The 452,177-nt window shown below is 66.0% G+C and carries 424 protein-coding genes, 15 tRNA genes, 1 other RNA gene and 13 pseudogenes (2 of these 453 only partly in view); 208 read left to right on the top strand and 245 right to left on the bottom strand.

Going from position 1 to position 452,177, the window contains the following annotated elements; translation table 11 throughout:
- From FQS62_RS06310 to FQS62_RS06255, 12 genes are all read right to left on the bottom strand, one after another.
- Positions 1–474, bottom strand: the 5' portion of a protein-coding gene (locus FQS62_RS06310; RefSeq protein ID WP_076739349.1) for a hypothetical protein. It extends 3 nt beyond the left edge of the window; 474 of the gene's 477 nt are visible here — the first part of the coding sequence; the start codon lies at positions 472–474; the stop codon falls past the left edge of the window.
- Positions 471–809: a hypothetical protein gene (locus FQS62_RS06305; RefSeq protein WP_208043153.1), complete on the bottom strand. Its 339-nt coding sequence runs from the start codon at positions 807–809 to the stop codon at positions 471–473. Before FQS62_RS06305 ends, FQS62_RS06310 begins: the two co-directional genes overlap by 4 nt.
- Positions 810–1,154: 345 nt before the next feature.
- Entirely contained in the window at positions 1,155–1,718 is a 564-nt protein-coding gene (locus FQS62_RS06300) for an outer membrane lipoprotein (protein ID WP_076739346.1), read from the bottom strand.
- 67 nt (positions 1,719–1,785) lie between these two features.
- Entirely contained in the window at positions 1,786–2,814 is a 1,029-nt protein-coding gene (locus FQS62_RS06295; RefSeq protein WP_076739345.1) for an ArdC family protein, read from the bottom strand.
- Between the two features lie 68 nt (positions 2,815–2,882).
- Positions 2,883–3,098: a hypothetical protein gene (locus FQS62_RS06290; protein WP_076739344.1), complete on the bottom strand. Its 216-nt coding sequence runs from the start codon at positions 3,096–3,098 to the stop codon at positions 2,883–2,885.
- A gap of 180 nt (positions 3,099–3,278) precedes the next feature.
- Entirely contained in the window at positions 3,279–4,961 is a 1,683-nt protein-coding gene (locus FQS62_RS06285) for a DNA primase family protein (protein ID WP_139338725.1), read from the bottom strand.
- A gap of 53 nt (positions 4,962–5,014) precedes the next feature.
- Positions 5,015–5,197, bottom strand: a complete 183-nt coding sequence (locus FQS62_RS06280; RefSeq protein ID WP_046272152.1) for a ribbon-helix-helix protein, CopG family — start codon at positions 5,195–5,197, stop codon at positions 5,015–5,017.
- Positions 5,198–5,634: 437 nt separating this feature from the next.
- Complete coding sequence (locus FQS62_RS06275; RefSeq protein WP_076739342.1) at positions 5,635–6,294, bottom strand: DNA N-6-adenine-methyltransferase; 660 nt, start codon at positions 6,292–6,294, stop codon at positions 5,635–5,637.
- A gap of 235 nt (positions 6,295–6,529) precedes the next feature.
- Positions 6,530–6,763, bottom strand: a complete 234-nt coding sequence (locus tag FQS62_RS06270) for a hypothetical protein (protein WP_024956736.1) — start codon at positions 6,761–6,763, stop codon at positions 6,530–6,532.
- 170 nt (positions 6,764–6,933) lie between these two features.
- The gene (locus FQS62_RS06265; RefSeq protein ID WP_141098923.1) at positions 6,934–7,512 is read right to left on the bottom strand and encodes a hypothetical protein; all 579 of its coding nucleotides are present in this window, start codon (positions 7,510–7,512) and stop codon (positions 6,934–6,936) included.
- Positions 7,509–8,285, bottom strand: coding sequence for a helix-turn-helix transcriptional regulator (locus FQS62_RS06260; RefSeq protein ID WP_024956738.1), 777 nt, complete (start codon positions 8,283–8,285; stop codon positions 7,509–7,511). The genes FQS62_RS06265 and FQS62_RS06260 overlap by 4 nt, the downstream gene beginning before the upstream one ends.
- A gap of 19 nt (positions 8,286–8,304) precedes the next feature.
- Positions 8,305–10,032, bottom strand: a complete 1,728-nt coding sequence (locus FQS62_RS06255) for a tyrosine-type recombinase/integrase (RefSeq protein ID WP_046272156.1) — start codon at positions 10,030–10,032, stop codon at positions 8,305–8,307.
- Positions 10,033–10,209: 177 nt separating this feature from the next.
- On the opposite strand from FQS62_RS06255, the gene mutS reads away from it, so the two are divergent.
- The 3 genes from mutS (at position 10,210) to FQS62_RS06240 (ending at position 15,367) form a co-directional block, all read left to right on the top strand.
- Complete coding sequence (gene mutS / locus FQS62_RS06250) at positions 10,210–12,825, top strand: DNA mismatch repair protein MutS (protein ID WP_208043151.1); 2,616 nt, start codon at positions 10,210–10,212, stop codon at positions 12,823–12,825.
- A 318-nt stretch (positions 12,826–13,143) separates the two neighbouring features.
- Positions 13,144–14,655 carry a catalase gene (locus tag FQS62_RS06245; protein ID WP_199849327.1) on the top strand — a complete coding sequence of 504 codons (1,512 nt, stop codon included), beginning with the start codon at positions 13,144–13,146 and terminating at the stop codon, positions 14,653–14,655.
- A gap of 109 nt (positions 14,656–14,764) precedes the next feature.
- The gene (locus FQS62_RS06240) at positions 14,765–15,367 is read left to right on the top strand and encodes a DUF937 domain-containing protein (RefSeq protein ID WP_208042970.1); all 603 of its coding nucleotides are present in this window, start codon (positions 14,765–14,767) and stop codon (positions 15,365–15,367) included.
- A 72-nt stretch (positions 15,368–15,439) separates the two neighbouring features.
- Here FQS62_RS06240 and FQS62_RS06235 read toward each other — a convergent pair whose 3' ends face one another.
- From FQS62_RS06235 to FQS62_RS06225, 3 genes are all read right to left on the bottom strand, one after another.
- Positions 15,440–16,633, bottom strand: coding sequence for a glycoside hydrolase family 5 protein (locus FQS62_RS06235; protein ID WP_226053559.1), 1,194 nt, complete (start codon positions 16,631–16,633; stop codon positions 15,440–15,442).
- Positions 16,634–16,790: 157 nt separating this feature from the next.
- Complete coding sequence (locus FQS62_RS06230; protein ID WP_208042971.1) at positions 16,791–17,198, bottom strand: Hsp15 family ribosome-associated heat shock protein; 408 nt, start codon at positions 17,196–17,198, stop codon at positions 16,791–16,793.
- Positions 17,199–17,207: 9 nt separating this feature from the next.
- Positions 17,208–17,447: a hypothetical protein gene (locus FQS62_RS06225; protein ID WP_208042972.1), complete on the bottom strand. Its 240-nt coding sequence runs from the start codon at positions 17,445–17,447 to the stop codon at positions 17,208–17,210.
- A gap of 62 nt (positions 17,448–17,509) precedes the next feature.
- Here FQS62_RS06225 and FQS62_RS06220 point away from each other — a divergent pair, with 62 nt between their 5' ends.
- A complete protein-coding gene (locus FQS62_RS06220) occupies positions 17,510–18,982 on the top strand; it encodes an MATE family efflux transporter (RefSeq protein WP_208042973.1) in 1,473 nt (490 codons plus the stop codon).
- Between the two features lie 73 nt (positions 18,983–19,055).
- On the opposite strand, the gene FQS62_RS06215 is transcribed toward FQS62_RS06220, so the two are convergent.
- From FQS62_RS06215 to ffh, 10 genes are all read right to left on the bottom strand, one after another.
- On the bottom strand, positions 19,056–19,463 hold the full coding sequence (locus FQS62_RS06215) for a DUF1801 domain-containing protein (protein WP_049431216.1): 408 nt from the start codon (positions 19,461–19,463) through the stop codon (positions 19,056–19,058).
- A gap of 38 nt (positions 19,464–19,501) precedes the next feature.
- Complete coding sequence (locus FQS62_RS06210; protein ID WP_049446984.1) at positions 19,502–19,936, bottom strand: DUF1801 domain-containing protein; 435 nt, start codon at positions 19,934–19,936, stop codon at positions 19,502–19,504.
- 80 nt (positions 19,937–20,016) lie between these two features.
- Entirely contained in the window at positions 20,017–20,397 is a 381-nt protein-coding gene (locus tag FQS62_RS06205) for a DUF6404 family protein (RefSeq protein ID WP_049446985.1), read from the bottom strand.
- A gap of 82 nt (positions 20,398–20,479) precedes the next feature.
- The gene (rplS, locus tag FQS62_RS06200) at positions 20,480–20,881 is read right to left on the bottom strand and encodes a 50S ribosomal protein L19 (RefSeq protein ID WP_005415736.1); all 402 of its coding nucleotides are present in this window, start codon (positions 20,879–20,881) and stop codon (positions 20,480–20,482) included.
- Positions 20,882–21,035: 154 nt separating this feature from the next.
- Entirely contained in the window at positions 21,036–21,794 is a 759-nt protein-coding gene (gene trmD / locus FQS62_RS06195; protein ID WP_088481119.1) for a tRNA (guanosine(37)-N1)-methyltransferase TrmD, read from the bottom strand.
- 8 nt (positions 21,795–21,802) lie between these two features.
- The gene (gene rimM, locus FQS62_RS06190; protein ID WP_010483256.1) at positions 21,803–22,315 is read right to left on the bottom strand and encodes a ribosome maturation factor RimM; all 513 of its coding nucleotides are present in this window, start codon (positions 22,313–22,315) and stop codon (positions 21,803–21,805) included.
- Positions 22,316–22,359: 44 nt separating this feature from the next.
- A complete protein-coding gene (gene rpsP, locus FQS62_RS06185; RefSeq protein ID WP_005415733.1) occupies positions 22,360–22,620 on the bottom strand; it encodes a 30S ribosomal protein S16 in 261 nt (86 codons plus the stop codon).
- A 130-nt stretch (positions 22,621–22,750) separates the two neighbouring features.
- A complete protein-coding gene (locus FQS62_RS06180) occupies positions 22,751–23,533 on the bottom strand; it encodes an aminotransferase class IV family protein (RefSeq protein ID WP_208042974.1) in 783 nt (260 codons plus the stop codon).
- Entirely contained in the window at positions 23,530–24,612 is a 1,083-nt protein-coding gene (locus FQS62_RS06175) for an NAD(P)H-dependent flavin oxidoreductase (protein WP_208042975.1), read from the bottom strand. The genes FQS62_RS06180 and FQS62_RS06175 overlap by 4 nt, the downstream gene beginning before the upstream one ends.
- 145 nt (positions 24,613–24,757) lie before the next feature.
- A complete protein-coding gene (ffh, locus tag FQS62_RS06170) occupies positions 24,758–26,134 on the bottom strand; it encodes a signal recognition particle protein (protein ID WP_208042976.1) in 1,377 nt (458 codons plus the stop codon).
- A 122-nt stretch (positions 26,135–26,256) separates the two neighbouring features.
- Between ffh and ccsA the strand changes: the two genes are divergently transcribed.
- Positions 26,257–27,051, top strand: coding sequence for a cytochrome C assembly family protein (ccsA, locus tag FQS62_RS06165; protein ID WP_049446996.1), 795 nt, complete (start codon positions 26,257–26,259; stop codon positions 27,049–27,051).
- Between the two features lie 40 nt (positions 27,052–27,091).
- Here ccsA and FQS62_RS06160 read toward each other — a convergent pair whose 3' ends face one another.
- The 4 genes from FQS62_RS06160 to radA form a co-directional block, all read right to left on the bottom strand.
- Positions 27,092–27,550, bottom strand: coding sequence for a YqhG/Tai3 family protein (locus tag FQS62_RS06160; protein WP_057500096.1), 459 nt, complete (start codon positions 27,548–27,550; stop codon positions 27,092–27,094).
- A 103-nt stretch (positions 27,551–27,653) separates the two neighbouring features.
- Positions 27,654–29,960 carry a tetratricopeptide repeat protein gene (locus tag FQS62_RS06155; RefSeq protein ID WP_107379298.1) on the bottom strand — a complete coding sequence of 769 codons (2,307 nt, stop codon included), beginning with the start codon at positions 29,958–29,960 and terminating at the stop codon, positions 27,654–27,656.
- A 48-nt stretch (positions 29,961–30,008) separates the two neighbouring features.
- On the bottom strand, positions 30,009–31,865 hold the full coding sequence (locus FQS62_RS06150; protein ID WP_107379297.1) for an ATP-binding protein: 1,857 nt from the start codon (positions 31,863–31,865) through the stop codon (positions 30,009–30,011).
- A gap of 170 nt (positions 31,866–32,035) precedes the next feature.
- A complete protein-coding gene (radA, locus tag FQS62_RS06145) occupies positions 32,036–33,412 on the bottom strand; it encodes a DNA repair protein RadA (RefSeq protein ID WP_014646395.1) in 1,377 nt (458 codons plus the stop codon).
- Positions 33,413–33,561: 149 nt separating this feature from the next.
- Between radA and FQS62_RS06140 the strand changes: the two genes are divergently transcribed.
- Positions 33,562–35,622 carry a putative bifunctional diguanylate cyclase/phosphodiesterase gene (locus FQS62_RS06140; protein ID WP_088481086.1) on the top strand — a complete coding sequence of 687 codons (2,061 nt, stop codon included), beginning with the start codon at positions 33,562–33,564 and terminating at the stop codon, positions 35,620–35,622.
- 136 nt (positions 35,623–35,758) lie between these two features.
- Here FQS62_RS06140 and cyoD read toward each other — a convergent pair whose 3' ends face one another.
- Genes cyoD through cyoA form a run of 4 tightly spaced genes read right to left on the bottom strand, consistent with a single transcriptional unit; the run spans position 35,759 to position 39,775 of the window.
- Positions 35,759–36,100, bottom strand: a complete 342-nt coding sequence (gene cyoD, locus FQS62_RS06135; RefSeq protein ID WP_014036396.1) for a cytochrome o ubiquinol oxidase subunit IV — start codon at positions 36,098–36,100, stop codon at positions 35,759–35,761.
- Entirely contained in the window at positions 36,100–36,738 is a 639-nt protein-coding gene (gene cyoC, locus FQS62_RS06130) for a cytochrome o ubiquinol oxidase subunit III (protein WP_005408583.1), read from the bottom strand. Before cyoC ends, cyoD begins: the two co-directional genes overlap by 1 nt.
- Complete coding sequence (cyoB, locus tag FQS62_RS06125; protein ID WP_049447004.1) at positions 36,735–38,732, bottom strand: cytochrome o ubiquinol oxidase subunit I; 1,998 nt, start codon at positions 38,730–38,732, stop codon at positions 36,735–36,737. The genes cyoC and cyoB overlap by 4 nt, the downstream gene beginning before the upstream one ends.
- Positions 38,733–38,734: 2 nt before the next feature.
- The gene (gene cyoA, locus FQS62_RS06120; RefSeq protein ID WP_032127566.1) at positions 38,735–39,775 is read right to left on the bottom strand and encodes a ubiquinol oxidase subunit II; all 1,041 of its coding nucleotides are present in this window, start codon (positions 39,773–39,775) and stop codon (positions 38,735–38,737) included.
- 352 nt (positions 39,776–40,127) lie between these two features.
- On the opposite strand from cyoA, the gene FQS62_RS06115 reads away from it, so the two are divergent.
- Positions 40,128–40,763: a GyrI-like domain-containing protein gene (locus tag FQS62_RS06115; protein WP_049447006.1), complete on the top strand. Its 636-nt coding sequence runs from the start codon at positions 40,128–40,130 to the stop codon at positions 40,761–40,763.
- Between the two features lie 393 nt (positions 40,764–41,156).
- Here FQS62_RS06115 and FQS62_RS06110 read toward each other — a convergent pair whose 3' ends face one another.
- The 11 genes from FQS62_RS06110 to FQS62_RS06060 all read right to left on the bottom strand — a co-directional run bounded on the left by FQS62_RS06110 (position 41,157) and on the right by FQS62_RS06060 (position 55,853).
- Positions 41,157–41,393 (bottom strand): hypothetical protein, encoded by a 237-nt coding sequence (locus tag FQS62_RS06110; protein WP_080354877.1) that lies wholly within the window; start codon positions 41,391–41,393, stop codon positions 41,157–41,159.
- Entirely contained in the window at positions 41,394–42,434 is a 1,041-nt protein-coding gene (locus FQS62_RS06105; protein WP_200997085.1) for an RHS repeat-associated core domain-containing protein, read from the bottom strand. It lies immediately after the preceding gene.
- 490 nt (positions 42,435–42,924) lie between these two features.
- On the bottom strand, positions 42,925–43,302 hold the full coding sequence (locus FQS62_RS06100) for a hypothetical protein (RefSeq protein WP_226053558.1): 378 nt from the start codon (positions 43,300–43,302) through the stop codon (positions 42,925–42,927).
- Positions 43,299–44,258: an RHS repeat-associated core domain-containing protein gene (locus FQS62_RS06095; protein WP_088480531.1), complete on the bottom strand. Its 960-nt coding sequence runs from the start codon at positions 44,256–44,258 to the stop codon at positions 43,299–43,301. The genes FQS62_RS06100 and FQS62_RS06095 overlap by 4 nt, the downstream gene beginning before the upstream one ends.
- Positions 44,259–44,419: 161 nt before the next feature.
- Positions 44,420–44,860 (bottom strand): hypothetical protein, encoded by a 441-nt coding sequence (locus FQS62_RS06090; RefSeq protein ID WP_141097680.1) that lies wholly within the window; start codon positions 44,858–44,860, stop codon positions 44,420–44,422.
- Between the two features lie 74 nt (positions 44,861–44,934).
- Positions 44,935–48,729 carry an RHS repeat-associated core and ParB-like nuclease domain-containing protein gene (locus tag FQS62_RS06085; RefSeq protein WP_164198009.1) on the bottom strand — a complete coding sequence of 1,265 codons (3,795 nt, stop codon included), beginning with the start codon at positions 48,727–48,729 and terminating at the stop codon, positions 44,935–44,937.
- Positions 48,726–50,843 carry an RHS repeat domain-containing protein gene (locus FQS62_RS06080; RefSeq protein WP_208042977.1) on the bottom strand — a complete coding sequence of 706 codons (2,118 nt, stop codon included), beginning with the start codon at positions 50,841–50,843 and terminating at the stop codon, positions 48,726–48,728. Before FQS62_RS06080 ends, FQS62_RS06085 begins: the two co-directional genes overlap by 4 nt.
- On the bottom strand, positions 50,782–51,381 hold the full coding sequence (locus FQS62_RS06075) for a hypothetical protein (protein WP_208042978.1): 600 nt from the start codon (positions 51,379–51,381) through the stop codon (positions 50,782–50,784). The genes FQS62_RS06080 and FQS62_RS06075 overlap by 62 nt, the downstream gene beginning before the upstream one ends.
- A gap of 370 nt (positions 51,382–51,751) precedes the next feature.
- Positions 51,752–51,827: transfer RNA gene (locus FQS62_RS06070), tRNA-Thr, on the bottom strand.
- Between the two features lie 50 nt (positions 51,828–51,877).
- Positions 51,878–52,882: a 2-hydroxyacid dehydrogenase gene (locus FQS62_RS06065; protein ID WP_088480535.1), complete on the bottom strand. Its 1,005-nt coding sequence runs from the start codon at positions 52,880–52,882 to the stop codon at positions 51,878–51,880.
- A 97-nt stretch (positions 52,883–52,979) separates the two neighbouring features.
- Entirely contained in the window at positions 52,980–55,853 is a 2,874-nt protein-coding gene (locus tag FQS62_RS06060; protein WP_208042979.1) for an autotransporter family protein, read from the bottom strand.
- Positions 55,854–56,089: 236 nt separating this feature from the next.
- Between FQS62_RS06060 and FQS62_RS06055 the strand changes: the two genes are divergently transcribed.
- From FQS62_RS06055 to FQS62_RS06035, 5 genes are read left to right on the top strand one after another with little or no spacing between them, the layout of a single operon-like run.
- A complete protein-coding gene (locus FQS62_RS06055; protein WP_080354881.1) occupies positions 56,090–56,617 on the top strand; it encodes an RNA polymerase sigma factor in 528 nt (175 codons plus the stop codon).
- A complete protein-coding gene (locus FQS62_RS06050; protein WP_107379286.1) occupies positions 56,614–57,582 on the top strand; it encodes a FecR family protein in 969 nt (322 codons plus the stop codon). Before FQS62_RS06055 ends, FQS62_RS06050 begins: the two co-directional genes overlap by 4 nt.
- Positions 57,583–57,596: 14 nt before the next feature.
- Entirely contained in the window at positions 57,597–60,383 is a 2,787-nt protein-coding gene (locus tag FQS62_RS06045; RefSeq protein WP_208042980.1) for a TonB-dependent receptor plug domain-containing protein, read from the top strand.
- 46 nt (positions 60,384–60,429) lie between these two features.
- On the top strand, positions 60,430–61,386 hold the full coding sequence (locus FQS62_RS06040) for a hypothetical protein (RefSeq protein WP_208042981.1): 957 nt from the start codon (positions 60,430–60,432) through the stop codon (positions 61,384–61,386).
- Complete coding sequence (locus FQS62_RS06035) at positions 61,383–62,102, top strand: hypothetical protein (protein WP_208042982.1); 720 nt, start codon at positions 61,383–61,385, stop codon at positions 62,100–62,102. The genes FQS62_RS06040 and FQS62_RS06035 overlap by 4 nt, the downstream gene beginning before the upstream one ends.
- Before the next feature lie 82 nt (positions 62,103–62,184).
- Here the strand turns inward: FQS62_RS06035 and FQS62_RS06030 are convergent, their stop codons facing one another.
- The 7 genes from FQS62_RS06030 to murJ form a co-directional block, all read right to left on the bottom strand.
- Complete coding sequence (locus FQS62_RS06030) at positions 62,185–62,850, bottom strand: lysoplasmalogenase (RefSeq protein ID WP_208042983.1); 666 nt, start codon at positions 62,848–62,850, stop codon at positions 62,185–62,187.
- Entirely contained in the window at positions 62,847–64,730 is a 1,884-nt protein-coding gene (locus FQS62_RS06025; protein ID WP_208042984.1) for a M61 family metallopeptidase, read from the bottom strand. The genes FQS62_RS06030 and FQS62_RS06025 overlap by 4 nt, the downstream gene beginning before the upstream one ends.
- 200 nt (positions 64,731–64,930) lie before the next feature.
- Positions 64,931–65,881, bottom strand: coding sequence for a 4-hydroxy-3-methylbut-2-enyl diphosphate reductase (gene ispH / locus FQS62_RS06020; RefSeq protein ID WP_049447034.1), 951 nt, complete (start codon positions 65,879–65,881; stop codon positions 64,931–64,933).
- 27 nt (positions 65,882–65,908) lie between these two features.
- Positions 65,909–66,433, bottom strand: a complete 525-nt coding sequence (gene lspA, locus FQS62_RS06015) for a signal peptidase II (protein ID WP_010483311.1) — start codon at positions 66,431–66,433, stop codon at positions 65,909–65,911.
- On the bottom strand, positions 66,433–69,264 hold the full coding sequence (gene ileS, locus FQS62_RS06010) for an isoleucine--tRNA ligase (RefSeq protein WP_088480542.1): 2,832 nt from the start codon (positions 69,262–69,264) through the stop codon (positions 66,433–66,435). Before ileS ends, lspA begins: the two co-directional genes overlap by 1 nt.
- Positions 69,261–70,208, bottom strand: coding sequence for a bifunctional riboflavin kinase/FAD synthetase (locus tag FQS62_RS06005; protein ID WP_049447038.1), 948 nt, complete (start codon positions 70,206–70,208; stop codon positions 69,261–69,263). The genes ileS and FQS62_RS06005 overlap by 4 nt, the downstream gene beginning before the upstream one ends.
- A gap of 75 nt (positions 70,209–70,283) precedes the next feature.
- The gene (murJ, locus tag FQS62_RS06000; RefSeq protein ID WP_088480585.1) at positions 70,284–71,888 is read right to left on the bottom strand and encodes a murein biosynthesis integral membrane protein MurJ; all 1,605 of its coding nucleotides are present in this window, start codon (positions 71,886–71,888) and stop codon (positions 70,284–70,286) included.
- Between the two features lie 117 nt (positions 71,889–72,005).
- Here murJ and rpsT point away from each other — a divergent pair, with 117 nt between their 5' ends.
- Complete coding sequence (gene rpsT, locus FQS62_RS05995) at positions 72,006–72,275, top strand: 30S ribosomal protein S20 (protein WP_005408560.1); 270 nt, start codon at positions 72,006–72,008, stop codon at positions 72,273–72,275.
- A gap of 215 nt (positions 72,276–72,490) precedes the next feature.
- Here the strand turns inward: rpsT and cgtA are convergent, their stop codons facing one another.
- The 3 genes from cgtA to rplU form a co-directional block, all read right to left on the bottom strand.
- Positions 72,491–73,543, bottom strand: a complete 1,053-nt coding sequence (gene cgtA, locus FQS62_RS05990) for an Obg family GTPase CgtA (protein ID WP_010483324.1) — start codon at positions 73,541–73,543, stop codon at positions 72,491–72,493.
- Positions 73,544–73,736: 193 nt separating this feature from the next.
- Entirely contained in the window at positions 73,737–74,000 is a 264-nt protein-coding gene (gene rpmA, locus FQS62_RS05985) for a 50S ribosomal protein L27 (protein WP_005415704.1), read from the bottom strand.
- A gap of 18 nt (positions 74,001–74,018) precedes the next feature.
- Positions 74,019–74,327 (bottom strand): 50S ribosomal protein L21, encoded by a 309-nt coding sequence (gene rplU, locus FQS62_RS05980; RefSeq protein ID WP_005408557.1) that lies wholly within the window; start codon positions 74,325–74,327, stop codon positions 74,019–74,021.
- 340 nt (positions 74,328–74,667) lie between these two features.
- Between rplU and uvrA the strand changes: the two genes are divergently transcribed.
- From uvrA to FQS62_RS05965, 3 genes are all read left to right on the top strand, one after another.
- Positions 74,668–77,661, top strand: coding sequence for an excinuclease ABC subunit UvrA (gene uvrA, locus FQS62_RS05975; protein ID WP_049447041.1), 2,994 nt, complete (start codon positions 74,668–74,670; stop codon positions 77,659–77,661).
- A complete protein-coding gene (locus FQS62_RS05970) occupies positions 77,661–78,068 on the top strand; it encodes an acyl-CoA thioesterase (protein ID WP_049447042.1) in 408 nt (135 codons plus the stop codon). Before uvrA ends, FQS62_RS05970 begins: the two co-directional genes overlap by 1 nt.
- Before the next feature lie 124 nt (positions 78,069–78,192).
- The gene (locus tag FQS62_RS05965) at positions 78,193–78,918 is read left to right on the top strand and encodes an enolase (protein ID WP_208042985.1); all 726 of its coding nucleotides are present in this window, start codon (positions 78,193–78,195) and stop codon (positions 78,916–78,918) included.
- Positions 78,919–78,989: 71 nt separating this feature from the next.
- Here the strand turns inward: FQS62_RS05965 and FQS62_RS05960 are convergent, their stop codons facing one another.
- Positions 78,990–79,436 carry a copper chaperone PCu(A)C gene (locus tag FQS62_RS05960; RefSeq protein WP_099588810.1) on the bottom strand — a complete coding sequence of 149 codons (447 nt, stop codon included), beginning with the start codon at positions 79,434–79,436 and terminating at the stop codon, positions 78,990–78,992.
- Positions 79,437–79,470: 34 nt separating this feature from the next.
- Between FQS62_RS05960 and FQS62_RS05955 the strand changes: the two genes are divergently transcribed.
- The 4 genes from FQS62_RS05955 to FQS62_RS05940 all read left to right on the top strand — a co-directional run bounded on the left by FQS62_RS05955 (position 79,471) and on the right by FQS62_RS05940 (position 83,235).
- Positions 79,471–80,247: an enoyl-CoA hydratase/isomerase family protein gene (locus FQS62_RS05955; RefSeq protein WP_032127589.1), complete on the top strand. Its 777-nt coding sequence runs from the start codon at positions 79,471–79,473 to the stop codon at positions 80,245–80,247.
- A gap of 140 nt (positions 80,248–80,387) precedes the next feature.
- Positions 80,388–81,296, top strand: coding sequence for an acyl-CoA thioesterase II (gene tesB / locus FQS62_RS05950; RefSeq protein ID WP_208043956.1), 909 nt, complete (start codon positions 80,388–80,390; stop codon positions 81,294–81,296).
- A 3-nt stretch (positions 81,297–81,299) separates the two neighbouring features.
- Positions 81,300–81,809, top strand: a complete 510-nt coding sequence (locus tag FQS62_RS05945) for a pathogenicity-like protein (RefSeq protein WP_049447046.1) — start codon at positions 81,300–81,302, stop codon at positions 81,807–81,809.
- A gap of 208 nt (positions 81,810–82,017) precedes the next feature.
- On the top strand, positions 82,018–83,235 hold the full coding sequence (locus FQS62_RS05940; protein ID WP_088480547.1) for an RNA polymerase sigma factor: 1,218 nt from the start codon (positions 82,018–82,020) through the stop codon (positions 83,233–83,235).
- A gap of 52 nt (positions 83,236–83,287) precedes the next feature.
- On the opposite strand, the gene FQS62_RS05935 is transcribed toward FQS62_RS05940, so the two are convergent.
- Positions 83,288–83,854, bottom strand: coding sequence for an EF-hand domain-containing protein (locus tag FQS62_RS05935; protein WP_088480548.1), 567 nt, complete (start codon positions 83,852–83,854; stop codon positions 83,288–83,290).
- A 156-nt stretch (positions 83,855–84,010) separates the two neighbouring features.
- On the opposite strand from FQS62_RS05935, the gene FQS62_RS05930 reads away from it, so the two are divergent.
- The 3 genes from FQS62_RS05930 to FQS62_RS05920 all read left to right on the top strand — a co-directional run bounded on the left by FQS62_RS05930 (position 84,011) and on the right by FQS62_RS05920 (position 86,326).
- The gene (locus FQS62_RS05930) at positions 84,011–84,766 is read left to right on the top strand and encodes an arginyltransferase (protein WP_049447050.1); all 756 of its coding nucleotides are present in this window, start codon (positions 84,011–84,013) and stop codon (positions 84,764–84,766) included.
- A 38-nt stretch (positions 84,767–84,804) separates the two neighbouring features.
- Positions 84,805–86,022 (top strand): endonuclease/exonuclease/phosphatase family protein, encoded by a 1,218-nt coding sequence (locus FQS62_RS05925; protein ID WP_208044015.1) that lies wholly within the window; start codon positions 84,805–84,807, stop codon positions 86,020–86,022.
- A gap of 67 nt (positions 86,023–86,089) precedes the next feature.
- Positions 86,090–86,326, top strand: a complete 237-nt coding sequence (locus FQS62_RS05920; protein WP_049447054.1) for a hypothetical protein — start codon at positions 86,090–86,092, stop codon at positions 86,324–86,326.
- 62 nt (positions 86,327–86,388) lie between these two features.
- On the opposite strand, the gene purT is transcribed toward FQS62_RS05920, so the two are convergent.
- Positions 86,389–87,576, bottom strand: coding sequence for a formate-dependent phosphoribosylglycinamide formyltransferase (gene purT, locus FQS62_RS05915; RefSeq protein ID WP_088480549.1), 1,188 nt, complete (start codon positions 87,574–87,576; stop codon positions 86,389–86,391).
- A 137-nt stretch (positions 87,577–87,713) separates the two neighbouring features.
- Here purT and FQS62_RS05910 point away from each other — a divergent pair, with 137 nt between their 5' ends.
- The 5 genes from FQS62_RS05910 to FQS62_RS05890 are packed head-to-tail and all read left to right on the top strand — an operon-like array spanning position 87,714 to position 90,412.
- Complete coding sequence (locus FQS62_RS05910) at positions 87,714–88,595, top strand: SPFH domain-containing protein (protein ID WP_024956284.1); 882 nt, start codon at positions 87,714–87,716, stop codon at positions 88,593–88,595.
- A gap of 45 nt (positions 88,596–88,640) precedes the next feature.
- Positions 88,641–88,820, top strand: coding sequence for a type II toxin-antitoxin system antitoxin (locus tag FQS62_RS05905; RefSeq protein WP_005412615.1), 180 nt, complete (start codon positions 88,641–88,643; stop codon positions 88,818–88,820).
- Entirely contained in the window at positions 88,817–88,996 is a 180-nt protein-coding gene (locus FQS62_RS05900) for a DUF4177 domain-containing protein (protein WP_005408542.1), read from the top strand. The genes FQS62_RS05905 and FQS62_RS05900 overlap by 4 nt, the downstream gene beginning before the upstream one ends.
- 3 nt (positions 88,997–88,999) lie before the next feature.
- Entirely contained in the window at positions 89,000–89,593 is a 594-nt protein-coding gene (locus tag FQS62_RS05895) for a PH domain-containing protein (RefSeq protein ID WP_208044014.1), read from the top strand.
- A gap of 9 nt (positions 89,594–89,602) precedes the next feature.
- On the top strand, positions 89,603–90,412 hold the full coding sequence (locus FQS62_RS05890) for a M15 family metallopeptidase (RefSeq protein ID WP_208044013.1): 810 nt from the start codon (positions 89,603–89,605) through the stop codon (positions 90,410–90,412).
- 496 nt (positions 90,413–90,908) lie between these two features.
- Here FQS62_RS05890 and FQS62_RS05885 read toward each other — a convergent pair whose 3' ends face one another.
- From FQS62_RS05885 to FQS62_RS05870, 4 genes are all read right to left on the bottom strand, one after another.
- Positions 90,909–91,280 (bottom strand): DUF423 domain-containing protein, encoded by a 372-nt coding sequence (locus tag FQS62_RS05885; RefSeq protein ID WP_049445939.1) that lies wholly within the window; start codon positions 91,278–91,280, stop codon positions 90,909–90,911.
- A 105-nt stretch (positions 91,281–91,385) separates the two neighbouring features.
- Positions 91,386–92,459 (bottom strand): polyketide cyclase, encoded by a 1,074-nt coding sequence (locus FQS62_RS05880; RefSeq protein ID WP_049445941.1) that lies wholly within the window; start codon positions 92,457–92,459, stop codon positions 91,386–91,388.
- Between the two features lie 233 nt (positions 92,460–92,692).
- Positions 92,693–93,334, bottom strand: a complete 642-nt coding sequence (locus FQS62_RS05875) for a response regulator (RefSeq protein WP_049445942.1) — start codon at positions 93,332–93,334, stop codon at positions 92,693–92,695.
- The gene (locus FQS62_RS05870) at positions 93,334–94,530 is read right to left on the bottom strand and encodes a sensor histidine kinase (protein ID WP_208044012.1); all 1,197 of its coding nucleotides are present in this window, start codon (positions 94,528–94,530) and stop codon (positions 93,334–93,336) included. Before FQS62_RS05870 ends, FQS62_RS05875 begins: the two co-directional genes overlap by 1 nt.
- A gap of 150 nt (positions 94,531–94,680) precedes the next feature.
- Here FQS62_RS05870 and FQS62_RS05865 point away from each other — a divergent pair, with 150 nt between their 5' ends.
- The 5 genes from FQS62_RS05865 to FQS62_RS05845 are packed head-to-tail and all read left to right on the top strand — an operon-like array spanning position 94,681 to position 97,702.
- On the top strand, positions 94,681–95,277 hold the full coding sequence (locus FQS62_RS05865) for a GNAT family N-acetyltransferase (protein ID WP_005408535.1): 597 nt from the start codon (positions 94,681–94,683) through the stop codon (positions 95,275–95,277).
- Positions 95,223–96,068, top strand: coding sequence for a septum site-determining protein MinC (gene minC, locus FQS62_RS05860; protein WP_049445946.1), 846 nt, complete (start codon positions 95,223–95,225; stop codon positions 96,066–96,068). Before FQS62_RS05865 ends, minC begins: the two co-directional genes overlap by 55 nt.
- Before the next feature lie 35 nt (positions 96,069–96,103).
- Positions 96,104–96,913, top strand: coding sequence for a septum site-determining protein MinD (minD, locus tag FQS62_RS05855; RefSeq protein ID WP_049445948.1), 810 nt, complete (start codon positions 96,104–96,106; stop codon positions 96,911–96,913).
- 2 nt (positions 96,914–96,915) lie between these two features.
- On the top strand, positions 96,916–97,176 hold the full coding sequence (gene minE / locus FQS62_RS05850) for a cell division topological specificity factor MinE (protein WP_004148073.1): 261 nt from the start codon (positions 96,916–96,918) through the stop codon (positions 97,174–97,176).
- A gap of 46 nt (positions 97,177–97,222) precedes the next feature.
- Entirely contained in the window at positions 97,223–97,702 is a 480-nt protein-coding gene (locus FQS62_RS05845) for a hypothetical protein (RefSeq protein WP_005412610.1), read from the top strand.
- Positions 97,703–97,814: 112 nt separating this feature from the next.
- Here the strand turns inward: FQS62_RS05845 and FQS62_RS05840 are convergent, their stop codons facing one another.
- The 3 genes from FQS62_RS05840 to FQS62_RS05830 all read right to left on the bottom strand — a co-directional run bounded on the left by FQS62_RS05840 (position 97,815) and on the right by FQS62_RS05830 (position 103,421).
- Positions 97,815–99,044 (bottom strand): DUF819 family protein, encoded by a 1,230-nt coding sequence (locus FQS62_RS05840; protein WP_208044011.1) that lies wholly within the window; start codon positions 99,042–99,044, stop codon positions 97,815–97,817.
- 120 nt (positions 99,045–99,164) lie between these two features.
- Complete coding sequence (locus FQS62_RS05835) at positions 99,165–101,243, bottom strand: alpha/beta hydrolase family protein (protein ID WP_099588815.1); 2,079 nt, start codon at positions 101,241–101,243, stop codon at positions 99,165–99,167.
- A 213-nt stretch (positions 101,244–101,456) separates the two neighbouring features.
- Positions 101,457–103,421: an OPT family oligopeptide transporter gene (locus FQS62_RS05830; protein ID WP_057500138.1), complete on the bottom strand. Its 1,965-nt coding sequence runs from the start codon at positions 103,419–103,421 to the stop codon at positions 101,457–101,459.
- A 255-nt stretch (positions 103,422–103,676) separates the two neighbouring features.
- Here FQS62_RS05830 and FQS62_RS05825 point away from each other — a divergent pair, with 255 nt between their 5' ends.
- Complete coding sequence (locus tag FQS62_RS05825) at positions 103,677–105,431, top strand: peptide MFS transporter (RefSeq protein WP_088480555.1); 1,755 nt, start codon at positions 103,677–103,679, stop codon at positions 105,429–105,431.
- 58 nt (positions 105,432–105,489) lie between these two features.
- Here the strand turns inward: FQS62_RS05825 and FQS62_RS05820 are convergent, their stop codons facing one another.
- Both FQS62_RS05820 and FQS62_RS05815 read right to left on the bottom strand, forming a co-directional pair.
- A complete protein-coding gene (locus FQS62_RS05820) occupies positions 105,490–107,472 on the bottom strand; it encodes an alpha/beta hydrolase family protein (RefSeq protein ID WP_208044010.1) in 1,983 nt (660 codons plus the stop codon).
- 169 nt (positions 107,473–107,641) lie between these two features.
- Positions 107,642–108,277 carry a LysE/ArgO family amino acid transporter gene (locus tag FQS62_RS05815; protein WP_005408523.1) on the bottom strand — a complete coding sequence of 212 codons (636 nt, stop codon included), beginning with the start codon at positions 108,275–108,277 and terminating at the stop codon, positions 107,642–107,644.
- A 137-nt stretch (positions 108,278–108,414) separates the two neighbouring features.
- Between FQS62_RS05815 and FQS62_RS05810 the strand changes: the two genes are divergently transcribed.
- The 13 genes from FQS62_RS05810 to FQS62_RS05750 all read left to right on the top strand — a co-directional run bounded on the left by FQS62_RS05810 (position 108,415) and on the right by FQS62_RS05750 (position 122,723).
- Positions 108,415–109,320, top strand: coding sequence for a LysR family transcriptional regulator ArgP (locus FQS62_RS05810; RefSeq protein ID WP_049445957.1), 906 nt, complete (start codon positions 108,415–108,417; stop codon positions 109,318–109,320).
- A 157-nt stretch (positions 109,321–109,477) separates the two neighbouring features.
- A complete protein-coding gene (locus FQS62_RS05805; RefSeq protein ID WP_226053654.1) occupies positions 109,478–109,891 on the top strand; it encodes a GNAT family N-acetyltransferase in 414 nt (137 codons plus the stop codon).
- 230 nt (positions 109,892–110,121) lie between these two features.
- Positions 110,122–111,810, top strand: coding sequence for a malate dehydrogenase (quinone) (gene mqo / locus FQS62_RS05800; RefSeq protein ID WP_088480557.1), 1,689 nt, complete (start codon positions 110,122–110,124; stop codon positions 111,808–111,810).
- Between the two features lie 324 nt (positions 111,811–112,134).
- A complete protein-coding gene (locus tag FQS62_RS05795) occupies positions 112,135–114,327 on the top strand; it encodes a TonB-dependent siderophore receptor (RefSeq protein ID WP_049445963.1) in 2,193 nt (730 codons plus the stop codon).
- A 156-nt stretch (positions 114,328–114,483) separates the two neighbouring features.
- The gene (gene mdcA, locus FQS62_RS05790) at positions 114,484–116,127 is read left to right on the top strand and encodes a malonate decarboxylase subunit alpha (protein WP_088480559.1); all 1,644 of its coding nucleotides are present in this window, start codon (positions 114,484–114,486) and stop codon (positions 116,125–116,127) included.
- A 10-nt stretch (positions 116,128–116,137) separates the two neighbouring features.
- Entirely contained in the window at positions 116,138–116,458 is a 321-nt protein-coding gene (gene mdcC, locus FQS62_RS05785) for a malonate decarboxylase acyl carrier protein (RefSeq protein ID WP_049445966.1), read from the top strand.
- Positions 116,455–117,363 (top strand): biotin-independent malonate decarboxylase subunit beta, encoded by a 909-nt coding sequence (locus tag FQS62_RS05780; protein WP_049445969.1) that lies wholly within the window; start codon positions 116,455–116,457, stop codon positions 117,361–117,363. The genes mdcC and FQS62_RS05780 overlap by 4 nt, the downstream gene beginning before the upstream one ends.
- 2 nt (positions 117,364–117,365) lie before the next feature.
- Positions 117,366–118,070 carry a biotin-independent malonate decarboxylase subunit gamma gene (gene mdcE, locus FQS62_RS05775; protein ID WP_088480586.1) on the top strand — a complete coding sequence of 235 codons (705 nt, stop codon included), beginning with the start codon at positions 117,366–117,368 and terminating at the stop codon, positions 118,068–118,070.
- Positions 118,063–118,704, top strand: a complete 642-nt coding sequence (gene mdcG / locus FQS62_RS05770; RefSeq protein WP_208043833.1) for a malonate decarboxylase holo-[acyl-carrier-protein] synthase — start codon at positions 118,063–118,065, stop codon at positions 118,702–118,704. Before mdcE ends, mdcG begins: the two co-directional genes overlap by 8 nt.
- Positions 118,701–119,558 (top strand): triphosphoribosyl-dephospho-CoA synthase MdcB, encoded by an 858-nt coding sequence (gene mdcB, locus FQS62_RS05765; RefSeq protein WP_099589061.1) that lies wholly within the window; start codon positions 118,701–118,703, stop codon positions 119,556–119,558. Before mdcG ends, mdcB begins: the two co-directional genes overlap by 4 nt.
- Positions 119,555–120,475 (top strand): malonate decarboxylase subunit epsilon, encoded by a 921-nt coding sequence (gene mdcH, locus FQS62_RS05760; protein ID WP_208043404.1) that lies wholly within the window; start codon positions 119,555–119,557, stop codon positions 120,473–120,475. The genes mdcB and mdcH overlap by 4 nt, the downstream gene beginning before the upstream one ends.
- A gap of 104 nt (positions 120,476–120,579) precedes the next feature.
- On the top strand, positions 120,580–121,947 hold the full coding sequence (locus FQS62_RS05755; RefSeq protein ID WP_208043405.1) for an SLC13 family permease: 1,368 nt from the start codon (positions 120,580–120,582) through the stop codon (positions 121,945–121,947).
- Positions 121,948–122,003: 56 nt separating this feature from the next.
- Positions 122,004–122,723, top strand: a complete 720-nt coding sequence (locus FQS62_RS05750; protein ID WP_088480563.1) for a GntR family transcriptional regulator — start codon at positions 122,004–122,006, stop codon at positions 122,721–122,723.
- A 71-nt stretch (positions 122,724–122,794) separates the two neighbouring features.
- Here the strand turns inward: FQS62_RS05750 and FQS62_RS05745 are convergent, their stop codons facing one another.
- The gene (locus tag FQS62_RS05745; RefSeq protein WP_088480564.1) at positions 122,795–123,127 is read right to left on the bottom strand and encodes a hypothetical protein; all 333 of its coding nucleotides are present in this window, start codon (positions 123,125–123,127) and stop codon (positions 122,795–122,797) included.
- Between the two features lie 151 nt (positions 123,128–123,278).
- On the opposite strand from FQS62_RS05745, the gene FQS62_RS05740 reads away from it, so the two are divergent.
- A complete protein-coding gene (locus FQS62_RS05740; RefSeq protein ID WP_049445985.1) occupies positions 123,279–124,226 on the top strand; it encodes a nucleoside hydrolase in 948 nt (315 codons plus the stop codon).
- Between the two features lie 4 nt (positions 124,227–124,230).
- On the opposite strand, the gene FQS62_RS05735 is transcribed toward FQS62_RS05740, so the two are convergent.
- The 6 genes and pseudogenes from FQS62_RS05735 to FQS62_RS05710 form a co-directional block, all read right to left on the bottom strand.
- Positions 124,231–125,490 carry an MFS transporter gene (locus FQS62_RS05735; protein WP_208043406.1) on the bottom strand — a complete coding sequence of 420 codons (1,260 nt, stop codon included), beginning with the start codon at positions 125,488–125,490 and terminating at the stop codon, positions 124,231–124,233.
- A gap of 81 nt (positions 125,491–125,571) precedes the next feature.
- Entirely contained in the window at positions 125,572–126,582 is a 1,011-nt protein-coding gene (locus FQS62_RS05730) for a hypothetical protein (protein ID WP_208043412.1), read from the bottom strand.
- Between the two features lie 103 nt (positions 126,583–126,685).
- Positions 126,686–127,999: an ATP-binding protein gene (locus FQS62_RS05725; RefSeq protein WP_208043407.1), complete on the bottom strand. Its 1,314-nt coding sequence runs from the start codon at positions 127,997–127,999 to the stop codon at positions 126,686–126,688.
- Positions 127,996–128,736 carry a response regulator gene (locus FQS62_RS05720; RefSeq protein ID WP_208043408.1) on the bottom strand — a complete coding sequence of 247 codons (741 nt, stop codon included), beginning with the start codon at positions 128,734–128,736 and terminating at the stop codon, positions 127,996–127,998. The genes FQS62_RS05725 and FQS62_RS05720 overlap by 4 nt, the downstream gene beginning before the upstream one ends.
- 58 nt (positions 128,737–128,794) lie before the next feature.
- The gene (locus FQS62_RS05715; protein ID WP_208043409.1) at positions 128,795–129,340 is read right to left on the bottom strand and encodes a redoxin family protein; all 546 of its coding nucleotides are present in this window, start codon (positions 129,338–129,340) and stop codon (positions 128,795–128,797) included.
- Positions 129,341–129,343: 3 nt separating this feature from the next.
- Positions 129,344–130,161: pseudogene (locus FQS62_RS05710) on the bottom strand (alpha/beta hydrolase).
- Positions 130,162–130,501: 340 nt separating this feature from the next.
- Here FQS62_RS05710 and FQS62_RS05705 point away from each other — a divergent pair.
- The 5 genes from FQS62_RS05705 (at position 130,502) to FQS62_RS05685 (ending at position 134,072) form a co-directional block, all read left to right on the top strand.
- Positions 130,502–131,146: an HvfX family Cu-binding RiPP maturation protein gene (locus FQS62_RS05705; RefSeq protein WP_208043411.1), complete on the top strand. Its 645-nt coding sequence runs from the start codon at positions 130,502–130,504 to the stop codon at positions 131,144–131,146.
- A gap of 95 nt (positions 131,147–131,241) precedes the next feature.
- Positions 131,242–131,718: an HvfA family oxazolone/thioamide-modified RiPP metallophore gene (locus FQS62_RS05700; RefSeq protein WP_099589053.1), complete on the top strand. Its 477-nt coding sequence runs from the start codon at positions 131,242–131,244 to the stop codon at positions 131,716–131,718.
- Between the two features lie 56 nt (positions 131,719–131,774).
- Complete coding sequence (locus tag FQS62_RS05695) at positions 131,775–132,620, top strand: HvfB family MNIO-type RiPP peptide maturase (RefSeq protein WP_099589052.1); 846 nt, start codon at positions 131,775–131,777, stop codon at positions 132,618–132,620.
- Positions 132,613–133,398, top strand: a complete 786-nt coding sequence (locus FQS62_RS05690; RefSeq protein WP_208043318.1) for an HvfC family RiPP maturation protein — start codon at positions 132,613–132,615, stop codon at positions 133,396–133,398. The genes FQS62_RS05695 and FQS62_RS05690 overlap by 8 nt, the downstream gene beginning before the upstream one ends.
- 2 nt (positions 133,399–133,400) lie before the next feature.
- Positions 133,401–134,072, top strand: a complete 672-nt coding sequence (locus tag FQS62_RS05685; protein ID WP_208043317.1) for a ferric reductase-like transmembrane domain-containing protein — start codon at positions 133,401–133,403, stop codon at positions 134,070–134,072.
- A 12-nt stretch (positions 134,073–134,084) separates the two neighbouring features.
- Here FQS62_RS05685 and FQS62_RS22245 read toward each other — a convergent pair.
- The 6 genes and pseudogenes from FQS62_RS22245 to FQS62_RS05650 all read right to left on the bottom strand — a co-directional run bounded on the left by FQS62_RS22245 (position 134,085) and on the right by FQS62_RS05650 (position 138,920).
- Positions 134,085–135,220: pseudogene (locus tag FQS62_RS22245) on the bottom strand (metallophosphoesterase).
- Positions 135,221–135,354: 134 nt separating this feature from the next.
- Positions 135,355–136,893, bottom strand: a complete 1,539-nt coding sequence (locus tag FQS62_RS05670; RefSeq protein WP_154348667.1) for a TerC family protein — start codon at positions 136,891–136,893, stop codon at positions 135,355–135,357.
- A gap of 43 nt (positions 136,894–136,936) precedes the next feature.
- Positions 136,937–137,161: a helix-turn-helix domain-containing protein gene (locus FQS62_RS05665; RefSeq protein WP_057499736.1), complete on the bottom strand. Its 225-nt coding sequence runs from the start codon at positions 137,159–137,161 to the stop codon at positions 136,937–136,939.
- Positions 137,161–137,628: a DUF2975 domain-containing protein gene (locus FQS62_RS05660; RefSeq protein ID WP_099589066.1), complete on the bottom strand. Its 468-nt coding sequence runs from the start codon at positions 137,626–137,628 to the stop codon at positions 137,161–137,163. The genes FQS62_RS05665 and FQS62_RS05660 overlap by 1 nt, the downstream gene beginning before the upstream one ends.
- A 184-nt stretch (positions 137,629–137,812) precedes the next feature.
- Complete coding sequence (locus FQS62_RS05655) at positions 137,813–138,394, bottom strand: NMCC_0638 family (lipo)protein (protein ID WP_208043316.1); 582 nt, start codon at positions 138,392–138,394, stop codon at positions 137,813–137,815.
- Positions 138,395–138,488: 94 nt separating this feature from the next.
- A complete protein-coding gene (locus FQS62_RS05650; protein ID WP_099589047.1) occupies positions 138,489–138,920 on the bottom strand; it encodes a pyridoxamine 5'-phosphate oxidase family protein in 432 nt (143 codons plus the stop codon).
- 285 nt (positions 138,921–139,205) lie between these two features.
- On the opposite strand from FQS62_RS05650, the gene FQS62_RS05645 reads away from it, so the two are divergent.
- From FQS62_RS05645 to FQS62_RS05635, 3 genes are all read left to right on the top strand, one after another.
- Positions 139,206–139,439: a hypothetical protein gene (locus FQS62_RS05645; protein ID WP_226053706.1), complete on the top strand. Its 234-nt coding sequence runs from the start codon at positions 139,206–139,208 to the stop codon at positions 139,437–139,439.
- Between the two features lie 72 nt (positions 139,440–139,511).
- Positions 139,512–139,643, top strand: coding sequence for a hypothetical protein (locus FQS62_RS05640; RefSeq protein ID WP_262252342.1), 132 nt, complete (start codon positions 139,512–139,514; stop codon positions 139,641–139,643).
- A 36-nt stretch (positions 139,644–139,679) separates the two neighbouring features.
- Entirely contained in the window at positions 139,680–140,186 is a 507-nt protein-coding gene (locus FQS62_RS05635; protein WP_208043315.1) for a PaaI family thioesterase, read from the top strand.
- Positions 140,187–140,195: 9 nt separating this feature from the next.
- Here the strand turns inward: FQS62_RS05635 and FQS62_RS05630 are convergent.
- The 4 genes and pseudogenes from FQS62_RS05630 to FQS62_RS05615 form a co-directional block, all read right to left on the bottom strand.
- Positions 140,196–141,940 (bottom strand): annotated as a pseudogene (locus tag FQS62_RS05630) (GGDEF domain-containing protein).
- Between the two features lie 163 nt (positions 141,941–142,103).
- Positions 142,104–143,129: an AI-2E family transporter gene (locus FQS62_RS05625; RefSeq protein ID WP_057499742.1), complete on the bottom strand. Its 1,026-nt coding sequence runs from the start codon at positions 143,127–143,129 to the stop codon at positions 142,104–142,106.
- Between the two features lie 118 nt (positions 143,130–143,247).
- A complete protein-coding gene (locus FQS62_RS05620) occupies positions 143,248–144,300 on the bottom strand; it encodes a sensor domain-containing diguanylate cyclase (RefSeq protein WP_208043313.1) in 1,053 nt (350 codons plus the stop codon).
- Positions 144,301–144,445: 145 nt separating this feature from the next.
- Positions 144,446–145,453 carry a LacI family DNA-binding transcriptional regulator gene (locus FQS62_RS05615; protein ID WP_088480580.1) on the bottom strand — a complete coding sequence of 336 codons (1,008 nt, stop codon included), beginning with the start codon at positions 145,451–145,453 and terminating at the stop codon, positions 144,446–144,448.
- A 95-nt stretch (positions 145,454–145,548) separates the two neighbouring features.
- Here FQS62_RS05615 and FQS62_RS05610 point away from each other — a divergent pair, with 95 nt between their 5' ends.
- From FQS62_RS05610 to FQS62_RS05590, 5 genes are read left to right on the top strand one after another with little or no spacing between them, the layout of a single operon-like run.
- Positions 145,549–146,601, top strand: coding sequence for a sugar phosphate isomerase/epimerase family protein (locus FQS62_RS05610; protein ID WP_208043312.1), 1,053 nt, complete (start codon positions 145,549–145,551; stop codon positions 146,599–146,601).
- A 27-nt stretch (positions 146,602–146,628) separates the two neighbouring features.
- Positions 146,629–147,846, top strand: a complete 1,218-nt coding sequence (locus FQS62_RS05605) for a nucleoside permease (protein WP_049446029.1) — start codon at positions 146,629–146,631, stop codon at positions 147,844–147,846.
- Positions 147,847–147,858: 12 nt separating this feature from the next.
- Positions 147,859–148,983, top strand: a complete 1,125-nt coding sequence (locus FQS62_RS05600) for a Gfo/Idh/MocA family protein (RefSeq protein ID WP_164158044.1) — start codon at positions 147,859–147,861, stop codon at positions 148,981–148,983.
- Positions 148,984–149,002: 19 nt separating this feature from the next.
- A complete protein-coding gene (locus FQS62_RS05595; RefSeq protein WP_208043311.1) occupies positions 149,003–149,866 on the top strand; it encodes a sugar phosphate isomerase/epimerase family protein in 864 nt (287 codons plus the stop codon).
- A gap of 18 nt (positions 149,867–149,884) precedes the next feature.
- Complete coding sequence (locus FQS62_RS05590; protein ID WP_049446035.1) at positions 149,885–150,181, top strand: c-type cytochrome; 297 nt, start codon at positions 149,885–149,887, stop codon at positions 150,179–150,181.
- 30 nt (positions 150,182–150,211) lie between these two features.
- On the opposite strand, the gene FQS62_RS05585 is transcribed toward FQS62_RS05590, so the two are convergent.
- The 5 genes from FQS62_RS05585 to FQS62_RS05565 all read right to left on the bottom strand — a co-directional run bounded on the left by FQS62_RS05585 (position 150,212) and on the right by FQS62_RS05565 (position 154,910).
- Positions 150,212–150,970: a 3-keto-disaccharide hydrolase gene (locus FQS62_RS05585; RefSeq protein ID WP_088480588.1), complete on the bottom strand. Its 759-nt coding sequence runs from the start codon at positions 150,968–150,970 to the stop codon at positions 150,212–150,214.
- Positions 150,970–151,545, bottom strand: coding sequence for a gluconate 2-dehydrogenase subunit 3 family protein (locus FQS62_RS05580; protein ID WP_049446037.1), 576 nt, complete (start codon positions 151,543–151,545; stop codon positions 150,970–150,972). The genes FQS62_RS05585 and FQS62_RS05580 overlap by 1 nt, the downstream gene beginning before the upstream one ends.
- The gene (locus FQS62_RS05575) at positions 151,545–153,230 is read right to left on the bottom strand and encodes a GMC oxidoreductase (protein WP_107379261.1); all 1,686 of its coding nucleotides are present in this window, start codon (positions 153,228–153,230) and stop codon (positions 151,545–151,547) included. The genes FQS62_RS05580 and FQS62_RS05575 overlap by 1 nt, the downstream gene beginning before the upstream one ends.
- Before the next feature lie 27 nt (positions 153,231–153,257).
- A complete protein-coding gene (locus tag FQS62_RS05570) occupies positions 153,258–154,154 on the bottom strand; it encodes a hydroxypyruvate isomerase family protein (RefSeq protein ID WP_208043310.1) in 897 nt (298 codons plus the stop codon).
- Between the two features lie 201 nt (positions 154,155–154,355).
- Entirely contained in the window at positions 154,356–154,910 is a 555-nt protein-coding gene (locus FQS62_RS05565; RefSeq protein WP_208043309.1) for a single-stranded DNA-binding protein, read from the bottom strand.
- 292 nt (positions 154,911–155,202) lie between these two features.
- On the opposite strand from FQS62_RS05565, the gene FQS62_RS05560 reads away from it, so the two are divergent.
- Positions 155,203–156,234: a LacI family DNA-binding transcriptional regulator gene (locus FQS62_RS05560; protein WP_049446055.1), complete on the top strand. Its 1,032-nt coding sequence runs from the start codon at positions 155,203–155,205 to the stop codon at positions 156,232–156,234.
- A gap of 96 nt (positions 156,235–156,330) precedes the next feature.
- On the opposite strand, the gene FQS62_RS05555 is transcribed toward FQS62_RS05560, so the two are convergent.
- Entirely contained in the window at positions 156,331–158,400 is a 2,070-nt protein-coding gene (locus FQS62_RS05555) for a PAS domain-containing hybrid sensor histidine kinase/response regulator family protein (protein ID WP_208043308.1), read from the bottom strand.
- Positions 158,390–159,885, bottom strand: a pseudogene (locus FQS62_RS05550) (ATPase domain-containing protein). Before FQS62_RS05550 ends, FQS62_RS05555 begins: the two are co-directional and overlap by 11 nt.
- Positions 159,886–160,159: 274 nt before the next feature.
- On the opposite strand from FQS62_RS05550, the gene FQS62_RS05545 reads away from it, so the two are divergent.
- Both FQS62_RS05545 and FQS62_RS05540 read left to right on the top strand, forming a co-directional pair.
- Positions 160,160–161,062 (top strand): ABC transporter ATP-binding protein, encoded by a 903-nt coding sequence (locus FQS62_RS05545; protein ID WP_164158038.1) that lies wholly within the window; start codon positions 160,160–160,162, stop codon positions 161,060–161,062.
- A gap of 12 nt (positions 161,063–161,074) precedes the next feature.
- Positions 161,075–164,659, top strand: coding sequence for an ABC transporter permease/M1 family aminopeptidase (locus FQS62_RS05540; protein ID WP_208043306.1), 3,585 nt, complete (start codon positions 161,075–161,077; stop codon positions 164,657–164,659).
- A 76-nt stretch (positions 164,660–164,735) separates the two neighbouring features.
- Here the strand turns inward: FQS62_RS05540 and FQS62_RS05535 are convergent, their stop codons facing one another.
- The 6 genes from FQS62_RS05535 to FQS62_RS05510 form a co-directional block, all read right to left on the bottom strand.
- Entirely contained in the window at positions 164,736–165,029 is a 294-nt protein-coding gene (locus FQS62_RS05535) for a hypothetical protein (protein WP_049446059.1), read from the bottom strand.
- Positions 165,026–165,490, bottom strand: coding sequence for a GNAT family N-acetyltransferase (locus FQS62_RS05530; protein ID WP_046985697.1), 465 nt, complete (start codon positions 165,488–165,490; stop codon positions 165,026–165,028). The genes FQS62_RS05535 and FQS62_RS05530 overlap by 4 nt, the downstream gene beginning before the upstream one ends.
- 109 nt (positions 165,491–165,599) lie before the next feature.
- The gene (locus FQS62_RS05525) at positions 165,600–165,986 is read right to left on the bottom strand and encodes an SseB family protein (RefSeq protein WP_154348657.1); all 387 of its coding nucleotides are present in this window, start codon (positions 165,984–165,986) and stop codon (positions 165,600–165,602) included.
- A 141-nt stretch (positions 165,987–166,127) separates the two neighbouring features.
- Positions 166,128–167,843, bottom strand: a complete 1,716-nt coding sequence (locus FQS62_RS05520; RefSeq protein ID WP_208043305.1) for an alpha-amylase family glycosyl hydrolase — start codon at positions 167,841–167,843, stop codon at positions 166,128–166,130.
- Positions 167,843–169,330, bottom strand: coding sequence for an MFS transporter (locus tag FQS62_RS05515; protein WP_049446061.1), 1,488 nt, complete (start codon positions 169,328–169,330; stop codon positions 167,843–167,845). Before FQS62_RS05515 ends, FQS62_RS05520 begins: the two co-directional genes overlap by 1 nt.
- Complete coding sequence (locus tag FQS62_RS05510; RefSeq protein WP_208043304.1) at positions 169,327–171,519, bottom strand: glucosidase family protein; 2,193 nt, start codon at positions 171,517–171,519, stop codon at positions 169,327–169,329. Before FQS62_RS05510 ends, FQS62_RS05515 begins: the two co-directional genes overlap by 4 nt.
- 237 nt (positions 171,520–171,756) lie before the next feature.
- Between FQS62_RS05510 and FQS62_RS05505 the strand changes: the two genes are divergently transcribed.
- Both FQS62_RS05505 and FQS62_RS05500 read left to right on the top strand, forming a co-directional pair.
- A complete protein-coding gene (locus tag FQS62_RS05505; RefSeq protein ID WP_208043319.1) occupies positions 171,757–173,811 on the top strand; it encodes a glycoside hydrolase family 97 protein in 2,055 nt (684 codons plus the stop codon).
- Between the two features lie 277 nt (positions 173,812–174,088).
- Positions 174,089–176,857 (top strand): TonB-dependent receptor, encoded by a 2,769-nt coding sequence (locus FQS62_RS05500; RefSeq protein ID WP_208043303.1) that lies wholly within the window; start codon positions 174,089–174,091, stop codon positions 176,855–176,857.
- Between the two features lie 183 nt (positions 176,858–177,040).
- Here FQS62_RS05500 and FQS62_RS05495 read toward each other — a convergent pair whose 3' ends face one another.
- Positions 177,041–178,654 (bottom strand): alpha-glucosidase, encoded by a 1,614-nt coding sequence (locus FQS62_RS05495; protein WP_208043302.1) that lies wholly within the window; start codon positions 178,652–178,654, stop codon positions 177,041–177,043.
- Between the two features lie 214 nt (positions 178,655–178,868).
- Between FQS62_RS05495 and FQS62_RS05490 the strand changes: the two genes are divergently transcribed.
- Positions 178,869–179,867, top strand: coding sequence for a polyprenyl synthetase family protein (locus FQS62_RS05490; protein WP_004147673.1), 999 nt, complete (start codon positions 178,869–178,871; stop codon positions 179,865–179,867).
- 80 nt (positions 179,868–179,947) lie between these two features.
- Here FQS62_RS05490 and FQS62_RS05485 read toward each other — a convergent pair whose 3' ends face one another.
- Complete coding sequence (locus FQS62_RS05485; RefSeq protein ID WP_208043379.1) at positions 179,948–180,733, bottom strand: dienelactone hydrolase family protein; 786 nt, start codon at positions 180,731–180,733, stop codon at positions 179,948–179,950.
- Between the two features lie 131 nt (positions 180,734–180,864).
- Between FQS62_RS05485 and FQS62_RS05480 the strand changes: the two genes are divergently transcribed.
- Positions 180,865–181,458 carry an SMI1/KNR4 family protein gene (locus tag FQS62_RS05480; protein ID WP_049447522.1) on the top strand — a complete coding sequence of 198 codons (594 nt, stop codon included), beginning with the start codon at positions 180,865–180,867 and terminating at the stop codon, positions 181,456–181,458.
- 60 nt (positions 181,459–181,518) lie between these two features.
- Here the strand turns inward: FQS62_RS05480 and FQS62_RS05475 are convergent, their stop codons facing one another.
- From FQS62_RS05475 to FQS62_RS05460, 4 genes are all read right to left on the bottom strand, one after another.
- On the bottom strand, positions 181,519–182,052 hold the full coding sequence (locus FQS62_RS05475) for a hypothetical protein (protein WP_049447523.1): 534 nt from the start codon (positions 182,050–182,052) through the stop codon (positions 181,519–181,521).
- A gap of 95 nt (positions 182,053–182,147) precedes the next feature.
- Positions 182,148–183,557, bottom strand: coding sequence for a UDP-N-acetylmuramoyl-L-alanine--D-glutamate ligase (gene murD / locus FQS62_RS05470; protein WP_208043380.1), 1,410 nt, complete (start codon positions 183,555–183,557; stop codon positions 182,148–182,150).
- Positions 183,538–184,890 (bottom strand): UDP-N-acetyl-alpha-D-muramoyl-L-alanyl-L-glutamate epimerase, encoded by a 1,353-nt coding sequence (gene murL, locus FQS62_RS05465; RefSeq protein ID WP_208043381.1) that lies wholly within the window; start codon positions 184,888–184,890, stop codon positions 183,538–183,540. Before murL ends, murD begins: the two co-directional genes overlap by 20 nt.
- A gap of 70 nt (positions 184,891–184,960) precedes the next feature.
- Positions 184,961–187,555: a bifunctional aspartate kinase/diaminopimelate decarboxylase gene (locus FQS62_RS05460; RefSeq protein ID WP_208043382.1), complete on the bottom strand. Its 2,595-nt coding sequence runs from the start codon at positions 187,553–187,555 to the stop codon at positions 184,961–184,963.
- Between the two features lie 75 nt (positions 187,556–187,630).
- Here FQS62_RS05460 and FQS62_RS05455 point away from each other — a divergent pair, with 75 nt between their 5' ends.
- Together FQS62_RS05455 and FQS62_RS05450 are read left to right on the top strand one after the other, a co-directional pair.
- Positions 187,631–188,503: a PhzF family protein gene (locus FQS62_RS05455; protein WP_208043383.1), complete on the top strand. Its 873-nt coding sequence runs from the start codon at positions 187,631–187,633 to the stop codon at positions 188,501–188,503.
- Positions 188,504–188,573: 70 nt separating this feature from the next.
- Positions 188,574–189,452, top strand: a complete 879-nt coding sequence (locus tag FQS62_RS05450; RefSeq protein ID WP_208043384.1) for a PhzF family protein — start codon at positions 188,574–188,576, stop codon at positions 189,450–189,452.
- Between the two features lie 99 nt (positions 189,453–189,551).
- Here the strand turns inward: FQS62_RS05450 and FQS62_RS05445 are convergent, their stop codons facing one another.
- The gene (locus FQS62_RS05445; protein ID WP_005408443.1) at positions 189,552–189,983 is read right to left on the bottom strand and encodes an OsmC family protein; all 432 of its coding nucleotides are present in this window, start codon (positions 189,981–189,983) and stop codon (positions 189,552–189,554) included.
- A gap of 372 nt (positions 189,984–190,355) precedes the next feature.
- Between FQS62_RS05445 and FQS62_RS05440 the strand changes: the two genes are divergently transcribed.
- The 4 genes from FQS62_RS05440 to FQS62_RS05425 all read left to right on the top strand — a co-directional run bounded on the left by FQS62_RS05440 (position 190,356) and on the right by FQS62_RS05425 (position 192,602).
- Positions 190,356–190,754: an HU family DNA-binding protein gene (locus tag FQS62_RS05440; protein ID WP_010483539.1), complete on the top strand. Its 399-nt coding sequence runs from the start codon at positions 190,356–190,358 to the stop codon at positions 190,752–190,754.
- A 257-nt stretch (positions 190,755–191,011) separates the two neighbouring features.
- A complete protein-coding gene (locus FQS62_RS05435; RefSeq protein ID WP_049447529.1) occupies positions 191,012–191,320 on the top strand; it encodes a DUF3861 family protein in 309 nt (102 codons plus the stop codon).
- A 55-nt stretch (positions 191,321–191,375) separates the two neighbouring features.
- Positions 191,376–191,924 (top strand): hypothetical protein, encoded by a 549-nt coding sequence (locus tag FQS62_RS05430; protein ID WP_208043385.1) that lies wholly within the window; start codon positions 191,376–191,378, stop codon positions 191,922–191,924.
- 81 nt (positions 191,925–192,005) lie between these two features.
- Complete coding sequence (locus FQS62_RS05425; RefSeq protein ID WP_049447531.1) at positions 192,006–192,602, top strand: YceB family lipoprotein; 597 nt, start codon at positions 192,006–192,008, stop codon at positions 192,600–192,602.
- 38 nt (positions 192,603–192,640) lie between these two features.
- Here the strand turns inward: FQS62_RS05425 and FQS62_RS05420 are convergent, their stop codons facing one another.
- Complete coding sequence (locus FQS62_RS05420; RefSeq protein WP_005412532.1) at positions 192,641–193,183, bottom strand: type 1 glutamine amidotransferase domain-containing protein; 543 nt, start codon at positions 193,181–193,183, stop codon at positions 192,641–192,643.
- Positions 193,184–193,311: 128 nt separating this feature from the next.
- Complete coding sequence (locus tag FQS62_RS05415) at positions 193,312–193,779, bottom strand: SET domain-containing protein (protein WP_029550719.1); 468 nt, start codon at positions 193,777–193,779, stop codon at positions 193,312–193,314.
- Positions 193,780–193,988: 209 nt separating this feature from the next.
- Between FQS62_RS05415 and FQS62_RS05410 the strand changes: the two genes are divergently transcribed.
- The 5 genes from FQS62_RS05410 to FQS62_RS05390 all read left to right on the top strand — a co-directional run bounded on the left by FQS62_RS05410 (position 193,989) and on the right by FQS62_RS05390 (position 199,290).
- Complete coding sequence (locus FQS62_RS05410) at positions 193,989–194,444, top strand: SUF system Fe-S cluster assembly regulator (protein ID WP_005412530.1); 456 nt, start codon at positions 193,989–193,991, stop codon at positions 194,442–194,444.
- 16 nt (positions 194,445–194,460) lie between these two features.
- Positions 194,461–195,936: a Fe-S cluster assembly protein SufB gene (gene sufB / locus FQS62_RS05405; RefSeq protein WP_010483551.1), complete on the top strand. Its 1,476-nt coding sequence runs from the start codon at positions 194,461–194,463 to the stop codon at positions 195,934–195,936.
- Positions 195,937–196,010: 74 nt separating this feature from the next.
- Positions 196,011–196,775, top strand: coding sequence for a Fe-S cluster assembly ATPase SufC (sufC, locus tag FQS62_RS05400; protein ID WP_021203137.1), 765 nt, complete (start codon positions 196,011–196,013; stop codon positions 196,773–196,775).
- Positions 196,775–198,037: a Fe-S cluster assembly protein SufD gene (sufD, locus tag FQS62_RS05395; RefSeq protein ID WP_049447533.1), complete on the top strand. Its 1,263-nt coding sequence runs from the start codon at positions 196,775–196,777 to the stop codon at positions 198,035–198,037. Before sufC ends, sufD begins: the two co-directional genes overlap by 1 nt.
- Positions 198,034–199,290 carry a cysteine desulfurase gene (locus tag FQS62_RS05390; RefSeq protein WP_049447534.1) on the top strand — a complete coding sequence of 419 codons (1,257 nt, stop codon included), beginning with the start codon at positions 198,034–198,036 and terminating at the stop codon, positions 199,288–199,290. Before sufD ends, FQS62_RS05390 begins: the two co-directional genes overlap by 4 nt.
- Before the next feature lie 575 nt (positions 199,291–199,865).
- Here the strand turns inward: FQS62_RS05390 and FQS62_RS05385 are convergent.
- From FQS62_RS05385 to FQS62_RS05375, 3 genes are read right to left on the bottom strand one after another with little or no spacing between them, the layout of a single operon-like run.
- On the bottom strand, positions 199,866–200,180 hold the full coding sequence (locus FQS62_RS05385) for a hypothetical protein (RefSeq protein ID WP_125437793.1): 315 nt from the start codon (positions 200,178–200,180) through the stop codon (positions 199,866–199,868).
- On the bottom strand, positions 200,180–201,136 hold the full coding sequence (locus FQS62_RS05380; RefSeq protein ID WP_208043941.1) for an RHS repeat domain-containing protein: 957 nt from the start codon (positions 201,134–201,136) through the stop codon (positions 200,180–200,182). Before FQS62_RS05380 ends, FQS62_RS05385 begins: the two co-directional genes overlap by 1 nt.
- Positions 201,137–201,139: 3 nt before the next feature.
- A complete protein-coding gene (locus FQS62_RS05375) occupies positions 201,140–206,470 on the bottom strand; it encodes an RHS repeat domain-containing protein (protein WP_226053649.1) in 5,331 nt (1,776 codons plus the stop codon).
- Between the two features lie 241 nt (positions 206,471–206,711).
- Here FQS62_RS05375 and FQS62_RS05370 point away from each other — a divergent pair, with 241 nt between their 5' ends.
- From FQS62_RS05370 to FQS62_RS05310, 13 genes are all read left to right on the top strand, one after another.
- Positions 206,712–207,251 (top strand): GNAT family N-acetyltransferase, encoded by a 540-nt coding sequence (locus tag FQS62_RS05370; protein ID WP_208043939.1) that lies wholly within the window; start codon positions 206,712–206,714, stop codon positions 207,249–207,251.
- Positions 207,248–207,580, top strand: a complete 333-nt coding sequence (locus FQS62_RS05365) for a non-heme iron oxygenase ferredoxin subunit (protein ID WP_208043938.1) — start codon at positions 207,248–207,250, stop codon at positions 207,578–207,580. The genes FQS62_RS05370 and FQS62_RS05365 overlap by 4 nt, the downstream gene beginning before the upstream one ends.
- 203 nt (positions 207,581–207,783) lie before the next feature.
- Positions 207,784–208,188, top strand: coding sequence for a hypothetical protein (locus FQS62_RS05360; RefSeq protein ID WP_208043937.1), 405 nt, complete (start codon positions 207,784–207,786; stop codon positions 208,186–208,188).
- A 148-nt stretch (positions 208,189–208,336) separates the two neighbouring features.
- On the top strand, positions 208,337–210,625 hold the full coding sequence (locus tag FQS62_RS05355; protein WP_049447539.1) for a TonB-dependent receptor: 2,289 nt from the start codon (positions 208,337–208,339) through the stop codon (positions 210,623–210,625).
- Positions 210,626–210,693: 68 nt separating this feature from the next.
- Positions 210,694–211,413, top strand: coding sequence for a tetratricopeptide repeat protein (locus FQS62_RS05350; RefSeq protein ID WP_099590123.1), 720 nt, complete (start codon positions 210,694–210,696; stop codon positions 211,411–211,413).
- 10 nt (positions 211,414–211,423) lie between these two features.
- Positions 211,424–212,101, top strand: coding sequence for a Fe2+-dependent dioxygenase (locus FQS62_RS05345; protein ID WP_012510312.1), 678 nt, complete (start codon positions 211,424–211,426; stop codon positions 212,099–212,101).
- 164 nt (positions 212,102–212,265) lie between these two features.
- Positions 212,266–212,667 carry a hypothetical protein gene (locus FQS62_RS05340; RefSeq protein WP_208043936.1) on the top strand — a complete coding sequence of 134 codons (402 nt, stop codon included), beginning with the start codon at positions 212,266–212,268 and terminating at the stop codon, positions 212,665–212,667.
- A gap of 143 nt (positions 212,668–212,810) precedes the next feature.
- Positions 212,811–215,231 (top strand): TonB-dependent receptor domain-containing protein, encoded by a 2,421-nt coding sequence (locus tag FQS62_RS05335; RefSeq protein ID WP_208043935.1) that lies wholly within the window; start codon positions 212,811–212,813, stop codon positions 215,229–215,231.
- Between the two features lie 230 nt (positions 215,232–215,461).
- Positions 215,462–216,100 carry a PepSY-associated TM helix domain-containing protein gene (locus FQS62_RS05330; RefSeq protein WP_005408421.1) on the top strand — a complete coding sequence of 213 codons (639 nt, stop codon included), beginning with the start codon at positions 215,462–215,464 and terminating at the stop codon, positions 216,098–216,100.
- 26 nt (positions 216,101–216,126) lie between these two features.
- Positions 216,127–216,645 carry a DUF2271 domain-containing protein gene (locus FQS62_RS05325; RefSeq protein WP_004147429.1) on the top strand — a complete coding sequence of 173 codons (519 nt, stop codon included), beginning with the start codon at positions 216,127–216,129 and terminating at the stop codon, positions 216,643–216,645.
- A gap of 75 nt (positions 216,646–216,720) precedes the next feature.
- Complete coding sequence (locus FQS62_RS05320; protein ID WP_057502957.1) at positions 216,721–217,524, top strand: DUF4198 domain-containing protein; 804 nt, start codon at positions 216,721–216,723, stop codon at positions 217,522–217,524.
- Between the two features lie 54 nt (positions 217,525–217,578).
- Entirely contained in the window at positions 217,579–218,550 is a 972-nt protein-coding gene (locus FQS62_RS05315; protein WP_049447547.1) for an FAD:protein FMN transferase, read from the top strand.
- The gene (locus FQS62_RS05310) at positions 218,547–220,151 is read left to right on the top strand and encodes a sulfite reductase subunit alpha (protein WP_208043934.1); all 1,605 of its coding nucleotides are present in this window, start codon (positions 218,547–218,549) and stop codon (positions 220,149–220,151) included. The genes FQS62_RS05315 and FQS62_RS05310 overlap by 4 nt, the downstream gene beginning before the upstream one ends.
- 46 nt (positions 220,152–220,197) lie before the next feature.
- Here FQS62_RS05310 and FQS62_RS05305 read toward each other — a convergent pair whose 3' ends face one another.
- From FQS62_RS05305 to FQS62_RS05290, 4 genes are all read right to left on the bottom strand, one after another.
- On the bottom strand, positions 220,198–220,806 hold the full coding sequence (locus tag FQS62_RS05305) for a HutD/Ves family protein (protein ID WP_208043933.1): 609 nt from the start codon (positions 220,804–220,806) through the stop codon (positions 220,198–220,200).
- A 34-nt stretch (positions 220,807–220,840) separates the two neighbouring features.
- Complete coding sequence (locus FQS62_RS05300; RefSeq protein WP_208043932.1) at positions 220,841–221,566, bottom strand: murein L,D-transpeptidase catalytic domain family protein; 726 nt, start codon at positions 221,564–221,566, stop codon at positions 220,841–220,843.
- 17 nt (positions 221,567–221,583) lie between these two features.
- The gene (locus tag FQS62_RS05295) at positions 221,584–222,669 is read right to left on the bottom strand and encodes a L,D-transpeptidase (protein ID WP_208043931.1); all 1,086 of its coding nucleotides are present in this window, start codon (positions 222,667–222,669) and stop codon (positions 221,584–221,586) included.
- A 352-nt stretch (positions 222,670–223,021) separates the two neighbouring features.
- Complete coding sequence (locus FQS62_RS05290; RefSeq protein WP_012510302.1) at positions 223,022–223,348, bottom strand: ComEA family DNA-binding protein; 327 nt, start codon at positions 223,346–223,348, stop codon at positions 223,022–223,024.
- A 198-nt stretch (positions 223,349–223,546) separates the two neighbouring features.
- On the opposite strand from FQS62_RS05290, the gene FQS62_RS05285 reads away from it, so the two are divergent.
- The 4 genes from FQS62_RS05285 to murU all read left to right on the top strand — a co-directional run bounded on the left by FQS62_RS05285 (position 223,547) and on the right by murU (position 227,176).
- Positions 223,547–225,040: a M20 family metallopeptidase gene (locus tag FQS62_RS05285; RefSeq protein ID WP_049447554.1), complete on the top strand. Its 1,494-nt coding sequence runs from the start codon at positions 223,547–223,549 to the stop codon at positions 225,038–225,040.
- A 70-nt stretch (positions 225,041–225,110) separates the two neighbouring features.
- The gene (locus tag FQS62_RS05280; RefSeq protein ID WP_049434469.1) at positions 225,111–225,380 is read left to right on the top strand and encodes a GlsB/YeaQ/YmgE family stress response membrane protein; all 270 of its coding nucleotides are present in this window, start codon (positions 225,111–225,113) and stop codon (positions 225,378–225,380) included.
- Positions 225,381–225,443: 63 nt separating this feature from the next.
- Complete coding sequence (locus tag FQS62_RS05275; RefSeq protein WP_208043930.1) at positions 225,444–226,469, top strand: aminoglycoside phosphotransferase family protein; 1,026 nt, start codon at positions 225,444–225,446, stop codon at positions 226,467–226,469.
- Entirely contained in the window at positions 226,466–227,176 is a 711-nt protein-coding gene (murU, locus tag FQS62_RS05270; protein ID WP_088479804.1) for an N-acetylmuramate alpha-1-phosphate uridylyltransferase MurU, read from the top strand. Before FQS62_RS05275 ends, murU begins: the two co-directional genes overlap by 4 nt.
- Positions 227,177–227,701: 525 nt before the next feature.
- Here the strand turns inward: murU and hda are convergent.
- The 3 genes and pseudogenes from hda to FQS62_RS05255 all read right to left on the bottom strand — a co-directional run bounded on the left by hda (position 227,702) and on the right by FQS62_RS05255 (position 230,713).
- Positions 227,702–228,408: pseudogene (hda, locus tag FQS62_RS05265) on the bottom strand (DnaA regulatory inactivator Hda).
- Positions 228,408–229,577, bottom strand: a complete 1,170-nt coding sequence (locus FQS62_RS05260) for an AI-2E family transporter (RefSeq protein ID WP_049445813.1) — start codon at positions 229,575–229,577, stop codon at positions 228,408–228,410. Before FQS62_RS05260 ends, hda begins: the two are co-directional and overlap by 1 nt.
- Positions 229,574–230,713 carry a DUF2066 domain-containing protein gene (locus FQS62_RS05255; RefSeq protein WP_088481067.1) on the bottom strand — a complete coding sequence of 380 codons (1,140 nt, stop codon included), beginning with the start codon at positions 230,711–230,713 and terminating at the stop codon, positions 229,574–229,576. The genes FQS62_RS05260 and FQS62_RS05255 overlap by 4 nt, the downstream gene beginning before the upstream one ends.
- 99 nt (positions 230,714–230,812) lie before the next feature.
- On the opposite strand from FQS62_RS05255, the gene purM reads away from it, so the two are divergent.
- The 7 genes from purM (at position 230,813) to FQS62_RS05220 (ending at position 235,740) form a co-directional block, all read left to right on the top strand.
- Positions 230,813–231,871 carry a phosphoribosylformylglycinamidine cyclo-ligase gene (gene purM / locus FQS62_RS05250; protein WP_049445817.1) on the top strand — a complete coding sequence of 353 codons (1,059 nt, stop codon included), beginning with the start codon at positions 230,813–230,815 and terminating at the stop codon, positions 231,869–231,871.
- A gap of 22 nt (positions 231,872–231,893) precedes the next feature.
- On the top strand, positions 231,894–232,382 hold the full coding sequence (locus FQS62_RS05245; protein WP_049445819.1) for a hypothetical protein: 489 nt from the start codon (positions 231,894–231,896) through the stop codon (positions 232,380–232,382).
- Positions 232,379–232,801 (top strand): hypothetical protein, encoded by a 423-nt coding sequence (locus tag FQS62_RS05240; RefSeq protein ID WP_049445821.1) that lies wholly within the window; start codon positions 232,379–232,381, stop codon positions 232,799–232,801. The genes FQS62_RS05245 and FQS62_RS05240 overlap by 4 nt, the downstream gene beginning before the upstream one ends.
- A gap of 41 nt (positions 232,802–232,842) precedes the next feature.
- Positions 232,843–233,505, top strand: a complete 663-nt coding sequence (locus tag FQS62_RS05235) for a DUF2238 domain-containing protein (RefSeq protein ID WP_049445823.1) — start codon at positions 232,843–232,845, stop codon at positions 233,503–233,505.
- On the top strand, positions 233,502–234,161 hold the full coding sequence (gene purN / locus FQS62_RS05230) for a phosphoribosylglycinamide formyltransferase (RefSeq protein ID WP_208044182.1): 660 nt from the start codon (positions 233,502–233,504) through the stop codon (positions 234,159–234,161). Before FQS62_RS05235 ends, purN begins: the two co-directional genes overlap by 4 nt.
- Before the next feature lie 68 nt (positions 234,162–234,229).
- Positions 234,230–235,054, top strand: coding sequence for a DUF3108 domain-containing protein (locus tag FQS62_RS05225; RefSeq protein ID WP_099589292.1), 825 nt, complete (start codon positions 234,230–234,232; stop codon positions 235,052–235,054).
- Positions 235,055–235,056: 2 nt separating this feature from the next.
- Complete coding sequence (locus FQS62_RS05220; protein ID WP_049445829.1) at positions 235,057–235,740, top strand: DUF3108 domain-containing protein; 684 nt, start codon at positions 235,057–235,059, stop codon at positions 235,738–235,740.
- Between the two features lie 48 nt (positions 235,741–235,788).
- Here FQS62_RS05220 and FQS62_RS05215 read toward each other — a convergent pair whose 3' ends face one another.
- Genes FQS62_RS05215 through FQS62_RS05205 form a run of 3 tightly spaced genes read right to left on the bottom strand, consistent with a single transcriptional unit; the run spans position 235,789 to position 237,635 of the window.
- Positions 235,789–236,115 carry a hypothetical protein gene (locus FQS62_RS05215; protein WP_049445831.1) on the bottom strand — a complete coding sequence of 109 codons (327 nt, stop codon included), beginning with the start codon at positions 236,113–236,115 and terminating at the stop codon, positions 235,789–235,791.
- Positions 236,112–237,383: a UDP-N-acetylglucosamine 1-carboxyvinyltransferase gene (gene murA / locus FQS62_RS05210; protein ID WP_049445833.1), complete on the bottom strand. Its 1,272-nt coding sequence runs from the start codon at positions 237,381–237,383 to the stop codon at positions 236,112–236,114. Before murA ends, FQS62_RS05215 begins: the two co-directional genes overlap by 4 nt.
- A 21-nt stretch (positions 237,384–237,404) precedes the next feature.
- A complete protein-coding gene (locus tag FQS62_RS05205; protein ID WP_005408396.1) occupies positions 237,405–237,635 on the bottom strand; it encodes a BolA family protein in 231 nt (76 codons plus the stop codon).
- Positions 237,636–237,689: 54 nt separating this feature from the next.
- Between FQS62_RS05205 and FQS62_RS05200 the strand changes: the two genes are divergently transcribed.
- The 17 genes from FQS62_RS05200 (at position 237,690) to FQS62_RS05120 (ending at position 251,591) form a co-directional block, all read left to right on the top strand.
- Positions 237,690–238,691 (top strand): KpsF/GutQ family sugar-phosphate isomerase, encoded by a 1,002-nt coding sequence (locus tag FQS62_RS05200; RefSeq protein ID WP_049445836.1) that lies wholly within the window; start codon positions 237,690–237,692, stop codon positions 238,689–238,691.
- Positions 238,692–238,757: 66 nt separating this feature from the next.
- A complete protein-coding gene (locus tag FQS62_RS05195; RefSeq protein ID WP_208044181.1) occupies positions 238,758–239,306 on the top strand; it encodes a KdsC family phosphatase in 549 nt (182 codons plus the stop codon).
- The gene (lptC, locus tag FQS62_RS05190) at positions 239,303–239,878 is read left to right on the top strand and encodes an LPS export ABC transporter periplasmic protein LptC (RefSeq protein WP_049445839.1); all 576 of its coding nucleotides are present in this window, start codon (positions 239,303–239,305) and stop codon (positions 239,876–239,878) included. Before FQS62_RS05195 ends, lptC begins: the two co-directional genes overlap by 4 nt.
- A 104-nt stretch (positions 239,879–239,982) precedes the next feature.
- Positions 239,983–240,534, top strand: a complete 552-nt coding sequence (lptA, locus tag FQS62_RS05185) for a lipopolysaccharide transport periplasmic protein LptA (RefSeq protein WP_049445841.1) — start codon at positions 239,983–239,985, stop codon at positions 240,532–240,534.
- On the top strand, positions 240,534–241,253 hold the full coding sequence (lptB, locus tag FQS62_RS05180; RefSeq protein ID WP_010483646.1) for an LPS export ABC transporter ATP-binding protein: 720 nt from the start codon (positions 240,534–240,536) through the stop codon (positions 241,251–241,253). Before lptA ends, lptB begins: the two co-directional genes overlap by 1 nt.
- A gap of 39 nt (positions 241,254–241,292) precedes the next feature.
- A complete protein-coding gene (locus tag FQS62_RS05175) occupies positions 241,293–242,714 on the top strand; it encodes an RNA polymerase factor sigma-54 (RefSeq protein WP_088481061.1) in 1,422 nt (473 codons plus the stop codon).
- Positions 242,715–242,772: 58 nt separating this feature from the next.
- A complete protein-coding gene (raiA, locus tag FQS62_RS05170) occupies positions 242,773–243,090 on the top strand; it encodes a ribosome hibernation-promoting factor, HPF/YfiA family (RefSeq protein ID WP_004147311.1) in 318 nt (105 codons plus the stop codon).
- A gap of 21 nt (positions 243,091–243,111) precedes the next feature.
- A complete protein-coding gene (locus FQS62_RS05165) occupies positions 243,112–243,564 on the top strand; it encodes a PTS sugar transporter subunit IIA (RefSeq protein WP_049445845.1) in 453 nt (150 codons plus the stop codon).
- Complete coding sequence (gene hprK, locus FQS62_RS05160) at positions 243,561–244,511, top strand: HPr(Ser) kinase/phosphatase (RefSeq protein WP_005408388.1); 951 nt, start codon at positions 243,561–243,563, stop codon at positions 244,509–244,511. The genes FQS62_RS05165 and hprK overlap by 4 nt, the downstream gene beginning before the upstream one ends.
- A gap of 27 nt (positions 244,512–244,538) precedes the next feature.
- A complete protein-coding gene (gene rapZ, locus FQS62_RS05155; protein ID WP_049445847.1) occupies positions 244,539–245,423 on the top strand; it encodes an RNase adapter RapZ in 885 nt (294 codons plus the stop codon).
- 418 nt (positions 245,424–245,841) lie between these two features.
- Positions 245,842–246,234: a PTS sugar transporter subunit IIA gene (locus tag FQS62_RS05150; protein ID WP_010483657.1), complete on the top strand. Its 393-nt coding sequence runs from the start codon at positions 245,842–245,844 to the stop codon at positions 246,232–246,234.
- Positions 246,227–246,496 (top strand): HPr family phosphocarrier protein, encoded by a 270-nt coding sequence (locus tag FQS62_RS05145; protein ID WP_046983647.1) that lies wholly within the window; start codon positions 246,227–246,229, stop codon positions 246,494–246,496. The genes FQS62_RS05150 and FQS62_RS05145 overlap by 8 nt, the downstream gene beginning before the upstream one ends.
- Positions 246,497–246,498: 2 nt before the next feature.
- Positions 246,499–248,268: a phosphoenolpyruvate--protein phosphotransferase gene (ptsP, locus tag FQS62_RS05140; RefSeq protein WP_049444185.1), complete on the top strand. Its 1,770-nt coding sequence runs from the start codon at positions 246,499–246,501 to the stop codon at positions 248,266–248,268.
- Positions 248,269–248,401: 133 nt separating this feature from the next.
- The gene (gene mgtE / locus FQS62_RS05135) at positions 248,402–249,763 is read left to right on the top strand and encodes a magnesium transporter (protein ID WP_049444183.1); all 1,362 of its coding nucleotides are present in this window, start codon (positions 248,402–248,404) and stop codon (positions 249,761–249,763) included.
- A gap of 63 nt (positions 249,764–249,826) precedes the next feature.
- The gene (locus tag FQS62_RS05130) at positions 249,827–250,093 is read left to right on the top strand and encodes a hypothetical protein (RefSeq protein WP_049444182.1); all 267 of its coding nucleotides are present in this window, start codon (positions 249,827–249,829) and stop codon (positions 250,091–250,093) included.
- 71 nt (positions 250,094–250,164) lie between these two features.
- Entirely contained in the window at positions 250,165–250,962 is a 798-nt protein-coding gene (locus tag FQS62_RS05125) for a carboxylesterase family protein (RefSeq protein ID WP_208044180.1), read from the top strand.
- Positions 250,963–251,099: 137 nt separating this feature from the next.
- Positions 251,100–251,591, top strand: coding sequence for an REP-associated tyrosine transposase (locus FQS62_RS05120; RefSeq protein ID WP_049444179.1), 492 nt, complete (start codon positions 251,100–251,102; stop codon positions 251,589–251,591).
- Between the two features lie 92 nt (positions 251,592–251,683).
- On the opposite strand, the gene FQS62_RS05115 is transcribed toward FQS62_RS05120, so the two are convergent.
- Genes FQS62_RS05115 through FQS62_RS05105 form a run of 3 tightly spaced genes read right to left on the bottom strand, consistent with a single transcriptional unit; the run spans position 251,684 to position 253,704 of the window.
- The gene (locus FQS62_RS05115; protein ID WP_208044179.1) at positions 251,684–252,634 is read right to left on the bottom strand and encodes an aspartate carbamoyltransferase catalytic subunit; all 951 of its coding nucleotides are present in this window, start codon (positions 252,632–252,634) and stop codon (positions 251,684–251,686) included.
- Positions 252,635–252,650: 16 nt separating this feature from the next.
- Positions 252,651–253,145, bottom strand: a complete 495-nt coding sequence (ruvX, locus tag FQS62_RS05110) for a Holliday junction resolvase RuvX (RefSeq protein ID WP_088481055.1) — start codon at positions 253,143–253,145, stop codon at positions 252,651–252,653.
- On the bottom strand, positions 253,138–253,704 hold the full coding sequence (locus FQS62_RS05105) for a YqgE/AlgH family protein (protein WP_057499390.1): 567 nt from the start codon (positions 253,702–253,704) through the stop codon (positions 253,138–253,140). Before FQS62_RS05105 ends, ruvX begins: the two co-directional genes overlap by 8 nt.
- A 91-nt stretch (positions 253,705–253,795) precedes the next feature.
- Here FQS62_RS05105 and FQS62_RS05100 point away from each other — a divergent pair, with 91 nt between their 5' ends.
- Both FQS62_RS05100 and FQS62_RS05095 read left to right on the top strand, forming a co-directional pair.
- Complete coding sequence (locus FQS62_RS05100) at positions 253,796–255,583, top strand: DUF4153 domain-containing protein (RefSeq protein ID WP_208044178.1); 1,788 nt, start codon at positions 253,796–253,798, stop codon at positions 255,581–255,583.
- Positions 255,580–256,122, top strand: coding sequence for a DNA-3-methyladenine glycosylase I (locus tag FQS62_RS05095; protein WP_208044177.1), 543 nt, complete (start codon positions 255,580–255,582; stop codon positions 256,120–256,122). The genes FQS62_RS05100 and FQS62_RS05095 overlap by 4 nt, the downstream gene beginning before the upstream one ends.
- A gap of 33 nt (positions 256,123–256,155) precedes the next feature.
- Here the strand turns inward: FQS62_RS05095 and FQS62_RS05090 are convergent, their stop codons facing one another.
- Positions 256,156–256,863 carry a YitT family protein gene (locus tag FQS62_RS05090; protein ID WP_226053632.1) on the bottom strand — a complete coding sequence of 236 codons (708 nt, stop codon included), beginning with the start codon at positions 256,861–256,863 and terminating at the stop codon, positions 256,156–256,158.
- Positions 256,864–256,973: 110 nt separating this feature from the next.
- Positions 256,974–257,186: a DUF4287 domain-containing protein gene (locus FQS62_RS05085; RefSeq protein ID WP_129550566.1), complete on the bottom strand. Its 213-nt coding sequence runs from the start codon at positions 257,184–257,186 to the stop codon at positions 256,974–256,976.
- A 326-nt stretch (positions 257,187–257,512) separates the two neighbouring features.
- Between FQS62_RS05085 and FQS62_RS05080 the strand changes: the two genes are divergently transcribed.
- The gene (locus tag FQS62_RS05080; RefSeq protein WP_226053630.1) at positions 257,513–258,412 is read left to right on the top strand and encodes a LysR family transcriptional regulator; all 900 of its coding nucleotides are present in this window, start codon (positions 257,513–257,515) and stop codon (positions 258,410–258,412) included.
- Positions 258,413–258,490: 78 nt separating this feature from the next.
- Here the strand turns inward: FQS62_RS05080 and FQS62_RS05075 are convergent, their stop codons facing one another.
- The 3 genes from FQS62_RS05075 to FQS62_RS05065 form a co-directional block, all read right to left on the bottom strand.
- Complete coding sequence (locus FQS62_RS05075; protein WP_049444166.1) at positions 258,491–259,474, bottom strand: aldo/keto reductase; 984 nt, start codon at positions 259,472–259,474, stop codon at positions 258,491–258,493.
- 207 nt (positions 259,475–259,681) lie between these two features.
- Positions 259,682–260,845, bottom strand: a complete 1,164-nt coding sequence (locus FQS62_RS05070; RefSeq protein ID WP_049434422.1) for a PilT/PilU family type 4a pilus ATPase — start codon at positions 260,843–260,845, stop codon at positions 259,682–259,684.
- A 79-nt stretch (positions 260,846–260,924) separates the two neighbouring features.
- Complete coding sequence (locus FQS62_RS05065; protein ID WP_006422551.1) at positions 260,925–261,962, bottom strand: type IV pilus twitching motility protein PilT; 1,038 nt, start codon at positions 261,960–261,962, stop codon at positions 260,925–260,927.
- A gap of 87 nt (positions 261,963–262,049) precedes the next feature.
- On the opposite strand from FQS62_RS05065, the gene FQS62_RS05060 reads away from it, so the two are divergent.
- Both FQS62_RS05060 and proC read left to right on the top strand, forming a co-directional pair.
- The gene (locus FQS62_RS05060; protein ID WP_208043966.1) at positions 262,050–262,727 is read left to right on the top strand and encodes a YggS family pyridoxal phosphate-dependent enzyme; all 678 of its coding nucleotides are present in this window, start codon (positions 262,050–262,052) and stop codon (positions 262,725–262,727) included.
- Positions 262,728–262,745: 18 nt separating this feature from the next.
- Complete coding sequence (proC, locus tag FQS62_RS05055; RefSeq protein ID WP_049444164.1) at positions 262,746–263,567, top strand: pyrroline-5-carboxylate reductase; 822 nt, start codon at positions 262,746–262,748, stop codon at positions 263,565–263,567.
- A gap of 59 nt (positions 263,568–263,626) precedes the next feature.
- Here the strand turns inward: proC and FQS62_RS05050 are convergent, their stop codons facing one another.
- The gene (locus FQS62_RS05050; RefSeq protein WP_049444163.1) at positions 263,627–264,502 is read right to left on the bottom strand and encodes a LysR family transcriptional regulator; all 876 of its coding nucleotides are present in this window, start codon (positions 264,500–264,502) and stop codon (positions 263,627–263,629) included.
- A gap of 98 nt (positions 264,503–264,600) precedes the next feature.
- Here FQS62_RS05050 and FQS62_RS05045 point away from each other — a divergent pair, with 98 nt between their 5' ends.
- Complete coding sequence (locus FQS62_RS05045; RefSeq protein ID WP_049444162.1) at positions 264,601–265,203, top strand: short chain dehydrogenase; 603 nt, start codon at positions 264,601–264,603, stop codon at positions 265,201–265,203.
- Between the two features lie 12 nt (positions 265,204–265,215).
- Here FQS62_RS05045 and soxR read toward each other — a convergent pair whose 3' ends face one another.
- The gene (soxR, locus tag FQS62_RS05040) at positions 265,216–265,650 is read right to left on the bottom strand and encodes a redox-sensitive transcriptional activator SoxR (RefSeq protein WP_099589411.1); all 435 of its coding nucleotides are present in this window, start codon (positions 265,648–265,650) and stop codon (positions 265,216–265,218) included.
- Positions 265,651–265,679: 29 nt separating this feature from the next.
- Between soxR and FQS62_RS05035 the strand changes: the two are divergent.
- A pseudogene (locus FQS62_RS05035) lies at positions 265,680–267,100 on the top strand (MFS transporter).
- Between the two features lie 46 nt (positions 267,101–267,146).
- Here FQS62_RS05035 and FQS62_RS05030 read toward each other — a convergent pair.
- Complete coding sequence (locus FQS62_RS05030; protein ID WP_049444154.1) at positions 267,147–269,171, bottom strand: esterase/lipase family protein; 2,025 nt, start codon at positions 269,169–269,171, stop codon at positions 267,147–267,149.
- Positions 269,171–270,145 (bottom strand): Lnb N-terminal periplasmic domain-containing protein, encoded by a 975-nt coding sequence (locus FQS62_RS05025; protein ID WP_107379227.1) that lies wholly within the window; start codon positions 270,143–270,145, stop codon positions 269,171–269,173. Before FQS62_RS05025 ends, FQS62_RS05030 begins: the two co-directional genes overlap by 1 nt.
- Positions 270,146–270,316: 171 nt before the next feature.
- Between FQS62_RS05025 and FQS62_RS05020 the strand changes: the two genes are divergently transcribed.
- Positions 270,317–270,721 carry a GFA family protein gene (locus tag FQS62_RS05020; RefSeq protein WP_049444151.1) on the top strand — a complete coding sequence of 135 codons (405 nt, stop codon included), beginning with the start codon at positions 270,317–270,319 and terminating at the stop codon, positions 270,719–270,721.
- Positions 270,722–271,000: 279 nt separating this feature from the next.
- On the opposite strand, the gene FQS62_RS05015 is transcribed toward FQS62_RS05020, so the two are convergent.
- Positions 271,001–272,518, bottom strand: a complete 1,518-nt coding sequence (locus FQS62_RS05015) for an MFS transporter (RefSeq protein ID WP_049444201.1) — start codon at positions 272,516–272,518, stop codon at positions 271,001–271,003.
- 106 nt (positions 272,519–272,624) lie between these two features.
- On the opposite strand from FQS62_RS05015, the gene FQS62_RS05010 reads away from it, so the two are divergent.
- Positions 272,625–273,542, top strand: a complete 918-nt coding sequence (locus FQS62_RS05010) for a LysR family transcriptional regulator (RefSeq protein ID WP_049444198.1) — start codon at positions 272,625–272,627, stop codon at positions 273,540–273,542.
- On the opposite strand, the gene FQS62_RS05005 is transcribed toward FQS62_RS05010, so the two are convergent.
- Positions 273,532–274,395 carry a DMT family transporter gene (locus FQS62_RS05005; protein ID WP_049444149.1) on the bottom strand — a complete coding sequence of 288 codons (864 nt, stop codon included), beginning with the start codon at positions 274,393–274,395 and terminating at the stop codon, positions 273,532–273,534. The two genes, FQS62_RS05010 and FQS62_RS05005, sit on opposite strands and share 11 nt — an antisense overlap.
- 132 nt (positions 274,396–274,527) lie before the next feature.
- On the opposite strand from FQS62_RS05005, the gene FQS62_RS05000 reads away from it, so the two are divergent.
- Positions 274,528–275,955 carry an aminotransferase-like domain-containing protein gene (locus FQS62_RS05000; RefSeq protein WP_049444147.1) on the top strand — a complete coding sequence of 476 codons (1,428 nt, stop codon included), beginning with the start codon at positions 274,528–274,530 and terminating at the stop codon, positions 275,953–275,955.
- On the opposite strand, the gene FQS62_RS04995 is transcribed toward FQS62_RS05000, so the two are convergent.
- Positions 275,937–276,413 carry a hypothetical protein gene (locus FQS62_RS04995; RefSeq protein ID WP_152906640.1) on the bottom strand — a complete coding sequence of 159 codons (477 nt, stop codon included), beginning with the start codon at positions 276,411–276,413 and terminating at the stop codon, positions 275,937–275,939. The genes FQS62_RS05000 and FQS62_RS04995 overlap by 19 nt on opposite strands.
- A 115-nt stretch (positions 276,414–276,528) precedes the next feature.
- On the opposite strand from FQS62_RS04995, the gene FQS62_RS04990 reads away from it, so the two are divergent.
- Positions 276,529–277,203: a class I SAM-dependent methyltransferase gene (locus FQS62_RS04990; RefSeq protein ID WP_049444143.1), complete on the top strand. Its 675-nt coding sequence runs from the start codon at positions 276,529–276,531 to the stop codon at positions 277,201–277,203.
- Positions 277,204–277,206: 3 nt separating this feature from the next.
- Here FQS62_RS04990 and smqnr read toward each other — a convergent pair whose 3' ends face one another.
- The gene (gene smqnr, locus FQS62_RS04985) at positions 277,207–277,854 is read right to left on the bottom strand and encodes a SmQnr family pentapeptide repeat protein (RefSeq protein WP_049444142.1); all 648 of its coding nucleotides are present in this window, start codon (positions 277,852–277,854) and stop codon (positions 277,207–277,209) included.
- Between the two features lie 159 nt (positions 277,855–278,013).
- Between smqnr and FQS62_RS04980 the strand changes: the two genes are divergently transcribed.
- Together FQS62_RS04980 and FQS62_RS04975 are read left to right on the top strand one after the other, a co-directional pair.
- Positions 278,014–278,790: a DeoR/GlpR family DNA-binding transcription regulator gene (locus FQS62_RS04980; protein ID WP_049444139.1), complete on the top strand. Its 777-nt coding sequence runs from the start codon at positions 278,014–278,016 to the stop codon at positions 278,788–278,790.
- An 11-nt stretch (positions 278,791–278,801) separates the two neighbouring features.
- Positions 278,802–279,935 (top strand): MFS transporter, encoded by a 1,134-nt coding sequence (locus FQS62_RS04975; RefSeq protein ID WP_208043916.1) that lies wholly within the window; start codon positions 278,802–278,804, stop codon positions 279,933–279,935.
- A gap of 9 nt (positions 279,936–279,944) precedes the next feature.
- Here the strand turns inward: FQS62_RS04975 and FQS62_RS04970 are convergent, their stop codons facing one another.
- From FQS62_RS04970 to FQS62_RS04950, 5 genes are all read right to left on the bottom strand, one after another.
- Positions 279,945–281,450 (bottom strand): PepSY domain-containing protein, encoded by a 1,506-nt coding sequence (locus FQS62_RS04970; protein ID WP_049444129.1) that lies wholly within the window; start codon positions 281,448–281,450, stop codon positions 279,945–279,947.
- Between the two features lie 11 nt (positions 281,451–281,461).
- Positions 281,462–283,606: a TonB-dependent receptor gene (locus FQS62_RS04965; protein ID WP_049444127.1), complete on the bottom strand. Its 2,145-nt coding sequence runs from the start codon at positions 283,604–283,606 to the stop codon at positions 281,462–281,464.
- A gap of 128 nt (positions 283,607–283,734) precedes the next feature.
- Positions 283,735–284,112, bottom strand: a complete 378-nt coding sequence (locus tag FQS62_RS04960) for a DUF2946 family protein (RefSeq protein ID WP_049444125.1) — start codon at positions 284,110–284,112, stop codon at positions 283,735–283,737.
- Between the two features lie 211 nt (positions 284,113–284,323).
- Complete coding sequence (locus FQS62_RS04955) at positions 284,324–284,578, bottom strand: hypothetical protein (RefSeq protein ID WP_005408345.1); 255 nt, start codon at positions 284,576–284,578, stop codon at positions 284,324–284,326.
- An 11-nt stretch (positions 284,579–284,589) separates the two neighbouring features.
- Entirely contained in the window at positions 284,590–284,814 is a 225-nt protein-coding gene (locus FQS62_RS04950; RefSeq protein WP_005408344.1) for a hypothetical protein, read from the bottom strand.
- A gap of 486 nt (positions 284,815–285,300) precedes the next feature.
- Here FQS62_RS04950 and FQS62_RS04945 point away from each other — a divergent pair, with 486 nt between their 5' ends.
- From FQS62_RS04945 to FQS62_RS04830, 24 genes are all read left to right on the top strand, one after another.
- On the top strand, positions 285,301–287,637 hold the full coding sequence (locus tag FQS62_RS04945; protein WP_208043915.1) for a VapE domain-containing protein: 2,337 nt from the start codon (positions 285,301–285,303) through the stop codon (positions 287,635–287,637).
- Complete coding sequence (locus FQS62_RS04940; RefSeq protein ID WP_049444122.1) at positions 287,638–287,913, top strand: DUF7696 family protein; 276 nt, start codon at positions 287,638–287,640, stop codon at positions 287,911–287,913.
- Between the two features lie 74 nt (positions 287,914–287,987).
- A complete protein-coding gene (locus FQS62_RS04935) occupies positions 287,988–288,215 on the top strand; it encodes a hypothetical protein (RefSeq protein WP_012510243.1) in 228 nt (75 codons plus the stop codon).
- 41 nt (positions 288,216–288,256) lie between these two features.
- Entirely contained in the window at positions 288,257–288,895 is a 639-nt protein-coding gene (locus FQS62_RS04930; protein ID WP_049444119.1) for a deoxynucleotide monophosphate kinase family protein, read from the top strand.
- Positions 288,896–289,048: 153 nt separating this feature from the next.
- Entirely contained in the window at positions 289,049–289,432 is a 384-nt protein-coding gene (locus tag FQS62_RS04925; RefSeq protein WP_049444117.1) for a hypothetical protein, read from the top strand.
- 356 nt (positions 289,433–289,788) lie between these two features.
- On the top strand, positions 289,789–290,217 hold the full coding sequence (locus FQS62_RS04920; RefSeq protein ID WP_226053629.1) for a helix-turn-helix domain-containing protein: 429 nt from the start codon (positions 289,789–289,791) through the stop codon (positions 290,215–290,217).
- Complete coding sequence (locus tag FQS62_RS04915) at positions 290,214–290,564, top strand: hypothetical protein (RefSeq protein WP_043033662.1); 351 nt, start codon at positions 290,214–290,216, stop codon at positions 290,562–290,564. Before FQS62_RS04920 ends, FQS62_RS04915 begins: the two co-directional genes overlap by 4 nt.
- Complete coding sequence (locus FQS62_RS04910) at positions 290,561–291,046, top strand: glycoside hydrolase family 24 protein (RefSeq protein ID WP_049444110.1); 486 nt, start codon at positions 290,561–290,563, stop codon at positions 291,044–291,046. The genes FQS62_RS04915 and FQS62_RS04910 overlap by 4 nt, the downstream gene beginning before the upstream one ends.
- An 80-nt stretch (positions 291,047–291,126) precedes the next feature.
- Positions 291,127–291,420, top strand: a complete 294-nt coding sequence (locus tag FQS62_RS04905) for a hypothetical protein (RefSeq protein WP_226053628.1) — start codon at positions 291,127–291,129, stop codon at positions 291,418–291,420.
- Positions 291,326–291,655 carry a hypothetical protein gene (locus tag FQS62_RS04900; protein ID WP_154348604.1) on the top strand — a complete coding sequence of 110 codons (330 nt, stop codon included), beginning with the start codon at positions 291,326–291,328 and terminating at the stop codon, positions 291,653–291,655. The genes FQS62_RS04905 and FQS62_RS04900 overlap by 95 nt, the downstream gene beginning before the upstream one ends.
- A gap of 118 nt (positions 291,656–291,773) precedes the next feature.
- Positions 291,774–292,328: a hypothetical protein gene (locus FQS62_RS04895; RefSeq protein ID WP_049444106.1), complete on the top strand. Its 555-nt coding sequence runs from the start codon at positions 291,774–291,776 to the stop codon at positions 292,326–292,328.
- Positions 292,325–292,915, top strand: a complete 591-nt coding sequence (locus FQS62_RS04890; RefSeq protein ID WP_049444105.1) for a phage baseplate assembly protein V — start codon at positions 292,325–292,327, stop codon at positions 292,913–292,915. Before FQS62_RS04895 ends, FQS62_RS04890 begins: the two co-directional genes overlap by 4 nt.
- 52 nt (positions 292,916–292,967) lie before the next feature.
- The gene (locus FQS62_RS04885; protein WP_049444104.1) at positions 292,968–293,306 is read left to right on the top strand and encodes a GPW/gp25 family protein; all 339 of its coding nucleotides are present in this window, start codon (positions 292,968–292,970) and stop codon (positions 293,304–293,306) included.
- Between the two features lie 2 nt (positions 293,307–293,308).
- On the top strand, positions 293,309–294,205 hold the full coding sequence (locus FQS62_RS04880; protein ID WP_049444103.1) for a baseplate assembly protein: 897 nt from the start codon (positions 293,309–293,311) through the stop codon (positions 294,203–294,205).
- Positions 294,198–294,977 carry a phage tail protein I gene (locus FQS62_RS04875; RefSeq protein WP_049444102.1) on the top strand — a complete coding sequence of 260 codons (780 nt, stop codon included), beginning with the start codon at positions 294,198–294,200 and terminating at the stop codon, positions 294,975–294,977. Before FQS62_RS04880 ends, FQS62_RS04875 begins: the two co-directional genes overlap by 8 nt.
- Before the next feature lie 7 nt (positions 294,978–294,984).
- Positions 294,985–296,484 (top strand): tail fiber protein, encoded by a 1,500-nt coding sequence (locus tag FQS62_RS04870; RefSeq protein ID WP_049444100.1) that lies wholly within the window; start codon positions 294,985–294,987, stop codon positions 296,482–296,484.
- A 4-nt stretch (positions 296,485–296,488) separates the two neighbouring features.
- On the top strand, positions 296,489–297,073 hold the full coding sequence (locus FQS62_RS04865; RefSeq protein WP_049444098.1) for a hypothetical protein: 585 nt from the start codon (positions 296,489–296,491) through the stop codon (positions 297,071–297,073).
- A gap of 107 nt (positions 297,074–297,180) precedes the next feature.
- Positions 297,181–298,380: a phage tail sheath C-terminal domain-containing protein gene (locus FQS62_RS04860; RefSeq protein WP_094002001.1), complete on the top strand. Its 1,200-nt coding sequence runs from the start codon at positions 297,181–297,183 to the stop codon at positions 298,378–298,380.
- Positions 298,381–298,382: 2 nt separating this feature from the next.
- Entirely contained in the window at positions 298,383–298,886 is a 504-nt protein-coding gene (locus tag FQS62_RS04855) for a phage major tail tube protein (RefSeq protein ID WP_049444095.1), read from the top strand.
- Positions 298,887–298,966: 80 nt separating this feature from the next.
- Positions 298,967–299,257 (top strand): phage tail assembly protein, encoded by a 291-nt coding sequence (locus FQS62_RS04850; protein ID WP_005412456.1) that lies wholly within the window; start codon positions 298,967–298,969, stop codon positions 299,255–299,257.
- A gap of 120 nt (positions 299,258–299,377) precedes the next feature.
- Positions 299,378–301,849: a phage tail tape measure protein gene (locus FQS62_RS04845; protein WP_208043914.1), complete on the top strand. Its 2,472-nt coding sequence runs from the start codon at positions 299,378–299,380 to the stop codon at positions 301,847–301,849.
- A 2-nt stretch (positions 301,850–301,851) separates the two neighbouring features.
- Positions 301,852–302,319 (top strand): phage tail protein, encoded by a 468-nt coding sequence (locus FQS62_RS04840; RefSeq protein WP_049444091.1) that lies wholly within the window; start codon positions 301,852–301,854, stop codon positions 302,317–302,319.
- Complete coding sequence (locus FQS62_RS04835; RefSeq protein WP_049444089.1) at positions 302,303–302,518, top strand: tail protein X; 216 nt, start codon at positions 302,303–302,305, stop codon at positions 302,516–302,518. Before FQS62_RS04840 ends, FQS62_RS04835 begins: the two co-directional genes overlap by 17 nt.
- Complete coding sequence (locus FQS62_RS04830) at positions 302,509–303,582, top strand: phage late control D family protein (RefSeq protein ID WP_049444088.1); 1,074 nt, start codon at positions 302,509–302,511, stop codon at positions 303,580–303,582. The genes FQS62_RS04835 and FQS62_RS04830 overlap by 10 nt, the downstream gene beginning before the upstream one ends.
- A gap of 132 nt (positions 303,583–303,714) precedes the next feature.
- Here the strand turns inward: FQS62_RS04830 and FQS62_RS04825 are convergent, their stop codons facing one another.
- Both FQS62_RS04825 and FQS62_RS04820 read right to left on the bottom strand, forming a co-directional pair.
- Positions 303,715–304,071, bottom strand: a complete 357-nt coding sequence (locus tag FQS62_RS04825; protein WP_208043913.1) for a hypothetical protein — start codon at positions 304,069–304,071, stop codon at positions 303,715–303,717.
- 47 nt (positions 304,072–304,118) lie between these two features.
- Entirely contained in the window at positions 304,119–304,499 is a 381-nt protein-coding gene (locus tag FQS62_RS04820; RefSeq protein ID WP_049444086.1) for a tautomerase family protein, read from the bottom strand.
- A 387-nt stretch (positions 304,500–304,886) separates the two neighbouring features.
- Between FQS62_RS04820 and FQS62_RS04815 the strand changes: the two genes are divergently transcribed.
- From FQS62_RS04815 to FQS62_RS04795, 5 genes are all read left to right on the top strand, one after another.
- Positions 304,887–305,036, top strand: a complete 150-nt coding sequence (locus tag FQS62_RS04815; protein WP_226053627.1) for a hypothetical protein — start codon at positions 304,887–304,889, stop codon at positions 305,034–305,036.
- Positions 305,037–305,088: 52 nt separating this feature from the next.
- Positions 305,089–305,652, top strand: a complete 564-nt coding sequence (locus tag FQS62_RS04810; RefSeq protein ID WP_049444085.1) for a hypothetical protein — start codon at positions 305,089–305,091, stop codon at positions 305,650–305,652.
- Between the two features lie 416 nt (positions 305,653–306,068).
- Positions 306,069–306,809 (top strand): RHS repeat-associated core domain-containing protein, encoded by a 741-nt coding sequence (locus tag FQS62_RS04805; RefSeq protein ID WP_226053626.1) that lies wholly within the window; start codon positions 306,069–306,071, stop codon positions 306,807–306,809.
- 2 nt (positions 306,810–306,811) lie between these two features.
- Entirely contained in the window at positions 306,812–307,069 is a 258-nt protein-coding gene (locus FQS62_RS04800) for a hypothetical protein (protein WP_021202623.1), read from the top strand.
- Between the two features lie 325 nt (positions 307,070–307,394).
- Positions 307,395–308,567 (top strand): site-specific integrase, encoded by a 1,173-nt coding sequence (locus FQS62_RS04795; protein ID WP_208043912.1) that lies wholly within the window; start codon positions 307,395–307,397, stop codon positions 308,565–308,567.
- A 4-nt stretch (positions 308,568–308,571) separates the two neighbouring features.
- On the opposite strand, the gene FQS62_RS04790 is transcribed toward FQS62_RS04795, so the two are convergent.
- Complete coding sequence (locus FQS62_RS04790; RefSeq protein ID WP_208043911.1) at positions 308,572–309,183, bottom strand: hypothetical protein; 612 nt, start codon at positions 309,181–309,183, stop codon at positions 308,572–308,574.
- Positions 309,184–309,289: 106 nt separating this feature from the next.
- On the opposite strand from FQS62_RS04790, the gene FQS62_RS04785 reads away from it, so the two are divergent.
- The 11 genes from FQS62_RS04785 (at position 309,290) to FQS62_RS04735 (ending at position 317,070) form a co-directional block, all read left to right on the top strand.
- Entirely contained in the window at positions 309,290–309,484 is a 195-nt protein-coding gene (locus FQS62_RS04785; protein WP_208043910.1) for a helix-turn-helix domain-containing protein, read from the top strand.
- 103 nt (positions 309,485–309,587) lie between these two features.
- On the top strand, positions 309,588–309,971 hold the full coding sequence (locus FQS62_RS04780) for a hypothetical protein (RefSeq protein WP_208043909.1): 384 nt from the start codon (positions 309,588–309,590) through the stop codon (positions 309,969–309,971).
- Entirely contained in the window at positions 309,968–310,150 is a 183-nt protein-coding gene (locus FQS62_RS04775; RefSeq protein WP_049469151.1) for a hypothetical protein, read from the top strand. Before FQS62_RS04780 ends, FQS62_RS04775 begins: the two co-directional genes overlap by 4 nt.
- The gene (locus FQS62_RS04770; RefSeq protein ID WP_208043908.1) at positions 310,147–310,407 is read left to right on the top strand and encodes a hypothetical protein; all 261 of its coding nucleotides are present in this window, start codon (positions 310,147–310,149) and stop codon (positions 310,405–310,407) included. Before FQS62_RS04775 ends, FQS62_RS04770 begins: the two co-directional genes overlap by 4 nt.
- 4 nt (positions 310,408–310,411) lie before the next feature.
- The gene (locus FQS62_RS04765) at positions 310,412–310,735 is read left to right on the top strand and encodes a hypothetical protein (protein ID WP_208043907.1); all 324 of its coding nucleotides are present in this window, start codon (positions 310,412–310,414) and stop codon (positions 310,733–310,735) included.
- A gap of 40 nt (positions 310,736–310,775) precedes the next feature.
- Entirely contained in the window at positions 310,776–311,231 is a 456-nt protein-coding gene (locus FQS62_RS04760; protein WP_208043906.1) for a hypothetical protein, read from the top strand.
- A 620-nt stretch (positions 311,232–311,851) separates the two neighbouring features.
- On the top strand, positions 311,852–312,124 hold the full coding sequence (locus tag FQS62_RS04755) for a hypothetical protein (RefSeq protein ID WP_208043905.1): 273 nt from the start codon (positions 311,852–311,854) through the stop codon (positions 312,122–312,124).
- A gap of 57 nt (positions 312,125–312,181) precedes the next feature.
- Entirely contained in the window at positions 312,182–313,171 is a 990-nt protein-coding gene (locus FQS62_RS04750) for a hypothetical protein (protein WP_208043904.1), read from the top strand.
- A gap of 2 nt (positions 313,172–313,173) precedes the next feature.
- Positions 313,174–313,512 carry a hypothetical protein gene (locus FQS62_RS04745; RefSeq protein WP_208043903.1) on the top strand — a complete coding sequence of 113 codons (339 nt, stop codon included), beginning with the start codon at positions 313,174–313,176 and terminating at the stop codon, positions 313,510–313,512.
- A complete protein-coding gene (locus FQS62_RS04740; protein WP_208043902.1) occupies positions 313,499–314,977 on the top strand; it encodes a phage portal protein in 1,479 nt (492 codons plus the stop codon). The genes FQS62_RS04745 and FQS62_RS04740 overlap by 14 nt, the downstream gene beginning before the upstream one ends.
- Positions 314,977–317,070, top strand: a complete 2,094-nt coding sequence (locus FQS62_RS04735) for a hypothetical protein (RefSeq protein ID WP_208043901.1) — start codon at positions 314,977–314,979, stop codon at positions 317,068–317,070. Before FQS62_RS04740 ends, FQS62_RS04735 begins: the two co-directional genes overlap by 1 nt.
- An 83-nt stretch (positions 317,071–317,153) precedes the next feature.
- On the opposite strand, the gene FQS62_RS04730 is transcribed toward FQS62_RS04735, so the two are convergent.
- From FQS62_RS04730 to FQS62_RS04665, 14 genes and pseudogenes are all read right to left on the bottom strand, one after another.
- Positions 317,154–317,228, bottom strand: a tRNA-Val gene (locus FQS62_RS04730).
- 133 nt (positions 317,229–317,361) lie between these two features.
- Positions 317,362–317,715: a PilZ domain-containing protein gene (locus FQS62_RS04725; protein ID WP_049444084.1), complete on the bottom strand. Its 354-nt coding sequence runs from the start codon at positions 317,713–317,715 to the stop codon at positions 317,362–317,364.
- Positions 317,712–318,668, bottom strand: a complete 957-nt coding sequence (locus tag FQS62_RS04720) for a DNA polymerase III subunit delta' (protein WP_049444083.1) — start codon at positions 318,666–318,668, stop codon at positions 317,712–317,714. The genes FQS62_RS04725 and FQS62_RS04720 overlap by 4 nt, the downstream gene beginning before the upstream one ends.
- Positions 318,665–319,331: pseudogene (tmk, locus tag FQS62_RS04715) on the bottom strand (dTMP kinase). The gene FQS62_RS04720 and the pseudogene tmk overlap by 4 nt, the downstream one beginning before the upstream one ends.
- Complete coding sequence (gene mltG / locus FQS62_RS04710) at positions 319,328–320,389, bottom strand: endolytic transglycosylase MltG (protein WP_049444077.1); 1,062 nt, start codon at positions 320,387–320,389, stop codon at positions 319,328–319,330. The pseudogene tmk and the gene mltG overlap by 4 nt, the downstream one beginning before the upstream one ends.
- 139 nt (positions 320,390–320,528) lie before the next feature.
- Entirely contained in the window at positions 320,529–321,893 is a 1,365-nt protein-coding gene (locus FQS62_RS04705; protein ID WP_049444075.1) for an aminodeoxychorismate synthase component I, read from the bottom strand.
- A 214-nt stretch (positions 321,894–322,107) separates the two neighbouring features.
- Positions 322,108–323,370, bottom strand: coding sequence for a beta-ketoacyl-ACP synthase II (gene fabF / locus FQS62_RS04700; RefSeq protein WP_049444073.1), 1,263 nt, complete (start codon positions 323,368–323,370; stop codon positions 322,108–322,110).
- Between the two features lie 143 nt (positions 323,371–323,513).
- Positions 323,514–323,753, bottom strand: coding sequence for an acyl carrier protein (acpP, locus tag FQS62_RS04695; RefSeq protein WP_005408313.1), 240 nt, complete (start codon positions 323,751–323,753; stop codon positions 323,514–323,516).
- Between the two features lie 152 nt (positions 323,754–323,905).
- Positions 323,906–324,649 carry a 3-oxoacyl-ACP reductase FabG gene (gene fabG, locus FQS62_RS04690; protein WP_005408312.1) on the bottom strand — a complete coding sequence of 248 codons (744 nt, stop codon included), beginning with the start codon at positions 324,647–324,649 and terminating at the stop codon, positions 323,906–323,908.
- 82 nt (positions 324,650–324,731) lie between these two features.
- Positions 324,732–325,676 carry an ACP S-malonyltransferase gene (fabD, locus tag FQS62_RS04685; protein ID WP_049444071.1) on the bottom strand — a complete coding sequence of 315 codons (945 nt, stop codon included), beginning with the start codon at positions 325,674–325,676 and terminating at the stop codon, positions 324,732–324,734.
- A 240-nt stretch (positions 325,677–325,916) separates the two neighbouring features.
- Positions 325,917–326,699 (bottom strand): BUD32 family EKC/KEOPS complex subunit, encoded by a 783-nt coding sequence (locus tag FQS62_RS04680; RefSeq protein WP_208043900.1) that lies wholly within the window; start codon positions 326,697–326,699, stop codon positions 325,917–325,919.
- A 77-nt stretch (positions 326,700–326,776) separates the two neighbouring features.
- A complete protein-coding gene (locus FQS62_RS04675; protein ID WP_014646186.1) occupies positions 326,777–327,754 on the bottom strand; it encodes a beta-ketoacyl-ACP synthase III in 978 nt (325 codons plus the stop codon).
- A gap of 91 nt (positions 327,755–327,845) precedes the next feature.
- On the bottom strand, positions 327,846–328,040 hold the full coding sequence (gene rpmF, locus FQS62_RS04670) for a 50S ribosomal protein L32 (protein ID WP_004154640.1): 195 nt from the start codon (positions 328,038–328,040) through the stop codon (positions 327,846–327,848).
- A gap of 107 nt (positions 328,041–328,147) precedes the next feature.
- The gene (locus FQS62_RS04665) at positions 328,148–328,657 is read right to left on the bottom strand and encodes a YceD family protein (protein ID WP_049444067.1); all 510 of its coding nucleotides are present in this window, start codon (positions 328,655–328,657) and stop codon (positions 328,148–328,150) included.
- Positions 328,658–328,770: 113 nt separating this feature from the next.
- On the opposite strand from FQS62_RS04665, the gene FQS62_RS04660 reads away from it, so the two are divergent.
- Positions 328,771–329,340 carry a Maf family protein gene (locus tag FQS62_RS04660; protein ID WP_049444065.1) on the top strand — a complete coding sequence of 190 codons (570 nt, stop codon included), beginning with the start codon at positions 328,771–328,773 and terminating at the stop codon, positions 329,338–329,340.
- 101 nt (positions 329,341–329,441) lie between these two features.
- On the opposite strand, the gene FQS62_RS04655 is transcribed toward FQS62_RS04660, so the two are convergent.
- Positions 329,442–331,277: a glycosyltransferase family 39 protein gene (locus FQS62_RS04655; RefSeq protein WP_057501947.1), complete on the bottom strand. Its 1,836-nt coding sequence runs from the start codon at positions 331,275–331,277 to the stop codon at positions 329,442–329,444.
- Between the two features lie 42 nt (positions 331,278–331,319).
- Between FQS62_RS04655 and FQS62_RS04650 the strand changes: the two genes are divergently transcribed.
- From FQS62_RS04650 to FQS62_RS04635, 4 genes are read left to right on the top strand one after another with little or no spacing between them, the layout of a single operon-like run.
- Positions 331,320–332,273, top strand: coding sequence for an AAA family ATPase (locus FQS62_RS04650; RefSeq protein ID WP_154348590.1), 954 nt, complete (start codon positions 331,320–331,322; stop codon positions 332,271–332,273).
- 32 nt (positions 332,274–332,305) lie between these two features.
- Positions 332,306–333,220 (top strand): DUF58 domain-containing protein, encoded by a 915-nt coding sequence (locus FQS62_RS04645; RefSeq protein ID WP_170935804.1) that lies wholly within the window; start codon positions 332,306–332,308, stop codon positions 333,218–333,220.
- Positions 333,213–335,162, top strand: coding sequence for a transglutaminase TgpA family protein (locus tag FQS62_RS04640; RefSeq protein ID WP_208043899.1), 1,950 nt, complete (start codon positions 333,213–333,215; stop codon positions 335,160–335,162). Before FQS62_RS04645 ends, FQS62_RS04640 begins: the two co-directional genes overlap by 8 nt.
- Positions 335,159–335,686, top strand: a complete 528-nt coding sequence (locus FQS62_RS04635) for a Slp family lipoprotein (protein ID WP_005408301.1) — start codon at positions 335,159–335,161, stop codon at positions 335,684–335,686. Before FQS62_RS04640 ends, FQS62_RS04635 begins: the two co-directional genes overlap by 4 nt.
- An 80-nt stretch (positions 335,687–335,766) precedes the next feature.
- Here the strand turns inward: FQS62_RS04635 and FQS62_RS04630 are convergent, their stop codons facing one another.
- The 4 genes from FQS62_RS04630 to dnaX form a co-directional block, all read right to left on the bottom strand.
- Positions 335,767–336,126 carry a histidine triad nucleotide-binding protein gene (locus tag FQS62_RS04630; protein ID WP_010483842.1) on the bottom strand — a complete coding sequence of 120 codons (360 nt, stop codon included), beginning with the start codon at positions 336,124–336,126 and terminating at the stop codon, positions 335,767–335,769.
- 66 nt (positions 336,127–336,192) lie between these two features.
- Entirely contained in the window at positions 336,193–336,792 is a 600-nt protein-coding gene (recR, locus tag FQS62_RS04625; protein WP_057501949.1) for a recombination mediator RecR, read from the bottom strand.
- 111 nt (positions 336,793–336,903) lie between these two features.
- The gene (locus tag FQS62_RS04620) at positions 336,904–337,224 is read right to left on the bottom strand and encodes a YbaB/EbfC family nucleoid-associated protein (protein WP_010483846.1); all 321 of its coding nucleotides are present in this window, start codon (positions 337,222–337,224) and stop codon (positions 336,904–336,906) included.
- Positions 337,225–337,230: 6 nt separating this feature from the next.
- Entirely contained in the window at positions 337,231–339,285 is a 2,055-nt protein-coding gene (dnaX, locus tag FQS62_RS04615) for a DNA polymerase III subunit gamma/tau (protein WP_208043898.1), read from the bottom strand.
- 144 nt (positions 339,286–339,429) lie between these two features.
- Between dnaX and FQS62_RS04610 the strand changes: the two genes are divergently transcribed.
- Positions 339,430–339,522 (top strand) — tRNA-Ser (locus tag FQS62_RS04610).
- A gap of 128 nt (positions 339,523–339,650) precedes the next feature.
- Here FQS62_RS04610 and FQS62_RS04605 read toward each other — a convergent pair.
- Positions 339,651–340,061, bottom strand: coding sequence for a DUF3592 domain-containing protein (locus tag FQS62_RS04605; protein ID WP_226053557.1), 411 nt, complete (start codon positions 340,059–340,061; stop codon positions 339,651–339,653).
- A gap of 337 nt (positions 340,062–340,398) precedes the next feature.
- Here FQS62_RS04605 and FQS62_RS04600 point away from each other — a divergent pair, with 337 nt between their 5' ends.
- Entirely contained in the window at positions 340,399–340,842 is a 444-nt protein-coding gene (locus tag FQS62_RS04600; protein WP_208043917.1) for a GNAT family N-acetyltransferase, read from the top strand.
- A gap of 54 nt (positions 340,843–340,896) precedes the next feature.
- Here FQS62_RS04600 and FQS62_RS04595 read toward each other — a convergent pair whose 3' ends face one another.
- Positions 340,897–351,786, bottom strand: a complete 10,890-nt coding sequence (locus tag FQS62_RS04595; RefSeq protein WP_208043897.1) for an autotransporter-associated beta strand repeat-containing protein — start codon at positions 351,784–351,786, stop codon at positions 340,897–340,899.
- 359 nt (positions 351,787–352,145) lie between these two features.
- Positions 352,146–352,463 carry a quaternary ammonium compound efflux SMR transporter SugE gene (gene sugE, locus FQS62_RS04590; protein ID WP_049444051.1) on the bottom strand — a complete coding sequence of 106 codons (318 nt, stop codon included), beginning with the start codon at positions 352,461–352,463 and terminating at the stop codon, positions 352,146–352,148.
- Between the two features lie 300 nt (positions 352,464–352,763).
- On the opposite strand from sugE, the gene ffs reads away from it, so the two are divergent.
- Positions 352,764–352,860: signal recognition particle sRNA small type (gene ffs / locus FQS62_RS04585), an RNA gene on the top strand.
- 79 nt (positions 352,861–352,939) lie between these two features.
- Here the strand turns inward: ffs and FQS62_RS04580 are convergent.
- The 3 genes and pseudogenes from FQS62_RS04580 to FQS62_RS04570 all read right to left on the bottom strand — a co-directional run bounded on the left by FQS62_RS04580 (position 352,940) and on the right by FQS62_RS04570 (position 354,841).
- On the bottom strand, positions 352,940–353,329 hold the full coding sequence (locus FQS62_RS04580) for a nuclear transport factor 2 family protein (protein WP_049444049.1): 390 nt from the start codon (positions 353,327–353,329) through the stop codon (positions 352,940–352,942).
- Positions 353,326–354,093, bottom strand: a complete 768-nt coding sequence (locus FQS62_RS04575; protein ID WP_049444048.1) for an MBL fold metallo-hydrolase — start codon at positions 354,091–354,093, stop codon at positions 353,326–353,328. Before FQS62_RS04575 ends, FQS62_RS04580 begins: the two co-directional genes overlap by 4 nt.
- Positions 354,093–354,841: pseudogene (locus FQS62_RS04570) on the bottom strand (3-deoxy-D-manno-octulosonic acid kinase). The gene FQS62_RS04575 and the pseudogene FQS62_RS04570 overlap by 1 nt, the downstream one beginning before the upstream one ends.
- A gap of 20 nt (positions 354,842–354,861) precedes the next feature.
- Between FQS62_RS04570 and FQS62_RS04565 the strand changes: the two are divergent.
- Complete coding sequence (locus tag FQS62_RS04565; RefSeq protein WP_049444043.1) at positions 354,862–355,908, top strand: glycosyltransferase family 9 protein; 1,047 nt, start codon at positions 354,862–354,864, stop codon at positions 355,906–355,908.
- A 48-nt stretch (positions 355,909–355,956) separates the two neighbouring features.
- On the opposite strand, the gene FQS62_RS04560 is transcribed toward FQS62_RS04565, so the two are convergent.
- Together FQS62_RS04560 and FQS62_RS04555 are read right to left on the bottom strand one after the other, a co-directional pair.
- Positions 355,957–356,361, bottom strand: coding sequence for a DUF6165 family protein (locus FQS62_RS04560; RefSeq protein ID WP_088481008.1), 405 nt, complete (start codon positions 356,359–356,361; stop codon positions 355,957–355,959).
- 307 nt (positions 356,362–356,668) lie between these two features.
- A tRNA-Ser gene (locus FQS62_RS04555) sits at positions 356,669–356,759 on the bottom strand.
- A 164-nt stretch (positions 356,760–356,923) separates the two neighbouring features.
- Here FQS62_RS04555 and FQS62_RS04550 point away from each other — a divergent pair.
- Entirely contained in the window at positions 356,924–357,628 is a 705-nt protein-coding gene (locus FQS62_RS04550) for a PP2C family protein-serine/threonine phosphatase (protein ID WP_005408277.1), read from the top strand.
- 69 nt (positions 357,629–357,697) lie between these two features.
- Here the strand turns inward: FQS62_RS04550 and dnaQ are convergent, their stop codons facing one another.
- From dnaQ to FQS62_RS04535, 3 genes are read right to left on the bottom strand one after another with little or no spacing between them, the layout of a single operon-like run.
- On the bottom strand, positions 357,698–358,429 hold the full coding sequence (gene dnaQ / locus FQS62_RS04545) for a DNA polymerase III subunit epsilon (protein WP_049444039.1): 732 nt from the start codon (positions 358,427–358,429) through the stop codon (positions 357,698–357,700).
- A 4-nt stretch (positions 358,430–358,433) separates the two neighbouring features.
- On the bottom strand, positions 358,434–358,886 hold the full coding sequence (gene rnhA / locus FQS62_RS04540; protein ID WP_032129326.1) for a ribonuclease HI: 453 nt from the start codon (positions 358,884–358,886) through the stop codon (positions 358,434–358,436).
- A 13-nt stretch (positions 358,887–358,899) separates the two neighbouring features.
- Positions 358,900–359,544, bottom strand: coding sequence for a methyltransferase domain-containing protein (locus FQS62_RS04535; protein WP_057499977.1), 645 nt, complete (start codon positions 359,542–359,544; stop codon positions 358,900–358,902).
- An 11-nt stretch (positions 359,545–359,555) separates the two neighbouring features.
- Here FQS62_RS04535 and gloB point away from each other — a divergent pair, with 11 nt between their 5' ends.
- Together gloB and FQS62_RS04525 are read left to right on the top strand one after the other, a co-directional pair.
- Complete coding sequence (gene gloB / locus FQS62_RS04530) at positions 359,556–360,320, top strand: hydroxyacylglutathione hydrolase (RefSeq protein ID WP_164157886.1); 765 nt, start codon at positions 359,556–359,558, stop codon at positions 360,318–360,320.
- Positions 360,317–361,516, top strand: a complete 1,200-nt coding sequence (locus FQS62_RS04525; RefSeq protein WP_049444033.1) for a lytic transglycosylase domain-containing protein — start codon at positions 360,317–360,319, stop codon at positions 361,514–361,516. Before gloB ends, FQS62_RS04525 begins: the two co-directional genes overlap by 4 nt.
- Positions 361,517–361,727: 211 nt before the next feature.
- Here the strand turns inward: FQS62_RS04525 and FQS62_RS04520 are convergent, their stop codons facing one another.
- The 18 genes from FQS62_RS04520 to FQS62_RS04435 all read right to left on the bottom strand — a co-directional run bounded on the left by FQS62_RS04520 (position 361,728) and on the right by FQS62_RS04435 (position 373,094).
- On the bottom strand, positions 361,728–363,683 hold the full coding sequence (locus FQS62_RS04520) for a peptidyl-prolyl cis-trans isomerase (RefSeq protein WP_049444031.1): 1,956 nt from the start codon (positions 363,681–363,683) through the stop codon (positions 361,728–361,730).
- A gap of 181 nt (positions 363,684–363,864) precedes the next feature.
- Positions 363,865–363,941, bottom strand: a tRNA-Asp gene (locus FQS62_RS04515).
- 106 nt (positions 363,942–364,047) lie between these two features.
- Positions 364,048–364,124: transfer RNA gene (locus tag FQS62_RS04510), tRNA-Asp, on the bottom strand.
- An 87-nt stretch (positions 364,125–364,211) separates the two neighbouring features.
- Positions 364,212–364,288, bottom strand: a tRNA-Asp gene (locus FQS62_RS04505).
- An 85-nt stretch (positions 364,289–364,373) separates the two neighbouring features.
- A tRNA-Asp gene (locus FQS62_RS04500) sits at positions 364,374–364,450 on the bottom strand.
- A gap of 26 nt (positions 364,451–364,476) precedes the next feature.
- Positions 364,477–364,551 (bottom strand) — tRNA-Val (locus FQS62_RS04495).
- Positions 364,552–364,562: 11 nt separating this feature from the next.
- Complete coding sequence (locus tag FQS62_RS04490) at positions 364,563–364,835, bottom strand: non-specific DNA-binding protein Hbs (RefSeq protein ID WP_004146343.1); 273 nt, start codon at positions 364,833–364,835, stop codon at positions 364,563–364,565.
- A 217-nt stretch (positions 364,836–365,052) separates the two neighbouring features.
- Positions 365,053–367,503: an endopeptidase La gene (lon, locus tag FQS62_RS04485; protein WP_049448003.1), complete on the bottom strand. Its 2,451-nt coding sequence runs from the start codon at positions 367,501–367,503 to the stop codon at positions 365,053–365,055.
- Positions 367,504–367,646: 143 nt separating this feature from the next.
- Positions 367,647–368,936 carry an ATP-dependent Clp protease ATP-binding subunit ClpX gene (gene clpX / locus FQS62_RS04480; RefSeq protein WP_032129320.1) on the bottom strand — a complete coding sequence of 430 codons (1,290 nt, stop codon included), beginning with the start codon at positions 368,934–368,936 and terminating at the stop codon, positions 367,647–367,649.
- 126 nt (positions 368,937–369,062) lie between these two features.
- Complete coding sequence (gene clpP / locus FQS62_RS04475; RefSeq protein WP_004146318.1) at positions 369,063–369,689, bottom strand: ATP-dependent Clp endopeptidase proteolytic subunit ClpP; 627 nt, start codon at positions 369,687–369,689, stop codon at positions 369,063–369,065.
- Between the two features lie 76 nt (positions 369,690–369,765).
- Positions 369,766–371,061 carry a trigger factor gene (gene tig / locus FQS62_RS04470; protein WP_049448004.1) on the bottom strand — a complete coding sequence of 432 codons (1,296 nt, stop codon included), beginning with the start codon at positions 371,059–371,061 and terminating at the stop codon, positions 369,766–369,768.
- A gap of 189 nt (positions 371,062–371,250) precedes the next feature.
- Positions 371,251–371,335 (bottom strand) — tRNA-Leu (locus tag FQS62_RS04465).
- 139 nt (positions 371,336–371,474) lie between these two features.
- On the bottom strand, positions 371,475–371,777 hold the full coding sequence (locus FQS62_RS04460; protein WP_049448005.1) for a hypothetical protein: 303 nt from the start codon (positions 371,775–371,777) through the stop codon (positions 371,475–371,477).
- Positions 371,778–372,219: 442 nt separating this feature from the next.
- Positions 372,220–372,295 (bottom strand) — tRNA-Lys (locus FQS62_RS04455).
- Positions 372,296–372,493: 198 nt separating this feature from the next.
- Positions 372,494–372,569, bottom strand: a tRNA-Lys gene (locus FQS62_RS04450).
- A 79-nt stretch (positions 372,570–372,648) separates the two neighbouring features.
- Positions 372,649–372,725 (bottom strand) — tRNA-His (locus tag FQS62_RS04445).
- 176 nt (positions 372,726–372,901) lie between these two features.
- A tRNA-Arg gene (locus FQS62_RS04440) sits at positions 372,902–372,978 on the bottom strand.
- Positions 372,979–373,017: 39 nt separating this feature from the next.
- Positions 373,018–373,094: transfer RNA gene (locus FQS62_RS04435), tRNA-Pro, on the bottom strand.
- A gap of 180 nt (positions 373,095–373,274) precedes the next feature.
- Here FQS62_RS04435 and FQS62_RS04430 point away from each other — a divergent pair.
- Positions 373,275–374,033 (top strand): Bax inhibitor-1/YccA family protein, encoded by a 759-nt coding sequence (locus tag FQS62_RS04430; protein WP_208043350.1) that lies wholly within the window; start codon positions 373,275–373,277, stop codon positions 374,031–374,033.
- A 60-nt stretch (positions 374,034–374,093) separates the two neighbouring features.
- Here FQS62_RS04430 and FQS62_RS04425 read toward each other — a convergent pair whose 3' ends face one another.
- The 7 genes from FQS62_RS04425 to grxC all read right to left on the bottom strand — a co-directional run bounded on the left by FQS62_RS04425 (position 374,094) and on the right by grxC (position 379,524).
- Positions 374,094–374,843: a sulfite exporter TauE/SafE family protein gene (locus tag FQS62_RS04425; RefSeq protein ID WP_208043349.1), complete on the bottom strand. Its 750-nt coding sequence runs from the start codon at positions 374,841–374,843 to the stop codon at positions 374,094–374,096.
- Between the two features lie 25 nt (positions 374,844–374,868).
- Positions 374,869–375,777 (bottom strand): LysR family transcriptional regulator, encoded by a 909-nt coding sequence (locus FQS62_RS04420; protein WP_154348583.1) that lies wholly within the window; start codon positions 375,775–375,777, stop codon positions 374,869–374,871.
- A gap of 53 nt (positions 375,778–375,830) precedes the next feature.
- Entirely contained in the window at positions 375,831–376,574 is a 744-nt protein-coding gene (locus FQS62_RS04415; protein ID WP_049447203.1) for a cysteine hydrolase family protein, read from the bottom strand.
- A 183-nt stretch (positions 376,575–376,757) separates the two neighbouring features.
- Positions 376,758–377,168, bottom strand: a complete 411-nt coding sequence (locus FQS62_RS04410) for a hypothetical protein (RefSeq protein ID WP_208043348.1) — start codon at positions 377,166–377,168, stop codon at positions 376,758–376,760.
- Between the two features lie 132 nt (positions 377,169–377,300).
- Positions 377,301–378,305 carry an isocitrate dehydrogenase gene (locus FQS62_RS04405; protein WP_032129081.1) on the bottom strand — a complete coding sequence of 335 codons (1,005 nt, stop codon included), beginning with the start codon at positions 378,303–378,305 and terminating at the stop codon, positions 377,301–377,303.
- 539 nt (positions 378,306–378,844) lie between these two features.
- On the bottom strand, positions 378,845–379,237 hold the full coding sequence (locus tag FQS62_RS04400; RefSeq protein WP_025878126.1) for a carboxymuconolactone decarboxylase family protein: 393 nt from the start codon (positions 379,235–379,237) through the stop codon (positions 378,845–378,847).
- On the bottom strand, positions 379,234–379,524 hold the full coding sequence (gene grxC / locus FQS62_RS04395; protein WP_049447194.1) for a glutaredoxin 3: 291 nt from the start codon (positions 379,522–379,524) through the stop codon (positions 379,234–379,236). Before grxC ends, FQS62_RS04400 begins: the two co-directional genes overlap by 4 nt.
- An 88-nt stretch (positions 379,525–379,612) precedes the next feature.
- On the opposite strand from grxC, the pseudogene FQS62_RS04390 reads away from it, so the two are divergent.
- From FQS62_RS04390 to lpxH, 10 genes and pseudogenes are all read left to right on the top strand, one after another.
- Positions 379,613–381,312, top strand: a pseudogene (locus FQS62_RS04390) (M48 family metalloprotease).
- A gap of 116 nt (positions 381,313–381,428) precedes the next feature.
- Positions 381,429–382,118: a phosphate regulon transcriptional regulator PhoB gene (gene phoB / locus FQS62_RS04385; RefSeq protein ID WP_005408258.1), complete on the top strand. Its 690-nt coding sequence runs from the start codon at positions 381,429–381,431 to the stop codon at positions 382,116–382,118.
- A gap of 106 nt (positions 382,119–382,224) precedes the next feature.
- Positions 382,225–383,556, top strand: a complete 1,332-nt coding sequence (gene phoR, locus FQS62_RS04380) for a phosphate regulon sensor histidine kinase PhoR (RefSeq protein WP_049395717.1) — start codon at positions 382,225–382,227, stop codon at positions 383,554–383,556.
- Between the two features lie 4 nt (positions 383,557–383,560).
- Positions 383,561–385,648 carry a polyphosphate kinase 1 gene (gene ppk1, locus FQS62_RS04375; RefSeq protein ID WP_208043034.1) on the top strand — a complete coding sequence of 696 codons (2,088 nt, stop codon included), beginning with the start codon at positions 383,561–383,563 and terminating at the stop codon, positions 385,646–385,648.
- 434 nt (positions 385,649–386,082) lie between these two features.
- Positions 386,083–387,609 (top strand): exopolyphosphatase, encoded by a 1,527-nt coding sequence (ppx, locus tag FQS62_RS04370; RefSeq protein ID WP_049447219.1) that lies wholly within the window; start codon positions 386,083–386,085, stop codon positions 387,607–387,609.
- Positions 387,610–387,874: 265 nt separating this feature from the next.
- On the top strand, positions 387,875–390,841 hold the full coding sequence (locus FQS62_RS04365; RefSeq protein ID WP_099589163.1) for a TonB-dependent receptor domain-containing protein: 2,967 nt from the start codon (positions 387,875–387,877) through the stop codon (positions 390,839–390,841).
- 336 nt (positions 390,842–391,177) lie between these two features.
- A complete protein-coding gene (locus FQS62_RS04360) occupies positions 391,178–394,102 on the top strand; it encodes a TonB-dependent receptor domain-containing protein (protein ID WP_100442682.1) in 2,925 nt (974 codons plus the stop codon).
- Positions 394,103–394,246: 144 nt separating this feature from the next.
- A complete protein-coding gene (locus tag FQS62_RS04355; RefSeq protein WP_099589165.1) occupies positions 394,247–395,392 on the top strand; it encodes a glycosyltransferase family 4 protein in 1,146 nt (381 codons plus the stop codon).
- A complete protein-coding gene (locus tag FQS62_RS04350) occupies positions 395,373–395,912 on the top strand; it encodes a phosphatase PAP2 family protein (protein ID WP_049447227.1) in 540 nt (179 codons plus the stop codon). Before FQS62_RS04355 ends, FQS62_RS04350 begins: the two co-directional genes overlap by 20 nt.
- Before the next feature lie 67 nt (positions 395,913–395,979).
- On the top strand, positions 395,980–396,726 hold the full coding sequence (lpxH, locus tag FQS62_RS04345) for a UDP-2,3-diacylglucosamine diphosphatase (RefSeq protein WP_099589166.1): 747 nt from the start codon (positions 395,980–395,982) through the stop codon (positions 396,724–396,726).
- A gap of 87 nt (positions 396,727–396,813) precedes the next feature.
- On the opposite strand, the gene FQS62_RS04340 is transcribed toward lpxH, so the two are convergent.
- Positions 396,814–398,067 carry a zinc-dependent metalloprotease gene (locus tag FQS62_RS04340; RefSeq protein WP_088479944.1) on the bottom strand — a complete coding sequence of 418 codons (1,254 nt, stop codon included), beginning with the start codon at positions 398,065–398,067 and terminating at the stop codon, positions 396,814–396,816.
- A gap of 226 nt (positions 398,068–398,293) precedes the next feature.
- Here FQS62_RS04340 and FQS62_RS04335 point away from each other — a divergent pair.
- Positions 398,294–399,750, top strand: a pseudogene (locus FQS62_RS04335) (DUF2235 domain-containing protein).
- 68 nt (positions 399,751–399,818) lie between these two features.
- Here the strand turns inward: FQS62_RS04335 and FQS62_RS04325 are convergent.
- From FQS62_RS04325 to FQS62_RS04295, 7 genes and pseudogenes are all read right to left on the bottom strand, one after another.
- Positions 399,819–400,643, bottom strand: coding sequence for a ferritin-like domain-containing protein (locus FQS62_RS04325; RefSeq protein WP_107379170.1), 825 nt, complete (start codon positions 400,641–400,643; stop codon positions 399,819–399,821).
- 9 nt (positions 400,644–400,652) lie between these two features.
- On the bottom strand, positions 400,653–402,119 hold the full coding sequence (gene purF / locus FQS62_RS04320; RefSeq protein WP_012510177.1) for an amidophosphoribosyltransferase: 1,467 nt from the start codon (positions 402,117–402,119) through the stop codon (positions 400,653–400,655).
- A gap of 30 nt (positions 402,120–402,149) precedes the next feature.
- Positions 402,150–402,930, bottom strand: a pseudogene (locus FQS62_RS04315) (CvpA family protein).
- Between the two features lie 46 nt (positions 402,931–402,976).
- Complete coding sequence (locus tag FQS62_RS04310) at positions 402,977–404,017, bottom strand: SPOR domain-containing protein (protein ID WP_099589168.1); 1,041 nt, start codon at positions 404,015–404,017, stop codon at positions 402,977–402,979.
- A gap of 81 nt (positions 404,018–404,098) precedes the next feature.
- On the bottom strand, positions 404,099–405,370 hold the full coding sequence (folC, locus tag FQS62_RS04305) for a bifunctional tetrahydrofolate synthase/dihydrofolate synthase (protein ID WP_107379168.1): 1,272 nt from the start codon (positions 405,368–405,370) through the stop codon (positions 404,099–404,101).
- A gap of 41 nt (positions 405,371–405,411) precedes the next feature.
- On the bottom strand, positions 405,412–406,056 hold the full coding sequence (locus FQS62_RS04300) for a histidine phosphatase family protein (RefSeq protein WP_010483945.1): 645 nt from the start codon (positions 406,054–406,056) through the stop codon (positions 405,412–405,414).
- Between the two features lie 200 nt (positions 406,057–406,256).
- Positions 406,257–408,418 (bottom strand): annotated as a pseudogene (locus tag FQS62_RS04295) (S46 family peptidase).
- A 497-nt stretch (positions 408,419–408,915) separates the two neighbouring features.
- On the opposite strand from FQS62_RS04295, the gene tdh reads away from it, so the two are divergent.
- On the top strand, positions 408,916–409,938 hold the full coding sequence (gene tdh / locus FQS62_RS04290) for an L-threonine 3-dehydrogenase (protein ID WP_049447308.1): 1,023 nt from the start codon (positions 408,916–408,918) through the stop codon (positions 409,936–409,938).
- A gap of 195 nt (positions 409,939–410,133) precedes the next feature.
- Here tdh and FQS62_RS04285 read toward each other — a convergent pair whose 3' ends face one another.
- Positions 410,134–410,829, bottom strand: a complete 696-nt coding sequence (locus tag FQS62_RS04285; protein ID WP_049447296.1) for a TorF family putative porin — start codon at positions 410,827–410,829, stop codon at positions 410,134–410,136.
- Between the two features lie 211 nt (positions 410,830–411,040).
- Between FQS62_RS04285 and kbl the strand changes: the two genes are divergently transcribed.
- On the top strand, positions 411,041–412,249 hold the full coding sequence (kbl, locus tag FQS62_RS04280) for a glycine C-acetyltransferase (RefSeq protein WP_032129062.1): 1,209 nt from the start codon (positions 411,041–411,043) through the stop codon (positions 412,247–412,249).
- A 156-nt stretch (positions 412,250–412,405) separates the two neighbouring features.
- Here kbl and FQS62_RS04275 read toward each other — a convergent pair whose 3' ends face one another.
- The 4 genes from FQS62_RS04275 to FQS62_RS04260 form a co-directional block, all read right to left on the bottom strand.
- On the bottom strand, positions 412,406–412,741 hold the full coding sequence (locus tag FQS62_RS04275) for a hypothetical protein (protein WP_005412356.1): 336 nt from the start codon (positions 412,739–412,741) through the stop codon (positions 412,406–412,408).
- 84 nt (positions 412,742–412,825) lie between these two features.
- Positions 412,826–413,548, bottom strand: coding sequence for a pseudouridine synthase (locus FQS62_RS04270; protein WP_088479948.1), 723 nt, complete (start codon positions 413,546–413,548; stop codon positions 412,826–412,828).
- 104 nt (positions 413,549–413,652) lie between these two features.
- Complete coding sequence (locus tag FQS62_RS04265; protein ID WP_012510168.1) at positions 413,653–414,159, bottom strand: hypothetical protein; 507 nt, start codon at positions 414,157–414,159, stop codon at positions 413,653–413,655.
- Between the two features lie 218 nt (positions 414,160–414,377).
- On the bottom strand, positions 414,378–415,466 hold the full coding sequence (locus FQS62_RS04260; RefSeq protein ID WP_049448777.1) for an OmpA family protein: 1,089 nt from the start codon (positions 415,464–415,466) through the stop codon (positions 414,378–414,380).
- Positions 415,467–415,823: 357 nt separating this feature from the next.
- Here FQS62_RS04260 and FQS62_RS04255 point away from each other — a divergent pair, with 357 nt between their 5' ends.
- The 5 genes and pseudogenes from FQS62_RS04255 to FQS62_RS04235 all read left to right on the top strand — a co-directional run bounded on the left by FQS62_RS04255 (position 415,824) and on the right by FQS62_RS04235 (position 421,419).
- Positions 415,824–416,843 (top strand): zinc-binding alcohol dehydrogenase family protein, encoded by a 1,020-nt coding sequence (locus FQS62_RS04255; RefSeq protein ID WP_088480744.1) that lies wholly within the window; start codon positions 415,824–415,826, stop codon positions 416,841–416,843.
- A gap of 186 nt (positions 416,844–417,029) precedes the next feature.
- On the top strand, positions 417,030–417,662 hold the full coding sequence (locus tag FQS62_RS04250; protein WP_226053555.1) for a membrane protein YczE: 633 nt from the start codon (positions 417,030–417,032) through the stop codon (positions 417,660–417,662).
- 274 nt (positions 417,663–417,936) lie between these two features.
- Entirely contained in the window at positions 417,937–419,967 is a 2,031-nt protein-coding gene (locus FQS62_RS04245) for an NADPH-dependent 2,4-dienoyl-CoA reductase (RefSeq protein WP_208043867.1), read from the top strand.
- 298 nt (positions 419,968–420,265) lie between these two features.
- Positions 420,266–420,724: a cell wall hydrolase gene (locus tag FQS62_RS04240; protein WP_004154513.1), complete on the top strand. Its 459-nt coding sequence runs from the start codon at positions 420,266–420,268 to the stop codon at positions 420,722–420,724.
- A gap of 84 nt (positions 420,725–420,808) precedes the next feature.
- A pseudogene (locus FQS62_RS04235) lies at positions 420,809–421,419 on the top strand (glutathione S-transferase N-terminal domain-containing protein).
- Positions 421,420–421,486: 67 nt separating this feature from the next.
- On the opposite strand, the gene FQS62_RS04230 reads toward FQS62_RS04235, so the two are convergent.
- The 6 genes from FQS62_RS04230 to FQS62_RS04205 form a co-directional block, all read right to left on the bottom strand.
- A complete protein-coding gene (locus FQS62_RS04230; protein ID WP_226053554.1) occupies positions 421,487–422,542 on the bottom strand; it encodes a suppressor of fused domain protein in 1,056 nt (351 codons plus the stop codon).
- 46 nt (positions 422,543–422,588) lie between these two features.
- Positions 422,589–423,092 carry a hypothetical protein gene (locus FQS62_RS04225; protein ID WP_049448765.1) on the bottom strand — a complete coding sequence of 168 codons (504 nt, stop codon included), beginning with the start codon at positions 423,090–423,092 and terminating at the stop codon, positions 422,589–422,591.
- 222 nt (positions 423,093–423,314) lie between these two features.
- Complete coding sequence (prpE, locus tag FQS62_RS04220) at positions 423,315–425,195, bottom strand: propionate--CoA ligase (RefSeq protein WP_049451480.1); 1,881 nt, start codon at positions 425,193–425,195, stop codon at positions 423,315–423,317.
- 660 nt (positions 425,196–425,855) lie between these two features.
- Positions 425,856–426,470 (bottom strand): RluA family pseudouridine synthase, encoded by a 615-nt coding sequence (locus FQS62_RS04215; RefSeq protein ID WP_099589289.1) that lies wholly within the window; start codon positions 426,468–426,470, stop codon positions 425,856–425,858.
- Positions 426,471–426,592: 122 nt separating this feature from the next.
- Positions 426,593–427,579: a malate dehydrogenase gene (locus FQS62_RS04210; protein WP_004153634.1), complete on the bottom strand. Its 987-nt coding sequence runs from the start codon at positions 427,577–427,579 to the stop codon at positions 426,593–426,595.
- A gap of 118 nt (positions 427,580–427,697) precedes the next feature.
- Positions 427,698–428,189 (bottom strand): peptidylprolyl isomerase, encoded by a 492-nt coding sequence (locus FQS62_RS04205; RefSeq protein ID WP_005408225.1) that lies wholly within the window; start codon positions 428,187–428,189, stop codon positions 427,698–427,700.
- Between the two features lie 273 nt (positions 428,190–428,462).
- On the opposite strand from FQS62_RS04205, the gene typA reads away from it, so the two are divergent.
- From typA to FQS62_RS04190, 3 genes are read left to right on the top strand one after another with little or no spacing between them, the layout of a single operon-like run.
- A complete protein-coding gene (gene typA / locus FQS62_RS04200) occupies positions 428,463–430,310 on the top strand; it encodes a translational GTPase TypA (RefSeq protein WP_049444226.1) in 1,848 nt (615 codons plus the stop codon).
- Between the two features lie 11 nt (positions 430,311–430,321).
- Positions 430,322–430,789 (top strand): DUF2127 domain-containing protein, encoded by a 468-nt coding sequence (locus FQS62_RS04195; protein WP_005415426.1) that lies wholly within the window; start codon positions 430,322–430,324, stop codon positions 430,787–430,789.
- Between the two features lie 41 nt (positions 430,790–430,830).
- Positions 430,831–432,453 carry an amidase gene (locus FQS62_RS04190; RefSeq protein ID WP_208043632.1) on the top strand — a complete coding sequence of 541 codons (1,623 nt, stop codon included), beginning with the start codon at positions 430,831–430,833 and terminating at the stop codon, positions 432,451–432,453.
- Between the two features lie 72 nt (positions 432,454–432,525).
- Here FQS62_RS04190 and FQS62_RS04185 read toward each other — a convergent pair whose 3' ends face one another.
- Positions 432,526–433,713 carry a mechanosensitive ion channel family protein gene (locus tag FQS62_RS04185; RefSeq protein WP_219630192.1) on the bottom strand — a complete coding sequence of 396 codons (1,188 nt, stop codon included), beginning with the start codon at positions 433,711–433,713 and terminating at the stop codon, positions 432,526–432,528.
- A 581-nt stretch (positions 433,714–434,294) separates the two neighbouring features.
- Positions 434,295–435,686: a class II 3-deoxy-7-phosphoheptulonate synthase gene (locus tag FQS62_RS04180; protein WP_032961151.1), complete on the bottom strand. Its 1,392-nt coding sequence runs from the start codon at positions 435,684–435,686 to the stop codon at positions 434,295–434,297.
- Positions 435,687–435,901: 215 nt separating this feature from the next.
- On the opposite strand from FQS62_RS04180, the gene FQS62_RS04175 reads away from it, so the two are divergent.
- Entirely contained in the window at positions 435,902–438,025 is a 2,124-nt protein-coding gene (locus FQS62_RS04175; protein WP_208043863.1) for a TonB-dependent receptor, read from the top strand.
- 64 nt (positions 438,026–438,089) lie between these two features.
- Here the strand turns inward: FQS62_RS04175 and FQS62_RS04170 are convergent, their stop codons facing one another.
- From FQS62_RS04170 to rplC, 27 genes are all read right to left on the bottom strand, one after another.
- Positions 438,090–438,596 (bottom strand): disulfide bond formation protein B, encoded by a 507-nt coding sequence (locus FQS62_RS04170; RefSeq protein WP_010483974.1) that lies wholly within the window; start codon positions 438,594–438,596, stop codon positions 438,090–438,092.
- Positions 438,597–438,759: 163 nt separating this feature from the next.
- Complete coding sequence (rplQ, locus tag FQS62_RS04165; protein WP_005408217.1) at positions 438,760–439,143, bottom strand: 50S ribosomal protein L17; 384 nt, start codon at positions 439,141–439,143, stop codon at positions 438,760–438,762.
- Positions 439,144–439,333: 190 nt separating this feature from the next.
- Positions 439,334–440,332, bottom strand: a complete 999-nt coding sequence (gene rpoA / locus FQS62_RS04160) for a DNA-directed RNA polymerase subunit alpha (protein ID WP_005408216.1) — start codon at positions 440,330–440,332, stop codon at positions 439,334–439,336.
- Between the two features lie 55 nt (positions 440,333–440,387).
- Positions 440,388–441,017, bottom strand: coding sequence for a 30S ribosomal protein S4 (gene rpsD, locus FQS62_RS04155; protein WP_004145446.1), 630 nt, complete (start codon positions 441,015–441,017; stop codon positions 440,388–440,390).
- A 15-nt stretch (positions 441,018–441,032) separates the two neighbouring features.
- A complete protein-coding gene (gene rpsK / locus FQS62_RS04150; protein WP_004145443.1) occupies positions 441,033–441,422 on the bottom strand; it encodes a 30S ribosomal protein S11 in 390 nt (129 codons plus the stop codon).
- 11 nt (positions 441,423–441,433) lie between these two features.
- A complete protein-coding gene (gene rpsM, locus FQS62_RS04145; protein ID WP_004154500.1) occupies positions 441,434–441,790 on the bottom strand; it encodes a 30S ribosomal protein S13 in 357 nt (118 codons plus the stop codon).
- A 346-nt stretch (positions 441,791–442,136) separates the two neighbouring features.
- Positions 442,137–443,504, bottom strand: coding sequence for a preprotein translocase subunit SecY (secY, locus tag FQS62_RS04140; RefSeq protein WP_049447091.1), 1,368 nt, complete (start codon positions 443,502–443,504; stop codon positions 442,137–442,139).
- A 7-nt stretch (positions 443,505–443,511) separates the two neighbouring features.
- Positions 443,512–443,955: a 50S ribosomal protein L15 gene (rplO, locus tag FQS62_RS04135; protein WP_004154498.1), complete on the bottom strand. Its 444-nt coding sequence runs from the start codon at positions 443,953–443,955 to the stop codon at positions 443,512–443,514.
- Positions 443,956–443,961: 6 nt separating this feature from the next.
- On the bottom strand, positions 443,962–444,153 hold the full coding sequence (gene rpmD / locus FQS62_RS04130; RefSeq protein WP_004145412.1) for a 50S ribosomal protein L30: 192 nt from the start codon (positions 444,151–444,153) through the stop codon (positions 443,962–443,964).
- Positions 444,146–444,688, bottom strand: coding sequence for a 30S ribosomal protein S5 (rpsE, locus tag FQS62_RS04125; protein ID WP_004145411.1), 543 nt, complete (start codon positions 444,686–444,688; stop codon positions 444,146–444,148). Before rpsE ends, rpmD begins: the two co-directional genes overlap by 8 nt.
- Positions 444,689–444,849: 161 nt before the next feature.
- Positions 444,850–445,209: a 50S ribosomal protein L18 gene (gene rplR / locus FQS62_RS04120; protein WP_024957318.1), complete on the bottom strand. Its 360-nt coding sequence runs from the start codon at positions 445,207–445,209 to the stop codon at positions 444,850–444,852.
- Between the two features lie 80 nt (positions 445,210–445,289).
- Complete coding sequence (gene rplF, locus FQS62_RS04115; RefSeq protein ID WP_049447095.1) at positions 445,290–445,814, bottom strand: 50S ribosomal protein L6; 525 nt, start codon at positions 445,812–445,814, stop codon at positions 445,290–445,292.
- An 18-nt stretch (positions 445,815–445,832) separates the two neighbouring features.
- Complete coding sequence (gene rpsH / locus FQS62_RS04110; protein ID WP_005408210.1) at positions 445,833–446,231, bottom strand: 30S ribosomal protein S8; 399 nt, start codon at positions 446,229–446,231, stop codon at positions 445,833–445,835.
- 258 nt (positions 446,232–446,489) lie between these two features.
- Positions 446,490–446,795, bottom strand: a complete 306-nt coding sequence (gene rpsN / locus FQS62_RS04105; protein WP_005408209.1) for a 30S ribosomal protein S14 — start codon at positions 446,793–446,795, stop codon at positions 446,490–446,492.
- A gap of 18 nt (positions 446,796–446,813) precedes the next feature.
- The gene (rplE, locus tag FQS62_RS04100) at positions 446,814–447,356 is read right to left on the bottom strand and encodes a 50S ribosomal protein L5 (RefSeq protein ID WP_004154491.1); all 543 of its coding nucleotides are present in this window, start codon (positions 447,354–447,356) and stop codon (positions 446,814–446,816) included.
- 11 nt (positions 447,357–447,367) lie between these two features.
- Positions 447,368–447,685, bottom strand: coding sequence for a 50S ribosomal protein L24 (gene rplX, locus FQS62_RS04095; protein ID WP_004154490.1), 318 nt, complete (start codon positions 447,683–447,685; stop codon positions 447,368–447,370).
- Positions 447,686–447,701: 16 nt separating this feature from the next.
- Complete coding sequence (gene rplN / locus FQS62_RS04090) at positions 447,702–448,070, bottom strand: 50S ribosomal protein L14 (protein WP_004145357.1); 369 nt, start codon at positions 448,068–448,070, stop codon at positions 447,702–447,704.
- A 12-nt stretch (positions 448,071–448,082) separates the two neighbouring features.
- Positions 448,083–448,352 (bottom strand): 30S ribosomal protein S17, encoded by a 270-nt coding sequence (rpsQ, locus tag FQS62_RS04085; RefSeq protein ID WP_004154489.1) that lies wholly within the window; start codon positions 448,350–448,352, stop codon positions 448,083–448,085.
- 11 nt (positions 448,353–448,363) lie between these two features.
- Positions 448,364–448,549: a 50S ribosomal protein L29 gene (rpmC, locus tag FQS62_RS04080; RefSeq protein ID WP_004154487.1), complete on the bottom strand. Its 186-nt coding sequence runs from the start codon at positions 448,547–448,549 to the stop codon at positions 448,364–448,366.
- On the bottom strand, positions 448,549–448,962 hold the full coding sequence (gene rplP, locus FQS62_RS04075) for a 50S ribosomal protein L16 (RefSeq protein WP_004154486.1): 414 nt from the start codon (positions 448,960–448,962) through the stop codon (positions 448,549–448,551). The genes rpmC and rplP overlap by 1 nt, the downstream gene beginning before the upstream one ends.
- 5 nt (positions 448,963–448,967) lie before the next feature.
- The gene (gene rpsC, locus FQS62_RS04070) at positions 448,968–449,702 is read right to left on the bottom strand and encodes a 30S ribosomal protein S3 (RefSeq protein WP_004145350.1); all 735 of its coding nucleotides are present in this window, start codon (positions 449,700–449,702) and stop codon (positions 448,968–448,970) included.
- A gap of 18 nt (positions 449,703–449,720) precedes the next feature.
- Positions 449,721–450,056 carry a 50S ribosomal protein L22 gene (rplV, locus tag FQS62_RS04065; protein WP_004145348.1) on the bottom strand — a complete coding sequence of 112 codons (336 nt, stop codon included), beginning with the start codon at positions 450,054–450,056 and terminating at the stop codon, positions 449,721–449,723.
- A gap of 12 nt (positions 450,057–450,068) precedes the next feature.
- A complete protein-coding gene (rpsS, locus tag FQS62_RS04060; RefSeq protein WP_004154485.1) occupies positions 450,069–450,338 on the bottom strand; it encodes a 30S ribosomal protein S19 in 270 nt (89 codons plus the stop codon).
- A gap of 6 nt (positions 450,339–450,344) precedes the next feature.
- Positions 450,345–451,172 carry a 50S ribosomal protein L2 gene (gene rplB / locus FQS62_RS04055; RefSeq protein ID WP_004145339.1) on the bottom strand — a complete coding sequence of 276 codons (828 nt, stop codon included), beginning with the start codon at positions 451,170–451,172 and terminating at the stop codon, positions 450,345–450,347.
- A gap of 10 nt (positions 451,173–451,182) precedes the next feature.
- Positions 451,183–451,482, bottom strand: coding sequence for a 50S ribosomal protein L23 (gene rplW / locus FQS62_RS04050; protein WP_004145338.1), 300 nt, complete (start codon positions 451,480–451,482; stop codon positions 451,183–451,185).
- Positions 451,479–452,084, bottom strand: coding sequence for a 50S ribosomal protein L4 (gene rplD / locus FQS62_RS04045; RefSeq protein ID WP_004145337.1), 606 nt, complete (start codon positions 452,082–452,084; stop codon positions 451,479–451,481). Before rplD ends, rplW begins: the two co-directional genes overlap by 4 nt.
- Before the next feature lie 12 nt (positions 452,085–452,096).
- Positions 452,097–452,177 carry the final stretch of a 50S ribosomal protein L3 gene (gene rplC, locus FQS62_RS04040; protein WP_004145336.1) on the bottom strand. It continues 570 nt past the right edge of the window, so only the last 81 of its 651 coding nucleotides appear in the window; its start codon lies off the right edge, out of view; its stop codon occupies positions 452,097–452,099.

Below are 452,177 nucleotides of genomic sequence, written 5' to 3'. Positions count from 1 at the left end.
CATCCGCTGCCGCGGGACGTCTTTGGGCGCCTCCACCAGAGCCTCCACAACGTCGTCTGACGCACGCCACACCTTCCCTTCGCGCACCATGGCGGGGGCCCTGGAAAGTGCGATGGCGACCTCTTTGGCGGTTGGTGGGTTCCATGACCGGTGTTCGTCCAGGTAGCGCTCCAGGGACGGCCTCAACGGCCGACCGATGTTGGGCAAGGGCAATGCCCGATCATGGCGTTCGTCTTGCTCACGCGCATAGGCGACTTGCTCGGGCTCCCCAAGCGCCTCCCGGTGGGCATCGAGCAAGCGATCAACCGCGTCCACGTCCCCGCGGGCATGGAGCGATTCGGTGTAAAGCGCTTGAAGCAACGAATCACGCTCTTGATGAGCTTCCTCGCCCGTGCCTTCGCCCTGAAAAAGCCCATCGTGGCGAGGGCGGGCGTCGACGGCGTCTGGGCGGAACCGCCCGTGACTGGTCCTCATGCTCGCCTCCGGGCCAGCCCGCTGCCCTGAAGCAGCCCACACGTCATCGAATAGACGACAAGCGCCAGCGAGGATGGCAGGTATGGGTTGGAAGGATCCAACCAGACCCCGGTCACCACGTGCTGAAGTTGGTAGGCCAGCAACGCCAAGCACGCGTAGAACAGGGCCAGGCGCCACAACAACGCAGCCGCGGATGGGGCGTCCTGTCGGCCGGCTTGGAACGCCTCCCAGCCCCTGCGTGCGCTGCGGGCTTTGGAGGCGCACAGCCACGCGATTCCGAAGGTGATCGCAAACATGGCGAGCTCAAACAGCACGACCACCAGAAAAACGGTCATGGGATCCTCCTCTGGGTTGGGAGCAGGCCATGGGCCTGCAGGTAACCGTGGACTGCCTGTCGGGTCACGCCGAGGCGCTTGGCAATTGCAGGGCCGTTGCTCCCCTGCTCCAGGAGGCGCACCACCAGGGCGTGTTGGTCAGCCAGTGGGCGCCGGGGCTTTTGACGCAACCCCAGGTGAGCGAGGTCGGCGCTCACCACGGGCGATGGAACGCCCAGGGCTTGGGCGATGACGGCCCGGCGGTGTCCCTCTCGGAACATCCGGGCGACCTCAGAGCGGCGGTGGGCAACGGATGGCCGCTTCATGCGCCCAACCACCAGCCAGCGAACAAGGAAATCCATTTCATCAGCGCATCTCATCCGCCAAACCAATGGCACCGCAGGCGCGCTCGTTGCATGACGATGCGTTCTCACCACCTCCCCACGGCGAAACATCCATCCGCGCAATCGGCACAACCCGGGTCTTGCTTCCCTTCCCTACCAGAAACACCCGATCGCCTTGGCGGACGTCCACGTCCGCGTCTTGGACTACCGCGATGACGCGCTGGCGCCTGTCGCTCAGGTCGCGCACGTAGATCTCCACCGCGCGCCGGCCGCTCAGGCCCTTCTGGACGGCGGTTCCAGCAACCGCACCGATGACGCCACCGGCCACGCGGGCAGCATTGCGGTAGTCCCGGTTCTTGACTTGGTTAGCAGCCCCATAACCAACGGCCGCCCCAATGGCAGAACCAGCGTTGAGCCGCTGGTCGGACTTCAGTTGAACCGTGCGAACCATCAGGACCTCGCCCAGTCGGGCGTCCTGGACGAACAAGGCTTCGGACGAACCGTAACGGCGAGCGGAGGTGGAATCGGCGGCAAAGGCAGCTGGAGCAGACAACGCCAATGCAAGGGCCAGGACGATGGGTTTCAAGGTGCACCTCCATTTCGTGAGTAGGTTCACCTATGCATAGACCGATTCTGGAAATGCGCAAGAGGGTTCAGGCCACCATAACGTGGCTCATCTTTCTGGTCTTCTCACGCGCTTTCGTGCGGGCCTTCGTGCCGTTGGTTTTTTCAAGCTCCTGCAAATTGGTCGCCACTGACTGTCGCTCCTGCTCAACCTTCGGGAGCGGCTCCCGAACCAACTCGGGCACCTTCAGGAACTCCACCACCCGCTCGGCCGCCGCGGCGGCACGGAAGAGTTCCCGGGGATCGTCCCGGAGGATTTGGATCCAGGACTTCACGTAAGCCGCGTGCTGGGTTGGATCGTGGCCAATGCCCAGGCGTTCGCCCATCAGCATGGACGACACCTCCGCGACCAGTTCTTCCTTGGCGTAGTCGATGCTCCCAAAGGCCCCCTTCTGATCGCGGTGGAGGCGGGTGGGAAAGCCGGTCCAGTGGCCCAGCTCGTGCAGCGCGGTGGCGTAGTAGCCACTGGCCGAGTGAAAGGTGTTGCGATGGGGCAAATGGATGCTGTCGTTCATCGGACGGTAGAACGCCTGGTTGCCCCCGTCGTGGTGGATCTCGGCCCCGCTGCCCTTGAGCACCGCTTCGCAGGCCTGATGGATATCGGGCTCTCGACGCGGGGGTGGCAGGACCAGTGCCGGCAACCCATCGATCTGCATCGCGTTGAACACCCGGGGGAAGAAGACCTTGGGGTGGGCCTTGGCGATGAGATCGGGATCCCCGCTCTTCTTGGCCTCCTCCACCGGCGACCAATCCCAATACTCAATCACGCTGGCCTTCTCACCTTTTCGCACCTGAGCGCCCACGGCCGCGGCTTGCTTGTAAGTCATCCACCGGTTGTCCTGGGTGTCCCAGGCGCTCTGCAGGGCCCACAGGTGGAGAAGGTTTCCGCCCCGGTAGCTCTTGCCCGTCGTGGCGTTCATCGGCAACCCGAGGTCCACGCGGGCGTCCCATGGTTTGAGGAAGGGACCGGTGCCCTCCTCCATTTGGCGGATCAGGCGTTCGACGACGTCGCGGGAGTGGCGCTGAAGGAAGCTTTCGTTGGGGGTTGCATCGGACACGGACAGGCTCTCCTGGAAGGCAAGGAAAGGCGCCTGTCGGCAACGCCAAGGGGGCTAGGCTGGAAACTTCAATCGTGAATGGTGACGACGCGTCCCTGCTCCAACAGGTTCTCCAGCAACGCCAAGGCCCGATCGATGGTCAAACCTGTGCCGGGGTCTCCGTCGCCCTCCTGGAGCTGCACACGGACGCCATCCGGGGTTCGTTGCACGGTGAAACGGGTGGAGGCCGCCAGGGCGTCTTGGCGGTTTATGCTGTCATCCACGAAGGCTTCCGAAGGGGTCATGGCCCCAGCATGCGACAGCATTGGGATTTGGCAAGCCCCCGCCACGATTGCACCTGATGACAGGGGGGCCTCTAGGGCCTGGATTTGAGATTGGACCACTGCTTCCTCCCGCGGTTGACGGCATTGGGTCCCAGCCTCTCTGCAAGCCAGCGAACCGCAAACGGTTGTTGTGGAACTGGCTCAAACAGGCGTTTCCATATCTGCCATGTCCCGCAGTGGTTTGATCCCCGCAATTCGAATCTCGGCCACGCGAGGCTTCTTGCCCCCATGGGAGATCTGGTAGATGCCGGCCTCGGGGAACTTCTCGCGAACGCGCTTCCAGAAGTCCTCCGCGTTGACGGGCTTCTTGCCCAGCTCTTCCAACACGTATTGGCGGTAGTCCGCGTAGATGGCCGTCTTGTCGGTGCAAACACCACTGTCGTAGGAGGCGTCTCGGTCCGCCATGTAGGCCATGGTCGTGTCCGATTCCATTCGATTCTGCTCGGCCAGCGCGAGCACGGCGTCGGGTAGCTTCTCGGAAAACCCGCCACGCTCCATAAGGCGCAGCGCGCCTTCCAGCACCCAGTCCAGCATCTGGGCCATCTCCTCCTCGCTTTCGGTGATCTGAAGGTGGAAGTCAGGCTCACGCTTCTTTCCATTTCCACCCTTCGCGTCCTCATGGGTCTTCTCACCCATCCGAACATTGAAGGGGATGGCCAGGACCTTTCGCCAGAACCCGTGCTCATGTCCGGAAACCGTGAACCAGGCGTTGACGCTGGCGAATAGGGTGCCGATTGGGAGCGTGGTGTATGCGTCTTTGCGCTTGGCCTCGACTTGGATCGGGTCACGGGAAATGAGCGCTTTCAGGACTTCCTGGATGGATGCGGCAAGGACCTTTGGCGTCTCCGTGACAATGTAGGCGCTCTTGCCCACCAACGGGGCCATAGCGAAGGTTCCGTCCAACTTCTCCAGACGCAGCGACACATTGCGGGGGTGAAGGGCGCGCAGGATGTGGAGGAACGTGGATTTGCCATTGCTGCCCGACCCAACCAGGAAGAAGGCCTTCTCAAAGCAGATCGACATCAACGAGCTGGCCACCGCCTCCTGAAGGAGTGCACGCACCTCCAGGTCGGGCTGAAAGAGATCCAGGTATTGACCGAACTTCGAGTTGGTGTCCAGCGGCTTGGGAGTGTAATAGCCATCGCCGTCAACCTGTTCCAGCCGCAGCTTGGCAGGGACCTGGTAAGTGATTCCATGCTCCTTGGTGGCCGCCAGCACCCGAATTCGCGTCCTAGACGGCGCCTCGTCGGTTTGAAACAGGAGCCCTTGCCGCAGGCCCAAACTCTGTCCATACGTCGGAGAGAAAACGTCCTGGTCAATGACTTCTTCTCCATCCGCCGCCGCGGGAGCACAACGCGGTTCGTCAGGCTTGACGATCTCAAGGTAGCCACCCTTGAGGGGAACGATGGCCCTGCGATCGGACTTCTTGGGCAACCAGCATTTCCGATCTCCCATCAGCTCAAGCACCGCCGTGTTGATGCAGCTGGTTGCATGACCTGCGTTCGCCTTCTCCTTGCGCTCCAATCGCAGCCAGGAAAGCGCCTTGGCGGCCATGTCCTTCTCGGAGCACCGATCCCAATAGCCTTGCTCAGGAAGCCAACGGAAGAAGCTGCAATCGTCATCCCCATCCGGAAGCTTTCCGCCGATCGCATACTCCTCGGTTGCCTTCAGGTGATCGGCAAAATCGGCCTCGAATGCTTGATCGCTCAAGGTTGCCTTGGGCGCTGGCGCTCCGAAAGCTGCTTTGGGGGCCGCATTCCCACGGAAGGAAAGGACATTGTTGGGGCGCCCATTGACACCCGAAGTTGGTGTTGTATCGTTCATGTGTGTGTTTTCCGTTTTTTTGAACCCCGGTTGGCGCCGGGGTTTTTTGTTGATTACGCGGCCTGCTGGACGCGACTCATCCATTCCACCAGTGCTTGACGCATGGCTTCCGATGAAGTTTTGCCCTGGGCATCAGCCGCCGCTTGAAGCCGCCGCTTGAACGCTCGACTCACCCGCGCCTTCAGCATTTCGTCTCGCGGTTGCGTCGCCTTCTTCGATGTGGGGGAGTTCGTCATTGCTCGTTTCCTAGGTGATGTGGTCCCGTTGTGGCCACAACCCCATCCAAACAGAGCTCACGAACTTGTCCAGATCGACTTCTTGACTAAAACCAATATCTGTTGCCTCAACAGCATTTTTTTCATAAACGAGAGGCAATTCACGCTTTTCAGCCAAGGTGTAACAGGTGCTTGTTACACCCCTTGTTACGGCTGGAACCCTGACCAGACAAGGTTTGTCATGGGTGTAACAGGTGTAACAAGTAGATCCATTGATCTGAAAAAGTGATTGGCCATTGAAGCCAAAATCTCTGATGCAGCTGCAAGTAATACCTACCCACCCGTTACACCCGTTACACGCGCCTTGGCCCCTGCAAAGCCATTGAATCCATTGGACAAACTTCCGTAACAAGCACCTGTGACGGGTGTAACGGGTGCTTGTTCCGTCCCCGAGAAGATCATTCTTCGTTCGCACTCCCCTGGTTCGCACTGGCCACCTGCACTACCCGCTCGATGGCAAAGAACTTCCCGCGCAGCACACCACTTGCTTGCGCTTGCTGAAGGTGACCGGCTGCGCGCCTGCCGTAAGCGACCACCACCGATCCCGACGGCGCTGCCGTGCCGGTGGTCCCGTCGGGACGCACAAACTTCAGCCGCCCGCGGGTGAACAGAATCGCCGTCGCGTTGGGGTGGGAAAGCACGCAGTCGTGCATCCATCCCGTCTCCATGTTGACCGGCACGAGAGCCATACCGCCGCCGGGGTGGTTGGCCAGCTTGCTCAGCCACTTCTCCATCCCTTTTCCGTAAGGCGGGTTCATCCACACGAATGCCTGCATGGGCCACGGCGTTGCCAAGCCGTCCTGGCTCGGCGGGATCATTCGGCGGGCCGTGGGCGCCGGCAGCCGCGACGGGTCTTCGGGCGTGCAAGGATCGAGGTCAAAGCCGCGCCTTCCCCCCAGCGCCCTGACGATGGCATGCGGGGTATACCAATCGACGCTCGTGTGGGCCTTGTCGCTTGCCTTGTAGCAAACGGAGGTGAGCCGGGTGGGTTTAGCCGCTGCGAGGCGGTTGGGGCGGTTGGCAGTCTTGAACGGCACAACATTGGTTTTGGGTTGCATGAGAAATCTCCAGGCAAAGCTCCGCCAACACGGCCGGATGGCCGCGTCGAAGGATTGGGTTTTGGGAGTTGGGCTCGAACGGCCCCGAGAAGAGGGATGCCCCGTGGTCTGCTATTGCGACGTGCTCACGCGCGCCTCCTCGCGTCGATGCACATCACGCGTGCAGGGCTCAAACGCTTTTTTGAGCCATGGCCAGATTGCTGAAGCTTCTGCGGACGAGTGTTGGCCGTCGCGCTCATGCGACCCCCTCCCCATCCACCATCTCTTCCATGCGCAGCAGTTCGAGGTCGTCTTCATCAAGATCACCCACGAAATGCATGCCGGGTCCGAAGTCCCAAAACACCTTATTTTCCCAATCCGACTCAAGAACGAGATCCTTCGCACCAGCTTCGTCTTCGGACTCGACACTGATCTCGCCAATCATCAAGACTTCTGCAGCCTTGACCACCTCGAAAGTGAATTTCTTCATTGCTGTATTCGCATATCGTTCCCAATCGGAACGGACACGAGATTGCAGTTCTAACCCTGTAGGCCATCCACGCGAAAACGCCGTTTTATCGGGACAATTGTCCCGACAACGGCCACAGTGCATTGGTGCGCTTCGCTTGGATGTTTCCCGATAAAAAGCGGGAACAAGGATCAATCGGCGGCTTTCGCGGCGCGTTCGGCCGCGGAATGGAGCACGCCCATGGCCCAGTCGTGGAAGGGCTGACGTGCTTCGCTGCTCACCCACGGGGCATCCAAGGCTTCAAGCACCGTGAGCGCACGCGCGGGCAGTTGTGGGTGAAGGGAAGTAAACCCCACCAGGCGATCGGCGCGGTTGTAAGCCCAGGGAAGGTCCTTTTCCAGGCCTTCAAGGCCAAGTTTCTTCAGCGCGGCCACGACGTCGTCGAGGCGTTGCGCCAGGACGTCGGATTGAATGCGTTCGGCACCGGCGCAACGCACCACCGATGACCACCGGTATTGCGCCCCTTGGCGATTGCTCCTGACCGGCTTGTGCTCCGGGACCAGCCCTTCGTTTCGTTGCCGGCGCTTCTTCAGCGCGTCTTTTGAAATGCCCAACACGTAGGCGGCCACCCCAGGGCCGACCCATTCCAGCTTGCCTGACCTTGCTTTGGAAAACTCGTCCTCTTCAGCCGCTGTCAACGCCAGGGGCTTGGGATCCTTCGATGGCCGGCCAGGACGCCCTCCCAGAATGTCTGGATCACGCGGGCTCACAGCCTTCCACTTCCTTTATCGAACGGCCGCACTGGCTTTGCCTCGTGGGTGGCACTGTCCCACCGTTCTTCCAGATCACTGGCAAGCTGCCGCGACCGTGCCGCATTGATCAGGTGCTGTGTGCTGGTGAGCACGGCCACGAAGGCGTTCTGGTAAACCTCACGTGCCTCCGTGCTTGTCCAAGGCTGGGCCAACGCTTCTTCCAAGGTTCCTTCCCACTGGTCCTCATCGGCGGCGTTGAACGTGGTGTCGTCCACCGCCCATGCGTGGCCTGCGATGCGCCCACCCAGGGTGACCCAAGGCTGGATCTCCAGCACGTCGGCCAGCGAGGCGTAAGCCACCACGCCCAACCGCCGCGCCCGGGCCCGGGCCTTGGCCAACCGGTCCTCAGCCTCTTTCAGCGCGATCAAGGCTTCGATGCGTTCGGCTTTGCGGACCACGTCGTCCGCGTCGGTGCGTTTGCCGCGCGTGATGGGTTCACCGCTGCGGCTGGCCAAGAACGCGTCCAGCGCGTCCAAGCTGAAACCCAGGTGCTGGTTTCGAGCCATCGTGCCGGCCTTTGCCGGGTTCTGCATGGGCTGGGGCCCTTGGCCTTCGCGCACCCACTCCCTCAAGGTTGTGTGGTGCACGCCGACGTAGTGCGCAGCCGCTTTGGTGCTGATCTTGGCTCGCAACCCTTGTTTGGCCTCGGCAATCTCCTGGCGCCATTTATTGGCGTCGGTGACCGGCGAGGCGAGATCGGGATCACGTTGTAAGGGGAAAGAGCCATCCATGGCCCCATTCTATCGGTGGCTATTGTTGCGGAGTAGCCGTGTCGTTGCGCGGAGGGAGCAGCGGCCAGTCCACCGGTTTGAGCATGTTGTAGAACGCGGGCGAACTCGACGCCATCAACTGCTCCACCCGCTGCAGTGCATCCTGGAGTTCAAACCATTCCGGTTCCTGGTAGCGCACCGAGGACTTGGAACCCTCGTCCTCGCCGTCCTTCTTTTGCGGAAGGTGATTGAACAGCCGGCTGGTGATGCGGTTGGAGATCCCAACGCGCGTTGCATAGCGCCCCAAGGTCCGCCGCAGGTCGTGCGGGGTGGGCCCAAATTCCACCGACAGCTTTTCCCCCAAGCCTTTCATGATGGCCTTGCTGTCTTTGTAGTGCCCTTCTGCCGCCCGCGAGCTGCGCGCCGGATACACCCACCGCCCCCGAGGTTCGTCGACCGGCAGGCGTTGATCAAACCGACGCTTGATGAGCTGGAGCGAGAACGGGCCCAACGGCATGCTGTGGTCGCGCTTGTTCTTCGTTTTTGCAAAATAAACCTGCGGGCCAGGTTTCTTGGTGAGCGGGTTCACCGACACGCGCCCCTCTCGCCGGGCCTTGGGGTCCATCTCATCCAGCCACACCCAGGACTGGGTTTCCCGTTCGACCGGGGTGAGCCGGTCGAACCACGCCAGCTTCGCCGTCTCGTTGCGCCGCGCGCCCAGGAACAAGGTGGTGAGCAGGTAGTAAACCCCGCTTTCGTTCTGCCCCCGCTGGGCTTCTCGCCGGCTCCACAGGTAGTCGATGGCCCGACCCAGCGTGTTGTCTTCGCTCCCGAGCGGGTTTCGGACGCGGGCCTTCTCGTAGTAGACGTGAAGGCCCGCGGCGTCGCGCATCCGCCCCTCCTCCCACAGCACGCCAAAGTCGTTTCCGAACAGCACCGCCTTGCGCTCGGCCTTCTTGGCAGCGCGGGCCTCTTTGTCCACCGCGTAGTTGATCGCCCGAAACGCGGTGGAGAAGGTCTGTTCGGCCGCCGACACCCCCGCCGCCCGGATGCGGGTGCGCATGGCCTCACTGTCAACGCCCACCCTGGCCAGCTCTTCGTCGGTGAGCTCCACCCGCCCGGTCCGCGCCATGACGTCCTTGATGGCCTGGGACAACCGGTTGGAATGCAAGGCGGCCGACAGGCGGGTGGCCTCGAAGGCTTTGCTGACCTTGTCTTCGTCCAGTTCCATGATCGGGGTGTGGCCGATGCCCACCTCCGGCCGCTCCAAACGGGCCATGGAATTGGTCAACGTCTTGAGGGTGCCCGCGGTCGCCGGACGGGTCCGGCGGGCCAGCATGTCGTGGTAGAGCTGGATCGCTTGGTTAACGGTCAGCGCCTTGGTGGCTTGGATCGACAGTTCCTTCTCCGCCAGTGCCTTGGGGTGCTGCCCCTCCTTCTTGGCCCCGGCCACCTTCACCCCGGCCAGGTCGTGGGCGTCCTTGAGGGCCAGTTCGCTGGTGTCCCCCACGCTGATTCGCATGACCTTGCCACCGATCTTGCGCTGAACTTCATAAGTGGATTTGAGCTTGCCCACGAACACCCCAAACCCAATGGGCGCGCCTGGGGATCCATCGAGGAACCGCCATTGCTTGCCGTCGGGGTTGGGCTCGAGCACCGCATACCCCTTGGCGTTGGTGACGACCGCACCGCTCTTGTCTAGCTTCGGGCGCAGGGTGCTGCGAAGCTGTCTCAGCTGTTCAGGGGTGAGCTTCAGTCGGAATGCCATGGCGACCACTGTCCTTTGGGTGAATGTCGCGGCACGCTGCCCGGTGCCGGGTAGCCAAATTCTGGCATGAATCGGCCCCTGCAGGGATTTGGCTACCTTTGGCTACTACAATAGCCTCCAAACCCTTCCACTAGCACCTACTCACCACCACTTCCGTCTCGTGCGAATACGCTCTAAATGACTGATAAAAAAGAACAATCCAAAAAATCAACGGTCTCGTCAGAGCATACGCCACTCATGAAGCAGTTCTTCGCAGCCAAGTCCGATTATCCGGACCTGCTGCTGTTCTTCCGCATGGGCGATTTCTACGAGCTGTTCTACGACGACGCGCGCAAGGCCGCGCGCCTGCTCGACATCACCCTGACCCAGCGTGGCAGCTCCGGCGGTGCACCGATTCCGATGGCCGGCGTGCCGGTGCATGCCTACGAAGGCTACCTGGCACGGCTGGTGGCGTTGGGCGAATCGGTGGCGATCTGCGAGCAGATCGGCGACCCGGCGCTGGCCAAGGGCCTGGTCGAACGCAAGGTGGTGCGCATCGTCACCCCCGGCACGGTCACCGACGAGGCACTGCTGGACGAACGCCGCGACACCCTGCTGATGGCGCTGTCGCGCAGCAAGCAGGGCTACGGCCTGGCCTGGGCCGACCTGGCCGGTGGCCGCTTCCTGGTCAACGAAGTGGAGACCGACGACGCGCTGGAAGCCGAGCTGGCCCGCCTGGAGCCGGCCGAGCTGTTGGTACCCGACGAAGAGAACTGGCCGGAGTTCCTGCGCCAGCGTACCGGCGTACGTCGCCGCGCACCGTGGCTGTTCGACGCCGACAGCGGCCGCCGTCAGCTGCTGAACTTCTTCAAGCTGCATGACCTGAGCGGCTTCGGCATCGATGACAAGCCGCGCGCCACCGCAGCCGCTGGCGCCATGCTCGGCTATGTCGAGGAAACCCAGAAGCAGCGGCTGCCGCACCTGACTTCGATCGCGATGGAAACCGCCGGCGAGGCGATCGCGATGAACGCCGCCACCCGCCGCCACTTGGAACTGGATACACGCGTCGACGGCGATACCCGCAACACGCTGCTGGGCGTGCTCGACAGCACGGTGACGCCGATGGGCGGCCGCCTGCTGCGGCGCTGGCTGCACCGCCCGCTGCGCCTGCGCGAGGTGCTGGTACAGCGCCACCATGCGGTGGAAACCCTGATCGATCGCGGCAGTGACGCCGACATCCGCGAGCAGTTCCGCCGCCTCGGCGACCTGGAACGCATCCTCACCCGCGTGGCGCTGCGCTCGGCGCGCCCGCGCGACTTCTCCACCCTGCGCGATGGCCTGGGCCTGCTGCCGGCGGTGCGCGAGGTGCTGGCGCCGCTGGATTCGCCGCGCCTGCAGGCCCTGCATGCCGCGCTGGGCGAACACGATGAGTGCGCGCAGCTGCTGGCCAGCGCCATCGCCGAAATGCCACCGCTGAAGCTCAGCGACGGCGGCGTGCTGGCCGATGGCTTCGATGAAGAGCTGGACGAACTGCGCCGCCTGTCCACCCATGCCGACCAGTTCCTGGTCGACCTGGAACTGCGCGAGCGCGAGAGCAGCGGCATTCCCACCCTGAAGGTGGGCTACAACCGCGTGCACGGCTACTACATCGAAATCAGCAAGGGCCAGTCCGATCGCGCGCCGGTGCACTACACCCGCCGCCAGACGCTGACCAATGCCGAACGCTACATCACCGAAGAACTGAAGGCGTTCGAGGACAAGGTACTGTCCGCGCGCGACCGTTCGCTGTCGCGCGAGAAGTACCTGTACGAGCAGCTGCTGGATACCCTTGGCGGGCAGCTGGAACCGCTGAAGCAGTGTGCCGCTGCACTGAGCGAACTGGACGTGCTGGCGGCCTTCGCCGAGCGCGCACAGGCGCTGGACTGGGCGCGCCCGGAACTGCAGGCCGAGCCGTGCCTGAAGATCGAGCGTGGCCGCCACCCGGTGGTCGAGGCGGTACGCGAGCAGCCGTTCGAACCGAACGACCTGGACCTGCATCCGGACCGTCGCATGCTGGTCATCACCGGCCCGAACATGGGCGGTAAATCGACCTACATGCGGCAGAACGCGCTGATCGTGCTGCTGGCCCACATCGGCAGCTTCGTGCCGGCCAGCCGTGCGCTGATCGGCCCGATCGACCGCATCCTGACCCGCATCGGCGCCGGTGACGATCTGGCGCGCGGGCAATCGACCTTCATGGTTGAAATGGCCGAGACCAGCTACATCCTGCATCACGCCACCGCCCATTCGCTGGTGCTGATGGATGAGATCGGTCGTGGCACCTCCACCTACGACGGGCTGGCCCTGGCCGATGCCGTGGCGCGCCACCTGGCCTACCAGAACCGCTGCTACACGCTGTTCGCCACCCACTACTTCGAGCTGACCGCGCTGGCCGACGAGCAGCACGAGGGCGGCCGCAGTGGCATCGCCAACGTGCACCTGGACGCGGTCGAGCATGGCGAAGCGCTGGTGTTCATGCACGCGGTGAAGGATGGCCCGGCAAACCGCAGCTTCGGCCTGCAGGTGGCGGCACTGGCCGGCCTGCCGCGCGCCACCGTCGCGCAGGCGCGCCGTCGCCTGGCCGAGCTGGAACAGCGCGGTGGTGAAAGCCATGCCGCCGAGCTGGCACCACAGGCATTGGATGCACCGCAGCAGTTCGGCCTGTTCGCGGCGCCGTCGAACAAGGCACAGGAAGCACTGGCCGCCATCGATCCGGACGAACTGACCCCGAAGCAGGCGCTGGAAGCGTTGTATCGCTTGAAAGCGCTGCTGTAGCCGCAGCGCACGTGCTTGGCCTCCTGCCTCGCAGGAGGCCCATCGAAAGATTTCGCAAATCTGATTCTGCGTTTCAATTGACAGAATCTATCAACCTGAACGAATCATTCGATTATTCATTTCATCTGGCGCTAGCTAAAGTCGAGTGAAGATGTTCCACCCCGTCTTTACCCGCAGGAGCCAGCCATGAGCCAGTCCGATAACAACAGCCCCAAATGCCCGTATCACACCGCGCCGTCGCCTGCGGAAGGCGCCCAGCAGCAGCGCGAGCTGAGCACCACGCCGAAGCAGAAGCAGGGCGATGACCCGGTCACCCCGATGACCACGGCCTTCGGCGCGCCGGTGGTGGACAACCAGAACAGCAAGACCGCCGGCCCGCGCGGCCCGCTGCTGATGGAAGACGTGTGGCTGCTGGAAAAGCTGGCCAACCTCAACCGCGAGATCATTCCCGAGCGCCGAATGCACGCCAAGGGCTCGGGCGCGTTCGGCACGTTCACCGTCACCCACGACATCAGCAAGTACACCCGCGCCAAGCTGTTCGAGAAGGTCGGCAAGCAGACCGAGATGTTCGCGCGCTTCACCACGGTGGCCGGCGAGCGCGGCGCCGCCGACGCCGAGCGTGACATCCGCGGCTTCGCGCTGAAGTTCTACACCGAAGAAGGCAACTGGGACCTGGTTGGCAACAACACGCCGGTGTTCTTCCTGCGCGACCCGCGCAAGTTCGCCGACCTCAACAAGGCCGTGAAGCGCGACCCGCATACCAACCTGCGCAGCGCGCGCAACAACTGGGACTTCTGGACGCTGCTGCCCGAAGCCCTGCTGCAGGTGACCGTGGTTATGAGCGACCGCGGCATTCCGCGCAGCTTCCGCCACATGCACGGCTTCGGCTCGCACACCTACAGCTTCACCAACGCCGACAGCGAACGCTTCTGGGTGAAGTTCCACTTCGTCAGCCAGCAGGGCATCGAATCGCTGACCGACGCGCAGGCGCAGATCCTGGTCGGCCATGACCGCGAAAGCCACGGCCGCGACCTGTTCGCCGCGATCGAGAAGGGCGACTTCCCGAAGTGGAAACTGTTCATCCAGGTCATGCCGGAGCTGGAGGCGGAAACCTACCGCATCCATCCGTTCGACCTGACCAAGGTGTGGCCGAAGAGCGACTACCCGCTGATCGAAGTGGGCCAGTTCGAACTGAACCGCAACCCGGTCAACTGGTACCAGGACGTTGAGCAGTCCGCGTTCGCACCAAGCAACCTGGTGCCGGGCATCGGCCCGTCGCCAGACAAGATGCTGCAGGCACGCCTGTTCGCCTATTCCGATGCGCAGCGTTACCGCCTGGGCGTGAACCACCACCAGATTCCGGTGAACGCCGCACGCTGCCCGGTGCACAGCAACCACCGCGACGGTGCGATGCGCGTGGACGGCAACTACGGTGGTCTGCCGCACTACGAGCCGAACAGCTACGGCCAGTGGCAGGAACAGCCGCAGTACCGCGAGCCGCCGATGAAGATCCGCGGTGACGCCGACTTCTGGAACTTCCGCGAGGACGACGCCGACTACTTCAGCCAGCCCGGTGCCCTGTTCCGCAGCTACAGCCAGGCACAGAAGGATCGCCTGTTCGCCAACACCGCCCGCGCCCTGGGCGATGCGCCGGACTTCATCAAGCAGCGCCACATCGACAACTGCAGCAAGGCCGACCCGGCCTATGGCGCTGGCGTTGCCGCGGCCCTGAAGGCCCTGGCCAGCCAGCCGTCGGATCCGTTCAAGCCGGCGCAGCCGGAAGCGGACTTCCCCACCGCGACCCCGGGCGCCGAAGACATCGAGCTCTGATCGCCCTGGCCCGTGTACGGCGACGCCGCCTCCCCGTGAGGCGGCGTCGCCGTTTTAACGGTCCGCGTCGTACCTTCTGCACGCCCAACCCCAATCAAGGATTCCGCAGATGAGCCTGACCGACGAACTTCTCGCCAAACTGCAGGGCGCCCCGCTGCAGCAGGTGTCGCAGCAGCTCGGCATCAGCGATACCCAGGCCTCCGGTGCGATCAGCGCCGCGCTGCCGGTGCTGATGGGCGCGCTGGGCAACAACGCCTCGCAGCCGCCGGGCGCGCAGGCGCTGCTCGGCGCGCTGCAGAACAACCACAGCGGCCTGGACCTGGGCAGCGTGCTCGGCTCGGTGCTGGGCGGCGGTGGTGGCGGTGCCGCCAGCGACGGTGCTGGCATCCTCGGCCACATCTTCGGCGGCAACCAGCAGAAGGTGGAAAACGGCCTGGCCCAGGCCACCCAGCTCGACAGCGGCCGCACCAGCCAGCTGCTGCAGATCCTTGCCCCTATCGTGATGGCCTTCCTCGCCCAGCGCCTCGGTGGCGGCCAGGCCGATGCCGGTTCGCTCAGCCAGGCGCTCGGCCAGGAGAAGCAGCAGGTGCAGCAGCAGGGCGGCATTGCCGGTGGCCTGCTCGGCAGTGTGCTGGATCAGGACGGCGACGGCCAGTTCGGCATGAGCGACCTGTTGAAGCTGGGTGGCAACCTGCTCGGTGGCAAGCGCTGACCGACGCTGTCGCCGGGGATGACCCGGCATGATCTACATCGCTACGGATCACGCCGGGCCCTGCCCGGCGTCCTACCGGTTCCCGGCCTTCAACCGCTGCAGGATCGGCGCGAACAACGGCGCCTGCATCGACCGCGGCGGCACCGCTGACTTTCCCTGCTCCTGTGCCTGCCAGTACGACCACGGCAGCGCCTTGTCGCCCAGTTCGTAGTCCATGCCATCCCAGCCATCCTCGCGGAAGGCGTAGAACGCCCAGTGCACCTTGTCCTGTTCCAGTACCTGCAGCACGTCCTGCAGGTAGCGGCTGCAGTCGGGCCAGCGGCGCATGCAGCCGAATTCACCGACCACCATGCGGTTGGCCCCCACCCCGTGCGTCTTCGCCCAGTCCATCGGCTGCTGCAGGTAGCTGCGTACGCGCGCCGCATCCCAGCGCTCGCTGTGGCCGCCGAACGGCACGCTGCCCGGGTAGCGCCAGGGCTTGGCACGTTTCTGGTTCGGCGCACTCGTCGCCGCGTACGGTTCGTACATGTGCACGCTGTACAGCAGTTTCCCGTCCTCCAGCGGTGCCGGCCAGTAGTTGAAGCCATCGGCGGCCGCATACCATCCGGCATCCAGCATCAGCGGCATTTCCGCGTCGACCTCGCGGATGCGCGCGATCAGCTCCGAGTAGAAGCGGCGCAGATCACGCGGGCCGTCCTGCACCCCGGCATACCACTGCTGCATCGCTTCGCTGGACGCATGTTCGGCCAGGCCGGCACCGTACTCCGGCACCGGTTCGTTGATCAGGTTGTAGGCGGCCAGTGCGGGATGCCCCTTCAACGCCACGGCCAGGTCATGCCAGAAGCGTAGCGCCGGGGCGTGATTGTCGAACGACTGCCACAGGCGCTGGTCGACCTTGTCACCGTTCTTCTGCTTCCAGCGCAGCAGGGGCAGCGACAACGGCACCAGCACCACCTTCAGGCCCGAGGCATTGGCGTCATCCAGCGCACGCCGCAGGGTGGCCACGTCGGCCTGCACCAGCCCTTGGTAATGATCGGCATCGCCGATCAGGAAGTCGCGGCCGCCGGCGCTTTTCCACTTGTCCGGGCTCAGCCGTACCCAGGTCGCGCCAGTGGCACGCAGCGCCTGGAAGTAGGCACGGTCCGGCGGATTCTCGTTGAAGCTGTTGCCGCCGCGCTGCGACGTATCCCAGAAGGTGATGTCGGCGGCGAACGCCGGGGCGGCGGTGGCGAGGGCCAGGCACAGCAGGCTGCGGCGCAGGAACATGAGGGTCTTCCATGAGAAGGACGATCCAACGTGCAGGGCACAAACCGAACGCAGCCTGAGTGCGCGCGGCACAGCGCGTGCCGCCCGGCCATGAACCGGTAGATGCCCACCTTGGTTGGCAACCAGGCACAACGCCCACCAAGGTGGGCGACTACCCTCAAAGCGCGTCCAGATCGCCCAGCGCGCGGATCAACCGCCGTGCGCGCTTGTCCGGCTTGTGCTCCGGCGGCTGGAACCCATCGCGTGCGGCGATGCGCAGCGCACGCTGTTCGGCACGACGGGCCTTGGAGGCCTCGCTCTCGGCATACAGCTGCTGTGCCGTCGGCGCTGGCCCGCGCTGATCGCTCAGGCCCAGCACCTGGATCTCGAAATGCTCCTCGCCGCGGTCGACCTGAAGCTGCTCGCCGACGCGCACTGCGCGTGAGGATTTCGGGCGCTGCCCGGCGACGCTGACCTTGCCGGTTTCGATGGCCTGCTTGGCCAGGCTGCGGGTCTTGAAGAAACGGGCCGCCCACAGCCAGATGTCCAAGCGGACACTGGGCGACAGCGGGGAAAGCTCAGGCATTGTTCGGCACTACTCCGGTGGCTTGTTGAGAGGACGCGGGTTGTCCGGATCGGCCCGGCAGCCGGTACCGCCGATCAGCGGCCTGACGCCGGAGGCCAGGTCCTGGCGCTGGCTGCCGACCAGGCACTCGGGCCGGTCGGTCGGCCGGATCTGGGTATCGCCCAGCCGGTCGTCCATCGAACATGCGGCCAATGCAGCGCTGATCAAGGCCAGCGCCACGCTCCACTTCACCCGCAGTCGTTGATGCATTGCCACATCCTGCAAACCGGCTTGGTGCTAGTGTGCGCCTCCTGGGATTCGATCACCACTCCATGGCCAAAGCGCCGCTTGACCTGACCTCCGGCCCGATCGGCCGCAATCTTCTGCTGTTTTCACTGCCGATCCTGGCAGGCAACATCGCGCAGTCGCTGAACGGTTCGGTGAATGCGGTCTGGGTCGGGCGCTTCCTCGGCGAGGCAGCACTGACCGCCACCGCGAATGCCAACAACATCATGTTCTTCCTGATCGGCTCGGTGTTCGGCTTCGGCATGGCCTCGACCATCCTGATCGGCCAGGCGATCGGCGCGCGCGACATCGCGCAGGCGCGGCGCGTGGTCGGCACCAGTGCGACGTTCTTCATCGGCCTGTCGGTGATCATCGCCATCGCCGGCTGGTTCATGGCCCATCCGCTGCTGGCGGCGATGGGCACGCCGGCCGCCTCGCTGCCGTTGGCCGAGGCCTACCTGCAGATCATCTTCCTGGCGATGCCGACGCTGTACGCGTTCGCCTTCCTCACCGCCGCACTGCGCGGTGCCGGTGATTCGCGCACGCCGTTCCGTTTCCTGCTGGTGTCGGTGGCGCTGGACATCGTGCTGAATCCGGTGCTGATCTTCGGCATGGGGCCGCTCCCCGCGCTGGGCATCGCCGGCTCGGCCTGGGCCACGCTGGTCGCGCAGACGCTGTCGCTGGCCGGCCTGCTGCTGTACATGCGGCACAAGCGCCACACCCTGTGGCTGGGCCGCGCCGACATGCGCCTGTTCAAGCTTGACCTGACCATCCTCAAGGCGCTGGTGGTCAAGGGCGTGCCGATGGGCCTGCAGATGGTGCTGATCTCGCTGTCGGTGATCCTGCTGATGACCATGGTCAACCAGTACGGCACCGACACCGCCGCCGGTTACGGCGCTTCCCTGCAGCTGTGGAACTACCTGCAGATGCCGGCGATGGCGATCGGTGCGGCGTGTTCTTCGATGGCCGCACAGAACGTCGGTGCCCAGCGCTGGGACCGCGTGCGCGGCACCGCACGCCAGGGCGTGCTGTTCAATTTCCTGCTGACCGGCGCGCTGATCCTGCCGTTGGTGGTGTTCGATCGCCAGCTGCTGGCCCTGTTCCTGCCGCCGGCCAGTCAGGCGCTGGACATTGCCCGCCACCTCAACCATGTGGTGATCGGCTCGTTCCTGTTCTTCGGCGTCAGCTTCGTGATCTCCGGCGTGGTGCGCTCCACCGGCGCGGTGATTCCACCGTTGCTGATCCTGGCCGGCTCGCTGTGGGGCGTGCGCGTGCCGTTCGCCGAACTGCTGCAACCCTACTGGGGCGCCGATGCCATCTGGTGGAGCTTCCCGGTCAGCTCGTTTGTGTCGATGCTGCTGTCGCTGGCGTATTACCGCTGGGGCGGCTGGCGCAAGGCGAAGATGATCGGCAAGCCCTCGCACGCCGAAGAACTGGCCACGCCTTCGGAAATTCCGGCCTGCCCGCCGTCGCCGGTGGCCGATCCGGACGCCGCGCTGGATGCCACTCCGCCGCGTTGAGGTGGGTGCGAACCGTTGGCCCGCACAGGCATAGCCCCCCAGCCGAGCGTGGGCTCGGCTCTACAGGAAGCGGTCAGCGTTTCTTCTTTGCGGCGTTGAACTTCGCGGCTTCCCGCAACAACGCCTTCAACGCCGCGGCATTGGGCATCGCACCTTCATGGATGTCGATCGCACGCCGCGTGTTGCCATCCAGACTGGCGTTGAACAGGCCCTTCGGATCGGCCAGCGCCGCACCGTTGGCGAAGGTGAGCTTCACCGCCTGCTTGTAGGTCTCGCCGGTGCACAGGATGCCGTTGTGCTCCCACACCGGCGTGCCACGCCACTTCCAGGTTTCCTGCACGTCAGGCAACGCCTCATGGATCAATGCACGCACGCGGGCCAGCGTTTCGCCGCGCCAGTCGCCCAGCTCGGCGATGCGCGCATCGATCAGTTCAGCCGCCGTGGTTCCGGCGTCGTCAGGGTTCGGCGCGTGCGTGGTCATCAGCGGTTCTCGTCGGCAAGGAGATCGTAACGGTGGACTTACATGCGTTCTCCAGGCAATGCGGCCGCCTGGCGCACCCAGTCGAGGAACTGTGCCTCATCCCGCACGCCATCCTGCTCAATGTGCAGGTAACGCGTATCGGCACTTTTGGACGGCTCCGGCGGCACCGGCCTCAGCGCGGCGCCGCGGAAGAACGCGACCTTTATGTAGCGGGTGAAGCAATGGAAGCTGAGGAACCAGCCTTCGCCCCTGGCCACCGAGTACATCGGCGAGTTCCACTTCACCGCCTTGTGCACGCCGGGTACGGCCTGTTCGATCAGCGCATCCAGCTGTTCGCCGATCGGACGTTTCCAGTCCGGCATGGCGGCAATGTAGGCCTGCACCGGGGCATTGCCCTCGCCCTTGGCGATCTGCGGGTTGCCGCCGGACAGCAGTGTTGGGGCGGCGGAGGGTGCGGATCGCTTGGCGGGCATCGCACGGCACGTCCATCGGGATGATGCCGGCAGCCTAGCGCGACGCGCGCCTGCTGGTCACGGCGCGGTGCGCCATCAGCTCAGTCCGCCTGCCGCGCGCGGAACTGCCGCCAGTCCGGCAGCTTGCGGTGGCGGCGCAGCGAGCGCATCAGGGCCGCCATCACCACGCCGAACAGCGCACCAGCCAACAGCCCGGCGACCAGCAACAGCGCCAGCGGGCGCTCGCTGCCCTGCCACAGCATCAGCCACATCAGCGCGGTCCAGAACAGCCCGAACAGCAGGCCCTGCACCAGCGCGTTGGTGCTGAAGCCGGCCAGGATCGGCGGCGGCAGTGCGATGCCCATGCGCCAGAGCAGGCGGTGCAGTAACGGTGCCGACTGCACACGCGCCAGCCCCTTGCCGTCGAGGAAGCGCAACGCCGACTGGATCACGGCGGGATAGCGCGGGTTGATGTCGTTCATCACCTGATCGTGGCCGATGCGATGCCGGAAACGCAAACGGCCACCCGAAGGTGGCCGTCGCGGCAACAACCGAAGTTGTTTATCAGGCCTTGTCGGCCAGACGGGCAGCCTTGGCGGCAGCAGCGGCAGCCAGGTCTTCCTTGATGCGGGCAGCCTTGCCTTCCAGGCCGCGCAGGTAGTACAGCTTGCCGGCGCGGACCTTACCACGACGCTTCACTTCGACCGAGTCGATGATGGCGCTGTGGGTCTGGAAAACGCGCTCGACGCCGTAGCCGTGCGAGATCTTGCGGACGGTGAACGAGGAGTTCAGGCCGGCGTTCTTGGTGGCGATGACAACGCCTTCGTAGGCCTGCACGCGTTCGCGGCTGCCTTCCTTCACCTTCACGTTGACGACAACGGTGTCGCCCTGGCTGAACTTCGGCAGTTCACGGGTGATCTGGGCGGATTCGAATTCCGCGACGATGGACTTGTTCAGCTTGCTCATGGGTTACACCGATTCTTGTTCGGGTGGGCGTGTCGTGTCGACAACGTAGGCTCATGCAGTCACCGGACTGTGCTGCACGTTTGTTGTGGGTACTGCGCGCGCCGGCCGGGGCTGGCGGTAATTGGCCATGATAGCCGATAAAGCCGACCCTGCGCTAGGGGCTGGCCTTCTGTTTCCGGGCCTGGCGGCCCTGTTCCAGCAGTTTGCGGTCAGCCTTGCCCAGCGCCTGTTCATCCAGCAGGTCCGGGCGCCGTTGGGCGGTACGGACCAGCGACTGCTGGCGGCGCCAGGCGGCGATGGCCGCATGGTTGCCCGAGCGCAGCACGTCCGGCACGTCGCCCAGAGGGTGCTGGGCCGGCTGGCTGTAATGCGGGCAGTCGAGCAGGCCGAGGTCGCCCTCGAAGCTGTCCTGGGCCGCTGATTCAGCGTCATTCAGGGCCCCGTCCTGCAGGCGGGCCACGGCGTCGATGATCACCGCCGCGCCCAGCTCGCCACCGGACAGCACGTAGTCGCCGAGGGAAATCTCCTCGTCGACATTGGCCTCCAGGAATCGCTCGTCGATGCCCTCATAGCGGCCGCAGAGCAGGACCATGCGCGGCAATGCCGCCAGTTCCCGCACCTTGGCCTGGGTCAACGGCGCCCCCTGCGGGCTGAGGTAGATCACCCGCGCCGGGGTCGGATCAGCATCGCGGATCGCCTGCAGGCAGGCCTGCAGCGGCTCGATCAGCATCACCATGCCCGGGCCACCACCGAACGGACGGTCGTCTACCCGGCGGTAGTTGCCTTCGGCGTAATCACGGGGATTCCAGCCATGCAGGCTGAACAACCCCTTCTCCTGCGCGCGCCCGACCACGCCCAGTCCAGCGGACTGGGCGAGGAACTCGGGGAACAGGGTGATGACGTCGAAACGCATGCTCACACTCAGAACTCGGGATCCCAGTCGACCACGACCAGGTTGGCCTCGAAGTCGACCGATTTGACGAAGTCCGGCTGCACGAACGGAATCATCCGCTCGCGGTCACCCCGGACCACCACCACGTCGTTGGCGCCGGTGCTGAACAGATGCGAGACCTGGCCCAGGGCAACGCCCTCGGTGGTCTTCACATCCAGGCCTTCCAGGTCCACCCAGTAGTACTCGTCCGGCTTCGGCGGCGGCAATGCACTGCGGGCCACGTAGATCTCGGTGCCGTGCATCGCTTCAACGGTATCGCGGTCCTCGACGCCGGGGAAACGGGCGACCAGGTGCTTGCCGCTGTCGCGGCCGCGTACACCTTCAATCGTGGTTTCCACGCCGGACGGGCTGCGCACGATCCACGGCTGGTAACGGAAAATGGCGGAACGTGGCTCGGTCCAGGACTCGAGCTTGATCTCGCCGCGCACACCAAAAGCGCCGACAACCCTGCCCAGCAGGATGCGGCGCTCGATATCTTTCATCTGCTTCAACCAAGAGGGCCACGCCGAAGCGTGGCCCGTCAGGATCAGGCCGCAGCGGCCTGGGACTTGGTCGCTTCCTTGATCAGGTTGCGGACCTTGTCGGTCGGCTGGGCGCCGTTCTTGACCCAATGGTCAACGCGGGCCAGGTCCAGCTCGATGCGCTTCTCGGCGCCCTGGGCGACCGGGTTGTAGAAGCCAACGCGCTCGATGTTGCGGCCGTCGCGCGCGCTGCGCACGTCGGTCACGATGATGTGGTAGAACGGACGCTTCTTGGCGCCGCCGCGGGTCAGTCGAATCTTGACCATGGTGTTTTTCCTATTGCCCAGTCGCCAGGATGGCGAGGTAAGCGGGCGATTATAGCGGCAGAGCCCGGCCGAGCCAACCCCATGGGTGACCAGCCTTCACGGTAGTGCTGGGCCATGCCCGGCGGGCTTTTCACCCCAAACCGTCCCAAGCCACCACCGCAAGCACCGCCCTGCCCTGTTCAGCCAGTGCCTGCGAGCCGGACAGGACATGCCCGTCGATGGCCTCCAGCGCCCACAGACCGCTGGCGTTGCAGGCAAAAGCGGCTTTCACGCCGGCTATATCCGCCAGCCGCAATGGCTGCGTGGCCTGTGCCCCCGGCCAATGCTGCTTCAGCAGCGCCTCGGCGGTCCCGCGCAGGGCCGGCGCCTGCGGCCAGAGCAGCCGTTCACCATCGTGCACGGCCAGGTTCCAGGTGCTGCCTTCACTCATTTCGCCATCGACGGTCACGAACAGCACATCGTCGAATCCTTCCGCCATCGCCGCGCGGCGCTCGGCGAACAGGCCGAAGGTGCCCACATGTTTGATCTGCGGCAGTTCACGCTGCCAGGCCACGCTGCGCACACGCTTGGGGGCGGTCAGCGTCACCGGCGCGGACACCGCCACCAACGCGTCCACCGGCACGGCAACCAGCGGATTGCGGAAATCGAAGCGGCGCGAGTACACCGTCACCCGCAGTGAGGCATCGGCGAGGCCGGCCTGCTGCAGCGCCTGCGCCATCCAGCCCCGTACCTGCGCCGTATCCAGTTCGCTGCCGAACAGCTCACGCGTCGCCTGCGACAGCCGCGCCAGATGCAGCTCCAGCCCCTGCACGGCACCGCCCCGCACCTGCAGCGAGGTGAAGTGGCCATAGTTGACCAGCGCCGGCAGCAGATCCTCCACCTGCGCCGGTTGGCCGTTGCAGGTCAGCGTCATCGCAGCAGTGCCTGCGCCTGGTTCCACATGTCGCGCAGCACGTCGGCGGCCGGTTGCGCCGGTGCCATCCACGCCGACTGCCCGGCCCAGGCCTGCATCGCCGCCAGGCGGTTTTCCTGCACGGCCTGTTTGCGCATCGGCGCGGTCAGCCCGCGCTGAACCGGATACGGACGCGGCGCTGGGGCACCCTCCGCGGCGGCGGCACGCACATACGGCGTGGCCAGTCCACGCCCCAGACGACCACTGAAGGCACGGGTCGGCCAGGTGTCTTCGGGTTCGCTGGCGGCCAGCCCATCGGCCCATGCCGATGCAATCGCCGCTTCCGGCGCGCGCAGGAAGGCGGTGCCGATCTGCACAGCGCTGGCCCCCAGGGTGAGTGCGGCAACGATGCCACGGCCATCGGCGATGCCACCGGCGGCAATCACCGGAATCTGCAGGTGGTCGGCCAGGCGTGGCAACAGCGCGAACAGGCCGACCAGCTGGCGCTCGGCCATCGCCGGATCGAATGAACCACGATGGCCGCCCGCTTCCACACCCTGCGCCACCACGGCATCGGCACCGGCATCCTGGGCGGCGCGTGCTTCAGACAACGTGGTCGCGCACGCGATCCAGGCGATGCCGGCGTCCTTCAGTTGCTGCACGTGGCGCGGCAACAGCACGCCCATGATGGTCGAGGCGACCGCCGGGCGCGCGGCCAGCAGCGCGGCGAACTGTTCTTCGAAGTCGGCGGGCGTGGCGTCGGCGGCGCTGGCCGGCACGTCCGGGCCCCACTGCGCGAGGAAGGCGCGACTGGCCGCTTCGGCGGCAACGTCACGGGTCGGTTCGGGATCCGGCACCCACAGGTTCACCTGCGCCGGACCGCTGGAGGCCGCGCGGAAGTCGTCCATCCAGCGACCGATATCGGCCGAAGACGACAGCACCGCGCCCATCGCGCCCATACTGCCGGCGTTGGCCAGCGCCGCTGACAACGGCACCGGACAGGCGCCGGCCATCGGTGCCAGCAGGATCGGAACGGAAACGTCAAAGCGCCGGCAGAACGCCTCGACGCGGGAAGATACAGATACAGCGGAACTCTGCATGACGGCCCATCGTTTCGGACAGGCCCCCATGGTGCGCGCAGGATGGGGGTAGAGTCGAGCCTGCTCGGCTGCTGGATGCGGCGCTTCTACGCCGTCGCCCGAGCATGGGCTCGGGCGCTACATCAGAGTGCGGACGGGGCCGTCATCAACGGAACGGCATGCCACGGCCGCCCATGGCACCCATCATGCCCTTCATGCTGCGCAGCATGCCCTTCATGCCGCCGCCGGCCATCTTGCTCATCATCTTTTCCATCTGCATGTACTGCTTCATCAGCTTGTTGACGTCGGCCGGGGTCACGCCCGAGCCCTTGGCGATGCGCGCGCGGCGCGAGCCGTTGAGCAGGTTCGGGTTGCGCCGTTCCTTCTTGGTCATCGAGCTGATGATGGCGATCATGCGCGGCACTTCCTTGCCCTGGCTGACCTGCTGCTTCAGATGGTCGGGGATGTTGCCCAGGCCCGGCAGCTTGTCCATCAGGCCGCCGATGCCGCCCATGTTCTGCATCTGCTCCAGCTGGTCGCGCATGTCGTTCAGGTCGAACTTCTTGCCCTTGGCGACCTTCTCGGCCAGCTTGGCCGCCTTGTCCTTGTCGACCTGCTGCTCAACCTGCTCGACCAGCGACAGCACGTCGCCCATGTCGAGGATGCGGCTGGCAATACGGTCCGGGTGGAACACGTCCAGACCTTCCGGCTTTTCGCTGACACCGACGAACTTGACCGGCTTGCCGGTGATGTAGCGCACGCTCAGTGCGGCACCGCCACGGGCGTCACCGTCGGTCTTGGTCAGCACCACGCCAGTCAGCGGCAGGGCGTCGCCGAAGGCCTTGGCGGTATTGGCCGCGTCCTGGCCGGTCATGGCGTCGACCACGAACAGGGTTTCGGCCGGGTTCACCGCCGCGTGCAGGGCCTTGATCTCGGCCATCATCGCTTCGTCGATGGCCAGGCGGCCGGCGGTATCGACCAGCAGCACATCGACGAACGACTTGCGTGCATCGTCGATGGCGGCGCGGACGATGGCTTCCGGCTTCTGGTCGGCGCTGGACGGGAAGAACAGCACGCCGACCTGCTCGGCCAGGGTTTTCAGCTGCTCGATCGCAGCCGGACGGTAAACGTCGGCCGAGACCACCATCACCTTCTTCTTGCGCTTTTCCTTCAGGTGCTTGGCCAGCTTGCCCACCGTGGTGGTCTTGCCGGCGCCCTGCAGGCCCGCCATCAGGATGATGGCCGGAGCGGGCACATTGAGGTTCAGATCGCTGGCTTCGGCGCCCATCACCGCAGTCAGCTCGTCGCGCACGACCTTGATCAGGGCCTGGCCCGGGGTCAGCGACTTCAGCACTTCCTGGCCGACCGCGCGCACCTTGATGCGCTCGATCAGGGCCTGCACCACCGGCAGCGCAACGTCGGCTTCGAGCAGCGCGATGCGGACCTCACGGGTCGCCTCGCGGATGTTCTCCTCGGTCAGGCGGCCGCGGCCACGCAGGCGCTCGATGGTGCCGGAAAGGCGCTGGGTCAGGGACTCGAACATGCGGCGCAACCTGTCTGAAAGCGGGGGACAATAAGGCCGACAGTATAACGGGTCCGGCTGTCTCCCCGGACTGCGACCACGGGGCCGTCGCCACCACCGCAGGGGTATGCGAAACTGCAACGATGACAATCGTTCTCATCGCCGTCCTGCTCTACCTGGCCGCCAGTGCCCTGCTGGTGCGCGCGCTCGGCCGCGATGAAAGCACCGGCTCCCCCACCTGGCTGTGGCCGGCCCTGCCGGCGATGCTGCTGCATGGCGGCTACCACGTGATGGTGGCGATGCGCACCAACGGCGGGCCGGATATGCACTTCTTCGCCGCGCTGTCGCTGGTCGGCCTGGGCATGGCCTGGTTGACCTCGCTGGTCGGCGCACGCGGGCGGATGTCGGCGTTGGGCGTGGTGGTGTTCCCGCTGGCCGCGGTGCTGCTGCTGGCCTACCACGGCTACGGCCACGAACCGAGCAAGGTGCTGGGCTGGCGCCTGGCCAGCCACGCCTGGCTGGCCCTGCTGGCCTACGCCACGCTGAGCATCGCCGCGCTGCTGGCGATCATGCTGTGGCTGCAGGAACGCGCACTGCGCCGCCGTGAGTTCCGCCCATGGCTGCGGGCGCTGCCGCCGCTGGCCGACCTGGAATCACTGCTGTTCCGGGTGATCACCGTCGGCTTCGCGCTGCTGACCCTGACCCTGGTCACCGGCGTGCTGTTCGTCGACGATCTGCTGGCACAGAAGCTGGTGCACAAGACGGTGCTGAGCGTGCTGTCGTGGATCGTGTTCGGCGTGCTGCTGATCGGCCGCCGCCGCTACGGCTGGCGCGGCATGAAGGCGGTGCACTGGACGCTGGCGGCGATGCTGTTGCTGCTGCTGGCCTTCTTCGGCAGCCAGTTCGTGATCGAACTGGTGTTCGGGCACACGCGATAGAAGCGTGCCGACCAACGGTCGGCACCCACCGGCGCTACCGTCAAGGCTGTGCCAGGATCTTCCGCACCGAACGGCCGCTGTTGGTGAGGATGTCATCGATCTGCCAGCAGCCCTGGCCCTGGCGCACCATCGGCAGGCGGGTCACGTAGGCCTTCTTCCATACCGAATAGCGCATCTCGACCTGGCCGGCGGTGGCCGAAGCCTCTTTCCAGCTGTAACGCACCGGGGCTTCGATGTCGCCGTCCTGCGCATCCAGCCAGGGATCGGAATCGATCGTGCAGATGCCCTCTTCGCGCTGCTGGCAGGCGCGCTCATCGCGCAGTGCCTTGCCGAAGGCCGGGCTGACCAGCGCGGCCGGCGGCTCCAGCAGATCACCGTTACCGGTCGTCGCTTCGTAGAAGGCACGGGCTACAGCCACTGGCTCCTGGCAGGCCGGCGCGGCCTGCACGATGGGGGCCAGCAGCAGCCCGGCGATCACGAACATCCCTGTCCTGCGCATATCGCGTTCCTTGGTGATGATGATTCGTTGTAGAGCCGAGCCCATGCTCGGCTGATTATCCGCATGAGCCGAGCACAGGCTCGGCTCCACACGAGCCTGGGGCTTACAACCCGTAACGCTCGATCACGTCCAGATGTGGCTGGCGGTCCTGGTCGCAGGCTTCGGCCAGCCGCAGCCAGCAGTGTGGGTGCGGCCACTTTGCGGTTTCCTGCTGCAGGAAGCGGTGGAGCGCCAGCGGCGCATGGTCCTGCGGCTGGGCGACCGTGAACAGCAGGCCCGGTAGCGTGCCCTCCTCCATGTCTGGGTCGGTGACCGTGTAGTCCGGGCGGCTGTGCGACCACACCTTCCAGCCCTGCGCCTCGGCGGCTTCGACGAAGGCATTCCACGCCTCTTCGCCCGGGTGCGCGCCGTCGATCAGCCAGCTGCGGGCGAAGCCACCGCGCTCCAGTACATGCACCTGCGCATAGGTCGGGATGAAATGCTCGCGCGCTTCCTCTTCTTCCGGCGCCGGATGTACCAACGCAGCATCGAACACCACCCAGTCGCCCACCTGCTGCGCACGGTTGGCCGGCGCGTTTTCGACGATGCGTGCGGTGACCGGGCCACTGCGGCGTGCGTAGTACTCCATCGGCTCCCCGTTCTCTTCGCTGCGGATGATCACCCAGCCCCAGGGTTCCTCGACCACGCCTTCCTGGCTGGACAGCTCCATGCCGATCGCGGCCGCCGAGCGGCGCACCGCATCCCAGTCGCGTGCCGCGCTGGCCGCACTCATGTGGTCCCAATGCGCGGCATTCGGTTCTTCCAGCAGCTCCACCAGCTGCGCATAGCAGGCCTGTGCTTCACTGAAGCGGCCGGTTTCCATGTACATGCGCGCCAGCGTGCCACGCGCGCCGTGCGAGCCCGGAGACAGCTCCAGAAGCGATCGGGCCGCCTGCTCCAGCGTCGGCCAATCGGACACGCGACGGGCACGCTGCACTTCGCACCAATGCGCGAATACCGGCACGCTGCCACGGTAGACCCCGGCCAGCTGGCGCAGGCCCTCGTCGTCGCCCTGCTCGGTCAGCCAGCGCATCAGCGTGTAGGCCGCAGGACCGTCTTCCTGCGTATGAGCGCGCACGAAACGCCACAGCAATGCGCGCGCTTCGGCCTGTGCGCCACAGGCGCTCAAGGCGGAGGCAGCCATCTCGGCCAGCGCCTCGTCATCGGGTCGCTGTTCGTGCGCCTGCAGCAGCCACTGCGCCTCACGCTCCGGATCGCGCGACTGGTTCTGCTCGCCCTGCGCGTCCAGCCAGGCCAGCAGTTCCGACGCCGGCACCGGCAGCGGTGCGACATCCGGCAAGGCATCGATGCGCGCGGCCAGGCCGGCCACCAGCGCTGCCGCACCACGGTCCTGGCGCAGCTGCGCCAGATGGGTACGCGCCAGTTCCAGCTGGCGCAGCGCCACCCAGCGTGCGCCACGCTGCAGGGCCAGCTCCAGGCTCAGCGCAGCGACTTCAATCAGCAGGCGGTGCGAACCAACCTCGGCAAAGTGTTCGATGATGGTGTTGAAGCGCGTGCCCAGATCCCAGGTATTGCGCGTTGGATCGCGCCGGCACAGCGCTGCGGCGGTGTTCGCCCACAGCCGCCAGTAGGTAGGCGTCAGCTCGCTCCACGGCACCAGCTGCTGCACGGCCTCTTCGTCGCGGCCCAGCTGGGCCAGCGCCCACGCCTTGGACAGGCGGCGCGGCACCGTACAGTTGGCCGGCTCGTACTCGCCCGACGCGGCCACTTCGGCCTCGCGCTTCTCGATCAGCACCAGCGCTTCTTCGGCGCGGCCCATGCCCAGCAGGATCTTGATCTGCATCTCCGGGAAGCTGTCGAACACTTCCTTGCCGCAGGCCTCGATCGCATCCGACTGCACCTGCAGGTAGTCCAGCGCGTCCTGGCCGCGGCCATCGTCAAGCAGGGCATCTGCCTTCTCGCAGCTCAGGCACTGGAAGCAGGCCCAGCTCGGATCGATGCGACCCAGCGTTTCGTCGCAGACCTCGATGCGCTCGGGCACCCAGCCCGGGCCATCGATGTTGCCGTAGCAGGCCGCCAGATCCTGGGTCACGCAGATCGACTGCGGGCACTCCAGCGTGTCCTCACGATGCGCACGCTCGAACAGCGCCACGGCTTCGCCCAGCGCGCTCTCGCCTTCGACGCGGTTGCCGACGCGGTTGCGCAGCGCCCAGTGGCCGACGTAGACGTCGACCCACGGGTTATCCAGCGCCTTGCCCAGCGCACGCGCTTCGGGCAGCAGCGCGTCGACGCGGTCGACACGCAATTCGCTCACCTCGTCAGCGAGGCGGTTCAGCAGATGCGCGTTCTGCGCCTGGCCGGCCTGGCGCAGGTCACCCTGCAGCTTTTCGACCCAGTTCCAGATGTCCATGGGGTAAGTGCTCCTGTCTAGCGAAGGCTGGATGAGAGATTGCGGTGCTCAGCGCAGCATCTGCTGCAGGGCACCGGCGATATCGGTAAAGGCACCGTTGAGATCCGGGCCGGGCGTGGCGGTCGCGCGGGCCAGCGGACGGCCCTGCGCGGCGACGATGATCTTCAGCGAGCGCAGCAGACGAGCGGCGGCTTCGGCCTGCGGATGGCCCTCGCGTTGGGCGCGCAGCAGCGCCTGCACCGCCGGGTTGTCGAGGTTGAGGTACAGCCGCGAGGGTGCACGTGATTCGATGCGTGCGGTGAACTGCCGCGCCAGGCGCAGCGCAGCCATCGAAACGCGCTTGTCGTTCTCATCGTCTTCCAGGCGCTGCTTCAGCTCGGCCTCGCGGTCGGGCACCACCACCACCGGCAGCGACTCGGGGCTGAAGCGTGCCGGCAGCAGCTGTTCGCCGTCACCCAGCTGCTCGCCCAGCCATGCCAGCTGCGCCTCGTCGAGGCTGTCGTCGCTGCGGAACAGCGCGCGATTGCCCTGTTCGGTACCGAGTTCAACCAGACGCAGGCCCTTGGCCTGGGCCCAGCGACGCAGGAACGGCACCACTGCATAGCGATGGCCATGCGCGACCGGCACGCCCATCGCGCGGAACAGCATTTCCTCGAAGCCGCCGCCGTTGTCGAGGATCACGTGCACGGCACCGCGTGCGGGCAGCGCACTGGCAGGCAGGTCGCCCTGCGAGGTCGGCACGCGCACGTGTTCCAGCAGCAGGTCGAACAGGCGGTCATCGCATAGCGCTGCACCCAGCAGGGCCTCGTTGTGGCGGGTCAGTACCCGCCGCCAGGCTTCCGGCTGCTGCCGCGCGACGTCGGCCAGGCCGTCGATCAGCGCCTCCAACAAGGCATGCTGCACGGCGCGGTACTGGTCGTCGCGCTGCAGGTCTTCGCGGCTGGCGGTAGGCGTGAGCCGGGAGGATTCGATCACCCCGCCAATGAAACCGGCCCATGGCGGCAGCAGGTCGCGGGCGTCGTCATCCAGCAGCATGCCGCGCACGAACACCGACAGGTTGCGGTTGTCGCTGGTGCCGTAGGTGGCACCATCCTGCACCCACAGCAGGCCGGTCGCATCGCTGCTGCCATCGGCACGCAACGGCACGGTGACGATCGGCTCGAAATCGTGCTCGAAGCGCGCGGCGAACTGTAGCCCCTGGCGACGCGCCTGCACCGGATGCAAAGCGACGTCGCCCTGGCTGCGCCACGGCGGCGGCTCGGGGTTGAGCGCTTCGGCTGCGGCACCGATGAAGATCGGCTCGGACAGCAGCGCACAGTACCGGCCCAGTACCTCGTGCAGGCGCGCCTCGTTGGCCAGCGGCAGGAAATCCGGATGCAGTTCCAGCTCCACCTCGGTGCCGACCGCGCGCGCCGGCATTTCACTGACGGTGTACTGTTCGGCGTTGCTGGACACGTACAGATGGCCCAGATCCGGCGTCTGGTACGAGGTGGTACGCACGCTGACCCGGCGCGCCAGCACGAAGGCCGACAGGAAACCGAGGCCAAACATGCCGATCAGGCCTTCGTCATCTTCGCCGCCCTGGCGCAGGCCACGGGTGTAGCCGACGCCGACGGTGGCCAGGTAATCATGGATCTCCTGCCGGGTCAGGCCAGCACCGGTGTCGGTGATGCGCAACACGCCGGCACCGGCATCGACCTGCACCGAGATGCGTGAAGGCACTTCAACGCCGGGTTGTTCGATGCGGCGGCGGATGATCGAGTCGTGCGCGTTCTGCACCAGCTCACGCAGCGCCACCACGGGGGTGGAATACAGGTGCTTGCCCAGCACCGTCATCAGTCCATTGAGATCGACCCCGGCGCGACGGATTTCGGCGTTGGGGGCGGTGAGCGCGGTGTCCTGCATGTAATCGTTTACTCCTGGGCACGGAAAGACGCCAGAGGGCGCCTTCGTCGAGCGGGAAAAACTAGCACAGTGAAGCTGACCGTTACTGCATTGGACATGTGTAGACCCGAACCAATGGCTCGACTCTACAAAAGGCAGCCGGGCGTGGGCTCGGCCCTACAGGGCCGGCATCACGCCGCGTCGATGGCCTCGGACAGCCGCTCCACCGCGATCACTTCCATACCCTTCACCGAACCGCCCTTGGGCGCATTGGCCTTGGGCACGATGGCACGCTTGAAACCGTGGGTGGCGGCCTCGCGCAGGCGGTCTTCGCCATTGGGCACCGGGCGGATCTCGCCGGACAGACCGACTTCGCCGAAGGCGATGGTCTTCTCCGCCAGCGGCCGATCCTGCAGTGAGGACAATACCGCCAGCAGCACCGGCAGATCGGCCGCGGTTTCCTGCACGCGGATGCCACCGACCACGTTGACGAACACGTCCTGGTCGCCGACCAGTACGCCGCCGTGGCGATGCAGCACCGCCAGCAGCATGGCCAAGCGGTTCTGTTCCAGGCCGACCGCGACACGGCGCGGGTTCGACAGCGGCGATGCATCGACCAGTGCCTGTACCTCCACCAGCAGCGGCCGCGTGCCCTCGCGGGTGACCATCACGCAGCTTCCCGGTTGATGGGTGCTGCCGCCGGACAGGAAGATCGCCGAGGGGTTGGAGACCTCCTTCAGGCCCTTGTCGCCCATCGCGAACACACCCAGTTCGTTGACCGCACCGAAGCGGTTCTTGAAGGCGCGCAGCAGACGGAAGCGGCTACCGCTCTCGCCTTCGAAATAGAGCACCGCATCGACCATGTGTTCCAGCACGCGCGGGCCGGCGATGCCGCCCTCCTTGGTCACGTGACCGACCAGGAACACGGCGGTGCCGGTCTCCTTGGCGAAACGCACCAGCCGCGCCGCACTCTCGCGCACCTGGCTGACCGAGCCCGGCGCGGCGGTCAGGCTCTCGGTCCACAGGGTCTGCACCGAGTCGGCCACGATCAGCCGCGGGCCGGCCTTGGACGCATGCTGCAGGATCGACTCGACCCCGGTCTCGGCCAGCGCATTGACGCCATCCAGCGGCAGCTCCAGGCGATGCGCGCGGCCGGCCACCTGGGCCAGCGACTCCTCGCCGGTGACGTACAGCACCGGCAGTTCGGCCGCCATCTTCGCCACTGCCTGCAGCAGCAGGGTCGACTTGCCGATGCCGGGGTCGCCGCCGACCAGCACCACCGCGCCCTCGACCAGGCCACCGCCCAGCACGCGGTCGAACTCGCCGATGCCGGTCGAGACCCGACGATGCTCGGTCTGCTCCACATCCTTGAGGGCGGTGATCTTCGGCGGGTCGATCTTGCCGGCCCAGCCTGCCCGGCGCGAAGCCGGCGCCTTGGCCGCCGCGGCACTTTCCAGCACGATTTCCGACAGCGAGTTCCAGGCGTTGCACTCGGTGCATTGGCCCTGCCACTTGCTGAATTCGGCGCCGCATTCATTGCAGACGTAGGCGGTGCGGGCTTTTGCCATTGGATGATTTCCAGCAACGGGAACAGGCGTGGCAGGATAGCCGAGCCGGGTCGCAGGTGCTGCGACCGCTCAAGTCCTGCCCGCCCGCGCCGATAGCTGTCGCGGGCGTGCGCCTTGCGGGCGCCCCTCCCTCTCCCTCTGGATTCAACATGACTGGCAGTTACAGTCAGAGCCTGGTCGCCATCTCCCTGCTGGTGGCCATTCTTGCTTCGTATACGGCGCTGGACATGGCCGGCCGCCTGGCCACGGCCGAGGGCCGCGTTGCCCGCTGGTGGCTGGCCGGCGGCGCGGCGGCGATGGGCCTGGGTATCTGGTCGATGCATTTCATCGGCATGCTGGCCTTCGACCTGCCGATCCCGGTTGGCTACGACCTCGGCATCACCCTGTACTCGCTGGCCGTGTCGATCGGCGCCTCGGCCTACGCCCTGTGGCTGGTATCGCGTCCCAGCCTGCCGTGGCGCCGGCTGCTGGCCGGCGCCGTGCTGATGGGCCTGGGCATTGCCACCATGCACTACCTCGGCATGGCCGCCATGCGCATGCAACCGGGCATCGACTATCACCCGGGCTGGTTTGCCGCCTCCATCGCGGTAGCCATCGGCGCCGCCGGTGCCGCGCTGTGGATCGCCTTCCGGCTGCGTGCCGAGCAGCGCAACACCACGCGCCTGCGCCTGCTTGCCTCACTGGTGATGGGCCTGGCGATCGTCGGCATGCACTACACCGGCATGGCCGCGGCGCGCTTCCCCGAAGGCAGCATCTGTGGTGCGGTCGGCAGTGGCGGCATCGACACGCGCTGGCTGGCGGTACTGGTGATCGTCACCACCGTGGCCACGCTGGGCATCGCCCTGGTCGCCTCGCTGTTCGACCGGCAGATGCGTGTGCGCACCGGGCTGCTGGCCGATTCACTGGCGCACGCCAACGACAAGCTGATCCAGGCCGCCCTGCACGACCCGTTGACCCAGCTTCCCAACCGCATGCTGCTGCAGGACCGCATCGAGCAGGCCATCGAGAAGGCGCGGCGCCGCAACCATGCGGTGGCGGTGATGTTCTGCGACCTGGACGGGTTCAAGGCGGTCAATGATGCCTACGGGCACCAGCTGGGTGATCGCCTGCTGGTGGCGGTGGCGCAGCGTATCGGCGGCCTGCTGCGGCCGCAGGACACCTTCGCCCGCCTCGGCGGTGACGAGTTCGTGATCGTGCTGGCCATCGACATTCCCGACGATGCGGTGGTGGTGGCCGAGCGGATCATCGCAGCGGCTGGCGAACCGTTCCTGCTGGATGCAGCCGAGCTGCAGGTCAGCGCCAGCCTGGGCATCGCCCTGTATCCGGATGACGCCGGCAACGAGCGCGAGCTGATGGCACACGCCGATGCCGCGATGTACCACACCAAGGAAACGGGCCGGAACGGCTATACGTTCTTCACCCCGTCGATGCAGCTCAGCGCCAACCGCCAGCTGCGCCTGCTGCAGGACCTGCGCAAGGCCGTGACGCGCAATGAACTGGTCCTGCATTACCAGCCCAAGTTCCCGGCCGCCGGCGCACCGGCCACTGGCGCCGAGGCCCTGCTGCGCTGGCAGCACCCGGAGCTGGGCCTGCTGGCGCCGGACGTGTTCATTCCCATCGCCGAGCGCAGCGGCCTGATCCTGCCCATCGGCGACTGGGTGCTGGATCGGGCCTGTGCCCAGCTGCGGGCGTGGCACGATGCCGGGCACACGGCGTGGTCCATGGCGGTCAACCTGTCGCCGCTGCAGTTTTCTTCGCCGGCCCTGCTGGACAGCGTGCGCGAGGTGCTCGAACGGCACCGCATCGAGCCGGCACGGCTGACCCTGGAGATCACCGAGACCACGGCGATGAAGGACGTTGACGCCAGCCTGGCGATCCTCAACGATCTGACCGCGATGGGCGTGCATATCGCCATCGACGATTTCGGCACCGGCTATTCGAGCCTGTTGTACCTGAAGCGGATGCCGGCGACCGAACTGAAGATCGACCGCGCGTTCGTGCGCGATCTGGAATGCAATGACGAGGACGCAGCCATCGTGTCGTCGATCATCGCCCTGGGCCGCACCCTGCAGCTGCAGGTGGTGGCCGAAGGCGTGGAGACACAGGCGCAGCGCGAGTACCTGAGCGAACTGGGGTGTGACCAGCTGCAGGGCTACCACCTGGGCCGGCCGATGGAGGCCGAGGAATTCCTGCGCCGCGTGGCGGGGTAGAGCCGGCCGCTGGCCGGCCTCCCGCGATTGCCGGCCAGCGGCCGGCACTACCACCGCGCGCGCCATACCAGGTGGGCGCGACAAACAAAAAGGCCGCCCGAGGGCGGCCTTTCTGCGTGACAACGTCGCCAGGACGTCAGTGCATCATGTGCACGTTCATGTTGTGCATGACCCACAGGGTCCCGATCACGATGATGCCGATCACCACCACGGTGAAGGCCGCAGCGTTGACGTTCCAGCGGCTTTCCGAAGAGCGGTCCAGGTGCAGGAAGAACACCAGATGGACCAGCATCTGCAGCACCGCGGTGACCGCGATCACCACACCGTTGACGGTGCGCGAGAAGTCGCCCGACATCACCATCCAGAACGGGATGACGGTCAGCACCACCGCCAGCACGAAGCCGATCAGGTAGGACTTGACGCTGCCGTGGCTCTCGCCGCCGGCTGCGTGGTCGTGTGCATGGTTGTCATGTGCCATTACAGCGCTCCATTGAGGTAGACGACGGAGAACACGCCGATCCAGATCAGGTCCAGGAAGTGCCAGAACAGGCTCAGGCACGCCATGCGGGTCTTGTTGGTCGGGGTCAGGCCGTACTTCTTCAGCTGCACGAACATCACCAGCAGCCAGAGCAGGCCGGCGCTGACGTGCAGGCCGTGGGTACCGACCAGGGCGAAGAACGCCGACAGGAAGGCACTGCGGTCCGGACCGTAGCCCTGGTGGATCAGGTGCTGGAACTCCCACACTTCCATGCACATGAAGCCGAAGCCCAGCAGCCAGGTGATGCCCAGCCACAGGTACATCTGGCCCATCTGCTTGCGGTGCATGGCGATCATGCCCAGGCCGAAGGTCAGCGACGAGGTCAGCAGCAGCGCGGTTTCCCACGCCACGAACGGCAGTTCAAACAGGTCCTTCGCGGTCGGGCCACCATCGGTACCGCCTGCCAGCACCACGTAGGTGGCGAACAGCGAGGCGAAGATGAGGCAGTCGCTCATCAGGTACACCCAGAAACCGAAGACGGTGTTGCCGCCGGTGTCGTGGTGCTCGTGGTCGTCATGGCCATGGGCCGCCGCGTGCGCGGCGTGCCCGTGGCTCAGGGTCGAGGTATTGGTGCTCATGCCTTCAGCTCCGACTTCACCAGGCCCTGGGCTTCCAGGTGCTTGCGGTGTTCGTTCTCGATGCGTTCCACCTCGGCGGCCGGGACCCAGTAGTCCACGTCCTGGTCGAAGGTGCGGTAGATGAACGTGGCGATCATGCCGACGAAGCCGACGATGGCCAGCCACCAGATGTGCCAGATCATCGCGAAGCCGAACACCAGGCTGAAGGCACCGATGACAACGCCCGTGCCGGTGTTGCGCGGCATGTGGATGTCGGTGTACTTGGCCGGCTTCGGCCAGGCTTCACCACGCTGCTTGCGCTCCCAGAAATCGTCCAGCTCGGTGACTTCCGGCAGGGTGCCGAAGTTGTAGAAGGCCGGCGGCGAAGAGGTTTCCCACTCCAGCGTACGGGCATCCCACGGGTCGCCGGTCAGGTCGACGGTCTTCTTGCGGTCGCGGATCGACACGGCCACCTGGATGATCTGGCACAGGATGCCGGCACCCACGATGAAGGCACCTGCAGCGGCGATCAACAGCAGCGGCTCGTAAGCCGGGTTGACGGTGCTCTGCAGACGACGGGTCATGCCCATGAAGCCCAGCACGTACATCGGCATGAAGGTCACGTAGAAGCCGATGAACCAGCACCAGAACGCGCACTTGCCCCAGAACTCATTGAGGCGGAAGCCGAACATCTTCGGCCACCAGTAGGTGATGCCGGCGAACATGCCGAACACCACGCCGCCGATGATGACGTTGTGGAAGTGGGCGATCAGGAACAGGCTGTTGTGCAGCACGAAGTCGATGGCCGGGATCGCCAGCATCACGCCGGTCATGCCGCCGATGACGAAGGTGACCATGAAGCCGATGGTCCACAGCACCGGGGTGGTGAAGTGCACGCGGCCGCGGAACATGGTGAACAGCCAGTTGAAGATCTTCACGCCGGTCGGGATCGAGATGATCATCGTCGTGATGCCGAAGAAGGCATTGACGTTGGCACCCGAGCCCATGGTAAAGAAGTGGTGCAGCCACACGATGAACGACAGCACGCCGATGCAGGCGGTGGCGTAGACCATGCCCTTGTAGCCGAACAGCGCCTTGCGCGAGAAGGTCGCGATGACTTCGGAGAACACACCGAACGCCGGCAGGACCAGGATGTACACCTCCGGGTGACCCCAGATCCAGATCAGGTTGATGTACAGCATGGCGTTGCCGCCACCGTCATTGGTGAAGAAGTGCGTACCCAGGTAACGGTCCAGGGTCAGCAGCACCAGGGTGATGGTCAGCACCGGGAAGGCGGCGACGATCAGCACGTTGGTCACCAGGGCAGTCCAGGTGAACACCGGCATCTGCATCAGCTTCATGCTGGGGGTACGCATCTTCAGGATGGTGATGAAGAAGTTGATACCGCTCAGCGTGGTACCCAGGCCTGCGACCTGTAGACCCCAGATGTAATAGTCCATGCCGACGCTTGGACTGTATTCGATGCCCGACAACGGCGGGAACGCCAGCCAGCCGGTGGCAGCGAACTCACCGATCCACAGCGACAGCATGATCAGCACCGCGCCGGACACGAACAGCCAGAAGCTGAGCGAGTTGACGAACGGGAACGCGACGTCGCGCGCACCGATCTGCAGCGGCACGGCCAGGTTCATCAGGCCGGTGATCAACGGCATCGCCACGAAGAAGATCATGATCACGCCGTGGGCGGTGAAGATCTGGTCGTAGTGGTGCGGCGGCAGGTAACCCTCGGACCCGCCGACGGCAAGCGCCTGCTGGGTACGCATCATGATGGCGTCGGAGAAACCGCGCAGCAGCATGACGAAGGCGACGATGAGGTACATCACGCCGATCTTCTTGTGATCCACCGAGGTGAACCACTCCTTCCACAGATAGCCCCACAGCTTGAACTTGGTGATCAGGGCCATCACGCCCAGGCCACCCAGCACCGCGCCGATCAACGTCGTCAGGACGATCGGATCGTGGGGGATCGACTCAAGAGAGAGTTTTCCCAACATGTTCATTCTCCCGAACCCGCGTGGCCAGCATGGCCTGCGTGTTCGTGTTCGTTGGCATCCAGGTTTTCACCCGATTCCTTGGAATCATGCGCGTCACTGGGGGCGTGGCCCTCATGCGCTTCATGGCTGGCGGCATCGGCAGCGGCGGCACCGGCGTGTTCGTGCTTCATGCCGTAGTGCTTGTTGTCGCCCATGTGCTTGGCGATGACCCAGTCGAACAGGCCTTCTTCGGTCTTGCCGAAGTAAGTGACCGGATACCACTCGGCGTTGCGTGCTTCACCCAGGGCCTTGAACGAGGCCTTGTCCAGGGTCTGCTCGCCGGCGCGGACCTGGTCCAGCCACTGGCGGTATTCGGCATCGGTGACCGAGTAGGCGGTGAAGTGCATCTTGGCGAAGCCCGCGCCGCTGTAGTGCGAGGACATGCCCGGGAATTCACCGGTCTCGTTGGCGATCAGGTGGAGCTTGGTCTCCATCGCAGCCATCGAGTAGATCATGCTGCCCAGGTGCGGGATGAAGAAGGCATTCATCACCGAATCGGACGTGATCTTGAAGTTCAGCGGCGTGTTGACCGGGAACTTGATTTCGTTGACGACCGCCACCTTCTCTTCCGGATAGATGAACAGCCACTTCCAGTCCAGCGAGATCGCCTCGATGGTGACCGGCTTGACGTCCGAATCCAGCGGCTTGTACGGGTCCAGTGCGTGCGACGAGCGCCAGGTCAGGACCGCCAGTACCAGCACGATCATGCAGGGAATGGACCACACCACCACCTCGATCGCCGTCGAGTGGGACCACTTCGGCTCGTAACGGGCCTTGGTGTTGGAGGCGCGATACTTCCACGCGAAGGTCAGGGTCATGATGATGACCGGGATGACGACCAGCAGCATGAGCACGGTGGCCGTGATCAGCAGGGTCTTCTCATCCTGGCCGATCTGGCCCTTCGGACTGAGGATGGCCACGGCATCGCAGCCGGTGAGCATCACCAGCAACGACAGCAGCAGGCCCGGGCGCAACCAGCGCCCAAGGGTTTTCAACGGAATCATCGGTCGATCCAATTGCGAGGGAATGCCGTTCCCCGTCCTGCCTGTTCCGGCCAAAGCCGGTCCCACCGGTCCGGAAGACAGGTAGGGAGGTGGGGTCGAGTCAGCCTTTCAATTTTAGGCCGTCACCCATCATTTAAGAAAGGCATTGACATTGATCGAGCGCAGGAAAGGCCCGATTCTGGCTGCGACACGTTGTCGCACCGCGCGGGCGCGGCGGGCAGAACACCCGGGGGCGGCATCCTGGGATCGGGCGATGGTGCCTGCTCCGCCCGTGTTCGGCAAAGTGACCTGAACATGTTCAGACACGCGCGCGCGGGCAATGCATGGGATGCTCGGCGTCGGAGGAAGCCCCATGGACAAGATCGACTTCAAGGAGCGCGATCGCGCGTTGTACCAGCCTCCGGCAGGCCGGTTCGTGACGGTGGACGTGCCGCCCCTGCCCTACCTGATGGTCGACGGTCGCGGCGATCCGAATACCGCCCCCGCGTATGTGCAGGCGGTGCAGTGGCTGTACTCGGTGAGCTATGCACTGAAGTTCGCGCTGAAGGCCGGGGGCCAGGACTACGTGGTGCCGCCGCTGGAAGCGCTTTGGACCGCCGAGGATCCGTCGAGCTTTGTGGCACGCCGCAAGGATGAGTGGAGGTGGACGGTGATGATCCGTACGCCGGACGGGATCAGTCCAGCACAGCTGGAGGCTGCCATCGCCAAGGCGGCGAAGAAACTAGGCGACGTTCCGGCCAGCTTTCGCCATGAAATTCTTGAAGAGGGCCTCTGCCTGCAGACCCTGCATGTAGGCGCCTACGATGACGAGGGTCCGGCCCTGGCCCGTCTGCACGACGAACTGATGCCATCTCTGGGATACACCTTCGCCGGCCCCCATCACGAGATCTACCTGAGCGATCCGCGCAGGACCGACGCAGCGCGGTTGAAGACTGTGCTTCGGCAGCCGGTGCGGGCGCTTGAACCTGATAAGAGTTCGCGCTCATAACGTAAGGACTGTGATTGCTTCAAATGCCCAAACAAAAAGCCCCGACCAAGGCCAGGGCTTCTCATTACAACTGGTGCCGGAACCAGGAGTCGAACCTGCGACCTACGCAAAGGTGACTCGCCAACTGAACCGCAACAGCAGCCAAGCGGCGCCAAGGCCAAACACGCCATGCAGCAGTCGGCCATACCGGCGCAGATGTCACAGAGCATCTTCAGCCACGCTCGCCCACATTCTTTCCACAATTCTGGCCAGAAGCGCAGCTTTCACCGTTCATCCCCAAAGCCCTCCTTGGGTAGGATCCGGAAGCCAGCGGGCCTGTCATTTGGGCTTGGCTCTTGCTTCCCCCGATCGGGCGGGGAGCGTCTCCCAACCTAACCAACAACGGGTACCAGTTTATGCCCCCTCCTCCCAAGGACCTTCAACGATCCTCCCCCGCCATACGCCTTCAATTCCAGGTGCAACAACGATGATCTTAGCAGTGAGATCACCGTCTGATCCTGTAGCGGGCATCCCCTCTTCGAGAACCAGTTGCTCTCTTCTCAGATCCTCCAGCGTCCCCGTGAGGTTAAGCCTCAAGAAGCCATCAGCATCTCTATTGTTGAAGTCGACAAATATTCTGAGCTCAGACATCTATGGCCTCTGCAGCCTTTCAACGGCCGGAACCGGATTGGATACTGTAGGGGAAAACAACCGGCTCGCTGCTTCCGGCTCAAGCCCTACAACTGTTGCGTGCGTCGGCGAGACCCCGCCTGTCGAGATGACATCACCTCCCGCAGCCCTTACCTGCCCAACCGTGGAAACACCGACCTGATTGTGAGTTATATTGCTGCACAACTGGCAGAACGACGATCCATTTGCACTCTCTGCGGAGAAACCGAAGGGCCCTGCTGGATGCTGGCCGGTACCCTTCCCAATTCCGGCCGCTGAATTTGCTCCCTGAGCGGAGCCACCTCGAACTACCAATGCACTGTTCGCCAATCGAGCTTCAGCCGTTGCGAGCCCTCCGACGGCCTGACCAGCGCCCCGCATCCCTTCCGCAACCATTAGTGCGGAACCGAATTTGTAGCCACCTTGCCCAACTTGACTCGCCGGCGCACCAAACAACGGGCCGCCATTTAGCTCCCGCGTTCGGGACATATCTACGGTGCCGTATACGCTCGGGCCAGCATTCCGGCCAATGCTGTAGGCAGCATCACCGACCGCGCGTCCAACTCCTCCCCAGAACTGGCAGAAAGATGTATCACAGCGGCCATCAGGGTCCGTATATCGGTAAGGGTTCCCCGATGCGTATCTGTAGCGGTTGAACATACCAACTGGGTTTGCGTAAGCCGTCACCGGATCCACGGACAGGAACACACCCAACTGCGGATCCATGTACCGCTGCTGCATGTAGCTCAGCCCTGTGGCCGAATCGCTCACATGCCCGGTGTACCCCGGCCTGTCCTTGACCTGCCCGCCCAACTCGGCACCATACGGCTCAAACCGGCGTCGCTCGACAACACTTCCTGTGTTGTCCGTAACCGCAACTGGGCTGCCCAGCGCATCCACATGCGTCCAGGTAACACCCGTCGGGCTGCGGGTGGCCAGCAGTCGACCACCTACATGGATGTACTCCGAAGCGCCCTTGCCTCGTCGCTCTTCATGCACCAGCTGCCCGGCCAACGAATACATCGCGCGCAGGCGTTGCCCTTGGGCATCGTACGCCACCGCACACCACCCATAGCCGAGACGAAAAGCCCCGACCTAGGCCGGGGCTTCTCATGCAACCTTCCCGGCCAACGAATACATCGCGCGCAGGCGTTGCCCCTGGGCGTCGTAGGCATAGCACTCCGCCTCCTTAACCTCGCGCAGCCTGTTTCCAAAGTCGAAGTCGTACATGCGCCCGTTGCGCAGCGGGAGATTGCCTTAAACATCCCAAGCCAATCCGGTCACCATACTTGCTTAGAACGCGGGCCCTACGTGCTTGGACCGGAATGCACGACAACGCCATGCACACGCAAGTCCGGGGACGCCTCACATCCCGCGCTTTCGTCCTGGAAACACGCATGAGGAAGCCCAGCCATGTCCATCTCGAAGACCACTCTGGAGCGATTGACAAAGTTGGCATAGCGCCTACCGTCTTCATTTCCCGTGACAAGACGACCGTTCGGATAGGCAGCCTTCAGCGCACTAGCGTGGAGCCAACGCCAATTCCCTTCTCATCTACCAATCCCTCGGACCTAGTTCTCAGCCTCTCTATCCGGCCTTGATCGAACCAGCATTCGACAACCAAACCGTCGGGCAACGAGACATCCATGACTATATATTCGTCGCCTTCCTGCATAACCGATCGTTCAATTATGGGATTCCCGGCCTTTAAAAGTTGGCTCTTGGTCATCCCAATACGCAGGCCCGCAAGTGAGCCACTATTGGCATCAACTCCTGCCACCAAGGGAACAGCTTCAGTAGGCGTATGCTTCGCCACATTCACTACGTCGGAGGGAGCAGGACTGCATGCCACTAGCATCACGAGCCAAGCTCCGCCGGAGATGATCTTCATTCTTTGGGTTTCCAGTCAGTGAAGCGTCCCTGCGTTCCATCCTGCTTAAGATCTACATGCACGCCACGTCCATCAGTATATTGATTGACCCGATTGAATTCGCCGGAGCTATGGGCCGCATCAGCGGTCTGCTTAGCTGTGCTCCCATTGATCCGTATATCTGCCGCGTTGTCCTGCAGGTGCTGGCTCCGACTCGCGCCACCCACCGTTCGATTTTGATCCACCGTTCTTTGGCCGCTAGTAACTTCGACATTCTTGCCAGATTTATCACTGAAGTTGAGCAATTTGGTCGTCACTTCAGATCCGGGATTGGCTGGCGCACCACCCAATGACTTCTGAGGTAGAAGGGTGACTGTTCCACGAACTTCCGTCCGTGTTCCATGGACGATTCCATAATTGGAAACATTCGTCCTCACGACATCGACCGCCCCACTGCCGGTCGTCGTACGCGTAGTTGTCTGGTAGAAGACAAGCGGCTGGCCAGGGACTGCCTGTCTGCCGTCGGGATCCGTAAACTTGTACGGATTCCCGTTCGCATACCGATACCGATTGAACTGCCCAACAGGCTGCTCATACGCCGTCACCGGATCCACCGACAGGAACACACCCAACTGCGGATCCATGTACCGCTGCTGCATGTAACTCAGCCCTGTGGCCGAATCGCTCACATGCCCGGTGTACCCCGGCCCGTCCTTGACCAGCCCGCCCAACTCGGCACCATACGGCTCAAACCGGCGTCGCTCAACAACACTTCCTGTGCCATCCGTGACAGCGACCGGGCTGCCCAGTGCATCCACATGCACCCAGGTAACACCCGTCGGGCTGCGGGTGGCCAGCAGTCGACCACCTACATGGATGTACTCCGAGGCGCCCTTGCCTCGTCGCTCTTCATGCACCACCTGCCCGGCCAACGAATACATCGCGCGCAGGCGTTGCCCCTGGGCGTCGTAGGCCACCGCACGCCACCCATAGCCGAGACAAATAGCCCCGACCTAGGCAGGAGCATTTCATGCAACTGACACCGGGAACAGGAGTCGAGCCTGTGACCTACTTATTACGAATCCAGCAAACAGGCCACACGAGCAAACAAAGCGGCTAACAACGGGCCAGACAGGCACTACTCGCAAGGAACGGGCCCGAGACTCTCAGAGCCAAGTGCGCCAAATGCGCCAAATCCACGGATATCTACAGAAGCACGAAATAGCGCAAGGACCATCACTTCCGCATCATCAAGAAACGAATAATTATCCAAAAGCTCTGAAACCTCAACGGACACAAAATAATCGAAGTCCCAATTTCCAAGCCTCTCGACACTCAAAGGAATATTGTGAACTACATTTAAAATAATTACAGCTCCGCGAATATTCCCATTAGAAACACTAGCAACAGCAGCGTCAATTGCAAACTCAATCAACGCCCTTGCGGGAATCACCTCAATGGCTTCGACGTCTCCCGAAACCCCACTCAGAGCAGCTAGCGCATCACCAGCCCGCCCCCCGACAAGGAGAAAATTTCTTGCAGAAACCAAGGCCGCGGCAACACGATCAAATGAATTCACATGAAACCCCGTCAAATATAAATTTTGAGACCTTCCCTATGAAGATCTCTATATGACAAATCCTCACACCCATATCAGTATCCAGGCCCCGCAGAATACACCAAATCCGCCGGGCTCTTATATGCCCCCCACGGCAACTGAACCTCTCTTACAGGGACCTCAGACACTCCCGCTCGCGGCGCGGCCAATGCGCGATGGTGACCATCTAGAATGTAAAGCGCCCCTTCATGTCGCGTGACAACCAGAGACTCTCTCACAGCTCCATCGCTTCTTATACTTTTCACAAGGCGATCCAGGGCTTTATTGCTCATGGTCCTCCCGTGAGTCGCGATGAGGCTTCTCACCTCGGCAACAGCCGGCCTGATCTCCGGGCCAACCGGAGTTGCCATTGACGCAATGCTGATCACTGCCGCAATCGGAACCTCCCCGGACCCAGAATGGGCCGCCGAAGAAATTTCCTTAATATCGCCCCTAGCATCCTGAATCGTCGAAGCGACCATATCCACAAGGCGATCGACAGGCCTCTTGCTTTTCTCAAGGAGGAAAGATTGGTTTGCCGCCTCAATATCCTTACGACTCATCCGCCCATCGGGATCCGTGAACTTATACGGATTCCCGCTCGCATACCGATAGCGATTGAACTGCCCAACTGGCTGCTCATATGCCGTCACCGGATCCACCGACAGGAACACCCCCAACAGCGCATCCATGTACCGCTGCTGCATGTAGCTCAGCCCTGTGGCCGAATCGCTCACATGCCCGGTGTACCCCGGCCTGTCCTTGACCTGCCCGCCCAACTCGGCACCATACGGCTCAAACCGGCGTCGCTCGACAACACTTCCTGTGTTGTCCGTGACCGCAACCGGGCTGCCCAGTGCATCCACATGCGTCCAGGTAACACCCGTCGGGCTGCGGGTGGCCAGCAGTCGACCACCTACATGGATGTACTCCGAGGCGCCCTTGCCTCGTCGCTCCTCATGCACCAGCTGCCCGGCCAACGAATACATCGCGCGCAGGCGTTGCCCCTGGGCATCGTACGCCACGGCACGCCGCCCATAGGCATCGTAGGCATAGCGCTCGGCCTCCTTCACCTCGCGCAGCCTGTTGCCAAAGTCGAAGTCGTACTTGCGCCCGTTGCGCAGCGAGAGATTGCCTTGAACATCCCAGGCCAATCCGGTCACCGTCGCGCCAGCAGCATCGCGGACATTGGTCAGCTGGTTGCGCGCGTCATACCAGAACTGCTGGCTGCGCACGCCGCCCAGCTGCACGCTCAGTAGATTGTCCTGCACGTCATAGGTGTAGCGGAATGCGCCATCGCCCCCGAAGGAAGCCGACTGCGCAAGCGTCAGCCTGCCCTGACTGTCGTAACCCATGCGGATGTCATGCGCAGTTCCCTGCTGCCGATCGATGATTGCCGAAACGTCACCATTGGCGCCGTACTGATACAGAAGCTCGCTGGCAGTGCCGTCCTTTAATTGCGACGGAAGCATCCGCGCATTGAGCACACCCTGATGCTCGATGCCATTGCCATAGCGCATGCCAGCGAGCGCACCGTTGGGATGCCAGGCGATGTTCTCGGCATAGAGCGTCCCAGCACTGTCAGAGATTCGTCTGGCCTGGCCAAGAGCGTCGGGCTCATAGCTCAGTGTCAGCCCTCCTGGTCGTGTCTCGCTGGACAGATTTCCGTTTCGATCGCGGCCATAGCCTATTGAAAGCGGACTGCCGCCATCGAGGGTCGACTCTTCCCATATGAGCTGCCGGCTTGGTGAGTATCGATAGCTGTTGACGACCGCGGCGTTCGGTCCATCGTTGCTGGTGATCACCTTCGAGGGAAGCCCGTCAGGCGTGTACTCCCAGCGCTGATTGCCCCTGCCATCAGGAAAGCGCAGTTCCACAAGGCGGTTTCGCACGTCGTAGACGCGATCGACCCGACGTCCAGAAGACCAGGCCGATTCGCGATCACAGCGCCCGGCATCCGGCAGTGCCAGGCCCGCAGCAGACCAGATCACATTGCCAGCCCCGTCATACTCCATCACGGTCGCACCGGTTTCCGGCTCGATCACCTTGCATAGTCGCTGCTGGGCGTCATACACGTATCGCCGAGCAGCACTGGCGGGTGACTGCGGCGCGCTCACGCTGATCGTGATCTCGTCGCTACCCGATGCCCCCCTGGAGTCGCGGGCAACGGCGCGCAGCGTGTGCGGTCCTTCGCCCAGCCCCGTCAGCTGCACCTGATAGGGAGCCGAGGACAATTCCGCGACAAGCGCTCCGTCCCGGTAAAGCCTGACATCACTGACAACGCCGTCGGCGTCGCTCGCCGAGGCGCTGAAGAGCGTGGTCGCAGGCGTGGTCAGTGCAGTCGTCGCTTGCGGGGCGGTGATGCGGACGACTGGCGCCTGGTTCGCTGAGAGCGCGTGATGCCCTGAGCCTTCGAGCGCAACCGGCTGTCCGGTCAGCGCGGAAACACCATAGGCGTGAATGGTCTTTCCCAAGCCAGCCTGAAGCACCTCAGCCGAAGGAGTGATCAGGAAGTCATGCGCGCTCCCCGTTGCGCACTGGGCCGCCCTTTCAGTGGGACCTGCCCGGTCAGCCAGATACTCTCCAGCAGATAGTCCTGCGCCCTCAGGCCCTCCAATGAACACACGCACTTTGATCGGCCCAGGCACATGCGTCGAGCAGGCCCAGCCGACGATATTGCCGTCCCGCAGACCCGTGATCGCACCTGAGACCTTTGATGCGTGCACGGTCCTGGAGTCACTCAACGCCACCGCTCCACGCGTATCGCGTACAGATGCCTGCACCGTATGGCTACCCGGTGATACCACCCAGTCAACAAAGTGATTGGGCGGGGACGTCACGCCGATCGTGGCGCCGTCCACGACGAAGCTCACCGATGCAACGCCATCGTCCGCATCGCTGGCCGTTGCAGAGAGACGAATGACCGTGCCTTCTGAGTACACGGCGCCATGCGCCGGAGATACCAGCGTTACGACAGGCTGCTGGTTGGCCGGCACCACGAACACGCCTGAGCGCCCTATCTCGTAGTTGGCTGCTCCAACGGGCGAAATGCCGTGCACATGGATGGTTTTCCCCTGATGCGCTGCGATCAGCCCGCCATCAATGGGTATGCGGAAACCGTGTGCGTCACCCTGCGTCCCGCAAGCGGACGCTACGCCGGCACCGGCAGGCAGATCTGCTCGGGTCGAGGAGACACCAACCCCCTGCCCAGCAGCGCCCCCCACATAGAGATGGACGTCAATCGGAGTTTCGATCCCCGTCGAGCAGGCCCATCCTACCAGGTGGGCTCCAGACATTCCGTCGATGTAGCCCGTAACGTTGGAAGCAACGACATTGACCATCGGCGCGGGCGTTTCACCGCCGAACCACTCCACTCCGTCCTGCACCATCCGCCACTGGAATCCGTGCTGACCGGGCTGTGTAGGGGCTCGCACGGTAAAGGGGATAGTCACCGTCTCGTTGGGTGCGACGGGCCCCGGCAGGTTGGCCCGGGAAGTTCCCCAGGTCAGATTGTCAGGCGGATACCAGGAGCCCAGCCTGAAATTCTGATCATTCGTCCATGTGGCCTTGCCAATGTTCTTGTAGGTGACACTGACTGCATAGAGCTGCCCGACCACCATCTGCGTGGGCACCGACATCGAGATGTAGGTCGACTGCCTTTGAAGCGAACCTGGCAGGGGTTCGTAGTCTTCCGGACAACCTTTCGTTGGATGCGGCCGGCTCCCATCCTCACATCGTGGCGGGGCGGCGAATGCTGATACGCACGACAAAAGCGATACCACGAGTACCGCGGCATGCAGCCCCGGGCGCCAGACGAAGCACGATTGCCGAATCGGTCCAGTACGGCTCATCGCTTGCTCCTTTCAATGCTCAAGGGCTTGCCCCACGCGTCGCGCTGGATGGACGTCCGGGCCGATTCGGGACGATCAATGACCGCAGGAAGCTCTTTCACCGGAGCACCATAGCCATCGAATCGATAGGCCGTGACCTGCCCTTCAGGGAGTCGGGTCAGCGCCGAGTTGCCGGCCTGGTAGGTCGTGACTGTGGTCAGCAATCCAACTTCACTGTCTTGGGATGTCGAACTCACTCGTCCCAAAGCGTCATATTCGGTCCATACACCTGACGTCGCGCCTTCCGGTGTCCGTGTGGGATAGGACTCGAAAGTAGTTCTCCCCGCTTCGTCATAGCTGCGCCGAATCCAGGCAACAGCATCGGCACGTCCGTTGTCACGCCTGGCAGAAAGCACCGGCTGCCACAGGGCATCGAAGAACTGTTCGTTGACCGCATTGCCTCGCGTCTCCGTCCTTCGCCAATGCCCTGCAGCAAGTCCATGCTCCGCGCTGCCAACGGGTCCGAATGCAACTGCCACCGGATTGCTGATGCTGCCGTCGCAAACCCCAGCCGTGGCAGCCGGAAAAGTGATGCCACTTATCCGGCCCATACGATCAAATGCGTAGCAGGTCTTGTTGTTGGCCTCATCGACCACGGAGGTGATCCAGCCATTAGCATCGACGTCGACACGCTGGGAGGTACCGTCGGCGAAGACGGTTTGGCGTGGCGTCCCCCGGTACCACTCTGAAAGGAGTGTCGCATTGCCCCTGCCGTCCACGACACTGCGCAGATTTCCGTCGGGCCAGTACTCGGCGGTGCGGTCAATGCGCCCAAAGATGCTCACCGATATGGGTCGGGCCTTGTCGTCGTAGGTCACCTGCTCGGAAGCAACCGCATTCCCGGCCAGTGATGTTGTTCCGGGCAGATCCAGCACCCAATGCTGCACGTTGTTCACGGGCGCGAAATCCAGAGTGCGACCTCCGCCTGTGGAATCCAGATCGGACCGGGACGAGGGTTGCGCAAATGCGTTGTAGCCCCCGAAGGTGGAACGGTACCAATCACCATCCAGCTCGATGTCCACCTGGTGAACTGGCGTAAGGCTGCTCAGCGGAGCGAAATTTGACGCCCATGGTGAACTGGCGGGCACAGCGCCCAGCACCGCAGGATAGGCATTCCCGCTGGATGGAGCGTAATGGTACCGAGTCGTTCTGGTTGGAAGCGTAGCTCCTGTGCCTCCGTCCTCGACCACCACAAGCTTGCCCTCGTATGCGCCCCATTCGTTGCTGAAGGTACTGCGCACCCAGCGGCCGCCGGGCAGCGTTTCGGTCGTCTGCACAGTTCGGATACACCCCCCAGCGCACTGATGAGTCCAGCTGGGATTGGGTGCTCCATAGGCGTATTGCCACGTCTGGTTTACGCCTGGACCGGTGTACGTTCTTGAACTCAGCGCATACACGTCATAGGCGGAAGGGGTCACCACGTGTTCTTCGCTCATCGCATTTGCGGGAACACATTCGTAGGGCACGTTGGATCGCCCACGTCTGGCAACATTCAGCAGATAGGTTGCGGACAAGCCCGAGGGTCCGGCCATCGAAGCCTGTACGGGCCGATTGATGGCTGAAGTATCAGGAGGCGCGCATTCCGTGGGCGGCGGCGGCGCAACCAGTGAATAGAACGCGCCCAGATCGAAGGTGTAACGGCTTCCATCCGGCTGGGTCACCGATTTCAGGCTCTTGAACTGGGAGATGGCAGATGTCCCCTCGATGGCGTAGCTGTAGGTCCACACACGACCATTGGCATTCATCGCAGTGATGACATCGTCGTTCCATTCGAACGTGACCAGACGACCATCGCTGCCGCTTATCGAGATCAGTCTGTCGCCGTCATAGTTGTAGTCGACAAAATTCCCGAAGCGATCTTCGATTCGACTGGCAACCATGGCGAGCGTGCTTACGCGTGCGCGTACAGGCGGTGCCGGGTCCCTCTCGAGGATGTGGACCTGCGATCGGCGGGAGACCAGCAGACGATCCAACCGGTAGCGGTTGCCTGCTGGAGACAGGAAGCTGAAGCCCTCACCCTCCTGCCCATTGGATGTCTGCGGCAGGCAGCTCGCCTGCCAGCCCGCCTGGGTCACAACGGGAGCCTGCCGGATTGTTTGAGGGCGCCACCGGATTGTTGGGATCCCGGCGCATCGGCATCTGCGTTCGCCCCAGCTCGTCAACGAGCTCGTAGCCCTCCCACCACTCCCTCACAGGGATGGGAATGACCGGCCCACTTGCGGAGAAGAAGGTGCAGCGCTTCAAAGCGTCCTGCTGGACCACACGCCAGGGCTTTTCCGCGCTTCCCCTTGTGAGCATGTGGGGTATGGACGGCGACCAGTCTGCAAAACCCAGGGGGCCATCGCCCTTTCGATAGCGTCCCAGCTCATACGTTCTGCCGATGACGATATCCGGCCCCGTGCCTTTCAGAACCAGATCGGTCTGGTGAAAGGACAGGTCCCCCTTGTATTTGTCCAGGCGCTCGCCAAAGGCATTCTGGTCAAGAGGGGCGACCGTACTTCCAACCTTGATCGACTCGGCATAACTGGGAACCTCCTGCCCTTGTGCATGAAAAGCGGTCAGGCCACAGGTACCTGAGACCAGGAGGATCCAGTTGCGAACACGCGCCTTCAAGGCCCCTCCTTTGCGGGACTTGTACGTGCTGGCAGCCCCAGACACTCGTCTTCCCTGCATGCTTCCCCCTCCCTACGTATGCCCCCGAGAGCGGGAGCCGCGCAATGATTGAAGAATCCTCCGTCCGTTGGCGATCTGGAACCTCGATTCCAGGCACAGCTGCGCCCCTTCCCTGATGTTTGACCAGGGACGACAGTGCAGACGTTGGAGCCGGTACGAATTCCCCTTCGCACCCGCCCTCTTGATAGCAGGCTCCGGCCCGAATGTGAATCAGATTAATCTGATAACCCTGCGGAGCCGGGGCCAGCCCCCACCCGGGTCGAACGCCCAAACAAAAAGCCCCGACCAAAGGCCGGGGCTTTTCTACAACTGGTGCCGGAAACAGGAGTCGAACCTGCGACCTACGCATTACGAATGCGCCGCTCTACCAACTGAGCTATTCCGGCGGAGCCCGCGATTTTACGGGCTGGGCGCCCCGGCGGTCAATCCATCCGGCTCAGCTCGCTTCTACCCGGTTGGCGCACACCCGCCCAGCCGCGAAATCCTGCAGGTTCCCCAGCGTGATCGCCGAGATCTCCTGCAGCGCCTCCACGGTGAAGAAGCCCTGGTGGCCGGTCACCAGCACGTTGGGGAAGGTCATCAGGCGCTGGAAGGCCTCGTCGTCGATGATCTCGCCGGACAGGTCCTGGAAGAACAGCGCGCTTTCCTGCTCGTACACGTCGATGGCCAGATGACCGAGCCGCCGCGACTTCAGCGCGCGGATCACCGCATGGGTATCGACCAGCCCGCCGCGCGAGGTGTTGACCAGCATCGCGCCCGGTTTCATCCGGGCCAGTGACGCATCATTGATCAAGTGGTGGGTCTCAGGCGTCAGCGGGCAATGCAGCGAGACGATGTCGGCGCGCGCCAGCAGTTCATCCAGGCCCACCCTCTCGCCCACACCTGCGAAGTCCGGTGACGGATACGGATCATGCCCCAGCACGATGCAGCCCATGCCCTTGAAGATGCGTGCGGTGGCCAGGCCGATCTTGCCGGTACCCACAATGCCGACCGTGCGGCCATGCAGGGTGCGCCCAAGCAGGCCATCAAGCATGAAGTTGCCTTCGCGCACGCGGTTGTAGGCGCGATGGGTCTGGCGGTTGAGGGTCATCACCAGCGCCAGCGCATGCTCAGCCACCGCCTCCGGCGAATAGGCCGGTACGCGTGCGACGAACAAGCCCAGCGCTTTCGCAACCGCCAGATCCACGTTGTTGAAACCCGCGCAGCGCAGCAGCACGGCCCGCACGTCCATCGCATGCAGGACGTGCAGCACCGGTGCATCCAGACGGTCGTTGACGAACACGCAGACCGCGGCGCAGTCCTGTGCCAGCGCAGCCGTGTGCACGTCCAGCGCCACATCGAAGTACACGAACGCAAAGCCGTCCCCAGCCGCATCGCGCTGGTTTGCCTCATCAAGGAAACGGCGGTCGTAGGGGCGGGCACTGAAGACGGCGATCTGCATGGTTGGGCCTGGGTGGAATGCCCTGCCGACCATACCGCAGCAGCGCCCGCGTTGGGATGGCACCGGCGATGCCGTCATCGCCGGTGCCGGGTGCCACTCAGAACCTGTAGCCCAGGCCGAGCATCACGCCGTTCTGGATCTGCCCATCGCGGCGCTCACCCACGTAGTCGGCCATGATCGACAGGCGCTCGCTGGCGCGACTGGTCACGCCCACGTTCCAGGCCAGCACCTGCTCGCCCACGGCCTGGCTGCTGGCACCAAACACCAGGTCCGGGGCTGCGGCAAAGCCGGTGCTGTAGCGCGCCTGCGAATCGCCCAGCTCCTTCTGCCAGACCACGCGGGCACGCGGGGTGATGCGCTCGCCGTTGTTGCCCTCGAAGGTCTTGAACAGCTGCAGGCCGGCACCTACGCGGATGCTCTCCAGGCTGCCACTGCGTCCCACCAGCGCGCCAGCGCCCTGCCCTTCGTTGAAGCGGGTGGCCGAGGTACGCGCGTAGTCCACCACCGGCAGCAACGGCTGGATCACCAGGCCCTTCCCGGTCGTGAAGGAGAACGCATGCTCCACTCGTGCGGAGATCGCATCGTTGCTGTACTTGGCGCGAAGCGGCCGCTGCAGGCCGTCGATGCCGCTGACACTGCGGCGGGTGTCATGCCGCAGGTCGGTGTAGCGCACGGCTGCCGACAGGTAGCCCCGCGAATAGGTCGCGTCCAGATAGCCACCCACGTCCAGCGCGCGCACGTCACCGCTGAAGTCGGAGCCGTCGCTGCCCTTGGTCGACATATCGGCCGCCGCCACGCTGACGCCCAGGGTGACGCGGTCATCGGCCATGCGGGTGTCTGCACCGATTACGATGCCACCGATGTTGTGGCTCAGGCCAGCGACGCCGCCATCGGCATCGATGCGGCCATGGCTGGCGAAACCGCGCGCCCAGATGCCGTGGCTGCGTCCCGCATCACCGCTGCCCGCAGCGCTGCCCGATGCCGGCTCGACCAGGTGCATCGCCAGCTGGTTGAACAGGCTGCCATGGCGCATGCCCGGCTGGGAGGAGACCGACTGCGCCACCTGCGAGGCCAGGCCGTCGGCATCACCGCCGCTGCGCGTCGCCGTCTGGTGCTGCTGCACCACGTTGCCGATGCTGCCCACCAGCGCGTTGTCGGCCAGGCGCAGGCTCGCGTGCGCGTCACCGCGCAGGGTACCGGCCTGCTGCGCGATCACATCGCGGTCGGCGAACTGCAGCGCGCCCAGCAGCGACTTCAGGCTGCTGTCCTGACGGTCGGAAGCCGTGGCCAGCGCGCGGCCCAGGCCATCACCCGAGGTGCCGTTGGCGAACAGGCCCAGCTGATCGAAACCGGGGTTGGCGGTCAGCCACAGGCCATCGGCGGTCTGCTTCACGTTGAAGCTCAGCAGCGAGTTGTGGCGCGGCCGGAACACCTCACCGCCGGTGATGCTGGCGCGGTAGCCGGTATCGCCCAGGCGCACGGCCTCTTCGAACCCGCCCTGGTAGATCGGGCCCTGCACAAGATCGCGGCGGAAATCCTGGCCGTAGTAGCCCTGCGCCACGTTCAGTTCGAGGAAGGCGCCCTTGGAGATCACCAGCGCCCCATCGGTCTGCTTGCTGTCGAAGAAGCTGCCCACGCGGATGCGGCCACCACCGGTGCCACCGTTTTCGGTGACATCGAACAACACCTTGCCGCCCGGCATGATGTTGACGTAGCCGTGGGTGACCAGATCGCCACCGCGCGGCATCAGCGTGCCGTAGACACGCAGGCGGTTGAAGCCATCCTCGCGCCAGGACGGTCGCGTGCCGCTGGCCAGTGCACTGAGATCCATCGCGGTACCTGCCACGTCACCGTGGCCAACCAGCATGCCGGCGCTCATCACGCGTACTTCCGAAGCACGCAGGGCGCCGCCCTCCAGGGCGATGGTGCCGTTGTCGACCAGCATGAAGTCGGCACCGGTGGTCGCGGTGGTCCGCCAGGTGGCGCCATTGGTCACGCGGATCACGCCCATGGCGTTGTCCAGCGTGGACACATCCAGGTCGCCCAGGCGCAGCTTGGACAGCAGCAGGGCCTTGTAGGTGGGATCGTTCTGGTAGTCCTGTACCGAGTTCGCGCCGATTCCCTGCGGACCATTGCTGGAGGCGTTGTAGATGCTCTGCGCCAGGTTGATGTAGCTGGACTGCCAATTGGTGTTCCAGCGCGCGAAATCGTCATCGACGAAGGTCTGCAGCTGGCGACCGGTGCGCAGATAGCCGGGATTGATGTCGCCGCTCACGTTCGCGCTCACATTCAACGTATCGCCCGGATCGCGGTACCCGCTCGCGGTGATGATCCTGTTGCTGTAGATGTCCTGGCCGGGGAACGACTCCAGCTTGCTGCCGCTGCCATCGGGATCGAAGGTGACCGAGGGGCCCGTGCCGCGAGCCGGATCGCGGAACACCAGCAGGCCGTTCGGCTGCACCACCTCGTACATGGCCTTGTGCAGCAGGCCGGCATCCATGCCACCACCGTAGTTGCCGGTATAGATCTGGGTCATGCGCGGCGACGGCGTGTAGATCACCTTGCCGCCGTTGCTGGCCGCGTGGATCTGCACCGAGTCGATGATCGGCAGGTCGCCGGCCAGATAGCGCTCGACGCCACCAGACTGCATGATCGAGCAGGATGAAATGCAATTGCCGGACACGATGGTGTTCAGTCCGGAGGTACGGATGATGCCCTGCAGCCACTCGCCGGCGATCAACGCGCCACCATTGGACGTGCGCAGCACCACCTCACGGATCGGCCGGCCCTCGGCCTGCGCCTTGGCCAGCAACGCCGGCAGCGACACAACGTCGGCATAGGTGACGCCGCCACTGAGGAAGATGCGGTCACCCTGCACGTGATAACTCATTGCCATGACGTCATCAGCTGCCGCGATGGCACCAACGCCGATCAGCCCGGCCAGGGCCAGGCTCAACTTCGAATGCTTCATACGTTCTCTCTCCACCCGCAACACGCGGGTACAGAGTCAAACGTCGGAGTACAGCGAACTCCCCCAGCATGCCCCGCCGATGAACATGAACGCATTCACAATGGGAAGCGGAGTACTACACACTCTTCCCCATCCGGTCATCGTCGCGTAAAACTCGATGACGCATCCGCCAATGTCCGTCGAGGCCAGCCCTGTCCGCCCCGTCCCCCCTGATCCATCACGCGCCGGAACCGCCCGTGCCTGCGGACGCCTTCATCGCGTTCGTACGTGAAGAACGTGCGCCGCTGTGCGCGTTCCTGCGCACGCGGGGCGTCGGGCCGGAGGATGCAGAGGACATCGCGCAGGACTGCATGGAGCGGCTGATCCGCTATCGTGCGCATGCCCCCGACGAACTGCGCCTGCTGCTGTATCGTATCGCCCGCAACCGCCTGGCGGATCGCGGCCGCTCGCCGCAATCGCGACCGCACCTGTCACTGGCCGAGCACGATGGCAGCGACGAGCCCACCAGCTCGTCACCGGATCCATTGCGCCAGGCCGAGTCCGGGCAGATGCTCTCCCTGCTGCGGCAGGCCCTTTTCAAACTGCCCGAGCGCGCGCGCGAGGTGTACCTGCTCAACCGGATCACCGGCATGAGCTACACACAGATCGCGCGGCACTGTGGAATTACAGCCAAGACCGTGGAAAAACACATCGCCCGCGCCCTGCAGGGCCTGCGCCAGGAGTTGGGACCGGACCCACTGCACAACGACAGGGATGCGGAATGAACAGCCACCGGCACAGGGAAGACGCCTCGCTGTTCGAGCGTGCCAGCATCTGGGTGGCGCGGCTCGAAGCCCCGGACTGCACGCCGGCCGAGCGCGAGTCGTTCGAAGACTGGTTGGCCGAAGATCCTGCCCACGTCAAAGCCTGGGTGCAGGCCGAGAACCTGTTCCAGCAGGGCAAGGGCCTGGCCGCTGATCCCTGGCTGCGCACCGCAGCGGCACGCGCGGCGCGACCGCCCCGACGCCGCTGGCTGCCTGCGCTCGCCACCGCCGCCGGCGTCTGCCTCGCCATCGGCATGGGCTGGATGGTGGCCGTGGATGGCAATCCCCCACCCCAGCGCTATGCCAATGACGGCCATCTACCGCAACAGCTGACGCTGACCGATGGCAGCGTGGTCACGCTCGATGCCGGCACCGCGCTGCGTGCCCGCTTCGGCTGGCGCCATCGCGAGCTGGACCTCGAACGCGGCCGCCTGCAGCTGCAGGTCGCGCCGTCGCGCAAGGCGCTGCAGCTGCGTGCCGGCAGCAGCACGATCCGCGATATCGGCACAACCTTCCAGGTCGAGCGCCTGCAGGATGGTCTGGTCGAAGTCGCACTGCTGGAAGGTGCGGTGGAGGTCAGCAGCGGTGTGGCCCAGCACACGCTGGCACCCGGCCAGCAACTGCAGGTGCTCCCGTCCGGGCGCATCCAGCCCGGCCCAGCGCTGTCGTCCACGGCGGCGGCCGAGGGCTGGCTGCATGGGCAACTGGTATTCGATGCCACGCCGCTGTCGATCGTGGTCGAACGCATGAACCGCTATGGCCGTACACCGCTGGTGATCGCTGATCCGGAGATCACCGATCTGGCGGTCAGTGGCACGTTCCGCGCAGGCGATGCACAGGAGTTGCTGTCCGCGCTGGAACTGGGCTGGTCCGTCGCTGGCCAGACGCGCCCGGATGGCGCGCTGGAACTGCGCCGCACGTACTGAGGAGGTCTGTGGTGATGGCAGGACCGGGCGCGCTGCAGTGGAGGCTGCTCCGGCCACTGCTGTGCGTGGCGCTGTTGCTGGCGGCAGTGCCTGCGGCCATGGCCGGTGAGCCCGCTGCCGCCCACGATTACCGTATCGGCGCCGGCCCCTTGCCATCGGCATTGCAGCAATGGGCACGGCAGAGCGGTATCGCCCTGATGTTTGATGGCCGTGAGCTGGCAGGACTTCACGCCGAAGGCGCGCATGGCCAGACCGATCCGGCCAGCGCCCTGAAACAGCTGGTTGCCGGCATGCCGGTGACCATCCTGCGCACGCCTTCCGGTGGTTTCGTGGTTCGCCGCGTCCGCACCGCGCCCATCGCTGCAGCACCCGCCCCGGTGGCGGCGCTGGCACCTCTGCGCAGCCTCCCCGAATCGCCGCGCCAGGTGGAACTGGCACCGATCCACGTCACCGGCAGCCGCCTGCCACGCACCTCGGTACAGACCACGCTGCCGGTCACCACGATCGACCGCGCCGACATCCTGCGCAGTGGCTACGGCAGTCTGTTCGACCTGCTGCGGCACCTGCCCGGCATGAATGGCCTGCCCGCAATGAGCAGCGCACGCAGCGGTGATTCGCAGTACCTGCCGGTGGGTGCTGCGGCCACCACCAGCTTCGACGGCATGGGACCGCGTGCCACTCTGTTCCTGGTCAATGGCCGGCGCCTGCCACGCTATCCGATGGTGTCGCTGGAGCAAGGCGGGCTCACCGACCTCGGCGGCATTCCGCTGAGCTTCGTCGACCGCATCGAACTGGTACGCGGCGGCGCCTCGGCCATCTATGGGGCCGATGCCATGTCCGGCGTGGTCAACATCATCCTGCGCGACCAGGCCGATGGGCCCGAAGCCATGCTGCAGACCGGCCTGAGCAGCCGCGGTGATGCCGGCCAGTACCGCCTGCAGGCCGCCACCGGCGGCGCGCGCGGCAACGGGGACCGCTGGTTCGCCGGCCTCGATCTGCACCGTGTCGAGCACGTCGCCGGAGACCAGCGTGACTGGCATGCGGAAACCTCGCTGTATCCGATCGGCGCGATATTCGGCAACTGGTACGTGCCCGCGCGGCGCTGCGAGCCGCCCCTGAAGCGGCGCGAGGACGGCTGCTGGTTTGACAGCGCGCGGCCGCGTTCGCTGCAGCCCGCCTCGGATACTGCATCGGCCTACCTGCGCTACCGGCATGAACGTGGTGAGGGACGCTATGCCTATGTCGAGGCACGGGCCAGTCACAACCGCCAGCGCTTCGACCTGGGCCCGACAGCCGTTGCGGTGGTCTCGCGGGGAATCACCTTCAACACCGTGCTGCGCGAGGCCGGCAACGTGCGCCCCAGCGTCCGCGCCACCGATGCGGACGTCACCTTCGGCATCGGCCGCGACCAGGGCCGGCGCAGCTGGGAGGCGGGCATCAGCGCGCAGCGCAGCGAAGTCACCTTGTCCACTGCGGGTACCGTGCGCACGACGCGCCTGCTTGAAGCAACACAGGCACGCCGGTTCACTCCGGGTTTCGACGCGCCGCCGGCAGCAGATGTGGACGCGCTGTTTCCATCCATCCGCAACCGCGGCAGCACCGCACAATGGCAGGGCTGGTGGGGCCTGCAGCGTGAGCTGATGGCAATGCCCGGGGGCAATGCGCAGCTGGCCACCGGTATCGACCTGCGCCGTGAACGCTGGGTCTCGCGTCCGGACGCGCTGCTGAGCCAGGGCGACCTTGCGCTGGGCCTGCCACAGCAGCAACGCAGCCTGTCGCGACAAAGCAGTGGCGTCTACACCGAGCTGGGCCTGCCGCTGGCACCCACGCTGCGCGCGGACCTGGCTGCACGCTGGGACCGCGACGGCGGCTTCATGGCGTTTTCGCCGCGTGCCGGGCTGCGCTGGAGCCCCACACCCCACTGGTCGTTCCTGCTGGCCAGCGGGCGCGGCTACCGTGCACCGAGCCTGTTCGAGCAACGGCGGCCCCCCGGCTACTTCGGCTCGATCACGCTTCCGGTTTCCAGTGCGCTTCCGGAATGTGCAATCGCCACACGCGGTGGCGGCTGCAGCGTCACGGCCAACGTGGTTGAGAACGATGCACTCAAGGCCGAGCGATCGCGCAGCCATTCACTGGCAGCCACGTGGACGCCCAGCGACACGTTCTCGCTGTCGCTGACCCACAACATCGTGGAACTGCGCAACGAGATCCTCGCCCTGCAGCCGAGCGATGCGGTGTGGAACCGCAGCACCTGGGAACTGGATGAAGACGGCCACCTGAGCAGTCTGCGACTGTCGTTTGACAACATCGGCCGCACCACGTCCCGCAACTGGGTGCTGCGTGGCGAGTACCGCATCGACAGCGGCAGCGACGGCCAATGGTTGTTTTCGCTCGATGCGCTGAAACAGCAGGAACTGCGTCGCCGCCGTGACCACGAGGCCGCCGTGGACCTGCGCGGCCATGTGACACCCGAGCTGGCGGCGGTGTTGAACGTGCAATGGCAGAACAGCAACTGGGACATCGCCCTGCGCGGCAACCAGGTCGGTCGCACCCGTGCCTGGCTGCCGGGGGCGGAGTGCCCGCAGGATCAGGTCGAACAGAATCACTGCATGAACCCACGCCAGCTGCGCTGGAACCTGCACCTGGCCCGCCGCCTCGGCCCACGTGTCGTCGCGGCACTGGACGTGCACAATGTGCTCGATGCACAACCGATGAACTATCTGGTCGGCAACGGCGGGCAGATGCCCGGGCTGGACGATCCGCTCGGTCGCTATTACCTGCTTACCCTGCAGTTCCGCTGAAGCGTAGTAATCTACGCGCCCTGTTCCACCGCGGTCCCCTTCCCCCATGAAAGCCTATCGCTGGTTCTGGGGCGCGTTCCTGCTGTTCTTCGCGTTGCCCTTCCCCTGCATCCTCTATCTCGGCACCTCGTGGCCGGTGGCGCTGGCCGATCGCAGCACGCCGTGGTTGGCACTGCTGCTGCTCGCGTTGTCGCTGGCGCTGTGGCTGACCCTGCTGTTCGCTTTCCTGCACTACCTGTTGCTTGGGCCACCGCGCGCACTGCACCGGGTGCAGTCGATCCTGGCCGACGGTGAATCGCGAAGTGCGCTGATCGAGCAGGCCGAACAGACCGGTGTGCAGGTACGCGGCTTCGCGCAATGGAAACTGCAGGTGTCCTTCAAGAACCTGTCCGGTACGCCGATCCACGAACAGATGCTGGTGGTCGACAGCAAACCCCAGCTGCATCGCTTCGAGGTGGGCAGGCACATCGATGCGCGCCTGGGCCGGACGCCCGGGGCATTTCCCAACATCGTGCTGGACGGTGCCCAGCCCGAACTGAATGTTGCCAGCCTGTGGCGGCGGGGCATCGGTGCGGCACTCGGCATCGCCACCGTTGCCGCTGCCTATGTGGGGGCCTACCAGCTGCAGAGCGAGGGGCTGGGCTGGACCTTCCTGTCGTTCGGTCACCCGCTGCTGGTGTGCCCGCTGGTGCTGTGTGGCTATGCGGTGGGCCTGCGCCTGCTCGGCCGCCTGCTGCACGCCGATGCCCGCGGCGATGCGCTGAAGTATCGCGGCATCGGCGTGGAGGCCAAAGTGCTGAAGGTGCGCCAGACCGGCACCTACCTCAACGAACAGCCGCAGGTGGAGTTCCAGCTGGAATACACCGACCGCGAAGGCAACGTGCAGCAGGCCCGCGTGCGCCGCTTCGTCCCGCTGATTGAACTGGCCAACATCCCGCGCGAGCACGTGACGCTGCTGTACGACCCGGATGACCGCAGCAACGTGCGTCTGGAGGGAGTATGAAACAGCCGCCCTCAACCCGCACCGTGTTCCTGGTACTGCTGCTGGTTCTGGCGGGCGTGGCCGCTGCCGGCGGTGCAGTGCAGACCATCAGCGAAACGCTGGGGTATTCGGTACAGCCGGACCGGTTGCCACCCTCCGTCTGGTCTCAGTCGCCGCGCGAGCAACCCGCATCGCTTGTGCCGTCCCCGGCCCCCTTCCCCGCGGCGAGTACCGCTGCGGCGCCCGAGCGCAACAATCGCCTGTTCGATGCGGACTACCTGCAGGCTGCGCGCCAGGCACTGGAGCAGCTGCCGGCACTGGCCGGCCAGAGGCTCACGGTCTTCCACAGCATCCACTTCTACGACGATGGCCGCATCAACCTGGATCTGGTCGATCCGCAGCAGCCGACCCACGTCGACAGCTACCACTTCGAGCGTGGCCAATGGCGCAAGGGCAATCCAGTGAACCCACAACAGTTCGCCCCCACCATCAGCCTGCAGCGCAGCAGCACGCCTCTGGCCAACGTTGATTTCGATGCCGTGCCACGCGTGGCCAAAGCGCTGCAGGAACAGCGCAATGCGCTGCAGAACCCCGCATCCGAAGTCGGCCATGTCTACGTGATCGTGCGCAAAGCCGGAAGACTGGTATGGCTGCCGGACGAAGTGGCCGGTGATCGCGAATCGGTGTGCCTGCAGTTTGACGCACAGGGCAACGCCCGCGGCGTAAGCCGTCAGTAGGCCTCAAAAAGGGGACGGAGGGAATTAAGTCGTATGCAGCATCAAGGCGTATACGACTTAATTCCCTCCGTCCCCTTTTTTGCTATTTCACCGAGCGCGCGATGGCGTACTGCGCGCCGTAGTAGGTGGACAACACCAGCAGGCTGGCCAACGGCAGGCCACCGGCGAAGCGGTCCCAGGCCAGCAGGGAATCGCTGGCGACGAACAGCAATGCGCCTGCCGCGGCCCAGCGGGCGCTTCGGGCTTCCACGGCATCGGGCTGCGGGCTGCGCCACTGCCGTGCCAGGGCCAGCACTGCCATCGATGCCAGCACCACCACGTATGCCAGCACCGGCACACGCATCGGCACCGGCAGGTGCGGCCACAGGCCAAGCACATTGAGTACGGCAAAGGCCGCCAGCAGGACGCTGGCGGCCAACAGCCCACGCCCGGCACGCAGGCCATCGCGGAAGGCGACGATATAGCAGACGTGCGCCAACAGGAACGCGACCAGCCCTGGCACGAACGCATCCATCGGCAGCATCAAAGCAATGTCACCCACGCACGACAGCAGCATGCCGGCCAGCACTGCGCGGCAGTAGAACGGCGGCGCCGGATCATGCACGCGCCAGACGATGGCGGCGATCAGCAGCGTGGTGGCCGGCTTGGCCAGCCAGTGCAGCCAACGCCCATCGCCGTGCAGGAATGCGCCCACGATGGCGAGGATCGCCATCAACAGGATCACGCCATCGCGGGAGCGCGGCTTCATCGTGCCTTCCACAGATCCGCAAGACGGTCAGGCTTGCCGGCGATGCGCTCCAGCACCGGATACTGCAGGCCACCGTGGTAGGCGATGCTCATCGTTTCGATGCGATCGAACTGCTTCACCAGCAGCACGATCGGCGCCTTGTCCTTCGCTGCCGCAGCCACCGCGTCCTTCAGGCGCTGGCTGCTGTACTCGCGCCCACCAACCGCGATCACCTTCATGCCGGGTGCAAGACCGGCGTTGAAGGCCGGGCTGTCCCAGATCACGTCACCGACCGTGCCGTTGTCGAGCACGGTCGCACCCAGCGAATAGGCCAGCAACGCCGCTTTGGCGCGCTTTTCCTGTGCCTTGTAGGCGTCGTTCGGCGTATCGCGGTAGACCAGCTTCCAGCCCGCCAGTTCCAGGCCACCGGTCAACGACCCGTGGCCGTCCAGGCGCCCGCGCAGGAACGTGGCCCAGTCATACGGCGCGATGCCGTTCAAAGTCGCGACCACGTCATCAAAGGTGTACGGGTTGACGTCCCAGTCGCCATTGCCGACCCCGAAGAACGCACGTGCGAAGTCATCCAGGCTGCGACGGTTGCCGCTCAGTTCGCGCAGCCTGCCCTCCACTTCCAGCCATAGCATCTGGCCGCCGGAGTAGTAGTCCTCGCTCATCTGGTAGTTGCGGTAGGGCAACGTGCGGCGCTGGGCGATGGTCGGGTCGTTGGTGGTGTCCTGCAGTGGGCGCCAGGCCAACCCCGGGCGGCCACGGTCGTAGGTCGCGGCCACGTTGGCCAGCATGTCGCGCGCCTGCATGATCGACCACAGGCCCGAACGCGCCGCCAGCACCTGGCCCCAGAACTGGGTCTGGCCCTCATACACCCACAGCAGGCTGTCGCCCATCGGCACGTTGAAGTTGGCGGTGGCCAGGTCGGCGCCACGACGGTACTTGCCGTTCCAGGAATGGGTGTACTCGTGCGGCAGCAGATCACGCATCCACGCGTTGCTGTCCCACTCTGTGAAGTAGCCTGGATCGGCACTGTTCTCGCTGGAGCGGTGATGCTCCAGGCCGATGCCCCCCAGCCGGTCGGTCAATGCCAGCAGGAATTCATAGTGGTTGTAGTGGCGTGCGCCATAGAGCTTGTCGGCCTGCTGCACCAATGCGCGGTGCATCGTGATCTGCGCGTCGGTCGGCTTCAGCGACTTGGCTTCGTCGGCAAACACGTTGAGATGCACCGGCACCTTCGCGCCCGGGTCGAGATCGATGCGCTGGTAGTGCTCACCGGCGAACAACGGCGAATCGACCAGATGGTCATACGAGATCGGCTTGAACACCACGGTGTCGCCGTCGCGGCGCGCGGTCTCCAGCGCAGTGGCGAACGACCAGCCCTTGGGCAGGGTCACGCTGGCCTGCGCCTGCAGTTGGCGCGCGTCGATGCCGGCCGGATACAGCGAGTTGGCGTTCCACTGCAGGTTGAGCATTTCCGGGGTCATCACCACCCGCCCCTGGCTGCCGCCCTGCGAGGACAGGAAATCAAAGTGGGCGACGATCTCGCTCACGCCCTCGGGCACGTTCACCTTGAACGCATAGACGTTGAACTGGTCACGCTGCCAGGCCAGCGGCTTGCCGTTGGCCGTCACGCGCAGGCCGGCCAGCTTGTCGATCGGGCCGGTGGGCGAATGGTTGCCGGGAATCCACTGCGGGTACAGCAGGGTCATCGGGCCGGGCCTGGCCGGCACCGTAGCGGTCACCTTGAAGATGCGACGGGCCAGGTCGCGCGCGTCGACATCGATGCGCAGCAGGCCGGGAGCCGGCACGTTTGCTGGTGGCGAGGTCTGCGCAAGTGCAGGCGTGGCCGCCAACGCGAACAGCAACGACATCGCCAAGGCTCGGGTCTTCATCGGCAGCATCCAACAACGGAGAATCTTCCGATGCTAGGCCTGTGCGGTGCCCGGCCCCATGGCCAAAGGTCATGGGCGGGCCGCTCATCCACACACACCCAAAAGCGTGCGAACCAAGGTTCGCACCCACCGTGTGCAGTTCGCACCCACCAGAGCGGTTTCAGTAGATCCACGCCATGCGTGGATGCGGCCTTTCCCTGTCAGTCGACCAGACGCAGGCGCAGTTCCTTCGGCAGCGCGAACACCATCGATTCCGGCTCGCCATCCAGCTCACCCACGCCACTGGCACCCAGCTCGGTCAGGCGTGCCAGCACGCCATCGACCAGTACCTGCGGCGCCGAGGCACCGGCAGTCACGCCGATATGCTGCTTGCCTGCCACCCACGCCGGGTCGATCTCGTGCGCGCCGTCGATCAGGTACGACTCCACGCCTTCACGGCGGGCCAGCTCGCTCAGACGGTTGGAGTTGGAACTGTTCGGCGAACCGACCACCAGCACCAGGTCGCAGCGCTTGGCGAGGTCGCGTACGGCGTCCTGGCGGTTCTGCGTGGCGTAGCAGATGTCGTCGTTCTTCGGGCCCTGCATCGCCGGGAAACGCTCGCGCAGCGCATCGATGATGCCGCGCGTGTCATCCACCGACAGCGTGGTCTGGGTGGTGTAGGCGAAGTTTTCCGGCTGGTTGATGTGCAGCGTGGCAACCTGCTCGACGTCCTCGACCAGATAGATCTGGCCGGTGCCGGCTTCGCGGTTCCACTGGCCCATGGTGCCTTCCACTTCCGGGTGACCGGCGTGGCCGATCAGCACCACGTCACGGCCGGCACGGCAGTGGCGGGCGACTTCGAAGTGGACCTTGGTCACCAGCGGGCAGGTGGCGTCGAACACCTTCAGGCCACGGCGTTCGGCTTCCTGGCGCACCGCCTGGGACACGCCATGGGCGCTGAAGATCACCGTGTTGTTGTCCGGCACTTCGTCGAGCTCTTCGACGAAGATCGCGCCGCGCTGCTTCAGGTCGTCGACCACGAAGCGGTTGTGCACCACCTCATGGCGGACGTAGATGGGCGCGCCCAGCGTTTCGATCGCGCGCTTGACGATCTCGATCGCACGATCGACACCGGCACAGAAACCACGCGGGTTGGCGAGCAGCACATCCATCAGTTCAATCTCCCGGCAGCGGCCGGCTTACGGTTTCGGATTGGCATTATCCGCCTTTTTGGCGGACTTGCCGTCGAACAGGCCAAACAGGGCGATGCCGATGGCACCCACCACGATGGCCGAGTCGGCGATGTTGAACGAGGGCCAGGTGTAGCTGCCCACGTACCACTGGATGAAATCGACCACATGGCCATGCACCTGGCGGTCGATCACGTTGCCGATCGCGCCGCCGATGATCAGCGCATACGGCACGGCCGCCTTCCAGTTGCCACGGGCGGTACCGCGCAACCACCAGGCCATCAGGCCGCTGATGACGATCGCCAGCACGGTGAAGAAGTGCTTCTGCCAGCCACCGGCGTCGCTCAGGAAACTGAACGCCGCACCGGTGTTGTAGGTGCGGTACCAGTTCCAGAAGCCGTCGATGACCACCACCGGCTGGAACTCCGGCAGGCTCGACAGAACCCAGGCCTTGGACCACTGGTCCAGGCCGATGATGGCCGCCGACAGCAGCAGCCAGACCAGGGCGTTCGGATGCGGACGGGGCGCGGCCATCAGAACCAGCTCCGCACTTCACCGGCACCGGTGATGTTGCTCACGCAGCGGCCACACAGTTCCGGATGATCGGCGTTGCTGCCGACGTCGGCGCGGTGGTGCCAGCAGCGCACGCACTTGGCCTTGGTGGTCGGCTGGGCGCTGACGAACACCTCATCGGTGGTCGCCGGGCGCACCTGCACGTCGCCACTGATGAACAGGAAGCGCAGTTCATCGGCCAGCGGCTGCCACTTCGCGGCCTGCTCCTCGTTGGCGGCAATGGTGATCTCCGCTTCCAGCGCGGCACCGATGGCGCCGTTGGCACGCATCGGCTCGAGCACCTTGGCCACCTGCTCGCGCACAGCCAGCAACTGATCGAAGTCGGTGGCGTTGAGCTGGGCATCGGCCGGCAGCGGCGCCAGGCCGTCGTACCAGGTGGTGAACAGCACATGGCCGGCATGCTCGCCCGGCAGGTAGCCCCACAGCTCGTCGGCGGTGAAGGTCAGGATCGGCGCCACCCAGCGGGTGAACGCTTCGGCGATGTGGTACATCGCGCTCTGTGCCGAACGGCGACCGTGCGAATCGGTCGGCATCGTGTACAGGCGGTCCTTGGTCACGTCCAGGTACAGCGAGCCCAGGTCCACGCTGCAGAAGTTCAGCAGCAGCTGCACGATCTCGGCCATGTTGTAGCCGTCGTAGGCCGCCTTGATCTTCTCCTGCAGCTCCCACGCGCGATGCACGATCCAGCGGTCCAGCGCGACCATCTGGTCCAGCGGTTGCAGGTGCTGGGCCGGATCGAAACCGTCCAGGTTGCCGAGCAGGAAGCGCGCGGTGTTGCGCAGGCGGCGGTAGGCGTCGGCGTTGCGCTTGAGGATTTCCTGCGACAGCGACATCTCGTTGCTGTAGTCGGCCGAGGCGATCCACAGGCGCAGGATGTCCGCGCCCAGCTTGTTCATGATGTCCTGCGGCTCGATGCCGTTGCCCAGCGACTTGGACATCTTGCGGCCGTGCTCGTCCACGGTGAAGCCGTGGGTGAGGCACTGCTTGTACGGCGCGCGTTTGTCGATCGCCACGCCGGTCAGCAGCGAGGACTGGAACCAGCCGCGGTGCTGGTCGGAACCTTCCAGGTACAGGTCGGCCGGCTTGCCGAAGCCACGCGCCGCAAGCACGCCTTCATGGGTCACGCCCGAGTCGAACCAGACATCGAGGATGTCGGTGACCTTCTCGTAATCGGCCGCTTCGGCGCCCAGCAGTTCGGCGGCATCCAGCGAATACCACACGTCGATGCCCTCGGCTTCGACGCGGTCGGCGACCTGCTGCATCAGCTCCACCGAACGCGGGTGGATCTCGCCGGTCTGGCGATGGGTGAACAGTGCGATCGGCACGCCCCAGGTGCGCTGGCGCGAGATGGTCCAGTCCGGACGACCGTCGACCATGCTCTGGATGCGCGCCTTGCCCCAGGTCGGGAACCAGCCGACGGTGTCGATGGCGGCCAGCGCATCGTTGCGCAGGTTGGCCTTGTCCATCGAGATGAACCACTGCGGGGTGGCGCGGAACACCACCGGCGTCTTGTGGCGCCAGCAGTGCGGGTAGCTGTGGCGGATCGGGTGGAAGGCGAGCAGCGCGCCGTTGTCGCGCAGCACGCCGACGATGGCCTCCTGCGCCTTCCACAGGTGCTGGCCAGCCAGCACCACGTCACCGGCCGGCGGGGTCGATTCCAGGTACACGCCACGGCCGTCGATCGGGGTCACCTGGCCGGCGTTGTACTTGTCCAGCAGGCCGTACTTCTGGCTGACCACGAAGTCTTCCTGGCCATGGCCGGGGGCGGTGTGCACCGCACCGGTACCGTCTTCGTCGGAGACGTGGTCGCCGTTGAGCACCAGGATCTCGCGTTCCGGGTAGAACGGGTGCGCCAGCAGCTGGTTTTCCAGCGCAGCGCCGGTGGTTTCACCGTGCAGCACAACTGCTTCCACGCCGTAGCGCTGCAGCGCGCGCTCGGCCAGGGCGGCGGCCAGCACCAGCCAACGGCGCTTGCCGTTGTGGGCCGGGCCCTCGGCCAGCACGTAGCGGATCTCCGCGCCCAGCGACACCGCCAGCGAGGCCGGCAGCGTCCACGGGGTGGTGGTCCAGATCGGTACGGCCACTTCGACGTCGGCCGGCACGCTCACGCCGAACGCCTGGCCGATGGCCTGCGCGTCGCGCGCGGCGTAGGCCACGTCGATCGCCGGCGATTCCTTTTCCTGGTATTCAATTTCGGCCTCGGCCAGCGCCGAGCCACAGTCGAAGCACCAGTACACCGGCTTGGCGCCACGCACCAGGTGGCCGTTGGCCACGACCTTGGCCAGCGCACGGATCTCGTTGGCTTCGAAATCGAAGCTCAGGGTCTTGTACGGGTTGTCCCAGTCACCGGTCACGCCCAGGCGCTTGAAGTCCACGCGCTGGATGTTGATCTGCTCTTCGGCGAACTCGCGGCACTTCTGGCGGAATTCAACGGCGTCGAGCTTGGTGCCGACCTTGCCCCACTTCTTTTCGACCGCGATCTCGATCGGCAGGCCATGGCAGTCCCAGCCCGGAACGTAGGGCGCATCGAAGCCGGCCAGGTAACGCGACTTGACGATGATGTCCTTCAGGATCTTGTTGACCGCGTGGCCCAGATGGATGCGGCCGTTGGCGTACGGCGGGCCATCGTGCAGCACGAACAGCGGGCGGCCGGCGGCGTTGTCGCGCAGCTGCTGGTAGAGCCCCTGCTCTTCCCACCGCGCCAGAATGCCCGGCTCGCGCTTGGGCAGATCGCCGCGCATCGGGAATTCGGTGGCTGGCAGGTTCAGGGTGGTCTTGTAGTCCTGGCTCACGCAGTGGCTCGCAATCTATGTTCGGAAAGGATGGCGCGCGCCTGTTCGGCGTCGCGGTGCATCTGGTCGGTCAGGGCCGCCAGATCATTGAATTTCTCTTCGTCGCGCAGCTTGGCGACGAATTCGACTTCGATGTGTCGACCGTACAGGTCGCCCTGGAAATCGAACAGGTGGGCTTCCAGCAGCGGCTCCACGCCCTCCACCGTCGGCCGCGTGCCGAAGCTGGACACTGATGGCCACGGCTGGTCGAACACGCCGTGCACCCAGGTCGCGTAGATGCCCGACAGCGCCGGGGTCTTCGGGAAGCGCAGGTTGGCGGTGGGGAAGCCCAGCGTACGGCCGAGCTGGCGCCCGCGCACCACCCGGCCGCTGATCGCATACGGACGCCCGAGCAGGTCACCGGCACGGGCGAAGTCGCCCTCCTGGAGCAGCTGGCGGATGCGGGTACTGGAAATGCGCTCGCCATGCAGGTCGACCGCTTCGATCTCGCCGGCGCTGAAGCCGAGCTCGGCACCGAGCTGCTGCAACAGGGCCAGGTCGCCGCGACGGCGGTTGCCGAAGCAGAACTCCGGCCCGATCCAGACCTCACGCGCACTCAGGCGATTGACCAGCAGCTGGCGCACGAAGGTCTCGGCCGGCATCGCCGCCATCGCCGCGTCGAAACGCAGCAGGCCGATCGCATCGACACCGAGCTCGCGCAGGATCTCGACCTTGCTGCGTGCCAGGGTCAGCCGCGGCGGCGGCGTGCCCTGGGCGAAGAATTCACGCGGCAGCGGCTCGAACGCCACGGCCACCGCGGCCACGCCCAAGGCGCGCGCACGGGCAACCGCGTGGCGGACCAGCGCACGATGACCCAGGTGGAGGCCGTCGAATGCACCGATACAGACCACGCTTCCGTTGGGGAACAGCTCCCCGCCCTCGACGCTTCTGAACAGCCTGCTCATCAACTCTCGTTCCGGCCCGACCGGGGCCGCCGCTTCAATGGTGTAACCCTGAAGTATAGCCGCCACACGCGGCGATCAATGCCCGCGCAGGTCGCGCGGGCGGAAGCCCATCGCCACCATGGCCACCGCATAGGTAGCGCCACCACCGCCGACCAGCAGTGCCAGGGCACCGATCCGCTCCCATACGCCCATCGCCGAGAACGCGGGCAGCCAGTGCAGCAGGGCCAGCAGCGCAGCGACCATGGCCACGCAGGCCAGCAGCAGGCGCAGCAGATAGCCGCCCCAGCCCGGCCGGCGCTGGTAGACATCGGTCTTGCCCAGCCAGTACCAGAGCAGGCCCAGGTTCAGGTAACTGGACAGCGCGCTGGCAATGCCCAGCGCCAGGTGCAGGCCGGGTTGCTTGCCGATGGCGGCCATCACGCCCTGCGCCTTCAGCTCGTCCGGCACCATCACCTGGTACAGCACGGCCAGCAGCGCGAAGTTGAACACCATGTTGGCCACCAGCGCGGCCACACCGGCACGCACCGGGGTCCTGGTGTCCTGACGGGCGTAGAAGGCCGGCAGCACCACCTTCAGCAGGGCGAACGCCGGCAGGCCGAAACTCAGGCCGTACACCGACAGCGCGGTCATGCGGGTATCGAAGGCGCTGAACTGGCCGTGCTGGAAGATGGTCGCGATCAACGGCTCGGCCAGCAGCAGCAGGCCCAGCATGGCCGGCACGGAAATCAGCAGGGTCATGCGCAGCCCCCAGTCCAGCGAGCGCGAGAAACCCTCGCGATCGGTGCTCACGTGGTGGCGGGCCAGCGCCGGCAGGATCACCGTGCCCAGCGCCACGCCGAACACGCCCAGCGGCAGCTCCAGGAAGCGGTCAGCCAGCGACAGCCAGGACTGCGAGCCGTCGGTCAGCTTGGCCGCGATGACGGTGTCCAGCAGCAGGTTGATCTGCGCCACCGAGGAGCCGAACAGGGTCGGCACCATCAGCGTCATCACCTTGCGCACGCCCGGATGGCTCCAGCCCCAGCGCGGCAGGGTCAGCAGGTTGATGCCCTTCAGCGACGGCAGCTGGAACAGCAGCTGCAGGATGCCGGCGGCCAGTACCGCCCAGCCCAGTGCCAGGATCTGCTTTTCCGGGGTGCCGCCCAGCCGCGGCGCCAGCCACAGCGCACCGGCGATCATGCACAGGTTGAGGATGACCGGGGTCAGCGCCGGCATCGCGAAGCGCTGGAAGCTGTTCAGCGCGCCGCCGGCCAGGGCGGTGAGAGAGACGAACAGCAGGAACGGGAAGGTCAGACGGAACAGGTCGACCAGCAGCCCCTGCTTGACCGGATCGGTATCAACGCCGCTGGAGAAGACCGAGGCCAGCTGCGGCGCGAAGATCAGTGCCACGGCGGTGACCAGCATCAGCACCCCGCCCAGGGTGCCGGCGGTGCGGGCCATCAGTTCGCGCAGCTCGGCATGGCTGCGGGTCTCCTTCACCTCCGTGAACACGGGCACGAAAGCGGTGGCGAAAGAGCCCTCGGCGAACAAACGCCGCAGGAAATTGGGTACCCTGAAGGCGACCCAGAAAGCATCAGTGATGGCGTTGGTGCCGAACGTGGTGGTCACCACGAAGTCCCGGACAAGTCCGAGAACGCGCGAGACCATGGTCATGCTGCTGAACGACAGCAGGCCCCGCAACAACTTGGGTGAACTCACTCAGCGTCCCTCTTGACAATCGACTTGACGTGCATTTCTTACGCCATCATACTAGCTAGCTTGCTGTTCCCATAACACCGATTTTTTCAGGAAACCACCACCGTGGCCAATATCAAGTCCGCCAAGAAGCGCGCCAAGCAGACCGTCGTGCGCAACGCGCGCAACGTGGCTCAGCGCTCGATGCTGCGCACCGCTGTCAAGAAAGTGATCAAGGCGCTGGACGCCAACGATGCCGCCGGCGCCGAAGCCGCCTTCGCCGTAGCCCAGCCGATCCTGGATCGCTTCAGCGCGCGTGGCCTGATCCACAAGAACAAGGCTGCTCGTCATAAGAGCCGCCTGAACGACCGCATCAAGGCCCTCAAGGCCGCCTGATCCTGCGTTGCCGCCCTTCCCTTCGGGGTTGGGCAGCAGACAAGAACCCGGCCCTGGCCGGGTTTTTTGTTGCCTGCGATCCAGCTTATGTAGAGCCGAGCCCACGCTCGGCTGCCGTCTGCGCGGAAAGCCGAGCATGGCTCGGCTCTACAGAAAAAGCAGTCCCAACAAAAAACCCGGCCGAAGCCGGGTTTTTGCACGGAACCACAACGGCATCACTGCGCGTTGCGGGCTTCCAGCTCGTCTTCCTTCTGGCGATCGAAGAACGCCATGATCCGGCTCATGATCGGGAAGGTGCCTTCGCGGCCCAGCGCCGAGACCAGGAACCACGGCTCCTTCCAGCCCAGTTCGGCGACGATCTGCTCGGCCGCAGCCTTCGCTTCGTCTTCGAACATCAGGTCAGCCTTGTTCAGCACCAGCCAGCGCGGCTTCTGCAGCAGCTCCGGGTCGTGCTTTTCCAGCTCGCGCTCGATCGCACGCACCTGCTCAACCGGGGAAATGCCTTCCACCCCACCCTCCATCGGCGAGATGTCCACCAGGTGCAGCAGCAGGCGGGTGCGCTGCAGGTGGCGCAGGAACTGCGCACCGAGGCCGGCGCCATCCGCGGCGCCCTCGATCAGGCCCGGAATGTCGGCAATCACGAAGCTGCGGTAATTCTCCACCTTCACCACACCCAGGTTCGGGTACAGCGTGGTGAACGGGTAATCGGCCACCTTCGGCGTCGCCGCCGAAACGGCGCGGATCAGGGTGCTCTTGCCGGCGTTGGGGAAGCCCAGCAGGCCGACGTCGGCCAGCAGCTTCAGCTCCAGCTTCAGCGTGCGCTCTTCGCCCGGCTCGCCCGGCAGCGCCTGGCGCGGCGAGCGGTTGGTCGAGCTCTTGAAGTGCATGTTGCCCAGGCCACCGCGGCCGCCTTTGGCCACCAGCAGACGGTCACCATGCTGTGTCAGGTCGCCGATGACTTCATCGGTGGCAACGTTGATGACCACGGTGCCGACCGGCACGGTGATGGTCAGGTCTTCGCCGCCCTTGCCATAGGCCTGGCGGCCCATGCCGTTCTCGCCGCGCTGCGCCTTGAAGATGCGGTCATGGCGGAAGTCGACCAGGGTGTTCAGGTTTTCGTCGGCGCGGATGTACACGCTGCCGCCCGCACCGCCGTCGCCGCCGTCCGGGCCGCCGAGCGGAATGAACTTCTCGCGACGGAAGCCAATGCAGCCGTTGCCGCCGTTGCCGGCGAACACTTCGATTTCTGCTTCGTCTACCAGTTTCATTGTTTCGATGCCTGCGATGGGCGCGGCCTGCCGGCCGTCACCTTGAATGTTATGCCTGCCGATGGCCGGCAGCCCGGCCTGGCCGGTCTTGCTTCAACTCTAACGAAAAGCCCCGCCGAAGCGGGGCTTTCCATGCAGCGTACTCTTCATCCAGCACAGCCATGCCGAGGCATGGGTGCCGGCGATGCCTGGATCAGGCGTCGGCCGAGACGATGCTGACGGTGCGACGCTTCTTGGCGCCCTTGACCGAGAACTCCACCTTGCCGTCCACGAGGGCGAACAGGGTGTGGTCACGGCCCAGGCCAACGCCCGAACCCGGGTGGAACTGGGTGCCGCGCTGACGCACGATGATGTTGCCGGCTTCGATGGCCTGGCCGCCGAAGATCTTGACGCCCAGGTACTTCGGGTTGGAGTCGCGACCGTTGCGCGAGGAGCCTACGCCCTTTTTATGTGCCATGACTGCTTCTCCTGATGCTTAGCCGGCGATGCCGGTGATCTCGATTTCGGTGTAGTACTGACGGTGACCCTGACGCTTCATGTGGTGCTTGCGGCGACGGAACTTGATGATCCGGACCTTGTCAGCACGACCCTGGGACAGGACCTTGGCGGTGACGGCAGCGCCCTTCAGCGCATCGCCCAGCTTCACGCCGTCGCTGTCACCCAGCATCAGGATGTTGTCAAACTTGATCTCGCTGCCGACTTCGACTTCGAGCTTTTCAATGCGGAGCTTTTCGCCCTGCGCCACGCGGTATTGCTTACCGCCGGTGACCAGTACTGCGTACATGACCAGGCCTTCCTCTGTAGTTATTGTGGTCTGAGCTGCCGCCATCGAGGGCGGACAGGAGCGGGATTGTACGCAGATCAACGGCCGCGGGTCAAGTCAACCCCTGAACGGCCTGGACGGCCAGCCCCCGCAGTGCCGAACCATGCCCGGCTGAACGGTTCGGGGTCCAGGCAGCCGAGCATGGCTCGGCTCTACACAAAGCTGTCGGCCTGTCTCATCAGGTGAGACATCGGGCTGGCATTGTGGCCCATTGCCCCCATCTGGTCACCTCGGTAGGCTGACCGATTGCCGTTCCCTGCTGGCCCGGCACCCAGCCAACGCCCCCACAACCGGATCCCCCATGGCGATGGATTTCATCCGCATCCGCGGCGCGCGGACGCACAATCTGAAGAACCTCGACCTCGACCTGCCCCGCGACAAGCTGATCGTGATCACCGGCCTGTCCGGTTCGGGCAAGTCCTCGCTGGCGTTCGACACCATCTATGCAGAAGGCCAGCGCCGCTACGTCGAGTCGCTGTCGGCCTACGCACGCCAGTTCCTGAGCGTGATGGAAAAGCCGGACCTGGACCACATCGAAGGCCTGTCCCCGGCCATCTCGATCGAACAGAAGTCAACCTCGCACAACCCGCGTTCGACGGTCGGCACCATCACCGAGATCTACGACTACCTGCGCCTGCTGTACGCCCGCGTCGGCACCCCGCGCTGCCCGGACCACGGCTATCCGCTGGAAGCGCAGACGGTCAGCCAGATGGTCGATCAGGTGCTGACGCTGGACCCGGAGCAGCGCTACATGCTGCTGGCGCCGGTCATCCGCGACCGCAAGGGCGAACACGCACAGGTCTTCGACCAGCTGCGCGCGCAGGGCTTCGTGCGTGTACGCGTGGACGGCGAGCTATATGAAATCGATGCGGTGCCGCCGCTGGCGCTGCGCCAGAAGCACACCATCGAGGCGGTGATCGACCGCTTCCGCCCGCGCGAGGACATCAAGCAGCGCCTGGCCGAGAGCTTCGAGACCGCGTTGAAACTGGGCGATGGCATGGCCTCGGTGCAGAGCCTGGACAGCGCCGACGCCACGCCGGCACTGTTCTCCTCCAAGTACTCCTGCCCGGTGTGCGACTACTCGCTGCCGGAGCTGGAACCGCGCCTGTTCTCGTTCAACGCCCCGATGGGCGCCTGCCCGGGCTGCGATGGCCTGGGCATCGCCGAGTTCTTCGACCCTTCGCGCGTGGTGGTGCATCCGGAGCTGTCGCTGGCCGCTGGTGCGGTGCGCGGCTGGGACCGTCGCAACGCCTACTACTTCCAGCTGATCGCCTCGCTGGCCAAGCACTACAAGTTCGACGTGGACGCCGCGTGGAACTCGCTGTCGGCCAAGGTGCAGCAGGCCGTGCTGTACGGCAGCGGCGACGAAACAATCACCTTCACCTACTTCACCGAAGCCGGTGGCCGCACCCAGCGCAAGCATCGCTTCGAGGGCATCATTCCCAACCTTGAACGCCGCTACAAGGAAACCGAGTCGCCGGCGGTGCGCGAGGAGCTGTCCAAGTACATCAGCGAACAGCCGTGCCCGGAATGCAACGGCGCGCGCCTGAACAAGGCTGCGCGCAACGTGTTCGTGGCCGACCGTCCGCTGCCGGACCTGGTGGTGCTGCCGATCGATGAGGCACTGAAGTTCTTCAGTGAACTGAGCCTGCCGGGCTGGCGCGGCGAGATCGCCGCGAAGATCGTCAAGGAGATCGGCGAACGCCTCGGCTTCCTGGTCGATGTCGGCCTGGATTACCTGACCCTGGAGCGCAAGGCCGACACCCTGTCCGGTGGCGAAGCGCAGCGCATCCGTCTGGCCAGCCAGATCGGTGCCGGCCTGGTCGGCGTGATGTACGTGCTCGACGAGCCATCGATCGGCCTGCACCAGCGCGACAACGAACGCCTGCTTGGCACCCTCACCCGGCTGCGTGACCTGGGCAATACGGTGATCGTGGTCGAACATGACGAGGATGCGATCCGGCTGGCCGACTACGTGCTGGACATCGGCCCGGGCGCGGGCGTGCATGGCGGCGAGATCGTCGGCCAGGGCACCCTGCAGGACATCCTGGAGGCGCCGCGCTCGCTGACCGGCCAGTATCTGTCGGGCAAGCGCGCGATCGAGATTCCGGCGCGCCGGCACACGCCGAACCCGAAGATGACCCTGCACCTGCGTGGGGCGACCGGCAACAACCTGAAGGGCGTGGACCTGGCGATTCCGTCGGGCCTGCTGACCTGCGTGACCGGTGTATCCGGCTCGGGCAAGTCGACCCTGATCAACGACACCCTGTTCTCGCTGGCCGCCAACGAGATCAACGGCGCCTCGCACCCGATCGCCCCCTACAAGGAGATCGATGGCCTGGATCTGTTCGACAAGGTGGTGGACATCGACCAGTCGCCGATCGGCCGCACCCCGCGTTCGAACCCGGCCACCTACACTGGCCTGTTCACCCCCCTGCGCGAACTGTTCGCACAGGTGCCCGAAGCGCGTGCGCGTGGCTATTCGCCGGGCCGCTTCAGCTTCAACGTGCGCGGCGGCCGCTGCGAAGCCTGCCAGGGTGATGGCCTGATCAAGGTCGAAATGCACTTCCTGCCGGACGTGTACGTGCCGTGCGATGTCTGCCATGGCAAGCGCTACAACCGCGAGACGCTGGAGATCCTGTACAAGGGCTTCAACATCAACGACGTGCTGGAAATGACCGTCGAGGATGCGCTGAAGCTGTTCGAGCCGGTGCCGTCGATCGCGCGCAAGCTGGAAACGCTGGTCGACGTCGGCCTGAGCTACATCAAGCTGGGCCAGAGCGCGACCACATTGTCCGGTGGTGAAGCGCAGCGCGTGAAGCTGTCCAAGGAACTGTCGCGCCGCGATACCGGCCGCACCCTGTACATCCTCGACGAGCCGACCACCGGCCTGCACTTCCACGACATCGAAGCGCTGCTGGGCGTGCTGCACAAGCTGCGCGACGAAGGCAACACGGTGGTGGTGATCGAGCACAACCTGGACGTGATCAAGACCGCCGACTGGATCGTCGATCTGGGTCCGGAAGGCGGCCATCGCGGCGGCACCATCCTGGTGACCGGCACGCCGGAAGACGTGGCGGCCTGCCCGCAGTCGTATACCGGCCAGTTCCTTGCGCGCATGCTGCCGTCCACCAGTGCGCGCCCGGAGCAGCCCGCCGCCGTGGCCAACAAGCCCGATGCACGCCCGCCGCGCAAGGTGAAGCCTGAGAAGCCCGCCAAGAAGGTCGCCGCCGCCAAGAGCACCGGCAAGGCCAGCAAGACCGCAACTGCCAGCAAGAAGAAAAAGGACGCCTGATGAGCAGCGAACACAAGATCCTGGCCCGCATCCCGATCAGCGTGCGCTGGCGTGACATGGACAGCATGGGCCACGTCAACAACGCCAAGTACATCTCCTACCTGGAAGAGGCGCGCGTGCGCTGGATGCTGGGCGTGGAAGGCGTGTCGATGACCGACCGCATCGCCCCGGTGGTAGCTGCCACCAACGTCAACTACCGGCTGCCGATCGTGTGGCCCAACGACATCCTGGTCGAGCTGTTCGTCGAGCGTCTGGGCAACAGCAGCGTGACCATCGGCCATCGCATCGTCGACCAGCAGGATGAGTCGAGGCTGTATTCGGACGGCAACGTGGTGGTGGTGTGGATGGACACGCAGACCGGCAAGAGCGCGCCGCTGCCGGACGCCATCCGCAACGCCTCCACCTGAAGGTAGTGCCGGCCGCTGGCCGGCATGCCCGACCCTGTGACTCGTAGAGTCGAGCTTGCTCGACTGCTGCTTGCCGGATCAGTCGAGCAAGCTCGACTCTACCCGCCCGGCTCAAAGGACTGAGATGATCCACCAGACCGAACTGCGCGACCTGCTGCCCGGCATGGTCCCCTTCCCCACCGACGTCTTTCCCGCCGGCCAGGCCTGGCTCGGCCAGCACCTGCTGCCGCTGCTGAAGATCGACCTGGGTGTGCTGCGCCCGGAACTGGCCGGCCAGGTGGCAACGATGCTGTGCCCGATCGAGCCGTACGACGGCTGCATCGGCGAGACCACCGAAGAACACCACAACGAGTTCACCGGCACCAACTGGATCGCCTTCGAACTGACCGCCGGCAACGAGATGCGTTTCCTCGGCAACGAGGGCTATTTCATCGGCGACGCGGTGCAGGACAAGCACGCGCAGGAACACATCGCGCAGATGCGCGAGAGCTACGCCAAGGCCCGCGATTACCATGCCGTGCACGGTCGCCTCGCCTGCTACTCGCGCTATGGCAAGGGTGAGGCCAGCGAGCGCGATTATCTGGATACGCTGGGTGGCCCGATTGGTTTCGGCAACTGGACCGAGACCGCGGAGATTCCCGCGGCCTTCGAACTGGGCTTCACCGAGGCAGCCGATGACCCCAACGCTGCGGACGATGCCGAAACGGTGATCATCACCCGCAATGGCAACAGATTCTTCGCCGTGGCCGACGTAGCCGGCTACAACTGGTGCGCCACCGGTGCCGACGCGATCGTGATGCTGTACGAGCCGGTCAGCCGCACGGTGCTGTTCTCGTACGATTGGTCGTAAGCCTCTTTGGTAGTGCCGGCTGCTGGCCGGCATACCCGTGTTGCCGGCCAGCGGCCGGCACTACCATCCCGCTACGGCGTGGCCTTGCGCACGGTCAGCGTCGCGCTCGCTTCACCACCGCCTTCGAGCCGCAGGCGCAGCGGCAGCACCTGCCCTTCCTTCAGCGCGCCCTTGCCCTGCATCAGCATCAGGTGCAGGCCGCCGGGCTTGAGCTCGGCACGCGCGCCGGCTGCCAGCGGCAGGCGTTCGATCGCGCGCATGCGGCTGACGCCATCGACAATCGTGGTTTCGTGCAGCGACACATCATCGAAGCTGCTGCTGGCTGCACCAGTGATCGCCACCGCCTTGCTGCAGCCGTTGTGGATCACGCCATAGCCGGCGGTCATCGGCATCGCCGGATTCGGTGGCAGCCGCGCCCAGCCCTGCTCCACAGTGACGCAGGCCGGTTCGGCCACCGAAGCCGATGCTGCGGCCGCACACAGAACCAACAGTACGCCAACGAATGGTTTGGTTATCATCGCCCGGGTTCCTTCTTCGCAACGAGACCGCAGCATGACGACGCTCATCGAGGTGATCAACCATGGCCCCATCCGCGAACTGCGCCTGGCGCGGCCGCCGGTCAACGCACTGGACACCGAACTGTGCCGGCAGTTGATCCATGCCATCGAGCTGGCCATGGCCGAAGACGCGCACGGCATCGTGCTGTCGGGCAGCGAGCGCATCTTCACCGGCGGCATGGACGTGCCGCACCTGCTCTCGCATGGCGATGACAAGCACAAGTTGTTGGACACCTGGAACGCCTTCTTTGGCGCCGTGCGCACACTGGCAGAGAGTCGCATTCCGGTGGTCGCGGCGATCACCGGCCACGCCCCGGCAGGTGGCTGCGTGCTGGCCCTGTGCTGCGATTACCGGGTGATGGCGCGCAGCGCCGATCCGTCGCGGCCGTATGCCATCGGCCTGAACGAAGTGCAGGTCGGCCTGATCGCGCCGGAGGGCATCCAGCGCCTGCTGCGTCGTGCGGTGGGCGTGCACCGCGCCGGCGTGCTGCTGACCACCGGTTCGCTGGTGCCGGCCGAACAGGCGCTGCAGATCGGCCTGGTGGATGAGCTGGCCGAGGGCGACCTGGTGGTGGCACGCGCCATTGCCTGGCTGCAGAACCTGCTCAAGCAGCCGCGCCAGCCGATGCTGCTGACCCGCGCGATTGCCCGTGCCGACCTGCATGAGGCGCTGCACCCGGACCTGATCCAGCTGGACCGCTTTGTCGAGGCATGGTTCGCCCCGGATGCGCAGAACGCGCTGCAGGCACTGGTGGCGCGCCTCGGCAAGTGAACGGTAGTGCCGGCCGCTGGCCGGCCATCGCAGGCGCCCCAACTGGCTCATGAGGCTGCCGGCCAGCGGCCGGCACTACCGATGATGGGCTGGCCTGCACCGGTATAATCGGGGCCTCTTCACTGCTGTGGCCGCCCCCCTTGAACGACACGCCCGAACCCGTCGTCTCCGAGCTGATCGACCTGCTCACGCTGGAGCGGCTGGAGGACAACCTGTTCCGCGGGCAGAGCCGCGACATTGGCACCAAGTACGTGTTCGGCGGGCAGGTACTGGGCCAGGCGCTGGCCGCGGCGCAGGCCACGGTCGACAATGGCCGCCACGTGCACTCGCTGCACGCCTATTTCCTGCGCGCGGGCAACATCGACCACCCGATCGTCTACGACGTGGACCGCACCCGCGATGGCGGCAGCTTCTCGGTGCGCCGGGTCACCGCGATCCAGCACGGCAAGGTGATCTTCTTCTGCGCGGCCTCGTTCCAGCAGGCCGAGACCGGCGCCGAGCACCAGCACAAGATGCCCGAAGTGCCACAGCCGGAAGACATCGAACCGGACCGTCCGCTGCCGGCCGAAGTGCTGGAGCGGCTGCCGATCAAGGTGCAGCGCTGGCTGTCGCGCGGCGGCCCGTTCGAGTTCCGCCACGTCTACCCGCGTGACGAACTCAACCCGCCCAAGCGCCCGCCCTACCACCAGGTGTGGCTGCGCCTGAGCGAACCGGTGGGCGATGCGCCGGAGCTGCACCAGGCGCTGCTGGCCTACGCCTCCGACTTCCACCTGCTGGGCACGGCGACCTTCCCGCACGGCATCAGCTACTACCACCCGCACGTGCAGATGGCCTCGCTCGACCACGCAATCTGGTTCCACCGCCCGTTCCGTGCCGACGACTGGCTGTTGTACTCGCTGGACAGCCCCAGCGCGCAGGATTCGCGCGGCCTGGCACGCGGCCAGTTCTTCACCCGCAATGGCGTACTGGTGGCCAGCACCGCGCAGGAAGGCCTGATCCGCGTCGTTCCCGACCAGGCCGCGGCCGCCGCCGTGCCAGCCAAGGAGTAACCCATGCGCCAGATCTTCAGCAGCCAGCGCGTGGAAACCGTCGAAGGCGTGGCCGAGCTCCTGCGCGGGCATGGCATCGACGTCAAAGTGACCAATGGACGCTCGTACAAGACCCGCCGCCGCGGCCAGTTCAGCTACACCGACCTGGGCAACGCCAACGCCTACCCAGCGGTGTGGATCGTGCGCGCCGACGACCAGCCGCGCGCGCGTGAAATCCTGCGCGAGGCGCGACTGCTCGACACCACCCGCCGCGACCATCCGACCGCCGAATTCGCCTTCCGCGACGCGCCGGAACAGGGCAGCGGTGGCCGCAGCTGGGCCTGGCGCATCCGCATCGCCCTGCTGGTGGTGATCGCCGGCGTGGCGCTGGTGATCGGCCTGCGCCATCGCGGCGCACCGGCGCCGGTCGCACCGGCCCCTGCCCCGCAGGCCCAGCCGCAGCAAACGCAACCGGCTCCGCAGGCCGCACCGGAAGAGGAAGAAGTCCGGGTCCGCATCCAGCCCTCGAAGTGACGCACGGGTAGGGCCGGCCGCTAGCCGGCAGCCGCAAAAAGGGGACGGAGGGGATTAAGTCGTTTGAGGCACAAACGACTTAATCCCCTCCGTCCCCTTTTTTGTCATGAGGTTGCCGGCCAGCGGCCGGCACTACCGCACAGAAAGTTGGTCACATTGGGCGCGCGGCTCCGTCATGGGACACAATCCCAGCAGGAGAGCCGCCGCCATGACGACGTTCGCCGCATCGATCGACCAGACCCTGGAACGCGAACTGCCCGCCGCCGCCAGCGGGTGCCAGCACGCCTATGGCCGTATCGTGCTGGCCTGCCAGAACACGGTCACCGCCATCGCGCTGGCCATCACCCGCGACCGCCAGGCCAGCGAGGACATCGCCCAGGAGGCCTTCGTCAAGGGCTGGCAGCAGCTGCACCAGCTGCGCAGTTCGACCAGTTTCCTGCCTTGGCTGCGGCAGATCACCCGCAACCTGGCCCGCGACTGGCTACGTGCACAACGTGGCCGGCCGCTGACCGGCGAGGCGGCCGAGGTGGCGATGGGCATGGCCGCCGACCCGTCGCCGGGCGCGGCCGACCGCCTGCAGCGGGTGGAGGAAGAGATCGCCGCCGAGGACATCATTTCCGCCTTGCCCGCCGACAGCCGCGAAGTGCTGTTGCTGTACTACCGCGAAGGCCAGCGCTCGCAGCAGGTGGCCGACCTGCTTGGGCTCAGTGACGCCGCCGTGCGCAAGCGCCTGTCGCGTGCCCGCGCCCTGGTGCGCGATGGCCTGCTGCAGCGCTTCGGCGAGTTCGCGCGCAGCAGCGCACCCAGTGCCGCGTTCGCTACGGCGGTGGTTTCGATGGTACTGGTGGCCGCGCCCGGCACTGCCAGCGCAGCGATCCTGCTCGGCACCGGTATCGGCGTGGGCGGCAGCAAGCTGGGCCTGGGCGGCGTCAGTGCCGCAGGCGGGGCCGCCATGGGTTCACTGACGGCCGCCGCCAGCCAGCTGCACCTGATTCCCGCCAGCGACTGGGCCACCGTTGCCGGTGGCGTCGTCGGCGGCATCATCGGCAGCTATCTGGGTGGCCGCTTCCTGCTGCGCTTCGCAGACACCCAGCAGGAACGAACAGCAGTGCGACGCTTCGTGCACCTCAATACGTTCACCGCGATGGTCGTCTGCACCAGCCTGCTGATCTCGCTGATGCTGCAGGTGCCATTCTGGCTGCAACTTGCGATTCTCGTCATCGGCCTGGGTACGGTGAACTACCAGTGCCTGGTGCCGCTGCAGCGCGTGATGGCACCCATGATCGCGCGCGATTCAGCGCGGCGCGGCCGCAGCGGAACCAACTGGAAATACGAATCCGTGTACGGGCGCACCGGCATCATCGGGGCGAACGTATTCGTGATCGGTCTGGTGGTCTATGCGCTGATGCGCAACGGAAACGTGTAACGGACAACGCCGGCAGTCTGCCGGCGTTGTCGTCATTTCACCGCGTTGACCCTCAGCGCTGCGGCTGCGGCTTCGGCGCAGCGCCATCACGCGGACCGCCATGGCGCGGGCCACCGTGCATCGGGCCCTTGGCTGCGTCGAACTCGGCCTTGCTCAGCTGGCCGTCCTTGTTGGTGTCGGCGGCAGCGAACCAGGCATCACGACGTTGCTTCATGCGCAGCTCGCGGTCAGCCTTGTCCAGGTAGCCGTCCTTGTTCAGATCAAGCTGGTCGAAGCGAGCTGCCAGGCGCGGGTCGGCCTTGGCTTCCTCGCGGCTGATGCGGCCGTCCTTGTTGACGTCCAGCTTGGCCCAGCGCTCACCGCCATGGCCACGGCGACCATGCTGCCAGCGCGGCAGCTCATCGCGCGAGAGCTTGCCATCCTTGTTCTTGTCCAGCTCGTCGAACTTCGCGGCCAGGCGCGGGTGGGCAGCGGCCTCGCTGCGGTCGATGACGCCGTCGCCGTTGGTGTCCAGCCTGGCCGGGCGCTGCGCGGGCGTGGTCGGGGTGTCGGCCGCGAGCGCGATACCGGAAGCAGAGGTGCCGAGCAGCAGAGCCAGCAGCAGGGGGGTACGGATCATGGGGTCACTCCTGGGGATGGGAATTGCGTCGGGGTGATCACTTCACCCTCGGGAGACAACAACGCCCGGGCGCGACATCGGTTGACGCTGCTGCCAGTTCCATTCATCCGGCGGACAGTCGCCGCCACTGCGACAACCTGGGGCTATGCTGTGCCCATGGCGATTCATGGCGACAGAGACGACGAACTGCGGCTTTTCCAGACCGGCGAGCACCCCTGCGGGTACTGGTCGGACCGGGTGGCACGCGACCTGGTGCTGGATCCGCACGATCGTCGCCTTGGTGGCTTGTACCCGCTGGCACTGAGCTGGGGCTTCCGCCGCAGTGGCGATCTGGTCTACCGGCCGCACTGCGCGCACTGCCAGGCCTGCGTGGCGGTGCGCATCCCGGTGGCCCGCTTCGCCCCGGACCGCAGCCAGCGCCGCTGTGCCGCCCGCAATGACGACCTCGAGGTGCGGATCACCGCCGCCACCGCCCGGGACGACCTGTTCGCGCTGTATCACCGTTATCTCACCCACCGCCACGCCAACGGCGGCATGGACGACCATGGCCCGCACGAATTCGAGCAGTTCCTGATCGGCAGCTGGTCGCACACCCGCTTCATGGAAATGCGCCTGCCCGGCCACGACGGTCAGCCCAGCCAACTGCTGGGGGTGGCGGTGACCGACGTCACCGAGCACGGCCTGTCGGCGGTCTACACCTTCTTCGACCCGGACCACGCCGCACGTGGACTGGGCACCTTCGCGATCCTGCAGCAGATCGAATGGGCACGCCGCGAGGGGCTGCCGCACGTGTACCTGGGCTATTGGATCCGTGGCCACCAGAAGATGGACTACAAGCGTCGCTTCCATCCGCTGGAAGCCTACGATGGCCGCCGCTGGCACGATTTCGACAACGATCTGGACGGGCGCTGACAAACCGCTGACACCGGGCCGGGTGCACAATACGGCCCATGAACATGACCCGCCGCCCTCCCCTGATCCTCGCACTGGCCCTGCTCTGCGGCGCCAGCGCCCCTGCCTTCGCCACGTCCCCCGCGATGACCGAAAAGCCGTCCGCTGCGCTGCGCCTGGCCACCTACAACACCTCGCTGTATTCCGACGACGCCGGTGGCCTGATCAAGGAACTGGAAGGTGACAGCGAGCACGCACGCAAGATCGCCGCGGTACTGCAGCAGGTGCGTCCGGATCTGGTGCTGTTGAACGAATTCGATTTCGACGACGCCCATCGCGCCGCCGACCTGTTCCAGAAGCGCTACCTGGAAGTGGCCCAGCCCGGTGGCGGCAAGCCGCTGCACTTCGCCTACCGCTACCTGGCCCCGGTCAATACCGGCGTGCCCAGTGGACTGGACCTGGACAACAACGGCGTGGTCGGCGGCGAAGGCCGCAGCCGCGGTAATGATGCCTGGGGCTACGGCCTGCACCCGGGCCAATACGGCATGCTGGTGCTGTCGCGCTACCCGATCGATGAAGCCAAGGTGCGCAGCTTCCAGCTGCTGAAGTGGAGCGCGATGCCCGGCGCGATCCGTCCGGTCGACCCACGCACCGGCAAGAGCTTCTACAACGATCATGTGTGGTCGCAGCTGCGCCTGTCGTCGAAGTCGCATTGGGACGTGCCGGTGAAGGCCCCGGGCGGCGTTATCCACGCGCTGGTCTCGCACCCGACCCCGCCGGTATTCGACGGCCCGGAAAAGCGCAACGCAGCACGCAACCACGATGAACTGCGCCTGTGGCAGGAATACCTGTCCAAGGGTGACAAGCCGTGGCTGTGCGACGACAAGGGCCAGTGCGGTGGCCTGGCGCAGGACGCGCGCTTCGTGATCCTCGGCGACCTCAACAACGACCCGGTCGACGGCGATGGCCGCCATGAGGCGATCGTCGAGCTGATCGAGAACGCCCGCGTGCTGCGCTACCCCACCCCGCGCAGCGTCGGCGGCGAGCAGACCAGCCTGGCCTATGCGGCCAAGGGCATCGAGCGCAAGGGCGCACCGTTCCACGCCACTGGCGATTTCGGCCCGAAGTCCGGCACCATGCGCCTGGACTACGTACTGCCCTCGACCGGTTTCGAATACGTGGGCAGCGGCATCTTCTGGCCGGCCAATGAAAGCCCGGAAGCGAAGATCGCCGACGGCAGCGACCACCATCTGGTGTGGGTGGACGTGAAGCCGTAAGGCGTCTTTACAGAAGGCGGCGCCCCTTTGTTAGAGTCCAGCAACGGAACGGCAAGGGGAGCCGCACTTGAAGAAGAATCTGCTGATCATTGCCGGCGTTGCTGCGGTGATTGCGTTGCTGATGGCCATGCGCCAAAGATGGGTATTCACCCTGCTGCCCCTGGTGCTGATCGGCCTGATTCCGGCCGCAGTTGCCTGCTGGAAGGGCTACGCCGACCGCTTTGGTACCTGGTGGCTCTATGGTTCGACGCTGGGCATCGTGGCCATCATTCATGTGACCGTGCTGCCCTGGCGTAGACGCTAGTACCTGCCACGGCGATTGCAGAGCCGAGCCTGGACTCGGCTCTGCAAAAAGCAGATGCAGGCTTAAGGGCGCAGCTCGACGCCGATGGCGTCGGCGGCATCACGCGCGATGGCGCGTGCTTCGTCGATGGTTTCCGCGCGCGACAGGGTCACACCCACGCGGCGATGGCCGTGCACGCTCGGCTTGCCGAACAGGCGCACGACGGTATCCGGCACCTGCAGGGCGGCGGCGACGTTGTTGAAATACGGCACGCCCTCGCCATGTGCCAGCAGCGCACACGAGGCCGACGGGCCGCTCTGGCGGATCACCGGGATCGGCAGGCCGAGGATGGCGCGCGCATGCAGCGCGAACTCGCTCAGCTCCTGCGATACCAGCGTCACCAGGCCGGTGTCGTGCGGGCGCGGCGACACTTCGCTGAACCATACTTCGTCGCCCTTCACGAACAGCTCCACACCGAACAGGCCCCAGCCGCCGAGGTCGTCGGTGATCGCACGCGAGATCTCTTCGGCACGCGCCAACGCAGCACTCGACATCGGCTGCGGCTGCCAGCTTTCGCGGTAATCGCCATCCTTCTGCAGATGCCCGATCGGCGCGCAGAACGAGGTGCCGCCGGCATGGCGCACGGTCAGCAGGGTGATCTCGTAATCGAAATCGATGAAACCTTCGACGATGCAGCGGCCGGCACCGGCACGGCCACCGGTCTGCGCGTACTCCCACGCCGGTGCGATGTCTGCTTCGCTGCGCAGGGTGCTCTGGCCCTTGCCCGAGGACGACATCACCGGCTTGACCACGCACGGCAGGCCGATGGCGGCCACGGCAGCACGGTATTCGGCCTCGGTATCGACGAAGCGGTACGGCGAGGTCGGCAGGCCCAGGGTCTCGGCGGCCAGGCGGCGGATGCCTTCGCGGTCCATGGTCAGGCGCGCAGCGCGCGCGGTCGGGATCACCCGCAGGCCCTGCTCCTGTTCCAGCTGGACCAGGGTTTCGGTGTGGATGGCCTCGATCTCCGGCACCACCAGGTGCGGCTGCTCCTGCGCGATCAGCGCACGCAGCGCCATTGCATCGAGCATGTCGATCACATGCGAGCGGTGCGCGACCTGCATGGCCGGGGCATCGGCATAGCGGTCGGCGGCGATCACCTCCACGCCCAGCCGCTGCAGCTCGATGGCCACCTCCTTGCCGAGTTCGCCCGAGCCCAGCAGCAGCACGCGGGTGGCGGAGGGGGACAACGGAGTTCCAAGCTTGGCCATGGCGGTTCCAGCAGCGATGTGAAGGCGGGTGGGCATTCTAGCTGGCCACGCCCCCTGGCCACGGCATCCGACGAACGGTAGTCGAAAAGTGATATCACTTTGATATCTTCATTCCGAACCCTCAAGGACGTACCGCCATGAAAGAGAAGTCGCTATCTTCCCTCAACGGCCTCGGCACGCTGGCCGGCGCCCTGCTCGTCGCCCTCGCTGGTGCCGCCCTGTTCGTACTGGGCGTGGCAGCCAAGGCCAGCGCCGGCTCGCCCAACCTCCTGCTGATGCTGCTGGGCGCCCTGCTGGTGGCGCTGGGCGTGTTCATCCTGGCCGGCCTGTACACCATCCAGCCCAACCAGGCGGCCGTGCTGAGCCTGTTCGGCAAGTACGTGGGCACCGTGAAGGACAACGGCCTGCGCTGGAACAACCCGTTCTTTGCCAAGCGCCGGGTCAGCCAGCGCGTGCGCAACTTCGAGAGCGGCAAGCTGAAGGTCAACGAGCTGGACGGCAGCCCGATCGAGATCGCCGCGGTGATCGTCTGGCAGGTGGTCGATGCCTCCGAGGCGGTCTACAACGTGGACGATTACGAGAGCTTCGTGCACATCCAGTCCGAATCGGCGCTGCGTGCGATGGCCACCAGCTATCCCTACGACCAACACGAGGATGGCCAGCTGGCCCTGCGCAGCCACGCCAGTGAAATCTCCCAGCACCTGAAGAACGAGCTGGCCGAGCGCCTGGCCGATGCCGGTGTGCAGGTGATCGACGCGCGTATCAGCCACCTCGCCTACGCCGCCGAGATCGCCCAGGCGATGCTGCAGCGGCAGCAGGCCAACGCGGTGATCGCCGCGCGCACGCGCATCGTTGCCGGTGCGGTGGGCATGGTCGAGATGGCCCTGGCCGAACTGCAGAAGAACGGCGTGGTGCAGCTGGACGAGGAACGCAAGGCGCACATGGTCAGCAACCTGCTGACCGTGCTGTGCTCGGACCGCGGCACCCAGCCGATCGTCAATGCCGGCTCCCTGTACTGAACCACCCTCGCAACGGGGCGCCCCACCGCCCCGCCAGGAGTTTTCATGAGTGAGAAGAAAGCCTATCCGCTGCGCATCAATGCCGAGGTCCTGGCCGCGGCACAGCGCTGGGCTGACGACGAGCTGCGCAGCCTCAACGCACAGATCGAATACGTACTGCGCGACGCATTGCGCAAGGCAGGACGCCTGCCAAAACCCAAGCCATCGCCGGAGGACAAGGAATGAGCAAGCGCTGGAGCTACCAGACGATCGAGGTCAAGACGTCCATGATGGGCGTGCTGAAGCCTGAGGATGTCCAGGCCGAACTCAGCCGCCAGGGCCAACTGGGCTGGGAGCTGGTCAACATCATCATCCCGGCGCCGATGCGCCCGGCGATGCTGGTGTTCAAGAAGGAGGCCTGAGCCGTGGGCGGCAGTGACCCGAAACCGTTCGACGTGGCCGAGAGTTCGCCGTTACGCGTGCTGTGGGTCGTGCTGCCATTGCTGGCAGCCTTCGTCGCTTGCCTGTATGCACAACTGTACAAGGCGCCTGCCACGGCACCCTGGATCGAAGTAACGCTGTCGCCGCCCTGGTTCCGGATGGGCGGCAGTGCGGCATGGAGCCTGCTGGTGATCGCCCTGCTCGGCATCGGACTGGGCACAGCCTTCTTCCGCCGTCGGGTGGAACTGGCCGGCGACGTGCTGGACGTGCGCTCGACGATGTACCGACGGCGCGTGCCGGTGGCGCAACTGCGGCTGGACCAGGCCGGGGTGGTCGACCTGCAACGTGACCCTCGCTATGGCATCCGCTTCAAGACCAACGGTTATGCAATGCCGGGTTTCTATTCCGGCCACTTCCGCCTGCAGGGCGGCGGCAAGGGTTTCGCGCTGGTCACCGACCGCACGCGCGTTCTCGCCCTGCCGGTCAGCGATGGCAGCACGCTGCTGCTCAGTCTGGACCGGCCGCAGTCGCTGCTCGATGCACTACGCAAGGTGGCCGCACCGGCACCACGGCAGTAAGCTGAGGCGATGCAACGACGCCTGCCCCTGCTGATCAATACCGAGGCCATCGAACTGTGGCCTGCCCACCTGCTGCGCGCACGCAGCAACCTCGACGCACGCCTGTTGGCACGGGCGCGATGGGTGCTGCGACGCAAGCGCGATGGCCGCTATCTGGCGGCCGTACTGCCGCACGGCGTGCATTCGATGGTGCCGCGCCTGCCGCGAGAGCCCGGGGTCGAGGACGCACTGACACTGCTCGACGCCACGGCGGCACGCCCGGTTGGCGCTGCGCTGGAAGAACAATGGCTTCCGCTGGCCGGGCTGCAGCAGCGCCTGCAGCAGCTCGGCCTGGACCCGCAGCGCTACGCCGACGACAGCGGCCTGCCGCTGGAGCCCGAACCGTGCCTGCTGCATTTTGCCGGCCGCGACCGCTTCGCCCGGCCGCTATGGCTGCGCCGTGGCACCGCGCAGGGCTGGCGACGGATGCGACTGCACGCGGCACGCGATGGCATTGCGTTGGACGCGATCTCCGGCTTCCGCAGCCATGCCTACCAGCTGGGCATCTTTGAACGGAAACTGGCGCGCGGCCTGAGCGTGGCGGAGATCCTGAAGGTCAATGCCGCCCCGGGTTTCAGCGAACACCACAGCGGCCACGCGCTGGACATTGGCACCCCCGGCGATGCTCCCGCCGAAGAGACCTTCGAAGCCACCGACGCGTTCGCGTGGCTGCAGGCACATGCGGGCGGGCATGGCTTCCAGCTGAGCTACCCGCGCGACAATCCGCACGGCATCGTCTACGAACCCTGGCACTGGTGCTGGAAACCGGCCAACGGCTGAGCCCCTCGTGGCGAAAGCAATGCGAAATTCATGGAGCTGTCCGGGCGGGTAGGCTGGGCAGGGGACGCCGTGAATCCGTCCCTGGAGGCTTAGCCGCGCCATCCATGGCGCGGATACCCCTGCCCAGCCTACCCGCCCGGCCTTTGACAGTTTCCGTGTGCGTCCGCCACGGAATGGAACAAGAGAGCAAAGACAAAAGCGGGTCGCTTCGCTCGAAGCCTCTACAACGAATCAGCGTGCAGCTGTTGGGTCCGCCTTCAAGCGAGCCGAGCACCGCAGGTCCGGCGAGGGCGAAGAGGTGCGGGTGTCTGAGCGCAGCGAGTTCCCGCACCGTCCCTCGGCGGACCGAGGAGCACAGGGTACCGATGCGCAGCATCGGCTCGCGGCCGGCGGCGCGTTTCTTCTGATTACTTTTCTTTTCGCGCGAAAGAAAAAGTAACGCCCCTGAACGCTGCAGATCGCATCAGCATGGATTGAAGCGACAATGTCGACTCAGTTACCGCCTCAACGCATTGATCGCCAGCAACACCCATCCGGCCATCATGCTGGTGCCGCCGATCGGCGCCATCCGCGTCGGCCACTGCCACAGCGCGCCGCCCACCAGGCTGCCAGAGAACAACAGCACGCCCAGCAGCAGCACATACAGCGCCAGATGCGCGATCGCGCCCTGCGCGCGCGGGCCAAGCGCTACCAGCACCGCACCGTGTGCGAACGCGTACAGCGCCGCCATGTTCAGATGCTGCTGCGCCAGCGGGTCGGTCACACCGTGCGAGGCGTAGGCAGACAGGCCGATCGAGGCAGCGGCCAGCAATGCCCCCAGGCAGGCCAGCAGCGAAGGCTTACGTGCGCGACGTTCCAGATTGAACATGTGGGCTCCTTGCGCAGCGCCCCTTGCCGGGCGCCAGATCAAAAAAAAACGCGCCGCAATGAGCGGCGCGTTTTCGTGTCCAACACTACATGGGTCAGCCGAGGCTTACTTGACGGCCCAGTAGATGTCGTAGGTACCTTCCGGAGTGAACGACTTGTCGATGCCGTCCTTCCAGGACTCGTACGGACGGTCGATGACTTCGTTGCCCGAGGTCACGGCCCAGGCGCGCAGGCCGTTGCGGGCCACGTCCAGACCCGCCATGTGGCCGGTGTAGGCCGCATGCGCCGAACGGTGCGGAGCCACGTGCACGTACTTGACCGGAGCGCCGCCGTCGATCTTGACGGTCAGCTCTTCAGCGGTGGCACCTTCAGCACCCTTCTTCTTCACCGGCTGGGCGATGTCGAAGGCGTACTTCTCCTGGCCGAAGTCGGTGGTGATGATGCGGAACGGACCGGCGGCTTCAAGGCCATTGGCCTCCATCACGCGCTTGATCCACTCCTGGTTGTCCTTGATCGACTTGGTGATCGTGTCCTGACCGCGGTCCACGTTACCGGCGTTGACGACCAGCAGGTCTTCAGCCGGCACATCGACGATGGCCAGGTCGGTCAGCGGGGCTTCCGGGGTGCGGTAGTCGACGTTCGGGACGCTGGCCAGCATGTTGGCCATACGCGACAGACCCATCTTGATGTCGTCGCCGATCTGGCGGCTGACATACAGGCCGGCGTAACGACCGAACAGGTCGAAGCCGTACTTCACCGAGTAGTCCTGGGTGATCTTGACGTTGCGGCCACCCTTGCCGGTCGGCTCCAGGGTGAAGGTGCTGATCTTGTCGTGACCCTTGGTGGCGTCTTCGATGGCGATGGCAACACGCTTGTTCTCTTCGGCTTCGGTGATCTTCCAGGAACCGGTGCCCAGGTCCTTGGAAGTGAAGTCGAGGGTGGCACCGACGCCGGAGGCCGGGCCGGACAGCTTCAGTTCAACGGCGGGATCGCGCAGTACCAGCGGGTTCCAGTCCTTGAAGCGGCGCAGACTGCTGACCGTGTCGTACACGATCGTCATCTTGCGGTTGGTCTCGATGCTTTCGGTGATGTGACGCTCGCCCGGCAGACATACGCCAATGATGACGAACAGGCCAGCCACGATCCCCAAGGCGATCAGGAACTCGATAATACGGGTCATTCAGAGAGTCTCCGGGGCCGATCCCACGGCCGGGTTGATTGAAGCGAAGCGCCAATCCTAGCAGGCTTCGCGGGCATTGTTTATCGGGATTGGCGCACCGGTTTCCCTGCCGGCTGCGTATTTGTATGGACAAAGAATTCGAAGGGTAACGCATACGGCTACTGGCCAGTAGGGGGCAACCTTGGCCGCAACCTCTGACCCTCGCCCAAGTCTTTGTACCAGAACGATTTTTCTCAGACCAGCTGGAGTTCGAACGCCTTCAGTACGGCGCGCGTACGGTCGCGCACGCCCAGCTTGGAGAGGATGTTGGACACGTGGTTCTTGATGGTCCCTTCGGCGACACCCAGCGAATTGGCGATCTCCTTGTTGGAGAAGCCACTGGCCATCAGCCGCAGGATCTCGGTCTCACGGTCGGTCAGCGGGTCCGGACGGTCCAGGCTGACGAACTCGTTGCGCATGTGCTCCAGGCCGGACAGCAGGCGCTGGGTCACGGCCGGCTGCACCAGTGAGCCGCCGTCGGCCACGGTGCGGATGGCACCGACCAGCTGCGCCAGGGTCACGTCCTTGAGCAGATAGCCCTTGGCACCGGCCTTGAGCCCGGCCAGCACAAGCTGGTCGTCATCGAAGGTGGTGAGGATGATGGTCGGCGGCAGCTGCTCCTGGCGCGACAGCATCTGCAGCGCCTCCAGGCCGGACATCACCGGCATGCGCATGTCCATCAGGACCACGTCGGGACGCACCTGCGGTATCAGCTCGACCGCCTGCCGGCCATCGCCGGCCTCGGCCACCACCTCGATACCGTCGTCGAGCGCCAGCAGGGAGCGGATTCCCTGCCGCACCAGGGTTTGGTCGTCGACCAGGCAGACGCGAATCATCAACGCACTCCTTCAGGAACCTTGGTAAGGGCGGCCACCAGCACCGTTGCCGGCACCGTCGCCCGCAGCCGGAAGCCTTCGCCGGGACGGGTCTCGATCTGCAGCTGGCCACCACATTGTTGCAGGCGCTCGCGCATGCCGCGCAAGCCATTGCCCACATTGACCATATCCGCGCCGACGCCGTCGTCGCGGGCCTCGACTACCACCCGGTCGGGGGCTTCACGGTACACCTTGATCCACAGGTGGCGCGCACTGGCGTGGCGTACTGCGTTGGTGATGATTTCCTGGGTGCAGCGCAGCAGCACGTGGGCCCGCTGCGGATCCTCCACGTTCAGCGGATCCTCGATCTCCAGCTGGATGTCCAGCGAGGGCACGTTCTCGGTCAACGGGCGCAGGGCCGCAGCCAGATCGATGGCACCGGTCTCGCGCAGCTGGCTGACGACCTCGCGCACATTGCCCAGCAGCAGCTTGGCCAACGCGTGGGATCGCTTCACATGCTCCAGCGCCTGGCCCTCGGCCAGATGCCCGGCCACTTCCAGGTTCAGGGTCAGCGCGGTCAGCTGATGGCCCAGCAGATCATGCAGCTCGCGCGAGATACGGGTGCGCTCGTTGACCCGGGCGCTCTCGGCCAGCAGGGCGCGGGTGGCGCGCAGTTCCGAATTGAGCCGGCGCTGCTCATCGCGGGCCTCGGTCTGCTGGCGAGCGACCAGGCTGGTCACGAAGATGAACATGGAGAAGCCGCCATACAGCAGCGACTGCATCACCGCTTCGAACAGCGGGAAGCGCAGCAGCATGTAGTAGACCGGCGCCACCGCCAGCTGGCTGACCAGCAGCCACAGCACGCCCAGCCGTACCGACAGCATCCACGGGATAACCCCAGCGGCGACCATCATCAGGATGCTGCCCAGGCCCGAGCCGCTCAGGAAACTCACCCCCAGCGCAGAGATCGTCAGCAGCAGCAACAGGCCACGGTCCAGCCAGCTGGTGTGGCTGTCGCTGCGCAGGATGCGGGTCAGCCAGTAATAGGCGGTGCCGAAGGACAGGTAGGCGACGAACAGCAGGATCGCCCAGCCGCCCATGTCGTTGCGGCTGTGCAAGTTCTCGAACTGCGAGTATGCCAACGGCAGGCCGACCATGACCCAGGTGAACAGGCCGGCCAGGCGGAGGACACGGGTATGGCTGAGGACTCCCAACATGCCAGCACTCTACGGGCCGCGCCTGCGTACCGCACCCCACGGAAGTCATGCCTGCCCGGTCGCCTGTTCATGCCGCAGCCCACCCCGGGCATGCAATAATCGTGCGCAGGGTCCCTTGATGGACCAACCGCGTTACCCCACGGAGTCACAATGTCGATTGTCATCCGCGACGTGCGCGAGCACGAGCTCGATTCCGTCCTGGCTTTGAACAACAACGCTGGCCTGGCCATCCTTCCCCTGGATGCGGCCCGTCTGCGCCTGTTCTACGAAACCGCTGAGTATTTCCGCGTCGCCGAGCGCGACGGCAACCTGGCCGGATTCCTGATCGGCTTCGGCAGCGACAGCCAGCACGACAGCAGCAATTTCGCCTGGTTCAAGCAGCAGCTGGACACCCCGTTCTTCTACATCGACCGCATCGTGGTCGCCAGTCGCCGTCGCGGCGGTGGCGTCGGCCGTGCGTTCTATGCCGACGCGCAGAGCTTCGCCGAGCTGCGCTACCCGCAGATGACCTGCGAGGTCTTCCTCGACCATGGCGCCGATGCCGCCCTGCTCTTCCACGGCAGCTTCGGCTTCCGCGAGCTGGGCCAGAACACCATGGCCCAGGTCGATGTGCGCGCCAGCATGCTGGCCAAGGAACTGTGCAGCTACCCGTGGGTCCAGGAGACCTACGGCGGCAAGCTGCCGGATGTGGCATGGACACGTGCCCGGCAGCTGCCGGCGCAGGCACAGCGGCCGACGGGGACCTGAGCGTGGCGGTGAATTTCGATTACGAACAGGCCGGTGAACTGAAGATCGGCCAGGTGGGCATCGCCAACCTGCGCATCCGTACCCTCGATGTCGAGCGCCTCGTGCAGGAAATGCGCGAGCGCGTCACCCGTGCACCGAAGCTGTTCGGCCGCGCTGCGGTGATCCTCGACTTCGGCGGCCTGAGCCAGGTGCCGGACGTGGCCACCGCGCAGGCGCTGGTTGATGGCCTGCGCAACGCCGGTGTGTTGCCGGTGGCACTGGCCTACGGCACCAGTGCGGTCGACCTGCTCTCGCAGCAGCTCGGCCTGCCTTTGCTGGCCAAGTTCCGTGCGCAGTACGAGCGTGCGGAGGCCGAACCGGCCCCGCCGCCGCCCGCGCCGGAACCGCGCCGCGCGGTGCGTGCCGAGCCGAAGCCGGCGCCCGCCACGCCGGTAGCCAAGGCGGCCGACGCCGCTGCACCGCAGCCGGGCCGCATGCAGCTGGGCAACGTGCGTTCGGGCCAGCAGCTGTACGCTGAGAACTGCGACCTGACCGTGATGGCCACCGTCGGCGCCGGCGCCGAGGTCATCGCCGATGGCAGCATCCATATCTACGGCACCCTGCGCGGCCGCGCGCTGGCAGGGGCCCAGGGCAACACCGCGGCACGCATCTTCTGCCGTGATTTCCATGCGGAACTGGTCGCCATTGCTGGCCACTACAAGGTACTGGACGATGTCCCGGACTCCCTGCGCGGCAAGGCCGTTCAGGTGTGGCTGGAACAGGACCAGATCAAGATCGCTGCGCTGGACTGACGCAGCACCCAAACAGAATCATCAGGAGAAGTCCTTTGGCTGAAATCATCGTAGTCACCTCCGGCAAGGGCGGCGTCGGCAAGACCACTTCCAGCGCGAGCCTGGCCTGCGGCCTGGCACGGCGCGGCAAGAAGGTTGCGGTGATCGACTTCGACGTCGGCCTGCGCAACCTCGATCTGATCATGGGCTGCGAACGCCGTGTGGTGTACGACTTCGTCAACGTCGTGCACGGCGAAGCGACCCTCAAGCAGGCCCTGATCAAGGACAAGCGCTTCGAGAACCTGTACGTGCTGGCCGCCTCGCAGACCCGCGACAAGGACGCACTGACCCAGGAAGGCGTGGGCAAGGTCCTGAAGGATCTGGCCGCCGACGGCTTCGATTACATCATCTGCGACTCACCGGCCGGCATCGAGAAGGGCGCCTTCCTGGCGATGTACTTCGCCGACCGCGCCGTGGTGGTGGTGAACCCGGAAGTGTCGTCGGTGCGCGACTCGGACCGCATCATCGGCCTGCTCGATTCGAAGACCCACAAGGCCGAGTCCGGCCAGGACGTGCCGGCCTTCCTGCTGCTGACCCGCTACACCCCGGTGCGCGTGGAAAGCGGTGAGATGCTCAGCATCGCCGACGTCGAGGAAGTGCTCGGCCTGAAGGCGATCGGCGTGATCCCCGAGTCGGGTGACGTGCTCAACGCCTCCAACAAGGGCGAGCCGGTCATCCTGGATGTCGAGTCCGCTGCCGGCCAGGCCTACGACGACGCCGTCGCGCGCATCCTCGGCGAAGAACGCCCGATGCGCTTCACCAACGTCGAGAAGAAGGGCTTCTTCAGCAAGCTGTTCGGAGGGTAAGCATGGGCCTGTTTGATTTCCTCAAAGCGAAGAAGACCACCGCCGAAACCGCCAAGAACCGCCTGCAGATCATCATCGCGCAGGAACGCAGCAACCGCGGCGGCCCCGATTACCTGCCGCTGCTGCAGCGCGAGCTGCTGGAAGTGATCAAGAAGTACGTGAACATCGACGTCGATGCAGTGAAGGTCGACCTGGTGAAGGATGGCCAGCACGATGTGCTGGACATCTCCGTGGCGCTGCCTGAAGGCCCGGACAAACCCTGATCTCCTGCCCCGCCCGTGCCTGCATGGGCGGGGCTGCCCGACCCGCATGACCGATACGACAACCGCCGTGGACATCACCTGCGTGGGCGATATCGCCTTCGCCGATGCGCAGTGCCTGCTCGCCGCGCATGGCCTGCGGCTGCACCACGTGGCGGCCGGTGAACCGATTCCCGGCAGCTACTGGGGCGAACCCGAGGCCGGCATCATCGCCAGCAACGTCTACGTGCGCGATGACACGCCGGTGCACTCGATGCTGCACGAAGCCTGCCACCTGATCGTGCTGCCGCCGGAGCGACGTGCGCAGGTGCACACCGACGCCACCGACTCGGTTGCCGAGGAAGATGCCACCTGCTACCTGCAGATCGTGCTGGCCGGGCAGCTGCCTGGTGTCGGCAGTGCGCGTCTGATGGCCGACATGGATGCCTGGGGGTATACGTATCGGCTGGGGTCTACCCAGGCGTGGTTCGAACAGGACGCCGAAGACGCGAAGGCGTGGCTGATCGAACGCGGATTGCCGGTGGCGTAAAGCGCACACGCGTGGCGTGGATCTACTGTAGAGCCGAGCCCATGCTCGGCTGCTTTTGTATTCGTGCAGGTGACGACGAAGAGCAGCCGAGCATGGGCTCGGCCCTACAGGATCATCCCTGCCCGGCCAGCGCGCGCAGGGTGATGCCGACGATATAGGCCAGGTACGTGCCGGTGGCATAGCCCATCGTGCCCAGCAGCACGCCCACCGGCGCCAGGGCCGGATGGAACGCCGCGGCCACCACCGGTGCCGAAGCCGGGCCACCGATGTTCGACTGCGAACCGATGGCGAAGTAGAAGAACGGCACCTTCAGCAGCTTGCCCAGGCACCACAGCAGCGCGATGTGCACGGCGATCCAGATCAGGCCGAGCAGGAACAGCCATGGGCGATCCAGCAACGCCAGCAGATCCATCTGCATGCCGATGCAGGCAATCAGGAAATACAGCAGCAGCGAGCCCAGCCGCGATGCGCCCGCGCCTTCGAGATTGCGTGCACGGGTGAAGCTCAGGCTCAGGCCCAGCGTGGTGGACAGCACCACCACCCACACAAACGGCGCATCCAGGCTGAACTGCGAGGCCCAGCCGACATTGGCCTTGAACCACGCTGCCAGCGGTGCACCGATCGCATGCGCCAGACCAACACCGCCGAAGGCGACCGCCACAATCAGCATCAGGTCGGTCAGGCTGGGAATACGCTCGTGCTCGGCCTGGAATCGCGCGATGCGCTCCTTCAGTTCATCAATGGCCGAGGTATCAGCGCCACTGCGTGCATCGATCTTCGCCGCACGTCCTGCCAGGAAGATCAGCGCGGCCATCCACACATAGCCCACGCCGACATCGACCACCGCGAACTGACCGAAGGTGGTCGCATTGACGTCGAACACTTCGCGCATCGCCAGCATGTTGGCGCCACCGCCGATCCAGCTGCCGGCCAGTGCGGCCATGCCGGCCCAGGTGTCACCGGCCACGGTGTCGGGATGGATCGCGCGCATCACCAGGAACGCCACCACCGCACCGAGCATGATGCTGGCCGAAGCGCCCAGATACATCAGCACCAGCTTCGGGCCGAGCCGCAGGATGCCCTTGATGTCCACTGCCAGGGTCAGCAGGATCAGCGCCGCCGGCAGCAGGATGTCGCGCGCGATCGGCTTGTAGAGCTTGGTGTTCTGCCCGTCGATGAGGCCGACGGTGTTGTAGATGCCGGGAATCAGGTAGCACAGCAGCAGCGCTGGGACGAAGGTATAGAAGCGCTTCCACAGGCCCTGCTCGCGCGAGGCGGTCCAGAACACGGCGCCAAGCGTGGCGGCGATCAAACCGAAGACGACGATGTCGTTCTGGATCATGCAGGTGCTCGTGTAGAGCCGAGCCATGCTCGGCTGCTGTTGGTGGAAGGTGTGCCGACCAACGGTCGGCACCCACCGGCGGAGACAAAAGCGCCGCCCCGGAGGGCGGCGCTGCAGTCATCAGTTGCCGATGTGCTGCTTCAGCCAGGCGTTGACGGTGTCATGCCACAGGATGCTGTTGTTCGGCTTCAGCACCCAGTGGTTTTCATCCGGGAAGTACAGGAACTTCGATTCGATGCCCTGGCGCTGGGCAGCGGTGAACGCGGCCAGGCCCTGTTCGACCGGAATGCGGAAGTCCTGCTGGCCATGGATGACCAGGATCGGCTTCTTCCAGTCGGCGACGTGGTTGACCGGGTTGAACTTCTCGTAGTTCGCAGCCTTCTGGTACGGGGTACCGCCCTGCTCCCACTCGGTGAACCACAGTTCTTCGGTGGCGTAGCCCATCATGCGCTGGTCGAACACGCCGTCATGGTTGACCAGGCACTTGAACGGGCTGTTCCAGTTGCCGGCGATCCAGTTGACCATGAAGCCGCCGTAGCTGGCGCCCAGCGCACAGGCCTTGTCACCGTTGAGGAAGGAGTACTTCTTCAGCGCTGCGTCCCAGCCCTTCTGCAGGTCTTCCAGCGGGCGGTCGCCCCAGTGCTGGCTGATCGCATCGGTGAACGCCTGGCCGTAGCCGGTGGAGCCGTGGAAGTCGATCATCACCACGGCGTAGCCCTGGCCCGCATAGGTCTGCGGGTTCCAGCGATAGCTCCAGCCATTGCCGAAGCTGCCCTGCGGGCCGCCGTGGATCAGGAACGCGACCGGGTACGACTTGCCTTCCTGGTAGTTGTGCGGCTTGACCACGTAGCCACGCACGGTGTCGTTGTTCCAGCCCTTGAACTCGAACTGTTCGAAGTCGCCGAAGTTGACGTCCTTCAGCACGTCACCGGCGGCCGGGGTCAGCGCGCGCAGTTCGCCGATGGCTTCGCCCGCAGCCGGCAGCAGGCCGACCAGCACCTGGTCGTTGCTCTTCAGGCTGTTGCGGGTGATGGCCACGCTGTTGCCGGCCACGTCCACCGAGGTCACGCTGCCGTCGCCGATCAGCTTGGTGGCCTTGCCGCTGGCCACGTCGATCTGGAACAGCGGGTGTTCGCCGAGGTCATCTGCAGTGGTGTAGATGCTGGCGCCGTCGGCGGACAGGGTGATGCCGCCGGCCGAACGATCCCACTGCGGGGCGATCTCGCGGGTCTTGCCGCTTGCCAGGTCCATCGCCATCAGGCCGAAGCGGTCAGCCTCGAAGCCCGGGCGCTTCATCGCGCGGTAGAACAGGGTCTTGCCGTCGGCGCTGAACACCGGGCCGGCATCCCAGGCCGGGTTGGAGGCGGTCAGGTTGACCGGTGCCTGCTTGCCCGCAGCGTCGAAGCGGTACAGGTCGAAGTTGGTCGACCACGGCTCCTGCTTGCCGGCCACGCGGATGCTGGCGACCACGCTGGCGCCATCCGGCGACCACGCGAAATCATCATTGCCGCCGAACGGCTTGGACGGTGCATCGCCATCGATGGTCGCGCTCAGTGCCGAAGCGCCCTTGACCGCACCAGCCTTGGCCATCGGCAGCGGTGCCACGAACAGGGTGTTGCGACGGCCGTCGTTCCAGGTATCCCAGTGGCGCACGAACAGCGAATCGAAGACCTTGCCGCTGGCCTTGGCGCCGGCAACGTCCTTCAGCTTCTTCTCGGTGCAGGCCAGGTCCGAGGCACAGGCCTGGAACACGCCGGCACTGAACAGCACACGGTCGTCCTGCGGCGACACGTGGTAGCTGTCCACGTCCACCGGGAAATCGGTCAGCTGGCGCGGGGTGCCGCCGCTGATCGGCTGCGCGTACAGCTGCTGGCTGCCGTTCTTGGCGCTGAGGAAGTACACGGTCTGACCATCGGCCGACAGCGAAGCAGAATTGACGTTCCAGCCGGCCGGGGTGATCTGCTTCGGCGGGGCCGCATCGCGGGTACGCAGGTTGCGCGCGAACAGCGCGGTGGAGGCCTTCAGGTTGGCGTCCACGCTGCGCTTGGCGAACACCACGGTGCCGCCGTCAGCGGTCAGCACCGGTGCGGAGACGCGGTCCATGGCCACCATGTCGCGGACTTCCAGGCCACGGGCAGCAGCAACGCTGGGCAGGGCGGCCAGCAGGCTCAGTGGCAGCAGGGCATGACGCAGTTTCATCGGGGTCTCCGCAGGACGGCAAAAAACCGATGGTAGGCCCGTGCGGCCGGGGCTGCCAAGGCCATCGGTCATGGCCGCCGGTGGGGGGCGGTCCCGCCGCCAGAAAAAGCAAACCGCGCCGTAGCGCGGTCTGTCGGGGGGGGCGACGATAGTGCCGGCCGCTGGCCGGCATTGCGTTGGCGTTGCCGGCCAGCGGCCGGCACTACCCATCCCTTACGCCACGGCGCGCTTGCCGGTGCGGTAGATCAGCCAGCCAACCAGGAACAGCACGGCCAGGCCGATCCACTGTGCGCCCGGCAGGTGGAACGGCACGGCCAGCACGTCGGCGCGGCTGCTGACCACGATCGGAATCGCGATGGCGATGCCCATCAGTGCCTCACCGGTGATCAGGCCGGCGGCGAACAGCACGCCCGGCTTGTGCACGCGGTCGCGGCCTTCCTCGTCATCGGCACGCACCTTGTGGAAGCGCTCGACCAGGTAGGCGATCAGGCCGCCGAGGAAGATCGGCACCATCAGTTCCAGCGGCAGGTAGATGCCGATGGCGGCAGCCAGCACCGGCACGCGGAAGCGGGCATTGCGCGACTTCAGCCAGCTGTCGAACGCGATGATGGCGGCACCGACCACGGCACCGATGCCGATGAAGGTCCAGGGCAGTTCGCCACCGAACAGGCCCTTGGCCACCGAGGCCATCAGGTTGGCCTGCGGCGCGGCCAGTGCGTTCGGGTGCAGCTCGGACTTCACGCCGATGCCGTAGGCGGTGGCCAGCAGGTTCAGCACCGGCGCCATGATCAGCGCGCACGAGAACGCACCGATGCCCAGCATCAGCTGCTGCTTCCACGGGGTGGCGCCAACGATGTAGCCCGCCTTGAGGTCCTGCAGGTTGTCACCGCCGACCGCTGCGGCACAGCACACCACCGCGCCGATCATGATCGCGGCCACCGCACCCAGCGGCGCGCCGAAGGCGCCGACCGGCTGCAGGCCATCCTTGCCCAGCAGCACGACCAGCACGGCCGAGGCGAACAGGATGGTGGAGATGGTGATGCCCGAGACCGGGTTGTTGGACGAACCGATCAGGCCGGCCAGGTAGGCCGAGACCGACACGAACAGGAAGCCGGCGACGATCATGATGAGGGTCATCGGGATCGACACGTGCCACTGGCCGACAATGGCCTGGTACAGGGCCAGCAGCGGCAGCACGAACACCACCAGGGCGACCAGCATCCACTTCATCGGCAGGTCGCGCTCGGTGTGCGCCAGTACCGGACCACCGCTCTTGCGGGCGGCGGCGAAGCCGCTCTTGACGCCGTTGAGCAGCGACTTGCGCAGCGAGATCAGGGTCCAGATGCCGCCGATCAGCATTGCGCCGACACCCAGGTAGCGCATCTTCGCGCCCCAGATGGCGAACGCTGCCTCGGTGGACGAAGCCGCGGCAACCGACGCGGCCAGTGCCGGATCGGTGTTCATGAAGAACGCCTGGTAGATCGGAATGGCGATGTGCCAGGTCAGGATCGAACCGGACACCACCACGATGCCGACGTTGAGGCCGACGATGTAACCCACGCCCAGCAACGCCGGCGACAGGTTGGTGCCGATGAAGGCGGTGATCTTGGAACTGCCGACGTAGGCCGAGGTGGCCCAGGCATCGGGAATCAGGCGCATGCCGCTTTCCGCGGCCAGCTTGACGAAGGCACCGATCACCGCCGACAGGCCGAGGATCTTCAGGCCCGGGCCCGGGTTTTCACCGGCCTTGAGCACTTCTGCCGCCGCCTTGCCTTCCGGGAACGGAAGCGGGTCTTCGACGATCATCGAACGGCGCAGCGGCACCGAGAACAGCACGCCCAGCAGGCCGCCGAGACCGGCGATGCCCAGCACCCACCAGTACTTGAAGTCCGGCCAGTACCCCATGATCACCAGCGCCGGGATGGTGAAGATCACACCGGCGGCGATCGACGAACCGGCCGAAGCGCCGGTCTGCACGATGTTGTTTTCAAGGATGGAGCCACCGCCCAGCAGGCGCAGCACGCCCATGGATATCACCGCGGCGGGAATGGCGGTGGCGATGGTCAGGCCTGCGAACAGACCGAGGTAGGCGTTTGCGGCCGACAGCACCACCGCCAGCACGATGGCCAGGGCCACTGCGCGGAAGGTGAGCTGCTTGGGCGCAGCGTCGTGGTTCATGGAAGCCCCTGCTGGCAAAAAATCCCGATCACGCTAGCGTTCAGGGGGCGGCAAGTCCAGTGCGCATGGTCACCGCCGGACATGGCCCAACGCACTCCCCGACCCGCCCGGCAACGCCAACCGGCCGATCCGGCAAGGCCAGGCCACACCTGTAGCAAAAAGGGGACGGAGGGGATTAAGTCGCATTTGTCATAAGCACCGTGATCCGGCCCCTCCCCTTCTATAATCGCGCCCTTTCCGCAGTCCCCGCCGTCAATGACCGTTGCCGCTACCGCTTCCGACGACTTCCTGGGCCATCCCAAGGGCGTCTACGTCTGCTTCTTCACCGAAATGTGGGAGCGCTTCTCCTTCTACGGCATGAAGGCGCTGCTGCTGCTCTACCTGACCAAGTACCACCTGTTCGGCGACAAGGCCGGCCTGGACCTGCTCGGTGCCTACGGTGGCCTGGTGTACTGCATCCCGGTGTTCGGCGGCATGCTGGCCGACCGCTGGCTGGGCATGCGCCGGGCGGTGCTGTTCGGCGGCATCCTGCTGGTACTCGGCCACCTCGGCATGGCGTTCGAGGGTCACGCGGCCTACCGGGTCAACGGTGAAGTGGTGCGCGACACCTCGGCGCTGGCAGTGACCTACCTCTCGCTCGCGCTGATCATCATGGGCGTCGGTTTCCTGAAACCGAACATCTCCACCATCGTCGGCAAGCTCTACCCCAAGGACGACCCGCGCCGCGACTCGGGCTTCTCGCTGTTCTACGCCGGCATCAACCTCGGCGCGCTGTTCTCTTCGCTGGTGTGCGGCTTCCTCGGCGAGGCCTACGGCTGGAAGTACGGTTTCGGTGCGGCCGGTATCGGCATGCTGGCCGGCCTGGCGATGTTCCTGTGGGGCCAGAAATACCTGCAGGGTCACGCCGAGCCACCGCAGCCGGCTGCGCTGAAGCAGAAGGTGCTGGGCCTGCCGCGCGAATGGCTCATCTATCTATGCGCGGTGCTCGGTGTGCTGCCTGTGGCGTGGCTGATGTGGGCGGCCGGCAACGGCGCGTTCGCGCTGGGTGGTGAAGTCAGCCTGGCGCTGATGCTGATGCTGGTGGTGCTGGGCGGCGTGCTGGTCTGGTTCGCCTGGTTCACCGGCAGCAAGTGCACGCCGGTGCAGCGCCAGCAGATGATCGCGCTGATGGTGCTGATCTTCATGGCGCTGGTGTTCTTCACGATGTACGAGCAGTCCTACGGCTCGTGGGTGACCTTCACCGACCGCCTGCTGACCAAGGACATCGTGCCCTCGCTGGTGATCACCGGCGGTACGCCGCTGCCTTGGTCGATCATCTCGCTGCTGCTGGCACCGCTGGGCTTCGTGGTCAGCGCGCGGCTGTCCGAGCGTCGTCCGGGCTCATCTGCGCCACGCACGTTCTTCGCCGCCATCGTCGTGCTGATGCTGGTGCTGCTGGTACGCGACTGCCTGGTGATTCCGCAGACCGCCGGCTCGCTGACCTACCTCGGCGGCCTGTTCCTGGTGCTGCTGGCACCGGCCTTCGCCGCACTGTGGACGTGGATGGACCGCCGCGGCTGGGAACCGGGCAAGCCGGTCAAATCAGCCTGGGGCCTGGTGATCGGCGCGCTGTCGTTCGTGCCGCTGGCACTGGCCGCGCAGCAGGTGGGCGCCACCGGCGAGATGGCCAGCGTGTGGTGGCTGGTGCTGGCCTACTTCCTGCTGGCCAGTGGCGAGATGTGCCTGTCGCCGGTCGGCTTGTCGGCGGTCACCCAGCTGGCGGTACCGCGGGTGATGAGCCTGATGATGGGCACCTGGTTCCTCGCCACGGCATTTTCGGAAACGCTGGCCGCGCTGTTCGGCAAGTTGGCTGCGATCGAGGTGCCGGAAGGCGAATCGCTGGACATGGTGGCCGCCGCCGGTGCCTATGCGCACCTGTTCTGGCTGCTGATGTGGATCGGCCTGGGCTGTGCGCTGGCCGCCTTCATTGCCGCGCCGCTGCTGAAGAAGATGATGCACGGGGTGAAGTAAATCCCGCGCATTCGGAAAACCAGGGCGGCGGAACGATCATCCGCCGCCCTCGGCTTGTTCAGGGCGCGCTGCTCTTCTCCGCAGGCGTCGCCTGCCCAGCCACCTGTCCCCCCAGGCTGCGCGAGAGGAAGGCCAGCAACCTGCTGTAGTACGTTCGTTGATTGGCGGGAGAATAGAAACCATGTCCTTCGTTCTTGACGTACAGGGTTTCCACCGGCGAACCGGCCTTCTTCAACGCAGCTTCCATGCGTTCGCTGTGCATGATCGGCGCACGCTGGTCCTGGCCACCCGCGGCCAGGAATACCGGCACCCGCACCTGCGCGGCCAGATTCACCGGGGAACGCTCTGCCAGATCCTTGGGCGATCCCAGCCAGTTGCGCAGGTAGGCCAGGCCTGACTCATCGCTCTGGATGTCTCCGCGCGCGTACATCAACGGCAGGTCGTAGATGCCGACGTAGCCGGCCGCGCACTGGTACAGGCCCGGTTCGCGCACCGCCCCCATCATCGCCGCATAGGCACCGTAACTGGCCCCGTAGATGCAGACGCGGTTCCTGTCGGCCACGCCCTGTTCGATCGCCCAGCGCGTGGCATCGGTGACGTCATCCTGCATCGACAGTCCCCATTGCTTGCGCGCAGCCTGCACGTGGGCCCGGCCATAGCCGGAAGAGCCGCGGAAATTCACCTGCAATACCGCGTAACCTGCCGCGGCCAGCATCTGTGCCTCGCTGTCATAGCCACCATCGTCGGCGACACCGATCGGACCTCCGTGCGGCACCACCACCATCGGCAGCGCACGGGCGTCGCGGCCATGCGGGACGGTAAGGAAGCCATGCAGCGGACGCCCATCACGCGCCTTCAGGCTGATCGGACGCACCTCCGCCGCCAGCGCGGGGTCGATCCAGTCGCTGCGGCTGATCAGGTGCCGTGCACGCTTGCCAACCGTGTCATAGAGATAGAAATCGCCCGGATTGCTGCCTGACCAGGTTTCCACCAGCACCGTCTTGCCATCGCGTGTACTGGAGGTGACGTAGGCCGCGCCGCCCAGGCCCGCTTCGAGGCTGCGGTAAAGGCGAGCTTCGTCCGAGGCGTCATCGAAGAATGCCGTTCGCGGCGCACCGCCAAGGAACAGTGCCCCGACCGGCACGCGGCTGCCGGGGCGCCGGATGATGCGCGCGGGGTCGGCGCTCTCATCGCGCAGCAGGGTGCGCCGTTCATTGCTCTGGGGGTCCCAGCTGACAATGGCATCAGGTCCGTCTGCCTGCTCGACCTGCAGGTACGCCAGGCGACCGTCGGCCGAGAAGCCCAGGGGCAGCTCGATGTGCTTGCTCAAGGATTCATCGTTGAGCAGGATCCAGTCGCTGTTGCTGCCTGTGCGGTAGTAGAGCTTCTGCGTGCCATCGGTAACGACAGCACGTGCGAAACGCACTTCGCCCTGCTCATCGATCGTGAAGTCCGCATCGGGAATGGGAGCCCGTGCCACCGCGTTGCGGCGACCGGTGACCACATCCATGCGCTCGACCTGTGCGTGCGAATTGCCGACCAGCGGGATCACGGTCACCAGTGCATTGCGATCATCGTCCTTGAGTTCATCACTGAGGTACGCGGCCACCAGTCCTGCCGGCTTGACCTTGATGTTGGTGCCCAGGCTCTGGTCGGCAACCCGGTACCCCACCAGCAGCTCGCCGCCCTTGCCGTTGGCATTGATACCGAACAGTTCGCCGGTCGGCGTCGGCCGGTCCAGCACGCCGAACTTCTGTGCCATGCCCACCAGCAGCCGCTCGTTGCTGACCCAGTCGAAGGTGTGGGCGTGATCGTTGCGGGGCGGACGGAAGCTGCCGACCATCTTCATGTCGGCAATGCGATAGATCGCCAGCGCGGTTCCCGCCTCCAGCGGAACCGTCGCGGCGATGTACTCGCCCCCCGGTGAAATCTTGATGTCGGTAAACGACTCCTGCCGCAGATAGCGATCCAGGTCCAGCGTTGCGGCCGATGCCCCACCCACAGCCGCTCCCAACAGTGCAGCCAGCACAATCCTGCGCATCCTTCCCCCATGGAAAACCGGACACCCTGTCCGGATGCACGATTCTAGGCACGTGACCGTTTGCCGCGCCACATCGGCACAAAAAAAACGACGGCACCGTTGCCGGTGCCGTCGTTACCACTACCTTGGAGAGAGAGTCAGGACGTGGGTTCGGGGGGCGTGCGCCGGGTCAGTGGACCCCGCGCACCGCCAACGTGAGGGCCAGGATGCTGAGGATCACCGCGATGGTGCCGTCGAGCACGCGCCAGGTACTGGGCTTGGTGAACAGCGGTGCCAGCAGGCGTGCGCCCAGGCCCTGCGCGGTCAGCCACAGGCAGCTGGCGGTGACCACACCAGCGGCGAAAGCCATGCGGGCGTTGCCGAAGTTCTCGGCGATCGAGCCGATCACCATCATGTCCAGCCAGAAGTGCGGGTTGATCAGCGAGAAACCGACCGCAGCCATCAGCACCGCGCGGCGGCTGCCGTCGTCGCTGTCAGCCTCGCCCATGCCGCCGCCACCGGCGATCGCACGACGTGCCGACTTCATCGCATACCAGGCCAGGAACGCCACGCCCGTCCACAGCACGGCGGTGGTCAGCCACGGCAGTGCCGAGGTGAGCGTGCGCAGGCCGGCCACGCTGGCGAAGATGAAGATCGCATCGATGGCCGCACAGGTGGCAACCACCGGCACGATGTGCTTGCGCAGGATGCCCTGGCGCAGGATGAAGGCGCTCTGGGCGCCGACCACGGCGAACAGGCCGATGCCGGTAGCTGCACCAGAGAACCAGGCACCGAGGCCGGTGCTGGCGGAGATGACCGAGAACATGGGATTCACTGCCTTTGCTTGCTTGGGGGACGGTGCCTCGCGAAGGCGGACAGCACCGGAACGGGCGCCATTGTCGCGCCGCAACATGGAAAAGACGAGCTAAACTTCCTAAACCAACATTAGCGGAACTTAATTCCATGCGTATCGATCATGCCCAGCTGCGTGCCCTGGCCGCAGTGATCCGCGAAGGCAGCTTCGACCGCGCCGCGCAGTCGCTCAATGTCACGCCGTCGGCCATCTCGCAGCGGGTCAAGGCGCTGGAGGACCGGATCGGCCGGCTGCTGGTCAAGCGTGGCACCCCGGCCACCGCCACCGCCGAAGGCCAGTTGCTGGTGCAGCTGGCCGAGCAGACCGCCCTGCTCGAACACGATGCGTTGCACCGGATGGGTCTGGCCGACGAGGATCTGCCACAGGCCAGCATCCCGGTAGCGGTGAACCACGACAGCCTGGAAACCTGGTTCCCGCAGGCCGCCTCGCAGTTCGCACAGAGCACCGGCACCACCCTGGACCTGCGCGTGGAGGACCAGGACCACACCGTGGAGCTGCTGCGCCAGGGCACGGTGCTGGGCGCGGTGACCACGCTGGACGAGCCGGTGCAGGGCTGCCAGATCCATGCGCTGGGCAGCATCCGCTACGCGGCGACCTGCACGCCGGAGTTCCGCGAGCGTCATTTCGCCAAGGGTGTGACCGCGCAGGCGCTGGCGCAGGCGCCGGTGCTGGTGTTCAACCGCAAGGACGACATGCAGTCGCGCTTCGCCCGGCGCATGGCGGGCGACGACCTGCCCAGCACTGCACCGACCTGGTGGATTCCCTCCACCCGCGCCTTCGTGCAGGCCAACCTGGGCGGCATGGGCTGGACCATGAACCCCTTGCCGCTGGTCAAGCGGCACCTGGACGCCGGCCGGCTGGTCTACGTACGCCAGCGCGCGTGGGAAGACGTGCCGCTGTACTGGCAGCACTGGAAGGGCGACGTGCAGACCATGGCGCTGCTGACCCGCGCGGTGCTGGATGCATCCTCGGCACTGATCCGGCGCAAGCGCTGAAAAGGGGACGGGGATCAAGGCGTTCAAGGCCAAACGACATACGGGGCAAAGACGACTTAATCCCCTCCGTCCCCTTTTCTGCTCCATCGGATCTCCATCGAGCCTACACACCAGGTCCATGCGCGATGCGGATACTGGCGGGCCGACCATTACAAGGATGTCCGGCATGCCCGTGTACCTGCGCGGGCGCACCCGCGAGAACGCCTTCAGTGCCGAGCAGCTGGCACAGCTGGGCATCACCGGGGACAGCTGGGCGGCCGGCATCGCCCAGGGCGATTCGATTGGCCGCGTCGCCTGGGAGGGCGAGCGCATGGCCGGCTACTGCTTTGCCGACCGCGACAGCGGCGAGGTGCTGGTACTGGCCCTGCTTCCAGAGTACGAAGGCCGCGGCATCGGCCGCCAACTGCTGCAGGAAGTGGTGAGCCTGACCCGCGATGCTGGCCATACCCGCCTGTTCCTGGCCTGTTCGGCCGACCCGCGTTCGCGCTCGCATGGCTTCTACCGGCGCCTGGGCTGGCGCCCGACCGGCGAGATTGATGAGGCCGGCGATGAGATTCTTGAGCTCGTCTGATTGAAGGCGTCGCCGCCAGGCATGGCTTGGCGCTACCACGGATGCGATCGCCAGAGCGGCCCCGCCCGCCTTGGTGACGGGACCGCGAAACATCGGATGCTGCGTTGCATCAAAAAGGACCGGAACCGGTTAGAATCGCGCCAGGATGTTGCAAGGCGTTGTTTCTTCACGCCCTTTCCCTGCCCCACGCGCATCCTGACCCCTTCCCCTCCGCCAACGATCCCGCCCCCATGAAGAAATTTGGCAAGGCTCTTCTCGCCCTGCTCGTGCTGCTGTTGCTGGCCGCCGCGCTGTTCCTGTACTGGCCGCTGACCCAGCGCTCGGTGCCCGCCGCCAGCAACGACAAGCCCGTCGATGTTGTGCTGGTCGGCGCCGGCATCATGAGCATCACCCTGGCCACCTACCTGCAGGAACTGCAGCCGGACTGGAACATCCAGGTCTACGAACGCCTCGACGGCGTCGCCGGTGAAAGCTCCGACGGCTGGAACAACGCCGGCACCGGTCACTCGGCCTTCGCCGAACTGAACTACACCCCGGAGCTGCCCGACGGCAGCATCGAGACCAAGCGCGCGGTCGGCATCGCCGAATCGTTCGAGGTCTCGCGCCAGTTCTGGTCGCACCAGGTGAAGGAAGGCCGGCTGAGCCAGCCCAGCGACTTCATCAACCCGACCCCGCACATGAGCTTCGTCTGGGGCGATGACAACATTGCCTACCTGCACAAGCGCCAGCAGGCCCTGGTGAAGAATCCGCTGTTCTATGGCATGCAGTACTCCGAGGATCCGGCACAGATCAAGCAGTGGGCACCGCTGCTGATGGAAGGCCGTGACCCGAAGCAGAAGGTGGCCGCGACCTGGATGCCGCTGGGCACCGACGTCAACTTCGGTGTGATCACCCGCCAGCTGACCACCGGCCTGCAGCGCAGCCCGAACTTCAGCCTGCACCTCAACCATGAAGTGAGCGCGCTGCGACAGAACGCCGACAAGAGCTGGAACGTGACGGTGAAGGACCTCAAGGCCGGTACCGAGTCCACCACCCACGCCCGCTTCGTGTTCATCGGTGCCGGTGGCGCCGCACTGAAGCTGCTGCAGATGTCGGGCATTCCGGAATCGAAGGACTACGCCGGCTTCCCGGTCGGTGGCCAGTTCCTCGCCTTCCAGGGCCAGGACGTGACCTCCCGCCATGGCGTGAAGGCCTACGGCATGGCCGAGACCGGTTCGCCGCCGATGTCGGTGCCGCACCTGGATGCACGCAAGCTGGACGGCAAGCCGGTGGTCCTGTTCGGGCCGTTCGCGCTGTACAGCACCAAGTTCCTCAAGCACGGCTCGTGGTGGGACCTGTATTCCTCGGTCAACCACAACAACGTCGGCCCGATGCTGGAAGTGGGCAAGGACAACCTGGACCTGGTGCAGTACCTGATGGGCCAGGCGCGCCTGAACGATGCCGACCGCCAGGCCGAACTGGTCAAGTACTTCCCCAACGCCAAGCCGGGTGACTGGAAGCTGGTCACCGCCGGCCAGCGCGTGCAGATCATCAAGCGCGATCCGCTGAAGGGCCCGGTGCTGCAGTTCGGTACCGAGATCGTGACCGACAAGGACCACACCCTCGCCGCCCTGCTCGGCGCCTCGCCGGGCGCGTCGACCTCGCCGCCGATCATGCTGGACCTGATGGCCAAGGCCTTCCCGGACCAGATGAAGGCCGGCTGGGAAACCCGCCTGCGCGAGATCGTGCCGTCGTACGGGCGCAAGCTCAACGACAGCGCCGCGCTGGTCAATGAGATCCGTACGCTGACCAGCCAGACCCTGCATCTGCCGTATCTGGAGGTGCCGGTGGATGCGAACGCGGCATCGCCCGCTCCGGTTGCAGTGCCGGCAGCGGCCAAGGAAAAGCGCAACGCCAATGAGGAACTGCAGGCGCTGTAAGCCCGCAGTTTGCTTTTGCTGCAGACGGACGGCCACCTTCGGGTGGCCGTTTGCGTTTGGGCGGGCCATCGCCTGTAGAGCCGAGCCCATGCTCGGCTCCGGCAAAAAGCAGCCGAGCATGGCTCGGCTCTACGGAAAGCGATGCCCCGTGCCGGGAACCCTGCGCACAATGACGCGAATTGTAATGTTGTTAAGAATTATTTACATTTGCGTCCTGCGCAGTGACCGCGCCTTTCCAGATGGACCTGACCGTGCCCGAAGCCGCCGCCCCGGGTGCTGGACGACTGTTGCCGCCCTTCCCCGCTTCCGAGCCTCGAGCCCACCATGCCCCTGACCTTCCGTAACCGCCTGCCCCGCCGCGCGCTGCTGCCGGCTGCCCTGCTTTCGTCGTTGACCCTGCTGGCCGCGCCCAGCGCGTTCGCCGCCACCGATGGCGCTGCCGACGCCAAGACCCTGGACCGGGTGAGCGTGCGTGCCGAGCAGTCCGCTCCGCCCTCCAGCTCCACCCGCCTGCCGATCACCCTGCAGGAAACCCCGCAGTCGGCCACTGCGATCAGCCTGCAGCGCCTGCAGGACGAGTCGCTGTTCAGCATCAACGATGTGATGCGCAACGTCACCGGCGTCAGCGTGTCCTTCTATGACACCCAGCGCCCGCTGTACTACGCGCGCGGCTTTGCCATCACCGACTTCCAGGTTGATGGCATCCCCACCTACAGCGGCTCCACCAACCAGGAATACGACACTGCCTTCTACGACCGTATCGAAGTGATCCGCGGCGCCAACGGCCTGCTCAGCGGCGCCGGCGTGCCCTCGGCCACGGTCAACCTGCTGCGCAAGCGCCCGGGCAAGGAGTTCGACGCGTCGTTCGCGGTCAGCGCCGGCAGCTGGGACTACCGTCGCATGGAGGCGGATGTGACCGCGCCGCTGACCGCCGACGGCCGCTTCCGCAGCCGCGTGGTCGCCGCCTACACCGATCGTGGCCTGTATTACGACCGTTACGACGAGAACAAGATGGCCGGCATGGCAGTGCTGGAAGGCGACATCACCGACAGCACCACGATCACCCTGGGTTACCAGAGCCAGGACAACAACCCCACCGGTTCAACCTGGGGCACCGTGCCGTTCTTCGACAGCCAGGGCAATTTCGCGCACCTGCCGCGCTCGACCAACCTGTCGCCGAAGTGGAGCTATTGGAAGCGCGAGAGCAATACCGCCTTCGCCAACCTGGAACAGCGTTTCGGCGACAACTGGCTGTTGAAGATCAACACCGCCTACACCCGCGGCAACGTGCAGAACGTGCGCCTATATGGCACCGGCAACCCGGACCCGGTGACCGGCTCGGGCATCTACCTGCGCGCGGCCGCCGGTGATTCGAAGGACACCCGCCGCAATGTCGATGCCTACCTGACCGGCAGCTTCCCGCTGTTCGGCCGCGACCACGACCTCACCGTCGGCGCGCAGTGGTCGGACCTGGAAGGCACCACCAACACCCTGGCGCTGAACTTCCCGAACGACTGGGCGCGCTGCGGCGGCGAGCGCTGCTACTACATTCCCAACGTGTACAACTGGAATGGCGACATCTCCGAGGTGACCTACCGCCGCACCGGCGCGCGCCGCGTGGCCAAGACCACGCAGAGTGGCGTCTATCTGGCCACCCGCCTGCGCCTGGCCGATCCGCTGTCGCTGATTGCCGGCGCACGCCTGAGCCGCTGGGAAACCCTCAGCCGCTCGTACAACGCCGCAGGCGCCTACACCGGCACCAGCGGTGCGTACAAAGTGAGCGATGAAGTCACCCCCTACGTGGGCCTGGTCTACGACATCACCCCGAACGTGTCGGCCTATGCCAGCTACACCGAGATCTTCAACCCGCAGAACTTCAAGGACCGCAACGAGAACCTGCTGGCACCAGTACAGGGCTCGAACCTGGAAGCGGGCATCAAGACCCAGTGGCTGGACGGCCGCCTGACCGCCAATGCTGCCGTGTTCGAGGCCAAGCAGGACAACTACGCCGTGCGTGACATGGGCGTGCCGGAAGGTTCGCTGAGCGATGGCACCTCCGCCTACATCGGCGTCAACGGCACCAAGGCGCGCGGCTGGGAGATGGACGTCAACGGCGAGATCCTGCCGGGCTGGACGGTCAATGCCGGCTACACCCACGTCAAGGTCACCCGTGCCGCCACCGACCTGCTGTACGCCAACCCGCCGAAGGATCTGCTGCAGCTCAACACCCAGCTGCAGCTGCGCGGTGCGCTGGAACGCCTGAGCGTTGGCGGTGGCGTGCAGTGGCAGAGCAAGGTGCAGGGCTACAACATCGCCTACCCGCTGGGCGGCACGGTGACGGTGAACCAGCCGGCGTATTCGCTGGTGCAGTTCAACGCCAACTACCGCATCAGCGACAGCTGGACCGCAACGCTGAGTGTGCGCAACGCACTGGACAAGACCTACTGGGCCAACCTGGACTACAACAACTTCGGCGAGCCGCGCTTCGTGTCGGCCAGCCTGCGCTGGAAGTTCTGAGCGACTCGCGAACCGGTGGGTGCCGACCGCTGGTCGGCACACCCCCAACCTGAATGGGCCCGCCTCCGCGCGGGCCCTTCCTTTTGCTGCACTGCAGGTTGCATCCTTTTTTGTAATTATGCCGTAATTACATCAACACCCATCGGAAGCCGGTCGATGAACCTGAGCTGGGATACGTTGGAACGCAGCCGCCAGGGGCGCCTGGAACGTGCCGCGCCGTGGGCCCGGGGACGCGAGGTCGCCGCCACCGATGTGGGTGAACTGCTGCATGCACTGCTGGAACCGGGCGACAAGGTCTGCCTGGAAGGCAACAACCAGAAGCAGGCCGATTTCCTCGCCCAAGCCCTGGCCGACCTCGACCCCGCCCGCGTGCATGACCTGCACATGGTGCAGTCGGTGCTGTCCCTGCCGTCGCACCTGGATGTATTCGAGCGTGGTATCGCTTCGAAACTGGACTTCTCGTTCTCCGGCCCGCAGTCGGTACGGTTGGCCAACCTGGTGGCTGAAGGGCGCATCCAGATCGGTGCCATCCACACCTACCTGGAACTGTTCGGCCGCTACTTCATCGACCTGACCCCGCGCGTGGCCCTGGTGGCCGCGCAGGCCGCAGATCGGCACGGCAACCTCTATACCGGCCCGAACACCGAAGACACGCCGGTGATCGTCGAGGCCACCGCCTTCGGTGGCGGCATCGTCATCGCCCAGGTCAACGAGATCGTCGAAACCCTCCCCCGCGTCGACATCCCCGCTGACTGGGTCAACTTCGTGGTGCAGGCGCCGAAGCCGAACCACATCGAACCGCTGTTCACCCGCGACCCGGCGCAGATCTCCGAGATCCAGGTGCTGATGGCGATGATGGCCATCAAGGGCATCTACGCCGAGTACGGCGTCAACCGCCTCAACCATGGCATCGGCTTCGACACTGCGGCCATCGAGCTGCTGCTGCCGACCTACGCCGAATCGCTGGGGCTGAAGGGCAAGATCTGCCAGCACTGGGCGTTGAACCCCCACCCGGCACTGATTCCGGCGATCGAATCGGGCTTCGTCAAATCGGTGCATTCGTTCGGGTCGGAACTGGGCATGGAGAAGTACATCGCCGCGCGAGGCGATGTGTTCTTCACCGGTGCCGATGGCTCGATGCGTTCCAACCGCGCGTTCTCGCAGACCGCCGGCCTGTATGCCTGCGACATGTTCATCGGTTCCACACTGCAGATCGACCTGCAGGGCAACAGCTCCACCGCCACCCGCGACCGCATCGCCGGCTTCGGTGGCGCACCGAACATGGGTTCCGATGCACGTGGCCGGCGCCATGCCAGCGAGGCCTGGATCAAGGCCGGCCAGCAGGCCGCACGCCCGGGTGAGATGCCGCGCGGGCGCAAGCTGGTGGTGCAGATGGTGGAAACCTTCCGCGAACACATGGCGCCGGCCTTCGTCGACCGCCTCGATGCCTGGGAACTGGCCGAGCGCGCACAGATGCCGCTGCCGCCGGTGATGATCTATGGCGACGACGTCAGCCATGTGCTGACCGAAGAAGGCATCGCCAACCTGCTTTTGTGCCGCACCCCTGAGGAGCGCGAACAGGCGATCCGCGGCGTGGCCGGTTATACCGCCGTGGGCCTGGGCCGCGACCGCGCGATGGTGGAAAACCTGCGCGACCGCGGCGTGATCCGCCGTCCCGATGACCTTGGCATCTCCGTGCGCGATGCCAGCCGTGACCTGCTGGCGGCGCGTTCGGTGAAGGACCTGGTGCGCTGGTCCGGCGGCCTGTACGACCCGCCAAAGCGCTTCCGCAACTGGTAAGGGGCTGAGCATGGAAACCCTCGACTATCGATTCGAAGGCCACACTGCGGTGCAGTTTCCGCGCGACGCGGTGCTGGTCGGCGTGCTGGCCTCGGGCAACCTGGAAATCCTGCTGGAACCCGCTGCGCTGGATGGCGCGATGACGGTGCGCATCATCACCGCCGCGAAGGGCTTCGGCAGCGTGTGGCAAGCGGTGATCAACGACTTCGCACAGCGTCATCCGCTGAGCGATGTACGCATCTCGATCAACGATGCCGGTGCCACCCCGGCGGTGGTCAGCCTGCGCCTGGACCAGGCCGTGGAAACCCTGCTTGCTGGAGAAGAACGATGAACCGGACGCAGCGCCACAGCTACTACGAGGCCGATGCGCGCGAGCGTATCGCCGGCCTGGTCGATGCCGGCTCGTTCCGTGAATTCCTCGGCCCGGCGCGGCGGATGATGAGCCCGCACCTGGCACAGCTCGACCAGCCCGCGGCGTTCGACGACGGCATTGTTGTTGGCGAAGCCACACTGCGCGGCCGACGCGTGCTGCTGGCGGCACAGCAGGGTGAATTCATGGGCGGCGGCGTGGGCGAGGTGCACGGCGCCAAGCTGACCGGGCTGCTGCGTCGTGCGGCGGAAACCCGCCCTGACGGCGTGCTGCTCCTGCTCGATACCGGCGGTGTGCGGCTGCACGAAGCCAATGCTGGACTCATCGCCATTTCCGAGATCATGCGCGCCACTCTGGACGCGCGTGCAGCGGGCGTGCCGGTGATCGCGCTGATCGGCAGCGGCAACGGCGCATTCGGTGGCATGGGCATCGTTGCTCGTTGCTGCAGCATGGTGATCATGTCCGAGGAAGGCCGGCTGTCGCTGTCCGGGCCAGAGGTGATCGAAACCGTGCGTGGCGTGGAAGAGTTCGATTCCCGCGACCGCGCACTGGTCTGGCGCGTAACGGGAGGCAAGCACCGCTACCTGATCGACCAGGCGCAGGTGCTGGTGCCCGATGTCATCGAGGCGTTCGCGCAAGCGGCATTCAATGCGCTGCAGCCTGATACCAGCAGTACCGATGCGGATACTGCACTGGCCGCGCTGCAGGAACGCCATCTGGCATTGAAGGCGCGCGTGCAGGCCTGGAGCGATTGCCGCGATGGCCTGGAGATCTGGGCGCGGCTGGGCATTGCCCACCCCGAACGCCTGCCACTGCTCGACACCGATGAATTCCTCATCGCCACCGCCGACCGGAGCCTGCCATGAGCATGCCGTTGCAGACACTGCTCGATGCCCTGTTTCCGCATGGGCATGCCGTTGCGGTGAACGATTCGGTGCTGACCGGCAGCGCCACCACCGACGACGGCGACGTGACCGTGATCGGCACCGCCGACAAGCTCGAGGTGGGCGTGGACCACGCACTGGTACTGGCCGAAACGGTGCTGGCCAGCACCGCCGCGCATCCGCAGCAAGCGATCGTGATGCTGGTTGACACCGCCGGCCAGCGCCTGGCTCGCCGCGACGAACTGCTCGGCATCAACGGCTGTTTCGCGCACCTGGCGCAGACGCTGGATCTCGCGCGTCGACGTGGCGCGCGACTGGTCACGCTGGTCTACGGTGAATCCGTCAGTGGCGGCTTCCTCTCGTTCGGGCTGATGGCCGACCACATCCACGCCCTGCCGGATGCGCAGGTGCGGGTGATGGACCTGCGCGCGATGGCCCGGGTGACCAAGCAGCCGCTGGATAAACTGCAGGCGCTGAGCCAGACCTCACCGGTGTTCGCACCGGGCGTGGAGAACTACGTGGCGATGGGTGCGGTGGAATCGCTGTGGGAGGGCGATCTTGCCCAGCACCTTCTGCAGGCCCTGCGCACGCCCGCCGATGGCGACCGCCGCGCCGTGCGCGGAGCCGAACGTGGCGGGCGCATGCTGGCCGCACGCGTGGCTGAAGCGGTGAGTCAGGGCGATGCCTGAGCGGCTGCCCCGCCATACGCTGGTCTGGCTGTCAGCGCACGCCGGCTGGCAGGCGGACATCGCCGCGCATGAGTCGCGCCTGGCCGACTGGTTTGCGCAGGGCCGCCCGGCCATCGTCGCGCGGCGTGCCGCCGACGATCCCGATCCACGCCTGCGTCTCGGCGTGCCCCTGCCGCCCGCCGAGGGCAAACTGCGCCTAGGCCTGCGCGTGCCAGCACACGATGTGCTGCGCACCACGCCGCCGCCGGCACTTCAGACGGTGCTGAAAGGCGACGTTCCCCAGGACTGGCGGTGGCCCCTTGAAGTGCTGCAGAACATCGCTGAGGCGCGCGTATTTGGTGCCTTCGCATGGCAGCACCTTACTGGCCTGCGCTATGTGCACGCGCGCTCGGACGTCGATCTGCTGTGGCCGATCGACACCACCGCGCAGGCCGATGCCCTGGCTGCACGGCTACAGGCATGGGAAGCCGGACACAACCGGCGGGTCGATGGCGAGCTGTGCCTGGGCCACGACGCCGCCGTGAACTGGCGGGAGTACGCCGGACGCAGCCGCGAGGTACTGGTCAAGCGCCTCGATGGTGCCGCACTGGAACTACGCGATGCGTTGTTCGCCTCCGCCGGGGTGAGCGCATGAACGCCGTCGTGCAATCGGTAGTCAGGCCGGCAGCTGCCGTGGACAGCGCGCGTCTGGGGCGCCTCGCCGTCGCCAGCCTGCATGCGGAGCTGGCGCTGGCACCCAAGCCCGGACTGGTCACACCATTCGACAGCGGCAGCCATCACGACATGGACGCCGGCACGTTCCTGCGCAGCCTGTTCGCGCTGCGCCACTATTTCACCGCCGTGGCCTACCTCGGTGCAACCGGGGCGGACTTCGACGCCTTGCGCCGGTGTGGCATCGCCGCCGAAATCGCGATGCTGCGCGCGACCGCCGGCGTCAATACCCATCGTGGCGCGGTCTTCAGTCTCGGCCTGCTGGTGGCGGCCGCCGCGGCTTGTCGCTCCCGCCTGGGCCATGCCGCCACGGGTGAGCAGGTCTGCCAGGACGTGTGCCGCTGGTCTGTCGAGCTCGCCGACGCACCCCTGGATGCGAACAGCCCTGGCCAGCGCGCGCGTGCACGGCACGGCGTGCAGGGTGTGCGCGAACAAGCGGCCGCCGGCTATCCGCTGCTGCGCGGCGTGGCACTGCCTACCCTGCGTCACGCACTGGCCAGCGGCCTGCCACGCGAGGCCGCGATGTGCCAGACGCTGATGCAGCTGATCGCGTGCGTGGATGACCTCAACCTGCTGCACCGTGGCGGCGCCGACGGCCTGCGCTGGGCCCAGCGCCAGGCCCGCACCTTCCTGGAAGCGGGCGGCACCTTCGCGCCGGACTGGCGGACACATCTGCGTCGCATCGGTGAGGGCTTCGTCGCGCGCCGGCTGAGCCCGGGCGGCAGCGCAGACCTGTTGGCCTGCAGCGGGTTCCTGCTGCAGCAGGAGCGTGCATGAGCCTGGCCCTGCTCTGCCCCGGCCAAGGCGCGCAGCACGCAGCGATGTTCGACCGCGTGCGCGATCTTCCGGCCGCACGCCACACCCTTGATGCGGCCAGCACGGTGCTCGGCCGCGATGTGTTTTCCGCAGCTGCGGCCGACGACCGTTTCGACAATGCGCAGGCGCAACCGCTGCTGTGCGCGGCCAGCCTGGCGCAGTGGCACGGGCTGCGCGACAGCGTGCCAACGCCGACGCTGATCGCGGGCTACAGCATCGGCGAGTTGGCCGCGCATGCCATCGCCGGCAGCTTCGATGCGACCACCTGCCTTGCCCTGGCGGCGCAGCGCGCGCAGTTGATGGACGGCGCCAGCCCCGCCGATGCAGGCCTGCAGGCCGTGCTTGGCCTGGAACGCCATGTACTGCAGCCGCTGTGCGATCTGCACGGTGCGCACGTGGCCATCGCCAACGGGCAGGACCATTTCATCGTGGGCGGCACGCACGCCTCGTTGCTGCGGCTGGCCGATGCAGCGCAGGCGCAGGGTGCGGACATCCGTCCGCTGCCGGTGCACGTGCCTGCACACACACCGTTGCTGGCGGCGGCGGTAGCACCGTTTGCTGCCGCACTCGATGCCTCGCCACTGCAGGCCCCACGCCTGCCGCTGCTGGCCGGCATCGATGCGCGACCGGTGCGGGATCGCGCAATGGCGGTCCACACGCTGTCGGCGCACCTGGCACAGACCATCGAATGGGCGCAGGTGATGCGCCAGGCCTTCGAGCGCGGCGCGCGGGTTTTCCTGCAGCTGGGCCCGGGCAACGCGCTGGCGCGCATGGTCGCACCGGCCTATCCGTGCTGCGAAGTGCGCGCGGTGGAAGAATTCCAGAGCCTTGAAGGCGCCGCGGCGTGGGTCCGCAGTGCGCTGGAGCGGCTGCGGTAACGGGTTCGAGCAGTACGTATCACGCACCACGCAGTACGTCGCCTTACCCCGGGATGGCGGGTCTCCATCCGCGCTGTACGTGAGTCACGTGTCTGGGAGGGCGCATGAGTCCACAAATCGCAACGATCATCGGTCTGGTGATCATGTTCATCGTCGCCACGGCGATGCCGATCAACATGGGCGCGGTCGCCTTCGCGCTGGCCTTCATCATCGGCGGGCTGTGGGTCGACATGGGCGGCAAGGAGGTCCTGGCCGGGTTCCCCGGCGATCTGTTCCTGACCCTGGTCGGCATCACCTACCTGTTCGCCATCGCGCAGAAGAACGGCACCATCGACCTGCTGGTGCACTGGGCAGTAAAAGCCGTGCGCGGCCATATCGTGGCCATCCCGTGGGTAATGTTCGTGATCACCGCGGTGCTGACCGCCTTCGGCGCGCTCGGCCCGGCAGCGGTGGCCATCATCGGCCCGGTCGCGCTGCGCTTTGCCAAGCAGTACAGCATCAACCCGCTGATGATGGGCCTGCTGGTCATCCATGGTGCGCAGGCCGGCGGCTTCTCGCCCATCAGCGTGTACGGCAGCATCACCAACGGCGTGGTGCAGAAGGCCGGGCTGGAAGTGACCGAGATGGCAGTGTTCCTGACCAGCCTGGGCTTCAACTTCATGATGGCGACGATCTGCTTCTTCGCCTTCGGTGGCATCGCCCTGCTGCGTCGCGGCTCGATCAACGCAGCAGGAACGATCGGCAATGCCGAACTGGCAATGGCCGGTGGCCCGCAGGCGTCGTCACGCCAGTTCGCGATCGAAGGCCATGGCGCGCTGGTCGCAGCAGGCGGCGGCACGCTCAGCAATGATCCGGCGGCACTGGATGCGGTGGGCCTGACCCGCGAGCGCCTGTTCACCCTGATCGGCCTGCTCGGCCTGGGCGTGGCCGCGCTGATCTACAACCTCAATGTCGGTCTGGTCTCGATCACCGTGGCGGTGGCGCTGGCGCTGCTGTCGCCACAAAGCCAGAAGGGTGCGGTCGATGGCATCAGCTGGTCCACCGTGCTGCTGATCTGCGGTGTGGTGACCTACATCGGCGTGCTGGAACATGCCGGCGCGGTGGACTTCATCGGCAATGGTGTGTCCGACATCGGCATCCCGCTGCTGGGTGCACTGCTGGTCTGCTACGTGGGTGGCATCGTCTCTGCATTCGCCTCGTCGGCCGCAGTGCTGGGCGCCACGATTCCACTGGCCGTGCCGTTCCTGATGCAGGGGCACCTCAGTGCGGCCGGCGTGATCTGTGCGCTGGCGGTGTCATCCACCATCGTCGATGTCAGCCCGTTCTCAACCAATGGCGCGCTGGTGGTGGCTTCGGCCGCGAAGGAAGAGCGCGAAACCCTGTTCCGCCGCTTCCTGGTCTACAGCGGCCTGGTGGTGGCCCTGGGGCCGTTGTTGGCCTGGCTGGTGTTCGTGGTGCCGGGCTGGATGTAACCGCCGAACGGTCGTGCCGGCCACTGGTCGGCACGACCTGGCGTTACACTCTGCGCATGGCTATTGCCCCTGCCCCGCGGTCACCGAAGAAGCGCGCGCCTCTGTATGAAGAGGTTGCCGAACACGTGCGCGAACGCATCTACGATTACCGCCTGCCGCCGGGTGAGTGGATCGACGAGCCCGCGCTGTGCGAAGAACTGGGCATCAGCCGCACACCGCTACGCGAAGCGCTGAAGCTGCTGGCCGCCGAAGGCCTGGTGCAGATCGATGCCGGCCGTGGCTGCCGGGTCACCCGGTTGACGCTGGAAGACCTCAACCAGCTGTTTCCGGTGATGGCGATGCTGGAAGGCCGCTGCGCGCACGAGGCGGTGAAGCACATCGACGATGCCGGTGTGCAGCAGCTGGAAGACCTGCATGCAGCAATGGAGACGGCAGCGGCCGAAGGCAACATCGCCGAGTACTACCGCAACAACTACCTCATTCACGAAACCGTGCAGCATTACGCCGGCAACCCGTGGCTGATCCGCATCACCCACGATCTGCATCGCATCCTGAAGATGCACCGTGGCCGCCAGCTGCTGACACCGGGCCGCACCGCGCAGTCGCTGGCCGAACACCGCGAGTTGATGGAGTGCTTCCGACGCCGCGACGCGCAGGCTGCCGAACGCACCATGGAACGCCACCTGCTGAGCCAGGGCCAGGCTCTGGCCGCCTATGTGGCAGCAGGCGGGCTGTTGAACGTGCCGGCGCCCTTGCCGACCGAAGGCGGCGGTTGAGCGGATGAGGTTGCCGGCCAGCGGCCGGCACTACCAGGACATGACCTTGGCCGGCATCCCGGAACATCTCGTCAATCGCCACCGCCGCAGCTGCCGCCGTCACCCCCACCACCATCACTGCTGCAGTCGGAGCTGCTGTGGTTGTGCTGGCTGTAGTTGTCGCCGGAATACCCGCCCGAGTAATCGTAGGCGCCGCCGAGACCGTTGTCCTCCCGGCTGCCCGAGCCATCGGCCGTGGCCACCGCCAGGCACAGGATGGCGCCGACCAGCGGCAGCAGCCAGATCAGCAGCAACTGCACCGCCCGGCCGCCCGCCGACAGGCCATCCCGCCTGACGATCACCACGGTAGCCACCACGTTCAGGCCCAGCACCAGCAGGACCAACAGAAGGGCAACGATCAGCATTCGGCGACTCCGTGCCTGGACTGGGGGCATTATGGCCTGCCACCCCGGCAATGGCCCTGCCTGTCATGAAGATGGGACAATGTAGGGCGCGCCGGCCTGCCTCCGGGCCGCCGGCGCCCCCCGCACCACACGGAAGAAGAAGAACAACAACATGCTGAAAGTCATTTTCGATACCGACCCGGGCGTCGACGACGCCCTGGCCCTGCTGTACCTGCACAAGCACGCCCAGATCGACCTGATCGGCGTCACCACCACCTTCGGCAACGCCTCGGTGGAGTCGACCACGCACAATGCGCTGTACCTGAAACAGGCCTGGGGCTTTGCCGCCCCGGTCGCGCGCGGCGCCGCGGGCCCGCTGCAGCCGGAAGCCACCCCGGAAGCCTGGCCGGTGCACATCCATGGCCACAACGGCCTGGGCAACCACGCGGTGCCGGTTGCGCTGGACGTGGCCGCCGATGCGCGCCCGGCCCACCAGCTGATCATCGACCTGGTCCGCGCTCACCCGGGCGAAGTGACCCTGGTCGCGGTCGGTCGCATGACCAACCTGGCCCTTGCCCTGCAGCAGGCCCCGGACATTGCCGGCCTGGTGCGCGGCGTGGTGATCATGGGCGGCGCCTTCCACGTCAACGGCAACATCACCCCGGCCGCCGAGGCCAACATCTGGGGCGATGCCGAAGCGGCCGACGTGGTGTTCACCGCCAGCTGGCCGGTCACCGCCATCGGTCTGGACGTCACCACCCGCGTGGAAATGGACCGTGACGGCCTGGACAAACTGGCCGCCATCGGTGGCGCCGATGCCGAACTGGTCCGCGCCTTGTCGCAGGACTACGTGGACTTCTACCTGCAGGCCGGCCACAAGGGCATGGTCGTGCATGACTGCTGCGCCTGCATCGCACTGACCCGTCCCGAACTGTTCCAGTTCGAGCGCGCCAGCGTGCGCGTGGCCACCGACGGCGTCGCCCGCGGCATGACCATTCCGAAGCCGGAAGGCATGGGCTTCGGCCCCAGCGTTTGGGATGGCCACGTACTGCAGTCGATCGCCATCGGCGTGGATGCACCGGCCGTGCTGGCCGACATCGAGCAGACCCTGGCGGTCTGATCGCCTAGCGCTTGCCCCTGCCCGGGGTCGTCTCGGGCAGGGTCCACAGCACCGGCAGCACCAGCACCGCCACCAACGCGATCATCGCGCCCGGCGCCGCCGCCCAGCCGCTGCGTTCCACCCACCATTGCGCCAGCCAGGGTGTTGCACCGCCAAAGAATGCAGTGGCCATGGTCACACCCAGTGCCAACCCGCTTACGCGGCCTTCGCCAGGAAACTGCTCGGCGGTGGCCGGCGCCGCTACCGCGCTCACACCGCCTGCCACGCAGGCCAGCAGTACCGCGGCCAGCGCGATGCCCCATGCCGTTGCCTGCGCCATCCACGCGAACAGCGACAACGGCAACAGCGCTGCCAGCACCGTCAGGCCCAGCAGCATCGGCCGCCGCCCGACGCGGTCGGACAAGGCACCACACAGCGGCGTGATCGCGATGACCGCCACCGCCGCAATCGTCGACAGCCACAGTGCGTCACCCTCGTCATGACCCTGCGCATGCAGGAAGGCCGGCACGTAGGTGATGCCAACGTAGTAGGTGATCGAACCGAGTGCCGAGATTGCGAACGTGCGCGCTACTGCGCCGGGATGGTTGCGCAGCACGTGGCGCAGCGGCGTCGCGGGAATGCTGCCCTCGCGGCGCTGGCGCTCGAATTCAGGCGATTCGTGCATGCCAGAGCGTGCGATGAGGATCACCAGCGCCAGCGCCGCACCGACGAAGAACGGAATGCGCCAGCCCCAGCCATCGAGCTGCGCGGGTGTGACCATCGCCACCGTCACTGCGGAGATCGCCACTGCCAGCAGTGCGCCTACTTCACTTGCCGCCGACGCCAGCGAGGTCACCAGGCCACGCCGCCGCGCCGGCGCGCTTTCCAGCAGGTACGCCACCACCCCGGTGTACTCACCGCCCACCGAAAACGCCATCACGCAGCGCAGTACCAGAAGCAGCACGCCCGCCGTCGTACCTGCCGTGGCCGCTGTCGGCAGCAGGGCAGTGGCCAGCATTGCTGCTGCCATCAACGCCATCGAAGCCAGCAGCATCCAGCGCCGGCCCAGGCGGTCGCCCAGGTGGCCGAAGCACAGCGCGCCCAGCGGGCGCATCAGGTAGGACACCGCGAAGCCGGCCAGGGTGACCAGCATCGCCTCTTTACCGCCGCCGAAGAACACCCGCGACAGCACCGTGGCGAAGTACAGGTAGAGAGTGAAGTCGTACCACTCCACTACAGTGGAAAGGCCAGCCACCCACATCGAGCGCTGCCGCGCCGCGTTCATTGCATGTTCGCCTTCAACAGCCTCGATCCCGGATGTGCAGGTTCGAAGCAGGGTGGCATGGCCGGGGTGAAATACGGGTCATCAGCTATCCGTCGCCTGCATGTACTGGGTTTCATGGCCGGTGAAGCGCTCACCGTCAAAGCCAAAGCAGAACCGCCCTTCCTCGAATACGCGGTAGACCAGCAAGGCGCCATCAAGGCAGAACTGCGGCTGGTCCACGCCCGTTTCCAGTGTCCCGTAGCCGTTAGCCTCTCCTCCCTTCCCCGCCGGCCCGGTGAAGGCATCGATCGGCAATGGCGTGGCGCGTCCGGTGCGGGTGTCGACCAGCACCAGCGTGCGCTGGAAGTATTCGGGACGATCATCGACCTGCACCAGCAGATAGTGCTGGTTGAAATTGGGCGCCTGGTGCTGGAGCGCATCTTCGATGGCAGCCCGGTGCGGCGCATCGCAGAAGTCGACCGGGCTGTAGCGGTAGCTGCAACCGTCGTGGTCGTAGGGCAGGTTCATGCCGGAATAGCTCACGCCTGCCTGGCTGCCCAGATCGTCTCCCGGTTCCGGCGTGCTGCACAGCAGCCACGAGCGCTGCGCATCCTCGGGATCGGCCATCAACTTCGGCTCGCGGCCCGCCTCGTACGCCGCGCCACCCGGGAATTCCTGCCCGAAGCGCTGGCGGACGATGGGACGTGCCTTCTCCAGCGGCAGGCCGATCTTCGCGCCACGGAACGAGACAAAGGTCATCGTCGGCAGGATCACTTCCTCCACCGGCAGCCCCTTCCATTGCCCCTGCACGCAGAAGGTGGCGATCTCATTCTCCTCATCCTCCTTGCAGGGCTTCGACGCGTTCGCGGCCAACCAGGGATGGGCCGGATGCCCGGTCTGCTGATCGATGTACCAGCCGTCCAGCGCGCAGGTCGGCAGGGCATCGAGCAGCGGAGAGAGGTCTGTTGCGGTGGCCGGGGCGGCAAGCGGTGTGCCCGCTACGGGCGCCCTGGTCGGCGCATCCGATGTGCGCTGGCATGCCGCCAGCGCGAGTAGACCGACCAGCATCGCGGCGTGGCGCGCACGCCGGATTGAATGATGCGTTCCCTGCATTGCGTGTTTCCTGGTTTCGACACCCGCTGGATGATCGCCGATCCCGAGGCCGTGCAGGAATGCCGTAGATCCACGCCATGCGTGGGCGCTCTGGCCCCGTCCGTTACCCCGGCAGCTGCAGCTCCGCCCGCAGGCCGCCACCCTCGCGGTTGAGCAGCCGCAGCGAGCCGCCCAGCGACTGCGCCAGCTGCACCGCGATGGCCAGGCCCAGGCCAGTCCCGCCGGTACCGCGATTGCGCGAGCTTTCCAGTCGGTGGAACGGCGCCAGCACTGCCTGCAGCTGGTCCTCGGGAATGCCCGGGCCACGGTCGGAAATGCTGATCCACACCCTTCCGGCCCCATCGCGACCCGCCTCGATCTCGGCGGCACCGGCGTAACGCAACGCGTTGTCGACCAGATTGCCGACCACCCGGCGCAGCGGCTGCGGCCAGGTCTGCACGACCAGTCCAGCCGGCGCACCACCACTGACCGGCTTGCCCATATCCTCGTAATCGCCGACCACACTGGCCAGGAATGCGCCCAGGTCCATCGCCACCGGCGCGCCACTGGCGACGTGGCTGCTGCGCGCATAGGACACGCCCTCACGCACCAGTTGACCCAGGTGATCGAGGTCGGCCAGCAGCCGCTGCTGGGTGCTGTCTTCAGGCAGGGTCTCCACCCGAAGCTTCATGCGCGTGATGGGAGTCTGCAGGTCATGCGAGATCGCGGCCAGGATCTGCAGGCGCTCACTGACATGGCCACGAATGCGTGCCTGCAGTGCATTGAGTGCGGCCGCCGCACCGCCTACTTCCGCAGGACCATCTTCAGGCAGTGCGGGCCCGTCCTTGCCCGGCTGCAGATGCTCCACCGCATGCGACAGCTGCTGCAGCGGGCGCATGGCCAGGCGCACCGCCAGCCACGCGCAGACCAGCAGCAGCGCCAGCTGCAGCAGCAGCACGGCGGGCAGCCAACGCGCCAGCGGCAGGCCCGACGAGGTGACTTCAATGGTCACGGGGGTACCGTCGTGCAGGCGCAGTTCCACCTCGAACCGCTCCGGCAGGCGAGCCACCTGACGCGCCTGCAACGGATAGCGGTGCTGCAGGCTGTCGTCGATGATCGCCGTGACCTGGCGTGCACGATCGGTCTGCAGCCCTGGTCCGGCCGCGGCCGGGCGCAGCAGGTAACGGTAGGTGCGCCGCTCCAGCCGAGGCACCCAGGCATCGCGTTGCGCCGCAGGCAGGTGCTCCAGCAGCGCGACACTGACCGCCACATCCTCATCGAGGTTGCGCAGCATCATGCTGCGGGTGGACTGGTAACGTTCGAAGAACAGCAGGCCGAAGGACAGTGCGTGGGCCAGGGCCAGTCCGCCCAGCAGCACCAGCAGCAGCCGCGCCGACAGCGTGCGCGGCCAGCGTGGACGGCGTGCGCCGATGTTCATTCGTCCGGCCCCAGCAACTGCACCGGCACGCTGAACACATAGCCTTCGCTGCGCACGGTCTTGATGTAGGTCGGCTCGCGTGCGTCGTCACCCAGGCGCTGCCGCACGCGGCTGACCAGCAGGTCGATCGAGCGATCGAACAGTTCGGCATCGCGGCCCTGGGTGAGGCTGAGCAGCTGGTCGCGGCTGAGCACCCGATTGGCGTGATCAAGGAACACGCGCAACAGGCGGAACTCGGCGCCACTGAGCGGATACGCGGTGTCCTGCGCATCCAGCAGATGGCGTGCAGTGGTGTCCAGGCGCCACTCGCCGAAGGCCAGCTGGCGACCTGCTTCGCTCACCTGCAGGTTCGGCGGCAGCATCCGGGTGCGGCGGATCACTGCATTGATGCGTGCCAGCAGTTCGCGCGAAGAGAAGGGTTTGGTCACGTAGTCGTCAGCACCCATTTCCAGGCCGATGATGCGATCGGTCTCGTCGTCGCGGGCAGTCAGCAGCACCACCGGCACCGCACGATGCTTGCCGGCGCGCAGGTTGCGGCACAGGCTCAGTCCATCCTCGCCCGGCATCATCACGTCCAGCACCACCAGATCCACGGCATGGGTATCCATCAGCGCGCGCATCGCCCGGCCACCGTCGGCCTGGTTCACGCGCAGGCCGTTGCGTTGCAGGTAGTCAGCCAGCATCTGGCGGATCTCGCTGTCATCGTCGACGACCAGGATATGCGGTACGTGGTTCATTGCGTTCTCGATGAAGGCAGGGGGACAGCGCCGCGCGGCGCGGCCATGGTAGCGCGGCTCAGGGGTTGGCCAGCAGGCGCTGGATCTCGCTTTCGGTACGTGCGTAGTCGCCCTCGCCGTAATGGCGGTAGACCACACGCCCCTGCCGGTCGAGCAGGTACAGCGCGGGCCAGAAGCGGTTGCCCCAGGCGTTCCAGATCCGGTACTGGTTGTCCTGCACCACCGGCCAGGTGATATCCAACCGTGCGATGGCCTTGCGCACGTTGCCAGGCAGCCCTTCATAGGCGAACTCCGGCGTATGCACGCCGATCACCCTCAGGCCCTGCGGCGCGTACCGTGCATGCCACTGGTGGACATACGGCGCCACGTTGAGGCAGTTGCTGCAGGTGTAGGTCCAGAACTCAACCAGCACCACCTGCCCCCGCAACTGCGTCAGCGTGAGCGGTGGGCTGTTGTGCCAGGGCCCGCCACCGTTGAACCCCGCCATCGGTACTGCATCGAGCGGCTGCGCGCCGGCATCCGCACCGGGCCATGCCAGTAACAACGCCGCTCCGCCCAGCAGGCCCAGCAACAGCGGCAATGCGTACCCTCGCAGTGCGGCCATCGCTCAGCCACCCTGCTCGGCCAGCGGCAGTTCCGCCGGCTTCACCCCCGCTGCTTCCAGGATGCTGTCGGCCACCTGCGCTGGATGCGAAAGCAGCGACACATGGCTGCTGCCGACCGATTGCAGTTGTGCACCAATGCGACGTGCGGTCGCGGCCTGCAGCTGCGGCGACAGCATGCGGTCATCGCGGCTGAGTACGTACCAGCTCGGCTTGCTGCGCCACGCCGCAACGTTCACCACCTCGCCGAGCGCGCTGGCCTTCAACGGGACCTGCGTGCTGTACAGCAGTGCGGCCGACTTTTTCATCACGTCCGGCGCGAAGTCCTGGGCGATGGCATCCGCCGGCAAGGTCAGGTAGCCATCCCTTTCCTGCAGTCGGGCCAGGCCCGGACCAACCGGGAAACCTTCGCCCTGTTGCGCCGAAGATTGCCCGGCATCCGGCGCGAAGGCGGCCACGTACACCAGCGCCTGTACTTTCGGGTCATTGCCCGCTTCGGTGATGACCGTGCCACCCCAGCTATGGCCGACCAGCACCACCTTGCCGGGCGCGGCGGCAATCGCGCGGCGGGTGGCGGCGACGTCGTCGGCCAACGAGGTGAGCGGATTCTGTACGGCCACCGCCGGCAGCTTCCAGTCATGCAGGGTGCTGATGACCTTGCTCCAGCTGGAGCCATCGGCGAAGGCGCCGTGCACCAGGATGACGGTGGGCGGTGCAGCCGTATCGGCCCGGGCAGCGAAGACGGGGCGGGGGGGGGCGGGGCGGCGGCGGCGGCGGCGCCGGCAACGGCGAGCGCGGCGGCAAGCAGCGAGGTACGGATCATGGGTGACACTCCGGTGTTGGGAGTAGCCATTTCCGCCTGCCGGTGTATCGCCGCTGTTTCTCCGTAGCGCGGAGTTGTACCGGACTGTAGAGCGCGGGCGGTTTCTACAGTGGGATACATTCGGGCGCCGGTCCTGGCTGGGCGCTGCCGGGTGGATATCGCTCCCCGCATGCGGGCGCGCAACGCCCGATGTGCATCAACGCATCGTCTTTGTATCTGACTGTACGAAACCCCGGCCGCGACCACAGTCGCTGACAAAACCCCAGGCAACGGCACACGTTGCCGATACCTGCGCCGCCTGGAATGGCCTTCATCGACCACTGGCCCGCAGGACACCACCATGATCAGCACCGCCTCTTCCGTGTATACCCCCCGCCTGGATGCCGTCGGCCGCTGGCTGTCACCCCTGGCGCTGCGCACCCTGCTGGCCTGGGAGTTCTTTGAATCCGGCCGCGAGAAGCTGGGCGGTCAGAACTGGTTCGCCGATCTGGAAGGCCGCTTTCCGTTCCCGTTCTCCACCCTGCCCGCGTCGCTGAACTGGCAGCTGGCCACCTGGCTGGAACTGGTGGGCGCGGTGATGCTGCTGCTTGGCCTGGCGACGCGCTCGGTGGCCTACATCTTCTGGGTGTTGACCGTGGTCGCCATCGCCGCCGTGCACTGGCCCGACCAATGGAACGGCCTGGGTGAACTCTGGCAGGGCTATGCGATCACCGACCAGGGCTACGGCAACTTCAAACTGCCGCTGCTGTTCCTGGCCATGCTGCTGCCATTGATCCTCAACGGCGGTGGCGCGCTCAGCGTGGACCGGCTGCTGGCCGGCACGCCGCATGCCCCCGCCGGCAATGACGGCCTGGGCTGGGGCGTCAGCCTGATCGCCCTGCTGCTGCCGGTTGCCGCGCTGCTGCCCGGCATCGGCTTCGGCGGTGCCCTGCTCGGCGGTGTGCTGCTGCTGGGCCATCTGCTGCGTCGCCGCCGCGCCGCCTGAGCTGATTCCCCTGTACCCGCGCGTTTCGCTTTCCGTCGCCTCTTCGGCGGCGTCCATCCCGCACGCCCCGCGTGCTTTCCCAAGGAGTCACCACCATGTCCGTCTCGACCAAGAACACCCCCTCCTCCCGCCTGCCGCGCATCGGTGCCATCGGCATCGCCCTGGCCGGTGGCCTGCTGCTGGCCGGCCAGGCCGCCGCGATCCAACCGCTGGCGATCAGCGCGGTGGCCATGAGCGCCGCCGCCGAAGGCAAGTGCGGTGAAGGCAAGTGCGGGGCCAACAAGGCCACCACCGGCAAGCCCGCTGGCAAGGCCAAGGTGGCCGAGGGCCAGTGTGGCGAAGGCAAGTGCGGCGACGCCTCGTTTGCCCGCACCGACCGTGACCGCGACGGCAAGGTCTCGCGCGCCGAGTTCAACGCTGTGGCCGCCAAGCGTGCCGCCGAGTTCGACCGCATCGACACCGATCACGACGGCTACATCAGCGAGCAGGAAGCGCACGACTACCTGCGCAGCGTTTACACCGCCAACGGCAAGCCGATGCCAAAGGGCCTGTTCTCCCGAGTCGCCGATTGATCGACGTTCACCCGGCGCCGCCTTCGAGGCGGCGCCCTCCCTCTGGAGCATCCGCCATGTCCCTGCCCCTGCCTTTCAATGCCGCCGGTCTTGGCCTGCGCCGTGGCCTGATCGACGAACTGCTGGCAATGCCGGCCGGTGCCATCGACTTCCTCGAAGTCTCCCCCGACAACTGGATCGGCGTCGGCGGTGCACACGGCGCCGCGCTGCGCCAACTCAGCGAGCGCCACCCCTTGACCTGCCACGGACTGTCACTGTCGCTGGGCGGTCCTGATCCACTGGACCGCACCCTGCTGGCACAGACCCGTGCCTTCCTCGACGTGCACCAGGTGCAGCTGTACAGCGAACACCTGAGCTACTGCGCCGCCGGTGGCCATCTCTACGATCTGCTGCCACTGCCGTTCACCGCCGAGGCCGTACACCATGTGGCCGGCCGCATCGCCCAGGTACAGGACGTGCTGGGCCGGCGCATCGCGGTGGAGAACATCTCCTACTACGCCGTTGCCGGCGCGGACTTGAGCGAGATCGACTTCATCAACGCCGTGCTCGCCGAAGCCGACTGCGACCTGCTGCTGGACGTCAACAACGTCTTCGTCAACGCCTGCAACAACGGTTACGACGCCTTCGAATTCCTGGCCCGCGTGCCGTCCCACCGTGTCGCCTCGCTGCACGTGGCGGGCCACTTCGATGAAGACGATGGCTTCAAGATCGACACCCACGGCGCGCCGGTGAAAAGTGTGGTCTGGGCGCTATTGCGCGAGGCCTATGCGCGGGTGGGCGTACGCCCCACGCTGCTCGAACGCGACTTCAACTTCCCGTCGCTTGCAGAACTGCTGGGCGAGGTTGCGCAGATCCGCCAAGCGCAGGCCGAGGCATGTTTGCCCGAGGTGGCCCATGTCTGAGTCGCTGGCTACGCTGCAACGGCGCTGGGCCGATCATGTGCGGGACCCGTCGATGCCTGCGCCCGATGGCGTCGAGGCACGGCGGATGGCGGTCTACCGCCGCCTGTGCATCGACAGTCTGGACAGCCTGCTGGCGGGCAGCCTGCCGCGGTTGAAGTCGCAGCTGGGCGATGCCTGCTGGCGCGACACAGTGGAGCACTACTACGCCAGCCACGCCTGTCACACCCCGCTGTTCCCACGGATCGCCGGCGAGTTCGCGGGCTGGCTGGCGGTGCAGGACACGCTGGCGCTGCCGGCCTGGGCAGCGGAACTTGCGCACTACGAGAGCACGCAGCAGTCGCTGCACATTGAAGCGCGCGCCGCCGGGCGTTCGCTACACCGCGTTCCGGTGGACAGTGATGTGCTGGCGGTTTCGCCGTTGGTGCGGGTGCTGGGCTACCAGTGGCCGGTACATGAGGACGGGGCGCTGGAGCCGGTGCTGGATACAGCTCCTGTGCTGCTGATGATGCGCCGCATGCCTGAATTCAGCCTGCAGGTCGACGAACTGTCACCGCTGGCCTACGCGCTGCTGTCGGTCTTCAGCGATGACGGCACGCGTGTGGATGACGTATTGCAGACCGTGGCTGAAGCACATGGTGTTGCGCCGGATGAGCTGCGTGCGGCCTGCATTCCAGTGCTGAGCGAACTCTGCACGGCCGGCGTTCTGGTTGCGTCGACTCATCTCCGGGAATGCCGGCCAGCGGCCGGCACTACCCCTTCTCCATTCTTCGAGGCCTGACCATGACTGTTTCCAACACGTACTTCCTGCACGGCTGGCGCCTGTTCGTGGCCATCGCGGCGGTACTGATCGCCTTCGCGCTGGGCGCGTTCGCCCTGCATGCCGATGTGGCCGAGGGCAGCCGAGCTGCGATCCGGGTCACTGCACGCACATCGTTCCTACTGTTCCTGGCGGCATACACGGCATCGTCGTTCGCCAGCCTTCTGCCGGGCCCGTTCACCCGTTTCCTGTTGCGCGAGCGTCGCATTGTCGGGCTGTCGTTCGCGTTCTCGCACCTGCTGCATGCAGTGGCGATCACCACCTTCGGCATCCTCAACCCTGCGTTCTGGCCAGCGCGCTCGGTCCTGGCCAACCTGCCGGGCACAGTGGGCTACGTCGCCATCCTCGCCTTGGCCATCACTTCGCACCGTGGCATCGCCCGCCGCATGGGCCCCACCGCGTGGCGTCGCCTGCACGTGATCGGCATGTGGATCATCGCGGCGGTGTTTACTTACTCGTACTTCAAGCGCGTGCCGGGCAACTTCTGGTATGCGGTGCCGTCGGCGCTGCTGTTCACCGCCTTCGTGGTGCGCTGGATCGCCAAGCGGGCGCAGGCGCTGCGCCGAAGTGCGCATGCGCGCCCCGCGCAGTTGGGCACAGAGTCAGAGCCCTTCGCCGGTGGCAAAGGGATCTGACCCCAGTAGAGATCACGGCGCGCCGCGCAACGTCACCAGGGTAATCTCCGATGGAACGCCGATGCGCGCCGGGAAACCGGCCCACAGCCCTGCACCGTTGCTCACGTACAGGGTCATGCCGTCCACTTCATAACGCCCGGAGACATAGCCACCGTTGGCCCGCTTCACCAACTGGTCCATGCCGATGATCTGCCCGCCGTGGGTATGCCCGGACAGCTGCAGCTTCACCCCACGCGCCGCCGCCTCGCGCGCATTGCGCGGGCGATGATCAAGCAGGATCACCGGCGCGGACGGATCGGCACCGGCCAACGCGGCCTCCAGATCCGGCAGCGGCAGGCCGTAGCGCGCGGCCACCGGATCGGTGACACCGGCGATGGTCAGCGCCGCATCGCCGCGCCGCACCTGCAGATGACTGTTCTCCAGCACCTGCATGTGCAGCGCGCGGAACGCCTGCATCCACGCCCGATACTGCGCGTAGTACTCGTGGTTGCCGGTGATGGCGACGACACCGTCCGGCGCCCGCAGGTCCGCGAGTGGGCGCGCGTCGTCACGGCGGGCCTCGACACTGCCGTCGATCAGGTCGCCGGTGATCACGATCAGGTCCGGCGTCAGTGCGTTGCTCTCATCCACTACCCTGCGCACCCAGTCGCCGGTCAGCAGGCGGCTGGCGTGGATGTCGGTCAACTGCAGACGCGATAGCCATCGAACGCGGCAGGCAAGCCGGCAATGCTCACCTCGATCTGCCGGGGTTTGGGTACCACCATTCCCTCGCTGACGCCGTAGCCACTGACCAACAGGGCCAGCAGGGCGGCCGCCGGCCGCAGACTCCGCGTGCGCAACGCGGCTACCGCGCGTGGCCAGCGCAGGAGGCGGGAGGCGAGCAGACCCACATCCAGCGCCAGCATCAGCAACGCCAACAACAACACCGCCGTGGAGCCGGCGGCCAGCGTGGCGATGGCCAGCTTCGGTATCTCCGGCGAGGCCATCGTGCCCCAGAATGTGGCGACGATGCGCAACTGCACGGCAACGCCCACCAGCAGCAGCGACAGCACGACCTTCATCCAGATGGGCATGCGCAGTGGCCAGAACAGGCGCCAGGCCACATAGAGGCCCATCAACAAACCGATCGTACTCAGCACTGCAACCATCCGGGAAAGAAAGCGGGCCCGCCATGGTGACGGTTGCGGAAGATGTTGTGTAGAGCCGAGCCCGTGCTCGGCTGCTCAGGAAGCAGTCGAGCATGGCTCGACGCTACAGAACCCCAGTCGCGCAGGGCTCGACGCTACAGATGGCCCAGGCGTTCAACCCGCAGGCGGGCGATGCGCCGCTTCTCCATCGCCAGTACGGTGATGCGTACTTCCGCAATCTCCACCGCGTCACCAATGTCCGGCAGGCGCCCCAGGCGCTCGAGCACCAGACCGGAGATGGTCATGTAGTCGGCACTGCGCGGCAGCGATATACCTGCCAGGCGCTGCAGGTCGTCCAGGGTCAGCGCGCCATCGGCCTCCCAGCAATCTTCACCCTGGGCGACCACGCCATAGCGCTCGTCCTGGGTGTCGACCAGGTCACCGGCAATGGCCGCCAGCAGGTCGTTGGCGGTCACCAGGCCTTCCACGCTGCCGTACTCGTCCACCGCCACCGCCAACGGCACCGGATGCTGGCGGATCAGCTCCAGCGCCTGCAGCGCACTGGCGCTGGACAGCACGTACTGCGGCTCGCGCAGGTTGCCTTCCAGCTGCAGCGGCTTGCCCTGCAGCAGATCGGCCAGCAGGTCGCGGCTCTGCACCACGCCACGCAGGCTGTCCAGATCACCGTCGCCCACCAGCAGGCGGGTATGCGGCGACGCCACCAGGCGGGCCACCACATCCTCCTGCCCACGCGCCAGGTCGATCCACTGCACGTCGGCACGCACGGTCATCACGCTCGACACCGGGCGATCGGCCAGGCCCAGCACGCTGCGGATCATCTCGTGCTCCGCCGGCTGCAGGCGCTCTTCGGCATCGACGTGTTCGTCTGCGGCTTCGTCGTCGTGGCCATTGGCCGGGCGCGCACCCAGCATGCGCAGCACAGCATCGGCCGTGCGCTGCCGGAACGGCTGGCGGCGCTCGTTGCGCTCACGGTTGAAGCGCACCCACTGGTTGAATGCTTCGACCAGGATCGAGAAGGCGATCGCCGCGTACAGGTAGCCCTTCGGAATCTTGTAGCCCAGGCCTTCGGCCACCAGGCTGAAACCGATCATCAGCAGGAAGCCCAGGCACAGCACCACCACCGTGGGATGCTTGTTGACGAAGCGGGTCAGCGGCTTGCTGGCCAACAGCATGAGCGCCATCGCAATGGTCACTGCGGCATACATCACGCCCAGGTTGTCGACCATGCCCACCGCGGTGATCACCGAGTCCAGCGAGAACACCGCATCGAGCACCACGATCTGCACCACGACCATCGCGAAGCTGGCATAGACCTTCTTGCCATCCTCGTGGTGCTCGCGGCCTTCCAGCCGTTCGTGCAGCTCCATGGTGCCCTTGAACAGCAGGAACAGGCCACCGCCCAGCAGGATCAGGTCACGCCCGGAGAAGCTGTGGTCGAACAGCGTCAGCAGTGGCTCGGTCAGTTTCATGATCCAGGCCAGCGCGGCCAGCAGCACCAGCCGCATCAGCAGGGCCAGCGCCAGGCCGATCACCCGCGCGCGGTCACGCTGGTGCGGCGGCAGTTTGTCGGCAAGGATCGCGATGAACACAAGGTTGTCGATGCCGAGAACGATCTCCAGCACGACCAGGGTTGCAAGGCCCATCCATATCGAGGGGTCAGCCAACCATTCCATTTCAGGTCCGTTTCGTCAGTAGGTAAGGGAAAAGGGAAAGCACTCAGTCAGCGTCCTGCGCCTGGGTCGGGTCATGCCCGAGCAGCTCACCGGGCGTGCACTGCAGCTCACGGCAGATCGCATCGAGTGTGGAAAAGCGGATGGCGCGCGCCTTGCCGGTTTTCAGGATCGACAGGTTGGCCAGAGTGATGTCGATGCGCCCGGCCAGCTCGGACAGGGTCATGCCCCGTTCCTGCAGCATGCGGTCCAGGGTGATGACGATCGCCATCAGATGACACCATCGAGGTCATCGCGCATCGCCGCACCCACGGCGAACACGCGTGCCAGCACGAACAGCATCAGCACCGCGACCAGGCCGGTAATCGACATGCCGCCGCCCACCTCCATCCAGGTGAAGTCCGGCCCCATCCAGGCGGCATAAGCGCCGATCAGGATCGACAGCACCTCCATCGACAGCATCAGCCACGCCATGCGTTGCAGGCGCTGTGCATTGGCGTGGGTGAACGGCCGCTCGCGCGCCGCCGACGTCAGCAGCCGCAGCAGATGGCCCAGGAACACCAGGCACAGCACCAGCAGCGCGACGATCGCACCCAGTCCAAGGCAGAAATGCAGGAACAGATCGTTGCCATGCGCGGCGGCGGCAGCGGTATCGTGCACGCTGTCGAGCAGCCAGCGGCGGTCGTGGGCGACCAGTGGCACGGCCAGCAGTGCGGCCAGGATGCCCAGCCAGCACATCGCCCGGACGGCCTGTACGGCGGCCTGGGCCAGGGTGAACAAGCCTCGCGCGGGTCTGGCGCGGGCGGGACGAGCGGTCAAGCGGCCTCCGGCGTTGGGGCAGCATCGCCGCCCCGGGGTGAATTTATCGATAAACGATATACCACACGCCGCGTGAAAGTCTGAATCTGGAACGTGGCCCCTGTCAGGGCCCAGGCGCGCCCTGTTCCAGCATCGCTTCGCCCGGGGCCGCCGAGGCCATCGCCTGCACGCCGGCCTCAGCCGCCTGCCGCGTGACCAGGCGGAAGCGCACCTGCAGCTTGCCCTGCCCCGGCGTCGCCCAGCCGTACTGGATGGCCACCTGATCGGCCGACAGTGGCCCACGCCCTGGCAGCGACCGTACCTGCAACGGCTTCGGTGCGGCCTGCACCAACCGCGCAAATCCCTTCTGCACGACCGCCGCGTCGGCCTTTTCGGCGTAGACCGTACACGTGCCATCGTCAGCCCAGCTCACCGCATAGCGGCCACTGGCCAGAGGCACCATCCAGGCCACGCCCGATTGCCCATGCAACAGCGTGGCGGCTTCGGCGGGCTGCAGCGGCGACAGCCCATTGGATTCCATCAGCGACTGCAACCGCGCCGGGGCACCGATGTGCTGCATGCAGGCGGTGTCGAACAGCTCGCTGAAGGGATCCTGCCCCGGAGCCTTGGCCTTGGGAGTACGCGCGGGTTGCGCCACCGCCAGGGTGGGCAGGAGGGTCAAAGCCAGCCAGAACGCAGGACGCATCGGGATTCCACGCTACGGAAAACAGCGGGGAGGATGGCAAAGCCCAGGTACGCCGCGCAATGGCCGCGACGGCCGCCGGCCTCCCTCTGCCAGGTCAGACGGCTATTTCGCCTTCGTCCTCGCCATCCCAGTAGTGGATGCGGCTGGCACGCACGTGAATGAGCACCAGTCCCGGTGTATCCACTCCCTGTTCGAACCAGCGCTCCAGGTCCTTTACCCAGTGCTGGCTCATCGTGGCCCGGTCGCGCACCAGCACAGCCCTGCCCTGCACGTGCACGAACAGCGGCGGCTTACCCAGCAGCGATTTGTTGCCGGAAAAACCCAGCGCAACGGCGGGGTCAGCTTCAATCTCGCGCACCATGTCGGTGTCCTCCGTGGTGAAGAACCAGCTGTCACCGTCGTAGTCCACGTCACCGTTGTTGCTCATTGGACGACCCGCGATCTCTCCATCCGCGTGGGTCTGCAGCAGGGTGAAATCAATGCCAGCCATTTTCTTGGCCAGTTCGGGCAGGGTGAGCTGGGTCATGGCGTCGTCCTTCTTCGGATGGAATCCCAGCGTCTGCGCGGAGCAGTGACCGAAGCGTGGATGAGCAGTTGCGGCCTCTTCACAGAAGACGAGATAGGGCGCATGGCACGTGTGTGACGCATTCCTCACCACCACACTGGCGTTAACAGCAGATGGAGGAATGGCCCTGCACGCCGCGACGCGCCTCTAACGGGGGGCTGCCCGAGAATCGCGCAACCCCGTGGCATGACCGGCATGGCTGCCGGCGTGCACGCTGCGACTTCTCCGCAACCGCATGGCCTCCACATGGACCTGTTCGCCTGGCTCGCGTTCGGCTGTTACCTGTTGGCGTTCTTCATTGTCTCGCTATTTGCTGCCGCCTATCTGAAGCGCTCCGACTTCATGCCCTACCACGGCCAGGCCGTGGGCATGCCGTGGACCGAGATCGAGCCGCGCATGCAGGTGCTGCTGATGGCACTCATCCGCGTGGTCGGCGCCGGTTGGATCGCACTGGCCGGCGCTGGCGTGATGCTGGCCTGACTGATCTTCATCGGGGGTCACTTCGCACTGCCGCAGCTGCTGGCGTTCCAGCTGTTCTGCCTGGTCGCCACCGTGCCGCCGGTCCTGGTCGCCGCCGGCGTGCGACGGCGTACCGGTGCGCGTACACCGGTGCCCGCCGGCGCCATGGTGGTACTGCTGTCGGTCATCGGATTCGTGCTGGCCCTGTTGTCGCTACCGCTGTGACTTCCCTTTCTCTCCCCTCCCCCACGAGGCTCCACGATGAATCCCGAATCGATCTTCTACAGCGTGGTCAACGGTGATCTGCCGCCCTCCCGGGCGGGTACTCTGCTCGGCTGGCGATTCGTCGACTACGACGACGCACTGCGCCGCATCCAGGTCGAATTCGAGGCTGGCCAGGTGCTGACCAATCCGATGGGCAACGTGCAGGGCGGCTTCCTGTCAGCGATGCTCGACGACTGCATGGGGCCGGCGATCTACGCCACACTGCCCGCCAACCGCATCGCGGTCACGGTGGAATCCAAGACCAGTTTCGTCAGTCCGGCACGACCAGGACGCATCATCGGTTGGGGCGAAGTCGAGCACAGCAAAGGCAGCATCGCCTTCACGCGTGGCTGGCTGACCGACCCGGCAGGCAAGGTACTGGCCACCGCCACCGCCACCTTCCGGGTGGGTGCGCTGCGGTGGCGTGGCTTCTCGTTACCCCGTCCCATAGCGCGCCGGATGATTGCTCGGACGCTGCGGCGCGTGCATGCACGCATCGGCTGACGCGTGCCCTCAACGCGTGATGCGAGCGCCAACCGCCACCCGTACCCGATCGCGTCCCTGTGCCTTGGCCCGGTAATACATGGCCGCATCGGCGGCACGCAGCAGGGTGCGCCAGCCCAGTGCGTCGGTGCCGCCCTCGGCAACGCCGAAACTGGCGGTCACCCGCAGCACGGTCCCGCCGGCCAGCGCGATGTCCATCTGCTGCAGGGCCAATCGCAATGACTCGGCCAGCTGGCGGCCACCGGCCAGATCGCCGTCGGCCAGCAGCACCAGGAACTCCTCGCCGCCATAACGGGCGATGCTGTCGCTGCGGCGCAGGTGGTGCTGCAGCAACTGCGCCACCTGCACCAGCACTTCGTCGCCGGCTTCATGGCCATGGCCATCGTTGATCGCCTTGAAGCGATCCACATCCAGCAGGATCACCACGGCGTTTGCATCGCCCTCCGCGTGTCTCTGCTGCACCACTTCATCCAGCGCGCGCCGGTTCAACAATCCGGTCAGCTCGTCGGTGCCAGCGAGCTGGCGCAGTTCGCTGGTCAGTGCCGAGCGCTCGCGCGATTTCTCACGCAGTACTTCGATGGCGTCGAATAGGCGCTGCATCTCGGCCAGCGGATGGGTGACATGCTGCTCCGGGCCGGGTGCATCCGAGGCGAGCTGGATCACCTGCTTCTGCGCCTGCAGCAACGGCTGCAGGATCTGCAGGTGGGCGATGCGCAGGGCCACGCCCAGCACCACCAGCGTGCCCAGCGCGGTCGCCGCCAGCACCGCCAGGCGCATGGCCTCGCGATTGCGGGTGCGTTCGAAGCGGGCGATGGACACGCTCAGGTAGCCATCGCGCAACGCCTCAAGCGACTGCAGGGTGGGCACGTAGCGCGTGGTGAACTCGGCCGCGGTCCACGGCGGTGGTACGCCACGGCGGCCATCCTCGATCAACTGCTCGATCATCGGCAGCGATTCACCGAAGAACTGCCGACGTGCCATGTCCCAGTGCCATGACAATGCCGCGTCACTGCGGAACACCGACTCATGGCTGACCGCCAACCGCCACAGTTCCAGCAGGCGGCCCTCGGTCTGCTGCGCAGCGCGCACCTGTTCCTCGCGCCATGCCCCCGGCACCGCCACCGGCGCCATCACGTTCGACGCCAGGCGGCCGCCATGCTCGCGAAGATCCATCAGTACCTGGCCCTGCATCGCCGGAATCGCCGCTTCACGGTCGGCACTGACCAGCACGTTGATCTGCGCCGAAGTCAGCAGGTGCAGGCGATCAACCACGGCGAACATGCCGCTGATCGCACGCTCCACCTCTTCCACCCGGCGCGCACCGTGCGGCTGCGCCGCCATCCGGTCCACCGCGGCGCGCGCGACCGCAGGCGACGTTGCGCGTCGGCCAGCAGGCCATGCTCATCCACCACGCCCGGGTCGTTCTTGAGTACGGTGTCCAGCTGCAGCATAGCGGTGTCGACCCGCCTGCGCGCGGCCGCCAGCTGCGCGGCCAGCCGCGCCCGTTCGGCGGCGTCGGCCGGGTCAGCCCCCAGCAGGCTGTTGGCCGGGCCGCGCTCGGCCGAAGCCAGATTTGCCAGATCGAAGGTCTGCCGCAACTGGCGCAGGCTGGCCAGGTTCTCTTCGGCGGCGGTGTAGCGCAGCGTGCCCTGGACCAGAGCGATGGCCATCAACGGCAACGTGCACACCACGAACAGCCCAGCCAGGATCCAGACCCAGGTCCGCAACCTGATGGGCGATGCCTTGCCGGCCATGCAGAATTCCCCTGAAGTGCGGCTCACTGTAGCGAGCGGCTCCGGCGCCGCCAAGCCAGCGCCGTACGATCCGCAGGGGGGGGATATAGCGCAGCGCGCGCGAACGCGCCGACAACGCCGGCGCCCCCCGTCCAGCCGGTCAGATGCGACAGGTCACGCCGGGTCAGATCCAGCGCTGGTCGACCAGTTCGCGCTTCACGTAGGCGTAGAACACCGGTGCCGCCACCAAGCCGGGCAGGCCGAACGCCGCTTCCATCACCAGCATTGCCAGCAACAGCTCCCAGGCGCGGGCCTGGATCTCACCGCCGACGATGCGCGCGTTGAGGAAGTACTCCAGTTTGTGGATCACGATCAGGTACAGCAGCGCGGCCACTGCCACGTAGAACGAGACCGACAGCGCGACAATGGCGATGATGGTGTTGGAGATGATGTTGCCCACCACTGGCAGCAGGCCGGCGATGAAGGTGATCAATACCAGCGTCTTGGACAGTGGCAGGTGCACGCCGAACAGCGGCAGCACGCCCAGCAGGAAGATCGCGGTGAACACGGTGTTGAGCAGGGAGATCTTCAGCTGCGCGAACACCACCTGGCGGAACGCGGTGGCCAGGCGGCTGGTGCGCCCGACCAGCTCCTGCGCCAGCGGCCCCATCTTCGGCAGCGGAAGTTCGTCGTACAGCGCGATCATCGCGCCCAGCACCATGCCGATCAGCACGCGTACGCCCACCTGCACCACCGACGTGCCGGCCACGCCCAGCTGGCGCTGGTGCTCGGCGGCCCAGTCATTGAGCGCCGCACGCAGCGCCGGCATGTCCTCCGGGATATACGGCTGCAGCAGCGCCGGTACCTGGTGGCGCGACGAATTGAGGATATCCATCAGCCGCGCCAGCAGCGCGTCCGGCCCGCCGGTTTCGTTGCGGAAGAACGACGCCACGCCGATCCCGGCCAGCACCAGCCCGCTGATGATGATCGCCGACAGCACGATCACCGCAATTGCCCGCGCCCGTCCCGGCGGCAGCCTGCCTTCCACGGTGGACGCCAGCACGTGGGTCAGCTGGAACACCAGCAACCCCGACAGCAGAGTTACCACCAGGCCCAGCTTCAACGCCAGCCACATGCCCAGCAGCATCATCAGCCAGGCCGCGATCCTCGGAACAGGGGGCTTGGGCTGGGCAACGAGGGCGTCTTGCATGGGCGGCGCGTCCGGGCGGGGTGGCCCATGGTAGAGGATTGGCGGCAACGATTCCGGGTGCAGGATGAACGGGCATCAGGCCTCGTGCTGCGACAGCGCTGCTGCGGCCCGCGCCGACTCATTCGCCATAGCTGGCGTTGTTCTTGCCCTGGCGCTTGGCGTGGTAGAGCGCGCGGTCGGCCAGTGCCAGCCAGTCCTCGACGCTGCCGCCACGCGGCGTCGCTGCGATCCCGATGCTGACACTGAATTCGATGCCCGGCGTTGCCTGCCGCGCGGCTTCCAGAAGTTGCAGGCGAACCCGCTCTGCCACATGCATCGCATCGCCGGGCGCACAGTCGTGCAGCAGCACGACGAACTCATCACCTCCCAGCCGCGCGGGGGTATCGCCGGGCCGGGCGAAGGCGCGCAAGGTGGACGCGATATGGCGCAGCACTTCGTCCCCTGCACGGTGACCATGCGAGTCATTGATGCGCTTGAAGTCATCCACATCAAGCATCAGCAGACAGGCGAAACCACCCTGCCCCTGCGCCTTGTCCAGTGCCTGCTGCGCGCGCACGATCAGGAAGCCGCGGTTGGCCAGCTCCACCAGCGGGTCCATCCGGCTCAGCCGCTTCAACTGGCGGTTCTGCGATTTCACCCGTCGCGCCAGCTGCCAGCTGAGGATGCTGAGGCCGATGCCGTAGACGAACAGGAACGGCACACTGAGCACGATCGTGCGCTGCGATGACACCGGCTGGTAGGGACACCCAAGCACCCACCAGGTGAGCGCGAACCCCACTACCAGGGCCAGCGTGGCCCGTACCGCCAGCTTCACCCCGCCGGCGGCGATCTTGTCGGCGACCAGCAGCGCGGCGAACAATGCACTGGGTACGACGCTGAGCCCCATGAAGGCGATCCAGCCACCGCCAAAGTAGGAATCAATCACCATGCAGCGGAACTGGACCACGGCAGGCTGCCTTGAGCGCCGGGTCAGTACCAGCGCGAGCGCCGGCCAGGCCAGCGCATTGAGCAGCAGCAGGACCCACGCCAGCGCGCCGTCCTGGCGTTCGAGCATGATCGAGGCAATGGGGACCGCCCCCAACCCGTTGCCCACGAAACGCATCCAGCCGATGCGCCGTGCCGCGCCGATGCCTTCGACCGAGACCTCGGTCGAGTCCGTCAAGAACGGCATTGCCGACCCCCTTGAGCGATCGCAGCTGCCACCAAGGCCCTTGCCGGGCTGCCTGCCGTTAGTCTGACAGCTCTGCGTCAATTCGGGATCAAGGTTGCAGAAGCCGTCTGGCGACAATCATGGGGCAGCGAGCGCTGCCCTGCCTTCACCCGGCCCTGGGTGCAGCCGTCGAGCCCCGCAGCATCAGGCTGAACTCCAGCGTCTGCTGCAGCGGCACATCCACGTGCTCGATGATGGCGAGCAGCAGGTTGACCGCGCGCTCGCCAATCTCCCGCATCGGCTGCCTGATCGTCGTCAGCGGCGGCGTGAGGTAGCGCGAGGAGGCCAGGTCGTCAAAGCCGACGATGGACAGGTCCTCCGGCACGCGGATGCCCCGCTCCCGGCAGGCCGCCAGGGTACCCAGCGCCATCTGGTCGCTGAAACAGAAGACCGCGGTCGGTACCGGCGCGGCGGCCAACATCGACATCGCGGCTGCATGGCCCGACTCCACGGAAAAGTCACCCGGCACGATGTTCAACTGGCGCAGGCGTCCACGCGCCTTGCCGGCTGCCCGGACCCCTTCCAGCCGTTGCTGGTGCAGCGGATTGTCGGGAGGTCCGCCCACCACTGCGATGCGTTCGTGCCCCAGCCCATACAGGTGTTCCATCACCGCGCGCGCGGCGGCCGCATTATCGATGTGGACGCTGGGAATGCCCAATGCGGGATCGAACTCGCAACCGTTGACCACCGGCGCGGCCGCGCCCCGCTGTGCGACGATCTCCCGCGCCGTGGGTGGCAGGCGATGCCCGAGCACGATCATGCCGTCGGCCTCATTGCGCCGGAGCATCTGTGCATAGCGCTCCTCGCGATCCGGTTGATGCTGGGTGTCCCCCAGCAGGACCGCGTAGCCAACGGCCTGCGCGGCGTCCTCCGCACCCTGCAGGATCTGGGCGAAGAACGGATTGGCGATGTCCGGGACGGTGACCAGGATCTTGCCGCTGCGCTGGGTCTTGAGCGTGCGGGCCACCGTGTTGGGCACATAGCCCAGCGCGGCGGCGGCCTGCTCGATGCGCGCACGGGTGGCCGGCAGGACTTTGTCCGGCCGCGAAAGCGCCCGCGACACCGTGCCTGCGGAGACGCCCACGTGCTTTGCGATGTCGTAGATGGTGGCCATGGCGTTAGTCCTCCTGCCTGCTGTGCACTGCACAACAGGTCCTGCGTGAGCCCCTGCTAGGATAATGCAATCGATTGCATCGAGGGCGAATCACGTTGAAGACGCTCAAGGGTCCAGCGCTGTTCCTGGCGCAGTTCATCGGCGACGCAGCTCCTTTTGATCGGCTGGACACGCTGGCCGGGTGGGCCGCGGGTCTGGGCTATTCTGGCGTACAAGTGCCGACCAGCGCGCCTCATCTGCTTGATCTGGCAGAGGCCGCGCGCAGCCAGGCGTACTGCGACGACATTGCCGGCATGCTGGCCGGTCATGGCGTGCAGATCACCGAGCTGTCCACCCATCTGCAGGGGCAGCTGGTCGCGGTGCATCCGGCCTACGACAACCTGTTCGACGGATTCGCACCCGCGGACAAGCGCGGCGATCCCGCCGCCCGCCAGGCCTGGGCCGTGGAGCAGCTTCTATTGGCCGCCAAAGCCAGCCAGCGGCTGGGACTGACCGCACACGCCACGTTCTCCGGCGCACTGGCCTGGCCGTACTTCTATCCCTGGCCGCAGCGCCCACCGGGACTGGTGGAGCAAGCCTTCACCGAACTCGGTCGCCGCTGGCGCCCCATCCTCGATGCGTTCGATGCCTGCGGCGTGGACCTGTGCTTCGAGATCCACCCCGGGGAGGACCTGCACGACGGCGCGACCTTCGAACGCTTCCTCGATGTGGTCGATCACCACCCACGCGCGAAGATCCTGTACGACCCCAGCCATCTGCTGCTGCAGCAGATGGACTACCTGGGTTTCATCGACCGCTACCACGCGCGCATCGGTGCCTTCCATGTCAAGGATGCGGAGTACCACGCCAGTGCCAGCAGCGGCGTGTACGGCGGCTACCAGAACTGGATCGATCGCCCGGGGCGGTTCCGTTCACCCGGTGACGGCCAGATCGACTTCAAGGCAATCTTCTCCAAGTTCGCCCAGTACGACTTCCCCGGATGGGCGGTACTGGAATGGGAGTGCTGCCTGAAGCACCCGGAAGACGGCGCACGCGAGGGTGCCGCCTTCATACGCGACCACATCATCCGGGTCACCGAGCGCGCCTTCGACGACTTCGCCGACAGCGGAACGGACGCCGCATCACTGCACCGCATGCTGGGAATCTGAGCCATTACCGCCCCGGGAGGGCAAGCCATGTCGCACGCCATGTCGCGCTTGGGCGCGATGATGTTTCTGCAGTTCTTCATCTGGGGAGCGTGGTTCGTGACCCTCGGGACGTACCTGGTGCAGGGCCCGCTGCAGGCCAGCGCCAGCCAGGTGGCCACGGCCTTCCTCAGCCAATCCATCGGCGCCATCGTGGCGCCGTTCCTGGTCGGGCTGATCGCGGATCGCTACTTTGCGGCGCAGCGCATCCTTGCGGTACTGCATCTGGCCGGTGCGGTGCTCATGTGGCTGGCGTCCACGGCCACCAGCTTCAGCATGTTCTCTGCCTGCGTGATGGGCTACATGCTGCTGTTCATGCCGACGCTGGCACTGGCCAACAGCGTGGCGATGCGGCACATGCAGTCGCCCGAGAAACAGTTCCCGCTGGTGAGGGTGGCGGGCAGCATCGGCTGGATCATCGCCGGCGTGCTGATCGGCTGGCTGGGCTGGGAACAGGCGCACCGGCTTGAACTGACGTTCCGGATGGCGGCACTCGCGTCTCTGGTGCTGGGCCTGTATGCGTTCACTCTGCCGCACACGCCGCCGCTGGCGCAGCAGCGCGATGCCGGACTGGGACAGATCCTGGGGCTGGATTCGTTGCGTCTGCTGAAGTCGCGCGCCTACCTGGTGTTCTTCCTGGCCTCCATCGCCATCTGCATCCCGCTGTCGTTCTACTACAACTTCACCAATCCGTATCTCAACGACCTGGGCGTGCGGGGTGCAGCAGGCCTGCAGTCGTTGGGCCAGGTCTCCGAAGTGCTGCTGATGCTGGCCATGCCGTTCCTGTTCGTGCGGCTGGGGGTGAAGACCATGCTGGCGGTCGGCATGGCCGCCTGGGTGGTGCGCTACGCCTTGTTCGCCTTCGGCGATGCGGGCAGCGGTTTCTCCCTGCTGGTGATCGGCATCGTGCTGCACGGCATCTGCTACGACTTCTTCTTCGTCACCGGCCAGATCTACACCGATGCCCATGCCGGCCCTGCCGCGCGCAGCAGCGCACAGGGGTTCATCACCCTGGCCACCTATGGCGTGGGCATGTTGATCGGCACCTTCCTGTCCGGCGCGGTGGTGGAGCACTTCACCACCGAAGCCGGACCCGACTGGCAGCAGATCTGGCTGTTCCCGGCCGGTGTTGCGCTGGTGGTGCTGGTCGCCTTCCTGCTGCTGTTCCGCGATCGGCCGGCGGCTGCGGCCGCGCCCTCCACACCCTGAGGATCCCCGTCGATGCCCAAGCTTGGAATCGCCATCGTTGGCGCCGGCATGATCGGTGCAGTGCATCGTCGTGCGGCACTGCTGGCAGGTGCCGAGGTACGCGGCGTGGCCGCCTCGTCACCGCAGCGCGCGCATGAAGCAGCACACTCCTGGAATGTCCCCCGTGCCTACCGGGATATCGAGGACGTGATCGCCGATCCCCAGGTGCAGGTCGTGCATGTGTGCACGCCCAACCATCTGCACCGCGCCATGGCACAGGCCGCGCTGGAAGCCGGCAAGCACGTGATCTGCGAGAAACCGCTGGCGACGACGCTGGACGATGCGCAGGCGCTGGCGGCGTTGGCCGCCTCGACTGGATTGGTTGCCACGGTCCCCTTCGTCTACCGCTACCACCCGGTGGTCCGCGAGGCGCGCGCCCGCATCGCCCACGGTGAACTGGGGCCGTTGCACCTCATCCACGGCAGTTACCTGCAGGACTGGCTTCTTGACCCCGCCAGCAACAACTGGCGTGTTGACCCGGCGCTGGGCGGCACGTCGCGCGTGTTCGCCGACATCGGTTCGCACTGGTGCGACCTGGTGGAATGGATCAGTGGCGAGCGCTTCGCCGAAGTGAACGCGGCATTCGCCACGGTGATCGCCGAGCGCGGCGCCGTCAGCGGGCAGAGTTTCAGCACGCCAATGGCAGCCAGCGCGATGCAGGCCGTCATGAGCGAGGACGTTGCCGCGGCGATGTTCAGGACCGGCGCCGGTACGCTGGCGTCATTGACGGTCAGCCAGGTCTCGGCCGGGCGCCACAACCGCCTCTGGTTCGAGATCGATGGCGCCAAGGCCAGCGTGGCCTTCAACCAGGAGGACGCCGAACGACTCTGGATCGGCCTGCCCGACCAGCGCGAGGAAATCTTCGTACGCGGGCCAGGCGCCGGCAGTGCCGAACAGCGCCGGCTGTCCGCGCTGCCGGCCGGGCATGCACAGGGCTACGCCCAGTGCTTCGAAGCGTTTGTCGCCGACACCTATCGCGCCATCGAAGGCGATCAGCCGCAGGGCCTGCCCACCTTCGAAGACGGCCTGCGCTCGGCGCAGATCGTTGATCGTGTCATTGCATCGGCCAGGTCACGCGCCTGGACCACCATCGGTTGAATGCCGGGAGGATCTGTTGATGAAAGCCCTTTTCCGTAGAAGTGCAGGCCTCATCCTGCTGCTCGCTGCCCTGCCCGCCTTCGCAGGCGAAGCCGCCAGCACGCAGAAGCCGATCGCGGTGCAGATGTATACCCTGCGCGATGCAGGCTCGCTTGAGCAGCAATTGAAGATCGTCCACGACGCGGGCGTCCATGCGGTGGAAACGGTCGGTACGCAGAACACCAGCGCCACCGAACTCAAGCAGCTGCTGGACCGGTACTCGATCAAGGCGATTTCATCGCATGTGCCGCTGGCCGAGCTGCGCGGCAATCTGGATGGGGTGGTGGCCTTCAACCGCTCGATCGGCAACACCACGCTGGTGGTGCCTTACCTGGATGCGAAGGACCGGCCGACCGATGCGGCGGGCTGGACGGCACTGGGCCAGGAGTTGGGCCGCCTCGCCAAGCAGGTGCGCGGCAAGGACATGCGCCTGGCCTATCACAACCACGACTTCGAACTGGTCGACTTCGATGGCAGGACCGGACTGGAGCTGCTGCTCGCCGCCGCCGGTCCAGACCTGCAGACCGAGCTGGACCTGGCCTGGGTCGCGCGCGCGGGCCTGGACCCTGCAGTGATGCTGGCAAAGCTCCGCGGCCACGTATTCGCGGTGCACGCCAAGGACAATGCGCCCAAGGGCCAGGCCCAGGACGAAGGCGGATTCGCTGCGGTGGGCCAGGGCGTGCTGGACTGGAATGCGATCCTGCCTGCTGCAGCAGCCGCCGGCGTCCACTGGTACATCATCGAGCACGACCAGCCACGCGATCCGGCCAAGGTCATCCAGACCGGTGCGGACTACCTGCGTGAACATCTGACCACCCGCGTGCACGCCCGTGCGCGCCGCTGACGCATCAAGGAGCCCCACATGAGAATGATCCTGGCAATGGCTGTCGGCCTGGGCGGCATGAGCGTTGCGACGGCAGCCTGGTGCAAGGACGACCCGGCTGCGGGCGCAAAGCTCTACACCGCGAACTGCGTGGCCTGCCACGGCGCCGATCGTGCGGGCATGCCGGGCGCGTTCCCGGCGCTCACCGACATCGGCAAGCGCATGGCACCGGCGCAGATCAAGGAAAAGATCAGCAAGGGCGGTGGACTGATGCCGCCCTTCTCCCAGCTGTCGCAACAGGAAATCGATGACATCGCCAGCTACCTGGCGAAGTAAGCGGCCGGCGACCACGCCGGCCGTGTGCGGCTACAGTTCGCGCACCCATATATTGCGGTAGCTGACCTTGGAGTCATGCTCCTGCAGATACAGCGGCGCGCACGCATGAGGCGCGTACGACGGCGCACCGATGTACTCCGTCTTCCCCGCCAGCACGGTGTCATCCTGCACCAGCACGCCGTTGTGCAGCACCGTGATGCGCGCGGGCGACGCCAGGCCGCCGCCCTGCGAGAAGCGCGGCGCCTTCCAGATGATGTCGTAGACCTGCCACTGGCCCGGTGCGCGCGAGGCGTTCACCCGTGGCATGGCCTGCTTGTAGATCGAACCCGCCTGGCCGTTGGCATACGTTGGGTTGTTGTAACTGTCGAGCACCTGCAGCTCATACAGTTCCTGCAGGAAGATGCCACTGTTGCCCCGGTTCTGGCCGTCGAAGCCCTTTGTATCGGTGGGCGTGCGCCATTCGACATGCAATTGGACATCGCAGAAGCGCTGCCGGGTGCGGATGCCCTTGCTGCCCGGAACGACGGTCATGGCGCCATCGGCAACCGTCCAGGGCACACGTCCGCCGTGCTCTGCCTCCCACGCGGAGACATCCTTGCCATCGAACAGCACAATGGCGTCGGAGGGGGCTTTGCCTGGTGGCGTGGCGACGACTTCGGGCACGGGAGTCCACACTTCGGTCTTCTTCGGATCGCGCGCGGCGTCGGCACCGTTCTGCGCGAATACAGATGTGGCGGCCAGCAGGCCGGTGACAATCAACAGAGATCGGGTCATCAGGCTGGTGTCCATCAGCTGGTCCCCCACGCAGGCGTGCCGGGAACATAGGCAAGGTCGCCGTCGTAGCGACCCGGCACGGCGACGTACTGCAGCACCCCGGTCGCACCGACCTTGGAGGTGAAGAAGCCGAAGATGGCCAATTGCTTGAGCATCGTGAAGTAATGCGGCATCGCCTCGCCCTCTTCAGGCGTACCGGTCTCGGTCACGTCGGCATTGCGTGCCTTGGCTTCGGCGTCCAGCGTTCGCAGCAACCCGGTGCGGGCTTCCGGCGTGAGCGATACGAAGCGGCCGCCGGCGCGTTTGTCGATGTCGGCCAGGCCGGCGCGGAACGTCGCCTGCTGCCGGGCCGTGTAGCAGTCGCTGACGAACGTCGCCATGAACGCACCGGCACCCGCGTCCTTGGCCCCGGGTGTCCTTGTCCGCGGCAGGATGGTCTCGGCGATCTCGTCCAGCATGCCGACATCGGCGTCGGAGAAATGGATCTTCGTGGCGCCCGCCGGCGCCTGCCCCTGCACCAGCGCAGGCAGGCCAACCATGGCCGCACCGGTGGCGGCAACGATCATCTTCAACAGTTCGCGGCGATCCATCAGAGGTTCCCCGCTTTCAGTTCGCGTACCGCATGGTCGGCCGCGCGCGCGGTCAGCGCCATGTAGGTCAGCGAGGGATTCACGCAGGCGCTGGAGGTCATGCAGGCACCGTCGGTCACATAGACGTTGGGCGCATCCCAGACCTGGTTGTGCGCATTCAATACCGAGCTTTTCCGATCACGTCCCATGCGCGCGGTCCCCATCTCGTGGATGCCCTTGCCCGGGGCATAGTCGTTGTCGTGCATCTTCACGTCCTTGACGCCGGCCGCTTCCAGCATCTCGGCGGCATCGGCGGCCATGTCCTTGCGCATCGCCAGTTCATTGGCACGCATGGCAACATCCATCGCCAGCACCGGCAGCCCCCACTTGTCCTTCCGGTCGTGGTCCAGGCGGATCGTATTGTCGTGGTGCGGCAGCATTTCACCGAACCCGGTCATGCCGATGCGCCAGTCGCCCGGTACGGTCAGCGCCTCCTTCAGGTCGGCTCCGATGTTCAGCTCGGCGATCTCGCGCGACCAACCGGTGCGGCTGGCACCGCCCTGGTAGCCGAAGCCGCGCAGGTAGCCACGCTTGTCCGAGGCGACGTTGCGGAACCGCGGAATGTAGAAACCGCACGGACGACGGCCGAAGTAGTACTTGTCTTCGTAACCCTCGACCCGGCCCGAGGCACCCGCACCGAAATGATGGTCCATCACGTTGTGCCCCAACTCTCCCGACGAGGAGCCCAGCCCCCCTTCCCAGACATCGGTGGCCGAGTTCATCAGCAGCCACGTCGAGTTGAACGACGACGCGTTGAGGAAGATGACCTTGGCGGTGTACTGGTAGGTCTGGCCGGTTTCGGCGTCGATGACCTCCACGCCACGCGCACGCTTGCGGTCCTTGTCGTAGAGCACTTCCTTGACGATCGAGAACGGCCGCAAGGTCAGGTTGCCGGTCTTCATCGCCGCTGGCAGCGTCGCCGCCTGGGTCGAGAAGTAGGCACCGAAAGGACAGCCCAGGATGCACTTGTTGCGGTACTGGCAATTGACGCGCCCCTGTTCGGGCATCGGCTGGGTGATGTTTGCAGTGCGCGAGTGGATCATATGGCGCGTTCCGCCGAAGGCCTTCTTGATCCGCGCGGCCACATCCTTCTCGACGATGTTCAGGGGAATCGGCGGCAGGAACTCGCCGTCCGGCAGCACGTCCAGTCCTTCGCGCGTGCCGGCGATGCCGGCGAACTTCTCCACGTGGTCGTACCACGGCGCGATGTCGGCGTAGCGGATCGGCCAGTCCGCGGCGATACCGTCCTTCAGGTTCGCCTCGAAATCCAGATCGGAGAAGCGATAGCTCTGCCGGCCCCACATCAACGAGCGACCGCCCACGTGGTAGCCGCGGAACCAGTCGAAACGTTTGGTCTCGATGTAGGGCGAGTCCTGCTCGTTGGCCCACATCCCTTCCAGGTTCTCGGCGAGGCCGTAGTCGCGCATCAACACCGGGAACTTGGCCTTCATCGCCTGCGTCGGACGGTTTCGGTGCGGGAAATCCCACGCCTCCTTCATCGCGTTGACGTAGTCCTTGACGTGCTCGATGTTGCGGCCCCGCTCCAGCATCAGGACCTTCAGGCCCTTCTCGGTCAACTCCTTCGCTGCCCAACCGCCACTGATTCCCGAGCCAACAACAATGGCGTCGTAGTGATTATCTGCCATGGGTTTCTCACCTGGGTGGATATCGTTTCAGACGTCGCAGAGGCGGATCGCCTCGCGCAATGAGGCAACGGGATCGGGCGCTGCAGGCGTGAACTCCTGCGCCAGATACCCCTTGAAACCGGTGTCGCGGATCGCGCGACAGATGGCCGGATAGTGGAGCTCCTGCTGGTCTCCGATCTCGTTCCGGCCAGGAACGCCTGCGGTGTGGTAATGCTTGAAGCAGGCGTGATGCTTGCCGATGGTGGCGATGATGTCGCCCTCCATGATCTGCATGTGGTAGATGTCGTAGAGCAGGCCGAAATTGTCTGAGCCCAGCCGCTGGCACAGCTCTACGCCCCACGCAGAGTGGTCGCACAGATAGTCGCGATGGTCGACCTTGGAGTTCAGCAGCTCCATCACCAGCACGACGCCACGCTTCTCGGCATGCCCGAGGATGCGCTTGAGGCCGGCCTCGGCGTTTGCCATGCCGTCATGCGGGTCCATACCGTTGCGGTTGCCGGAGAAGCAGATGAGATTGCTGTAACCGGCATCGGCCACCAGATCGATGTGCCGCGTGTAGCGCTCCGCCAGTTGGTCGTGGAACTCACGGCCGGCAAAGCCCTTGGTAAGGCCCAGCTCCGCGCCGTTGCACATCGAGCTGTAGACACCATTTGCCTTCAGCGTGGGCCAGTCTTCCGGGCCGACCAGATCGATTGCGGCAAAGCCTATGTCTTTTACCGTCGTGCAGAGCTGGGCGACGGACAGCTGCGGGAAGGTCCAGCGTGCGACGGAATGTTTCAAATTGCCCTTGAGCGCTGCGGTGGCGGCGAATGCAGGCAACACTCCCGCAGTACCCAGAGCTACGCCTCCGGCAACCGCCATGCGCAACGCATCGCGCCGCGTGAGGCCCGTCGCCGGAGCCGGTCTGATCGAATGGATGGACATCCACCTGCCGGCCTCCCAACCGGTATCAACCGCAACGATTCACAGCAATGCAATCGATTGCACCATAGGGGAGGAAATTGTCTGTTTGCAAGTCGCGGTGCACGAAAGCTGATGCTGCGGGGCACAACACCGCAGGGATCGCGGATAAAGAAAAGCCCCGCATGAGCGGGGCTTTCTTTTCTGCTGCAGGCGAATGTCCGATCAGAATGGAATATCGTCGTCAGCGAAGTCGTCCATCGGCGGAGCCTGCTGCGGCTGCGGCCGCTGGTTGCCACCCTGGTTGCCGCCCTGGTTGCCATAGCCGCCACCCTGGCCACCACGCTGACCGCCGCCACCGCCGCCGTACTCCTGGCGCGGAGCCTGCTGGCGCTGCGGACGATCGCCGCCGTAGTTGCCACCGCCGCCACCGCCGCCGCCTTCACCGCGGCCGCCCAGCATCTGCATTTCATCGGCAATGATGTCGGTGGAGTACTTCTCCACGCCGTCCTGGCCGGTGTACTTGTCGTAGCGCAGGCTGCCTTCGACGTAGACCGAGCTGCCCTTGCGCAGGTACTCGCCGGCGATCTCACCGAGCTTGCCGAAGAACACCACGCGGTGCCATTCGGTGCGCTCCTGCTGGTTGCCATCCTTGTCCTTGCGGACGCTGGTGGTGGCCAGGCTGATGCGGGTGATCGCCATGCCGCCCTGGGTGTACTTCACGTCCGGGTCGTTGCCGAGATTGCCGACCAGGATGACTTTGTTGATGCCGCGCGCCATAGGTACCTTCGTCCGTTGTCCAAGGGCAGACCGCCAGTGATAGCACAGCCCCGGGCGGGGGTGCAGTAGGCGGGGCCGCCCCTGTTGAAATTTGGGGGAATGCGAGAACGATGCATCTTAGCATTGCCGCCGCCATCCGCCCGGTCAGAAGACCCCGGCCGCGCTGGAGGATTGAACTGATTTCCTTGTCCGGCAATGACTTACCCTCGCTTCGGTGGACATCCGGAGGGGCATTCGCGTCTACCCATGGCATCATGCCCGGGCACCTTCCCCCTGCCCCTCCCGCGTGCCCATGACGATCAAAGGCAAAGCCACCTCCCTGGACATCGCCCACCTGGCCGGGGTCTCCCAGCCGACCGTGTCGCGGGCCCTGCGGGGCAGCCCGATGGTCAATGCCGAGACCCGTGAGCGCATCCTGCGCATCGCCCGCGAGCTGAACTACAAGGTCGACAAGAACGCCTCCAGCCTGCGCCTGCGCAACGCCGGCACGCTGGCCCTGCTGTTCTTCGAGGACCCGACAAACGACGACTCGCTGATCAACCCGTTCTTCCATTCGATGCTGGGCTCGATCACCCGCGCCTGCGCCCTGCATGGGCAGGACCTGCTGGTATCGTTCCAGCAGCTGTCCACCGACTGGCAGGCCGATTACGAGGACAGCAACAAGGCCGACGGCATCATCCTGCTCGGCTACGGCGACTACCACGAATCGCGCGACCGCCTGCAGCGGCTGGTCGAACAGGGTACGCACTTCGTGCGCTGGGGCGCCGCCCTGCCCGGCCAACCCGGCGTGTCGATCGGCAGCGACAACTTCCAGGGCGGGCATGACATCACCACCCACCTGCTGCAGCAGGGCTGCCGCCGCATTGCCTTCCTCGGCCATGCTTCCAGCCACTACCCCGAATTCCAGGAACGCTACCGCGGCCATGTCGCGGCCCTGCAGGAACACGGCTTGGCTGCCGAGGCGGCGCTGCAGCACGATGCGATCACCACCGAAGCCTCCGGCCAGGAGGCCTGCCAGACACTGCTGGCGCGCGGCGAGCCGATCGATGCGATCTGCGCGGCCAGCGACCTGATCGCCATCGGCGCCATGCGGGCCCTGCGCGAAGCCGGCCTGCGGGTGCCGCAGGACGTGGCGGTGACCGGCTTCGACGACATCCCCTTGGCAGCATCGGTATCCCCCGCGCTGACCACCGTGCAGCAGGACACCAAGCAGGCCGGGCAACTGCTGGTGGAGCGCCTGCTGGCACTTATCGGCCGGCAGGCAGTGGACAGCCAGAGCATCCCGGTAAAGCTGGTGGTGCGGGAATCGTCACAGCGCGGGTAGTGTCGAGCTTGCTCGACCAGCGGATGCGACTCCCGTCGGGAAAGATCAGCCGAGCATGGCTCGGCTCTGCACAAAAGCAGTCGAGCAGGCCCGGCTCTACGGATTGCCACCTGCCGTTTCAGGCATCGCGGTGCGAACCGCTGCGCTGAACTCGTCAAGCAGGAACGGCTTGGCGATCATCGCCATGCCCGCATCGAGGAAGGACGAGCGCTCCTGCGCCTTCTCCGCGTAGCCGGTCATAAACAGCACTGGCAAAGTCGGCCGCGAGTGACGGGCTATTTCGGCGAGCTGGCGGCCATTGAGCCCAGGCAGGCCGACGTCAGTGATCAACAGATCGATGCACTGGTCCGAAGTCAGGATCGGAAGCGCGGCGTCCGCATCGCCCACCACCTGGGCCTGGTACCCCAGGTCCTCGAGCACCACCGTGACCAGCATGCGCACCTGCTCATCATCCTCGACCACCAGGATCGACTGGCCAGCGCCGAGCCGGATGGCTTTGGCCTGAGCGGCCACCGCTTCGCTGGTCGCGGCCTCCACCAGTGGAATGAACAGGGAAATGGTGGTGCCCTCACCCAGGCGCGATTCGATCGCGATGTGACCACCGGACTGCTGCATGAAGCCATACACCATCGACATGCCCAGCCCGGTTCCCTTGCCGATGGGCTTGGTGGTGAAGAAAGGCTCGAATGCGCGCTCGACCACTTCCGGCGCCATGCCGGCGCCCGTGTCGGCGACTGCCACCAACGCATAGTGCCCTGCCGGCACTGCCGGATACTGGCCTGCATGCACATCTGCTTCCGCAGTGCGCAGGATCAGCTCGCCGCCATCAGGCATCGCGTCGCGTGCATTGATGGCCAGGTTCAGCACCGCACTTTCGAACTGGTTGGCATCCAGCGTGGCGTGCAGCGGCACCGGGCAGGTTTCGGTACGCAGCCGCACCGTTTCCCCGATCGTGCTGTGCAACAGATGCTGCACCGATACCAGCAACGTGTTGATCTCCACCGGCCGCGCGTCCAGCGACTGCCTGCGCGAGAACGCGAGCAGGCGCTGGGTCAATGCGGCGGCACGCTGCGCCGAGGTGGTGGCCGTATCCAGGAAACGCTCCATATCATCCACCCGCCCCATGTCCAGGCGCAGGCGCACGATGTCCAGCGCGGACAGAATGCCAGTCAGCATGTTGTTGAAATCGTGCGCGATGCCACCGGTCAACTGGCCGATCGCTTCCATCTTCTGCGACTGCCGCAGGGCGGCCTCGCTGGCCTCGCGTGCAGCCATCTGCGCTTCCAGCTCACGCGTGCGCTCGGCCACCATGGCCTCCAGTGCATGTGCGTGCTGCTGGCTGTTGCTCAGGGCCAGCTTGGCGGCGGTGATATCGGTAACGAAGACGTGGAATCCGTCGACCCGGCCCTCGGTATCGGTACGTGGCGAGTAACGCACTTCGCAGTCGCGCCGGCCGCGTAGTGGATGGGGCCAGGTGATCTCGAAGAGCGCCGCTTGGCCATCCAGCGCGCGCTCCATCGCCGCCCTGCGCTGCTGCCATACGGATTCGCCGATCACCTCGCGAACGTGCCTGCCGATCACCTCGTCGGTGGCGAGATCGAACCAGGTCTCATAGGCTCGGTTGGCGAATCGGAAGCACATCGAACGATCAACAAAGGCGATCAGGACCGGCATCGCATCGGCGATCAGGCGCAACTCGGTTTCACTGCGGGACAGTGCGGCCCGCCCGTCCGCCAATGCCGCCATCTGATCACGCACGAGGAACTGCTTGTCACGGGCCCGCAGTGCGCCCTGGACGGCACTGATCAGGGACATGCTGCCAAGCGGCCGGTCCATCTCCACCACGTTGATCGAAGCTGGCAACAGTGCCTCGCGGGTGGAACGGCGGTACGACCGTGCCGAACGCAGCAGGATGAATGGAATATCCGACCAGGCCGGTTGCTGCTGCAATGCAGGCAGCATACCGTCGGCACCGCGCACCAACGCTTCCTGGGTCACCACGACCAGGCCGGTGCGATCATCCAGATGCTCGGCCAGCTCCTCCAGGTTGCCGGCGATGTGCGTTGCCAGCCCTACTCCCTCCAGTACCGCGGCAATGCTGTCGGCATCGCGTCCGAAGGGCGCCACGATGCGGACGACCGTGCAGCCTTCGTCCCTATCGGACATCGGACTGGCCCAGCAGCGCTGCGCTGTCACCCACGAACTCGGGCGTGCCGGTCAGGATGCCCTGGAAGTCTGCCAACGGCGCACTGACGGTGATGCCACGCCCGTCAATCTTCAGCTCACGGATGGTGTCTTCGTGCGCACCGCCGCGGTTCTTGATTACCGAAACGGCTTTGCGGATGCGCCCCTTGGCCTCGAAGAAACGGAACAGCACCACCGCATCGGCGATGTAGGACACATTGAGGCTGCCGGTGGACATGGTGCCCACCAGGCCATGCTGCGGATTGATCAGGAACGTCGCTACGCCCTTCTGGTTGAGATAGGACAACATCTCGTGCAGCTGCAGCATCAGCTGCTTTTCCTGTGGCATTGCCGTGACATAGCCATTCAGGCTGTCGATCACCAGCACGCTGCAGTTGCGCTGCTCGACCGCCTTGCGCAGGTTCCAGGAAAACTCACCCGGCGACACCTCGGCCGGATCCATCTGCAGGATCTCCAGCAGGCCCGAGTGCAGATGCTTGTCCAGGTCGATGTCCAGTGCCGATGCACGCGCCAGCAAGGTACCAACCCGCTCGTCGAACTCGAAGATGCAGCAGCGTTCGCCACGTTCGCAGGCCGCCCACACGTACTGCAGGGCGACGTTGGTCTTGCCGCTGCCAGCGGGACCGGTCAACAGGGTCGAGGTTCCGCGCAGGGGGCCCCGCCCAGCAGGTGATCGATCTCGTCGACGCCACTGCTCACCGGCGAACCCACGAACTGGTCGTGGTGCTCGGAGGCTATCAAGCGGGGGAAAATCTCGAGTCCTCCACGACGGATCACCATATCGTGGTAGCCCGCAATGAAATCCACGCCGCGCAGCTTCTGCACCTGCATGCGGCGCCGGGCCGGGCCGAAATCCAGGGTCAGGCGTTCCAGCGACAGCACGCCGTGGCACAGGCTGTGCAACTGCCCATCGCGCTCTTCGCCGGTAGAGGTCAGGTCATCGACCAGGATCACCGTAGCGCTCTTGGGCGCGAAGAACTGCTTCAACGCAAGGATCTGGCGCCGGTAGCGCAGAGAGTCCTGGGCCAGCAGGCGCAGTTCGGACAACGAATCGAACACCACGCGGGTGGGCCCGATGCTGTCCACCTTGGACATGATCAGATTGACCGTCTCGTCCAGCTCCATTTCCCACGAATGCAGCACCGACTGCAGGCGACCGTTGCCCATTGCGCCTTCAGCCGATCCCAGTTCGAACAGGTGCAGGCCATCCAGCGACCAGCCATGGGCAGCGGCGACTTCGCGCAGTTCCTCGGCGGTCTCGGACAACGTGATGTACAGGCAGCGTTCGCCGCGCCGCAGGCCTTCCAGCAGGAACTGAAGCGACAACGTGGTCTTGCCGGAACCCGGTGGCCCTTCCAGCAGATACAGCCGCGCCTGCGGAAGTCCGCCGCCAAGAATACTGTCCAGTCCCTCTACGCCGCTAACAGTCCGCATGTACGCCTGCATGGCAATGGCCTTGAGAGGTGCAAAGACTATCGGTGCCCCTGTCGACGTCCTGTGTGATCCGGCCAGCCTTCCCCAACGCATTCAGGAAGACTTCACAGGCTGGCCCCCTGCCGCCCTGGCGAAGCCCCACGCACTGGAAGCCGCCCCTGCCGCGCCCTTCAACGGTGGGGTGCCCTCACCTGCTACCCGCACGGCACCATGACCAACGGCGCATGACGCCAGCCCAGTTGCGGGTGATAAACAGCGCGATCACACACGGAAAGGTGTACGTCGCATGCTGAAGATCGATTCGCTGTCCAAGACGTACGCCAACGGCGTGCATGCGCTCAACAACGTCAGCCTGGACATCCCGCGCGGCATGTTCGGCCTGCTCGGGCCGAACGGCGCCGGCAAGTCTTCGCTGATGCGTACGCTGTCCACCCTGCAGGAGGCCGACAGCGGTTCGGCCATCCTCACCATTCCCGGCGAAGCGCCGATCGACGTACTGCGCGACAAGGACGCGGTGCGCCGCCGGCTGGGCTACCTGCCGCAGGATTTCGGCGTGTACCCGAAAGTCAGCGCGCTGGACCTGCTGGAACACTTCGCCGTACTCAAGGGCCTGAGCCAGCGCGCGCAGCGCCGCGAGGTGGTCGATGGTCTGCTGCAGCAGGTGAACCTGTGGGACGCGCGCAAGCGCAAGCTCGGCACATACTCCGGCGGCATGCGCCAGCGCTTCGGCATCGCCCAGGCGCTGCTGGGAGACCCGCGGCTGGTGATCGTCGACGAGCCCACCGCCGGCCTCGACCCCGAGGAACGCAACCGCTTCCTCAACCTGCTGGCGGCCATCGGCGAGAACGTGGCGGTGATCCTGTCCACCCACATCGTCGAAGACGTGACCGACCTGTGCCCCACCATGGCGATCATGAACAAGGGCCAGGTGCTGCTGACCGGGCGCCCTGCCGAAGCCATCGATGCTCTGCAGCAGCAGGTCTGGCGCAAGCAGGTCGATCCTTCGGAACTGGCCGACCATGAAGCACGCTACGTAGTGCTGTCGACCCGTCTGGTCGGTGGCCGCCCGGTGATCCACGTGCACAGTGCCAACGATCCCGGCGATGGCTTCGCGGCGGTGGCTCCCGACCTTGAGGACGTGTACTTCCAGCGCCTGCGCCTGCAGGCCCGTGCCCGCGCGGCAGCCTGAGCGGAGCACGCCATGATCCTCAACTTTTTCCGCTTCGAGCTGCGCGAGCAGCTGCGTTCTCCCCTGCTGTGGCTGCTGGCCGGCCTGTTCGCCCTGCTCGCCTTCGCCGCTGCCTCCAGCGACGCCGTGCAGATCGGTGGCGGCAGCGGCAACGTACACAGCAACGCGCCCACCGTGATCGCGCAGATGCTGGGCATCTTCACCCTGCTCGGCATGCTGGTCACCGCGCTGTTCGTCAGCAATGCGCTGCTACGTGACTTCGAGCTCGGCACCGCCGAACTGATCTTCGCCAGCCCGGTGAAGCGCCGCGACTACCTGGCTGGGCGCATCGCTGCCGCCCTGGCCGCCGGCTTGCTGGTCTACATCGTGATTGCGTTTGGCCTGTGGCTGGCGCCGTTCATGCCGTGGATCGATCCCGAACGCATGGGCCCGATCAGCTGGCAGGGCTATGCCTGGACCTTCGCGGCCATCGTCATCCCGAACCTGTTGTTCACCACCGCACTGCTGTCGCTGCTGGCAGCGCTGACCCGTTCGATCCTGTGGGTGTACATCGGGCTGGTGGCCTACCTGGTGCTGTACGGCGCCAGCGCGGCCCTGCTGCGCGACATCGACAACACGTGGATCGCAGTGCTGAGCGAGCCGCTGGGCATGCGTGCGCTCAGCCGCACGATCCGCTACTGGTCCACCGCCGAACGCAACAGCGGAATTCCCGAGTTGGCCGGCTACCTGCTGGCCAACCGCGCTCTGTGGCTGGGTGTGGCCGCCGCGCTGTTCGCCGCCACCTTCGCACTGTTCCGCACCGAACGCAGCGGCAGTGGCCGTCGTCGATGGGGCCGCAGGCAGGCGCAGCCGGTTGCCGATGCCAGTGCGGTCCGCCCGACCCGTGCAACACTGCCGCGCGTGGTACCGGCGTTCACCGCCACCACGGCGTGGCAGCAGTTCCTGCGCCAGGTCCGCTTCGATACACGTGGCGTGCTGCGCAGCGTGCCGTTCATCGTGCTGCTGGTACTGGGCCTGGCCAACTTCCTGCCCAGCGCGCTGTTCCGGCAGACGCTGTACGGCACCTCGATCTGGCCGGTCACCTCGCAGATGATCATGGGCCTGCAGGGTGCCTTCAGCTGGCTGCTGGTGATCATCGTGCTGTTCTTCGCCGGTGAGCTGGTCTGGAAGGAACGCAGTGCGCGCATCAACGAAGTAACCGATGCCATGCCGGTGCCGAACTGGGTGCCGCTGCTGGCCAAGTTCACTGCCCTGCTGGCAGTGATCGTCTGCTTCCAGGCAGCCGGCGCGCTGGCCGCGATGAGCGTGCAGCTGGCCAAGGGCTACACGCATCTGGAGCCGCTGCTGTACCTGCGCAGCCTGGCGCTGGATTCGGTGGTCTACATCCTGATGGGCGGCCTGGCGCTGGTGCTGCAGGTGCTCACCAACAACAAGTTCGTCGGTTACGCATTGCTGATCGTGGTGATGATCGGCCAGGGTGTGCTCGGCCTGCTCGACTACACGCAGAACCTGTACAACTTTGGCAGTTGGCCCAACGCGCCCTATTCGGACATGAACGGCTACGGTCACTTCCTGACCGGACAGCTGGCGTTCCAGGGTTACTGGGCGCTGTTCCTGCTGACATTGATGTGCCTGGCCTCGGCGTTCTGGGTACGCGGTGTCAGCCAGGGCTTGCGCCAGCGTCTGGCCCTGGCCGGTCGTCGCCTGCGCGGTCCGACCGGCGCCTTCGCAGCACTGGCGGCACTGGCCTTCATCGGTGTGGGTGGCTGGCTGTACTGGAGCACCAACATCCGCAACGAGTTCCTCTCGCCCGACCAGCAGCTGGACCTGCAGGCCCGCTATGAGCGCGAGCTGTCGAAGTACCGCAATCTGCCGCAACCACGCATCGTGGCGGTGGACAACCGCGTGGACCTGTTCCCGGAATCGCAGTCGATGGTGATCGATGCGAACTGGACGATCCGCAACCTGCACGCGCAGCCGATCCCGGAACTGCATGTCTCGATGGGTGATGACAAACAGCTGGTAGCCGCCGATCTTGGCGGACAGACGATGGCCTTCCATGACAAGGACCTGGGGTATCGCATCTACCGGCTGGACAAGCCTCTGCAACCGGGCGAAAGCCGACGTGTCCATTTCCGGGTGGTGCAGAAATCCAATGGCATCACCGCCGGCCAGGCGCCGAGCAACATCGTGGGCAACGGCACGTTCTTCAACAGCCGCGTACTGCCGTCGTTCGGCTACAACGAGGGCGCGGAGATCACCGACCGCAACGAGCGGCGCAAGCGCGACCTGGGTGAGCCGCGGCGCATGCCCAAGCTGGAAGACGAAGCCGCGCGTGCCAACACGTACATAGCCAACGATGCCGACTGGCTCGACTTCCGCACCACGATCTGCACGGCACCCGACCAGGTGGCGCTGGCCCCGGGCTACCTGCAGCACGAGACCACGGTGAACGGCCGGCGTTGCTTCAGCTACGCGATGGACCGCCCGATGCTGAACTTCTACGCCTACCTGTCGGCACGCTGGGAGGTACGCAAGGCGAAGTACAAGGACATCCCGATCGAGGTCTACTTCGAGCCGGCGCACGGCTACAACGTGGACCGGATGATCGAAGCGGTACAGAAATCGCTGGCCTACTACGAAGCGAACTTCACGCCCTACCAGCACCGCCAGGTGCGCATCATCGAGTTCCCGGGCTATGCCCGCTTCGCGCAGTCGTTCGCCAATACCATCCCCTACTCCGAGGCCATCGGCTTCATCGCCGACCTGCGTGACCCGGACAAGGTGGACTATGTGTTCTACGTGACTGCGCACGAGATCGCACACCAGTGGTGGGCGCACCAGGTGATCGGTGCCAACGTGCAGGGCGCCACGGTGCTCTCCGAATCGTTGTCGCAGTACTCTGCGCTGATGGTGATGGAGCAGGAGTACGGCCGCCAGCACATGCGCCAGTTCCTCAAGCGCGAGCTGGACGGCTACCTGTCCGGACGCGGTGGCGAGGCCATCGAGGAGCAGCCGCTGGAGCGCGTGGAAAACCAGCAGTACATCCACTACCAGAAGGGTTCGCTGGTGTTTTACCGGCTGCGCGAGGAGATCGGCGAGCAGGCCCTGAACCGCGCCCTGAAGCGCTTCCTGCAGGACAAGGGCTACCAGCACCCCCCGTACACCACCTCACGCGAACTGCTGGGCTACATCCGTGCCGAGACCCCGGCTGATCGCCAGCAGCTGGTCACCGACCTGTTCGAGAAGATCAGCTTCTATGACAACCGGGTGCTGGCCGCCAGCGCGCGCAAGCGCGATGACGGCCGCTACGACGTGACCCTGGACCTGCACGCCGCAAAGCAGTACGCCGATGGCAAGGGCAAGGAGAGCGACGGGAAGATGGATGACTGGGTCGAGATCGGCGTGTTTGCCAACGGGCCTTCGGGCAAGGAACGCGACCAGAAGGTGCTGTATCTGCAGCGCCACCACATCACCAGCGCCGCGCCGAAGATCACGGTGACCGTGGATGAAAAGCCGGATGAAGCGGGCTTCGATCCGTACAACAAGCTGATCGACCGGGTGAGCGATGACAACCGGCGCAAGGTGACGCTGTGAAGTAATGGAGCGCCGGCGGTTGCGTCGGCGCTCCGCATGGCACATGTAGTGCCGAGCCATGCTCGGCACAGCGCCTTCAGCGCGCCGCCGCCTTCGGCCCCAGCAACGCCAGCAGTACATAGACCACGATCGAGGCGACGGTACCGAGTGCCGCCGGCAACCCGAACGCCCACGCCGAACGGCCCCGCTGGCGCGCCCACTGCGCCAGATGCCACGCCGCGCCCAGGTTGATCAGCCAGGCGATGACGAACACCGGCCACTGCACAATGCCCACCGCGCGCAGCAAGGGCATGGCCACCAGCGCGGCGGCGATGGCCGCGATCAGGAAGATCAGGGCCGACCGGGAATGGCGAGGTACGGGGGCATTCATGCAGCCACCCTGCGCACCATCACCAGCACGCGATGGCCATGGCTGTCAGCTTCCTGCAGGGGCTTCCAGCCCAACCGAGCGTACAGGCCGCCATCCAGCGCTTCGGTCTGCAGATACAGGTCGGAAACGCCCATCCGCACCGCCTGCGCCGCGGCCTGTTCCACCAGCGCGCCAGCCAGCCCACGCCCGCGATGACTATCGGCCACGAACACGCTGCCCAGCCAATGCTCGTATTGCGGGAAAGCCGGCATCTCCCTGCGCTTGAGCTGCACCGCGCCGACCACCTGACCGTCATCGAAGGCGGCGATCAGGTGCGGAAAGCCTTCGGCATCCTGCGGCGGATTCAGCCGCTCCAGTTCCTGTTCAAGCGACAGACCGGCGTCCTGGCCCCATTCCGCGTGGTACCACCGGGCCAACTGCTGCCGTTCCGGTGCGTCGGCGGTTAATACCCTGAATTCCATGGCAATGCCTCCATCCCAATGTCATCCAAGGGGATCACGGACGGCGCTCGAAGGGAAGCCTTCTGCAGCGTCGAGCCATGCTCGACTCTGCAAACAGCACGGCGACGGCTCAGCCCTGGGCGAAGTCCTTCAGGATCTCGCCAACGCCACTGGGCGAGATCTCGAAGCCCAGAGGCGTACCCGGGTTGATCACGACACCGTAGCCGCTGGGCACCCGGCGCAGCACGTCCAGCGTCAGCCAGCGGATCTTGTGTTCGGCCTGCTGGCTGTAGATGCCCACCCGCGACGGATCAGTGAACACGGCCACATGCAGGGTGCCCTGCTTGTCGAACAGCAGCGGGTCGAAGCCACTGCCGTCAGGGGTGATCAGGCTGCCGGTCAGCAGCACCACCTCGGAGGCGACGAAGGCCGCCATGAAGGCGCGGATCGGCACCGCCCCGTCCATCGCCGCCTTCAGCAGGGTTTCGATCGGGGTCTGCGGGGCGAGGTCGGTCATGGCGGTACGGCGAGGCGCGAGGGGTCCCTATTGTAGAGTCGAGCTTGCTCTACTGCTCGAAAAGCGTGCCAACCAAGGTTGGCACCCACCAGAGCGGTAGGCAGGTGCCAGGAATCCGGGGTTGCCGGCCAGCGGCCGGCACTACCGCCCCAGCCGCAGGTCCCGAGCCTGCTGGTCGGCCATCGCCTTGTCCAGCTCGGCCTGCAGCGCCGGCTGCTGCACGGCGGCATCCAGCACGTAGACCTTCACCCCGTGCGCCGGCACTTCCGCCTTCAGCGAGCCGTCCACCCGCAATGAACCGCCCTCCAGCGCGTCGCGCCAGTGGCCGTTCTGGACGAAACGCGCCACGGTGAAGGTCCTCGCCTGGTCACCTTTGTTCAGCAGCACCAGCGCGGTCTGCGCCACGTCGCCGTGCTGCAGCACGCGGAAGAACGCCGCCTCGTCACCCTGCAGGCGCTCGTTCACCTGCAGGCCGCGCTGCAGCGCCGGGGTGGCTGCGCGCAGCCTGGCGATGCGCTGCAGCGGCGCGAAGATCGGGCTCTGCGGCGCAGCGTCCACACGCGGCTGGCCGAAGTAGGCACGATTGCCGGCATGCTCGGCGCGACCCCGCATGAAGCCGGTTTCCGAGCCGTAATAGACCACCGGAATGCCACGCGCGGTGAACAGCCAGTTGTGCGCATCGATGAAGCCACTGTCGCTGGCCTGCAGGCGCGGCATGTCGTGGTTGTCGTAGAAGCTCATCAGCTCGTACGGATTGGCGTACGGGCCACCGCTCAGGTGCAGCGGCTCGGCCAGGGTTTCAAAGCCCTTGCCGGCCGTGCCGAAAGCCTGTTCCAGCGCACCGCGCAACGGGAAATCGAGCACGCTGACGTTGGCGTTGGCCGGCCAGGTGTGCTCGGCAATGCGCGCGGCATCGTAATCGAACGCTTCGCCGAACATGAACATGCCCGGGTGCTCGGCGCGGATGCGTTTGACGAAGGTATGCCACCACGGGTGCGGCAACCAGCCGATGGTGTCGATGCGCAACGCGTCCACGCCCTGCGCGGTCCATTGCAGGTAGGCACCGACCAGGTAGTCCATCACCGCCGGATTGTCCTGGTTGAAGTCGGACAGCTCGGCGAGGTTGCCGTCGAAGATCGAGCCATCCTTGCTGTCGACCGGTCCAATGTTGTTGTAGAACGCGTGCAGCGGGTTGTGCTTCGGATCCAGTTTCTGCGGCGGCAGGTTCTGGTGGTCGGCGATCAGTTTTCCGTCCTTGTCGAAGATCTGGCCGAACTGCGGCTGTCGCGTCGGCATGGTCCAGGCCGGCGAGCCGTGGTTGCCCACGATATCCAGCACCACCTTCAAGCCAGCACCGTGCAGGCCCTTGGTCAACCCGGCGAAATCCAGGTCTTTGCTGGGCAGGTGCTCATCAAGTTTGTAGAAGTTGATACCCCAGTACCCGTGGTAGCCGGTCTTGCCGCGGTCGGTCAGTGTGCTGGTGCAGCTGATCGGCTTGCTGCCGGTGAACGCCTCGTCCGGATTGTCCACGATCGGCGTGATCCATACCGCGCCGAAACCGAGGTTGCGGATGTACTGCGCGTTGTCGAGCACGCCGCGGAAATCACCACCGAGGTAGCCGATGTTGCCGTCCACCTTGTCCGGGCACGGCACCGGGATGTAGAAGGTACGGTGCTTGCCGCCCTGGTCGCGGTGATCGTTGGACGGATCGCCGTTGACGAAGCGGTCGGTGACCACGAAGTACACCGCATCGCTGGCGAACGGTTCGGTGGTACCCACATAGTCCGGGCGTGGCGCGGCCGCCGCATGGCCGGCCAGCAGTACCAGGGAAACAGCAACAGACAGCACACCGCGCATCACACCACCTCCGGACGGGACGGAACCCGCAGCACGCACAGGCCGGCCAGGAACAGGCTGCAGCCGCCCAGCACCAGCACATGCATCGGCTGGCCACCCAGCCATGCGCGCAGGGCAAAGCCAAGCGCACTGGCCGCCACCAGCTGCGGGATCACGATGAAGAAATTGAAGATGCCCATGTACACACCCATCTTCGACGCCGGCACGCTGTCGGACAGCAGTGCATACGGCAACGACAGGATCGAGGCCCAGGCAAAGCCCACACCAACCATCGACAGCAGCAGCCAGTGCGGGTCGCGGATGAACATCAGCGAGACCAGGCCGGCGCCGCCCAGCCACAGGTTGACCAGGTGGCTCCAGCGCAGGCCGATCGCACGCACCATCGGCGGAATCAGCACCGCCGCCAGCGCAGCGAAGCCGTTGTAGGCGCCAAACAGCACGCCCACCCAGTTGGCACCTTCGTTGTAGGCGGCCGACTGTGGATCGGTCGAACCGAAATGGGTACCAGCCACCGCAGCGGTGGTGTAGATCCACATGGCGAACAGCGCGAACCACGAGAAGAACTGCACCCACGCCAGGCGGCGCATGGTGACCGGCATCGCGCGCAGGTCGCCGACGATGGCGGCCAGCATATGCGTGGCCGGCAGCGCGCGCGCGGCCGCCAGCAGCAGGCCGTAGCCGGCGCACAGGCCGGCCAGCACGTACAGCATCCGGTCGCCCTGCCGCCACGCGATCAGCAGCGCCAGCAGCACGCCCAGCCCCAGCCATACGGCCACCTGCGCCCACGGTGCCGGGCCGTTGATCGCGGCCGCCGCGTGATGCGCCGGCGGCTCTGCATCATCGAAGCCGGCCAGTTCCACCGGTGAGTACTCGCGGGTGCTGACTACGGTCCAGGTGATCGCGGCCAGCAGCACCACCGCGCCGAAGTAGAACGCATAGCGCACGGTGTCCGGGACTTCACCTGCGGCGGCCGTATTGGCGACCCCGAAGTGGGCCAGGATGAAGGGCAGGAAGCTGGCGACGATGGCGCCCACGCCGATGAAGAAGCTCTGCATCGCGTAGCCGGCCGGACGCTGGCGTGGCGCCAGCTGGTCACCGACGAAGGCACGGAACGGCTCCATCGATACGTTGATCGAGGCATCCAGTACCCACAGCGTGCCGGCCGCGATCCACAGCGTCGGCGAATTCGGCATCACCAGCAGCGCCAGCGTGGTCAGCACCGCACCGATCATGAAGTACGGACGGCGGCGCCCCCAGCGCGTCCAGGTGCGGTCGGACAGGTAGCCGATTACCGGCTGCACCAGCAGGCCGGTCAGCGGCGCGGCGATCCACAATCCTGGTACCGCGTCGATGTCCGCGCCCAGTGTCTCGAAGATGCGGCTGGCATTGGCGTTCTGCAGGGCGAATCCGAACTGGATGCCGAGGAAGCCGAAGCACATGTTCCAGATCTGCCAGAACGACAGCTGCGGTTTTGCCGTGCGATTCATCGTGCACCCTCTGCCATCGCCACGGGTGCTACCGTCAGCGCCTGCACCTGGGCCTGGTTGAGCACGCCATCGCGCCCGCCCTTGCCCCCGGTGTAGTGCGCGAAGTGCTGCAGCGTGCTCATGTTGAAGCCTTCTTCAAGCGCGACCGTGCACCGGCCCTTGGGCACAGCGAACGTTGCCGAGGTCGAGTCCTGCACGGCCACGCTGTGCGGCAGCGTAACCGTATGCCGCTGCAACGGCTGGCCCGGGCACTGCAGCACCAGCTGCTTCACCGCAGCGGTGACGCCGGTGTTGATCGGCCCATTCGGGTTGCTGTATTGCAGGCGCAGGCGCACCTGCCCGGCCTTGGCCGAGGTGAACTGCCAGCGATCCTCGCCCTTCAGCACCTGCTGCGGACCGACGCAGACCGTCGGGCTGTGCAGCGATTCCAATGCGTTGTCGCGCCGGGTCAGGCTGAGGCAATGCTGCAGGCCATCGTCACTGATGTGCGCCTGGCCGTTGCTGGCGTCGACAACCGTGCCGTCCATCCACAGCACCTGCTCGGCTGCCACAGGAACGTTCCAGCCCGCGCCATTGCGCAGGGCCTGCGGCGCCGCCGGTGTTGCCGGCGCACGCGCGTTGGCATCCGCAGTCGTGGCAGCGAAACCGGCTGCTGCCGGGGCCGCGACCAGCTGCACCGTGGTGGTCGCGCCACGCGTGGTGGTTCTGCCGGCCACCAGCAGGCCATCGCCCAGGTTCTGCGGGCGCTCCAGCACATAGCGCTTGCCGTTGGCTTCCAACGTGATGCGGGGGTGCGTGCCGAACAGTTCGGGCACCAGCACGGCCGGCAGCTTGGGCTGCACGCGGCCATCGTCCTGCACGCCGAATACACCTTCGACCACCATCGACAGATAGCCGGCTACCGACCACAGCTGGCGTTCGGAATTGACCACCGGGCCGCTCAGCGCGCCTTCCTCGACATGCACGGCCTGGCTGACCAGCTCGTAGTTCTCCATGTTGGAGCCGGCCAGCGCGGCGCCCTGCATCAACGAGCGGATTTCGGCGGCGATGCGCGGCGCATCATCCAGCTGCCGCGCCGCGCGCAGCGAGTACGCACTGACGAACGGCCAGATCGCGCGATTGTGGTAGATCGGCTGTTGCGCCTCCTGCGGCCAGACCACCGGGCTGCCGGCCGGTCCCATCGGGTAGGCGGCCAGCGCACGGCGCGCGCGTTCCGGGGGCAGCACCTCGGCCAGGATGCCCAGCGACAGGCCGAGCAGATCGACCTTGGCATACGGCACCGGGTGCGCCGCTTCGCCGATGTAGCTCATGTACTGACCGATGTCCTCGCGCCAGAAGCGCGCATCGATCTGCCGTGCCAACGCATCGGCCCATGCCTTGTAGTCGGCCACGCGGGCATCGCCGCGCTGGCCTGCCAGGCGTTCGGCCAGGCGCAGTGCCTGATAGTGCAGCACGTTGGTGGATAGTGCGTAGGAATCGCCGATGAAGCGCACGTCCTCACGGGTCCAGTCCGGATAGGTCTGCTCGCGCCAGTCCAGGAACGAGGTCTCGCCGCGATAGAGGCCCATCTGCTCATCGAAGACCATCGCGCGATCCTGCGCCAGCGTGCCCTGCAGTGCCCGCCAGACCTGATCGGAAAACGCGCGATCCTCCAGCAGGTGACGCGCCGCCAGGAACCACACCACGCGGTCGCTGCTGATTGGCCAGCTGCCACCGGAACCGGTGTCCTGCGCCACGAACAAGCCGGGCGTGTGCCCGTCGCGCGCCGCCGACAGCTTGAACTGCAGCGACTGCCGCGTGCGTTGCGGGTCCAGCCGCGCCAGCGCCAGATCGGCGGCGAAGCTGACATCGCGGGTCCACACGTAGGGCCAGCGCGCGCCGGTCTGGAAGCATTCGCACGGCACCGGCCGGCCTTCGTCAAACGACGGATCGCGGATCGCGTCCACGCGGTCCTGGTCCATCTCCTGCTGGGCCAGCGCAAACAACGCATCGAACATCACGCTGCCGCTCTGGCTGCGCATCGGCATGGGCGCGATATGCACCTCACCTTTCGGCGCATGCAGCACGAAGCTGCCCTTGGCAGCGGCTTCGGCACGCGCATGGCGGCCGTCGAATTGCAGGTCGGCCGCCTGCGCGGTCGATCCCAGCGCTGCCCCCAGGGCAGCGGTCAGGCAAATGATCTTCAGCATCGAAGCGGCGGACCGGCTTGCGCCCGTCGGCCTCCCTCCCTCTCTGCACGCGTTGTAGGTCCGCACCACCATTGCCGGTGGACGGGCGCGGCCCCTCCCTCAAGGTGCCTTGGCCCCATGGTAGACGCGGGGCTGTCGGCTGCGTCCATCTGCATACGTATTCATGGCGCTGCGCGGTAGCGCGCCGGCTGCGCTGGCTTATGGTCCGGGTCTGCCAACGGCGCCTTGGGAGGGGAACTGCCGATGTCACCCACTGCTGTACGCGCGGCAATCGCGCACCTGCTCGGCCTGGCCCTGCTGGCCTGGGCCACGCTGGCACAGGCCGCGCCACAGGTCGCCAGCGTCGAATCACCGGGCAAGGTGCTCAAGGTCAGCCTCGTGCTTGACGGCGGCACCGCCCGCTACCGCGTCGAGCGTTTCGGCGAGCCCGTGGTGGAGGATTCGAAGCTCGGCTTCGCCCTGCGCGATGGCCGCCTGGACCGCGATTTCGCCCTGCTTGGCCAGCAGCGGCGCAGCGTCGACGACAGTTGGGAGCAGCCGTGGGGCGAGCGCCGGCTCACCCGCAACCACTTCAACGAGCTGACCATGCAGCTGGCCGAGACCACCGGCAGCAAGCGCCGGCTGGATGTGGTGTTCCGCGTCTACGACGATGGCGTTGGCTTCCGCTATGTGTTCCCCGAGCAGCCGAACCTGCGCGAAGCCATCATCGATGACGAACTGACCGAGTTCGCCATCGCGCAGGATTCCACCGCCTGGTGGATTCCCGCCGGCGAACCGATCCACTACGAATACCTGTACCAGCGCACGCCACTGCGCGAGGTGCCGCTGGTGCATACGCCGATGACCCTGCGCAGCCGCGATGGCCTGCACGTGGCGATCCACGAGGCCGCACTGGTGGACTACGCCGGCATGTGGCTGCGGCGCACAGAAGGACAACGCCTGCGCGCACAGCTGTCACCCTCGGCCGAAGGCTGGAAGGTGCGCCGCACCCTGCCCTTCGCCACGCCGTGGCGCACGCTGCAGATCGCCGACCGTGCCGGTGGCCTGGTCGAATCGGACCTGATCCTCAACCTCAACGAACCCAATGCGCTGGGCGATGTGAGCTGGGTGAAGCCGGCCAAGTACCTGGGCGTGTGGTGGTCGATGCACCTGGACAACGAAAGCTGGGCGACCGGGCCGAAGCATGCGGCCACCACCGCCAAAACGAAGAAGGTGATCGACTTCGCCGCCGCGCATGGCTTCCGTGGCGTGCTGGTGGAAGGCTGGAATCCGGGCTGGGACGGCATGTGGGTGGGCAACGGCTACGACTTCGACTTCACCCGTGCCACGCCTGATTTCGATATCGAAGCGCTTTCGGCGTATGGACTAAAAAAGGGCGTGCACCTGATCGGCCACCACGAAACCGGCTGCGCCATCGAACACTACGAGAATCAGCTGGGCGCTGCGCTGGACCTGTACGCACGGCTGGGCGTGGACCAGTTCAAGACCGGTTACGTCTGCGACGATGGCCAGGTCGCCCGGCGTGATCCGGCTGGCGGCCCGCTCTGGCGCGAGTGGCACGACGGGCAGTTCATGGCCCGCCACCACCTGAAGGTGGTGCAGGAGGCCGCGCGCCGGCATCTGTCGGTGAACCCGCATGAGCCGATCAAGGACACCGGCCTGCGCCGTACCTACCCCAACTGGATCTCGCGCGAGGGGGCGCGTGGCATGGAATACAACGCCTGGGGCCAGCCGCCGAATCCGCCGGAGCACGAGGTCAACCTGGTGTTCACCCGGATGCTGGCCGGGCCGATGGATTACACCCCCGGCGTCCTCAGCCTGAAGGGCCGCCACGGCCAGGCCATCCCCAGCACGCTGGCCCGCCAGCTTGCTCTGTACGTGGTCCTGTACAGCCCGATCCAGATGGCCGCCGACCTGCCCGAGCACTACCTGCAGCACCGCGAGGCATTCCGCTTCATCGAGGACGTGGCGGTGGACTGGGAACAGAGCCGCGTGCTCGATGGCGAAGTGGGCGACTACGTGACGATCGTGCGCCGCGACCGCAACAGCCGCGACTGGTTCCTCGGCAGCATCACCGATGAGCACGGCCGCGTGCTGCCGGTGTCGCTGGGCTTCCTGGAGCCGGGCCTGCGCTATCGCGCCGAGATCTACCGCGATGGTGAAGGCGCCGATTTCCGCAGCAACCCGTTCGCGTTCGCACGCGAGACCCGCGAGGTGACCAGCGCCGACGCACTGACGCTGGTGCTGGCACCGGGCGGTGGGCAGGCCATTCGCTTCACGCCTATCCGTTGAACGTCTTCCTGCCTGCGCGCCGCTGTAGCGCCCGAGACCACGCTCGGGCGGCGGTGCGCAGCACCGGAACGCAGCCGAGCATGGGCTCGGCTCTACAGAACGATGCACCTGAAAGCGATTACACCCCTGCAAACACCATTGAATACGTATGCAGGGTGATTCCCGCGAAGAACGCGCTGCCTACCATAGCGGCGACGACAGCGGCCACCGCGTCGCACGTTCACGGCACCGCCGGAACGCTCACAAATCGATCTGCAACATTGCCTGGGAGGGGAAAATGTTGAACCACAAGCGCAGTGCGCTGAGTCTCGCGCTGGCCGTTGTGCTGGCGCCGACGCTGGCGTCGGCACAGTCCACGCAGAGCACCACCACGCCGGCCGCCACCGCCGCCACCAACCTGGATACGGTGCAGGTTACCGGCATCCGCCGCGGCATCGAGAACGCGATCGCGATCAAGCAGGACGCCACCTCGGTGGTCGAGGCGATTTCCGCCGAAGACATCGGCAAGCTGCCCGACGTCAGCATCGCCGAATCGATCTCGCGCCTGCCCGGCCTGGCTGCCCAGCGCGTTGCAGGCCGTGCGCAGGTGATCAGCGTGCGCGGCCTGTCGCCGGACTTCGCCACCACCCTGCTCAATGGTCGTGAAGTGGTCAGCACCGGCGACAACCGCGGCGTCGAGTTCGACCAGTACCCGTCCGAGCTGGTCAACGGCGTGACCGTCTACAAGACCCCGGACGCGGCGCTGGTCGGCCAGGGCCTGTCGGGCACCATTGATATGCAGACCGCACGCCCGCTCAGCTTCGGCGAGCGCGTGATCGCGGTCAGCGGCCGCTACCAGAAGAGTTCGCTGGGCCGCGCCGCCGATGTCGATCCGTACGGCAACCGCTTCAGCGCCAGCTACATCGACCAGTTCTTCGACAACACCCTGGGCATCGCCATCGGTTACGCGCACAGCGACATGCCGATCCAGGAGAACCAGGTCGGCCTGTACGAGCCGTGGACCACCGAGCACACCGACAAGGGCGAGCGTCGCGGAATCGCGCCAGGCACCTACTTCACCGATGGCATCAAGGCGCTGCGCCGTACCGGCAACAACAAGCGCGACGGCGTGATGGCGACGATCCAGTTCCGCCCCAGCAACAGCTGGACCAGCACCTTCGATGCGTTCCATACCGAAGCCGAGCAGATCGACACCGCCAACCAGTTCGAGCTGAGCCTCAGCGGCAACGGCGAAGACGGCAATAACCCCAACGCGATCCTGCCGGTGTTCAGCAATGTCGGCCGCAATGCCGATGGCAGCTTCACCGGTGGCACGATCAGCAATGCGTACCCGCTGGTGCGCGGCATGTACAACAAGCGCAAGGACAAGATCGATGCGTTCGGCTGGAACAACGAGTTCAACGTCGGTGGCGTGAAGCTCGTCGCCGACCTGAACTACTCCAAGGCGACCCGCCGTGAGATCAACCTGGAAAACAACCTGCAGCTGGTGCCGCGCCCGCAGTTCGACACGATCGGCCTGGTGGTGAACAACAACAGCTTCTCGCAGATCACGCCGGGGCGTGACTACTCCAATCCGGACAGCCTGTTCCTGACCAACACGATCTATGGTTCCGGCTACGGCAAGGTGCCGGAGGTCGAAGACCGCTTGAAGGGCGCCAAGCTGGCGGCGACGCTGCCGGTTCCCGAGGCCATGTCCAGCTGGTTCTCGGATGTGGACGTGGGCGTGAACTATGCCGACCGTCGCAAGCAGAAGGCCCAGGCCGAAGGCAACATCCTGCTCGGTGCTCAGGGCGAATCCACCATTGCCCCGGACCTGCAGTACCGCCCGGTCAACCTCGGTTTCGCCGGCGTCGGCTACATCCCCTCGTGGAACGTGCCGGCAGCCGTGGGTCGCTACATGACCTTCAACCCGGTCGACAACCTGGACTATCTGATTCCCAAGTCGTGGACGGTCGAGGAGAAGATCACCACCGCGTGGGCACGCCTGAACATCAACACCGACATCGGCGTGGTCGGCGTGCGCGGCAACATCGGCGTGCAGATGCAGCACACCGACCAGAGCTCGGATTCACGCTACTGGGACAGCTCGCAGCCGGCTGGCAGCAACATCCAGCCCTTCTCTGCCGGCAAGACCTACAAGGATTGGCTGCCGAGCTTGAACCTGGTGTTCATGTTCCCGCACCAGCAGACGCTGCGCTTCGCTGCCGCCAAGCAGGTCGCGCGCCCGCGCGTGGACCAGATGCGTGCCGGCCTGGAATTCGGTGTGGATACCAACAACGGCCGCCCCGGTGGCAGCGGCGGCAATCCGCTGCTGGATCCGTGGCGCGCAACCGCGCTGGACCTGTCCTATGAGAAGTACTTCGGCGAGAAGGCCTACGTCGCTGCGGCCATCTTCTACAAGGACCTGAAGAGCTACGTCTACACGCAGTCGGTGGACAACTACGACTTCAGCGGCCTGCTGGGCAACTACGTGCCGCCGCCGGGCATGACCGCGCCGGTGCTGACCACCGGCACCTTCTCCACGCCGCAGAACGGCAAGGGCGGCACGTTGAAGGGGCTGGAGCTGACCGGGTCGTTCCCGCTGGAGATGCTGACCGACAGCCTGCGCGGCTTCGGCGTGCAGGCCAGCGCGACCTTCAACAAGAGCGACATCACCATCCTGGATCCGGAGAGCGCCTCCAGCGTGGGCAGTGACCCGATCAGCCTGCCGGGCCTGTCCAAGCGCGTGTACAACTTCACGGCCTATTACGAGCGCAGCGGCTTTGAAGCACGCGTGAGCCAGCGTCGCCGCTCGGACTTCATCGGTGAGATCGGCAACTTCAACGGCAACCGCACACTGCGTTACGTGGTGGGCGAGAACGTGACCGATGCGCAGCTCAGCTACACCTTCAGCGACAGCAGCGCCCTGCGCGGCCTGACCCTGCTGCTGCAGGGCAGCAACCTGACCAACGAGCCGTACCGCACCTACGCCGGCAGCAAGGACCGCCCGCTGGAGTACATCGAGTGGGGCCGCACCTACATGCTGGGCGTGAACTACAAGTTCTGACCACAGCCGCGTAGTGCCGGCCGCTGGCCGGCAACCCAAAGGGAGCAGGACCGGGAACCCGCTGCGCAGGCAGCGGGTTTTCTTTTGCGCGGATGCCGGCCGATGGTCGGCCAGGCCCACCCACAAAAAAGGGACGGGGCGCTTCGGCCCCGTCCCCGCAAGTACCGCCACCGGAGAAAACGGTCAGCTGCGTCGGGCGCAATACACCGCGCGCGGCGGCAGCTGGAGTTCATTGCCCTGCACCGTGCCCGCATCCGGGCCCGGCACCGCCACCTGCTGCCAGTTGCCCGGCGGCAGCGGATGGCTCACCGCTTCGGCCGACAGGTTGAAGGCCAGCAGGAGGGTTTCATCTGCAAGCATACGCTCGAACAGCAGCACTGGCTCGGCGCTTTCGATGAACCGGATGCTGCCATGCAGGAGCGCAGGCTGGCTACGCCGCCAGGCCAGGAAGGCGCGGAACGCCGCCAGGACCGAGTGCGGGTCGCGCTCCTGCACGGCCACCGCCGCCGCCCGGTGCTCGGCCGGGATCGGCAGCCAGGGCGTGCCTGAGGTAAAACCAGCCAGCGGAGCGTCGGTCCACGGCAGCGGGGTGCGGCAACCGTCGCGGCCCTTGAAATTCGGCCAGAAGGTGATGCCGTACGGGTCCTGCAGCGCCTCGAACGGCACCTCGGCCTCGGCCAGGCCCAGCTCCTCGCCCTGATACAGGCACACCGAGCCGCGCAGCGAGCACAGCAGCGCCACCAGCATCCGCGCCAGCCGCGGGTCAGCCGGGTGGCCGCCCCAGCGGCTGACCGCCCGCTCCACATCGTGATTCGAAACCGCCCAGCACGGCCAGCCTTCGGTCATCGCCGCTTCCAGCCGGGAGACCGTGTCGCGGATGTAGACCGCGCTGTAGTCGTCCACCAGCAGCTCGAAGCTGTAGCCCATGTGCAGGCGGCCGTCCTGGGTGTACTCGGCGGTGGTGGCCAGCGAGTCTTCCGACGAGATCTCGCCCAGGCTCACCGCGCCCGGATACTCGTCCAGCAGCGCGCGCAGGCGCTCCAGGAATGGCAGATTCTCCGGTTGGGTGTTGTTGTAGAAGTGGTACTGGTAGGCGTACGGGTTGTCCGGGCTGAAGCCGCGGCCCACGCGCTTGTCGGCGGGCTTTGGCGGGTTGTCGCGCAGCTGCGCGTCGTGGAAGCAGAAATTGATGGCGTCCAGGCGGAAGCCGTCCACGCCGCGGTCCAGCCAGAACCGCACATTGTCCAGGGTGGCCCGCTGCACGTCCGGGTTGTGGAAGTTCAGGTCCGGCTGGTCGACCAGGAAGTTGTGCAGGTAGTACTGCTCACGGCGCGGTTCCCACTGCCACGCGCCGCCGCCGAACAGCGACAGCCAGTTGTTGGGCGGGGTGCCGTCCTCGCGCGGGTCGGCCCAGACGTACCAGCCGGCCTTCGGATTGCTGCGGTCCTGGCGGCTCTCGCGGAACCAGGCGTGCTCGATCGAGGTATGGCTCAACACTTGGTCGATCATCACCTTCAGGCCCAGGTCGTGCGCCTTGGCCAGCAGGCGGTCGAAGTCATCCAGGTTGCCAAACAGCGGGTCGACATCGCGGTAGTCGGCAATGTCATAGCCGAAGTCGGCCATCGGCGACTTGAAGAATGGCGAGATCCAGATCGCGTCGACGCCCAGCGCGGCGATGTGGTCCAGGCGCTGGATGATGCCCGGCAGGTCGCCCACGCCATCGCCGTTGGCATCGAGGTAGCTGCGCGGGTAGATCTGGTAGATGACGGCTCCGCGCCACCATGGATAGTGCGACATCGACAGCCCCCCTCCGGGCATGCGGGACCCGCCGGAAGCGGGCCGAAATCCTGTTCCGGCAAGCTTAGCGGCGGCCTCGCGGGCATGGCGCAACCTGCATACGTATTCACGCAGGCGGCAGCCGTGGCCGGGCCGCGGACGTCGGCCCACCCGGTTTGCGCCCGAATTCACAGGCAGCGCCTATAATCAGCGATGAGCCTGAAAGCCTGATCGCATGACCATCACCGAAGACACCCGTCCCGCCCTGGGCCTGCCCCAGATCCAGTCGCTTGCCGCGGCCGACATGGCCGCCGTCGACGCCCTGATCCGGCGCCGCCTGTCCTCGGACGTCGTGCTGATCAACCAGATCGCCGATCACATCATTTCCGCCGGCGGCAAGCGCCTGCGCCCGATGCTGGTGATGCTGGCCGGCCATGCGGTCGGCCAGGCCGGCCCGGATCACCACCAGCTGGCGGCGATCATCGAGTTCATCCACACCTCCACCCTGCTGCACGACGACGTGGTGGACGAATCCAGCCTGCGCCGTGGCCGCAGCACCGCCAACGCACTGTGGGGCAACGCGCCCAGCGTGCTGGTCGGCGACTTCCTGTACTCGCGCAGCTTCCAGCTGATGGTCGAGCTGGAGCGCATGTCGGTGATGCAGATCCTGGCCGATGCCACCAACCGCATCGCCGAGGGTGAAGTGCTGCAGCTGCTGCACGTGCACAACCCGGACACCGACGAAGCCGCCTACCTGCGCGTGATCGAGCGCAAGACCGCGGTGCTGTTCGCCGCCGGTACCCGCCTGGGCGCGCTGGCCAGCGGCGTGGACGAAGCCACCCAGCAGGCCCTGTTCGACTACGGCATGCACCTGGGCTACGCGTTCCAGATCGCCGATGACGTGCTGGACTACTCGGCCAATGCCGAGGAACTCGGCAAGAACCTGGGCGACGACCTCGCCGAGGGCAAGGCCACGCTGCCGCTGATCCACGCGATGGCCCACTCCGACGACGCCACCCGCGAGCGCCTGCGCACCATCGTGCAGGACGGCGACGCCTCGGCGATGCCGGAAGTGCTGGCCGCGATCCGCGCCACCGGCGGCTTGGAGTACAGCCGCGCGCGTGCCGAGGAATATGCCGAAGCCGCCGAGCGTGCGCTCGATGGCCTGGGCGACAATGATGCCGTGGCGGCCCTGCGTGGTCTGGCCCGCTACGCGGTGCAGCGCTCGCATTGATGGAGGCGTGCCGACCAACGGTCGGCACCCACCAAACCGGCATTCCGGTGGGTGCCGACCGTTGGTCGGCACGCCGTTTATTACCGGAAGCGTTCCTCGAAGAACTCATCCAGCGCCTTCCACGCGCGCTTGGCCGCCCGTTCGTTGTACTGGCAGCCCGGCGGGCTGTTGGCATCGCGCTCGGCGAAACAGTGCACCGCGCCGCTGTAGTTGGTGAACTCCCAGTCGACCTTGGCCGCGTTCATTTCCTTCTGGAAACCGGCGATGTCCTCGGCGGTCACGCTCTTGTCGTCGGCACCGTTGAGCACCAGCACCGAAGGATGGCTGCCACCGGCCTGCGCCGGCAGTGGCGAGCCCAGCCCACCGTGCAGGCTGACCACACCGGCCAACGGCGCACCGGCACGGGCCAGCTCCAGCACGGTGGTACCGCCGAAGCAGAAGCCCACCGCACCGATCCGGCTGGCATCCAGCGGCACCTTCCCGGCCTGCGCCTTGAGCACGTTCACCGCTTCCAGCGCACGCGCGCGCAGCAGCGGCCGATCGTTGCGCAGCTTGGTCGCCACCGGCCCGGCCTCGGCATCGGTCTTCGGCCGCACACCCTTTCCGTAGACATCGGCCACCAGCACCACGTAATCATCGCCGGCCAGCTGTTTGGCCTTCTCGATGGCCGACTCGTTCACACCCTTCCAGTTCGGCACCATCACCAGGCCAGGTCGCTTGTCGTTTTCGCCGTCGTCATAGACCAGCACGCCACTGAAAGTCGTGCCCTGGTGTTTCCACTCCACCGGCTGCGTCTTCATTGCCGCCCACGCCGGCATCGCCGCCAGGCCCAGCATCACCGCTACACCACATCGCCAACGATTCATGCGCCTGCTCCGCAAAAAAAGGGGACGGAGGGGATTAAGCCGTATTCGCCCCTCCCGCGTCGCATTCTGCATTGGCGACGTGACGCAGGTGTGGTTGGATACGACTTAATCCCCTCCGTCCCCTATTTCGCATGAACCTTGTTGACCGCTTTCTGTCTGGCCTGATCCCACGCCTGCCCGCCGACGATGCCCCGCAGTGGGCTCACGTCCAGGGTGCCAGCGCAGAAGACCTGCAGCGCCTGCGCATGCAATGGCCGCAGGTGCCTGACAGCCTGGTGGAACTGTTGTCCCGCGTGGATGGCACCCACTTCCGCGCGTATCCCGGCGGCGGGGTCTGCGTGCTGATGCTCGGGTCGGACGTGGAAGACGGCGGCTACCCGTACTACCTGCGCTCGGTCGCGCAGATCTTCGAAGACCAGCAGCAGTGGGACGACAGCATCCGTTCCATCTACGAAGAATGGCTGGATGACGAGCCGGAGATTCTGGGTGAAGGCATCGACGCGGATCTGCCGATGAGCCGCCGGCTGTGCTTCTCGCACTGCATGAACAACGGCGGCACCTCGATGCTGTACCTGGATTTCGATCCCGCGCCGGGCGGCACGGTCGGCCAGGTGGTGCGCTACCTGCACGATCCAGACAGCTACGTAGTCATCGCGCCCAGCTTCGATGCGTATCTGCAGCAGCTGATTGATGGCGGTTACGCGTTCATCCGGCATGAGGACTGAAATCCAGCCGAGCATGGGCTCGGCTCTACAGTAGATCCACGCCATGCGTGGATGACGGCCTCACCCGCGTTCGATCCAATGCAAGGTGCCCGGCTCGAACGCCAGCAGATCCGCGGCCGCCAGGCGCGCACGCGGCCAGTGACGTTCCGGTGGCTTCGGCTGCCGGGCACCGACCGAACCGTCGTAGTCGCGTACCAGCAGTCCGACGCGCGCGGCGCCTGCGGCCAGCAGGGCTTCGATGCGCAGCAGCCATTGGCCGGCGTCGCCCACTGCTTCATCGCGACGCACCTGCTGATCCTGCGCATGCCGCGCCCGCTGCTCGGCCAGCGCGCGGGCGATCTTCGCTTCGCTCCAGCCCTTCTTCCGCCAGCGGTCGGCATCGCCCTTCCATTCCAGCTCGGCCCGCATCGACGCCAGCGCCGTGCCGCAATCGCAGTGCACGGCGCTCAGCCACGGCTGCCAGCCAGGCCCGACCGCGGCCTGCAGGCTGGGCGAATCCTGCGCGAACAGGCGACGGCCGCTGCGCTCCATGATCGCGGCGGCGTCAACGTGCGCAAACGAGGTGGGTAGGAACACGGTGATGAAGGTGCACATCGGGCTTCTCGAATCCGTCCGGGAATGCGCCGATGGTAACTCGTTGGGGTCACAGCCCTTTCCTGCGGAAAGGGATCCGACCCCGGGCCGGTGGATCAGCCGATACCCAACCCCGGAATCGCGCTGATGCTGTCCGGGTCAAACCCGGCCAGTTCGGCGAAATGACGGCCACGCGCCACGTAATCTCGGTACGCACCAAAACTCGGCGCACCCGGCGACAGCAGCACCACCCCACCCTGCACACCCAGCGCGGCACGTGCCAGCGCCATCGCCTCGGGCAGATCCGCCGCCGCGTGCAGACCGAAGCGACCGGCATCGGCCAGCGGCTGCAGCATGGCGTGGATGCGCGGGCCGTTGCTGCCCATGGTCACGATCTCCACCGGCGGCACGTCGTGGGCCATGTGCTGCATGAAATCGGTCCAGTCCAGGCCACGGTCGTGCCCGCCCACCAGCAAGGCGATGCGCTGCCCGGCGAAGCACTCCAGCGCGGCCAGGCTGGCATGCGGCGTGGTGCTGATCGAATCGTTGACGTAGGTCAGGCCATCGGCCACGCCGATGCGCTGCAGGCGGTTCGGCAGCGGACGGAAGTCCTGCACCGCCGGTGCCAGCGCCACCGCATCCAAGCCCAGTGCTTCCAGTGCGGCCAGCACCGCGCACAGGTTGCCGCGGTTGTGGCGGCCTGGCAGCGGCGTGTTGCGGGTATCGAACACCGCCTGTTCGCCGCGATGCACGATGTCACCACGCATGTGCCAGCCTTGAGGCTGGTTGAACCAGACCACTTCGCTGTCGGGCAACGACAGCGCGGCCAGGTGCGGGTCGGCGGCATTGAGCACGGCGATGCGCGGCGCGGCTTCAGTCGCCAGCCGCAGCTTGTCGTCGATGTAACGCTGCTCGCTGCCGTGCCAGTCCAGGTGCTCGGGGAACAGGTTCAGGACCACCGCCACCTGCGGATGGGCGCCACTGCGCGCCACGTCGCCGGTCTGGTAGCTGGACAGTTCCACCGCCCAGTACTCGGGCGCGGGTTGCGGGTCCAGCACTTCCAGCAGCGGCAGGCCGATGTTGCCGACCAGACCGGTACGGTGGCAGGCGGCACGCAGCAGGTGCGCCACCAGCGCGGTGGTGGTGCTCTTGCCCTTGGTACCGGTCACGCACACGGTGTCGTGCACGACGCCATCGGCACCCGCATGCTCAGCGAACCACAACGCGGTGCCACCGATAAAGGTGGCGCCCTGCCCCGCCGCCGCCAGCGCGATCGGCTGGTAGGGACTGATGCCGGGCGATTTGATCACCACGTCGAACGCGGCCAGCGCTTCAGCAGAAGGCTCGCCACGCACGTCCAAGTTGCCCGTTGTTTCCACGCGTGCAGCCTCGACTTCGGCCGCCGGGCAGAACAGGCTCAGCGGCTGCGTGGGCAGGCGCTCACGCAGCACCGCAAACGCGGCGCGGCCCTCACGGCCCCAGCCCCACAGCGCAACGCGCTTTCCTTCAAGCTGCGAAATCTTCACGCACCCGTTCCCACAGCGCAGCCGGAACGCGGTGCTCGCCCTGCAGCTGCAGCAGCGGTGCCAGTTCCAGTTCGACGGCATCCAGCTGCGGCTGGATCTCATTGCAGAAGCGCTTCACCAGCACGTCTTCCTTCCACTCCGGACGCTGCGCCAGGGTCGCCATCGCTGCGCGCGATTCGCGGCCTTCGCCCACGCACTCGAACGGCTTGTGGTCCTGGAATTCCAGCAGCGCGTCGAAGCCACCGGCCTGCTCGGCATCGTCCAGCAGGTTGCGGCCGAAGATGCGCACCAGGCGCGTCTTGGGCATGAACGGGGCCAGCGCAAGGAACACGAAATGGCACTTCGGGCAGACGCCGCACCAGCGGTTCACCGGGCGCTCGCCGAGGATGTGGAAGTTGCGGTTGCAGCTGGAGAAGTGCGCGTCGTAGAAATCGGTCTTGGCGAACTGGCGGGCCACCGCCAGCTCGGACATCGGGCGCAGCAGCGAGTAGTACTGCAGATCCGCAGCGACGTGCTTCTGCACATGGCTGCCGAACGCCTGCTCGAACGCCCAGCCCTTGGACCACTGGTGGTTCACCTCGCCGGTGCCCGGAATCTGGCTGCCGTAGCTGGCCGAACGCTCATTGGAGAACACCACCTGGTCCACGCCCTGCAGCAGCGCGGCCAGCACCATGATCGCCGAGTTCACCGCGGTGACCGGGATATGGCCGTTCCAGGCGCCCTGGCGGTTGAGCTCGAACAGTTCCGGCGCCAGCGCGCGGCCCAGGTTCAGCGTCGGCAGGCCGGTACGCTCGGCACAGGCGCGGATCAGCTGCGAACCACCGATCCAGGTCACCGTCTCGTCCACGCCTGCACGGCGCAGCGCTTCGATGCTGACCAGCGAATCCTTGCCACCGCCGATCGCCACCAGCGCGTGCGGCTGCAGGCCAAGCACCGGGGCCTGCACCGCTTCGCCCTGCACCGGCAGGCGGAAGCGCCCGCGCAGGTTCAGGCCGTTGCGGTAGGCAAATTCGCCCAGGCCGTTGAGATAGACCGTCTCAACCAGCGCTGCGGTATCGGCATCGATGGCGTAGCTGTCGATGCTGACCGTCTCCGGCACGCCCGCCTTGTAGTAGCTGACACCGGCGATCAGGTGCAGCAGCTGCAGCGCGCGCTGCACGGCGGCGGTACGCGCCTCGTCCAGCACGAACGGGGCGCCCGGCACGGTGATGGTCTCCACCATCTCCGGGCCGTCGTCAAAGGCATAGACCAGCTTGGCCACGCCGGTATCCGCGGCGAATTCGCAGCGGACGAAGCGGAAGCGGGAAACCTGGTGTTTGTCGAAAGCAGTCATGGTGTATCCGGTCAGGCACGGGCCCGCGCGATGGCGCGGGGCGTGTCGGTGGGCGGGTGCAGGGCGGCGATCATTCGATCACGTCTTCGCGCGGCAGCATCCGCTGGTTGTAGGTGTTGGCCATCACATAGCCGTAGGCACCGGCATCGGCGATCAGCATCACGTCGTCCGGCGCGGTCGACGCCGGCAGCTTGCGGCGCTTGCCGAACACATCGCTGGATTCGCAGATCGGGCCGACCACATCGAACGCCGCCTCGGCATAGCCGCCCTGGCGGCTGAGGTTCTCGATATCGTGCCAGGCGTCGTACAGAGCCGGGCGCATCAGTGCATTCATGCCGGCATCCAGGCCGACGCGGCGCACGCCGTCCTTTTCCACCACCTGGGTGACATGGGTCAGCAGCACGCCCGACTCGGCCACCAGGTAGCGACCCGGCTCGATCGCCAGACGGAATGCCGGATGCAGCGCCTTGACCTCGGCCAGGCCCTCGGCCCAGGCGTCCAGGTCGAACGGCTCGTCCTCGGCGGAATACGGAATCGGCAGGCCACCGCCAATGTCGATCGTCTCTACGCTGCCGATGCGGCGGGCGAAACCGGCCAGCTCATCGCACATCAGGCGCCAGTGCTGCGCGGTCTCAACGCCGCTGCCGAGGTGCGCATGCAGGCCGACCACGCGGCTGCCCAGATCGGTGGCCGCGCGCACGAACTCGTCGACGCGGGCGATCGGCAGGCCGAACTTGGAGTCCTTGCCGCCGGTACGGACCTTGGCATGGTGGCCTTCGCCCCGGCCCAGGTCGACCCGCAGCCAAAGCTCGCGGTTGCGGAACAGGTCCGGCCAACGCTGCAGTGCTTCGACGTTGTCGACCGTCACGGTCACGCCCAGCGCGAATGCCGCCTCATACTCGCTGCGCGGGCAGAAGCTGGGGGTGAACAGCACGCGCTTGGGCGACAGTTCCGGCAGGTGCTGGAACACGTGCTTCAGCTCGCCGTGCGACACGCACTCCAGGCCAAAGCCCTCGGCTTCCAACAGCTGCAGGATGGCCGGGTGGCTGTTGGCCTTGATCGCGTAGTAGCGCTGGTCGATCGGCTTGATCGCGGCCAGTGCACGGGCGCGGGCACGCACCGTCGGCAGGTGGTAGACGTAGCGCGGCGTACCCGCATCGGCCAGCTGCAGCAGGTGCGCACGCTGGCCCCGCCACCACGGGGTGCCACGCGGACGCACGGTGCCGGCAATCTCGCGCCAGCGCGGGCCGAACACTTCGGTCTCTTCCACCGGCATCGCACCGCTGTCGATCAGCTCAGCATGCAGGATCGGCAGCAGGCCATCGGCATCGGCCTCGTCGATGACGAAGGTCAGGTTCAGGTCGTTGGACGACTGCGAGATCATGTGCACGCGCTCGCGGCCGAAGGTGGCCCACACGTCCGACAGCTTGTGCAGCAGCGAGCGCATGCCACGGCCAACCAGGGTGATCGCCGCACACGGCACGATCACCTTCACCTTGCAGATCTGCGACAGGTCGGCCGACAGCGCGGCCAGCACATCGGTGTTGACCAGGTTCTCGGACGGGTCCAGCGACACGGTGACGTTGGTTTCGGCCGAACCGATCAGGTCCACCGACAGGCCGTGCTTCTTGAACAGGTTGAACACATCGGCCAGGAAGCCGACCTGCTGCCACATGCCGATGCCTTCCATCGACACCAGCACGATGCCGTTGCGGCGGCTGATCGCCTTTACGCCCGGCACCGGCGCGGCGCTGCCATCTATGCTGGTACCTGGCAGTTCCGGGCGCTCGGTATCGAGGATGGCCATCGGCACGCCGGCATCGCGGCACGGCTTGATCGAGCGCGGGTGCAGCACCTTGGCACCGGTGGTGGCGATTTCCTGCGCCTCGTAATAATCCAGGCGGGTCAGCAGGCGCGCATCCGGCACGTCCTTCGGGTTGGCGCTGAACATACCCGGCACATCGGTCCAGATCTCCACGCGGCTGGCGCCGAGCAGCGCACCGAAGTACGCCGCCGAGGTATCCGAGCCACCGCGGCCGAGGATGGCGGTGCCGCCATCGGCATGCCGCGAAATGAAGCCCTGGGTGATCAGCAGGCGGGTCGGCTGCGCGCGGAAGCGCTGCATCCACTCGGCATCGGCACGCCACTGGCAGTTCACCGACAGGCGCTGCGACCAGTCGCTCTGGTTCGGCTGCGGCGGCATCGCATCCAGCCACTGGCGGGCATCCATCCAGCCCATGTCCAGGCCCGAGGCGTGCAGGTAGGCTGCGCCCAGGGTGGAGGACAGCAGCTCGCCCTGACCCAGCACTTCAGCCTGCCAGTCCAGCGGACGGGTCGCGGCGCGCGCGTCGTCCAGCAGGCCCTGCAGCGCCGCCAGGCGTTCGGCCAGCACCTCGCGGCCCAGGCCCAGTTCAACCAGGAAGCCCTCGTGGCGTTCGACCAGCGCCGCCACGCGATCACGGCTGTCCGGTGCGCCGTCGGCAATCGCGGTCAGTTCGTTGGTGACCCCGGACAGCGCCGACACCACCACCAGCACGCGCGAGCCAGTCTCTTCCGCACGTTTTTTCGCCAGCTTCCCGATCGTGTCCCAGCGATGACGACGCGACACCGAGGTGCCGCCGAACTTCAGTACGATCCAACGATCGACAAGGGGGGAAGCTGACATGGATTGGCTATGTAGAATGTGGGGAAGCCGCCCTCGGGGGCGGAACCTTTGATTCTAAGCGCAATATCACCGTAGATGGCCGTCCTCCGTTACCTGCAGCTCGATGTCTTCGCCCCCCGCCCCGGCACCGGCAACCCACTGGGCGTCATCCTGGACGCCGACGGGCTCTCAAGTAGCCAGATGCAGGCCCTTGCCGCTTGGCTGAACCTGTCCGAGACGGTGTTCTTCCTGCGCCCCAGCACGCCGGGCGCCGACTACCACATCCGTATTTTCACCCCGACCCGCGAACTGGCGTTTGCCGGCCACCCCAGCGTCGGCGCCGCCTGGGCGGCGGTGACCTGCGGCCTGGTGCAACCGCGCGACGGCGCCCTGCTGCAGCAATGCGCGGCGGGGCTGCTGCCGGTACGGGTGAGCGGTCCGGCCGAGGCACTGCAGATCCAGCTGGCCAGCCCGCCGGCGCGGCAACTGGACACCAGCGCGGACGCCGCGCCGAAGGAGCTGCTGGCGCTGGCTGCCAGCGGGCACGTACCCGAACTGTGGGACAACGGTGCACGCTGGTGGCTGTTGCCGCTACGCGATGCCGCCGCCGTACGTGGGCTGGCACCGGACATGGCCGCGCTGGCCGACTGGAGCCTGGCCACCGATGCCACCGGCGTGGCGGTGTTCGCCGACGAAGCCGGCACCGGCCACTCCCGCGTGGTACGTGCGTTCTGCCCCGCCGATGCGGCCAGCGTGCCGGAAGATCCTGTCACTGGCAGCGCCAATGCCCTGATCGGTGCCTGGCTGCGCCAGCGCGACGCTCTGCCCGGCCGCGAGGGCCGCTACGTGGCCAGCCAGGGCCGCGAAGTCGGCCGCGATGGCCGCGTACAGGTCGAGGTTGATGCGCAGGGCACCGTATGGATCGGCGGCCAGGTGCAGTGCGTGATCGACGGCAGCATCCATTGGTAGCGCCGCGCACGGTCGCCGGGCATGGCCCGGCGCAACCGTATCCCCTCTCGTTTTACGGAGTTTGCCCCCTATGACCACCCGCCGTTTCCTGCAGCTGGATGTGTTCTCCCCGCGCGCCGGCGCTGGCAATCCGCTGGCCGTGGTACTCGATGCCGAGGGCCTGGACGATGCCAGCATGCAGGCCATCGCACGCTGGACGCGCCTGCCCGAAACCACCTTCGTGTTCCCGCCGCAGGTCGCCGGTGCCAGTTACCGGCTGCGCATGTTCAGCCCCCAGAAGGAGGTTCCGTTCGCCGGCCACCCCAGCGTCGGCACCGCGCATGCAGTGCTGCAGGCGGGCCTGGCCACGCCGATCGATGGCGTGCTGGTGCAGGACGGCATTGCCGGCGCCCTGCCGCTGCGCGTCAGCGGTGAGGGTGCGCAGCAGCGCATCGCCATCCGTACCCCGCGCGCGCAGCTGGCCGAAACTGCCGAGGCGACCGATCCACGCCTGCAGTCCGCACTGAAGGGCTGGCCGCTAGGCACGCTGCCACCGGCGCGCATGCAGGGCGGGCGCAGCTGGTGGGTGGTGCAGGTGGCCGACGAGACCGCATTGCGCGCGCTGCAGCCGGACTGGGATGCGGTAGCCGCACTGGCTGATTCCACCGACAGCATGGGCGTGTTCGCCTATGCCCTCAGCGATGGCAGCGAGGGTTTCGACCTGGCCGTACGTGCCTTCGTCGGCAATGGGCGCCGCTTCGAGGACGCCGCCTCGGGTGCGGCCAATGCGGTGCTGGCCGCGTGGCTGGACCTGCGCGGCGCCCTGCCCCGTGGCCGTGCACCGTTCGAAGTCAGCCAAGGCCGCGAAGTCGGCCACGATGCGCGCCTGACGCTGCTGGTCGACGAGGACGGTGAGGTCTGGTCGGGTGGCCAGGTGCAGACGGTGATCAGCGGCACCATCGATTGGTAAAGGAATGCTGTAGAGCCGGGCTCAGTCTCGGCTGCTCTCCGCCCAGCGCATGGCAGCCGGGGCAGCCGAGCCTGGGCTCGGCTCTACAGATGCGCCGGCTCAGCCCAGCTCGGCTTCCAGGCTGATCGGCACGGCGCTCAGCGCCTTGGACACCGGGCAGTTCTGCTTGGCGTCATCGGCAATCGCGCGGAACTGCGTCGCGTCGATGCCCGGCACCACCGCCTTCACCTTCAGCCGGATCTGCGACAGCTGCGGGCCGCCTTCCAGAGACAGATCGACCTTGGCTTCGGTATCCAGCGAGGTCGGGGTAAAGCCGGCTTCGCCGAGCTTGGCCGACAGCGCCATGGTGAAACAGCCGGCGTGCGCGGCAGCGATCAGCTCTTCCGGATTGGTACCTTTTTCGTCGCCGAAACGGCTGTTGAAGCCGTAGCGGGTCTTGTCCAGCAGGCCACTCTGCGGCGTGCTCAACTGGCCCTTGCCCGACTTCAAATCGCCTTCCCAGTGCGCGGTGGCGTGTCGCGAGATTCCCATGTGCTGCTCCTGCGTGACGGTGATGAACGGTCACCCTCGCACGGGAGGCGTTAGCCCTGCGTCGCTCCGCCGCACGCTGGAGGTCGTCTTCCGAACCCGGCGCGTGGACACTTCCTCGCCAACCGGAAACGCATTTTCCTCTTGTTTTCAGTGGTTTCGCGCACCCAGCCAATGGGCGGGCGCCACCCATCGCGCGCGCTGCCACCGCCCCTTCCCCCACTGCGGGCCATGTACTGAATCGGCCTGGATATGAAAAAACATGCACTTTCCGCGCTTCGGGCTATTGGCGGCGCCCGAGAGTTGCCCTACATTGCGCTTGCCGACGGGGTTCGGCGCCGACCAAACAACCAACCGTTCACGGAACAGGAAACCATGGCAAAGACCGCTAAGAAGGCTGCCCCGAAGAAGGCAGTGAAGAAAGTCGCGACGAAGGCAGCCGCCAAGCCGGCCGCTCCGAAGCCGATCAAGGAAGTGCTGACCAAGTCCGGACTGGTTGCACACATCGCTGAAGCCTCCGGCGTCATCGCCAAGGACGTCCGCGCTGTGCTGGCCTCGCTGGAAAGCGCCGTCGCCTCCTCGGTGCACAAGAAGGGCGCTGGCTCGTTCACCCTGCCGGGCCTGCTGAAGATCACCACCGTCAATGTGCCGGCCAAGCCGAAGCGCAAGGGCATCAACCCGTTCACCAAGGAAGAGCAGTGGTTCGCTGCCAAGCCGGCCACCACCAAGCTGAAGGTGCGTCCGCTGAAGAAGCTGAAGGACGCCGCGCTGTAAGCGCGCGCCCCAACGCGGATTCCGACGGGACGGCTCTGGCCGTCCCGTTTTTTTTTTTGTCCCAACCACGGCCCGCAACACAGCGTTGCCGCATCGCCGGGAATGTCCGGACAGGCCCGTCGCCATTGGCTGGGCGTGGTACGTGCCGGCCCCGGAACGTACCGGGTGGAACACTGCGTGCAGCGCCGGCCGTCGCCGCCGGCCGTGGCGTTGCCTATGGTGGGCACATCCTCCACAGCTACGGCGAGCCCCCTCTCATGTCCAGCCCCTCCACCCGCTACCGGATCTCGGTGACCCCCATCGAAAAGGACGGTTTGCAGTGCACCGGGCGCTGCACCATCGAACTGGAACATCGCGCCAGCCGCGACCTGATGCGCCTGCTGGAAGCTGCCCCGCGCACCGCTGGCATCAGCGGCGACGAGCGCGCGACACTGGTGATCGCCACCCAGCTGCTGCGCGACATCGTGCAACGCCACGCCGAAACCGAAGGCCACGCCCTGGCCGCCATCGCCGCGCAGGTGCTGCCGGCGCTGGATGCACTGGAACAGCTGCCCTCCTCCCGCTGATCACGGCGCAGCCGATACACTGCCTCCTTCCGTTCGCCTCGGGGAGGAGGCAGGCATGCACAGGGTCCTGTTGTTGATTGCGCCGCTGGTGCTGCTGGGCTGTTCCCGGCCGCCATCGCAGCCCCATCCAGCAGATGCCGCACCGTCGGCCTCGGCCGAGGCGGCTTCCCGCACGACGCCACAGACCGACGCAGAAGGCGATGCATCGCCCGTGCAGCCCGTCGATGTCGATCCCTTGTTTGCCGCCGTTGCAGCCGAGGCCGAGCTGCCGGCGGGAATGCTCAATGCGTATGTCATGGCCCTGCTCAATCGCGATCGCAAGGCCATCGACGCCGCATGGACCTTCCCACCCAGCGATGCACGGCGCGCAGACGATGCCGCCTTGCGCCAGCTCACGGATGTGCGCAGCCTGCGCCTGACCAGCGAACTACCGGTCGCGCGCGACGGTCACCAGCCGCCGCAGTTGCTGGAAGTTCCGGTGCAGATCCGCGCGGTGACCACTGAAGGCACCTTCCGCTTCGGCGGCTGGTACCGCGTGCAGCCCAGCAGTGACGGCCGTGCCTGGCAGATCCAGTCGGCGCAACTGCGGCCAACGCTGGACTGAACCGTTGCAGCGGCATGCACGCACGATTCAGCCGGCACGGCTACTCTTTGATTCGTCCATTCATACCCACCGGTCACCGCCATGCGCCTGCGTTCCCTGATGACCCGCCTCGCCGCCTCCACCGTGCTGATCGCTGCTGCGATCGGCGCGCAGGCCGCCCCGTCCATCTCCGGCCGCGAACTGTCGGTAGGGGCCAGCGACGTGCAGCAGTACCTTGATGGCAGCTTCCCGCGCACCCAGGACGCGCTCGGCGGCCTGATCGCCCTGACCATGAGCCACCCGCAGCTGAGCCTTCCGGCCGGCGAGCGCTTGAACCTGGGCATGGACGTGGCACTGGCCACCGCCGGCGGCAACCCGGCCAAACTGGGTACGGTGAAGCTCAGCAGTGGCCTGCGCTACGACGCACAGACCCAGGGCTTCCACCTGCAGCAGCCCAGCGTGGATGATTTCACCCCGGCCAACCAAGGGGGTCGCCTCGATTCGCGCACCCGCGGACTGCTCAATGCCTGGCTGAGCGACTACGCCCAGCGCGAACCGATCTACAAGCTGGACCCGGCCATGGCCGGCCTGCTCGGTGCGCTGCAGGTGCAGTCGGCGCAGGTGAAGAACGGCAAGCTGGTAGTCACGTTCAACCAGAACCTGGGCAACCTGGTGCCGGCCGGCGTACTGGGCAAATGAGGTAGTGCCGGCCGCTGGCCGGCACTACCGGTAGCGCATCAGGCGGCAAGTGCCTTGACCACCGCCTCACTGAAGGCGGGGATGTCGTCCGGCTTGCGGCTGGTGATCAGGTTGTCATCGATCACAACCGCAGTATCGCGCCATTTCGCACCTGCGTTGACCAGATCCTGCTGCAGGGACGGCCAGGACGTCACGTCGCGCCCCTCAGCAAGGCCGCTGTTGATCAGCAACCACGGGCCGTGGCAGATGGCCGCCACAGGCTTGCCGGCTTCATCCACCGCGCGGATGAAGGCCAGTACGGCATCATCGGTGCGCAGTGTGTCCGGATTGATGACGCCTCCGGGCAGGACCACGGCATCGAAGCGTGCCGGATCCGCTTCATCCAGCGGAATATCCACCGCGACGGCGTCGCCCCAGTTCTTCTCTTTCCAGCCCTTGATCGTCGCCTCCTTTGCAGGCGACACCACGCTGACGCGCGCGCCCTCGGCCTCCAGCAGCCGCTTGGGCTCGGTCAGTTCTGACTGTTCGAAGCCGTGGGTGGCCAGGATGGCAATCTGCTTGCCCTTCAATCGCTCTGCCATGGGTGCACTCCGGTTGGGGAGCCGACAGAATGGAAGAAAGGCCCTTGCACGGCGATGACCCTGCCGTGCACGGCAGGTGGAGAGCCTCCGGGTAGTGCCGGCCAGGGGCCGGCAGTCCCCGGTAACGGTCAGCGCTTGGGCTGCAGCATGGTGCCGGTGCACTTGGGCGAGCCGCAGCGGCACTCCCAGATCTTCTTCAACTTGGCGGTGTGGCGTTCGGCCAGGGTGATGCCGTAGTTGTAGGTCAGTTCCTCACCTGGCTTGATGTCACGCAGCGCCTCGATGAACACCTTGTCGCCACGGCTGTCGCCGTCTTCGTCTTCCTCGATCACCGCCTCGCAGTTCGGGTCGCAGCTGTGGTTGATCCAGCGCGCGTCATTGCCCTTGTAGTTGGCATCGATCACCCAATCGTCGTTGAGGGTGAACAGGAAGGTGTGGCCACTTTCGACGTCGCCGCTGTCATCGGCATCAACGTCGCCGTGGCTGCGCAGCAGGCCCTTGTACTGGATCACGCGCTCGCCCTGCTTGATCGGGGCCACGGAAAACACACCGTTGCCGTGGATGGCGGACTTGCGGGCTTGGATCTTCTTGGGCATCGGCAAGGGAGGTCTGCAGCGAAAGGAACGTTGATTCTCGCCCATTCCGGGTGATTGCGAAAATCACCCCGTTGGCGCAGCATGGCGCCCTGGCAACGGCCCCGGTGTGTCCTCCCGGCCTGGCCCCAGCGCCGGCTGAATGCCCGGGTTGGATGGCGGCGAAGAAAAGCGTACAATTTCAGTCCGCTTTAAGAACCACTCGCATCCCCATGTTGCGCGTCACCAAACTCACCGATTACGCCACCGTCGTGCTGACCGTGCTCGCCGCCCGTCCGGGCGAGGTGCTCAGCGCCACCGAGCTGGCCGAATTCACCAGTCTGGAGCCGCCTACCGTCAGCAAGGTGCTCAAGCCGCTGGCCCAGGCCGGCCTGGTTGAAGGCCTGCGCGGCGTCCGTGGCGGCTACCGCCTCACCCGCCCGGCCATCGAGATCTCGCTGTTCGAAGTGGTCGAAGCCATGGAAGGGCCGCTGGCCCTGACCGAATGCAGCCACGACCACCACCAGTGCGGCATGGCGCCCAAGTGCGGCGCGCGCAGCAGCTGGCGGCTGATCAACGACGTGGTTTCCGAGGCCCTGCGCGATGTCACTCTCGCCCAGATCCTGCCCCCTCTTCCCCTTGCCGATGACGAACAGCGCCGCACCATCGCTGTCGACGTCGTCTCCTGATCCACAGGCAGCCCCCATGGCCACCGAAACCATCGAAAACGTCGCCCACGACGACACCCCCAACCGCGAGATCCACGAGCAGCTCGGTCGCAAGTATTCGGCCGGCTTCATCACCGAGATCGAATCGGACTCCCTGCCGCCGGGCCTGGACGAGGACACCATCCGTGCCCTGTCGGCCAAGAAGGAAGAGCCGGAGTGGATGACGCAGTGGCGCCTGGACGCCTACCGCCACTTCCTGACCATGCCGATGCCGGACTGGGCCAAGCTGGAGATCGCCCCGATCGACCTGCAGGCGCTCAGCTATTACTCCGCGCCGAAGGGCCCGAAGTACGCCTCGCTGGATGACGTGCCGAAGGAACTGCTGGACACCTACGACAAGCTGGGCGTGCCGCTGCACGAGCGCGCCAAGCTGGCCGGCGTGGCGGTGGACGCGGTGTTCGACTCGGTGTCCGTCGGTACCACCTTCCGCAAGGAACTGGCCGAGAAGGGCATCATCTTCTGCTCGATGTCCGAGGCCATCAAGGAGCACCCGGAGCTGGTCCGCCAGTACCTGGGCACCGTGGTGCCGGTGGGTGACAACTATTTCGCCGCGCTCAACTCGGCGGTGTTCTCCGATGGCAGCTTCGTGTTCATTCCCAAAGGCGTGCGCTGCCCGATGGAGCTGAGCACCTACTTCCGCATCAACGCCGGCCACACCGGTCAGTTCGAGCGCACCCTGATCGTGTGCGAGGACAAGGCCTACGTGTCCTACCTGGAAGGCTGCACCGCGCCAATGCGCGACGAGAACCAGCTGCACGCCGCCGTGGTCGAGCTGGTCGCGCTGGAAGACGCGGAGATCAAGTACTCCACCGTGCAGAACTGGTACCCGGGCGACGAGAACGGCGTCGGCGGCATCTACAACTTCGTCACCAAGCGTGCCGAATGCCGTGGCGCGCGCAGCAAGGTCACCTGGACCCAGGTCGAGACCGGTTCGGCGATCACCTGGAAGTACCCGTCCTGCGTGCTGCTGGGCGACGACTCGGTCGGTGAGTTCCACTCCGTGGCGCTGACCCATCACCGCCAGCAGGCCGACACCGGCACCAAGATGATCCACATCGGCAAGCGCACCAAGAGCAAGATCGTCAGCAAGGGCATCAGCGCCGGCCGCGGCCAGAACACCTACCGCGGCCTGGTGCGGGTGGACCGCAACGCCGATGGCGCGCGCAACTACACCCAGTGCGATTCGCTGCTGATCGGCAAGCAGTGCGGCGCGCACACCTTCCCCTACATCGAGGTGAAGAACCCGGGCGCCACCGTCGAGCACGAGGCCACCACCTCCAAGATCTCCGACGACCAGCTGTTCTACTGCCGCGCCCGTGGCATCAGCCAGGAAGACGCGGTGTCGATGATCGTCGACGGCTTCTGCAAGCAGGTGTTCCGCGAACTGCCGATGGAGTTCGCGGTGGAAGCCAAGAAGCTGCTGGAAGTCTCGCTGGAAGGTTCGGTGGGCTGACCGCCCGCCCCCGCCCCTCGCAAACGCATTCTCTTTACCGGCGGGCCGCGGCCCGCCCCACGGAAACCCCCACCATGTTGAAGATCGAAAACCTCCACGCCCGCATCGGCGACAAGGAAATCCTCAAGGGCCTGTCGCTGGACGTCCAGCCCGGCCAGGTGCACGCCATCATGGGCCCGAACGGCGCCGGCAAGTCCACCCTGGGCAATGTCCTGGCCGGCCGCGACGGCTACGAAGTGACCGAAGGCAGCGTGCAGTTCGACGGCGTCGACCTGCTGGAGCAGGACCCGGAAGCGCGCGCCGCTGCCGGCCTGTTCCTGGCGTTCCAGTACCCGGTGGAAATCCCGGGCGTGAACAACACCTACTTCCTGCGCGCGGCACTGAACGCCCAGCGCAAGGCGCGCGGTGAGGAAGAACTCGATTCCATGCAGTTCCTCAAGCTGGTGCGCCAGAAGCTGGCCGTGCTGCACCTGAAGGACGAGCTGCTGCACCGTGGCGTCAACGAAGGCTTCTCCGGCGGCGAGAAGAAGCGCAACGAGATCTTCCAGCTGGCCGTGCTGGAACCGAAGCTGGCGATCCTGGACGAGACCGACTCGGGCCTGGACATCGACGCGCTGAAGAGCGTGGCCGACGGTGTCAACGCACTGCGTGCCGCCGACCGCTCGTTCCTGGTCATCACCCACTACCAGCGCCTGCTGGACTACATCAAGCCGGACGTGGTGCACGTGCTGGCCGATGGCCGCATCGTCAAGACCGGTGGCCCGGAACTGGCGCTGGAACTGGAAGCGCACGGCTATGATTTCCTGAAGGACCGGGTCGTGCCCGAGGCGGCGGTCTGATGAGCGCCCTGCTTGACTCGATGGCCCAAGCCTTCTGCGGCAGCGATGCGCGCCGCGAAGTGCTGGATGCGGCCCTGCGCGACGGCCTGCCGGCCGCCCGCAACGAAGCCTGGAAGTACACCTCACTGCGCCAGCTGGAACGCCGTGCGTTCGCAGCGGCACCGCTGCAGGGCCCGGCGCTGGACGCCGCGCTGCTGGAGGACATTCCTGCACCGCGCCTGGTGTTCGTCAATGGCCGCCTGGACGCCGCGCTGAGCGACGTGCAGGCCCTGCCGGCCGGCGTGCAGCTGCAGCCGCTGTCGGCCGCGCTGGCCGCTGGCGAAGACGCCGTGCGTTTCCTTGGCCGCCGCTACGAGCGCAGCGAGGAGATCTTCGCCCGCCTGAATGCCGCGCTGGCCGATGAAGGCGTGGTGCTGCGCGTGGATGAAGGCGTACAGGTCGACGTGCCGCTGCAGCTGGTGTTTGCCAGCGTCGCCGGCGATACCGACCTGGCCTGGCATCACCGTCACCTGATCGAACTGCGTGCCGGCGCCAGCCTGGGCGTGGTCGAGCATCGCTTCAGCGTGGGTGACTCCGCCCACCTGGACAACACCGTGCTGCATGCCCATGTCGCCCGTGATGCCGTGCTCAAGCACGCCCGCGTGCAGGCCGGCAGCGCGCGCCAGACCAGCTTCCTGCGCACCGACGCCGTGCTGGCCCGCGACGCGCAGTACCACCGCGTGGACCTGGAACTGGGCGCCGCGCTCAGCCGCCATGAACTGAACGTGCGCCTCGAAGGCGACAATGCCCAGCTGACCGCCAACGGCGTGCTGCTTGGCAATGGCCGCCGCCACGTCGAAACCCGCCTGGGTATCGACCACATCGCACGCGATACCGCCTGCGAACTGCTGTGGCGCGGCGTCGCCGCCAACCGCAGCCGCGTGGTGTTCCATGGTGGCATCCAGATCCGCGAAGGCGCCGATGGCACCGACGCGAACCTGTCCAACAAGAACCTGCTGCTGTCGGCCGATGCCGAGATCGACACCCAGCCGACGCTGGTGATCGACGCCGATGAAGTGAAGGCCGCGCACGGTGCGACTGTCGGCCAGCTCGATGCCAACGCGCTGTTCTACCTGCGCTCGCGCGGCCTGCCGCAGGCACAGGCGCAGGCACTGCTGAGCGCCGCGTTCTGCCACGAGCCGTTGAAGATCCTGCCGGACGCACTGCGTGCGCAGCTGGCACACCGTCTGGACAAGGCGCTGGCCGAGGCAGGTGTGGCATGAACCTGTCCACGCCGCGCCCGATCGAAGGACGCACCGGCGCCCCCGACTGGGACCGCGTCCGCCTCGACTTCCCGCTGCTGATGCGTGAAGTGCATGGCAAGCCGCTGGTCTATTTCGACAATGCCAACACCGGCCAGAAGCCGGTGCAGGTTATCGGCGCGGTGGACGAGTTCTACCGCCGCTACAACGCCAACGTCAGCCGTGCGGTGCATGCACTGGGCAGTGAAGCCACCGATGCCTACGAAGGCGCACGCAACACGCTGGCACGCTTCCTCAACGTGCGGCCCAGCGACCTGGTGCTGTGCAGTGGCACCACCTTCGCCATAAACCTGGTGGCCTATTCGTGGGCGCTGCCGCGGCTGAAGGCCGGTGACGTGATCCTGATCACGCGCATGGAGCACCACGCCAACATTGTGCCGTGGCAGCTGGTCGCGCAGCGTACCGGCGCCACCATCCGCGTGGCCGAGATCACCCCCGATGGCGCGCTGGACCTGGATGCGCTGCGCGCGGCGATGACCCCGGAGGTCAAGCTGCTGGCGGTTACTCATGTCTCCAACGTGCTGGGCACGGTCAATCCGGTGCGCGAGATCTGCCGCGAAGCGCGCAAGCGCGGCATCATCACCGTGGTCGATGGCTCGCAGGCCGTGCCGCACCGCAAGGTCGACGTCGCCGCGATCGGCTGCGATTTCTACGCCATCACCGGCCACAAGATGTGCGGCCCGACCGGTACCGGTGCGCTGTGGGCGCGCCGCGAGCACCTGGACGCGATGCCGCCGTTCCTGGGTGGCGGTGAGATGATCAAGGAAGTCAGCTTCGACGGCACCGTGTTCAACGATGCCCCGCACAAGTTCGAAGCCGGCACCCCGAACATCGCCGGCTTCATCGGCCTGGGCGTGGCCGCCGACTACCTGCAGCAGCTTGGCCAGGAGAACGTGGAAGCACGAGAGGCCGAACTGCTGGCGCACTTCACCGAAGAGCTGCGCCGGGTGGATGGCCTGCGCATCATCGGCGAGGCACCGGAAAAGGCAGCGGTGGTGTCGTTCCTGATCGACGGCGCGCACGCGCACGACCTGGCGACCTTGCTCGACCTGGAAGGCGTGGCCGTGCGCTCGGGCCAGCACTGCGCGCATCCGCTGCTACAGTACTTTGGTGTGGCGGCCACCTGCCGTGCCTCGCTGGCGTTCTACAACACGCATGAAGAGATCGAGCGGTTCATGACGGCGCTAACCAAGGTACGGAAGCTATTGGGCTGAGGATTCGCCAGATTCGGGGAAACATGAGAACGCCGCAGGAAACTGCGGCGTTTTTTTATTGTGCGCTGGACGCAAGCAAGCAGAGGCGTGACCGGGAAACGCTGAGTGATGCCAGGAACGGGCAATCTCACCCTAATGCCGATCCATCCATCATCAACGGCCTTGAGACACCGTCTTCTACATGCCAACAAGCATGGATACCCCGGAGGCAATCAAGAAAACGTACATCATCACGACGCCCCTCAACACCCACCGTTCCCCCTGATGGAGCGTCTGCCCTTTGGAAGTAAGGGCAAGCACCGCAATACCGCGCAAGCACCTTAGCCACCAATCAACCTTGATGATTCCGACTGCAGCAAGTACTTCCGGCCGTTCACGCTCGATTTTCAGTAACATCCTGTGAGCCGCAAATGCGTTTACCCACATGGCACCTAGAATGAAGGTAGAGCAGACAGGATAGCTCTCAATAATGACTGTCACTTAGCCCCTACCGGAAGGAGAATGCGAGCTTCATTCAACTTTAATTACCACCCCATACCGACGGGCACGAACAACTCTCGCGAGAACACCCTTTATCACTGATAACCCAGTTCAGCGACGACAGCCTTGCAGCTCGAATCCAAATCGACGTGAAATGATTTAAGCTCTTCTGAGGGCAACCTGCCCTTGTCGTCACGATGCATTACTGCATATCCCCGAAGCGGCCCCTCCTTACCCTCAGGAACAATGTCGTAGAGATCTCTGCCCCACCCCCGCGAGGTCTTCACGTAGTCAGCTATTACCGACATACATGCATCAACATGCCCGCCCTCCTTTACCTCTCGCGCCGAACAACCCGCAGTTGCGACAAGGCACAGCATTGAACCAAGCGTCAGCCTATAAATTATCATTAGCGACCTCCCGGAATAGGGATGAACTCATAACCCTCATGCCCCCGAATCATACCGGGGACTCCCTGCTGTAATTGATAGTCGTAGTCATACCCGTTTGTACCAGGGAAATAACCCTCTGCCCTTGTATTTGGATGCGTATGAAAATACCCCTTTACTATACATCCGCATTCGAATTCAGAAGGCTTTCTAGTGGACTCCATTGACATTCTGTCCCTGGTTCCCGCGGGCGACCTTACCAACTCATGGCCTTCCTCTCCCACAAACTGGACGATCCATCCGCCGTTCTCTCGCTTCAGAGACCCAGACTCCCCTCTGCGAACGGCCGGGGCGAACGGGTTCGAATCATTCCAAGCGCTCTCCATCTGCCCCTTTACTTTAGGATCTCGGGTCCATTCAGGATCGGATGCCCGCGGCTCTCGCCCATAGCTTCCATTCGAACCTGATGCAGCATTCGCAGCTCCCAGAGTTCCCATACGGCTCCCTGGAGCGACCATCCCATTCTTTATTTTGCTTCCCACCACTGCGGATCTCCTCTGGCTTTTCTCTTCAGACGCACGCCCGTCCGGGTCCACAAATCTGTAGGGACTATTGTTACCGTAGAAGTAGCGTCCAAACATTGAGCTCGATGCAGAAATTGGGTCCACACTAAGAAACACACCCAGCCCCGAGTCGTAATACCGCTGCTGCATATAACTCAGCCCGGTCCCCGAATCCGTCACATGCCCCGTATATCCCGGCCCATCCTTCAACGGCCGGTTGACCAACGCCCCATACGGCTCATACACCGTACGCTCGATGACATTTCCACCAGCATCGGTGATCGCCACCGGTGAACCCAGTGCATCAGTGTGGATGTACTCGACCACCTCCTGGGCGGTCGCTGGCGCCACACAGGCCGCCAGCACCACCACCGCGAGTACCGCCCGAATCAACAGCGAAGAGAGTCCGTTCATGACTTAGTCCCAGCTCAGTACGCCGCGGGTGACCGGCCGTTCGGCCGACCACGGTGAGCAACCACCTGCGTTGCAGGCACGCACGCGATACTCATGCGCGCAGTATGTCCCGCCACTGTCGTTCACGTAGGTCAGGGGGCCCGTGTACAGACGCTGGCCACCGCCACCGCTTTCGAGCTGATACTCCGTTGCATCTGCCACCGGGCTCCACCCGGCAGAACACTGGACCTGATAAGGCGGTCTGCGTGTCGTCAGCCACTCTGCCAGATAAAGGCTCGTCGCCCCCGGCGGCAACACCACCGCAACAGTCACGACTCCGGAGTACGGACTGCACCCAGCGAAGTTGCACGCCCTTACACGATAGGCGTAGCTGCCCTTGCCACGGCTGGCACCAAAGCTGTTCCCGCCGCCGTTATGCACTACCGTCCAGCCACCACCGTTGGCACTCTCCTCCAGCACGAAGCTCTCGCTGTTGGCCGGCACCGACCAGCTCAGGCTGTACTGCGGTACGTTCACCAGGCCCGGCGCGCTGATCACCGGCTCGATCGTCGGCGGCCCGATCACCGCTACCGTCGACGTAGCCGACCACGGTCCGCAGCCCGCGCCATTGCAGGCGGCAACCCGATAGCCATAGTTGCCCACACCGCGTGCAGCGGTGGCATAGGAACCCGCGTTGCCGTCGAACAGCGTGACCCATCCGCCACCATTACTGCTCTCCTGCAAGGTGTAACGCGTGGCACCAGCCACCCCGTTCCAGCCAATGCCGATACTGCCCGGCGCAGAGCGTGCCGGCGCAGAGAGACCTGGCGCAGTGGCAGGCGGATACACCACCGTCACCGCAGCCGTGGCGCTGTATCCCGTGCACCCCACCGGGTTACATGCGCGAACCCGGTAGTTGTAGCTTCCCGCTGCCTTGCCACTGAAGGCCTTGGACTGACCGATGGCGTTGTGCACCTGAGCCCATGCGCCGCCATTGGCGCTTTCCTCCAGCTCATAGCGCTCGGCACCGGAGGCCGCAGACCATGCCACGCTGTAACTGCCATTGAAGGCCGTGGCAGGCAGGTTCAAGGTCGGTACGGTGGATGGCGCCAATGCCACGGCCACTGATGCGACATTGCTCCATCCGCCGCACACCGTCCTGCAACCGCGCACGCGGAACTGATAGGTTCCCGTGACCAGACCGGTGCTGGTGAACGATTGCGCCGCGCCATCGAAGACCGTACTCCAGGTGCCTGCAAGGGCACGCTGCAACTCATAGCGGTTGGCACCACCGGCCGGGCTCCAGGTCAGGTTCACGCTGCCCTGGGTGATGTAGCCCGGCGCACTCAGCGCGGGAACGCTGGGTGCGGCTTCACCATGCACCTGGGAAACCAGACTGCCTGACAGATAGAGATAGTCGGTCTGCTTGCCGGTGCGTTCGTTACGCTGGAATCGCAGCACGCCGCCGTTGTCGTAGAACGAGTAGATTGCCCCCTTGCCACTGGCCCCGGCCTTCACCCGGCGACCGTGGGCGTCGTACTCGTAGCTCTCTGCCGTCCCCGCCGCGCGCAGCCGGTTGCCGTAGTCAAACGTGAAAGCCTGGCCATTGCGCACCGAAAGATTGCCCTGCACGTCATAGCCAAGACCGGTCACGGTCGCCCCGGTTCCGGTTTCGATCACGTTGACCAGCCGAATGGTCGGATCGAAGTAGTGCGTACGATCGCGACTGCCGACCTTGGCACGGCGCAGGTTGTCCAGCGCGTCGTACTCATACAACGCGTTGCCGAAGCCCGGCGCAGTGACCGTCCGCAACCGGTCCAGGCCGTCATAGGTCATGTCCCGGTTGCCGGGCGCCCCGGGCAGGCCATCGGAAATGGCCATCACGTTGCCGCCGGCATCGTAGTCGTAGCTGTCATCCAGCACTGCGGCCGCTGCGGTGGCATCGCGGCTGCGGTCGGGCAGCCCTCGGGCATTCTGGGTCAACGTGTGCACGATCCCGTTGCCATAGACGAAGCGGGCCAACGCGCCGTTGGCGAAGTAACTGGCCTCCTTTGCATAGCCGCCGACCGTCGTCGCCCGACCCAGTGCATCCGGCGCGTAGCTGACGACACGCCCACCCGGATAGGTATTGCTGGCCAGTGTGCCGTTGGCATCGTAGCCATAGGCCAGGCTCAGGCTTCCCAGATCCGGATGCTGCAGGGTTTCGCCGCTGAGCAGGCGGCGGCGGTTGTACTGGTAGCGGTTGACGACCATCGGCCGGGCCGGATCGTTCTGCGTACTGATCTCGGCAGGCAGACCATCAGGTGCGTAGGACCAGTTCTGATTTCCGCGCCCATCCGGGAAGATCAGGGTCGACAAGCGGTTGGCGGCGTCGTAACTACGCTTCACCGCACGTCCACTGGCCAGCGCTTCACTGCGGTTGCAGTCGGTGGTGCTGGTCAAACCCGTGCCGGCCGCCGACCACAGCACGTTGCCTGCCGCGTCGTAATCCTGCACGGTCGCGCCGGTTTCCGGTTCGATGGTCTTGCACAGCTGCTGGTAGCCGTCATAGACGTAGCGGCGGGTCAGCGACTGGCTGCCGTCTGCACTGCGGCGGGTGATCGCCAGCGGCTTGCCCAACGTGTCTCGCTGGATCTCGGTCACCACGCCTTCCGGGTGCTGCAGCGTCAGCGGCATCTCGTAGCTGGGCTGGTCGTAGGCAAGGTGACGTGTCGTCGTCGCCTGGCCGCGCGGGTTGGTCACTTTCACCGACAGGTTGCCCACGTACTCGGTGCGGGTAACCAGTGCCCCCAGCTCGGACGATTGACTGACCACGGTGGGGCGGCCCAACGCGTCGTACTGCGTCGTGGTGCCGGCCAGGGCGGCATTGATATCGGAGAGCTGCCGCGTGGGATACGAGGCAAACACGGTCTTGCCGCTGGTGTCGTAGCGGGTGACCACGGCACTGTCCAGCACGTTGTTGGCGTTTTCGGTTACCAGCACCGGACGGAACATCGCATCCAGGTAGGTATCGGTGCGCCGTCCGCCCTGCGTGCGGGAGTGCTTCCATGCCCCGGCGGGCACGCCCAGTTGCGCGCCACCCAGGCGCTGCAGGTCCATGGTTACGCCATTCCAGTTCACGCTGTCGCCGCCAGGGAACTGCAGGCTGCGCAGCCTGCCCATGCTGTCGTAGCTGAAGCTGGTGGTTGCGCCGGTTTCGTCGGTCAGCGAGGTGATCCAACCGTTGTCGTCGACGACAACCGTGCGCACTGCACCATTGGGCGCTTCGGGCGTGGCCGGCAGGCGGAGCTGCTGCGGAACACCACGCTTCCATCCCGACAGATGGCTGGTATTTCCACGGCCATCGGCCACCGATGCAACCGTGCCGTCGGCTGCGTAGGTCACCTGCTGGGCCAGGCGGCCAAATGCGTAGGCGCGCAGCGGCAGCGCTTTGGCCGTATCGAATTCGGTGCGGGACTGCTCGATGCCGTTGAGCACACTGCGCGCCGTCTGGCCGTTCACCCATAGCGCGGGATTGTCGTAGTAGCTGGTACTGCTGGTGCGACTCTGTCCAGCGGAATTCGCTTCGACGACGGAAACTTCGCGGACGAAGGCATCAAAGGCCTGCACCGTACGGGTGAACTGCACGCCGTCCTGATTGATGATCGTGCTCTGCACTGGGCGGTTCAGATGCTCTCCCAGCTCCGTGGCCCCGTACTTGAGATTCCGACCCGCCTCGCGCGGGAACGGTGCGCTGGCAAGCTGCGCGTCCGGGTAGTAGTTACTGCGCTCGGATCGAACCACCGCGCCACCAGAGCTGGTTGTCGTCGACAGCAGCAGACCGTCGTTATAGCCAACTTCCTTTCCGAATTCGTATGTCCGGATCGTGCCATCCGGCAGGGTTTCAATCGTTATCTTGGGCTCTGCCTGCCCCACCGGGATCGCCGGCCACCCAGCTTGGTCGACTCTCCTGTCGTACTCCCACCCCAGATTGGTGTACTGATAGCTCCACTCCGCCGTGGGCATCCCTGGGCCACTTATCCGCTTTGTCACCAGCGACATCGCGTCCCGATAGATAGGCGTGAGATTCCATCCGTCGGCCAGCAACTGGTCGTCGCCGGAAGTCTGGCAGTTGAACGGAACATTCTTGCGGCCATGCCGGAAGGGTCGGAACACGAAGGTTCCTACCGCGCCTGATGGGTGCGTGATGGAGGCTGCAACCTCGGTCTGCACAATCTTGTTCGTCTTCGCGCAAAGAGCCGGGACCTCCATATAGGCCCAAACGTCCTGCCCGGTGTATTCCTGGTACTTCTTCGTCACATTGACAGGCGGCAGGTTGTAGCTCCACGCCGTCCCGTCCGGCAGCGTCACCGACTGCAACGCACCCGCCGGGGTGTAGCCATAGGTCCAGGTTCGACCCGCTGCCGTCGCCGTTGCGATACGGCCCAGGGAGTCATAGGCAAGGCTGATGCTGCGCCCATCGTTGGCAACGATTCGATCCAGCCGCCCGCCGCTCCATTCGTAGCGGACCCAGTTGCCGAAACGATCGACAACCTGTGATGGATAAAGGAAGACCTTTTTCCGTTTCAGCGTGGCATGGGTGATGGTGTCGTAGGGCTGGAGAACGGCAGACTCGTTTTCGCGCGCCACCATCCAGTCGAAGTAGTACTTGGTTCCGTCTGGCGCGTGGCCCAGGAAACCCTCGCCCGGCTGGCCGCTCTTGAGTGCACTGAGGCAGGAGAAGAACCATCCCCCTTTTGTGTTCCAGGGCGTCGGCGTGCCAACCTGGGGCGTTGGCTGGCGCGCGTCCCCGCTGCCCGCCAGGACGGTTTCACCGCCTCCACCCGGCAATGAAAGCCTCACCCCCTCCCAATAGGTGTACGGAGCAAAACTGATGGTCTGGGTTTGCTTGTAATTCCAGACATCCAGCGACGGGGGTGCGGAAACTGTCGAGCAACGGGCACTTGGCGTCCAATGCCCGCCGATCGCGGTTTCGGGCTGGTCTCCGTAGATGCCTGAAAGCGATGGGATGTCGAGATCCCAGTTTCCATATTCCTTGTCATTTGCACTGCCGCTGATATCCCCGTAACTGCGGCTGAGCGATATCGCGAGCCCACCGTTGCCCGGAATCGAAATATCCGTGGCCTTGAAACTGATCGAGCCGTCATAGAGATTGACCTGCTCGCCGAAGATCTCGCCCTTCAGCGGTTCGACAAGGTCCCCGTACTTCAGTCGCTTGTCGTACTCCTGCCGCCAGGTGGGAACGATCTGGGCGGAAACGCCGACCGGTGCCAGCACGCACAGGGCAACGACACCGAGAAGAAGACCCTTGGCAGCCATTACGGCGCGCGGATATGAAATGAGGCCAGACTGCATGCAGATCCTCCCTGGATCGACGTCCCTGTGTGCCCCACCCGCGCCGAACGGCAGTTGGCCTTCGACCAGGCGGCACCCACGCCGGCAGACAGCCACGCGTTGCTTCACGGTGGGCGGGTGCTGGCCACAGATATGAACGAATAATGAAGATGGCGTCAAGTCCACGTATTGGCCACACTCGGCAAAGTCACGTCAACCAGAAGCCTCCCGCGCCCTTCCCTGCTCCACCTAGAATGTGCTCATGAGTACCCTGACCTTCCGCGCCGCCACGTCGGCCGACATCCCCGCCCTGATCACCCTCGTCACCTCGGCCTACCGCGGCGATGCCAGCCGCGTCGGCTGGACCACCGAAGCCGACCTGCTGGACGGCGCCCGCATCGACGCCGAAGGCATCCAGGCTGACCTGGACCGCCCGCGCTCCACCATCCTGCTGGCCGAGCGCGGGAACCAGCTGGTGGCCTGCGCCCACGTTGCCGATGTCGATGGCAAGGGCTACTTCGGCATGTTCTCGGTCGACCCGGCCCAACAGGGCGGCGGTGTCGGCAAGCAGATGATGGAGGCGGCCGAAGCGCATGCCGCGCGCGAATGGAGCGTGCCGGTGATGCAGATGACGGTGATCGACGTGCGCGACGAGCTGATCGCCTTCTATGAACGCCGCGGCTACCAGCGCACCGGCATCAAGAAGCCGTTCCCGTATGGCGACGAACGCTTCGGCATTCCCAAGCGCGACGACCTGCGCTTCGAGATCCTGGAAAAGCCGCTGGCCGGAGCCGCCGCGTGAGCGAGGCCTGGACCTTTGTCTGTGCCGGCAGCGAGCTGCTGCCGGGTGAAATGAAGAGCGTCTTCGACGATGTGACCGGCACACCGATCGTGGTGTTCAACCTCGATGGCGAGCTGTATGCCCTGGAAGACCAGTGCACGCATGAGGAGTTTGAGCTGTCCTCGGGCGAGTTCAACACGACCGAAGGCAGCGTGGAGTGCGTGCTGCATGGGGCGCGCTTCGACGTGCGAGACGGCCGCGCCCTGTGTGCCCCGGCCTACAGCCCTGTGCCCAAGTTTCCGGTGAAGCGCGACCACGACGCTGTCTGGACCCGCGACGACCGGGATTGAGGCGGCGCTCCGCCCGGAGGAATCACCCACGGGGCGCACCGCGAGAGAGCATCCACCCATGGGGTGGACCTACTGGAGTGCACTGAGGGGCCTTCCGGGGCCCTTCCGGACCATCCAGCCCCCCTGCCGGATTGCGCATATGCGAATCATTATCGTTGATGTTATTCTACGTAACATCTTCGTAACGACTCCGCCTCCGCGCCATGGCTTCGCCCGCGCCCACCGCCACGCTGCGCCAGCTCGCCCGTCAAGGGTGGCCGCTGCTCGTGGCCGCGCTGCTGACGCTGCTGCTGGGCTGGTCGGCCTTGCACGAAGGGCGTGCCAGCGATCCGGCCGCACACGGCTGGCAGGCACACGCTGAAGATCTGCAGCAGGTCATGCCGATGCCGGCACCGCCGGTGGACGAGTGCCCGCACCATGCCGCGCCCGCACCAGAGCCGCCGCTGGATAGCGAGGGCACCACGCCCTGCACCGGACGGGCTCCCCCGCGTGCCGCCCTGGTCGCGTATATCCCGTTGTGGCGCTCCGACGCCCTGCGCTGGCAGCTGCACGATCCCGCACTGCGGTTGAACCCCGGCCACGCGCCGCCCGCACCGCACGCCAGCTGAGGCGCTCTGCGGCCGTTGCCGTGCGCCTGATTGCGTTTCCTGCCAGCCGAGCATCGGCTCGGCTCTACAGAAGAAGCCCTCCACGTGTCGACGCGCTGCCTGCGCTTCGGCCCTCGCCCTTTCCCGATCCACGCCACTACCCACCGCCATGACCCACATCACGTCCCGCAAGCACGCCCCGCGCGTTTCCCTGCTCGCTACCGCCACCCTGGCCGCCGGTTTCGCACCGCTGGTCGCACAGGCCGCCGACAGCGCCGACGCCGGCTCCCGCAACGCCACCGAGCTGGACAAGGTGCAGGTGCGCGGCAGCTGGTTCAATCCGTCCTCGCCGAAGTTCACCGCCGAGCTGCTGGACACCCCGAAGTCGGTATCGATCGTGTCGGAAAAGCTGATCGCCGAAACCGGTGCGACCAACCTGCAGGATGCGCTGCGCATGGTCCCGGGTATCACCTTCGGTGCCGGCGAAGGCGGCAACCCGACCGGCGACCGCCCGTTCATCCGTGGCTTCGATTCGCAGAGCAACGTCTTCGTCGACGGCCTGCGCGACGTCGGCTCGCAGACCCGCGAGATCTTCGACCTGGAGCAGGTAGAAGTGGTCAAGGGCCCGAGCTCGGCCTACGGTGGCCGTGACTCCGGTGGTGGCAGCCTGAACCTGGTGAGCAAGACGCCGAAGCTGAAGAACGAGACCAGTGCCAGCATGGGCATCGGCACCGACAGCTACGCGCGCGGCACCGTGGACGCCAACTACGTGCTGGGCGATGGCATCGCGGCCCGCCTGAACCTGATGAAGCACGAGTCGGACATCGCCGGCCGCGACGCTGCCAATGTCAGCCGTTGGGGCATCGCGCCATCGATCGCGTTCGGCCTGAACGGCCCGGCGCAGCTGATCGCCAGCCACTACCACATGCAGAGCGATGACCTGCCGGACGCGGGTGGTTTCCCGTACGGCAATCCGAACGGTGCGCCGGCCTCGAAGTGGGTCGACGGCCGCCCGATGGTGCCGGACCGCAACAACTACTACGGTCTGGTCGACCGTGACTTCCAGCGCACCCGCGCCGACATCAGCACCCTGGACGCCAGCTACGATTTCGGCGGCCACAAGCTGCGCAACATCGCGCGCCTGGGCAACACCAGCAACGACTACCTGTGGACCCAGCCGGACGACAGCCAGGGCAACCCGAACAATTACGGCACCTTGTGGCGCCGCACCAACAGCCGCGCCGTCGACGTCAAGAGCTTCGCCGACCAGCTGGGCCTGACCGGTGCCTTCCAGACCGGTGCGCTCAAGCACAGCTACAGCGCGGGCGTGGAGTACAGCGACGAGAAGATGACCCGTGGCAGCTACCTGATGACCCCGGGCACGAGCAACCCGCTCACCGGCAACAGCAAGTGCCCGACCACCGGCGCAGCCACCGGCTATAACTGCACCGATTTCGCCAATCCGAACCCGCGCGATCCGTGGGCGGCCACCCATTCGGTATACCGCAGCGACAAGGCACTGGATGTCGAGCAGCGCACCAAGACCACCTCTGCTTATGTGTTCGACACCATCGAGCTCAATGAGCAGTGGATGGTCAACCTTGGCCTGCGCTACGACGACTTCCGCACCACCCTGACCACCCCGGTGGCCGGTGCAGCACCGACCCGCGTGCGCAACAGCAACGACTTCCTGAACTACCAGGCCGGCGTGGTGTTCAAGCCGGCCGCCAACGGCAGCATCTACCTGTCGTGGGGCACCTCTTCGACCCCGCCGGGCATGGATGGTGGCGACGGTTCGGACGGCCTGAGCGCCGCCGTGGCCGACCTCAAGCCGCAGGATACGAAGAACCTCGAACTCGGCACCAAGTGGGACCTGCTGGACAACCGCCTGAACCTGACCGCGGCGATCTTCCACACCGTGATGAACAACGCACGCGTGACCATCGACAACGGCACCAGCCAGAACGCGGGCAAGAAGGAAATCAACGGCTTCGAGCTGGGCTTCACCGGCCAGCTGACCGATGCCTGGAGCCTGTACGGCGGCTACACCTACCTGGATTCGGAACTGAAGGACAACGGTTTCGTCTGCGCCGTCTCCGGCCGCACCTGCCCGAGCGGTATCTACGTGCCGTCGCCGAACAACGGCAATGTGTTCCCGAACACCGCCAAGCACAGCGCCAACCTGTGGACCACCTACCGCTTCCCGATCGGCCTGACCCTCGGCGCCGGTGCGTTCTACTCGGACAAGCAGTACGGTGACGTCGCCAACACCAAGTGGATCGCCAGCTACACCCGCTTCGACGCGATGGCCAGCTACGCGATCCAGGACAACATCAGCCTGCAACTCAACGTGCAGAACCTGACCGACAAGACCTACTTCACCAAGGCCTATGCCTCGCACTACGCGAGCATCGCCCCGGGTCGCTCGGCTACCTTGGCACTGAACGTGAAGTTCTGATGTAACTGCGCTCCACCACGGCGGCAGGCGCTCCTGCCGCCGTTTTTGTTTCCGGCGATACTCACCCCATGGCAACCCGTACCCCCATCGACAGCGATGCTCTGGCCGAGCTGCTGCAGCACGACCCGCAGGCTGCCTTCGCGCGCGTGCGCGACGCTGCGCAGGCCGGACAGGTCGAGGCACAACTGCTGCTCGCGCAGATGCACATGGAAGGCAAAGGCACCGCACAGGACGCCTCGGCGGCACGGCTCTGGTACGAAACCGCCGCCAACAACGGCGCGCCGATGGCGATGAACATGCTGGGCCGCTGCCACGAACTGGGCCAGGGCACCGCGCCCGACCCGACACTCGCCGCAGTGTGGTACCGGCGCGCGGCCGACACCGGGCTGGACTGGGGCCTGTACAACCTGGCCAACCTGCTGGCCACCGGCCGCGGCGTGACCCAGGACCGCGCACAGGCACTGGCCCTGTACACCCGTGCCGCACACCTGGGCCATGCCAAATCGATGAACCTGCTGGCCCGCCACCTCGAAGACGGGCTGGATACCGCACCCGATCCGCAGGCAGCGCTGGCCTGGTACCAGCGCGCGGCCGAGGCCGGTGATTTCCGCGGCCAGGCCAACTACGCCTCGATCCTGCTGCAGGCCGGCCAGGTCGAGCAGGCCGTGCACTGGCTGCAGCTGGCGCTGGCCAATGGCAGCCCGACATTCATGGCACACATCGTGCCGGAGCTGGCCGCATCGCCGCATCCACAGGTGCGCGCCCTGGTCGCGCCGCCGTCCCTCTGAGGAGTCCCGCATGCTGCTGCACATCCCCGATATTCTCAGCGCCGACCAGGTGGCCGACTTTCGCCGCCGCCTCGATGCCGCCGACTGGACCGATGGCCGCGAAACGGTCGGCCATCTGGGCGCGCAGGCCAAGCACAACCAGCAACTGCCCGAAGCCTCACCGCTGCGCCGCGAACTGGGCGAGATCATCCTCGTCGCGTTGGCCCGGCACCCGCTGTTCTTCAGCGCCGCGCTGCCACTGAAATACCTGCCGCCACGCTTCAACCGCTACAGCGGTGGCGGCACCTATGGCTTCCATGTCGATGGCGCGGTGATGAACCTGGCCAACGGCGAACAGCTGCGTTCGGACATTTCCTGCACCCTGTTCCTGTCGGCGCCGGACGAGTACGAGGGCGGCGAACTTATCATCAGCGACACCTACGGCGAGCACGAAGTGAAGCTGCCCGCCGGCGACCTGATCGTCTACCCGTCCAGCAGCCTGCACCAGGTGCGCCCCGTCACCGCCGGCGCGCGCGTGGCCTCGTTCTTCTGGGTGCAAAGCATGGTCCGCGACGATGTGCAGCGCCGCCTGCTGTGGGAAATGGACGGCTCGATCGAGCGCCTGCGGCAGACCGGCGGCGACGCCGAGGCGGTGCTGCAGCTGACCGGCGTGTACCACAACCTGCTGCGGCGCTGGAGCGAGGTCTGAGCCCCATTCGGCCAGCCTGAGACGTTTTGGCAATCATTCTCATTTGCAACAGCTAACAGCTCTCATTACAATCACGCCCCGTTGATGCCGGCCGCTGCCGGCAGACCCCTGGGGACCCCTGCTTGCTGCGCCCGCTTCGCCCTCGCCCACTCATCCATCGCAAGATGGGCGCCGCCATGCGCGGCCAGCGTCCTGCGCTGGCCAGCCTGCTGGCGTGGGTGGCGATGCTGGCCTTGCTGCTGGGCACCCTGCCGCTGCTGCCACACGGGCAGGCCGGAATGGCCGTGCAGATGCCGCTGGAAGAGCGCGGTGGCGAAGCCCCCCTGCAGGAAGAGGCACCGGCCAAGCTGCGCCGCTGCTCCTCCGCTCCGGTGAAATCGGCCGAGAAGGCACGCCCGCCCCTGCTGCTGGCCAGCCAATGGCTGCGCACTGAACTGGACCTCGTACCCGCCACGCCGGCCATGCCCGGCGCGCGCCCGGACTGGCCGCTGGCCACTCCGGACACGCCCTGGGCCGATGCGCCCGGGCGCCGCCAGCAACGCGGCCAGGCGCCGCCGCTCGCCTGATCCACGGCCCGACGTGACCGCCTGCGCGGTCGCGCCCGCGCGCCGCTGCCTGCTTCATCCCAGCCGCCCCTGACCGGGCCTCACCGTGCATGCCGCGCCGTTCGCGCGTGGCATCGCGCCCTGCGTCCTTCGAGGTAACTGCCATGGCCCAGCGCCATCGTGTCCGTTCGTCCCTGTCCCGTACCCTGCTGACCAGCGCCGTGCTGGCCGCCATGATCGCCCCTGCCTTCGCCCACGGTGACGCTTCCGGCGCGCCACAGACGCTGGACAAGGTGGTGGTCACCGCCTCCGGCTTCGAGCAGAAGGTGGTCGATGCACCGGCCAGCATCAGCGTGGTCAGCCGAGAGGAACTCAGCAAGCGCCCCTACACCAACCTGGTCGACGCGCTGCGCGACGTCGAAGGCATCGACGTCGGCCTGGAGGCCACCGACAAGAACGGTCGCGCCACCATCTCCATGCGCGGCCTGCCGTCCGAATACACCCTGGTACTGATCGATGGCCGTCGCCAGAGCAATGTCGGCCAGCTGTACCCGAACAACTTCGGTGGCGGCCAGTTCGCCTACCTGCCGCCGCTGGATGCGATCGAACGCATCGAAGTCGTGCGCGGCCCGATGTCCACCCTGTACGGCTCGGACGCGATGGGCGGCGTCATCAACATCATCACCCGTCGCAACCAGGACAGCTGGCACGGCGCGCTCACCCAGGGCTTCACCGTGCAGCAGGACGACCAGTTCGGTGATGCGCGCACCACCGACCTTTACCTGAGCGGCCCACTGCTGAAGGACCGCCTCAGCCTGGCAGTGCGCGGCAGCTACTACGATGCCAAGGCATCGAACCCGGAGTGGGATGCACTGACCCTGCCCGACGGCAGCCTCTGGGAGCGCAGCATCGGCTTCGGTGGCGGTGGCAAGTCGGTGGCCAACACCAACTGGAACACCGGCGTACGCCTGGACTTCCGCGTCAACGACGATCACGAACTGTGGTTGGACTACGACGTGTCGCGGCAGAAGTACGACAACAGCGAAGGCCAGACCGGCACGCTGGACAGCCTGGCCAGCCTATGGCGCGTCGGCAATGCGGTCATCCCCAACCCGACCGGCAGCGGCACCGTCACCCGCCGCGTGGTGCAGCCGCGCGTGGGCTACACCGCCTACCAGCGCTACGAGCGTGATCAGCTGTCGCTGACCCACCAGGGCCGCTACAGCTTCGGTACCTGGCAGACCTCGCTGACCCACAGCAAGAGCAGCAACCTGGGCCGCTCGCTGCCGCTGACCCTGGACGAACGCGCCAACCTGCAGACCCTGTGGAACGACGTCTGTCGCCGCACTGGTGCCGCCAACAACTGCGCGGCCGGCCGTGGTAATGCCCTGGCCGCGCTCAACCCGAGCGAGATGGCGCGCCTGCAGGCGTTCCTGCCGCGTCCGCTGCGCACCATGGAACTGGAAGGCTACGTGCTCGACACGATGCTCGACCTCGACTTCGGCGCGCACAAGCTGACCGTTGGCGGCCAGTACAACGACACCGACATGATCGACGGCGTGTTCGGCATGGATGGCGCCGGTTATCGCAGCAACACCAAGCAGAAACACCGCATGTGGGCCCTGTTCGCCGAGGACAACTGGGCGCTGACCGATACCCTCACCGCTACCGTTGGTCTGCGTTATGACGACCACAACGTGTTCGGCAGCCATCTCAGTCCGCGTGGCTACCTGGTGTGGAACGCCAGCGATGCGTGGACCTTCAAGGGCGGCGTCAGCACCGGCTACAAGACCCCGCGTCCGGACCAGCTGTTCCCGGGCATCACCGGCTTCGGTGGCCAGGGCGTGCTGCCGTTGGTGGGCTCGCCGAACCTCAAGCCTGAAACCAGCACCAACTACGAGTTGGCCGCCTACTACGAAGGCCAGCGCTGGGGCTTCAATGTCACCGGCTTCTTCAACACGTTCGAAGACAAGATCGCCAGCGGCGGCACGTTCCCGAACTGCGAAGTGGCGCCGGCCGGCAGCGGTTACTGCGTGGACATCGGTCCGGGTTGGGCCGCGCTGGGCTACAGCACCTTCACCCAGAGCGTGAACATCGACAAGGCCGAGACCCGCGGTGCCGAGCTGGCCGGTCATGTCGACCTGCTCGACACCCTGCAGCTGCGCGGCAACTACACCTGGACCAAGAGCGAGCAGACCAGCGGCCCCGACAAGGGGCGCCCGATCGCAGGCACCACACCGGCAAAGCACATGGCCAACGCCAGCCTCAACTGGCAGATCAACGAAGCGATCAGCCTGTCGCTGATCGGCGAAGGTCGCTACGACCGCTATCGCGACACCCTCATCGACAGTGCCGGCACCCGCCACGTGCGCTATTACGAGGACTACACGATCTTCCACCTGGGCGGCAGCTGGAAGGCCACGCCGTGGCTGACGGTCAACGCACGGGTCAACAACCTGTTCGACAAGGACTTCGTTTCGCAGTCGTGCCTGCTGCTCAATCCCAGTGAGTTCAGCTGCGTGGACGACTACGCAACCAAGGACCAGCGCCGCAGCTACTGGATCTCGCTCAACGCGAAGTTCTGATCGCCGCGCACCGGCAGTGCCGGCCACTGGCCGGCATTGCCCTGTCCTGGTGGGTGCCGACCTTGGTCGGCACCGCTTCATCCACGCATGGCGAGGATCTACCGATCGGTAGCGCCGGCCGCTGGCCGGCAACCCGCCAGACCTGCTCCAGGGATACAGAACGACACGCAATTGCGAGCTATTCTCATCAATGATGTAATGGGCAGTCCCTTTCCGCCTCGAACCGTGCCGTGAGCCGTCCTGCCTCTTCCACCGTGCAGCAGCAACAGAACCGTGGCTTCTGGCTGCGGACGCTGCACCAGTGGCACTGGATCAGCTCGGCGGTGTGCCTGATCGGCATGCTGCTGTTCGCGGTGACCGGCCTGACCCTCAACCACGCCGCGAAGATCGAAGCCAAACCCGAGGTGCAGAACCAGCATCTGGAACTGCCGGCCGCGCTGCTGGGCCAGCTGGGCACGCGCGAGGACGGCAACGCGCCGATTCCGCGCCCGGCCCGGCAATGGCTGGACACGCAGCTGGGGATCGCCATCGGCGGACGCCCGGCCGAATGGTCGCCCGAAGAGATCTACCTGTCGCTGCCGCGCCCCGGTGGCGACGCCTGGCTGAGCATCGATCGTGAGACCGGCGCAGTGGAGTACGAATCGACCTCCCGTGGTGCAGTGTCCTACCTCAACGACCTGCACAAGGGCCGCAACGCGGGCCCGGCGTGGGGCTGGTTCCTGGACCTGTTTGCCGTGGCCTGCCTGGTGTTCTGCATCACCGGCCTGTTCCTGCTGCACCTGCATGCGCGGCAGCGGCGCATGACCTGGCCGCTGGTCGGCCTCGGCCTGATGATCCCGCTGCTGATCGCCCTGCTGCTGATCCACTGACTTTCCTTCGTTTCCGGAGCCGCCCCATGCGCGTCACCCTGACCATCGCCCTCAGCGGCCTGCTGGCCACCTCGCCGGCCTATGCCACCACCCTCGACATCAACGTCGAAGTGCCCAAGCTCAACGTGGCCGAGTACCACCGCCCTTACGTGGCAGTGTGGCTGGAAGGCGCCGACCAGAAGGTCGCAGCAAACCTGTCTGTCTGGTACCAGCAGACCAGCAACAGCGAAGGCCACGGCACCAAGTGGCTGCCCGACCTGCGCCAGTGGTGGCGCAAGAGCGGGCGCACCCTGCAGGTGCCGGTGGACGGCGTGACCGGCCCGACCCGCCCGGCCGGCAAGCACGCGCTGTCGTTCAACGACAAGCAGCCGGCACTGAAGCAGCTGGCCCCGGGCAACTACACCCTGGTGGTGGAAGCGGTGCGCGAAGTCGGCGGCCGTGAACTGCTGAAGATCCCCTTCACCTGGCCGGCCACCGCCGCGCAGAACGGCAAGGCGCAGGGCGCCACCGAACTGGGCCAGGTCACCCTCGCCGTCAAACCCTGAAAAGGGGACGGAGGGGATTAAGTCGTAATTCCCTCCTCCTCGTCGCATCACCCCGCATCCACTGGAGTCTTCCGCATGAAGCGCACGCTCGTCCTCGCCGCCGCCCTGGCCGCTGCCCTTCCCTTCTCCGCCCTGGCCCACAAGGCCTGGCTGCTGCCCTCGCAGACCGTGATCGCCGGCAACGCGCCGTGGATCACCGTCGACGGTGCGGTCTCCAACGATCTGTTCTACTTCAACCACGTGCCGCTGCGCCTGGAATCGCTGGTGATCACCGCGCCGGACGGCAGCACCGTGCAGCCGCAGAATGCTTCGACCGGCAAGTACCGCAGCGTGTTCGACATCGAATTGAAGCAGCCGGGCACCTACCGCATCGCCTCGGTCAATGACGGCCTGTTCGCCACCTACGAGCAGAACGGCGAGCGCAAGCGCTGGCGCGGCAGCGTCGCCACCTTCGGCGAACTGCCGAAGGATGCGAAGAAGCTGGAAGTGAGCCAGTCGGTCGGCCGTGTGGAGACCTTCGTCACCAACGGTGCGCCGAACGACACCGCGCTGAAGCCGACCAACCGTGGCATCGAGCTGGTCGCCGTCGGCCACCCGAACGATCTGTTCGCTGGCGAGGAAGCCACCTTCCGTGTGCTGGTCGACGGCAAGCCCACCGCCGGCCTGGAATTCGAGATCGTGCGTGGTGCCACCCGCTACCGCAACGCACAGGACGAGCTGAAGGTCACCAGTGACGCCAAGGGCGAGATCAAGGTGACCTGGCCGGAAGCCGGGATGTACTGGCTGGAAACCGGCACCGAGGACAACAAGACGTCGGTGAAGCAGGCCGCCAAGCGCCGCCTGAGCTACGTTGCCACGCTGGAAGTGCTGCCGCAGTAATGACGTGGACCGCGATGCCGGGCAGCCCCGGCATCGCATCTGCAGCACACCACCATGACCGATCCCCTGCTCGACATCGCCCGCCTCGGTGGCACCACCATGGGCACCACCTGGAGCGTGTCGCTGGTCGCGCCGCTCCAGCGCGACCTGCACCCGCTGCATGCTGGCATCCAGGCGCGGCTGGACGAGGTGGTCGCGCAGATGAGTACCTGGGAGCCCGGTTCGGACCTGAGTCGCTACAACCGCGCCGGCGCTGGGCAATGGTGCGCGCTGCCGTTCGAAACCCGCCACGTCCTGGCCTGCGCACAGGCCATCGCCGCCGCCAGTGACGGCGCCTTCGATCCCACCATCGGTCCGCTGGTTGCACTGTGGGGCTTCGGTGCACATGCCGGTGAACGCCGCCAGCCCGACGCCGCTACCGTGCAGGCCACGCGTGACCGCTGCGGTTGGCAGCGCCTGCAGTGGCAGGACGATGCGCTGCTGCAACCGGGTGGACTGGAACTGGATCTCTCTGCGATCGCCAAGGGCTTCGGCGTCGATCAGGTGGCCGCCTGGTTGCGTGGACAAGGCATTGCTGCAGCGCTGATCGAGGTGGGTGGCGAACTGGCCGGCTACGGCAGAAAACCGGACGGCCAGCCGTGGCGCGTGCTGGTGGAATCCGCACCGGAAGAGGATGCGCACACCGATACCCCGCCACGGGTGCTGGCACTGGATGGCAAGGCCGTGGCCACATCCGGCGATCGCTGGCACCAGTACCAGGCCGATGGCGAGGTTTACAGTCACAGCCTTGACCCGCGCTCTGGCAGACCGGTGCGGCAGGTTGCAGCGGCGGTCACGGTGGTGGCCGACGACGCCATGCATGCCGATGCCTGGGCTACCGCACTGACCGTGCTCGGTCGCGAACAGGGCATGGCACTGGCCGAACGCGAAGGACTGGCCGCGCGCTACCTGCAGCGTGCAGCAGGTGGCCCGCGGGAATGTCTCAGCAGCGCCTTCCAGCGCCTGCTCGACGAGCAGAGCGCATGAGCACTCGTTCGTCGCGTGCGTGGCTTGGCAACACTCTGGTCCTGCTTCTGTTGGCGCTGATCGGCTGGGCGCTGCTCCGCCTGCATCTGGGCGAGGCTTGGTGGCAGGGCGCGCCGCCTGCGCGGCAGTCGCAGATCGCGGTGTTCGCCACGGTGCTGTATGCGCTTGCCTGCGCTGCACTGTGGTGGCGGGGGCGCCCGCGCGACGATGCCGCAACCGGAGACACCGCGCCCATTCTGCTGGTCTGGTCCAGCCAGACCGGCTTTGCCCGCGAACTGGCCGAACGCAGTGCCGAGGCCCTGCGCGGTGCCGGCGTGCCCGTGCGCGTGCGAGGGCTGCATGAGGTCGACGCCGCATTGCTGGCCGACAGCCAGCGCGCGCTGTTCATCGCCAGCACCACCGGCGAAGGTGATCCGCCCGACCATGCCCTGCCCTTCCTGCGCGGGGTGATGGCCACGCCGCCCTCGCTGCAGCACCTGCACTACGGCGTGCTCGCACTGGGCGACCGCAGCTATGGCCACTTCTGCGGATTCGGCCACAAGCTTGACCAGTGGCTGCGTCGGCACGGCGCGCATCCGCTGTTCGATGCGATCGAAGTCGACAACGCCGATCCGGCTGCGCTGCGTCATTGGCAGCAGTTGCTGGGTCAGCTCGGCGGTGGCGCCAGCGAACTGCCCGACTGGAGTCCGGCCGACTATCAGTCGTGGACGCTGCTGCAACGCGAGCATCTGAACCCGGGCAGCCCCGGCGGCCCGGTGTACTGGTTGCGCCTGCAGCCCCCGGCCGACGCAAATGCGCAGTGGCAGGCCGGTGACATCGCCGAAATCGGCCCGCAGCATGCACCGCACACCGTGCGTGCCTGGCTGGACGCACAAGGCTTCGATGCGGACATCGCGCTTGATGACGGGCAGACGTTGCTGGCACGCGTTGCGCGCTCACACCTGCCCTCATTGGTTCCTCCGGGTGATCTGCCCGCATTGCTGGCGACCCTGCAACCGCTGCCGCATCGCGAGTACTCGATCGCCTCGGTGATGGCCGACGGCGCAGTGGAGTTGCTGCTGCGCCGACAGCTGCGCGCCGATGGTACACCCGGTATCGGCAGCGGCTGGCTGTGCGACCACGCGGCCATTGGCGAACCGGTACAACTGCGCCTACGCCGCAACGACAATTTCCATGGCGTGCCCGCCGATGTGCCGCTGCTGCTGATCGGCAACGGCACCGGAATCGCCGGCCTGCGCGCGCATCTGCACGAACGCGTACGCAGCGGCGCGCACCGCACCTGGCTGCTGTTCGGTGAGCGCACCGCCGCGCACGACTTCCACTTCGGTGAAGAACTGCAGGCAATGCTGGCCGACGGGACGCTGGCGCGGTTGGATGCAGTGTTCAGCCGCGACGGCGGCGCGCAGCGCTATGTGCAGGACCGGCTGCTGGCCGAAGCAGCAACGCTGCGGCAGTGGGTGGATGAAGGCGCGACGATCCTGGTCTGCGGCAGCCTGCAGGGCATGGCCCCGGCGGTTGATGCGGTGATCGAGCAGGTGCTGGGTGTTGCGGGCAAGGAAGCACTACTGCTGGCCGGTCGTTACCGGCGCGACGTGTATTGAGGTCGCCGCATCCACGCATGGCGTGGGGCCCACCGGCGCCCAGGAATCATCCCACCGCTGCACAGACCCGTATCGCCAACAACTCGCCACCGCCCTGCAACGCGTGCCGCTGACGCTCGCCCGCCGCCAACCACGCGGTATCGCCCGCCTGCAGCGCCGGCAGGCCGCTGTCTGCACCGAACTCCGCCTGACCGGCCAGCAGATGCAGTGCCCAGGCCACGCCCGGTTCGCAGAAGAAGAACATCGCGCCCACCAGCGGTCGGTGCAGCAGTTCGGCCTGCAGCAGCTCGCGCTTCCACATCAGGTTGAAATCATGTGTGGTGCCATCGACCAGTTCGCCGTGCAGCGTTTCCTCGCCGGCAAAGCGCACCCGCCCGTGTGGCGGCAGCACTTCCGCCACGCGGCCATCCTCGAAGCGCAGGCGCACGCCATTGCCCTGCAGCAGCACCAGTTCGCGCTCAACGCCGGGAAACGCAGAAAACGCGGCGTCCTGCTCGATCTCGGCCACCGACAGGCGCAGCGCCCAGTCATCACCCTGCGCAGGAAGGCGCAGGATCTCGCGGGTCCAGCCAAGTCCATTCCGCCAGCGTTCGCGACGATAGTCCAGGCTGGAAATGACCTGGCTCGGAGTGTGCAGCAGGGAGTCGATGTTCATCCGCGCATTGCATCATGCCGCGCGCCGTCGTGCATCACCGCGTGGCGAGCGTGCCCTGGCCACCGCATCCGCCGGCCAGGAGCTGCGAGTGCTTCAGCCAGTCCTGGTCGGGGTAGTAGGCAAACACCATCGTGCCGCCACGCAACGCATCGATCAGCGGCTTGGCCACAGACAGCCGCACCGCCGGGCAACCCAGGCTGCGGCCCAGCCGCCCCTGCAGCTGCGCGGTGGCCGGGTTCACGTACGGCGCACCATGGATGACGATCGCCCGGTCACGCGCGCGGTCGTTGAAGCCCGGTTCCAGCCCGGCCAGGCGCAGCGAATAACCGTTGCCGCCCATATAGGTCTCCTGCGCGGTGAACGCGCCAAGACTGGACATGAAACTGCCATCGCGGTTGGAAAAGTGCTCGGTGCGGTTCTCGCCGCTGTTGCGGCCATGCGCCACCCATTCCTCGAACAGCAGGCGCTGGTGGGCCAGGTCGAACACCCACAGGCGCGGCTCGGTGGACGGCCGCGAGTAGTCGATCACGCTGAGGCGATCACCATTGATGCCCAGCTCCGGACGCTGCAACGCACAGCGCATGGCGTGCGCCGCCAGCTCCAACACGTGGCGGTCAGCCTTGGGCGCACTGCGCGACAGCAGGGCAGCCAGATCATCGGCGCTGGTGGCAAGGGCGGGCGTCTGTGCCAGCGCCGGGGCGCTGGCCGAGGTCGCCAGCAGGCCGAACGCGGCCAGCCGGCACAGGCGGGATGCAGTCATGGGCACAACAGGGGGACTCAGTTGTCCTTGAGGGTGGACCCTTGCGGCTCGGATTCCAAGACCGGCTGCATTCCGGATTCAGCCGGGCTTGGGCGGACCGCCGGCAGCGAGGTCACCAGCAGGGTCGTGCCCGGTACCAGCACCTGGTACAGCTGGCGGGCGAAATCGGCCGGCAGCGCCATCGGCAACGAGGGCGTGGCCAGCAGGTCCGGCGTGGCCCGGGCACGGTCCTGGCCCAGCAGCGGATAGGCCGTCCACTGGTGCAGGCGCTGGTTCACGTCCAGCGGGCTGGGGGTGTCGCTGTAACCCTGCCCCATCACGAACAGCGTGGTGCCCTGGAACGCCGGCAGGGCGTCGGCCTTGAGCGGCGACTCGCCGATCATCACGCCATCGCGCAGCATGTAGAGGCGCTGGTCGTGCAGGCTGACCAGGATGCCGACCTGCCCGGCCGGCGCCGCGCTGTCATCCCACCAGGCCTGCGCCGGCGCGCCGCCCTCGGTCTCCGGCAAGGCCTGCCCACGCGCGTTGACCGGCGCCAGCACCGACGGATAGGCCAGGGTCATCGGCGAGCTCTTGGCATCTGCCACGACCACCGTATCGCCGCGCTGGGTTTCACTGAACAACTTCTGCGCGAAGGCCTGCGGCAGGCGCACGCAGCCATGCGAGGCCGGATGCCCGGGCAGGCTGCCGCCATGCAGGGCGATACCGTCCCAGGTCAGCCGCTGCATGTACGGCATCGGCGCGCTGTTGTAGAGGTTGGACTTGTGGTCCTTGTCCTTCTGCAGGATGGTGAACACACCGGTCGGCGTCTCGTGCCCGGCCTTGCCCGAGCTGATCGTGGTCAGGCCGATGGCAATGCCGTTGCGGTACACGTAGGCGCGCTGCTCATCGAGGCTGACCACCAGCACGATCGGGCCGGTCGGCGAGATTTCCGGATGCCACAGGTATTCGCCCGGCTTGAGGTCGGTCGGTCCGCGTACTTCGGCGGTGCTGGCTGCGGCAGCTGCAGGCTTGGCAGCCGACGTCGGCGTAGCGGCGTGGGCCAGCAGCGGCAGGGCCAGTGCAAGGGCGAGCATCAGGGTCGTGGGGCGGTGCGGGAGCATCCAGCGGGTGTCCTTTCCATGCGGAGCGGCCACCGTACACCATCGGCCCGTGGTGGCCGCGGCAAAACCAGGCGCCGGAAATGAAACTGCCCGGCGACACAGCCATGTGTCGTACCGGGCAATCGTTACGTCCTTGTCGGCCTGCTGCCGCCCCCTCGCATCCTGCGCTGTGGGGGAAGCGTTGCATCCTGCACGCGGCCGCGTCTGTCCTGTTTGTATCTCAGCCCCTTCCACAGGTCTGTGATGCCACCATCCTGGTGATTGGTGCCGCATCCTGCGGCGGTCGGTGGTCACGGCCGTCCTGTCCGTGACCGGTGAACCAGCCTCCTGCCGGTTCCGACGATTCCTGCTGTCAGCGCCTGGGTACGGTCCGCACCGGTACCGATCCGGGTACCGGATCCGCCGGCAACAACCTGTTGCCTACGGTGATCCGCTGTCGATTCCGTTCGACGATTGCTTTCCCTATCCCCTTCACCTGCGTCAGGTCCTCGACGCGATGAAACGGGCCGTGTCTGCGCCGGTGCTCGACGATCGCCTCGGCCTTGGCGGCTCCGACCATCGTCAATCCCTGCTGCAGCGCCTGGGCATCGGCGCGGTTGATGTCGATCGGTTCGGCGGCATGCGCCCCAGCGATCCACACGACCAGCACCAGTGCCCTCAACACGACACTCCAAGGCAGACGTGTATCTCCTTGTGATTCTGGCTGTCCCGACCGGCAATCCCGTCGGCAGGAACAGTGTCCGTCACCACATGCACACAGCCTATCGGTTTCCTGGATTTCTAAAAGCCAGCCAAATACCCGACGTGCTGTAGGAAAAACCCTACCCGTGGCACAGGCGTAGAATGGCTGGATCAGCCCATGCAACCGGAGTTTCAGATGGACAGCGCCAAGCTCGGCCAATTCGTCAATGACAAGTGGGACAGCGAAATCGTCCCGCAGTTGGTCGACTACATCCGCATTCCCAACAAGTCGCCGATGTTCGACGCCAATTGGGTGCAGAACGGCTACATGGAACAGGCGGTGACGCTGATGGAGAACTGGGCCAAGGCCCAGCAGCTGCCCGGCCTGAAGGTTGAAGTGGTGCGCCTGGAAGGCCGTACCCCGCTGATCTTCCTGGAAATTCCGGCTACCGGCGCCGAAACCGGCGACGACACCATCCTGCTCTACGGCCACCTGGACAAGCAGCCGGAAATGACCGGCTGGGACGACGACCTCGGCCCGTGGACCCCGGTCCTGCGCGGCGACAAGCTGTATGGCCGCGGCGGTGCGGACGACGGCTACGCCATCTTCGGCTCGCTGGCCGCGGTGCTGGCGCTGCAGGCCCAGGGCCTGCCGCACGCCCGCTGCGTGGTGCTGATCGAAGCCTGTGAAGAGTCGGGCAGCTACGACCTGCCGGCCTACGTCGACCACCTGGCCGACCGCATCGGCAAGCCGTCGCTGGTGGTCTGCCTGGATTCGGGCTGCGCCAACTACGACCAGTTGTGGTGCACCACCTCGCTGCGCGGCCTGACCGGCGGCAACTTCACTGTGAAGGTGCTCAACGAAGGCGTGCATTCCGGCGATGCCTCCGGCGTGATCCCATCCAGCTTCCGCCTGCTGCGCCAGCTGCTGTCGCGCATCGAGGACCAGGAGACCGGCCGCATCCTGATCGACGGCATGAACGTCGAGATCCCGGCCGAGCGCCAGGAACAGGCCAAGCGCGCCGCAGAAGTGGTCGATACCGAGATCTTCGAGAAGTTCCCGATGGTCGACGGCCTGCGCCCGATGAACGAGGACCTGACCGAGCTGGTGCTCAACCGCACCTGGCGCCCGGCGCTGTCGGTCACCGGTGTCGGTGGCATGCCGGCGCTGGAATCAGCTGGCAACGTGCTGCGCCCGCAGACCTCGGTGAAGCTGTCGCTGCGCCTGCCGCCGACCGCCGATGGCAAGACCTGCGGCGAGCTGCTGAAGGAAGCGCTGCTGCGCGACCCGCCGAACGGCGCGCAGGTCACCCTGGACCTTGAAAAAGCCTCTACCGGCTGGAACGCTCCGGCCATGGCGCCATGGCTGACCCAGGCCATCGACGACGCCAGCCAAGCCTTCTTCGGCAAGCCGGCGATGTACATGGGCGAAGGCGGCTCGATCCCGTTCATGGGCATGCTCGGCGAGAAATTCCCGGGCGCCCAGTTCATGATCACCGGCGTGCTCGGCCCGCACTCCAATGCGCACGGCCCGAACGAGTTCCTGCACATCCCGATGGGCAAGAAGGTCACCGCCTGCGTGTCCAAGGTGATCAGCGAACACTACGCCGCCAGCCTGCGCGGCGAGACCAGCGGTTCGCCGGTGGCTGCCGACAGTGGCACTCGCCACGGCGACCACGGCTGCTGCTGATTACGGCACACCGTGACGGACGCAGCCTGGCCTTGCTAGGCTGCGTCCACCCTTGGTGGAAATCGCGCGCATGAATGGTCTGTTCGGCAGCAGCAGCTGGCTCTACATCATCCTGGTCGGCTTCTTCGTTGGCCTGCTTGGGCGTTTCTTCATGCCCGGCAACAACCGCATGGGCTGCCTGCTGACCATCGTGCTGGGCATCATTGGCGCCTTGGTGGCAGGCTGGTTCGGCCAGTACATGGGCTGGTACGCCCCCGGTGAGCCGGCCGGTTTCCTCGGTGCGGTAGTGGGTGCGGTGGCCGTGCTGGCCGTCCTGCGCCTGTTCAGCGGCCGCCGCTGACCCCGCTCCCCTTCCCTTCCTGTTCCCGACGAAGGCGCGCCCGGCGCGCCCGGATATGCCTGCATGACCGAACCCGCCTCCGACCCCCAGCGCAGCGCGCAGCGCCTGCAGTGGGCCCGTACCCAGCTCGATGATGCCAGCGCGGTGGTCGAACGCGCCTCGGTCGATGCCGGCATGCGCAGCTACTGGCGCACCACCAGCACCGGTGGCAGCCACATCGTGATGGATGCCCCGCCGGGACTGGAAGATCCGCGGCCGTGGCTGCGCATGCGCGGCCTGCTGCACGACTACGGCCTGCGTGTGCCCGCGCTGCTGGCACAGGATCTGGATGCCGGTTTCCTGCTGCTGGAAGATCTCGGCGGCCCGACCCTGGCGAAGATCCTCGATGAGCGCAACGCTGACGAATGGTTCGGCCGTTCGATCGAACAGCTGCTGCGTCTGCAGGCGATCCCGGTGCCGGCCGACTTCGGCCAGTTCGGCGAAGCACTGCTGCAGCGCGATGCCGGCCTGTTCGACGAATGGTTCCTGCAGCGCCACCTGAACCTGGAGCTGGACTGCGGCGAGATCGAGGGGCTGCAGCTGGTACACCGCCGCTTGATGGACAACGCGCTGGGCCAGGCCCAGCTGATGACCCACCGCGACTACATGCCGCGCAATCTGATGCCGGTCGAAAATGGTCCCGCAGTGCTGGATTTCCAGGACCTGGTGCGCGGCCCGATCGCCTACGATGCGATGAGCCTGTTCAAGGACGCGTTCCTTAGCTGGCCGCTGCAGCGTGTGGACGAGTGGCTGGCGCAGTACCACAAGCGTGCCCGCGACGCCGGCCTGCCGGTGCCCGACCGCGCCACCTTCCTGCGCGATGCCGACTGGATGGGCATCCAGCGCCACGTGAAGATCCTTGGCCTGTTCTGCCGCCTGCGCTACCGCGACAACAAGGGCCATTACCTCGACGACGCGCCGCGCTTCATCACCTATCTGGATGAAGTGCTGCCGCGCTACCGCGAGCTGGCACCGCTGCAGCAACTGCTGGAGCACCGCATCAAGCCAGCGCTGGCCGACCTGGCCGCACCGATGCGCGTGGCCCGATGAAGGCACTGATCTTTGCTGCTGGCCTCGGCGAGCGGATGCGCCCGCTGACCCTGCACACGCCCAAGCCGCTGCTGGAAGTGGCCGGCAAGCCGCTGATCGTCTGGCACCTGGAACGCCTGGCCGCACTCGGCGTGCGCGAGGTGGTGGTCAACACCGCATGGCTGGCCGAGCAGTTCCCGGCGACGCTGGGTGATGGCAGCCAATGGGGCCTGCGCCTGCATTTCATGTATGAAGGGCAGACCCCGCTGGAAACCGGCGGCGGCATCCTCAACGCGTTGCCGGTGCTGGGCGACGCCCCGTTTCTGGTGGTGAACGGTGACATCTGGACTGACTTCGATTTCGCCACGCTGCCCCGCGAGCCACAGGGCCAGGCGCACCTGGTGCTGGTCGACAATCCCGCGCAGCACCCGGACGGCGACTACCGGCTGGACGCGCAGGGCCTGCTGCACCACGACCGCCAAGGGCCGTGCCTGACCTACGCGGGCATCGGCGTGTATCGCCCCTCCATCGTGGCCGACTGGCGCACGGTGATCGGCGATGCGCCGGGTAGCGAGCGTGTTCCGCCGAAGTTCTCGGTGGTGCCGCTGCAGAAGCATTTCATGGCGCAGGGGTTGATGACGGGGCAGCACCATCGCGGGCGTTGGACCGATGTGGGTACCGTGGATCGCCTGCGCGCGCTGGATGTTGAGTTGGCGGCGAACGGCTGAGCCCCTCGTGGCTGGACGTTTTGAGAGCAGAAGCCTTGCTTGGCCGGGCGGGGTGGGCCCGCGGGGGACGCCGTGAACCCGTCCCTGGGGGCTTGGCCGCGGCATCCATGCCGCGGACACCCCCGCGAACCCACCCCGACCGGCCACTGACAGTTTCCGTGGGCGTCCAGCCACGGAAGAAAGAAAGAAAAGCAAGAGCGGGTCGCTTCGCTGCGCTTGCTCTGGTGACGACCAACGGTCGTCACCCACCACAAGCAAGACACGTGTCGACCAAGGTCGACACCCACCAACAGCAGTCAGCAGTGCAGTACGCAATCCCGGCAGATCGCGGGAACCTGTCGAAGGCGGGGTGGGTCCGGTTGCGGGGGCGTGAGCCGCATGGATGCGGCGACCGAGCTTACATGGACGTACTTGCAGCGTCCCGCGCAACCGCCCCCCCCCCCCGCCATCCCACGGATAGCCAGCTTTTGACGTTGACGTTGCTTCTGCGGGTGCAGGGCGCAGCCCTGCAAACAAACCCCACCCTCAGTATCGAGGCCGGCCTTCTTCCAGCACCTGGCGCAGGAACGGCACGGTGATCCGCCGCTTCGCCGCCAGCGATTCGCGATCCAGCCAATCCAGCAGCGTGATCAACCCACCCAGCTCGCGCCCGGTGTGCGACAGCAGCCACTCGATGGACGCCTCGTCGATCGCCAGCCCACGCCGCAGCGCGCGCTCGCGCAGCACCGCTGCCCGACCTTCCTCGTCCAGCGGCTGCAGCAGCACACGCACGCACTGGCCCAGCCGCGAACGCAGGTCGGGCAGTACCAGGCCCAGTTCTTCCGGCGCCTTCTGCGCCGTGTACAGCACGGTCACACCTGCAGCGCGCGCGCGGTTGTGGAAATCAAACAGCGCGATCTCGTCCTCGCGGTTGCCGGCGACCTCGTCCAGGCCGTCCAGCGCCACCAGCTCGCGTGCTTCCAGCCCGTCCAGCGCCGCGCGTACGCGCCCCGCGGCGCTGGCCAGCGGTACGTAGGTCGGCAGCCGCCCGGCCTGCTCTGCGCTGGAGCACATCGCCAGCGCTGATGGGTCTTGCCGGTGCCCGCCGCACCCTCCAGGTAGACCCAGTCGTGGCTGGCACCCACCGCGATCGCGCGCAGCTGCGCCAGCGCGCCGTCCGGCGCGCCGATGAAGGTCTCCAGGCGCTGGTCCCGCGGGTAATGCAGGGCCAGCGGCAGTTGCGGCACACCCATCACTTCAGGTCGGGGCCCTTGTCATTCGGAATGATGATATGGGGCTGGTCAACAACACCATCAAGCACGATCGCCGGCTTCTCACCCACGTACAGCTCGCTCTGGCGATAACGCTGGTGCGCGTAGCGCAGCAGCACGTTGGTCACCGCTGCCACCGGCAGCGCCAGCAGCATGCCGAGGAAGCCGAACAGCTGGCCACCGGCCATCACCGCAAAGATCACCGCCACCGGGTGCAGGCCGATCTTGTCGCCGACGATGCGCGGGGTCAGCACGTAGCTTTCCAGCAGCTGGCCCACGGTGAACACCACGCCGACCAGGATCAGCAGCTTCAGGTCGAAGCCCTGCGCCTGCACCAGCGCGGCCACGATCGCCATCAGGATGCCGGTGGTCGCGCCCAGGTAGGGAATGAAGCTGATCAGGCCGGCAATCAGGCCGATCAGCAGGCCCAGCTTGAGGCCGACCAGTGACAGGCCACCGGCATAGATCACGCCCAGCGCCAGCATCACCAGGAACTGGCCGCGGATGAACGCGCCCAGCACCTCGTTGGATTCACGCGCCAACGCGCTGATGGTGCCGATCTGGTTGCGTGGAATCACCGACGCCACCCGCTCGACCAGCTTGTCCCAGTCACGCAGGAAGTAGAACGCCAGGATCGGCAGCAGCAGGATGTTGACCACCCAGGTCACCATCGCAAAGCCCGAGCGCGAGACATAGCCCATGAACGTGGTCGCGAAGCCGCCGGCCTGCTGCCAGTGGCTGCGCACCCATTCGATCAGGCGGTCCGGGTCCATCCACTGCATCACTTCCAGGCCGGTCTTCTGCTCGAACCAGGGAATGCCCTTTTCCATCAGCCACGCCTGTGCCTGCGGCGCCGCCGCGATCAAGGTGGTGATCTGGCGCTCGATCATCGGCACCAGCACCAACAGCAGCGCCACGATCACCAGCACCATCGCCGCGAACACCAGCACCACGCCGGTCATGCGCGAACGGCCGGTGGCCTCGATGCGGTCCACCAGCGGATCGCCCAGCCAGGCCAGCGCCAGCGCCAGCACGAACGGGGTCAGGATCGGCGCCAGCAGCCATACCACCCAGCCGATCAGGCCGGCGAACAGGATGTACTTCAGGCGGCGCAGGAACTGCGCGATTTCCGCTTCCGGGGTCAGGTTCATCGCAGGCGGTACTCGTTGCTGACCGGCGCAGCGACCGGGGCACCGGTGGTGTCGTCGATCGGCGTCGGCAGGGCAGGCAGCGCGGCGCTAGGCACCAGTACACCGTTGTCGCCCAGCATGCGGTTGAAGCCGACCAGGCCGGTGGTCATCTCCAGGCTCAGCTCCAGCTGGCCAGCCGAAGCGTGCAGCGGGGTGACGTTGCGCACCACCGGCACCTCGCGCAGGCCGGCAGCCAGGCGCAGGTAGTCATCGGCGCTGTTGATGCCGGTGACCACCACCCGATAGGTGCCGGCCTGGCCGACGGCCGCGCCGGCCTTGGCATAGCGCTTGACCAGCGCATCGGCGGCACCATCGGCACCGGCGGCCATCGCGCGCATGGCGTTGGCGTCCTTGCTGGTCCACTTGTTCAGCTCACGGCCGTTGTCGACGAACACCCAGTCCGCCTGCCAGCCGCCGTTGGCGCGGTACAGCTTGCCGATCAGCTGCATCGGCGGCGAGTAGCGCGAAGAGGCGCGGGCCACGGCGGCGCTGTCCTGGCGCCAGATGGCACCGGCCAGCGCCTGTTCGGCGGCACCACCGCTGGGCAGGCCCAGCTTGTAGCCACGTTCGATGGCGCGGTTCAGCAACGGGCGCGCGGCGTTGGCCTGCTGCACGCTGACCAGTCGCGGACCGCTGCCGTCGTCGACGGCCAGCCACAGCACCGGCTTCGGTCGCGGCTGCGGCCACAGCGGCAGGCCCAGCGCCGACACCAGCGAATCGACATCGTCCTCGCGGAAGCGGGCCACCAGCAGGGTACGGAAGCTGGGGGCGCCACTGGCGCTCACGCTCTGGTCCTGCTTGTAGTCGTAGCTGGCCACGTAATCCTTGGCATTGCGCAGCGCCTGCGCCACGCCAGGGCGCGACATCACGCTGCGATCGCCGGACAACTTGCCCAGTACCACGCTCAAGGCGCGGGCCAGGGCGCCGTTGCGATCGGCTTCGGCCTGGCTGTTGACGGGCACTTCGGCCTCGTACGCGCCAGTGGCGGTGGCAACATCACCCTCGGTGCGCAGGCCGCTCTGGGCCATCGTGGCCACCGGCAGGCTCAGCGCAAGGAGCAGGGTCAGAATCAGGCTGCGGCGCATCAGGACATCCATTGGCTCGACGTATCCGGGGGAATTGTTGCCCGAATACGGCCTTTGCGCCAATGCGGCCTGTTAAAATCGGCCGTTCAACCCCTGCCAGCGCCGACGCCCGTGACCAACACCCCGTCTTCCGCCCCCTCCCCCCTCACCTATCGTGACGCGGGTGTCGACATCGACGCCGGCAACGAACTGGTCGAGCGGATCAAGCCCCTGGTCAAGCGCAGCTTCCGCCCGGAAGTGATGGGCGGCCTGGGTGGCTTCGGCGCCCTGTTCGACCTGTCCAACAAGTACCGCGAGCCGGTGCTGGTGTCGGGTACCGATGGCGTGGGCACCAAGCTGAAGCTGGCCCACCAGCTGAACCGCCACGATACGATCGGTATCGACCTGGTCGCCATGTGCGTGAACGACGTGCTGGTGCAGGGGGCCGAGCCGCTGTTCTTCCTGGACTACTTCGCCACCGGCAAGCTGGACATCGACACCGCCGCGGCGGTCGTGGGCGGCATCGCCAACGGCTGCACCGAGGCCGGCTGCGCCCTGATCGGCGGCGAAACCGCTGAAATGCCCGATATGTATGCCCCCGGCGAGTACGACCTGGCCGGCTTCACGGTGGCTGCGGTCGAGAAGAGCGAGCTGAAGGACGGCGCCAGCGTGGCTGCCGGCGACGTGCTGATCGGCATCGCCTCCTCCGGCCCGCACTCCAACGGCTACTCGCTGGTGCGCCGCATCTACGACCGCGCAGGCCGCCCGGCCGATCTGGAGCTGGAAGGCGGCGTGAAGCTGGTCGATGCCCTGATGGCGCCGACCCGCCTGTACGTCAAGCCGATCCTGTCGCTGCTGAAGTCGCACGGTGCCGCCATCCATGGCATGGCCCACATCACCGGTGGCGGCCTGACCGAGAACATCATCCGCGTGGTGCCCGAAGGCCTCGGCCTGGACATCCAGGCCTCGTCCTGGACCCTGCCGCCGGTGTTCCAGTGGCTGCAGAAGGAAGGCGCGGTAGCCGACAGCGAAATGTGGCGCACCTTCAACTGTGGCATCGGCTTCGTGCTGATCGTGGCGCCGGACCAGGTGGCCGCACTGTCCGACGCGGTCAAGGCGCAGGGCCTGGAGCACTGGACCATCGGCCAGGTGGTCACCGCCGAAGGCGCCGAGCGCGTCCACATCGGCTGATCCCGGCAACCCAGGAGCCCGCATGGACGCAACGCCCCCCTTGTCGCCCACACCCGTGCCGCCGCCGCTGGCGACGGTACCGGTGTTCAGCGCGCAGGATGCCGACCACCTGCGCATGCTGGCCATCGCGCACTACGTGGTCGGCGGGCTGATCGCGCTGTTCTCGCTGATCTTCATCATCCACATCGTGCTGGGCATCACCGCGCTCACCGGCAACCTGCCGATGAATTCCGGCGGCCAGCCGTCGTCGCCGGCCGAGCAGCGCCTGTTCGGCTGGATATTCACCATCGTCGGCTGCGTCATCGTGTTCGGTGGCGTGACCCTGGGCGCGTTCGTGGCCTACGCCGGCCGCTGCCTGACCCGTCGCCGCCGCTACCTGCTGTGCCTGATCGTGGCCGGACTGGCTTGCCTGTTCGCGCCGATCGGCACTGCGCTGGGGGTGTTCAGCCTGATCACCCTGCTGCGGCCGCAGGTCAAGGCCGCCTTCGACCTTCCCGCCGCGACCGCATGACCGCCTCCGGCAATCCGCCGCCGCTGCCGCACGAGGCCCTGGCGCAGCTGCAGCTGACCAGCCATCTGCAGACCCTGAAAGTGCTGTTCTACGCGTTGGCCGGCTTCCATTGGGTCGCCACAGTGGCGTTCCTCGGCCTCAGCGGCTGGGTGGCCGAGTCACGCGGGCTGGACGATGCCTGGATGCTGACCACGGTCTATGCGTCGATCGCCGCACTGGCGGCCGTGCTGGGCTTCGTGCAGCTGCACACCGCGCGCCAGCTGTCACATCGCACCGGGCTGGCCTGGTGCCAGCGCGCAGCCTGGCTGGGCGTACTGGCCGGCCCGCTGGGCATGGGCCTGGCCGCCTATGCCTGGGTGTTCCTGTCCAAGCCTGAAATGGCCGCGCTGTTCGACCGTGGTGACCACCTCAGTGTCTGAACCTGCCGGCAGACGTCCCGTCCTTTCCTGATCGATTTCCCATGTCCGCGCCTGCGCTACCGACCACCGCTTCGCCCACCACCCACCGTTTCTCGGGCCCCAAGAAGCTGGCCTTTGCTGCCGTGCTGGCGGTGTTTGCAATCAGCTGGGTCCACCCGCTGTGGCCTACCGAGCAGGCCCTGCACAGCACCCTGACCGTGGTCGGGCTGGCCGCGCTGCTGTGGGTCGACCGTCGCGGTGGCTGGTTGGACAACGGAGCCTTCATCGCCATCTGCGGCTTTATCGCTCTGCACTGCGTGGCCGCGCGCTGGCTGTATTCCAACGTGCCCTACGACGCCTGGGCGCAGACGCTGACCGGCTGGTCGCCGAATGCGGCCTTCGGATGGCAGCGCAACCATTTCGACCGCCTCATCCACTTCCTGTTCGGCGTCTGCTTCACCCCCGCGCTGCTGCAGCTGGCGCGCCATGCGTGGCCGGCGCTGCGGCTGGGCCAGGCCTTCACCCTGGCGGTGATGACGGTGATGTGCGCCAGCCTGGTCTACGAGTGGTTCGAGTGGGCCATCGCGCTGGCCCTGTCGCCGGATGCCGCCGAAGCCTACAACGGGCAGCAGGGCGACATGTGGGACGCGCATGCCGACATGCTGATGGCCACCGTGGGCAGCCTGCTGACCTGGCCGTTGGTCCGCCGGAGCGTCCAGCAATGACCGCGCCCACCCGCATTGCCGTGCTCGCCTCCGGTCGCGGCAGCAACCTGCAGGCCATCCTCGATGCCATTGCCGACGGCCGCCTGCCCGCCGAGGTGGTCGGCGTGTTTTCCGACCGCCCCGCCGCGGAGGCCCTGCAGCGCGTTGCACCGGACCTGCGCTGGGCGCACGCACCGAAGTCCTTCAGCGACCGCGCCAGCTACGAGCAGGCGCTTGGCGATGCGCTGGCCGCAGTACAGCCGGACTGGATCGTCTGCGCCGGCTACATGCGCATCCTCGGCGCGGCCTTCGTACAGCGCTTCAATGGCCGCCTGGTCAACATCCATCCATCGCTGCTGCCGCTGCACAAGGGCCTGGACACCCACGCCCGTGCGCTGCAGGCCGGCGACGCCGAACACGGTGCCAGCGTGCATCTGGTCGTGCCCGAGCTGGATGCGGGCGCAGTGCTGGCGCAGGTACGTGTACCGGTGCAGCCGGATGATGACGCGCAGGCCCTGGCCGCGCGCGTGCTGGCGGTGGAGCATCCGCTGCTGATCGCCACCTTGGAGCTGTTGTGCGCCGGCCGCCTGGCTGAACGGGAGGGCCAGCCGCAACTGGACGGTCACCCCCTGTTTAGCCCATTGGCCCTAGATTCCGCCGGGAACCTGAACCGGTAGTCCCCATGCACACGCCCCGCTGACTGCGGGGCTGGCATCCTGCCCTCCTCCTGCGGTTCCTGTCCTTCATGAAGACCACGACCCTGCTGCCCACTTCATTGCTGCTGTCGCTTGTCGTGTTCCCCGGCGTAGGCTGGGGCCAGGCACAGGCGCCCGCCACCTCGCCGGCAGCGGTGCCTGCGGCGCAGCCGCCTGCCAATGCCCCGGCCGTACCGATGCCACCGGCACTGGCCTGGGAGCCACCGCCGCTGCAGCCGTTCAGCGCCACCTACCAGGCCTTCTACAAGGGCAAGGAAGCGGGTGATGCCAGCATGCAGGTCACCCACACCGGCGGCAGCCAGTGGCGGGTGGACATGCAGGTGGTCGGCCGCCGCGGCTTTGCCAGCGTGCTGGGCCTGAACATCGAACAGAGCACGGTGTTCGAGGAACGCAGCGGCGTGTATGCGCCGCTCAGCCAGAGCACGGTGCGCAAGGGCCTGTTCCTGGGCAAGAAGGCGGTCGGCACCTACAACTGGCAGGCTGGCACCGCGCAATGGACCGGTGACGTCAAGAAGGAACGCGCGCAGCCGATCCCGCTGCAGGCGGGCGACCAGAGTGCGCTGCTGATCAATCTGGCGATCATGCGCGATGCCCGTCCGGGCGCCACCCTGCATTACCGCTACGTGGACATGGGCAAGGTCCGCGAACACGATTACCAGGCCGCGCCGCAGACCGAGAACGTCGAGGTCGGCGACCTGTCCTACAACGCGCTGCGGGTCTACCGGACCAACGGTGGCAGAAACGAAACCATTCTCTGGATCGCCAACGGTGTCCCCACCCCGGTGCGCATCCTGCAACGCGAAGACGGCGAAGACCGCGTCGATCTGCGCCTGATCGAATACCAAGGAGTCTGAGCATGAACACCCTGACCCGCCCCCTCACCTGGATCGCAGCCGCTGCCCTGACCGTGGCCAGCCTGCCAGCCATGGCCCTGGAACCGTTCAAGGCGGATTACCTGGCCAGCTACATGGGCATGCAGGCCAACGGCACCATGACCCTGGCCAGCGAAGGCAGCAACAAGTGGCGCTACAGTCTGCAGGTGAAGAACCAGCTGGCCGACCTCAGCCAGAGCACGGTGTTCGAGGAAGTACGTGGCCAGCTGCGCCCGCTCAGCAGCCAGGACCGTTCGGCGCTACTGGTGAAGAAGCGCAATGTGCAGGCCAACTACAACTGGACCAGCAACCAGGCCACCTGGACCGGCGACATCAAGCCGGACCGCGCGGGCCCCATCGCGCTGAAGGCGGGCGACATGGACGCGTTGCTGATCAACCTGGCGATCGCCCGTGACCTCGCCGCCGGCAAGCCGCTGACCTATCGCATGGTCGACGAAGGCCGCATCAAGAACATGACCTACCGCGTGATCGGCAAGGAGTCGATCACCGTGGGCGGCAAGAGCTACGAGGCCACCAAGGTCTCGCGTGCCGACGGCAACAAGGAGCTGATCGCCTGGATCGTGCCGGAGTTCCCGGTGCCGGCGCGCATGCTGCAGCGTGAGAGCGGCCGCGATGCGCTGGACCTGACCATCAGGGCGATGAACTGACCGGAGATCCGCGCACCCAGAAAAACGCCCGCTTTCGCGGGCGTTTTCTTATTTCTTCGCTTCGGCCGGCTTCTCTTCGGCCGCCTTGAACTCGGTGCGGCAGTCCACGCGGATCTGCTCACCGGTGCTGCGCCAGACGAAGGTGCGGCAATGACGGTTGCCGTCCTGGCTGTCGTTCACCGCGACCGCATAGAACGACTCGATGATTTCATCACGCGTGACCGTGCCATCACCGTTCCAGTCCATGTCCTTCTGCTCGATGCCCTGGGTGATGGCGATGTTGGCGTACCAGGCATAGCCCAGCCATGCCAGCACGATCAGCACCAGGGCCAGCAGCGCCTTGCGACGGGGGCTGAACTTGCCGCGCAGGATCATGGCACGCGCCGGATGGTGGCGCCGAGCGAAGACAGCTTCTCTTCGATGTTCTCGTAGCCACGATCAAGGTGGTAGATGCGGTCGATGGTGGTATCGCCGCTGGCCATCAGGCCGGCCAGGATCAGCGAGGCCGAGGCGCGCAGGTCGGTGGCCATCACCGGTGCACCGCTCAGGTGCTCGCTGCCACGCACGATGGCCGTATGTCCTTCGACCTGGATATCCGCACCCAGACGCAGCAGTTCGTTGACGTGCATGAAACGGTTCTCGAAGATCGTTTCGTTGATCACGCCCACGCCGTCGGCCACGCAGTTGAGCGCCATGAACTGCGCCTGCATGTCGGTCGGGAATGCCGGGTACGGCGCAGTGGTCAGGTTCACCGCCTTCGGCCGCTTGCCCTGCATGTCCAGGGTGATGGTGTCATCGGTGGTCTCGATCGTCGCGCCAGCCTCGACCAGCTTGGACAGCACCGCGTCCATGGTGTTCGGGCGCGCACGGTTGACCGTAACCTTGCCACCGGTCATCGCCGCAGCCACCAGGAAGGTACCGGTCTCGATGCGGTCGGGCAGCACTTCGTGGCGGCCACCGGACAGGCGCTCGACGCCTTCGATCACCAGGCGGGCGGTGCCCAGGCCTTCGATCTTTGCGCCCAGTGCGATCAGGCAATGCGCCAGATCGGTCACTTCCGGTTCCATCGCGCAGTTGTCGAGGATGGTGGTGCCTTCGGCCAGCACCGCGCCCATCAGCACGTTCTCGGTGCCGGTGACGCTGACCATGTCGAAGGTGAAATGGCCGCCCTTCAGGCGCTTGGCGGTGGCCTTGATGAAGCCGTTCTCGACCACGATCTCGGCACCCAGCGCCTGCAGGCCCTTGATGTGCTGGTCGACCGGGCGCGAGCCGATCGCGCAGCCGCCCGGCAGCGACACTTCCGCCGCGCCGAAGCGGGCCAGCAGCGGGCCCAGCACCAGGATCGAGGCGCGCATGGTCTTGACCAGCTCGTAGGGTGCCACGTGCTGGTTGACCGGACGCGGGTCGACCACGATCGCGCTGCCGCGCGACAGCGTGCCCTGGTCGATGGTGACCTTGGCGCCGAGCTCGCCCAGCAGCTTCACCGTGGTGACCACGTCGTGCAGGTGCGGCACGTTGGTGATCTCCACCGGCGCATCGGCCAGCAGGGTCGCGCAGAGAATGGGGAGGACGGCGTTCTTGGCGCCGGAGATGCTCACTTCACCGTGCAGCGCAGCGCCGCCGGTCACAACGATCTTGGCCATGTATTCGGGATCTTCTGCGGTTCAGCCGGCTTCGGCCGGGGTCACGGTTTTCAGCGCCAGCGCGTGGATCGCGCCGCCCATCAGGTCGCCCAGCGTGGCATACACCATGCGGTGGCGGGCCAGCGGCATCTTGCCGGCAAAGGCCTCGCAGACCACGGTCGCTTCGAAATGCACGCCATCGTCGCCCTGCACGTCGGCGCGAGCGCCGGGCAGGCCGGTTTCGATCAGATTGCGGATGGTGTCGGCGTCCAACGGGCTTTCCTAATAAAATGTGCCTCCATTCTACTTCCGCTGCGTGGCGTCCGCATGGCCGAATCCCTGTTGCCCCCCCGTTCCGTCGACCCTGCCGGCCTGGTCGCCAGTGGCCGCCGCGTCTTCGAGATCGAGCGGCAGGCGCTGGATGCCGTGGCCGACCGCCTTGGCGAGGCCTTCCAGCAGGCCTGCCAGGCGATCCTGGCCAGCCGCGGGCGGGTGGTCGCCACCGGCATGGGCAAGTCCGGGCATATCGCCCGCAAGATCGCCGCCACCCTGGCGTCCACCGGTACGCCGGCGTTCTACGTGCATCCCGGTGAAGCCGGCCACGGCGACCTGGGCATGATCACCGAGGACGACGTGGTGCTGGCCCTGTCCTATTCGGGCGAGTCCGACGAGGTGCTGATGCTGCTGCCGGTGCTCAAGCGCCAGGGCAACGTGCTGATTTCCATGACCGGGCGCCCACAGTCCAGCCTGGCCACCGCTGCCGACATCCATCTGGACGTCAGCGTGCCGGCCGAGGCGTGCCCGCTGGCGCTGGCGCCGACCTCCAGCACCACCGCCTCGCTGGCGATGGGCGATGCGCTGGCCGTGGCCCTGCTCGACGCACGCGGCTTCACCGCCGACGATTTCGCCCGTTCACACCCGGCCGGCAGCCTCGGCCGCCGCCTGCTGCTGCACATCACCGACGTGATGCACACCGGCGACGACCTGCCCAGCGTGGGCGCCGACGCCAGCCTCAGCGAAGCGCTGGTGGAGATGAGCCGCAAACGGCTGGGCATGACCGCCGTGGTCGATGCCGACGGTGTGCTGATCGGCCTGTTCACCGACGGTGACCTGCGCCGTGCACTGGACAGCGCGCTGGACGTGCGTACCGCGAAGATCGCCGATGTGATGACGCGCAACCCGCGCACCATCGGCGCCGACCAACTGGCGGTCGAGGCGGCCCGGCTGATGGAGACCCACAAGATCACCGGCCTGATCGTGGTCGATGGCCAGGGACGCGCGGTCGGTGCCCTGAACATTCATGACCTGTTGCGGGCCCGGGTGGTTTAACCGACAGTCCATCGACCCCATTCATCCTGTAACGCCGCACCTGCCCCCAACGAGCCTGCCGCCCTGATGCCCTGGTCCCCCCTGCCCGCCTTCCCCACCCACCTGCATGCCGCTGCGGCCCGAATCCGCCTGGCCTGCTTCGACGTGGACGGCACCCTCACTGACGGTCGGCTGTACTACGACAAGGACGGCAACGAGAGCAAGGCGTACTTCGTGCAGGATGGTCTGGGTCTGAAACTGCTGCAGCAGGGCGGTATCCACCCCGTGCTGATCACCGCGCGCAACAGCCAGTCCGCGCTCAAGCGCGGCGCCGACCTCGGCATCGATACCCAGATCGCCGTGGGCGACAAGCTGGCCAGCGTGCAGGCGCTGTGCGCGCAGCATGGCATCGGCCTGGAACAGGTGGCGTTCATGGGCGATGACCTGCCCGACCTGGCGCCACTCGGCGCGGTCGGCCTGGCGGTGGCCCCGGCCAACGCCCATCCATGGATCGCCGAGCGCGTGCACTGGCAGACCCGCAGCGAGGGTGGGCGTGGCGCCGCGCGCGAGCTGTGCGACATCCTGCTGGCCGCGCAGGGGCATGTGGACGCCGTACTGGCGAGGTACGGCGCATGAACCTGCCCACCCTCAACTGGCGCACCGCGCTCGGCATCGGCCTGCTGCTGGCCGCCCTGCTGAGCAGCTGGGCGGCGCTGCGCAACCGCGACAAGGGGCCAGCCAAGGGTGGCCAGGAAGTCGGCGTGGACTACGTCCTGCACGACTTCCAGATCGTCGCCCTGGATGAGCAGGGCAAGGAATCGACCACGCTGCGTGCGCCGCTGCTGGAGCGCCAGCGCGGTGACCAGACCATCAACATCGCCACGCCGCTGTTCGAGATGCCGGACAAGGATGGCAAGCACTGGACCCTGCGTGCCGAGACCGGCTGGCTCAGTGCCAAGGGCGACGAGATGAAGCTGCGCGGCAATGTCGCTGGCGACAGCCCGGCCGGCCCGGGCACCGTGCCGACCACCTTCCGCACCGACCATCTGGACGTGTTCCCAAAGGAAAACCGCGCCCGTACCGACGCCCTGGTGACCATGACCCGCCCCGGCATGGAACAGTCCGGCGTCGGCTTCGAAGTGGATTCGAAGAACAACACGTATCATTTCCTCAGCCAGTCCAAGGGCCGCTACACGCCCAAGCGCTGATTCCGCCGCCAGCCTGCGACGTCTCCGGACAGGCGCAAGGCCGGCAGCTCCACCCGCCCGCCCCCGGTCCAGCCGGGAGGCCCCCACCGGTAGAACGGACCCCGATGAAGATTCCCTTTGCCGCCGTACTCGCGCTTGGTCTTCTTGTCCCCAGCGCCGCCTTCGCCAAGTCCACCGACCGCAACGAAGACATGCACATCGATTCCGGCGCCCAGTCGGGCATGCTCACCGGCGACGGCAAGACCGTGCTGTCGCAGGGCGTGATCATCACCCAGGGTACGCTGGACCTGCGCTCGTCCGAGGCCGAGATCTACCTCAAGGACGGCGAAGCGGTGCGTGTGGTGTTCACCGGCAAGCAGGCCAAGATGAAGCAGCAGCTTGATGACGGCACCTGGATGGATGCCCTGGCCGACCGCATCGACTACGACATCAAGACCGAGATCATCACCCTGACCGGCAACTACAAGGTCACCAGCGCGCGCGGCACCAACGCTGGCCAGCGCATGGTCTACAACACCCGTACCGGCGAAATGAACTCCGGTGGCGACGGCAGCCGCGTGCGCACCGTCATCCCGCCGAAGAGCAAGACCCCGGCCGCGCCTGCGGCACAGCCCAAGGCCACCACGCCGGCACAGCCGGCCGGGAGCAAGAAGTAATGCTCGTCGCCAAGGGCCTGCGCAAGAAGTACAAGCAACGCGAAGTCGTCAAGGACTTCGGGCTGACGCTCGACGCCGGTGAAGTGGTCGGCCTGCTCGGCCCCAACGGCGCCGGCAAGACCACCTGCTTCTACATGATCGTCGGCCTGGTTGCGGCTGACGCTGGCAGCATCGTGCTTGATGGCAAGGACATCACCGGCGACCCGATGTATACCCGCGCCAAGCAGGGCGTGGGCTACCTGCCGCAGGAACCGTCGGTATTCCGCAAGCTGACCGTGGCCGACAACATCCGCCTGGTGCTGGAACTGCGCGAGGACCTTGATTCGAAGGGCCGCGAGCGCGAATTGAACAGCCTGCTCGACGAACTGCAGCTGGGCCACGTCGCCGACCAGCTCGGCGCCAGCCTGTCCGGTGGCGAACGCCGCCGCTGCGAGATCGCCCGCGCACTGGCCGCACAACCGCGCCTGATCCTGCTCGACGAACCGTTCGCCGGTGTCGACCCGATTTCGGTCGGCGAGATCCAGCGCATCGTCACCCACCTCAAGCAGCGTGGCATCGGCGTGCTGATCACCGACCACAACGTGCGGGAGACCTTGGGTATCTGCGACCGCGCGTATATCCTCGCCGAGGGCAGCGTGCTGGCCCAGGGTTCGCCGGAGGCGATCCTGGACAACGCCGATGTACGTCGCGTCTACCTCGGGGATTCCTTCAAGCTGTGAAGCAGTCGCCGGGTCCCTTTCCTTCCTTTCGGCACAGGCATGAAGACTCGGCTGCAGACATCGTTGGGACAGCAACTGGTGCTCACGCCCCAGTTGCAGCAGGCGATCAAGCTGCTGCAGATGTCGGCCACCGAGCTGGAGCTGGAGATCGCGCAGGCAGTGGAAAGCAACCCGCTGCTGGACTGGGCCGACAGCAACGACAGCAGCGCCGCCAATGAAGGCAGCGATGGCAACGACAACGAAGCGCCTGCAGAGCGCAGCGATGAGGGCGACGACTGGGCGCCGACCGAACTGGACTGGAGCGCGGCCGGCAGCGGCGGCAGCTTCGACGATGACGACGACAATGGCAGCGCCGCCGAGCGCGTAGCCGAAACCGAAACACTGGCCGACCATCTGCTGTGGCAGCTGCATCTGTCGCATCTGTCCTCGCGTGATCGCAGCATCGGTGCCGCACTGATCGATGCACTGGACGACGACGGTTACCTGCGCGAGCCGCTGGCCACCATCGCTGAAACCCTGCTGCCGGCGATCCACGCCGGCGAGGACGAGATCCTCGCCGTGCTGCATCGCATCCAGCGCTTCGATCCGGTGGGTGTGGCTGCACGCACGCTGGGCGAATGCCTGCTGCTGCAGCTGGATGTGCTGGCCGGCGACACGCCCGGCCTGATCCTGGCGCGACAGATTGCCGCAGGACCCTTGGAACGTTTGCCGCGCAGCGGCGTCGCCGGGCTTGCCCATGAGTTGAAGCAGCCGCTGGACGCGGTCGAGACTGCTGTCGCGTTGCTGCGCTCACTGGACCCGCGCCCGGGCACGCAGATCGCACCATTGTCGCAGGACACCTATGTGGTGCCGGATGTGGTGGTGTGGCGGCAGAACGGCGTGTGGCGCGCTGCGCTGGCCGCGCATGCCGGACCGAAGGTGGTGATCCACCGCGGTTACGAGCAGCTGATCCGACGCTGTGGTGATGCCGATGCCGGCTACCTGCGTGCACAGCTGCAGGAAGCGCGCTGGCTGCTGAAAGGGCTGCAGCAGCGTGGCGAAACCCTTCTGCGCGTCGTGCGCAGCCTGATCCTGCAGCAGGCCGGCTTCCTGGAATTCGGCGAGCAGGCGCTGCGTCCACTGACCCTGCGCGAGATCGCCGCCGAGCTCGGCCTGCACGAATCCACGGTCTCGCGCGCGATCGCCCGCAAGCACGTGCGTACCCCACGCGGCACCCTGCCGCTGCGCGCCTTCTTTGCCTCGGGCATCGATACCGAGGGCGGCGGTGAGGCGTCCAGTACCGCCATCCAGGCGATGATCCGGCGCCTGATCGACGACGAGAACCCGCGCAAGCCGCTTTCTGACGCCAAGCTGGCTGACCTGCTCAAATCGTCGGGAATTCCAGTAGCGCGACGCACCGTGGCGAAGTATCGTGAAGCCATGAACATTTCCGCCTCGCACGAAAGGGTCAGAATCGCTTGACGCGCCGCCGCGCCCGGCGGAGAGGTTCATTGGCACATCCGAACACAGGAGAAACCCGATGCGCATCGAAACGTTTGGCAAAGATGTCGAAGTCACCCCGGCCCTGCAGTCCTATGTAGAGGAGAAGCTGGCCCGGATCGGAAAGCACTTCGACCAGCACTGCGAAGCGCGGGTGACCCTCAAGCTGCAGAAGACCGAGCACCACGTCGACGCCAGCCTCAACATCCCCGGCCAGACCCTGCACGCCGAGGCCAATGCCCAGACCATGTATGCCGCGATCGACCTGCTTGCGGACAAGCTTGACCGTCTGGTGATCAAGCACAAGGAGAAAAAACAGCAGCACGCACCGCTGCCGGTGGGCGACAATGGTGGCTGATCGCCACCGTTCCCCGCAGACATGCCCCTGACTGACCTCCTGGCGGCCGTGCAGACCCAGCTCTGCACGGCCACCGACCGCGACAGCGTCCTGCAGGCCGCCGCCGGGTTGCTGGCCTGCCGCCAGGCCAACGCCGAACAGATCTATCTGAACCTGTGCCAGCGCGAAGCGCTGGGCAGCACCGCGATCGGTCACGGCATCGCCATTCCCCACGGCCGCGCGCCAGCCCTGGACCGCCCCCGTGGCGCCCTGCTGCGGTTGGCCACCCCGGTCGACTTCGGTGGCGACGAGCCGGTGGACCTGGTGTTCGCAATGGCCGTCCCCGCCCACTACACCCACCAGCACCTGATGCTGCTGTCCGAGTTGGCCGAGCTGTTTTCCGCGCCGGACATCCGCCAGGCACTGCGCGCAGCCGGCGATGCCCGTGCCCTGCGCGAGGCGCTGGACATGACCCCACCTGCGAGTGCCGCATGAATACCAGCATCACCGCCCGTGAACTGTTCGAACAGCAGCGCGAGCGGCTGGGGCTGCGCTGGGCTGCCGGCAAGTCCGGCGAGAAGCGCGAACTGGAGGCCGGCAACACAGTCTCGCGGCGTCCGTCGCTGGCCGGCTATCTCAATGCGATCTATCCCAACAAGGTGCAGATCCTGGGCACCGAAGAGCTGTCCTGGCTGGATGCGCTGGAACCACGCCAGCGTTGGGAGACCATCGAAAAGATCATGCAGTCGCACCCGCTGGCGCTGGTGCTGACCCGCAACCAGGCCTGCCCGGAAGACCTGCGCGCCGCCGCGGATGAATCCGGCACGCCGCTGTGGCTGTCACCCAAGCGCGGCCACGAACTGCTCAACCATCTGTCCTACCACCTGGCCCGTACGCTGGCGCCGCGGGTCATCCTGCATGGCGTGTTCATGGAGATCTATTCCATCGGCGTGCTGATCACCGGCGAGGCCGGATCGGGCAAGAGCGAACTGGCACTGGAGCTGCTCAGCCGCGGCCATCGCCTGGTGGCAGACGATGCCCCCGAATTCACCCAGATCGCACCCGACGTACTCGACGGCACCTGCCCCGAGCTGCTGCAGGACCTGCTGGAAGTGCGCGGCCTGGGCGTGCTGAACGTGCGCGAGATGTTTGGCGACACGGCTGTAAAGAAGAACAAGTACCTTCGGCTGATCGTCCACCTGACCAAGCCGATGACCGAACCCACCCCGCATGGCTACGAGCGCCTGACCGGCGACTCGGGCACCCGCCATGTGCTGGACCTGGATGTTCCGCTGATCACCCTGCCGGTGATGCCTGGCCGCAACCTGGCCGTGCTGACCGAAGCCGCCACCCGCCTGCATATCCTGCGCACCAAGGGGATCGACCCGGCGGCGATGTTCATCGCCCGTCACAGCAACCTGCTGGAACGGCGAACGCCCTGATTCCCCTGTCCCCCGAAGAGCCTGTCCATGAGCACCGCAACCCCCTCCGCCCCGACCCTGATCATCGTCAGCGGCCTGTCCGGCTCGGGTAAATCCGTCGCCCTGAAGACCTTCGAGGACCAGGACTACTACTGCTCGGACAACCTGCCGATCAATCTGCTGCCCGACTTCGTGCGCAGCCTGCTGGCCAACCATGACGGCAGCGCACCACGCCGCCTGGCCGTAGGCATCGACGTTCGCGGCCAGTCCGACCTGAGCCAGCTGGGCAACTGGCGGCAGCTGGCCACCGATGCCGGCGTGGAAGTGAAGGTGCTGTTCTTCGAAGCCAGCGACGAGGCCGTGCTCAAGCGCTACGCCGATACCCGTCGCCGCCATCCGCTGAGCCAGCTGGGGCTGTCACTGCCCGAAGCGATCGCCCGCGAGCGCGAGCTGACCGCTCCCTTGCGCCGCGAGGCCGATGCGGTGATCGATACCAGCAACCTCAACGTGCACCAGTTGCGGCGACGGATCATCACCGAGTTCGCGTTGGACCACGCCACGCGCCTTTCGCTGCTGTTCGAATCGTTCGCGTACAAGCGGGGCGTGCCGGCCGAGGCGGACTTCGTGTTCGACGCGCGCGTGCTGCCCAATCCGCACTGGGACCCGGACCTGCGCGCGCTGAGCGGCCGTGAGCCCGGCGTGCGCGATTACCTGGAAGCGCAACCGGACGTGCAGCGCTACCTGGCCCAGCTGATGGATTTCCTCGATACCTGGCTGCCGAAGCTGGGTGATGGCACCCGCAGCTACGTGACCGTGGCGTTTGGCTGCACCGGCGGCAAGCATCGCTCGGTGTTCCTGGCCGAGCGCATGGCCCGGCATGCCCGCGAGATGGGCTGGGAAGACGTGGCGACGTATCACCGCGAACAGGATTGAGAGAGTCGGCCGGGGCTGCGCCCGGCACCCGTCGGTAGTGCCGGCCGCTGGACGGCAACAGCAACAGCAAAAGCAAAAGCGGCATTCCGTGGGATGGAGGGGCGATGTGGGCAGGCAGGACACGCCGTGAACCCCTCCCTGAGGGCTCGATGGCGCCATCCATGGCGCCAACGGTCCTGCCTGCCCACACCGCCCCGCCTCTGACAGATTCCGTGTGCTGTTGGTGGGTGTCGACCTTGGTCGACACGGTAGATCCACGCCATGCGTGGATGAATCGCTGTCAGGCATCGAAAAACGGATGGCGTCGGATCTCTTTTTCAACGAAAAAGGGCACGCCAGCGAGCAACACTGAATACGGGACACAGTGCCCCTCATCTGCTGCTATCGCCAATTCACCTTGACCTGTTAACGTGCAGTAATGACCTGTGGCATTCTCCTCGTAACACATCCCGGGGTCGGGACCGCCCTGCTTGACGTGGCGACCCGGCTCCTGCGGCAGTTGCCGCTGAAAACAGAAGCTTTCGAAGTACCGTTCGACGCAGACCTGGACGCCCTGCTTCCGCTCGCCTCGGCCGCCCTGCGGCGGGTCGATGGCGGGGAAGGCGTGCTGATCCTGACCGACCTGTACGGTGCCAGCCCCGCCAACCTTGCCGGGCAGCTGGCCCGGCTGGGGACCCCGGTTCGCCGGGTGTCGGCGCTGAGCCTGCCGATGTTGCTGCGGGTGATGAATTATCCGGAACAGGGACTGGATCAACTGCCCGCCACAGCCGCGGCGGGTACCCGTAATGGAGCGATAGTCGACGATGCTTGAACGAGAACTCACCGTCAGCAACCGCCTGGGCCTGCATGCCCGGGCCACCGCCAAGCTGGTGCAGACCCTGGCGCCGTTCCGCTGCAACGTGACCATGGCCGCCAAGGGCCGTGAGATCAACGCCAAGAGCATCATGGGCGTGATGCTGCTGGCCGCGGGCCAGGGTACTCCGGTCACGGTGCGTATCAACGGCGAGGACGAAGCTGCCGCGATGGAGGCGGTGGTCGGCCTGTTCGAGCGCCGCTTCGACGAGGACAACTGAGCGTGCCACGCGCACGCGCCGGCCAGGTCAGTTCCGGCCAACGGCCGGTACAGCTGCTGGCCGGCCATGGTGCGGCCCGTGGCACCGCGATGGGCCGGGCCCGCGTACGCCTGCCACATGCGCTTGAAGTCGCCGAACAACGCGTCGCCGCGCACCAGGTCGAAGCCGAACTGGCCCGCCTGCATCGAGCGGTGGATGCCGCACGCATGGAAATGCACGAGCTGCGACAACGCCTGCAGGGTGCACTGAACCAGGAAGTGGGCGAGTTCCTTGACCTGCATGCGCTGCTGCTGGACGATCCCGAGCTGCTGTTCGGGCTGGACGAGCTGATCCGCAGTGGCCCCTACAGTGCCGGCTATGCACTGCGTCTGCAGCGTGACCGCCTGGCCAAGGTCTTCGATGGCATGGACGATGCCTATCTGAAGAGCCGCATGGACGATCTCGATCATGTGATCGGCCGCATCCACGCCTTCCTGCAGCCCGAGCGGCCGCCAGCCGTGAAAGGCCTGGCGGGCGAAATCCTGGTCTGTGACAACATCGCGCCTTCCGAACTGGCGCAACTGCAGACGCAGGGGGTGGTCGGCATCGTCACCGCTGCCGGCAGCGCGCTGTCGCACAGCGCGATCCTGGCGCGCAGCCTGCACCTGCCCTTGATCGTCAACGTGCCGCAGCTGCTCAGCCGCATCGCCGATGGCGACGTGCTGATCATCGACGGCGCCGACGGCAGCATCACCGCCAACCCGCAGGCTGACAACCTGCGTGACTACCGCGCGCGCCTGAAAGAGCATGCGCGCGAGCAGCGCGAGCTCGGCCGCCTGCGCAGCAAACCCAGCCGCACCCGCGACCAGGTCGACATCGCCCTGCTGGCCAATGCCGAATCGCTGGAGGACGTCACCCAGGCGCATGCGCTGGGCGCGCAGGGACTGGGCCTGTACCGCACCGAATTCCTGTTCCTGCAGCGCAACGAGCTGCCGGACGAAGAAGAACAGTTCCAGACCTACCGCGATGCCGCGTTGGGCATGAGCGGGCGGCCGGTCACCATCCGCACGCTCGATCTGGGCGCGGACAAGGCCGACCGTACCGGCCTGACCCTGAGCAACGAAGAGAACCCGGCGCTGGGCCTGCGCGGTGTACGCCTGTCGCTGGCGCGGCCGAAAGTGGCTGACACCCAGCTGCGCGCGATCCTGCGTGCCTCGGCCTACGGCAAGCTGCGCGTGCTGGTGCCGATGGTCAGCACCCGCGAAGAGTTGCTGGCGGTGCGTCGGCGCATGTTCAAGTTGACCGAACAGCTGCGCGGCGAAGGCCACATGGTGTCCGACCACGTGCCACTGGGCGCGATGATCGAGGTTCCGGCCGCCGCGCTGGCGCTGGAGAGCTTCATCGACCTGGTCGACTTCCTGTCGATCGGCACCAACGACCTGGTGCAGTACCTGCTGGCCGCCGATCGCAACAACGAAGCACTGGGCGAACTGTATTCGCCACTGCACCCGGCCGTGCTGCGCCTGCTGCAGATGGTGATCGAGACCGGCGCACGTCATCGCATCCCGGTGGCGGTCTGCGGCGAAATCGCGGGTGACTCAAGGATGACCCCGCTGCTGCTGGCGCTGGGCCTGACCGAGTTCAGCCTGCACCCGGGCACGCTGCTGGAAGTGCGCCGGGCCGTCCGCGAAGCCGACCTGGGTGCCCTGCGCGCCCGCGCACCGAAGCTGCTGGCCGCACGCGACCGCCGCGCCATCGAGCGCTGGCTGGCGCTGGTGGCGGATACGCCCTGAGCGCCAAGGGTGGTGCCGGCCGCCACCCGGCGGCTATGCGTTGAAACATCCCCTTGCGATAATGACGCGCTGAACACCCCTGTTGCCGCATCCTTGCCGGGATCGCGGCTTTTCTTATCCCGCGGGAGCTGCGATGGCTGAAGCTGTACGCCACGACAAGACTGCGCGCCAACTGCGGATGCTGTCCGATGCACTGGACAGCGGTCGGCTGGGCCCGGTGCGTCGCCTGGTCAACACCCTGGCGCCGGCCGAAATCGGCAACCTGCTCGAATCGCTGCCGCCGGGCAAGCGTGCCATCGTGTGGGGCCTGGTCGACCCGGAAGACGACGGCGAAGTGCTGGTCCACGTCGGCGAGGAAGTGCGCGAAAGCCTGCTGGCCGACATGGACCCGGACGAGATCATCGCCGCGGTCGAAGACCTGGACATCGACGATCTGGCCGACCTGGTCGAAGACCTGCCGGATACGGTCATCGACGAAGTCCTCAAGTCGATGGACCGCGAGAACCGCGAGCGCCTCGAACAGGTACTGTCCTATCCCGAGGACAGTGCCGGCCGCCTGATGAACCCGGACGTGGTGACCGTGCGCGCCGACGTCAACGTCGACGTGGTGCTGCGCTACCTGCGCCTGCGCGGCGAACTGCCGGACCACACCGACCACCTGTTCGTGGTCAGCCGCCGCCACCAGTACCTGGGCCGCGTCTCGCTGGCCGCGCTGGTCACCCATGAAGACACCACGCCGATCAACCGCCTGATCGACGACGAGCAGCCGGCCATCGACGTGGGCGAGAGCGACCAGGAAGTGGCGCGGCAGTTCTCCGACCATGACTGGATCTCCGCGCCGGTGGTGGACGACAACAACATCCTGATCGGCCGCATCACCATCGATGACGTGGTGGACATCATCCGCGGCCAGGCCGAGCACCAGGCGCTGGGCGCCGCCGGCCTGGACGAGGACGAGGATCTGTTCAGCCCGGTCTGGCGCGCCATGCGCCGGCGCCTGATGTGGCTGTCGGTGAACCTGTGCACCGCCTTCCTGGCCTCCAGCGTGGTCGGCCACTTCGAAGGCACCATCGACAAGCTGGTCGCGCTGGCCGTGCTGATGCCGATCGTCGCCGGCCTCGGCGGCAATGCGGGCACCCAGGTGCTGGCGCTGATGGTGCGCGGCCTGGCACTGGGCCAGGTGGGCGCGTCCAACGCGCGCACACTGCTGTGGAAGGAAGTGCGGGTGGCGCTGTTGAACGGCGTGATGCTGGGCTCAGTGCTGGGGCTGATCGTGCTGGCCTGGTTCCACTCGCCCGGGCTGTCGGCGGTGATCGCCATCGCGCTGACCTGCAATCTGCTGTTCGCAGCACTGGCCGGCGTGCTGGTGCCGCTCACACTGAAACGCTTCGGCTTCGACCCGGCCTTGGCCAGTGGCATCTTCCTCACCGCCGTGACCGACTCGATGGGCTTCTTCACTTTCCTCGGCCTGGCCACCCTGGTCCTGCTGCATTGATTCCTGCGGGGTCGGATTCCTGCGACGCAGGCCTCCGACCCACCTCCATTCCTGGAACCTCCCATGGCAACAACGATCGAAAACTACTTCCAGCCCGGCTGGCGCGACCAGCAGCACACCTGCCCGGCCTGCGAATGGAAGGGCTGCTCGCGCGCCATGGTGATGGAGCTGGACGAGGATGCCACCGAGTACGACTGCCCGGTCTGCGAGAACCCGATGCTGGTGGTTCTGCATCCGAACATGACGCAGGTGCAGGCAGCTGCGGCCGAAGGCAACGCCGAGGCGCAGGAGCAGTTGGACATCATCGCCAGTTTTCCGCGCCCGCAGTGACGCAGCGCATGATGCCGTGTTGACCCGCGGCGGACTAGGATGCAGGTGACCCTGCCGCCCCGGGAAATCCCATGGTCCGTTCGATGTCGCGCTGGCTGCCGCTGCTGGCCTTTCTGATGATGACCGGTTGCACCTCGCTGCCGGACAGCGCGCGCGGGCGCTTCGAAGCCCGCGCGGTGAAGGTGGAGGGGGAAACTGCCTACTACCAGGTGTTCATACCGGCCGGCGTTGAGGCCACCGCTCCCACCAAACTCCCGGTCATCCTGTTCCTGCACGGCTCCGGCGAACGCGGCGGCGACGGCATCAAGCAGACGTATTCGGGGCTGGGTCCCTATCTGCGCGAGCACCCCGACTTTCCGGCGCTGGTCGTTTTCCCGCAGGCGGCGAAGCACTCGGAATGGAGCGGCAACAACAATCGCATGGCCGTGGCCGCACTGGACGCGACGATCGCCGAATTCGGTGCCGACCCGACGCGGCAGTATCTGACCGGCATGTCGATGGGCGGCTATGGCAGCTGGAACATCGCGCTGGATGACCCGCACCGCTTTGCCGCGATTGTCCCCGTGTGCGGCGCGGTACTTGCACCACGCGCGAAGCGCCCGTCCCTGTTCGTCGAGCAGGTCGCCCAAGAGGCCGACCCCTATACAGTGATCGCGAAGCGCTTGCAGCACACACCTATCTGGATCTTCCACGGTGCACTGGATGACGTCGTGCCACCGGACGACGACCGCAGACTGCATGTCGCATTCCAGAGCGCCGCCGCACGCGACGTGCGCTACACCGAATACCCGGAAGGCAACCACAACGCCTGGGACGCCACCTATGCGGACCCGGCAATGTGGGAATGGCTGTTCGCGCAGAAGCGCTGAGCTGCAGCTTCTGGTAGTTGCCAACCTTGGTTGGCATTGACTGCTCTGGTAGTTGCCAACCTCGGTTGGCACTGGCCTACCTGAAACCAAGCCATTCCCCGATGTTCAGTGGAAGCAGACCCGTCCATGCTTGCTCCATGCAGAACACACGTCTCCTGCTCGGTCGTCGCTCCAGCATCGGCCTCAGCTATATCCTCACCACCGTCGTCCATGACCGCGCGCCGCTCTTCACCAACGCCGCAGCGGCCGACTTGGCAGTGCGCGAATTCCAGCGACTGGATCAGGAAGGCTTCACCCGCTCGATTGCCTACGTGGTCATGCCCGACCACATCCACTGGCTGATCGAACTACGTGCAGGAACGCTGGAAACCGTCATGAAGCGTTTCAAGTCGCGCACAGCCCAGCAGGCAAACCGGTTGTTGGGGCGAGTCGGACGCTTCTGGCAGGCCTGCTATCACGATCATGCGATCCGCTCTGACGAATCGTTGCACCGGCATGTGATGTATCTGATGGGAAATCCGATCAGGGCCGGGCTGACGACGCGGTTTGGGCAATATCCCCATGCATGGTGCAAATGGGAGCTTGGGGCTTCGTGTGATCCGCTCGACAACTTGGGCGCGGATGGATAGTGCCAACCAAGGTTGGCATCTACCAGAGCGGTGCGCGGTCAAGCCGCGCGGGAAGTGTGTCAACCAAGGTTGACACCTACCAGAGCGGGCGATCAGCCCAGCAGGGTTTCCAGCACGGCCATGCGCACGGCGACGCCGTTGGCAACCTGGCGCAGCACCCACGACTGCGGGCCGTCGGCCACCTCGTCGGTCACTTCCACGCCGCGGTTGATCGGGCCCGGGTGCAGCACCGCTGCATCCTTGCCGGCGCGGGCCAGGCGTTGGTTGGTCAGGCCGTACTGCGCGTGGTACTGCTCCAGCGACGGCACCAGGCCTTCTTCCATGCGCTCGCGCTGCAGGCGCAGCATCATCAGCGCGTCGACGCCTTCCAGCATCACGTCGAAATCATCGCCGACCACGCAGCCCTTCAGGGTCTCGTCATCCGGCAGCAGCGACTGCGGGCCGCACACGCGGATCTCGCCCACGCCCAGCGTACGCAGCGCATGCAGGTCGGTGCGGGCCACGCGCGAGTGCTTCACGTCGCCGACGATCACCACTTTCATCTTCGAGAAATCCGGGCCCTTGGCCTGGCGCAGGGTCAGCATGTCCAGCAGGCCCTGGGTCGGGTGCGCGCTGCGACCGTCACCGGCGTTGATCAGTGCAGTGCCCTCGCCCGCCGCTTCGGCCAGTGCGGCCACGGCGCCATCATCGGGGTGGCGCACCACGAAGCCGCGCACGCCCATCGCTTCCAGGTTGCGCAGCGTGTCGCAGGCGGTTTCGCCCTTGCGCGTTGACGAGGTCGAGGCATCGAAGTTGAGCACATCGGCGCCCAGGCGCTGCGCGGCCAGCTGGAACGAGCTGCGGGTGCGCGTGGAGGGTTCGAAGAACAGTGTGCACACCGCCGAACCGGCCAGCACGTGGCGCTTGTTGCCGACGCGGCCGACTGCGGCATCGCGGATCTGACCTGCCCGGTCAAGCAGCTGCAGCAGGGTCTCGCGCGGCAGGCCCTCCAGGGTCAGCAGGTGGCGCAGGCGTCCGGAGGCATCGATTTGCTGGGCAGTCATGGCGGGAGTCGGGCAGTCAGGGAATGGGGGTGGCGTCGTCGGGGGACGACAGCCAGCGGTCGATGATCACCGCCGCGGCCACGGCATCGAGGGCAGCCGCATCACGGCGGCGCTTGCGCCCTTCGGCGCGCTCGACGGCGAAGCGGCGGGCGGCCTCGACCGAGCTGGAACGCTCGTCGATCATCACCACCGGCAGCTTGAAACGTTCCCGCAGCTGGCGGGCGAAGCCCTGCGCACGCTTGCGGTTGGGCTGGTCCTGGCCGTCCAGGGTCAGCGGGTCGCCGACCACCAGGCCGTCAGGCTTCCATTCCTTGAGCAGGCGTTCGATCGCGGTCCAGTCCGGGCCGTTGCCGTGCACATCGACCACGGCCACCGCACGCGCATGGGCGGCGAAGGCACTGCCGATGGCTACACCAATACGGCGCGAGCCGACATCGAAACCCAGAACGGTGCCATCACGGCGAATCGCCGGTGCAGCAGCATCCGGCGCGGGCGTGATGGGCTCAGACATGGCCGCTGTAGTCGGTCAGCCGGAACAGGTCCACACCGATGCGCGAGGCGGCACCCTGCCAGCGCTGCTCAAGCGGCACCTGGAACACCAGTTCGGCATCGGCCGGCACGGTCAGCCAGCTGTTCTCGGACAGCTCGCTTTCCAGCTGCCCCGCGCCCCAACCGGCACAGCCGAGGGTGACCACGGCGTTGGCAGGACCTTCGCCGCGCGCCATCGCTTCGAGGATGTCGCGCGAGGTGGTCAGGTACAGGCCGTCGCCCACGATCAGGCTGGAATCCCACGCCCGCGCGTCGTCATGGATGACGAAGCCGCGTTCGGGATGCACCGGACCGCCGTTGAGCACCATGCGCGCCTGCAGGTCGCCATCACCGGTGGTGATGTCCATCTGTGCAAGCACTTCACCCAGCGTGTACTCGGAAGGCTGGTTGACCAGCACGCCCATCGCCCCGTTCTCGTCGTGCTGGCAGATCAGCGCGACGCTGCGGGCAAAGGTCGCGTCGAGCAGCGACGGCAGCGCGACGAGCAGGTGATCGGCAAGGGAGGTCGGCGTTACAGGCATGGTCCCATTCTACCTGCTGGGGGCGGGATGGTCGCGCGATGGCGGCGAACAGCGATGGGCTAGGATGGCGCTTTGCCATGGAAGGTCGTCGATGCCGTCTTCATCGCCCCAGACCCTGCCGGCACGCAGCGCCATCGTCCTGATTGCCCTGCTGCAGGGTCTGATGCTGTATTCCGCGCAGGAACTGTCCGATGCGTGGCCGTTCCGCGATATCGGCTGGCGCTACTGCTGGTACGCCTGGGTGCTGGCCATTCCCAGCGCGGTGGCGCTGAGCCTGGTCGAGCTGGGCCAGCGCCGCCTGTGGCTGCAGGCCGCGCTCGGTTCGGCGGTGGTGCTGGCGCTGGCCGCCTGGACCGGCTGGAACCTCAACGGAGAGACCGCACTGGACTCGGGCGCGCTGCAGATCCCGCTGACCCTGGGCATGGCCGTGGCGGTGTTCGTGGCCCTGCCCTGGTGGCAGTTCCAGCTGCAGCACGGGCATTGGCGCGCCAGCTACCCGGAACTGTTCGAGCGTGCCTGGCAGAACGGATTGACCCTGGCCCTCGCCGCACTGTTCACCGGGCTGACCTGGCTGCTGCTGTGGCTGTGGGCGGCCCTGTTCCAGCTGCTGGAGGTCACGGTCTTCCGCGACCTGTTCCGCCAGGATGCCTTCATCGCCCTGGCCACCGGCAGCCTGGTCGGGTTCGGTGTGCTGATCGGGCGCACCCAGCACCGCGCGATCCAGATCACCCGCCAGGTGCTGTTCGCGATCTGCCGCGGGCTGCTGCCGCTGCTGTCGTTCATCGCGGTGCTGTTCGTACTGAGCCTGCCCCTTACCGGGCTGGAACCGCTGTGGAAGACCCGCTCGGCCGCCAGCCTGCTGCTGGTGCTGTCGCTGTTGCTGGTGACGTTCACCAATGCGGTCTACCAGCAAGGGGACGACACCACGCCCTACCCCCTGCTGCTGCGCCGGCTGGTTGAAGCCAGCCTGCTGGCGCTGCCGGTCTACGCGGCGTTGGCGCTGTATGCACTGGCCCTGCGCGTGGCGCAGTACGGCTGGACCGTGGACCGGTTCTGGGCGGTGCTGATCGCGCTGGCCGTGGCCGGCTATGCCGTGGGCTACGCAGTGGCGGTGCTGTGCCGGCAGAGCCGCTGGTTGCAGACACTGGAACCGGTCAACCGCTGGATGTGCTGGGCGGTGCTGGCACTGGCATTGCTGGGCAACTCGCCGCTGCTGGACCCGGTGCGGCTGACCCTGCCCAGCCAGCTGGCGCGCCTGCGTGCGGACCCGCCGGCGATCACCAGCAGTGACGTCAATGTGCTGCGCTTCGATCTTGGGCGCCGTGGCGTGCAGGCGCTGCGCGACCTGCAGCATGATCCGGCCATCACCGGCGATGCCAACGCGCCACAGGTGATCGCGGCAGCGCTGGCACGCACGTCACGCTGGGACGACGGACAGCGCCTGGACAAGGGCCCACAGGACGTCGCCGCCCTGCAGCGCGCGCTGAAGCTGGCCAAGGGATCCAGCTCGCCACCGGACGACTGGTGGCAGGCACTGGCCACGCGCGCGATCGATGGCGAATCCTGCGCTCAGAGCGAGCGCGACTGCCTGATCGTGCATCGCGACCTGGATGGCGACGGCAACACCGACGTGCTGCTCTGCGAGCTGTACACCATCCGTGGGCCGGACTGCGTGCTGTACGCACGTGGCAGGGATTCCCAGTGGCGCCGGGCCGGTTCGCTGTTCGGCACCGTCAGCGGTCAGGCCGAGGCAATCAACCAGGCCCTGCGTGATGGCAAACTCACTCTCGAACCGCCGCGCTGGCCGATGCTGTCCATCGGTGGGCGCCCCGCAGTGGCCATCGATCCCGAACCCGAATCCAACGAGTCTTCCCCATGAGCGGCTACTGCCTCATCGCCCCGGGCCATCCGGTGCACGACTACTACCACGCCAACGAGTACGGCTTTCCGCAGCGTGAGGAGCGCGAGCTGTTCGAGCGGCTGGTGCTGGAAATCAACCAGGCCGGCTTGAGCTGGGAAACGATACTGAAGAAGCGCGAGGGCTTCCGCGCGGCCTATGACGGCTTCGATGTGGACCGGGTGGCGGCGTATGCCGAGCAGGACATCGAGCGGCTGCTTTCGGACGCAGGCATCATCCGCAACCGGCTGAAGGTACTGGCGGCCATCCACAACGCGCAGGTGATCCAGCAGCTGCGGGCCAGTCATGGCAGCTTCGCGGCGTGGCTGGATGCGCACCACCCGCGCAGCAAGGCCGACTGGGTGAAGCTGTTCAAGACGACCTTCCGCTTCACCGGCGGCGAGATCACCGGCGAGTTTCTGATGAGCCTGGGCTACCTGCCGGGGGCGCACGCCGAGGATTGCCCGGTGCATGCGCGGCTGCTGACGCTGTCGCCGCCGTGGTTGCAGGTCTCCAGGTAGTGCCGGCCGCTGGCCGGCACTACCGTCGAGTCGTCACACGCCCATGTAACGACCGGGGCGGTGGTTGAACATCAGCACCAGGCTGAGCACCACCGCACCGATGGCCGAGTACAGCACCTTCGACGGCGACAGCACGAAGAACGCGGCCACCATCAGGCAGGCGTCGTAGGACATCTGCACCTTGCCCGCGCTCCAGCCACGGGTGCGTTGCAGGTACACCGCCAGGATGCCGATGCCGCCGAGGCTGGCACGGTGGCGGATGAAGAACAGGATGCCCAGGCCGGACAACGCGCCACCCACGATCGCCGAATACAGCGGGTTGATGTGCGAGAAGTCGATCCAGCGCGGCAGCAGGTCGGTCAGCACGCCACAGGCGGTGACCGCAGCGAAGGTCTTCAGGGTGAATTCCCACCCCATGCGTCGCAGCGCCACCCAGTAGAACGGCAGGTTGACCAGCACGAACACCAGGCCGAAGTTCCAGCCCATCGCGTAGTGCAGCAGGAAGGCCATGCCGGCCATGCCGCCGATCATCAGCCCGCCCTTGGCGAAGATGGCAAGGCCCAGCGAGGCCACCATCGTGGCCAGCATCATGCCCTGCACATCCTCGGCGATCGAGTGACGCAGCGCTTTCTCGTCGGCGGTGGTGCCGGCGCTGTCGGGCGGCGGGGTCAGCGGACCGGCGGTGACCAGGTGGCCGTCAGCGTCGTCGCACGGCGCGGGGCCATGGGAAGGAAGGGACATGCGGGTGGGGGACAGCAGGTGGGGAGCGGTATTAGACACGATCTGCATGACAGTTGCAGATGAAATCGTTCAGCTGAATGCGCCCCGCCCTGCCCCGGGCCCGCCGCTGATCAGCCCTTGCCGGTCAGATGGTGCGCCACCAGCGCGTTGGCATGGCCATGGCCCAGCCCATGCTCACTCTTCAGGAAGCTGACCAGTTCCATGTGTTTCAGGCCCTTCTTCCCTGCCAGCAGCCCGAGCCAGTGGGCGACCGGCTGCCCATAGGTCTTCTCGATGGAGGGGAAGTACGAGGCCGGGCCCTTGGGCTTGGTGTCAGTGCTCATGTGCAGCTCCCGTTGAAGTCATTCATTCGACGAACCACAGACGCAGAAATCGACATACCCACACGTCCGACCCAGTGCCGACCAACGGTCGGCACCCACCAAAGCAGAATGCCGTTCCAACAGCTCGCGGGAAATTGTCGAAGGCGGGGTGGCTCAGGTTGCGGGGGCGTGAGCGCCATGGATGGCGCGACCGAGGCTACATGGACGTACTTGCGCCGTCCCCCGCAACCTGAGCCACCCCGCCTCCCACGGGAAGCCAGCTTTTGACGTTGCCGTTGACGTTGATTCGGCAGGTGCCGGGCGCAGCCCGGCCGTATCATCCCCTCATGCCCCGCGAAAACCTCAACGACCTGCAGGCCTTCGTCCACGTTGCCCGCGAGGGCAGCTTCACCAAGGCTGCCGCCCAGCTGGGGGTCTCCCAGTCCGCGCTCAGCCATGCCATGCGCGGCCTGGAACAGCGCCTCGGCGTGCGCCTGCTGACGCGCACCACCCGCAGCGTGTCCACCACCGAAGCCGGTGCCCGCCTGCTGGATACCCTGGGCCCGCGCCTGGCCGAGATCGAGGACGGGCTGGCCGCATTGGCCGAATACCGCGAACGCCCGGCCGGGACCATCCGCATCAATGCCACCGGCCATGCCGCCGAGTACATCGCGTGGCCACGGCTGGCGCCGCTGCTGCAGCAGTATCCGGATTTGAAGGTGGAACTGGCCGCCGACTACGGGCTGGCAGACATCGTGGCCGAGCGCTACGACATCGGCATCCGCCTCGGCGAACGCTTGGCCCGCGACATGATCGCGATGCCGATCAGCCCGCCGCTGCGCATGCGCGTGGTCGGCACGCCCAGCTACTTCCGCCAGCACGTGGTGCCACGGCATCCGGACGAGCTGGCAGACCACAACTGCGTGACCCTGCGTCTGCCCACGCATGGCGGGCTGATGCCGTGGGATTTCGGGCAGGACAGCAACGAACTGAGCGTGCGCGTCACCGGCCAATGGACCTTCAACACCATGGGCATGACCCGCGCCGCTGCGCTGGCCGGCAGCGGATTGGCCTGGCTGCCGGAAGACCAGGTGCAGCCGATGCTGGACGATGGCCGCCTGCAGTCGGTGCTGGACGACTGGTGCCCGCATTTCGATGGCTACTACGCGTACTACCCGTCGCGCCGCCACGTCACTGTGGCGATGCGCACGGTGCTTGATGCGCTGCGCGGGCCGATGAAGGGGTGAGGGTTGAGGAGTGCGGACCAACGGTCCGCACCCACCTCGGTCCGCACCCACCACCAACGGTCCGCACCCACCTGGTGGTCAGCCCTTGGCTTGCGCCGCACGCTGGGCGTTGTAGCGCTCACCGACAATCGATACTTCATCCAGCGCCTGCGCGATGCGCTGCAGCTCTTCCGGTGCCAGCTGCAGGTCGGCCGCGACCAGGTTTTCTTCCAGGCGATGGACCTTGGTGGTGCCCGGAATCGGCACGATCCACGGCGCCTGCGCCAGCAGCCAGGCCAGCGCCACCTGCGCCGGCGTCGCCCCCCGTGCTGCAGCAATCGTACTGATGCGATCCACCAGCGCCTGGTTGGCGCGGCGTGCCTCCACTTCGAAGCGCGGCACGCTGTTGCGGAAATCGTTGGCGTCGAAGGTAGTGTCGGCATTGATCGTGCCGGTCAGGAAGCCGCGACCGAGCGGGCTGAACGGCACGAAGCCGATGCCCAGCTCCTGCAGGGTCGGCAGCAGCTCGCGCTCCGGTTCGCGCCACCACAGTGAGTACTCGCTCTGCACGGCGGTGACCGGCTGCACCGCATGCGCGCGGCGCACGGTGGCGGCACTGGCCTCGGACAGGCCGAAGTGGCCGACCTTGCCCTCGGCGATCAGGTCGCGCACGGTGCCGGCCACGTCCTCGATCGGCACGTTCGGGTCGACGCGGTGCTGGTAGAACAGGTCGATATGGTCGGTGCGCAGGCGCTTGAGACTGGCTTCGGCCACGGCGCGGATGTTCTCCGGGCGGCTGTCCAGGCCGGTATCGGTGCGCGCCTCCTTGAAGCCGAACTTGGTGGCGATCACCAGCGTGTCGCGGTAGGGCGCCAGCGCCTGGCCGAGCAGCTCTTCATTGGTGTACGGGCCGTACACCTCGGCGGTGTCGAAGAAGGTCACGCCGCGCTCAACGGCGGCGTGCAGCAGCGCGATGCCCTGGCTGCGCTCGACCGGCTGGCCATAGGCATGGGTCAAGCCCATGCAGCCCAGGCCCAGGGCGGAAACCTTCAGGCCACTGCGGCCGAGTTCACGTGTCTGCATCGTCGTGCTCCAGAGGGGGAGCACTGACGATACGCCTGCTTGGGCTGCCGATTGAATGGGCAGCGTTGCAGTTGGTCATGACTGGAATTCATCAATCGCCCGCGCGCGAGGTAGAGTCGACTGTCAGTCGACTATCGCGCGCAGCGCGGCATTTCCCTGACCCTCGAAAGAGCAGTCGACTGACAGTCGACTCTACCGATCTGCAGGTCACCGGATCTCGGAGATCTCCACGCCGTCCAGCCCCTGCGACAGGGTACGCGCGTCGCCGCCCTGGCTGAGCTTGATGCGCAGGCGCACCTCGTTCTGCGAATCGGCGTAGCGCAGCGCGTCCTCGTAACTGATCTCACCGGCCTGGTACAGCTCGAACAGGCTCTGGTCGAAGGTCTTCATGCCCAGCTGGACCGAGTCCTTCATCACTTCCTTCAGCTTGTGAATCTCGCCGTCGCGGATGTAGTCCTGCACCAGCGGCGTGCCCAGCAGGATCTCCATCGCCACCTTGCGCGAGCGGCCATCGGGCGAAGGAATCAGCTGCTGCGCAACCACGCCCTTCAGATTCAGCGAAAGGTCCATCAGCAGCTGGTTGCGGCGGTCTTCCGGGAAGAAGTTGACGATGCGGTCCATCGCCTGGTTCGCGTTGTTGGCATGCAGGGTGCACAGCACCAGGTGGCCGGTTTCGGCGAACGCGATGGCGTGATCCATGCCTTCGCGGGTACGCACTTCGCCGATCATGATCACGTCCGGCGCCTGGCGCAGGGTGTTCTTCAGCGCGGCTTCCCAGCTGTCGGTATCAATGCCGACTTCGCGCTGGGTGATGATGCAGCCCTCGTGCTTGTGCACGAATTCAATCGGGTCTTCGATGGTGATGATGTGGCCGGTCGAGTTCTGGTTGCGGTAGCCGATCATCGCCGCCAGCGACGTCGATTTACCGGTGCCGGTGGCGCCGACGAACAGGATGATGCCGCGCTTGGTCATCGCCAGCGTCTTGATGATCGGCGGCAGGCTCAGTTCTTCCACGGTCGGGATGCGCGTCTCGATGCGACGCAGCACCATGCCGACCTGGTTGCGCTGGTAGAAGCAGCTCACGCGGAAGCGGCCGACACCGGACAGGCCGATGGCGAAGTTGCATTCGTGGGTCTTCTCGAATTCCTCGCGCTGCGCCGGGGTCATCACATTGAGGACCAGGTCGCGGCTCTGCTGCGGCGTGAGCGGGGTCTGGGTGATCGGCGAGATCTTGCCGTTGACCTTCATCGCCGGCGGCATGCCGGCGGTGATGAACAGGTCCGAGGCGCGCTGGTGCGCCATCAGTTTGAGGAACGAAGTGAAATCGATGGTGGTCGCGGTGGTGTTCACGGCGGGCTCCCAATGGGGCATGTACCAGGAAACGGTCGGTGGAGGAAACGGCGCGGGAACGGCGGCGCACTGGCGCACGCCGCCCCGCTGCGGCCCTGCCTTACTCGAACAGGCGCTTGTCCTTGGCGTAGTCGCGGGCCTGGTTGCGGGTGATCAGGCTGCGCTTGACCAGGTCCTGCAGGTGCTGGTCCAGGGTCATCATGCCGTACTGCTGGCCGGTCTGGATGGCCGAATACATCTGCGCCACCTTGTCTTCGCGGATCAGGTTGCGGATGGCCGGGGTGCCGACCATGATTTCCCACGCAGCGGTACGACCGCCGCCGACCTTCTTCAGCAGCGCCTGCGAGATCACCGCACGCAGCGATTCAGACAGCATCGAGCGCACCATCGGCTTTTCGCCGGCCGGGAACACGTCGATGATGCGGTCGATGGTCTTGGCCGCCGAGCTGGTATGCAGGGTGCCGAACACCAGGTGGCCGGTTTCTGCGGCGGTCAGTGCCAGGCGGATCGTTTCCAGATCGCGAAGTTCGCCCACCAGGATGATGTCCGGGTCCTCACGCAGCGCCGAGCGCAGTGCTTCATTGAAGCCATGCGTATCGCGGTGTACTTCGCGCTGGTTGATCAGGCACTTCTGCGAGGTGTGCACGAATTCGATCGGATCCTCGACGGTGAGGATGTGGCCGTATTCGTTCTTGTTGATGTAGTCGATCATCGCCGCCAGCGTGGTCGACTTGCCCGAGCCGGTCGGGCCGGTCACCAGGATCAGGCCCTGCGGCTGCTGGATCACCTCGCGGAACAGCGGCGGGCAGGCCAGGTCCTCGAGGGTGAGCACCTCGGACGGAATGGTACGGAACACCGCACCGGCACCGCGGTTCTGGTTGAACGCGTTCACACGGAAGCGCGCCAGCGACGGAATCTCGAAGGAGAAGTCCACTTCGAGGAATTCCTCGTAATCGCGGCGCTGCTTGTCGGACATGATGTCGTACACCAGCGCGTGGACCTGCTTGTGGTCCAGGGCCGGGATGTTGATCCTGCGAACGTCGCCGTCCACGCGGATCATCGGCGGCAGGCCTGCGGACAGGTGCAGGTCGGACGCTTTGTTCTTAACGGAAAACGCCAACAGTTCGGCGATATCCATGAGCGGCTACTCCCCAATAACGGCTTCGACTGGAAGGATCTTTCCCCGGGCGGCAGTATAGCCTCCTGATTCAACGGAACGCGTTACGTGGTCACTTCCCTGCCCCAGATCCTGAGCAACCTGCATGCCGCCGCCGAGGCCGCTGGCAGGCCCGATCCACGCCTGCTGGCGGTGTCCAAGACCCAGCCGGCCGAGGCCGTGGCCGCGCTGGCCGCACAGGGCCAGCACGCCTTCGGCGAGAACTACGTGCAGGAAGCGCTGGCCAAGATGCAGGCGCTGCAGCACTTGGCGCTGGAGTGGCACCTGATCGGCCACCTGCAGTCGAACAAGGCCGAGGCCGTGACCAGCCATTTCGACTGGGTGCAGAGCGTCGACCGTCCCAAGCTGGTGACCGCGCTGGCACGCCATCGCCCGGCCGCGCGCGGCCCACTGAACGTGCTGATCCAGGTCAACATCGACGACGAATCCAGCAAGCATGGCTGTGCACCGCAAGAAGTGGATGCACTGGCCGCCGCAATTGCCGCCGAACCCGCCCTGCGCCTGCGCGGCCTGATGGCGATTCCCGCGCCATGGCCCGAGGCCGAGCGCCGTCGGGATGCATTCGTGCGCATGCGCACACTTTTCCAGTCGCTGGCTGCCCAGCACGCGCAGATCGACACGCTGTCGATGGGCATGAGCAGCGACTACGCCGAAGCCATCGCCGAGGGCGCCACCCTGGTGCGCATCGGCACCGCCCTGTTCGGCGCGCGACCGCGCCCGGCCTGATTTACCAAGGAGATTTCCATGGCAGCTGATTCCATCACCTTCATCGGCGGCGGCAACATGGCGCGCAGCCTGATCGCCGGCCTGATCCGCCAGGGCGTGCCGGCGGCGCACATCCACGTGGCCGAACCGGTGGCCGCACTGCGCCAGTCACTGGCCGCCGACTTCGGCGTGCAGGTGCATGACAACGCCGCCGATGCCGCCGCGCAGGGCCGCACCTGGCTGCTGGCGGTGAAGCCGCAGGTGCTGCGTGAGGTCTGCCAGTCGCTGCAGGCACTGGCGCAGGCGAAGCGCCCGCTGGTGGTATCGATCGCCGCCGGCATCACCAGCGCGCAGCTGGAACGCTGGCTGGGCGGCAACCTGCCGGTGGTGCGCGCGATGCCCAACACCCCCGCCCTGCTTGGCGCCGGCGTGACCGGCCTGTACGCCACGCCCTCGGTGGATGCGCAGCAGCACGCGCAGGCCGAACAGGTGCTGGCCAGTGCCGGGCGCACGGTGTGGATCGAAAGCGAGGCGCTGATGGATTCAGTGACTGCCGTATCTGGCAGCGGGCCAGCCTACGTCTTCCTGCTGGCCGAAGCGATGGAAGCGGCGGGTATTGCCCAGGGCCTGCCGGCCGACGCCGCGCGCACGCTGGTGGTGCAGACCCTGCTGGGCGCCTCGCGCATGCTCGATGAAGCCGGTGAGAGCCCGGCCGAGCTTCGCCGCCGTGTGACCTCGCCGAACGGAACCACCCAAGCCGCGATCGAGAGCTTCCAGGCCGGTGGCTTCGAGGCGCTGGTGGATACCGCACTGCGCGCCGCGCAGGTGCGTGGGCAGGAGTTGTCTGCGGCGAATGATTGATCCCGAGGTGTGCCGACCCACGGTCGGCACACACCGTCATCCACGCATGGCGCGGATGTTCATCGCCCCAATGTGGTCATGACGAAATCGACGAAGCACTGCAACCGCGGGCGCGGCCTGCGGTCGGGCAGGTAGATCAGGTGCATCGGCCGCGGTTCGGGCAGGTAGTCGCGCAGCAGCGGCTTCAACCGCCCTGCCGCAATCTCCCCCGCCAGCAGCGCGGTCGGCTGCAGCACCAGCCCTGCTCCGGCCACCGCCGCTTCGCGTAGCGCCAACCCATCGTTGCAGGTCAGGCGCGCCTCCCAATCCACCTGTTCGCCGTTGGCCAGCTGCCAACCATGGCCGCCGCGCCAGGCCAGGTGGCTGAGGCAATCATGCCCCTGCAGATCCGCGGGCGTACGCGGCGTGCCGCGCCGGCGCAGGTAGGACGGCGCCGCACACAGGCTCATCGCATACGGTGGCAGCGGCCGCGCCACCACCTCCTGCGACGGCAGTGGCCCGACCCGGATCGCCACGTCGAAGCCGTCCTCGATCAGATCCACACGGCGGTTGCTCAGATCCAGTTCGACGTTCAGCTGCGGCTGCGCGCGCAGCAGGCCGGCCAGTTGTGGCGCCAGCACGCAGCTGCCCCAGGTGGTGGGTGCGCTGACCCGCAGCAGCCCGCGCGGTTGAACCTGCAGGCCGGCCACGTCGGCTTCGGCCTGCTGCACCTGCTCCAGCACCTGCCGGCACCCGGCCAGGTAGGCACTGCCGGCTTCGGTCAGGCGCTGGCGGCGGGTGTTCCGTTGCAGCAACGCGGTGCCCAGGTGCGCCTCCAGCTGCTGGATGTACTTGCCGACCATCACCGCCGACACCTGCAGCTGTTCGGCGGCCGCTGCAAAGCTGCCACGCTCGGCCACGGCGACGAAAGCCTGCATGCAGCGAAGGGTGTCCATTACTAATCCAGAGTTAGGAATCTGCGAAGCATACGCCGCTTACCTAACCCCACTGTGACGGCGCAGACTGCGCTCACTCCCTCACGCAAGGAACGGCCATGAAGATCCTCCTCGTCGGTGCCAGCGGCACCCTCGGCCAGGCAGTCGCCCACCAGCTCGGCCAGCAGCATCAGATTCTCGCCGCCGGCCGCAACAGCGGCGAACTGCGCGTCGACCTGACCGACGACGCCAGCGTCGCCGAACTGTTCGCGCGTACCGGCCCGGTCGATGCGGTGATCTCAACCGCTGGCAAGCTGCACTTCGGCCCGCTGCAGGAGATGACGCCCGAGCAGTTCAACATCGGCCTGCAGGACAAGCTGCTGGGCCAGGTGCGGCTGGCACTGGCCGCGCAGCACCACCTCAACGCAGGCGGTTCGATCACCCTGACCAGCGGCATCGTCAGCGCACAGCCGATCCGCGATGGCGTCAACGCCACTGCAGTGAATGCCGCACTGGAAGGCTTCGTGCGCGCCGCCGCACTGGAGCTGCTGCCACGCGGCCTGCGCATCAACGTGGTCAGCCCGAACGTGCTGATCGAATCGATGGCCGCCTACGGCCCCTACTTCCCTGGCTTCGAAGCGGTAAGCGCGCAACGCGCCGCACTGGCCTTCCAGCGCGCAGTGGAAGGCATCCAGAGCGGCGAAACGATCACGGTCTGGTAAGAAAAAAGGGGGTCATTCCCAGCGCATCGGGCCGTCGCCGCGTTCGCCGAGGACGTCTTCGGGGTTGGCCAGGCGGCAGCGCTGCAGCGACAGGCAGCCGCAGCCGATGCAGCCGGTCAGTTCGTCGCGCAGCAGTTGCAGCATGTGGATGCGTTCTTCCAGCTCGGTACGCCAGCGCGCGGACAGCTTGGCCCAATCGGCCTTGGTCGGCGCGCGGCCCTCTGGCAGGCTTTCAAAGGCTCGGCCGACCGCTTCCAGCGGCATGCCCACGCGCTGCGCCACGCGGATCACAGCCAGCCGGCGCAGCACGTCGCGGCTGTAGCGGCGCTGGTTGCCCGAGGTGCGCAGGCTGCTGATCAGCCCCTTGCGCTCGTAGAAATGCAGCGCGGAAACCGCCACGCCACTGCGCTGGGCGACTTCGCCCACGCTCAGTTCCTGGGACACCATTGCTTGACCTCAACTGCTGTTGAGGTGTCATGCTGCTATCTTCGCCGCCAGTTGACAAGCGCGGCCCGCATCTGACCGGTATGACCCCGACCCTCTCGCCCGCCGACGCCATCGCATCGTCCGATACGTCGATCCTGTCCCCGCGCTACCGCGCCACCACCATCGGCATGGTGCGCTGGTCGCGCTGCATGCCTTCGAGGCCCTGGCGGTGGCAGCCGCCATGCCCACCGTGGCCGAAGCGCTGGACGGCCTGCGCCTGTATGCGCTGGCGTTCGGCGGCACCCTGGCCACCAGCGTGATCGGCATGACCCTGGCCGGACGCTGGGCCGACCGCCATGGGCCCGCCAGGCCGCTATGGTACGGCCTGGCCTGCTTCGTGCTGGGCCTGCTGCTGGCCGGCTTTGCGATGCGCATGGGCATGCTGGTGGCCGGGCGCCTGCTGCAGGGCCTGGGTGCGGGCGCGATCTCGGTTTCGCTGTACGTGATGGTCGGGCGCAGCTATCCCGAACACCTGCGCCCGAAGGTATTCGCCGCGTTCTCGGCCGGCTGGGTGGTGCCCTCGATGGTCGGCCCGGCGTTGAGCGGCCTGATCGTGCAGCACCTGGGCTGGCGCTGGGTGTTCCTGGCGGTGCCATTGCTGGCGGTTCCGGCGGCCCTGCTGCTGCGCCCCGCGCTGGCGCGCATGCAGCGCAGTCCCGCCAGCACCGCCGACGATGGACGCGGCAAGGTGGTGCGCTGGGCCAGCGGAGCCTCGCTGGCCGCGTTGCTGCTGTACTTCGGCGGTCAGCAACAGGGCCTGCCCGCCCTGCTCTGCATCGGTGTGGCGATGCTGGCGCTGCTGTTCTGCGTACATCGACTGCTGCCGGCCGGCACACTGGTCCTGCGTCGTGGCCTGCCCAGCGTGATCGCGCTGCGTGGCATCGCGGCGGCCGCGTTCTTTGCCTGCGAGGCCTACCTGCCGTTGCTGCTGCAGCGCGAACGTGGCCTTTCGCCCAGTTGGGCCGGTGCCGTGCTCAGTCTTGGCGCACTGGGCTGGTTCGCCGGCTCGTGGCTGCAGGGCCACCAGCAGCGTGGCTGGTCACGCCAGCAACTGCTGCAGGCCGGCACGACGATGATGACAGTCGGCATCGCCGCCACGCTGGCAGTGCTGTTCAACGTGGTGCCACTGCCGGTGTCGCTGCTCGGCTGGGCCGTGACCGGCTTCGGCATGGGCATGATCTATGCAAGCCTGTCGGTGCTGACGCTGTCGCTGTCGGCGCCGCAGGAGCAGGGTGCCAACACCTCGGCACTGCAGCTGAGCGAGGCCCTGTCGGTGACCACCGCGCTGGCGGTCTCCGGTGCATTGTTCGCATTGTTCGTGGAAAGCGCCCCGCACACCGGCTACCTGCTGTGCCTGGCCATCACCTTCGGCCTGGCGGTGTTGGCCACGGTGATCGCGCGACGGGTGTAGCGCCGCCGGAGGGATTCCGCCGGGCCACGCCCGGCGAACGCAGCGGTCAGGGTGTTCTGTCGGCTCCCACATCATCAATGTCCCGGTGCAGGATGCGCCGCACTTCCAGCACTGCCTGCGGGGTCTCCTGCACACTGTGGCCGGAAATGATCACCTTCTCCGACAACGCACCCGGCAGGTGCGCGCTCCAGTACGGCACCAGCCCGTCATCGGACTTCTGCACCGGCAGCTCCGGTTTGCGCTGGGCGATGATCGAGTGGTACTTCAGGCCGGCTTCGATCGGCAACTGTGCGGCGGCCTTCACGAACGGATCGCTGGCCTTGAGGTTGTCGATGCTGTTCGGGATCTTCGGCTTGGCGGTGCCGTCGACCTGCTGCTCGGCCTGTGCCAGCGCCATGAATACATCCTCGAACTTGCCGAGGATGGTCAGCGGCAGGCGTACCAGGCGCCCGATCAGGCGCCCGACCTTGTTGCCGGCGATATCGGTGCCCTGGTGCGGGGCAGCGATGAAGATCGCACGCTCCACGTTCGGCTGTGCCTTGAAATGCAGCAGCGGCCCCAGCTTGTTCTGCACCCGCTTCAACCGTTCACCCTTCAGATCGTAGTTGGCCAACAGGTCGTTCCACAGTACGTCGCCCGAATCGCTCACCAGCAGCCGGGCCAGTACGCCGCCCATGCTGTGGCCGATGTAGACCATGTCCTTCGATGCAGGCGTACTGCCGTTGGGATCAAAATGCTTCAGCGTGTCGTTGAACGCATTGGCGATCTCGTAGCGGTTCAGCGCGATCGGTGCATTGGTCGGGTAATAGACCTGCCACACCTGGAACTGCTGGCGCAGCTCGGGGTCGCCCATAATCTCGTTGGCCAGGTTCACCCAGGCTTCCGGGCTGCTGGCCAGGCCGTGCAGCATGAAGATGATGCGGCGGTTGGGGTCCCACGGCTGCATCAGGTAGATGTGCGGTTCGCCGATGCCCTCGCTCATGCCGAACAGGGTGCGCAGCGACTGCCGGGCGAAGCCACTCTGCGCCAGCCACAGGCCGTAGGCGGCAGTGAAGTTGCCGGCCAGCGGCACCTGCTCGCCGTGCAGGGTGATGCGCTCGGTGGCTTCCGGCGAATAGGCATCGAGCTCGACCCGGCGCGTGCGCATCACGTCTTCCAGGCTGCTGCCTTCGAACCGCAGCAGCGCAGTGACGTTGATTGAGGACATCTCACTGAACTCGGGCACCGAATCGTCATGGCGATGGCGGCGGCCACGACGCTCGTCGTTCTCGTCGTCCTGCGTGGTTTCGGCCTTCGGGCCATCCGGCGCGATCACCGGTGCGACCAGCTTCGGCGGATCCATCACCATCACCAGCTCGGCACCGAAGCCATCGCGGCGATAGGTGCTGCGCAGGCCGACAAAGCTGACGGTGCCGGCCGGAACCAGCTGCGCGGGAATGCTCTTCAGACCCAGCTGCTGGTAGTTGGACGCCAGCGACCAGCTGCCAACCGTGATCGGCTTCGTATAGTCCTCGCCGGCCAGTGCAGCGGCACGCGCGCGCACGAACAACACCACTGCCGCCTTTTCGGCCGCGTAGTTGTAGTAGTCACGCACCTGTGTCTGCCGGTCCTCGAAGGCACGATCGGACGGCGAGCGGCCGCTGTAGAACAGGTACGCGTACGCATAGCGCGCGGCCTCCAGCCACGCATCCAGCGCCGCATCGCTCATCGGCGGATCACCGGCAGCGGTCTTCTTCGGCGTCAGCGCCAGCGCGGCCTTCACCCACAACTCGGACAATGCCGACAGGCGCTGTTCGACGTTGAGGTCGTCGGTCATCAGCAGTGTGCTGCGGCAGACCAGGAAGTCCTTCTCGCACTGCGATTCGTCCAGGCCCGCTGCGCTGAGCGTTTCACGCGCGGCCGGGCTGAGCTTGCCGGTGTTGAGCACATCCGCGCGCTTGTTGACCAGCGAATCGCTGGATTTGACCTGCTTGACGGTGACCATCGCGCAGCCGCTGCTTCCCAGCAGCAGGAAGGCGGCGAACAACACCGGCAGCAGGCGCTGCCAGCGGGTCAGAAAGAGTTGGGTCATTACTGCGGGTCCTGCTCGGTGCCGGGCACGCCCTGGCGGATTACGGTGGAGAAATTGGCGCCATCACCGAGATCCAGCGCGCGCTGGGTGATGCGGCCCTTGGCATGCAGTTCGGTGTACGGCACACCCGGCGTGAGCGCACCGACCTCCTGCGCGTACTCGGCCAGGTAACCGGACAGCAGCAGGCGGTAATCCAGCGGCAGGCGCGGTGCGATATGCCGGGCCAGGTCGAAGACGATGGTCGTGCAGTTGCTGGTCAGCGTGTTGTAGAAGCCCGGCTTCGCATCCAGCTCGCGCGCCTGCGCGATATACGCAGCGAACAGTTCCTTCAGCTGCGCGCGGTCCATGCCGTGCAGGCGGTACAGGTAGACATCTTCGCCACGGGCGTTGGTGCGGGTGCGGATGATGTCGGTCTCCTCCGAAGCCACCAGGGTCATCTCGAACTTGCGGAAGAAGCCGCCCAGCGCCGAGAACGACTCACCGCGCTCCTTGCGGATCTCCAGCGAAAACACCACGTGGCGTCCATCCTCGAAGCCGAACGAGATCAGGGTGTGGGCGATCGCCGGGCCCATCCAGTACGACAGCACCAGGTCGGCCGAGCGCAGCTGGTCCAGGTCGTACTCGCGGCGTACCCAGTGTGCGTCGTAGTCGGTTTCGGTCCGCCAGCTGAAGTCACGCACGTTGTCCAGCACGACGTGGCGGCCATCGAAGGACACCACGTGCAGGCGCTGGGCCACGTCATCGGCCCACAACCGGTCCTGGCGCGGGGTCAGCAGCAGCCACCACAGGCCGGCCAGTGCCAGCGATGCCCCGAACGCCAGACCCAGGCGGCGCGAGGCACGGCCCCGCGCGACCCGCCACGACGCCCACAGCGCAACCAGCAGCCACAGCCCGGCGACGCCGGTGGCCAGCCAGCCCGGCCCCGGCAACTGATAGGCCAGCAGCCCAGTCACCCACAGCGCCAGCAGCGCCATGACACTTCCTGTCATCCATCGTCCTGCGGCTTTCACTGGCATCCTGTCGCGGTCTTGAAGCCGCATAGTTAGCCACAAGCGGGTTCACCGTGGCATCTACGGCCCGTTCAGGCAGGCCGGCGCACCGTCGGCGGCGGCCTCTGCGGCCAGGTTCACCTCACAGGAGCAACGATGGGCATCACTTCCGTGGCCGGCGTTCCGGTCCAACCCCAGCACCGTGCGACCTGCCACTGCGGCACGGTCGAGCTGCTGCTGGACCTGCCGGACGGCATCGTCGATCCCCGCCGCTGCGACTGCTCGATGTGCCGGCGCCGTGGCGCCATTGCCGCCAGCGTCACCCGCCAGGGCCTGCAGGTGGTACGCGGGCAGCATCACCTGCAGAAGTACCAGTTCAACACCCATGTGGCCGAGCACTACTTCTGCGGTGTGTGTGGCATCTACACCCACCACCGGCGCCGCTCCAACCCTGACCAGTTCGGGTACAACGTGGCCTGCCTGGAAGGCATCGACCCGTTTGCACTGGGCATCATTCCGGTGAACGACGGGGTCAACCACCCCGCCGACCGACTAGCCTAGTGACGCGTGCGCCGTGGTGGTGCGGCAACCTTCTGCCACGGTGCCATGCCACTGCGGCCAGCCCGCGCGGGCCGCTTCAGCCACGGCCGGCGCGGTGTGGCCTGCGCCTGGACCGTGACCGGGGGAGGCAGAGGTCTACGGCCAGGCCAGAGATGATCGAGCAGCCACATGGCAGGTCTCCGTGGGGGACGGGGACGACCAAGCCTAGACCCGGGTGGGCATAGGCTGCGTGAGCGGGACACGACAACGGGATGACGGCGAAGGCGGGCGATGAGCCTGCTACGCAGTACGCCCGACCAACGCGTCTTTACGTTTCCGCAGCAACAGGTGCAACAACACAGCACATGCGGCGGTCAGCAGCGCCAGTACACGCAGCAGTGTTGCCAGCGCCTCACTACTGGCGTGCTGCAGCTGCATGCGGCTCATCGCCGGTAGCAGTGCCTGCGCCTGTTCCCATGCCCCCGTGGCCAGATAGGCACCGGCACGCGCCAGCGATGCCGGCGATGCTCCCTGCAGCTGATGACCGATCAACAGCGCAAGCAAGGCCGTCACCGCGGCCAGTGCAATGCCCTCGCCCGCCACCCGCACGGTTCCGAAGATGCCGGCGGCCATGCCCGCACGCTGCACCGGTACCACGCTGACCGACAGCCCATCCATCAAGCCCCACGGCAACGCCGTCCCGGCGCCGACCAGCATCAGCAACGGTACCCACTGAGACGGCGACGGGTGCGATGCCTGCCGCGACAGCAGGTACAGGCCAAAGGCACAGACCAGCAGTCCCAACGTGCAAAGCCGCGCACTTCCCACGCGCTCCGCCCAGCGCGCGGCCAGCAAGGGCAGCGCCAGCATCGGCGCAGACAAGGCCAGCATCTGCAGCCCGACCAATGTCGTGCTCTGTCCATGCACGCCCAGCAACTGCAGAGGCAGTACCACCAGCAGCACCACGTAGCCGAAACAAGTCGCGACTGGCAGCAGCTGGACACCCAGGAACGCCGGTTGCGCGAACAACGAGAGGTCCAGCAACGGTGAGCGGTGCCGTCGTTCGATGCAGACGAACACCCCGCCCAGCAACAGCGTCGCCAGCAGCGCCAGTTGCACGCGCATGGCATGCAGGCCAAATTCACCCAGCCACAGCAGAGCCAGCGTCAACGCCGCCAGCATCAGGCTGAAGCCCAGCATGCCGCCAACATCCAGCCGCCCGCGTTCGCCATGGCTTTCAGGCAACGCGCGCGCGCCCAATGCGAAGGCGGTCAACGTCAGCACGCCGCCCGCGGCGAACACACTGCGCCATCCCAACGCCTGCAGCAGCAGGCCCGCGAGCAGCGGCCCCAACGCCAGCCCTGTGCCGAACGTCGTGCCCAGCAGCGCAAAGACCCGGGCACGCGCCGGCCCCTGCCAGGCTTGTGCCAGCAGCGCCGTGCCGGATGCCAACGCCGCTGCGGCGGCAACGCCCTGCAACCCGCGCGCCAGATCCAGCCAGAGCAGCGTGGGAGCAAGGTAGACGACAACCGTGGCGATGGTGAAACCCGCCGTGCCCAGCAGGAACAATCGTCGTCGACCATAGCGGTCGGCCAGGCCACCGGCAGCAAGCAACAAGCTGCCGAAGGTGAGCATGAAGGCGTTGGTCACCCAGGCCAGCGCCGTGGGCGACGACGCCGCGGAACGGGCCAGCGCGGGCACCGCCACCGCACCGGCCGAGAAGGACAACGGCAACGCAAGTGCGGCCAGGCAGACGGCAAGCAGGGTCCAGCGCTGCTGCGCCTTGACAGGTAAGGGGAGCATCGAAACCGGGACCATGCGGGCCTCCATCCATCAGGGGTATTGATGATGGGCAGGCCGCTATTCCTGAAAAACAGGCTGGATGGACATTGATTACAGCCAGATGTTCCGCAATCATGACTACATGGACTCCATCTCTGCCCTGCTCGCCTTCGTCCGCACCGCGGAGGCCGGCAGCATCGTTGGTGCTGCACGTGTACTCGGCCTGTCCGCGTCGGCGGTCGGCAAGCGCATCGCCCGCCTTGAACAGGAACTCGGCACGCGCCTGTTCCAGCGCACCACCCGTCGCGTGCACCTCACCGACGAAGGCGAACTGCTGCTGCAGCGCTGCCGGCGTGCGCTGGACGAGCTTTCCGAAGCTCAGGCCGACCTGGCGCAGCGCCAGCACGCACCCAGTGGACTGCTGCGTATCGGCCTGCCCACCATCGGCTACCGCTTCCTGTTGCCGGTACTGCCGGGGTTCCAGCAGCGCTACCCGCAGGTGCAGCTGGAACTGGACTTCAACGACCGCATCGTTGATGTGGTCAGCGAAGGCCTGGATGCGGTGATACGCAGCGGTGAACTGGCCGATTCCAGCCTCACCGCACGGCGGCTGGGCGGGTTTCGTTTCGTGCTCTGTGCGGCGCCTGGTTACCTGCAGGCGCACGGTACTCCCGGCGATGTGGGCGACCTGCGCCTGCATACCGCGCTGCGCTTCCGTTACCCCACCACCGGAAAACTGCACCCGTGGCAGCTGCCGGGCATCGAACGCGATGCCGGAGCGCGCCTTCCCACGGCGATGACATGCAACAACATGGAGGCCGTGCTGGCCGCTGCGATCGGTTGCATGGGCCTGGCCTGGATGCCTGACTTCCTCGCAGCCGACGCGCTGGCCGATGGCCGTCTGCAACAGGTGCTGCCTGCACTGCCCACGCACCCGGGGCAGTTCTCGCTGCTATGGCCCGGTGGGCGCCATCCCAGTGCACGCCTGCGGGTGTTCATCGATTATGCTGCCGCACACCTTTTCCGCGACGCTCCGTCCCCGTTTGTGTTCAGCGGCTGAAACGGCGCGCGCCGGCGACGCAGATCACCGCGACCACGGTCACCAGCACCATGCTGACGCTGACCGCTTCATGCAGCAACAGCGCAGCCAGCGCCAGGCCGAAGAACGGTTGCAGCAGCTGCAGCTGGCCGACCGCGGCGATACCGCCCTGGGCCAGCCCGCGATACCAGAACAGGAACCCGAGCAGCATGCTGAACACCGCCACGTAGCCCAGCGCCCACCACGCGGATGCCCCCACCTCAACGAACGAGGGCGGGCGCATCAGCACCGTCAGCGGCAGCATCACCGGCAGTGCCAGCAGCAGCGCCCAGCTGATCACTTGCCAGCCGCCGAGATGGCGGGCGAGCCGACCGCCTTCCGCGTAGCCCAGTCCACACACCACGATCGCCGCCAGCATCAGCAGGTCGGCCTGCAGCGAGGCCTCAATGCCGTTGCGCGCGGCATAGCCGACCACGCAGGCACTGCCCAGCAGCGAGAACAGCCAGAACGCCGGGCGCGGCCGATCGCCACCGCGCAGTACGCCGAACACCGCAGTACTCAGCGGCAACAGGCCGAGGAACACGATGGTGTGCGCTGATGAGGCGTGGCGCAGGGCAAGCGCGGTCAGCAGCGGGAAGCCGACCACCACGCCAAGGCTGACCACCGCCAACCCGGGCAGGTCGCTGCGTCGCGGAAAGGGTTGGCGCAACAGCAGCAACAGGCCGAGGCCGAGTATGGCGGCGATGGTGGCGCGTGCGGCGGTGACGAACCCGGCGTCCAGCTGCAGCACGGCCAGGCGGGTGGCCGGCAACGAGCCCGCAAAGATCACCACACCGATGAAGCCATTGATCCAACCACTCGCCGACCGTTCCACGCCTGTACTCCTGGGGTGCCGGGCGGTGCCCGGCGGGATCTCCATGGAAGCACCTGCGGCCCGCGCTCCCCAGCTACAATCCAGTACAGTTTCAAATAACTGTACTGCCCACACTTCCAGCACACTTTCACTATGACGCGCCCGCTTACCCGTATCGAATCGGTCATCCAGACCGTCCGCACCCGCATCGGCACGCGGGTGGATGGCGCCGGCTCGCGCCTGCCCTCGGTACGCGCGCAGGCGGCGGCGATGGGCGTGTCGGTCTCCACCGTGGTCGAAGCCTACGAGCGCCTTGCCGCTGAAGGGCTGATCAGCGCGCGTGCCGGTTCCGGCTTCTATGTCAGTGGACCGGCCGCACCGCTTGCCTTGGCCGAGATGGAACCACGCCTGGACCGCGCGGTGGACCCGCTGTGGGTGTCGCGGCAATCGCTGGAAACACCGCCCGCGCACCTCAAGCCGGGCTGCGGCTGGATGCCCAGCGACTGGCTGTACCACGACGGCATGCGCCGAGGCCTGCGTCGGCTGGCGCGCGGCGATGCTCCCCACCTGGTCGACTACGCCGGCCCGCTCGGCCTTCCACCGCTGCGCCATCTGCTGCAGCGACGTGCAGCTGCACTGGGAATCGACGCACCGATGGAGCAGATCCTGCTGACCGAATCCGGTACGCACGCGGTCGACCTGATCTGCCGTTTCCTGCTCAAGCCCGGCGACTGTGTGCTGGTCGACGACCCGAGCTATTTCAACTACCACGCCCTGCTGAAGGCGCACCAGGTGCAGGCGGTGGGTGTGCCCTACACGCACACCGGCCCGGATCTTGAAGCATTCGCGCAGGCGTTGCAGGCACATTCGCCGCGGCTGTACATCACCAATTCCGGCCTGCACAACCCGACCGGCGCGGTGCTAGCGGCCAGCACCGCGCACCGCCTGCTGGGCCTGGCCGAACGCAGCGAACTGATCATCATCGAAGACGACATCTTCGCCGACTTCGAACTGCAGCCGGCACCGCGCCTTGCTGCGCTGGACGGGCTTTCGCGGGTGATCCACGTCGGCAGCTTCTCCAAGACGCTGTCGGCGGCGTCGCGTTGCGGCTACATCGCCACGCGCCACGACTGGATTGAAGCGCTGACCGATCTGAAGCTGGCCACCAGCTTCGGCGGCGGCCATCTGGCGATGCAGTTGATGCACATCGCGCTGACCGACAGCGGCTATCGCCGCCACATGCAATCGGTACGCTCGCGCCTGGCTGATGCGCGCCGGAACACACTGCGGAAACTGCACACGCTGGGCATCAGCCCGTGGCTGCAGCCGGAAGCCGGCCTGTTCCTCTGGTGCCAGCTCCCCGATGGCCGCGACGCCGCTGCGCTGGCACGGCAATGCCTGCGCGAAGGCATCGTGCTGGCTCCGGGCAACGCCTTCAGCCAATCGCAGCGCGCGGCCGACTATGTGCGCTTCAACGTCTCGCAGTGCCAGGACCCACGGATCTGGCAGGTGCTGGCACGGGCGCTGCGCCACGCCGGATACCTGCCCGAGAGTGTCGACGGTCAGTCGCCCCGCAGATAGGTCTCCGCCGGGATTTCCAGTAGCTCCGGGCCCGAAAGCACTGCGCCTTTCAGATCGGCGCCCGCGTTCAAGGCATTGTCGACCGCGTTGAGCGACGAACTGCGTTGACAGACCGCCTTGAAGGCGCCGCGTGGTCCCTGGTGATACATCATCAAGGCACGCTCAAGACCCTCCGCGAATATCGGCTCGCAGTGCAGCGGAAGTTCATGCAGGAAGCCCTGCTCATCGTGTGCGCTGAAGGTACGCGGCAGCTGCAGCTCCAGTTCCATATGCCCGATCAGGGCCATGGCAAAGGCTTCCGGCAGCCAGATCAACAGACGGCGCGCAAACCCGGCATCGATGCCAGCGGCGACCAGGTCCCGTTCGGCCCGCCCCTCATCGACGTCCTCCTTCCCCAACAACGACAGCGCCAGCTCAAAAGCCTCGGCCGACGGCATCGGTGGTGAGCAGTGATCCATTCGCAGTGACCTTCAGCTCCAGGCAGGCGCGCACCTTAGGCAAAGCAGCACCAGCATGCAATGCCACTTGCACGCCGCGCTACAGTGGTATGTCCCCCGCAGCAGGAATCCGCGCATGTCTTCGTTCTCCGATCCGCAGGCGGTGGCCCGCTACGCCGAAGGTCCACTGCGCCAGGTGCCGGGCTTTGTCGCCCTGCAGCAGATGAGCCGCCTGCTGCTGGCCGAACGGGTTCCCGCACAGGGCCGCGTGCTGGTGCTGGGTGCCGGCGGCGGGCTGGAGCTGAAGGCCTTTGCCGAAGCGCAACCGGGCTGGCAGCTGCTGGGGGTAGATCCGGCCGCGCCGATGCTCGCCCTGGCCGAGCAGACACTGGGCCCGCTGATGTCGCGCGTGGAGCTGCTGGAAGGCTACATCGACGACGCTCCGGACCTGCGCTTCGACGGTGCCAGCTGCCTGTTGACCCTGCACTTCCTTGATACCGCGCAGCGCCTGCACACACTGCGCGAGCTGCACAGGCGCCTGCATCCGGGTGCGCCACTGGTGGTGGCCCACCACAGCGTGCCGCAGGACGCGGCCGGCAAGCGGCGCTGGCTGCAACGCTATGCCGCGTTTGCCGAAGCCTCCGGCGTTGCCCGCGCCGACACACAACGCGCGATCGAGGCGATTGCCGAACGGCTGCCGCTGCTGGCCCCCGAGCAGGAGGTCGCCCTGCTGCAGGAGGCAGGTTTCGACGGCGTGGAGCTGTTCTACGCGGGCTTCAGCTTCAAGGGCTGGGTCGCCTACGCCGGGTGATGCCTACGGCACCATCGTGATGCCGATGCGCTGCATCAACAGCGCCACCTGCTGCACATCCAGCGTGGCGCCGCGCAGATTGGTGCTGCGCAGGTCCAGCTCGCCCAGCTCGGAGTTGGTCAGGTCGCAGTCGGTGAAGTTGGCGCTGTTCCAGTCGATGCCTTCGAACTGGCCACCGGACAGGTCCGAGCCAGCGAAGCTGGCGCCACTCACGTTCGCACCATCCCAGCGGTTCTCCCACAGTTCGCACTTTTCCAGCGTCACCCGCGAAAAATTGGCGTAGCGCAGGTTCGACTTCTTGATGAAGGCACTGCAGAACCAGCTGCGCGTGGTGATCTGGTTCATGAAGCTGGCGTTGCTGAAATCAGCGCCCTGCGCGCGGCACTCGCTGATCTCCAGGCCCAGCGCCTTGATGAAGCTGAAGTGGCACATGCTGATGTCGCAGCTGCGGAAGCCGGCTTCCTTCAGCGTGGCGCCATTGAAGCGGCAGCCCGCGCGGGTGTCGGCGTCATAGAAGCTGCAGTTGATGAACTCGGTACCGGTCAGGTCGGCGCCGGAAAAATCGCATTCGTGGAACTGCTGGTCGACCACTTTCTGGCCGGTGTACTGGTCCGCGCCGATGCGCAGCCTGCGGTGAACGGTGGGGGACATCGGGGATTCCATGCCAGGGGCCCCGCCATGATGCCGTGCTCCGCAGGCGATCCGAAGGCCCGCGGCCCCAGATCGCCGGCAGGGCCGTCGCCGCCTTGCACCCCCACATGCCGAATGCACGTTCTTGCATGTTTATGCACGAATGTGCAGACTTGCGTCATGAGCTCCGATCCCAGCCCACTTCCCGCCCAGCGCACCCGGCAGATCCTCGAGGAACTGCGCGAGCAGGGCCGCGTGGTGGCCGCCGAACTGGCGCGCCGCTATGCCGTTTCCGAAGATTCGATCCGCCGCGACCTGCGCGAACTCGCCGCCCAGGGCCTGTGCCAGCGCGTCTACGGCGGCGCCGTATTGCCGCCACCGAAGGAACGCCCGCTGCGCGAGCGCCTGACGCGCGACCGCGGCGACAAGGCCGAGCTCTCCGCCCGCGTCTGCGCGCTGCTGCAACCCGGCCAGGTCGTACTGATCGATGCCGGCTCGACCAATCTGGCGATCGCCCAGCAGTTGCCGGCCGCTATCGGGCTGACGGTGATCACCAATGCCCCGCAGATCGCCACCGCCGCCAGCCTGCTTGAAGGCACCTCGGTGCAGCTGATCGGCGGCCGCCTGGCCAGCGGTGGCGGTGCGGTCGGTGCCGAAGCGATGGCCCAGGTGCAGCGCCTGCGTGCCGATGTGTACCTGCCCGGCCCCTGCGCGGTGGACGGCGATACGGGTGTGTGGGCGATGGATGCGGAAGAAGCCACGCTGAAGCGCGCGATGGTGGCGTGCAGCAGCCGCGTCATCGTTGCCGCTACCACTGAAAAGCTCGGTGCCCGCGGCAACTGGCAGATCGCCAGCCTGGACGAGATTGACGACCTGGTGCTGACCACCACCGCACCGCCCGCCCTGGCAGCACGCTTCCGCGCCGCCGGTATCGCGGTGCACCCCACGCCCCCCTGACCGTACCGCTCATGTACCTTGCCAACCGCGCGCGTGCCGAACAGCACGCGACCCGCGCTGCGTTCTTCATTCCCGGCTTCGCCACCGCGCTGTGGGCCACGCTGGTGCCATTCGCCAAGGCGCGCACCGACATCAACGACGCCACGCTGGGGCTGGTGCTGCTCTGCCTCGGTGCCGGTTCGCTGCTGGCGATGCCGTTGTCCGGCGTGCTGGCCGCGCGCCTCGGTTGCCGCCGGGTGATGGTGGCCAGCAGCCTGCTGATCTGCCTGACCGTGCCCGGCCTGGCCCAAGCCGACTCGGCCTGGACGTTGGGCGTGGTGCTGTTCGTGTTCGGTGCGGCCGTGGGCGCGATGGACTGCACGATGAACGTACAGGCAGTGATCGTCGAGCGCGAGGCGCGTCGCGTGATGATGTCCGGCTTCCATGCCTTCTTCAGCATCGGCGGCTTCCTCGGTGCGGCCACCATGACCGTGCTGCTGTCCGCACAGTTGCCGCCCTTGGCATCGGTGCTGATCGGTGTCGGCGCCATGCTGCTGGTGATGCTGTTGTCGGCGACGTACTGGCACAGCGAACGCATGCCGCACGACACACCGATGCTGGCCCTGCCACATGGCATCGTGCTGTTCATCGGCGTGCTGGCCTTCGTTGCCTTCCTCGGCGAAGGCGCGATGCTGGACTGGAGCGCGGTGTTTCTCAGCGATGTGCGTCGCGTCGACGCCAGCCTCGCCGGTATCGGCTATGTGACCTTCACCCTGACCATGACCGTCGCCCGTCTGTTCGGCGATGCACTGGTCTCACGCATGGGACGCCAGCGCGCGATCGTGTTCGGTGCTCTGCTCGCTGCCAGCGGCGTGCTGGTGCTGACCCTGGTCACGCCGTGGCAGATGTCGTTGGCCGGATACGTGCTGGTCGGCCTCGGCTGCGCCAACATCGCGCCGGCGCTGTTCTCGCTGGCCGGCCATCAGAACCGCATGCCCGGCGCGCTGGCGATCACCGCCGTTTCCACGCTGGGTTTTGCCGGCATCCTCGCCGGCCCGGCACTGATCGGTTTCGCCGCCAACCACTTCGGTCTGATCGCTGCGTTCATCGGCGTGGCCATGGCCTTGCTGCTTGTGGCGGTGTCTACCCGTTGGCTGCGGATGTAGTTTGCGACATCAGCGCCGCCCTGGCCGCAACTTCATCCGCAACCGGCGGTAGCCAATCACCACGGCCGTCGCGCACAACGCCGTACCCGCAACGCTCAACAGCAGCAGAACCGCCAACCGGGTGCTGTCGAAGCGCAGCATCGCCGGCAGGTCCCAGCTGTGCAGGAAGTAGAACAACCAGCGCCCGACACGCTCGCGATGTCCCATCGTCAGCAGCGGATCGCCGGTGGCCAGGTCGAGATAGACACGCGTCGCCTCGGCATCACCGAAGTCCGCCACCGCCACCGGGAAGCGGCGTACGGCTGCACCATTCATGGCTTCCGGTGCACGTGGGTAGAAGTACGCATCTGCTGCATGCTGGACCGCGAACGCCTGCATCGGCGCATCGGACATGGCGCGCGCCCTCTGCCGCAGCCAGTCCACAGGCAGTTGCCGCAGGACCTGCAGCTCTCCATCTTCACTGGACACGATGCGGGTATCGCCCCGTCCATCCAGCAACACTGCGAACAGCTCGCCGCCGAGGCGCCGCCACTGGATCTCCACCGGCCTGAAGTGCCTGGCACCCGCCGCCGCCAGCAGTGCCGCAGGTTCACCCAGCATTCCATCCACGGCTGCCGCGCCGCCACGATAGCGTCCGCTGTCGATCGCCTCCCGCGTGCTGCTGAAGACGCCCAATGGGTTCATCGACATCAGGCCGCTGAAGATCCAGGTGAACACGAATGCCGCTGCCACCAACCCGATCAGGTGGTGCCAGCGCATCCACGGCTCGACATACGGCGTCTTCGCGCCAGTGCGGTAGTGCCCACGGAAGCGCCAGCGCCACACACCCACCACGATGCCGCTGATTGCCGCCACCGTGCACAACGCTGAAAGCACGATCACCACCCACGTCCACACCGGATCGACCGACTGCATGCGCAGGAAGTACAGCCAGTGCAGCCACGCACCCACGTAATTCCAGTGCTGCTGCACGCGCGGCGCGTCCAGCACCACTTCGCCGGTGTGCGAGGACACATACACATCCCCCGGCTGCGCGCCGCCCACCTCGACCCGGTACAGTGGCCGATGCGCATCCAGCGCGCGCGAATGGGTCCAGCGGTCCTCATCCACGCGCATCGCCCCAACGAAGGCCTGCCCACCGGCGAACTGCGCGGCCGACGCTTCGGCGCGCTGGGCGGAAACCGGCAGCAGCGCCTGGCCGGTCCGTACCGACCACGCACCGACGTTGCTGCCGCTGCGCACTACATACGCCGCTTCACCGCCCACCGTGGTCAGGGCCACGGCTTCCGGTTCGGCCTGTACAGCATCTGGCAGCGCTGACAGTCCTCGCCAATCCCCTGCGTCACCCAGCACCGGCAACGCTGCCAGCCGCTCGCCGGGCGTCAACTTCGGGTAGCCGATGAACAGCATCACCATGCCGCTGATGAACCACAGCAGCATCAACAGGCATCCGCCGATGCCCAGCCAGCGGTGCACCAGATAGGTCCAGCGCTTGGCAGTGGAACGCAACGACATGGCCAGTGCCCTCAGAACCGATGGTCGACGGTGAACTCGACGCGCCGATCCGGTCCCAGCAGCCATTGGGTACTGGTGTAGTACGCGGTGGCGTAGTACGCCTTGTCGAACACATTGAACAGGCGCGCCGACAACCGCGTGCGCGGTGACGCCTGCCAGGTCAGCGCCAGGTCGGTGGTGCTGTAGCCGGGCAGTTCCAGGGTGTTGGCATTGTCGGCGTAGCGCTTGCCGACGTAACGCACGCCTGCGGCCGCGCTCCAGTCGGGCAGGAACTGCCAGCTCACCCACACATTAGCCAGGCGCTCAGCCACGTTCGGCGGCACATTGCCATCGCGTGAGACCAGCACCGGGGGCGAACCGGTGGTTTCCAGGAAGTCATCGAACTTTGCCTTCAGCACCGTGGCATTGGCATCGAGCGCCCACCGCGGCGCGAAGGCCCAGTTCAACGACGCTTCAATACCACGCGAGGTCTGCGCCCCCACCTGCACACGGCGATCCGGCACCAGCGGATCGCGGCTGAGCAGCCCGGTCTTGCGGATGCGATATGCCGCCAGCGTCCACTCGCCACCGTCGAACGCCTGCTTCAGGCCCACCTCGACCTGCCGTCCCTTGGCCAGGTCGAAGGCACCGTTGGCCGGGCTGATCATCAGCAGGCCGCTGACCGGGTCCGCCGCCTGTGAGTACTGCGCGTAGAGGCTCAGCGTCGGCTGCAGCGCGAACACGGTGCCCGCGCGCCAGCCGGTGCTGCTGTAGGTCTTCGAGAATGCTCTCTGGCCGCTGATCAGATCGGTGCGTTCGATGCGCGCGCGGTCATGGCGCAGCCCACCCAGCACCGACCAACGCTCGCTCAACGTCAGGTGGTCTTCCACGAACAGCGCGTACTGCTCGGCACCATTGCGATAGCGCGGCAGGTTCGGCGCATCGCTGGCGAACTGCCCCGGCACCGTATGGAACGGATCGACCGGGCCAGAGCTGCCGGCGTAGGTGTTGTTGGTGTGCTTGAAGTGCGCACGGTTGGCGTCCAGGCCTACGGCAAAATTGTTCTGCAGCCCCCCCACACTGCCCTGCACGCGCAGCGTCGAGGTCAGGCCGGTCTGGTCCTGGTTGTGGGTGATCTGGGTATTGCCCGAACGGTCGATCAACCCGGTTCGCGGGTTGTAGACATAGGCCTCGGCATTGCGCCAGTCGCGCTGGCTGTCGATCTGGTAGACGCGCGTGCGCCATTCCACGTTCGCGTTCGCGTTCGGCGTCCACAGTGCATCGAGCTGGGTCCAGCGGTCACGAAAGCGGATGTCACTGTCTTCCACGTTGTAGTTGCGGTGGCGCAGTGCGTCCAACTGTCGGCCATCCACCAGGGGCGTACCGAAGTAGCGCATCGGCTTCTGGTGGCCCTGCGCATGGGTCAGGGTCAGCTGCAGATCCGTGCGTGGCTGCCACACCAGTGCGCCGGAGAAGGTGGCATCACTGCTGCGCCCGCGATCAACCCAGCCACCGCTGTAGTTGCCACTCACATCCAGCCGGTAGGCCAGCTCGGGCGTCAGCGCACCGCCGCTGCCGAAGCCCAGGCGCGCGGTGTCCTCGCTGCCCACGGTTACGCTGACCTCGTTCTCGATCGCCCCACGCGTGGGCTTCTTCGGCACGATGTTGATCACGCCGCCGATCGCACCGTCGCCATGGATCACCGAAGCCGGCCCGCGCAGCACTTCGATGCGCTCGATCGACCAGGTATCGAACGGGAAGGTGATGCCCACGCCCCCGTACTGGCGCAGCCCGTCGTACAGGCGCATCACCGAGGCACCATCGGTGAAGCCACGGCTGGACAGCGCACTCAGACCATTGCCTGGGTGCGGCATGGCGCTGATCGCGCCAGCCCGGCTGATCGCATCGTTGAGGTTGGTGTCGCCACGCTGCTCCAGCTGTTCGCGCGAGATCACGGTCAGGCTTGCTGGCGTCTGCAGCACGCTGAGGCCCAACGCAGAGCCTGCGCTGGCGGTGGATGACAGCTCACCGCTGCGGGTGTCGATCACGCGTACGGTATCCAGCGTGGTCGGCGGTGCCGCATCGGCGGCAAGTACGGAGGCGCTGTGCAGGAGCAACGCGCACATGACAGGCAGCGTCGCCCGGCGCAGGCGCGCGGAGTTGGGGCTCGTTTTCATTTGTTCACGGCATGCAAGGCCACCCCGCAGTGGCGGGGCAGCAATCAGAAAGGGACAGACACGCGCGTGCGGGCGCGGCCGTAGCCGGCAACCTCATGGAAGGACGGTCAATGCACTGCGCGTGTGGCTCAGGCAGCCATGAAGGCCGGTGGCCCGCGCGCTCCCAATGTGCCGCTGACCCGCTGCGGCAACGCCTGCACTGCACCCCGCAACGCATGGCATATCGATGCCACCGGTGCCAGCAGCAGCAATGCCGCCACCAGCAGGGTGATCAGCCGCGCGGCGATCAGGCAGTAGTCGCAGTCCACGCCCATCTCATGCTCGGCGTGTGGATCGGCGGGCGGCTTCTTCGCGACCTCGCCCTGCTGCATCGCCATCGCGTGGTGCCCGTGATGGCCCTCCATCGCATGCTGGGAATGATCCATCGCCGCCATCGGCACAGCCGCTGCAACGTGACCATGCGCCAGCCAGCGGCTCACCAGCGGGGCAAGCAGCACCAGCAGCATGGCTAGCCATGCCAGGGCCTGGAACCGGCGGTGGAGGACAGAACGACGCACCCGCCCATTCTACGGGCCTGCGACCAACCTTGGACCACGTTCAGGGTTGCCCTGCCGCCGGTGCGACGTTATGACGCAGCCTCCAGCGCAGGAGATCGTCCACTGCCCGAGGGGGACGGAAGGCAGCCTGGCCGGCCCCTTCCGTCCCCGCACCGGATGACTAGAACCGCGCCGGCTGCTGCACCGCGCGCTCCAGGAACATGACACCCGCCTGCAGGCTGTTGCGGGCGTTCTCCAACCAGCGCTCCGGATCGGCTACCGCGAATCGCTCCTGTGCATCCACATCACCCGAGTCGGCCAGATCAGCCAGCTGCAGATGGATGTGGTTCTCCACCAGGCTCACCAGCACGGCGAGCTCGGCCGATAAACCGGCGATGCGTTCGGTGAAGCCAGCGTCGTTGCTGTTCAGAGACATGTCCCCTGTTCCTATGCGTTGCGGTGTTGATGGATGGCTTCGAAACGCTCGGCACAGGCAGGCCCACAGAACAGCCTTGCCGGATCGTTGTCGAAGTCTTCGCTGCAGTCCGGGTTGTGGCATTCCCCCATGGGAGTGAGAGGGGCAACGTTGCTGGCCCGCGTTGCGTGCTGGGCCAGGGCGCGTTGCAGGTGGCGCGCTTCCATTTCCTGCGCTTCGTCGATGGTGTCCGTCATGCGGGTTGTATTTTATCGAGGGGTGGTCGCACCGATTGAGAACGTCGCAACGACCGTCAACGACGCGGAATCCGCGGCGGATCGGCGTTCGCGGTTGCAGTGGATTTCAAACATGCGGGCTCCTTGTGCATGGGCGCCCGAAGGCGCGGTGGAGAGAAACGAAGGCCGTCGCTGACGGCGATCGCATCATCCGAAAACCGGTTCTCGCCAACTGCGACGCATTGGCGCGACCACAGCGATCTGCGAACGTCATCGCAACTCCAACGCGTACTGGATGGCCTGAGCACACCCAGGGATGCAAGGTACTGGAAGGTGTTGCAAATGAAGCCGCATTCCGACACCATGACCGTGCCACCACCTCCCATCACATCCTGACCGCACTGCATCGGTCGGCCGCTGCGTGACCTGCGCACGCCAGACACTGCGAAGCACGTTGGCCGCCATCGGCCGCCGTGGACCGATCCACGTTCCCAGGGGCTCCGTCGAATGCACACACCGCATCCCACGCAGGACATCGTTCCCGCGTTCCTGCAGGCCATGCACGCGCACGGCATCGTGCCGGACGCGCGCGGCCGCGACGCGCTCAATGCCGATGGCACCCTGGTTCGCTTCCATGTGGAAGGCGACCGTCGTGGCACGCGCAACGGGTGGGCCGTGTTGTTTGGAGACCATGTGCCGGCCGGCGAGTTCGGCAGCTGGCGGACCGGCACCCGCCATGCCTGGTGCGCGAAATCGCCGACCGCATTGAGTGCGGCCGAGCAGCGCGCCATCCGGCAACGCCAGGAAGCGGCCCGCAACGAGCGCGAGCGGCATCAGCGCGAGCGCGAGGACGCAGCCGCCAAGGCCGCCAACGTGCTGTGGAACCGTGCCATTCCCGCCGACGTCCAGCACCCCTATCTGGTACGCAAGGGCATCCACGCACATGGCCTGCGTGTGGCGCCGTGGCCGGTGCGCAACAGCGATGGCCTGGTCTTCCGCCATATCGACAATGTCCTGCTGGTGCCGGTGATGAACAGCGCGGGCCGTATCGTCTCGTTGCAGGCGATCTTTCCCCGCGTGGATCCAGCACTTGGCCGCGACAAGGACTTCCTTTCCGGTGGCCGCAAGCAGGGCTGCTTCCATGTCATCGGCAAGCCGGCCCCTGGCCAACCGATCGCCATTGCAGAGGGCTATGCCACCGCCGGATCCATCCACCAGGCCACGGGCTGGTGCGTGGTGGTGGCCTGGGATGCAGGCAACCTTGGTGCGGTCGCCCGGGCCTGGCGCGGCGCCATGCCGGACGCATCGTTCGTGCTGTGTGCCGACAACGATCAGTGGACGCGGCAGCCGCTGGACAACCCGGGCGTCACCCTGGCCACGCAGGCTGCCGCGGACATCGATGCCCGCGTGGCCTGGCCCGAGTTCGCCGCGCTGCATGGCGACGATGACCGTCCTACCGACTTCAACGACCTGCATCTGCGTGAAGGGCTGGATGCCGTGCGTACCCAGCTGTTGCCTCCCGCACCGCCCGCAGCAGGCGACGACGTGGCGGGGGATGATGCGCCGTCATCGGCCAGCGCGCGTTACCAGGTGCCTGGCAACCTGTCCGCATTCGATGCTTTCACCCCGTTTCCCGACACCAGCGCGCGCGGGCGGCCGTTGCCAACGGCCCGCAACCTGGCCGAGCTGTGCCGTCGTACCGGTGTGACCGTGCGCTACAACGTCATCCGCAAGGATCTGGAGATTCTGGTCCCTGGGCTGCACACGACCGTGGACAACGCCAAGGAAGTCGCGGCGGGCGAGGTGATGGATTGCATGCACCGCGCCGGAATGGCCACCGCCAGCTTCGAGACCAACCTGTGCCAGGTGGCCGAAGCCAATCCCTATAACCCGGTCGCAAGCTGGATCACCTCACGGCCGTGGGATGGCCAGACCCGCCTGCAGGCGTTCTTCGACACCGTGCAGGAAGCCCAGTCCACGCGCATGGCCGACGGCCGCGTGCTGAAGGAGGTCCTGATGCGGCGCTGGCTGATCTCCGGCGTGGCGGCCGCCTTTGAGCCCGATGGCGTGGTCGCGCGCGGCGTACTGACGTTCGTCTCGAAACAGAACCTGGGCAAGACGCGCTGGGCACGGCAACTGGCGCCGGCGGAGCTGCAGCTGATCGCTGACGGGGTGGTGCTCGATCCGGCCAACAAGGACAGCGTCAAGCAGGTCATCTCCAAGTGGATCGTCGAACTGGGCGAAGTCGATGCCACCTTCCGCCGTACCGATATCGCGGCGCTGAAATCATTCATCTCGCGCAGCCATGACGAGATCCGCCGCCCCTACGCGCGCACCGAATCCCGCTATGCACGGCGCACCATCCTGTTTGCCAGTGTCAACGACGAACGCTTCCTGCGCGATGCCACCGGCAACACCCGCTGGTGGACCGTGCACGCTGTAGCGTTGGGCGAACCGGCGCGGATCGACATGCAGCAGGTCTGGGCAGAGGCCCATGCGTTGTACTGCAGCGGCGAGACCTGGCACTTGAGTGCCGAGGAACTGGATGCGCTGAATGCCACCAACAGCGAGCACGAACCCATCTCGCCGATCGCCGAACTGATCGATCGCCATTTCGACTGGTCGCTCCCTGCCGAACACTGGAGCGCGCATTACCGCGCCACAGAGATCGTCATCGCGGTGGGCATCGACAAGCCCAACCGTCGCGAGGTGAACGAGGCCGCCGCCTACGTGGTCAAACGCCATGGCGTACGCACCCGCGTGGTGGGCAAGGAACGCGCCAAGGTCTGGCTGATGCCAGAGCGCAGACGCACTCTCGCCGAGCATGCGGCAGGCCCGTTCTAGATGCCACGCATCCATGATGGTCGCGACGTTGACAGCAGCAGCGACGACTGGCGCCTGCACTGCGAAGCACGTCGCCTGCTGCAACTGGACGGCTACCGGCGCATGGGCAACGACGGGCGCTGGACGGCGGTCAGTCCGCGCCGACATCGCCAGCAGTATCTCGAGGGTGTCCTGGCCGCACGCGGCGCGGTTGAGCGTGAGCGCCTGGCAGCAGCGGCATTACGGCTGTGGACCGCCAGCCCGCCCGGCCGACCACGCCACGACGAAAGTAGATGAAAGGTGTTGACTGAGATCATCTACAGAGGCAAGATGGCTGTATCGGCCCGCCACCTTCCAGGAGCGCTTCCGCCATGCCTCATCCCCGACTGCATGCCTTCGAAGGTGAGCAGCTGACCGTGCAGCAGATCCACCAGCGGGTACCGGTGCTGTCCGAGCGGACCATCCGCGACCACCTTGCTGCCGGCCGACGTACCCGCACCGCCATGCTGTGCTTTGACCCGATCGCCGCGGCGGCCCGGGGTGGTCGCATTACCCAGCGCATCCTCCGCGCCCGCAGCCTCGCCGGTCGCGATTCCTGATCCTCCGGCACCTGCCGCATTTCTCCAGGAGTAGATTCCGCATGATTCCCGCCTCCCCCGACAGCGGTCATCGCATGATTGCCGACACACTGGCCGCGTTCCGTGCCGGCCCTGCACTGGGCAGCATCGCCCTGCGGCCGGCACCGCGCGCGCGCGTACCGCTCTACATCGGCATCGCCGGCAGCAAGCGCTCGGGCAAGGACACACTCGCCAATGGGCTGGCATCGGCGTTGGCGCTGCCACGCGACAGCTTCGCGGCCCCACTGCGCCAGTTCGTCGCCTCCCTCCTCGGGCTCTCCCTGCATGAACTGGACCGCCGCAAGGAGGACGCCATCGATTGGCTGGCCGAACTCACCCCGCGCCACCTGATGCAGACCGCCGGTACCGAATGGGGACGTGACCGCGTCCATCCCGAACTGTGGGTACGCTCGCTGTTCGCACGCCTGCCCGAGGGCGGGCTGGTACCCGACGTCCGCTTCGCCAATGAGGCGCGCGCGATCCACCGCCGCGGTGGTGTCGTGATCCGCGTCAACCGCCCGGGCCATTGCAGCAATGACCTTCATGCCAGCGAGCAACCGCTGCCGCATGAACTGGTCGACATCGAAGTCGACAACGTCGGCACCCCGGCCGATCTGGTCCGCAGATCACTGGACCAGCTGCTGTCGCGCGGCCTGATCTGAGCCGGAATCGGGGTCGGCTGTGCGGCCCCGTCCGCTGAACCCACCGCAGGCCACGACCCATCATCGGCGAAAATGATGTAAGGTCATCCCCCATCACCGACGACACCTGTCGTCACCCTGCATCCCCAACCCATTTCGCAAAGAGGAAACGCCATGGAGGTCGAACAGTTCACGTCGACGCGCCTGAAGGCCATCGAGTTGTTCAAGTCCCAGCCCAAGGGCAGCAAGGACAACGTGAGCCTGGATGCGATCTTCATCTCGCTGTGCACGCTGGCCACTGCCCGGGCAGGCGCTGGCAGCGCCCAGCAGGCGCGCACCGTGGCCCGCCCGGGCAACCAGCAGCCGCCTGCGCCATGGTTCGTCGAAACCCTTGCGGCCCTGAAGGGCAAGGGCGAGTCGATCACCGTGGCGCGCTTCCTGATGTTCGCCAACCGATTCCCGGTCAAGCGCATGGACCAGGTCAACGCGGCACGCTGGCTGCGCGACGCCGGGTACATCCCCCGCAAGACCGGCGGCAACCTGGTATTCGATCTTTGATCCAGCGCCTCCTGCAGTCCTGAAGCCCCGGCATCGTCCGGGGCTTTTTTTTGTTTCTGGCCAGTACACGGCGCATGAGGCCATGCGGGGGAGGCCGTCCTCACCCTGTACCTGCCCCATCCCCTTGATCTGCCTCTATTCCTGCCAAGTGAGGACAACGAGTACGGATGTACAGGAAAACATCAGCGGCCAGTGCAAGCGGATACGGCGCACTGCAAGCAGGCGGGTCGTGCTCCTCACCCGTTCTCGCGCACGGCTGAACGTCTTCAGCGCACCGATATAAAAGTAGATGAAAGGTGTTGACTGCGCGGGCGGGATGGCAACAGTGGAGATCAATGCCACTGAAGACATCCTCCATGAACGCCCTGCCCGACAGTATCCAGACCCTGGCCGAGGTCATCGGCGAATCCGCAGCCCTCACGCTGGTGCGTGCGTGGCCGCCGACCACCTCCAGCACAACCGGCCGTCACCGCGTCATCGTCTACGTCCCCTCCACCCTGCCCGACCAGCATCGGCTGATCGACATCCTTGGCCACGACGCCGCCCGGCGGCTGGTCGCGCACTTCGGCGGCGAACTGTTGTTCCTGGCGTCCTGCTTCGCTGCCGGCGCGCACGAACGCCGTGAGCAGATCGCCCGCGCGGTCGCCAGCGGCATGCCGCGCGACCATGTCGCGCGTGAGTTCGGCGTCTCACAGACCACCATCAAGCGCGCCCTGCGCGGTGCGCGCAGCGCGCCGCCACCGGCAGTGCACCCAGCCCTGCTCAAGGGGTACGCACGCGCATGAACGAGAGCGACCTGCTGGCCGGCGTGCCGGATTGGGCCAAGTATCTGGGCGGGACCTCGGGCGTGCTGATCGCGGTGTCGTTATGGCTGCGCCAGTGGCTGTCGTCAGCCAAGGTCGACCGCACCGCCGACGAAGCCACCAGCAACACCCTGCGCACCCTGCAGGAACAACTCGCCGCCGAACGTACACGCGCCGACGGACTGATGCACGAACGCGAGGCAATGGCCCAGGAGATCGGGCAACTGCGCGGTGAGGTCAGCGCCCTGCGTGCGCAGATCGCCCAGCAGAGCGTACAGATAGACGCCCTGCTGGCCCTGGTGCGCAAGCAACCGGGAGCGGCCGCATGACCGTCGCTGCAGCCAGCGCCCTCGGTGGCACCAACGTCTCTGCGTTCCTGGACATGCTGGCCGTGTCCGAAGGCACCGACATTCCGGGCCAGCGCTCACGTGACCGCGGCTACGACGTCATCGTCGGCGGCCAGCTGTTCACCGACTACCGCGACCATCCCCGCGTGCTGGTGTCGCTGCCGCGCTATGGCATCAAGTCCAGCGCCGCCGGCCGCTACCAGTTCCTGCGCAGCACCTGGGACGACCTGCGCGCACGCCTGGGCCTGCCCGACTTCGGCCCGGTCTCGCAGGACCGTGCGGCGGTCGCCCTGCTGAAACAGTGCGGTGCCTACGAGCTGATCCGGCTGGGACGCTTCGATGCCGCCGTCACCGCAGCTCGGCGCATCTGGGCATCGCTGCCAGGCGCCGGCTACGGGCAGAAGGAGCACGCACTGGAAACACTGCGCGCGGCCTACCGTGCCGCCGGCGGTGCCCTGCAGTGACGCCCGGGGCACTGAGGCTGGGCATCGGACTGCTGGTCCTTGCCGGCAGCCACGCGAGCTGCGCCTGGCTGGGATGGACCTTGCGCGACCGCAGCGCGGAACTTGCCGCTGCCACCACCCGGGCAGCGCAGCAGGCGGCCCACACCGATGCAGCCCAGCGCGCGCACCAGCAGGCCCTCGCCAACAGCGCCGCAGGCGCGCAGGCCGAATCACAGCGCCTGGCCCAGCAGGCCCGCCGCACCGAACAGTTCAACACCCTGCAACGGGACATCGAGACCCATGCCAAGACTCCTGGTCGTGATCGCGGCGACGCTGACGCTGAGTTCGTGCGCATCTGGCGCGAGGCCAACGCCGGCCACGCCCTGCCGCGCTGATCTCAGCATCGCACCTGCCCAGCTACTTCCCCCTTCCCGCCTGCCGGACCTGCACGCGGCCAGCGATGACGCGCTGCTGCGCAATCACGTTGCCGTCGCACAGCAGTACCACGCGCTGGCCGACCAGCTGAGTGCGCTGCTGTGCAGTCTCGGCAACCAGCGCGGCATCACCATCAATGGCGCCGCGCCGGCAGCACCTGCCGACTGCAGCAGCAGCGCCACTCCCGCGCACTGAGCCTTCCGGATAAGGCCACGCCTGCAATGCCGCCCCACTGCGGTGATGGCAACACTGGCTGCAGACCGCGCGCGCCTTGCAGCGCTACGCCCTTCTTCCCTTCCCTGCATGAGCTGACATGGCGAACGATCCCTTCCCTCCTACGCTCGATCCGCTGATTGCCGCGATCGAAGCAGCAATCCGCGCACGCTTTCCGGGGTTTGCAAGCGTCGAGTTCCATCGCGACGCCAGCGCTGAGGGGATGCCCCTGCCGGCCTGCCTGCTGGCGATGACCCGCTGTGACCGCAGCAGGGACAACAATGATGGCAGTGGCCTTCTGCAGGCCACGCTGCGCTTCGAAGCACGCATTGCGCTGCCGGCAACCGATGCAACCACAGCGCTGCGGCTGCGCAATGCGGCCCTCGCCCTGGCGACCTGGCTGCACCAGCTCGGCCGCTTTCCCGGCGTTGCCAGCAGCGCGATCGATGTGATCGCGGCATTGCCCGAAGACCCAGCGGCAGCACAGCCGGGCCTGCGCACCTGGATCGTCGAGTGGTCGCTGCCGGTCGCACTGGGCGACAACCCGTGGGACGACGCCGGTGGCGTGGTGCCGCAGGCGTCCTACAGCTTCGCGCCCGAGATCGGCCGCGCCCATGAGCCCCACTACCTGCCGTTGCCGGAGCGCGCACGATGAGCGCCGAACACGCGCGGTTGATCGGCAACCTGCTGATGATCGGTGTGGTACGCGAGCTGGACGAAGCGAACGGGCGCGTTCGCGTCGATGCCGACGGCATGCTTACCGACTGGATTCCCTGGCTGGAGCGCCGCGCGGGGCCGGGCATGCGCAGCTGGTGCACGCCCGAGCCAGGCGAGCAGGTCGTGCTGGCGTGCCCCTATGGCGACCCCGGCCAAGCGCTTGTACTCGGCAGCCTGTACCAGGACCGCTTTCCGCCGCCGGCCGACTCGCGCCTGCGGCAACGCACCGAGTTCGCCGACGGCAGCACCGTCGAGTACGACCAGGAAACCACCACGCTGAGCGTTAACGTCGGCAACGGCAAGGTCATCGTCACCTGTGCAAGCGCGCAGGTGATCGCCAGCGAATCGGTGCTGCTCGACACGCCGTCGCTGAAGGCCACCGGCGATCTGCAGGTGACCGGCGCGATCAGCGCCGGCAAGGACATCACCACACCCGGTGAGATCAAGGCCGGCGCCATCGGCCTGAAGGCACACAAGCACACCGCACAGGGCCCAACCGCCCCGACCACGCCGGCCCAGGCCTGAGCGGCCACGCCTGCAATGCCCTGAAAACCCGCACTCCACGACGATAGAGGCCATGCGAGGAATCGACGCCAACACCGGCAAATCACTGGATGGGCTCGCCCATCTCCACCAGTCCGTGCGTGACATTCTCACCACGCCCCTTGGCTCCCGCGTACTGCGCCGCGAATACGGTTCACGCGTGTTTGAACTGATCGATGCGCCGACCAACCGCTCGCTGCGCATGGACCTGATCGCGGCCACCGTCGACGCGCTCGCGCGATGGGAACCGCGTCTCCACGTCGAGAACATCGACGTCTCCCTCCCCGCCCCCGGCGTGATGATCCTGGCAGTGACCGGAATCCACCTGCCCGACGGCGAGGCCATCACCATCGAAGGAATCGAGGTTCGCTAACCGTGGCATCCGGCTCGTTCACCAGTGTCAATCTGTCCCAGCTGCCTGCCCCGGCGGTCATCGAAGTGCTCGATTTCGAAGCCATGTTCGATGAATCGCTGACCGCGCTGCAGGCCCTGGATCCCACCTTCGACGCGCTGCTGCCGTCGGACCCGGCCTTCAAGATCCTCGAGGTCTGCACCTACCTGCGCCTGCTCGATCGCCAGCGGGTCAACGATGCAGCACGTGGCGTGATGCTGGCCTATGCCGTCGGCAACGATCTGGACCATCTGGCTGCGATCTTCGGCATCGCCCGCCAGGTGCTGGACCCCGGCAAGCCGCAGCAAGGCATCGCACCGCGCTACGAAAGTGACGAGGATTTCCGACGCCGCATCCAGCTGGGGCCGGAAGGCTTCAGTGTGGCTGGGCCGGAGGGTGCCTACATCTTCCACGCGCTGAGCGCCGACGCCCGTGTGCTGGACGCCAGCGCAACCAGTCCCTCCCCTGGCGAGGTAGTGGTTTCTGTGCTCTCACGCGAAGGCGACGGCACCGCTTCCCAGGGTCTGCTCGATATCGTCGACGCAAAGCTGAGTGCGGATGACGTGCGACCACTGACCGATCACGTAGTGGTTAAACCCGCTGCCATCATCAACTACACGGTCGACGCCGCACTTTTCACTTTTGCCGGCCCGGATTCGCAGGTGGTGCTGGCCGAAGCGCGCACCCGCCTTGACCGCTACATCAGCGAATCGCACCGGCTCGGCCGCGACGTCACCCGTTCGGGATTGTTCGCCGCACTGCATGCCGAGGGCGTGCAGCGCGTGGAGATCACCAACCCGGCCAAAGACATCGTGGTTGATCGTACCCAGGCCACGCACTGCACCAGCATCACGCTGACCCATGGCGGCAATGATGAGTGACGCTGCCACCCGCCTGATCGGCGCGCGTCTGAGCGGTGCCATCGATGGGCGAAACCGTACCTTCCGTCACCCCGGTGGTGCACTGGCAACCCTGCAGGCGGTGTACCGCACCGACCAGCAAGGACGGCAGCGGTTGCGCGATGTTGCCATCAGCGGCGCCACGGTCATCCTGTCGGCCGCCCCGGCACCCGGCACGCTGATCGAAGGCGATGCGCAGATCGCGGTTCCGCGTGCTCCCAACCTGCTGCCCCCCAATGCCACCCATGCCGAACGTGGACTGGCGCGCGCCATCGTCGCCCGTCCGCTGCCGGTAGACATCACCGCACTGTGGGACGCCGACCGCTGTCCGACCGCATTGCTGCCCTGGCTGGCCTGGGCCTTGTCCGTTGACGAATGGAAAGCGTATTGGCCGGAGACGGTGAAGCGTGCACGCGTACGCGCCGCGATCGCCATCCAGCGCCGCAAGGGCACCTGGGGCAGCGTGCGCGACGTGGTCGCCGCTTTTGGTGGCTCGATCCTGATCCGCGAATGGTGGGAGATGCAGCCGCAGGGTGCACCGCACACCTTCGAAGCGGTGATGACCATCGCCAACCAGGGCGGCGAGACCGCCACCGCCAAGTTCGTCGACGACGTGATCGGCGAGATCAGCCGGACCAAGCCGGTGCGATCGCACTTCACCTTCACCCAGGGCATGCAGGCCAGCGCCGGTATCGGTGCACTTGTCGGTGCCCAGGGCACCACCTTCCGCCGCATCCAACTGATCGGAGAGTAAACCCCGCATGCGCTTGAAAATCACCGACGCCGGCTTTGCCAAGCTGGTCAATCCACCCAACACCGGCACCAATGCCGTGCTGATCACCGAGATCGGCCTGACGTCCACGGCATTCACGCCGACGGCGGGGCTGACCGCCCTGCCCGGCGAGATCAAGCGGGTCACCACTTTCGGCGGCAAGGCCGTGGGAGATGACACGCTGCACGTCACGATCCGCGACGACAGCGCTACCGCCTACAGCCTGCGCGGCTTCGGCCTGTACCTGGGCGACGGCACGTTGTTTGCAACCTTCGGCCAGACCGATCCCATCATGGAGAAGACCGCAGCCTCGATGCTGCTGCTCTCCACCGATACCCGCTTCAGTGAAGTCGATACCGCGCTGATCGAATTCGGCAATGCCGAATTCATCTATCCCCCTTCCACCACCGAAGTGCAGGGCGTGGTCGAGTTGGCCACTACGACCGAGACCGAAGATGGTGCAGACACCCAGCGTGCGGTGACACCGCGCGGGCTGCGTGCCTTCATCGACAAGCGCTTTGGTGCCAGCGCCCCCACCCAGTTCGTGCGCACGCTGCTGTCGATCGCAACCGATGCCGCGTTCCGTTCCGCCCTGGGGCTGAAATCGGCAGCGTTGAAGGACGAGGGCGCCGACAAGGGCCTGGATGCCGATCTGCTCGATGGCAGGCACGGCAACCATTACCTGGACTGGCGCAACATGACCGGCGTGCCATCCAGCGTGCACGTGCCCGGACAGGTGATTCTGTTCGCCGGTGCCACTGCGCCCAACGGCATGCTGCTGTGCAATGGCGCCGCTGTTCCGCGTTCCAGCTATCCGGCACTGTTCGCCGCCATCGGTACCCGCTACGGCGCCGGTGATGGCGCGACCACCTTCAACCTCCCGGCAATGCAGGAAGGCACGGTGGTCACGCACACGCTGAACCCGGAAGCGGTCGGCAGCTTCACCCAGGGTGAAGTGATCCGCCATGCCCACGGTGCAAGCGCGGCAACGGCAGGCAACCACAGCCACGCCATTTCCGTGGGCGCAGGCGGCGCGCACTCCCACGGTGCCAGCGCCAGTGCCGTCGGTGACCACGCGCACGGTGCATGGACCGACTCGCAGGGCCACCATGCGCATACCGGTGGCACCTCGTGGGCCGGCGACCACCAGCATGGAGGCGTTGTTCCCTCCAATCCTGCCCTCAACGGCTACGGCGTCTATCGCGAACGCGACAACGATGCGCTGTATCCGGACGGCGCCACAGCACCCGCCGGCGGTCACGCCCATAGCTTCAGCACCGACGGCGCAGGCGCACATGGCCACAACATCGGCATGAACGGCGCCGGCGGCCACTCGCACACCATTTCCATCGCCCAGGTCGGTGACCACGGCCATGCCGCCTCGGCCGCCGATGCCGGTGCACACACCCACACCATCGTGGTGGAGAACACCGGTGGCGACCGCAACCTGCCTGCCGGCCTGCGGATGATCTATTGCATCGCGTACTGAGGACATGAGCTTGCCTACTGAACCGCGCTTCGCGCACTCCTACGATCCCGATACCCGCGCCTACATGGGCAAGGTCCGCCTGCAGCCTTCCCCGGACGGTACCTGGAACATGCCCGACTTCACCGTGGACGTCACGCCTCGCCAAACTGCCGGCGAATACCAGGCACTGCGCCTGGCCGATGACGGCTCACGCTGGGAAACGGTGGCCGATTTCCGTAACCACATGCTGTGGGACATACGCACCGCGATGGCGATACCCAATCGCCTTGCGCTGGGCGAGCCGTTGCCCAAGGACGTAACCCTGTCCGAGCCATTCAAGCTGGATGGCACCACCGCGCAATACAACGCGTGGAATGCCAGCCGCCGCGAATGGACATTGCTGCCGGACTACAGCACGCGACCGCTGTGGAACAAGCACGATGCCAGCTTCGCTACTCCCGTTTCCCGTGGGGTCGCGCTGCCGTCATCGGTCACCGATCTGGCACCGCCTGCGGATCGCAGCTACCCGGTCACCTTCGATGAAACCCGTGCCGCCTGGGTGATGGTCACTGCACCCGAACCCGACCCGGCCGCGCAGCCGCAGCCCTGACGTCGGGCCACGGCTGCAATTAATCCAGCCGCGGCCAGATACGAACATGTACCCATGCGGCGCAGATCGCGACCGCAGCACCCACCCAACCAAGGAAAAAACAACGCATGGCCGAATTTCTGCATGGCGTGCAGGTCGTCAACATCGATGGTGGTTCCCGCTCGATCGCTGTTGCCTCGACCAGCGTCATCGGCATTGTGGGCACCGCGCCCCGCGCCGACAAGATCGCCTTCCCGTACAACACTCCGGTCCTGGTGACCTCGCGTTCGCAGGCAGCCAAGCTGCTCGCCAACGCCGCAACCGAAGTCGATGAGGGCACCCTCCCGGGCCAGCTCGACGCCATCTTCGATCAGTCCAACGCGGTCGTCGTCGTCATCCGCGTCGAGAAGGGCGCCACCGAGAACGACACCCTGGCCAACGTGCTGGGCGGCGTGAACGCGCAGACCGGTGCCTACACCGGCGTGCATGCACTGCTGGCGGCAAAGTCGGTAGTGGGCGTCAAGCCACGCATCCTGGCGGTGCCGGGCTTCACCCACACCCACGAAAAGCGCGACACCGAACTGCTGGCCAACCCGGTCGTGGCCGAACTGCTCGGCATCGCCGACAAGCTGCGCGCGGTGATCATCAAGGATGGCCCGAACAGCACCGACGACGCTGCCAAGAGCACCACCGCCCTGACCGGTTCCAAGCGCGTCTACGTGGTCGACCCGGCGCTGCTGGTGCAGTCCGGTGATGCCATCGTCACCCGTTACGCCTCCGGTGCCGTGGCCGGCGCCATCGCCCGCAGTGACAACGAACGCGGCTGGTGGGCATCGCCGTCGAACCTGGAGCTCAACGGCGTGGTCGGTACCGCGCGTGCGATCGACTTCGGCCTGTCCGACGCGACCAGCCGCGCCAACCTGCTGAACCAGTCGAACGTGGCGACCATCATCCGCGAAGGTGGCTTCCGCCTGTGGGGCAACCGTACCGCCAGCAGCGACCAGAAGTGGCAGTTCCTGTGCGTGGTGCGCACGGCCGACATCATTGCTGACAGCCTCGAGGCCGCCCATCTGTGGGCCGTCGACCGCGGCATCAGCAAGACCTACGTCGACGACGTGCGCGAGGGCGTCAACGCCTTCCTGCGCGGCCTGAAGACCCAGGGCGCGATCCTCGGCGGCAACTGCTGGATCGACCCGGAACTGAACGCAGCGGACAGCGTGGCCCAGGGCCGCTTCTTCTGGGACTTCGACTTCACCCCGACCTATCCGGGTGAGCAGCTGACCTTCCGCATGCACATGAACAACAACTACGTCTCGGAGATCTTCTAAGCATGGCGCGCAAGATCCGCAAAAACTTCAACTTCTACGTCGACGGCAAGGGCTATGCCGGCAGCGTGATGTCCTTCACCGCACCGAAGCTGTCGCTGAAGACCGAGGACTTCCAGGCCGGCGGCATGCTCGCCCCGACCGAGATCGTGCTCGGCCATGAAAAGCTCACTGCCGATGTCGAGTTTGCCTCGGACGACGCGGAGATCATGAGCAAGTTCCACGTCGTTGAAAGCAATGAGTACGGCTTCACGGCCCGCGAAGCGCTGGAAGGCGATGACGGCGAAGTGACCCAGGTCGTGCACAACATGCGCGGCAAGGTGAAGCTGCTGGACCGCGGCGAAACCAAGGTCGGCGAGAAGGGCACGATCAAGGTCAGCCTGGCGCTGAGCTACTACAAGCTGACCCATGGCGCCCAGGTCGTGCAGGAAATCGACGTGGTCAACATGATCGCCCGCCAGGGTGGCGTGGACGTGCTGGCCGGCATCCGCGGCGCGCTGGGCATCTGAGCTCGCACCGCACCGAGAAAACCGGGGGCGCCTCGCGCCCCCGCATCCATCGCACCGCATCGAATTCCAGGAACACACCCATGTCCAGCAAGACCAAGACCCCCACCGACACCGTCATCGAGCGCGATGGCTTTGCCGAGATCACCCTCACCCGCCCGCGCCAGGTCAATGGCATGGAGACCGCCGTGCTGCGCATGCGCGAACCGACCGTGGAAGACATGGAGCGCTACCAGGACGACAAGGGCAGTGATGCACAGCGCGAGGTACGGATGATCGCCAACCTGTGCGAGATCTCGCCGGACGACGTGCGCAAGATGCCGTTGCGCGACTACGCCCGACTGCAGGCAGGCGTCGCGCTTTTTACCACCTGACCCTGCCGCAGATCAGGCAGGGAGTGCTCGCCTTGGCCGGTCATACCGGCTGGGGCCTGCGCGAGATCATGACACTGCGGGTGTCGAAGTTCATCTGGTGGATTCAGGGATTGCCGGTACATGGCCAATAACGTTCAAACGACAACGATCACGATCGGCGGCTCGGTATCCAAGTCGCTGAAGGACGCATTGTCCTTCGCCAACGATGGCGTGAAGCGCCTCGGCGATGAAGCCGGCAAGCTGGAGCTCAAGCTCGCCGCGATGCAGAAGTCAGGCACCGCCTACACCCGCATGCGCGCGCAGGCCGATGCGCTGCGCGCCTCACAGGAAGCGCTGGAGCGTGTTGAAGCCAAGCGCACCGCCAACCTGGAGAAACGCGAGAAGCTCGGCGCCTCGTTCAAGGCAGCACGCGGCACACTCGGCACCGCCGTCACCGCACTGGCCAAGCCGGTCGAGAACGCCTCCGGCTTCGCCCGTCAGAACCAGCAGATCGGCGTAGCGGCCAACCTCAGCCGCGCCCAGGTCAGCGCACTTGGCCAGGCGATCCTGGAACAATCGCGCGCGACCAACCAGGGGGCCGACGATCTGCAGCGCTCGATCAAGCTGATGGTCGCTGCCGGCATGGATGCGCAGTCCGCGCAGGCCAGCCTGGGTGCTGTCGGGCGCACGACCACTGTCACTGGTGCCAGCATCGATGACGTTGCCAAGGCGGCCGCAAGCCTGCAGCGCTCGTTCGACATCGATCCTGCACGCATGCAGAACGCACTGGACGTGCTGGTGGTGAACAGCCGGCAGGGCGGCCTGGGCCTGAAGGACATGGCCGAAGTGCTGCCTACCTTGGGTTCGTCGTTCGAAGCGATGAAGCTGCAGGGCACCTCGGCGGCCGCCACCGTCGGCGCCGCCCTGCAGGCGACGCTGGAATCGGCCGGCGGCGCCGACAAGGCCGCCAGCAACATGAAGAGCTTCATGTCCGAGGTGCTCTCGCCGGACATTCAGGAGAAGGCCAAGAAGAGCCTGAACCTGGATCTGCGCAAGATCATCGGCGATGCACAAACCAGCGGCGGCAATCCCTTCGATGCCGCGATGCAGGGGATCATCCAGGCGACTGCGGGCGACCAGAAGAAGATTGGCACCTTGTTCAGCGATGCACAGGCGAAGAACTTCGTCCAGCCGATGATCGAGAACTGGGATACCTATATCCGCATCCGCGACACGGCGTTGAATGGATCGGCGGGTGCCACCGATGCGGCCTATGCCGACGCGATGCAGACCGATCCGCAGAAGATCGAAGGCGCGAAGATCGCCGTGGACAATCTGTCCAAGGCCTTCGGCGCCGCCTTGCTGCCTGCGGTTGGCGAAGCGGCGGTCAAGCTGACCGAACTGCTGAACGGGGTCACCTCGTTCGTGCAGGAAAACCCGAAGCTGATCACCAACACCACGCAGATCGTGGTCGGCATGCTGGGCATGCGCACGGCGGTACTTGGCGCTCGCTATGCCTGGACCTTCCTGCAGGGCCCGATTCTGGGCGTGCAGAAGGCCTTGCAGCTGTTTCGTGGTGGCAGCCTGTTGGCTCAGATGGGGCGCTTCGGGCCAATGGCCATGCGCCTGGCATCGGGCTTCCGCATCGTCGCCACTGCCGTGGCCGCCATTGGTGGCGGGCCGATCACGATCGCCATCGCAGCGATCACCGCAGGTGCCATCCTGGTGCGCAAATACTGGGAACCGATCAAGGCATTCCTGGGCGGCGTCTGGGAAGGTCTCAGCGGTGCAGGCACCGCGGCAATGGGTGAACTGATGCGTGCGATTGAACCGCTGCGCCCCGCCTGGGAAGTCATGAGTGGGTTGATCGGCCAGGCCTGGGATTGGCTGTCGAAGATGCTTGCACCTGCGCAGTACACCGGCAACGAGCTGTCTCGGGTTGCCCAGATTGGCAGCTTCCTCGGTACCGTTCTGATGGAAGGCCTGAGAATGAACATCCAGCTCATCAGCGGCCTGGTGCAGTACGTGGTCTGGATGGGCAATGTGTACACGACCGTCGCCAGCGCGATCGGTAGCGGGATGAGCATGATGTGGACCGCGATCAAGTCCGGTGCCGAATCCCTGTTCGACTGGCTTGTCCAGAAGCTGGATTTCCTCATGCCCTACGTCGAGAAGCTGATGGGGTTCGTCGAAGGGGGCATGGGCAAGGTCAGTGCACTGGTCGGCAAGGGCCTGGACCTCGGGAAGGAAGTGCTTGCCGGTGGCGCGGAAGCAGTCGGCAACGGCATGGTCGGGTATACCAACATGCGGGCCGGCGGCCGGGGTGGCCTGAATGACGCCGTGGGCCTGGTCGGAGACGTCGCCACGTTGGACGCGGCGGGGGTGCGCAAGCGATGGGGAGGCATCAGTGAGGCCGCTCGCGGTCGCACCGCGCCCGACATGCCATCGCCCTCTCCGCGCGGCGTCACCACCGTGCAGCAACAGCAGACCAACAACATCACCATCCACCAGCAACCCGGTGAGTCCAGCGAATCGGTGGCACGTCGCACGGCCGATGAACTGCAGCGTCGCGACGCGGTTGCTGCCCGTGGTGGCCTGGCAGACAGGAACTAAGCATGAAGCGCGAGTTCGTAACCGCATCCATCGACAAGCTGTTGTCCAGTTTCCAGAGCAACGACTCCGGCAACGCCCCGGTGCTGCTGATGCTGGGTGGCTTCAAGTTCAGCCTCAACACCGCGGTGTTCCAGGAGATCCAGCAGAGCAACGAATATGGCTGGGCTGCGCAGGAGCGCATCGGCCAGATGGCCGCCCTGCAGTACACCGGCCCCGGCAAGGCCAGCATGACGCTGCCCGGCGTCATCCACTATCAGTTCCGGGGTGCCGGCGATGAGCTCTCGCAGCTGCGCAAGCTGGCAGCGCAAGGCAAGCCCCAGCGGCTGCTGACCGGCAAGGGCGGGAACCTGGGGCTTTGGGTCATCGACAAGATCGACGCCACTGCCTCCGGCTTCACCGTCGATGCGGGAATCCAGCGGCACGAATTCACCCTCTCCCTGCGGAAGCACAGTGATGGCACGAACGTATAACACCCGCGACGGCGACGTCGTTGACCGCATCGCGTATGCGCACTATGGCGAGCAATCACCGGCCATTCTGCGCGCGGTGTTCGATGCCAATCCGGGCCTCGCCGCACGTGGCCCGGTGCTGGCTGCAGGCCTGGCGATCACCCTGCCCGAAGTGCAGCGCCCCGCCGGCGAACGCAAGGGGATAGCACTGTGGGACTGAACATCACACCGGCATTCCGCGTGGTGGCCAACAGCCAGGACATCACTGACAAGATCATGCCGCGCTTCAAGTCGCTGCGCATCACCGACGAGACCGACAACAACTCGGACATGCTGGAGCTGCAGCTGGCCGACCATGATCCGTCCGATCCGATCCAGCTGCCGCCGGCAGGCGCGGAGCTGGAAGCCTTCATCGGCTACGACGGCGAAGTACGGCGCATGGGCCTGTACATCTGCGACGAGGTGGAGATTTCCGGCTACCCGGGCAGCATGACCCTGCGTGCCCGCGCGGCGCCGTTCGAGGCCAGCAAGGGCGGCAAGAACGACCTGCAGACACAGAAAACGCGCACCTGGAAGAAGGGCACGACGATCGGTGGCATGGTCCAGCGCATGGCCGCCGAGCACGGACTGAGCGCCGCCGTGAGTGGATCGCTGGCGTCGATCGTGCTGCCGCTGACGGTGCAGTCGCAGGAGTCGGACATGAACCTGCTGCTGCGCCTGGCCAAGCAGCATGATGCCATCGCCAAGCCGGGCGGCGGCCACCTGATGTTCGTCAAACGGGGCGAATCCACCAGTGCCGGCGGCGAGCGCATTCCCGACGTTACCCTTACCCCCGCCGATGGCAGTGGCTACAAAGTGAGCATCGTCTCGCGCGAGAAGACCGGCACCACCATCGCCTATTACCGTGATGTACGCGTTGCCAAGCGCCAGGAGGTGAAGGTGGGCAGCGGTGAACCGATCGTGCGCCTGCGCATGGCCTACGCCGACCGCGAAGCCGCCGAAGCTGCAGCGCGCGCCAAACACCAGGAACAAGCCCGGCAGACGCGTACGCTCAGCTACACCCTGCCCGGCCGCGAGACACTTATGGCCGAAGCCACGGTGGTGATGCAGGGCTTCCGCGATGGCGTGGATGGGCAGTGGCTGGTCAAGCGCGCCGAGCACACCATCAGCCACGACGGCTACATGACCAGCATCGAGTGCGAACAACCCAACAGTGCCGATGCAGTGAAGGCCGCCAGCAGTGCGGCAGCTACCGAAAGTGTGCAGGTTGGCAGCGAGGTGTAGATCCAGGAAGGGTGCGGATGCTGCACTCCCGATCCAGTTGCTGTAACACTGCTACGACCTGCCGACGCTACTCCGTGTATCGGACTGCGTGCAGTTTGGCTTGCTCAGGCATGTAGGTGAAGCGATAGGTCATCACCACGACATTGGTGCGGGACCACAGCCAGCGTCTTCTTTCGTCGCGCACCACCAGCACACCGTCAGCCGGTCGGGATATCCGCACGGTGGAATATCTTCGAAGGCTGCCTTGACGTTCAACAGGCCCATTCGGGGCGGCAGCTGCTGTTTCGCAAAGCCACTGATGTCCTGCTTCTGAGCACCCTCCGGCGGCGGCATCCTGTGAATGCTGTCCAGCATCTGCTCTGCCTTCATCTGTAACGTCACGATGGGCGGCGCGGTTCGCATGGGGTTGGCTGCCGAGCCTCTGCAGGGTGCCAGCACGCCCCACAGGGCCAAGGCAATGCCCAACGTCCGGAAGATGCTGTTCCCCATGTGACACTCCCTGCTGGCTTGCCTGGCCCATGCGTCCAGGCACGGTATCAGATCACGTACTGCGCCTGGCCGTTCCCGAACGACCAGTTTTCCTTCTTCACTTCCACCAGGTTGATGAACACATCCTCGCGGCGGATGCCCACCGCCGCGTGCAGGCCATCGGCGATGCCGGCGAACAGCGCCTTCTTCTGCTCCAGCGTGCGCCCTTCGTTCCAGGTGATCTGGATGCAGATGAAATCGTCGGTGCGGTCCACGCCCAGGTAGCCGGGATCGTAGATCAACGTACCGGGCGCGTGTTCCTGGAAGATCTGGAAGCGATCATTTTCCGGCACGCCCACCGCGCGCATGGCCTGGTAGATGGTTTCGCCGACGCGTTGCAGGTAGTCGGCGGATTTACCTTTGCGAAGATCGATGCGGGCGAGCGGCATGGTGGCACTCCAGAGTGGATGGGCACTGCAACGGGCTGAGACTACGCCTGCCCGGGGCGGCGGGACAGCGCAGGGATGGAATCTTCTGGCTCCATGCGTGGCATGGTCCCGCCTCCGCCGCGCGGGGTGACGCGATTGCCGGGGCGGCGCCGCTCTGGAGTCGTCTCGTGCACGGTCGGCAGGGGCGGCGATGTGCCGGAAGACCTCGCACGCGAGATCGAGTGCGCCCTGAACGCGCAGAAATTGTCCGCGTAGCTGCCCACTTTCTTCGCCCGTCTCAATGCGATCAACCATGCCGACGGTGATGACGGATAGCCGTGCATCAGCCTCACCCTCGGCGCCAGCAATCACGCTTCGTTGCGCCGCTCGCTATCTGGGCTCGGCGCATTGCTCGATCTGCTGCAGGCCGCCGACCATGCGCGCAACGAAGGCGGCCCTGACGAACAGTTGGGCGCCTTCCATATCGACGGACTGATCGTGGCCGCACGACAGTTGGTGCGCGAGGCACATCATTGCCTCTCCCGCGGCGATGCCTGACCGGCCCGGATGTGCTCCCGCTACAATCCCGCAGGGAGCGCAGGAGACAGCGATGGACGCCGAACACCTGGAGTACTTCAAGGCCGCACTGGAAGGCCGCGCAAGCGTGGGCTGGAACGTCTGGTTCGCCGCCAACCAGCAGGCGCTGGCACAGCAACTGAGCCGCCCTGCACTGCTGCGCCTGAAGTTCAGCACACTGGATGAAGCCGAACGCCTGCTGGCCGAGGCCGGCATCGTGCCCCGCAGCACAGCGGGCAAGCGCTACGAAATGTACTGCGCGCAGTTCTCGGCGGACGTGGTGGACGCGAACGGTCGCCCGCTGCCGGCCATCTGGCGCGCGGCGCACGGCGGTGCCATCGGCCTGCTGGCCGAGGGTGAGCAGGAGGCCGGCCAGGCGAAGCTGCTCGCGGAGTTCCGCCGCGTCCGCAAGCGCGGGCTGCAGCAGGCCCATGAATGGTTGGCCGATCTGTGCTTTGAAGGCGAGATGGAACTGACCAGCGGTAGTGCCAGGGTGGGCCGTAGCCTGCTGGCGGTGGTGGTGCAGGCCGGCAGCGGCCATGACCTGCTGGATGCCACGGCGATGATCGCGCGCGAGCTATTGGACGAACACGGCTGAGACAAGGCCTGTTCCCATTCACAGAAGAAAACCCCTGTGTAAATGAAGGCCAGCAGTGAACTCAGAGAATGGCTGGAACCGCTGTAGCGCAGGACTTTCCGCCCCATCCCCTGCGTGGCCCGCATCGAACAACAAGCTTCATGATCGGAATATCCGGTCAAGCCTTACTCGAAGGCGTTTTCGGGGATGCGAAGAATGCGTAGATCCAGGGATGCTGCAGGTGGTGTAATTTCGCGCTTCAGGAGATTTGAATCTCAGTTCCGCCAGTTGGCTGCCATAGGCACCTGGTTGTGCTTTGCGCTGCCGTTTGGCCTTGGCCTATTACCATCTGCCATCGCGTAGGCCAGGAAACAGTCACATACATCCACACTGACGCCCTTGGCTCCGTCGTCGCCGAAACAGATGCCAATGGGAAAGTGATCAAGCGCTACGACTATGAGCCCTATGGGGCCTTGGTAGGTGGTCAGGCGACAGACGGACCGGGATACACGGGACATGTGAGCGACTCGGCCACCGGGCTGAGCTACATGCAGCAGCGGTACATGGATCCACAGTTGGGGATTTTCCTATCGGTGGACCCGGTAACGGCCTATCAGAAGCCAGTTGAACAGTTCAACCGGTATCGATATGCCAACGGAAACCCTTACAAGTTCACGGATCCTGATGGGCGGGAGAGTGGTGCAGCCTTCAAGGTAGTCAACGACGCCACGAATGGGCAACCGATTACTCCTCCGCCGAGAAATCCAAGCGATAGCCTCGGACCGGCAATTGGTGTCGCGTTAACCGCAATTCTGGCGGCTCCAGTACTCGCAGAGGGTGGTCTGGCCGCAATGGCAAATCCAGGAGCGGTAGCCACTGCGGCAGAGATTGGCGCAGGAGCCGCCGGTGTCACGGGCACTTCTGGCGCAGTGGCGGGAAAGATCACCGGCTACACCAAGCACGGCTTGAATCAGGCGATCTCCCGCGATGGAGGCAGGGGGGTCTCTGCAAAGGCCATACTATCGGCAGTGAAAGAACCCGCGAAGGTTGCCGAGCAGGCCGGCGGCAAGACGGCGTACACAGGGAAGGATGCGAAAGTAGTTTTGAACGGCGAAGGGAAGGTCATAACGGTCTTCCCGAAGAATAGCGAAGGACTGAGAGACCCGAAGGTAAAGTAAAGATGAAGAAGGATATCTCACCCAGCCTGCGCTCGCTGTTGGTTGAAATCGCAGCGAAGCACAATTTGCTCCTACCCGAGAATGGCGTCAGATACCTCGTTGAGCGTGATCGCGAGTCGCTGATTGATGCGTTGCTGGAAGAACTGTCAGAGAGCGGCTTGGGGCCTGACGATGAACCTAATCAACGAGGCATTGAGATCGAAGAAATCATTGACTTCGTCGGCCCCGTCGTTGATCGGCCCGATGCGTCGGGTGACTGAAGGCACGTTGATGCGGGCACGGCCTGATTGACGCACGGCGAAGATCAAGCGCGCCGCTGGAAGAACACGGCTGAGACGGAGCGCGCATTCGGCTGATCCTGCTGGATCGCAGGTAACAAAAAAGCCTCCATTGCTGGAGGCTTTTTTCGTTCTGCAACATGGTGGGCGGTACAGGGATCGAACCTGTGACCCTTGCCGTGTGAAGGATGGAAAATATCCTTGCGGCACAACGCTTTCGCCATAAACCCCTTGATTCTACGTCTCGTTGCGTCCCGCTGAATTTGGCCGCACACTGCAATTTGCACTTACGACGCACTTACGGGACATGGGAACCAAGCTGACGATCCGCGCCGTGGAGCTGGCCCAACCCAGCGAGAAGCCCTACGAGATCAGCGACAGCGACATGAAGGGCCTGCTGCTGCGGGTGCAGCCCTCTGGCGTGAAGTCCTACATCGTGACCTGGGGGCGCGGGAAGCGGCGAACGCTCGGCAAGCACCCGGTGATGACGCTGGCCGGCGCGCGCGCTGCGGCCCTTGCCGCCCTGTCGGAGGCATCCCAGCATGGCGCCCCGCTCGCAGTGGTCGCCCCCAAGAGCGAACTCACCGTGGCCGACGCCTGCCGCGACTACGTGACCGCCCTGGAGAAGGACGGACGCAAGACCGCATCGGATGACGCTAAGCGCCGGTTTGAGCGCTGCCTCTACGGCGACAAGCTGGGCAAGGTGCGCCTGAAGGATCTCCACCAGGATCACATCGAGGCCTGGCGCGACCGGGTGGAGAAAGGCGACCTCCCGCCGCTGCCAGTGAAGCGCGGCCGGCCACCGGTGGCGAAGCCGTTGGCGCGATCCAGCATCAATCGCATTCGCACGACGCTGGTGGCCGCCCTGAATCACGCTGTGGCCCGCCGCAAGGCTTCCCCCGACCTCGCCTTCGAGTGGAACGCCGTGAAGCCGCTGAAGGACGCCGGGCAGCGCCGTGGCCTGTACCTGGAGAGGGAGCAGAGGCGCGCGCTGCTGGAGGCTGCTGAGGGGCCGGTTCGCGACCTGATCGAGTGTGTGGCGCTGACCGGCTGCAGGCCGGGCGATCCATCGCTATGCCTGCGCTCGGACTATGACGGCCGCACGGCCAGCGTGAGGTTCCGCAGCAAGGACCACGACCGCAAGATTCCACTCTCCCCCGCTGCCACTGAGCTGTTCGACCGCCTGGCCAAGGGGAAGCTACCCAAAGCCCACCTGTTCACCCAGGACGGGAAGAAGGTGTGGACGCCTACCGACTGGAGCGAGCTTGTCCGCGATGCCGCTGCGCGCGCTGGGCTACCTGCCGGCGTGACGCTCTACACGCTGCGGCACTGCTGGATCACCGACGCCATCGTGGGCGGCATGGACCTGCTGACCGTGGCGAAGCTCGCCGGCACGTCGCTGGCCATGATCGAGAAGCACTACGGCCACCTGGTGCAGGGTGCCGCGCGGGACAAGCTCGCGCAGGTGCAGTTCCTGTAGCTGATCACGTCTCGTGCGGCTCATGCTCCCGGCGGTAGATCTCCCAGAGACTCATTTTTGCCGCGCCGGGCTTGTCGAACAGGCCCAACTCCCGAGCCACGTGGTTGCCTTGGATCGGCTTGCCAGCGTTCGCCAGCTCCACAGCGCGTTCGCTTATTTCGCCCCATCGTCCAATCGCAACATCCCAGAACATCGGCTCCACGATCTGGATGTCCTCTTCCCGTTTATCTGACAGGGTTTCGGCATATCGCCATAGCTCGGCCAGGTCATGGCTGAACTTCAGATATTCAACGGTTGCGCGCTCCTCGAAGGAGAGCATTGAAGGTGCCCAGTCGTAGATCGCCAACAGACGCCGCTCAGCGCTGCTTTGCGACCAAGCTACATCTAACAACGCACCGAGAGGCATGCCATCACTGTTCACGCTGAAAGAGTTCAAGCCAACCTGTACCGCCCACTCGACAGCCTGGCTGAGAGAACGGTGTTGCGCGCGAGCCAAAAGATCGAGGCCAAGCTTTAGCTTTGGTGGCAGTCGAACGCTGAACTGCTCGAGCTTGTCTGCGGCTGCCTTCTTGGGGCGGCCAGGTGCCTTCTTCGCGGGCTTTCGAGGGCTGTTCATGCCACAGAGTTTCGCAGGTTGAAAAAACTGTTGCAACGGCCCAAATGGGGTGATAGCGTCTCCATAGGTTTCGCAGTGTGCGAAATCTACAAAAACTGGAGAATCGATGAAACCTCAAGCCGAACGCCTCAGCTACACCACTGAAGAGGCATGCGCCGTTACCGGCCTCAACCGCAATGCGCTCTACCGGGCGATGGCAGCTGGCCAGCTCAACACGTTCAAGGTGGGGAAGCGGCGAATGGTCTCCGCTCGCGCGCTGCGCGAATACATCGAAGCCCGTGAGAAAGAAGCCGCCGCATAAGGGGCAAGCAATGACCACACGCCCGAAAAGAGAAACGGCCCAGCTGGTTCGCACCCAGCTGAGCCGTCGAAGCCATCGAACCCTTGCAAGGAACGACCTGACCATGGCCACTACTGTACCGCATCCAGAGACAGATGCCATCGGGGATTCCCCCGACGCGCATTCAGAAAAGTCAGACGGCTACCGTCCGCACATCCACTGGTCCGACATGTCCTGGGATGAAAGGCGCCTGCCAGGCATGGCAACCATCCACCTGCAGCACGTGGACCGCGCGCTGCAATCGATGGGCGCAATCAGCGAGGTTCTCACCCGCGCTTTCCACGCGCAGTGCGACGAAAGCGGCGAATTGGACGGAGCGATCCTGAGCGCGACCACTCAGGAGGGGCTGCACCTGGCCCTGCACTGCCTCTGGACCCAGGCCACCATCACCATGGCAGAACTGCGGAACGATGAGCGCGAGTGCTGGGGCAAGGCGGTGCGCCGATGAACGCCCTCCTTCGCGATGAGCTGGCCGTTCTGATCGCCCAGCACGCCGAGCCTGACCAACCCCTCAGGGAAGCCGCCCGAGGCGCGCTGCGCGCGCTGGAGTGGGCCTGCGCCCTTCGACCCGACTTTACCCCCATGCGTGACGCGCTGCGCTCCGCATTGCACGAGGTGACCCCATGAAGCGTTTCCGCAATCGCAAGCCTGTCCGCCGCACCCCTGCCGATCGATCAGCCGAAGAGGTGATGCACGACACCCTGCGCATGATCGAGCGGGCCGACATGAAGGCTCTGGCCGCCAACCCTGTTTCCCGCCAGGCGCTGCAGGGCGTCCACAGCAAGGCCGTCCAGCAGGTTGCCGAGTTCCGCAGGGTGCTGGCCTTGGCCGAGCAGATCGAGCTGGCCTACGCGGCAGCACTCGCAACCGCGGTGGAGGCATAAGGCCATGCACATTCCAACAGCCAAAGCCGGCCAGCGCTACGACGCCATTGTGACAGCACAGGAGATCAAGCATCCCTCCTATGCCGCCCTGGAGCCTGTCGCCCGCGCGCTGCTTATCGAGCTTCGCAGCCTGGAGCAGCCATTTCAGATTCCGGTGGTCTCGATCAGCGTGCGCGACGCGATGAAAATCCTGGGCGTTACACAGCGCCCAGTGGAACGAGCGTTCCGGGAACTGGAGGCGCACGGCTGGACCGAAGAAAAGCGGGTGGCTGGCGGCCGCCGGCGAGTTGTCCTTCTCAAGAGTCCGCCCCAGGCTTCCCATGGCTAGGCGCAAGAAGGAGAACCGCTGGGAGGATATCGACGGGGGAATGGCCTTCGTCATCCCCTACACCCTGCTACGGCATCCGAACTACACGCGACTCAGCCCCTTCGCGCACAAGCTGGTGCAGGACCTTGCGCGCCAATACACCGGCTTCAACAACGGATACCTATGCGCGTCCTGGGCGTTGATGCAGGACGCGCATTGGAACTCCGAGAACACCGTTAGGAAGGCCGCAGCGGAGCTTGAGCACTATCGGATCATCGAGCGTACCAAGCAAGGCGGCCGGAACGCGGCCACGCTCTACGCATTCACCTGGCGTCGCATCGACTGGAAGAAGGACAGACCGCTCGACGTGTCAGCCACCGCAAAGCCTTCAGATAGCTGGAAGCACGAGCGCCCTGATTACGTCCGCAGCACCGGCAAGCGCAAGGGACCGCGCGCTGCAAAAACAGAATTAGTACAGCGCCCCGTGCTGCAACGTGAAGGAGCTAAGGCAGCATGAAAAACACAAACGGTACAGCGCCCCGTGCTGCACCCTACAGCGCCCTGTGCTGTAGTCGCGGACCACGTACAGCGCCCCGTGCGGTAAGAATCCATGACTACAGCGCCCCGTGCTGTAGTCATGGCCACTTTGAGGCTGTTCGTACAGCGCCCCGTGCTGTCCTTATAAGTATTACCAGGCGGAGCCCGTTTTCTTTTGTTCCGCTTCACCGCTGTGGAGCCGTCGCGTCACCGCTCCTGCTGCTAACGCTCTGTGCGTTACCGGCATTGGTGCACATCGTTCACCAGTGCACGTCGTTCACCACTGCCAACAGAATCCATACGGCACCACGGCGGGACCGTATGCATGCCCTCGGGGGGGAGGTCGATAACTTCTACCCCTCCCCCTCGGACACCGGCCGCTCAGTCGTTTTTTTTGCACCGTCAATTCAGAAAATCCATTTTTTCGGGGGGTGCACTTTGGCCGTAAACCCCGCCGCACAAGGGATTCCGCTGGATCGGGCCGCTGCCGCGTTGGGCATTCGCACCGGCACGCTTCGCCGTTGGGTCAGGGAGGGTTGCCCGGTGGTGGTCAGGGGCAGGCGGGGGCGTGGCCAGGCTGCGCTAGTTGACCCGCAGCAGGTGCGTGAGTGGCGCGAGGCCGGCGCGAGGGAACAGGCGGCGTTGGCATTGGCGGGAGCTGTTCCGCTGGTGCTGGCCGGCGCCACTGTCGAGGCTTGGCGCTGCGCGAACGGCCTCGACAAACGACGCCTCGCCGGCGTGCTGGCGGCCACCTGGTACATGCAGACCACGGGCCTATTGGACTATCTGCGCGAACAGTGCCCGAGCGTTCCTGACGTTGGCGCGGATTCTGTTCCGCACGAAATCGAGACGCTCCAGAAAATCGCACGATAGCGATTGATTTTTGGCGAGCTCGATACGGTGGGCATCAACAACCACCGGAGACGCCAGATGGACCACATGCAGTACGCCGCCCTTTCCCGCGCCCGCACCGCGCTCGACCTGATGGTGGCTGGTGAGACCGACAGCACCAGGGCGAAGGCCTTCACCGACATCGCGTTCGCCATGATGGTGAACAACAAGGCGAACATCGGCAACGCGCTGAGAAACCACGCCTCGCCGCTGGTGCAGAAGGCCGCAGCCCACGCACTCAGCGACGACGTGTGGACCAATGCCGATGCCGCAGCCCTGGCCGCTGCCTACATCGGATCGATCGCTGAAGGCTCGCTGCTGGATCAGATCGTGCGCTACGGCAACCGGCTCCCGCTCAACCTGCCCCACGTGATGGTGGGCAGCGGCTTCAGTGGTGACGTGATCGCCGAGGGCGACCCGAAGGTGGTCAAGCACCTGAATCTCGGCGTCACCGACGTGAGCACCAAGAAGGCTGCCGCGATCATCGTTCTGACCAACGAACTGATCCGTGCCGCCGGTGGCCGCGCGCTGTTCGAGGAAGAACTGCGCAAGGCGGTCACCAGGGCGATCAACGTCTCGGTTATTGACCAGCTCACCGACAGCAACACCATCACCATCCCCAGTGCGGGCGACGAACTGGAAGATCTGCGGCGCGGGCTGGAAGTGGCGGAGACCTCCGAGGGATACGTGGTTGCAGCGCCGAGCCCGAAAGTCCTGAACCTCTCGCTCCGCCTGGAGAATCGCGGCGGCATGGGCGTTCGAGGCGGCACGTTCGTGCCTGGTATCGAGATCGTGGCCATGGACGGAATCAGCGGCATGCACGTCATCCCCGCTTCCCAGGTGTCGGTGCTGGATGGTGGCCTGCAGGTGCGCGGCGCAGAGCACGCCACCGTCAGCATGGCTGATTCGCCCACCAGCCCGTCGGAACTGGTCAGCCTCTGGCAGACCAACAGCACCGGCCTGCTGGCCGAGCGCAACTTCTTCATCTCCCACGCTGCTCCGATTGTCATCGTCGAAGGGAGCAGCTGATCATGTCGCAGCTCGAGAACATCGGCAGCGCCTACCAGGAAGCCCTGAAGGCGCTGGGCGAACAGGTTGCCCGGGCATACCGGGAGGAATGCAGCGAATTCACCGTCGCGGCTGGCCTGATCCAAGGCAACACGCTCATCGCCATCACTGTCACGTTCAACCACACCGGTGCCGAGTGCTGGGTGCCGCTCGACCTTGGCGGCCAGCCGTGGACCGACGAACGCCGCTGCCAGATCGAGGACGACGCCCGCCGCGTCCTGGGCGCTCGCCTGCTGGTAGAGCATGAGGCTGCGGCGCTGGTGGCCACCCGCATGGAGGAGGTGTTGAATGGGTATCGTTGAGCGCGCCCGCGCGCTGGCATCGCGCGCCGGCGCCGTCCTGTTCTCCAAGGCTGCGCCGCAGGGTACGGCCATGGCTGTCCCGGCAGCAGAGCAAGGCGGCGGCTGGCGGCGCATCCAGGAGTCGTTCACCGGCGCCTGGCAGCGGAACATTTCCGTCGTATCCAACGCCGACCTGGAGACGTACAGCACCGTCTATGCCTGCATGTCGCGCATCGCCAGCGATATCGGCAAGCTTCCCTTCACCATTCGCCGTCGAGACAGTGACGGGCTGTGGAGGGACGAACGGCACCAGACGGTAACGCCGCTACTCCGCAAGCCCAATGCCTACCAAACGCCGGCGCAGTTCCGCGAGGCCTGGATCCTGTCCAAGCTGCAGCGCGGGAACACCTACGTGCTGAAGGGCCGCGACGCAAATCGGACTGTCACCCATTTGTGGGTGCTTGATCCGAACCGCGTGCAAACAATGGTGACGCCCAGCGGAGACGTGTTCTACCAGCTCGCCTACGGCAACGCCTGCAATCTGCTGCCGGAGAAGTACCCTGCCGAGCAGCTGATGGTGCCGGCCAGCGAAATCATCCACGACCGCGAGATGCCGATCTTCCATCAGTTGGTTGGCGTAGCACCGCTGGCCGCCGCCGGCCTTGCCGCCAAGAAGAACGTGCAGATCCAGCGCAATTCGGCCGACTACTTCGCCAACGGCGCCAACCCGGGCGGCATCCTGACGGCACCCGCCGGCATGTCCGACGAGGACGCGCAGGCGGTGAAGGACTACTGGAACACCAGTTTCACCGGCAGCAACGCGGGCAAGGTGGCCGTCATCGGCGCCGACATGAAGTTCACCTCGTTCGCGTTCAAGGCCATCGACTCGCAGATGGTGGAGCAGCTGCGCTATTCGGACGAGCAGATTGCCCACGCCTTCGGCATCCCACCGTTCAAGGTGGGGATCGGCTCTATCCCTGCTGGCATGAAGGTGGACGACCTCAACCAGATGTACTACGCGGACGCCCTGCAAGCCCGCATCGAGGCAATGGAAGACTGCCTGGACGCCGGCCTCGGCCTCGGCGATGAAGTGGGCGTGGAACTCAACCTGGAGCCGCTGCTGCGAATGGACCTGGGCAAGCAGGCGGACGTGCACGCGAAGCTGACCGCCGGCGCCATCGAGGCGCCCAACGAAGCGCGCCGCCGCTTCGGCCTGCCGCCCCTGCCGGGCGGTGACAGCGTCTACCTGCAGCAACAGAACTACAGCCTGGCGGCGCTGGCGCGCCGTGACGAGTCGGCCGATCCCTTCAACACCGGCACTCGCGCGCTGTCCAAGGCGCAGGAGGACGCGCGGCGCAGGCTCGAAGCGGGCGGCAAGCGCCGGGCGCGGTACAACCACGACGACGGCACGTTCGACGTGGAGCTGGCGAGCGGCTATTGGCTGCGCCGCGTGAAGCCTGAGCAAGCACGGAAGGAGGCCGCCTGATGGCTACCGCTGGCAGCATTGTGATCGACCTGCTGATGAAGACGGGCTCGTTTGAGACCGACACCCAGCGGGCCGAGCGCTCGATGAAGCGCATGAAGGGGACCGCCCAGGACGCGGCCAAGGGCGTTGGCACAGCCTTCGCCGCTGTCGGCGCCGCGGTTGGTGCTGGCGCCGGCGCTGCCGCCGCGGCGGTGGTGAACTGGACCCGCGAGGTTTCGGAGCTGTCGCAGGAGGTGGAGAAGCTCTCCCGCCTCTCCGGCACCGATGCCGTGACGTTCCAGAAGTGGGCAGCCGGCGCCGCCAGCGTCGGCATCCAGCAGGACAAGCTGGCCGACATCCTGAAGGACACACAGGACAAGGTGGGCGACTTCCTGCAGACGGGCGGCGGCCCGATGAAGGACTTCTTCGAGAAGATCGCACCCAAGGTGGGCCTCACCGCCGACCAGTTCCGCAAGCTCAGCGGCCCGCAGGCGCTCGGCGCCTACGTGGAGGCGTTGCAGCAGGCCGGGCTATCTCAGAACGAGATGACCTTCTACATGGAGGCCATCGCGAACGACTCAACGCTGCTGCTGCCGCTGCTGCTGGATAACGCCAAGGGCATGCGCGACTGGGGCGACCAGGCCACGAAGTTCGGCGCGATCATCGGCGACGACACGTCGAAGGCGATGAAGGAGTTCCGCGAGCAGGCCAACCGCGTCGAACTGATGTCGCGGGGCATGAAAATCGAGCTGGCCGAGGGCCTGACGCCGGCGCTGGTGGACCTCAACAAGGAACTGAACAACCCCGAGGCTCAGGAAGGCCTGGCCTCGATGGTGAAGCTGATGGGCGACATGGCGCGCGGCGCGGCCGAGGCCACGACGTGGATCGTCAAGCTGACCGGCTCCTACACTGGATGGTTGAAGGGCAAAGGCTTCATGCCCAGCGGCGCCGACGACCCGGTGGCATCCATGCAGGCTGAGCGTGCGCGCCTGACGGAACAGCTGGGCAGCTGGCGGATGAACTGGTTCCCTGACTCGACCAAGAGCGACGTGCAGAAGCGCATCGCCGAGATTGATCAGATGATCAAGGCCGCCCCGTTCCGTGGGGTGTCGGCCACCGTCGACAGCACGGCCAGGCCGGGCGGCAGCCCGCCGGTGACCTTCGATCCGAACGGCAACAACGGCAACAAGCGCACAGCGGCGGTGAAGAAAGAGCGCGATGCTCTCGCCGAGCTGATGGCCGACTATGATGCCCTGTATGGCTCGGCAAACGACAAGGCGTCGGGGCTGATCGCCCAGCTTGAACGCGAGATTGCGCTGCACGGCGATGCAAGCGAGGCGGCCAAGGTCAGTTTCGACATTCAGGCCGGTGCTTACGGCGCCCTCAGCGATGCTCAGGCGGAGATGCTCCGCAACCTGGCTGCCGTAAAGGACGCCCAGGACGACTACGCGGCGTTGTACGGCGATGGCCTGCAGAAGATGGCCGACGACACGCGCGCTGCAACAGACGGCATGCGCACGGTTACGGATCAGGCGGTGCGCAACATGCAGGACGCCTTCGCCGAATTCCTGTTCGACCCGTTCAAGGATGGCTTGGGCGGCATGGTAGAAGGCTTCGCCAAGACGCTGCAGAAGATGGCCGCTCAGGCGGCGGCGTCGCAGATCTTCCAGATGATTGGCAGCTGGGCCAGCGGCTACAGCGGCGCCGGCGCGAGCTGGGTCAATGCGATCGGTGGCGCTATCAGCGGCTCCGCTGGCGGCCGTGCCGGTGGTGGGCCTGTGGCGGCGGGCAGCATGTACCGGGTGGGCGAAGGCGGCCGGCCTGAGCTGTTCGACCAGGGCGGGAAGACCTACCTGATTCCTGGTGACGCTGGATCGGTGCGTCCGATCACGGCCGGCATGCCTGCATCTTCGATGGGTGCGGGGAACGGGATGAGCAACAACTTCAACACCACGTTCAACGTGACCACCGATGGGAGCAGCAACACGCAGCAGGGCGCCGGCAGCGACCAGGCACGTCAAGTGCAGCAGGTGTTCAACCAGATGATCAACCAGTGGGCGGTGCAGCAGTCGCGACCTGGTGGCTTGCTCCACCGCATGAGCATGGGAGGCTGATCACGCTGCACTTACCCTGCACTTACGAAAAAGCCGGCTCAAGGCCGGCTTCTTCATATCACCTGAAAAGTCAGGGATTTATTTGGTGGGCGGTACAGGGATCGAACCTGTGACCCTTGCCGTGTGAAGGCAATGCTCTACCGCTGAGCTAACCGCCCGGTGTGTTGCTGAGCCGCTCATTATAGGGGCTTTTCAGAGGCCGTCAACAGTTTTTCACATTCGTGTTCACGGCTGTCTTCGGGCAACGGCAGCCGAGCATGGCTCGGCTCTACAGGACCGTGCCGCGCCGCTTCACATCGTATGGGTCGGCTTGTCCGAGCCGGTCAGGCCGGCCAGCAGGGTCTCGATCTTGTGGCGCACGCCCTCGCCTTCGGTACCATCGGCCAGCTGCACGCCGATGCCGGCGGTGCGGTTGCCCTGCGCGCCGGCCGGAGTCACCCAGATCACCTTGCCGGCCACCGGCAGGCGCTCGCTGGAATCGGGCAGGGTCAGCAGCAGGAACACCTCGTCGCCCAGGAAATAGCGCTTGGGCGTGGGCACGAAGATGCCGCCGTTCTTCACGAACGGCATGTACGCGCTGTACAGCGCGGCTTTGTCCTTCACAGCCAGGGACAGGATGCCCTGGCGGGCGTTGCTGGCACTCATCGATTTCCCCTTGCGGCAGGCCGCTCGTTCACCTTGTTCCAGGCCAGCAGCAACTCGACCACCGCAAGGTCTGCACGCACCGTGGTGCGCAGCAGGTCGCGGGTGCGGTTGGCCGCATCGAACCAGGCTGCAAGCTTGTGCAATCGCTCCGGCGTGGTCAAGGCATCGGTGCTGGCCTGGGCCAGCGCCAGGTCTGCGGCAAAGCGAAGGCGCAGCGCCGCGTTGTCATCACCGCACCACTTCTGCGCCAGCTCCACCGCACCGGCCTTGCCGGCGGCCAGCTGCTCCAGATCTCGACCGACTTCGCGGCGCAGGCTCAGGCCGTCTTCGCGCAGCCAGTTGTCGGCCTGGCCGGGATGGCCGCGCGCAGCCTCCAGCGCTTCGCGCGCCGATGCTTCGCTGTGGCCCTGCTGCTGCAGCCAGGCCAGCGCTTCGTGCTGCGGCGGCAGCTTGAATTCAAGGCGCTGGCAGCGGCTGCGGATGGTCTGCGGCAGGCGTGCCGGGTCGCTGCTGATCAACCACAGGTAGCGGCCGGGCTGCGGCTCTTCCAGTGTCTTCAGCAGCGCATTGGCGGCCGAGCGGTTGATCGCATCGGCCGGGTCGACGATCACCACCTGCGCCACGCCGTACTGCGGGGTCAGCGCCAGCTTGTCGGTGATCTCACGCACCTGCTCGATGACGATCTCGGTGCGCAGCTTGTCGCCGCTCTTGTTCGGAATGAAGCTGACCAGCTGCAGGTCCGGATGGGTACCGGCGGCGATCAGCTGGCGCGTGCGCGTGGCATGCGCGGCATCACCGCGCGCCAGCACGTGGTCGGCCAGCGCCAGTGCCACCTCGCGCTTGCCAAGCCCAGACGGGCCGCAGATCAGCAGGCCATGACCGAGCCGACCGGCATCGAGCGCGGCGACCGTCTGATCGAACGCGCGCTGCTGCCACGGCGAGAAACGGCTCATGCGCTCTCCCCGTCCTGCAGCCAGTGCTCGACACGCGCGACCACATCAGCGGCGACGCGTTCCTGCACCTGGCCAGCGTCGATCAGGGCGAACCGCTGCGGGTCCTGCTGTGCGCGGCCGCGGAACACTTCGCGCACGCGCTGGAAGAAATCGTCCTGCTCGCTCTCGATGCGGTCCGGCCACAGGTCACGGCCATTGGCGCGTGCGCGGCCTACTGCCACGTCCACGTCCAGCAGCAGGGTCAGGCCCGGCAGCAGGCCCACCGCGCGGCGTTCCAGGTCGGCAATCCACTGCGGATCAAGGCCACGGCCCCCCCCCCTGGTAGGCGTAGCTGGAATCGGTGAAGCGATCGCTCAGCACATAGGCACCGCGCTGCAGCGCCGGCTGGATCACCTGGCGCACATGCTGCGCGCGTGCAGCGAACACCAGCAGCAGCTCGGCTTCGGCGCTGAGCGGTTCGGCGGCGATCTCGGCATCGGGCTTCAGCACCAGGCCGCGGATACGCTCGGCCAGCGGCGTACCGCCCGGTTCGCGGGTGAGTACCACCTCATGACCGTGGCTGCGCAGGCAGTCACGGATGGCATTGATGGCGGTGGTCTTGCCCGCGCCCTCGCCGCCTTCCAGGCTGACGAAACGCGGGTGGCGAAGCAGCGCGGGACTCATTGCGCCGGGGTCTCCTGGGTACGTTGCTGGCGCAGCTGCTGCAGGTAGCGGGCCACTGCGGCGTTGTGCTGGTCCAGGCTGGGCGAGAACACGTGCGCGCCACTGCCATCGCCCACGGCGACGAAGTACAGCGCGTCGCCCGCTGCGGGTTGCGCGGCCGCCATCAGCGCATCGCGGCTGGGCATGGCGATCGGGGTCGGGGTCAGGCCGGCACGGGTATAGGTGTTGTACGGCGTATCGGTGGTCAGGTCGCGGCGGCGGATGTTGCCGTCATACGCCGCACCGATGCCGTAGATCACGGTTGGGTCGGTCTGCAGGCGCATGCCGATCTTCAGGCGGCGCATGAACACGCCGGCAATCTGCGGACGCTCAGTGGCCAGCGCGGTTTCCTTCTCGATGATCGACGCCATCGTCAGCAGTTCGTACGGCGTGTTGATCGGCAGGTCCGGCGCACGGCTTTCCCAGGCTTCATCCAGCGCCTTTTCCATTGCGGCGTAGGCGCGCTTGAGCACGTCCAGATCGCTGTCGCCACGCTGGTAGACGTAGGTCTCCGGCAGGAAGCGGCCTTCCGGATGCTGGCCACCAAACCCGAGACGCTGCATGAGCGCGGCGTCATCGAGGCTGTCGGTGGTGTGCAGCAACGGCTCGGCGCGCTTGAGCGCGGCACGCAGCTGGCGGATGTTCCAACCCTCCACGATGGTGACCCGGTGCTGCAGCACCTTGCCGGCGCGCATGCGCAGCAGCAGCTCGCGCGGGGTCAGCTCGCCACTGAGCGCGTACTCGCCCACTTTCAGCTTGCCGGCGGCATCAAGCTGGCGCGCCAGCAGCTGCCACTGCGCGTCCTGGCCCTCGTCCACGCCGGCCTCGCGCAGCTTGCGCAGCACCGTGTTCATGCCATCGCCACTGGCGATGACCATGCTCTCGGCGGACGGGGTGATCGGGGCATCGGCGAACCGGGTCTGCTGGTAGAAGAACCACGCGCCCGCGCCGGCCACGACGGCGGCCAGCACCACCACCAGCGTTACCACGAACAGACACCCGCGCTTGGCTCCCGCCATGGACTACCTCTGAACTCGATTCCGTCGTGCAGGATACCGTGCCGGTGGATTGGGGTCATGATCGGGGCCACACACCCGTGCCGACCAACGGTCGGCACCCACCAGAACACTGGCACCCACCGAAGTCGAACCGGCCGGATCAGCCCTGCTGGCCCAGCGCGCGCAGCAGGCCGCGGGCCTTGGCGCGGGTCTCGTCCAGTTCCTTGTCCGGGTCCGAATCAACCACGATGCCGGCGCCAGTGCGGAAGCTCACCTCGTGGCCATCCACTTCGGCGGTGCGGATCAGGATGTTCAGGTCCAGGTCGCCATCGCGGTTCAACCAGCCGAACGCGCCGGTATAGGCACCGCGCGGCACCCGCTCCAGCTCGCTGATGATCTGCATGCAGCGCACCTTGGGGCAGCCGGTGATGGTACCGCCCGGGAAGGTCGCGGCGATCACCTCGCCCGGGGTGACCTCGGGGCGCAGGTGGCCGCTGACGTTGCTGACGATGTGGTGCACATGCGCGTAGCTCTCCACGGTCATCAGCTCATCGACCACCACGGTGCCGGGCAGGCAGATACGGCCCAGGTCGTTGCGCTCCAGGTCGATCAGCATCACGTGCTCGGCACGCTCCTTCGGGTGGCCGACCAGCTCCTGGATGCGCGCGGCATCATCGTCCCCCTCGAAGCGCGGACGCGTGCCGGCAATCGGACGGGTCTGCGCGTGGCCGGCATGCACCGACACCAGCCGCTCCGGCGAGGAACTGACCACATGGCGGCCATGGGCGCTGAACAGGCCGGCGAACGGTGCCGGGTTGGCACGGCGCAGCTGCGCGTACAGCGCCTGCGGGCTGACCGGCGCAGCGAACTGCGCGCTCCAGCGCCGCGACAGGTTCACCTGGAACACGTCGCCGGCACGCAGGTACTCGATCACCCGGCGTACGCCGTCGGTGAAGCGCTGCGGCGCATCCTCGCCCACCAACTGCGGCGGCTGCCAGCCCTGCCCGGCTTCGGGCAGCGCGACCGAGGCCAGTGCTACCAGCGCATCCAGCAACGCCTGCTCGTCGGCTTCGGCGATGACGAAGCTGGCATCGTTGTGGTGGTCATGCAGCACCGCCGCCGGGCAGCGCAGCGCCAACGCGGTCGGGCGGCCGTCCGCGCGCGCACGCGCCGGCAGCACCGGTTCGATCTGGCTGGCCAGTTCGTAATCCAGCATCAACGCCCAGCCGCCGCGGAACGGCAGGCTGTGGCTGCCGTCATGCGGCAGGCGTTCGCGCTGCCAGGCACGGTCCATCACCTGCAGGAAGCTGCCGGCGTGGACCGCATCGTGCTGGTCGCGCACCCGGCCATCGGCATCCAGCCGCAGACAATCGCCCTGCGCGGCCAGCAGCAGGCTCCAGCGGCCCTGGGCGGTGCCCGAGGCGGTGGACTCCATCAGCAGCGGGAAGCGCGCCGGGTCGTGCTGCTGCAGGGCCAGCAGGTCGATCGGGTGCGGCAGCGGGTGGATCAGCGGGGCGTGGGTCATGGCGGCCAGTTCGGGGATTCAGATGCACGGAAGCCGCCTTGCGGCGGCTCCGTGGTGCACGGCGTTGATCCGTTTGTCGGATTGCCGATAGGTAGAGTCGACTGTCAGTCGACTGCTTTCCCATCAACGATCACCGCGGCGGATCGAAAGGCAGTCGACTAACAGTCGACTCTACCAATGCGACGTCGAGCATGGCGCGACGTCGCAACACCGGTCAGACCCGCTTGAAGATCAGCGTGCCGTTGGTGCCGCCGAAGCCGAAGCCATTGGACATCACCACGTCCACCTTGGCCTGGCGTGCTTCGTTGGGCACGTAGTCCAGATCGCAGCCTTCGCCCGGCTGCTGCAGGTTGATGGTCGGCGGGATGACGTTGTCCTGCAGCGCCATCACCGAGAAGATCGCTTCCACGCCGCCGGCAGCGCCCAGCAGGTGGCCGGTCATCGACTTGGTGGAGCTGACCATCATCTTGTAGGCGTGGTCGCCGAAGGCGGTCTTCATCGCCATGGTCTCGCCCAGGTCGCCCAGCGGCGTGGAGGTGCCGTGCGCGTTGAGGTAGCCCACCTGCTCCGGGCTCACGCCGGCGTCCTTCATGGCCATGACCATGCAGCGCGCGGCGCCTTCGCCGTTCTCGCTCGGCGCGGTCATGTGGTACGCGTCGGAGCTCGCGCCGAAGCCGGCCAGTTCGCAATAGATCTTCGCACCACGGGCCTTGGCGTGCTCGTACTCTTCCAGGATCAGGATGCCGGCGCCGTCGCCCAGCACGAAGCCGTCACGGTCCTTGTCCCACGGGCGCGAGGCCTGTTCCGGAGCATCGTTGCGGGTGCTCATGGCCTTCATCGCGCAGAAACCGCCCACGGCGGTCGGCGACGAGCCACGCTCGGCACCACCGACCACCATCACGTCGGCATCGCCGTACTGGATCATGCGCATCGCGGTACCGATCGAGTGGTTCGAGGTCGCGCACGCCGAGACCGCCGAGAACGACGGACCCTTCAGGCCGGTGATGATGCTCAGCTGGCCCGGCAGCATGTTGATGATGGTCTTGGGCACGTAGAAGGGCGAGATCTTCTTGCCCTCGTGGAACTCGATGGTCTGCTCTTCGATGCCAAGCAGGCCGCCGATGCCGGCGCCGACGATGGCGCCGATGCGCTCGGCATTGGCGTCGGTGATCTCCAGGCCCGAGTCGTGCAGGGCCATGAACGAGGCACCGAGGCCGTAATGGATGAACGGGTCCATCTTCTTGGCATCCTTGCCGCTGACCCGGAATTTGCCGAACAGTTCATTGTCGGCGGTGATGTCGAATCCCTTGACCTCACCTGCAATCTTGGTGGTGAACCGGTCCAGGTAGGCATCAGAAACGTTGGTCAGCGGACCGATGCCCGAACGACCATGGGTGATGCCTTCCCAGCTGCTGGCCAGATCATTGCCCAACGGCGAGACGATACCCAGGCCGGTTACGACGACGCGACGCTTCATTGCTGTTTCTCCTGACCCGGATGATTTCTACGGGTAACTCGGTTTGCTTCGATGTGATGCCCAAACACACGGGGCCGCAACAGCGGCCCCATGGGGTGCGGTGCGCGGCGAGGATCAACCCGCGCGCGCACTGCCGTCTGACATCAGGCCTTGACGTGGGCCTTGACGTAGTCGATGGCGGCCTGCACGGTGCTGATCTTCTCGGCTTCTTCGTCCGGGATCTCGCACTCGAATTCTTCTTCCAGGGCCATCACCAGCTCGACGGTGTCCAGCGAGTCAGCGCCCAGGTCATCGACGAACGATGCGCTGTTGGTGACTTCTTCTTCCTTGACGCCAAGCTGTTCGACGACGATTTTCTTGACGCGTTCTTCGATGGTGCTCATGGGATCTCGCTCCAGATGGAGTTGTGGTTCAAAAGTGGTCGCCATCAAAGGCGATGGCCGTGGGATAGTGTAGTGGAAACCGGCGCGGCCTTGCATTGCAGCAAAAACCTCAGCAGATCAACCACTTGCGGCGCAATCCCTGCGCCCCTTGCTTACGGCATGTACATGCCGCCGTTCACATGGAGGGTTTCGCCGGTGATGTAACCGGCAGCCGGGCTGGCCAGGAAGGCCACCGCATGGGCGATGTCTTCCGGCGAACCCAGGCGTTCGAGGGCGATGTCGTTGATCAGCGCGGTACGCGCTTCTTCCGGCAACGCCTTGGTCATGTCGGTGTCGATGAAGCCAGGAGCGACCACATTGACGGTGACACCGCGCGAACCGATTTCCTTGGCCAGCGACTTGCTGAAGCCGATGATGCCGGCCTTGGCGGCCGCGTAGTTGGCCTGGCCGGCATTGCCGGTCACGCCCACCACCGATGCGATGTTGATGATGCGGCCCTTGCGCGCCTTCATCATGCCGCGCATCACCGCCTTGCTGGTGCGGAACACGCTGGTCAGGTTGGTGTCGATGATCGACGCCCAGTCCTCATCCTTCATGCGCATCAGCAGATTGTCGCGGGTGATGCCGGCGTTGTTGACCAGGATCGAGATCGGGCCGAATTCCTTGGCGATGCCGTCCAGCACGCTGTCCAGCGCGGCAGCGTCGGTCACGTTCAGTGCGCGGCCATGGCCACCGTGGGCGGCCAGGCGCTCACCGATCGCAGCAGCACCGGATTCGGTGGTGGCGGTGCCGATCACGGTGGCGCCCTGGGCGGCCAGAAGATCGGCGATGGCGGCACCAATGCCACGGCTGGCGCCGGTGACGAGTGCGATTTCACCCTGCAGGGGCTTGCTCATGATGTTTTCCTCAGGCTGGGGCGGCCGCCGCACCCGTGCCGCTTGCAGCGGCCACCGGTACGGTCGGCAGGAACAGGGGGTATCAGGCCGACCATGCCTCGCGGGCGCCTTCGAAGTCGCCCGGCGTGGCCAGTGAACGGCCATCGATGGCCTTGTCGATGCGCTTGACCAGGCCAGTCAGCACCTTGCCCGGGCCGCACTCGGCAACCTGGGTGATGCCACGGGCGGCCAGCGCCTGCACGCAACCGGTCCACTGCACCGGCTGGTACAACTGCTGCACCAGTGCGGTGCGGATCGCGTCAATGCCGTCATGGACCTGGGCATCGACGTTCTGCACCACCGGCAGCTGCGGCGCGTGCCAGTTCAGGCCGGCCATCACTTCGGCCAGACGGTTGGCGGCTTCGCGCATCAGCGGGGTATGCGAGGGCACGCTGACGGCCAGCTTGACCGCCTTGCGCACGCCCTTCCCGGCCAGCAGCGCCAGCGCGCGGTCGACTGCATCGGCGTCGCCACCGATCACGATCTGGCCGGGCGAGTTGAAGTTGGCCGGCACCACCACCTGGCTGCCTGCGGCTTCGGCGCAGACGTCCAGCACCAGCTGGTCCTCGGCGCCAAGCACCGCAGCCATGGCGCCGACGCCAGCCGGAGCGGCTTCCTGCATCAGCTGGCCGCGCAGGCGCACCAGGTGCGCACCGTCATGCAGGCTCAGCGCGCCAGCGGCAACCAGTGCGGTGTATTCGCCCAGGCTGTGACCGGCCAGCACCGACGGACGCGGACCGCCGACGGCGTTCCAGGCGCGCCACACGCCGATGCTTGCGGCCAGCAGGGCCGGCTGGGTGTATTCGGTACGGTTGAGCATTTCCTCCGGGCCGCCCTGGGACAGCGCCCACAGGTCGACGCCGGCACCATCGGATGCCTCGGTGAAGGCGTCCCGCACCTGCGGGTGCAGTTCGGCCAGCTCGGCCACCATGCCCACAGACTGCGAGCCCTGGCCGGGGAAGACAAAAGCGAGGGTGGATACGGTCACGCGGTCATCCGCTTGTTGCAATCGAAGCGGCCCATGATAAGGGGGAACATGCCGTGTCGTCTGTACGTGCGCGTATGCACGCGTATGGAGCGCGGCCGCGGGACAACCCGGCATCCGGCGCGGTGTCCCCGCCCAGGTAGCGTCGACTGTTAGTCGACTGCCCCTCGATCTGCCCCTGAAAACCCGCGCTGCGCGCGGATGTCGACCAACAGTCGACTCCACCGCAGCGCGAACCTGCCATCAGCAGAACAGTTGCAGGACGTCCAGGTCGCCGTCGGTGAGGAAATCCACGCACAGGCCGACCAGCAGCAGCACGCCAGCGGTGCTGGCGCCGTGGGCAATGAAGATGGAATGGGCCAGCGCGCGCGCTGAGCGGCCCAGCTTCATGCACACCCGGGCCAGGCTGCGCAGGCGGCCACTGACTGCGTGCACGTGCTCGCGCACCGGCGCCTGGGCATCGCCCATCGCCTCGGCCATCATCGCCTGCAGCTGCTCCGGGCGGTCGGCGTAGTACTTGGCCACACCGTAGCCGAACATCAGCCAGTCGCGGGCCTGCGCTTCGGACAGATCCATCACTTCCAGCGGATCTTCCTCGAAGTCGATGAAGCCCACCTGCTGCCCATCCCAGGTGAGGTTGCGCGGCAGCGGCTGGCCGAAATACGCGCCGCGTCCATGCGCCTCGGCGATGGCCTGCATCGCCGCCATCACCAGCCGGTCGCGACCGGCCTCATCGGCCTGGCGCAGGCAGGTATTGAACGAATTGCCGTTGTCGCCGATCACCAGCGCGGCATGGCCGGTGCCCAGCACGTCGGGCACGTTCACGCCCTGCGCCTGCAGTTCCCCCAGGCGACGGGCCTCGGTTTCGCGTGCCGCATCACCGCCGCGGTGCGGTGGCGGGCGCAGGGCATCGAGATGGAAACGGCGGGCAACAAAATTGAGCAGGCCCAGGGCCAGTGCTCGGCTTCCCTTACCGTACTGCTTCAGCCAGGCACGTTGCCCTTCGATGACGATGGGCTCAACCATGACAGGTCCTCCTTAAAACGCGTTACGGCCCCAGAGGGGCCGCAACGACAGACTTCACGTTGTCGTAACTTGCACTATCAATAGCGCAGCAGGGCCGAACCCCACGTGAAGCCACCGCCGAAGGCCTCCAGCAACAGCAGCTGGCCACGCTCGACCTTGCCGGACCGCACGGCCGCATCCAGCGCCAGCGGCACCGAACCGGACGAGGTGTTGCCATGCTTGTCGACCGTCACCACCACCTGGTCCATCGACATCTCCAGACGCTTGGCGGTGGCTTCGATGATGCGCAGGTTGGCCTGGTGCGGGATCAGCCAATCCAGGTCGGATTTGTCCAGGCCGTTGGCGGCCAGGGTCTCGTCCACGACCGAGTCCAGCGCCTTGACGGCGTACTTGAACACGTCGTTGCCCTTCATGTTGATGGTGCCACCACCGTTGGCGCCGTCCTTGAAACCGGTCGAGACGCCGACCGGGTTCCACAACAGCTCCTTCTTGCTGCCGTCGGCATGCAGGTGGGTGCTGAGGATGCCGGTGTCTTCGTCGGCCTTGAGCACGACAGCGCCGGCGCCATCGCCGAACAGCACGCAGGTGGTGCGATCGTTCCAGTCGACCATGCGGGTCAACGTTTCAGTGCCGATCACCAGCACGTGCTTGCAGTCGCCGGAGCGGATGAATTTGTCGGCCACGCCCAGCGCGAACACGAAGCCGGAACAGGCTGCGTTGACGTCGAAGGCGGGGCACCCGGCCACACCGAGCTTGGCCTGGATCAGGCACGCGGTGGACGGGAAAATGAGATCAGGAGTGGTCGTGCCGACCACGATCATGTCGAGCTGCGAGGCATCGATGCCTGCGGCTTCAAGCGCCCGCAGGGCGGCGTTGTAGCCAAGGTCGCTGGTGGTTTCGCCTTCGGCCGCGATGTGCCGTTCACGAATTCCGGTGCGCGACTGGATCCACTCATCCGAGGTTTCGACCATTTTTTCCAGGTCGGCATTGGTCAGGACTTTTTCCGGCAAATAGCTACCGGTGCCCGCGATCCTCGAATAGATCCGCTTGCTCATCATGTTTCCTGTTGCGCGGGCCGCCGATCACCGGCACGCCCGGGAAAGAAGGCAAAGGCCGCTGCCCGGGGGCAGCGGCCTTCCCGGCACATCAATCTTCTTCGACGGCCGAGGTCTTGGTCTGGATGACCTTCTTGCCGCGGTAGAAACCATCGGCAGTGATGTGGTGACGCAGGTGCACTTCGCCGGTGGTCGGGTCGGTCGACAGCTGCTTGGCGCTCAGGGCGTCATGGGCACGACGCATGCCGCGGCGGGACGGGGTGACACGGGATTTCTGCACAGCCATGGGATTGCTCCAAACTCGGTTCGTTTTGCTTCGTCGTATCGTCGCGCAGGACGCCAGCGCCCAGCACACTTTCGCTTTCGCCGCAGCCGCCGACGACAATCCGGCTGCTATTGTTTCTTCAGTGCTGCCAACGCCGCAAACGGGTTGGCCTGCTTCGTTTCTTCTTCGCTCGGCGCCCAGTCCTTGTCGACTGCTTCGCCATCGGGCGACAGCGGCACAACCGGCACTGCCAGCACCAACTCGTCCTCGACCAGATCCAGTGGACGCAGCTGGCCGTCTTCCGGCACCAGCAACGCCTCGTACTCCTCCGGCAGGGACGATTCCTCGTCCTCGTCGCGGATCAGGCCAAGCCTCTGGGTCATCTTCACCGGCAACAGGAATCGCTGCATGCTGCGCTGACAGGTCAGCGGCAACGCGGTATCGATGGTCAGTTCCACATAGGATACCCGCAAGACGTCGTCGCGACCGAATTCAAGCGAGTAATTGCACTCACCTTCGGTATCGGCGACCAAGCCCTGCAGGCGGGTCAATTCAGCCAGGGAGACCTGACCGTCGAAGCGCCTTCGCGCTACAACCATCCGCCAGGCATCCAGCGTTTCGGGCACGTTCGCGGACATAAGCCGCTGAATACTAAGGATCGGGGCGGCAGCTGTCAAATGCCCGCCATACAGGACTTGCTGCTGGCGCCGCGCACGGGCCAGACTGCCGCGCCCTGCCCCGGAATTCTCGCATGTCACTGGTCCTGGCCTCCACCTCCCGCTACCGGCGCGAACTGCTGCAACGGCTGGGCCTGCCTTTCGAGTGCGCCAGCCCGGAGGTGGATGAAACCCCGTTGAACGGCGAAGCGCCGCTGGCCCTGGCCACGCGACTGGCCGCCGCCAAGGCCGCCGAGGTGGCTGCCCGGCATCCGGGCGCCTGGGTGATCGGCTCGGATCAGGTGGCGGATCTGAACGGCCAGTCGCTGGGCAAGCCCGGCACGGTCGAGGCCGCCTGCGCACAGCTGGCAGCGATGTCCGGGCAGACCGTGCGCTTCCATACCGCCGTCTGTCTCAGCGGGAATGGAGATTCATTCACGGCCCTCGACCTGACCGAAGTACGGTTCCGCGTATTGGAACGGGATGAGATCACCCGTTACGTCGCCACCGAACAGCCGCTGGACTGCGCCGGCAGCTTCAAGTGCGAGGGCTTGGGCATCAGCCTGTTCGAGGCGATCGACAACCGCGACCCGACCGCGCTGATCGGCCTGCCGTTGATCGCGGTGTGCGGATTGCTGCGGCAGGCCGGGTACGCGGTGCCGTGAACTGTAGAGCCGAGCCCATGCTCGGCTGCTTTTTTCGAGGCTGCCTGCCATCTGAATCAGAAGCAGCCGAGCATCGGCTCGGCTCTACAGGACCAGAGGACTCAACGAACCTCGAACGGCTGCTCCTGCCACACCTCTACGCTGCCATCGCGGCCGAACAGGCGCAGGCCCAGCCAATGCCTCCCAGGTGCCAGCGTCGTCGTGTCCAATGAGGCATCGAAGCCGACGGCGGGATGCTGCGGATCGGTGCTGTCCGGCCAGGTCTGGCGCACATCGAAGGCGCGCCCATAGCGCGCATCACCGATCGAGCGGCCATCGACCAGCACTTCAACCCGTGCCAGCCCGACACCGTCCTTGAACGCCCAGCCCTTGATGGCAAGCGTGCCGGACACCTTCTCGCCAGCACCGGGTGCATCCAGCCAGGCCATCGCCGGGGTCACGCATGGCCCGGGAGCGCGCTGCACCGGCAGCCGGAACAGCAGGAAGCGCTGGAAGCCATGGTCACTGCTGACCACCCGCGGCGCCGGCAACGGCCCCACCTGTTCGCAGATGGCGTGATAGCGCGCCAGCAGATCGCGGTAGCGCTGGTCACTGGGTGACAGCACCAGCAGCATCGGTGCCGAACGCTCGCCCTCATGCAGCAGGCCCCACTGCGCCAGCTGCGCGGTGCGCCCATGCTTGTCATTGAGCGGATGCGGCAGCACCTCGATGTTGCCATTGCCCAGCTGGAAACCGAGTTCGGCACCGACCTTGAAGTTGCCGGCCAGCACGCGCGTCCCTTCCGGCATCTGCCGCAGCTCTTCGTGGACCGCGACAGCCAGTGGTTGCCAACCGGCGAAATTGCGCGGGTAGTACTTGCTGCCGGCCAACTCTTCACGCAACGAAGGCGTGGACGCCATCAGGTAGTAGCCGAACGCGAGCACCATGCCTGCGCCCGCCAGCCACCAACCGGTGCGCCGCAGCCAGCGCGGCCACCCGTTGAGCACCACCGGCACCGCCACCAGCAGCGCCAGGTAGCCCGGCAGCGGCCAGTGGAAACTGATGCGCTCGACGTCGGTGAAGAAGCCCAGCAGGAAGATGCCCAGGGTGGATACGCCCCCCACCAGCCCGAAGTAGCGCCACTGCACGCGCGCGCCACCGCCGCTGCGGGTACCGGCGAGCGCCACCTTCCACATCGCCATGCACAGGATCGGGGTGACCAGCATCGGCTGGATCACCAGGAACCACAGCCCACCCCACTCGAATGTCCAGGGATGGCGCTCGACCACCTGGAACTTCAGGCCGGCATCGTGGTTGTCTGCATTCCATGCCAGCAGCGGCAGCCACGCCAGCACGCCCACCGCCAGTGCAACCCACACGCGTGGGTCACCCAGCATGCGCCGCCCCTGCGGCAGCGCCAGCAGCGCAATGAAACCGACGCCGATGACACCAATGAAGCGATAGTGGCTGAGCGCACCGATCGCCAGGCCCAGCGCAAGCTTCATGGCCGATGATGCGTCGACGTTGTGCAACAGCCGCGCACCTGCATGCAGACAGATCGCAGCTGCCAGGGCCATCGGCACATCCGGCACTGCCAGCAGGCCCAGCGTCGCCGACAACGGCATCAGCAGCGTGAGGCTGCCCGCCTGCCAACCCGCCACATTGCCGAACCAGCGGGTTGCGGTGCGCACCACCAGCAACGGCAGCAGCGCGCCGATGGCCAGGAACGGCAAGCGCAGGGCGAGTACATGATGGCCACCAATCTCCACGCCCAGCCGGGCCAGCCATGCAGTCAGCCCGGGCAGATCCGAATACGCAGCCGCCAGGTGCTGACCTTCCTGCCAATAGAAGGCCTCATCGACGAACAGCGGCAGGCGCGCAGCCACCACCAGTTTGGCCGCTGTGACCAGCGTCCATAACCAGAGAAATATCGTTCGTGCGCGCTGTTCGCCTTGCATTGCTCTATGGATAATCGAGTGGATTCCAGATCTGAGACGATCATGACAGCCTCGCCCCCCAATCCCAGCATGCTAACCGATCAACTGCGTCAGGCCCTGCGGGAGGCACAGGATCAGGTAAATGCACTGGTACTGGGCAAGGTGCCGGAAGTCAGGCTGGCTTTCGTCGCCCTGCTTTCCGGCGGCCATCTGCTGATCGAGGATCTGCCCGGTCTGGGCAAGACCACGCTGGCGCACGCACTGGCCAGCAGCCTCGGCCTCAGCTTCCAGCGCGTGCAGTTCACCTCCGATCTGCTGCCTGCCGATGTACTGGGCGTCTCGGTATACGAAGCCGGCAGCCGCCAGTTCCAGTTCCATCCAGGGCCGGTGTTCACCCACGTGCTGCTGGCCGACGAGATCAACCGTGCGCCGCCGCGCACGCAGAGCGCGCTGCTGGAGGCGATGGCCGAACAGCAGGTGACCCTGGATGGGCAGACCCACCCCCTGCCCGATCCCTTCTTCGTGATCGCCACGCAGAACCCGGTGGATCTGTCCGGCACGTTCCCGCTACCGGATTCGCAGCTGGACCGCTTCCTGCTGCGGCTGGCGATGGGCTACCCCAGCGTACAGGCCGAGCGCGAACTGCTGCGCGGCACCGATCGCCGCGATCTGATCGCGCGTGCCGTACCGAAGCTGGATGACACCCAGGTGCGCGCGCTGCGCGACGCAGTGAACCACGTGCATGCCAGCGACGCGCTGATCGACTACGTGCAGGCGCTGCTGACCCGCAGCCGCCAGCACGCCGGCGTGCGCGTGGGCCTGTCGCCGCGTGCCGGTCTGGCCCTGCTGCGCGCGGCCAAGGCGCACGCACTGCTGTTGGGGCGCGGCCATGTAGTGCCCGAGGATGTGCAGACCCTGTTCGTGGCGGTAGCGGGCCATCGCCTGGTGGCCGAGGCCGAATCCAGCTCGGGACCGGCACTGGCACGCGCGATCCTGCAGACCGTTGCGGTCGACTGAGCGTGGCCACGCGCTGGGCACGACTGCAGCTGATGGCTCGCCCTCGCAGGCCCGAAGCGCTGCCGCAGCGGCTGGACCGCCACCGCATCTACGTACTGCCCACCCGCTTCGGGCTGTTCGTCGCCACCCTGCTGGCAGCGATGCTGCTGGGCGCGTTGAACTACAACAACAACCCGGCCCTGCTGCTGGCCCTGCTGCTGGCGGCCGCAGCGATCGCCAGTGCCATCGCCGCGCACCTGCAACTGTCCGGCGTGCAGATCGACGCCATCTCCGCCGAGCCGGTTCCCGCCGGGCAACCGCTGCGGCTGCGCGTGGACCTGTCACTGCGCGATCCCCGCGCACGTCACGGCCTGCACCTGCAGCTGGGCGGCAGCGAGGCCTGGACCCCACTGCCTGCACACGGCCGTGGCGAAGTAGAGCTGGAGGTGCCCAGCGAGCGCCGCGGCTGGCTGGAACTGCCACGCATCCGCCTGTCCACTACGCAGCCGCTGGGGCTGGTGCGGGCATGGTCATGGGTATGGCCGGAACAACCGCTGCTGGTCTATCCACTGGCCGAAACGCTGAGCCCTGCGCTACCGGAGAGTGGCAACGATCCGCTGCATACACGCGCCCATGCCAGCGGCGAAGAGCTGCACCAGCTGCGGCCGTACCGCGCAGGCGATGCACCGCGCAGTATTTCGTGGAAGCACTCGGCGCGCCGCGACAGCCTGCTGGTGCGCGAGTACGAAAAGCCGATCGGCATCGAAGTCATCCTGGACTGGCGCACGCTGGCGCCGTTGGGCCATGAAGCACGCATCGCGCGGTTGGCGCGCTGGGTGGATATGGCCGAGCGCGAAGGCCGCCGCTACACCCTGCTGCTGCCGGCACATCCCCCCTTCGGCCCCGGCCAGGGTGCCAGCCACCATCACCTGTGCCTGCGCGCGCTGGCGTTGATGCCGCATGACTGAGTCCCCTCTCCTGCTTGACCGCACTGCCCGCACCTGGACCCTGGCCAGCGCGGCGCTGGCGCTGTTGCCATTGCTGCTGCAGCTGCCACCACTGCTGGCTGGCGTGATCGCGCTGGCGGCAATCATCACCGCCGCCCTGTCGTGGCGAAGGCAGTTGCCAATGCCGGTGCGCCTGCTGCTGGTACTGGCCATGCTTGCCGCCATCGTCTGGCAGATGGGCATGGTGCGCCCAGGGCGCGATACCGGTTGCGCGCTGCTGGCGGCGATGCTGGCGATCAAGTCCAGCGAGCTGCGCAGCCTGCGTGATGCCCGCAGCCTGCTCGGCTTCGCTCTGTTCTCGCCGTTTGCGGCGTTTCTGCTCGACCAGGGGCCGCTGACAACAGCACTGGCCGCACTGGCCGGGGTCAGCGCATTGCTCGCCCTGCAACGCCTGGCCCAGGATGAAGGCCACGCCGGCCGCCTGCCGCTGCGCGGGCAGCTGCGCGGTGTCGGCCGCCTGCTGGCGATCGGCCTGCCGCTGGCATTGGCCTGCTTCTGGCTGTTCCCACGCCTGGCAACGCCGCTGTGGGGTGTTCCCGAGCGCGCCGTCGGCACGCCGGGGCTGTCCGACAGCATGGAACCCGGCCAATGGCTGGACCTGATGGCCGATGACACCCCGGCGCTGCGCGTGCAGTTCTTTGGTGCTGTGCCCGAGCCGGCACAGCGCTACTGGCGCGGGCCGGTGCTGACCGCCTTCGATGGCCGGCGCTGGACGCGCGACCGGGCCAGCGCGCGACGTCCCGCCGCAGTGGTCGACGCCGGTGCGCAGGGCTGGGACTACCAGATCGACTACGAGCCCACAGACCGCCGCCAGCTGGTGGCGCTGGACCTGCCCAGCCGTGCCCCAGCAGGCAGCACGCTGGACGCGGACATGAGCCTGAGCAGTGAACGCTCGCTGGCCTCGCTCAGCCGCTGGCGACTGCATTCGGCGCCGCCGCAGCGCTTCGACAGCGCGCTGTCGCCCTACCTGCGCCGCGCCACGCTGCAGCTGCCCGCCGGCTTCAATCCACGTACGGCAACCCTGGCCCAGCAATGGCGGCAGGATGCCGGCGGCGATGACGAGGCCATCGTCCGCCGCGCGCTGCAATGGATCACCACCGATTTCTCCTACACGCTCGAAACGCCGCCGGCAGGGCGCGATCCGGTTGACGAGTTCCTGTTCGGCTACAAGGCCGGCTTCTGTGAACACTTCAGCTCGGCCTTCGTGGTGCTGATGCGCAACGCCGGCGTCCCGGCGCGGGTGGTAACCGGTTTCGCCGGCGGTACCCGCAACCGTATTGGCGACTACTGGGTGGTGCGGCGGATGGATGCCCACGCCTGGGCCGAGGTGTGGCTGCCACAGCGCGGCTGGGTACGGGTCGACCCGACCGCCGCCGTGGCACCGGAACGCATCCTCGACACACTCGACGACCGCCTGCAGGCCGGCACCAGCAGCCCGTTGCAGCAGCGCTGGCTGCAGCTGGGGCAGATGGGCGACTGGCTGCGCCGCGGCTGGAACGATCTGGTGCTGTCCTTCGACGCGCGCCGCCAGCAGCAACTACTCAAGCCGTTCGGGCTGGATGACCTCGGGCCCGGACAGCTGGTCGCCGGCTTTGTGATCGCTGCGTTGCTGGCACTGGCGTGGATGGCCTGGCTGTTGGCCCGTGGCGAGCGCGAACGTGATCCGCTGCTGCGTGCCTGGCATGGGCTGGGCCGGCGCTATGCCCGCCTCGGGTGGGCCCGGCGTCCCCACGAAACCGCAGGGGACTGGGCACACCGGGTGCATGCCCAGCATCCCGATCCGGCCCTGCTCACGCTCAGCCAGCGTTTCGCTGATGCGCGTTACGCTGGAACTTGCACCGACCTCGCTTCATTATTGCGGGACCTGCGCAGGCATCGCCCGACTTCCGGAGCCTCCCCATGAACACCAAGTTCCTCCTCACCGCTGTGGCCACGCTGGCCCTGTCGGCCTGCGCCACGGCCCCAAAGCCGCTGCAGGGACAGTTCAGCCTGGTCTCCCCGCGCGACTCGGTCGCCACCCAGCAGGTCGGTACGCCGGTCCGTTGGGGCGGTCGCATCATCGAAACCAAACCCGGCCAGGGCGAGACCTGCTTCCAGATCATCTCGCGCCCGCTCAATGGCAGTGGCCGTCCGAACACCACCTCGTCCGACGCCAGCGACGGCCGCTTCATCGCATGCCGTGCCGGCTTCTATGACCCGGCCGTGTTTGAGGCCGGCCGCGACGTAACCTTCATCGGCAAGATCGACGGCTACCAGAACACCCGCATCGGCGAGTACGACTACCGCCTGCCGAAGCTGTCGGCCGATGTGATCTACCTGTGGCCGGAACAACGCCAGGTCGATGTGGTGCCCTACCCCTATGGCCCGTGGGGCCCGGGCCCGTATGGCCCGTACTGGGGTGGTTACGGCCGTTGGGGCTGGTGGTGATCACCCCCGCACAGGCGTGACGGAAAAGGCCGCCCTCGGGCGGCCTTTCTGCATCCTGTGGATCCTTGCGGTGCGCAGGCTCAACGCCCCGGGGTACCGAAGTGCCCCAGCGACGCACCAGCCAGCAGGTGCATGTGGATATGGAACACGGTCTGCCCGGCATCCTCGCGGCAGTTCATCACGATGCGGTAGCCGTCCTGAGCGAAGCCCTCGCGGCGCGCGTACTCGGCGGCAGCCAGCGCCAGCTTGCCGATCAGGTGCGCCTGCGACGGCTGCAGGTCGTCCAGGGTCGGGATGATCTCGTTCTTCGGAATGAACAGCACGTGCACCGGCGCCTGCGGTGCGATGTCCTTGAAGCCGAGCACCTCGTCATCCTCGTAGACGATGGTGGCCGGGATCTCGCGACGGATGATCTTGCTGAAGAGGGTTTCGTTGCTCATGGTCGGCCTCGGCGGGGATGTCTCCCGCATTGTAGGCCGCGCACACCCGGACATGCCGGCCGTTGCTCAATCGCGGAATTCGCTGCGCGTCCCGAACGCGTGCGACAGCGTGCCGCGATCGACGTACTCCAGCTCTCCACCGAGCGGCAGGCCCTGCGCCAGGCGGCTGGGCTGCACCTTGCGTGCACGCGCCAGCTGCGCCAGGTAATGTGCGGTGGCTTCACCTTCGACGGTGGCACTGGTGGCGATGATCAGTTCCTGCACCTCGCCTTCGGCCAGGCGCCGCTCCAGCTGCTCCAGGCCCAGTTCGCGCGGGCCAATGCCATCGAGCGGCGACAGGCGGCCCTGTAGCACGAAGTAGACACCGCGGAAACCGGTGGCGTTTTCGATGGCCAGGCGGTCGGCCGGCGATTCGACCACGCACAGCTGGCTGCGCTCGCGACTGCTGTTGGCACAGGTCGGGCACAGCTCGGTTTCGCTGAAATCGCGGCACTGCGCGCAGTGGCCGATTCGCTCCACCGCCAACGCCAGCACCTCGGCCAGGCGCTGGCCACCTTCGCGCTCGCGCTCGAGCAGGTGATAGGCCATGCGCTGCGCCGTCTTCTGGCCTACGCCAGGCAGCACCCGCAGTGCATCGATCAATTGTTCAAGCAGGGGTGCGGACACGGCGGCATGCTTTGATGGCGTCGAGCAGGCTCGACGGCTACGTGTAGAGTCGAGCCATGCTCGACTGAGGGTTGCAGCGGGCGCCTGCAGCAACAGGCGCCCCGCCGAACATCAGAACGGCAGCTTCATGCCCGGCGGCAGCTGCATGCCGGCGGTGGCCGAACCCATCTTCGACTTCGACTCGGCATCGATCTTGTTCGAGGCATCATTGAAGGCGGCGGCGATCAGGTCTTCCAGCATCTCCGGGTCGCTGGCCAGCGACGGGTCGATGCGCACCTTGCGGCATTCCTTGGCGCCGGTCAGGGTCACGCTGACCATGCCGCCACCGGCGCTGCCGGTCACTTCGATCCTGGCGATTTCTTCCTGGGCCTTCTGCAGGTTTTCCTGCATCTTCTGGGCCTGCTGCATCAGTTGGGCGATGTTTCCGCGCATGGTGTCTTACTCGTCAAAAGAACGGATGGAATCGGAAACAACCCGGGCACCGTGCTGTTGGATCAGCACCTGCACTTCCGGATCGTCCATGAAAACAGTCTCTGCCACCTGCTGCCGCTCGCCACGCTGGCGATCGGCACGCTGGTGCAGGGTCTCGGCCGGAACGTGCTCGGTTTCCACGGTCTCGACCACGATCTTCGGCGCCTGGCCGAGGGCCTTCTCCAGCATCTCCCCCAGGGCGGCCAGCGCGCGCTCCGAGCGCAGGTATTCAAATCCGGGCGAAAGGCCCAGTTTCAAGGTCCCGTGCTGGCAACTGATGAAGGCAGCGTTGGCCGCCAGCTGCCGCGACGGGCCGCTCAGGCCACTGTTGGCGACCAGATCCAGCCAGTCCTCGGCACTGGCCAGATCGCTGACACCTTCCAGCGGCGCAGTCTCCTGCACTGGCGCGGGCTCGGCCGGCGCGATGGCAATGCCTTCGGTGCGGAACGGGCGCTCGGACGGTGCAGGCTCGCTGGGAGCCGCGACGGGAGCTGGCGGTTCATGCCAGGGCGCCACCATGGCGGCGTCCGGCCCAGCCATCTCGGCTGCCAGCGCCTCGTCACGCGCCTCTGCTTCGTCGGTGGCCCACGGCGGCAGGTCGTCGCCCGCTTCTGCTTCAACGGACGGCGGCGCTGCGGCTTCGACCTTCACCGGCGGCGGTGACACCGGCTCTTCCACCGGGACCGGCTCGGGCTCCGGCGTCGGCTCAGGATCGGGTTGCGGGACCGGCTCAGGTTCGGGTTCAGGTTCGCGCGGCGCGGCCTGCACCGGAGCGGCCACCTGCGCCGCCACAGTCGGGCTTGCCGAAGCGGCGGCAGTCGCCGGCGTCGCTTCGTGGGTACCCGCACCGCTGCCATCACCGGCAACATGGCCGCCCGGCACATTGCCTGCACCCTCCACCGATTTTGGCACCGGCGGGACCGCCGTGGCCGGACGGAAAGCCAGCATGCGCAGCACGGCCATTTCAAAGCCCGCGCGCGGGCTCGGCGCCAACGGCAGGTCACGGCGGCCGTTCAAGGCCATCTGGTACCAGAGCTGCACCACTTCCGGGCGCAGGCGTTCGGCGAATGCTGCGGCATCCAGGCCTTCGGCAGCCGCTGCGGCACCCGGTACCAGCTGCTGCACCTGGATGCGGTGCAGGCCTTCGGCCAGCGCTTCCAGTACGCCACTCCAGTCCGGCGAGAATTCGGCCAGCGCGGCCACCACCTGCAGCAGGCGCGGGCCATCGCCGTCAGCCAGCGCATCGAGCATCGCCGCCACCTGGGTGCGATCGACCGTGCCCAGCATGGTGCGCACCACGTCCTCGCGCAGCGCGCCGCCGGCATAGGCAATCGCCTGGTCCAGCAGCGACAGGCCGTCGCGCAGGCTACCGTCAGCGGCCTTGGCCAGCTGCACGATGGCACTGCCGTCGGCTTCGATCTCCTCGGCCGCCAGGATGCGGGTCATCTGGCCCTGGATCTGGTCTTCGTCCAGGCGCTTGAGGTTGAACTGCAGGCAGCGGCTGAGCACGGTAACCGGCAGCTTCTGCGGATCGGTGGTGGCCAGCAGGAACTTCACGTGCTCCGGCGGTTCTTCCAGCGTCTTCAGCAGCGCGTTGAACGCCGCCTTGGACAGCATGTGCACTTCGTCGATCAGGTAGACCTTGTACTTGCCACGTGAGGGCATGTACTGCGCGTTCTCGATCACCTCGCGCACGTCATCCACACCGGTGTTGGACGCGGCGTCGATTTCCAGCAGGTCGATGTAGCGGCCGGCGTCGATGTCCAGGCAGGCCGCGCACTGGCCGCACGGGTCGGCGCTGGTGCCCTGCTCGCAGTTGAGCGACTTGGCGAAGATGCGCGCGATGGTGGTCTTGCCCACGCCGCGGGTGCCGGTGAACAGGAACGCGTGGTGGACCCGGCCGCTGTCCAGCGCATTGCTGAGCGCACGGACCACGTGTTCCTGGCCCACCAGCTCGGCAAAACGCTTCGGACGCCACTTGCGGGCAAGGACGAGATAGGACATCAGGCCACCGTTTTCCATCGGATGTTCCATTGTGCCATGCCTGTCCAGCCCCCTCGCCTCCGGCACAGCTTTCGCAGGTTCCTGGCCGGGGTGCTTGTGAAGTGCCGCGCAGCCCGCTAGAATCTGCGCCCCTGCTGAGGCGTTTGCCGATGGCAGGGATCCGGAGAGGTGTCCGAGTGGTTGAAGGAGCACGCCTGGAAAGTGTGTAAGCGTCTAAACCGCGCTTCGGGGGTTCGAATCCCCCTCTCTCCGCCAGATAAATGAAGAAGCCGCCCAATGGGCGGCTTTTTTTATTTGGCTGGCGGTACTACCGAACTGAACAGGCCCTGCCGCCGGGGCAGGTCCAACGATCCGCCCGGCGACAGCGCGCGATCCGCTGCGAGTTACCTGCGCCGGAGCAGTCCCCGCACGCAGACGCCGACGAACGCCAGCCCCAGCAGCATCCACACGACCGTCATTCCCCACAGCGCACCGAACGTATCCAGGACCGGCTCCAGGCGCGGTTGCGCCGGATCGTACAGCACGCGTACCGGCTGTCCAGGCTCATAGCCGAAGATCATGCCGCCCTGCGGGTAGGAGACGCGTTGGCCGGTCGCGGTGGTGAACGCGATCTGCGGATGCGATCCGCCCGCGTTCAGGCGCTCGACCTGGCCATCGACGGCCTGCGCGATCTGCAGGAACTCAAGGCGATGCGTCACTTCGAAGGCGGCCACGGCAAGCATCAACAGCCCCACCGCGCCAAACAGCAGACCGCGCATGACCTGGGCGGTCCGGGAAAGAGAAGGGTCGGGCATCGCTGGGCAGCTCCGTTGCAGGCAGGAAGACGAATGGGGCCGGCGGATCCTGCCGCGCGGTCAGTCCCACGTGTCGAAAGCATAGCCCAGAAGCCGCCGCGCCCCGCTGCACGCCATCGCGGCCGCATGCGCCTCGCCACCGACGCACCCGTCTGGTACGGGCGCCTGTGTTCCGCACAGTCATCGAGTTGGGCGAAATCATCCGTGAGAAGATCGACTCCGCTCCACGCACCTTGGAACACTTCGGCGCCCCCTACGGCCTCGTCGTGCGATACCCCTTGTGAAGGACAACGTCTGGACGGTTGAAATGCGCCCGGGCAACGCCATGGCATTTTCCATGAACCTCCGCCTCTACCGCCCCGCCGATGCCAGCGCTTGCCTGTCGATTTTCGACAGCAACGTGCCCACCTACTTCGCGCCCGAAGAGCGCAGCGACTTTGAGCGCTTCCTGCAAGAACAGGCCATGGACTGTGCATTCCAAGTCATCGAGCGAGATGGCAGCATCGTGGCCTGTGGCGGCCTGTCGCGACGCGGCGACGGCAGTGCGGGTTTCTGCTGGGGCATGGTGCAGCGCGCGCTGCACCGGCATGGACTGGGCCGGGAACTGGCGCTGGCACGCCTGCGCCAGGCTGCAGCGGATCCCTCGATCAAGCGCATCGCGCTCAGCACCAGCCAGCACACCCAAGGCTTCTATGCCGGCCTGGGCTTCCAGGTGACGCGGATCGTGCCCGATGGCCACGGCGCCGGGATCGATGCCGTGGAGATGGAGCGGAGGTTCTAGCCCTCCGCCCCGCCCTGGATCCGCAGGCGTGGATCCAACGTCGCCCCACTCTCCTCAGAAGCCCACGCGCAGGTTGATCTGCCCGCCCACGTCGCGGCGGCCATCGCCATGCTGGCCCTGCACGAACATCGACAGCTGGCTGTTGCGGCCGAGGCCCACCGCCACGCCCACCTGGCTGACCAGCGCATTGCGTGCCATCACCGCGCTGTAGACGTCGAAGGCATTGCCACCCACAGCGAAGCGGTTGCGGCTGGCCACATCGGTATCACCCGATGCATGCTGCCAGCCCAGGCCAACCGTCAGCTGCGCCGGGAAGCGCTCGCCGCTGCCCACGTCCCAACGGCCGCGCACGCCCACGGTGCTGACATTGAGCGTGTCCTTGCCGCCTTCCAGCACCAGCGCTGCAGTGCCGCCCTGCTCCACCGCACGATCGCTGTCGACCCAGTGCTTGGTGAACTGCACATACGGCTGCAGTTGGGTCTTGCCATGGGTCCAGGTCCAGCTGCCCTCCACCTGAGCGATGGTCACATCCGAATCCTGGCGGCTGTACAGGGTCTGCCCCAGCAGCGGCACTTCACGCGTGGTGCGCGTGCGGTAATCACCGCGCGACACGCTGCCACCCACCGCAAAGCCGTTGTTCCATTGGCCCTGCGCATACAGGCCGAACGTATTGCCGCGCAGGCGGGCCCTCGAGCTGCGATCGTAAAGGCGCGTATCCAGCCGCTCGTTGCCTGCGGCCGCACCCAGCACCACATGTTCCCCCAGCTGCCAGTCGACACCCGCCATCAGCGCATTGCGATTGGAGCGGATGTCGTCGCCGTTGCCGTCGCCATCCTGCTTGAAGACCTTGCCGCTGCCGGCCAGCCAGGCCGAGGCACGCTCGCCACGCACGGTCGGCAGTTCGCTGCCGAGACGTTGGCGGATGCCTTCTTCCAGATAGTTGTCATACAGCAGCACCGCGCGGCTGGCCGCATGCACTTCACCGGACAGCTGGTCGAATGCGCTACGCGCGGTACCGGCGTCATACATCAGCACCGTGTTGTACAGGCCCAGCGCCGGTCCACTCTGCGGCAGGCTGTCCAGCGCCGCGGCCGTGTTGTACTGGTTGCGTGTGTTGGCCACCGTGGTGAACGCTGCGGTCTGCGCCACGTCGATCTGCAGGTTGGCCGTGTTCGCGGTATAGACCGGGGTGATGGTCAGGAAGGCCGACGGTGTGGTCGCCGAGGCGAACTGCCCGCTCACGCCACCACCCGCATTGATCACGGTGTACTGCTGTCCCTGCTGGTAGCTGGTGCTCGGCGAGATGGTGTTCACCTTTACGGTGCTGCCACCCACGTTGGCGCTGCCGCCCACCTGTACCGTATCGCTGCCGGTAGCGCCCAGATCGATGCCCAGCGTGCTGCCCGGCGACAGGGTCAGGTTGCCGCCCACTGTGATCGTGCCGGTGCCATTGCCCGCACCGCTGCCGTTGCCCGGGCCATTCCCCGGCGACAGCACACCACCGCTGGATACCGTCACACCACCGCCAGTGCCCCCGATGGTGCCGGTGCCGGACAGCGTGGTGCCGCTGCCGATGGTCCACTGGCCGCCGATGTTGCCGGTGACATTCAGGCCACCGCCGGTGACCTGGCCGGTACCGCTGAAACCACCGCTGTTGCCGCCGAGGTTCAGGCTGCCCGGACCGGCCTGCACGATGCTGCCGCCGCCGCTGATGGAGCCGCCCAGGGTGGTGGTGCCACCGGTGTTGATCACCAGGCCACCGTTGTTGGTGATGTTGCCGGTGATCGAGCCGCTGGCGCCGCCGTTGCCGACCTGCACCGTGCCACCCGCATTGATGGTGGTGCCGCCGGTGTAGGTGTTGTTGCCGGTCAGCGTGAGGGTGCCGTTGCCGGCCTGGGTCAGGCCACCGCTGCCACTGATGGTGCCGGCGACGGTGGTGTTGCCACCCACGTTGAAGACCAGGCTGCCGTTGTTGCTGACGTTGCCGGCGATCGCACCGCTGGCGCCGCCATTGCCAACCTGCAACGTGCCGCCGGTGTTGATGGTGGTGCCACCGGTATAGGTGTTGTTGCCGCCCAGGATCAACGTGCCGCTACCGGCCTGGGTCAGGCCACCGCTGCCGCTGATGGCGCCACCGACCGTGGTATTGCCGGCCACGTTGAACACCAGATTGCCGTTGTTGGTGACGCTGCCACCGATCGCACCGGTCGCGCCGCCATTGCCCACCTGCAGGGTACCGCCCGCGTTGATCGTGGTCGGCCCGGTGTAGGTGTTGTTGCCGGTCACGGTCAGTGTGCCGCTGCCGGCCTGGGTCAGGCCGCCGCTGCCGCTGATGGTGCCGCCCAGCGTGGTGTTACCGGCCACGTTGGACACCAGCGAACCGTTGTTGGTGATGTCACCGACGATCGAACCCGTCGCACCGCCATTGCCCAGCTGCAGCGTGCCGCCGGCGTTGATGGTGGTACCGCCGGTGTAGGTGTTGGTGCCAGTCAGCAGCAGCGTACCGCTGCCGGCCTGGGTCAGGCCGCCACTTCCACTGATGGTGCCGCCCAGCGCGGTGTTGCCGGCCACGTTGGAGATCAACGCGCCATTGTTGGTGATGTCGCCGGCGATGGCGCCGGTTGCCCCGCCGTTGCCGACCTGCAGCGCACCGCCGGTATTGATGGTAGTGCCACCGGTGTAGGTGTTGTTGCCGACCAGGGTCAGCACGCCGGTACCGGCCTGGGTCAGGCCACCGCTGCCGCTGATCGCGCCACCGACCGTGGTGTTGCCGCCCACGTTGAATACCAGGCTGCCGTTGTTGGCAACGTTGCCGGTGATCGCACCGGTCGCACCGCCATTGCCCACCTGCAGGGTGCCACCGGCATTGATGGTGGTGCCGCCGGTATAGGTGTTGTTGCCGGTCAGGGTCAGCGTGCCGGCACCGGCCTGGGTCAGGCCGCCACTGCCGCTGATGGTGCCGCCCAGCGTGGTGTTGCCTGCCACGTTGGACACCAGCGCGCCGTTGTTGGTGATGTCACCAACAATCGCACCGGTCGCACCGCCGTTGCCGATCTGCAATGTGCCACCGGCATTGATGGTGGTACCACCGGTGTAGGTGTTGTTGCCGGTCAGCACCAGCGTGCCGCTGCCGGCCTGGGTCAGACCGCCATTGCCACTGACCACCGCACCCACGGTTGCCGTGGTGCCGAGGTTGTAGACCAGGCTGCCGTTGTTGGTGATGTCGCCCAGCACCGAACCGGTGCTGCCACCGTTGCCGATCTGCAGGGTGCTGCCACCGTTGATGGTGGTACCGCCGGTGTAGGTGTTGTCGCCGCTCAGGGTCAGCGTACCGGTACCTCCCTGCACCAGGCCGCCGGTGCCACTGAGGACGCCAGCGAACAAGGTGCTGGCGTTGTTGCCGCCAGTAGTCAGCGTTGCACCTCCCAGCGCCACCGTGCTGCCGGCCACACCGGCCAGGCCGCCGATGCTCTGGTTGCCACCGGCGCTGATATCCAGCGTGCCAGCACCGGCCAGGTTCACCGTGCTGGCACCGGACAGGCTGCCGCCGGCTGCTACCGCCAGCGTGCCGCTGTTGATGGTGGTGGTGCCGGTATAGCTGCTGGCACCGCCCAGGGTCACCGTCGCCGCGCCATCCTTCAGCAGGCCACCGGCACCGCTGATCGGGCCATTCAAGGTCAGCGCATTACTGCCGGCCAGGGTCAGCGTGCCGCCGGCCAGCTGCACGGTGTTGGCCAGTGTCAGCGCGCCGGTGCCGTCCAGGCTGGCGTTGCCGCCTACGGTCAGCGCGCCGGTGCCCAACGAACCGTCGTTGCCCAGCAGCAGGCCACCGGCATTGAGAGTCACGCCGCCGGTGAAGACGTTGACGCCCGTCAAGCCCTGGATGCCTGCGCCGTTCTTTACCAGGCCACCGGCCCCTCCGATGGTGCCGGCGAACGTGGTATTGCCCACGCCATTGAGGGTCAGCGTGCTGCCGCCCAGCGCCACTGTCGAACCCGCCACGCCTGCCAGCGAACCAATCGCCTGCGCACCACCCGCGCTGATGTCAAAGGCGGTGCCGGCATTGGCCAGGTTCACCGCACCCGTGGCAGCCAGGCTGCCGCCGGCACCGATCGCCAGCGTGCCGGCGTTGATGGTGGTGCCACCGGTGAAGGTGTTGGTACCGGTCAACGTCTGGGTGCCCGAACCTTCCTTGATCAGGCCACCGGAGCCGGCCACCGAACCACTGAAGGTGCCATCGGTAGGGCCTCCGATCGTCAATGTGTTGGCGCCCAGATTCACCGTACCGCTGCCGATCAGGGTACCGAACTGCTGCGTGCCGCTGCCCGCTGACAGATCGAAGGTCGCGCCCGTGGCCAGGTTGACGGTGCCCGTGGAGGCCAGGCTGGCGCCAGCACCCAGTGCCAGGGTGCCAGCGTTGATGAAGGTACCGCCGGTATAGCTGTTGGCACCATTCAAGGTCAGCGTCGCGGCACCTTCCTTGGTCAGTGAGCCGGTACCACTGAGGATGCCGTTGAGGGTGAGGTTGTTGCTGCCCAGCACAGTCAGTCCGGCATTGAGCATGAAGTTGTTGGCAAGCGTGATCGCGGTGTTCGAATCCAGTGTGGCGTTGCCGCCCACGGTCACCGCACCGCTACCGAGCGCGTCGTTGTTGCCGACCACCAGGCCACCGGCGTTGAGTGCGACGCCGCCGCTGAAGGTGCTGGCGCCGTTGAGCGTCTGCACGCCCGCGCCGTTCTTGACCAGGCCGCCATTGCCACTGATCGCACCGTTGAAGGTGCTGTCAACGGCACCGCCCAGGGTCAGCGTGCTGCCGCCCAGCGCCACCGTACTGCCGGCGACGCCAGCCAGCGAACCGATGGCCTGGTTGCCCGCCGAAATGTCGAACGTGCCGGCACCGGCAAGATTCACTGCGCCGGTGGAAGCCAGGCTGCCGCCGGCACCGATGGCCAGCGTGCCGCTGTTGATGGTGGTACCGCCGGTGTAGGTGTTGGCACCGGTCAGGGTCACCGTGGCCGCACCATTCTTGATCAAGCCACCGCCACCACTGATGACGCCACCCAGCGTGAGCGCGTTGCTGCCGAGCAGGTTGAGGTTGGCACCAGCAGTGAGGTTGACGGCATTGCCAAGCGTTACCGCCAGGCTGCTGTCCAGCGTCGCATCGGCACCGACGTTCAACACGCCGCTACCCAGCGCAGCGTTGTTGCCGACCACCAGCCCACCACCGTTCAATGCCACGCCGCCGTTGAACAGGTTGGCCCCGCCGAGCGTGAGGATGCCGACGCCATTCTTGACCAGGCCGCCGGTGCCGGAGATCGCGCCATCGAAAGTGCTGTTGCCAACGCCGCCCAGGGTCAGCGTCTGCGCCCCCAGGCTCACCGTCGAGCCCGCCACACCGTTCAACGCCCCGATGGTCTGATTGGCGCCGGCAGTGGAGATATCGAAGCCTGTGCCCGCCGCATTGAGCGTCACCGCACCGGTCGCGGCCAGACTGCCGCCGGGGCCGATCGCCAGGGTACCGGCATTGATGAAAGTGCCGCCGGTATAGGTGTTGGCACCGGTCAGCGTCTCGATGCCGGCACCGACCTTGGTCAGGCCACCGGTGCCTGCGATCGAGCCACTGAAGGTGCCATCGGTGGCACCGCCGACCTCGATCGAGTTGGCGCCGAGATTCACCGTACCGTTGCCGATCAGGGTTCCGAACTGCTGCGTGCCACTGCCGGCAGATAGATCCAGCGTGGCACCGGTGGCGAGGTTCACGGTACCGCTCGCTGACAGGCTGGCACCGGCCCCCAGCGCCAGCGTGCCGGCGTTGATGTTGGTGCCACCGGTATAGGTGTTGATGCCGTTCAGGGTCAGCGTTGCGCTGCCATTCTTGGTGAGGCTGCCGGTACCGGAAAGGACGCCGTTGAGCGTCAGTGCATTGGTCCCGATTACGGTCAGCCCGGCGTTGAGCGCGATGTTGTTGGCCAGCGTTGCCAGGCCGGTGGTATCCAGTGTGGCGACACCGCCGACCGTCAACGCACCGGAGCCCAGCGCTGCGTCATTGCCGAGTACCAGTCCACCTGCGTTCAGTGTCACACCGCCGGCAAAGGTGTTGGCGCCGGACAATGTCTGTACGCCCGCGCCCACCTTGACCAGACCGCCACCGCCGCTGATCACGCCATCGAATGCGGCGTTGCCGGCGGTACCGAAGGTCAATGAATTGCCGCCCAGCGTCAGCGTGCTTCCACCCGCTCCGTTGAGTGCACCGATGGTCTGGTTGCTGCCGGCGCCGGAGATATCGAAGCCAGCGCCTGCGCCCAGCGTGACGTCACCCGCCGCAGCCAGGCTGCCGCCCGTGCCCAGCGCCAGCGTGCCGGCATTGATGGCGGTACCACCGGTGTAGGTGTTGGCACCGGACAGGGTCAGCGTGGTAGCGCCGTTCTTGATCAGGCTGCCGTTGCCTCCGACCACACCCGACAGCGTCAACGCATTGCTGCCCGGCAACGTCAGTGCAACGCCCGAGCCCAGCGTGACCGCATTGCCGAGCGTCACTGCAGCGCCGGCATCCAGCGTGGTACTGGCATTCACCGCCAGCGCGCCGGTACCAAGCGCACCATCCGCACCGACCACCAGGCCACCACCGTTCAAGGTCAGGCCGCCACCAAACGTATTGGTGTTGTTGAGCGTCAGCAGGCCGGTGCCGTTCTTGACCAGGCTGCCGTTGCCGCTCAGCACGCCTCCGAACGCAACGTCATTGGTCCCGCCCAGGGTAAGCTGGGTGCCGGCACCGAAGTTCACCGCGTTGGCCAGGTTCAGCGCCACGGTGCTGTCGAGCGTGGTGGTTCCGCCGATGGCCAGCGCACCCGTACCAAGCGCGCTGGTGTTGCCGAGAATCAGGCCACCCGCATTGAGCGCAAGGCCGCCACTGAAGGTGTTTGCACCGGACAGCGTCTGCACGCCCGTGCCGGTCTTGACCAAACCGCCGGTGCCTCCGATCACACCGGCAAAGCTGCCGTTGCTGGCGCCGCCAAAGGTCAGCGACTGCGCGCCCAGCGCCAGCTGGCTGCCTGCGACGCCGTTGAGCGCGCCGATGGTCTGCGCCGTGGCGGCTGCGGAGATGTCCAGCGTCGCACCGGCGCCAGCAAGATCCACCGCACCGGCCGCGGCAAGGCTACCGCCGGCTCCCAGCGCCAGCGTGCCGGCGTTGACGGTGGTACCACCGCCGAAGGTGTTGGCGCCGGACAGCGTGAGGCGCGCTGGGCCGTCCTTGATCAACCCACCCGCACCGAATACCGGACCGGTCAGCGTCAGGTCATTGCTGCCCAGCACGGAGAGGTTGGCACCGGCAGCGAGGCCGATGTTGTTGCCTACGGTAAGCGCCGATGCTGCATCCAGCGAAGCGTTGCCACCCACATCCAGCTGCCCGGTACCCAGCGCCTGCGCATTGCCCAGCTGCAGTACGCCTGCGTTGAGGCCGACACCTCCGCTGAAGGTGTTGGGCCCATTCAATGCCAGTGTCGCCGCGCCGTTCTTGACCAGGCCGCCAGTGCCGCTGATGACCCCATCCAGCGACACGTTCTGGTTGCCCAGCAGGTTCAGTACGGCACTGGTCCCGAGGTTCACGCTGTTGGCCAGGTTCAGCGCCACCGAACTGTCCAGCGTGGTGTTGGCCCCCACCGACAATGCACCGGTGCCCAGCGCGCCGGCGTTGCCCAGCAGCACGCCGCCGCCGTTGACGGTCAGCCCGCCACCGAAGGTGTTGCCGCCATTGAGGGTCAAGGTGGTGGCGCCGTTCTTCACCAGGCCACCCGCGCCGGACACCACGCCGCCCAGGGTGATGGCCTGCGTGCCCGGCAGTGTCAGCAAGGCGCCGCCGCCGAGCACGACATCATTGGCCAGGTTCAGCGGGCCACTGCCGTCCAGCGAAACAATCCCGCCGACAATCAGCGCCCCCGTACCCAGCGCTCCACTGTTGCCCAGCAGCAGACCGCCGGCGTTTGCGTTCAGTCCACCGCTGAAGGTGTTGGTACCGTTCAAGGTCAGTGTGGATGCGCCGTTCTTGACCAGGCTGCCGGTACCGGTGATGTTGCCACCCAGGGTCAGGTTCTGGCTGCCCGGCAGGGTCAGCGCTGCACCGAGGTTGATCGCATTGCCCAGGTTGAGCGCAGCAGTGGTATCCAGCGAACCGTTGCCACTGACCGTCAGCGCACCGCTTCCCAGCGCACCGGCGTTGCCCAGCACCAGGCCACCGGCCGCAAGATTCACTCCACCGCTGAAGGTATTGGCGCCGGTCAGCGTCTGCACGCCGGTGCCCTGCTTGACCAGGCCGCCGGTGCCGCCGATCACACCGCCGAAGGTCTGGTTGGTGGCATCACCGAAGGTGAGCGTACTGCTGCCCAATGTCACCGTGCTGCCGACGACGCCGGACAGCGCACCGATGGTCTGGTTGCCGCCCAGCGAGATGTCGAGGTCGGCGCCCGCGCCGGCCAGACTCACCGCCCCGGTTGCCGCCAGGCTGCCGCCACTGGCCAGCGCCACCTTGCCTGCGTTCACGTTCAGGCCGCCGGTGAACGCGTTGGCCCCGCCCAGCGTCAGCGTGGAGGCACCGTTCTTGACCAGGCTGCCGGTACCACCGATCACGCCGCCCAGCGTCAGCGCGTTGCCCCCCAGCACATTGAGCGAACCACCCAACCCCAGGTTGATGCCATTGCCCACGGTCAATGCCGAGCTGGCATCAAGCGTCACTGCACCACCGACGTTCAATGCGCCGGTTCCCAACCCGCCGCCGTTGCCGAGCACCAGCCCACCGGCGGTGAGCGACAGCCCTCCGCCAAACGTGTTGGCGTTGTTGAGGGTCAGGGTGGCCGCGCCGTTCTTGACCAGGCCGCCGGTACCACCGATCGCGCCGTTGAAGGTCAGCGCCTGGTTTCCGGACAGATTGAGGATGCTGCCCGCGCCCAGATTGACCGCGTTGGCGAGAGCGAGCGCCCCCGTGCCATCGAGGGTGACGTTGCCGCCGACACTGAGTGCGCCGGTGCCCAGCGCGCCGGCATTGCCCAGCAGCAGCCCACCGCCGTTGAGCGCGACGCCACCGGTGAAGGTATTGGCACCAGACAGGGTCTGGGTACCCGTACCGACCTTGACGAGCGCGCCACCGACACCGCCGATGACGCCGGAGAAGCTGGTGCTGGTGTTCAGGCCACCCAGCGTGAGGCTGCGCGCGCCGAGGTTGAGCGTACCGGCGCCGGCAAGCGAACCAATGGTCTGGTTGGTGGCAAGCGAAAGATCCAGGTTGGTGCCTGCGCCCACCGAGATCGCGCCCGTCGGCGACAGGCTGCCACCGGCGCCCAATGCCAGCGCCCCCCCGGTGACCGAGAAGGAGCCCGTGAGCAGGTTGGCACCATTCAAGGTGAGCGTACCCGGACCGGCCTTGACCAGGTTGCCGGCGCCGGAGATGGAACCGTTGAGGCCAAGGCTGTTGTTGCCGAGCAGGTTGAGCGTGCCGCCCCCGCTGACGATCAGGTTGTTGCTCAGGTTGAACGCGGCGGTGGTGTCCAGCGACGCCGTGCCACCCACGGTGAGGGCGCCGGAGCCGAGAGCCCCCGCATTGCCCAGCAACAGGCCACCGGCATTGAGATTGACCCCGCCCGAGAACAGGTTGGCACCGCCGAGAGTGACGATGCCGGTGTTGTTGACCGTCAGCCCACCGACGCCCGAAAGGACGCCCCCCAGCCCGAACGCATTGGTCCCGCCGAGGGAAAGGTTGCCGCCAAGGTTGAAGGCGTTGGTCAGGCTCAGGCCCGCCGTGGAGGCGGCAATGGCGCCGCCGTTGGCCGTGAACAGCCCCGTGCCGAAGGAACCGGCATTGTTGAAATTGACCAGACCGTCATTGAGTGTCGTGGGTCCGGTTCCGGTCCATGCGCCCTGCAGGTTCCAGGTACCACTGTTGACGGTCAGCTTCCGGAAGTTGAGGTACTGGTTCCACCCCAGCGTTGTCACCGCTCCACCGGTGCCGGATCCCGTACCGGAAGCGCTGTTCTGCAGCACCAGTGTGTTGTTGGTGGCACCGCTGCCGATACCGGCATCGACCGATCCCGCAGCCGCAACCTTCACCCCGGTAACACCGGTAATCACACCGGCAAGGGCGGTGCCGCCGCCGGCCACAACGCTGGAACCGGACACTGCGGTGAAGGTATTTCCGCCGGTTGAATCACCCAGGTGAACGCTGCCGCTGACCGCCCCCGCATTGAGGAACGCGTTGCCTCCAGAAGCACCCAGGCCGACGCGCCCGTCGATGGTGCCTGTGTTGGTCACGTTGGCTGCCGCGCCACCATAGGTCACCACCGTGGTCGCGTCGGAAACGCTACCTGCACCGATCAATGACGTGCTGATCAGGCCAGCGTTGTTGATGGTGGTGGTGCCGTTGACATTCTGTGCCACCAGCGCCTGTCCACCAAAGCCCAGCAGCGTTGCGATGTTGACGACACCCTTGATCTGTCCGCTGGCGTTGTTGTTGACGACGATCGCGCTGTTGTTGGCAGAACCATTGCCGATGACCAGGCCGGGAGAGGCGAGGATGATCGAGCTTGGATCGATCGTGCCATTGTTGTTGACCGTCACGTTGTCGCCGGTCAGCGTTGCTGCGTTGCCGCCACCTACGATCGGTGGCGTACGCAGCAACGCACCCGAGGCGATGTTCAGCGTGAGGCCGTTGGTCGCGTTGGAGTAGTTGTTGATGTTGGTGGTACCGTCGCAGTCGACGGTGGTGGTGCCTGTGCACGCTGCGAATGCCGAGCCACTGGCCAGTGTGGCCGCCAGCGCAACCGTCAACTGGTGCGCCCGCAATCGCGGCATCCGTGCCGTGCAGACCGCACTTCCGCCAGGATTCTGGGCGACCTCCGAAGCAACCTGCATTACCCCAAGGGCACGATTGAAAACCAGACGGTAAATGCGGTTCATCGGTAAATCTCCATGAAAAGACCGGATGGCACAGCTGGCAGTTTTTTTGGAGACAATGCGACCCACCCCGGCTCCCAATACGGGAACAAGGTTTGAAGGCATTAACTCCTGAAAATCTTCACATCTTCACGCGATCGCACCCGGGGACAGGTACGACAGCGTGTCCCTCAAGGCGAAAACTCCCCGATTTCGCCCGACGAATGGCGGCACTGTGCGACCGACAGCGCCAGCGGCATGTGAATCACGCTCGCTATTTTTATGACGTGCGTCAAATAAAACGGGCGGACAAAATAGTTTTGCCGAAAATGCATATCGCTGCATGCGGCGGAGAATCCACTCCCCGCCATGAGTAAATAAATTCAGCTACTGGAGAGTTTCATCAGCACCAGGCCGGAAACGATCAGCGCCGCGGCCCCGATCCGCATCGGGCTGACCTGCTCACCCAGAAACACGATGCCGACCACGAACGCGCCGACCGCGCCGATGCCGGTCCAGATCGTGTAGGCAGTGCCCAACGGCAGGCTGCGCATGGCCACCGCCAGCAGCCAGAAGCTGGCGATCATGCCGATGATCGTGACCACGGTGGGGGTAAGCCTGGTGAAGCCTTCGGACTGCTTCATGGACACGGCCCAGACGATTTCCAGCAGGCCGGCAAACAACAGATAGATCCAGGCCATGACGGCCCTCCTCTTGGTAGGGCCAGGCCGTCCTGGTCATTGATTCCCGATGCGGGGGAGGTCGTTCCTCCTGGCCGGCATTCTAGCAACGGCGGCCAGCCCCGGCCGCCGTTGCCGGGAACGGGTTACAGCCGATTCAGTGCGTGAAGCTGGCGCCGATGTACCTGCCTGCGCTATAGTTGCGGTCTGCCATCGGCCAGCCGATGTGCAGTCCGGCTGTGGTCTCCGGCGCATCGCGCGCTGCTTCCCCTGATCCGTGAACCGGCCGCCTGCTGGGCGGCCAACGTCTCTATGGTGGCCCCGTCGGCCCCTCGCGACGCTAGGTCGAAAATCCCGCCAGGGCCGGAAGGCAGCAACGGTATCGATCGACGCGGGCGCCGAGGTCAGCCGGCGGGGCCATCGCCTTTTTGCGGCGACGCCCCGCCTCTGATAGATACCAAGCTTGGTTGGCGCCCCTTGCCGGGCATGGTCCGGTGCTACGGTGCCTCGGGCGTGCCCTGATGGAACACCATGCGCCACCGTTGCCCCTGCCGGCGCCACAGCGAGCTGCGCAGCACCCAGCGCTGCGCCTGCCCATCGACGTGATGGCGGCTGCGGTAGCGCACCTGGGCCAGACCGTCGGCCAACAACCACACCGCGTACTGTTCCGATTCGATCAGCACCTGCGCGCGCTCCAACGGGATCTCCTGCAACGCCGCATCACGGCCGTAGCATTGCCCGGAACTGCCGATCTCGCTGAAATCCTCGTCCAGCAGGGCCGCAAGGGACTCGCGATCACCCCGCACCTGCGGCGCATGCAGCGCGCGTTCCAGCGCCTCCAGTTCGGCGGCCAGCGCCACGTCGGCGTGCTGGCCAGCACCGCTCACGGCGGATCCTGCGCCAGCACGTGCGGTGCAGTGGGGGTGGCCAGCGGCACGCACTGCCCCGGCTGCGCCACGCGATGCCCCCGCGCGGCCAGCGCCTGGCCATCGGCCACGCTCGCATAGTGGTAGAGCATCATCCGCGCCTGCAGTTCCGCGCTGTACTCGCGCTCCAGGTCGTCCACGCCGGTATGCGACGGGTTGCCGTGCAGGCCGCAGTCGTGCGCGATCAGTTCGTTGTCATTGGCGAAGCGGGCCAGCATCTCCGGAACCGGCCGGGTATCACCGCTCCAGGTCAACGCGCCCTGCAGGCGCAGGCCATAGGCCGTCTCCGGCCAGTGATGGCGCACCGGAAACACCTCCAGGCGCACCCCCTCATGCCAGAACGCCTCGCCCACCACGACCAGCTGGAAGGCATCCCAGAAGTTCGCCCCGCCCTCGGCCAGCACGTTCGGATAGTCACCGATACGCTTGTGCAGCAGCGGCACGACCGTGGCGGGCACGTACAGGCGCACCTTGCCGCGCCGGTGGGAATTGAAGAAGGTGTCGACGAACAGCCGCTCAAAGCCCGCCACGTGGTCCAGGTGCACATGGGTGACGAACAACGCCTGCGGCATGTGGCCGTAGTGCGCCTTGAACGCGGTCAGGCCTTCACCGCCACAGTCGATGGTCAGCCACGGACGCCCGTCCCGCTCGATCACCGACATCGGCGATCCCAGCTCGACCGCCGACGCATTGCCGACGCCGAGGAAACGCAACGACCAGTCCATCAGGTGCCCCGGTTCCAGGCCATGTCATAGGCGCGGCGCAGCCGCGCGTAGTCCTTCTGTACGTCTTCCATGCTGCGCTCGCCGCGCAGCTTGATCAGCGAGCGCAGCAGGCGCTTGAGGTTGCGTTCGCGCCAGCCGGTGGCCGGGATGCGGATCACCCCACGGTCGAAGTCGATCAGCCAGCCATGGCCACTGCCATCAAACAGGATGTTGTGCGCGTTGAGGTCGGCATGGTCCAGGCCGGCACGGTGGAAACGGGCGATCAGCCGTCCGGTCTCCTCCCAGGGGCGCCCCGGCCGGTGACCAATGCCCGGTCGGCCAGCGAGCGCACGCCCTCGAGCCGCTCCATCAGGATCGCGGCCCGATAGCGAAGGCCCTCGCGCATGTAGAACGCAGCGATCGGCCGTGGCACCGGCAGCTTTTTCTCGCGCAGTGCGCGCATCAAGCGGAATTCAGCGAAGCTGCGGGTCCGGTCCGCGCCACGCCAGAGGTACTGGTCGTGGCTGATACGGGCCGCCATGCCGCCGCGCAGGTAATGGCGCAGCACGCTGGCACCGAACGGCGCATCGACGAACCAGGCGCTGCCGCGCCCGCCCTCGTCCACCGGCCGGGCCTTGCTGCCCCAGTGCTGGGGCGAGAACAGGCCGATCTCGGCTTGCCGCAGCCGCTCGCGGTCGAACAGAATGGCCCCGATGCCGCGACCCTCGCGGCATGGCGTCAGCGCTTCATTGGCGTCGAATGCGACCATTTCATTGAGTCTAACAACACATGGCATCAGCGTCCTCCTCCTTGTGCCTCCTGCGCTTGTCCGCACTTGGCGATGTCACCCACGTGGTGCCCCTCGTGCGCACCCTGCAGGCCGCACGCCCGGACACGCCGATCCACTGGATCATCGACAAGGCCGGCCACAAGCTGCTCGACGGCCTGCCCGGCGTCACCTTCCATGCCTACGACAAGAAAAGCGGCATGGCCGGGGTCAAGGAACTGCGCAGGCAGCTGCCGCCCGGGCGCTTCGAAGCGCTGCTGCAGATGCAGGTGGCGTTCCGCGCCAACCTGCTGTCGGCCTTCATTCCCGCAGAGCGTCGCATCGGCTACGACCGCAGCCGATCAAAGGATCTGCACGGCCTGTTCATCAACGAGCGCATCCCGGACCGCCCCGGCATCCATGTGCTGGACGCCATCGGCAGCTTCTGTGAACCCCTTGGCCTGCGCCAGACCGAGGTCAGCTGGGACCTGGCCGTACCGCAGTCCGCGTATGAGTGGGCCGCCGCGCAATGGCAGGACGATGGCCGACCGGTACTGATGATCTCGCCCTGTTCCAGCCACGTGCGCCGCAACTGGTATGCAGACCGCTATGCAGCCGTGGCCAACCATGCCGCACAGCGCGGTTGGCGGGTGGTGCTGTGCGGTGGCCGCAGCGAACTGGAGCGCAGCATGGCCGATGCCATCCAGGCGCAGCTGCACACACCGGCGCTGGACCTGGTCGGCAAGGACACCTTGAAGCAGCTGCCGGCGCTGCTGGCCCGCGCCAATCTGGTGATGACTCCGGACTCGGGCCCGATGCACATCGCCAATGCGATGGGCGCCAAGGTACTGGGCCTGCATGCGGCCAGCAATCCGAACCGCAGCGGCCCCTATTCCGACCGCCGCTACTGCGTGGACCGCTACGATGATGCCGCGCGCAAGTACCTGGCCAAGCAGGCCGCGGATCTGAAGTGGGGCACCAAGATCGAGTTCGACGATGTGATGGAACTGATCACCGTCGACGACGGTATCGCCGCGTTCGAACGCTACGTCGCCGACCACCTGGGGTGAGCGACGGGCCCCATCCACGCATGGTGTGGATCCACTCTTTGGCCGGGATTACGCGCGCTGCGCGTAATCCTGGTAGGACTTTTCTTCCACGTACGCCGAACCCAGCGCCAGGTTGATCGCCTTCTTGATGCGCGCGCGTTCGTCGTTGCGCAGGTAGACGCTGCGCGCCAGGTCGATGAAACCCTGGTCGAACGCCTGCGCCTTCTCCTTCAGCCGGATGTCGTCCTCGATGTCCCACAGCTGCTCGTTGACCGCCTTCAGCTCGGCACGCAGCTTGGCGACGTCTTTCACCGCCGCCGGGTGCGCCATCCAGGTCTGCTCCAGCGCCGACAGCTCCTTGCGCACATTGGCCAGCTTGCCCTCGTCGCTGATGCGCTCGGACTTGATCTGCAGGATCGAGATCTTGTCCAGCAGCTCGCCGAATGAAACGGGGACGAGGATTTCAGCGGTCATGGGAAAAAGCTCCAGCAGGTGATGCAGGCAGTTTAACCCGCAGCTCGCGATGAAATGGGTACATCCACGCCATGCGTGGATGGTCCAGCTCGGCAGGAACAGCATCCACGCATGACGTGGATCTACGGATGCATCTGGAGGAACAAGCCCCTCTGTTGAGGGGCTGCCCCGACAGGGGCGGGGAGAGGCCGGCAAAGGGAGGGGCCCGAACGTTGCACGGCAACGTTTGGGGCGACGCGCAAAGCGCGCCGCGTCCCGCGCCAGATAAAGAAAAAGGGCCGCCTTTCGGCAGCCCTTTTTCTTTATCTGGCGGAGAGGGGGGGATTCGAACCCCCGAGGCGCTATAAACGCCTGCCTGATTTCGAGTCAGGTACATTCAACCACTCTGCCACCTCTCCGGGTGGTCCCCGGCGGACCGGGGACGCGCATCATACGAGGAAGTGAGGCCGACGACAAGTCATTCCGGCCAACGAAGTGAAAATTTCCTGAGCGCATGCCTTGCCGGATGCGTGCAGCCACCCGATGATGCCTGTCTCCCCAGCAACACCCCGCCCCAGCCCCCATGATCGAATTCGGACACCTCACCCACCCCGGCATGCGCCGCGAGCTCAACGAGGACACCTACTACGGTGACAGCGAGCTGGCCCTGTGGCTGGTGGCCGATGGCATGGGCGGGCACGCCTGCGGCGAAGTGGCCAGCGCGCTGGCGCGCGAAACCATCGTGCGCGAAATCCGCCGCGGCGCGCCGCTGGCGCAGGCCATCCGCACCGCGGACGAAGAGATCATCCGCGCCTCGCGCCGTCGCAACGACACACTGCCGATGGGCACCACCGTGGTCGCTGCGCGCGTGCAGGGCAACCGCTATGAAGTGGCGTGGGTCGGCGACAGCCGCGCCTACCTTTGGCGCGACGGCCAACTGGCCCAGCTCAGCCAGGACCACAGCGTGGTGCAGGAACTGGTCGCGCAGGGCAACCTGACCGCCGAACAGGCGCGCGCGCATCCGCATCGCAACGTGGTCACCCAGGCACTGGGCGTGACCGATCCGGCGCATCTGAACGTGGCCACCACCAGTGGTGAGCTGCGCCCCGGCATGCAGCTGCTGCTATGCAGTGACGGCCTCACCGAGGAAGTGGACGACCGCGGCATCGCCCGCACCCTCGCCTTCGAGGATGCCAGCGCACAGGAATGCGTGGACACGCTGGTCGCGGCCGCGCTCGACGGCGGCGGGCGCGACAACATCAGCGTGATCCTGGTGCGCTGCCATTAACCGGTAGATCCACGCCATGCGTGGATACGGCACTGCCGGCCCGCGGCGCGCACCACCCCATCCCGGGCATTACGCGCTGGCGGGTTCTTCCACCTTCGGGCCATCCCACAGCGCGTGGCCAGCCTTCTTGCGCAGCCGCTCCAGTCGCGCGGCATGCGCTTCCAGTTCCGACGGCGTGGCCACCACGCGTGGGCGCGGCAGCAGCTTGCTGGTATCGAAGGCATGCAGCGCCGCACCGGCGCCACCGCCATCGTCATCGCCCAGGCCGAAACCGATTTCCTCCTGGCCCGAGGTCAGCGCGATATAGACATCGCCCAGGATCTGCGCATCGAGCAGACCGCCATGCAGTGCACGGTGCGAGTTGTCCACGCCCAGCCGCTTGCACAGCGCATCCAGCGAATTGCGCTGGCCCGGGAAGCGCTCGCGCGCCATCACCAGGGTATCAATCACGGTGCAGCGGTCGGTGATCTTCCCGTACTGCGGCCCGAGCAGCGACAGCTCGTTGTCGAGGAAGCCGAGGTCGAACGCCGCGTTGTGGATGATCAGCTCCGCGCCATCGATGAAGGCCAGGAACTCGTCGGCGATCTGCGCGAAGTCCGGCTTGTCATCGAGGAATTCCAGGGTCAGGCCGGTGACTTCCTGCGCGCCCTGTTCGAACTCACAGTCGGGCTTGATGTACTGGTGATAGTTGTTGCCGGTCGGGCGGCGCTTGAACAGCTCCACGCAGCCGATTTCGACGATGCGGTTGCCCTTCTTCCACTCCAGGCCGGTGGTTTCGGTATCGAGGATGATCTGACGCATGGGCTCAGTTTACCGGGCTGGCGTCGCGGATCTGGATCGCCGCGTTGCGGGCCAGGGTGTCCACCCGCTCATTGTCCGGATCGCCGGAGTGGCCTTTCACCCACCGCCAGTCGATCTGATGCCGCAGCGTGGCCGCCTGCAGGCGCTCCCACAGCTCACGGTTCTTCACCGGATCGCCGCCGGCGGTCTTCCAGTTCTTGCGGATCCAGCCCGGCATCCACTGGGTCAGGCCCTGCCGCACGTACTGCGAATCGGTATAGAGCACGATGTTGCACGGCTCGGTCAGCGACTCCAGCCCGGAAATGGCCGCCATCAGCTCCATCCGGTTGTTGGTGGTGTGGGCCTCGCCACCGCTCAGTTCGCGCTCGTGGCCCTTGTAGCGCAGCAGCGCAGCCCAGCCGCCGGGGCCGGGATTGCCAAGGCAGGAACCGTCGGTGTGGATTTCGATGGTTTTCAATACAACTCCAGAATCAGGTAGCTACGGTGCCGTGCCAGCGCACCGGCAGCGGTTTCGGCCCAGGCAGGGCCAGCGTGCGTTTTTCCGCATGGAACAGGCAGGCCGCGCGCAGCGGCGCCCAGCCTGCGGGCCGGCGACTGCCCTCGCCGCGCCAGAGCGGGCCCAGGTAACGCATATCGTCGCACTCCAGCCCATGACGGCTGAGCAGCAGGCGGATCCGCTGCGGCGTGCGCACCACCAGCCCATGCTGGCGCCAGCGCGTGCGATACGGGCTGAACGGATTGAGGCTGCTCAGCCACAGATGGCCGCCCGGCATCAGAACGCGTTCGCACTCGTCGAGGAGCCGGTCAGCATCGGTCGCGGTGACATGCTGCAGCACGATCGCATTGACGCTTTCATTGGCCAGCGGCAACGGCAGCGCACAACGGGTGTCGCCGGCATAGCCCTGCCCCTGCCGGAACAGGCGCAGACCGCGCCCGCCCAGCTGTGCATCGTCCAGCCAGGCCGCACTTGGTGCGATCCACAGCCAGGGCTGCGCCGGCAGCACCGACAGCTGCGGCAGCAGCAATTGCCGCTCCAGCACGCGCAAGGCCTCCGCCGGTTCAGTGTCGAACCACGGGGTCTGGCTCGCTTGACGGGTGCTCTGCAGCGCGGGCATGGTCCAATTCTATGCGACTGACCGCCCTGCCCGCATTTGCGGATAACTACATCTGGACGCTGATCGACAACGATGGCGCCGCCGTGGTCGTTGACCCCGGTGACGCCGCGCCGGTGCTCGCGCTGGCCGATCAGGGCCTGCACGTGGACACGATCCTGCTTACCCATCACCACGACGACCACATCGGTGGCGTGCCGGCATTGCAGGCACGTTTCCCCGGCGTGCGGGTTGTCGCGCCGGTCGAAGAACGCATTCCCAACGCAACCGAGCGGGTCGGCGAAGGTGAACGCGTTCAGGCACTGGGCCAGACGTTCCACGTACTATCCGTGCCCGGGCATACCCGCAGCCACATCGCGTTTCACACTGCTGAACATCTTTTCAGCGGAGATTCGTTGTTCAGCCTGGGCTGTGGACGCCTGTTCGAAGGTACGCCGTCCCAGCTGCTGGCATCGATGCGCAAGCTGGGCGCCCTGCCCGCGCAACTGCTGCTTTGTTGCGCTCATGAGTACACCGTGTCAAATGCCGTCTTCGCGCGGCATGTCGACCCCGCCAACGCTGCCTTGTGGCAGCGCCAAGAGGAGGCTTTGGCCATGCGCCGCGATGACCGTTCCACCCTGCCGGTAACCCTGGCCAACGAATTCGACTGCAATCCCTTCCTGCGTGTGCACGCGGCGCCTATCCGTGCGTCGGTGTCGGCACACCTGGGCCGTGACGTCGTGGACGACGTCGACGTGATGGCCGGTCTCCGGCACTGGAAAGACGGCTTCCGCGCATGATGCGCCGAAGTCTGCCGCTGGCCCTGGGCCTTGTCCTGGGGTTGGCCGGAACCGCGGGCGCGCAGTCGCTGGGCGCTGGCATCAGCCAGAACCTGACCGCCGCTGCGGCCCTGCCGCTGGACGCTTCAGCGCTGCCCGCCGCTTCGGTGCGCAACGGCCAGGAGATCTTCACCAGCTTCCGCGACGGCCTGGCCGAGCCCAGCTGCGATGCCGAGGCCACCAGCCCGCGCTGGCAGAAGCAGTTCGCCCACGCCCCCTCGCGCCTGGCCAACCAGGATGACGATGCGCTGGTGCTGTTCGGCTATGTAGTCGAAGAGCTGCGCAAGGCCAACCTGCCCACCGAATTCGCGCTCATTCCCTTCGTGGAAAGCGGCTATCGGCCCAATGCCCGCAACGGCAGCGGCCCGACCGGCCTGTGGCAGTTCATCGCCACCACCGCACGCAACCATCGCGTGCCGATGGCCAACGGCTACGACGGCCGCCTGTCGGCGGTTGATTCGACCCAGGCCGCGGTGCGCTACCTGAAGACCCTGCACGGCATGTTCGGCGGCGACTGGCGCCTGGCCACCATGGCCTACAACGCCGGCGAGTACCGGGTGCTGCAGTCCATGCGCAAGGCCGGCATGAACGCGCAGAACGCCAAGCCTTCGGCATTGCCGGGCCTGTCGCCGGTCACCCATGCCTACGTCGAGAAGCTGCACGCCCTGGCCTGCGTGCTGGAAGACGTGGAAGACCAGCCGGGCGTGATGGCCTCGCTGGACCGCACCGTGCCGGTGCTGAAGGACCACACCCTGCCCGCGGGCACCAGCGTCCAGCAGTGGGCCGCACAGCGCGCCCTGGACCCGGCGAAGATCGCCCGCCTGAACCCCGCGCTGGCCTCGGGTGGCCGCGCCTCCGGCACCACCCGCGTGCTGGCCCCTGTCTCGGCTGCCAATGCGACGGTGGCGGACACTGCATCTGCCCTGGTCGCCAGCGCTGCGCCAGTCGCCACCGCGTCACCGACGCCACAGGTGGCCAAGACCGTCGCCGCGATCGCCGACCGTCCGCGCAGCCGCCGCCACACCGTGCGTGATGGCGAATCGGCCTGGACCATTGCCCGCCGCTACGGCATGCCGGTAAAGGCGCTGCTATCGCTGAACGGTCTGAGTGGCAGCAGCGTGCTGAAGCCGGGCGCGGTACTGCGCGTCGAAGACTGACGCGCAGGCCAGGCGCCTCCCGTGTAGAGCCGAGCCCATGCTCGGCTTTTTCATGTCTGTGCCTGGCAGATGCAGTCGAGCACGGCTCGACTCTACAAAAGGCGGTCGAGCAAGCTCGACCACTACCAAAGCTCAAGCGCGCCACAAACGAGGCGAAGGCACAAAAAAGGCCCGGCATTGCCGGGCCTTTTCGTACCTGCAGCCGGTGGGCTTACAGGTTCGCTTCGGTGGTCTGGACCACGAACTTCTTGCGCATCGCGTCGATGTAGGCCTTGGCCGCAGCCATGCCGTCGATCTGGCTCAGCTGGTCCTTCAGCTGCTTCTGCTGCTCGGCGGTCACTTCCTTGATGTCGCCCGGGTTGACCTTGTTCACGGCAAACAGCAGCGCGTGACCGTTGACGTCGACCTTGCCGTAGCTCGGCTTGCCCTCGGCCGGGACCGGTGCGCTGAAGATCGCGCGGTTGATTTCCGGGGTCGGCACCGGCTGGCTGCGCGGCAGGCCCGGCATCGGGCTCACCTGCAGCTTCTCGCTGGCGGCCAGAGACTGCAGGGTGGCACCCGCCTTCAGCTTGGCCAGCACGGCGTCGGCGGCCTTGTCGCTGGCCTGACGCTGGCGGTCGGCGCGGATCGCGGCGATCACCTGCTCACGCGCCTTGTCCAGCGGCATCGCCTGCTCCGGGGTATGCGCCGCCACGCGGATGACCACGCTGTGGTTGGTGGCACCGCCCAGGGCGATCGGGTCGCTGGCGGTACCGTCCTGCACCAGCACTTCAGAGAAGGCCGCACGCAGCACGGCCGGGTCAGTGGCAATACCGCTGGCGGTGGCACGGGTGATCGGACCCAGCGTCTGCAGCGGCAGGTTCACTTCCTTGGCGGCAGCGGCCAGGTCGCTCGGGCTCTTGTTGATGGCATCGACCAGACGACCGGCCAACTCGTTGAAGCCACGCTCGCCGTCGGCCTTCAGCTGCTCTGCGGCCAGCGTGTCACGCACTTCCTCGAACGACTTGCCTTCGCCACCACGCACCGCGGCGACCTTGATGATGTGGTAGCCGAAGTCGGTCTTCACCGGACCGATCACGTCACCCGCCTTGGCGGCGAACAGAGCGTCCTCGAACGGCTTGACCATCGCGCCACGCTCGACCCAGCCCAGATCACCGCCCTGGTTCTTCGAACCCGGGTCTTCCGAGTTGGCCTTGGCCAGCGCCGCGAAGTCGGCACCCGCCGCCTTGGCTTCGGCAGCGATCTTGTTCGCCTTGGCTTCAGCGCCGTCACCGGTGATCAGGATATGGGCAGCCTGGCGCTGTTCCGGCGAGGTGAACTTCGCCTTCTCGTCTTCATAGCGCTTGCGCAGGGTCGCTTCGTCAGCCGCGATCGGTGCCGGCAGATTGGCGCCGTTGATCTCGACGTATTCCAGCGACACGCTCTCGGCCTGACGGAAATCCTTGCCGTGGCTGTCGTACCACTGCTTGATCTGCGCGTCGGTGACCGGCGCGGTATCGGCCGGCACTTCCGGCAGCGCGGCCAGTTCGACGTCACGGGTTTCGCCCAGCAGCTTCAGCAGACGCTCGGTCTCGGACTGGGTGACAAAGCCGGAGTTCTGCAGGCCCGACGGGATCACCGACTGCTGCAGGCTCTCGCGCACCAGCTCCTGGAACTGGGTCGGGGTGCGCGGCGGATTGCCACCGGCCAGGGCCAGGCGGTAGTTGTTCTCGTTGAACTTGCCATTCGAATCGAGGAAGGCGGGGATGGTGGCGATGTACTCACGCACCGCGCCATCGCCGACCACAACACCGGCCTGCTCGCCGACCAGGCGCACGACCTGTTCGTCGATCAGCTGGTCGAGCACGGCCAGCTTGTTTTCAGTGCTTTCGAACGCGCGCGGGTCGAAGTTCTCACCCTGCTGCTGGCGCTCACGCATGCGCTCCTGCTCGAAACGGGTGCGGAAATCCTGCGCGCTGATCTCGTGGTGCTGCCACAGCATGCGCACCGGCCACCACGACGGCGCCGAACGCCACCAGGTCGGCGGCGCGGAAACCTTGGCCACGTTCTGTGCGCCAACGCCACCGAGGTAGCTGTTGTCGATCACGAACAGGAACGGAATCATCAGCAGCCCCAGGATCACGGTGACGATCCAGCCTGAGGTCTTGTCGCGGAGTTTCTGCAGCATGGTGAGAATCACAAGGCCTGATTGGCGAGCCCGGCAGTGTAACCCGCTTCGCCGCAGGGACCAAAAGCAGCACCGGCGCGGCCTGCGCCGATCTTCGCGGACCTGCGCCATCAGCACATCGGCAGGCCTGCGGCACGGCACAAAGAAAAAGCCCCCGGCTTGCGCCGAGGGCTTTTAAAGTTGGCGGAGCGGACGGGACTCGAACCCGCGACCTCCGGCGTGACAGGCCAGCATTCTAACCAGCTGAACTACCGCTCCGCGCTTGAACTTTGCAGGCGCCCAGTATATCCGAAGACTCTCTGGAAACCCAGCCCGATGAACACTTTTTTCAAAGTTTTTTCACAGGGACTTAAGAATTCTGCAATGGCGGAGCGGACGGGACTCGAACCCGCGACCTCCGGCGTGACAGGCCAGCATTCTAACCAGCTGAACTACCGCTCCGTTCTTGCAAAAACCCTTTCGCCTTCTTCCCGAACCCGTCGGTGAGAAGACAAGGCCCCCAGCTTTCGGCCGGGGGCCTCGATGTAATGGCGGAGCGGACGGGACTCGAACCCGCGACCTCCGGCGTGACAGGCCAGCATTCTAACCAGCTGAACTACCGCTCCGCATTGTTGCTTTTTTTTGTCTTCCAGCCGGCTTGGACCGGGAAGAAAACAAAGCCTCCAGCTTTTGGCCGGAGGCCTCGTTGAATGGCGGAGCGGACGGGACTCGAACCCGCGACCTCCGGCGTGACAGGCCAGCATTCTAACCAGCTGAACTACCGCTCCACACTCAAACTTTTACCGCGGTGCTGTGGTGGGTGCTGAGGGTTTCGAACCCCCGACCCTCTCCGTGTAAAGGAGACGCTCTACCGCTGAGCTAAGCACCCCAGCGAGCCGCTTAGTTTACAGCATCCTTCAGGGCCTTACCAGCCTTGAACGACGGATTCTTCGAAGCAGCGATCTTGATGGTGTCGCCGGTCTTCGGGTTGCGGCCGGTGCGTGCAGCACGGTCGCGGACCTGGAAGGTACCGAAGCCAACCAGGGTGACCGCATCGCCGTCCTTCAGCGCCTTGGTGACGGCAGCAACGACGGCATCGACGGCGCGGCTGGACTCGGCCTTGGTCAGGTCTGCAGCTTCAGCAACGGCATCGATCAATTCGGTCTTGTTCATTCTCTACAACTCCTTTGGCGGTGGGTTCCGCTTATTCGACAGGGAAGCAACCGCATGCCTTCTGCATGCGGCCGCCATGTGGAAACGGTTCGCCGATTCAGTCATCGCTGACAGCGATCACTCATTCGCGAGTGCTGCTTTTATACCAGCGGCCCTACCCCCACGCAAGGTGAAAAGCCAGCAACGACGCGGGTTTCGGGCCATTGGACAGCGCGCGTCAATGCTTGACGCGCGCGCTTCCACTCGGTTTTGCCTTGCTGCGCACCGTGACGCGCTGCGCACTCTTGCGCGCCTTCTTCGGTGCCAGCGGACGCTCCAGCGCCAGGTCGAGGACTTCTTCGATGTACTTCACCGGCACGATCTTCAGATCGCGGGTGACATTTGCCGGAATGTCGGCGAGATCCTTGCGGTTCTCTTCCGGGATGATGACCGTGCGGATGCCGCCGCGCAGTGCGGCCAGCAGCTTCTCCTTCAAGCCACCGATGGCGGTGACACGACCGCGCAGGGTGATTTCGCCGGTCATGGCCACATCGGCACGCACCGGCACCTTGGTCAGCATCGACACCAGCGAAGTGACCATCGCCGCGCCGGCACTCGGGCCATCCTTCGGGGTGGCACCATCGGGCACGTGCAGGTGCACGTCGTGCTTCTGCAGGAAGTCGCTGTCGATGCCGAAGCCCACCGCGCGCGAACGCACCACCGACAGCGCCGCCGATGCCGATTCCTTCATCACGTTGCCGAGCTGGCCGGTCAGGATCAGCTGGCCCTTGCCCGGCACCAGCGTCGATTCGATCTGCAACAGGTCGCCACCGACTTCGGTCCAGGCCAGGCCGGTGACCAGACCGATCTCGTTCTCTTCCTCGGCGCGGCCGAAGTCGAAACGACGCACGCCCAGGTACTTGTCCAGGTTCTTGCTGGACACGCTCACCAGCGCCTTCTTCTTCGCACCCTTCTTCGCCTTCGCCGCCGGCTGCGGGCCGGCCAGCGCGATCTCCTTCACCACCTTGCGGCAGATCTTGGCGATCTCGCGTTCCAGGTTGCGCACGCCCGATTCGCGCGTGTAGTAGCGCACGATGTCCTGGATCGCATCACTGCCGATCTCCAGTTCTTCCGGCTGCAGGCCGTTGGCCTTGATCTGCTTCGGCACCAGGTAACGGGTGGCGATGTTGAGCTTCTCATCCTCGGTGTAGCCGGGGATGCGGATCACTTCCATGCGGTCCAGCAGCGGGCCCGGAATGTTGAGCGAGTTCGAGGTGGCCACGAACATCACTTCGGACAGGTCCAGGTCCACTTCCAGGTAGTGGTCGTTGAACGCGTTGTTCTGCTCCGGATCGAGCACTTCCAGCAGCGCCGAAGACGGATCGCCACGGAAGTCCATCGACATCTTGTCGATCTCGTCCAGCACGAACAGCGGGTTCTTGCTGCCGACCTTGTTGAGGTTCTGCACGATGCGGCCCGGCATCGAACCGACATAGGTACGGCGGTGGCCACGGATCTCGGCCTCGTCGCGCACGCCGCCCAGCGACATGCGCACGAACTTGCGGTTGGTGGCCTTGGCGATGGACTGGCCCAGCGAGGTCTTGCCCACGCCCGGCGGTCCGACCAGGCAGAGGATCGGGCCCTTCATCTGCTTCACGCGCGACTGCACCGCCAGGTATTCAAGGATGCGTTCCTTGACCTTCTCCAGGCCGTAGTGATCGGCATCGAGGGTGTCCTGCGCGACCTTCAGGTCCTTGCGCACCTTGCTGCGCTTCTTCCACGGCACGCCCAGCAACCACTCCAGGTAGTTGCGCACGACCGCCGCTTCGGCCGACATCGGCGACATCTGCTTGAGCTTGTTCAGTTCGTTGCGCGCCTTGGCTTCAACGGCCTTCGGCATGCCGGCTTCGGCGATCTTGCGGGCCAGCTCTTCCAGCTCGCCCGGCGCGTCGTCCAGGTCACCCAGTTCCTTCTGGATGGCCTTCATCTGTTCGTTGAGGTAGTACTCGCGCTGGCTCTTCTCCATCTGCGACTTCACGCGGCCGCGGATGCGCTTCTCCATCTGCTGCACGTCGATCTCGCCATCGACCAGGCCGACCAGCATCTCCAGGCGGTCGCCCACGGCCAGCGTTTCCAGCAGGCGCTGCTTGTCAGCCAGGCGCACGCTGATGTGCGCGGCGATGGTGTCGGCCAGGCGCGCCGGCTCATCGATGCCCGACAGCGTCTGCAGCAGCTCCGGCGGCAGCTTGCGGTTGGTCTTCACGTACTGCTCGAACAGCGACATCAGCGAGCGGGCGATCGCCTCGACCTCACGTGCTTCGCGCTCGTCGGTGGCGTCGATCTCCACGGCCTGGCCGTGCAGCGAGCCGTTACGCTCGTCGACGTGGGTGACCTGCACGCGCGACAGGCCTTCGACCAGCACCTTGATGGTGCCGTCGGGCAGCTTCAGCAGCTGCAGCACCTGCGCCAGTGTACCGACCTGGTAGAGGTCGGCCGCATGCGGGTCATCGGTCTCGGCCGACTTCTGCGCCAGCAGCAGGATGCGCTTGTCCGATTCCATTGCCTGTTCGAGCGCGTGCATGGACTTGTCACGGCCGACGAACAGCGGGATGACCATGTGCGGGAACACCACTACGTCGCGCAGCGGCAGGACCGGCAGGTCGAGGGTTTCACTTGGGGAACGGGCCATGGGGGCTCCAGGGAAGGGGAAAACCGCCTCCGGGAGGGCATCTTCCGGAGACAAAAAAAAGCCGATGGCCCCGTTATGGGGCCATCGGCTTTCAGATGCAAGGCATTCCTTGAAAATCCTTTCCAATCAACAACCTGGAAGGATCACTCGGCGCCTGCGGCCTTCTGTTCAGGAGCCGCCGGGGTCTGGTAGATCAGGTACGGCTCGGACTTGTGCTCGATCACCGACTCGTCCACCACCACCTTGCTGACGTTTTCCTGCGAGGGCAGGTCGTACATGGTGTCCAGCAGGACCGATTCGACGATGGTGCGCAGGCCGCGGGCACCGGTCTTGCGCTTGAGCGCCTTGCGGGCAATGGCCGACAACGCGTCCGGGCGGAACTCCAGCTCGACGTTCTCCATCTCGAACAGCTTCTTGAACTGCTTGGTGATGGCGTTCTTCGGCTCGGTCAGGATCCTGATCAGGGCCGGCTCGTCCAGCTCCTCCAGGGTCGCCACCACCGGCAGGCGGCCGACGAACTCGGGGATCAGGCCGAACTTGATCAGGTCTTCCGGCTCGACTTCAGCCAGCACCTTGCCCACTTCCTGCTTGCGCTCGCTGCTCTTCACCTTGGCGCCGAAGCCGATGCTGCCGACGTCGGTGGAACGGGCCTGGATCACCTTGTCCAGCCCGGCGAACGCGCCGCCGCAGATGAACAGGATGTTCTTGGTGTCCACCTGCAGGAATTCCTGCTGCGGGTGCTTGCGGCCGCCCTGCGGCGGAACGCTGGCCACGGTGCCTTCGATCAGCTTCAGCAGGGCCTGCTGCACGCCTTCGCCGGACACATCGCGGGTGATCGACGGGTTCTCGCTCTTGCGCGAGATCTTGTCGATTTCATCGATGTAGACGATGCCCTGCTGCGCCTTCTCGACGTCGTAGTCGCACTTCTGCAGCAGCTTCTGGATGATGTTCTCCACGTCCTCGCCCACGTAACCGGCTTCGGTCAGCGTGGTGGCGTCGGCCATGGTGAACGGCACGTTGAGCAGGCGGGCCAGGGTCTCGGCCAGCAGCGTCTTGCCCGAACCGGTCGGGCCGACCAGCAGGATGTTCGACTTCGCCAGTTCGACGTCGTCGTTCTTCTGCCGGCTCTCGATGCGCTTGTAGTGGTTGTACACGGCCACGGCCAGGGTGCGCTTGGCGCGGTTCTGGCCGATCACGTACTGGTCGAGGACTTCGAGGATCTCGCGCGGCTTCGGCAGCGAACTGCGCGCCGACTGCGCCTTTTCCTCAAGTTCCTCACGGATGATGTCGTTGCACAGCTCCACGCATTCATCACAGATGAACACGCTCGGACCCGCAATCAGCTTGCGCACTTCATGCTGGCTCTTGCCGCAGAAAGAGCAGTAGAGGATCTTGCCGGTGTCCGTGGAACGACCTTGGCGGTCTTCGCTCATGCTTCGCTTACCCAGTTACCCCACCCGCTGAACGGGGGTTCGATTCGAGAATAGCACAGGGCCGAGGGGACACCAGTCCCGCCCGACCCTGCAGGAACGGGGCCTCCATGGCCCCGTGAAGGCCGATCAACCGGCCTGGATCGACTCATCCGGACGACGCTCCAGGACCTGGTCGACCAGACCGTAGGCCTGCGCCTCGAAGGCGCTCTTGAAGTTGTCGCGCTCGGTATCGCGCGCGATGGTCTCCAGCGACTGGCCGGTGTGCTTGGCCAGCACCTCGTTCAGGCGCGAACGCAGGGTCAGGATCTCACGTGCGTGGATGTCGATATCGGTGGCCTGGCCCTGGTAGCCGCCCAACGGCTGGTGGATCATCACGCGCGAGTTCGGCAGCGCATAGCGCTTGCCGGCTTCGCCCGCGGCCAGCAGCAGGGCGCCCATCGAGGCGGCCTGGCCGATGCAGGTGGTGCTCACATTCGGCTTGATGTACTGCATGGTGTCGTAGATCGCCATGCCGGCGGTAACCACGCCACCCGGCGAGTTGATGTAGATGTTGATGTCCTTTTCCGGGTTTTCCGATTCCAGGAACAGCAACTGCGCCACCACCACGTTGGCCATGTGATCGTCGATCGGGCCCACGAGGAAGATCAGGCGCTCCTTCAACAGGCGCGAATAGATGTCGTAGGCACGCTCGCCGCGGCTGGTCTGCTCGACCACCATCGGAACCAGGTTCAGGGCTTTGGTTCGGTTGTCCATTACGTGAGGTACCTATCTTGGGGGGCTACAACCCCGCGCCGGCAAAGGCGCGGGGCATCCGGTGATCCGCCCGGGCTTACTGGCGGATCGCGTCCTGGAACGACAGCTTCTCTTCGGTGTGCTGGGCACGCTCGGCGATCCAGTCGATCACCTGCTCTTCCATCACACGGTTCTGCAGACCAGACATCAGCTGGGGGTCGTTGCGGTACATCTCAATGACCTGTTCCGGCTCTTCGTAGGTGGAAGCGATCAGGCGCATCGTTTCGTTCAGGCGCTTGGCTTCCAGGCGCAGGTCGTTGATGCGGGCCACTTCACCGACCAGCAGGCCGACCAGCACGCGCTTGGCGGCGGCGTCCTTGAAGCCTTCGTGGGCATCGGCCGGGATCTCACCGACATTCTGGCCGTTGCGGCGGATCTGCTCGACCTGCTGGGCCAGCATGGCGCGGGCTTCGTTCTCGACCAGGCGCGGCGGCATTTCCACCGAGGAGTAAGCAGCGATCAGCTGCTCGCCCACTTCGCGGCGCAGGCGGTTCATCAGGGCGCCCTTCAGCTCGCGCTCCAGGTTGGCGCGGATGTCGCTGCGGAACTGCTCCACATCGCCACCCTTCACGCCGAAGCTCTTGATGAAGGCTTCGTCGACCGCCGGCACGACCGGCTCGGACACTTCGGCAACCTTGACGGTGACCTGCACCGTCTTGCCGGCCAGCACCGGCACGCGCCAGTCAGCCGGGAACTCGACGTCCAGGGTCTTCTCTTCGCCCTTGGCCAGGCCGACCAAACCCTTTTCGATGGTTTCGAACATCATGCCCTGGCCGAGCACGATCGAACCCTTCTCGGTGCCCTCGGCCGGCAGGCGCTCTTCGCCGGCCTGCGACCAGGTTTCCACCGCGACCAGGTCACCGTCCTGTGCGCCGCGGCTGACCGGGGCCCAGGTACGACGCTGGTTCTGCAGGTTCTCGATCATCTGGTCGATGTCGGCGTCGGTGATTTCGGCGCTGTGGCGCACGACGGTCAGCTTGCTGACGTCGATATCGCCGAAGTCCGGCACCACTTCCACGGTGGCCACGAAGGAGAACTCACCCTCGTCGCCCTTGTCGATGCGCGGGCTGCCCACGATGCGCAGGTCGTGCTCGCGCACGGCGGCATCGAAGGTTTCGCGCAGCAGGCCGTCCAGCGCCTCACCACGGACCTGCGCGCCGAAGCGCTGCTCGATCACCTTGGCCGGCACCTTGCCCGGACGGAAACCCTTGATGCGGGTAGTGCGGGCGATTTCGCCCAGGCGGCCGACGATGTGGCTCTGCAGACGCTCTTCCGGCAGCGAGAAGCTCAGGCGGCGTTCCAGGTTGCCGGTGGATTCGATCGAAGCTTGCATGTTGACTCCTGCCACCGGCGGCCCACGCCCCCGGCTCGATGATTGGGATGAAACGGTTGTAAGGACACGACGTCTGGGACGCGCCTGCTTGCCGCAGCCCTTTAGTTTCGCCCAATTCGGCCTGCACTGCCAGCGCGTGCCGGTCAAGGGGGCGCAGATGGCCCGATCAGGGCGGGGACAGGCCGGCACTGGTGCGAAAGGGGGGACTCGAACCCCCACGCCTTGCGGCACTGGAACCTAAATCCAGGGCGTCTACCAATTCCGCCACTTTCGCGTGGCCGGCTCAGGCGTTCATTGTCGCAGGCGCCGGCTGGAATCGGAAGGCCTGCACAAAACTGAACATGACAGGCGGGCACATCGTCCGCGCCAAAGGCCATCCCGAAGGTCGTGCGACCGTTCGGGACGGCAACGACTCAGTGTTTCGCTTCGGCAGGGGGTGCAGGTGCGTCAGCGCCCTGCCCGGCCGCCACATCCGCCTTGCGGATGTCCACGCCACCATCGTCGGTGCTACGCAGCTCCACAGCCTCGGGAGCGGCCCCACCCTCCACCGGCGACGCCGGCTGCGCGACTCCGGCGATCGGGCGCGCCGGAACGGCATCGACGCCCGCATCGCGCTCGACGGTCTTCGCCGGATCACTGCCAGGCGCGCAGGCCGTCAGCGCCACCAACGCGGAAAGAACCCACACCGTCCGGCACAGTCGATTGATATCGGCCATCAACTTCTTCCTTCGTGCATGCGCCATCGGCGCGGAAGGTCCATTGGGTGCGATACAGGACGCGACACGGTGAGAAGCAGCGCACAGCATTGAAAACACTGATGACGCGTATGCCCCTGATTTCAGCATCGCTTCAGTAGATCCGCGCAATGCGCCGCTTCAGTAGATCCACGCCATGCGTGGTTGAAGCGCAACCCGGCAAACAAGCAAGAAAAAAGCCACTTGGCGAACCAAGGGGAAGCTGCTGCGCATTCGCGCCGCAGCCCCACGCTTTGCATGGCAAAGCGAGGGCCCCACTTCACCGGCCCCCACATCCCCGCGGCTTCGCCGCGCCCCCTTGACTCAAGGGGGCTCCACTCCAGCCAACACCGCTGGTATCTGCAGACGCCACCCAGAGATCAGGCAAGAAAAAAGCCACCTGGCTGACCAAGTGGCTTTCGTCTGGTGGGCTGTCAAGGATTCGAACCTTGGACCTATTGATTAAGAGTCAACTGCTCTACCAACTGAGCTAACAGCCCGAAATCGGGGCGCGAATTATGACCCGATCCGCTCGGAGGGTGCAAGCACTTTTTTCAACGTCGTTGAAACCAGTACCGCGATCCCGCTGCCACTGCAGACCCACGCCAGGCGGGATTTCTGCAGTCGGTGATCCAATGAAACCAAAGGGTCACACTTATAAGAAAAAAGCCACCTGGCGTACCAGGTGGCTTCTGTCTTGGTGGGCCGTCAAGGATTCGAACCTTGGACCTATTGATTAAGAGTCAACTGCTCTACCAACTGAGCTAACGGCCCGTAAAACTCAGACGCACATTATAGCGTGCTTTCTGTTTATTGCAATACCGTTTCGGCTGCGCCGATGCGGTTGAATCAGTGGGGTGGCTGAGGGGATTCGAACCCCCGACCACCGGAATCACAATCCGGTACTCTAACCAACTGAGCTACAGCCACCACTGAAACTTTCGCTCCACCGCCAAGACCACCGGCACTGGAACTTCAAACCTTTGCCTGGGGGGGACTGTCACCGAAGTTCCGGTCCGCCGAAGCGAGTCCGATATTCTGGTGGAGTCTTTACCCTTTTGCAAGCACTTCTTCACATCCGCCGATGCGATCCCGGTGCTCGCCGATGGCGCGCCCGACAGGAATCGAACCTGTAACCGCCGGCTTAGAAGGCCGGTGCTCTATCCAGTTGAGCTACGGGCGCCCGAACCGGAACGGCGTCCAATCCGACGTGATGTGGGATTGGTCGGGGTAGAGGGATTCGAACCCCCGACATCCTGCTCCCAAAGCAGGCGCGCTACCAGACTGCGCTATACCCCGGTCTTGCAATCCCCTCGGGCCAGGCCCGGGGAGCTGGTCATTGTGGCCAAGCGCATCATGAACTGTCAACGCGGGCGACTCGCACCCAGCGCCTGACACGGCACCACGCGCAACCATCGGCTATGCTCCCGGTCATCGGCCGGATGGCCGTCCAGCCCCTTATTCGCACGGAGAACACGCATGCGCAGCGGCAACCCGGCTCTTTCCGAGTCGACCTTCCTCGACCTCGCCAGCGGCTCGGTGGTGACCAGCCCCGACCAGGCAATGACCCTCAACGGCACCGTCAACAAGACCGGCTTCCTGCTGCTGTTGACCGTGCTGACGGCCGCGTTCGCCTGGAACCAGACCATCGACGACTACGGCCAGGTCATGGCCGGGGCCAAGCTGTATGCCATGGGCGGCGCCATCGGCGGCCTGGTGCTGGCGCTGATCACCGTCTTCAAGAAGGAATGGTCGCCGGTCACTGCGCCGATGTACGCGCTGGTGGAAGGCCTGTTCCTCGGCGCCATCTCGGCCGTGTTCAACGCCAAGTTCCCGGGCATCGTGTTCCAGGCCGTGCTGCTGACCTTCGGCACCCTGTTCGCGCTGCTGTTCGCGTACCGCAGTGGCCTGATCAAGGCCACCGAGAACTTCAAGCTGGGCGTGGTCGCGGCCACCGGCGGCATCGCCCTGCTCTACCTGGCGTCGTTCGTGCTGGGCTTCTTCAACATCAACGTGCCGGTGATCCATGACTCCAGCTGGCTGGGCATCGCCTTCAGCCTGTTCGTGGTGGTCGTGGCCGCGCTGAATCTGGTGCTGGACTTCGACTTCATCGAGACCGGTGTCGCCCAGCGAGCACCGAAGTACATGGAGTGGTATGGCGCATTCGGCCTGATGGTGACCCTGGTCTGGCTGTACGTGGAGTTCCTGCGCCTGCTGTCAAAGATCCAGCAGCGCTGAGTCGCAACATGCCATAGACGACAAAGGGCGCCTCTCGTGGCGCCCTTTTTCGTTCCTCCCTCAGCGCGCCAGCAGCACCGGCAGCGACGACGCCAGCAACGCGATGCCTGACACGGTCAGCAGGCCCAGCACGACCTGCCGGAAGCGTGCCTCGCTGATGCCGATGTAGACCCGCGCACCCAGCAGGGTCGGCACCAGCATGGCCGGTGCCACGATGGCGAAGTACGGCAACATCTGCCGGCTCACCAGGCCGCTGCCGACATAGGTGGCCATGGTCACCGCCAGCATCGCCAGGTTGAAGTTCTGGATGACCGCGCGCTGCTCGTCCTTGCCGAAGCCGCGCAGCGTGCTCCACAACGTCGGCACCGGCCCGGCGAAGCCACCGATGCCACTGAGCACGCCACCGGCCATACCGGCAATGGCGTCACCCACGCGCCCTCCGATGGTGATCGGCGGCAACGAGCGTGCCATCAGCATCACCGGGCACCACAGCGCCAGGAAGCCGCCCAGCAGCGCCTTGAACCAGTCCATGTCCAGCTGCGGCAACACCATCACGCCCAGCGGAATGCCGGCCAGCCCGCCCAGCACGAACGGCAGCAGCAGGCGCAGGTTGAATCCGCGGCGCACGGTGACCACCGCGACCAGCTGCCCGACCAGCGCACCAAACACCGACAACGTCGCCGCCAGCCGTGGCTCCAGTCCCCACGCCCAGAACGACATCGCCACCATGCCAAAGGCGAAGCCGGACAGGCCCTGCACGAATCCGGCGACGATCGCGCCCAGCGCGACCAGCAGATACACCGACTCCATCACCACCTCGGTTGCTGTCGCGCGACTACCCTGCCGCGCCCACCTGCGCAGCGTAGTGCGCCGCGAGGTGCTCGACCAGCGCACGCACCTTCGGCGCCAGCGCCCGCGCATGCGGATACAGCGCAAAGTAACGCCGCTGTCCTGCGTGCCAGGCGGGCAGCACACGGATCAGGCGGCCGGCGCGCAGGTCCTCCTGCACGGTCAGCGCAGTGAACAGGCTGATGCCCATCCCGGCCAGCGCGGCGGCGTACAGCGCCGGCGTGGCGTCCACGCGCAGGCGCTGCCCCGCCTCTATGCTTGCGGTGGCACCGCGCGGCCCTTGCAGCTGCCAGGGTGACATCGCCGCGGTAGGACTGAACCCCAGCAGCGTGTGCTGCGCGAGGTCCGACGCCTGCCGGGGCAGACCGTGCTGTGCCAGATACGCCGGTGCAGCGACCAGGATGCGCGGGCAGCTGGCCAGCTCGCGTGCGACCAGCTGGCTGTCCGGCAACGAGGCCGCGATGCGCAGGGCCAGGTCGAAGCCACCACCGACGACATCGACCAGTTGATCATCGGCCGACAGGTCAAGCGCGACCTGCGGGTAGCGCTGCAGGAACGACGGCAGCCAATGCGGCAGCTCCTGGCTGGCCACGACCTGCGGCACGCTGATACGTACGAGGCCACTGGGCTGCGCCTGCCCGGCACGCACGCGATCATCTGCTTCCTGCAGGCGATCCAGCAGCGCTGCCGCCTCGCGGTAGTAATCGCGACCGGCTTCGGTCAGTGACAGCCGGCGGCTGTTGCGATCGAGCAGCCGCACCTGCAGATGCTCTTCCAGCTGCCGCAGCTGCCGTGACATCGCCGAGTGGGTGGTACCCAGGCGCTCGGCAGCCGCAGTGAAGCTGCCTGCGTCGACGATGGCGCGCAGCGCACGCAGGGCGGCGAAGTGATCCATCGGCAAGTGGCTCCACGTGGCGGGGCCCACGGCATGCGGGCCCCATCAGCTTATCAAGCGCCGTCGCTGGCCTTGCGCACCGGCAGCGCCAGGATCGCGTCGGTGCTCATGACATCACCGAAGGCGTCTTCGATCTGCGCCAGCGAGGCGTCATGCAGCGCGCGATGATCGATGCGCTGGCCACCGGCGAGGTCCAGGTCGCGGCTGGCGCTGGCATCGGACGATACGATCACCCGGTAGCCGCGCGGAGTCGCCGCCGCGTCGCGCGCAGCACCGGCCACACAGGCATGGGTCTGCAGGCCGGTGACGATCAGCGTGTCGATACCCGCATCCTTCAGCACGGTGTCGAGCACCGCGGCCGAGTTGCCAGCGAACACGCTGACGTTGTCCTTCTGCACCACGGTCTCACCCTTGCGCGGCTGCAGGTCGCGATGGAAGGCGGCATTGACGCTGCCCTGCGCGAACAACGGTGCGCCGGCCGGCAACACGTGCTGCACATGGATCACGCGGATGCCGTGGGCATCGGCGAACTCGACCACCCGCTTGGCCTGGCGCAGTGCGGCCACGCCATCGGGAATGACCATGCGGCCACCGGCAAAGCCCGGTGCGGCCTTGGCATCGAAGTACTCGTTCTGGAAGTCGATCACCAGCACGGCGGTCTTCGCCGCATCCAGCGAGGCCGCGACCGGCGCGCCCGCCAGGTGGCGGATGGTGGGATGGGCCGGCTCGACAGCAGCGACCGACGCAGTGGTGGCCATGCCGATCAGGCCGGCCAGGCCGAAGGTGGTGAGATTCATGATGTGCTCCTGTGCGGTGGAAAGTGGCCACAGGATGCGGAGCAGTTGGCGCACGAACCAGCCATGTAGCAGCACATGATCTGTGCGAATCCTGCACAGACCACCCCTGTAGAGTCGAGCCATGCTCGACTGCTATTGCTTTTCGTCCGGGGCCATGAATGCGCAGTCGAGCATGGCTCGACGCTACTGGGTCAGCTTTGCTCCATTGAGCCGTACGATCATCGCGTACTCGCGCCCGAGCACGACTTCGGCGGTATTGATACCGGCGCGCACGGCATGCTGCAGGCCGGCCGGATACTTCACCGGAACGCCAGCCAAGGTCTGGACATGGCGGGCAGGCGCATTGACGCTCCTGATAACGAATTCCGCGCAGGCCCCTTCCAGCAGGAGAACCGGCGCCCCTGCCGGAAACTCGATCAACTGCAGTACGCGCTCCTCGGACCGCCGCATGCTGCGAACGGGTACCCCCTCCCTGCGCAGGCGGCGCAGCGCGCGCTGCGAACGGGACCATGGCCAGTAGAAGACGAAGTAGATGGCTACGCCCAGAACGTAAACGGCAGCAGCCACCAGGATCCACACAGCCGTCTCAGGCATCCATAAAACTCTCTCGGTGAAAAACGCGCAGCCCAAAACGCAGACGGACCGTACAAGGACGGCCCGTCTTCAACGCTTGCAGGCCCGGACTGGACATCGCCTGAGACGATCTCCAGCCGGAACGCCGGCCGCTTACAGGCGGCTGGCGATGGCCTGGGCAAAGCTCATGGTGGTGCCGGTACCGCCCAGGTCGCCGGTCAGCGAATCCTTGGCTTCCATGGTCGCCACGATGGCCTTGCGCAGGCGCTCGGCGTTTTCCGGCTGGCCGACATGGTCCAGCATCTGCGCGGCGGCCAGCAGCAGCGCGCACGGATTGGCCTTGCCCTGGCCGGCGATGTCCGGCGCGGTGCCGTGCACGGCTTCGAAGATCGCCGCGTCCTTGCCGATGTTGGCACCCGGGGCCAAGCCCAGGCCGCCGACGAGGCCGGCGCACAGGTCGGAGATGATGTCGCCGAAGAGGTTGGTGGTGACGATCACGTCGAACTGTTCCGGACGCATCACCAGCTGCATGCAGCAGTTGTCGACGATCATTTCCTGGAACTCGATGTCCGGGTACTGCGCGGCCACTTCACGGGCGACGTTCAGGAACAGGCCCGACGTCGACTTGATGATGTTGGCCTTGTGCACGGCAGTGACCTTCTTGCGGCCGGTGCTCTTGGCCAGCTCGAAGGCGTAGCGCACGATGCGCTCGGAGCCCTTGCGGGTGATGCGGGTGCCGGAGAAGGCGGTCTCGCCGTCGGCCGACACTTCCTGGCCCTCGGCCAGGTACGCACCTTCGGTGTTCTCACGAACGGTGATCAGGTCGACGTTGTCGAAACGCGACTTGGTGTTCGGGAAGGTGTGGGCCGGACGCACGTTGGCGTACAGGTCGAAGTGGCGGCGCAGGCTGACGTTGATCGAGGTGAAGCCACCACCAACCGGAGTGGTCAGCGGGCTCTTCAGCGCAACCTTGTTGCGCGCGATCGATTCCAGGGTCACCGCCGGCATCAGGTCGCCGTGCTTTTCCAGGGCCACCAGGCCGGCGTCGGCGTCTTCGTACTCCAGGCCAGTCTTGAGCTGGTCGAGCACGAACAGGGTGGCGTCCATGATTTCCGGGCCAATGCCGTCGCCGCGGATGACCGTAATTTTCTGCGTCATTGATCGATGTTCCGAACAGGGGGAAAAACGCCGTCCGGACGTGCCCGGAAACGCCGGCGCAAAGGAAGTTTCACCGGCAATTATGCCTTAGCCGGGGGCGGCTGCCCAAGTAGACGATGGTCCCGGCCCCGGCCAAGACATAATTGCCCGCGCATTTCTCCTCTACCCCCGCCTGTCGGCGCGCCCCTTCAACAAGAAGGGGCTCCTGGGCTGTTGGATCACGGGGAAGGCCCCCGCAGGTCGGGTAATGCCAGGAAGGCAAGCAAGGGCCCGCTTCCCGGCTCAGGCAGAATTGCCCGCGCATCCCACCTTATCCCCGCGCCTGTCGGCGCGCCCCCTTGAGCAAACCGCTCTGCGGTTTTGCCCGCGCATACCGCCTTAACCCTGCGCCTGTCGGCGCGCCCCCTTGAACAACAAGGGGGCTCCTGGACTGTTGGATTGCGGGGAAGTCCCCCTTGCAGGTCCGGTAGTGCCGGCCGCTGGCCGGCAACCCGGCCATGCCGGGTTCAGGCGATGCCGGCCAGCGGCCGGCACTACCCTCAGTGCTCGTGCGCTGCCGGGGCGGCGGCGCCACCTTCAAGCTGGTCGAGGAAGTCGACCGCGCGGCGCAGGTGCGGGATCACAATCGAGCCGCCGACCACCAGGCCGACCGAGAAGGTCTCGAAGAACTCCTCGCGGGTCACGCCGGCGTCCTTGCACTGGGCCACGTGGTAGCTGATGCAGTCGTCGCAGCGCAGCACCATCGAGGCCACCAGCCCCAGCAGCTCCTTGGTCTTCACGTCCAGCGCGCCGGCCTGGTAGGTCTGCGTATCCAGCGCGAAGAAGCGGCGCACCACCTGGTTCGGCTCGCCCAGGATGCGCTCGTTCATGCGCTTGCGGAAATCGGTGAACTCGGCAATGCGATCCCTGCTGCCGTCGTCGGCCGCGCTCATGCCTGGCCCTGCCCGGCCAGCAGCGGCTCGAGCTTGCCTTCACGGTGCAGGGCCATCATGTCGTCGTAGCCGCCCACATGGACGTCGCCGACGAAGATCTGCGGCACGCTGGTGCGGCGGGTCAGCGCGATCATCTTCTCGCGCTCGGCCGGGTCCAGGTCGATGCGGACCTCGGTCCACTGCTGGCCCTTGCTCTTCAGGAAGTTCTTGGCGGCCACGCAGTACGGGCAGACGGCGGTGGAATAGAGGGTGATGGCGGGGGCACCGCCGGCGGTCTGGGCTGTCACGGGAAACTCCACGATGGATCGACGGTCTACATATGGTACCGGTGCGCTGGAAATTCCACGCCACGGCCGCAACACTGTGGATTAACGAATGGTTGCCCCCTGCCCTGCCACGCTTGGCGCGCCCCGCCCGAGGACCTCCTGCTTGCGAGCCCTGCTGCTGACTACCGCCGTCACCCTGGCCCTGGCCATGCCGCTGGCCCAGGCCCAGGAGAAGCTGCCCGACATCGGCTCGTCGGCCGGCGAGCTGCTGACTCCGGCCCGGCAAGCCGAATACGGCGCGATGATGCTGCGCGAGCTGCGCAACTATGGCTACCTGCTGGACGATCCGCTGGTCAACGACTGGCTGCAGACCATGGGCACCCGCCTCGGCTCCAACAGCGACCAGCCGCGCCAGCCCTACACCTTCTTCGTGATGAAGGACCGCCAGATCAACGCCTTCGCCACGCTGGGCGGCTACATCGGGGTCAATGCCGGCCTGGTGCTGACCGCCGAGCGCGAGGACGAGGTGGCTGCGGTGCTGTCCCACGAAATCGCCCACGTCACCCAGCAGCACGTGCTGCGCGGGGTCGAGCGTGCCCAACGCGACCAGATCCCGATCCTGCTCGGCATGCTGGCGGCGGTGGTGGCCGCGCAGGCCAGCAACAGCACCTCCTCCGGCAACGCGACGATGGCCGCGATCAGCTCCGGCATGGGCCTGATGCAGCAGCGGCAGATCAACTACACCCGCTCCAACGAGTCCGAGGCCGACCGCCTCGGCATCCGCACCCTCTCGCGCAGCGGCTACGACGTGGATGCCATGGCCGGCTTCTTCGAGCGGATGGCCTCGGCGATGCGCGGCAACGAGGGCGGCTACAGCGTGCCCGATTCCTGCGGACCCATCCGGTCAACATCACCCGCATCAGCGAGGCCAAGGCCCGCGCCGAGCAGATGAAGAAGGACACGGTGCTGCTGACCACCAGCACCCCCAGTGGCGAGCGCAGGGAGCGGGTCGATCCGGCCGACCCGAGCCTGGCCGAGCCGATGCTGCGCGGAAACAACCCGCTGCTGCCCAGCAGCGTGCTGCGCATTCCGATGGGCCAGCTCGCCCGCGGCGCCAGCGGTGACTTCGACTGGGCGCGCGAGCGCCTGCGTGTGCTCAGCGCTGATTCCACCCCTGAACTGGAACGCGAGTATGCCGATCTGGCCAAGCGGCAGAAGGATGGCCTGAACGACGCCCAGCGCTACGGCCAGGCCCTGGCGATCATGCGCGGCGGCCGCAGCGGCGCCACGCAGGCCCGGCAGACCCTGGCCAGCCTGCTGCAGACCCGACCGGACAACCTGTGGCTGGCACTGGGGCTGGGCGAGGCCGAATCGCGTGCCGGACTGGGCGCGCAGGCCAACAGCCGTTTCGAACAGTTGCTGCGCGAGCACCCCAACAGCCGTCCGGTGGCACTGACCTATGCCGAGATCCTGAACGAACAGGGCACCCGCGAGGCCGGCCAGCGTGCGCAGGCGATGCTGCGGCCGCTGTTGTCGCAAAGTGGTAACGATCCGGTCTTCCAGCAGCGGTACGCCCGCGCCAGCGAACTGGCCGGTGACAGCGTGCGCGCCAGCGAAGCCTATGCCGAGGCGGCCTTCCTCAGCGGCCGCCCGGAACAATCGCTGATGCAGCTGCAGGCGCTCAAGCGCAACCCGGCACTGGACTATGTCGGCCGGGCCCGGGTGGACGCACGCATCGAAGCGATCACGCCCACCGTGCTGGAACTGCGCCGCCAGGGCGTGCAGGACCCGGATCTGGACCGCCGCTGAGCGCTGCATGACCGGTCGATGGCAATCCATGCCGGTTCCGGCCCGGTAGTCACAAACATGTCATCAAACCGTAGTCTACTGGCACCACTCCAGTAACCGAGCCCTACGGTGTCCTCGTGCAGAAACGCATCCTGATCGTCGATGACGAGCCCGCGATCCGTGAAATGGTCGCCTTCGCCCTTCGCAAGGGCGATTACGAACCGGTCCACGCCGGCGATGCCCGTGAGGCCCAGACCGCGATCGCCGACCGGGTTCCCGATCTGATCCTGCTGGACTGGATGCTGCCCGGCACCAGCGGCCTGGACCTGGCCCGCCGCTGGCGCAAGGAAACCCTGACCCGCGAAGTGCCGATCATCATGCTGACCGCCCGTGGCGAGGAAAACGACCGCGTCGGCGGCCTCGAGGCCGGTGTAGACGATTACGTGGTCAAGCCGTTCTCGGCGCGCGAACTGCTGGCCCGCATCCGTGCGGTCATGCGCCGCGCCCGCGAGGACGACGAGGACGGCAGCGTGGCGGTCGGCCCGATCCGCATCGACGGCGCCGCGCATCGCGTGTTCGCCAACGACCAGCCGGTGCCGATCGGCCCGACCGAATACCGCCTGCTGCACTTCTTCATGACCCACCCCGAGCGCGTCTACACCCGCGCCCAGCTGCTGGACCATGTGTGGGGCGGCAGCGTGTACGTGGAGGAGCGCACCATCGACGTGCACATCCGCCGCCTGCGCAAAACGCTGGAGCCGTTCAACGCCGAAAACATGGTGCAGACCGTGCGCGGCGCCGGCTACCGCTTCTCCACCGCCACCTGAGTCTCGTCGTGCCGGCGCCACGCACCCGCGGGTGCCGGCGCCGGCAACTCTGCTATAACCCTCGGTTCACCCCAGTGAACCGCCGCACCTCAACGACGAGATCGCAATGCCCCGCCACATCCGCTCTGCCTGGTTGAAGACCCTGGCCACCGTTGCCGCGGTACTGCTGTTCGCCGGACTGGTGGGGTGGCTCTCGGGGCATCTGTGGCTGTGCATTGCACTGGGCGCGCTGGCCACCCTGGCCTGGCACTACTGGCGGCTGCGCAGCGTGCTGCGCCGGCTGACCGCGCGCCAGCGCTGGGACACCGCCGAGGAAGGCACCGGCGTCTGGAACGAGCTGGACCGCCTGCTGTACCGCAACCAGGTGGAAATGCGCGTGCGCAAGCGCCGCCTGCTGGACATGCTGCGCAGCTACCGCGCTGCCGCCGCCGCGCTGCCCGATGCCGTGGTGGTGCTGGACCGCAACAGCCAGCGCGTGCAGTGGTTCAACGAAGCGGCCACCGCCCTGCTTGGCCTGCATCATCCGGGCGACCTTGGCGAAGCCCTGGTCGAGCGCCTGCAGCCGATGCCGCTGGCGCACTGGCTGGCCGGTGGCCGCAATGCCGAGCCGATCCTTGATGTGCCTTCGCCGGTCGATCCGGCGATCCGCCTGAACCTGCGCCTGATTCCCTATTCGTCGGACTACTGGCTGCTGATCGCCCGCGACGTCAGCAAGCTGCTACGCCTGGAACAGGTGCGCCGCGATTTCGTGGCCAACGTTTCACACGAGCTGCGTACGCCGCTCACCGTGGTCCACGGCTACCTGGACATGATGGACCCGGAGGATTTCCCGGGCACCGGACCAATGCTGGAAGAAATGCGCAAGCAGAGCCAGCGCATGGCCCAGCTGGTGGAAGACCTGCTGACGCTGTCACGCCTCGAATCGCAGGAACACAGCGAAGAAGAGACCGTGGCCATGCAGCCGATGCTGGCCACTCTGCGCCGCGAAGCCGAAGCGCACAGCCAGGGCCGCCACCAGATCAGCATCGACGACCTGGCCGGCGTCGACCTGCAGGGATCGACCAAGGAGCTGCACAGCGCCTTCTCCAACCTGGTCACCAATGCAGTGCGCTACACGCCCGCCGGCGGCCGCATCGCGGTCGAGTTCCGCCGCGAAGGCGATGGCGCGGTGCTGGCGGTGCGCGATTCCGGCTACGGCATCCCGGCCACCCACCTGCCACGCCTGACCGAACGTTTCTACCGTGTCTCCAGCAGTCGTTCCCGCGAAAGCGGCGGTACCGGCCTGGGCCTGTCCATCGTCAAGCACATCCTCGGCCTGCACCACGCGCGGCTGGAGATTGAAAGCGAGGTCGGCAAGGGCTCGGTGTTCTCCTGCCATTTCGATGCCGACCACGTGCGCCCGCGCGAGTCCGCCCCCCTGACTTCCATCGAAGATTGACGCCATGAGCAGCCTCGGATCCCTCCCCCTCCCCGTGAGCCCGGACAACGATCCGTTGCGCGACCCGGCGCTCTACATCAACCGCGAACTGTCGCAGCTGGATTTCAACTTCCGCGTGCTGGCGCAGGCGATGGACCCGCAGGTGCCGCTGCTGGAGCGCCTGCGCTTCATGTGCATCTCCTGCACCAACCTCGACGAGTTCTTCGAGATCCGTGCCGCCGCCGTGCGCCATGCGCAGGAATTCGGCCTGCCGCCCGCGCCGGACGGGATGAGCCCGCAGGCCATCCTCAATGCCATCCACGACCGCGCCGCCGAACTGGTGGACCAGCAGTACCGCTGCTGGAACGAGACGCTGCGCCCGGCGCTGATGGAGGCCGGCATCGGCGTGCTCGGTCGCCATTCCTGGACCGATCGGCAGAGGCGCTGGCTGCGCGCCTATTTCCGCAACGAGATCATGCCGGTGCTGTCGCCGCTGGGCCTGGACCCGGTGCATCCGTTCCCGAAGATCCTCAACAAATCACTGAACATCGTGGTGGTGCTGAAGGGCACCGATGCCTTCGGCCGCGCCGGCCATCTGGCGATCGTGCGTGCACCGCGCTCGCTGCCGCGCATCATCCAGCTGCCGGAGAAGCTCGGCGGCCCGCAGAACTTCGTGTTCCTGTCCTCGGTGCTGTCGACCTTTGTCGATGAGCTGTTCCCGGGCATGGAAGTCCAGGGTGCCTACCAGTTCCGCGTCACCCGCAACTCAGAGCTGGTGGTGGACGAGGAAGAAGTGGAAAACCTGGCGCTGGCACTGCGCGACGAACTGGTCGACCGTGGCTACCGGCCGGCGGTGCGCCTGGAAATCGCGCAGGACATGCCGCGCGACATCGTGCGCACCCTGCTGCAGAACTTCGGCCTGACCGAGAACGCGGTGTACCGCATCGACGGCCCGGTCAACCTCAACCGCATCATCCAGCTGTACGACCTGATCGCGCAGCCGGACCTGAAATACCCGCCGATGACCCCGCGCACGCTGCGCGACAGCGACGGCATCTTCGAGACCGCGGCGCGCCAGGACCTGCTGCTGCACCACCCGTTCGATGCCTTCACGGCGGTGCTGGACCTGATCCGGCAGGCGGCGATCGACCCCAACGTGCTGGCGATCAAGCAGACCCTGTACCGCACCGGCAAGGATTCGCTGATTGTCGATGCCCTGATCCAAGCCGCGCGCAACGGCAAGGACGTGACCGTGGTGGTCGAGCTGCGCGCACGCTTCGACGAAGAAGCCAACCTGGGCCTGGCCGATCGCCTGCAGGAAGCCGGCGTGCAGGTGGTGTACGGCGTGGTCGGCTACAAGACCCACGCCAAGATGCTGCTGATCGTGCGCCGCGAAGGCCGCAAGCTGCGCCGCTACGTGCACCTGGGCACCGGCAACTACCACAGCGGTACCGCCCGCGCGTACACCGACATCAGCCTGATCACCGCCGACGCGGACATCGGCAACGACGTGCACCTGTTGTTCCAGCAGCTGTCCGGGCTGGCCTCGAAGATGAAGCTCAAGCGGCTGCTGCAGTCGCCCTTCACCCTGCACACCGGCATCCTCGGTCGCATCGAGCGCGAAACGCGCATCGCCGCCGCCGGCCGCCCAGCGCGCATCATCGCCAAGATGAACGCCCTGAACGAACCGCAGGTGGTGCGCGCGCTGTACGCCGCATCGCAGGCCGGCGTGCAGATCGACCTGATCATCCGCGGCGCCTGCACCCTGCGCCCGGGCGTGCCGGGCGTGTCGGACAACATCCGCGTGCGCTCGATCGTCGGCCGCTTCCTGGAACACAGCCGCGTCTACTGGTTCGGCAACGACGGGGCACCGGAGATGTACTGTGCCAGCGCCGACTGGTTGGAGCGCAACCTGCTGCGCCGTGTCGAGACCTGCTTCCCGATCCTCGACCCGGAGCTGTCCAAGCGGGTTTACCGCGAAGTCCTGCAGAACTATCTGGACGACAACCTCAACGCCTGGGAACTGGATGCCGACGGCATCTACCACAAGCGTGCCCCGGCACACGACGAAGCCCCGCATTCTGCGCAGATGGCATTGATGCAGGGGCTGTAACCCGGTGTGTCGACCAAGGTCGACACCTACCAGGAGCGGTAGGCACCGATTCTAGTCGGGACTGGATCAGTGCCGACCAACGGTCGGCACCTACCAACAGCAGCGGAATTCTGTCGAAGGCGGGGTGGGTCCGGTTGCGGGGGCGTGAACGCCATGGGCCCGAGGCATGCCTCGGGCGGGTTGGGCAGGACCAACCCCGGTCTTGCCGTGTGCGCACGACAGCGCACACGAGCAAGCGCGACCGAGGCTACATGGACGTACTTGCGCCGCCCCCCGCAAGCGGACCCACCCCGCCATCCCACGGATACCCCGCTTTTGACGTTGACGTTGACGTTGCCTCTGCGGGTGCAGGGCGCAGCCCTGCCGCACTCCACCCACAAAATGTGAAGGCCGCGCGGTGACGAGCACACCGCCCCTTCGGCTAACATTCGTCCATGCCGCATACCACCACGACTCCGCCCGCATTGCAGGATGGCGACCTGCTGGCCGCCATCGACCTTGGCTCCAATAGTTTCCACATGGTCATCGCGCGCTACACGCTCGGCCAGCTGCGGGTGATCGACCGCCTGCGCGAGACCGTGCGCATGGCCGATGGCCTGGACGGCAAAGGTGGGCTCTCCTCCGCCGCGCGGCAGCGCGCGCTGGAATGCCTGGCCCGCTTCGGCCAGCGCATCCGCAACGTGCCGCCGCACCGGGTACGCGCACTGGCCACCAACACCGTGCGCCAGCTGCGCTCGCCGCAGTCGTTCCTGGTTCCAGCCGAAACCGCACTGGGGCATGCCATCGAAGTGGTCAGCGGTCGCGAGGAAGCGCGCCTGATCTACCTGGGCGTGGCCCACGCGCAACCGCCCAAGCCCGGCCAGCGCCGGCTGGTGATCGACATCGGCGGCGGCTCCACCGAATTCATCATTGGCATGGGCATGCAGACCCTGGAGCGCGAAAGCCTTCAGGCCGGCTGCATCGCCAGCACCCGACGCTTCTTCCCCGGCGGCAAGCTGAGCAAGAAGCGCTGGAAGGATGCGCTGGCCGAGATCGGCCGCGAGTTCCAGCCCTTCGCCAGCAAGTACCGCGCGCTGGGCTGGCAGGAAGCCCTGGGCTCATCGGGCACGCACAAGGCGATCAGCGAGATCTGCGCGACGATGAAGCTGAGCAAGGGCGCGATCACCGCCGAGGCGCTGCCGCAACTGCGCGACGAACTGCTGAAGGCAAAGAAGATCGACGACATCCAGCTGCCGGGCCTGTCCAGCGACCGTCGTCCGATCATCGCCGGCGGCATCCTGGTGCTGGAAGCCGCCTTCCAGGCGCTGGGCCTGCAGAAGCTGCTGGTCAGCAAGGCAGCGATGCGCGAAGGCATCCTGTACGACATCGTCGGCCGCGCTGGCGAGAACGACCTGCGCGATGAATCGGTGGCGGCGCTCAGCCAGCGCTACGGCATCGATACCGTGCAGGCCGATCGCGTCCAGGACACCGCCCTGTCACTGCTGGAGCAGGTGCAGGAACGCTGGCGGCTCGATGCCGACGACGCGCGCATGCTCGGCTGGGCTGCGCGCCTGCACGAACTGGGCCTGATGATTGCCCACAGCGGCTACCACGTGCATGGCAGCTATGTGCTGGAGCACTCGGATATCGCCGGCTTCTCGCGGCAGGAACAGCAGATGCTGGCCGCCCTGGTGCGCAGCCACCGTCGCAGCGTGACCAAGACCGCCTTCGACGCCCTGCCCGAGCGCCTGCTGCTGACCGCACGCCGGTTGGCCGCCCTGCTGCGGCTGGCGGTGCTGCTCAATCGCGCCCATGAGGACGCCCCGCTGCCGGCGCTGGAACTGACCGCCGACGACAACCGCCTGTCGCTGATTGTGCCGCAGGCCTTCATCGATGCCCGCCCTCTGCTGCGCGCGGACCTGATCGGCGAGACCGACGGCATTGCAGGGTTGGGCATCCAGTTCCGGCCGTTCGTGGCCTGATCCGGACCGGGACGACGCCCGGCCCGCGCGCAATCCGCGCTGCACCGCAGCATCAACCCGTCGTCGTTATAGACCAGGTTATCTGCAACCCCGCGATTTCCTTCACATTTTCATCACATCAACGATACGTGGTGAATTATTTCGACATAGTCTATTTACAAACTCTTAACTACCGAGACTAGTATTGGGTCGCCGGCGCATTTCCGCTGGGCAATTGGGTGCTTTTTTGGGCATCTCCCTACGTCTTTGAGAGAGAGAGAACGTAATGACTTCACGTACCGTGTTGGGCAAGGCCATTGCCCACGCCCTGGTGACGACCACCGCCCTGGCCGCGCTGCCGGCCTTCGCCCAGGACAGCGGCAGCGCATCGCCGACCAATCTGGATCGCATCGAAATCACCGGTTCGCGCATCCGCCAGGTCGATGTGGAGACCTCCCAGCCGGTGCTGGCAATGACCCGCGTGGACATCGAGCGCCAGGGCTTCAGCTCGGTGGCCGACATCCTGCAGAACGTCACCGCCATGGGCAGCCCGGCGATCAGCCGCGCCAACGCACTGAGCTCGGGCGAAAACACCGGCGGCACCTACATCGACATGCGCAACCTGGGTGCGCAGCGCACCCTGGTGCTGGTCAACGGCAAGCGCCTGGGCATCAGCACCTCGGGCCTGCAGGACGTGTCCTCGCTGCCGGTGTCGGCGGTGGAGCGCATCGAAGTGCTGAAGGACGGCGCGTCGGCCATCTACGGCTCCGACGCGATGGCGGGCGTGATCAACATCATCACCCGTTCCAACGTCAACGGCGTGACCGCCAACGTCTACCACGGCCAGTACAGCGAAGGCGACGGCGCCCGTGACCGCTTCGACGTGGTCGGCGGCTGGAGCAATGACCGCGTTTCGCTGACCCTGGCACTGGAACATTCCGAAGAAAAGAGCGTCTGGGCCAAGGACCGCTGGTTCAGCAAGTACGGCGTGAGCGACCGCCACCCGGACGATGCCTCCAACTGGACCACGCTGAGCCAGTGGGGCCAGGTGACCGGCCTGAAGGGTGGCCCCGGCTGCACCAACACCAGTCAGGGTTGCGGCTACTCGCTCAACCGCGGCGCCGACCCGACCAACCCGGCCAACTACCACCTGACCGACGCGACTCCGTTCACCGGCGACGTCAGCAACGCCAACGAACAGATGCACGTCATGTATCCGCTCAAGCGTGATTCGGTGTACTTCGACGGTCGCTTCAAGATCACCGACCAGGTCAACCTGCGCACCGAATTCGGCTACAACAAGCGTTCGGCAGAGCGCCAGATTGCAGGCTACCCGCTGCAGTCCAGCTCGGTGTCGATCTCGGGTGACCCGACCGCCACCGGCCTGATGTCCAAGGACAGCTACTTCAATCCGTTCGGCAACCAGCACGGCTATGCCAAGCCAACCGATGTGGCCTGGAACCGCCGCACCTGGGAAATCCCGCGCGTGAGCACCAGCGAACTGAAGACCTACCGCGCGGTAGTGTCGCTGGATGGCACGTTCGAGATCGGTCAGCGCTACTTCGATTGGGACGTGGGCTACCAGTACAACCGCAACGAGCTGACCGCCACCGCTACCGGAAACCTGCACAAGAAGCGCGTGCGTGACGCCGTGGGTCCGTCGTTCCTGGATCCGGCCACCGGCAAAGTGGTGTGCGGCCGTCCGGGTGCGGTGATCGACGGCTGCATGCCGTGGAATCCGCTGGTGCCTTACGGCAAGACCGATCCCAACGGACTGACCGGCAATGAAGCGCTGATGGCCTGGCTGTTCCCGGCGGAGCACACCACCGGCCGCACCACCACCAAGAACGCGTTCGCCAACCTGTCCGGCAGCATCATGACCCTGCCGGCCGGCGACCTGGGCTTCGCTTTCGGCGTGGAAAGCCGCAAGGAAGACGGCCGCTACACGCCCGATGCCCTGGCCCAGACCGGCGCCACCACCAACCTGGCCGCGGGCCCGACCGGTGGCAGCTACAACGTGAAGGAAGCCTATCTGGAGCTCAACGTGCCGGTGCTGGCCGACCTGCCCGGCGCGCGCGAGCTGAGCTTCAATGCCGCCACCCGCTATTCCAAGTACAACACCTTCGGCAACACGCTCAACAGCAAGTTCGGCTTCAAGTGGAAGCCGATCGACCAGTTGCTGGTCCGTGGTACCTGGGCGGAAGGCTTCCGCGCACCGACCATCAACGATCTGTACGGTGGCGGTTCGGAAACCTTCGCGCAGTTCAGCGATCCGTGCGACACCGTGTTCGGCTCGGCCAAGGGCAGTGCCGAAGTCCGCTCGCGCTGCGCGCGTGACATCGCCGATGCCGCCAACTTCCGCCAGCTGAAGCAGGGCAACACGCCGGTAACGACGGCGCAGGATGCGACCCCGACGCCGTTCGTGTCCGGCTCGAACCCGCTGCTGGTTCCGGAAACCTCGACCAGCAAGACGCTGGGCCTGGTGTGGAGCCCGACCTTCATCAGCAACTTCAACGTGGCGCTGGACTGGTGGAAGATCCGCATCGACAACACCATCGTCGGTGACAGCCCGAACCAGATCCTGAGGGACTGCTATGAGCAGGGCATTGAATCGCGCTGCAGCCGCTTCACCCGCGACCCGTCCAACGGCATCGTCACCGGCCTGAAGTTCGGCAACCGCAACGCCGGCTTCGCCGAGACCGAAGGTTATGACCTGGATGTCAGCTACCGCGTCGACACCAGCTACGGCAAGCTGAGCGCGGGCTGGACCAGCACCTATGTGAGCAAGAACGTCTACCGCTCCACCAATGATGTCCGCGAAGCGATCACGCCGATCAACGGCGTTGCCAACACCATCGGCACCGCCACCAGCCTTGCGTTCCGCGTGCGCTCGAACCTGGTGCTGGGCTGGGACGTGGGTGACTTCGGCGTCAGCTGGACGGCACGCTACTACTCCGGTGTGAAGGAGCGCTGCCTCAACGCCTCGCGGTATGCGGACGAGTGCTCCGATCCGACCTTCCTGGCTCCGTGGCTGAAGTCGCCGACCGCTTACAACGAGCGCGGTGCGGTGACCTTCCACGACGTGCAGTTCCGCTACAACCTGCCGTGGGATGCCACCGTTTCGGTGGGCGCGAACAATGTGTTCGGCAAGGAAGCTCCGGTGATGTACAGCAAGCCGAACTCGTCGTTCTCCTACTACGGTGGCTACGACATCGGTCGTTTCATGTACATGAAGTACCAGCAGCGCTTCTGATCCATCCGCACTGCGGAATCTCGACGACCACGGCCCTTCGGGGCCGTGGTTTTTTTCTGCCCCGCGCAGACTGTCGCTTTCCACATTGACCTTGAGGCGTTCAATCAGAGGCACGGTCCTCTGCGCTGCTTTTGCTGCACTGCCACTGCTTGGAGCAATCGATTGATTTACTTCTGCTTTGTGCAGAAGCGTCACGACTGTCTATGGTGCTTTCGTCGTTTCCCCATACGTCTCCGCACCGGTCTTCACTAGGTTCGAACGTCCACCATCGCGGTGGGATTGACGCAGCCCCGCCTGGCTGTGTTCCGAAGACTTCGAAGACCGAGAGAGAGACCCATGACCATCCGTATTCCCGAACTGGGGTTGGCGATCCGTCGTGCACTGACGATGACGGCAACCGCAGCACTGGCCACACCGGCACTCGCCCAGCAGGCACCGGAAGCCACCACGCTGGACCGCATCGAGATCACCGGCTCGCGCATCCGCCAGGTCGATCTGGAAACCGCACAGCCGGTGCTGACCATCAGCCGCGCCGACATCGAGCGGCAGGGCTTCAACTCCGTTGCCGACATCCTGCAGAACCTGACCGCAACCGGCAGCCCGGCCTTGAGCCGTGCCAGCCCGCTCAGTGCGGGCGAAGCCGCGGGCGGCAGCTATGTGAACATGCGCGGCCTCGGTGCACAGCGCACCCTGGTGCTGGTCAACGGCAAGCGCCTGGGCATGACCACCAGCGGGTACCAGGACATTTCCAGCATTCCCGCAGCCGCCGTCGAGCGCATGGAAGTGCTCAAGGACGGCGCCTCGGCCATCTACGGCGCCGACGCGATGGCCGGCGTGGTCAACATCATCACCCGCCGCAACGTTGAAGGTGTCACCGCCAGCGTCTACCACGGCCAGTACAGCGAAGGCGATGGCGCCCGTACCCAGTACGACGTGGTTGCCGGCTGGTCGAATGACCGCGCCTCGATCAGCGTCGCGGCCGAGCACGTCGAAGAAAAGGGTGTGTGGGCGAAGGACCGCGGCTTCAGCGCCTACACCTATACCGACCGCCATCCGGACGATGGCTGGACCACGGTCGGCCAGTGGGGGCGCATCGTCGGCTTCAGGGGCCCGGGCTGCAGCAGCGCCCGTGGCTGCAGCTATTCGCTCGATCGCGGCAGCCAGCCGGGCGGGCCGGACAGTTTCCACCTCAGTGACAACACGCCGTTCACCGGTGATGTCAGCAACAGCAACGAGCAGATGCACCTGCAGACGCCGATCAAGCGTGACTCGATCTTCGTCGACGCGCGCGTGGATCTGAACGACCAGGTCCGCTTCAATACCCAGCTGTCCTACAACCGGCGCACCACTACGCGCCAGGTCGCCGGCTATCCGTTCCAGTCCGGCGCAGCCGGCATCACGCCGATGTCCGCCGACAGCTGGTTCAACCCGTTCGGCAGCCACCACGGCTATGGCAACCCCAGCGATGTGCACTGGAACCGCCGCACCTGGGAGGTTCCGCGGGTCAGCACCAGCGAACTGACCACCTGGCAGGGCGTTGCTGCCTTTGAAGGCAGCTTCGAACTCGGCGGCCGGGATTTCGACTGGGAAACCGGCTACCAGTACAACCGCAGCGAGCTGACCCAGCGTGCCACCGGCAACCTGCACAAGCAGCGCGTGGCCGATGCCACTGGCCCCTCGTTCTTCAACCCGGAAACCGGCAAGGTTGAATGCGGCACCCCGGGAGCACCGATTGCCGGCTGCAAGCCGTGGAATCCGCTGGTGCCGTATGGCCAGGATGATCCCTATGGCCTGACCGGCAACAAGGAACTGCAGGACTGGTTGTTCCCCGAAGAACTCACTCGTGGCCGCACCACCACCCGCAGCCTGTTCGCCAGTCTCAGTGGAAGCCTCGCCACACTGCCCGCAGGGGAACTGGGCTTTGCCGTGGGCGCCGAGAGCCGCCGCGAGGACGGTCGTTTCATTCCCGACGCGCTGGCGCAGACCGGGGCCACCACCAACCTCGCCGCAGGCCCCACCGGCGGTGGCTACCGCGTCGACGAGGCCTATCTGGAGCTGAGCGTGCCGGTGCTGCGCGACCTCGCCGGTGCGCGCGAGCTGACGCTCAATGCAGCGACGCGCTACTCGGACTATTCCACCTTCGGCGGAACCCTCAACAGCAAGTTCGGCTTCAGCTGGAAGCCGATCGATCAGCTGCTGGTCCGTGGTACCTGGGCGCAGGGCTTCCGTGCACCGACCATCTCCAACCTCTACGGCGGCGGCTCGGAAACCTTCACCACCGGCTTCCGCGATCCCTGCGACAGCGTGTACGGCGCGGCCGCCAGCAGCCCGGAGGTGCGTGCCCGCTGCGCTGCCGACATCACCAACGCGGAAAGTTACCGCCAGCTCGGCCAGGGCAACGAACCGATCACCGGCAGCAGCGGGCAGACGCCGGTGCCCTTCACCAACGGCTCCAATCCCGACCTGAAGCCGGAAACCTCGACCAGCCGCACCCTGGGCCTGGTCTGGAGCCCGACATTCGCTGAAGGGCTGCACATTGCGCTGGACTGGTGGAAGATCCGCATCGAGAACACGATCGTCTCCGACCATCCCAACGCCATCCTCCGCGACTGCTACGAACTGGGCATTGCCGAGCGCTGCAGCAGCTTCACCCGTGACCCGGAGCTGGGCATCGTCAACAAGCTCAGGTACGGCAGTCGCAACAGTGGCTTCCGCCAGGCCGAAGGCTATGACCTGGAGGTCGGCCACAAGGTCGAAACGCCTTGGGGCACGCTGAGCGCAGACTGGAAAACCACCTATGTGGTTGCCGCGGTGGAGCGCACCACCAACGAGGCGGATGTGCCGCCGGTTCCCAGCAATGGCATCGCCACCGACGATGGCATCGGCTTCCGCGTGCGCTCCAACGCATCGCTGGGCTGGGAACATGGCAACCTCGGTCTGACCTGGGGCCTGCGTTACTTCTCTGCGGTCAAGGAGCGCTGCCTGGGCGTTGATGAGTATCCGAACGAGTGTTCGCACCCCGACCAGCGCGCACCGTGGTTCAGCGGCACGCGTGATTACAACCGTCGCGGATCGGTCACCTTCCACGACGTGCAGGCGCGTTACAGCCTGCCGTGGGATGCGACCGTCTCGATCGGCGCCAACAACGTGTTCGGTCGCCAGGGACCGGTCATGTACAGCCAGCCGAGCTCCAACTTCTCCTACTACGGCGGCTTCGACATCGGCCGTTTCATCTACATGAAATACCAGCAGCGCTTCTGATCCACCGCCCTGCCAGCATTGCCCATCACGGCCCTCCGGGGCCGTGGTGGCGCATGGCCCGGGGGCGCGTCATCCGGCGGTCGCAAAGCGGTCATATCGGCTACATCGCCAGCACCGAGCATGCCGGAAACCCGGAGGCCCGCCATGCGCTATGCCATCGTCACCGAGACCTACCCGCCGGAAGTGAACGGCGTTGCCCTGACCGTGCAGGGGCTGGAACAGGGACTGCGCAACTCCGGCCACGAGATCGACCTGATCCGCCCGCGACAGGCCAGTGAAGCGCTGGACTCTGCAGCGGGCACCCTGTTGGTTCCCGGCGCCGCCCTGCCGCGTTACCCCGGCCTGCGCTTCGGGCTGCCGGCCCCGATCCGGCTCGGCCGCCATTGGCAGCAGCAACGCCCGGATGCCGTCTATGTCGCCACCGAAGGCCCGCTGGGCTGGTCGGCCGTGCGCACTGCACGGCGCCTCGGCATTCCGGTGGCCAGTGGCTTCCACACCCGCTTCGACGAATACCTACCCGACTACGGTGTGGCCTGGCTGCAGGCGGCCGCGATGCGCTGGATGCGTCGCTTCCACAACCAGGCCGATGCAACCCTGGTGCCCACCCGCGAACTGCAGCAGTTCCTCGGTGAACAGGGTTTCGAACGCGTACGCCTGCTGGCACGTGCGGTCGACAGCCAGCAGTTCGATCCGGGTCGGCGCGACCCAGCGCTGCGCGAGGAATGGGGTGTGGACGGCAACGGCCTGGTGGCGATCTACGTCGGCCGCATCGCCGCGGAAAAGAACCTTGGCCTGGCGGTGAAGGCATTCCGCCGCCTGCAGCAGATCCGTCCCAAGGCCCGCTTCGTGTGGGTGGGTGATGGCCCTGCGCGCGAAAAACTGGCGCATGAAAACCCCGACTTCATCTTCTGCGGCATCCAGCGGGGTGACGCGCTTGCCCGGCATTTCGCCAGCGGCGACCTGTTCCTGTTCCCCAGCCGCAGCGAGACCTTCGGCAACGTGACCCTCGAAAGCATGGCCAGTGGCGTGGCAACCGTGGCCTTCGACTATGGCGCTGCCCGCGAGTACCTGCGCAATGGCGAAAATGGCGCGGCGGTGGACACCGATGAGCAGTTCATCGAAGCGGCCGTGCAGCTGGCCGCCGATGACGCGCAGCGCCAGACGCTGGGCAGCAATGCCGCACGCGCGATGAAGCGCCTGCATCCGCAGCAGGTGGTGGCGGAATTCGATGCCCTGCTGGCCGAACTGGCGCAGTCGCGGAGGAGCGGCCATGCGCACCACGCCGCTTGAACTGCTGGCCGACCGCGAAGCACGCCTGTGCCGGCGGGCCAACCACTACTGTCGCCGCCGCCGCGTGCGTCGCCTGTTCGCTGTCATCAGCCGGCTCGGTGATGGCGTGTTCTGGTATGTGCTGATGGGCGCGCTGGTGCTGCTCGATGGCTTCGACGGCCTGCGCGCGTCGGTGCACATGGCCGCCACCGGTCTGGCCGCGTTGCTGCTGTACAAGGGCCTCAAGCGCTGGACCCGGCGCCCGCGCCCGTATGCGGCCGACCTGCGCATCCGCGCGTGGGTGGCACCGCTGGACGAGTTCAGCTTCCCCTCCGGGCACACTCTGCACGCGGTGTCGTTCACCATCGTGGCACTGGCCTACTACCCGTGGCTGGCTCCGCTGCTGGTGCCGTTCACCGCCGGCGTCGCACTGTCGCGCGTGGTGCTGGGCCTGCATTATCCCAGCGACGTATTGGCCGCGACGGGCATCGCGGTGCTGCTGGCGTCGGCCAGCCTGGCCTGGTTGCCGCTGCCGGTGTGACCCCCGGGGTCAGATCCCTCCGGTAGCGCCGGGCCATGCCCGGCGGTGGATGCCCTAGAATGCCCGTATGACGACGTTGTTCATTTCCGACCTGCATCTGGACCCCAGCCGTCCGGAGATCACCGACCTGTTCCTGCGCTTCCTGCGCGAACAGGCGCCCGGCGCCGATGCGCTGTACATCCTCGGCGACCTGTTCGAAGCCTGGATCGGCGACGACACGCCCTCGCCTGCCGCCGATGCGGTGGCCGACGCACTGAAGGTACTCTCCGACGGCGGCGTGCCGGTGTACTTCATCCGCGGCAACCGCGACTTCCTGCTCGGTGAAGACTATGCGCGCCGTGCCGGCCTGCGCATCCTGCCCGACCCATGCGTGATTGACCTGTACGGTCGCCCGGTGCTGCTGCAGCACGGTGACCTGCTGTGCACGGACGACATCCCCTACCAGCAGTTTCGTGCACAGACGCGCGACCCGGTGTTCCAGGCGCAGTTCCTGTCGCAGCCGCTGGCCGCGCGCATCGCCTTCGCGCAGAAGGCACGCGACGCCAGCCAGGCTCGCCAGTCGGAAATGAAGCAGGGCGATCGTGCGCAGTTCGAGACCGTGACCGATGTGGCTCCGGCCGAAGTCGATGCCACCTTCGTGCGCCATGGCGTGGACACCATGATCCACGGCCACACCCATCGCCCGGCGGTGCACACGCTGCAGGCCGGTGGCCGCACCTGCAACCGCATCGTGCTGGGCGACTGGTACGAGCAGGGATCGGTGCTGCGCGTGGATGCCGGCGGCTGGTCGCTGGATACGCTCGCGCGCCAATGATGGATCGCAGGGTGCCGACCAAGGTTGGCGTCTACCAGGGCAGGTGCACACACCCGGGTAGACGCCGCCGCTGGTCGGCACTTGGCCTCAGCGGAAGGCCGCGATGGTGGCCTTGGTATTGACCAGCACGCGCTGGTTGTCGGCGGTACTGGCATTGCCCATCGGGATGCCGTTGTAGCTGATGTTCGGGTTGGACCAGTAGTTCAGGCGCGGGCAGCTACGGGTGCAGTTGTAGGCCATGATCGTGCGCCAACCGGTGCCGGTGGCTGGCTCGTAGCGATAGCCGTGGCCATAGGCGTAGGGCGAGGTGCTCGAGTCGGTGGCGATGTCATGCCGCGCGCTCTGCAGATGGCCGATCTCGTGCGCGAACGAGTAATAGCCGGTTGCGCAATCCCAGTACACCGCAGCGAACGCCGTTGACGCCGTCGAGCCGATCCCCGACGCCAGGCCGCAGTACGCCGTGTTGTTGATCAGCAGCACGCCCACGTCTGCCGTGTAGGTGTTTCGACTGGTGTGGATGCTGTCCATGTAGCCGTCGCTGGTGCCACGGAAGCGCGCGAGATCAGTATCGAAGCTGCCCGATTCGGTGTAGTTGGTGGTCTCGTAGCGGGCCAGTTCCATGGTGATGCCGACGTTGCTGTTGACATAACCCTGGTTGGATTCGGCCACCGCCAGCTGCACCAGCGACTGCATGTTGCCGCCATAAGCCGTTACTGCTGCATTGGTCGCAACCACCAGCACGCGGATGGTGGCCGGGCTACCGGACGAGGCCTGCGCGATGCCGATGCGATCGTTGTTGCCCATCGGGATTTTCGGCAGCTGGTTGTAGTCGGCCGGATGATCGGCAGGCATCCGCGATTCATCCACTTCCACCAGTACATGGCGGTTGCCCAGCGGGCGCAGGCGATACAGCTTGCCGTCCTTGCGGATCGAACCGGTGATGGTGTTGCCCGAGCGCACCAGGATCAGCGAATTGCCCGGATCGTCCTGGCCGTTGGACGTGGCGGCGGTCAGCTTGTCCGAGGGTGAGCGGAACTGGCCGTACCAGATACTGCCGCCATCAGGCAGTGCTTCAACCTTGCTGCGCACCGCCTGCACGCGCTGGCCAAGCAGTTCGAACTCCAGCTGCGGCTGCGCGGTGGCAGCAGCATCGACACGCACCTCCTGTACCGTCGCCGTGGACGGGGTGGCCAGCAGCTTGCCCAGCGCGGGCTCACTGTTGGCCGATGCCCGGCTGATGACCGTCACCGGCTCGAACAACGGTGCCGCGTGCGCGGCCGCTGCCACCGACAAACCCAACACCACGCCACCTGCCGCTTTGCCAATCGATCTGGACAACATTGCGTCGCTCCTTGAATGATGTGAACAGCGTTGATGCAGCACGCCCGGGGTTTGCCGGGTTTGGCCATATGGCCTGCGCGGGCCGTGTGAATTCAATAGAGGATGGGAATGAAAATCAGGAACTGTGATCCACCGCATTTGCGTTAAGTAAGGTCAAAAGCGTCACTACACTTCGCCAATACACCGCTTTCGCGCTACCGTGACACAGCCACGACGGGACATGCACATGGCACCATCGCAGGACATGGACGAAGATGTCGGCTTGCTGCGGATCGGCCTGTTCTTCGATGGCACCCGCAACAACGCACACAACCTGGCGCGTGGTCGACCCCAGCTGCCGCAACCACGCCCAGCGCAGCTGCGCGCGGATGACGATTCGACCTACCAGAGCCGGCTGACCAGCAGCTACGACAACGGCCTGACCAACATTGCCCGCCTGCAGCAGCTGTATCCGGACAGCCGCCGCGATGCGATGGCCACGCCTTCGCTGTCGATCTACGTGGAAGGCGTGGGTACCCGCGATGACGCCGACGACGATCTGATCGGGCTGGCCTTCGGTATCGGTGCCAGCGGCGTGCGGGCGAAAGTGCAGCGCGCGCTGCAGGTGCTGTTGCCGGCCGCGCTGGCGGAACTGTCCAAGCGCTGGCGGCAGCCGCTGCGTGGCGTGCAGCTGGATCTGTTCGGGTTTTCGCGAGGCGCTGCCGCGGCACGTGACATCGCCAACCAGCTGCAGGACTGGGACAGCGCGCACTGGCGCCAGCTGCTGCAGGCCTCAGGCCTTGGCTATGCAACCGACTTCGCACCCGCCATACCGGTGCTTCGCTTCATGGGTCTGTTCGACACCGTGGTCGCGGTCAATGGCGGCCGCGCTGATGAACAGCCACAACTGGCTCTGCGCAGTGGCATCGCCACCCGCGTAGTGCAGCTCACCGCGCGCGATGAACATCGCCAGCACTATCCGCTGACGAGCGTGGCGCCGCCATTCACCGAGATCGCCCTGCCCGGTGTGCACGCCAACATCGGGGGCGGCTACAACCAGTTGGAAGAAGGCCCCAAGCTGCTCAGCCGCCCACGCCGCCAGCAGCTGCGCCGCCCCGCCGTTGCCGACTACCAGATCCCGCCGTTGGCGATGCTGAAGGCCACCACGGCCTACGCCGAAACGCAGGCCGATGCCGAACGCTGGCGCCAGCAGTTGGGCGTGGACCAAAAGGAAGTCTGGGTGGATGTCTGGCACCAATGGCAACAGCAGCGTCGCGCCGGCAGCCGCAGCGTGCTGTTGTCACCGGTGCTGTATGTGACCGCCGCGGTGGTGCTGCGTCGGCGCATCGACTGGCGTTACCAGCTGATCGCACTGCAGGTGATGCAGCAGCAGGCCATCGATGCCGGCGTGCAATGGACTGCCAATGCAACCGAAGTGCCGGCTGGGAGCTGCCGTCCGCCCTGCAGCCGATCGCACGGCGCCTGGTGGCCGGGCAGCCGCTGACGCAGACACAGGAGGCGCTGCTGCGGCGGCGCTACCTGATGCAGTCGGCGCACTGGAACTTCGATGCACTGGGCGACACCGCACTGACCTACGCCGCCGATGCCGGCGTCAGCGAACTGCCGTACCGCCCGGGTCCAGGCCTGTTCTACATCAACCGGCCGACGGTGGATGGCAAGCGCGTGGTGTTGCCGAACGCCTGAAAAAAGGGGACGGAGGGGATTAAGTCGTTTGTGGCACAAACGACTTAATCCCCTCCGTCCCCTTTTCTTCAACCGGCCTGTTCAACCAGGTTGGCGAGCTCATCCGCATCAAAGCCGGCCAGCAGGCGCGCTTCGATGTTGAACGGTCCATGCAGGTAGCCGCCGGCGTACTCCACCAGCAGTTCCTTGAAACGTGCGCGCGGCTCGACGCCGGCGCGATCGCAGTACCAGCGGTACCAGCGCGAGCCGGCGGCAACGTGTGCCACTTCTTCGCGCAGGATCACTTCCAGTACGTCGGCGGTCTCGCCATCGCCGACATTGCGCAGCTTCTCGATCATGCCCGGTGTCACGTCCAGGCCGCGCGCTTCCAGCACGCGCGGCACCAGCGCCATGCGCGCCAGGCCGTCATGCGCCGTCTTTTCGCACATTTCCCACAGGCCGTTGTGCGCGGGGAAGTCGGCGTAGTCGTGGCCATGCACCTGCAGGCGCTCCCGCAGCAGCATGAAGTGCCGCGATTCGTCGTCGGCACAGCTGACCCAGTCGGCATGAAATGCCGACGGCAGGCCACGGAAGCGGTACACCGCATCCCAGGCCAGGTCGATCGCATTGAGCTCGATATGGGCGATGGCGTGGATGAAGGCAGCACGGCCTTCCACGCCGCCCAGTCCGCGCCGCGGCACTTCACGCGGATGCACCAGCACCAGCTGCGCCGGCCGGCCGGGCATGCGGATCGGCTCTGGCGGCGGTGCATCGGCCGCCACCTTCAGGCGGCCGGCACGGAACGCGGCGGCATAGGCCTGGGTCAGCACTACCTTGCGCAGCGGGTCGGCTTCGGCCAGGCACTGCTGCGCAGCGCGCAGCAGGTCGCCACCAACGTCGGGCACGTCAACCACGCCTGGACCTCAGGCGCGGCGCTTGTGCTTGGCATCGTCCGAACGCAGCTGCTGGATGCGTTCGAAGTAGCCCGGCTCGATACCGGTCGGGTAGTGGCCGTTGAAGCAGGACGAATCGAAGTTGCGCAGCGCCGGATTGCCCTCGCTCACCGCCGCTTCCATGTCTTCCAGATCCTGGTAGATCAGCCAGTCGCAGCCCAGGTGGGCTTCGATCTCTTCCACGGTGCGGTTGTGCGCGACCAGCTCTTCGGCCGCCGGCATGTCGATGCCGTAGATGTTCGGGTAGCGCACCGGCGGCGCCGCGCTGGCCAGGTAGACCTTGCGCGCGCCTGCATCACGGGCCATCTGCACGATCTGCTGGCTGGTGGTGCCGCGCACGATCGAGTCGTCCACCAGCAGCACCACACGGTTGCGGAACTCCAGATGGATCGGGTTGAGCTTGCGGCGCACCGACTTCACGCGCTCGCCCTGCCCCGGCATGATGAAGGTGCGGCCGATGTAGCGGTTCTTGATGAAGCCCTCGCGGTACTTCACCCCGAGCACGTTGGAGATCTCAAGCGCAGCGTCGCGCGAGGTATCCGGGATCGGGATGATGGTGTCGATGTCGTGGTCCGGGCGCAGGCGCAGGATCTTCTCGCCCAGCTTGATGCCCATGCGCATGCGCGCCTTGTGCACCGACACGTTGTCGATCATCGAATCCGGGCGTGCGAAGTACACGTACTCGAAGATGCACGGGGTGTGCTCGGCCGGCTCGGCGCAGATCTCCGAGAACAGCTCGCCACGCGCGGTGATCACCAGCGCTTCGCCCGGCTGCACGTCACGCACGCGCTGGAAGCCCAGCACGTCCAGCGCGGCCGACTCGGAGGCCACGATGTACTCATCGCCCTCGGCGTGGCTGCGCTTGCCCAGCACCAGCGGACGGATGCCGTGCGGGTCGCGGAAGGCGACCAGGCCCAGGCCCAGCACCACGCTGACCACCGCATAGCCACCCTTGCAGCGGCGGTGCACGCCGGCCACCGCGCGGATCGCGGCTTCCGGGCTCAGCTGGCGCTGCTGTTCCAGTTCGTAGGCGAACACGTTCAGCAGCACTTCGCTGTCCGAATCGGTGTTGACATTGCGGCGGTCCTGCTCGAACACCTGCTGGCGCAGGGCTTCGGTATTGATCAGGTTGCCGTTGTGGGCCAGCGCGATGCCGTACGGCGAATTGACGTAGAACGGCTGCGCCTCGTCCATGCCTTCCGAACCGGCGGTCGGGTAGCGCACATGGGCGATGCCGACGCTGCCTTCCAGTGTGGACATGGTGCGGGCATCGAACACATCGCGGACCAGGCCGGTGGCCTTCTGCACCCGCAGGCGGCTGCCGTTGACGGTGGCGATGCCTGCCGCGTCCTGGCCGCGATGCTGGAGGACGGTCAAGCCGTCATACAACTGCCCGGCGACGTTCTGGTTGCCGACGATTCCGACGATGCCACACATGGTGCGAGGTCTCCGCTGGGCGGTGCCCAGTTACAAGGAAGGTGGCCGTGCCTGGCCTTTAGTGGTCGCCGCGCCTGCGGTCGACGTTGGCCGGATCGCCCGGCTCGATACTGTCCGGCAGTGCAGGAGCGTCCGGGCGCACTTCGGCCGGATCGTAGGAGTCGCCCTGTTCCGCTTTCGCAGGCCGCAGCCATCCGCTGCCTGCCACTACCTGGTTGAGGATGCCATTATCGCCTGCCGCGCCCGGCTTTCCCAACCCGGCGCCTGTGTTCTTGCCCAACTCCATCAATGCAGATGGGGACAGGGCGTCGGTCGGCAAGGCCTTGGGCAGCAGATCGGCCCCGGGAACCTCCCAGTGCGGCAGTTTGCTGTTCATCCAGGCCACCGTGGGGTTCAGCAGCGGGCGCACCGCAGAGCGCTGCCACGAGGGCTCGGCGGTCAACGGGGTGAAACTGCCCAGCAGCAGCAGGATCGCGGCGATCAGGCCGCCCCGCACGGCGCCCAGCACCCCGCCCAGCAGGCGGTCCAGGCTGGTCAGCATGCTGCGGTGGACCAGGGCCTTGATGACCATGCCGATCACCGCGACCACGATCATCACGCCGATACCGACCCCCAGGTAGCCACCGACGAAGTGTTCGCCACCGGGGGCCGCCGGGGCGGCCCACCAATGGGCGGCATCATTGCCGAAGGCGAAGGCAGCCCACGCGGCCAGCAGCCACGACAGGGTGCCGATGACGATTCCCACGAAGCCGCGCAGCATCCCCAGCAGGGTCGAGGCGGCGATCACGATCAGCAGCACCACGTCGATCATGGCGCCCCGCTCCTTCGGCGGCGCTGGCAACGAGGCTGCGCGTGGGTCATGGGTGCGGTCGCACCATGCCGGCCACGCCGACCTTGGCGGCAACCTGCGCCTTCAGCTGCTCGGCATCGCCGCGGTTGGCCACCGGCCCGACGCGGACGCGATGCAGGGTGCCCTTTTCGGTGCGCACCTGTTCGACGAAAGCGCTGAAGCCGGCGGCGCGGACCTTGTCGCGCAGGGCATTGGCATCGTTGGCCTGGCCGAACGCGCCCAGCTGCACAGCAAAGCCGACGCCGCTGGCAGCCGGCGCTGCCGGCGTGGCCGGGGCCGTTGCCGGCTTGCTGGCGGTGGTCTCCGGCTTCGGCTCGGGCTTCGGGGTTTCGGGCTTCGGCGCCGGCTTCGGCGGCTCGGGCTTGGCTGCCGGAGCGGTCGCGACCGGCGTACTCGGCGGCAGGCTTTCGCTGCGCACCGGGTTGCTGCTGGCCGAGGGCGCAGTCGCTGCGGACGGGGTACTGGCGCTCGGCGCAACCGGTGCCGGGGTAGCCGCGACGGGAGCACTGCTGCCAGCCGACGCATCCAGGGTGATCACTTCGGCCTTCACATCCGCACGGATCTTCACCGCCTGCAGGCGGGCCGCCTCGGCCTGGGCGCGGTCGGCATATGGCCCGACCCGCACACGCCATGCCTGACGGCCGTTGATGGTGGCGGTTTCAGTGAAGCCCGGCAGCTGCGAGCGCTTCAGGTAGGCGATCACGGCATCGGCATCGGCCTTGCTGCCGTAGGCACCGAAGGTGACCGCATAGTTGCCGGCGGCGACCGCCGGCGAAGTGTCCACGACCGGCGGGGTGGCAGGTGCGGCAGCATCTGCCAGCGGCTTGGCCTGACCGGTCTGCAGGCCGGTGGCACCGCCTGCCGGGGCGACCAGCGGCAATTCGCGGGTTTCGAACTGGCCATCGGCGGGCGCATCCGGCGCGGCGATCGGCACATTGGCCACACCGCTGTCGGGTGCGGGTCCCTTGACCAGCATCGGCAGGAAAATCACGGCCAGCGCCACCAGCACGATGGCACCAATCAGACGCTGTTTCAGAGGCGTATCCACGTGAGGCAGGCAACTGTCCGGAGGTTGCCGTCGATTATACGGGTGCCGGACCGGACGGCGTCGGCGTTGGCTGAACGCGGATCAGGCGTCGCCCTGCAGCCATTGCAGGGCTGCAGCGGCGGTATGGAACGAGCCGAATACCAGCACGCGGTCGCCGCGCTCGGCCTGGGCCAGCACCTGCGCCAGTGCCTGTTCGACGGTGTCGGCCAGCGGCGCCTTGGCCGCCGCCGTGCCGGTCAGGCGCGCCTGCAGCTGGGCGGCGCTCTGCCCACGCGCGCCATCCAGCCCGGCCAGGGTCCACTCGCCCACCACATCCTGCAGCGCCTGCACCACGCCCACCGCGTCCTTGTCCTGCAGCGCGGCGTACACCGCCAGGGTGCGGCCGGCTGACACTTCGGCCTTCAGCGCACGCGCCAGCTGGCCCGCCGCCTGCGGGTTGTGGCCCACGTCCACACGGATCTGCACGCCATCCCGTTCGAATGCCTGCATGCGGCCGGAAATGCGCGCTGCCGCGATCCCGGCGGCCCACGCCGCACGCGGCACCGGCTTGTCCAGCGCGCGCAGAGCGGCGATGGCGGCGCCCGCATTGGCCAGCTGGATCGGGCCGGCCAGCGCCGGGGTCGGCAGCTCCATGCGCAGGCCGACATCCCGCCAGCGCCAGCGCTGGGCATCGATCGGTTCGTAGAAATAGTCGCTGCCGCCGCGGATCGCGTTGGCACCCACCAGATAGGCACGCGCCAGCACGCTGGACGGCGGATCGGTCTCGCCCAGGATCACCGGCTTCCAGCCACGGATGATGCCGGCCTTCTCGGCGCCGATCGCTTCGCGGTCCTCGCCCAGCCACTCGGCATGGTCGATGTCGACGGTGGTGATCACCGCCACGTCGGCATCGACGATGTTGACTGCATCGAGACGCCCGCCCAGGCCCACTTCCAGCACCGCCAGGTCCAGCCCGGCGTCGGCGAACAGCTGCAGCGCAGCCAGCGTGCCGTACTCGAAATAGGTCAGCGTGGTCTCGCCACGCGCGGTCTCGATGGCGTTGAACGCGGCGACCAGCGCCGCATCGTCAACGTCCTGCCCGTCGATGCGCACACGCTCGTTGTAGCGCAGCAGATGCGGAGACGTGTAGGCGCCGACCTTCCAACCAGCAGCACGGCCGATGGCCTCGATGAAGGCCACGGTGGAGCCCTTGCCGTTGGTGCCACCGACCACGATGGTGCGCCCGGCCGGCGCGCCAAGACCCATCGCCGTGGCCACGGCGCGCACGCGCTCCAGGCCCATGTCGATGGTCGCCGGGTGCTGGCGTTCAATGTAATCCAGCCAATCGGCCAGGGTGGTCGGGGTGTTCGTCACGGCAGTGCTTCCAACAGGTACAGGTGGTTCGGTGTGGCGGGTCAGAGTGCGCGGTGCTTGGCTTCGCCGAAGAACGGCGTGTGGTGGGCGCAGTCGTTCAGGCGCACCACTTCCAGGCTGTCCAGATCGGCGCCTTCGAGCAGGTTGAGCGTGGTCGGTGCCTGACGGAAGGTCCACAGGCGGGAAATCGGCAGGCCCAGCACCTTGCACAGGATCACGCGGTTGACCGCATCGTGCGCAACCACCAGCAGAGTGTCGTGCTCGCCGAGGCCTTCGGTGGCGCGGGCCAGGCCGCGCCAGCTGCGCTCCAGCACCAGGCGCAGCGATTCACCGCCGGGCATCAGCACCGTATCCGGCTCCTCGCGCCAGGCCTGCAGCCGCGAAGGATCCTTTTCGTTGATTTCGCTGGCCAGCAGCCCTTCCCATTCGCCGTGGGCGATTTCCTGCAGCTCCGGCTCGGTCAGCAGCATGTCGGCGCGGGCGGCGCCGAGCGCCAGCTGCGCGGTGCGCTGCGCGCGCGACAGCGGCGAGGCGACGGCACGGGTGATGTCCACCGAGGCCAGGCGGGCGCCCAGTGCCTGGGCCTGGGCTTCACCGATCGGCGAAAGCGGAATATCGATCTGGCCCTGGTAGCGGCCTTCGGCGTTCCACGGCGTTTCGCCGTGGCGGGCAAGCAGGATGCGCATGCGTGCAAGGGGTCCTGGGGGGAGGAGGTTTCCGCGTTTCGTTCACATCCTGTGAAGTCCGCGGAACAGGGATGATACCTGTTCGGCGCACCCGGCCGGGCCGGGCATGAAAAAACCCCGCGACGTGGGTCGCGGGGTTTTGGAAACTCCGGCTGTCTGGTCGAGGTTGCCGGCCAGCGGCCGGCACTACCGCAACTGGTTTATTTCGCCAGGTTCAGTTCCTTCAGCAGCTGCGGCGCCGGCGCCACTTCCTGCATGATCCACTGCATGTAGCGGCTGTCGACGGCGATCATGCGGGTCATCACCGGGTCGAACACCCAGTTGGAGCTGACCGATTCCCAGTTGCCATCGAAGGCCAGGCCAACCAGCTTGCCGTTGGCGTCCAGCACCGGCGAGCCGGAGTTGCCGCCGGTGATGTCCAGGTTGGACAGGAAGTTCACCGGCACCGAACCAATGCGCTTGTCTTCCAGGCCACCGTAACGCTTGGCCTTGACCGCATCGAGCAGCGCCTTCGGCGAATCGAACGGGTCTTCGCCGGTTTCCTTCGCCGCCACGCCTTCCAGGGTGGTGAACGGGGTGTACGTCACGCCGTCCTTGCCATAGCCCATGACGTTGCCGAAGGTGATGCGCAGCGACAGGTTGGCGTCCGGGTAGACGAACTCACCCTGGCTCTTCTTGTAGTCGGCCACGGCCTGCAGGTACAGCGGACGTGCGGTAAGCGATTCGCCTTCGCGGATCTTCTTCTGCTCTTCCTGCTTCAGCAGTGCCGGCATGACGGCCACGGCGTACTGGATGGCCGGATCGCTGCTGGCTTCAAACGCGGCACGGTCGGCCTTGAACCACTTCAGCCGGTTGTCCAGGCTGCCCAGCTCGGTGCCCGACAGCTTGCTCACCAGCGACTTCACCGCAGCGGCGTCGCTGCCGGCCAGCCACTTGTTCAGCACTTCGTTGTCGCGCTGTGCGGCCGGCAGAGCCACGTACTGGTCCAGCCAGTAGGTCTGCAGCTGCTGGTCCATCTTCGCCACGTAGCGACGGTCCATCTGCTTCAGGCCACCTTCGATGGTGGTCAGGTCGCGTTCCTGGTAACCGGCTTCGCGTTCGGCATCCGGCTTGCTGCGCTCGATCGACAGGCGGTACAGGCTGATCGCTGCGCCAACGGCCGAGGTGTTGTTGAACTGACCGACGAACAGGTCGCGTTCGCGGGTCGACTTGCTGCTATCCAGATGCTTGAGCAGCTGCGCGTGTGCGGCCAGGGCCGGCTTGCCGGCAGCGCCCTGCTTCTTCAGCCACGCCAGCACGGCGGCTTCCTCGGCCTGCTTCTGGCCAGCGGCGTCGATGCGCTTGAAGCCTTCCAGCTGGCCCAGGTAGTTCTTGGCCACGTTGTTCATGCTGGCGGCGGTGGCGGCGTACTTCACCTTGACGTCGGCGTCGGCCTTGCCAGCGTCGGCGATCATCTTCAGCACCGCGTTGTAGTGCTTGGCGATGGTCGGGTAGGTGAAGCTGGCGGTTTCGTTGAACTCACCAGCCAGGGCATAACGGTTGGTACGGCCCGGGTAGCCGGCCACCATCACGAAGTCGTCGGCGCCCAGCGGCTGGTCGGCGAACTTCAGGAAGTGCTTGGGCTGGTACGGCACATTGTCGGCGGCGAACGCGGCCGGCTTGCCGTCCTTGCCCACGTAGGCGCGGTAGAACGAGAAATCGCCGGTGTGGCGCGGCCACATCCAGTTGTCGACGTCGCCGCCGAACTTGCCGACGCTGCCCGGGGGCGCGTAGACCAGGCGCACGTCCTTGATTTCCATGTTGCGGAACAGGCGGTAGGTGTTGCCGCCGGAGAAGCTGTACAGGCGGCAGCGGAAGCCGGCATCGGCTTCACAGGCGGCGACCTGGGCCTTGTCGAAGGCGTCCAGCGCGCGGCTGCGGGCCAGCGGGTCGTTGCGGCGCCGGCAATGGCGGCCTTGGCCTGGGCGGTGACGTCGGTGATCTGGTCGAGCACGAACACGCGGGCGTTCGGGCCGGCACTCAGTTCGTCCTTCAGGGTCGGCGCGTTGAAGCCGTCCTTGATCAGGTTCTTCTGCGCGGTCGAATTCAGCTGGATGGCGCCATAAGCGCAGTGGTGGTTGGTGACCACCAGGCCCTGCGGCGAGACGAAGCTGGCGGTGCAGCCGCCGAGGGCGACGACCGCGCCCATCGGGTCGCCGGTCAGGTTGGACAGCTGTTCCGGAGACAGCTTCAGGCCGGCCTTCTGCAGCGGGCCGGCGATTTCCGGCAGCTGCTGCGGCACCCACATGCCTTCAGCGGCATGGGCGACCTGGGCCAGCCCGAGGCTGGCGACGATGGAAAATGCAAGCAGGTTCGAGCGCATGGAGCGGCCCCTGGTAGTGGAACCCTCGATTGTAGCCCGCGGCCCTGCCCCGGCCCGAACCCCGGAAGTCATGCAATCGGATGCTTCCACCGTTCAGCGTCTCCACTGCAATCGGACGGAGGCAGGACGCCAGACCGATGCAGGACACGCCGTAAACCCCGCTCCGCGGCCCGGCCCAGCCGCTGGCGGCTGTGCGTTCTGGCGCTTGCGAAGCAGTGCTTCGCAAGCAAAGCGCCCTCACCCATGGGGCTCGATCGCGCCATCCATGGCGCTCACGGTCCTGCATCGGTCTGGCGTCCTGCCTCCCGACAACTCCCTGGCCTCGGACGGTAGCGCCGGGCCATGCCCGGCGAGCGCGGCGACGCCGTTCGAAACGCCCGCCGGCGCACGCCTTTCGTTCCGCCACTGCACCCGCAGCGCAACATGGGAAATCCGCGCGGCACCCTATAATCCGCGCTTTCCCCCTGATGAGTTCCACCCCGATGGCGCAGCAAACGATGAAGGCCCTGGTCAAGCGCGAAGCGGCCAAGGGCATCTGGCTGGAAGAAGTTCCGGTGCCGACCCCGGGCCCGAACGAGGTCCTGATCAAGCTGGAGAAGACCGCGATCTGCGGTACCGACCTGCACATCTACCTGTGGGACGAGTGGAGCCAGCGCACCATCAAGCCGGGCCTGACCATCGGCCACGAATTCGTCGGTCGCGTCGCCGAAATCGGCCCGGGCGTAACCGGCTATGAGATCGGCCAGCGCGTCTCGGCCGAAGGCCACATCGTCTGCGGCCACTGCCGCAACTGCCGTGGCGGCCGCCCGCACCTGTGCCCCAACACCGTCGGCATCGGCGTCAACGTCAACGGCGCCTTCGCCGAATACATGGTGATGCCGGCCAGCAACCTGTGGCCGATCCCGGACCAGATCCCGTCGGAGCTGGCTGCGTTCTTCGACCCGTACGGCAACGCCGCGCACTGTGCGCTGGAGTTCAACGTGATCGGCGAGGACGTGCTGATCACCGGTGCCGGCCCGATCGGCATCATCGCCGCCGGCATCTGCAAGCACATCGGTGCGCGCAACGTGGTGGTCACCGACGTCAACGATTTCCGCCTGAAGCTGGCCGCCGACATGGGCGCCACCCGCGTGGTCAACGTCGCCAACACCTCGTTGAAGGACGTGATGAAGGAACTGCACATGGAGGGCTTCGACGTGGGCCTGGAAATGAGCGGCAACCCGCGTGCGTTCAACGACATGCTCGACTGCATGTACCACGGCGGCAAGATCGCCATGCTCGGCATCATGCCCAAGGGCGCCGGCTGCGACTGGGACAAGATCATCTTCAAGGGCCTGACCGTGCAGGGCATCTACGGCCGCAAGATGTACGAGACCTGGTACAAGATGACCCAGCTGGTGCTGTCCGGTTTCCCGCTGGGCAAGGTGATGACCCACCAGCTGCCGATCGACGACTTCCAGAAGGGCTTCGACCTGATGGAAGAAGGCAAGGCCGGCAAGGTGGTCCTCAGCTGGAATTGATTCATCGTGGCTTCGCCACGTTGAATCCGTGCAGGTTTCCTTATCCCCGCGCCTGCGGCGCGCCCCCTTGAACAACAAGGAGGCTCTTCCCCAGATGGGATCAAGAACACCGCGGAACGGAAAAAGGCGCCCGATGGGCGCCTTTTTCGTAAAGCGTGCCAGGCAAGCCTGGCACCTACCGTAACGCCTGCGGCGTTACTTGCCTACGGCGACGCTCAGCATCACCCGGCTGTGGGCCAGCTTGCCGGAGTTGTCGCGGCCGTTGCCGTCGGTGCCGTAGTAGCCCAGGCCGACGTTGAACAGGCCGAACTGGCGCGCGACGCCGACGTTCCAGTCGGTGTAGTCCTTGGCGATGCCGTCCTCGAAGGTGCTGCGACCGACGTTGGCATTCAGGGTGAAGTCCTTCGGCAGGCCCCAGCTGCCGCCCAGGCCGAAGTACCAGCCATCGGTGCTGCTGTTCCAGACATCGTTGGTGTAGGCCACCGTCAGCTTGTAGGTGTCATCCAGCGTAGTGGTGGTGATCAGCTCGTTGTAGTTCTGGTGGCTGGACTTGAGGTAGGTGTAACGGTTCAACAGCACGTCGAAGTTGACGCGCTCGGTCACGTCCACGCCGTAGCCGATCAGGTAGTCGATCTCGGTCTTCGGATCGCCGGCACCGAAGTCGACGCCTGAGCCCCATACGCCGGCATACAAGCCGACCGGGCTGGTGTAGGTGAAGCCGGCCTGCAGGGTCGGATCCTCATCGGTCTGCGACACACCACGGAACAAGTAGTCGGAAACGGCGGTGACATTCCAGCTGTACGGAGATTCATTGTCCTGGGCGCTGGCGGCGAACGGGGCGGCCAGGGTCAGGGCAGCGGCAATGGCGAGGCAGGCACGGGCGTGCTTCATGAGCGTCTCCGGTGGGGTCGGTGGCGTGGAAGGCGGGATCTGCAGCGGGCGCAGCGACCGGAGCCAGACAGCCCCGGTTCACGAATTCTTAACCAGTTTGCTATTGCGATGCAACATGTGCCGGCCGTGGCGATGCCCCGATCAGGCCGGTCGGCAAGCGGTGATGCCCGGTAGAATCAGCGGTTTCCCCGTTCAGAGCCGTGCCCACGCCATGACCGACGCCTCCTCCGCCCTGACCCGCCACTACGCCGAGGAACTGGACGCCATCCGCGCCCAGGGCCTGTTCAAGTCCGAGCGGATCATCACCAGCCCGCAGTCGGCCGAGATCACCCTCGAGGACGGCCGCACGGTGCTGAATTTCTGTGCCAACAACTACCTGGGCCTGGCCGACCATCCGGACCTGATCCAGGCCGCCAAGGATGCGCTGGATACCCACGGCTTCGGCATGGCCTCGGTGCGCTTCATCTGCGGCACCCAGGACCTGCACAAGCAGCTGGAGAAGCAGATCGCCGACTTCTTCGGCAAGCAGGACACCATCCTGTACGCCGCCTGCTTCGACGCCAACGGCGGCCTGTTCGAACCGCTGCTCGGCGAGAACGACGCGATCATTTCCGATGCACTGAACCATGCTTCGATCATCGACGGTGTGCGCCTGTGCAAGGCCAAGCGTTTCCGCTACGCCAACTGCGACATGGCCGACCTGGAAGCCCAGCTGCAGGCCGCCGATGCCGCCGGCTGCAAGACCAAGCTGATCACCACCGACGGCGTGTTCTCGATGGACGGCTTCATCGCCCCGCTGGACGAAATCACCGCACTGGCGAAGAAGTACAACGCGCTGGTGCACATCGATGAGTGCCACGCCACCGGCTTCCTGGGTGCCACCGGCCGTGGTTCGGCCGAAGTGAAGGGTGTGCTGGAGAAGATCGACATCATCACTGGCACCCTGGGCAAAGCCATGGGCGGCGCACTGGGCGGCTTCACCTGCGCCAGCGCCGAGGTGATCGAGCTGCTGCGCCAGCGTTCGCGGCCGTACCTGTTCTCCAACTCGCTGCCGCCGCATGTGGTTGCCGCCGGCATCAAGGCGTTCGAGATGCTGGCCGCCGCTGACGACCTGCGCGACACCCTGGTGGAAAACACCCGCTACTTCCGCGAAAAGATGGTCGCAGCCGGTTTCGACGTGAAGCCGGGTGTGCACCCGATCAGCCCGGTGATGCTGTACGACGCACCGCTGGCGCAGAAGTTCGCCGAGCGCCTGCTCGAAGAAGGCATCTACGCGATCGGCTTCTTCTTCCCGGTGGTGCCCAAGGGCCAGGCCCGCATCCGCACCCAGATCAGCGCTGCGCACAGCCGCGAGCATCTGGACCGCGCGATCGATGCGTTCACCCGCATCGGTGTCGAGCTGGGCGTGATCAAGGGCTGATCCCAACGGACAAAGCGTGCCGACCAAGGTCGGCACCTACCGGGCATGAGGGCGTGCCGACCAAGGTCGGCACCTACCGGGCCTGATGGCGTGCCGACCGAGGTCGGCACCTACCGGGCCTGATGGCGTGCCGACCGAGGTCGGCACCTGCCGGCATCACTTCTTTTTCTTCTTGCCCTTCGGCTCGTCCTTGCTGGCCACCACCACCGGCTTGGCGGCAGCATCCTGGCCGTTGCCCTTGGCAACGCGGATGCCGTTGGCCTTCATCCAGGCATCGAACTCGTCGGCGGTCATCTTCTTGTCGCCGTTGCTCATCAGGAAGCGGTAGCTGCCGCGGCCATCCAGCTCCGGGGTCTTCACTTCCACCACCGGGGTTTCGGCCGGCGTTTCCGCCTTGGCCACCTTCTTGTGGCCACCACAGGCGGTCAGCAGCACCATCGGCAGCAGCAGGCCTGCGCAGCGCAGGGTTTGGTTGAGGGTCGGGTGGTACATGGCAGGCTCCGTTCGGGAAATTCAGCAACCAGGCGCCCCCTACGCCTGGAACGGTGGCCGGCAACCGCCGGCCGCGGGCGATGATCAGCCCGGTGCAGCGGCCCCCAGCCGCTGCTGGTCACTGACCTCCAGCATCCGCCACTGGCCCTTGCCGAGATCGCCGAGCGCCAGCCCACCGATCGCGACCCGGACCAGGCGCAGCACCTGCAGGTCGAAGGCCGCCAACAGGCGGCGGATATGGCGGTTGCGGCCCTCGTCGAGGACCACCTCCAGCCATGCGGTCTTGTCGCCACTGCGCAGCACGCGCACGGCCTGGGCAACGAGGAACTCGCCCTCGTCCTCCACGCCGACCTGCAGTGCCGCCAGAGTGGCGTCATCGGGCAGGCCATCCACCTGCACGTGGTAGGTCTTGTCCGGGCCGGTCTGGGGGTCGGTCAGGCGCGCAGCCCACTGCGGATCGTTGCTGAACAGCAACAGCCCTTCGCTGGCCTTGTCCAGGCGCCCGACCGGCGCGATCCATGGCAGACCGGCACCATCAAAGCAGCGGTAGACGGTGTCGCGGCCACGCTCGTCCTGCGCCGTGGTCACCACGCCGCGCGGCTTGTTGAGCATCAGGTACAGGCGCTGCGGCGCGCCCATAGGCTGGCCATCGACCTCGATCGGCGGCGCCGGCTGGCCAATCGGGAACTCGGGATCACGCACGATGCGGCCGGAGACACGCACGCGCCCTTCGGCGATCCAGCGCGCGGCCTCGCTGCGCGAGCACACGCCGGCCTTGGACAGCACGCGCGCCAGGCCATGGCGCACGCCACTGGAGACATTCGGAGTCGCACGCCCACGCGATGCGTGGGAGCGGGCGGCGGGGGCGGCAGGTGGGCGGCGCGTGCGCAAGCCTCTGCTCCCCGCGGCGCTTACTTCTTGTCGACCGGCTTGGTCTCAGCCGGTGCTTCGGCCGGGGCCGGAGTGGCGGCCGGAGCCGGACGCGCCTTGACCACACGCACGCCACGCGCCTTCATCCAGGCGTCGAACTCTTCGGCGGTCATGCGCTTGCCGTTCTGGCTCATGTCGAAGCGCCAGGGCGTGTTGTCGAATTCGGTCTGCGGCTTGTAGGCCGCCGGGTCGTTCGGCTTCACTGCCGGCGCGCTCGGGATGGCCTTGGCGATGTTCTGGCAGCCATCGATGCGCAGGCGCTGCAGCACCTGGTCCAGCGACTGCGACGGATCGTAATTGCCGCTCAGCACGCCGGCCGGCATGCCCAGCTGATTGCCACGGATGTACAGCTCGTCGGCCACCGGCGCGATGGTCGTGGCCGGCAACGGCAGCGGCGATGCGCTGGTGTTGACCGAGCAATCGACCGCAGCGTGGGCGGCGGGAACCAGGGCCAGCGCCAGAACGGCGGCCGATGCAGAGCGCAGCATGAGGGACATCCACGGAAGGAAGTGACGCGGCGAGTTTAGCAATGCCGCGTCAGCTTTCAAGCGCCACTTTCAATGAATACGGCAACTCATTGGTTTTGCGGACAAAATCCCGACGAACGGTTGTCCTCACGCATGAAATTCGAGATTCCCGGCGGCAGAAACAACAAGACCCGGCCGAAGCCGGGTCCTGCTGTGTCTTACTGGCAGAGCGTCAGAACTTAGTTCTGGACGTTCAGCTCGGTACGACGGTTCTTGGCGCGACCTTCCGGGTTGTCCGAACCATCCGGGTTGGTGTTCGGAGCAATCGGACGGCTCTCGCCGTAGCCGATCGGGCCGACCAGGCGACCGGCGTCAACGCCGTTCTTGGTCAGGTAGTTGTACACGGCAGTCGCACGACGCTCCGACAGCTTCTGGTTGTAAGCGTCGGTACCCTTCGAGTCGGTGTGACCGGCAACTTCAACGCGCAGATCCGGGTAACGCTTCAGGATCTCGGTGGCTTCGCTCAGGATCGCCACGGCGTCCGGACGCAGGTTCGACTTGTCGAAGTCGAAGTTGACGCCCTTCAGGTCGATGGAGACCGGCACCGGGCAACCGTCCGGACCGATGGTCTGACCCGGCTGCGAGTTCGGGCACTTGTCGTCGCAGTTGTTGACGCCGTCACCGTCGTCATCCAGGTCGGCGCAGCTCGGGGCAACCGGAGCCGGAGCCGGAGCAGCCGCGACCGGAGCCGGGCCCAGCGGGATCACGACGCCGACCGAAGCCAGCACGTCGCCGAACCAGCTTTCGTCACGTGCAGCAATGCTCTGGTCGTCGAAGTCAGCGCGGTAGGCGACTTCGGCACGCACGGCAACGCGCTTCTCGAAGGTGGTCTGCAGACCGACGCCGACCTTGGCGGCAGCGTTGCCGTCCTTACGCTTGCGCGGGCCGGTGGCATCGAACGGGTAGGACTCTTCCGACTTCTGGTAGCCCAGGCCACCCAGGATGTACGGGTTCCAGCCGCGGCCTTCCTTGATGAAGTGGCGACGCAGGTCCAGCGAGACGCCGTACTGCGACCAGTTCAGGTCCTTGTTCGAATCGAAGTTCGGGTTCTGATAGTTCAGCTCACCGTCCAGCGACCAGTTCGGGCTGATGAACTTACCCAGGCCCAGGGTCACGAACGGAGCGTCATTGGTCAGACGGTCGCTGTCCTGGAAGTTGAAGCCGGCCGAACCGGTCAGGTACCAGCGGTCATCGAACTCCTGCGCGGAGGCAGCCTGGGCGAAAGCCAGACCACCCAGCAGCGCGGCAGTAAGGATCTTCTTGTTCATTGAGTACAGCTCCTATTTCGGGGGTATGAAACCGGTAGAGGCATGGGCCAGCACTACTGCGTCGATGTTCGACAGCCGATTCAGCACGCCACCGCCGCGAACATTATGCTCAGGCGGGTGAAGGTCATGTTAACAGTCCCGTAACATGTGAAGTGTTGTGCCCGACCCTCCACCGGTCCGACGTTGAAACCCTATACAGGATGATGAAAATCCGCAAGACCTTCGCGCTGCAAGGGTTTAACGGTGTTTAGGCGGGAAAAGCGACATATTCCGCAACGGCGTGCTTCAGACAGTTCAGCGCGCTTGCAGAAACGTGAGGAACCTTATGATGAGGCCACGAACCCAGCCGGAGCCGAGATGAAAGCTGTCGCCCTGAGTCGTGAATCCGCCCCCGCACTGCGCGATGTCCAGCTGCCCCCACCCCTGCCTCCACGCGGTCGTGACCTGCTGATCCGGGTCGAAGCAGTCTCGGTCAACCCCGTCGATGGCAAGCAGCGCGCGGCCACTGATCCGGCCACGCTCGAGGCGCCCCGCGTGCTCGGTTGGGACGCGTCCGGCGTGGTCGAAGCAATCGGCGAAGAGGCCAGCCTGTTCGCCTCCGGCGACGAGGTCTATTACGCCGGCGATGTCACCCGCCCGGGCTGCAATGCGCAGTACCAATGGGTGGATGAACGCCTGGTCGCACGCAAGCCGACCACGCTGGATTTCGCTGAAGCGGCCGCCCTGCCGCTGACCACGCTCACCGCCTGGGAACTGCTGTTCCAGCGCATGCCGTTGCAGTTGGATGACCGTCGTCATGCCGGCCAGCACCTGCTGGTGATCGGCGGTGCGGGCGGCGTCGGATCGATGGCGATCCAGCTGGCCCGCCATGCGGGCTTCGAGGTGATCGCCACCGCCTCCCGCGCGTCCTCGGCCGACTGGTGCCGGCAGATGGGTGCGCAGCATGTGGTCGACCACACCCGACCGCTGCTGGCGCAGTTGCAGGCGCTGGGCATCGATGCGGTACATGTCGCGCTCAATCTGGCCGACACCGACCACTACTGGGATGAACTGGGCCAGCTGCTGGCGCCGCAGGGCCATGTCGGCCTGATCGTCGAACCGCGCGGTGCGCTGCGCATCGGAGATCCGTACAAGGCCAAGTGCATCGGTATCCACTGGGAATTCATGTTCGCGCGCGCGCGCTTCGCCACCGCCGACCGCATCGAACAGCACCGCATCCTCAGCCGCGCGGCCAGCATGATCGACGCCGGCCAGCTGCGGGGCACTCTCAGCGAGGTACTGGGCACGATCAATGCGACCAACCTGGACATCGCGCATCAGCGCCTGGCCAGCGGGCGCACGCTTGGCAAGCTGGCACTGGCGGGCTGGGACGATTGAGCCAGGCTGGAACGCCGACGTAGAGCCGAGCCCATGCTCGGCTGCTTTGCCTGGCACCGCCAGCCGGGCATGGGCTCGGCTCTACAGATCCCGCCTGTGGCAGCGTATTGGCCGGCATCTGTATCTATGGCGACGGATGAATCGGGATTACGGTGGAAACAGATCCTCCCCTCCCCCGAGCGTGCCATGCCCACCGCCCTGCCCCTGCGCCTGCTGCAGCTGATCACCGGCCTGTTCCTCTACGGCTTCGGCGCATCGCTGATGATCCGTGCAGCCATCGGCGTGGCGCCATGGGATGTGCTGTCGCAGGGCATCGCCGCACAGACCCCGCTGTCCTTCGGCCTGGCCACCAACGTCATCGGCGCGCTGGTGCTGCTGCTGTGGTGGCCGTTGCGCCAGAGGCCGGGCGTCGGCACCGTGCTCAACGTGATGCTGATCGGCCCATCCGCGCAGTTCGGCCTGTGGCTGCTGCCGCCAGCCGTCGGCCTCGGCTGGCAGGTGGCGATGTCCTGCACCGGCATGCTGCTGGTCGCGCTGGCCACCGGCCTGTACATCGGCGCCAAGCTGGGCCCCGGCCCGCGCGATGGCCTGATGACCGGTCTGCACGCCCGCACTGGCTGGCCGATCTGGAAGGTACGCAGCTTGATCGAAGGCAGCGTGCTGCTGCTCGGCTGGTGGCTGGGTGGCAACGTCGGCCTCGGCACCCTCGCCTTCGCCCTGCTGATCGGCCCGCTGTGCGGGATCACGCTGGGCTGGTTCGGGATCGGCCGGCCTGCTCCGGTAGTGCCGGCCGCTGGCCGGCAACCGCAATCACCCTGAGCTGACCTGGATTCCGGCCAGCGGCCGGCACTACCGCCCCGGGAGTTCGGGGGCAGCGCCGCAGGCGCGGGGGTTGGAGGCCGGTAAGTGGGGCCCGCGATTCGCGCAGCGAAACGCGGGAGCGACAGCACGCATGTGCCGAGCGTACCCGGCCAGCGGCCGGCACTACCGCCCCCGGAGTTCGGGGGCAGCGCCGCAGGCGCGATCCAGCGGCCCTTGCCCCGGCCGCCGTTTCGCGGCACGCTTCGCGCTTCCGTACGCAAGCGTATCGACCATGTCGCCAGCCAACGAAAGCGCCTATCCCCACCTGTTCGCCCCGCTGGACCTGGGCTTCACCCAGCTGCGCAACCGCGTACTGATGGGCTCGATGCACACCGGCCTGGAAGATCGCGCCCGCGACTTTCCGCGACTGGCGGCCTATTTCGCCGAACGCGCCGAGGGTGGCGTCGGCCTGATCGTCACCGGTGGCTTCGCACCGAACGTGGTGGGCTGGCTGAAGCCGTTCGGCGGCAAGCTGTCCTGGCCCTGGGAAGTACGCCCGCACCGCCAGCTCACCGCCGCCGCGCACCAGCACGGCGCGAAGATCTGCCTGCAGCTGCTGCATGCCGGCCGCTATGCCTACCACCCGTTGTCGGTGGCACCGTCGAAGCTGAAGGCACCGATCAACCCGTTCACCCCGCGCGCGCTCTCGGCCGGTGGCGTCGAACGCCATATCGCCGACTATGCACGCAGCGCGAAGCTGGCCCGCGAGGCTGGCTACGACGGCGTCGAAGTGATGGGCTCGGAGGGCTACCTCATCAACGAGTTCATCGCCCCGCGCACCAACAAGCGCATCGACCGTTGGGGCGGTGATGCCAGTCAGCGCATGCGCTTCGCGGTGGAGATCGTGCGCCGCATCCGCGAGGCCTGTGGCCCGGACTTCATCATCATCTACCGGCTGTCACTGGTGGACCTGGTGGAGGACGGCAGCAACTGGGAAGAGATCGTGCAGCAGGCGAAGGCCATCGAGGCCGCCGGCGCGACGATCATCAATTCCGGTATCGGCTGGCACGAAGCGCGTATCCCGACGATTGCCACGTCGGTGCCGCGCGCCGCCTTTGCCGGTGTCACCGCCAAGCTCAAGCCGCATGTGAAGGTACCGCTGGTGGCAACCAACCGCATCAACATGCCAGAGGTCGCCGAGCGCATCCTGGCCGATGGCGGCGCCGACATGGTGTCGCTGGCGCGCCCACTGCTGGCCGACCCGCAGTGGCCGAACAAGGCACGCGCCGGCCGCGCCGAGGCGATCAATACCTGCATCGCCTGCAACCAGGCCTGCCTGGACCACGTATTCGAAAACAAGCTGGCCAGTTGCCTGGTCAATCCGCGCGCCGCACACGAGACCGAGCTGGTCTACCACCCCACCCAGGCCCCGAAGAAGGTCGCCGTGGTCGGCGCCGGCCCGGCCGGCCTGGCCTGCGCCACCGTCGCCGCCGAGCGCGGCCACCAGGTCACCCTGTTCGACGCCGGCGACGAGATCGGCGGCCAGTTCAACGTGGCCAAGCGCATCCCCGGCAAGGAAGAGTTCCACGAGACCCTGCGCTACTTCCGCCACAAGCTGGCCGAAACCGGTGTACAGCTGCGCTTGGGCACCCGTGCCGATACCGCCACCCTGGCCGGCTTCGACGAGGTGGTGCTGGCCACCGGCATCACCCCGCGCAAGGTCGACTTCCCCGGGGCGGACCACGCCAAGGTGGTCAGCTACCTGGACGTGCTGCTGGGCCGGGTCACGGTGGGCGCCAATGCGGCGATCATCGGCGCCGGCGGCATCGGCTTCGACGTCGGCGAGTTCCTCAGCCATGCCGGCGAGTCGCCCTCGCTGGACCCGCAGCGCTGGATGGCCGAATGGGGCGTGGACAGCAGCTTCGAGGCCCGTGGTGCGTTGGCCCGGCCCGAGGTCGAGGCATCCCCGCGGCGACTGTGGCTGCTGCAGCGCAGCCCGGGCAAGCCCGGCGCACGACTGGGCAAGACCACCGGCTGGATCCACCGCGCCACGCTGAAGGCCAAGGGCGTGCGCATGCTCGGTGGCGTCGAGTACCTGGGCGTGGACGACGAAGGCCTGCGCATCCGCGTGGAAGGCAGCGAACAGCTGCTGCCGGTCGACCATGTGGTGATCTGCGCCGGGCAGGAACCGAACCGTGCATTGCAGGCCGAACTGCAGGCCGCCGGCATCAACGCGCAGCTGATCGGCGGTGCCGATGTAGCGGCCGAGCTGGACGCCAAGCGGGCCATCGACCAGGGCAGCCGGGTCGCCGCCGCGCTCTGATGAGCGCCTGAATGGGGGGCGGAATGTGATTTCCGTCACCCCTCCCGAACCTGAATGTCAAGCCGGACGATTCACGATGCGTTCGGCTATGCCCCCCTACCTTGCGCCATCTTTCCGCTCACCAGCCAGTTTCCGGTGAGCCGGCGCAGCCCCCTCGATCGGTATTGATCGTTTCTTTTGGGGCTGCCCACGGGGCGGCCCCGATGGCCGCCTCCCCATGACGCCAAGTCGTACCCCGCCTCCTGTCGCCCCCGCGGCTGGAACTGGAGGGTGCGGCCCACACGGAGCAAGGAGTTATATGAAACTGGCCTGGATTCTCTGGCTGTCGCAGTTGTTGCCGCAGCCGGCCGCTGATTCATTGTGTTTGAGCACCACCGTTTACCTGGAAGCCCGCGACCAGACCCTGCGCGGCCAGCAGGCCGTCGCCGAAGTCGCCCTGCGTCGCCTCGACAGTGGCCTGTGGGGCGACTCGATGTGCCAGGTGGTCACCGCACGCAAGCAGTTCGCGCCGACCATCGTCTCCCCCGGCACCCAGCTGGGCAATGATGCGGCCTGGAGCGAGGCGATGAACGTGGCCTTCGACGCCGAGCGCAACTGGGCGCTGCCGGCCGGCGAGCGCCGCGAGATCGTGCCCGGTGCCAGCCACTTCGCCGCGCTGTCCATTGCCAGCCCGAACTGGCGCAACGCCTACCAGGTGGCCACCATCGGCGATCACACCTTCTATAAGGTGCAGAACCTCAAGCCGCGCCAGTCGTAACGATCCGTGCTGGCGGCAGCGTTGCCGCCCGCCGCCAGGCTCTGGGATAGTGGGCGCTTCCCGCCCGCATCACCTGGAGTTCCCATGAAGCTGTACAGCAAGCCCGGTGCCTGTTCCACCGCCGACCACATCGCCCTGCAGTGGACCGGCCAGCCGTTCGAGGTTGAACTGCTGAACAAGGACACCCTGAAGGGCCCGGAATTCCTCAAGATCAATCCGGCCGCGCCGTCCCCGCACTGGTCGATGGCGACTTCGTGCTGCTGCAGAACGCCGCGATCATGGGCTATATCGCCGACACCTACCCGCAGGCCGGCCTCGGCGGTGACGGCAGCCCGCGCCAGCGTGCCGAAGCCACCCGCTGGCTGGCCTTCGTCAATTCCGACGTGCACCCGGCCTTCTCGCCGCTGTTCGCTCCGGGCAAGTTCATCGCCGATGAGAGCCAGTTCGACGCGATCCGCGCCGCCGCGCACAAGCGCCTGCGTGGCTTGTTCGAGACCGCCGACAGGCAGCTGGCCGACAAGCCGTGGCTGGCCGGCTTCCGCAGCTTCGCCGATCCGTACTTCTACATCACCCTGCGCTGGGCCGCCGGCACCAAGGTCGACCTGTCCGGCCTGGACAACCTGGCCGCCTACAAGGCGCGCATGGATGCCGATGCCGGCGTGCAGGCCGCGCTGAAGGCCGAAGGCTTGGCCTGATCCTGCCCTGGGGCCAGAGCCGCTCGCGTGGCGAACGGATCTGGCCCCCTCGGTTCCCACAGCGTGATCAACCGATCTGGCGGATCACTTCGCCCTTGGCATCTCGCAGGTAGGTCGGCACCACTTCGATGCGCAGCGCCACCGCCGCCGGGTAGATGCCGCGCTCGGCACGCACGCCCGCCAGGGCCTGCAGTCCCGCCTCGTCCAGTGCCCAGCGCGCGCTGTCGGCGGAGACGTCACCCCCTTCACCGCGCCCGGCCGGAACGAACTCCCACTGCCGCTCGCGGCTGACCAGTTCCAGCGATTTGCCGTGGCGCAGGCGCAATGGCAGCAGCTCGCACACGCTGGCCACCTGGCCGGCGCCAAGCACCAGGGTGGTGACGCCTGCCTCCTGCCGCCAATCCAGTGTCTCGATGAACAACATGCCGGTACTGGAGCCCTCACGCTCGCTGCCGGCCTGCACCTGTGCCGCCAGTGCCGGATCCTCCAGCAGATTGCCGCGATGCAGGTCGCTGATCCACAGCGGCATCGCCGGTTGCAGCGCCTCCAGCACGCCGCGCGTCGACCAGCGCTTGACCGCTTCCATCTCTTCATCGGTCAGCCCGACCAGCTGCAGGAACTGCAGGTGGCCATTGGTGGTGTCGCGTGCCGGCAACTGCGGGTCGGCAACGAAAGCCAGATGGCACAGCCGCGTGTCGGTCTCCAGCGCGATCGGGCCGTTGGCATTGAGGTGGTGGCCATCCTCGAACACATTGCCACTGCTGAACACGTAGCGCGCCAGGTTCTGCAGCAGGTTCATCGGCCACACTGGCGGTGTGCTGCCGGCGTGCTCACCGGCTTCAGCAGCGAGGCGGAAGGTCAGCTCGAAACCATAGCCGCTGACATCGGCATCGCTGCTCTCCTTGGCGTACAGCTCGGAGAAGCCGTAGGTGATGTAGTGCCAATGCGGTACCGGCGCGTCTGCCCAGTACACGCTGATGCCATCGAGCGGATCCTGGCCACCGAGCGTGTACGGCAACGCGGTGCCGAAGTGACGCGGTTCCTGCCCGGCATACAGCGGCGCCAGCGCCGCATTGATCGCGTCCCAGCCGGGGGTATCGGTGTCGTCGTGGTCGTCCTGCACGCGGGACTCCTTGTGGGAAAGTGAACCGATCACTTTACGCGGTGGCTCAGGCCTGCACGACCTCATCGCCTGCGTTCAGCACGGCCGACTGGGTTTCCTGCCACCAGCGCTGTGCCAATGCCGGGCTGCGCGCTTTGCCCACCGCCGCCAGCAGTTCCGGGCACAAGCGCTCCAGCGCCAGCGCATCGGTGCAGCGTTCGATCTTCAACTGCATGAAATAGCCCTTCAGGCCCAGGTGGCGGCGCACCGCCTCGCTCATCGCGTCGTACAACTGCTGGTACAGCGCCGGATCCTGTTCGCGCCCGGTGCTGATGCCACGCAGCGGTGTCATCTCTGCGCTTCCACCGATCACTTCGATCAGGCCCTGTGCGGCCAGCTGCTCCAGTGCATCGGGTGGTGCGCGCAGCCCTTCGAACAGGCCGCGCAGTTCGGTGTCATCGCGATGGCCGTCGACCATCAGCAGGATCGAACGCAGTGCCGCCGGCAGGCGCCGGCCGCGGTCTTCGATTTCCTGACGGCCAGCAGCCGTCTTGGCGTGCAGCAATGCCATTGCCTCCCCCTCCCTCGATGCGCAATGCCGGCGCGCCCTGGCGGGCACGCTCCCCTTTGTGCCATCCCCGGACGGCACGCGCCTTCCCCGGCGCGCGCCGCGTATTGCAGGTCGATGACAGGCCGAGCTTAGCGCAAGTACTGGACGCGGAGGGTAGTGCCGGCCGCTGGCCGGCAACCTCGGGATTGATGGAGGTGCCGGCCAGCGGCCGGCACTACCAGGTCAACGGCCCAGCGCGCGGCGGATCTCCTCCAGCGCACTGGGATCATCCAGCGTCGACAGGTCACCCGGGTCGCGCTGTTCGGCCAGCGCCTGCAACGAGCGCCGCAGCAGCTTGCCCGAACGGGTCTTGGGCAGTGCATTGACCACATGCACATGCGCCGGGCGCGCAACCGCGCCAAGCGAAGTCGTCACCGTCGCCATCATCTCGGCCACCACCGGCGCCGGATCCTCGCCATCGAGCCCCTGCTTGAGGGTGACGAACACCAGCGGCACCTGCCCCTTCAGTTCATCCTTGACCCCGATCACGGCGGCCTCGGCCACGCGCGGATGACTGGAAATGGCCTCCTCGATCTCGCGCGTGCCCAGGCGGTGCCCGGCCACATTGATCACATCATCGGTGCGACCGAGGATGAAGGTGTAACCATCATCGTCGCGGATCGCCCAGTCCAGCGAGCTGTACAGCAGTTCCTTGAAGTGGCTGAAGTAGCTCTGCAGGAAACGGCTGTCGTCGTTCCACACCGTGCTCATGCAGCCCGGCGGCAGCGGCGGCGACACCACCAGCACGCCCTTCTGCCCCGGTGCGACTTCCTCGCCGGTGTTCTCGTCGATCACCTTCATCCGGTAACCGAGATTGGGGAACCCGGGCGATCCGAAACGCACCGGCTTCATCTCCAGGCCCGGCAGCAGGGTCAGCGCCGGCCAGCCGGTTTCGGTCTGCCAGTAGTTGTCGATGATCGGCTTGCCGAGCGCTTCGCTGATCCAGTGCGCGGTCGGCTCGTCCAGCGGCTCGCCGGCCAGGAACAGGTACTTCAGCGCGCGCAGATCGTGGCGGTGGATGAAGTCCGCGTCGTGCTTCTTCAGCACGCGGATGGCGGTGGGCGACGAGAACATCGTGCGCACGTTGTACTGCTCGCAAAGCGCCCACCAGATGCCCGGATCCGGATTCGTCGGCAGCCCTTCGTACAGCAGCGAGGTGCAGCCACCGATCAGCGGGCCGTACACGTTGTAGGAATGGCCCACCGCCCAGCCGACATCGGAGGTGGAGAACATCACCTGGCCCGGCTTGCAGTCGAACACGGTCTCCATCGACTGGGCCATTGCCACCGCATAGCCACCCACGTCGCGCTGCACGCCCTTCGGCTTGCCGGTGGTGCCGGAGGTGTACAGCAGGTAGCTCGGCTCACTCGCTTCCAGCCACTGCACCGGCACATCCACTTCCCCGATCTGTGCACGCAGCGTGGCGTAGTCCACATCACGGCCCGGCACGCGGGGTTCGGCGGCATCCAGCCCGCGCGACACGATCAGCACATGCGGTGGCGGCGAAGCCGCTTCGGCGCAGGCCGCGTCAACCATCGGCTTGTACGGAATCAGCTTGCCACCGCGCATGCCGGCATCGGCGGCGATGAGCAGCTTCGGCTTCGCATCGTCGATGCGCAGCGCCAGGTTGTGCGCGGCAAAGCCCCCGAACACCACCGAGTGCACCGCACCGATGCGCGCGCAGGCCAGCATCGCGAACACGGCTTCGGCCATGTTCGGCATGTAGATCACCACGCGGTCACCGTGACCGACACCGAGGTGCCTGAGCACGGCGGCGAAGTCGTTCACTTCGCGATAGAGCTGGCGATAGGTGATCTCGCGGGTGCTGTTGGTCTCGGTGGAAATGGCGACCAGCGCGAGCTGGTCGGCGCGCTCGGCCAGGTGGCGGTCGACGGCGTTGTAGCAGAGATTGGTTTCACCGCCGACGAACCAGCGCCGGAACGGCGGGTTGCTGTAGTCGAGCACCTGCTGCGGTGGTTTGTGCCAATGGATGCGCTTGGCTTCCTCGCCCCAGAAGGCCTCCGGCTCGTCGATCGAGCGACGGTAGGTTTCCTCGTAGTTCATGACGCAGCCCTCCCAGACAAAGTCATGGGTTCGAGGATAGTCCGGCGCTGCCGCGCGGGCCGCCCTACCTTGGTAGGGGGGTGGGTTTTTCATGCAGGGCTGCGCCCTGCACCTGCAGAAGCCGAAGCAACAGCAGAAGCTGGCTTACTGGGGGATGGCGGGGTGGGTCCGGTTGCGGGGGACGCCGTGAATCCGTCCATGGAGGCTCGGTCGCCGCATCCATGCGGCTCACGCCCCCCGCAACCGGACCCACCCCGCCTTCGACAGATTCCGCGATCTGTCGGAACGGCATATTGTTCTGGTCGGTGTCGACCTTGGTCGACTGCTCTGGTAGGTGTCAACCTTGGTCGACACGGTAGATCCACGCCATGCGTGGATGATTCATTCGATATCTGACAGAAATATCGTGTCGACCAAGGTCGACACCTACCAACAGCTGCGCGGAACAACGGCCACCGTTACCAACAGCCGAGTGAACCTGTCGAAGGTGGGGCGGTGTCGGAGTGCGGGGTGTCAGCCGCATGGATGCGGCTGCCAAGCCTACAGGGACGTACTTGCGGCGTCCCCGCACTCCGACACCGTCCCGCCAACTCACGTATAGCCCGCTTTTGACGTTGACGTTGATTCTGCAGGTGCAGGGCTGCAAGCCCTGCCGAACCCCTAGAACGGAGCCGCAGACTCGAACGCGAGCGCCGCGCCCGTCACCGGGTGGGTGAACTGCAGGCTGCGCGCATGCAGATGCACGCGCTGCGCCGGTGCGGCGCCATACAGCACGTCACCGACGATGGGATGGCCAAGACTGGCCATGTGCAGACGCAGCTGATGGCTGCGGCCAGTGATCGGTTCCAACGCCACGCGGGTGCACTGCGCTTCAACATCACGTGCGATGACGCGCCAGCGCGTCAGCGCCGGCTTGCCGCGTTCGTGATCGACCATCTGCTTCGGCCGGTTCGGCCAGTCCACGACCAACGGCAGGTCCACTTCGCCGGCATCACCCTCGAGCAGCCCCTGCACCACCGCTTCATACCGCTTGCCAACCTGGCGCTGCTCGAACTGCATCGACAACGCCGCCTGCATGTCCTTGCCACGCGCATGCAGCAGCAGGCCGGAGGTCACCTGGTCCAGGCGATGCACGGTCAACGCATCCGGGTACAGCGCCTGCAGGCGCGCGACCACGCAGTCCTGGTTCTCGGCGCTGCGGCCGGGTACGGACAACAGGCCAGCCGGCTTCTCGGCCACCAGCAGTGCGTCATCGATGTAGTGCAGGTGGATCATGCGGTTCCAGGAATTCCAAATGAAAACGGGGAAGCCGAAGCCTCCCCGTTTTCTGCGTACCGACCAGCGGTCGGTACCTACCTTGATGGAAGACGTACCGGCCGGAGCCGGTACCGCCTGCATCAGCCCAGCAGGTGGGCGACGCCGGCGCGCTCTTCTTCCAGCTCGGCCAGGGTCTTGTCGATGTACTTCTGGCTGAAGTCGTCGATCGGCAGATCCTTGACCAGGGTGTACTTGCCGTTCTCGGTGGTCACCGCGAAGCCGAAGATCACGCCTTCCGGAATGCCGTAGGAACCATCGGACGGTACGCCCATGGTGACCCACTTGCCGTTGCTGCCCAGCACCCAGTCACGCACGTGGTCGATCGCTGCATTGGCGGCCGAAGCGGCCGAGGACGAGCCACGGGCCTCGATGATCGCCGCGCCGCGCTTGCCGACGGTCGGGATGAAGGTGTTGGCGTTCCACTCCTGGTCGTTGATCGCATCGGCGATCGACGCGCCATCGGCGGTGGCGAAACGGTAGTCCGGGTACATGGTCGGGCTGTGGTTGCCCCACACGACCAGCTTCTCCATGCCACCAACCGGCTTGCCGAGCTTGGTCGACAGCTGGCTAAGGGCACGGTTGTGATCCAGGCGCAGCATGGCGGTGAAGTTTTCCGGCTTCAGGTCCGGAGCCGACTTCATTGCGATGTAGGCATTGGTGTTGGCCGGGTTGCCGACCACCAGCACCTTCACGTCACGGCTGGCGACCTTGTTCAGCGCTGCGCCCTGGGCGGTGAAGATCTTGGCGTTTTCCAGCAGCAGGTCCTTGCGCTCCATGCCCGGGCCACGCGGACGCGCGCCGACCAGCAGGGCGATGTCGGCGTCCTTGAACGCCACTTCAGCATCATCGGTGCCGACCATGCCGGCCAGCAACGGGAAGGCGCAGTCTTCCAGTTCCATCATCACGCCCTTCAGGGCGGCCTGGGCCTTGTCGACCGGCAGTTCCAGCAGCTGCAGGATGACCGGCTGGTCCTTGCCCAGCATTTCGCCGGAGGCGATGCGGAACAGCAGGGCATAACCGATCTGGCCGGCGGCGCCGGTCACGGCAACACGAACGGGTGCTTTCATGGGGGTTTCCTCTTGCTTGCAAGCGTTTGATGGGACGCCGCAGGCATGGCCACGCAGGCCGGGCGGGCGGCGGGGAACAGGGAAACGGCCACCCGTGGGTGGCCGTTTCGAAGGGGAATCAGGCGGCGAGGTGCTTGTTCCACTCGGCGACGCGGTCGGCCTGGGCGGCCAGCACGGCGTCGACGTCGCCTTCCAGGGTGATCGAATGGATCACGTCGCCCTGCTTGACCGAATCGACGATGGCCTGGCCTTCCAGGACCTTGCCGAAGACGGTGTGGCGGCCGTCCAGCCAGTCGGTCTTGATGTGGGTGATGAAGAACTGGCTGCCGTTGGTGTTCGGGCCGGCGTTGGCCATCGACAGCGAGCCGACCTCGTGCTTCACGCCATTCTTCTCGTCTTCGAACTTGTAGCCCGGGCCGCCGGTGCCACGACCCTGCGGGCAGCCGCCCTGGATCATGAAGTCGGCAATCACGCGGTGGAAGATCAGGCCGTCATAGAAGCCGTGCTTGACCAGGTTCACGAAGTTGGCCACGGTCAGCGGCGCCTTGTCGGCGAACAGCTCGACCTTGATCGGGCCCTGGGTGGTGTCGAAAGTGGCGATGAGGGACATGAAGATCCTTGATGCAGAGGGGAACGCGTCTAGCCACCTAGTTTACACCTGCCTCGTGGCGGCGGCGGCTTCGACCATCGGTGGAGACGCCGGCTTCAGCCACCGGACGGGCAGCGCCGCCTGTCCCTCCTGGCGGCCTGGGCCGGAGCGCTGGACAGCCACCTGAATGGCGCCCCGGACCGGCGTGAAATCCATCTTTTCGCGAATCGTCAAGTTCGACGTATAATGTTGGACTTCTTTTTCCAAATCCGGCGCCGACTGGCCCCCTTTCGTATGTCCATCGAAAATCTTCGCAACATCGCCATCGTCGCTCACGTCGACCATGGCAAGACCACCCTGGTCGACCAGCTGCTGAAGCAGTCCGGCACCCTGTCCGAGCGCACCGTCCTCGCCGAGCGCGTGATGGACAGCAACGACCAGGAAAAGGAACGCGGCATCACCATCCTGGCCAAGAACACCGCCATCACCTGGGAAGACAAGAAGACCGGCATCAAGAACCGGATCAACATCGTCGACACCCCCGGCCACGCCGACTTCGGCGGTGAGGTCGAGCGCGTGCTGTCGATGGTCGACACCGTGCTGATCCTGGTCGATGCGATGGACGGCCCGATGCCGCAGACCCGCTTCGTGACCCAGAAGGCCTTCGCGATGGGCTTCAAGCCGATCGTCGTGGTCAACAAGATCGACCGTCCGGGCGCGCGCCCGGAATGGGTGATCGACCAGGTCTTCGACCTGTTCGACAAGCTCGGCGCCACCAATGAGCAGCTGGACTTCCCGATCGTCTACGCCTCGGCCCTGAACGGCTACGCCGGCCTGGAAGACACCGTGCGCGACGGCGACATGACCCCGCTGTACGAAGCGATCATGCAGCACGCCCCGCGTCCGGAAGTGGACCCGGAAGGCCCGTTCCAGATGCGCATCAGCCAGCTGGACTACAACAACTTCGTGGGCGTGATCGGCATCGGCCGCATCCAGCGCGGCACCCTGAAGAAGAACATGCAGGTTGCGGTCATCGACCGTGAAGGCAAGAAGCGCAACGGCAAGGTTGCCCAGGTGCTGGGCTTCCTGGGCCTGGAGCGCATCGAGCAGGACACCGCCGAAGCCGGTGACATCGTGGCCATCTCCGGCATTCCGGAGCTGACCATCTCCGACACCCTGTGCCACCCGGATACCCCGGAGGCGCTGCCGGCGCTGACCGTCGACGAGCCGACCATCTCGATGACCTTCCAGGTCAACAACTCGCCGTTCGCCGGCAACAAGGACCTGTCCGGTGGCAAGTTCCTGACCAGCCGCCAGATCAAGGACCGCCTGGACCGCGAGCAGGTCCACAACGTGGCCCTGAAGGTCGAACAGCTGGAAGATGCCGACAAGTTCCTGGTCTCCGGCCGTGGCGAACTGCACCTGTCGGTGCTGATCGAGAACATGCGTCGCGAAGGCTACGAGCTGGCCGTGTCGCGCCCGGAAGTGATCATCAAGGAAATCGACGGCCAGATGATGGAGCCGATCGAGCAGCTGGTGGTGGACATCGAAGAAATCCACCAGGGCGGCGTGATGGAAAAGCTCGGCACCCGCAAGGGCCAGCTGAAGAACATGGAACCGGATGGCAAGGGCCGTGTGCGCCTGGAGTACCAGATCCCGGCCCGTGGCCTGATCGGTTTCCAGAACGAGTTCAAGACCCTCACCCAGGGTTCGGGCCTGCTGTTCCACGTGTTCGACCACTACGGTCCGAAGGAACAGGGCGCGATCGCCAAGCGCATCAACGGCGTGATGATCGCCAATGCGCCGGGCACCACGCCGGCCTACTCGCTGGGCCCTCTGCAGGAGCGCGGCAAGCTGTTCGCTGCTGAAGGCGACAACGTGTATGAAGGTCAGCTGGTCGGCATCCACTCCAAGGACAACGACCTGACCGTCAACGCGATCAAGACCAAGCCGCTGACCAACATGCGCGCTTCGGGCAAGGACGATGCGATCCAGCTGACCCCGGCGATCAAGTACTCGCTGGAACAGGCCCTGGACTTCATCGAAGACGACGAGCTGGTCGAGATCACGCCGAAGGAGATCCGTCTGCGCAAGAAGTTCCTGACCGAAAGCGACCGCAAGAAGGCTTCGCGCGGCGGCTGAGCCAGCACCCCGTGAACCAGAGCGGCTACAACCCGGATCCACACCGGCATCCGGGTCTCCACGTCATCGCCCTGCTCGAAGCGAGCAAGGCGATGCTGGCACTGTTGGCCGCCACCGGGCTGGAAGTGCTCGGACCGCAGCCGCTGCGGCACGGCATCATGGTCCTGATCCGGCGTTTCAGCCTGGACCCGGACCATGGCACCCTGCCCTCGCTGCTGCACATGATCAGCCCCGACGCGGTCCACCTGGCCGCGGCGGGGATGATCGGCTACGGCCTGCTGCACCTGGTCGAAGCCTGGGGCCTTTGGCGGGCCAAGGCCTGGGCCTCCTGGCTGGGCTGCCTGACCGCCTCGCTGTACCTGCCCTTCGATATCTTCGCGATCATCCGCCACCCCGGCTGGCCGTCGTGGACGATCCTGGCGATCAACCTGATCGTGGTCTACGTCCTCGCCCGCGACCTGCGCAAGCGCCACCGCTGAGCACCGGCTACACTGGGGATTGGAGCCGACCAAGCCGCCCCATGCGCCCGTCCTTGCCGCCTCTGCTGACCTGCCTGCTCGCCGCGCTGCCTGCGCTGCTTTCGGCTGGCTGCAGTCCGGCCACGCCCAGCGCGCATGCGGCCGAACCTGCGAGCCGCAACGTGCCGTTCCCGTACGCCGAAACCGATGTCACCGACCTGCAGGCGCGGATGACCGCCGGTGAACTGGACAGCACCACCCTGACCCAGGCCTACCTGCAGCGCATCGCTGCCCTGGACCGCACCGGGCCGCGCCTGCGCGCGGTGATCGAGCTCAACCCCGATGCCCTGAAGGAAGCCGCCGCGCGCGACCGCGAGCGCCGTGATGGTCGCCTGCGTGGCCCGCTGCATGGCATCCCGCTGCTATTGAAGGACAACATCAACGCCGCGCCGATGGCCACCAGTGCCGGCTCGCTGGCGCTGCAGGGATTCCGTCCGGACGATGCATACCTGGTACGGCGGCTGCGCGAAGCCGGTGCGGTGGTGCTGGGCAAGACCAATCTGAGCGAATGGGCCAATTTCCGCGGCAATGATTCGATCTCCGGTTGGAGCGCGCGTGGCGGCCAGACCCGCAATCCCTATCGGCTGAGCCATTCGCCCTGTGGCTCCAGCAGCGGCAGCGCGGTGGCCGTGGCCGCCAACCTGGCCAGCGTGGCGATCGGCACCGAGACCGACGGCAGCATCGTCTGCCCGGCGGCGATCAACGGTGTGGTCGGCCTGAAACCGACGGTCGGCCTGGTCAGCCGCGACGGCATCATCCCGATCTCGTTCAGCCAGGACACCGCTGGACCGATGGCGCGCAGTGTCGCCGACGCCGCCGCTGTACTGACCGCGATCGCGGGCCGCGACGATGCCGACCCGGCCACCGCGACCATGCCCGGCCGTGCGGTCTACGACTACACCGCGCGCCTGGACCCGCAGGGCCTGCGCGGCAAGCGCATCGGCCTGCTGCAGACACCGCTGCTGAAGTACCGTGGCATGCCGCCACTGATCGAACAGGCGGCGACCGAGCTGCGTCGCGCCGGCGCCGTGGTGGTGCCGGTGGAGCTGCCCAACCAGGGCGCCTGGGCCGAGGCCGAGCGCACGCTGCTGCTGTACGAGTTCAAGGCCGGGCTGGAGCGCTACTTCAGCACCCACCGCGCGCCACTGCGCAGCCTGGCCGAGCTGATCGCCTTCAACCAGGCGCACAGCAAGCAGGAACTGGGCCTGTTCGGCCAGGAGCTGCTGGTGGAAGCCGATGCCACCGCCGGCCTGGCCGACCCCGCCTACATCCGCGTACGCAGCGATGCGCGCCGCCTGGCCGGCCCGGAAGGCATCGACGCCGCCCTCGCCACCCACCAGCTTGACGCCCTGGTGGCGCCAACCACCGGCGTGGCATGGCCGATCCGCAGCGAAGGCGACGACTTCCCTGGCGAAAGCTACAGCGCCGCCGCCGTGGCCGGTTATCCCAGCCTGACCGTGCCGATGGGCCAGATCGATGGCCTGCCGGTCGGCCTGCTGTTCATGGGCACCGCCTGGAGCGAACCGAAGCTGATCGAAATGGCCTACGCCTACGAACAGCGCACGCGCGCACGGCGCCCGCCGCACTTCGATACCGATGCACTGATCGACGCCGGCGAGCCGTGATCGTGTTTCTGTAGAGCCGAGCCCACGCTCGGCTTCAACGGAAAATCGAAAGCAGCCGAGCATGGCTCGGCTCTACAGCGGCTGGTCGGGCTCCGCTGGCACGATCGCCGCCTCACCATCTTCAGCACCCGGCGAACGCACATCCGCAGTGCGCGCCCTCGGGCCACGCGGCATATCCAGCTCGTCTTCGTGTTGCAGCCGCGCACGCACCTGCGGCAACGACTGCGGATGCTCACGTGCGAGGAAATCGAGCATGCGTTCGCGCACCAGGCAACGCAGGTCGAAGGCATCACCGGAGCTGCGCGCGCTGACCAGCAGGCGCACCTGGATCGCACGCTCGCTGGTCTCGGTCACCTGGGTCACGCAGACCCGGCCATCCCACAGCGCTTCGCCCCGGCAGATGCGCTCCAGCTCGGCGCGGATCGCCGCAATGGGCGCGCGGTAGTCCAGCCAGAAGAATGCGGTACCGAGCAGGTCGGCGCTGCGCCGCGTCCAGTTCTGGAACGGGTTCTCGATGAACCAGGTCAGCGGCACCACCATCCGCCGCTCATCCCAGATCCGCACCACCACGTAGCTGCTGCCGATCTCCTCGATGCGTCCCCACTCGCCCTCGACGATCACCACGTCGTCCAGGCGGATCGGCTGCGTCAGTGCGATCTGCAGGCCGGCGATGAGGTTGCCGAACACCGGCTTGGCGGCGATGCCCGCCACCAGTCCGATCAGGCCCGCCGACGCCAGCAGCGCCGTGCCGATCTTCTGCACCATCGGGAAGGTCAGCAGCACCAGCGATGCGCCCAGCACGATGATGCCGCCCATCAGCACGCGACTGAGTACCCGCGTCTGGGTCTGGATGCGGCGCGCTTCCAGGTTGTCGGAGACATCGATGGGATGGCTGCGCAGGATCGCGCGCTCGCCCGCCGCCACCGCGCGTACCAGCAGCCAGACGAAGCAGGCCATCAATGCAATGTGTAGTCCGTGCTGCAGATGGCCCAGCAACGGATCCTGCAGTGGCGTCGCCTGCAAGGCGGGAATCAAGAGCAGCAGCGGCCACGCGGTGGCCATCGGCAGCCCGAGCACGCGCCCGATGCGCGCACGCCGGCGATCACGCCCTTTCAGCCGGTGATAGATCCACAGGATCAGCCACGCTCCTATGCCGCCCACCACCACGGCCAATCCCAACGGCCATGCGTAGGCCTGTGCGCTCTGCCAGTGCACCGTTGCCACCTCCAGTCGAACAACCAGGTGGACAGCCTCGCGCATGGCGCATGAGCGTCACGTCAGCCGTTCGTAAGCAGGGTGTTGGTCGGCAGGGCTTGCAGCCCTGCACCTGCTGCGTGCTGGAGCAACGGCAACAGCCGAAGCAGAAGCAGAAGCGGGTTTCCTGTGGGATGCCAGGGTGGGTCCGGTTGCGGGAGACGCCGTAAACCCATCCATGGGGGCTTGGCCGCGGCATCCATGCCGCGGACACTCCCGCAACCGGACCCACCCCGCCTTCGACAGATTCCCGCGATCTGCAGTAGATCCACGCCATGCGTGGATGAATCTCCATCGGAATCGAATATTTCGAATTGGAATCCAAAAGCATCCACGCATGGCGTGGATCCACCGTGTCGACCAAGGTCGACACCCACCAACAGCCGCCGGAATCTGTCAGAGGTGGGGCGGTGTGGGCAGGCAGGACCGTTGGCGCCATGGATGGCGCCATCGAGCCCCCATGGATGGGTTCACGGCGTGTCCTGCCTGCCCACACCGCCCCGCCATCCCACGGAATGCCCGCTTCTGCCGTTGCTGTTGCTTCGGCTTCTGGCAGGTGCAGGGCTGCAAGCCCTGCCGAAAAAACCTTACCGCACTTGCTCCTGCTTGCGCACGATCGCCATCGCGATCTCCAGCGACTGCTCGTAATTCAACCGCGGGTCCACCGTTGAACGATACGCGCGCTCCAGGTCCCGCTCGGTCAGTTCGCGCGCGCCACCGGTGCACTCGGTCACGTCTTCGCCGGTCAGCTCCAGATGCACACCGCCCAGGCGCGTGCCTGCGGCCGCATGCAGATCGAACGACATCTCCACTTCGCCACGCACATTGTCGAAGCGCCGCGTCTTGAAGCCATTGGCGGTGCTTTCGGTGTTGCCATGCATCGCATCGCACACCCACAGCACGCGGCGGCCATCACGCTTGACCGCATCCAGCAGCGGCGGCAGCTTCTCGGCGATCTGCGCGGCCCCCATACGGTGGATGAAGCTCAGTCGACCCGGCTCGTCATGCGGGTTGAGCACATCGATCAGGCGCAGCAGCTGGTCCGGCGTCACCGACGGGCCGACCTTGATCGCAATCGGATTGCGCACGCCACGCAGGTATTCCACGTGCGCGCCGTCAAGCGCGGCGGTGCGCATGCCGATCCACGGGTAATGCGTGCTCAGGTTCAACCAGCCCTGCTGGCGCGGCACCTGGCGGGTCAGCGCCTGCTCGTAGGGCAGCAGCAGCGCTTCGTGCGAGGTGTAGAAATCGATGCGGTTGAGGTTGTGCACGCGGGCCCCGGCCAGGGTCTCCATGAAGTGCACCGCATCGCCGATCGACGCCACCATCTTCTGGTACTCGGCCGCCAGCGGCGAGTGGCTTACCCACTCCAGGTTCCAGTATTCGGGGTGGTGCAGGTCGGCGAAACCGCCGTCGATCAGCGCCCGCACGAAGTTCATCGTCATCGCCGAATGTGCGTGGGCCTGCAGCATCCGCTTCGGGTCCGGCAGACGCGCGGCTTCGGTAAACGCCGGGGCATTGATCACGTCACCGCGGTAGCTGGGCAGCGTCACGCCGTCACGGGTCTCGGTGTCGGCCGAACGCGGCTTGGCGTACTGGCCCGCGAAGCGGCCAACGCGGATCACCGGCTGGCGCAGGCCGTGCACCAGCACCAGGCTCATCTGCAGCAGCACCTTCAGGCGGTTGGAGATGGTGCCCGATTCGCAGTCGCTGAAGTTCTCGGCGCAGTCGCCGCCCTGCAGCAGGAAGCGCTTGCCTTCCTGAGCCTCGGCCAACTGCTGCTTCAGCGCCAGGATCTCCCACGAGGTGACCAGCGGCGGCAGCCGCTTCAGTTCGTGCAGGGCGGCGTCCAGCGCCACCGGGTCAGGGTAAGTCGGCATCTGCAGCGCGGTCTTGCCGCGCCAGCTCTCCGGCGACCAGGCAGCGCCAGCAGCGGTCGCGGCGGGATCGAGAACGGGCGGAACGGCGGACAGGCTCATTGCAGACTTCCGGGGAGGGGGGCGGTCATGGTCGCAGAGCCAGCCGCTGGCGCAAAGGGCTGGGCGCGCTCTGCACATGACTGAACGCCGGGGAAAGGGCATCGCGATCGGCCAGAAACCGCATGCCCACGGTCGCCCGCACAGGCGCATGATTCGCCACGCACTGTTACGAAGTAACAATCACTCCCACCGGCCCCTTCCACAGCCTATCCGCCATGAAGCCCTCGCCCCTCGCTACCGGCATCACCTTCGCCCTGTCCCTGGCCAGTCTGCCTTCCCTCGCTGTGGCCGCCGATGCCGCCGCTCCCGTGAAGGACCTCGACACGGTCACCGTCAGCGCCCAGCTCGACCAGGCCCGCAATGCGCTGTCGCCGGACATCGGCAGCAGCCAGTACCAGATCACCGCCGAAGACATCCAGAAACAGCCGCTGGGTGCCTCCGCGCCGCTCAGCCAGGTGCTGCTGCAGGCGCCCGGCGTGGTCCAGGATTCCTACGGCGGCGTGCACGTGCGCGGCGACCACGCCAACCTGCAGTACCGCATCAACGGTGTGCTGCTGCCGGAGTCGATCTCCGGCTTCGGCCAGACCCTGGATGCGCGCACGATCAAGAGCATCCGGCTGATGGACGGCGCGTTGCCGGCCCAGTTCGGCGAGCGCACCGCCGCGGTGGTCGACATCACCACCCGCAGTGGCGCCGAGCTCGGCAATGGCGGCAGCGTCGGCATTACCACCGGCTCGCTTGGCAAGGTCAATCCGAATGCCTCCTGGTGGGGCTCACAGGGGCGCTGGAGCTGGTTCCTGACTGGCAACTACGACCAGAACGAGGTCGGCCTGGAGAACCCGACCCGCTCACGCAAGCCGCTGCACGACGACACCCATCAGGGCAAGGCGTTCGCCGACCTGACCTACCTGGTCAACGACACCACCCGCCTGAGCGTGTTCGCCGGCTTCGCCAACAACCGCTTCCAGATTCCGGTCAACCCCGGCCAGACGCCGCAGTTCGGCTACCTGGACACCACCACCTTTGATTCCAGCCAGCTGGATGAGACCCAGCGCGAAACCACCCGCTTCGGCATGCTGGTGCTGCAGGGCACACTGCGTGGCACCGCCTACCAGGTCTCGGCCGGGCAACGTTACAGCGATGTCGGCTTCAATCCCGACGTGGTCGGCGATCTGGTGTTCAGTGGCGTCGCCTCGCAGGTCCAGCGCAGCAACCGCGCCAACACCCTGCAGGCCGACTTTTCCACGCCGTTGGGCAACGACCATACGCTGCGCTATGGCCTGTACGGCAACTACGAGAACGCGCGGGCCAGCAACAACAGCTGGGTGTTCCCGGTTGATGACGCCGGCCAGCAGTCCAGCACCACGCCGTTGCTGATCCTGGATCGCAGCGCGTTCCACGCCAGCACGGTGGCGCTGTATGTGCAGGACGAATGGAAGATCGGCGACGACTGGACGGTGAACTATGGTCTGCGCGGTGACCGCTACAAAGCCTTCGGTCGCACCGAGGGTCAGCTGAGCCCGCGTCTGGGCGTGGTCTGGAATGCCAGCGACAGCACCACCGTGCACGCCGGCTATTCACGCTACTTCACGCCACCGGCCAGCGAGCTGATCGCCAGCAGCGACATCGCGCTATACGACGGCACCACCAACCAGCAGCCCAGCGGTGACAACAACACGCCGCTGGCCGAGCGCAGCGACTACTACGACATCGGCGTCTCGCAGCAGCTGGGCGAGCACCTGACCCTGGGCGTGGATGCGTATGACCGCCGTGTTGCGCGCCTGCAGGATGAAGGCCAGTTCGGCGCCGCCTACATCTACTCGACCTTCAACTATCGCCGTGGCCATATCCGCGGCCTGGAGTTCAGTGCCGACTACAGCAACGGTCCGTTCAGCGCCTACTTCAACGCGGCGTACAACAAGGCCATCGGCACCCAGGTGATCACCAGCCAGTACAACCTCGATCCGGACGCGCTGGCCTATGTGGCCGACCACTGGATCCATCTCGATCACGACCAGAAGCTGACCTCGTCAGGTGGCCTCAGCTACGCCTTTGCCGGGCACAACCGGATCGGGGCCAACTACGTGTTCAGCAGCGGCCTGCGTTCGGACATCGAGGGCGTGCCCAATGGTGGCGAGCTGCCGTCGTACCTGCAGGTGAACCTCAGCGCGGGGCACGACTTCAACGCCGACAGCGGCCATCCGTTGCACGTGCAGCTGGCCGTGATCAACGCACTGGATCGCAGCTACCAGCTGCGCGATGGCGGCGGTGTCGGCGTGTTCGCCCCGCAGTGGGGACCTCGCCGCGGTGCTTACCTGAGCGTGCAGCAGGATTTCTGAGGTTGTGCCGGCCGCTGGCCGGCATTCCCACGGTGTGCCGGCCAGCGGCCGGCACTACCCTGCTTCAGCGCTTGACCTTGCGCAGCGACACCACCAGCGCCCACAACGCCAGCAGCACGAACCACACGCCCGACCACATCGGCATGGTCAGGCCCAGGAAGGTCCAGTCGATGTTGCCGCAGTTGCCGGTACCGGTCAGCACGGTGCGGAACACCTCCAGCGGCCCCATGGTCTCGCTCAGGAACGCCAGCGGCGGGCCACAGGTGGAACCCATTTCCGGCGGCAGCATCTGCACGTAGACGTGGCGCGCGGCGATGCCGACACCCACTGCGGCGGCAATGAACGCCAGCACGCCATAGGTCGCGCGTCCCGGGCGGTTGGAAGGCCCGTGCAGCGCACCGATCAGGAACAGCAGGCCGAGCGCGGCGAAGGCCAGGCGCTGGAAGATGCACAGCGGACACGGCTCCAGGCCCATCTTCAACTGCAGGAAGATCGCGTAGCCAAGCAGGCCCGCGCAGATCAGGAAGCCCAGGAAGAACTGGGCGCGGAAGGGCCAGCGCAGTGGATTCATCGTCAACGCTCGAATGGATCAGGCGCCAAGCGTAACCGAGAGTGCGCGCCATTCGAACCGCCACAGGTGACGCCTGTCGGAACGGTGCGGGTCGAATCCGCTCCAGAAACGCAAAAGCCCGGCAGAGGCCGGGCTTTCGCTGTGTCGCGTTGGAGCGGTCCGATTACTCGGCCACTTCCTCGGCCACGACCGGACGGTCAACCAGCTCGACGTACGCCATCGGCGCGTTGTCGCCGGCGCGGAAGCCGCACTTCAGCAGACGCAGGTAGCCGCCCGGACGGTTCGCGTAGCGCGGGCCCAGGATGGTGAACAGGTTGCCCACGGCTTCGTTGTCGCGCAGGCGAGCGAAGGCCAGACGGCGGTTGGCGACGGAGTCGACCTTGGCCAGGGTGATCAGCGGCTCGGCAACGCGGCGCAGTTCCTTGGCCTTCGGCAGGGTGGTCTTGATCAGCTCGTGCTTGAACAGCGAGGCGGCCATGTTCTTGAACATCGCTTCGCGGTGGGCGCTGGTACGGCTGAACTTACGGCCAGACTTCTGGTGACGCATGGTGATATTCCTTGGTTAATGATGAGACTGTGTGGATCGTTGTCGCCTTCCTGGCGTTGCTGCGCGGACTGCGGATGGTCCTGGCCGCCCGTCCTGGACGACCTGCCGCGCGAACCTTCGTTCGTCGTGGCATGTTGTGTTGCGTTGAAGGCCCCACCGCGAACGGTGGAGCCTTCAGGCATTACCGATATCAGCCCAGCATGCCGTGGCTGGCGACACCGGCCGGCGGCCAGTTCTCCAGCTTCATGCCGAGGGACAGGCCGCGCTGAGCCAGCACTTCCTTGATCTCGGTGAGCGACTTCTTGCCCAGGTTCGGGGTCTTCAGCAGCTCCACTTCGGTCTTCTGGATCAGATCGCCGATGTAGTAGATGCTTTCAGCCTTCAGGCAGTTGGCCGAACGCACGGTCAGCTCCAGATCGTCGATCGGGCGCAGCAGCACCGGATCCACGCCGTTGTTGGCCGGCTTGGCCGCACCGCGGTCGCGGTGGGTGAAGTCACCGAACACCGACAGCTGGTCGCTGAGGATGTCGGCGGCGGTGCGCACGGCTTCCTCGGCATCGATGGTGCCGTTGGTCTCGATATCGATGACCAGCTTGTCCAGGTCGGTACGCTGTTCGACGCGGGCCGCTTCCACGGCATAGGCGACGCGGCGGACCGGCGAGAACGAGGCATCCAGGACCAGGCGGCCGATGGCACGGGTTTCTTCGTCCGGACGACGACGCGCGGCAGCCGGCTGGTAGCCGAAACCACGTTCGATCTTCAGACGCATGTTGATCGCCGTATCCTTGGTCAGGTGGCAGATCACATGGTCGCCGTTCAGGATCTCCACATTGTGGTCGACCTTGATATCGGCAGCGGTGACAACGCCCGGGCCCTGCTTGGACAGGGACAGGGTGGCGCTGTCGCCGGAGTGCATACGGATGGCCACGTCCTTCAGGTTCAGCAGGACTTCGAGCACGTCCTCCTGCAGACCTTCGACCGTGGTGTACTCATGCAACACGCCGTCGATTTCGACTTCCGTGATGGCGAAGCCCGGGATGGACGACAGCAGCACGCGACGCAGGGCATTACCCAGCGTATGCCCGTAACCCCGCTCCAAAGGTTCGATAACGACCTTTGCACGGGTGTCGGTAAGGCGTTCGATCTGCGGACCGCGAGGACGCAGAACCTGGTTGGCGGTAACCGTCATGTTGCGGGTTCTCCTAGTGAACCCCCGGCCGTCGCCGGGGGCTCTCCAATGTGAATTACTTCGAATACAGCTCGACGATCAGCGCTTCGTTGATGTCCGCAGGCAGATCCGAACGATCCGGAACAGCCTTGAAGATGCCGGTGAACTTGCCGGAATCCACTTCAACCCACGACGGGCTCAGGTCATGCTGGGCGGCGACGGTCAGGGCTTCCTGGACGCGCAGCTGCTTGGCAGCCTTTTCAGACAGGGCGATGGCGTCGCCAGCCTTGACCTGGTACGAAGCCAGGTTGACCGACTTGCCATTCACGGTGACGCCGCGGTGCGACACCAGCTGACGGGCAGCCGGACGGGTCACGGCGAAGCCCATGCGGTAGACGACGTTGTCCAGTCGGGTTTCCAGCAGCTGCAGCAGGTTCTCGCCGGTGTTGCCCTTCTTGGTCGAGGCCTTCTTGTAGTAGTTGCGGAACTGACGCTCCAGCAGGCCGTAGATACGCTTGACCTTCTGCTTTTCACGCAGCTGGGTGGCGTAGTCGGACAGCTTGCCCTTGCGGGCAGTGGCGCCGTGCTGGCCGGGCTTCTGCTCCAGCTTGCACTTCGAGTCCAGCGCACGCGCCGGGCTCTTCAGGGACAGGTCGGCGCCTTCGCGACGGGCGAGCTTACAGGTAGGACCGATATAACGAGCCATTTCTTATCGCTCCCTTTAGACGCGACGCTTCTTCGGCGGACGGCACCCGTTGTGCGGGATAGGCGTCACGTCGATGATGTTGGTGATCTTGTAGCCGACGTTGTTCAACGAACGCACGGCCGACTCACGGCCCGGACCCGGGCCCTTGATGCGGACTTCCAGCGACTTCACGCCGTAGTCCAGCGCAGCACGACCGGCCTTTTCAGCAGCCACCTGGGCAGCGAACGGGGTCGACTTGCGCGAACCGCGGAAGCCAGCGCCACCGGAGGTCGCCCACGACAGAGCGTTGCCCTGGCGGTCGGTGATGGTGACGATGGTGTTGTTGAACGAAGCGTGGACGTGGGCAACGCCGTCGGTGACGACGCGCTTGATCTTCTTCTTGGTCTTAGCAGCGGGCTTAGCCATTTCTCAGTCCCTTACTTCTTGATCGCCTTGCGCGGACCCTTGCGGGTGCGGGCGTTGGTACGGGTGCGCTGGCCACGCAGCGGGAGGCCACGACGGTGACGCAGGCCGCGGTAGCAGCCCAGGTCCATCAGGCGCTTGATCGCGATGCCGATCTCACGGCGCAGATCGCCTTCCACGATGTACTTGCCGACTTCGGCGCGCAGGCGCTCGATTTCCGGCTCCGACAGATCGCGGATCTTGGTGGTCGAAGCAACGCCTGCGACTTCGCAGACCTTCTTCGAACGGGTACGGCCGATGCCGTAAATGCTTTGCAACCCGACCCAGACGTGCTTCTGGGCTGGCAGGTTGACGCCTGCAATACGCGCCATGACGCGGTTCTCCAGCTGAGTGATGGCCGACAGCGCGCCTCGGGCACGCCAATCCGGCAGGATGGATCAAAAAAGTGACTAGCGATACTAACAAGGTTCCGGTTTACATGGAAGCCCGTGAAACCATTGGTTTCATGGACCCGGCCTGGGGAGTGTGCCCAGGCTCCGGCGCCGGATGGGGTTGGACCTGGGGTTTCCCCCGGGGCCGCCCGCGCTACTCCAGCGCGGGACCACCTCATCACACCCCCACCCGGAACCGCTGCGGGGGCCGCCCTTCGTTTGTGTGGCAGGAGTCCGCGAAGCGGAGGGACCATCACGTCAGGAAGACGAAAGTATAACAGGCCAATCAGCCGCGGGCAAAACCGCCGCGGTTGCCGCCCTTCAGGTTGGCCTTCTTCAACAGGCTCTCGTACTGGTGGGACATCAGGTGCGCCTGCACCTGGGCGATGAAGTCCATCACCACCACCACCACGATCAGCAGCGAAGTACCGCCGAAGTAGAACGAGGCGTTCAGCTGCGTGCGCATCAGTTCCGGCAGCAGGCAGACGATCACCAGGTAGGCCGAGCCGGCCGCGGTCAGGCGGGTCAGCACGCCGTCGATGTAGTCGGCGGTGGCCTTGCCCGGACGGATGCCCGGAATCAGCGCGCCCGACTTCTTCAGGTTGTCGGCGGTTTCCTGCGAGTTGAACACCAGCGCGGTATAGAAGAACGCGAAACCGGTGATCAGCGCAGCGAACACGATCATGTGCAGCGGCTCGCCCGGACCCAGGGCATTGGCGACCTTCTGCAGGATCTGGCCCATGCTGCTCTGGTTGGCGGCCTGGCCGGACCACATGGCCAGGGTGGCCGGGAAGGCCAGCAGGCTCGAGGCGAAGATCGCCGGGATGACGCCGGCCATGTTGAGCTTCAGCGGCAGGAACGAGGTCTGGTTCATGTACGCGTTGCGACCGCCCTGGCGGCGCGCGTAATTGACCGTGATCCGGCGCTGGCCACGCTCGACGAACACCACGAAGAAGGTGAAGGCGAGCACGACGATGGCGATCAGCAGCAGCTGGATGAACTGGATGTTGCCGTCGCGGTAGGCGTCGAAGGTGTGGATGACCGCACCCGGCAGGCCAGCGACGATACCGGCGAAGATGATCAGCGACACACCGTTGCCGATGCCGCGCTCGGTGACCTGCTCACCGACCCACATCAGGAACATGGTGCCGGCGGTCAGCGCGACCACGGCGGTGAGCACGAAGCCCATGCCCGGTGCGTACACGACCGGAGCGCCCGACGGCGAGACCTGGCCCTGCAGGGCCAGCGCGATCGAACCGCCCTGCACCACTGCCAGCAGCACGGCGCCGATGCGCGAATACTGGGTGATCTTGCGGCGGCCGGACTCACCTTCCTTCTGCATCGCCTTCAGGGCGGGGAAGATGTGCACGGCCAGCTGCATCACGATCGATGCCGAGATGTACGGCATCACGTTCAGCGCGAAGATGCTGAAACGGTGCAGGGCGCCGCCCGAGAACATGTTGAACATGTCCACGATGCCGCCGCCCTGCTGTTGCATCATGGCAAGCATGGCATCGGGATTGACGCCCGGCACCGGCACGTAGCAGCCAATGCGATAGACGATCAAAGCCCCGACGACGAACAGCAAACGTTGGCGAAGTTCAGTGAACTTGCCCATTCCGCCCGCGAGGTTACCGATGCCAGCTTGCGCCATGATTTTCTTACTCCGTTACGCTGCCGCCGGCAGCTTCGATCGCGGCCTTGGCACCCGCCGTGGCAGCGATACCCTTCAGGGTGAACGCCTTGGTCACTTCGCCCTTGACGACGACCTTGGCCTTCTTTGCAGTGCTCGGGACCAGCTTGGCAGCACGCAGGGCGGCGAAGTCGATCTCACCGGCCGGCAGCTTGTCCAGCGCGTACAGCAGCACTTCAGCGGTGTCCTTGGCGATCGGCGAACGGAAGCCGATCTTCGGCAGACGACGCTGCATGGGGGTCTGGCCGCCTTCGAAGCCAGCCTTGATCTTGCCGCCACCCTTACGGGCGAACGAACCCTTGTGGCCACGGCCGGCAGTCTTGCCCAGGCCCGAGCCGATACCGCGACCGACGCGGGTGCGCTCGGTGCGGGCGCCCGGTGCCGGGCTCAGTTCATTGAGACGCAGAGTCATGATCGATTACTCCTCAACCTTGACGAGGTAGTGAACGGTGTTGATCAGACCGCGAACCTGCGGGCTGTCCTTCAGTTCACGGACATCGTTGAGCTTGTTCAGGCCCAGGGCACGCACCGACAGGCGGTGACGCGACTGAGCACCACGCAGGCCGCGCACCAGGCGCACCTTCACAGTCTTGTTGGACTCATTAGCCATGGTTGAGTTCCTCCACCTTCTTGCCGCGCTTGGCCGCGATGCGAGCCGGCGACTGCGCAGCAGACAGGCCCTTCACGGTGGCACGCACCAGGTTGATCGGGTTGCGCGAACCGGTGGCCTTCGCCAGCACGTTCTTCACGCCAACGGCTTCCAGCACGGCGCGCATGGCACCGCCGGCGATGACGCCGGTACCTTCCGAAGCCGGCTGCATGAACACGCGGGCTGCGCCGTGACCATCCTTGATGGTGTGCCACAGGGTGCCGTTGTTCAGGTCAACGCTGACCAGGTTCTTGCGGGCCTGTTCCATCGACTTCTGGATGGCGACCGGCACTTCGCGGGCCTTGCCATAACCAAAACCGACCTTGCCTTCGCCGTCGCCGACAACGGTCAGGGCGGTGAAGGTGAACTGGCGGCCACCCTTGACGGTCTTGCTGACGCGGTTGACCGCGACCAGCTTTTCGATCATGCCGTCGTCGACTTTCTCTTCGCGGTTACGGTCGCGATCGCGACCCCGCTGCTGACGCTCTTCTGCCATTTTGATTCCTTGGTAGTTTGGGTATGTACGGCTCGGGGCCGCTTATGGTTGTGGAATGTCGCGTCGTTCCGGTGGGCCACTGCAGAAGAGTGGCGCCGTCCAGCCTCACTCAGGCTGGCGAGCAGGCGGGCAGGAGACCACTGGTCCCCTGCCCTTATCCCTTAGAACTGCAGGCCGGCTTCGCGGGCGGCTTCTGCCAGGGCCTTGATGCGGCCGTGGTAGCGGTAGCCCGAACGATCGAAGGCAACCTTCTCGACGCCGGCGGCCTTGGCGCGCTCAGCGACGATGCGGCCGACCTTGGCGGCGGCGTCGGCGTTCTTGCCGTTCTTCAGGCCTTCCATGACGTCGGTCTGGGTGGTGTTGGCGGCAGCCAGCACCTTGGAACCGTCGGCGGTGAAGACCTGGGCGTACAGGTGCTGGCCGGTGCGCAGCACCGACAGGCGGGCGACACCGAGCTCACGGATGTGGGCGCGGGTCGACTTGGCGCGACGCAGGCGGGCGATGTTCTTGTTCATTTTGATTGTTCCTTGAAAGCTGAAGGATGGGCTTTTCCCTGAGGAGTCCGCACATGGATGTGCGGGCTCTTGCGAGGGACTCGCACTTACGCCTTCTTGGCTTCCTTACGGATGATGACTTCGTCGGAGTACTTCACGCCCTTGCCCTTGTACGGCTCCGGCTTGCGGAACGCACGGATCTTGGCGGCAACTTCACCGACGACCTGCTTGTCAGCGCCCTGGACCAGGATCTCGGTCTGGGTCGGGGTGGTGATGGTGATGCCTTCCGGCGCCACGAACACGACCGGGTGCGAGAAGCCCAGGGACAGGCTCAGGTCCTTGCCCTGCATGGCAGCGCGGTAACCCACGCCGACCAGCTCCAGCTTGCGCTCGAAGCCTTCGGACACGCCCTTGACCATGTTGGACAGGATCGCACGCACGGTACCGGTCAGTGCGACCAGCTCGGCGTTCTCGGTGCTCAGGGTGGCAACGCCGTTGTCGACGTTGATGGCAATACCAGCCGGCTTGGCCAGCGACAGGGTGCCCTTCGGGCCCTTGGCGGTGACGCTGTCCGACTGGACGTTCAGTTCAACCTTACCCAGGTCGATCGGCTTCTTGGCTACGCGGGACATAGTTCTACTCCTTTCGCCTTAGGCCACGAAGCACAGGACTTCGCCGCCGACGCCCAGCTGGCGCGCCTGCGCATCAGTCATGATGCCCTTGGAGGTGGAAATGATGGAGATACCCAGGCCGTTCATGACCTTCGGCAGCTCGCTCTTGCCGCGGTACTGGCGCAGGCCCGAACGCGAGAAGCGCTTCAGGGTCGCGATGACCGGCTTGCCTTCGAAATACTTCAGCACGATTTCCAGCTCGGACTTGTTGTTTTCCAGCTGGGTCACGCGCAGGTCGGTGATGTAACCCTCGTCCTTCAGGACCTGGGCGATCGCAACCTTGATCTTGGACGACGGGGCTTTCACCGTCTGCTTGCCAACCGCGGCCGCATTCTTGATGCGGACCAGCAGGTCGGCGATGGGATCAGTCATGCTCATATGAGTACCTTTGAGTGCACCGATATCCGCTTTCGCGAAAATCTGTTGTCTCCTGGAAACGGGCCAGGTCCCTTGATGCAGCGGGCCGGAAGCCCACTCCTACAACCCCGTCTGCACAGGGCAAGACGCGGGAGTATACGCCAAAAGAGCCCGGCTTGCGCCGGGCTCTTCGGTTTTTTTGCGTCGGGAAGGCTGAATGCCTCCCCTGCCCGGTTCAGGAACCCCCGGAGGTGCTCCTGATCGCAGGGCCGGCTGGGATTACCAGCTGGCCTTGCGCAGACCCGGGACGTCGCCGCGCATGGTGGCTTCACGCAGCTTGTTACGGCCGAGGCCGAACTTGCTGTAGACGCCACGCGGACGACCCGACAGCTCGCAACGGTTGCGCTGGCGGCTCGGCGACGAATCGCGCGGCAGCTTGGCCAGCTTGGTTGCGGCGTCGATCTTCTCTTCGTAGGTCGCGTCCACGGAGGACACGATCTTCTTCAGAGCCGCACGCTTTTCAGCGTACTTCTTTGCCAGCTTTTCCCGCTTGATGTCGCGGTTGACCATGGAGGTCTTTGCCATTTCGGTTTCCTCGACAGATCAGTTACGGAACGGGAACTTGAACGCTGCCAGCAGCGCCTTCGCTTCCGCGTCGGTCTTCGCAGTGGTGGTGATGGCGATATCCATACCGCGGATCGCGTCGACGGCGTCGAAGTCGATTTCCGGGAAGATGATCTGCTCCTTCACACCCATGTTGAAGTTGCCGCGGCCGTCGAAGGAACGACCGGAAACACCACGGAAGTCGCGCACGCGCGGCAGCGAGATGTTGATCAGGCGATCCAGGAACTCGTACATCTTGTGGCGACGCAGCGTGGTCTTGCAGCCGATCGGCCAACCATCGCGGATCTTGAACGACGCAACCGACACGCGCGACTTGGTGACAACCGGCTTCTGGCCGGAAATCTTGGTCATGTCGCCGACGGCGTTTTCCAGGATCTTCTTGTTGGTGGCCGCTTCGCCGACACCCATGTTCAGGGTGACCTTGACCAGCTTCGGCACTTCCATCGGATTGGTGTAGCCGAACTGCTTCATCAGCGCCGGCACCACTTCGTCCTTGTAGAACTTTTCGAGACGGGAACTCATCTTCTCATTCCTCAGGCGTCGAGCGCCTCACCGCTGGAGCGGAACACACGCAGTTTGCGTCCATCCTCCAGCACCTTGAAGCCAACGCGTTCGCCCTTGCCCGAAGCCGGGTTCAGAACATTCACGTTGGAGATATGGATCGAAGCTTCGCGCTCGACCACGCCGCCGGCAACACCTGCCTGCGGGTTCGGCTTGGTGTGGCGCTTGACGATGTTCACGTTGGCGACGACCACGCGGTCGCCGTCGACGCGGACGACTTCGCCCTGCTTGCCCTTGTCCTTGCCAGCGTTGACGACAACCTGGTCGCCCTTCTTGATACGGTTAGCCATGATTATCTCCTGTCGCTCACAGCACTTCGGGAGCGAGCGAGACGATCTTCATGAACTTCTCCGAACGAAGTTCACGAGTCACCGGCCCGAAGATACGGGTACCGATCGGCTCCTGCTTGCTGTTCAGCAGAACGGCAGCGTTGCCGTCGAAGCGGATCAGCGAGCCGTCGGCGCGACGCACACCCTTGCGGGTACGCACCACGACGGCGTCATACACTTCACCCTTCTTGACCTTGCCGCGCGGAATCGCATCCTTCACGGTGACCTTGATGATGTCGCCGATGCCGGCGTAACGGCGCTTGGAACCACCCAGCACCTTGAAGCACATCACCTGCTTGGCACCCGAATTGTCCGCGACGTCAAGGTAGCTCTGCATCTGGATCATGATTCAGACTCCTTATTCAGCCGCACGCGTGATGACTTCCACCACGCGCCAGTTCTTGGTCTTGGACATCGGAGCAATCTCGGTCACGCGGACGACATCGCCTTCCTTGCAGGCGTTGTCGGCATCGTGGGCGTGCAGCTTCGTCGAGCGCTTGATGTACTTGCCGTACAGCGCGTGCTTGACCTGACGCTCAACCAGGACGGTAACCGTCTTGTCCATCTTGTTGCTGACGACACGGCCTTCGACCGTGCGCAGCGTCTTCTTTTCAGTATTGTCGCTCATAGCGGCCATCCTTACTTCGTGCTGCCGAGCAGGGTCTTGACGCGAGCAATCTCGCGACGGACCCGGCGAATGTCGTGGGTCTTCGGCAGCTGGCCGGTGACCTGCTGCATACGGACAGAGAACTGTTCCTTACGCAGGTCGATCAGGTGGGCCTTGAGTTCGTCAGCCGACTTTTCACGGAGAGTTTTGATATCCATCAGCGCACCGTACGGGTCACGAAAGTGGTGGTGACCGAGAGCTTGGCGGCGGCCAGGCGGAACGCCTCGCGAGCCACTTCCTCGGAAACACCCTCGATTTCATAGATCATGCGGCCGGGCTGGATCTGGGCCACCCAGTATTCCACGTTGCCCTTACCAGAACCCATTCGGACTTCGATGGGCTTCTTGGTGATGGGCTTGTCGGGGAACACGCGGATCCACATCTTGCCGCCGCGCTTGACGTAGCGGCTGATCGAGCGGCGGGCCGCTTCGATCTGACGCGCGGTCAGCTGACCGTGTGCGGTTGCCTTCAGGCCGTATTCGCCGAAGCTGACAGCGTTGGCGCTCCAGCTCAGGCCATCGTTACGGCCCTTGTGTACCTTGCGGTACTTGGTTCGCTTGGGTTGCAACATTGTCGTTACCTCGCTTCACGGGCCGGGCGCTGACGGTCACCACGGTCGCCGCGATCGTGACGATCGTTGCGCGACGGGGTGTCGTCCTGCTTTTCCTGGCCAACCTGGGAGAAATCGAAGACCTCGCCCTTGTAGATCCAGACCTTGATGCCGATGATGCCGTAGGTCGTCTTGGCTTCAGCGAAGCCATAGTCGATGTCGGCACGCAGGGTGTGCAGCGGCACGCGGCCTTCGCGGTACCACTCCGAACGGGCAATTTCTGCACCGTTGAGGCGGCCACCGACGTTGACCTTGATGCCCAGGGCACCCAGGCGCATCGCGTTGCCGACCGAGCGCTTCATTGCACGGCGGAACATGATGCGACGCTCCAGCTGCTGGGCGATCGACTCGGCAACGAGCTGCGCGTCCAGTTCCGGCTTGCGCACTTCGGTGACGTTGATGTGCGCCGGGACGCCCATCATCTCGCTCACTTCCTTGCGCAGCTTCTCGATGTCCTCACCGCGCTTGCCGATCACCACGCCCGGACGGGCGGTGTGGATCGTCACGCGAGCGGTCTTGGCCGGACGCTCGATCAGGATCTTGCTGATGCCGGCCTGAGCCAGCTTCTTGCGCAGCATTTCGCGCACTTTCAGGTCGGCTGCCAGGTAACCAGCGAACTCGGCCTTGTTGGCGTACCACTTGGAGTTCCAGTCCTTGGAAATGCCGAGGCGGATACCAATCGGATGAACTTTATGACCCATGGTCTTTTCCTTATCCGCTTACTTGGCGGCGCCCACAACCACAGTGATGTGGCTGGTGCGCTTGAGGATGCGGGTACCGCGGCCTTTCGCCCGCGCCATGAAACGCTTCAGGGTCGGACCTTCATCAACCATGATGGTCTGAACCTTCAGCTCGTCGACGTCGGCGCCCTGGTTGTTCTCGGCATTTGCAATAGCCGACTCCACCACCTTCTTGATCAGGTGGGCAGCCTTCTTGTCCGAGAACTTCAGCAGGTTGACCGCACGCTCGGCCGGCAGACCGCGCACCTGGTCAGCGACCAGACGAGCCTTCTGCGGGGAGATGCGCGCAGTGCGCAGGATGGCTTTCGCTTCCATTGTCATCTCTCCTTACTTGCCCGACTTCTTGTCACCACCGTGACCCTTGAAGGTCCGGGTGATGGCAAATTCGCCGAGCTTGTGGCCGACCATGTTCTCGTTGACGAGAACCGGGATGTGGTTCTTGCCGTTATGCACGGCAATGGTGACGCCTACCATGTCAGGCAGGATCATCGAACGGCGCGACCAGGTCTTGATCGGCTTCTTGCTGCCCGCAGCGGCCTCCACCTTCTTGACGAGGTGGTGATCGACGAACGGGCCCTTCTTGAGTGAACGTGCCATGGTCGATTAGCCCCTACGATCGCGGACGATGAACTGCTGAGTGCGCTTGTTATGGCGCGTCTTGTAACCCTTGGTCGGGACACCCCACGGGGTGACCGGATGCGGATTACCCTGGCCGGCCTTCGCCTCACCACCACCGTGCGGGTGGTCAACCGGGTTCATGGCAGCACCACGAACGGTCGGGCGGACGCCGCGCCAACGCTTGGCACCGGCCTTGCCCAGCTTTTCCAGGCTGTGCTCGTCGTTGCCGACTTCGCCGATGGTGGCGCAGCACTCGACCGGAACCTTGCGCATTTCACCCGAGCGCAGGCGCAGGGTGGCGTAGATGCCTTCGCGAGCCACCAGCTGCACGGCCGCACCAGCGGCGCGAGCGATCTGAGCGCCCTTGCCCGGCTTCAGTTCGATGCAGTGGATGGTGGTGCCGACCGGGATATTGCGCAGCGGCAGGGTGTTGCCAGCCTTGATCGGGGCATCCGAACCAGCGATCACCTGATCACCAGCCTTCAGGCCCTTCGGGGCGATGATGTAGCGACGCTCACCGTCGACGTAGCACAGCAGAGCAATGTGCGCGGTGCGGTTCGGATCGTATTCGATGCGTTCCACGCGCGCCGGGATGCCCAGCTTGTTGCGCTTGAAGTCGATGATGCGGTAGTGCTGCTTGGCACCACCACCGACGTGACGCACGGTGATGCGGCCATGGTGGTTACGACCACCCGAGCGGCTCTGCGACTCGACCAGCGCAGCGTGCGGAGCACCCTTGTGCAGGTCGGGAGTGACCACGCGCACGGCCGAACGGCGGCCGGGGGAAGTGGGCTTGAATTTCATCAATGGCATGGGATGTACCTCAGGCCTTGGCCGTTACATCGATCGACTGGCCATCGGCCAGGCGAACGTACGCCTTGCGCCAATCGCCGCGGCGGCCAGCACGGTTACGGAAGGACTTGTTCTTGCCCTTGACGTTGACCACGTTGACGGCTTCGACCTTGACGTCGAACAGCTGCTCAACCGCGGCCTTTACATCGGCCTTGGTGGCTTCGTTCGAAACTTCGAAGACATACTGGTTGGAGAGTTCCTGCAGGCGCGCGGTCTTTTCGGAGACACGCGGGGCACGCAGCACGCTGAAGATTTTTTCGTTGCTGTTCATGCCAGCCACTCCTCGACCTTCTTGACCGCGTCAGCGGTGATGACGACCGTGTCGGCACCCACCAGCGAGACCGGATCCAGACCCTGGACGTCACGCACCTGCACGTACGGCAGATTGCGGGCGGACAGGTACAGGTGCTCGGACGCTTCTTCGGTGACGATCAGCGGGCGCTTGCCCACTTCCAGGCCGGCCAGCTTGGCGATCAGACCCTTCGTGTTGGTCACTTCGACGTCGAAGGACTCCACGATGGTCAGACGGCCCTGACGGTTCAGCTCGGACAGGATCGCGCACATGGCGGCACGGTACTGCTTACGATTGACCTTCTGCTCGAAGCTGCGCGGCTTGGCCGCGAAGGTGACACCGCCGCCGACGAAGATCGGAGCCGTCAGTGCGCCATGACGCGCGCCGCCGCCCTTCTGCTTCTTCGACTTCTTGGTGGTACCAGCCACTTCGGAGCGAGTCTTCTGTGCCTTGGTGCCGGCGCGACCGGCGTTGCGGTAGGCAACGACGACCTGGTGGACCAGATCTTCGCTGAAATCGCGACCGAACACGGCGTCGGAGACCGAGACCTTGTTGTTGCTACCCGTGATAACGAGTTCCATCGTCATCTCTCCTTATGCCTTGCTCGCCGGACGGACGATCACGTCGCCACCCGCCGCGCCCGGAACGGCGCCGCGAACGGCGATCAGACCGCG

Source organism: Stenotrophomonas sp. SBJS02 (genome assembly GCF_020428325.2).
Taxonomy (GTDB): domain Bacteria; phylum Pseudomonadota; class Gammaproteobacteria; order Xanthomonadales; family Xanthomonadaceae; genus Stenotrophomonas; species Stenotrophomonas africana.
The sequence above is the reverse complement of the archived record's forward strand: the minus strand, read 5'-3'. Positions and strand labels throughout refer to the sequence as shown.

Excerpts from the sequence above, each read along its gene's own strand:
- FQS62_RS06305 (WP_208043153.1), bottom strand. The coding sequence starts at position 809 with ATGACCGTTTTTCTGGTGGTCGTGCTGTTTGAGCTCGCCATGTTTGCG.
- FQS62_RS06290 (WP_076739344.1), bottom strand. The coding sequence starts at position 3,098 with ATGACCCCTTCGGAAGCCTTCGTGGATGACAGCATAAACCGCCAAGAC.
- FQS62_RS06285 (WP_139338725.1), bottom strand. The coding sequence starts at position 4,961 with ATGAACGATACAACACCAACTTCGGGTGTCAATGGGCGCCCCAACAAT.
- FQS62_RS06280 (WP_046272152.1), bottom strand. The coding sequence starts at position 5,197 with ATGACGAACTCCCCCACATCGAAGAAGGCGACGCAACCGCGAGACGAA.
- FQS62_RS06275 (WP_076739342.1), bottom strand. The coding sequence starts at position 6,294 with ATGCAACCCAAAACCAATGTTGTGCCGTTCAAGACTGCCAACCGCCCC.
- FQS62_RS06270 (WP_024956736.1), bottom strand. The coding sequence starts at position 6,763 with ATGAAGAAATTCACTTTCGAGGTGGTCAAGGCTGCAGAAGTCTTGATG.
- FQS62_RS06260 (WP_024956738.1), bottom strand. The coding sequence starts at position 8,285 with ATGGATGGCTCTTTCCCCTTACAACGTGATCCCGATCTCGCCTCGCCG.
- FQS62_RS06255 (WP_046272156.1), bottom strand. The coding sequence starts at position 10,032 with ATGGCATTCCGACTGAAGCTCACCCCTGAACAGCTGAGACAGCTTCGC.
- mutS (WP_208043151.1), top strand. The coding sequence starts at position 10,210 with ATGACTGATAAAAAAGAACAATCCAAAAAATCAACGGTCTCGTCAGAG.
- FQS62_RS06245 (WP_199849327.1), top strand. The coding sequence starts at position 13,144 with ATGACCACGGCCTTCGGCGCGCCGGTGGTGGACAACCAGAACAGCAAG.
- FQS62_RS06240 (WP_208042970.1), top strand. The coding sequence starts at position 14,765 with ATGAGCCTGACCGACGAACTTCTCGCCAAACTGCAGGGCGCCCCGCTG.
- FQS62_RS06235 (WP_226053559.1), bottom strand. The coding sequence starts at position 16,633 with ATGTTCCTGCGCCGCAGCCTGCTGTGCCTGGCCCTCGCCACCGCCGCC.
- FQS62_RS06230 (WP_208042971.1), bottom strand. The coding sequence starts at position 17,198 with ATGCCTGAGCTTTCCCCGCTGTCGCCCAGTGTCCGCTTGGACATCTGG.
- FQS62_RS06225 (WP_208042972.1), bottom strand. The coding sequence starts at position 17,447 with ATGCATCAACGACTGCGGGTGAAGTGGAGCGTGGCGCTGGCCTTGATC.
- FQS62_RS06220 (WP_208042973.1), top strand. The coding sequence starts at position 17,510 with ATGGCCAAAGCGCCGCTTGACCTGACCTCCGGCCCGATCGGCCGCAAT.
- FQS62_RS06215 (WP_049431216.1), bottom strand. The coding sequence starts at position 19,463 with ATGACCACGCACGCGCCGAACCCTGACGACGCCGGAACCACGGCGGCT.
- FQS62_RS06210 (WP_049446984.1), bottom strand. The coding sequence starts at position 19,936 with ATGCCCGCCAAGCGATCCGCACCCTCCGCCGCCCCAACACTGCTGTCC.
- FQS62_RS06205 (WP_049446985.1), bottom strand. The coding sequence starts at position 20,397 with ATGAACGACATCAACCCGCGCTATCCCGCCGTGATCCAGTCGGCGTTG.
- rplS (WP_005415736.1), bottom strand. The coding sequence starts at position 20,881 with ATGAGCAAGCTGAACAAGTCCATCGTCGCGGAATTCGAATCCGCCCAG.
- trmD (WP_088481119.1), bottom strand. The coding sequence starts at position 21,794 with ATGCGTTTCGACGTCATCACCCTGTTCCCCGAGTTCCTCGCCCAGTCC.
- rimM (WP_010483256.1), bottom strand. The coding sequence starts at position 22,315 with ATGAAAGATATCGAGCGCCGCATCCTGCTGGGCAGGGTTGTCGGCGCT.
- rpsP (WP_005415733.1), bottom strand. The coding sequence starts at position 22,620 with ATGGTCAAGATTCGACTGACCCGCGGCGGCGCCAAGAAGCGTCCGTTC.
- FQS62_RS06180 (WP_208042974.1), bottom strand. The coding sequence starts at position 23,533 with ATGACGCTGACCTGCAACGGCCAACCGGCGCAGGTGGAGGATCTGCTG.
- FQS62_RS06175 (WP_208042975.1), bottom strand. The coding sequence starts at position 24,612 with ATGCAGAGTTCCGCTGTATCTGTATCTTCCCGCGTCGAGGCGTTCTGC.
- ffh (WP_208042976.1), bottom strand. The coding sequence starts at position 26,134 with ATGTTCGAGTCCCTGACCCAGCGCCTTTCCGGCACCATCGAGCGCCTG.
- ccsA (WP_049446996.1), top strand. The coding sequence starts at position 26,257 with ATGACAATCGTTCTCATCGCCGTCCTGCTCTACCTGGCCGCCAGTGCC.
- FQS62_RS06160 (WP_057500096.1), bottom strand. The coding sequence starts at position 27,550 with ATGCGCAGGACAGGGATGTTCGTGATCGCCGGGCTGCTGCTGGCCCCC.
- FQS62_RS06155 (WP_107379298.1), bottom strand. The coding sequence starts at position 29,960 with ATGGACATCTGGAACTGGGTCGAAAAGCTGCAGGGTGACCTGCGCCAG.
- FQS62_RS06150 (WP_107379297.1), bottom strand. The coding sequence starts at position 31,865 with ATGCAGGACACCGCGCTCACCGCCCCCAACGCCGAAATCCGTCGCGCC.
- radA (WP_014646395.1), bottom strand. The coding sequence starts at position 33,412 with ATGGCAAAAGCCCGCACCGCCTACGTCTGCAATGAATGCGGCGCCGAA.
- FQS62_RS06140 (WP_088481086.1), top strand. The coding sequence starts at position 33,562 with ATGACTGGCAGTTACAGTCAGAGCCTGGTCGCCATCTCCCTGCTGGTG.
- cyoD (WP_014036396.1), bottom strand. The coding sequence starts at position 36,100 with ATGGCACATGACAACCATGCACACGACCACGCAGCCGGCGGCGAGAGC.
- cyoC (WP_005408583.1), bottom strand. The coding sequence starts at position 36,738 with ATGAGCACCAATACCTCGACCCTGAGCCACGGGCACGCCGCGCACGCG.
- cyoB (WP_049447004.1), bottom strand. The coding sequence starts at position 38,732 with ATGTTGGGAAAACTCTCTCTTGAGTCGATCCCCCACGATCCGATCGTC.
- cyoA (WP_032127566.1), bottom strand. The coding sequence starts at position 39,775 with ATGATTCCGTTGAAAACCCTTGGGCGCTGGTTGCGCCCGGGCCTGCTG.
- FQS62_RS06115 (WP_049447006.1), top strand. The coding sequence starts at position 40,128 with ATGGACAAGATCGACTTCAAGGAGCGCGATCGCGCGTTGTACCAGCCT.
- FQS62_RS06110 (WP_080354877.1), bottom strand. The coding sequence starts at position 41,393 with ATGTCTGAGCTCAGAATATTTGTCGACTTCAACAATAGAGATGCTGAT.
- FQS62_RS06105 (WP_200997085.1), bottom strand. The coding sequence starts at position 42,434 with ATGTATTCGTTGGCCGGGCAGCTGGTGCATGAAGAGCGACGAGGCAAG.
- FQS62_RS06100 (WP_226053558.1), bottom strand. The coding sequence starts at position 43,302 with ATGAAGATCATCTCCGGCGGAGCTTGGCTCGTGATGCTAGTGGCATGC.
- FQS62_RS06085 (WP_164198009.1), bottom strand. The coding sequence starts at position 48,729 with ATGAGCCGTACTGGACCGATTCGGCAATCGTGCTTCGTCTGGCGCCCG.
- FQS62_RS06065 (WP_088480535.1), bottom strand. The coding sequence starts at position 52,882 with ATGCAGATCGCCGTCTTCAGTGCCCGCCCCTACGACCGCCGTTTCCTT.
- FQS62_RS06060 (WP_208042979.1), bottom strand. The coding sequence starts at position 55,853 with ATGAAGCATTCGAAGTTGAGCCTGGCCCTGGCCGGGCTGATCGGCGTT.
- FQS62_RS06050 (WP_107379286.1), top strand. The coding sequence starts at position 56,614 with ATGAACAGCCACCGGCACAGGGAAGACGCCTCGCTGTTCGAGCGTGCC.
- FQS62_RS06045 (WP_208042980.1), top strand. The coding sequence starts at position 57,597 with ATGGCAGGACCGGGCGCGCTGCAGTGGAGGCTGCTCCGGCCACTGCTG.
- FQS62_RS06040 (WP_208042981.1), top strand. The coding sequence starts at position 60,430 with ATGAAAGCCTATCGCTGGTTCTGGGGCGCGTTCCTGCTGTTCTTCGCG.
- FQS62_RS06035 (WP_208042982.1), top strand. The coding sequence starts at position 61,383 with ATGAAACAGCCGCCCTCAACCCGCACCGTGTTCCTGGTACTGCTGCTG.
- FQS62_RS06030 (WP_208042983.1), bottom strand. The coding sequence starts at position 62,850 with ATGAAGCCGCGCTCCCGCGATGGCGTGATCCTGTTGATGGCGATCCTC.
- FQS62_RS06025 (WP_208042984.1), bottom strand. The coding sequence starts at position 64,730 with ATGAAGACCCGAGCCTTGGCGATGTCGTTGCTGTTCGCGTTGGCGGCC.
- ispH (WP_049447034.1), bottom strand. The coding sequence starts at position 65,881 with ATGGATGTGCTGCTCGCCAACCCGCGTGGTTTCTGTGCCGGTGTCGAT.
- lspA (WP_010483311.1), bottom strand. The coding sequence starts at position 66,433 with ATGGCCGCGCCCCGTCCGCATCCGAACGCCCTGGTCTGGCTGCTGCTG.
- FQS62_RS06005 (WP_049447038.1), bottom strand. The coding sequence starts at position 70,208 with ATGAGCAGGCTGTTCAGAAGCGTCGAGGGCGGGGAGCTGTTCCCCAAC.
- cgtA (WP_010483324.1), bottom strand. The coding sequence starts at position 73,543 with ATGAAACTGGTAGACGAAGCAGAAATCGAAGTGTTCGCCGGCAACGGC.
- rpmA (WP_005415704.1), bottom strand. The coding sequence starts at position 74,000 with ATGGCACATAAAAAGGGCGTAGGCTCCTCGCGCAACGGTCGCGACTCC.
- rplU (WP_005408557.1), bottom strand. The coding sequence starts at position 74,327 with ATGTACGCAGTACTGGTCACCGGCGGTAAGCAATACCGCGTGGCGCAG.
- uvrA (WP_049447041.1), top strand. The coding sequence starts at position 74,668 with ATGGCGATGGATTTCATCCGCATCCGCGGCGCGCGGACGCACAATCTG.
- FQS62_RS05970 (WP_049447042.1), top strand. The coding sequence starts at position 77,661 with ATGAGCAGCGAACACAAGATCCTGGCCCGCATCCCGATCAGCGTGCGC.
- FQS62_RS05965 (WP_208042985.1), top strand. The coding sequence starts at position 78,193 with ATGATCCACCAGACCGAACTGCGCGACCTGCTGCCCGGCATGGTCCCC.
- FQS62_RS05960 (WP_099588810.1), bottom strand. The coding sequence starts at position 79,436 with ATGATAACCAAACCATTCGTTGGCGTACTGTTGGTTCTGTGTGCGGCC.
- FQS62_RS05955 (WP_032127589.1), top strand. The coding sequence starts at position 79,471 with ATGACGACGCTCATCGAGGTGATCAACCATGGCCCCATCCGCGAACTG.
- FQS62_RS05945 (WP_049447046.1), top strand. The coding sequence starts at position 81,300 with ATGCGCCAGATCTTCAGCAGCCAGCGCGTGGAAACCGTCGAAGGCGTG.
- FQS62_RS05940 (WP_088480547.1), top strand. The coding sequence starts at position 82,018 with ATGACGACGTTCGCCGCATCGATCGACCAGACCCTGGAACGCGAACTG.
- FQS62_RS05935 (WP_088480548.1), bottom strand. The coding sequence starts at position 83,854 with ATGATCCGTACCCCCCTGCTGCTGGCTCTGCTGCTCGGCACCTCTGCT.
- FQS62_RS05930 (WP_049447050.1), top strand. The coding sequence starts at position 84,011 with ATGGCGATTCATGGCGACAGAGACGACGAACTGCGGCTTTTCCAGACC.
- FQS62_RS05925 (WP_208044015.1), top strand. The coding sequence starts at position 84,805 with ATGAACATGACCCGCCGCCCTCCCCTGATCCTCGCACTGGCCCTGCTC.
- purT (WP_088480549.1), bottom strand. The coding sequence starts at position 87,576 with ATGGCCAAGCTTGGAACTCCGTTGTCCCCCTCCGCCACCCGCGTGCTG.
- FQS62_RS05910 (WP_024956284.1), top strand. The coding sequence starts at position 87,714 with ATGAAAGAGAAGTCGCTATCTTCCCTCAACGGCCTCGGCACGCTGGCC.
- FQS62_RS05905 (WP_005412615.1), top strand. The coding sequence starts at position 88,641 with ATGAGTGAGAAGAAAGCCTATCCGCTGCGCATCAATGCCGAGGTCCTG.
- FQS62_RS05900 (WP_005408542.1), top strand. The coding sequence starts at position 88,817 with ATGAGCAAGCGCTGGAGCTACCAGACGATCGAGGTCAAGACGTCCATG.
- FQS62_RS05890 (WP_208044013.1), top strand. The coding sequence starts at position 89,603 with ATGCAACGACGCCTGCCCCTGCTGATCAATACCGAGGCCATCGAACTG.
- FQS62_RS05885 (WP_049445939.1), bottom strand. The coding sequence starts at position 91,280 with ATGTTCAATCTGGAACGTCGCGCACGTAAGCCTTCGCTGCTGGCCTGC.
- FQS62_RS05880 (WP_049445941.1), bottom strand. The coding sequence starts at position 92,459 with ATGACCCGTATTATCGAGTTCCTGATCGCCTTGGGGATCGTGGCTGGC.
- FQS62_RS05875 (WP_049445942.1), bottom strand. The coding sequence starts at position 93,334 with ATGATTCGCGTCTGCCTGGTCGACGACCAAACCCTGGTGCGGCAGGGA.
- FQS62_RS05870 (WP_208044012.1), bottom strand. The coding sequence starts at position 94,530 with ATGTTGGGAGTCCTCAGCCATACCCGTGTCCTCCGCCTGGCCGGCCTG.
- FQS62_RS05865 (WP_005408535.1), top strand. The coding sequence starts at position 94,681 with ATGTCGATTGTCATCCGCGACGTGCGCGAGCACGAGCTCGATTCCGTC.
- minC (WP_049445946.1), top strand. The coding sequence starts at position 95,223 with ATGGACACGTGCCCGGCAGCTGCCGGCGCAGGCACAGCGGCCGACGGG.
- minE (WP_004148073.1), top strand. The coding sequence starts at position 96,916 with ATGGGCCTGTTTGATTTCCTCAAAGCGAAGAAGACCACCGCCGAAACC.
- FQS62_RS05845 (WP_005412610.1), top strand. The coding sequence starts at position 97,223 with ATGACCGATACGACAACCGCCGTGGACATCACCTGCGTGGGCGATATC.
- FQS62_RS05840 (WP_208044011.1), bottom strand. The coding sequence starts at position 99,044 with ATGATCCAGAACGACATCGTCGTCTTCGGTTTGATCGCCGCCACGCTT.
- FQS62_RS05835 (WP_099588815.1), bottom strand. The coding sequence starts at position 101,243 with ATGAAACTGCGTCATGCCCTGCTGCCACTGAGCCTGCTGGCCGCCCTG.
- FQS62_RS05830 (WP_057500138.1), bottom strand. The coding sequence starts at position 103,421 with ATGAACCACGACGCTGCGCCCAAGCAGCTCACCTTCCGCGCAGTGGCC.
- FQS62_RS05825 (WP_088480555.1), top strand. The coding sequence starts at position 103,677 with ATGACCGTTGCCGCTACCGCTTCCGACGACTTCCTGGGCCATCCCAAG.
- FQS62_RS05820 (WP_208044010.1), bottom strand. The coding sequence starts at position 107,472 with ATGCGCAGGATTGTGCTGGCTGCACTGTTGGGAGCGGCTGTGGGTGGG.
- FQS62_RS05815 (WP_005408523.1), bottom strand. The coding sequence starts at position 108,277 with ATGTTCTCGGTCATCTCCGCCAGCACCGGCCTCGGTGCCTGGTTCTCT.
- FQS62_RS05810 (WP_049445957.1), top strand. The coding sequence starts at position 108,415 with ATGCGTATCGATCATGCCCAGCTGCGTGCCCTGGCCGCAGTGATCCGC.
- FQS62_RS05805 (WP_226053654.1), top strand. The coding sequence starts at position 109,478 with ATGTCCGGCATGCCCGTGTACCTGCGCGGGCGCACCCGCGAGAACGCC.
- mqo (WP_088480557.1), top strand. The coding sequence starts at position 110,122 with ATGAAGAAATTTGGCAAGGCTCTTCTCGCCCTGCTCGTGCTGCTGTTG.
- FQS62_RS05795 (WP_049445963.1), top strand. The coding sequence starts at position 112,135 with ATGCCCCTGACCTTCCGTAACCGCCTGCCCCGCCGCGCGCTGCTGCCG.
- mdcA (WP_088480559.1), top strand. The coding sequence starts at position 114,484 with ATGAACCTGAGCTGGGATACGTTGGAACGCAGCCGCCAGGGGCGCCTG.
- mdcC (WP_049445966.1), top strand. The coding sequence starts at position 116,138 with ATGGAAACCCTCGACTATCGATTCGAAGGCCACACTGCGGTGCAGTTT.
- FQS62_RS05780 (WP_049445969.1), top strand. The coding sequence starts at position 116,455 with ATGAACCGGACGCAGCGCCACAGCTACTACGAGGCCGATGCGCGCGAG.
- mdcE (WP_088480586.1), top strand. The coding sequence starts at position 117,366 with ATGCCGTTGCAGACACTGCTCGATGCCCTGTTTCCGCATGGGCATGCC.
- mdcG (WP_208043833.1), top strand. The coding sequence starts at position 118,063 with ATGCCTGAGCGGCTGCCCCGCCATACGCTGGTCTGGCTGTCAGCGCAC.
- mdcB (WP_099589061.1), top strand. The coding sequence starts at position 118,701 with ATGAACGCCGTCGTGCAATCGGTAGTCAGGCCGGCAGCTGCCGTGGAC.
- mdcH (WP_208043404.1), top strand. The coding sequence starts at position 119,555 with ATGAGCCTGGCCCTGCTCTGCCCCGGCCAAGGCGCGCAGCACGCAGCG.
- FQS62_RS05755 (WP_208043405.1), top strand. The coding sequence starts at position 120,580 with ATGAGTCCACAAATCGCAACGATCATCGGTCTGGTGATCATGTTCATC.
- FQS62_RS05750 (WP_088480563.1), top strand. The coding sequence starts at position 122,004 with ATGGCTATTGCCCCTGCCCCGCGGTCACCGAAGAAGCGCGCGCCTCTG.
- FQS62_RS05745 (WP_088480564.1), bottom strand. The coding sequence starts at position 123,127 with ATGCTGATCGTTGCCCTTCTGTTGGTCCTGCTGGTGCTGGGCCTGAAC.
- FQS62_RS05740 (WP_049445985.1), top strand. The coding sequence starts at position 123,279 with ATGCTGAAAGTCATTTTCGATACCGACCCGGGCGTCGACGACGCCCTG.
- FQS62_RS05735 (WP_208043406.1), bottom strand. The coding sequence starts at position 125,490 with ATGAACGCGGCGCGGCAGCGCTCGATGTGGGTGGCTGGCCTTTCCACT.
- FQS62_RS05730 (WP_208043412.1), bottom strand. The coding sequence starts at position 126,582 with ATGCAGGGAACGCATCATTCAATCCGGCGTGCGCGCCACGCCGCGATG.
- FQS62_RS05725 (WP_208043407.1), bottom strand. The coding sequence starts at position 127,999 with ATGAACATCGGCGCACGCCGTCCACGCTGGCCGCGCACGCTGTCGGCG.
- FQS62_RS05720 (WP_208043408.1), bottom strand. The coding sequence starts at position 128,736 with ATGAACCACGTACCGCATATCCTGGTCGTCGACGATGACAGCGAGATC.
- FQS62_RS05715 (WP_208043409.1), bottom strand. The coding sequence starts at position 129,340 with ATGGCCGCACTGCGAGGGTACGCATTGCCGCTGTTGCTGGGCCTGCTG.
- FQS62_RS05705 (WP_208043411.1), top strand. The coding sequence starts at position 130,502 with ATGATCAGCACCGCCTCTTCCGTGTATACCCCCCGCCTGGATGCCGTC.
- FQS62_RS05700 (WP_099589053.1), top strand. The coding sequence starts at position 131,242 with ATGTCCGTCTCGACCAAGAACACCCCCTCCTCCCGCCTGCCGCGCATC.
- FQS62_RS05695 (WP_099589052.1), top strand. The coding sequence starts at position 131,775 with ATGTCCCTGCCCCTGCCTTTCAATGCCGCCGGTCTTGGCCTGCGCCGT.
- FQS62_RS05690 (WP_208043318.1), top strand. The coding sequence starts at position 132,613 with ATGTCTGAGTCGCTGGCTACGCTGCAACGGCGCTGGGCCGATCATGTG.
- FQS62_RS05685 (WP_208043317.1), top strand. The coding sequence starts at position 133,401 with ATGACTGTTTCCAACACGTACTTCCTGCACGGCTGGCGCCTGTTCGTG.
- FQS62_RS05670 (WP_154348667.1), bottom strand. The coding sequence starts at position 136,893 with ATGGAATGGTTGGCTGACCCCTCGATATGGATGGGCCTTGCAACCCTG.
- FQS62_RS05665 (WP_057499736.1), bottom strand. The coding sequence starts at position 137,161 with ATGGCGATCGTCATCACCCTGGACCGCATGCTGCAGGAACGGGGCATG.
- FQS62_RS05660 (WP_099589066.1), bottom strand. The coding sequence starts at position 137,628 with ATGTGCTGGCTGGGCATCCTGGCCGCACTGCTGGCCGTGCCACTGGTC.
- FQS62_RS05655 (WP_208043316.1), bottom strand. The coding sequence starts at position 138,394 with ATGCGTCCTGCGTTCTGGCTGGCTTTGACCCTCCTGCCCACCCTGGCG.
- FQS62_RS05650 (WP_099589047.1), bottom strand. The coding sequence starts at position 138,920 with ATGACCCAGCTCACCCTGCCCGAACTGGCCAAGAAAATGGCTGGCATT.
- FQS62_RS05645 (WP_226053706.1), top strand. The coding sequence starts at position 139,206 with ATGGACCTGTTCGCCTGGCTCGCGTTCGGCTGTTACCTGTTGGCGTTC.
- FQS62_RS05635 (WP_208043315.1), top strand. The coding sequence starts at position 139,680 with ATGAATCCCGAATCGATCTTCTACAGCGTGGTCAACGGTGATCTGCCG.
- FQS62_RS05625 (WP_057499742.1), bottom strand. The coding sequence starts at position 143,129 with ATGCAAGACGCCCTCGTTGCCCAGCCCAAGCCCCCTGTTCCGAGGATC.
- FQS62_RS05620 (WP_208043313.1), bottom strand. The coding sequence starts at position 144,300 with ATGCCGTTCTTGACGGACTCGACCGAGGTCTCGGTCGAAGGCATCGGC.
- FQS62_RS05615 (WP_088480580.1), bottom strand. The coding sequence starts at position 145,453 with ATGGCCACCATCTACGACATCGCAAAGCACGTGGGCGTCTCCGCAGGC.
- FQS62_RS05605 (WP_049446029.1), top strand. The coding sequence starts at position 146,629 with ATGTCGCACGCCATGTCGCGCTTGGGCGCGATGATGTTTCTGCAGTTC.
- FQS62_RS05600 (WP_164158044.1), top strand. The coding sequence starts at position 147,859 with ATGCCCAAGCTTGGAATCGCCATCGTTGGCGCCGGCATGATCGGTGCA.
- FQS62_RS05595 (WP_208043311.1), top strand. The coding sequence starts at position 149,003 with ATGAAAGCCCTTTTCCGTAGAAGTGCAGGCCTCATCCTGCTGCTCGCT.
- FQS62_RS05590 (WP_049446035.1), top strand. The coding sequence starts at position 149,885 with ATGAGAATGATCCTGGCAATGGCTGTCGGCCTGGGCGGCATGAGCGTT.
- FQS62_RS05585 (WP_088480588.1), bottom strand. The coding sequence starts at position 150,970 with ATGGACACCAGCCTGATGACCCGATCTCTGTTGATTGTCACCGGCCTG.
- FQS62_RS05580 (WP_049446037.1), bottom strand. The coding sequence starts at position 151,545 with ATGGATCGCCGCGAACTGTTGAAGATGATCGTTGCCGCCACCGGTGCG.
- FQS62_RS05575 (WP_107379261.1), bottom strand. The coding sequence starts at position 153,230 with ATGGCAGATAATCACTACGACGCCATTGTTGTTGGCTCGGGAATCAGT.
- FQS62_RS05570 (WP_208043310.1), bottom strand. The coding sequence starts at position 154,154 with ATGTCCATCCATTCGATCAGACCGGCTCCGGCGACGGGCCTCACGCGG.
- FQS62_RS05565 (WP_208043309.1), bottom strand. The coding sequence starts at position 154,910 with ATGGCGCGCGGCATCAACAAAGTCATCCTGGTCGGCAATCTCGGCAAC.
- FQS62_RS05560 (WP_049446055.1), top strand. The coding sequence starts at position 155,203 with ATGACGATCAAAGGCAAAGCCACCTCCCTGGACATCGCCCACCTGGCC.
- FQS62_RS05555 (WP_208043308.1), bottom strand. The coding sequence starts at position 158,400 with ATGTCCGATAGGGACGAAGGCTGCACGGTCGTCCGCATCGTGGCGCCC.
- FQS62_RS05545 (WP_164158038.1), top strand. The coding sequence starts at position 160,160 with ATGCTGAAGATCGATTCGCTGTCCAAGACGTACGCCAACGGCGTGCAT.
- FQS62_RS05540 (WP_208043306.1), top strand. The coding sequence starts at position 161,075 with ATGATCCTCAACTTTTTCCGCTTCGAGCTGCGCGAGCAGCTGCGTTCT.
- FQS62_RS05535 (WP_049446059.1), bottom strand. The coding sequence starts at position 165,029 with ATGAATGCCCCCGTACCTCGCCATTCCCGGTCGGCCCTGATCTTCCTG.
- FQS62_RS05530 (WP_046985697.1), bottom strand. The coding sequence starts at position 165,490 with ATGGAATTCAGGGTATTAACCGCCGACGCACCGGAACGGCAGCAGTTG.
- FQS62_RS05525 (WP_154348657.1), bottom strand. The coding sequence starts at position 165,986 with ATGACCGACCTCGCCCCGCAGACCCCGATCGAAACCCTGCTGAAGGCG.
- FQS62_RS05520 (WP_208043305.1), bottom strand. The coding sequence starts at position 167,843 with ATGCGCGGTGTGCTGTCTGTTGCTGTTTCCCTGGTACTGCTGGCCGGC.
- FQS62_RS05515 (WP_049446061.1), bottom strand. The coding sequence starts at position 169,330 with ATGAATCGCACGGCAAAACCGCAGCTGTCGTTCTGGCAGATCTGGAAC.
- FQS62_RS05510 (WP_208043304.1), bottom strand. The coding sequence starts at position 171,519 with ATGCTGAAGATCATTTGCCTGACCGCTGCCCTGGGGGCAGCGCTGGGA.
- FQS62_RS05500 (WP_208043303.1), top strand. The coding sequence starts at position 174,089 with ATGTTGAACCACAAGCGCAGTGCGCTGAGTCTCGCGCTGGCCGTTGTG.
- FQS62_RS05495 (WP_208043302.1), bottom strand. The coding sequence starts at position 178,654 with ATGTCGCACTATCCATGGTGGCGCGGAGCCGTCATCTACCAGATCTAC.
- FQS62_RS05490 (WP_004147673.1), top strand. The coding sequence starts at position 178,869 with ATGACCATCACCGAAGACACCCGTCCCGCCCTGGGCCTGCCCCAGATC.
- FQS62_RS05485 (WP_208043379.1), bottom strand. The coding sequence starts at position 180,733 with ATGAATCGTTGGCGATGTGGTGTAGCGGTGATGCTGGGCCTGGCGGCG.
- FQS62_RS05480 (WP_049447522.1), top strand. The coding sequence starts at position 180,865 with ATGAACCTTGTTGACCGCTTTCTGTCTGGCCTGATCCCACGCCTGCCC.
- FQS62_RS05475 (WP_049447523.1), bottom strand. The coding sequence starts at position 182,052 with ATGTGCACCTTCATCACCGTGTTCCTACCCACCTCGTTTGCGCACGTT.
- murL (WP_208043381.1), bottom strand. The coding sequence starts at position 184,890 with ATGACTGCTTTCGACAAACACCAGGTTTCCCGCTTCCGCTTCGTCCGC.
- FQS62_RS05460 (WP_208043382.1), bottom strand. The coding sequence starts at position 187,555 with ATGTCAGCTTCCCCCCTTGTCGATCGTTGGATCGTACTGAAGTTCGGC.
- FQS62_RS05455 (WP_208043383.1), top strand. The coding sequence starts at position 187,631 with ATGGCCGTCCTCCGTTACCTGCAGCTCGATGTCTTCGCCCCCCGCCCC.
- FQS62_RS05450 (WP_208043384.1), top strand. The coding sequence starts at position 188,574 with ATGACCACCCGCCGTTTCCTGCAGCTGGATGTGTTCTCCCCGCGCGCC.
- FQS62_RS05445 (WP_005408443.1), bottom strand. The coding sequence starts at position 189,983 with ATGGGAATCTCGCGACACGCCACCGCGCACTGGGAAGGCGATTTGAAG.
- FQS62_RS05440 (WP_010483539.1), top strand. The coding sequence starts at position 190,356 with ATGGCAAAGACCGCTAAGAAGGCTGCCCCGAAGAAGGCAGTGAAGAAA.
- FQS62_RS05435 (WP_049447529.1), top strand. The coding sequence starts at position 191,012 with ATGTCCAGCCCCTCCACCCGCTACCGGATCTCGGTGACCCCCATCGAA.
- FQS62_RS05430 (WP_208043385.1), top strand. The coding sequence starts at position 191,376 with ATGCACAGGGTCCTGTTGTTGATTGCGCCGCTGGTGCTGCTGGGCTGT.
- FQS62_RS05425 (WP_049447531.1), top strand. The coding sequence starts at position 192,006 with ATGCGCCTGCGTTCCCTGATGACCCGCCTCGCCGCCTCCACCGTGCTG.
- FQS62_RS05420 (WP_005412532.1), bottom strand. The coding sequence starts at position 193,183 with ATGGCAGAGCGATTGAAGGGCAAGCAGATTGCCATCCTGGCCACCCAC.
- FQS62_RS05415 (WP_029550719.1), bottom strand. The coding sequence starts at position 193,779 with ATGCCCAAGAAGATCCAAGCCCGCAAGTCCGCCATCCACGGCAACGGT.
- FQS62_RS05410 (WP_005412530.1), top strand. The coding sequence starts at position 193,989 with ATGTTGCGCGTCACCAAACTCACCGATTACGCCACCGTCGTGCTGACC.
- sufB (WP_010483551.1), top strand. The coding sequence starts at position 194,461 with ATGGCCACCGAAACCATCGAAAACGTCGCCCACGACGACACCCCCAAC.
- sufC (WP_021203137.1), top strand. The coding sequence starts at position 196,011 with ATGTTGAAGATCGAAAACCTCCACGCCCGCATCGGCGACAAGGAAATC.
- sufD (WP_049447533.1), top strand. The coding sequence starts at position 196,775 with ATGAGCGCCCTGCTTGACTCGATGGCCCAAGCCTTCTGCGGCAGCGAT.
- FQS62_RS05390 (WP_049447534.1), top strand. The coding sequence starts at position 198,034 with ATGAACCTGTCCACGCCGCGCCCGATCGAAGGACGCACCGGCGCCCCC.
- FQS62_RS05385 (WP_125437793.1), bottom strand. The coding sequence starts at position 200,180 with ATGATAATTTATAGGCTGACGCTTGGTTCAATGCTGTGCCTTGTCGCA.
- FQS62_RS05380 (WP_208043941.1), bottom strand. The coding sequence starts at position 201,136 with ATGAACGGACTCTCTTCGCTGTTGATTCGGGCGGTACTCGCGGTGGTG.
- FQS62_RS05375 (WP_226053649.1), bottom strand. The coding sequence starts at position 206,470 with ATGCAGTCTGGCCTCATTTCATATCCGCGCGCCGTAATGGCTGCCAAG.
- FQS62_RS05370 (WP_208043939.1), top strand. The coding sequence starts at position 206,712 with ATGAGTACCCTGACCTTCCGCGCCGCCACGTCGGCCGACATCCCCGCC.
- FQS62_RS05360 (WP_208043937.1), top strand. The coding sequence starts at position 207,784 with ATGGCTTCGCCCGCGCCCACCGCCACGCTGCGCCAGCTCGCCCGTCAA.
- FQS62_RS05355 (WP_049447539.1), top strand. The coding sequence starts at position 208,337 with ATGACCCACATCACGTCCCGCAAGCACGCCCCGCGCGTTTCCCTGCTC.
- FQS62_RS05350 (WP_099590123.1), top strand. The coding sequence starts at position 210,694 with ATGGCAACCCGTACCCCCATCGACAGCGATGCTCTGGCCGAGCTGCTG.
- FQS62_RS05345 (WP_012510312.1), top strand. The coding sequence starts at position 211,424 with ATGCTGCTGCACATCCCCGATATTCTCAGCGCCGACCAGGTGGCCGAC.
- FQS62_RS05340 (WP_208043936.1), top strand. The coding sequence starts at position 212,266 with ATGGGCGCCGCCATGCGCGGCCAGCGTCCTGCGCTGGCCAGCCTGCTG.
- FQS62_RS05335 (WP_208043935.1), top strand. The coding sequence starts at position 212,811 with ATGGCCCAGCGCCATCGTGTCCGTTCGTCCCTGTCCCGTACCCTGCTG.
- FQS62_RS05325 (WP_004147429.1), top strand. The coding sequence starts at position 216,127 with ATGCGCGTCACCCTGACCATCGCCCTCAGCGGCCTGCTGGCCACCTCG.
- FQS62_RS05320 (WP_057502957.1), top strand. The coding sequence starts at position 216,721 with ATGAAGCGCACGCTCGTCCTCGCCGCCGCCCTGGCCGCTGCCCTTCCC.
- FQS62_RS05315 (WP_049447547.1), top strand. The coding sequence starts at position 217,579 with ATGACCGATCCCCTGCTCGACATCGCCCGCCTCGGTGGCACCACCATG.
- FQS62_RS05310 (WP_208043934.1), top strand. The coding sequence starts at position 218,547 with ATGAGCACTCGTTCGTCGCGTGCGTGGCTTGGCAACACTCTGGTCCTG.
- FQS62_RS05305 (WP_208043933.1), bottom strand. The coding sequence starts at position 220,806 with ATGAACATCGACTCCCTGCTGCACACTCCGAGCCAGGTCATTTCCAGC.
- FQS62_RS05300 (WP_208043932.1), bottom strand. The coding sequence starts at position 221,566 with ATGACTGCATCCCGCCTGTGCCGGCTGGCCGCGTTCGGCCTGCTGGCG.
- FQS62_RS05295 (WP_208043931.1), bottom strand. The coding sequence starts at position 222,669 with ATGCTCCCGCACCGCCCCACGACCCTGATGCTCGCCCTTGCACTGGCC.
- FQS62_RS05285 (WP_049447554.1), top strand. The coding sequence starts at position 223,547 with ATGGACAGCGCCAAGCTCGGCCAATTCGTCAATGACAAGTGGGACAGC.
- FQS62_RS05280 (WP_049434469.1), top strand. The coding sequence starts at position 225,111 with ATGAATGGTCTGTTCGGCAGCAGCAGCTGGCTCTACATCATCCTGGTC.
- FQS62_RS05275 (WP_208043930.1), top strand. The coding sequence starts at position 225,444 with ATGACCGAACCCGCCTCCGACCCCCAGCGCAGCGCGCAGCGCCTGCAG.
- murU (WP_088479804.1), top strand. The coding sequence starts at position 226,466 with ATGAAGGCACTGATCTTTGCTGCTGGCCTCGGCGAGCGGATGCGCCCG.
- FQS62_RS05260 (WP_049445813.1), bottom strand. The coding sequence starts at position 229,577 with ATGAACCTGACCCCGGAAGCGGAAATCGCGCAGTTCCTGCGCCGCCTG.
- FQS62_RS05255 (WP_088481067.1), bottom strand. The coding sequence starts at position 230,713 with ATGGATGTCCTGATGCGCCGCAGCCTGATTCTGACCCTGCTCCTTGCG.
- FQS62_RS05245 (WP_049445819.1), top strand. The coding sequence starts at position 231,894 with ATGGACGCAACGCCCCCCTTGTCGCCCACACCCGTGCCGCCGCCGCTG.
- FQS62_RS05240 (WP_049445821.1), top strand. The coding sequence starts at position 232,379 with ATGACCGCCTCCGGCAATCCGCCGCCGCTGCCGCACGAGGCCCTGGCG.
- FQS62_RS05235 (WP_049445823.1), top strand. The coding sequence starts at position 232,843 with ATGTCCGCGCCTGCGCTACCGACCACCGCTTCGCCCACCACCCACCGT.
- purN (WP_208044182.1), top strand. The coding sequence starts at position 233,502 with ATGACCGCGCCCACCCGCATTGCCGTGCTCGCCTCCGGTCGCGGCAGC.
- FQS62_RS05225 (WP_099589292.1), top strand. The coding sequence starts at position 234,230 with ATGAAGACCACGACCCTGCTGCCCACTTCATTGCTGCTGTCGCTTGTC.
- FQS62_RS05220 (WP_049445829.1), top strand. The coding sequence starts at position 235,057 with ATGAACACCCTGACCCGCCCCCTCACCTGGATCGCAGCCGCTGCCCTG.
- FQS62_RS05215 (WP_049445831.1), bottom strand. The coding sequence starts at position 236,115 with ATGATCCTGCGCGGCAAGTTCAGCCCCCGTCGCAAGGCGCTGCTGGCC.
- murA (WP_049445833.1), bottom strand. The coding sequence starts at position 237,383 with ATGGCCAAGATCGTTGTGACCGGCGGCGCTGCGCTGCACGGTGAAGTG.
- FQS62_RS05200 (WP_049445836.1), top strand. The coding sequence starts at position 237,690 with ATGGCCGAATCCCTGTTGCCCCCCCGTTCCGTCGACCCTGCCGGCCTG.
- FQS62_RS05195 (WP_208044181.1), top strand. The coding sequence starts at position 238,758 with ATGCCCTGGTCCCCCCTGCCCGCCTTCCCCACCCACCTGCATGCCGCT.
- lptC (WP_049445839.1), top strand. The coding sequence starts at position 239,303 with ATGAACCTGCCCACCCTCAACTGGCGCACCGCGCTCGGCATCGGCCTG.
- lptA (WP_049445841.1), top strand. The coding sequence starts at position 239,983 with ATGAAGATTCCCTTTGCCGCCGTACTCGCGCTTGGTCTTCTTGTCCCC.
- lptB (WP_010483646.1), top strand. The coding sequence starts at position 240,534 with ATGCTCGTCGCCAAGGGCCTGCGCAAGAAGTACAAGCAACGCGAAGTC.
- FQS62_RS05175 (WP_088481061.1), top strand. The coding sequence starts at position 241,293 with ATGAAGACTCGGCTGCAGACATCGTTGGGACAGCAACTGGTGCTCACG.
- raiA (WP_004147311.1), top strand. The coding sequence starts at position 242,773 with ATGCGCATCGAAACGTTTGGCAAAGATGTCGAAGTCACCCCGGCCCTG.
- FQS62_RS05165 (WP_049445845.1), top strand. The coding sequence starts at position 243,112 with ATGCCCCTGACTGACCTCCTGGCGGCCGTGCAGACCCAGCTCTGCACG.
- hprK (WP_005408388.1), top strand. The coding sequence starts at position 243,561 with ATGAATACCAGCATCACCGCCCGTGAACTGTTCGAACAGCAGCGCGAG.
- rapZ (WP_049445847.1), top strand. The coding sequence starts at position 244,539 with ATGAGCACCGCAACCCCCTCCGCCCCGACCCTGATCATCGTCAGCGGC.
- FQS62_RS05150 (WP_010483657.1), top strand. The coding sequence starts at position 245,842 with ATGACCTGTGGCATTCTCCTCGTAACACATCCCGGGGTCGGGACCGCC.
- FQS62_RS05145 (WP_046983647.1), top strand. The coding sequence starts at position 246,227 with ATGCTTGAACGAGAACTCACCGTCAGCAACCGCCTGGGCCTGCATGCC.
- mgtE (WP_049444183.1), top strand. The coding sequence starts at position 248,402 with ATGGCTGAAGCTGTACGCCACGACAAGACTGCGCGCCAACTGCGGATG.
- FQS62_RS05130 (WP_049444182.1), top strand. The coding sequence starts at position 249,827 with ATGGCAACAACGATCGAAAACTACTTCCAGCCCGGCTGGCGCGACCAG.
- FQS62_RS05125 (WP_208044180.1), top strand. The coding sequence starts at position 250,165 with ATGGTCCGTTCGATGTCGCGCTGGCTGCCGCTGCTGGCCTTTCTGATG.
- FQS62_RS05120 (WP_049444179.1), top strand. The coding sequence starts at position 251,100 with ATGCAGAACACACGTCTCCTGCTCGGTCGTCGCTCCAGCATCGGCCTC.
- FQS62_RS05115 (WP_208044179.1), bottom strand. The coding sequence starts at position 252,634 with ATGACTGCCCAGCAAATCGATGCCTCCGGACGCCTGCGCCACCTGCTG.
- ruvX (WP_088481055.1), bottom strand. The coding sequence starts at position 253,145 with ATGTCTGAGCCCATCACGCCCGCGCCGGATGCTGCTGCACCGGCGATT.
- FQS62_RS05105 (WP_057499390.1), bottom strand. The coding sequence starts at position 253,704 with ATGCCTGTAACGCCGACCTCCCTTGCCGATCACCTGCTCGTCGCGCTG.
- FQS62_RS05100 (WP_208044178.1), top strand. The coding sequence starts at position 253,796 with ATGCCGTCTTCATCGCCCCAGACCCTGCCGGCACGCAGCGCCATCGTC.
- FQS62_RS05095 (WP_208044177.1), top strand. The coding sequence starts at position 255,580 with ATGAGCGGCTACTGCCTCATCGCCCCGGGCCATCCGGTGCACGACTAC.
- FQS62_RS05090 (WP_226053632.1), bottom strand. The coding sequence starts at position 256,863 with ATGTCCCTTCCTTCCCATGGCCCCGCGCCGTGCGACGACGCTGACGGC.
- FQS62_RS05085 (WP_129550566.1), bottom strand. The coding sequence starts at position 257,186 with ATGAGCACTGACACCAAGCCCAAGGGCCCGGCCTCGTACTTCCCCTCC.
- FQS62_RS05080 (WP_226053630.1), top strand. The coding sequence starts at position 257,513 with ATGCCCCGCGAAAACCTCAACGACCTGCAGGCCTTCGTCCACGTTGCC.
- FQS62_RS05075 (WP_049444166.1), bottom strand. The coding sequence starts at position 259,474 with ATGCAGACACGTGAACTCGGCCGCAGTGGCCTGAAGGTTTCCGCCCTG.
- FQS62_RS05070 (WP_049434422.1), bottom strand. The coding sequence starts at position 260,845 with ATGCCCCATTGGGAGCCCGCCGTGAACACCACCGCGACCACCATCGAT.
- FQS62_RS05065 (WP_006422551.1), bottom strand. The coding sequence starts at position 261,962 with ATGGATATCGCCGAACTGTTGGCGTTTTCCGTTAAGAACAAAGCGTCC.
- proC (WP_049444164.1), top strand. The coding sequence starts at position 262,746 with ATGGCAGCTGATTCCATCACCTTCATCGGCGGCGGCAACATGGCGCGC.
- FQS62_RS05050 (WP_049444163.1), bottom strand. The coding sequence starts at position 264,502 with ATGGACACCCTTCGCTGCATGCAGGCTTTCGTCGCCGTGGCCGAGCGT.
- FQS62_RS05045 (WP_049444162.1), top strand. The coding sequence starts at position 264,601 with ATGAAGATCCTCCTCGTCGGTGCCAGCGGCACCCTCGGCCAGGCAGTC.
- soxR (WP_099589411.1), bottom strand. The coding sequence starts at position 265,650 with ATGGTGTCCCAGGAACTGAGCGTGGGCGAAGTCGCCCAGCGCAGTGGC.
- FQS62_RS05030 (WP_049444154.1), bottom strand. The coding sequence starts at position 269,171 with ATGACCCAACTCTTTCTGACCCGCTGGCAGCGCCTGCTGCCGGTGTTG.
- FQS62_RS05025 (WP_107379227.1), bottom strand. The coding sequence starts at position 270,145 with ATGGCGCTGCTGGCGCTGTGGGTGACTGGGCTGCTGGCCTATCAGTTG.
- FQS62_RS05020 (WP_049444151.1), top strand. The coding sequence starts at position 270,317 with ATGGGCATCACTTCCGTGGCCGGCGTTCCGGTCCAACCCCAGCACCGT.
- FQS62_RS05015 (WP_049444201.1), bottom strand. The coding sequence starts at position 272,518 with ATGGTCCCGGTTTCGATGCTCCCCTTACCTGTCAAGGCGCAGCAGCGC.
- FQS62_RS05010 (WP_049444198.1), top strand. The coding sequence starts at position 272,625 with ATGGACTCCATCTCTGCCCTGCTCGCCTTCGTCCGCACCGCGGAGGCC.
- FQS62_RS05000 (WP_049444147.1), top strand. The coding sequence starts at position 274,528 with ATGACGCGCCCGCTTACCCGTATCGAATCGGTCATCCAGACCGTCCGC.
- FQS62_RS04995 (WP_152906640.1), bottom strand. The coding sequence starts at position 276,413 with ATGGATCACTGCTCACCACCGATGCCGTCGGCCGAGGCTTTTGAGCTG.
- FQS62_RS04990 (WP_049444143.1), top strand. The coding sequence starts at position 276,529 with ATGTCTTCGTTCTCCGATCCGCAGGCGGTGGCCCGCTACGCCGAAGGT.
- smqnr (WP_049444142.1), bottom strand. The coding sequence starts at position 277,854 with ATGTCCCCCACCGTTCACCGCAGGCTGCGCATCGGCGCGGACCAGTAC.
- FQS62_RS04980 (WP_049444139.1), top strand. The coding sequence starts at position 278,014 with ATGAGCTCCGATCCCAGCCCACTTCCCGCCCAGCGCACCCGGCAGATC.
- FQS62_RS04975 (WP_208043916.1), top strand. The coding sequence starts at position 278,802 with ATGTACCTTGCCAACCGCGCGCGTGCCGAACAGCACGCGACCCGCGCT.
- FQS62_RS04970 (WP_049444129.1), bottom strand. The coding sequence starts at position 281,450 with ATGTCGTTGCGTTCCACTGCCAAGCGCTGGACCTATCTGGTGCACCGC.
- FQS62_RS04965 (WP_049444127.1), bottom strand. The coding sequence starts at position 283,606 with ATGAAAACGAGCCCCAACTCCGCGCGCCTGCGCCGGGCGACGCTGCCT.
- FQS62_RS04960 (WP_049444125.1), bottom strand. The coding sequence starts at position 284,112 with ATGCTGCTGGTGCTGCTTGCCCCGCTGGTGAGCCGCTGGCTGGCGCAT.
- FQS62_RS04955 (WP_005408345.1), bottom strand. The coding sequence starts at position 284,578 with ATGTCTCTGAACAGCAACGACGCTGGCTTCACCGAACGCATCGCCGGT.
- FQS62_RS04950 (WP_005408344.1), bottom strand. The coding sequence starts at position 284,814 with ATGACGGACACCATCGACGAAGCGCAGGAAATGGAAGCGCGCCACCTG.
- FQS62_RS04945 (WP_208043915.1), top strand. The coding sequence starts at position 285,301 with ATGCACACACCGCATCCCACGCAGGACATCGTTCCCGCGTTCCTGCAG.
- FQS62_RS04940 (WP_049444122.1), top strand. The coding sequence starts at position 287,638 with ATGCCACGCATCCATGATGGTCGCGACGTTGACAGCAGCAGCGACGAC.
- FQS62_RS04935 (WP_012510243.1), top strand. The coding sequence starts at position 287,988 with ATGCCTCATCCCCGACTGCATGCCTTCGAAGGTGAGCAGCTGACCGTG.
- FQS62_RS04930 (WP_049444119.1), top strand. The coding sequence starts at position 288,257 with ATGATTCCCGCCTCCCCCGACAGCGGTCATCGCATGATTGCCGACACA.
- FQS62_RS04925 (WP_049444117.1), top strand. The coding sequence starts at position 289,049 with ATGGAGGTCGAACAGTTCACGTCGACGCGCCTGAAGGCCATCGAGTTG.
- FQS62_RS04920 (WP_226053629.1), top strand. The coding sequence starts at position 289,789 with ATGAACGCCCTGCCCGACAGTATCCAGACCCTGGCCGAGGTCATCGGC.
- FQS62_RS04915 (WP_043033662.1), top strand. The coding sequence starts at position 290,214 with ATGAACGAGAGCGACCTGCTGGCCGGCGTGCCGGATTGGGCCAAGTAT.
- FQS62_RS04910 (WP_049444110.1), top strand. The coding sequence starts at position 290,561 with ATGACCGTCGCTGCAGCCAGCGCCCTCGGTGGCACCAACGTCTCTGCG.
- FQS62_RS04900 (WP_154348604.1), top strand. The coding sequence starts at position 291,326 with ATGCCAAGACTCCTGGTCGTGATCGCGGCGACGCTGACGCTGAGTTCG.
- FQS62_RS04895 (WP_049444106.1), top strand. The coding sequence starts at position 291,774 with ATGGCGAACGATCCCTTCCCTCCTACGCTCGATCCGCTGATTGCCGCG.
- FQS62_RS04890 (WP_049444105.1), top strand. The coding sequence starts at position 292,325 with ATGAGCGCCGAACACGCGCGGTTGATCGGCAACCTGCTGATGATCGGT.
- FQS62_RS04885 (WP_049444104.1), top strand. The coding sequence starts at position 292,968 with ATGCGAGGAATCGACGCCAACACCGGCAAATCACTGGATGGGCTCGCC.
- FQS62_RS04875 (WP_049444102.1), top strand. The coding sequence starts at position 294,198 with ATGAGTGACGCTGCCACCCGCCTGATCGGCGCGCGTCTGAGCGGTGCC.
- FQS62_RS04870 (WP_049444100.1), top strand. The coding sequence starts at position 294,985 with ATGCGCTTGAAAATCACCGACGCCGGCTTTGCCAAGCTGGTCAATCCA.
- FQS62_RS04865 (WP_049444098.1), top strand. The coding sequence starts at position 296,489 with ATGAGCTTGCCTACTGAACCGCGCTTCGCGCACTCCTACGATCCCGAT.
- FQS62_RS04860 (WP_094002001.1), top strand. The coding sequence starts at position 297,181 with ATGGCCGAATTTCTGCATGGCGTGCAGGTCGTCAACATCGATGGTGGT.
- FQS62_RS04855 (WP_049444095.1), top strand. The coding sequence starts at position 298,383 with ATGGCGCGCAAGATCCGCAAAAACTTCAACTTCTACGTCGACGGCAAG.
- FQS62_RS04850 (WP_005412456.1), top strand. The coding sequence starts at position 298,967 with ATGTCCAGCAAGACCAAGACCCCCACCGACACCGTCATCGAGCGCGAT.
- FQS62_RS04845 (WP_208043914.1), top strand. The coding sequence starts at position 299,378 with ATGGCCAATAACGTTCAAACGACAACGATCACGATCGGCGGCTCGGTA.
- FQS62_RS04840 (WP_049444091.1), top strand. The coding sequence starts at position 301,852 with ATGAAGCGCGAGTTCGTAACCGCATCCATCGACAAGCTGTTGTCCAGT.
- FQS62_RS04835 (WP_049444089.1), top strand. The coding sequence starts at position 302,303 with ATGGCACGAACGTATAACACCCGCGACGGCGACGTCGTTGACCGCATC.
- FQS62_RS04825 (WP_208043913.1), bottom strand. The coding sequence starts at position 304,071 with ATGGGGAACAGCATCTTCCGGACGTTGGGCATTGCCTTGGCCCTGTGG.
- FQS62_RS04820 (WP_049444086.1), bottom strand. The coding sequence starts at position 304,499 with ATGCCGCTCGCCCGCATCGATCTTCGCAAAGGTAAATCCGCCGACTAC.
- FQS62_RS04810 (WP_049444085.1), top strand. The coding sequence starts at position 305,089 with ATGGACGCCGAACACCTGGAGTACTTCAAGGCCGCACTGGAAGGCCGC.
- FQS62_RS04800 (WP_021202623.1), top strand. The coding sequence starts at position 306,812 with ATGAAGAAGGATATCTCACCCAGCCTGCGCTCGCTGTTGGTTGAAATC.
- FQS62_RS04795 (WP_208043912.1), top strand. The coding sequence starts at position 307,395 with ATGGGAACCAAGCTGACGATCCGCGCCGTGGAGCTGGCCCAACCCAGC.
- FQS62_RS04790 (WP_208043911.1), bottom strand. The coding sequence starts at position 309,183 with ATGAACAGCCCTCGAAAGCCCGCGAAGAAGGCACCTGGCCGCCCCAAG.
- FQS62_RS04785 (WP_208043910.1), top strand. The coding sequence starts at position 309,290 with ATGAAACCTCAAGCCGAACGCCTCAGCTACACCACTGAAGAGGCATGC.
- FQS62_RS04780 (WP_208043909.1), top strand. The coding sequence starts at position 309,588 with ATGGCCACTACTGTACCGCATCCAGAGACAGATGCCATCGGGGATTCC.
- FQS62_RS04775 (WP_049469151.1), top strand. The coding sequence starts at position 309,968 with ATGAACGCCCTCCTTCGCGATGAGCTGGCCGTTCTGATCGCCCAGCAC.
- FQS62_RS04770 (WP_208043908.1), top strand. The coding sequence starts at position 310,147 with ATGAAGCGTTTCCGCAATCGCAAGCCTGTCCGCCGCACCCCTGCCGAT.
- FQS62_RS04765 (WP_208043907.1), top strand. The coding sequence starts at position 310,412 with ATGCACATTCCAACAGCCAAAGCCGGCCAGCGCTACGACGCCATTGTG.
- FQS62_RS04760 (WP_208043906.1), top strand. The coding sequence starts at position 310,776 with ATGGCCTTCGTCATCCCCTACACCCTGCTACGGCATCCGAACTACACG.
- FQS62_RS04750 (WP_208043904.1), top strand. The coding sequence starts at position 312,182 with ATGGACCACATGCAGTACGCCGCCCTTTCCCGCGCCCGCACCGCGCTC.
- FQS62_RS04745 (WP_208043903.1), top strand. The coding sequence starts at position 313,174 with ATGTCGCAGCTCGAGAACATCGGCAGCGCCTACCAGGAAGCCCTGAAG.
- FQS62_RS04740 (WP_208043902.1), top strand. The coding sequence starts at position 313,499 with ATGGGTATCGTTGAGCGCGCCCGCGCGCTGGCATCGCGCGCCGGCGCC.
- FQS62_RS04735 (WP_208043901.1), top strand. The coding sequence starts at position 314,977 with ATGGCTACCGCTGGCAGCATTGTGATCGACCTGCTGATGAAGACGGGC.
- FQS62_RS04725 (WP_049444084.1), bottom strand. The coding sequence starts at position 317,715 with ATGAGTGCCAGCAACGCCCGCCAGGGCATCCTGTCCCTGGCTGTGAAG.
- FQS62_RS04720 (WP_049444083.1), bottom strand. The coding sequence starts at position 318,668 with ATGAGCCGTTTCTCGCCGTGGCAGCAGCGCGCGTTCGATCAGACGGTC.
- mltG (WP_049444077.1), bottom strand. The coding sequence starts at position 320,389 with ATGGCGGGAGCCAAGCGCGGGTGTCTGTTCGTGGTAACGCTGGTGGTG.
- FQS62_RS04705 (WP_049444075.1), bottom strand. The coding sequence starts at position 321,893 with ATGACCCACGCCCCGCTGATCCACCCGCTGCCGCACCCGATCGACCTG.
- fabF (WP_049444073.1), bottom strand. The coding sequence starts at position 323,370 with ATGAAGCGTCGCGTCGTCGTAACCGGCCTGGGTATCGTCTCGCCGTTG.
- acpP (WP_005408313.1), bottom strand. The coding sequence starts at position 323,753 with ATGAGCACCATCGAAGAACGCGTCAAGAAAATCGTCGTCGAACAGCTT.
- fabG (WP_005408312.1), bottom strand. The coding sequence starts at position 324,649 with ATGAGCAAGCCCCTGCAGGGTGAAATCGCACTCGTCACCGGCGCCAGC.
- FQS62_RS04680 (WP_208043900.1), bottom strand. The coding sequence starts at position 326,699 with ATGGTTGAGCCCATCGTCATCGAAGGGCAACGTGCCTGGCTGAAGCAG.
- FQS62_RS04675 (WP_014646186.1), bottom strand. The coding sequence starts at position 327,754 with ATGAGCAAGCGGATCTATTCGAGGATCGCGGGCACCGGTAGCTATTTG.
- rpmF (WP_004154640.1), bottom strand. The coding sequence starts at position 328,040 with ATGGCTGTGCAGAAATCCCGTGTCACCCCGTCCCGCCGCGGCATGCGT.
- FQS62_RS04665 (WP_049444067.1), bottom strand. The coding sequence starts at position 328,657 with ATGTCCGCGAACGTGCCCGAAACGCTGGATGCCTGGCGGATGGTTGTA.
- FQS62_RS04660 (WP_049444065.1), top strand. The coding sequence starts at position 328,771 with ATGTCACTGGTCCTGGCCTCCACCTCCCGCTACCGGCGCGAACTGCTG.
- FQS62_RS04655 (WP_057501947.1), bottom strand. The coding sequence starts at position 331,277 with ATGCAAGGCGAACAGCGCGCACGAACGATATTTCTCTGGTTATGGACG.
- FQS62_RS04650 (WP_154348590.1), top strand. The coding sequence starts at position 331,320 with ATGACAGCCTCGCCCCCCAATCCCAGCATGCTAACCGATCAACTGCGT.
- FQS62_RS04645 (WP_170935804.1), top strand. The coding sequence starts at position 332,306 with ATGGCTCGCCCTCGCAGGCCCGAAGCGCTGCCGCAGCGGCTGGACCGC.
- FQS62_RS04640 (WP_208043899.1), top strand. The coding sequence starts at position 333,213 with ATGACTGAGTCCCCTCTCCTGCTTGACCGCACTGCCCGCACCTGGACC.
- FQS62_RS04635 (WP_005408301.1), top strand. The coding sequence starts at position 335,159 with ATGAACACCAAGTTCCTCCTCACCGCTGTGGCCACGCTGGCCCTGTCG.
- FQS62_RS04630 (WP_010483842.1), bottom strand. The coding sequence starts at position 336,126 with ATGAGCAACGAAACCCTCTTCAGCAAGATCATCCGTCGCGAGATCCCG.
- FQS62_RS04620 (WP_010483846.1), bottom strand. The coding sequence starts at position 337,224 with ATGCGCGGAAACATCGCCCAACTGATGCAGCAGGCCCAGAAGATGCAG.
- dnaX (WP_208043898.1), bottom strand. The coding sequence starts at position 339,285 with ATGGAAAACGGTGGCCTGATGTCCTATCTCGTCCTTGCCCGCAAGTGG.
- FQS62_RS04605 (WP_226053557.1), bottom strand. The coding sequence starts at position 340,061 with ATGCCCGACCCTTCTCTTTCCCGGACCGCCCAGGTCATGCGCGGTCTG.
- FQS62_RS04600 (WP_208043917.1), top strand. The coding sequence starts at position 340,399 with ATGAACCTCCGCCTCTACCGCCCCGCCGATGCCAGCGCTTGCCTGTCG.
- FQS62_RS04595 (WP_208043897.1), bottom strand. The coding sequence starts at position 351,786 with ATGAACCGCATTTACCGTCTGGTTTTCAATCGTGCCCTTGGGGTAATG.
- sugE (WP_049444051.1), bottom strand. The coding sequence starts at position 352,463 with ATGGCCTGGATCTATCTGTTGTTTGCCGGCCTGCTGGAAATCGTCTGG.
- FQS62_RS04575 (WP_049444048.1), bottom strand. The coding sequence starts at position 354,093 with ATGGACTGGTCGTTGCGTTTCCTCGGCGTCGGCAATGCGTCGGCGGTC.
- FQS62_RS04565 (WP_049444043.1), top strand. The coding sequence starts at position 354,862 with ATGGCATCAGCGTCCTCCTCCTTGTGCCTCCTGCGCTTGTCCGCACTT.
- FQS62_RS04560 (WP_088481008.1), bottom strand. The coding sequence starts at position 356,361 with ATGACCGCTGAAATCCTCGTCCCCGTTTCATTCGGCGAGCTGCTGGAC.
- FQS62_RS04550 (WP_005408277.1), top strand. The coding sequence starts at position 356,924 with ATGATCGAATTCGGACACCTCACCCACCCCGGCATGCGCCGCGAGCTC.
- dnaQ (WP_049444039.1), bottom strand. The coding sequence starts at position 358,429 with ATGCGTCAGATCATCCTCGATACCGAAACCACCGGCCTGGAGTGGAAG.
- FQS62_RS04535 (WP_057499977.1), bottom strand. The coding sequence starts at position 359,544 with ATGCCCGCGCTGCAGAGCACCCGTCAAGCGAGCCAGACCCCGTGGTTC.
- gloB (WP_164157886.1), top strand. The coding sequence starts at position 359,556 with ATGCGACTGACCGCCCTGCCCGCATTTGCGGATAACTACATCTGGACG.
- FQS62_RS04525 (WP_049444033.1), top strand. The coding sequence starts at position 360,317 with ATGATGCGCCGAAGTCTGCCGCTGGCCCTGGGCCTTGTCCTGGGGTTG.
- FQS62_RS04520 (WP_049444031.1), bottom strand. The coding sequence starts at position 363,683 with ATGCTGCAGAAACTCCGCGACAAGACCTCAGGCTGGATCGTCACCGTG.
- FQS62_RS04490 (WP_004146343.1), bottom strand. The coding sequence starts at position 364,835 with ATGAACAAGACCGAATTGATCGATGCCGTTGCTGAAGCTGCAGACCTG.
- lon (WP_049448003.1), bottom strand. The coding sequence starts at position 367,503 with ATGGCCCGTTCCCCAAGTGAAACCCTCGACCTGCCGGTCCTGCCGCTG.
- clpX (WP_032129320.1), bottom strand. The coding sequence starts at position 368,936 with ATGAGCGAAGACCGCCAAGGTCGTTCCACGGACACCGGCAAGATCCTC.
- clpP (WP_004146318.1), bottom strand. The coding sequence starts at position 369,689 with ATGGACAACCGAACCAAAGCCCTGAACCTGGTTCCGATGGTGGTCGAG.
- tig (WP_049448004.1), bottom strand. The coding sequence starts at position 371,061 with ATGCAAGCTTCGATCGAATCCACCGGCAACCTGGAACGCCGCCTGAGC.
- FQS62_RS04460 (WP_049448005.1), bottom strand. The coding sequence starts at position 371,777 with ATGGCCGATATCAATCGACTGTGCCGGACGGTGTGGGTTCTTTCCGCG.
- FQS62_RS04430 (WP_208043350.1), top strand. The coding sequence starts at position 373,275 with ATGCGCAGCGGCAACCCGGCTCTTTCCGAGTCGACCTTCCTCGACCTC.
- FQS62_RS04425 (WP_208043349.1), bottom strand. The coding sequence starts at position 374,843 with ATGGAGTCGGTGTATCTGCTGGTCGCGCTGGGCGCGATCGTCGCCGGA.
- FQS62_RS04420 (WP_154348583.1), bottom strand. The coding sequence starts at position 375,777 with ATGGATCACTTCGCCGCCCTGCGTGCGCTGCGCGCCATCGTCGACGCA.
- FQS62_RS04415 (WP_049447203.1), bottom strand. The coding sequence starts at position 376,574 with ATGAATCTCACCACCTTCGGCCTGGCCGGCCTGATCGGCATGGCCACC.
- FQS62_RS04410 (WP_208043348.1), bottom strand. The coding sequence starts at position 377,168 with ATGCCTGAGACGGCTGTGTGGATCCTGGTGGCTGCTGCCGTTTACGTT.
- FQS62_RS04405 (WP_032129081.1), bottom strand. The coding sequence starts at position 378,305 with ATGACGCAGAAAATTACGGTCATCCGCGGCGACGGCATTGGCCCGGAA.
- FQS62_RS04400 (WP_025878126.1), bottom strand. The coding sequence starts at position 379,237 with ATGAGCGCGGCCGACGACGGCAGCAGGGATCGCATTGCCGAGTTCACC.
- phoR (WP_049395717.1), top strand. The coding sequence starts at position 382,225 with ATGCCCCGCCACATCCGCTCTGCCTGGTTGAAGACCCTGGCCACCGTT.
- ppk1 (WP_208043034.1), top strand. The coding sequence starts at position 383,561 with ATGAGCAGCCTCGGATCCCTCCCCCTCCCCGTGAGCCCGGACAACGAT.
- ppx (WP_049447219.1), top strand. The coding sequence starts at position 386,083 with ATGCCGCATACCACCACGACTCCGCCCGCATTGCAGGATGGCGACCTG.
- FQS62_RS04365 (WP_099589163.1), top strand. The coding sequence starts at position 387,875 with ATGACTTCACGTACCGTGTTGGGCAAGGCCATTGCCCACGCCCTGGTG.
- FQS62_RS04360 (WP_100442682.1), top strand. The coding sequence starts at position 391,178 with ATGACCATCCGTATTCCCGAACTGGGGTTGGCGATCCGTCGTGCACTG.
- FQS62_RS04355 (WP_099589165.1), top strand. The coding sequence starts at position 394,247 with ATGCGCTATGCCATCGTCACCGAGACCTACCCGCCGGAAGTGAACGGC.
- FQS62_RS04350 (WP_049447227.1), top strand. The coding sequence starts at position 395,373 with ATGCGCACCACGCCGCTTGAACTGCTGGCCGACCGCGAAGCACGCCTG.
- lpxH (WP_099589166.1), top strand. The coding sequence starts at position 395,980 with ATGACGACGTTGTTCATTTCCGACCTGCATCTGGACCCCAGCCGTCCG.
- FQS62_RS04340 (WP_088479944.1), bottom strand. The coding sequence starts at position 398,067 with ATGTTGTCCAGATCGATTGGCAAAGCGGCAGGTGGCGTGGTGTTGGGT.
- purF (WP_012510177.1), bottom strand. The coding sequence starts at position 402,119 with ATGTGTGGCATCGTCGGAATCGTCGGCAACCAGAACGTCGCCGGGCAG.
- FQS62_RS04300 (WP_010483945.1), bottom strand. The coding sequence starts at position 406,056 with ATGCGCATCCTGCTTGCCCGCCACGGCGAAACGCCGTGGAACGCCGAA.
- tdh (WP_049447308.1), top strand. The coding sequence starts at position 408,916 with ATGAAGGCCCTGGTCAAGCGCGAAGCGGCCAAGGGCATCTGGCTGGAA.
- FQS62_RS04285 (WP_049447296.1), bottom strand. The coding sequence starts at position 410,829 with ATGAAGCACGCCCGTGCCTGCCTCGCCATTGCCGCTGCCCTGACCCTG.
- kbl (WP_032129062.1), top strand. The coding sequence starts at position 411,041 with ATGACCGACGCCTCCTCCGCCCTGACCCGCCACTACGCCGAGGAACTG.
- FQS62_RS04275 (WP_005412356.1), bottom strand. The coding sequence starts at position 412,741 with ATGTACCACCCGACCCTCAACCAAACCCTGCGCTGCGCAGGCCTGCTG.
- FQS62_RS04265 (WP_012510168.1), bottom strand. The coding sequence starts at position 414,159 with ATGCTGCGCTCTGCATCGGCCGCCGTTCTGGCGCTGGCCCTGGTTCCC.
- FQS62_RS04260 (WP_049448777.1), bottom strand. The coding sequence starts at position 415,466 with ATGAACAAGAAGATCCTTACTGCCGCGCTGCTGGGTGGTCTGGCTTTC.
- FQS62_RS04255 (WP_088480744.1), top strand. The coding sequence starts at position 415,824 with ATGAAAGCTGTCGCCCTGAGTCGTGAATCCGCCCCCGCACTGCGCGAT.
- FQS62_RS04250 (WP_226053555.1), top strand. The coding sequence starts at position 417,030 with ATGCCCACCGCCCTGCCCCTGCGCCTGCTGCAGCTGATCACCGGCCTG.
- FQS62_RS04245 (WP_208043867.1), top strand. The coding sequence starts at position 417,937 with ATGTCGCCAGCCAACGAAAGCGCCTATCCCCACCTGTTCGCCCCGCTG.
- FQS62_RS04240 (WP_004154513.1), top strand. The coding sequence starts at position 420,266 with ATGAAACTGGCCTGGATTCTCTGGCTGTCGCAGTTGTTGCCGCAGCCG.
- FQS62_RS04225 (WP_049448765.1), bottom strand. The coding sequence starts at position 423,092 with ATGGCATTGCTGCACGCCAAGACGGCTGCTGGCCGTCAGGAAATCGAA.
- prpE (WP_049451480.1), bottom strand. The coding sequence starts at position 425,195 with ATGAACTACGAGGAAACCTACCGTCGCTCGATCGACGAGCCGGAGGCC.
- FQS62_RS04215 (WP_099589289.1), bottom strand. The coding sequence starts at position 426,470 with ATGATCCACCTGCACTACATCGATGACGCACTGCTGGTGGCCGAGAAG.
- FQS62_RS04210 (WP_004153634.1), bottom strand. The coding sequence starts at position 427,579 with ATGAAAGCACCCGTTCGTGTTGCCGTGACCGGCGCCGCCGGCCAGATC.
- FQS62_RS04205 (WP_005408225.1), bottom strand. The coding sequence starts at position 428,189 with ATGTCCCTCATCGCCACTTTCGACACCACCCAGGGCCCGATCAAGGTC.
- typA (WP_049444226.1), top strand. The coding sequence starts at position 428,463 with ATGTCCATCGAAAATCTTCGCAACATCGCCATCGTCGCTCACGTCGAC.
- FQS62_RS04190 (WP_208043632.1), top strand. The coding sequence starts at position 430,831 with ATGCGCCCGTCCTTGCCGCCTCTGCTGACCTGCCTGCTCGCCGCGCTG.
- FQS62_RS04185 (WP_219630192.1), bottom strand. The coding sequence starts at position 433,713 with ATGCGCGAGGCTGTCCACCTGGTTGTTCGACTGGAGGTGGCAACGGTG.
- FQS62_RS04180 (WP_032961151.1), bottom strand. The coding sequence starts at position 435,686 with ATGAGCCTGTCCGCCGTTCCGCCCGTTCTCGATCCCGCCGCGACCGCT.
- FQS62_RS04175 (WP_208043863.1), top strand. The coding sequence starts at position 435,902 with ATGAAGCCCTCGCCCCTCGCTACCGGCATCACCTTCGCCCTGTCCCTG.
- FQS62_RS04170 (WP_010483974.1), bottom strand. The coding sequence starts at position 438,596 with ATGAATCCACTGCGCTGGCCCTTCCGCGCCCAGTTCTTCCTGGGCTTC.
- rplQ (WP_005408217.1), bottom strand. The coding sequence starts at position 439,143 with ATGCGTCACCAGAAGTCTGGCCGTAAGTTCAGCCGTACCAGCGCCCAC.
- rpoA (WP_005408216.1), bottom strand. The coding sequence starts at position 440,332 with ATGACGGTTACCGCCAACCAGGTTCTGCGTCCTCGCGGTCCGCAGATC.
- rpsD (WP_004145446.1), bottom strand. The coding sequence starts at position 441,017 with ATGGCTCGTTATATCGGTCCTACCTGTAAGCTCGCCCGTCGCGAAGGC.
- rpsK (WP_004145443.1), bottom strand. The coding sequence starts at position 441,422 with ATGGCTAAGCCCGCTGCTAAGACCAAGAAGAAGATCAAGCGCGTCGTC.
- rpsM (WP_004154500.1), bottom strand. The coding sequence starts at position 441,790 with ATGGCGCGTATTGCAGGCGTCAACCTGCCAGCCCAGAAGCACGTCTGG.
- secY (WP_049447091.1), bottom strand. The coding sequence starts at position 443,504 with ATGGCGCAAGCTGGCATCGGTAACCTCGCGGGCGGAATGGGCAAGTTC.
- rplO (WP_004154498.1), bottom strand. The coding sequence starts at position 443,955 with ATGACTCTGCGTCTCAATGAACTGAGCCCGGCACCGGGCGCCCGCACC.
- rpmD (WP_004145412.1), bottom strand. The coding sequence starts at position 444,153 with ATGGCTAATGAGTCCAACAAGACTGTGAAGGTGCGCCTGGTGCGCGGC.
- rpsE (WP_004145411.1), bottom strand. The coding sequence starts at position 444,688 with ATGGCAGAAGAGCGTCAGCAGCGGGGTCGCGATCGCGACCGTAACCGC.
- rplF (WP_049447095.1), bottom strand. The coding sequence starts at position 445,814 with ATGTCCCGCGTAGCCAAGAAGCCGATCGACCTGGGTAAGGTTGAACTG.
- rpsH (WP_005408210.1), bottom strand. The coding sequence starts at position 446,231 with ATGAGCATGACTGATCCCATCGCCGACCTGCTGGTCCGCATCAAGAAT.
- rpsN (WP_005408209.1), bottom strand. The coding sequence starts at position 446,795 with ATGGCAAAGACCTCCATGGTCAACCGCGACATCAAGCGGGAAAAGCTG.
- rplE (WP_004154491.1), bottom strand. The coding sequence starts at position 447,356 with ATGAGTTCCCGTCTCGAAAAGTTCTACAAGGACGAAGTGGTGCCGGCG.
- rplX (WP_004154490.1), bottom strand. The coding sequence starts at position 447,685 with ATGGCTAACCGTATCAAGAAGGGCGACCAGGTTGTCGTCAACGCTGGC.
- rplN (WP_004145357.1), bottom strand. The coding sequence starts at position 448,070 with ATGATCCAGATGCAGAGCTACCTTGACGTCGCGGACAATTCGGGTGCC.
- rpsQ (WP_004154489.1), bottom strand. The coding sequence starts at position 448,352 with ATGAGCGACAATACTGAAAAGAAGACGCTGCGCACGGTCGAAGGCCGT.
- rpmC (WP_004154487.1), bottom strand. The coding sequence starts at position 448,549 with ATGGATATCAAAACTCTCCGTGAAAAGTCGGCTGACGAACTCAAGGCC.
- rplP (WP_004154486.1), bottom strand. The coding sequence starts at position 448,962 with ATGTTGCAACCCAAGCGAACCAAGTACCGCAAGGTACACAAGGGCCGT.
- rpsC (WP_004145350.1), bottom strand. The coding sequence starts at position 449,702 with ATGGGTCATAAAGTTCATCCGATTGGTATCCGCCTCGGCATTTCCAAG.
- rplV (WP_004145348.1), bottom strand. The coding sequence starts at position 450,056 with ATGGAAGCGAAAGCCATCCTGCGCACTGCGCGCATCTCCCCGCAGAAG.
- rpsS (WP_004154485.1), bottom strand. The coding sequence starts at position 450,338 with ATGGCACGTTCACTCAAGAAGGGCCCGTTCGTCGATCACCACCTCGTC.
- rplB (WP_004145339.1), bottom strand. The coding sequence starts at position 451,172 with ATGCCATTGATGAAATTCAAGCCCACTTCCCCCGGCCGCCGTTCGGCC.
- rplW (WP_004145338.1), bottom strand. The coding sequence starts at position 451,482 with ATGAACAGCAACGAAAAAATCTTCAGCGTGCTGCGTGCCCCGCGTGTC.
- rplD (WP_004145337.1), bottom strand. The coding sequence starts at position 452,084 with ATGGAACTCGTTATCACGGGTAGCAACAACAAGGTCTCGGTCTCCGAC.